Annotated in this window: 397 protein-coding genes, 4 tRNA genes, 4 pseudogenes, 1 CRISPR repeat array and 2 riboswitches (2 of these 408 running past the window's edge); of the genes and pseudogenes, 207 read left to right on the top strand and 198 right to left on the bottom strand. The window is 54.1% G+C overall.

All coding sequences use genetic code 11. The features are described 5' to 3' along the window. A protein-coding gene (locus ACSHSR_RS21235) for an isochorismate synthase (protein WP_025009164.1) crosses the window boundary here: on the bottom strand, positions 1–393 show its 5' portion. It extends 966 nt beyond the left edge of the window; 393 of the gene's 1,359 nt are visible here — the first part of the coding sequence; it begins with the start codon at positions 391–393; its stop codon lies off the left edge, out of view. Between the two features lie 350 nt (positions 394–743). Here ACSHSR_RS21235 and ACSHSR_RS21230 point away from each other — a divergent pair, with 350 nt between their 5' ends. The 8 genes from ACSHSR_RS21230 (at position 744) to ACSHSR_RS21195 (ending at position 8,439) form a co-directional block, all read left to right on the top strand. Further along, positions 744–2,876, top strand: coding sequence for a TonB-dependent receptor plug domain-containing protein (locus ACSHSR_RS21230; RefSeq protein WP_345860982.1), 2,133 nt, complete (start codon positions 744–746; stop codon positions 2,874–2,876). Positions 2,877–2,878: 2 nt separating this feature from the next. Beyond that, positions 2,879–4,228 carry an ATP-binding cassette domain-containing protein gene (locus tag ACSHSR_RS21225; RefSeq protein WP_144220775.1) on the top strand — a complete coding sequence of 450 codons (1,350 nt, stop codon included), beginning with the start codon at positions 2,879–2,881 and terminating at the stop codon, positions 4,226–4,228. Further along, positions 4,218–4,901, top strand: coding sequence for an energy-coupling factor transporter transmembrane component T (locus ACSHSR_RS21220; RefSeq protein ID WP_144168197.1), 684 nt, complete (start codon positions 4,218–4,220; stop codon positions 4,899–4,901). The genes ACSHSR_RS21225 and ACSHSR_RS21220 overlap by 11 nt, the downstream gene beginning before the upstream one ends. Next, positions 4,888–5,442, top strand: a complete 555-nt coding sequence (locus tag ACSHSR_RS21215; RefSeq protein WP_037436264.1) for a hypothetical protein — start codon at positions 4,888–4,890, stop codon at positions 5,440–5,442. The genes ACSHSR_RS21220 and ACSHSR_RS21215 overlap by 14 nt, the downstream gene beginning before the upstream one ends. Before the next feature lie 13 nt (positions 5,443–5,455). Beyond that, complete coding sequence (locus ACSHSR_RS21210) at positions 5,456–6,187, top strand: DNA-binding protein (protein ID WP_025009170.1); 732 nt, start codon at positions 5,456–5,458, stop codon at positions 6,185–6,187. Beyond that, positions 6,188–6,403 (top strand): hypothetical protein, encoded by a 216-nt coding sequence (locus tag ACSHSR_RS21205; protein WP_025009171.1) that lies wholly within the window; start codon positions 6,188–6,190, stop codon positions 6,401–6,403. 161 nt (positions 6,404–6,564) lie between these two features. Beyond that, complete coding sequence (locus ACSHSR_RS21200; protein WP_044735512.1) at positions 6,565–7,746, top strand: cyclic di-GMP phosphodiesterase; 1,182 nt, start codon at positions 6,565–6,567, stop codon at positions 7,744–7,746. Positions 7,747–7,821: 75 nt separating this feature from the next. Beyond that, the gene (locus ACSHSR_RS21195; protein ID WP_144218019.1) at positions 7,822–8,439 is read left to right on the top strand and encodes a paraquat-inducible protein A; all 618 of its coding nucleotides are present in this window, start codon (positions 7,822–7,824) and stop codon (positions 8,437–8,439) included. Here the strand turns inward: ACSHSR_RS21195 and ACSHSR_RS21190 are convergent. Genes ACSHSR_RS21190 through ACSHSR_RS21175 form a run of 4 tightly spaced genes read right to left on the bottom strand, consistent with a single transcriptional unit; the run spans position 8,430 to position 13,984 of the window. Beyond that, a complete protein-coding gene (locus ACSHSR_RS21190) occupies positions 8,430–8,735 on the bottom strand; it encodes a DUF3240 family protein (protein WP_025009174.1) in 306 nt (101 codons plus the stop codon). The two genes, ACSHSR_RS21195 and ACSHSR_RS21190, sit on opposite strands and share 10 nt — an antisense overlap. Then, positions 8,732–11,785: an efflux RND transporter permease subunit gene (locus ACSHSR_RS21185; RefSeq protein ID WP_144218017.1), complete on the bottom strand. Its 3,054-nt coding sequence runs from the start codon at positions 11,783–11,785 to the stop codon at positions 8,732–8,734. The genes ACSHSR_RS21190 and ACSHSR_RS21185 overlap by 4 nt, the downstream gene beginning before the upstream one ends. 1 nt (position 11,786) lies before the next feature. Next, complete coding sequence (locus ACSHSR_RS21180) at positions 11,787–12,809, bottom strand: efflux RND transporter periplasmic adaptor subunit (protein ID WP_144218015.1); 1,023 nt, start codon at positions 12,807–12,809, stop codon at positions 11,787–11,789. Beyond that, positions 12,806–13,984: a TolC family protein gene (locus tag ACSHSR_RS21175; RefSeq protein WP_144218013.1), complete on the bottom strand. Its 1,179-nt coding sequence runs from the start codon at positions 13,982–13,984 to the stop codon at positions 12,806–12,808. The genes ACSHSR_RS21180 and ACSHSR_RS21175 overlap by 4 nt, the downstream gene beginning before the upstream one ends. A gap of 150 nt (positions 13,985–14,134) precedes the next feature. Between ACSHSR_RS21175 and ACSHSR_RS21170 the strand changes: the two genes are divergently transcribed. Next, positions 14,135–14,659, top strand: coding sequence for a helix-turn-helix transcriptional regulator (locus ACSHSR_RS21170; protein WP_025009176.1), 525 nt, complete (start codon positions 14,135–14,137; stop codon positions 14,657–14,659). A gap of 405 nt (positions 14,660–15,064) precedes the next feature. Here ACSHSR_RS21170 and ACSHSR_RS21165 read toward each other — a convergent pair whose 3' ends face one another. Beyond that, positions 15,065–15,988, bottom strand: a complete 924-nt coding sequence (locus ACSHSR_RS21165) for a YeiH family protein (protein ID WP_093981773.1) — start codon at positions 15,986–15,988, stop codon at positions 15,065–15,067. A gap of 225 nt (positions 15,989–16,213) precedes the next feature. Then, positions 16,214–16,768 (bottom strand): aldolase/citrate lyase/malate synthase family protein, encoded by a 555-nt coding sequence (locus ACSHSR_RS21160; RefSeq protein ID WP_107005844.1) that lies wholly within the window; start codon positions 16,766–16,768, stop codon positions 16,214–16,216. 146 nt (positions 16,769–16,914) lie between these two features. Here ACSHSR_RS21160 and ACSHSR_RS21155 point away from each other — a divergent pair, with 146 nt between their 5' ends. Further along, positions 16,915–18,453 (top strand): DUF3612 domain-containing protein, encoded by a 1,539-nt coding sequence (locus ACSHSR_RS21155; RefSeq protein ID WP_071237333.1) that lies wholly within the window; start codon positions 16,915–16,917, stop codon positions 18,451–18,453. Positions 18,454–18,557: 104 nt separating this feature from the next. Here the strand turns inward: ACSHSR_RS21155 and ACSHSR_RS21150 are convergent, their stop codons facing one another. The 3 genes from ACSHSR_RS21150 to ACSHSR_RS21140 all read right to left on the bottom strand — a co-directional run bounded on the left by ACSHSR_RS21150 (position 18,558) and on the right by ACSHSR_RS21140 (position 22,856). Continuing rightward, the gene (locus ACSHSR_RS21150; RefSeq protein ID WP_093981770.1) at positions 18,558–18,875 is read right to left on the bottom strand and encodes a hypothetical protein; all 318 of its coding nucleotides are present in this window, start codon (positions 18,873–18,875) and stop codon (positions 18,558–18,560) included. 151 nt (positions 18,876–19,026) lie between these two features. Further along, on the bottom strand, positions 19,027–20,937 hold the full coding sequence (locus ACSHSR_RS21145; protein ID WP_028780717.1) for a methyl-accepting chemotaxis protein: 1,911 nt from the start codon (positions 20,935–20,937) through the stop codon (positions 19,027–19,029). 269 nt (positions 20,938–21,206) lie between these two features. Then, the gene (locus ACSHSR_RS21140) at positions 21,207–22,856 is read right to left on the bottom strand and encodes an electron transfer flavoprotein-ubiquinone oxidoreductase (protein WP_208135121.1); all 1,650 of its coding nucleotides are present in this window, start codon (positions 22,854–22,856) and stop codon (positions 21,207–21,209) included. 232 nt (positions 22,857–23,088) lie between these two features. Beyond that, a riboswitch (molybdenum cofactor riboswitch) is annotated at positions 23,089–23,224 on the top strand. On the opposite strand from ACSHSR_RS21140, the gene moaA reads away from it, so the two are divergent. From moaA to ACSHSR_RS21070, 14 genes and pseudogenes are all read left to right on the top strand, one after another. Beyond that, on the top strand, positions 23,212–24,192 hold the full coding sequence (moaA, locus tag ACSHSR_RS21135) for a GTP 3',8-cyclase MoaA (protein ID WP_044735502.1): 981 nt from the start codon (positions 23,212–23,214) through the stop codon (positions 24,190–24,192). It overlaps the preceding riboswitch by 13 nt. Positions 24,193–24,301: 109 nt before the next feature. Then, positions 24,302–24,451, top strand: a pseudogene (locus ACSHSR_RS21130) (molybdenum cofactor biosynthesis protein); the annotation flags it as partial. Then, complete coding sequence (gene moaC / locus ACSHSR_RS21125; protein WP_025889198.1) at positions 24,444–24,920, top strand: cyclic pyranopterin monophosphate synthase MoaC; 477 nt, start codon at positions 24,444–24,446, stop codon at positions 24,918–24,920. The pseudogene ACSHSR_RS21130 and the gene moaC, both read left to right, overlap by 8 nt. Before the next feature lie 4 nt (positions 24,921–24,924). Next, positions 24,925–25,173 carry a molybdopterin synthase sulfur carrier subunit gene (gene moaD / locus ACSHSR_RS21120; RefSeq protein ID WP_025889200.1) on the top strand — a complete coding sequence of 83 codons (249 nt, stop codon included), beginning with the start codon at positions 24,925–24,927 and terminating at the stop codon, positions 25,171–25,173. A 1-nt stretch (position 25,174) separates the two neighbouring features. Further along, positions 25,175–25,633 carry a molybdopterin synthase catalytic subunit MoaE gene (moaE, locus tag ACSHSR_RS21115; protein ID WP_025889201.1) on the top strand — a complete coding sequence of 153 codons (459 nt, stop codon included), beginning with the start codon at positions 25,175–25,177 and terminating at the stop codon, positions 25,631–25,633. Between the two features lie 12 nt (positions 25,634–25,645). After that, positions 25,646–26,446 carry a molybdate ABC transporter substrate-binding protein gene (modA, locus tag ACSHSR_RS21110; RefSeq protein ID WP_479631124.1) on the top strand — a complete coding sequence of 267 codons (801 nt, stop codon included), beginning with the start codon at positions 25,646–25,648 and terminating at the stop codon, positions 26,444–26,446. Next, the gene (gene modB / locus ACSHSR_RS21105; protein ID WP_025009185.1) at positions 26,447–27,112 is read left to right on the top strand and encodes a molybdate ABC transporter permease subunit; all 666 of its coding nucleotides are present in this window, start codon (positions 26,447–26,449) and stop codon (positions 27,110–27,112) included. Then, complete coding sequence (locus ACSHSR_RS21100) at positions 27,109–28,203, top strand: ABC transporter ATP-binding protein (RefSeq protein WP_479631123.1); 1,095 nt, start codon at positions 27,109–27,111, stop codon at positions 28,201–28,203. The genes modB and ACSHSR_RS21100 overlap by 4 nt, the downstream gene beginning before the upstream one ends. A gap of 123 nt (positions 28,204–28,326) precedes the next feature. After that, positions 28,327–28,689, top strand: coding sequence for a YgiW/YdeI family stress tolerance OB fold protein (locus ACSHSR_RS21095; RefSeq protein ID WP_144131323.1), 363 nt, complete (start codon positions 28,327–28,329; stop codon positions 28,687–28,689). Positions 28,690–28,744: 55 nt separating this feature from the next. Further along, the gene (locus tag ACSHSR_RS21090) at positions 28,745–29,266 is read left to right on the top strand and encodes a PepSY domain-containing protein (RefSeq protein ID WP_479631122.1); all 522 of its coding nucleotides are present in this window, start codon (positions 28,745–28,747) and stop codon (positions 29,264–29,266) included. Positions 29,267–29,268: 2 nt separating this feature from the next. Next, entirely contained in the window at positions 29,269–29,946 is a 678-nt protein-coding gene (locus ACSHSR_RS21085; protein ID WP_025009189.1) for a response regulator transcription factor, read from the top strand. Between the two features lie 49 nt (positions 29,947–29,995). Then, positions 29,996–31,258 carry a sensor histidine kinase gene (locus ACSHSR_RS21080; RefSeq protein WP_025889207.1) on the top strand — a complete coding sequence of 421 codons (1,263 nt, stop codon included), beginning with the start codon at positions 29,996–29,998 and terminating at the stop codon, positions 31,256–31,258. Between the two features lie 3 nt (positions 31,259–31,261). Further along, a complete protein-coding gene (locus ACSHSR_RS21075) occupies positions 31,262–31,942 on the top strand; it encodes a TIGR01621 family pseudouridine synthase (RefSeq protein WP_115389470.1) in 681 nt (226 codons plus the stop codon). Between the two features lie 120 nt (positions 31,943–32,062). Then, positions 32,063–32,230: a YqaE/Pmp3 family membrane protein gene (locus tag ACSHSR_RS21070; protein WP_025009192.1), complete on the top strand. Its 168-nt coding sequence runs from the start codon at positions 32,063–32,065 to the stop codon at positions 32,228–32,230. Positions 32,231–32,281: 51 nt separating this feature from the next. Here ACSHSR_RS21070 and ACSHSR_RS21065 read toward each other — a convergent pair whose 3' ends face one another. Both ACSHSR_RS21065 and ACSHSR_RS21060 read right to left on the bottom strand, forming a co-directional pair. Next, a complete protein-coding gene (locus ACSHSR_RS21065; protein WP_447018622.1) occupies positions 32,282–32,716 on the bottom strand; it encodes a hypothetical protein in 435 nt (144 codons plus the stop codon). Positions 32,717–32,829: 113 nt separating this feature from the next. Next, positions 32,830–33,486, bottom strand: a complete 657-nt coding sequence (locus tag ACSHSR_RS21060) for an FMN-dependent NADH-azoreductase (RefSeq protein ID WP_413735169.1) — start codon at positions 33,484–33,486, stop codon at positions 32,830–32,832. Between the two features lie 108 nt (positions 33,487–33,594). On the opposite strand from ACSHSR_RS21060, the gene ACSHSR_RS21055 reads away from it, so the two are divergent. After that, positions 33,595–34,479: a LysR substrate-binding domain-containing protein gene (locus ACSHSR_RS21055; RefSeq protein ID WP_025889212.1), complete on the top strand. Its 885-nt coding sequence runs from the start codon at positions 33,595–33,597 to the stop codon at positions 34,477–34,479. Here ACSHSR_RS21055 and ACSHSR_RS21050 read toward each other — a convergent pair. Genes ACSHSR_RS21050 through ACSHSR_RS21010 form a run of 9 tightly spaced genes read right to left on the bottom strand, consistent with a single transcriptional unit; the run spans position 34,448 to position 39,507 of the window. Next, positions 34,448–34,957, bottom strand: a complete 510-nt coding sequence (locus ACSHSR_RS21050; RefSeq protein WP_045283325.1) for a M23 family metallopeptidase — start codon at positions 34,955–34,957, stop codon at positions 34,448–34,450. The genes ACSHSR_RS21055 and ACSHSR_RS21050 overlap by 32 nt on opposite strands. 2 nt (positions 34,958–34,959) lie before the next feature. Continuing rightward, a complete protein-coding gene (locus tag ACSHSR_RS21045; RefSeq protein ID WP_025889214.1) occupies positions 34,960–35,202 on the bottom strand; it encodes a hypothetical protein in 243 nt (80 codons plus the stop codon). A gap of 60 nt (positions 35,203–35,262) precedes the next feature. Continuing rightward, entirely contained in the window at positions 35,263–35,745 is a 483-nt protein-coding gene (locus ACSHSR_RS21040) for a GNAT family N-acetyltransferase (protein WP_144131329.1), read from the bottom strand. After that, positions 35,745–36,341, bottom strand: coding sequence for a hypothetical protein (locus ACSHSR_RS21035; RefSeq protein WP_243891996.1), 597 nt, complete (start codon positions 36,339–36,341; stop codon positions 35,745–35,747). Before ACSHSR_RS21035 ends, ACSHSR_RS21040 begins: the two co-directional genes overlap by 1 nt. Beyond that, positions 36,338–37,264 carry an alpha/beta hydrolase gene (locus ACSHSR_RS21030; protein ID WP_208185240.1) on the bottom strand — a complete coding sequence of 309 codons (927 nt, stop codon included), beginning with the start codon at positions 37,262–37,264 and terminating at the stop codon, positions 36,338–36,340. The genes ACSHSR_RS21035 and ACSHSR_RS21030 overlap by 4 nt, the downstream gene beginning before the upstream one ends. A 33-nt stretch (positions 37,265–37,297) precedes the next feature. After that, complete coding sequence (locus tag ACSHSR_RS21025; RefSeq protein WP_208185239.1) at positions 37,298–37,588, bottom strand: hypothetical protein; 291 nt, start codon at positions 37,586–37,588, stop codon at positions 37,298–37,300. A 26-nt stretch (positions 37,589–37,614) separates the two neighbouring features. Further along, a complete protein-coding gene (locus ACSHSR_RS21020) occupies positions 37,615–38,010 on the bottom strand; it encodes a VOC family protein (protein WP_479631121.1) in 396 nt (131 codons plus the stop codon). Positions 38,011–38,037: 27 nt separating this feature from the next. Next, on the bottom strand, positions 38,038–38,844 hold the full coding sequence (locus ACSHSR_RS21015) for a hypothetical protein (RefSeq protein WP_345850941.1): 807 nt from the start codon (positions 38,842–38,844) through the stop codon (positions 38,038–38,040). A gap of 3 nt (positions 38,845–38,847) precedes the next feature. Next, complete coding sequence (locus tag ACSHSR_RS21010; RefSeq protein ID WP_025009202.1) at positions 38,848–39,507, bottom strand: Bax inhibitor-1 family protein; 660 nt, start codon at positions 39,505–39,507, stop codon at positions 38,848–38,850. 271 nt (positions 39,508–39,778) lie between these two features. Here ACSHSR_RS21010 and ACSHSR_RS21005 point away from each other — a divergent pair, with 271 nt between their 5' ends. Continuing rightward, complete coding sequence (locus ACSHSR_RS21005; protein WP_208185237.1) at positions 39,779–41,608, top strand: LamG-like jellyroll fold domain-containing protein; 1,830 nt, start codon at positions 39,779–39,781, stop codon at positions 41,606–41,608. A 53-nt stretch (positions 41,609–41,661) separates the two neighbouring features. Here ACSHSR_RS21005 and moeB read toward each other — a convergent pair whose 3' ends face one another. Further along, positions 41,662–42,414, bottom strand: a complete 753-nt coding sequence (gene moeB / locus ACSHSR_RS21000) for a molybdopterin-synthase adenylyltransferase MoeB (RefSeq protein ID WP_208185236.1) — start codon at positions 42,412–42,414, stop codon at positions 41,662–41,664. Positions 42,415–42,421: 7 nt separating this feature from the next. Further along, positions 42,422–43,666: a molybdopterin molybdotransferase MoeA gene (gene moeA, locus ACSHSR_RS20995; protein WP_109247477.1), complete on the bottom strand. Its 1,245-nt coding sequence runs from the start codon at positions 43,664–43,666 to the stop codon at positions 42,422–42,424. Between the two features lie 274 nt (positions 43,667–43,940). On the opposite strand from moeA, the gene ftnA reads away from it, so the two are divergent. After that, positions 43,941–44,468, top strand: coding sequence for a non-heme ferritin (gene ftnA / locus ACSHSR_RS20990; protein ID WP_028780740.1), 528 nt, complete (start codon positions 43,941–43,943; stop codon positions 44,466–44,468). A gap of 44 nt (positions 44,469–44,512) precedes the next feature. Here ftnA and ACSHSR_RS20985 read toward each other — a convergent pair whose 3' ends face one another. From ACSHSR_RS20985 to ribB, 3 genes are all read right to left on the bottom strand, one after another. Beyond that, positions 44,513–45,838, bottom strand: coding sequence for an IS4 family transposase (locus ACSHSR_RS20985; protein ID WP_208184440.1), 1,326 nt, complete (start codon positions 45,836–45,838; stop codon positions 44,513–44,515). A gap of 102 nt (positions 45,839–45,940) precedes the next feature. Further along, entirely contained in the window at positions 45,941–49,138 is a 3,198-nt protein-coding gene (locus ACSHSR_RS20980; RefSeq protein WP_208185235.1) for an EAL domain-containing protein, read from the bottom strand. Between the two features lie 258 nt (positions 49,139–49,396). After that, on the bottom strand, positions 49,397–50,050 hold the full coding sequence (gene ribB, locus ACSHSR_RS20975; protein ID WP_025009206.1) for a 3,4-dihydroxy-2-butanone-4-phosphate synthase: 654 nt from the start codon (positions 50,048–50,050) through the stop codon (positions 49,397–49,399). A 114-nt stretch (positions 50,051–50,164) separates the two neighbouring features. Next, positions 50,165–50,351, bottom strand: a riboswitch (FMN riboswitch). 210 nt (positions 50,352–50,561) lie between these two features. Here ribB and ACSHSR_RS20970 point away from each other — a divergent pair. The 3 genes from ACSHSR_RS20970 (at position 50,562) to ACSHSR_RS20960 (ending at position 54,193) form a co-directional block, all read left to right on the top strand. Next, positions 50,562–52,700, top strand: coding sequence for a S9 family peptidase (locus ACSHSR_RS20970; RefSeq protein WP_413735280.1), 2,139 nt, complete (start codon positions 50,562–50,564; stop codon positions 52,698–52,700). Beyond that, the gene (locus ACSHSR_RS20965; RefSeq protein ID WP_025889227.1) at positions 52,697–52,972 is read left to right on the top strand and encodes a GIY-YIG nuclease family protein; all 276 of its coding nucleotides are present in this window, start codon (positions 52,697–52,699) and stop codon (positions 52,970–52,972) included. The genes ACSHSR_RS20970 and ACSHSR_RS20965 overlap by 4 nt, the downstream gene beginning before the upstream one ends. A 426-nt stretch (positions 52,973–53,398) precedes the next feature. Then, the gene (locus tag ACSHSR_RS20960) at positions 53,399–54,193 is read left to right on the top strand and encodes a class I SAM-dependent methyltransferase (RefSeq protein ID WP_371873765.1); all 795 of its coding nucleotides are present in this window, start codon (positions 53,399–53,401) and stop codon (positions 54,191–54,193) included. A gap of 72 nt (positions 54,194–54,265) precedes the next feature. Here ACSHSR_RS20960 and ACSHSR_RS20955 read toward each other — a convergent pair whose 3' ends face one another. Next, complete coding sequence (locus ACSHSR_RS20955) at positions 54,266–55,423, bottom strand: iron-containing alcohol dehydrogenase (RefSeq protein WP_025009216.1); 1,158 nt, start codon at positions 55,421–55,423, stop codon at positions 54,266–54,268. 193 nt (positions 55,424–55,616) lie between these two features. Here ACSHSR_RS20955 and ACSHSR_RS20950 point away from each other — a divergent pair, with 193 nt between their 5' ends. After that, positions 55,617–56,486, top strand: a complete 870-nt coding sequence (locus ACSHSR_RS20950) for an AraC family transcriptional regulator (RefSeq protein WP_093981613.1) — start codon at positions 55,617–55,619, stop codon at positions 56,484–56,486. Here the strand turns inward: ACSHSR_RS20950 and ACSHSR_RS20945 are convergent. After that, positions 56,483–57,025 (bottom strand): type II secretion system protein, encoded by a 543-nt coding sequence (locus ACSHSR_RS20945; protein WP_107352541.1) that lies wholly within the window; start codon positions 57,023–57,025, stop codon positions 56,483–56,485. The two genes, ACSHSR_RS20950 and ACSHSR_RS20945, sit on opposite strands and share 4 nt — an antisense overlap. A 318-nt stretch (positions 57,026–57,343) precedes the next feature. Between ACSHSR_RS20945 and ACSHSR_RS20940 the strand changes: the two genes are divergently transcribed. Next, positions 57,344–57,688, top strand: coding sequence for a hypothetical protein (locus tag ACSHSR_RS20940; RefSeq protein WP_025009220.1), 345 nt, complete (start codon positions 57,344–57,346; stop codon positions 57,686–57,688). Between the two features lie 87 nt (positions 57,689–57,775). On the opposite strand, the gene ACSHSR_RS20935 is transcribed toward ACSHSR_RS20940, so the two are convergent. Together ACSHSR_RS20935 and ACSHSR_RS20930 are read right to left on the bottom strand one after the other, a co-directional pair. Beyond that, positions 57,776–59,302: a tetratricopeptide repeat protein gene (locus tag ACSHSR_RS20935; protein ID WP_208123941.1), complete on the bottom strand. Its 1,527-nt coding sequence runs from the start codon at positions 59,300–59,302 to the stop codon at positions 57,776–57,778. Positions 59,303–59,476: 174 nt separating this feature from the next. Then, positions 59,477–61,453 (bottom strand): ligand-gated channel protein, encoded by a 1,977-nt coding sequence (locus ACSHSR_RS20930; protein WP_479631120.1) that lies wholly within the window; start codon positions 61,451–61,453, stop codon positions 59,477–59,479. Between the two features lie 180 nt (positions 61,454–61,633). On the opposite strand from ACSHSR_RS20930, the gene ACSHSR_RS20925 reads away from it, so the two are divergent. After that, positions 61,634–62,551 (top strand): LysR family transcriptional regulator, encoded by a 918-nt coding sequence (locus ACSHSR_RS20925; RefSeq protein ID WP_208123939.1) that lies wholly within the window; start codon positions 61,634–61,636, stop codon positions 62,549–62,551. A 74-nt stretch (positions 62,552–62,625) separates the two neighbouring features. Here ACSHSR_RS20925 and ACSHSR_RS20920 read toward each other — a convergent pair whose 3' ends face one another. Continuing rightward, positions 62,626–62,946: an excalibur calcium-binding domain-containing protein gene (locus ACSHSR_RS20920; protein ID WP_025009224.1), complete on the bottom strand. Its 321-nt coding sequence runs from the start codon at positions 62,944–62,946 to the stop codon at positions 62,626–62,628. A 169-nt stretch (positions 62,947–63,115) separates the two neighbouring features. Then, positions 63,116–63,289, bottom strand: a complete 174-nt coding sequence (locus ACSHSR_RS20915; RefSeq protein WP_156018539.1) for a hypothetical protein — start codon at positions 63,287–63,289, stop codon at positions 63,116–63,118. A gap of 353 nt (positions 63,290–63,642) precedes the next feature. On the opposite strand from ACSHSR_RS20915, the gene ACSHSR_RS20910 reads away from it, so the two are divergent. Genes ACSHSR_RS20910 through ACSHSR_RS20900 form a run of 3 tightly spaced genes read left to right on the top strand, consistent with a single transcriptional unit; the run spans position 63,643 to position 65,480 of the window. Continuing rightward, on the top strand, positions 63,643–64,521 hold the full coding sequence (locus ACSHSR_RS20910; protein WP_101059704.1) for a patatin-like phospholipase family protein: 879 nt from the start codon (positions 63,643–63,645) through the stop codon (positions 64,519–64,521). Between the two features lie 3 nt (positions 64,522–64,524). Then, positions 64,525–65,055 carry a GNAT family N-acetyltransferase gene (locus ACSHSR_RS20905; RefSeq protein WP_107005815.1) on the top strand — a complete coding sequence of 177 codons (531 nt, stop codon included), beginning with the start codon at positions 64,525–64,527 and terminating at the stop codon, positions 65,053–65,055. After that, positions 65,052–65,480, top strand: a complete 429-nt coding sequence (locus ACSHSR_RS20900) for a GNAT family N-acetyltransferase (RefSeq protein WP_028780755.1) — start codon at positions 65,052–65,054, stop codon at positions 65,478–65,480. The genes ACSHSR_RS20905 and ACSHSR_RS20900 overlap by 4 nt, the downstream gene beginning before the upstream one ends. 33 nt (positions 65,481–65,513) lie before the next feature. On the opposite strand, the gene ACSHSR_RS20895 is transcribed toward ACSHSR_RS20900, so the two are convergent. Continuing rightward, complete coding sequence (locus ACSHSR_RS20895; RefSeq protein WP_025009228.1) at positions 65,514–66,680, bottom strand: MFS transporter; 1,167 nt, start codon at positions 66,678–66,680, stop codon at positions 65,514–65,516. Between the two features lie 343 nt (positions 66,681–67,023). On the opposite strand from ACSHSR_RS20895, the gene ACSHSR_RS20890 reads away from it, so the two are divergent. Next, positions 67,024–67,872, top strand: a complete 849-nt coding sequence (locus ACSHSR_RS20890; protein WP_208123938.1) for a PfkB family carbohydrate kinase — start codon at positions 67,024–67,026, stop codon at positions 67,870–67,872. A gap of 331 nt (positions 67,873–68,203) precedes the next feature. Here the strand turns inward: ACSHSR_RS20890 and ACSHSR_RS20885 are convergent, their stop codons facing one another. From ACSHSR_RS20885 to ACSHSR_RS20870, 4 genes are all read right to left on the bottom strand, one after another. Continuing rightward, positions 68,204–69,511, bottom strand: a complete 1,308-nt coding sequence (locus ACSHSR_RS20885) for an ATP-binding protein (RefSeq protein WP_109247484.1) — start codon at positions 69,509–69,511, stop codon at positions 68,204–68,206. Beyond that, positions 69,511–70,206 carry a response regulator gene (locus ACSHSR_RS20880; RefSeq protein WP_025888873.1) on the bottom strand — a complete coding sequence of 232 codons (696 nt, stop codon included), beginning with the start codon at positions 70,204–70,206 and terminating at the stop codon, positions 69,511–69,513. The genes ACSHSR_RS20885 and ACSHSR_RS20880 overlap by 1 nt, the downstream gene beginning before the upstream one ends. A 113-nt stretch (positions 70,207–70,319) precedes the next feature. Next, positions 70,320–70,775 (bottom strand): CC0125/CC1285 family lipoprotein, encoded by a 456-nt coding sequence (locus ACSHSR_RS20875; protein WP_044735471.1) that lies wholly within the window; start codon positions 70,773–70,775, stop codon positions 70,320–70,322. Positions 70,776–70,790: 15 nt separating this feature from the next. Further along, entirely contained in the window at positions 70,791–71,579 is a 789-nt protein-coding gene (locus tag ACSHSR_RS20870) for a MipA/OmpV family protein (protein WP_044735470.1), read from the bottom strand. 147 nt (positions 71,580–71,726) lie between these two features. Here ACSHSR_RS20870 and ACSHSR_RS20865 point away from each other — a divergent pair, with 147 nt between their 5' ends. The 3 genes from ACSHSR_RS20865 to ACSHSR_RS20855 are packed head-to-tail and all read left to right on the top strand — an operon-like array spanning position 71,727 to position 73,315. Then, positions 71,727–72,431 (top strand): MOSC domain-containing protein, encoded by a 705-nt coding sequence (locus ACSHSR_RS20865; RefSeq protein WP_144226956.1) that lies wholly within the window; start codon positions 71,727–71,729, stop codon positions 72,429–72,431. A gap of 18 nt (positions 72,432–72,449) precedes the next feature. Beyond that, entirely contained in the window at positions 72,450–72,785 is a 336-nt protein-coding gene (locus ACSHSR_RS20860; protein ID WP_037436274.1) for a DUF4870 domain-containing protein, read from the top strand. A 47-nt stretch (positions 72,786–72,832) separates the two neighbouring features. Beyond that, positions 72,833–73,315, top strand: coding sequence for a hypothetical protein (locus ACSHSR_RS20855; protein WP_144158165.1), 483 nt, complete (start codon positions 72,833–72,835; stop codon positions 73,313–73,315). Here the strand turns inward: ACSHSR_RS20855 and ACSHSR_RS20850 are convergent. Next, complete coding sequence (locus tag ACSHSR_RS20850; RefSeq protein WP_044735467.1) at positions 73,306–73,608, bottom strand: DUF1145 domain-containing protein; 303 nt, start codon at positions 73,606–73,608, stop codon at positions 73,306–73,308. The two genes, ACSHSR_RS20855 and ACSHSR_RS20850, sit on opposite strands and share 10 nt — an antisense overlap. Then, positions 73,605–74,192, bottom strand: a complete 588-nt coding sequence (rsmD, locus tag ACSHSR_RS20845) for a 16S rRNA (guanine(966)-N(2))-methyltransferase RsmD (protein WP_025009234.1) — start codon at positions 74,190–74,192, stop codon at positions 73,605–73,607. Before rsmD ends, ACSHSR_RS20850 begins: the two co-directional genes overlap by 4 nt. A gap of 225 nt (positions 74,193–74,417) precedes the next feature. Between rsmD and ftsY the strand changes: the two genes are divergently transcribed. The 13 genes from ftsY (at position 74,418) to ACSHSR_RS20780 (ending at position 92,615) form a co-directional block, all read left to right on the top strand. Then, a complete protein-coding gene (ftsY, locus tag ACSHSR_RS20840) occupies positions 74,418–75,944 on the top strand; it encodes a signal recognition particle-docking protein FtsY (protein WP_479631119.1) in 1,527 nt (508 codons plus the stop codon). 3 nt (positions 75,945–75,947) lie between these two features. Further along, positions 75,948–76,640: a cell division ATP-binding protein FtsE gene (ftsE, locus tag ACSHSR_RS20835; RefSeq protein ID WP_479631118.1), complete on the top strand. Its 693-nt coding sequence runs from the start codon at positions 75,948–75,950 to the stop codon at positions 76,638–76,640. Positions 76,641–76,643: 3 nt separating this feature from the next. Further along, positions 76,644–77,609 carry a permease-like cell division protein FtsX gene (gene ftsX, locus ACSHSR_RS20830; RefSeq protein WP_479631117.1) on the top strand — a complete coding sequence of 322 codons (966 nt, stop codon included), beginning with the start codon at positions 76,644–76,646 and terminating at the stop codon, positions 77,607–77,609. A 171-nt stretch (positions 77,610–77,780) separates the two neighbouring features. Further along, on the top strand, positions 77,781–78,638 hold the full coding sequence (gene rpoH / locus ACSHSR_RS20825) for an RNA polymerase sigma factor RpoH (protein WP_028780766.1): 858 nt from the start codon (positions 77,781–77,783) through the stop codon (positions 78,636–78,638). Positions 78,639–78,847: 209 nt separating this feature from the next. Further along, positions 78,848–81,022 carry a catalase/peroxidase HPI gene (katG, locus tag ACSHSR_RS20820; protein ID WP_062793414.1) on the top strand — a complete coding sequence of 725 codons (2,175 nt, stop codon included), beginning with the start codon at positions 78,848–78,850 and terminating at the stop codon, positions 81,020–81,022. A 414-nt stretch (positions 81,023–81,436) separates the two neighbouring features. Then, complete coding sequence (locus ACSHSR_RS20815; RefSeq protein WP_479631116.1) at positions 81,437–83,593, top strand: hypothetical protein; 2,157 nt, start codon at positions 81,437–81,439, stop codon at positions 83,591–83,593. A 10-nt stretch (positions 83,594–83,603) separates the two neighbouring features. Next, positions 83,604–85,535 (top strand): toxin-antitoxin system YwqK family antitoxin, encoded by a 1,932-nt coding sequence (locus ACSHSR_RS20810; protein WP_107005808.1) that lies wholly within the window; start codon positions 83,604–83,606, stop codon positions 85,533–85,535. Between the two features lie 207 nt (positions 85,536–85,742). Then, on the top strand, positions 85,743–86,090 hold the full coding sequence (locus tag ACSHSR_RS20805) for a hypothetical protein (protein WP_107005807.1): 348 nt from the start codon (positions 85,743–85,745) through the stop codon (positions 86,088–86,090). 477 nt (positions 86,091–86,567) lie between these two features. Continuing rightward, on the top strand, positions 86,568–88,805 hold the full coding sequence (locus ACSHSR_RS20800) for a type I secretion system permease/ATPase (RefSeq protein ID WP_107005806.1): 2,238 nt from the start codon (positions 86,568–86,570) through the stop codon (positions 88,803–88,805). Beyond that, positions 88,798–90,264, top strand: coding sequence for an HlyD family type I secretion periplasmic adaptor subunit (locus tag ACSHSR_RS20795; RefSeq protein WP_107005805.1), 1,467 nt, complete (start codon positions 88,798–88,800; stop codon positions 90,262–90,264). The genes ACSHSR_RS20800 and ACSHSR_RS20795 overlap by 8 nt, the downstream gene beginning before the upstream one ends. Positions 90,265–90,297: 33 nt before the next feature. Continuing rightward, positions 90,298–91,116, top strand: coding sequence for a hypothetical protein (locus ACSHSR_RS20790; protein WP_107005804.1), 819 nt, complete (start codon positions 90,298–90,300; stop codon positions 91,114–91,116). 37 nt (positions 91,117–91,153) lie between these two features. Next, positions 91,154–91,930 carry a hypothetical protein gene (locus ACSHSR_RS20785; RefSeq protein WP_479631115.1) on the top strand — a complete coding sequence of 259 codons (777 nt, stop codon included), beginning with the start codon at positions 91,154–91,156 and terminating at the stop codon, positions 91,928–91,930. Next, positions 91,821–92,615 carry a calcium-binding protein gene (locus tag ACSHSR_RS20780; protein ID WP_479631114.1) on the top strand — a complete coding sequence of 265 codons (795 nt, stop codon included), beginning with the start codon at positions 91,821–91,823 and terminating at the stop codon, positions 92,613–92,615. The genes ACSHSR_RS20785 and ACSHSR_RS20780 overlap by 110 nt, the downstream gene beginning before the upstream one ends. Here ACSHSR_RS20780 and ACSHSR_RS20775 read toward each other — a convergent pair. Beyond that, positions 92,604–93,698, bottom strand: coding sequence for an ISAs1 family transposase (locus ACSHSR_RS20775; protein WP_109248997.1), 1,095 nt, complete (start codon positions 93,696–93,698; stop codon positions 92,604–92,606). The genes ACSHSR_RS20780 and ACSHSR_RS20775 overlap by 12 nt on opposite strands. Positions 93,699–93,767: 69 nt before the next feature. Here ACSHSR_RS20775 and ACSHSR_RS20770 point away from each other — a divergent pair. The 3 genes and pseudogenes from ACSHSR_RS20770 to ACSHSR_RS20760 all read left to right on the top strand — a co-directional run. After that, positions 93,768–93,926 (top strand): annotated as a pseudogene (locus ACSHSR_RS20770) (hypothetical protein); the annotation flags it as partial. 84 nt (positions 93,927–94,010) lie between these two features. Continuing rightward, a complete protein-coding gene (locus ACSHSR_RS20765; protein ID WP_479631113.1) occupies positions 94,011–99,374 on the top strand; it encodes a calcium-binding protein in 5,364 nt (1,787 codons plus the stop codon). A gap of 258 nt (positions 99,375–99,632) precedes the next feature. Then, entirely contained in the window at positions 99,633–100,847 is a 1,215-nt protein-coding gene (locus tag ACSHSR_RS20760; protein WP_479631112.1) for an EAL domain-containing response regulator, read from the top strand. Here ACSHSR_RS20760 and menE read toward each other — a convergent pair. The 5 genes from menE to ACSHSR_RS20735 form a co-directional block, all read right to left on the bottom strand. Continuing rightward, positions 100,830–102,242, bottom strand: coding sequence for an o-succinylbenzoate--CoA ligase (gene menE / locus ACSHSR_RS20755; protein WP_479631111.1), 1,413 nt, complete (start codon positions 102,240–102,242; stop codon positions 100,830–100,832). The genes ACSHSR_RS20760 and menE overlap by 18 nt on opposite strands. Positions 102,243–102,295: 53 nt before the next feature. Next, the gene (gene menC / locus ACSHSR_RS20750; RefSeq protein ID WP_479631535.1) at positions 102,296–103,339 is read right to left on the bottom strand and encodes an o-succinylbenzoate synthase; all 1,044 of its coding nucleotides are present in this window, start codon (positions 103,337–103,339) and stop codon (positions 102,296–102,298) included. Beyond that, positions 103,339–104,145, bottom strand: a complete 807-nt coding sequence (menH, locus tag ACSHSR_RS20745) for a 2-succinyl-6-hydroxy-2,4-cyclohexadiene-1-carboxylate synthase (protein ID WP_234502530.1) — start codon at positions 104,143–104,145, stop codon at positions 103,339–103,341. The genes menC and menH overlap by 1 nt, the downstream gene beginning before the upstream one ends. Next, complete coding sequence (gene menD, locus ACSHSR_RS20740) at positions 104,127–105,848, bottom strand: 2-succinyl-5-enolpyruvyl-6-hydroxy-3-cyclohexene-1-carboxylic-acid synthase (RefSeq protein ID WP_107005799.1); 1,722 nt, start codon at positions 105,846–105,848, stop codon at positions 104,127–104,129. The genes menH and menD overlap by 19 nt, the downstream gene beginning before the upstream one ends. Positions 105,849–105,985: 137 nt before the next feature. Then, a complete protein-coding gene (locus ACSHSR_RS20735; RefSeq protein ID WP_186297133.1) occupies positions 105,986–106,666 on the bottom strand; it encodes a LysR family transcriptional regulator substrate-binding protein in 681 nt (226 codons plus the stop codon). A 681-nt stretch (positions 106,667–107,347) separates the two neighbouring features. Here ACSHSR_RS20735 and ACSHSR_RS20730 point away from each other — a divergent pair. The 5 genes from ACSHSR_RS20730 to ACSHSR_RS20710 all read left to right on the top strand — a co-directional run bounded on the left by ACSHSR_RS20730 (position 107,348) and on the right by ACSHSR_RS20710 (position 110,297). Continuing rightward, entirely contained in the window at positions 107,348–107,812 is a 465-nt protein-coding gene (locus ACSHSR_RS20730) for a hypothetical protein (RefSeq protein WP_025010743.1), read from the top strand. A 76-nt stretch (positions 107,813–107,888) separates the two neighbouring features. Next, positions 107,889–108,350 carry a nitrite reductase gene (locus ACSHSR_RS20725; protein ID WP_044735454.1) on the top strand — a complete coding sequence of 154 codons (462 nt, stop codon included), beginning with the start codon at positions 107,889–107,891 and terminating at the stop codon, positions 108,348–108,350. A gap of 12 nt (positions 108,351–108,362) precedes the next feature. Continuing rightward, a complete protein-coding gene (locus tag ACSHSR_RS20720) occupies positions 108,363–109,046 on the top strand; it encodes a 4Fe-4S dicluster domain-containing protein (protein WP_025010745.1) in 684 nt (227 codons plus the stop codon). Then, entirely contained in the window at positions 109,043–109,984 is a 942-nt protein-coding gene (nrfD, locus tag ACSHSR_RS20715) for a cytochrome c nitrite reductase subunit NrfD (RefSeq protein WP_028780006.1), read from the top strand. Before ACSHSR_RS20720 ends, nrfD begins: the two co-directional genes overlap by 4 nt. A gap of 22 nt (positions 109,985–110,006) precedes the next feature. Beyond that, the gene (locus ACSHSR_RS20710) at positions 110,007–110,297 is read left to right on the top strand and encodes a cytochrome c3 family protein (RefSeq protein WP_025010747.1); all 291 of its coding nucleotides are present in this window, start codon (positions 110,007–110,009) and stop codon (positions 110,295–110,297) included. Positions 110,298–110,490: 193 nt separating this feature from the next. Here the strand turns inward: ACSHSR_RS20710 and ACSHSR_RS20705 are convergent, their stop codons facing one another. Next, entirely contained in the window at positions 110,491–110,916 is a 426-nt protein-coding gene (locus ACSHSR_RS20705) for an Lrp/AsnC family transcriptional regulator (protein ID WP_028780007.1), read from the bottom strand. Between the two features lie 141 nt (positions 110,917–111,057). Between ACSHSR_RS20705 and yjeH the strand changes: the two genes are divergently transcribed. Then, positions 111,058–112,323 carry an L-methionine/branched-chain amino acid transporter gene (gene yjeH / locus ACSHSR_RS20700; RefSeq protein WP_208136310.1) on the top strand — a complete coding sequence of 422 codons (1,266 nt, stop codon included), beginning with the start codon at positions 111,058–111,060 and terminating at the stop codon, positions 112,321–112,323. A gap of 35 nt (positions 112,324–112,358) precedes the next feature. On the opposite strand, the gene ACSHSR_RS20695 is transcribed toward yjeH, so the two are convergent. After that, positions 112,359–112,814: a tellurite resistance TerB family protein gene (locus ACSHSR_RS20695; RefSeq protein ID WP_025888905.1), complete on the bottom strand. Its 456-nt coding sequence runs from the start codon at positions 112,812–112,814 to the stop codon at positions 112,359–112,361. Between the two features lie 185 nt (positions 112,815–112,999). After that, positions 113,000–113,530 carry a DUF2780 domain-containing protein gene (locus ACSHSR_RS20690; protein WP_093983954.1) on the bottom strand — a complete coding sequence of 177 codons (531 nt, stop codon included), beginning with the start codon at positions 113,528–113,530 and terminating at the stop codon, positions 113,000–113,002. 187 nt (positions 113,531–113,717) lie between these two features. On the opposite strand from ACSHSR_RS20690, the gene ACSHSR_RS20685 reads away from it, so the two are divergent. Further along, positions 113,718–114,422, top strand: coding sequence for a hypothetical protein (locus ACSHSR_RS20685; RefSeq protein ID WP_025888906.1), 705 nt, complete (start codon positions 113,718–113,720; stop codon positions 114,420–114,422). Positions 114,423–114,465: 43 nt separating this feature from the next. After that, positions 114,466–115,878, top strand: a complete 1,413-nt coding sequence (locus tag ACSHSR_RS20680; protein WP_335922338.1) for a tetratricopeptide repeat protein — start codon at positions 114,466–114,468, stop codon at positions 115,876–115,878. On the opposite strand, the gene ACSHSR_RS20675 is transcribed toward ACSHSR_RS20680, so the two are convergent. Continuing rightward, a complete protein-coding gene (locus ACSHSR_RS20675) occupies positions 115,875–116,174 on the bottom strand; it encodes a hypothetical protein (protein ID WP_025010750.1) in 300 nt (99 codons plus the stop codon). The two genes, ACSHSR_RS20680 and ACSHSR_RS20675, sit on opposite strands and share 4 nt — an antisense overlap. Positions 116,175–116,500: 326 nt before the next feature. Between ACSHSR_RS20675 and ACSHSR_RS20670 the strand changes: the two genes are divergently transcribed. Continuing rightward, entirely contained in the window at positions 116,501–118,372 is a 1,872-nt protein-coding gene (locus ACSHSR_RS20670; RefSeq protein WP_117200196.1) for a methyl-accepting chemotaxis protein, read from the top strand. Positions 118,373–118,396: 24 nt separating this feature from the next. Here ACSHSR_RS20670 and ACSHSR_RS20665 read toward each other — a convergent pair whose 3' ends face one another. Next, positions 118,397–119,356, bottom strand: a complete 960-nt coding sequence (locus ACSHSR_RS20665) for a LysR family transcriptional regulator (RefSeq protein WP_025888907.1) — start codon at positions 119,354–119,356, stop codon at positions 118,397–118,399. Positions 119,357–119,469: 113 nt separating this feature from the next. Here ACSHSR_RS20665 and ACSHSR_RS20660 point away from each other — a divergent pair, with 113 nt between their 5' ends. After that, positions 119,470–120,678, top strand: a complete 1,209-nt coding sequence (locus ACSHSR_RS20660; protein WP_208143312.1) for a multidrug effflux MFS transporter — start codon at positions 119,470–119,472, stop codon at positions 120,676–120,678. Positions 120,679–120,860: 182 nt separating this feature from the next. Further along, positions 120,861–121,451 (top strand): tRNA-uridine aminocarboxypropyltransferase, encoded by a 591-nt coding sequence (locus tag ACSHSR_RS20655; protein ID WP_025010752.1) that lies wholly within the window; start codon positions 120,861–120,863, stop codon positions 121,449–121,451. 167 nt (positions 121,452–121,618) lie between these two features. Here the strand turns inward: ACSHSR_RS20655 and ACSHSR_RS20650 are convergent, their stop codons facing one another. Beyond that, positions 121,619–123,721 carry a putative bifunctional diguanylate cyclase/phosphodiesterase gene (locus tag ACSHSR_RS20650; RefSeq protein ID WP_071238005.1) on the bottom strand — a complete coding sequence of 701 codons (2,103 nt, stop codon included), beginning with the start codon at positions 123,719–123,721 and terminating at the stop codon, positions 121,619–121,621. Positions 123,722–123,933: 212 nt separating this feature from the next. On the opposite strand from ACSHSR_RS20650, the gene ACSHSR_RS20645 reads away from it, so the two are divergent. The 4 genes from ACSHSR_RS20645 to ACSHSR_RS20630 all read left to right on the top strand — a co-directional run bounded on the left by ACSHSR_RS20645 (position 123,934) and on the right by ACSHSR_RS20630 (position 128,544). Next, positions 123,934–124,287 (top strand): hypothetical protein, encoded by a 354-nt coding sequence (locus tag ACSHSR_RS20645; protein ID WP_479631110.1) that lies wholly within the window; start codon positions 123,934–123,936, stop codon positions 124,285–124,287. A 72-nt stretch (positions 124,288–124,359) separates the two neighbouring features. Next, a complete protein-coding gene (locus ACSHSR_RS20640; RefSeq protein ID WP_479631109.1) occupies positions 124,360–125,658 on the top strand; it encodes an amidohydrolase in 1,299 nt (432 codons plus the stop codon). 127 nt (positions 125,659–125,785) lie between these two features. Further along, positions 125,786–127,114: a M16 family metallopeptidase gene (locus ACSHSR_RS20635; protein WP_039036029.1), complete on the top strand. Its 1,329-nt coding sequence runs from the start codon at positions 125,786–125,788 to the stop codon at positions 127,112–127,114. Between the two features lie 56 nt (positions 127,115–127,170). Then, positions 127,171–128,544 carry a M16 family metallopeptidase gene (locus tag ACSHSR_RS20630; RefSeq protein WP_479631534.1) on the top strand — a complete coding sequence of 458 codons (1,374 nt, stop codon included), beginning with the start codon at positions 127,171–127,173 and terminating at the stop codon, positions 128,542–128,544. A gap of 68 nt (positions 128,545–128,612) precedes the next feature. On the opposite strand, the gene ACSHSR_RS20625 is transcribed toward ACSHSR_RS20630, so the two are convergent. Beyond that, positions 128,613–129,590, bottom strand: a complete 978-nt coding sequence (locus ACSHSR_RS20625) for a hypothetical protein (protein ID WP_335920334.1) — start codon at positions 129,588–129,590, stop codon at positions 128,613–128,615. Between the two features lie 291 nt (positions 129,591–129,881). Here ACSHSR_RS20625 and ACSHSR_RS20620 point away from each other — a divergent pair, with 291 nt between their 5' ends. Then, on the top strand, positions 129,882–130,445 hold the full coding sequence (locus tag ACSHSR_RS20620) for a hypothetical protein (protein ID WP_129979781.1): 564 nt from the start codon (positions 129,882–129,884) through the stop codon (positions 130,443–130,445). Next, positions 130,402–130,941, top strand: a complete 540-nt coding sequence (locus tag ACSHSR_RS20615) for a hypothetical protein (RefSeq protein WP_167715614.1) — start codon at positions 130,402–130,404, stop codon at positions 130,939–130,941. The genes ACSHSR_RS20620 and ACSHSR_RS20615 overlap by 44 nt, the downstream gene beginning before the upstream one ends. A 1-nt stretch (position 130,942) precedes the next feature. Here ACSHSR_RS20615 and ACSHSR_RS20610 read toward each other — a convergent pair whose 3' ends face one another. Further along, a complete protein-coding gene (locus ACSHSR_RS20610; RefSeq protein WP_025010760.1) occupies positions 130,943–131,407 on the bottom strand; it encodes a tRNA (cytidine(34)-2'-O)-methyltransferase in 465 nt (154 codons plus the stop codon). A gap of 208 nt (positions 131,408–131,615) precedes the next feature. Here ACSHSR_RS20610 and ACSHSR_RS20605 point away from each other — a divergent pair. Further along, positions 131,616–132,230 (top strand): annotated as a pseudogene (locus tag ACSHSR_RS20605) (ISL3 family transposase); the annotation flags it as partial. A 20-nt stretch (positions 132,231–132,250) separates the two neighbouring features. On the opposite strand, the gene exaC reads toward ACSHSR_RS20605, so the two are convergent. Next, a complete protein-coding gene (gene exaC / locus ACSHSR_RS20600) occupies positions 132,251–133,771 on the bottom strand; it encodes an acetaldehyde dehydrogenase ExaC (RefSeq protein WP_071238011.1) in 1,521 nt (506 codons plus the stop codon). A gap of 247 nt (positions 133,772–134,018) precedes the next feature. Here exaC and ACSHSR_RS20595 point away from each other — a divergent pair, with 247 nt between their 5' ends. The 5 genes from ACSHSR_RS20595 to dddY all read left to right on the top strand — a co-directional run bounded on the left by ACSHSR_RS20595 (position 134,019) and on the right by dddY (position 140,850). Next, positions 134,019–135,821 (top strand): sigma-54-dependent Fis family transcriptional regulator, encoded by a 1,803-nt coding sequence (locus ACSHSR_RS20595; RefSeq protein ID WP_208185231.1) that lies wholly within the window; start codon positions 134,019–134,021, stop codon positions 135,819–135,821. A gap of 208 nt (positions 135,822–136,029) precedes the next feature. Beyond that, positions 136,030–137,013 carry an acrylyl-CoA reductase (NADPH) gene (gene acuI, locus ACSHSR_RS20590; protein WP_107005790.1) on the top strand — a complete coding sequence of 328 codons (984 nt, stop codon included), beginning with the start codon at positions 136,030–136,032 and terminating at the stop codon, positions 137,011–137,013. 425 nt (positions 137,014–137,438) lie between these two features. Further along, positions 137,439–138,959, top strand: coding sequence for an acrylate reductase flavoprotein subunit ArdA (ardA, locus tag ACSHSR_RS20585; RefSeq protein WP_109248509.1), 1,521 nt, complete (start codon positions 137,439–137,441; stop codon positions 138,957–138,959). 26 nt (positions 138,960–138,985) lie between these two features. Then, on the top strand, positions 138,986–139,339 hold the full coding sequence (ardB, locus tag ACSHSR_RS20580; protein WP_107111398.1) for an acrylate reductase cytochrome subunit ArdB: 354 nt from the start codon (positions 138,986–138,988) through the stop codon (positions 139,337–139,339). A 266-nt stretch (positions 139,340–139,605) separates the two neighbouring features. Next, the gene (gene dddY, locus ACSHSR_RS20575; protein WP_107111414.1) at positions 139,606–140,850 is read left to right on the top strand and encodes a dimethylsulfoniopropionate lyase DddY; all 1,245 of its coding nucleotides are present in this window, start codon (positions 139,606–139,608) and stop codon (positions 140,848–140,850) included. A gap of 38 nt (positions 140,851–140,888) precedes the next feature. Here the strand turns inward: dddY and ACSHSR_RS20570 are convergent, their stop codons facing one another. Beyond that, positions 140,889–141,755: a LysR family transcriptional regulator gene (locus ACSHSR_RS20570; RefSeq protein WP_115389432.1), complete on the bottom strand. Its 867-nt coding sequence runs from the start codon at positions 141,753–141,755 to the stop codon at positions 140,889–140,891. Between the two features lie 281 nt (positions 141,756–142,036). Between ACSHSR_RS20570 and ACSHSR_RS20565 the strand changes: the two genes are divergently transcribed. After that, on the top strand, positions 142,037–142,552 hold the full coding sequence (locus tag ACSHSR_RS20565; protein ID WP_371873748.1) for a TetR/AcrR family transcriptional regulator: 516 nt from the start codon (positions 142,037–142,039) through the stop codon (positions 142,550–142,552). On the opposite strand, the gene ACSHSR_RS20560 is transcribed toward ACSHSR_RS20565, so the two are convergent. Further along, the gene (locus ACSHSR_RS20560) at positions 142,530–143,897 is read right to left on the bottom strand and encodes an ATP-binding protein (protein WP_096142111.1); all 1,368 of its coding nucleotides are present in this window, start codon (positions 143,895–143,897) and stop codon (positions 142,530–142,532) included. The genes ACSHSR_RS20565 and ACSHSR_RS20560 overlap by 23 nt on opposite strands. Continuing rightward, positions 143,897–144,583 carry a response regulator gene (locus ACSHSR_RS20555; protein WP_025010769.1) on the bottom strand — a complete coding sequence of 229 codons (687 nt, stop codon included), beginning with the start codon at positions 144,581–144,583 and terminating at the stop codon, positions 143,897–143,899. Before ACSHSR_RS20555 ends, ACSHSR_RS20560 begins: the two co-directional genes overlap by 1 nt. A 208-nt stretch (positions 144,584–144,791) precedes the next feature. Here ACSHSR_RS20555 and ACSHSR_RS20550 point away from each other — a divergent pair, with 208 nt between their 5' ends. From ACSHSR_RS20550 to ACSHSR_RS20540, 3 genes are read left to right on the top strand one after another with little or no spacing between them, the layout of a single operon-like run. Next, on the top strand, positions 144,792–145,307 hold the full coding sequence (locus ACSHSR_RS20550; RefSeq protein WP_101059633.1) for a Spy/CpxP family protein refolding chaperone: 516 nt from the start codon (positions 144,792–144,794) through the stop codon (positions 145,305–145,307). A gap of 45 nt (positions 145,308–145,352) precedes the next feature. Continuing rightward, the gene (gene fieF, locus ACSHSR_RS20545) at positions 145,353–146,222 is read left to right on the top strand and encodes a cation efflux pump FieF (RefSeq protein ID WP_025010771.1); all 870 of its coding nucleotides are present in this window, start codon (positions 145,353–145,355) and stop codon (positions 146,220–146,222) included. Between the two features lie 11 nt (positions 146,223–146,233). After that, positions 146,234–146,566 (top strand): hypothetical protein, encoded by a 333-nt coding sequence (locus tag ACSHSR_RS20540; protein WP_145839399.1) that lies wholly within the window; start codon positions 146,234–146,236, stop codon positions 146,564–146,566. A gap of 51 nt (positions 146,567–146,617) precedes the next feature. Here the strand turns inward: ACSHSR_RS20540 and glnG are convergent, their stop codons facing one another. From glnG to ACSHSR_RS20495, 9 genes are all read right to left on the bottom strand, one after another. Beyond that, the gene (gene glnG, locus ACSHSR_RS20535; RefSeq protein WP_479631108.1) at positions 146,618–148,021 is read right to left on the bottom strand and encodes a nitrogen regulation protein NR(I); all 1,404 of its coding nucleotides are present in this window, start codon (positions 148,019–148,021) and stop codon (positions 146,618–146,620) included. Positions 148,022–148,037: 16 nt separating this feature from the next. After that, entirely contained in the window at positions 148,038–149,096 is a 1,059-nt protein-coding gene (gene glnL, locus ACSHSR_RS20530) for a nitrogen regulation protein NR(II) (RefSeq protein ID WP_479631107.1), read from the bottom strand. A 115-nt stretch (positions 149,097–149,211) separates the two neighbouring features. Then, complete coding sequence (locus ACSHSR_RS20525; RefSeq protein ID WP_071238131.1) at positions 149,212–149,757, bottom strand: DUF4124 domain-containing protein; 546 nt, start codon at positions 149,755–149,757, stop codon at positions 149,212–149,214. 71 nt (positions 149,758–149,828) lie between these two features. Continuing rightward, on the bottom strand, positions 149,829–150,986 hold the full coding sequence (locus tag ACSHSR_RS20520) for an iron-containing alcohol dehydrogenase (protein WP_025010774.1): 1,158 nt from the start codon (positions 150,984–150,986) through the stop codon (positions 149,829–149,831). 12 nt (positions 150,987–150,998) lie between these two features. Next, complete coding sequence (locus ACSHSR_RS20515) at positions 150,999–152,978, bottom strand: FUSC family protein (protein ID WP_062793400.1); 1,980 nt, start codon at positions 152,976–152,978, stop codon at positions 150,999–151,001. A 106-nt stretch (positions 152,979–153,084) separates the two neighbouring features. Continuing rightward, positions 153,085–154,317: a cyanate transporter gene (locus ACSHSR_RS20510; RefSeq protein WP_071238128.1), complete on the bottom strand. Its 1,233-nt coding sequence runs from the start codon at positions 154,315–154,317 to the stop codon at positions 153,085–153,087. Beyond that, positions 154,314–154,448, bottom strand: coding sequence for a hypothetical protein (locus ACSHSR_RS20505; RefSeq protein ID WP_256873064.1), 135 nt, complete (start codon positions 154,446–154,448; stop codon positions 154,314–154,316). The genes ACSHSR_RS20510 and ACSHSR_RS20505 overlap by 4 nt, the downstream gene beginning before the upstream one ends. A gap of 90 nt (positions 154,449–154,538) precedes the next feature. Further along, on the bottom strand, positions 154,539–155,396 hold the full coding sequence (locus ACSHSR_RS20500; RefSeq protein ID WP_025889910.1) for a DMT family transporter: 858 nt from the start codon (positions 155,394–155,396) through the stop codon (positions 154,539–154,541). Positions 155,397–155,519: 123 nt separating this feature from the next. After that, the gene (locus tag ACSHSR_RS20495; RefSeq protein WP_208185228.1) at positions 155,520–156,566 is read right to left on the bottom strand and encodes a toxin-antitoxin system YwqK family antitoxin; all 1,047 of its coding nucleotides are present in this window, start codon (positions 156,564–156,566) and stop codon (positions 155,520–155,522) included. A gap of 236 nt (positions 156,567–156,802) precedes the next feature. Between ACSHSR_RS20495 and ACSHSR_RS20490 the strand changes: the two genes are divergently transcribed. Both ACSHSR_RS20490 and ACSHSR_RS20485 read left to right on the top strand, forming a co-directional pair. Continuing rightward, complete coding sequence (locus ACSHSR_RS20490) at positions 156,803–157,726, top strand: C-GCAxxG-C-C family (seleno)protein (protein ID WP_025010779.1); 924 nt, start codon at positions 156,803–156,805, stop codon at positions 157,724–157,726. A 9-nt stretch (positions 157,727–157,735) separates the two neighbouring features. Then, positions 157,736–158,233: a hypothetical protein gene (locus ACSHSR_RS20485; RefSeq protein WP_107005779.1), complete on the top strand. Its 498-nt coding sequence runs from the start codon at positions 157,736–157,738 to the stop codon at positions 158,231–158,233. Between the two features lie 104 nt (positions 158,234–158,337). On the opposite strand, the gene glnA is transcribed toward ACSHSR_RS20485, so the two are convergent. Then, complete coding sequence (glnA, locus tag ACSHSR_RS20480; RefSeq protein ID WP_028780041.1) at positions 158,338–159,747, bottom strand: glutamate--ammonia ligase; 1,410 nt, start codon at positions 159,745–159,747, stop codon at positions 158,338–158,340. Positions 159,748–160,204: 457 nt separating this feature from the next. Between glnA and typA the strand changes: the two genes are divergently transcribed. Together typA and ACSHSR_RS20470 are read left to right on the top strand one after the other, a co-directional pair. Then, positions 160,205–162,016: a translational GTPase TypA gene (gene typA, locus ACSHSR_RS20475; protein ID WP_025889914.1), complete on the top strand. Its 1,812-nt coding sequence runs from the start codon at positions 160,205–160,207 to the stop codon at positions 162,014–162,016. Between the two features lie 119 nt (positions 162,017–162,135). Beyond that, positions 162,136–163,461, top strand: coding sequence for an IS4 family transposase (locus ACSHSR_RS20470; RefSeq protein ID WP_479631106.1), 1,326 nt, complete (start codon positions 162,136–162,138; stop codon positions 163,459–163,461). A gap of 55 nt (positions 163,462–163,516) precedes the next feature. On the opposite strand, the gene ACSHSR_RS20465 is transcribed toward ACSHSR_RS20470, so the two are convergent. Beyond that, positions 163,517–164,917, bottom strand: a complete 1,401-nt coding sequence (locus tag ACSHSR_RS20465) for an MATE family efflux transporter (protein ID WP_479631105.1) — start codon at positions 164,915–164,917, stop codon at positions 163,517–163,519. Between the two features lie 111 nt (positions 164,918–165,028). Between ACSHSR_RS20465 and ACSHSR_RS20460 the strand changes: the two genes are divergently transcribed. Further along, positions 165,029–165,901: a LysR family transcriptional regulator gene (locus tag ACSHSR_RS20460; protein ID WP_479631104.1), complete on the top strand. Its 873-nt coding sequence runs from the start codon at positions 165,029–165,031 to the stop codon at positions 165,899–165,901. Positions 165,902–165,935: 34 nt separating this feature from the next. Here ACSHSR_RS20460 and ACSHSR_RS20455 read toward each other — a convergent pair whose 3' ends face one another. From ACSHSR_RS20455 to ACSHSR_RS20425, 7 genes are all read right to left on the bottom strand, one after another. After that, entirely contained in the window at positions 165,936–168,176 is a 2,241-nt protein-coding gene (locus ACSHSR_RS20455; protein ID WP_479631103.1) for a xanthine dehydrogenase family protein molybdopterin-binding subunit, read from the bottom strand. After that, positions 168,173–168,628 (bottom strand): (2Fe-2S)-binding protein, encoded by a 456-nt coding sequence (locus tag ACSHSR_RS20450; RefSeq protein WP_335900694.1) that lies wholly within the window; start codon positions 168,626–168,628, stop codon positions 168,173–168,175. Before ACSHSR_RS20450 ends, ACSHSR_RS20455 begins: the two co-directional genes overlap by 4 nt. A 3-nt stretch (positions 168,629–168,631) precedes the next feature. Then, entirely contained in the window at positions 168,632–169,276 is a 645-nt protein-coding gene (locus ACSHSR_RS20445) for an NTP transferase domain-containing protein (RefSeq protein WP_479631102.1), read from the bottom strand. Next, positions 169,273–170,325, bottom strand: a complete 1,053-nt coding sequence (locus ACSHSR_RS20440; RefSeq protein WP_479631101.1) for an XdhC family protein — start codon at positions 170,323–170,325, stop codon at positions 169,273–169,275. The genes ACSHSR_RS20445 and ACSHSR_RS20440 overlap by 4 nt, the downstream gene beginning before the upstream one ends. Positions 170,326–170,478: 153 nt before the next feature. Further along, positions 170,479–171,693 (bottom strand): 4Fe-4S binding protein, encoded by a 1,215-nt coding sequence (locus ACSHSR_RS20435; protein ID WP_144168623.1) that lies wholly within the window; start codon positions 171,691–171,693, stop codon positions 170,479–170,481. Between the two features lie 182 nt (positions 171,694–171,875). Further along, positions 171,876–172,526, bottom strand: a complete 651-nt coding sequence (locus ACSHSR_RS20430) for a DUF2959 domain-containing protein (protein ID WP_045283279.1) — start codon at positions 172,524–172,526, stop codon at positions 171,876–171,878. A gap of 20 nt (positions 172,527–172,546) precedes the next feature. After that, the gene (locus tag ACSHSR_RS20425; protein ID WP_028780047.1) at positions 172,547–172,765 is read right to left on the bottom strand and encodes a hypothetical protein; all 219 of its coding nucleotides are present in this window, start codon (positions 172,763–172,765) and stop codon (positions 172,547–172,549) included. A 182-nt stretch (positions 172,766–172,947) separates the two neighbouring features. On the opposite strand from ACSHSR_RS20425, the gene ACSHSR_RS20420 reads away from it, so the two are divergent. From ACSHSR_RS20420 to ACSHSR_RS20400, 5 genes are all read left to right on the top strand, one after another. After that, complete coding sequence (locus ACSHSR_RS20420) at positions 172,948–173,835, top strand: virulence factor BrkB family protein (RefSeq protein ID WP_025888483.1); 888 nt, start codon at positions 172,948–172,950, stop codon at positions 173,833–173,835. Next, positions 173,813–174,778 carry an alpha/beta fold hydrolase gene (locus tag ACSHSR_RS20415; protein WP_243891029.1) on the top strand — a complete coding sequence of 322 codons (966 nt, stop codon included), beginning with the start codon at positions 173,813–173,815 and terminating at the stop codon, positions 174,776–174,778. Before ACSHSR_RS20420 ends, ACSHSR_RS20415 begins: the two co-directional genes overlap by 23 nt. Further along, positions 174,775–175,212, top strand: a complete 438-nt coding sequence (dtd, locus tag ACSHSR_RS20410) for a D-aminoacyl-tRNA deacylase (RefSeq protein ID WP_028780049.1) — start codon at positions 174,775–174,777, stop codon at positions 175,210–175,212. Before ACSHSR_RS20415 ends, dtd begins: the two co-directional genes overlap by 4 nt. Position 175,213: 1 nt before the next feature. After that, positions 175,214–175,684: a thioesterase domain-containing protein gene (locus ACSHSR_RS20405; protein WP_045283356.1), complete on the top strand. Its 471-nt coding sequence runs from the start codon at positions 175,214–175,216 to the stop codon at positions 175,682–175,684. Between the two features lie 196 nt (positions 175,685–175,880). Next, a complete protein-coding gene (locus tag ACSHSR_RS20400; protein ID WP_345845416.1) occupies positions 175,881–176,474 on the top strand; it encodes an FMN-dependent NADH-azoreductase in 594 nt (197 codons plus the stop codon). 73 nt (positions 176,475–176,547) lie between these two features. Here the strand turns inward: ACSHSR_RS20400 and ACSHSR_RS20395 are convergent, their stop codons facing one another. Continuing rightward, positions 176,548–176,712 carry a hypothetical protein gene (locus tag ACSHSR_RS20395; RefSeq protein WP_413733740.1) on the bottom strand — a complete coding sequence of 55 codons (165 nt, stop codon included), beginning with the start codon at positions 176,710–176,712 and terminating at the stop codon, positions 176,548–176,550. A gap of 5 nt (positions 176,713–176,717) precedes the next feature. Continuing rightward, entirely contained in the window at positions 176,718–177,038 is a 321-nt protein-coding gene (locus ACSHSR_RS20390) for a rhodanese-like domain-containing protein (RefSeq protein WP_054744157.1), read from the bottom strand. Positions 177,039–177,196: 158 nt separating this feature from the next. On the opposite strand from ACSHSR_RS20390, the gene ACSHSR_RS20385 reads away from it, so the two are divergent. Beyond that, positions 177,197–177,907, top strand: a complete 711-nt coding sequence (locus ACSHSR_RS20385) for a GAF domain-containing protein (RefSeq protein WP_413733738.1) — start codon at positions 177,197–177,199, stop codon at positions 177,905–177,907. 32 nt (positions 177,908–177,939) lie between these two features. Next, positions 177,940–178,311, top strand: a complete 372-nt coding sequence (locus ACSHSR_RS20380) for an HD-GYP domain-containing protein (protein WP_413733736.1) — start codon at positions 177,940–177,942, stop codon at positions 178,309–178,311. Positions 178,312–178,394: 83 nt separating this feature from the next. Here the strand turns inward: ACSHSR_RS20380 and ACSHSR_RS20375 are convergent, their stop codons facing one another. From ACSHSR_RS20375 to ACSHSR_RS20260, 24 genes are all read right to left on the bottom strand, one after another. After that, positions 178,395–179,627: a beta-ketoacyl-ACP synthase gene (locus ACSHSR_RS20375; RefSeq protein WP_044735418.1), complete on the bottom strand. Its 1,233-nt coding sequence runs from the start codon at positions 179,625–179,627 to the stop codon at positions 178,395–178,397. Next, on the bottom strand, positions 179,624–180,349 hold the full coding sequence (locus ACSHSR_RS20370) for a 3-ketoacyl-ACP reductase FabG2 (protein WP_123117114.1): 726 nt from the start codon (positions 180,347–180,349) through the stop codon (positions 179,624–179,626). Before ACSHSR_RS20370 ends, ACSHSR_RS20375 begins: the two co-directional genes overlap by 4 nt. Then, positions 180,346–180,837, bottom strand: a complete 492-nt coding sequence (locus tag ACSHSR_RS20365; protein WP_144165048.1) for a hotdog family protein — start codon at positions 180,835–180,837, stop codon at positions 180,346–180,348. Before ACSHSR_RS20365 ends, ACSHSR_RS20370 begins: the two co-directional genes overlap by 4 nt. Continuing rightward, positions 180,834–182,024, bottom strand: a complete 1,191-nt coding sequence (locus ACSHSR_RS20360) for a beta-ketoacyl-[acyl-carrier-protein] synthase family protein (RefSeq protein ID WP_096142505.1) — start codon at positions 182,022–182,024, stop codon at positions 180,834–180,836. Before ACSHSR_RS20360 ends, ACSHSR_RS20365 begins: the two co-directional genes overlap by 4 nt. A 31-nt stretch (positions 182,025–182,055) precedes the next feature. Beyond that, a complete protein-coding gene (locus tag ACSHSR_RS20355; protein ID WP_479631099.1) occupies positions 182,056–182,739 on the bottom strand; it encodes a DUF3261 domain-containing protein in 684 nt (227 codons plus the stop codon). Next, a complete protein-coding gene (locus ACSHSR_RS20350; protein WP_062793396.1) occupies positions 182,736–183,992 on the bottom strand; it encodes an NAD(P)/FAD-dependent oxidoreductase in 1,257 nt (418 codons plus the stop codon). The genes ACSHSR_RS20355 and ACSHSR_RS20350 overlap by 4 nt, the downstream gene beginning before the upstream one ends. Further along, positions 183,989–186,346 (bottom strand): MMPL family transporter, encoded by a 2,358-nt coding sequence (locus ACSHSR_RS20345; RefSeq protein ID WP_479631098.1) that lies wholly within the window; start codon positions 186,344–186,346, stop codon positions 183,989–183,991. Before ACSHSR_RS20345 ends, ACSHSR_RS20350 begins: the two co-directional genes overlap by 4 nt. Next, positions 186,346–187,200 carry a LolA family protein gene (locus ACSHSR_RS20340; RefSeq protein ID WP_479631097.1) on the bottom strand — a complete coding sequence of 285 codons (855 nt, stop codon included), beginning with the start codon at positions 187,198–187,200 and terminating at the stop codon, positions 186,346–186,348. The genes ACSHSR_RS20345 and ACSHSR_RS20340 overlap by 1 nt, the downstream gene beginning before the upstream one ends. Further along, positions 187,197–187,634 carry an acyl-CoA thioesterase gene (locus ACSHSR_RS20335; RefSeq protein WP_144159940.1) on the bottom strand — a complete coding sequence of 146 codons (438 nt, stop codon included), beginning with the start codon at positions 187,632–187,634 and terminating at the stop codon, positions 187,197–187,199. Before ACSHSR_RS20335 ends, ACSHSR_RS20340 begins: the two co-directional genes overlap by 4 nt. After that, on the bottom strand, positions 187,631–189,184 hold the full coding sequence (locus ACSHSR_RS20330) for an HAL/PAL/TAL family ammonia-lyase (RefSeq protein WP_479631096.1): 1,554 nt from the start codon (positions 189,182–189,184) through the stop codon (positions 187,631–187,633). Before ACSHSR_RS20330 ends, ACSHSR_RS20335 begins: the two co-directional genes overlap by 4 nt. Further along, a complete protein-coding gene (locus ACSHSR_RS20325; protein WP_413733729.1) occupies positions 189,181–190,893 on the bottom strand; it encodes a glycosyltransferase family 2 protein in 1,713 nt (570 codons plus the stop codon). The genes ACSHSR_RS20330 and ACSHSR_RS20325 overlap by 4 nt, the downstream gene beginning before the upstream one ends. Next, positions 190,890–191,252 (bottom strand): ApeI family dehydratase, encoded by a 363-nt coding sequence (locus tag ACSHSR_RS20320; RefSeq protein WP_413733727.1) that lies wholly within the window; start codon positions 191,250–191,252, stop codon positions 190,890–190,892. The genes ACSHSR_RS20325 and ACSHSR_RS20320 overlap by 4 nt, the downstream gene beginning before the upstream one ends. Then, a complete protein-coding gene (locus tag ACSHSR_RS20315; protein WP_413733725.1) occupies positions 191,245–192,615 on the bottom strand; it encodes an AMP-binding protein in 1,371 nt (456 codons plus the stop codon). The genes ACSHSR_RS20320 and ACSHSR_RS20315 overlap by 8 nt, the downstream gene beginning before the upstream one ends. 10 nt (positions 192,616–192,625) lie before the next feature. Beyond that, positions 192,626–193,174: a COG4648 family protein gene (locus ACSHSR_RS20310; RefSeq protein ID WP_224867061.1), complete on the bottom strand. Its 549-nt coding sequence runs from the start codon at positions 193,172–193,174 to the stop codon at positions 192,626–192,628. Continuing rightward, positions 193,174–193,422 (bottom strand): acyl carrier protein, encoded by a 249-nt coding sequence (locus ACSHSR_RS20305; RefSeq protein WP_025010131.1) that lies wholly within the window; start codon positions 193,420–193,422, stop codon positions 193,174–193,176. The genes ACSHSR_RS20310 and ACSHSR_RS20305 overlap by 1 nt, the downstream gene beginning before the upstream one ends. A 9-nt stretch (positions 193,423–193,431) precedes the next feature. After that, positions 193,432–193,686: a phosphopantetheine-binding protein gene (locus ACSHSR_RS20300; protein ID WP_025010130.1), complete on the bottom strand. Its 255-nt coding sequence runs from the start codon at positions 193,684–193,686 to the stop codon at positions 193,432–193,434. After that, positions 193,673–194,470 carry a lysophospholipid acyltransferase family protein gene (locus tag ACSHSR_RS20295; protein ID WP_264920486.1) on the bottom strand — a complete coding sequence of 266 codons (798 nt, stop codon included), beginning with the start codon at positions 194,468–194,470 and terminating at the stop codon, positions 193,673–193,675. Before ACSHSR_RS20295 ends, ACSHSR_RS20300 begins: the two co-directional genes overlap by 14 nt. Then, positions 194,467–195,195, bottom strand: a complete 729-nt coding sequence (locus tag ACSHSR_RS20290) for a beta-ketoacyl synthase chain length factor (protein WP_025010128.1) — start codon at positions 195,193–195,195, stop codon at positions 194,467–194,469. The genes ACSHSR_RS20295 and ACSHSR_RS20290 overlap by 4 nt, the downstream gene beginning before the upstream one ends. Positions 195,196–195,439: 244 nt before the next feature. After that, a complete protein-coding gene (locus ACSHSR_RS20285) occupies positions 195,440–196,306 on the bottom strand; it encodes a DUF3014 domain-containing protein (protein ID WP_413733722.1) in 867 nt (288 codons plus the stop codon). A gap of 188 nt (positions 196,307–196,494) precedes the next feature. Then, positions 196,495–198,570 (bottom strand): ATP-dependent DNA helicase RecG, encoded by a 2,076-nt coding sequence (gene recG, locus ACSHSR_RS20280; protein WP_479631095.1) that lies wholly within the window; start codon positions 198,568–198,570, stop codon positions 196,495–196,497. A 172-nt stretch (positions 198,571–198,742) separates the two neighbouring features. Next, positions 198,743–198,982, bottom strand: a complete 240-nt coding sequence (locus tag ACSHSR_RS20275) for a YrhK family protein (RefSeq protein WP_039034668.1) — start codon at positions 198,980–198,982, stop codon at positions 198,743–198,745. Positions 198,983–199,158: 176 nt separating this feature from the next. Further along, the gene (locus ACSHSR_RS20270) at positions 199,159–199,764 is read right to left on the bottom strand and encodes a ZZ-type zinc finger protein (RefSeq protein ID WP_479631094.1); all 606 of its coding nucleotides are present in this window, start codon (positions 199,762–199,764) and stop codon (positions 199,159–199,161) included. A 45-nt stretch (positions 199,765–199,809) separates the two neighbouring features. After that, positions 199,810–200,178 carry a nuclear transport factor 2 family protein gene (locus ACSHSR_RS20265; protein ID WP_109247196.1) on the bottom strand — a complete coding sequence of 123 codons (369 nt, stop codon included), beginning with the start codon at positions 200,176–200,178 and terminating at the stop codon, positions 199,810–199,812. A 46-nt stretch (positions 200,179–200,224) separates the two neighbouring features. Next, positions 200,225–200,692 (bottom strand): hypothetical protein, encoded by a 468-nt coding sequence (locus ACSHSR_RS20260; protein ID WP_208161581.1) that lies wholly within the window; start codon positions 200,690–200,692, stop codon positions 200,225–200,227. 532 nt (positions 200,693–201,224) lie between these two features. Here ACSHSR_RS20260 and ACSHSR_RS20255 point away from each other — a divergent pair. Together ACSHSR_RS20255 and ACSHSR_RS20250 are read left to right on the top strand one after the other, a co-directional pair. Beyond that, a complete protein-coding gene (locus tag ACSHSR_RS20255) occupies positions 201,225–202,517 on the top strand; it encodes an SLC5/6 family protein (protein ID WP_219003498.1) in 1,293 nt (430 codons plus the stop codon). Positions 202,518–202,640: 123 nt separating this feature from the next. Further along, on the top strand, positions 202,641–204,194 hold the full coding sequence (locus tag ACSHSR_RS20250; protein ID WP_479631093.1) for an L-lactate permease: 1,554 nt from the start codon (positions 202,641–202,643) through the stop codon (positions 204,192–204,194). Between the two features lie 126 nt (positions 204,195–204,320). On the opposite strand, the gene ACSHSR_RS20245 is transcribed toward ACSHSR_RS20250, so the two are convergent. The 3 genes from ACSHSR_RS20245 to ACSHSR_RS20235 form a co-directional block, all read right to left on the bottom strand. Beyond that, positions 204,321–204,917, bottom strand: coding sequence for a response regulator transcription factor (locus ACSHSR_RS20245; RefSeq protein WP_025010119.1), 597 nt, complete (start codon positions 204,915–204,917; stop codon positions 204,321–204,323). Continuing rightward, positions 204,914–206,104, bottom strand: a complete 1,191-nt coding sequence (locus ACSHSR_RS20240; protein WP_107005764.1) for a sensor histidine kinase — start codon at positions 206,102–206,104, stop codon at positions 204,914–204,916. Before ACSHSR_RS20240 ends, ACSHSR_RS20245 begins: the two co-directional genes overlap by 4 nt. Before the next feature lie 136 nt (positions 206,105–206,240). Continuing rightward, the gene (locus tag ACSHSR_RS20235; protein WP_232786061.1) at positions 206,241–206,918 is read right to left on the bottom strand and encodes a tetratricopeptide repeat protein; all 678 of its coding nucleotides are present in this window, start codon (positions 206,916–206,918) and stop codon (positions 206,241–206,243) included. Between the two features lie 92 nt (positions 206,919–207,010). Here ACSHSR_RS20235 and ACSHSR_RS20230 point away from each other — a divergent pair, with 92 nt between their 5' ends. Beyond that, complete coding sequence (locus ACSHSR_RS20230) at positions 207,011–207,313, top strand: DUF3332 family protein (RefSeq protein WP_244908475.1); 303 nt, start codon at positions 207,011–207,013, stop codon at positions 207,311–207,313. Positions 207,314–207,463: 150 nt separating this feature from the next. On the opposite strand, the gene ACSHSR_RS20225 is transcribed toward ACSHSR_RS20230, so the two are convergent. The 7 genes from ACSHSR_RS20225 to gmk all read right to left on the bottom strand — a co-directional run bounded on the left by ACSHSR_RS20225 (position 207,464) and on the right by gmk (position 214,634). Further along, positions 207,464–208,393, bottom strand: a complete 930-nt coding sequence (locus ACSHSR_RS20225) for a calcium/sodium antiporter (protein ID WP_479631092.1) — start codon at positions 208,391–208,393, stop codon at positions 207,464–207,466. 170 nt (positions 208,394–208,563) lie between these two features. Then, complete coding sequence (locus tag ACSHSR_RS20220) at positions 208,564–210,219, bottom strand: AMP-binding protein (protein WP_044735397.1); 1,656 nt, start codon at positions 210,217–210,219, stop codon at positions 208,564–208,566. Between the two features lie 159 nt (positions 210,220–210,378). Beyond that, on the bottom strand, positions 210,379–211,071 hold the full coding sequence (gene trmH / locus ACSHSR_RS20215; protein ID WP_144165020.1) for a tRNA (guanosine(18)-2'-O)-methyltransferase TrmH: 693 nt from the start codon (positions 211,069–211,071) through the stop codon (positions 210,379–210,381). Between the two features lie 57 nt (positions 211,072–211,128). Further along, entirely contained in the window at positions 211,129–211,512 is a 384-nt protein-coding gene (locus ACSHSR_RS20210) for a RidA family protein (protein WP_025888534.1), read from the bottom strand. Positions 211,513–211,535: 23 nt separating this feature from the next. Next, positions 211,536–213,644 carry a bifunctional GTP diphosphokinase/guanosine-3',5'-bis pyrophosphate 3'-pyrophosphohydrolase gene (gene spoT / locus ACSHSR_RS20205; RefSeq protein ID WP_071238954.1) on the bottom strand — a complete coding sequence of 703 codons (2,109 nt, stop codon included), beginning with the start codon at positions 213,642–213,644 and terminating at the stop codon, positions 211,536–211,538. Between the two features lie 25 nt (positions 213,645–213,669). Beyond that, positions 213,670–213,951, bottom strand: coding sequence for a DNA-directed RNA polymerase subunit omega (rpoZ, locus tag ACSHSR_RS20200; protein WP_025010112.1), 282 nt, complete (start codon positions 213,949–213,951; stop codon positions 213,670–213,672). Positions 213,952–214,010: 59 nt separating this feature from the next. Continuing rightward, a complete protein-coding gene (gmk, locus tag ACSHSR_RS20195) occupies positions 214,011–214,634 on the bottom strand; it encodes a guanylate kinase (RefSeq protein ID WP_025888535.1) in 624 nt (207 codons plus the stop codon). 231 nt (positions 214,635–214,865) lie between these two features. On the opposite strand from gmk, the gene ACSHSR_RS20190 reads away from it, so the two are divergent. The 3 genes from ACSHSR_RS20190 (at position 214,866) to ACSHSR_RS20180 (ending at position 218,421) form a co-directional block, all read left to right on the top strand. Beyond that, positions 214,866–216,317, top strand: coding sequence for a hypothetical protein (locus tag ACSHSR_RS20190; protein ID WP_479631091.1), 1,452 nt, complete (start codon positions 214,866–214,868; stop codon positions 216,315–216,317). Between the two features lie 111 nt (positions 216,318–216,428). Next, positions 216,429–217,364, top strand: coding sequence for an NTP transferase domain-containing protein (locus tag ACSHSR_RS20185; RefSeq protein ID WP_071238956.1), 936 nt, complete (start codon positions 216,429–216,431; stop codon positions 217,362–217,364). Further along, the gene (locus ACSHSR_RS20180) at positions 217,357–218,421 is read left to right on the top strand and encodes a phosphotransferase enzyme family protein (RefSeq protein WP_208185217.1); all 1,065 of its coding nucleotides are present in this window, start codon (positions 217,357–217,359) and stop codon (positions 218,419–218,421) included. Before ACSHSR_RS20185 ends, ACSHSR_RS20180 begins: the two co-directional genes overlap by 8 nt. A 43-nt stretch (positions 218,422–218,464) precedes the next feature. On the opposite strand, the gene ACSHSR_RS20175 is transcribed toward ACSHSR_RS20180, so the two are convergent. Continuing rightward, positions 218,465–219,235 carry an HNH endonuclease gene (locus tag ACSHSR_RS20175; RefSeq protein WP_221052420.1) on the bottom strand — a complete coding sequence of 257 codons (771 nt, stop codon included), beginning with the start codon at positions 219,233–219,235 and terminating at the stop codon, positions 218,465–218,467. Between the two features lie 322 nt (positions 219,236–219,557). Here ACSHSR_RS20175 and ACSHSR_RS20170 point away from each other — a divergent pair, with 322 nt between their 5' ends. The 5 genes from ACSHSR_RS20170 to ACSHSR_RS20150 are packed head-to-tail and all read left to right on the top strand — an operon-like array spanning position 219,558 to position 226,972. After that, positions 219,558–220,937 carry an SWIM zinc finger family protein gene (locus tag ACSHSR_RS20170; protein WP_071238959.1) on the top strand — a complete coding sequence of 460 codons (1,380 nt, stop codon included), beginning with the start codon at positions 219,558–219,560 and terminating at the stop codon, positions 220,935–220,937. Then, on the top strand, positions 220,931–222,400 hold the full coding sequence (locus ACSHSR_RS20165; RefSeq protein ID WP_208185216.1) for a DUF5691 domain-containing protein: 1,470 nt from the start codon (positions 220,931–220,933) through the stop codon (positions 222,398–222,400). Before ACSHSR_RS20170 ends, ACSHSR_RS20165 begins: the two co-directional genes overlap by 7 nt. A gap of 4 nt (positions 222,401–222,404) precedes the next feature. Continuing rightward, on the top strand, positions 222,405–223,484 hold the full coding sequence (locus ACSHSR_RS20160; RefSeq protein ID WP_044735391.1) for an ATP-binding protein: 1,080 nt from the start codon (positions 222,405–222,407) through the stop codon (positions 223,482–223,484). A gap of 27 nt (positions 223,485–223,511) precedes the next feature. Next, the gene (locus ACSHSR_RS20155; RefSeq protein WP_479631090.1) at positions 223,512–225,821 is read left to right on the top strand and encodes a DUF5682 family protein; all 2,310 of its coding nucleotides are present in this window, start codon (positions 223,512–223,514) and stop codon (positions 225,819–225,821) included. Beyond that, a complete protein-coding gene (locus tag ACSHSR_RS20150; protein WP_037467560.1) occupies positions 225,809–226,972 on the top strand; it encodes a VWA domain-containing protein in 1,164 nt (387 codons plus the stop codon). The genes ACSHSR_RS20155 and ACSHSR_RS20150 overlap by 13 nt, the downstream gene beginning before the upstream one ends. Before the next feature lie 153 nt (positions 226,973–227,125). On the opposite strand, the gene ACSHSR_RS20145 is transcribed toward ACSHSR_RS20150, so the two are convergent. Continuing rightward, positions 227,126–228,019, bottom strand: coding sequence for a LysR family transcriptional regulator (locus tag ACSHSR_RS20145; RefSeq protein WP_479631089.1), 894 nt, complete (start codon positions 228,017–228,019; stop codon positions 227,126–227,128). A 173-nt stretch (positions 228,020–228,192) separates the two neighbouring features. On the opposite strand from ACSHSR_RS20145, the gene ACSHSR_RS20140 reads away from it, so the two are divergent. The 5 genes from ACSHSR_RS20140 to ACSHSR_RS20120 all read left to right on the top strand — a co-directional run bounded on the left by ACSHSR_RS20140 (position 228,193) and on the right by ACSHSR_RS20120 (position 232,843). Next, complete coding sequence (locus ACSHSR_RS20140) at positions 228,193–228,708, top strand: DMT family transporter (RefSeq protein WP_243757293.1); 516 nt, start codon at positions 228,193–228,195, stop codon at positions 228,706–228,708. An 18-nt stretch (positions 228,709–228,726) separates the two neighbouring features. After that, positions 228,727–229,212: a DMT family transporter gene (locus tag ACSHSR_RS20135; protein ID WP_223828871.1), complete on the top strand. Its 486-nt coding sequence runs from the start codon at positions 228,727–228,729 to the stop codon at positions 229,210–229,212. A gap of 85 nt (positions 229,213–229,297) precedes the next feature. Next, positions 229,298–229,990: a pyrimidine 5'-nucleotidase gene (gene yjjG / locus ACSHSR_RS20130; protein ID WP_028780088.1), complete on the top strand. Its 693-nt coding sequence runs from the start codon at positions 229,298–229,300 to the stop codon at positions 229,988–229,990. Between the two features lie 220 nt (positions 229,991–230,210). Continuing rightward, the gene (locus ACSHSR_RS20125; RefSeq protein ID WP_479631088.1) at positions 230,211–232,379 is read left to right on the top strand and encodes a TonB-dependent receptor plug domain-containing protein; all 2,169 of its coding nucleotides are present in this window, start codon (positions 230,211–230,213) and stop codon (positions 232,377–232,379) included. 2 nt (positions 232,380–232,381) lie between these two features. Next, complete coding sequence (locus tag ACSHSR_RS20120; protein WP_096142479.1) at positions 232,382–232,843, top strand: TlpA family protein disulfide reductase; 462 nt, start codon at positions 232,382–232,384, stop codon at positions 232,841–232,843. 158 nt (positions 232,844–233,001) lie between these two features. Here the strand turns inward: ACSHSR_RS20120 and ACSHSR_RS20115 are convergent, their stop codons facing one another. The 9 genes from ACSHSR_RS20115 to ACSHSR_RS20075 form a co-directional block, all read right to left on the bottom strand. Then, positions 233,002–233,805, bottom strand: coding sequence for an alpha/beta hydrolase (locus ACSHSR_RS20115; RefSeq protein WP_479631087.1), 804 nt, complete (start codon positions 233,803–233,805; stop codon positions 233,002–233,004). After that, positions 233,792–233,944, bottom strand: coding sequence for a hypothetical protein (locus ACSHSR_RS20110; protein ID WP_479631086.1), 153 nt, complete (start codon positions 233,942–233,944; stop codon positions 233,792–233,794). The genes ACSHSR_RS20115 and ACSHSR_RS20110 overlap by 14 nt, the downstream gene beginning before the upstream one ends. Before the next feature lie 25 nt (positions 233,945–233,969). Further along, the gene (caiE, locus tag ACSHSR_RS20105; RefSeq protein WP_479631085.1) at positions 233,970–234,560 is read right to left on the bottom strand and encodes a carnitine operon protein CaiE; all 591 of its coding nucleotides are present in this window, start codon (positions 234,558–234,560) and stop codon (positions 233,970–233,972) included. A 65-nt stretch (positions 234,561–234,625) separates the two neighbouring features. After that, on the bottom strand, positions 234,626–235,411 hold the full coding sequence (gene caiD / locus ACSHSR_RS20100) for a crotonobetainyl-CoA hydratase (RefSeq protein ID WP_025010097.1): 786 nt from the start codon (positions 235,409–235,411) through the stop codon (positions 234,626–234,628). A 239-nt stretch (positions 235,412–235,650) separates the two neighbouring features. Next, a complete protein-coding gene (gene caiC / locus ACSHSR_RS20095) occupies positions 235,651–237,207 on the bottom strand; it encodes a crotonobetaine/carnitine-CoA ligase (RefSeq protein ID WP_479631084.1) in 1,557 nt (518 codons plus the stop codon). Between the two features lie 73 nt (positions 237,208–237,280). Beyond that, positions 237,281–238,507: an L-carnitine CoA-transferase gene (gene caiB / locus ACSHSR_RS20090; RefSeq protein ID WP_479631083.1), complete on the bottom strand. Its 1,227-nt coding sequence runs from the start codon at positions 238,505–238,507 to the stop codon at positions 237,281–237,283. A gap of 118 nt (positions 238,508–238,625) precedes the next feature. Continuing rightward, a complete protein-coding gene (gene caiA / locus ACSHSR_RS20085; RefSeq protein WP_025010094.1) occupies positions 238,626–239,768 on the bottom strand; it encodes a crotonobetainyl-CoA dehydrogenase in 1,143 nt (380 codons plus the stop codon). Positions 239,769–239,830: 62 nt separating this feature from the next. Continuing rightward, positions 239,831–241,351 (bottom strand): L-carnitine/gamma-butyrobetaine antiporter, encoded by a 1,521-nt coding sequence (caiT, locus tag ACSHSR_RS20080; RefSeq protein WP_025010093.1) that lies wholly within the window; start codon positions 241,349–241,351, stop codon positions 239,831–239,833. 127 nt (positions 241,352–241,478) lie between these two features. Continuing rightward, entirely contained in the window at positions 241,479–242,585 is a 1,107-nt protein-coding gene (locus ACSHSR_RS20075; protein WP_129586084.1) for a hypothetical protein, read from the bottom strand. Between the two features lie 533 nt (positions 242,586–243,118). Between ACSHSR_RS20075 and fixA the strand changes: the two genes are divergently transcribed. The 5 genes from fixA (at position 243,119) to ACSHSR_RS20050 (ending at position 248,167) form a co-directional block, all read left to right on the top strand. After that, positions 243,119–243,892, top strand: a complete 774-nt coding sequence (gene fixA / locus ACSHSR_RS20070) for a putative electron transfer flavoprotein FixA (protein ID WP_479631082.1) — start codon at positions 243,119–243,121, stop codon at positions 243,890–243,892. A 10-nt stretch (positions 243,893–243,902) separates the two neighbouring features. Next, entirely contained in the window at positions 243,903–244,853 is a 951-nt protein-coding gene (locus tag ACSHSR_RS20065) for an FAD-binding protein (RefSeq protein ID WP_093983879.1), read from the top strand. Positions 244,854–244,913: 60 nt separating this feature from the next. Beyond that, the gene (locus ACSHSR_RS20060) at positions 244,914–246,206 is read left to right on the top strand and encodes an FAD-dependent oxidoreductase (RefSeq protein ID WP_479631081.1); all 1,293 of its coding nucleotides are present in this window, start codon (positions 244,914–244,916) and stop codon (positions 246,204–246,206) included. Next, positions 246,203–246,490 carry a 4Fe-4S dicluster domain-containing protein gene (locus ACSHSR_RS20055; protein ID WP_025010089.1) on the top strand — a complete coding sequence of 96 codons (288 nt, stop codon included), beginning with the start codon at positions 246,203–246,205 and terminating at the stop codon, positions 246,488–246,490. Before ACSHSR_RS20060 ends, ACSHSR_RS20055 begins: the two co-directional genes overlap by 4 nt. A gap of 357 nt (positions 246,491–246,847) precedes the next feature. Continuing rightward, complete coding sequence (locus ACSHSR_RS20050) at positions 246,848–248,167, top strand: MFS transporter (protein ID WP_345845438.1); 1,320 nt, start codon at positions 246,848–246,850, stop codon at positions 248,165–248,167. A 75-nt stretch (positions 248,168–248,242) separates the two neighbouring features. Here ACSHSR_RS20050 and ACSHSR_RS20045 read toward each other — a convergent pair whose 3' ends face one another. Further along, entirely contained in the window at positions 248,243–248,890 is a 648-nt protein-coding gene (locus ACSHSR_RS20045) for an MBL fold metallo-hydrolase (RefSeq protein WP_025010088.1), read from the bottom strand. 348 nt (positions 248,891–249,238) lie between these two features. Between ACSHSR_RS20045 and caiA (ACSHSR_RS20040) the strand changes: the two genes are divergently transcribed. Further along, positions 249,239–250,375, top strand: a complete 1,137-nt coding sequence (gene caiA / locus ACSHSR_RS20040; protein ID WP_028780099.1) for a crotonobetainyl-CoA dehydrogenase — start codon at positions 249,239–249,241, stop codon at positions 250,373–250,375. Positions 250,376–250,461: 86 nt separating this feature from the next. Here the strand turns inward: caiA (ACSHSR_RS20040) and ACSHSR_RS20035 are convergent, their stop codons facing one another. The 4 genes from ACSHSR_RS20035 to ACSHSR_RS20020 all read right to left on the bottom strand — a co-directional run bounded on the left by ACSHSR_RS20035 (position 250,462) and on the right by ACSHSR_RS20020 (position 253,968). Further along, on the bottom strand, positions 250,462–250,830 hold the full coding sequence (locus ACSHSR_RS20035) for a YbbD-related protein (protein WP_144164993.1): 369 nt from the start codon (positions 250,828–250,830) through the stop codon (positions 250,462–250,464). A 174-nt stretch (positions 250,831–251,004) separates the two neighbouring features. Continuing rightward, positions 251,005–252,525, bottom strand: a complete 1,521-nt coding sequence (locus ACSHSR_RS20030) for a YifB family Mg chelatase-like AAA ATPase (RefSeq protein WP_025889653.1) — start codon at positions 252,523–252,525, stop codon at positions 251,005–251,007. 157 nt (positions 252,526–252,682) lie between these two features. Beyond that, positions 252,683–253,183 carry a hypothetical protein gene (locus ACSHSR_RS20025; RefSeq protein WP_054744206.1) on the bottom strand — a complete coding sequence of 167 codons (501 nt, stop codon included), beginning with the start codon at positions 253,181–253,183 and terminating at the stop codon, positions 252,683–252,685. Further along, positions 253,171–253,968: a winged helix-turn-helix domain-containing protein gene (locus ACSHSR_RS20020; protein WP_025010078.1), complete on the bottom strand. Its 798-nt coding sequence runs from the start codon at positions 253,966–253,968 to the stop codon at positions 253,171–253,173. Before ACSHSR_RS20020 ends, ACSHSR_RS20025 begins: the two co-directional genes overlap by 13 nt. Positions 253,969–254,286: 318 nt before the next feature. Here ACSHSR_RS20020 and ACSHSR_RS20015 point away from each other — a divergent pair, with 318 nt between their 5' ends. The 4 genes from ACSHSR_RS20015 to ACSHSR_RS20000 all read left to right on the top strand — a co-directional run bounded on the left by ACSHSR_RS20015 (position 254,287) and on the right by ACSHSR_RS20000 (position 258,451). Next, complete coding sequence (locus tag ACSHSR_RS20015) at positions 254,287–255,102, top strand: EAL domain-containing protein (RefSeq protein ID WP_479631080.1); 816 nt, start codon at positions 254,287–254,289, stop codon at positions 255,100–255,102. Between the two features lie 155 nt (positions 255,103–255,257). Next, positions 255,258–255,506: a hypothetical protein gene (locus tag ACSHSR_RS20010; protein WP_025010076.1), complete on the top strand. Its 249-nt coding sequence runs from the start codon at positions 255,258–255,260 to the stop codon at positions 255,504–255,506. A gap of 81 nt (positions 255,507–255,587) precedes the next feature. After that, a complete protein-coding gene (locus ACSHSR_RS20005; RefSeq protein ID WP_479631079.1) occupies positions 255,588–256,664 on the top strand; it encodes an ABC transporter substrate-binding protein in 1,077 nt (358 codons plus the stop codon). Then, positions 256,661–258,451 (top strand): sensor domain-containing diguanylate cyclase, encoded by a 1,791-nt coding sequence (locus tag ACSHSR_RS20000; protein WP_051472727.1) that lies wholly within the window; start codon positions 256,661–256,663, stop codon positions 258,449–258,451. Before ACSHSR_RS20005 ends, ACSHSR_RS20000 begins: the two co-directional genes overlap by 4 nt. A 31-nt stretch (positions 258,452–258,482) precedes the next feature. Here ACSHSR_RS20000 and ACSHSR_RS19995 read toward each other — a convergent pair whose 3' ends face one another. Together ACSHSR_RS19995 and ACSHSR_RS19990 are read right to left on the bottom strand one after the other, a co-directional pair. Continuing rightward, complete coding sequence (locus ACSHSR_RS19995; protein ID WP_084271305.1) at positions 258,483–258,782, bottom strand: type 2 periplasmic-binding domain-containing protein; 300 nt, start codon at positions 258,780–258,782, stop codon at positions 258,483–258,485. 25 nt (positions 258,783–258,807) lie between these two features. Further along, positions 258,808–259,296: a substrate-binding periplasmic protein gene (locus tag ACSHSR_RS19990; protein ID WP_479631078.1), complete on the bottom strand. Its 489-nt coding sequence runs from the start codon at positions 259,294–259,296 to the stop codon at positions 258,808–258,810. Between the two features lie 174 nt (positions 259,297–259,470). On the opposite strand from ACSHSR_RS19990, the gene paeA reads away from it, so the two are divergent. Further along, positions 259,471–260,802 carry a polyamine export protein PaeA gene (paeA, locus tag ACSHSR_RS19985; protein ID WP_025889658.1) on the top strand — a complete coding sequence of 444 codons (1,332 nt, stop codon included), beginning with the start codon at positions 259,471–259,473 and terminating at the stop codon, positions 260,800–260,802. Between the two features lie 373 nt (positions 260,803–261,175). On the opposite strand, the gene ilvY is transcribed toward paeA, so the two are convergent. Beyond that, positions 261,176–262,048: an HTH-type transcriptional activator IlvY gene (ilvY, locus tag ACSHSR_RS19980; protein WP_025010072.1), complete on the bottom strand. Its 873-nt coding sequence runs from the start codon at positions 262,046–262,048 to the stop codon at positions 261,176–261,178. A 148-nt stretch (positions 262,049–262,196) separates the two neighbouring features. Here ilvY and ilvC point away from each other — a divergent pair, with 148 nt between their 5' ends. From ilvC to ACSHSR_RS19950, 6 genes are all read left to right on the top strand, one after another. Continuing rightward, on the top strand, positions 262,197–263,678 hold the full coding sequence (gene ilvC / locus ACSHSR_RS19975; protein WP_208156781.1) for a ketol-acid reductoisomerase: 1,482 nt from the start codon (positions 262,197–262,199) through the stop codon (positions 263,676–263,678). Positions 263,679–264,090: 412 nt separating this feature from the next. After that, a complete protein-coding gene (gene ilvG, locus ACSHSR_RS19970) occupies positions 264,091–265,767 on the top strand; it encodes an acetolactate synthase 2 catalytic subunit (RefSeq protein WP_479631077.1) in 1,677 nt (558 codons plus the stop codon). After that, positions 265,764–266,021, top strand: coding sequence for an acetolactate synthase 2 small subunit (gene ilvM / locus ACSHSR_RS19965; protein WP_025010070.1), 258 nt, complete (start codon positions 265,764–265,766; stop codon positions 266,019–266,021). Before ilvG ends, ilvM begins: the two co-directional genes overlap by 4 nt. Before the next feature lie 36 nt (positions 266,022–266,057). Continuing rightward, the gene (gene ilvD / locus ACSHSR_RS19960; protein ID WP_096142462.1) at positions 266,058–267,914 is read left to right on the top strand and encodes a dihydroxy-acid dehydratase; all 1,857 of its coding nucleotides are present in this window, start codon (positions 266,058–266,060) and stop codon (positions 267,912–267,914) included. A gap of 1 nt (position 267,915) precedes the next feature. Further along, positions 267,916–269,469 (top strand): threonine ammonia-lyase, biosynthetic, encoded by a 1,554-nt coding sequence (gene ilvA, locus ACSHSR_RS19955; RefSeq protein WP_096142461.1) that lies wholly within the window; start codon positions 267,916–267,918, stop codon positions 269,467–269,469. 127 nt (positions 269,470–269,596) lie between these two features. After that, positions 269,597–270,727, top strand: a complete 1,131-nt coding sequence (locus ACSHSR_RS19950; protein WP_045283242.1) for a pyridoxal-phosphate-dependent aminotransferase family protein — start codon at positions 269,597–269,599, stop codon at positions 270,725–270,727. 43 nt (positions 270,728–270,770) lie between these two features. Here ACSHSR_RS19950 and ACSHSR_RS19945 read toward each other — a convergent pair whose 3' ends face one another. Both ACSHSR_RS19945 and creD read right to left on the bottom strand, forming a co-directional pair. Beyond that, the gene (locus tag ACSHSR_RS19945; RefSeq protein ID WP_044735363.1) at positions 270,771–271,538 is read right to left on the bottom strand and encodes a phosphatase PAP2 family protein; all 768 of its coding nucleotides are present in this window, start codon (positions 271,536–271,538) and stop codon (positions 270,771–270,773) included. A gap of 168 nt (positions 271,539–271,706) precedes the next feature. Then, positions 271,707–273,128, bottom strand: a complete 1,422-nt coding sequence (gene creD / locus ACSHSR_RS19940) for a cell envelope integrity protein CreD (protein WP_025010066.1) — start codon at positions 273,126–273,128, stop codon at positions 271,707–271,709. Positions 273,129–273,400: 272 nt separating this feature from the next. On the opposite strand from creD, the gene ACSHSR_RS19935 reads away from it, so the two are divergent. After that, positions 273,401–274,366: a DUF3187 family protein gene (locus ACSHSR_RS19935; RefSeq protein WP_037436802.1), complete on the top strand. Its 966-nt coding sequence runs from the start codon at positions 273,401–273,403 to the stop codon at positions 274,364–274,366. Between the two features lie 63 nt (positions 274,367–274,429). On the opposite strand, the gene ubiK is transcribed toward ACSHSR_RS19935, so the two are convergent. Continuing rightward, positions 274,430–274,684, bottom strand: coding sequence for a ubiquinone biosynthesis accessory factor UbiK (gene ubiK, locus ACSHSR_RS19930; RefSeq protein WP_025010065.1), 255 nt, complete (start codon positions 274,682–274,684; stop codon positions 274,430–274,432). A gap of 261 nt (positions 274,685–274,945) precedes the next feature. Between ubiK and rep the strand changes: the two genes are divergently transcribed. Further along, positions 274,946–276,958, top strand: coding sequence for a DNA helicase Rep (rep, locus tag ACSHSR_RS19925; protein WP_071238982.1), 2,013 nt, complete (start codon positions 274,946–274,948; stop codon positions 276,956–276,958). 21 nt (positions 276,959–276,979) lie between these two features. Here rep and ACSHSR_RS19920 read toward each other — a convergent pair whose 3' ends face one another. Beyond that, on the bottom strand, positions 276,980–279,628 hold the full coding sequence (locus tag ACSHSR_RS19920) for a sensor domain-containing phosphodiesterase (RefSeq protein ID WP_418074369.1): 2,649 nt from the start codon (positions 279,626–279,628) through the stop codon (positions 276,980–276,982). 221 nt (positions 279,629–279,849) lie between these two features. On the opposite strand from ACSHSR_RS19920, the gene ACSHSR_RS19915 reads away from it, so the two are divergent. The 4 genes from ACSHSR_RS19915 (at position 279,850) to ACSHSR_RS19900 (ending at position 280,379) form a co-directional block, all read left to right on the top strand. After that, positions 279,850–279,926, top strand: a tRNA-Arg gene (locus tag ACSHSR_RS19915). A gap of 44 nt (positions 279,927–279,970) precedes the next feature. Beyond that, positions 279,971–280,046, top strand: a tRNA-His gene (locus ACSHSR_RS19910). A 132-nt stretch (positions 280,047–280,178) separates the two neighbouring features. Beyond that, positions 280,179–280,255: transfer RNA gene (locus ACSHSR_RS19905), tRNA-Pro, on the top strand. A 47-nt stretch (positions 280,256–280,302) separates the two neighbouring features. Beyond that, positions 280,303–280,379: transfer RNA gene (locus tag ACSHSR_RS19900), tRNA-Pro, on the top strand. 167 nt (positions 280,380–280,546) lie between these two features. Here the strand turns inward: ACSHSR_RS19900 and ACSHSR_RS19895 are convergent. The 10 genes from ACSHSR_RS19895 to ACSHSR_RS19850 all read right to left on the bottom strand — a co-directional run bounded on the left by ACSHSR_RS19895 (position 280,547) and on the right by ACSHSR_RS19850 (position 316,115). Continuing rightward, positions 280,547–281,872, bottom strand: a complete 1,326-nt coding sequence (locus tag ACSHSR_RS19895; RefSeq protein WP_479631076.1) for an IS4 family transposase — start codon at positions 281,870–281,872, stop codon at positions 280,547–280,549. A gap of 106 nt (positions 281,873–281,978) precedes the next feature. Continuing rightward, positions 281,979–283,898 (bottom strand): bifunctional diguanylate cyclase/phosphodiesterase, encoded by a 1,920-nt coding sequence (locus tag ACSHSR_RS19890; RefSeq protein WP_062793964.1) that lies wholly within the window; start codon positions 283,896–283,898, stop codon positions 281,979–281,981. Positions 283,899–283,906: 8 nt separating this feature from the next. Continuing rightward, on the bottom strand, positions 283,907–284,614 hold the full coding sequence (locus ACSHSR_RS19885) for a transglutaminase-like cysteine peptidase (RefSeq protein ID WP_025010063.1): 708 nt from the start codon (positions 284,612–284,614) through the stop codon (positions 283,907–283,909). Between the two features lie 17 nt (positions 284,615–284,631). Further along, positions 284,632–285,237 carry an OmpA family protein gene (locus ACSHSR_RS19880; protein WP_025010062.1) on the bottom strand — a complete coding sequence of 202 codons (606 nt, stop codon included), beginning with the start codon at positions 285,235–285,237 and terminating at the stop codon, positions 284,632–284,634. Next, a complete protein-coding gene (locus ACSHSR_RS19875) occupies positions 285,237–286,640 on the bottom strand; it encodes a TolC family outer membrane protein (RefSeq protein WP_045283240.1) in 1,404 nt (467 codons plus the stop codon). Before ACSHSR_RS19875 ends, ACSHSR_RS19880 begins: the two co-directional genes overlap by 1 nt. Before the next feature lie 33 nt (positions 286,641–286,673). After that, entirely contained in the window at positions 286,674–288,056 is a 1,383-nt protein-coding gene (locus ACSHSR_RS19870) for an HlyD family type I secretion periplasmic adaptor subunit (protein WP_045283239.1), read from the bottom strand. A 1-nt stretch (position 288,057) separates the two neighbouring features. Then, on the bottom strand, positions 288,058–290,229 hold the full coding sequence (locus ACSHSR_RS19865) for a type I secretion system permease/ATPase (protein ID WP_028780118.1): 2,172 nt from the start codon (positions 290,227–290,229) through the stop codon (positions 288,058–288,060). A gap of 102 nt (positions 290,230–290,331) precedes the next feature. Beyond that, positions 290,332–311,220, bottom strand: a complete 20,889-nt coding sequence (locus ACSHSR_RS19860) for a Calx-beta domain-containing protein (protein ID WP_479631075.1) — start codon at positions 311,218–311,220, stop codon at positions 290,332–290,334. 252 nt (positions 311,221–311,472) lie between these two features. Further along, entirely contained in the window at positions 311,473–315,291 is a 3,819-nt protein-coding gene (locus ACSHSR_RS19855) for a VCBS domain-containing protein (protein WP_479631074.1), read from the bottom strand. 2 nt (positions 315,292–315,293) lie between these two features. Continuing rightward, positions 315,294–316,115 carry a retention module-containing protein gene (locus tag ACSHSR_RS19850; RefSeq protein WP_071238617.1) on the bottom strand — a complete coding sequence of 274 codons (822 nt, stop codon included), beginning with the start codon at positions 316,113–316,115 and terminating at the stop codon, positions 315,294–315,296. A 329-nt stretch (positions 316,116–316,444) separates the two neighbouring features. Here ACSHSR_RS19850 and ACSHSR_RS19845 point away from each other — a divergent pair, with 329 nt between their 5' ends. Further along, positions 316,445–317,770: an IS4 family transposase gene (locus tag ACSHSR_RS19845; RefSeq protein WP_208191067.1), complete on the top strand. Its 1,326-nt coding sequence runs from the start codon at positions 316,445–316,447 to the stop codon at positions 317,768–317,770. Positions 317,771–317,818: 48 nt separating this feature from the next. Here the strand turns inward: ACSHSR_RS19845 and ACSHSR_RS19840 are convergent, their stop codons facing one another. From ACSHSR_RS19840 to hemC, 4 genes are read right to left on the bottom strand one after another with little or no spacing between them, the layout of a single operon-like run. Further along, positions 317,819–318,988, bottom strand: a complete 1,170-nt coding sequence (locus ACSHSR_RS19840; RefSeq protein ID WP_071238618.1) for a heme biosynthesis HemY N-terminal domain-containing protein — start codon at positions 318,986–318,988, stop codon at positions 317,819–317,821. Next, positions 318,985–320,094 (bottom strand): uroporphyrinogen-III C-methyltransferase, encoded by a 1,110-nt coding sequence (locus tag ACSHSR_RS19835; RefSeq protein ID WP_052678653.1) that lies wholly within the window; start codon positions 320,092–320,094, stop codon positions 318,985–318,987. Before ACSHSR_RS19835 ends, ACSHSR_RS19840 begins: the two co-directional genes overlap by 4 nt. 52 nt (positions 320,095–320,146) lie before the next feature. Then, on the bottom strand, positions 320,147–320,875 hold the full coding sequence (locus tag ACSHSR_RS19830; RefSeq protein WP_144131764.1) for a uroporphyrinogen-III synthase: 729 nt from the start codon (positions 320,873–320,875) through the stop codon (positions 320,147–320,149). A 12-nt stretch (positions 320,876–320,887) separates the two neighbouring features. Beyond that, positions 320,888–321,817, bottom strand: coding sequence for a hydroxymethylbilane synthase (gene hemC, locus ACSHSR_RS19825; RefSeq protein WP_025011358.1), 930 nt, complete (start codon positions 321,815–321,817; stop codon positions 320,888–320,890). Positions 321,818–322,019: 202 nt separating this feature from the next. On the opposite strand from hemC, the gene ACSHSR_RS19820 reads away from it, so the two are divergent. Further along, complete coding sequence (locus ACSHSR_RS19820) at positions 322,020–324,443, top strand: class I adenylate cyclase (RefSeq protein ID WP_144134114.1); 2,424 nt, start codon at positions 322,020–322,022, stop codon at positions 324,441–324,443. A 14-nt stretch (positions 324,444–324,457) separates the two neighbouring features. Here ACSHSR_RS19820 and cyaY read toward each other — a convergent pair whose 3' ends face one another. Then, positions 324,458–324,787, bottom strand: a complete 330-nt coding sequence (gene cyaY, locus ACSHSR_RS19815) for an iron donor protein CyaY (protein ID WP_479631073.1) — start codon at positions 324,785–324,787, stop codon at positions 324,458–324,460. Between the two features lie 80 nt (positions 324,788–324,867). Here cyaY and lptM point away from each other — a divergent pair, with 80 nt between their 5' ends. The 8 genes from lptM to ACSHSR_RS19775 all read left to right on the top strand — a co-directional run bounded on the left by lptM (position 324,868) and on the right by ACSHSR_RS19775 (position 330,638). Beyond that, on the top strand, positions 324,868–325,017 hold the full coding sequence (lptM, locus tag ACSHSR_RS19810) for an LPS translocon maturation chaperone LptM (RefSeq protein WP_162887842.1): 150 nt from the start codon (positions 324,868–324,870) through the stop codon (positions 325,015–325,017). Further along, positions 325,018–326,262: a diaminopimelate decarboxylase gene (lysA, locus tag ACSHSR_RS19805; RefSeq protein WP_062793758.1), complete on the top strand. Its 1,245-nt coding sequence runs from the start codon at positions 325,018–325,020 to the stop codon at positions 326,260–326,262. A 49-nt stretch (positions 326,263–326,311) separates the two neighbouring features. Next, positions 326,312–327,139 carry a diaminopimelate epimerase gene (gene dapF / locus ACSHSR_RS19800; RefSeq protein ID WP_062793757.1) on the top strand — a complete coding sequence of 276 codons (828 nt, stop codon included), beginning with the start codon at positions 326,312–326,314 and terminating at the stop codon, positions 327,137–327,139. Further along, on the top strand, positions 327,136–327,771 hold the full coding sequence (locus ACSHSR_RS19795; protein WP_025011355.1) for a DUF484 family protein: 636 nt from the start codon (positions 327,136–327,138) through the stop codon (positions 327,769–327,771). Before dapF ends, ACSHSR_RS19795 begins: the two co-directional genes overlap by 4 nt. Then, entirely contained in the window at positions 327,771–328,667 is an 897-nt protein-coding gene (gene xerC / locus ACSHSR_RS19790; protein WP_208143220.1) for a tyrosine recombinase XerC, read from the top strand. The genes ACSHSR_RS19795 and xerC overlap by 1 nt, the downstream gene beginning before the upstream one ends. Then, entirely contained in the window at positions 328,667–329,383 is a 717-nt protein-coding gene (locus ACSHSR_RS19785) for an HAD-IA family hydrolase (RefSeq protein WP_479631072.1), read from the top strand. Before xerC ends, ACSHSR_RS19785 begins: the two co-directional genes overlap by 1 nt. A 79-nt stretch (positions 329,384–329,462) precedes the next feature. Continuing rightward, complete coding sequence (locus ACSHSR_RS19780) at positions 329,463–329,933, top strand: Sbal_3080 family lipoprotein (RefSeq protein WP_025889827.1); 471 nt, start codon at positions 329,463–329,465, stop codon at positions 329,931–329,933. Between the two features lie 120 nt (positions 329,934–330,053). Next, entirely contained in the window at positions 330,054–330,638 is a 585-nt protein-coding gene (locus ACSHSR_RS19775) for a HupE/UreJ family protein (RefSeq protein ID WP_479631071.1), read from the top strand. Here ACSHSR_RS19775 and ACSHSR_RS19770 read toward each other — a convergent pair. Both ACSHSR_RS19770 and ric read right to left on the bottom strand, forming a co-directional pair. Then, positions 330,608–331,123: an AlbA family DNA-binding domain-containing protein gene (locus ACSHSR_RS19770; RefSeq protein ID WP_479631070.1), complete on the bottom strand. Its 516-nt coding sequence runs from the start codon at positions 331,121–331,123 to the stop codon at positions 330,608–330,610. The two genes, ACSHSR_RS19775 and ACSHSR_RS19770, sit on opposite strands and share 31 nt — an antisense overlap. A gap of 64 nt (positions 331,124–331,187) precedes the next feature. Then, positions 331,188–331,889, bottom strand: a complete 702-nt coding sequence (gene ric, locus ACSHSR_RS19765; protein ID WP_221055537.1) for an iron-sulfur cluster repair di-iron protein — start codon at positions 331,887–331,889, stop codon at positions 331,188–331,190. A gap of 365 nt (positions 331,890–332,254) precedes the next feature. On the opposite strand from ric, the gene ACSHSR_RS19760 reads away from it, so the two are divergent. The 9 genes from ACSHSR_RS19760 to cas2e all read left to right on the top strand — a co-directional run bounded on the left by ACSHSR_RS19760 (position 332,255) and on the right by cas2e (position 341,985). Beyond that, complete coding sequence (locus tag ACSHSR_RS19760; RefSeq protein ID WP_479631069.1) at positions 332,255–333,091, top strand: BrxR family transcriptional regulator; 837 nt, start codon at positions 332,255–332,257, stop codon at positions 333,089–333,091. 116 nt (positions 333,092–333,207) lie between these two features. Continuing rightward, positions 333,208–335,907 (top strand): CRISPR-associated helicase Cas3', encoded by a 2,700-nt coding sequence (gene cas3 / locus ACSHSR_RS19755; protein ID WP_479631068.1) that lies wholly within the window; start codon positions 333,208–333,210, stop codon positions 335,905–335,907. Then, positions 335,904–337,490 (top strand): type I-E CRISPR-associated protein Cse1/CasA, encoded by a 1,587-nt coding sequence (casA, locus tag ACSHSR_RS19750; RefSeq protein WP_479631067.1) that lies wholly within the window; start codon positions 335,904–335,906, stop codon positions 337,488–337,490. Before cas3 ends, casA begins: the two co-directional genes overlap by 4 nt. Beyond that, positions 337,490–338,017 (top strand): type I-E CRISPR-associated protein Cse2/CasB, encoded by a 528-nt coding sequence (gene casB, locus ACSHSR_RS19745; protein ID WP_208193547.1) that lies wholly within the window; start codon positions 337,490–337,492, stop codon positions 338,015–338,017. Before casA ends, casB begins: the two co-directional genes overlap by 1 nt. Positions 338,018–338,049: 32 nt before the next feature. Next, entirely contained in the window at positions 338,050–339,132 is a 1,083-nt protein-coding gene (cas7e, locus tag ACSHSR_RS19740) for a type I-E CRISPR-associated protein Cas7/Cse4/CasC (protein ID WP_234521796.1), read from the top strand. Positions 339,133–339,142: 10 nt separating this feature from the next. Then, on the top strand, positions 339,143–339,874 hold the full coding sequence (gene cas5e, locus ACSHSR_RS19735) for a type I-E CRISPR-associated protein Cas5/CasD (protein WP_479631066.1): 732 nt from the start codon (positions 339,143–339,145) through the stop codon (positions 339,872–339,874). After that, positions 339,874–340,755 carry a type I-E CRISPR-associated protein Cas6/Cse3/CasE gene (cas6e, locus tag ACSHSR_RS19730; RefSeq protein ID WP_479631065.1) on the top strand — a complete coding sequence of 294 codons (882 nt, stop codon included), beginning with the start codon at positions 339,874–339,876 and terminating at the stop codon, positions 340,753–340,755. The genes cas5e and cas6e overlap by 1 nt, the downstream gene beginning before the upstream one ends. A gap of 19 nt (positions 340,756–340,774) precedes the next feature. Beyond that, the gene (cas1e, locus tag ACSHSR_RS19725) at positions 340,775–341,692 is read left to right on the top strand and encodes a type I-E CRISPR-associated endonuclease Cas1e (RefSeq protein ID WP_101054639.1); all 918 of its coding nucleotides are present in this window, start codon (positions 340,775–340,777) and stop codon (positions 341,690–341,692) included. A gap of 2 nt (positions 341,693–341,694) precedes the next feature. Next, a complete protein-coding gene (gene cas2e, locus ACSHSR_RS19720; protein ID WP_039034047.1) occupies positions 341,695–341,985 on the top strand; it encodes a type I-E CRISPR-associated endoribonuclease Cas2e in 291 nt (96 codons plus the stop codon). A 98-nt stretch (positions 341,986–342,083) separates the two neighbouring features. Further along, positions 342,084–345,225: direct repeats of the CRISPR family, unit length 29 nt; unit sequence GAGTTCCCCGCACCCACGGGGATAAACCG. A gap of 95 nt (positions 345,226–345,320) precedes the next feature. Here cas2e and pbpC read toward each other — a convergent pair. The 5 genes from pbpC to prmA form a co-directional block, all read right to left on the bottom strand. Next, positions 345,321–347,606, bottom strand: coding sequence for a penicillin-binding protein 1C (pbpC, locus tag ACSHSR_RS19715; RefSeq protein ID WP_479631064.1), 2,286 nt, complete (start codon positions 347,604–347,606; stop codon positions 345,321–345,323). After that, the gene (locus tag ACSHSR_RS19710) at positions 347,603–353,116 is read right to left on the bottom strand and encodes an alpha-2-macroglobulin family protein (protein ID WP_479631063.1); all 5,514 of its coding nucleotides are present in this window, start codon (positions 353,114–353,116) and stop codon (positions 347,603–347,605) included. Before ACSHSR_RS19710 ends, pbpC begins: the two co-directional genes overlap by 4 nt. A 416-nt stretch (positions 353,117–353,532) precedes the next feature. Further along, positions 353,533–353,838, bottom strand: a complete 306-nt coding sequence (gene fis / locus ACSHSR_RS19705) for a DNA-binding transcriptional regulator Fis (RefSeq protein WP_025011339.1) — start codon at positions 353,836–353,838, stop codon at positions 353,533–353,535. Positions 353,839–353,852: 14 nt separating this feature from the next. Beyond that, on the bottom strand, positions 353,853–354,824 hold the full coding sequence (gene dusB, locus ACSHSR_RS19700; RefSeq protein WP_025011338.1) for a tRNA dihydrouridine synthase DusB: 972 nt from the start codon (positions 354,822–354,824) through the stop codon (positions 353,853–353,855). Between the two features lie 152 nt (positions 354,825–354,976). Then, positions 354,977–355,858, bottom strand: coding sequence for a 50S ribosomal protein L11 methyltransferase (gene prmA, locus ACSHSR_RS19695; RefSeq protein ID WP_144218170.1), 882 nt, complete (start codon positions 355,856–355,858; stop codon positions 354,977–354,979). 351 nt (positions 355,859–356,209) lie between these two features. Here prmA and ACSHSR_RS19690 point away from each other — a divergent pair, with 351 nt between their 5' ends. The 4 genes from ACSHSR_RS19690 to ACSHSR_RS19675 all read left to right on the top strand — a co-directional run bounded on the left by ACSHSR_RS19690 (position 356,210) and on the right by ACSHSR_RS19675 (position 360,549). Then, entirely contained in the window at positions 356,210–356,935 is a 726-nt protein-coding gene (locus tag ACSHSR_RS19690) for a fumarate reductase cytochrome b subunit (RefSeq protein WP_025889945.1), read from the top strand. Between the two features lie 130 nt (positions 356,936–357,065). Continuing rightward, positions 357,066–357,731 carry a fumarate reductase cytochrome b subunit gene (locus ACSHSR_RS19685; RefSeq protein ID WP_025011335.1) on the top strand — a complete coding sequence of 222 codons (666 nt, stop codon included), beginning with the start codon at positions 357,066–357,068 and terminating at the stop codon, positions 357,729–357,731. A 65-nt stretch (positions 357,732–357,796) separates the two neighbouring features. Continuing rightward, on the top strand, positions 357,797–359,824 hold the full coding sequence (locus tag ACSHSR_RS19680) for a fumarate reductase flavoprotein subunit (protein ID WP_101095869.1): 2,028 nt from the start codon (positions 357,797–357,799) through the stop codon (positions 359,822–359,824). Continuing rightward, positions 359,821–360,549, top strand: a complete 729-nt coding sequence (locus ACSHSR_RS19675; RefSeq protein WP_028781383.1) for a fumarate reductase iron-sulfur subunit — start codon at positions 359,821–359,823, stop codon at positions 360,547–360,549. Before ACSHSR_RS19680 ends, ACSHSR_RS19675 begins: the two co-directional genes overlap by 4 nt. A gap of 137 nt (positions 360,550–360,686) precedes the next feature. On the opposite strand, the gene purD is transcribed toward ACSHSR_RS19675, so the two are convergent. Beyond that, a complete protein-coding gene (gene purD, locus ACSHSR_RS19670; protein ID WP_144220932.1) occupies positions 360,687–361,982 on the bottom strand; it encodes a phosphoribosylamine--glycine ligase in 1,296 nt (431 codons plus the stop codon). Between the two features lie 134 nt (positions 361,983–362,116). Further along, complete coding sequence (gene purH / locus ACSHSR_RS19665) at positions 362,117–363,706, bottom strand: bifunctional phosphoribosylaminoimidazolecarboxamide formyltransferase/IMP cyclohydrolase (RefSeq protein ID WP_479631062.1); 1,590 nt, start codon at positions 363,704–363,706, stop codon at positions 362,117–362,119. Positions 363,707–363,982: 276 nt separating this feature from the next. Between purH and zntR the strand changes: the two genes are divergently transcribed. After that, positions 363,983–364,474 carry a Zn(2+)-responsive transcriptional regulator gene (gene zntR, locus ACSHSR_RS19660; protein WP_028781380.1) on the top strand — a complete coding sequence of 164 codons (492 nt, stop codon included), beginning with the start codon at positions 363,983–363,985 and terminating at the stop codon, positions 364,472–364,474. Then, complete coding sequence (locus tag ACSHSR_RS19655; protein WP_479631061.1) at positions 364,468–365,802, top strand: SO_0444 family Cu/Zn efflux transporter; 1,335 nt, start codon at positions 364,468–364,470, stop codon at positions 365,800–365,802. Before zntR ends, ACSHSR_RS19655 begins: the two co-directional genes overlap by 7 nt. 83 nt (positions 365,803–365,885) lie before the next feature. Here ACSHSR_RS19655 and ACSHSR_RS19650 read toward each other — a convergent pair whose 3' ends face one another. Beyond that, positions 365,886–366,017, bottom strand: coding sequence for a hypothetical protein (locus ACSHSR_RS19650; protein WP_096141150.1), 132 nt, complete (start codon positions 366,015–366,017; stop codon positions 365,886–365,888). Positions 366,018–366,445: 428 nt separating this feature from the next. Next, positions 366,446–367,333, bottom strand: a complete 888-nt coding sequence (locus tag ACSHSR_RS19645) for a DMT family transporter (RefSeq protein ID WP_243756802.1) — start codon at positions 367,331–367,333, stop codon at positions 366,446–366,448. A gap of 137 nt (positions 367,334–367,470) precedes the next feature. Here ACSHSR_RS19645 and ACSHSR_RS19640 point away from each other — a divergent pair, with 137 nt between their 5' ends. Next, positions 367,471–368,274, top strand: a complete 804-nt coding sequence (locus ACSHSR_RS19640; protein ID WP_025889952.1) for an AraC family transcriptional regulator — start codon at positions 367,471–367,473, stop codon at positions 368,272–368,274. Between the two features lie 360 nt (positions 368,275–368,634). On the opposite strand, the gene ACSHSR_RS19635 is transcribed toward ACSHSR_RS19640, so the two are convergent. Together ACSHSR_RS19635 and ACSHSR_RS19630 are read right to left on the bottom strand one after the other, a co-directional pair. Then, on the bottom strand, positions 368,635–369,024 hold the full coding sequence (locus ACSHSR_RS19635; RefSeq protein ID WP_479631060.1) for a GreA/GreB family elongation factor: 390 nt from the start codon (positions 369,022–369,024) through the stop codon (positions 368,635–368,637). Positions 369,025–369,255: 231 nt separating this feature from the next. Then, positions 369,256–370,230, bottom strand: coding sequence for a LysR family transcriptional regulator (locus ACSHSR_RS19630; protein WP_028781375.1), 975 nt, complete (start codon positions 370,228–370,230; stop codon positions 369,256–369,258). A 100-nt stretch (positions 370,231–370,330) separates the two neighbouring features. On the opposite strand from ACSHSR_RS19630, the gene ACSHSR_RS19625 reads away from it, so the two are divergent. The 5 genes from ACSHSR_RS19625 to ACSHSR_RS19605 all read left to right on the top strand — a co-directional run bounded on the left by ACSHSR_RS19625 (position 370,331) and on the right by ACSHSR_RS19605 (position 375,330). After that, positions 370,331–371,380, top strand: a complete 1,050-nt coding sequence (locus tag ACSHSR_RS19625) for an HlyD family secretion protein (RefSeq protein ID WP_479631059.1) — start codon at positions 370,331–370,333, stop codon at positions 371,378–371,380. A 13-nt stretch (positions 371,381–371,393) separates the two neighbouring features. Then, the gene (locus tag ACSHSR_RS19620) at positions 371,394–372,974 is read left to right on the top strand and encodes a DHA2 family efflux MFS transporter permease subunit (RefSeq protein ID WP_479631058.1); all 1,581 of its coding nucleotides are present in this window, start codon (positions 371,394–371,396) and stop codon (positions 372,972–372,974) included. 110 nt (positions 372,975–373,084) lie between these two features. After that, positions 373,085–373,552 carry a GNAT family N-acetyltransferase gene (locus ACSHSR_RS19615; RefSeq protein ID WP_208150129.1) on the top strand — a complete coding sequence of 156 codons (468 nt, stop codon included), beginning with the start codon at positions 373,085–373,087 and terminating at the stop codon, positions 373,550–373,552. Further along, entirely contained in the window at positions 373,553–373,870 is a 318-nt protein-coding gene (locus tag ACSHSR_RS19610; protein ID WP_479631057.1) for a putative quinol monooxygenase, read from the top strand. It abuts the gene before it with no gap. A 134-nt stretch (positions 373,871–374,004) separates the two neighbouring features. Beyond that, positions 374,005–375,330, top strand: coding sequence for an IS4 family transposase (locus ACSHSR_RS19605; RefSeq protein WP_208184440.1), 1,326 nt, complete (start codon positions 374,005–374,007; stop codon positions 375,328–375,330). A gap of 27 nt (positions 375,331–375,357) precedes the next feature. On the opposite strand, the gene ACSHSR_RS19600 is transcribed toward ACSHSR_RS19605, so the two are convergent. Beyond that, entirely contained in the window at positions 375,358–375,609 is a 252-nt protein-coding gene (locus ACSHSR_RS19600) for a hypothetical protein (protein WP_221052388.1), read from the bottom strand. A 206-nt stretch (positions 375,610–375,815) separates the two neighbouring features. On the opposite strand from ACSHSR_RS19600, the gene ACSHSR_RS19595 reads away from it, so the two are divergent. Next, a complete protein-coding gene (locus ACSHSR_RS19595) occupies positions 375,816–376,694 on the top strand; it encodes a radical SAM protein (RefSeq protein WP_129979901.1) in 879 nt (292 codons plus the stop codon). On the opposite strand, the gene ACSHSR_RS19590 is transcribed toward ACSHSR_RS19595, so the two are convergent. After that, positions 376,695–377,540: a mechanosensitive ion channel family protein gene (locus ACSHSR_RS19590; protein WP_479631056.1), complete on the bottom strand. Its 846-nt coding sequence runs from the start codon at positions 377,538–377,540 to the stop codon at positions 376,695–376,697. A gap of 123 nt (positions 377,541–377,663) precedes the next feature. Here ACSHSR_RS19590 and ACSHSR_RS19585 point away from each other — a divergent pair, with 123 nt between their 5' ends. Continuing rightward, a complete protein-coding gene (locus ACSHSR_RS19585; RefSeq protein ID WP_037437423.1) occupies positions 377,664–378,155 on the top strand; it encodes a hypothetical protein in 492 nt (163 codons plus the stop codon). A gap of 19 nt (positions 378,156–378,174) precedes the next feature. On the opposite strand, the gene ygiD is transcribed toward ACSHSR_RS19585, so the two are convergent. Next, entirely contained in the window at positions 378,175–378,954 is a 780-nt protein-coding gene (gene ygiD, locus ACSHSR_RS19580) for a 4,5-DOPA-extradiol-dioxygenase (protein WP_479631055.1), read from the bottom strand. 688 nt (positions 378,955–379,642) lie between these two features. Between ygiD and ACSHSR_RS19575 the strand changes: the two genes are divergently transcribed. Then, positions 379,643–380,818 carry a type III PLP-dependent enzyme gene (locus ACSHSR_RS19575; protein ID WP_479631054.1) on the top strand — a complete coding sequence of 392 codons (1,176 nt, stop codon included), beginning with the start codon at positions 379,643–379,645 and terminating at the stop codon, positions 380,816–380,818. Between the two features lie 73 nt (positions 380,819–380,891). On the opposite strand, the gene ACSHSR_RS19570 is transcribed toward ACSHSR_RS19575, so the two are convergent. Next, entirely contained in the window at positions 380,892–381,104 is a 213-nt protein-coding gene (locus tag ACSHSR_RS19570; protein WP_025011556.1) for an HP1242/YdcH family protein, read from the bottom strand. A 308-nt stretch (positions 381,105–381,412) separates the two neighbouring features. Here ACSHSR_RS19570 and udp point away from each other — a divergent pair, with 308 nt between their 5' ends. Continuing rightward, positions 381,413–382,171, top strand: coding sequence for a uridine phosphorylase (gene udp / locus ACSHSR_RS19565; protein ID WP_025011557.1), 759 nt, complete (start codon positions 381,413–381,415; stop codon positions 382,169–382,171). A 59-nt stretch (positions 382,172–382,230) separates the two neighbouring features. Here the strand turns inward: udp and ACSHSR_RS19560 are convergent, their stop codons facing one another. Continuing rightward, positions 382,231–382,983, bottom strand: a complete 753-nt coding sequence (locus ACSHSR_RS19560) for an outer membrane protein OmpK (protein WP_208161517.1) — start codon at positions 382,981–382,983, stop codon at positions 382,231–382,233. Between the two features lie 411 nt (positions 382,984–383,394). Between ACSHSR_RS19560 and ACSHSR_RS19555 the strand changes: the two genes are divergently transcribed. From ACSHSR_RS19555 to ACSHSR_RS19545, 3 genes are read left to right on the top strand one after another with little or no spacing between them, the layout of a single operon-like run. Beyond that, the gene (locus ACSHSR_RS19555; RefSeq protein WP_093981954.1) at positions 383,395–383,856 is read left to right on the top strand and encodes an NfeD family protein; all 462 of its coding nucleotides are present in this window, start codon (positions 383,395–383,397) and stop codon (positions 383,854–383,856) included. 22 nt (positions 383,857–383,878) lie between these two features. Then, complete coding sequence (locus ACSHSR_RS19550) at positions 383,879–384,805, top strand: SPFH domain-containing protein (RefSeq protein WP_025011560.1); 927 nt, start codon at positions 383,879–383,881, stop codon at positions 384,803–384,805. Then, positions 384,802–385,749, top strand: a complete 948-nt coding sequence (locus tag ACSHSR_RS19545; RefSeq protein WP_144164033.1) for an SPFH domain-containing protein — start codon at positions 384,802–384,804, stop codon at positions 385,747–385,749. Before ACSHSR_RS19550 ends, ACSHSR_RS19545 begins: the two co-directional genes overlap by 4 nt. Positions 385,750–385,792: 43 nt before the next feature. Here ACSHSR_RS19545 and ACSHSR_RS19540 read toward each other — a convergent pair whose 3' ends face one another. The 4 genes from ACSHSR_RS19540 to ACSHSR_RS19525 all read right to left on the bottom strand — a co-directional run bounded on the left by ACSHSR_RS19540 (position 385,793) and on the right by ACSHSR_RS19525 (position 389,495). Beyond that, a complete protein-coding gene (locus tag ACSHSR_RS19540; protein ID WP_208185183.1) occupies positions 385,793–387,118 on the bottom strand; it encodes an IS4 family transposase in 1,326 nt (441 codons plus the stop codon). 111 nt (positions 387,119–387,229) lie between these two features. Beyond that, on the bottom strand, positions 387,230–387,946 hold the full coding sequence (locus tag ACSHSR_RS19535) for a response regulator transcription factor (RefSeq protein ID WP_109247236.1): 717 nt from the start codon (positions 387,944–387,946) through the stop codon (positions 387,230–387,232). Positions 387,947–388,038: 92 nt separating this feature from the next. Further along, the gene (locus tag ACSHSR_RS19530) at positions 388,039–388,782 is read right to left on the bottom strand and encodes a spondin domain-containing protein (RefSeq protein ID WP_117200248.1); all 744 of its coding nucleotides are present in this window, start codon (positions 388,780–388,782) and stop codon (positions 388,039–388,041) included. A gap of 11 nt (positions 388,783–388,793) precedes the next feature. Beyond that, positions 388,794–389,495, bottom strand: a complete 702-nt coding sequence (locus ACSHSR_RS19525) for a spondin domain-containing protein (protein WP_144128758.1) — start codon at positions 389,493–389,495, stop codon at positions 388,794–388,796. A gap of 31 nt (positions 389,496–389,526) precedes the next feature. Here ACSHSR_RS19525 and ACSHSR_RS19520 point away from each other — a divergent pair, with 31 nt between their 5' ends. The 3 genes from ACSHSR_RS19520 to ACSHSR_RS19510 all read left to right on the top strand — a co-directional run bounded on the left by ACSHSR_RS19520 (position 389,527) and on the right by ACSHSR_RS19510 (position 393,279). Beyond that, a complete protein-coding gene (locus ACSHSR_RS19520) occupies positions 389,527–389,754 on the top strand; it encodes a hypothetical protein (protein WP_133087278.1) in 228 nt (75 codons plus the stop codon). Between the two features lie 97 nt (positions 389,755–389,851). Continuing rightward, positions 389,852–392,449, top strand: a complete 2,598-nt coding sequence (locus ACSHSR_RS19515) for a putative bifunctional diguanylate cyclase/phosphodiesterase (RefSeq protein ID WP_109247328.1) — start codon at positions 389,852–389,854, stop codon at positions 392,447–392,449. Between the two features lie 26 nt (positions 392,450–392,475). After that, positions 392,476–393,279 (top strand): SDR family oxidoreductase, encoded by an 804-nt coding sequence (locus ACSHSR_RS19510; protein WP_129979442.1) that lies wholly within the window; start codon positions 392,476–392,478, stop codon positions 393,277–393,279. A 56-nt stretch (positions 393,280–393,335) separates the two neighbouring features. Here ACSHSR_RS19510 and ACSHSR_RS19505 read toward each other — a convergent pair whose 3' ends face one another. Further along, positions 393,336–393,560, bottom strand: coding sequence for a hypothetical protein (locus tag ACSHSR_RS19505; protein WP_144128757.1), 225 nt, complete (start codon positions 393,558–393,560; stop codon positions 393,336–393,338). A gap of 74 nt (positions 393,561–393,634) precedes the next feature. Continuing rightward, entirely contained in the window at positions 393,635–395,278 is a 1,644-nt protein-coding gene (locus tag ACSHSR_RS19500; RefSeq protein WP_025886800.1) for a methyl-accepting chemotaxis protein, read from the bottom strand. Between the two features lie 339 nt (positions 395,279–395,617). Between ACSHSR_RS19500 and uvrD the strand changes: the two genes are divergently transcribed. From uvrD to torT, 5 genes are all read left to right on the top strand, one after another. Further along, positions 395,618–397,783, top strand: coding sequence for a DNA helicase II (gene uvrD, locus ACSHSR_RS19495; RefSeq protein ID WP_096142078.1), 2,166 nt, complete (start codon positions 395,618–395,620; stop codon positions 397,781–397,783). Positions 397,784–397,885: 102 nt separating this feature from the next. After that, positions 397,886–398,746, top strand: coding sequence for a 4-hydroxybenzoate octaprenyltransferase (gene ubiA / locus ACSHSR_RS19490; RefSeq protein WP_028779581.1), 861 nt, complete (start codon positions 397,886–397,888; stop codon positions 398,744–398,746). Between the two features lie 149 nt (positions 398,747–398,895). Then, a complete protein-coding gene (locus tag ACSHSR_RS19485) occupies positions 398,896–399,936 on the top strand; it encodes an NAD(P)H-dependent flavin oxidoreductase (protein ID WP_044733575.1) in 1,041 nt (346 codons plus the stop codon). A 139-nt stretch (positions 399,937–400,075) separates the two neighbouring features. Beyond that, a complete protein-coding gene (locus tag ACSHSR_RS19480) occupies positions 400,076–400,504 on the top strand; it encodes a hypothetical protein (protein ID WP_025009251.1) in 429 nt (142 codons plus the stop codon). 155 nt (positions 400,505–400,659) lie between these two features. Beyond that, positions 400,660–401,682, top strand: a complete 1,023-nt coding sequence (gene torT / locus ACSHSR_RS19475; RefSeq protein WP_044733576.1) for a TMAO reductase system periplasmic protein TorT — start codon at positions 400,660–400,662, stop codon at positions 401,680–401,682. Here torT and ACSHSR_RS19470 read toward each other — a convergent pair. From ACSHSR_RS19470 to argS, 5 genes are all read right to left on the bottom strand, one after another. Then, a complete protein-coding gene (locus tag ACSHSR_RS19470; RefSeq protein ID WP_045283201.1) occupies positions 401,666–402,238 on the bottom strand; it encodes a nucleoside triphosphate pyrophosphohydrolase family protein in 573 nt (190 codons plus the stop codon). The two genes, torT and ACSHSR_RS19470, sit on opposite strands and share 17 nt — an antisense overlap. Before the next feature lie 95 nt (positions 402,239–402,333). Further along, positions 402,334–403,659, bottom strand: coding sequence for an HslU--HslV peptidase ATPase subunit (gene hslU, locus ACSHSR_RS19465; RefSeq protein ID WP_025886805.1), 1,326 nt, complete (start codon positions 403,657–403,659; stop codon positions 402,334–402,336). A 21-nt stretch (positions 403,660–403,680) separates the two neighbouring features. Next, the gene (gene hslV / locus ACSHSR_RS19460; RefSeq protein WP_025009255.1) at positions 403,681–404,205 is read right to left on the bottom strand and encodes an ATP-dependent protease subunit HslV; all 525 of its coding nucleotides are present in this window, start codon (positions 404,203–404,205) and stop codon (positions 403,681–403,683) included. 224 nt (positions 404,206–404,429) lie between these two features. Then, positions 404,430–404,999 carry an SPOR domain-containing protein gene (locus ACSHSR_RS19455; RefSeq protein ID WP_101060253.1) on the bottom strand — a complete coding sequence of 190 codons (570 nt, stop codon included), beginning with the start codon at positions 404,997–404,999 and terminating at the stop codon, positions 404,430–404,432. A 3-nt stretch (positions 405,000–405,002) separates the two neighbouring features. After that, positions 405,003–406,748 (bottom strand): arginine--tRNA ligase, encoded by a 1,746-nt coding sequence (gene argS / locus ACSHSR_RS19450; RefSeq protein WP_071237106.1) that lies wholly within the window; start codon positions 406,746–406,748, stop codon positions 405,003–405,005. Positions 406,749–407,029: 281 nt separating this feature from the next. Between argS and ACSHSR_RS19445 the strand changes: the two genes are divergently transcribed. Beyond that, entirely contained in the window at positions 407,030–407,707 is a 678-nt protein-coding gene (locus ACSHSR_RS19445; RefSeq protein WP_479631053.1) for a DedA family protein, read from the top strand. A gap of 54 nt (positions 407,708–407,761) precedes the next feature. Here the strand turns inward: ACSHSR_RS19445 and priA are convergent, their stop codons facing one another. Continuing rightward, a complete protein-coding gene (priA, locus tag ACSHSR_RS19440) occupies positions 407,762–409,957 on the bottom strand; it encodes a primosomal protein N' (protein WP_109247240.1) in 2,196 nt (731 codons plus the stop codon). A 241-nt stretch (positions 409,958–410,198) separates the two neighbouring features. Here priA and ACSHSR_RS19435 point away from each other — a divergent pair, with 241 nt between their 5' ends. Together ACSHSR_RS19435 and rpmE are read left to right on the top strand one after the other, a co-directional pair. Further along, entirely contained in the window at positions 410,199–411,080 is an 882-nt protein-coding gene (locus tag ACSHSR_RS19435; RefSeq protein WP_479631052.1) for a FimV/HubP family polar landmark protein, read from the top strand. Positions 411,081–411,205: 125 nt separating this feature from the next. Continuing rightward, complete coding sequence (gene rpmE / locus ACSHSR_RS19430; protein WP_025009259.1) at positions 411,206–411,418, top strand: 50S ribosomal protein L31; 213 nt, start codon at positions 411,206–411,208, stop codon at positions 411,416–411,418. 168 nt (positions 411,419–411,586) lie between these two features. Here rpmE and ACSHSR_RS19425 read toward each other — a convergent pair whose 3' ends face one another. From ACSHSR_RS19425 to ACSHSR_RS19400, 6 genes are all read right to left on the bottom strand, one after another. Next, positions 411,587–412,384: a Crp/Fnr family transcriptional regulator gene (locus tag ACSHSR_RS19425; RefSeq protein WP_025009260.1), complete on the bottom strand. Its 798-nt coding sequence runs from the start codon at positions 412,382–412,384 to the stop codon at positions 411,587–411,589. 143 nt (positions 412,385–412,527) lie between these two features. Further along, positions 412,528–413,178 carry a TorD/DmsD family molecular chaperone gene (locus ACSHSR_RS19420; RefSeq protein ID WP_190534366.1) on the bottom strand — a complete coding sequence of 217 codons (651 nt, stop codon included), beginning with the start codon at positions 413,176–413,178 and terminating at the stop codon, positions 412,528–412,530. 44 nt (positions 413,179–413,222) lie between these two features. Next, entirely contained in the window at positions 413,223–413,882 is a 660-nt protein-coding gene (locus ACSHSR_RS19415; protein ID WP_479631051.1) for a DMSO/selenate family reductase complex B subunit, read from the bottom strand. A gap of 14 nt (positions 413,883–413,896) precedes the next feature. Beyond that, positions 413,897–416,446, bottom strand: a complete 2,550-nt coding sequence (locus ACSHSR_RS19410) for a DMSO/selenate family reductase complex A subunit (RefSeq protein WP_144128749.1) — start codon at positions 416,444–416,446, stop codon at positions 413,897–413,899. Between the two features lie 27 nt (positions 416,447–416,473). Next, complete coding sequence (locus tag ACSHSR_RS19405; protein WP_107005451.1) at positions 416,474–418,468, bottom strand: MtrB/PioB family decaheme-associated outer membrane protein; 1,995 nt, start codon at positions 418,466–418,468, stop codon at positions 416,474–416,476. A gap of 15 nt (positions 418,469–418,483) precedes the next feature. Beyond that, the gene (locus tag ACSHSR_RS19400; RefSeq protein WP_144220375.1) at positions 418,484–419,428 is read right to left on the bottom strand and encodes a DmsE family decaheme c-type cytochrome; all 945 of its coding nucleotides are present in this window, start codon (positions 419,426–419,428) and stop codon (positions 418,484–418,486) included. A gap of 794 nt (positions 419,429–420,222) precedes the next feature. On the opposite strand from ACSHSR_RS19400, the gene ACSHSR_RS19395 reads away from it, so the two are divergent. Continuing rightward, positions 420,223–420,663, top strand: coding sequence for a hypothetical protein (locus tag ACSHSR_RS19395; protein WP_144131819.1), 441 nt, complete (start codon positions 420,223–420,225; stop codon positions 420,661–420,663). A gap of 18 nt (positions 420,664–420,681) precedes the next feature. On the opposite strand, the gene ACSHSR_RS19390 is transcribed toward ACSHSR_RS19395, so the two are convergent. From ACSHSR_RS19390 to arfB, 3 genes are all read right to left on the bottom strand, one after another. Next, positions 420,682–421,062 carry an acetyl-CoA carboxylase biotin carboxyl carrier protein gene (locus tag ACSHSR_RS19390; protein WP_025886813.1) on the bottom strand — a complete coding sequence of 127 codons (381 nt, stop codon included), beginning with the start codon at positions 421,060–421,062 and terminating at the stop codon, positions 420,682–420,684. Positions 421,063–421,103: 41 nt separating this feature from the next. Next, entirely contained in the window at positions 421,104–421,547 is a 444-nt protein-coding gene (aroQ, locus tag ACSHSR_RS19385; protein WP_107005453.1) for a type II 3-dehydroquinate dehydratase, read from the bottom strand. Positions 421,548–421,706: 159 nt separating this feature from the next. Then, positions 421,707–422,123: an alternative ribosome rescue aminoacyl-tRNA hydrolase ArfB gene (gene arfB / locus ACSHSR_RS19380; protein ID WP_107005454.1), complete on the bottom strand. Its 417-nt coding sequence runs from the start codon at positions 422,121–422,123 to the stop codon at positions 421,707–421,709. Positions 422,124–422,294: 171 nt separating this feature from the next. Between arfB and ACSHSR_RS19375 the strand changes: the two genes are divergently transcribed. The 7 genes from ACSHSR_RS19375 to ACSHSR_RS19345 all read left to right on the top strand — a co-directional run bounded on the left by ACSHSR_RS19375 (position 422,295) and on the right by ACSHSR_RS19345 (position 430,406). Beyond that, positions 422,295–422,660: a SpoIIAA family protein gene (locus ACSHSR_RS19375; RefSeq protein ID WP_025009267.1), complete on the top strand. Its 366-nt coding sequence runs from the start codon at positions 422,295–422,297 to the stop codon at positions 422,658–422,660. Positions 422,661–422,739: 79 nt separating this feature from the next. Continuing rightward, positions 422,740–422,916 carry a DUF3012 domain-containing protein gene (locus tag ACSHSR_RS19370; protein ID WP_039034819.1) on the top strand — a complete coding sequence of 59 codons (177 nt, stop codon included), beginning with the start codon at positions 422,740–422,742 and terminating at the stop codon, positions 422,914–422,916. 99 nt (positions 422,917–423,015) lie between these two features. Beyond that, on the top strand, positions 423,016–423,411 hold the full coding sequence (locus ACSHSR_RS19365; protein ID WP_082813121.1) for a hypothetical protein: 396 nt from the start codon (positions 423,016–423,018) through the stop codon (positions 423,409–423,411). Positions 423,412–423,685: 274 nt separating this feature from the next. Beyond that, entirely contained in the window at positions 423,686–424,960 is a 1,275-nt protein-coding gene (locus ACSHSR_RS19360) for a TolC family protein (protein ID WP_071237101.1), read from the top strand. Positions 424,961–425,040: 80 nt separating this feature from the next. Further along, complete coding sequence (locus ACSHSR_RS19355) at positions 425,041–426,099, top strand: efflux RND transporter periplasmic adaptor subunit (RefSeq protein WP_231473522.1); 1,059 nt, start codon at positions 425,041–425,043, stop codon at positions 426,097–426,099. Between the two features lie 10 nt (positions 426,100–426,109). Continuing rightward, the gene (locus tag ACSHSR_RS19350; RefSeq protein WP_107005456.1) at positions 426,110–429,316 is read left to right on the top strand and encodes an efflux RND transporter permease subunit; all 3,207 of its coding nucleotides are present in this window, start codon (positions 426,110–426,112) and stop codon (positions 429,314–429,316) included. A 175-nt stretch (positions 429,317–429,491) separates the two neighbouring features. Then, on the top strand, positions 429,492–430,406 hold the full coding sequence (locus ACSHSR_RS19345; protein WP_052657921.1) for a cation diffusion facilitator family transporter: 915 nt from the start codon (positions 429,492–429,494) through the stop codon (positions 430,404–430,406). Position 430,407: 1 nt separating this feature from the next. On the opposite strand, the gene ACSHSR_RS19340 is transcribed toward ACSHSR_RS19345, so the two are convergent. Both ACSHSR_RS19340 and ACSHSR_RS19335 read right to left on the bottom strand, forming a co-directional pair. After that, positions 430,408–430,989: a TetR/AcrR family transcriptional regulator gene (locus ACSHSR_RS19340; RefSeq protein WP_479631050.1), complete on the bottom strand. Its 582-nt coding sequence runs from the start codon at positions 430,987–430,989 to the stop codon at positions 430,408–430,410. A 73-nt stretch (positions 430,990–431,062) separates the two neighbouring features. Beyond that, positions 431,063–431,614, bottom strand: coding sequence for a carboxymuconolactone decarboxylase family protein (locus ACSHSR_RS19335; RefSeq protein ID WP_071237097.1), 552 nt, complete (start codon positions 431,612–431,614; stop codon positions 431,063–431,065). A gap of 556 nt (positions 431,615–432,170) precedes the next feature. Here ACSHSR_RS19335 and ACSHSR_RS19330 point away from each other — a divergent pair. The 5 genes from ACSHSR_RS19330 (at position 432,171) to ACSHSR_RS19310 (ending at position 442,094) form a co-directional block, all read left to right on the top strand. Then, positions 432,171–435,848, top strand: coding sequence for a DUF4132 domain-containing protein (locus ACSHSR_RS19330; RefSeq protein WP_274626007.1), 3,678 nt, complete (start codon positions 432,171–432,173; stop codon positions 435,846–435,848). A gap of 66 nt (positions 435,849–435,914) precedes the next feature. Continuing rightward, the gene (locus ACSHSR_RS19325) at positions 435,915–436,967 is read left to right on the top strand and encodes an AAA family ATPase (RefSeq protein WP_028779601.1); all 1,053 of its coding nucleotides are present in this window, start codon (positions 435,915–435,917) and stop codon (positions 436,965–436,967) included. Beyond that, positions 436,955–439,165, top strand: coding sequence for a DUF5682 family protein (locus tag ACSHSR_RS19320; protein ID WP_144131833.1), 2,211 nt, complete (start codon positions 436,955–436,957; stop codon positions 439,163–439,165). The genes ACSHSR_RS19325 and ACSHSR_RS19320 overlap by 13 nt, the downstream gene beginning before the upstream one ends. Then, the gene (locus tag ACSHSR_RS19315) at positions 439,150–440,259 is read left to right on the top strand and encodes a VWA domain-containing protein (protein WP_037466525.1); all 1,110 of its coding nucleotides are present in this window, start codon (positions 439,150–439,152) and stop codon (positions 440,257–440,259) included. Before ACSHSR_RS19320 ends, ACSHSR_RS19315 begins: the two co-directional genes overlap by 16 nt. Then, positions 440,256–442,094 (top strand): hypothetical protein, encoded by a 1,839-nt coding sequence (locus ACSHSR_RS19310; RefSeq protein ID WP_261752656.1) that lies wholly within the window; start codon positions 440,256–440,258, stop codon positions 442,092–442,094. The genes ACSHSR_RS19315 and ACSHSR_RS19310 overlap by 4 nt, the downstream gene beginning before the upstream one ends. 40 nt (positions 442,095–442,134) lie before the next feature. Here ACSHSR_RS19310 and ACSHSR_RS19305 read toward each other — a convergent pair whose 3' ends face one another. The 3 genes from ACSHSR_RS19305 to ACSHSR_RS19295 all read right to left on the bottom strand — a co-directional run bounded on the left by ACSHSR_RS19305 (position 442,135) and on the right by ACSHSR_RS19295 (position 445,388). Then, entirely contained in the window at positions 442,135–442,809 is a 675-nt protein-coding gene (locus tag ACSHSR_RS19305; protein ID WP_261752655.1) for a TorF family putative porin, read from the bottom strand. Between the two features lie 15 nt (positions 442,810–442,824). Beyond that, complete coding sequence (locus ACSHSR_RS19300; RefSeq protein WP_208185497.1) at positions 442,825–444,174, bottom strand: hypothetical protein; 1,350 nt, start codon at positions 444,172–444,174, stop codon at positions 442,825–442,827. Positions 444,175–444,416: 242 nt separating this feature from the next. Further along, positions 444,417–445,388: a LysR family transcriptional regulator gene (locus ACSHSR_RS19295; RefSeq protein ID WP_208139797.1), complete on the bottom strand. Its 972-nt coding sequence runs from the start codon at positions 445,386–445,388 to the stop codon at positions 444,417–444,419. A 314-nt stretch (positions 445,389–445,702) separates the two neighbouring features. On the opposite strand from ACSHSR_RS19295, the gene pnuC reads away from it, so the two are divergent. From pnuC to ACSHSR_RS19275, 4 genes are all read left to right on the top strand, one after another. Next, positions 445,703–446,434 carry a nicotinamide riboside transporter PnuC gene (pnuC, locus tag ACSHSR_RS19290; protein ID WP_269149838.1) on the top strand — a complete coding sequence of 244 codons (732 nt, stop codon included), beginning with the start codon at positions 445,703–445,705 and terminating at the stop codon, positions 446,432–446,434. Further along, complete coding sequence (locus ACSHSR_RS19285; protein WP_071237093.1) at positions 446,434–447,165, top strand: nucleoside phosphorylase; 732 nt, start codon at positions 446,434–446,436, stop codon at positions 447,163–447,165. The genes pnuC and ACSHSR_RS19285 overlap by 1 nt, the downstream gene beginning before the upstream one ends. Positions 447,166–447,227: 62 nt before the next feature. After that, a complete protein-coding gene (locus tag ACSHSR_RS19280; protein ID WP_025009282.1) occupies positions 447,228–447,905 on the top strand; it encodes a Crp/Fnr family transcriptional regulator in 678 nt (225 codons plus the stop codon). Positions 447,906–448,038: 133 nt separating this feature from the next. Beyond that, positions 448,039–448,746 carry an MliC family protein gene (locus tag ACSHSR_RS19275; RefSeq protein ID WP_025009283.1) on the top strand — a complete coding sequence of 236 codons (708 nt, stop codon included), beginning with the start codon at positions 448,039–448,041 and terminating at the stop codon, positions 448,744–448,746. A gap of 53 nt (positions 448,747–448,799) precedes the next feature. On the opposite strand, the gene ACSHSR_RS19270 is transcribed toward ACSHSR_RS19275, so the two are convergent. Together ACSHSR_RS19270 and ACSHSR_RS19265 are read right to left on the bottom strand one after the other, a co-directional pair. Further along, positions 448,800–449,264, bottom strand: a complete 465-nt coding sequence (locus tag ACSHSR_RS19270) for a NanQ anomerase/TabA/YiaL family protein (RefSeq protein ID WP_028779610.1) — start codon at positions 449,262–449,264, stop codon at positions 448,800–448,802. A gap of 216 nt (positions 449,265–449,480) precedes the next feature. Beyond that, positions 449,481–451,874 (bottom strand): TonB-dependent receptor plug domain-containing protein, encoded by a 2,394-nt coding sequence (locus ACSHSR_RS19265; RefSeq protein WP_479631049.1) that lies wholly within the window; start codon positions 451,872–451,874, stop codon positions 449,481–449,483. Positions 451,875–452,343: 469 nt separating this feature from the next. On the opposite strand from ACSHSR_RS19265, the gene ACSHSR_RS19260 reads away from it, so the two are divergent. The 7 genes and pseudogenes from ACSHSR_RS19260 (at position 452,344) to ACSHSR_RS19230 (ending at position 459,195) form a co-directional block, all read left to right on the top strand. After that, a complete protein-coding gene (locus ACSHSR_RS19260; RefSeq protein ID WP_479631048.1) occupies positions 452,344–453,399 on the top strand; it encodes an alpha/beta hydrolase in 1,056 nt (351 codons plus the stop codon). A 168-nt stretch (positions 453,400–453,567) separates the two neighbouring features. Then, positions 453,568–454,155 (top strand): LON peptidase substrate-binding domain-containing protein, encoded by a 588-nt coding sequence (locus ACSHSR_RS19255; protein WP_025009287.1) that lies wholly within the window; start codon positions 453,568–453,570, stop codon positions 454,153–454,155. Positions 454,156–454,236: 81 nt separating this feature from the next. Then, entirely contained in the window at positions 454,237–455,172 is a 936-nt protein-coding gene (locus ACSHSR_RS19250; protein WP_129979423.1) for a pseudouridine synthase, read from the top strand. Positions 455,173–455,430: 258 nt separating this feature from the next. Continuing rightward, positions 455,431–456,822, top strand: coding sequence for a TackOD1 domain-containing metal-binding protein (locus tag ACSHSR_RS19245; protein ID WP_144168114.1), 1,392 nt, complete (start codon positions 455,431–455,433; stop codon positions 456,820–456,822). Beyond that, positions 456,815–457,084, top strand: a complete 270-nt coding sequence (locus tag ACSHSR_RS19240; RefSeq protein WP_261752647.1) for a hypothetical protein — start codon at positions 456,815–456,817, stop codon at positions 457,082–457,084. Before ACSHSR_RS19245 ends, ACSHSR_RS19240 begins: the two co-directional genes overlap by 8 nt. 12 nt (positions 457,085–457,096) lie before the next feature. Next, positions 457,097–458,143, top strand: a pseudogene (locus ACSHSR_RS19235) (glycosyltransferase family 2 protein); the annotation flags it as partial. Further along, positions 458,143–459,195 (top strand): HlyD family secretion protein, encoded by a 1,053-nt coding sequence (locus ACSHSR_RS19230; RefSeq protein ID WP_335901219.1) that lies wholly within the window; start codon positions 458,143–458,145, stop codon positions 459,193–459,195. The pseudogene ACSHSR_RS19235 and the gene ACSHSR_RS19230, both read left to right, overlap by 1 nt. Before the next feature lie 136 nt (positions 459,196–459,331). On the opposite strand, the gene ACSHSR_RS19225 is transcribed toward ACSHSR_RS19230, so the two are convergent. The 3 genes in view from ACSHSR_RS19225 to ACSHSR_RS19215 are tightly spaced (each overlapping or abutting the next) and all read right to left on the bottom strand, a layout consistent with a single transcriptional unit that may run on beyond the window. Continuing rightward, positions 459,332–459,931 (bottom strand): TlpA family protein disulfide reductase, encoded by a 600-nt coding sequence (locus ACSHSR_RS19225; RefSeq protein WP_025009291.1) that lies wholly within the window; start codon positions 459,929–459,931, stop codon positions 459,332–459,334. Further along, entirely contained in the window at positions 459,928–460,326 is a 399-nt protein-coding gene (locus ACSHSR_RS19220) for a cytochrome c-type biogenesis protein (protein WP_071239156.1), read from the bottom strand. Before ACSHSR_RS19220 ends, ACSHSR_RS19225 begins: the two co-directional genes overlap by 4 nt. Then, positions 460,319–461,373, bottom strand: the 3' portion of a protein-coding gene (locus tag ACSHSR_RS19215) for a heme lyase CcmF/NrfE family subunit (protein WP_479631047.1). The gene runs 871 nt beyond the window's last position; 1,055 of the gene's 1,926 nt are visible here — the last part of the coding sequence; the start codon falls outside the window, past its right edge; it ends in the stop codon at positions 460,319–460,321. Before ACSHSR_RS19215 ends, ACSHSR_RS19220 begins: the two co-directional genes overlap by 8 nt.

Genomic DNA, 461,373 nt, shown 5'->3' with positions numbered 1-461,373 from the left:
CAGCTCTATTCTGGGTAACAGGAATCTGGCGCGGCCAAACTCGGGCCAGGAGGCGATTTCGCGGTCGAAGGCGACGCCGCCGTAGTAGCGGATCTCCTGATTACTGGAGTAGGCGCGCTGCTTTTCATAAATTTCGGCCAGGGCCTCGTCTGTGACTTCATCTTCGAAGCGGAAATCCAGGCAGCAGCCGATGGCGGCAACCTCCTCGAGTCTGTCTCTTCCTTGCCAATAAATTCTGGGATAGCTGGGTTGGGAAGCCAGCCAGGAGATCAGTGGAATTGCCTGTACCTCGGCGGCCAATTGGACAATAGGCTCTGCTGGCGTCAGCTTGGCCAGTTGACACAGCTTGTCTTTGAGTGACGAAATGGCCTGAGGCAGGGTAAGTGCAGACAAGGGGAGCTCCGAACATCCGAACAAAGGGATCCGGAAGCAGAAAGCGTCCGGCTAACAGTATCTTTAACACAAACTAAAGTTCCACACCTTGAGTGTCAAGCCGTCGAACTGGCCTGTGTGACGTGTAGCATGATCCCATTAATCAGCTTAGGTTAATGTGACACGAGTGGACATTTTTGCTCGGCAAATTGTCTTGATGGGACAATCTGTCCGCGACAGACTCTGTTATCTACTCCCTTTGTATTAATTTGTCGATCTGTATTGGTTTTTACCGTCACTGAGCTTGTAGCTTTTTTGGGCGGCGCCAGAATAGCCCGGATAATCCCAATCAGAAATGACAGAAGAGCCTTATGTCCCATATCCCGGTAAAACTCTCTGCCCTCGCACTGGCGTTGGGCTGTGCCATGCAGGCCAATGCGGCCTCTATCGAACGCGATCCACTGGTCAACAATGCAATGGACGTCATAGTGGTGCACGGTGAGCGTGCCAACGCCACTGAAGTTGCCACTACAAGTTGGAGCATTTCCGAAGATGAAATCAAGGCCTTGGGCGCCCAAAGCCTGGATGAAGTGCTGAAAAATGTTCCCGGTGTTTACGTACGTTACGGCGGCGAGGGGACGCCAAGAGTGGATATCCGTGGTTTCAAAACCCGCCATGTGACCCTGTTGGTCAACGGTGTACCGGCCAACAGTGCCGATGATGGTCAGTTTGATCCCAGCGTGATCCCAACCAGCCAGATTTCCAGAGTCGAAGTCTCCGTTGGCCCAACTTCAGTACTCTATGGCCCAGGCGGCGCCGGTGGTGTTATCAACATCATCACCAAGCGTGGCGACAGCGCCCCGGCAGTATCCGGCAACCTGGAATTGTCCAAGGACGATACCTTCAAGGGTGATATCAGTGCCGCCGGCTCGGGTGACAACTGGCAGGGACTTATCAGTGCCGGTTATCAGCACACTGATGGTTTTCCCATGTCTTCTGACTATCAAGTTACTGAGTATCAGGATAAATATCAGCGCAACAACGCAGATAAAGAGCTGACCAATCTGTACGCCCAAGGCAGCTATTGGCTCAGTGACAATACTCAACTCATTGCCAATATGGCGCTGCGTTCAGGCGAGTGGGGTAAGCCACCAAGAGATGGCAGCGGCAGCGGCCGGGTGAAATTTGAGCGCGTCGATGACTATGATTCACAGACTTTCCAGCTGGGTTTGGCACATAAGTTCAATGATACTTTCACTTTCCGGGGTTTTGGTTATCACAACCAGAGCGACACCTATGAAACTGTGTACGGTGACAACAGCTACGCTGAGCTGACCCAGTCTCAGGACGGCCGCTCCAAAGTACAGGGGGCAAACCTGCAGCTGATCACCGACTTCGACACCGCGGGTATCCTGACCACCTCTGTGATTGCTGAAAAGCAGAGCTGGGAAGCGGTAGCCGAAAGCTTAGGTTCCTCCAAGTCCGGCAGCAGCAAGGTTGCAGCAGCCAAGGGCTCAGGTGGTGGTACTGGTTCAGGCGGCGGTAACGGCTCAGGTGGTGGTACTGGTTCAGGCGGCGGTAACGGCTCAGGCGGCGGTAATGGCTCAGGTGGTGGTACAGGTTCCGGTGGCGGTAATGGCTCAGGTGGTGGCAGCGGTGAGTCTTTCGATGATTCGGCCTGGGTTTATACTGCGGCGGCCGAGTATCAGTTCCAGTCGGAAGGCGATTGGGGCTTTACTCTGGGCGGCGCTTACCACGATATGGACAAGACCGAAGGCAACGAGAACGATTACTCGGCGCTGGCCTCAGGTTTCTGGCAAGCGGCTGACGATACCCGCCTGAGCCTGAGTGTGGCTCGGAAGGTGCGTTTCCCATCCATGCGCAACCTGTACTCCCTGTCTTCAGGCAATCAGGAACTGGAGACGGAAATCTCCAAGCATGTTGAGTTGGGACTGGAGCAAGGCCTGGGTATGAATACCGAGCTGCAACTCTATCTCTATCACACAGATGCCGATGATTACATTGCCAAAGATGCCAGTGGCATGTATCAGAACATGGGTAACTATCGCTTCCAGGGTTTGGATACTGTGCTGTCCAATAACAGCATAGAGAATCTGGATCTGAGCCTGAGTTACAGCTATCTGCATGCCGAAGACAGAGACAGCAGCACAGGTTTTGATGGTCTGGACTATCGTCCCAAGCACCAGCTGCGCTTCCAACTGGGTTACAAGCTGCCTACCGAGACCCGAATCCACCTGAATGTGGAACGCATCATGGATCAGAACTACTACGAGCAGGAGAAGATCGGCGGTCAGAAGGTGTGGCAGGAGAAATCACTGGATGATTACACCCTGGTAGACATCAATCTGGTACAGCCTTTGCTTAAAGATAAGCTAGAGCTCTATTTACGAGCCACCAACCTGCTGGACGAGAACTACTATCAGAGCGATTCTCTGCCTCAGGCAGGTAGACAAGTCTTTGTTGGGATTAACTGGCAGATCTGATAATGCGCTTACTCGAACTCGAAGGGATCAATTTCAATCATGGCTGTTTGCAGCCCTTGATATTGAGGGATCTGGATCTAAAAATAGAATCCGGCTCCTGCCACTGCATCAGTGGTCCCACGGGTTCGGGTAAATCCAGTCTGCTGGCTTTGCTTGCCGGGCTGCAACGGCGTCCCTGTGAAGGCGGCATTTTCCGCCGTCAGGGGTTGTTGGTGGGCCTGGTGATGCAAGATCCCCAGGTGCAGATACTGCGCCAGACCGTCGGGGCCGAAGTGGCCTTTGCCTTGGAAAACCTCGGTGTGCCCAGCGGCCAGATGATCTCCAGAGTGCAGCATGCATTGCGGCGGGTGGGGTTGTTTGTCTCGCTGGAAACTCAGGTCAGCAAGCTGTCTCTCGGACAGAAATATCGCCTGATGATCGCTGCCCAATTGGTGAGTGAGCCGGCGGTACTGCTGTTGGATGAACCTTGGGCGCAATTGGATGACGCCGGTGTCGATGAACTGCTGGCAGTAATCCGTAACCTGCTGGCGGAAGGTATGGCTGTGGTACTGGTGGAGCATAATCCCCAGGCTTTTGCCTCAGTTGTTGAACACTTCTGGTACCTGGACCAAGGGCGCCTGTTGCCCGGCAGTTACCGGGTCGAATCCGCCAGCCATTTGAAACACCTGGAGCCGGACCGAAGTCGGGAACTGGTCAGTGCCACTTCATTTGAATTTCGTTATCAGGGGCATTCGCCCCTGTTTGTGTGTCAGCAGGGCCTGTCTTTGGGCGCCGGTGAGCTGGTTACTCTGGTGGGTAACAACGGCTCGGGCAAGAGCAGCCTGCTGAAGGCGATAGCCGGTATTCAACCCGCGGTGGCGTCAATGCCACTGCGGGTCTTTGGCCGTAAGCCCAAGCCTGGTGCCTATGGCCCCATGCTGGGCCTGTTGATGCAGCGCCCCAACCGTCAGTTGTTTGAAGCCACAGTCATAGAGGAGATGCAGTTCAGCCTGCGCCGCTTCGACCTGCCGCTGTCCCGGGCTGAAAGCCTGCTTGAGCAGCTCGACTTGCTGCATCTTGCCCAAAGCTCGCCCCACACGCTTTCCTATGGGCAGCAGCACTTGATTGCCCTGGCCTCTATCGCTTGTTTAACCCCCAGCTTGATGCTGTTGGATGACCCCTTAGCGGGATTGGATGGCAAGCATCTGGGGCAGCTTTGGCAGATACTCAACTATCTGCGGGAACAGGGCGGCAGCATAGTGATTGCCAGCCACAGACCCCTGCCGGGCTTACCTTGTAGTCAGCTGTGGCAGTTGCAACAAGGCCAACTGGAAATCGAGTTTGCCCCAGAGGAAGTTGCCTGTGTGGGCTAAAGGACGGCGCCACGGCCGTGCTTCTCCCAAGGGGCTGGATTTAGGTTTGTGGGGCAGTGCCACCGCCTTGTTCTTGGTAGTGACTCTGTCATCGGCAGCCTTTCTCCTGCCTCAGGCGCAGCTTCCCTGGCTGGCGGCCATTAATCTGATCTTGGTGGTTCATGGCATGCTGCAGCGCGGTGCCATAGGCGGGGTAATCCGCTTTGTTCTGCTGCAACTTGGCTTTACTTTGGGGCTGTATGCACTGATGCATGGTGGCGAGCAGCTGGGACAAGGTACCTTGGCGGTGGCCCGCATCACCCTGGCGCTGCTGCCGGGATGGTGGCTATCGGTTACCGTGCGCCCGGAGCGGATTGGTGAGGTATTATGCCTGGTCATGCCGGCAAAATGGGCCTTTGTGGTGGCCGCTTCTATAGGTCTGCTGCCCTTTATGACCCAGGAGATCGCCGAGATCTACCAACTGCAGCGGCTGCGGGGAGCGCGAATTGCGCCCAAGCAACTGCTCAACCCCCGCAACTGGCCTGAACTGGCCTACTGTGTGTTATTTCCCCTCTTGATCCAACTGCTTAAATTGGCCAAACAGATGGCGCTTGCCGCCAAGAGTCGCCACTTTGGCCACACTTCCAAGCCGACCCATTGGCAGGACCACCGGAGCGAACATGGCAACAAATAAAATCAAAGGATTTCAATTGCAGGATGCGCTCTTTATCGGCTTTTGTGCCACCTTATTGGTGGCAGTCAAGAGTATGCTCAGGCTGAAACTCGGCTTGTCGGGACATTCTATGTTGCTGATGAGCTTTTTCTATCTCACCTGTTACGGCATTGTCGGACGCATGGGCGCCATGACAGCTTGCGGCGCCTTGGCCGGAGTGGTTGCCATGACCTTGGGCGTGGGCAAAGGCGGCCCGCTTATTCTGCTCAAATTCGTGGTTCCGGCTGTGTCGATGGACCTGGCGCTTCTGCTGCTGGCCAATGCTTTCAATTTGCGCTGGCGTTTCATCGCCCTGGCATTGGTGGGCTGTATCGCCTGGGCCGCTAAAGGGCTGGTAGAGGATTTGCTGGTGGGCATGAGTGAACAGGTGGCCTTGGTGCGCTTTGGTCTCAAGTGTTTACAAGGTGGAGCCTTTGCCATAGTCGGGGCCCTGTTGGTGCCCCCCGTTTTGAGACGCCTCAAGGCTCACGATCTCCTCCACAAAGATACCCAGACAGATTGATTAAGGTTTATTGATGAAAGATTGGCTGATTTGTATAGACGATACCGATGATATTGGCACCAAAGGCACCGGCGAGATCGCTTCCGAGATTGCTGAATTGTTGACCCAGCAAGGCGGGCAAACCTCCCTGGTGACCCGGCATCAGCTCTATGTGCATCCGGACATTCCTTACACTTCCCACAATAGTGCCATGTGCTTTGGTTATCGTGGCGAGCTTACCTTGGAGGCGATACGTGAGGTGGCTATAGCTCATCTTCTCAGGGAATCAGCCAGCGCCGCCGACCCTGGGTTGGCGCTCTTGTCTCTGGCCGATTTCAGCGGCCAGGACGCACTGATGGCTTTTGGCCGTGAGGCCAAGCAAGAGGTCAAGACCAAGGAGCAAGCCTACGGCTTGGCCGAACACTTGGGTATCAGTCTCAGCGAGCACGGTGGCACGGGGCAGGGTGTTATCGGCGCGCTGGCGGGCCTAGGGCTCAGGCTCACAGGGAATGATGGCCGTGTGAAAGGCCAACTGAAATTTGGCCAGACAGATGAAGCGGCGCCCTTCAGCGTTGCCGACATACTAAATCGCTCTGAGCTGGATGGCGTATTGACCACAGATGGTGAGTGGTTGCAGGAAACCGACACTGTCTGGCTCGGCGGCAAGGTCAAAGCCGTGTGGGCCGAGCATAAGTTTGCCCTCCTGGTCAGCAAACGTGGCGCCGAGTGGCACAATGCCGGCAAACAGCAGCTGAAGGAGTTCTGAATGCAGCAATGGTTTGAACTAAAGCAGGGCAAACGCTTGTTTCTCGGTGGCAGCAGCAATCTGCAGGCCGCCCGAGAGGTGGCCGGCCAGTGTGTTTGTTTTGCCGAAGATGACGAAGATGAACAGATAGATGATGTCACTCGCTCCTGTTACAACTGCCAGTATCGCCGCTGGTTGAGTGAAGGGTTTCAATGTCTTGGCCCAATATCTGAATGAGATTGGCATCATAAAGACAAATTTTACCCCATAGGATGCATAGGCATTTCCGGCTTTGGCTTCTAAAATAAGGCAGAGCCGAGTGACATTTGTCGGAGAGTCGTTAACCCCTGGCAAACGTTTTTCGGATTGAGGCCAAAAGCATTTGCCGGAGTGAAAGAATGACCGATGTGGTACCGACAGCAGCCCTTTTGAAGTTGCCCGTCACTCAATTGGGGATAGGCATGTATGTCTCGGCCATTGAGAACAACGGCCAATTGGCCGTCGCCAATGCCGGCCAGATCAGGAGCCGCCAGGCAATCACTAAACTCAGCAACAGCGGCATTCGCTTTGTCTGGGTCGATGTGGAGCGTTCCAGCGACAACTGTGGCCTGAAAAAACAACGCCCCGCCTTCAATCACCATCCCCGTAAAACCTCGGTGAACCATCAATTGGCAATAGGTCAGGCCAAACAGCTACTGACAGAAGCCAAGGGCTTGGTGCGCAAAGTCCTCAGTGAAACCTTCGAAGGCAAGGCAATAGAAGTCGAGCCGTTTGCGGCACTGGCAGACAATATGATCGAGTCGGTGATGCTCGACTCGGATGCGATGAAGTGCGTTTCTGCGTTGAGATCCAAAGATGCCTACCTGCTGGAACATTCGGTCAATGTTGCCTTCCTGCTGATCACCTTCGGTAAATATCTCAAGCTAGATCGTGAGATGCTCAGACAGCTGGCCATCGGCGGTATTCTCCACGATATCGGCAAGATCAAGGTGGATAACAAGATACTGCACAAGCCAGGCAAGCTGACACCGGAAGAGTTTGAGCACATGAAGCTGCATCAGGCCTACGCCATCGAGATCATGGAACAGGCCAAGGGCTTGTCTCAAGTGAGCAAGGATGTGTGTCTGATGCACCATGAAAAACTCGACGGCCGTGGTTACCCAAGGGGCCTGAAAGGAGATGCATTGCCGCTGCATGGGCGTATGAGCTGTATCGTGGATATCTATGATGCCCTTACCGCCACCCGCTGCTATAAAGAGGCGATGAGCCCGGCAGCCGCCTTTAAGATTCTGCTCAGTCTGACGCCCTTTCATCTGGATGAGAGCCTGGTGTACGAATTCATCCGCTGTATCGGTGTCTATCCGGTCGGTTCATTGGTGCAACTGTCCGATGGCCGAGTGGGCATAGTCTGGGAATCCAAAGACAGGGATGTGTTGCACCCCATAGTCAAATGCTTCTATTCATTGAAGTTTAAGCGATATACCGATGTGACCATGGTGGATCTGCAAAAGTCGGATCTCAACATAGACAGAGGTGTATCGCCCAGCTCTTTGGATGTCGACCCCAAGCCCTTCTATTGATCTGGCGGTAAACTGGGTAAACTGATGGGCCCACCGAGTGGTGGGCCTTTTTGTTGAGTTTGTGGAGTGACCCCGATGCGCCGAATTTTACCTATCATGACCCTGTTATTGTCGCTGGCCTTGCTGATCCCCGGGGTGACTCAACCTATTTTGAGTGTCAGCGGCACGGTGGAAAAGGCCGAGCTGACCGAAGCCGGGTTGGATATGATCGCCGAAGTCGTCAGTGATGGTTCCGGACGCGACAGTGCCAGGGGAATGCTGGCGATGATTAGCGGTATGCTGGGGCTGAACAATCTTCAGGGTGAAATGGAGGTGTTCAACAAGACCCGCAGTATCTGGGGCACAGTGACCGAACTGCATCAACACGGCAATACCCTGGTGGCGGCGCTGGTGATGCTGTTTTCCGTGATAGTGCCGGCCTGCAAGCTGGGGCTGATGCTGCTGGCTCAGGCGCCGCTGTCCAGTAAGGTGCGGCAGATCATCGACAGTATTACCGCGGCCATTGCCAAATGGTCCATGGCCGACGTATTTGTGGTGGCGCTTATCATCACTTATATGGCCGGCAACGCCTCGGCCGGCATGGGGGATTTGGTTCACACCCACGCCAGCCTGGAGTCGGGCTTTTGGTTCTTCCTCGGCTATTGCCTGTTGGCCATCGCCGGCCAGTATTGGCTCAAACCCCGTCAGTCCTGACCCAGCACGCCGTCTGTCGCTATCGGTACTATCCAATAGCGGCAGGGGTTGTGGCGGCAGACCTCCGCCAGGGTTTGCAGCAGCGCCTGCTGTGACTCTTGCGGGTGCATCACCTCAAACTTGTAGAATTCCCGATAACCTTCCACCTGTTCCTTGAGATTGAAGTGGCTGTGCTCGCGGCTGAAGCCACAGATATTGATCAGGCTGAAGCCGGAGAGGTAGTCCAGCGACATCAGAGTGTCGACCACATCGTCTTTTAGATTGTGCTGCACTATCAGCACCAAGAGTTGTTTCATTGGCGTTTCTCCAGGGTTTGATACAGCAGTGGCAACAGATAGAGGGTGGTGATAGTGGAGGTGATCAGCCCGCCTATGACCACGATTGCCAGCGGCCTTTGAATTTCGGCGCCGGGTCCGGTGGCAAAGGCCAGCGGGATCAGGCCGAACATGGCGGTGGTAGCCGTCATCAGAATCGGCCGCAGTCGGCGGGCGGCCCCCTGTTCGACCCGCTCACTGAGGCTGGCAAAGAGATGCCGCGACTGTTCATAGTAGCTGACCATCACCACGCCGTTGAGCACGGCTACCCCCAGCAGGGCGATAAAGCCCACTGACGCCGGCACCGACAGGTATTCACCCGAGATAAACAGGCTGAAGATACCGCCCATCATGGCAAAGGGGACGTTGGCCAGGATCAGCAAGGCTTTGGAGATATTGCCGAAGGTGGTGAACAAGATCAGGTTGATCAGCATCAGCGCCACGGGAACCACCAACAGCAGATTACGGGTTGCCCGTTGCTGGTTCTCGAACTCGCCGCCGAAATTCAGGCTGTAACCGCTGGGCAGAGACAGCTCAGCGGCCAGCTTGCCCTGTAGTTCTTCAACAAAGCCGACGATATCGCGGCCGCTGACATTGGTGGTGACCACGGCAAAACGGTTGCCTTGCTCGCGCTCAATCAGTATCGGCCCTTCGCGATAGCTTATTTGCGCCAGTTCACCAAGGGGCCTGAGGCTGGCATCCGGCATTACCAATAGCCTTTGCTCCAGTTGCGGCAGGCTGTTGATACCATCTGCTGCCTGGGCGATCAGCACGGGAGTTCGCTTCTTGCCCTGGATTATCTCGGTTATGGCAAGACCTTCCAGTTGGCTCTTGAGATATCGGCCAAACTCATCGGCACTCATGTTGTAACTGCGGGCCAAACCCTCCTTGAGGCGGAGGTTGATAAAGGGGCTGCCTTCGGTCATGGCGGTTTTGACATCCTGGCTGCCGCGAGTGGCGCTGGTCAGGTGTGCCGTCTCACTGGCCAATCTTGAAAGCGTCTCAAGATCTTCACCGAAAATTTTAATCGCTACATCGCCTATGCTGCCGGTAAGCATCTCGGAGACCCGCATCTGGATTGGTTGGGTGAAGTTGAAATTGATCCCCGGAAACTTGAGCACTTCGGTGCGTATGGCATCGATAAGCGCCTCTTTGCTGGCAAAGCGCCACTCCTCCACGGGTTTAAGTTCCATGAAGACATCGGTCTCATTCAACCCCATGGGATCCAGCCCCAGTTCATCGGCGCCGGTGCGGGCGACCAGTTGGCGTATCTCGGGCACAGTGGCCAGTAGGTGCTGCTCTATCTGAGTATCCAGTGCCAGCGAGGCCTGCAGCGAAATCGATGGGGACTTCTCTAACTGCAGAATAATGTCACCCTCATCCAGGGTCGGCATAAAGGTTTTACCCACCTGAGTAAACAGCCCCAGGCTCAGTACCAGTGCCACCAGTGCCGTGGCGCAAAAAGCCTTACCGTGCTGTAACACCCACTGCAGAGTGAGCAGGTAGCGCGCCTTGAGCCAGCCAATGGCCTTGGGTTCGTTGGCCGCTTTTTCATTGACCAGATAGGAGGCCAGCACGGGGATCACCGTCAGCGACAGTGCCAGTGCCGACAGCATGGCAAACACTATGGTGATAGCCACTGGGGTGAACAGTTTGCCTTCGAGGCCGCTGAGGGTCAGCAGCGGTGAGAAGACTATGATCACTATCAGGGTGCCGGACACCACAGGCACGGCCACATCTTTGGTGGCGCGGTAGATGAGGTGCAGCCTGGGCAGGCGTTTGCCGCCGGCAATCTGGTTGACCATGTTCTCCACCACCACCACGGAGGAGTCCACCAACATACCGATGGCGATCACCAGACCGCCGAGGCTCATCAGGTTGGCCGACAGATTGAAGTAGCGCATCAGCATAAAGGTGGCCAGTGCCGCCAGTGGCAGCGACAGTGATACCACCAACGCAGCCCGCAAGTTGCCGAGAAACAGCGCCAGTAACAGAATAACCAACACCACGGCTTCAAACAGGGCATCTGAAATGGTGCCTATGGCTGTGCCTATCAGGTTGGCCCTGTCGTAGAACACATTCAACTGGCTGCCTGGAGGCAGGGTCTTTTCTATCTGGGCCAGCTTTTCCCGTACCAGTTTGATGACCTGATCGGTATTGGCATCTTTGAGACCGACGATCAAGGCCTCTGTGGTTTCTTCACCATTACGGGTCACGGCGCCGTAGCGGCTGAGATGGCCTATTTCGACCCGGGCGAGGTCTTGCAGGCGATAGCTGCCGCCCTGATTGGTGGCAATCACCAGTTGTTGCAGGGCCTCCAGCGAGTCGATGCGCCCTTCGGTGCGAACCGTCAGGTTATCTGTCCCTAGCGTGATGCGTCCGGCGCCCGTGTTGCTGTTGTTGCTCTCGATACGGGCTATCAACTCTTCCTGGCTGATACCGGCCTGAGCCAGGGCGACAGGGTCCGGGGTGATCTGCAGTGTCTTGGCAAAACCGCCGAGAATGTTGACATCGGCGACTCCGGGCACGGTACGCAGTAGTGGCCTGACTTCCCATTCCAGCAACTGACGGCGCTCCGGCAGCGACAGCGAGGGATTCTCCAGCGAGAACATAAAGATTTCACTGAGCGGGGTGCTCATGGGGGCGACGCCGCCTTCCAGATCGGCGGGCAACTTGTCCCATACCGCCGCCAAGCGTTCACTCACTTGCTGTCTGGCCCAGTAAATATCAGTGCCTTCGTTGAAGTCCAGGGTGATGTCGGTAATTGCATACTTGCTGGTGGAACGCAGTATCGCCTGCTTGGGGATCCCCAGTAGCTCAGTCTCAACCGGTACTGTCACCTGGGCCTCTATCTCTTCGGCTGTCATGCCGGGAGCCTTAAGGATGATTTTCACCTGGGTTGGCGAGATATCCGGGAAGGCGTCCAGCGGCAGCCCCAGCCAGGAATAGGCGCCGGCACCACAGAGCAGCAGCGCTGTTATCAGGGTAAACAGCCTTTGAGTCAGGGAGAAACGGATAATGGCACTGAGCATGCTATTCGCCCCCCAAACCCAGGAGTATGCCTTTGACGGCCGCCACTGAGTCGCTCAGTACCTCGGCATCGACCAGTGTCTCATTGGGCGCCAGGAAGTAGCTGTCGGCGCTGGCACCTATCACTTGCACGTCGGTTGGCCGCAGCTTGTTTTGGCTGTGACTCAGCACTTGGCTGCCAGTGCCCCAGGAATAGAGACTCTGTTTGGGCACCACCAAGGCATTGATGGCCTGCAGCGGAATAACCTGTAATTGCTGCCCGGGTTGCAGGCCGCAGCTTGGGGGAACGGCCTGGCTCCAGGCATCGACAAAGCCCTGTTTGGCCAGCTGGTCCTTGCGACTTATCTGCAGTTGGCACTCTCCGGCCATCACAGCACTGACACTGTCTTTCTGGGCCAGGGGTAAACGCAGCTTAAGCCTGAGTTCGTCGGCGGGCAGTATCCCCAGCAGTGGGGCGCCGCTCATCAGCGGTTCACTGCTATCGCCGTATTGCAGCAGGCCGGCCATGGGCGCGTGCAATATCAGAGTCTCAGGACTCTCCCCCGGCTTAAGCAATTCACTGAAATGCTGCAAGTGTTCATATTGCAGCAAAGCGTCGAAATACTGCCGGCTTATCTGCGACCAGGTTTCGGCACCTATGGCGCCGTTGGCCCGCAGCTTTTGGTTGCGATCATAGCGCTGCTTGGCGAGCTTGAATGCCGCTTCGGCGGCGGCAAATTGCAGCTGAAAGTGGGCAATTTCGGCGCCCTTAAGCTGTACCAGTGCTTGGCCTTCATCGACCCATTCTCCTTCGGCCACCAACCAGCGTCGCTGTTGGATGGTTTCCGGTGCCGTGAGATAGAAGCTGCTGCCGGGCTGGGCCGCCAATATTGCCGGTACAGGGGCGGCCTCTATCTGTTGTACTTGGTTCACTGAGGTGAAGCTGAGTGTCAGCTTACCTAGGTCCGCAACCGAGATTTCCTGCGCCCACAGCGGGGAGAAGAACAGTGTCGACACCAGTGTGCCAACCAGGGTTTTAGGGGTCATAGGGTAACTCCGAGCGCTTGCAGTTGTTGGGAATGCAGCTGGGCTTGTGCCAGCCGGTTGAGCGACAGCCTGGCTTGGGTATCCAGGGCCTCAAGATGGCGCCGCAGCCAGGACTCATACTGGGCTGGGCCTTGTTCGGCCGTGGTCAGCAGGGTTTCACTGAGCTGTTTGCTCAGCTGCACGGCTTGCTCCAGCCCTTGCTGCTCTTGTTGTAGCTGGGCTTGACGACGTTTGAGTTGCTGCAACAGCAGTTGGCTCTGCAGTAACTGCTGTTGTTGCTGTTGCTCCAGTTGCAGCCTTTGTTGCTGCAACTCGCCAAGCTGTTGCTGGCTCAGGCCGTTGCCAACAGGTAAGGGGATCTCCAGTGCCAGACCCAGAGACTGTTCATCCAGCCCTTGGGTGGCAGTGCTCTTGGCCGTGACAGACACCAGCCAAGGAGTGTCATCTCCTTCGAGTTGGGCGTTTGTGGTGAGCTGCTGACGTTGCTGCTGCAGCGCCAGCAATTGCCACATGGGATGCCCGGCTCCGGCATCATCCGGCAGTGGGGTGTCACTTTCATCCAGTGACGGCAGCTGTTGCAGCCCGGTCAGGCGTATGAGTGCCTCATTGGCTTCTTGTTGTTGTTGCTCCAGTGGGAGTTTAGTGAGCGACAGCTCCAGCAGTTCACGTTTTAGCAGCAGTACCGCAGTTGCCGGCATTTCACCACTTCGGCTCAGGGCCTGTTGCCGCTGCAGCAGTTGCTGCAGAACTTGTTGCTTGTGGCGCAGTTGCGCCAGCTCCTGTTCGGCTTGTGCCTGTTGCCACCAATACTGACGCAACAGGCCAGAGAGATAGAGGCGCTGCAGTTGGCTCTGCAATTCCAGCATGCGTTCGTTAATGGGCTTGAGTTTGGCATTCTGGCGCTGCATGGCCGGTGACTGAAAAGGCAGGTTGAGCGAGAGCTCCTGCTCATAGCTGTTGTGGCTTTCCAGGCTGCCAAGATGGCTCAAACTGATGCTTGGCAAGCCTGTCAGCCAGTCCGAGCTGTGATATATTGGAGCCAATTGTGCCGAAGATGTGTGCAGCCTGTTTTGACTCAGGGACAAAAGGGCGTCTCTGTCTGTTTCCGGGGCCGCTCTCAGCTGAAACACCATTAACAGCAGGCTACAACCCAGATAGAGGGGGCGGATTTTCATGGGAGTGTCTCTTGGGGAAATACCAGCCGCCAGCCTGGCACTGATTTGGCCTGTTGTCTTCGGCGACCTGTATCATATTTGCACTTATGGGACATATGTACCATAAGTTAACTGCATGTTTTTGAAGCTTATTAATCGGGAGTTGCGTCAATGAAGGATCTGGTGATGATAGTGCTGCTCAGTGTGATCATGACGCTGAATCTGCTGGATGTGTTGTCAGATATGCAACTTGGTGTGCCGACTTATCACATAGTGCAGGAGAGCATTTTGGTGGCGCTTTCCGCCTGTGGTGCCCTGTATATCAGTGTTGATCTGATCCGCCGCAGCCGCGAGATGCAGTTACTCAAGTCAAAGTTGGCCAATGCCGATGCCAGGATCTGCAATATCTCCAGTCGAATGCAAGCCGCCCGCCAGGAATACACCCAGGCGGTACAGCAACAATTTGAGCTCTGGTCGCTGACCCGCAGTGAGCAGGAAGTGGCTTTATTACTGTTGAAAGGCTTGAGTTTCAAAGAGATTGCCAGTGTTCGCAGCACCAAGGAGAAGACGGTGCGGCAGCAGGCATCGGCAATTTACGCCAAGGCGGATGTTGATGGCCGCCATACCTTCTGTGCCTGGTTTATGGAAGACTTTATTCAACCCGTTGCTAGCGCCGATACTTCACAGGCGGCCTAAGACACGGGTGGCATCTGTCGTTTTGAAGCGACTTTACACGCGTTTCTTGAAGCTAATCCTGCGGCGGCTGAGCAAGTAGGATTAGGCATTTTCCCCGGCAACTTTCCTCCTTGCTACCAGGCTATCCCCTTCACAGAGAGCGAGTTTCATGCCAGTTAATGCATCTAAAAAGGTATAAAAAATTTTTTCTTAGTGCTTTGGGTTCTTTATTATTGAGAATCGATATTGGCACCCAGGCTCCACAGACACCAATAATAGCGGCATTATTTAACTGTGGAGGTGGCGGTGAAGCCTGGCTATATTCTGCTGTTTCTCTTACTGGTGGTACTGGTATCGACCCAGACCCAAGGCTTGTTGCGGGCTCTGATAGAACTCAGCGCCTTCGCAGGCTTTTGTTACCTGTTTTCAACCCTGCCAGAGAATATAGCCAAGAGACGAGCTGCCGATAAACAGCCAGAGAATCACTCCAAGAAGTAAGGGCTTACTACCACTCTGCTGTAGTTTCCTGAAGGTGATACCACAGCCAATCAGGAACAAACACACCACCAGGGTACGCTTCGCCAGCTCAAATAGCTCCTGATAGATAAATTGGCCCTGAGGCAACAAACTGGTGATGGCAATAGCTAGGCAGTAAAACAGAATAAACCCGGGAATATTGAGTTTACCCTTGCCTCCGAACAACAAGGCGCTGATTGCCGCCAGAGGCACTATCCACAAGGCGCGTGCCAGTTTGATGGTGGTCGCCGTTTTGAGTGCTTCTTCACCGTAGGCGGATGCGGCGCCCACCACGGACGAGGTGTCGTGAATGGCGATGGCGCTCCAAACTCCGAAGTCATGTTGACTCAGCTGCAGCAGATGACCTATCACGGGAAAAACGAACAGGGCAACCGAGTTAAGTACAAAGACGCAGGCCAGTGCAATGGCGGTTTGTTCGTTGCGGGCATTGATAGCCGGTGCCACCGCGGCGATGGCGCTGCCACCACAGATGGCCGTGCCACTGGCAATCAAGTGACCGACACGATGATCCAGCCCCAGCACCCGGGTCAGTGCCGTTCCCGCCAATAATGTCAGCAGTATGGAACCGAGAATTAACGGTAAGTTGCCTACAGAGGCGTCGATCGCCTGTTGCAGCGGAATGCCAAAACCCAGACCGACAATGGAGATGGCCAGCAGTTTTTTGGTCAGTTTCCCCAGATCCCAGTCCGATGGCAACCAGCCGAGATTAGCCAGCACAAATCCCACCAAGAGTGCCAGAGGTGAGGAGATTGCGGGGTGTAGGCAGGCGATGGCAAGCAGGCAAAACAGCCACTTTTTCTGCAGTTGGCTCATGGACAAGAGATAGCAAGATTCCGGGAGCGTTAGTATAAGTGAGGCAAAATGCTAGGAAAACTAAAATTAACTTAATGTCCAGCGTAAGTTCTACTGAATCTCTGACTAAGACAACAGGATCAGGGAAGCCAGTTCCCCGATCCTGAGTCGATGTCATTTCTGGCAGAAGTTTGCTGTGCCTTTTGCTGTGTCTAATAAGGCCAAGCCTATGACGCTCTGTTGCGATTAGACCCGTGAAGACAACTGATATTCATGGCCATCTTTGGTGGTAAAGCGTTTGCAACTCTTGTTGCTGCGTGGTTGACCGCCATCATTATGCAACAGGCTAATCCACTCACGCTTGAGGCTGTTTTCCTGGCAGCGACCATCGATGAGACAGCGTTCCAGCTGAATGTCTTCAATGGCGGCGCAGTCGCGGCTGCCGATGCAGCCCTGACGATCAAAACTCAGCTCCAGGTGACAGCCGCAATCATCCTTGAGCAGTATGGCTTCGGGCTCGCTGCGGTGGCCGCTCAGGGCGACAAACTGTTGTGGCTGTTTGAGGCCACACTGGCTGCCATCGGCAAAGCAGGCCAAGAGATGCTGATAGTAGACCACATAGCAAACCACCTCGGCATGTGAGCCGTTTGCCAGTGGGAACAGCCGGTCAAGCAGTTGCTTGGCATTGGCCATCTTGTCGGCGATATGGCGTTCACCGAGTGCTTCCACGGCAAAGACGGCTTCGGCGATGAAAGGGTTGTGCTCTTGATTGATTTTTTGCTGCATAGTGGAGATGTTCATCGTCTCGCCCTCGTGTTTTGCTTTCCTTGACCTGATGGCACTGTCGCCTCATGGCCGGACAATTCCTGTGAATTGCTTAATTTGTAGGCTAGCGTTTTTTTGATTACAATTTCACAATAAAAATTTTACAGTGTGAATTTTACAAAATGCGCCAAGACCAAAGCCTGATCCGTAAGTCACATTTTCTGGGTACTAAAATAAGAAACCTCAGAAAGCGCAATCACTTAACTATGGAAGACTTGTCGGCACGCTGTGTCAGGGTCGATCCTGAGTCGGCGCCGTCTGTGTCATACCTGTCGATGATCGAAAGGGGCAAGCGTGTTCCCAGCGCTGGTATGCTGGCGGTCATAGCCGCAGTTTTTCAGAAAGAGGTGAGTTGGTTTCTGGACGATGCGCCGGAGGAGCAGGCTATCACTCCGGACAAAGGGCGGCGCGGTGGTGTCAGTGGTATGCCGCTGGAGCCGGGCTTCCTGTTTTCCAATGATATTTTGCAGATAGCCATTCCCGAGATGCTGTCACAAACGGGGATCAGCGGCCGCCAGTTTGCCCACCTGTTGATCCGCGCCCATCAGGAACATCATCAAAACCATTTCCCCGATCTGGAACGGGCCGCCGAAGAAGTAGGTAAGAAGCGTCTGCCCTTGTCGGTAGAAGAGATGCTGGATCTCGCCGCGGCGCAGGGACTGAAGATCCAATGGTTCGCCCGGCCGGCAAAACTGCTGACGGATGCTCAGGGGGTCAGTGCCGGAGAGTTGGTGACTTCCTACATGGAGCCGCCGGGAACGCTATTTCTCAACGAGATCCTCAAGTCTCAACCAACCAGGCTCAAGTACGATTTGGCGGTGCATATAGGCCACTGTGTGCTGCACAATCGCGATGGGCTGAGCAATGTGTTGACCGTGGGCCGCAGTGGCTTCAGTGAAACCGATCCCCAGATCCAGAGTTCGTCTCTCAATGCCCAGGATATTCTCCAGGCCTGGCGTGGCTTTGAGGCCAGTTTCTTTGCCGGGGCCTTGCTCTGCCCCAAGGTAGCATTCAGGCAACTGCTGGACAGATACGGCTACGAGATCGATGCTCACCGGCTGGCGGGGGTTTCTCCCTCGGTAGCGATGCGGCGTATGACAGTGGTTTCACCTTATCCTCACTGGCATTATTTCGATGCCTATGCTCCGGGCAAGCTAAAAGCTGTGTATCGGGGCAACGGTATTCCGCTACCCTGGGGGAATATGCGGGCGGTGGCCGACCCTTGTCAGCACTGGGCGGTATTTCGGATGATCACCGAGCCCAAGGAGGGCAGTTCGGCGCAGATATCCATTCTGGATGTGGAGCAACAACCCAGGATCTATTGCTGTGAATCGGTCAAGGTAGAAGACTTGGCCGGCAATCATCATGTGCTCTGTGCCGGAATAGATCTCAATCCTGCCATTGAGGCCCAGGGGGAGGATGCCTTGTCATTGGCGCAAGATCTTAAACAGGCTTGTGTTGAGCAGGGCGGAGAAGGTGCCATTCCCAGAAAGATAAAACAGCAACTGCTGACAGTAGCGCGGATCCTCAATATCAATTGGGTCGAGCGTGGTATTGCCGGTGATGCCAGATTGATCTGCTCCAGAGGTGCAGTTTGCCCAAGACGACCCACTTGTTATGGCGAGCAGCCTGAGGTGAGTTTTCCCTGGCCCAAACAATAACCTTGGAACACTAGCAGAACTTTGGGTTGGTAAATACAGGCCATAGATAACTTATATTCATCTATAGTCTGTCTTGAATAGCGCTGGGCTTAACGGGTTTTAGCTCACTCTAATATGGCCATTACAAAGCCTATGGTCAACAGAATAGCCATTATCAGTCTAAGGCTGCTCTGTTGTTTCTGATAACGAATAATCACAGGATCCTGGCTGTTGGCCAGAGTGCCAGACTCCAGCGACTGTTTGACCCTTATCGCTATATTTGGTGAATTATTTTCATCTGTATGAGCCAGTTCAGGATACTGAACCCGTATATGTTTCAACAGTTGCTGCCAACGCCAAAGCTGCAAGACAAAGAAGAGTCCTGCCAGAATAAACATCAGCCAGGCGATATGTGACAGCGCCCATTCTATCTGTGGTTCCATGAATACTCTTTTATTAGCCGAAAGATAGTTGCGGCTATGTTATACCAATCAGCAGCAAGATTCAGGAGTTGCATGTGTACTCAAGGCTTTGCGGGAATGAGGTTCAGTATTCCCAACGGCAGTTGCAAGGCTGCCGTTGGGGAACCTGAGGTTAAACCTTGAATCGGGCGACTAAGGTATCCAGCCTATGGGCCAGATTATTGAGTGCATCACTGGCCGCGGCGGCGGCTTCGGCGGTCTCGGCTGTGCGCTGGGTTATCTCATTGATCTCACTGACGTTACGATTGATATCCTCCACTACAGTGGATTGCTCCTCTGTGGCTGCCGCCACTTGGATATTCATATCGCTTATCTGGGCAATTTGCCCTGAAATACCGCTGAGCGCCTGGCTGGCTTCATCCACGGCCTGCACCCCTTCACGGGAGCGGTTGCGACTCAGCTCCATGGCACTGACGGCTCTGGCGGCTTCGGCCTGCAACTTATCTATCATCACCTGCACTTCATCGGTGGAGGCAGCGGTGCGGGAAGCCAGGTTTCGGACTTCATCGGCCACGACCGCAAATCCACGGCCGGCTTCACCGGCCCGAGCCGCTTCAATGGCGGCATTCAGTGCCAGTAGGTTGGTTTGCTCCGAGATGGCACGGATCACATCCAGAATGCCGCCGATGGATTTGGTATGGGTCGCCAGAGACTCGATTACTTCGCCGACCTGAGCCACATCCTGCGACAACTGGTTAATGGTATCCCGGGCGCGGGTCACCACCTGTTGGCCAGTGGCCGATTCGCTGTCGGCATCTTTGGCTGTTACCGCCGCCTGGGCCGCATTGGCGGCAATCTCGTTAACGGTTGCCCCCATTTCGTTGATGGCGGTCACCACCATCATGGTGCGGTCTTTCTGATCCTGGCTGTCGCTCATGGTCTGCTGGGCCTGCGCCGAGACATCCTTGGCTGATAACCCCAACTGTTCGCTGGTGGCGGCCACTTCGACCACAGAGTCCTGAATCTTGGAGATAAAGCTGTTGAAGCCCTTGGCCAGTTGGGCTATTTCATCTTCACCCTCGACCGGCAGACGTTGGCGCAAGTCGCCTTCGCCTTCGCCTATGTCGCGGAACATTTCCGCCACCTTGCTGATGGGGCGGCTAACAGAGCCTGCCACTATCACAGCCAGGAAGATGAAGCCGGCGGCAATCAATGCTGTCCATAACAGAATCTGGTAGGCGGCCTCTTGCAACAGGGCAAAGATTTCCCCTTGAGGAACCTGAGCTACCAGATACCAATCCATTGACGGAATATAGCTGCTGGCAACCAGCATATCGGTACCATTGACTTCGGTTTCGAGCAACTGGAAGTCGCTCTTATTCAACAGTTTGCTGACATTGCCTGGGTAGAGATCCTGCAAGTTACGCTTGCCTGTCAGACTCTTGTCCGGATGCAGTTGGATCTTGCCCTGATTGTCGGTGAGGAACACATAGCCGCTCTGCTCAATCTTGAAGGAGTTGAGCAGGCGCACCATATCGTCGAGCGACTTGGCCAGCCCCACCAGGCCGCGACCGTTGGGCTGTTGATAGTTAATGAAGAGTTTGACCTCGCCGTTGGCTTCGGTGAACACATTCAACATGCGTTCCTGGCGACTGTCTCTGTAGTTGAAGAACCAGCCGTCCTGCTGTTGATTGAGGATCCGCAGGAAACCATCCTGGGTGTAATAGGCCGCCGTCTCGCGGTCGGCGTAGGAGGCTTGCGCCAAATGATACTGACGGGTCATGTCCTTGAGTTGTGAGATGACCAAGGGGACTTCGGCTTCGGGACGCCCCTGTTCCAACCAGTGTTTGAGCATCTGACTGTGGGCCAGTTGCTCGGCGCCGTTCATCAGTGTACTGATCTCCAGATCCAACTTATTGCGGATCTGCAGCATCAAGCTGGGCAGCTCGGAACCGAGCATACGTTGTTCGACAACTTCACGGGCACTGCGCTGGCTGAGCACACCAACTAAAATAGTCGACATCAGCACGGCCAGAGTCACCGTCAGTAAAATCTTTTGTTTGATGGTAAGCATGAGTTTCATAGCGATCGCCTATCCATATCCTTATTAATGTGGACAACAGCATTAATTAGCCGGCGTTGGTTACGGCCGCGAGCTAACACAGTGGCAGGGACTTTCCCTTAAGTCTTTGTAGAGTATAGGCATGCCAGCTGTTTTATGGGGCTGGATCTTATTGTAGAACCGGGATTATGACTAAAAATTGCCCTTGCTTCAATAGAGCCTAATGTTGCGTTCGGTAAATAAAAAAACGCGCCCTATAAAGACGCGTTTTTGTGGTTTAGGTTAATCAATTACATATTGGGATAGTTGGGACCACCGCCTCCTTCGGGCGTCACCCAGGTGATGTTCTGGCTGGGGTCCTTGATGTCACAGGTCTTGCAGTGAATGCAGTTCTGGCTGTTAATCACAAACTTGGGTTGCCCCTCGTCTTCAACCACCTCATAGACACCCGCAGGGCAGTAACGCTGCGCCGGTTCATCGTATTTCACCAGGTTAACAGCAATAGGGATGTTGGCATCTTTCAAACGCAGATGGCAGGGCTGATCTTCCTCGTGGAAAGTATTGGAAAGATACACTGAAGAGAGCTTGTCGAAGCTAAGCTTGCCGTCCGGCTTGGGGTAGTCAATCTTGCTGTAGGCGCTGGCTTCACCCATCTGGGCATAGTCGGGATGCTCGTCCCTCAGGGTGACAGGGAACTTGCCGCCAAACCAGTTTTGATCGATATAGTTAAAGGCTCCACCCAGGAAGGTGCCGAACTTGTGCATGGCCGGGCCGAAGTTACGGGAGCGGTAAAGCTCATCAAAGAGCCAGCTCTGTTCCAGCCGTTCCTGGAAGCAGTCGAGATCTTTTCCGCCTTCAACCCCCGCAATAAGACCTTCGGCCAGAGTCTCAGCCGCCAGCATACCGCTCTTGATGGCGGTGTGGGTACCCTTGATCTTGGCGAAGTTGAGTGTCCCGGCATCACAACCTATTACCAGACCGCCTGGGAAGCTCATCTTGGGCAGAGAGTTTAGCCCCCCTTTGGTGATGGCGCGGGCACCATAGGTCAAACGTTCGCCGCCGCTTAAGGTCTTGGCGATGACAGGGTGGGTCTTGTAACGCTGAAATTCATCGAAAGGGCTCAGATGCGGGTTCTTGTAGTTGAGATCGATGATCAGCCCCACGGCAACTTGGTTGTCTTCCATGTGGTAGAGGAAACCACCACCGCTGGCGCCTTCCAACAGCGGCCAACCGCCACTGTGAACCACTTTACCCTGTTGGTGTTGCTCGGCCGGGATCTTCCAAATCTCTTTGAAGCCTATGCCGTAGTGCTGTGGTGTCTTGCCGTTATCCAGGTGGAATTTTTCTATCAGCTGCTTGCCCAGATGGCCGCGGCAGCCTTCGGCAAACACAGTATATTTGGCGTGTAGCTCCATGCCCGGCATGTAGCTGTCTTTGGGCTGGCCATCGGCGCCTATGCCCATGTCGCCAATCAGTATTCCCTTGACGCTGCCATCTTCATTGAACAACAGCTCGCTGGCGGCGAAACCGGGGAATATCTCCACTCCCAGGCCTTCGGCTTGCTCGGCCATCCAGCGGCAGAGATTACCGACGCTGATAATATAGTTGCCATGGTTGTGCATGGTCTTGGGTACCAGACTGTTGGGCAGATGTTTGGCATCTTCGGCTGACTTGAGCAGATAGATTTCATCTTCTGTAACCTGGGTATGCAGGGGCGCTCCCAACTCTTTCCAGTCACCGAAGAGTTCTTCCAATACGCTGGGTTCAAAGACGGCGCCGGAGAGAATATGCGCGCCAACTTCAGAGCCTTTTTCGACCACACAGACACTGATCTCTTTGCCGCTGTCTTTGGAGATCTGCATCAAACGGCAAGCCGTAGCCAGTCCGGCTGGGCCTGCACCGACGATAACAACATCGAATTCCATTGATTCGCGTTCCATCATGTCACCTCTATCCTTCAAAGTCCCCCGATGTAAACGGGTGTTTTATTTTTATCCAGCTCCAACCTTACCTGAAAATCCATCCAGGGCACAGTATTTGATCGGAAAGCGGCGCAGGGATTCGATGAAATTTCTGAGTGAGACCTGTCACAAAAAGTCCACGCAGATTTGAGCCAAGTCGGGAAATACATTTTTAGGGGTATGGTTCGCCCCCCTTTTCGTCCTATAATTGGCGCAGACGGTTCTCCGAGCTTTTGGTCCTACGTCAGTGAAGATATGGTCCTTTAGCCGTGGCAATTTTGCCACCGGGGTGAGCAAAGAAATGCCCTCACCTCCCTGACTTGGAAAGGTGATCATGTCCCAGTTACAAGACAATTTTGGTCGAAGATTTCACTATTTGCGGATGTCAGTCACTGACGTCTGTAACTTCAAATGCAGTTATTGCCTGCCGGATGGTTATCGCCCGGAGGGCAAGCCCTCTTTTCTGACGCTCAGCGAGATTGAGAATCTGGTTGCTGCCTTCGCCAAAGTAGGTACCCGCAAAGTGCGGATCACAGGTGGCGAGCCTACACTGCGCAAAGACTTTACCGATATCATCCGCGCAGTTGCCGATAACAGCGAAATTCATACTATCGCCACTACCACCAATGGTTATAGGCTCGAGAAGCACGCCAAAGAGTGGTACGACGCCGGGCTGAGGCGGATTAACGTGTCTGTGGACAGCCTGGACCCCAGGATGTTTTATCAGATCACCGGCGAGAACAAGTTCGATGAGGTCATGCGCGGTATAGATGCGGCGCTGGAAGCCGGCTTTGAGCGGGTCAAGATCAACGCCGTGCTGCTCAAGGATCTCAACGACAAGGATCTGCCGCGTTTCCTGCATTGGATCAAACATACCCCCATAGATCTGCGTTTCATAGAGCTGATGGAAACCGGGTTGGGGCACAACTATTTCAAGGCGCATCACCTGGCCGGAGCCGATATTAAGGCCAGACTCGAGGCCGAAGGTTGGCAGTATGATCAGCCCGCAGCTGAAGATGGCCCGGCGCAAAACTTCAGCCATCCTGATTATCGTGGCCGTATCGGGCTCATCATGCCTTATGCCAAAAACTTCTGCGCCAGCTGCAACAGGTTGCGGGTTTCTGCCAAGGGTAAGCTGCACCTGTGTCTGTTCACCGAACATGGTGTCGATCTTCGTGATCTGCTTCAGAGTCCTGAACAGCAGGATGAGTTGATTGCCCGTTTGCATCAGCAGTTGCAGCAGAAGAAAGAGACTCACTATCTGCACCAAGGTATTACCGGTGTGACCCAACACCTGGCCTCTATCGGCGGTTGAGGGTGGCGCTCGTCTGGGCGCCAGATACTCATCATCGCCATCTCGGTAGCATTCAGCAGCAGGAACTGACATGGGACATTGCAGTCATACCCATTTTGAGCCTTTGAATATCGCCAATCAAACGGCGCTGTTTTGTCTGCCCGCTTCCACCGGCGCATGCCGTACGGCCTGGAACAAGATCCTCAAAGAGCAGCCGGATGCCCGGCACCGGCCCTGTAACTTCGTATCCCATTTGAAAAAGGTTGCTATAGATGACTAATGCCTTTACCCATATCAATGCCGATGGCAACGCCCATATGGTGGATGTGACCGAAAAGTCGATCACCGAGCGCGAAGCCCGTGCAGAGGCCTATATTGAGATGTCTGCCGAGACGCTGCAGATGATCATGAGTGGCAGTCACCATAAGGGCGATGTGTTCGCCACCGCCAGAATCGCCGGCATTATGGCCGCGAAGAAAACCTCAGAGTTGATCCCTTTGTGCCACCCCTTGATGCTGACCAAGGTCGAGGTGGATCTACAGGCCGAGCCGGAGCAAAACCGGGTCAGGATCACCAGCCTGTGTAAGCTGGCTGGCAAAACCGGGGTTGAAATGGAAGCCCTGACGGCGGCCTCGGTTGCGGCGCTGACTATTTACGATATGTGTAAAGCGGTGCAGAAGGATATGGTGATTACACAGGTAAGACTGCTGGAAAAACGCGGCGGTAAATCCGGTCATTTTAAGGTGTAATGATATGATTAAAGTGCTGTTTTTTGCTCAAGTACGCGAATTATTGGGAACGGCTGCCATTGAAGTTGAGAGCCAGCCGGGTTTGACGGCCGAGGCGCTGCGTGCCCAATTGGCGGCCACAGACGACAAGTGGGCCAGAGTGATGGCGTCCGACAAACTGCTGGTGGCCGTCAACCAAACCCTCAGTCCCTGGCATACAGAGATCAAAGCGGGTGACGAGGTGGCCTTCTTCCCACCGGTAACCGGAGGTTGAGATGCAAAGCGATCGTATTTTGGTACAAACCGCCGACTTCGATGTCCCGGCCGAATATGCCCGCATCGCCGCCGACAACAGCGACGGCGCCGTGGTGACCTTTGTCGGCAAGGTGCGCGACTTCAACGATGGCAGCGCGGTTACCGACCTGACGCTGGAACACTATCCCGGGATGACAGAAGCCGTTTTGGGGCAAATTGCCACTCAAGCCCGTGAGCGTTGGCCGCTGAATCAGCTGACCATCATTCACCGGGTTGGCACTATGCATTTGGGCGAACAGATAGTATTTATCGGTGTCAGCAGTGCCCACCGCAAGGCGGCGTTTGCGGCTTGTGAGTTTCTCATCGATTTCCTCAAGACCAAGGCGCCATTCTGGAAACTGGAAGCCGGTGAGAGTGGCCAACACTGGGTTGAGGCCCGCGATGCCGACGAGCAGGCCGCTAAGGCCTGGGAAAAGTAACCGGAGCTTGTGATGGTGCTATTGGAGCGATTGCTGAATTCGACGACCAAGGCCGTGCTGTTTGCACTGGCATTGCTTGGTCTGTGTCTGCCGGCTGCGGCGGCGCAAAGCGTTCATGTGGCTGCGGCGGCCAATATCAAGTTTGCCCTGGATGATATTGCCGAGCGTTATCAGCAGGAGACAGGACGCCAACTCAAGATCTCCTACGGCTCGTCCGGTAACTTTGTGGCGCAGATAAAACATGGCGCGCCATTTGAGCTGTTTCTCTCGGCCGACGAGCGTTATGTCGACGCGCTGGCTGATGCCGGTATCACCCGTGACAAGGGGGTGGTCTACGCTTACGGGCGCTTGGCGCTGGTGGCTCCCAAGAATTCACCGCTGAAACTGGATCAAGAGTTACTGGGGCTGCAACAAGCTCTGGCCGCCGGGCAGATCAAGCGCTTTGCCATCGCCAACCCGGATCATGCTCCCTATGGCGAACGCGCCCGTGCGCTGCTCAAGCAAAAGGGCCTGTGGCAGGAGTTGCAGGCCAACCTCATCTATGGCGAAAACGTTTCCCAGGCGGCGCAGTTTGCCTTGAGTGGTTCGACTCAGGGCGGCATAGTTGCCCTGTCGCTGGCAGTGGCGCCGCAGTTTCAGGCGAGAGGTCACTATCTGGCGTTGCCGGTAGACTCCCATGCCCCGCTGACCCAGCGCATGGTACTGCTCGAGAAAGCCAGCGACGATGCCAAAGCCTTTTATGACTATCTGCAGGGGCAGGAAGCGCGACAAGTGTTCAGCGCCTATGGCTTTGCCTTGCCCGAGGGAGGCTGAATGGATTGGCAGTCGCTGTGGCTCTCGGTCAAACTGGCTGCCATCAGTGTCTTGGTGCTCTTGCCGCTTGCCATCTTGTTGAGCCGCTTGCTGGCCTATCGTGAGTTTCACGGTAAGTCCTGGGTAGAGGCGCTGATCATGGTGCCCCTGGTGTTGCCGCCCACGGTTATAGGCTATTACCTCTTGGTAGGGCTTGGCAGTGAAAGCTGGCTTGGCCAATGGCTGCAGCAAACCCTGGGAGTGCAGCTGGTATTTCATTTCTCCGGCCTGGTGGTCGCCTCGGTACTGGTCAATATTCCCTTTGCGGTGCAGCCTATTCAAAGAGCCTTTGAAGCTATTCCTCAGGATGTGCGCGATGCCTGCGCCTGTTGTGGCATGAGTCGCACCAAACAGCTGTTCAAGGTGGAGTTGCCCTTGGTGTGGCCGGGGATTTTGACGGCCCTGGTGTTGTGTTTCTCCCATGTGCTCGGCGAGTTTGGTGTCGTCTTGATGATGGGGGGCTCCATCGCGGGAGAGACCAAGACGATTTCCATCGCCATCTACGACAGTGTCCAGGCGTTTGACTTCGCCTCTGCCGGTACTATGTCGCTGGTACTCTTGCTATTTGCCATCACCACATTGGCATTGACCACAGGGCTGTCGCGGCGGCTCGGGAGATTGAAATGACCCCGACAGATCTGCATGTCAGCATCCATCAAACCAAGGGGATTCCACTGCAGGCTGACTTTGTTTGCCGTGCCGGTGAAGTCCTGGCCGTGGTGGGGCCTTCCGGTGGCGGCAAGACCACGCTGCTGAGGATGATTGCCGGTCTCAATAAGCCGCAATCCGGCAGCATCCGCTATGGTGATAAACCCTGGTTTTCCGAGACGGTGAACCTGAGCCCGCAGCAACGCCATCTGGGGTTTGTGCCGCAACATTTTGGCCTGTTTCCCAACCTGAGTGCGGTCGACAATGTAATCGCCGGGCTGGATCATCTGCCCAAGGCCGAACGCCGGGCCAGGGCGCTGGATTGGCTGGAGCGGGTCAATCTGCACGGTTTGCCGGATCGTTTGCCGGAGCAGTTGTCCGGTGGCCAGAGACAGAGGGTGGCGCTGGCCAGAGCGTTGGCGCGTGAGCCTTCGGTATTGCTGCTGGATGAACCTTTTTCCGCGGTCGATCGCGAGACCCGTGAGCGCCTGTATCTGGAGCTGGCGCGGCTCAAGTCACAGCTGCATATTCCGGTGGTCATGGTGACCCATGACCTCAACGAAGCCTTGTTGCTGGCCGATCGCATGGTGCTTATCAGCCAAGGGCAGTTGTTGCAGCAGGGTGTGCCCCATGAAGTGTTGGCTAAACCCCGCAACGAGGCGGTTGCCCGGCAGATGGGCCTGAGAAACCTGTTTGACTCCGAAGTGGTGGCCCTGGAGCAGGAGCGGCAACTCACCTGGCTCAAGTTTGGCGAGCAACTGATTGCCTGTGACTATGACGCGCGCCTGAATCCGGGAGACAAGGTGCGCTGGGTGGTGCCCAATCAAGGCGTCAGATTTAACTCTATCAGCCGTGGCCGCCTGTGCCGCAGCTTCAATAAACTCAATGTCAGGCTCGAATCCCTGCTGGTAATGGGCGAATCTGTGCGCCTGCTGGCGGCAATCGAAGGCGTGGATCAGACTCTCAGCGCCGAAGTGCCGTTACATCTGGCGCGCAAGTTGGAGCTGGTTGCCGGTATGCAGACCGAAGTCGCGCTCAAATCCGAACAAATTCATATCCTCGAGCGCTGACAAAGGCTGCGTTTTTGTGCCTGTTGTTAACTAGATGATCAAAACTTAATCTTGCTTCCATCCTGGCTTCAAGCGCGGAAATCTATACTGCAGCCATTGAAACAACCACAGAAGTGAAACAAGATGCAAAAGTTAACTTATTTATTGGTATTATCCTCATTCTGCAGTGCCGCTGCTCTGGCTGCTTATACCGGTCCAGGAGCCGAAAATCGGGTTAGTACAGCGTCTCAGGTCGAGCAGGCCAACGATGACACCCAGGTGGAGCTGACAGGTTATCTGGTGAAGAGCCTGGGCGACGAAACTTACCTGTTCCGTGATGATTCCGGAGAGGTTAAAGTCGAAATCGACCATGACCTTTGGCGGAATATCAATGCCGATGTGAAAGAAAGCACTCTGGTGAAACTGACCGGTGAGGTCGACAAGGAGTGGAACGGCAAGGAAGTTGAAATTGAAAGTATCACTCTAGTTGGTGAAACTGCAAAATGAACCATGGCTTGTATGAGTGGCTGGCCTTCAGTGCCAGCGCTCGGATGGAGGCAAAATGAGACGTTTATTGGCGGGGCTGGTACTGTTTTCTTCGGTGGCAGTCGCGGCTCCCTCGCTGCTGGAATTGTTGAATGATAATGAACGCATTCAACCCATAGAGCTGATGCAGCGTATTGAGTCCCAGTTTCCCGGGGTGATCGTCGAGTTTGAAACCGATGTGGAAAATGGGGTCTTGGTCTATGAAATTGACCTGATAAACCCGGATGATCGTACTACCACAGAGCTGGATATACTCGCCAGCAACGGCGAGGTACTCAAGCGCAAAGTCGAACGCCTCGAGGCAGACGATATGGCCGAGTTGGCAGTGGTCAAACTCCTGGTCAAGAAGCAGCTCAGCTTTTCCCAACTGGTGGAAATGGCAATGCAAAACAGCAATGCTCATCTGCTGGAAGCCCAACTGGATAAAGATCTGGGGATTTCCTACCTGGAGCTGAAAGTAATGGATGAACGAGGCAAGCATAAGCTGGCGTTTGATATCGAAAAACAGCGGCCATTGCCTCTACTGAAATGGGACTGACAATGAAGATACTACTGGTCGAAGATGACGCAACCACACAGGACTATATCGTCAAAGGCTTCCTGGAGCAGGGACACAATATTGAAACTGCTGCCGATGGTCATCAGGGTTTGCTGTTGGCGACCAGTAGTCAGTATGACTTGGTAATACTGGATCGCATGTTACCCGGGCTCGACGGCCTCAAGGTGCTGGCGGCGCTCCGGGCCACCGGCAATCAGACCCCAGTACTGATCCTCTCGGCGCTCAGCCATGTCGACGAGAGGGTCAAGGGACTGCGCGCCGGCGGCGATGACTATATGACCAAGCCGTTTGCCTTCTCAGAGCTGCTGGTGCGGGCCGAGAAGCTGATGCTGCGCGGCCAGTCACAGCCGGCCAAGACAGATCTCAAGGTGGGTCTGCTGGAGATGGAGCTGCTGACCCGTAAAGTGACTCTGGACGGCACTGAGCTGATGTTGCAGCCCAAGGAGTTCCAGCTGCTCAAGTACCTGATGGAACATGCCAACCAGGTGATCAGCCGCACCCTGCTGTTTGAAGCCGTATGGGACTACCACTTTGATCCCAGAACTAATGTTATTGATGTGCATATCGCCAAGTTGAGACGCAAGTTTGAAGAGCTGGGTCACGGCGAGCTGATTGAAACCATAAGAGGAGCTGGTTATCGTCTCCGCCAAAGCCATTAAGCCTTACCAGAGCAGCGTATGGCGTATTACCATCTTCTTCTCTGTGCTGGTGACTCTGATCATCGGCGCCTTGCTGTTTGCCCTCTATCAACAGCTGGTGACAGAGCAGCAGTCTCAGGTTGAGAAACACCTGGCGTCGGAGGCGCAGCGCTATCAACAGCTGGCCTTGAGTGTGGATCAGCGCAGTTTTGCGGCGCAAATTCGCGCCGCCGATCCACAAACCGCACTTATAGCCTGGCAGGGCAGCCCGGATATGGTGGGGGCGCTGACCTTTATGCCCGACAATATGCCGCTGCTACCCAGAACCCGCGATTTCCCCATTCTCACCGGTGGCCCGGATAAGCTGCATATTCTCACCGGTGGCGTGGTGATGACCCGCTATGGCCCTGTGCTGATCGCTACCCGTACCGACCACCTGGCGACGCTGATCGAGAAGTTTCTCAGCGCAGCGGCTACCGCTGTGATGCTGACAGTGGTATTGACCTTGGCCATGGGATACCTGTTCTCCAAGGCGCTGCTCAGGCGTCTGGTGCAATACAACCGCTTGAGTGAACGCATAGAGCGAGGTTACTACAACACCCGCCTGCCGGTGAGTCGCAACAGTGATGAATTCGACATGCTGGCGCGCCAGTTTAACCGGGTGCTGGATACCCTGGAGCACAACCTGACGGCAGTGCGCGGGGTGACAGACAATATTGCCCATGACCTGCGCACGCCTTTGTCGCACCTGCGGATAGGACTGGAGCAGTTGCCGCAATATCCGGCGGAAGAGATCCCGGAGCGCAGTGCGATTCTTATTGAAAAGCTGGATCACTGCCTGGCGACCTTCAACGCAATGCTGTCGCTGACCCGCATTGAAGAAGGGCAGCAAAAACTGGAGCTGGAGAGCTTCAGCTTGCAGCAGATGTGCACCGATCTGCTGGATATGGCGGACGTGCTGGCCGAGGCGGAAGGCCAGCAGCTCAAGCTGGAAACCAGTGAGGATTGCCATATCACAGGCGACAAACACCTCTTGTTCCAGGCGCTGTTCAACCTGGTCGACAACGCCATTCGCTATGCGGGCGAGGGTGCCTGTATCACCATCTCGCAGCAAGCCAACCAGGTCATCATCAGCGACAATGGTCCCGGGATCCCGGAGGCGGAGCGTGAGCGGGTCTTTGAGCGCTTGGTGCGGCTGGATCCCAGCCGCCATCAGCAGGGTACCGGCTTGGGGCTTTCCATGGTCAAGGCGATTCTATCGCGACACAACGCCAGTATTTCGCTGGAAGATAACCATCCAGGTCTCAGAGTCAGAGTGACATTTCAGGTTTAACCCATGTATTCAGTGATAGCCACAGAGCCCGACTTTATCCTGCTGGACAAACGTCCTGGGGTTCATTTTCACAGCCAGCACGGTGAGGCAGGTTTGGTGGCCAGTGCCGAGCAGGAGCTGGGCTGCAAGCTCTATCCCGTGCATAGACTCGATACCTTGACCTCCGGCCTATTGCTGCTGGCCCGTTCATCCGAGGCGGCAGCTGAATTTACCCGTATGTTCAGTGAACACAAGGTGCAGAAATATTATTTGGCATTGGCCAAGGGCAAACCGGGCAAAAAGCAGGGTTGGATCATAGGTGATATGGCCAAGTCCCGCCGCAGTCAGTATAAGCTGCTGCGTTCCACCGACAACCCGGCCGTTACCCAGTTCTTTTCCTGGTCGGTTGCCGAAGGGCTGCGCCTGTATCTGCTCAAACCCCACAGCGGCAAGACCCATCAGCTGAGGGTGGCACTTTCCAGTCTGGGGGTGCCTATTCTGGGGGATACTCTCTATGGTGGCAGCGCTGTTGATGCCGACCGTGGTTACCTGCATGCCTATGCGCTGGAGTTTGAATGGCGGGGGCAAACCCTTAGATACCTGAGCTTGCCATCTCAGGGCGACGCCTTTCTGCGGCCGGGAGTGTTGAGTCAGATGCAAGCGTTAGCGGAACCTTGGACTTTGGACTGGCCCAAGCGCAAATGAATTCCGGCGTGGTCGAAACGTCGGCTCGCTTCGAGGCAAAGGTAAAAAAGGTTGCAAGCCGGGCGTCATGCTGCCAAGTTAAACGGGTTGCCCCTTTAATTCCTCGCCAGGAGTCATACCATGGATACCAACAAACTCTTGCTCGTCATCATCGCTATTTTACTGCCGCCGGTGGCGGTATTTCTCAAAGCGGGTGCCGGTAAAGACCTGCTGATCAATATCATTCTTTGTCTGTTCTTCTGGTTCCCCGGGCTGCTGCATGCGCTCTGGGTAGTGACCAAGAACTGATATCAACAACCGGCTTCAAGTGTAGAGAACTTGGCGGTAAAGTGGCCGCAGTTACTGAGCGGCCACGATTCTGCCAAGCAGGTTAAAATGCCTGATGCTTGTGCCTTCCTGGCTCTGATTACCGAACAGCTTTAGCCACTTGTCCTGTGGCAGCCTTACTTGACTCTGACTGCTGTAGTGGCTGCTGTTGTGATGAAAGTCGGCGGTATAGTTAAGCTGCCAGACACCGCTCTCTATCGCCAGGAGTTGGTAACTCAAGCTGAACTCCTTATCTGTGACCCTGCCAGCATCTTCATCAGGCAACAGGGTCACTGTCAGTGACCGTGATTTGGCCAGGAACTCCCGGCTGAGTTCCTGTGTTTCCAAAGGAGCTGCACACTGGCAATAACGCAGCTCGAGTTGCAGCGGTTGTGCGTCCTTGGCCAGTGCCATGCCGCTTGCCAACAGGGCCAGCAAGCCAATCATAGGGTTAAGTATCCGCGGCATCTTCAATTCTCCCTCCAAATCGTCTTTTGCCCTTGCAATAGAGGTGGGCTTTCAAGACGGGAGAGCCTAGCATCTTCGCCGGTCGATGAAAGGTTATTTACACTTATGAATGGCTAGAGTATTTGGGCCAACTCTGTCAGCGAGTCTCCGGCTGCTGCGACGGAAGCCTGATGACGCTCGTCGGCAAACTCCTGGTATTCGCTGCGCACTTCATAAAACTGCTCCACCCCCAGATAGTGGCTCAGGGTCTTGATATGGGGGCCCAGGTGATTCATTCCGGCGCGGATCCCCTCTTCGCCAAAGCCAAACTCGCCGCAGGAGTAAACCAAAACCAGTTTTTTGCCGCTGAGTATCGGCCGCAGCGGAAAATCGCCGCGCTTTAAGTCGAAGCTGAATGTGCGATTGATGCGTATGACCTGATCAAACCAGGCCTTGAGTGCCGCCGGCATGCCATAGTTGTACATGGGTGTTGAGATCAGAATGATATCGGCCCGCTGCAGCTCGTCGATAAGGCAGTCCGACAGTGCCAGCAGCCTTTGCTGCTCTGTACTTTGGAGTTCCTCCGGGGTGAATACGGCGGCGATCCAATCTTGGGTGACGGCCGGCGGTGCTTGGTCACTCAGATCACGATAGATGAATTCTGATAGGTTATTTTGGGCTTGCCAGTGATCGCAGAATAGCTGCGCCAACGACTTGGAAATCGAATTATAGCTGGGTTTGTCATTGTCGGTTCTTCTCGCGCTGGCATCTATTCTTAAAAGGGTTTTCATCACTTTCTCCGTTTGTTTGCTCAGGGCATAACTATCTGGAATACCGCTCGAGTTGACAAAGGGTCATTTCTCACTTATAGATGAGTAAAATTCACTTATTTGATCGCAATGTTTGCCCATTTACCCACACTGAATAACTTGAGAGTGTTCGAAGCCGCCGCCAGGCATCTGAGCTTCAAGCTGGCTGCGGAGGAGTTGAGCCTGACTCCGACCGCCGTTTCCCATCAGATAAGAAATCTCGAGACTCAGCTGGACACCCGACTGTTTATCCGCCAGACCCGGGCGGTATCACTGACACCGGCCGGAGCCGAGTTGGCAGAATCCTGTCGCCAGGCCTTGCTCGGCATAGCCCAGGGGATTGAACGTTTGGGAGTGACACCAAACCAGCTGAGAGTTTCCACCACCCATGGCTTTGCCGCCCTATGGCTGGCGCAGCGATTGCCGGACTTTCAGCAGCGTTTCCCCGATATTCGGGTGTCGGTCAGCAGCAATGAGGGGCTGCAGCCTAGCGACCCTCTGGGTGAGACAGATCTCTGCATACGCTACGGCAAAGCGGCAGAAGGCGAAGAGGTGCTGTTCAGTGAGACGTTCGGCATTTACGCCAGTCCCGGTTATCTCAAGAGCAAGCAACCTCAGGTGACGCTATTGCAGACCCGCTGGCAGAACCCGGCTCTCGACGGGCTCGATTGGCCGCAATGGCAACAGACCTATCACGAGTTCAAAGGTGCCAGAATGCTGGAGTTTACCCAGGAGGATCACCTCGTGCAGGCCGCTCTGGCAGGTGAAGGCCTGGCACTTGCCAGTTCTGTGCTGGTGGCCTCTTTGGTGGAGCGGGGTTGGTTGAAACCTTGCTTGCCGGGCAAGGTGTTGCCAGGGCTCAGTTATCGGCTGCTGCCGGCCCCCGGCCGGGAGCAGAGCCACAGAGTCAGGGTGTTTCTCGAATGGCTCAGGCAGCAGGCACTCAGCGGGGCGCCAGATAGGTCACAGGATTGAGATAAAACGCCTTCTTGTATCCCTGGGGCGCATCATCCATCAACCAAGGCATGGGCATTAGACTGACTATGCTGTAGTGCAGATGGGGCGGCTTGCCTTTGGCATTGCCCGAGTCGCCGACCGTGCCCAGTTTGCTGCCCTGAGGTAGATAAAAACCGTTCGGCTCCAGGCTGTCCAGATGGGCGAAATAATGCAACTTCCAGCCTGGCCCCAAGGCCAGCACCACCTTGCCGCCGAGACGCCACTCCCCTTGATAGAGGCGCAACATGGGCGTCGGGGCCTGTACTTGAGTGCCGCGGGCGGCGAAGATGTCTATGCCCTTGTGTACTCCTGAGGTGCCCCAGGGGTAATACCAGAAACTGTCTTTATGCCAGTCTTTGGCGCTGGCCTGGTGAACCGGCACCTGTGGGTTTTCCGGGATCAGGGCTCCGGCAAAGATCAGCAGTAGCAGCAGGATAAAGCCATAACGTTTCTTCATGGTCAGAGATCACGCTGTTGTTGGGCCAACTCTATGATGGCACTGATAGCTGCGCGGGCCTGGGGACTATTGTGCCAGCAGCTCGAGCCCATCAACTGGGCTATGGCGCGGGTGACATCGCTAGCGGATTCATCGGCCAGCTGCGACAGCTGACTGAATCCCAGCTGCTCGAGTCGACCAACGACTGTGGCTCCTACCCCCTTGAGATCGCACATCTGCTGTTTTTCCCGGTCACTGAAGGCCATGGCAACTCTCCTTGTAAATGGTTGTCCCTGGAATAATTCCACTGGATGTTTTTTCTTGGGTTAGATCTCTGCCAGTGGACAAGCCAACAGCAGCAGATCCAGACAGAGAATACCGTTTTCCACTATCGGCTCAGGGTAAGCGGCAAAGAAGTCCGGAACAATACCTTTGATACGAAAACCGCACTTCTGATAGAGGCCAAGCTGCGCCAGGCTGGAGTTGCCCGTGGCTATCCAAAGGCTATCCAGTCCCTTTTCCCGGCTCAGCGTCTGACACTGTTGCAATAGCCGTTTACCTATTCCCTGGCCTTGGTGATCCGGATGAACGGCGAGGTTTTTTACCTCAGCCTGAATCTTTGTGGACGCCGGTGTCAGTTGCAGCAGTGCCAGCCCAAGCAGACGATCTTCTGTATCCAGGGCTCTGAGCAGCAGACAGTCTCTCAGGTAAGTCTGCACGGCTTCGCGGCTTGGGTCGGCCAGCAAGAGTAAGGCCCACTCAGGTTCAGTGAGTGTGATGTCTGCGGTATTTGCCAGCTCCAGCTTCATTATATTTGCTCCGCAGCCAGTTCCGGCTCGCCGTTGTGCCAATGACTGTATTCCTCCCAGCGCCGTGCCAGTTCGCCATCACCCAGTTTGGGAATGCCGCTGCGCCTAAGCCACTGCCAATATGGTCCCCAGAGGTAGTCTTGCCAAAAGGCCAGAGAGCCCTGGAGGCCACCCAGGGTATCGGGATCCAGTTCGGGAAAGCTCTCCCAAGGCATGGGTGGAGTCGGCGCCAGCTGCTGGACTTGTGCCAGAAGCTCGCTGTGATCAGATTGCAGGCACAGAAGGTAACCACCAAAGTCGGTGGTCAGTTGCAGATAGAGCTTTATCGGTGCCTGAAACTCGGTCTCGAAGTTATCGCCCTGACACTGCAACTGCTGCGCCAGCACTAGATAGTCAGGCAGGCCTTCTCCCAGCTGTTCTATCTTCATGCCATGTTGTTGTAAATAGAGGCGTAGCAGGTCAAGCAGAGCCGGCACCTGATGCTGGCTTATCAGGCAGGAAAGCGCACCGCCCTCGAAAGGACGGCTGATGGATTTTACTTGGGGGTAGCCGTCAGCCAGTGCTTGCCACTGAGTCTCATCCAAGCTGCTTGTCATGCCGCTTCTTCACTGTCACGACGCAGAATGGCCGCCAGTTGTGCCAGACACTCGCGCGCGGCCGAACTGATATCGGCCAATTGGAAGAAACCATGGATCACGCCCTGAAAGCGGCAGGCTCGGGCATCGACACCGGCGGCTACCAGCTTGCGATACAGGGCTTCTCCCTCATCCCGCAGCGGATCAAATTCGGCGGTAATAATGTGAGTCTGACACAAGCCCTGAAAATCCTCCCGATAGAGGGGGCTGATTTCAGGATGGTTGGCGTCGACACCAGAACCTTGCTGATAGGCTTCAAAACCGCTGAGCAAGGCATCGCGGGTGATAATAAAGTCGTCGCCGTTGCTGCGGTAGCTCGCCATGGCAGCGGTGGCATCCAACATGGGGTAGATAAGCAACTGCCGTTTCGGCTGCCAGCCCAGTTGTTTCAGGCGCAGGCAGGTGACCAGCGCCAGATGACCGCCGGCACTGTCGCCGCCCAGAGTGACGCTATCCGGATCCAGCTGTAGCTGCGCCGCCTGGGCCAGTATAGCCTGGGTGGCCTTGAGCGCATCGTCGTGTGCTGCCGGATAGCAGTGTTCCGGTGCCAGGCGGTAGTCGACGGCAATAACCTGGGCTTTGCCATGACAGGCCAGATAGCTGAGCTGCTGCTCGTGAGTCACAAAGCTTCCGGCCACAAAGCAGCCGCCATGGAAGTAGATAAGCGTGGGCCAAGGCCCCGGGGTGTCCGGCAGGTAACGTCGCAGGCGAATGCCTTCCAGCTCCAGCTCCTGGGTGCAAACTTCGGCGGCGGGTCCCGCCAGCACCACACTGGCTTCATAGCCCTGACGTCGTTCATTCAGTGGCTGCAGACGCGCGTTGGGACGACCGGCTGCAATAAACTCATCCACCAGTCGTTGTATTCCTGTTTCCAATCCCGTCATGGCGGGAACCTCCTGTGAAAACTTGTCCTGAGCTCAGAGGCGATCCTGTTGCTCGGATACGATATTCTGCACCTGACCATTACTCAGAGTGACTGTTAGCAAATACTCACCCCCTATGCTGCCTTGCAATCGGTAACTCCATACTTCTACTGTCTTACCGGCGGTGGCTCTGCCGCTGTCGACACCAAGTGTCTGGGTGTATTTATCCATGGGGGAGCCAGCAAGTTCAAGTAGCTTTATGCGGCTCATGCCGCAATGCAGCAGCTTTCCGTCCTTGAGGCGAAAACTATCGCAGGCAGAGCCAACAAACACAGGGAGAGGCATAAAAGTAATTTCTTCATTTCAAATACCTACAGGGGTTGATGGCATACGGCTTCGACATTGTTGCCATCTGGATCCAACACAAAGGCACCGAAGTAGTGTGCGTGGTAATGAGACCTCAGCCCAGGCTGACCATTGCACTGACCGTCATGTTCAAGTGCCAGCTGATAAAACCGGCTGACGGCATCGCGGTCGGCGGCAGTGAAGGCAATATGCCGCGGCGTATGGGGCGTCTTGGTTTCAATGATCCAAAACACGGGTTTGTTGTCCGGTCCGAAGGCGCACATACGCTGGCTGGGAAACTCGCTGTTCCACTCGGCCACCAGTTCCATCACCAAGGGGTAACCCAAGGCGCTTAGTGTTTCGAGATAGAAGTCGCGTGTCTTGGGGTAATCTGTGGCATAGCTGCTGAGGTGATCTATCATTGGCATCCTTCCTTTGATTGTCATGGTTCAGTGAACCGGCACGAAGAGTTCGTCTTTGATGGTCAGTTTATCTTGCTGCAAGCGGTAGACTGAGTCGAGCATAAAAACAGCACTGCCTTGCCAGCAGAATCCACCACTTCCCGAAATGCGTAATTGCTTATCGCGGCCCAGAGCCAGAGTAGAGAAGCCGCAAAAATCGCCACTGCCAAGCTTGCCGTCGGCAAAGGCCAGTTTGTGGTGTTCAGTGGCGGTTATCAGTTCGACATAAGGCGGTATCTGATCGCCGGCGTCAAATTCGGTTTCCGCGTGCCCCGGAAACAGCCGCAAGCAGGCCTGGCCCATCTGCCAGCTTGAGGGAATAGCCAGCGCATCCGCAGCACCTGCGATTGGGCAAGTTTGTTGACTGAAACTGCCGAGCTTTTGCTCTCTGTTGCTTTTGCAGTTGGCGGCGTTGTATTGCAGGGCTGCCAACACGGATTCACCCCCGAGGCGATAAAAGTGGCTGCCCCAATTGAGTTCTTCATGTTCGGCCAGAGTTATGCACTCGTTGAGTTGACCACTGCGGGACAGACCCAGCAAGAGATCGCTTATCAGCCAGTAGTAGCGGCGAACATCTTCGATGGCCGGCTCGGTTGCACCTTTGATTTGGGGGAACAACTCATAGCCACATTCTTGATGAAAGGTGGCGAGCGCCGCCGTTGCCTGTTGATACTCGCCTTTGGCATAACCTTGCTGGAAATCACTCCTGGCCTTGGCCAGAGCCTGAGTGCTGCACTCGGCAGCGCTCAGAGAGGAAAAAGCCATGGGGAGCAGCAACAGCAAGAGTAAACGCATGGGTTAATTCCTTCTTCCCAGAATGCTCAGGATCCGCAGGAATAGGTTGATGATATCCATATAAAGCGCCGCGGCGCTGTCGATGGCGTTGTCGACCGTCTTTTCCTTGGCGTTGGCCTGGCCCCAGTCATAGCCAATGTAGCCACAGAAGATCAATACCACTATCCAGTCGAGAATGCCGTGATGGGTCTTGAAGATAAACAGTTCCACCAGTTCGACAATGATCACCAATAGCAGGGCTATGGTCAGGGCGCCGGCTATGCGGGCAAAGAAGGCAGGAAACAGGGTACCCAATATCATCATCGCCAGAGTAACGATAGTCGTTATCCGCAGCGCCTCCAACACCAGCGTCGGGTCATAGCCGCTGACGACCAGGTTAATTATCAGGCCGAAGGGAACAACAACCAGGTTATAACCGAGAAAGCTGACTGCAGGCTTGTCCGATGACTGGAACAGATAGATACCCGCCATACAGCAGCCAAAGTAGCCGATAAAGAACAACCAGATTGGAATAGTGGCGATGATTTCGGGGTCGATATTCAGCACCATCAGATAGTTGACCACAAAACCCCAGATCAGGGTCAGGCCGATGACCAGGTTGTATTTGCCGGCACTGATCTGGCCCTTATCGGTGCCGTAGTTGCGTCGCAGGCTGTTGTCCATAGCGGGAAATTTCCTTTTTGCAGATTTCAGGCGAGATTAAAGCGCCACACGATATAGAAAAACACCAAGCTCAACAAGGCGCTATCGCCCAAAACCCTGTGCGACATCTTCCAACCATCAAGCGCTTGTTGTGACCGAGACTTATGCTGGCCGTCTGTGTGTTTTGATAATGATTTGTAACTTAATGATTTTGAAATAAAAGTGCTTATTTTGCTTCATCTGTCCTTGTTTAAATCCAGACTTTCTTACTAGCCTGAACTGGAGAGATATCATGCGACACTCAATTGGAGCACTGGTTCTGGGTGCAGTGCTTGGCCTGACGGGGTGTAACTCAGACAACGACAATGGCACTCAAGCCGCAGCCGAGAGTTACACTCTGGTGGTCATGCCCGATACCCAGAAGTACTCCCGCTATAATCCCGAGCGCTACAACGCTCAAACTCAGTGGATTGCCGATAACTACAAGCAACAAAATATCGTCTTCACGGCGCATCTGGGGGATGTGGTCGACCTGCCTGACTCTGAGCAGGAATGGCTCAATGCCCGCGCGGCCATGAGTATTCTGGAAGCCAATCCAGCCACCCCATACAGCATATTGGCGGGCAACCATGATGTGCTGGCTTACCGTCAGTCCGGGGTCGATATCAATAGCAACTTCGACAACGACAGGACCTTGGCGGCAGAGCCTTTCCTCAAGCATTTCCCGGCGTCTTTGCAGCAAAACAACTTTGCCAGTTTCCAGGGGACAGATGCCACCGGCTTCAACAGTTATCACCTCTTCAAGGGCGGTGAGCGCGAGTATCTGTTGCTGGCGCTCGACTGGCGTACCTCGGCGGCCAGCATAGCCTGGGCACAGTCGGTATTGGATGCTCACCCGGAAACACCGACCATACTCACCACCCATCAGCTGTTGAATGTGGCCGATGATGGCAGCAGCGCCATATTTACCGACCATGGCGCCATGCTGTGGGACAAGTTGATCAAAGACAATGACCAGATCTTCCTCACCTTTAACGGCCATCACCATGGCGAGGCCAAGATGGTGGCCAAGAACCGCTATGGCCGCGATGTGGTCATGATCTTGGTGGACTATCAATCGGGATTCTGGGGTGGCAACGGTATGCTGCAACTGGTGAGTTTCGATGAAGCCAATAAGCGGTTGCAGTTTCGTTCATTCTCACCTTGGGTAGCGGCCATCCCGGAGGCAGAGAGGCAGCCGCAGGATGTGTTGCAACGCTGGGAGTTTGAACAGCCCCTGGACTTTGAAAAGCGTTTTGCCAAGCTGAATCAGGAAGTGGAAACCGAAGGTCCGGGTAAGCTTGAAGGAACACTCGCCTACTGGATATTCGATGCCGAGCATAAGTTAACCAGTACAGACCCGACCAAGGTGCAGTTTATGGATCTTTCCGGGCGCGGCAATACCTTGAGTCTCAAGGCCAAGGCGGGCAGCAGTGGCACTCAGGAGCAATTGTTTGAACTGCTCGGTGAAGCTCCTGGCTTCGGCCACGCCACTGGGGCGGCTCGTTTCAAGGGCGGCAACACCCAGGGCGGCTATTACCTCTCCAGCCAGGCACCGACGTTGGTTTCTGCCGATCGCCAGGCGGGTGTTCTGCCGCAGTACACCATAGAGATGATAGTGCGTCTGGCACCAGAGTGGCAGGCATCGGAAAATGCCTGGGGCGCCGTCTTTGCCCATAAACCCAGCCAGAGCCAGGTGTGTGAACACCATAAGCTGGATTGTGGCGGCGGTGATCCTTCACTGGCGTTGACCGCCTCCAGTCTCAAGGAATTCCAGTGGATCTCCACCTCCAGCAATGGCGTGGGGCCCAGCAACTGGTCATGGGAAGTGGACAGGGATTATTGGTATCACGTGGCCATAGTCAACGACGGCCAATACGCCACCATGTATGTGGACAACTCCAGGGTAATGCGTACCGCCGAAGCCGAGCAGCATGGGCTGGTGAGTATTCCCGGCGGCGAATGGATGGTGGGCGCCTCCAGTTGGGACGGCGAGGTGGCCGATCTGTTTCGTGGTGATATTGCCGAGATCCGGATTGTCGACAGGGTATTGCCTGAGTCTGACTGGCTTAACGCCAAGTAAAAAAATGCTGAAAATCAAAGAGGCTGCCCAGGCAGCCTCTTGTTATTGCAGCCTCAACCGCAGACGGGGCAGTTGGGGGTTTGCGGCAGCTTCATCTCGCGAAACTCCATGGTCATGGCATCGACCATCAGCAAACGACCATAGAGCGGCTTACCAATACCACTTATCACCTTGATGGCTTCCACCGCTTGCAGGCAGCCCATCATACCGACGACCGGCGCCAGAATACCCGACTCGACACAGCTGAGTTGCTGCTCGCCGAACAGACTGCTGAAACAGTGATAGCAAGGCATCTGTTGCTGATAACCGAAGACGGAGATCACCCCTTCCATACGGATTGCGGCAGCGGACACAAAGGGCACCTTATGCCGAAAACAGCTGCGATTGAGCTGTTCGCGCACCGCAACATTGTCGGTGCAGTCCAGCACCAGATGGTGCTCGGCAACCAGTTGATCCAATTCGGGATCATCCAACACACCATTGATGGTTTCTATCTGAACATGTGGATTGAGCGCACTCAGGCTCTCTTTGGCCGATTCCACCTTGGGCTGGCCTATATTGCCATCCTGGTGCAGTACCTGGCGCTGCAGGTTGGACAGTTCGACAGTGTCGAAGTCCACCAGGGTCAACTTGCCGACCCCGGCAACCGTCAGATACTGACCGGCAGCGCAGCCCAGGCCACCGGCACCTATCATCAGCACCTTGGCCTGTTTGAGCTTCTCCTGGCCTTCAATGTCCATCGCCTTGATGGAGATCTGCCGGCTGTAGCGCAGCATCTCGGCATCTGTGAGTATCTCGTCGCTCATATCGGCCTCAGCACAGCACGCTGTTAAAGGGTTCTACCGTGACTCTGGTGCCCGCCGGGGTGTCGCCCTGCATCTGCTCCAGAATAATAAAACAGTTGGCCAGGCTCATGGAGGTCAGCATGCCCGAACCCTGTGAGCCGGTTACCGCCACTTCCAGTTCCCCGTCCTGATTGCGGCTCAGAATACCGCGCTGGTATTCCACCCGTCCGGGTTGTTTACGTATGGGGGCGGTCAATTTGGCATCCAGTAGTAGCGGGGTTGGTTGTGGCAGCCCCTGCAGTTTATGCAGCAAAGGCCACACCAGCTTGTAGAAGGTCACCATGGATGAAACCGGGTTGCCCGGCAGACCACAGAACACCGCCTTGCCTATATGGCCGAGGGCAAAGGGTTTGCCCGGCTTGATCGCCAGTTTCCAGAAGCTTATTTTGCCTTCCTCATCGAGGATCTGCTTGGTGAAGTCGGCCTCACCGACCGAGACCCCCCCTGAGGTGATCACCATATCGGCGCTGGCCGAGGCGTTGCGAAATGCCTGACGGATAGCCTCAGGATCATCTGCAATAACGCCGAGATCCTGCCACTCAACACCGGCACGGCTGAGCAGGCCCTGAATCGAGTAGCGGTTGGAGTCGTAGATCTGGCCGGGAGCCAACTCTGAACCCACGGGGCGTAATTCATCACCGGTGGAGAAGAAAGCGATTTTAACCTTGCGGATCACTCTAAGGCTGCTGATACCTATGGTGGCCATCACCCCCATTTCGGCGGCACCTATCAGAGTGCCGGCCCTGAGGACCTTGGTGCCGGCCAGCAGCTCTTCGCCGCGGCCACGCACATTGTCTCCGGCCTGCTTGCAAGGTTCTATGGTGATCAGCTCGCCATTGGCCTCGGTTTTCTCCTGCATTTGCACCGTGTCGAAACCCGCAGGCACAGGAGCGCCAGTCATGATGCGGACACAGCCGCCTGGCTGATACTGGCCTTCAAAAGGATGGCCGGCAAAGGAACTGCCCAGTAATTTCAGGCTGGCCTTCTCGGGTAAGTCGGCATAACGATAGGCATAGCCGTCCATCGCCGAGTTATCGAACGGCGGCAGGTCTATGCTGCTGGCCAAGTCTTCTGCCAGTACCCGTCCCAGAGAATCCGACAGTTGCACGGTTTCGGTATCTTCCAACGGGGTGACCTGCTCGAGTAGCAGGGGCAGAGCGAGATCCGGGTGCATCAGCCCTGGATGGGCACAGACGTCTTGCGGCTTGGACATAGAGCAACCTTATTTGAGCTATTACTGAACCTGGTTGGCTATTATGCCACGCTGAAAGTGGATGACTATGATCTGCATGCCAGTTTTCGTGCCCTGGGCGCAGGCTTTTCCTTTTACAGTCAGCGGATTGCGGCAAATAACAAATGATAATTCAAGTTAAATGAAAAGTGTTTTCATTATAAATCATTGCGTTAGGTAAAGATTCTTGCATTTGTTGTGCCCCTTGATAACAATAGCGCCCATGAAACAGATACCAGAAACGAGAGGCAAGGATATGTTGGCACAAGCCATGATTGATAAGTTGAACGAGCAGATCAATATGGAGTTTTTCTCCTCTAACCTGTATCTGCAGATGAGCGCCTGGTGTGAAGACAAAGGCTTTGAAGGTGCGGCCAAGTTCCTGCGGGATCACGCCGATGAAGAGATGCAGCATATGCGTCGTCTGTTCACCTATGTCAGTGAAACCGGCGGCATGCCTCTGCTGGGCGCCATTGAAGCTCCCAAGGCCAATTTTGAATCCCTGTTGTCCCTGTTCGAGTACACTTACGAGCACGAGCAGCTGATCACCAGCAAGATCAATGCCTTGGCTCATACAGCCTTCACGACTCAAGACTATTCCACTTTCAACTTCCTGCAGTGGTATGTGGCCGAGCAGCACGAAGAAGAGAAGCTGTTCAAGTCGATTGTCGACAAGATCCGCCTGGTGGGCGAGGATGGCAAGGCGCTGTTCCTGGTGGACAAGGATCTGATGCAACTGGCGAGCGAAGGTGGCGAGACTGTGATGAATGCACAGATGGCCTAAGGCCACCTGGTTTTAAAAGAGAGCAGCCTTAAGGCTAATGCCGTTCACTTAGTGTGAACGGCATTTTTCTTAGGCTTAATGGGATACTTGTTTTTACTCATTTTTAACGCACGTGGATAGGCTCTATCCCGTTTCCCATCAAGCTTGAACTGCCTCGCATTACGCACTATGTCCAAGACCTCTCTCGGGACATTTCCAGGCGTTTGAGATGACAGTTGAGTCAGTTTAAAAATGATATAACTCGATGCATCTCTAAAGCTTAATTGGTTCGGATGTAACGACGGTAAGCTCTTAGCCATCAACATCATCTTGTATCTGATGAGGTTATAGGCCAATAGTACCCCCCACAATTCTTGGATAACCAACTCTGGCAATTGACTACGCAACGTAAAGCGACTCTCCAGAAGATGCTGCTTCATCTCCCGATAGCCCACTTCTATCTCCCATCGATGGGCATATAAATCCGCTATCTCTGCCCCCGGATAACGCAAGGGGTCTGTTAATGAGGTCAAAATGGAAACCGACTTACCTTTTATCGTCTTTGTCAGTAAGCGAGCTTCAATATTGTCAGGTAGCATAGGCCACTTCTTTCTGGCTTGAGGCGTGGTGGCTAACTGCACCAGTTGGTCGTGTTTTCCTAAAGAGCGTACCACTTCATATTGTGTCCCTTTCTTCAACGGCAGCAGCCAGTGACTGTTCGGTTGAGCCTGTTGCCAGGCGTGCAAAAGCCCCAACGAATAAAAGCCTCTGTCAAACAGCGTCAGGCTGTTATTGGGTATGCTTGATATCAGTTCGGCGGCTAAATTCATTTCACTGACAGCAACAGAATCAAAGGCACTGTTCAATACCAGGTGGCTGCTTAACTCCATCATGCAAACCATGCGAATTTGAGGATAGGCAGCATCACCAGAAGCGTTGGCGGTTTTGGCGAACACCTGATTGTTTTGCTCACTATCAGGTGTTCGCCACACGACACCATCGACACCGTAGAGGTTGAGCCCACACCAATGAGGATGCTCTGCTCTTTCATGCCAGGTCTTGGCACTTCGCTTAAACACATCCTGAACAACGTCAGAGCCCAATCGCTTACGCGCTTGCGTGACAGCACTGCGCGCAACGTAATCCACCTCTTGCGGTAAGACGATATCAAGCTTATTGATGAGTGAACGGACGGACTCGCCTCTGAACAGAGCCATACCAATCACCGCCCAAATCATGGCATCCATAGGTAACTTACGTCGTCTTAAACTGGCAACACCATGTGAATCAAGGCACGACTGAATTAACTCAGGCTCAAGTACATCGGCCAGACAGGTGAATTCGGTAAGACGATTGATATGAGTACGCGCCAAAGCTTCTGAAAGTTGCATAAAAAAATCCGATGACATGGGGTCATCGGATTTTGATCCTTTCAGTGAGATCGTCAAGCGATCTGTCTTAACTGATCGGCATTAAGCCTTAAGGCTGCTTTTTTATGCCAGAAGCTGACGGATAAAGGACCCTCCCTGGATGAGGATTGGGGTCAGGCTCTTGGCAGACAGAGGTCTTGAAAGCAGGTAGCCCTGACCAAAATCACAGCCCATGGACTTGAGCAAGATCCATTGCGCGCGGGTCTCTATGCCCTCGGCCACCAGTTGCAAGTCCAGGCTCTTGCCCATCATGACTATCGCTCGCACCAGGCTGGCATCTGCCTCATTCACCAAGGCGTTATCGACAAAGCTCTTGTCGATTTTAATCACAGAGATAGGGAACTTGCGCAGATAGCTCAAGGAGGAGAAGCCGGTTCCGAAGTCATCCATGTGGATTGCCACGCCGAGTTGGCGAATGCTGTTGAGCACCTCCAGACAATGGGGGCTGTCGTCCAGCAGCATGGACTCGGTGATCTCTATATGCAGTCTCTCGGGCGCTATGCCGTGACGCTTGATGGCTTCGGCCAGCAAGGTGTCGAAGCTTACCCCACTGACGTTGATGCACTGGCGGCTGGAGACGTTGATCGCCATATCCAGTTTTATTCCTTCGGCATGCCATTGGCTGAGGTCTTTCAGTGCTTGTTCCAGAACCCATTCGCCTATCGGCTCTATCAGGCCATTATTCTCCGCAATGGGAATGAATTTCTCCGGTGAAACCCAGCCGTATTCGGGGTCATTCCAGCGCAGCAGCGCCTCGACTGAGGTGATTTGGCCGGTTTCCATAGAGACTATGGGTTGATAATGCAGACAAAATTCCTGATGTAGCACGGCGCTTCTGAGACGTTGCTCCAGTTGCAAACGCTCCAGCATGCTGGCGTTCATGCTGGGGGTGAAATACTGGTAGTTGTCACGGCCATTGTCCTTGGCGCTGTACATGGCGGTTTCCGTGTTGCGGGTCAGGGCATCTATGTCATCGCCGTCTTCGGGATAGACACCTATACCAAAGCTGACCGAGATCAGGGTGTTCTGGCCATCGATATCGAAGCTGCTGCCGAATAGGGCTTTAACCCTGTCGGCCACGGCTGTCAGGGCGGCATCGTTCTTGTAGTGCGGCAGGATCACGGCAAATTCATCACCCCCTATGCGGGCAACAAACTTTTGTTCATCCGGTAGTGACTCCAGCCTTCTCGCCACCTGTTGCAACAAGAGATCGCCGCGTTTGTGGCCCAGCACATCATTGATATATTTGAGCCTGTCGAGATCGATCAGCAGAATCGCCAGTTTGTGACCATGAATATGGGCCTGCAACAGCTCGTGGTGCAGCCTCTCGCTGAACATCTTGCGATTGGGCAACTTGGTCAAAATATCGAAATGGGCCTGATACCAGATGTCCTGCTCGTATTTTTTACGGTGGCTGATATCGACAAACAAACCTATGTGTTTGAGTATGTTGTTGTTATCGTCACGCACCAGGGTGATAGCCAAAAACTCAGGATAGATCTCGCCGTCTTTACGCCTGTTCCAGATCTCGCCTTCCCATTTGTTATTGGTCAGCAGGCTGTCCCACATCTGGCTGAAGAAGCTCTTGTCGTGGCGATAGGAGTTGAGTATTGAAGGATTCTTGCCCTTGACCTCTTCCAGGCTGTAACCGGTAATGCGGCTAAATGCCGGGTTGACCAGCTCAATACGGTTATCGGCATCTGTGATGACAATCCCCTCGCCGGAATAGTCGAATACTGCCGCGGCCTGTTTCAGTTGTTGATAGGATTTTTGCCTTTCGCTGAGCATTTGTCCCAGTGCCTTGGCCATGTCGGCCAATTCATCCTTGCCCTCGACCTTGATATCCAGATCCAGATTGGGATCCTTGGTCATCAAGCGCATGTTGTTGGCGATGGCATAGATACGTCTGAGCAGATTGTGACTCAGGGCCCGGCCAAGAAACAACAGCAGGCCGATAGTGATGGCGGCCGACAGCAGATAGAGGGCGATAAGGCGCAGTGACTGACCGCGTTGGGCGTTGGAAAGATTGAGAATATCATCGGAAACACTGTCTGCTATGGCATCCATCTGGCGGATCCTTTCGCTGGCCAACTGCCACCAGACTTCGGGAGTTACCGGGGGCTTGGGTTGGCTCAGGGCCTTCAGGGCATCAAGCATCTCATCGTCGGAAATCTGCACCAGGGGGTCTATCTCTTCCACCTTGGCGCCCCGGCTTTGCATGGCCGCTATCAACTGCATCTTGTGGCGATATTCGTTGAGCTTGTCCCTTATCTGGGCAATGGCCTGTTGCTGATTGGCACTCAGAGCCTTGCTCGATTTCAATTTTTCGAGGATCTGCTCCAGTGATTCCAGCTTGGCGTTAAAGCCTTGTTGGTATTGGCCATCGCCACGCAGCAGGAAATTTTTGAACTCATGCAGCAGGCCACCATACCCCAGCAAAGAGGCAAACTTGTGCGCCTGACGCGTGATGGCATCTTGCTGACGCAGCTGCTCCCTGACATTGTTCAATGCCTGACTCTTGCTGTCCTGCAGCATAGCCTCCAGGCGTTGTTTGTGTTCCACAATGGCGCTGGCGCGGAATAGATCTATGCTCTGATCCTGCTCTGTTATCAAGGCCAACAGCCGCTCATAACTGTCGGTGTCGAACTGACGCTTCAGCAACATGCCGTTGATCAGGCCGCGCTCACGCACCGCCAACTCCTGAATCCGCAACAGTGCGGCTAGGTCGGCATAGGCTCTGGCCTGCTGCACATTGCTCGACAGGGATTGCAGATTGGCAATGCCCAGCAAGAGTTCGTAGTTGAAATCGGAATAGAAATTCAGCGAGGCGCTCTCATCACGGCTCAAGAGTTCGCGCCGGTTGTTTTCCAGCGCCTGCTTGCCGAGCCGCAGAGCCTCCAGTTTGGTCTGCAATAGATGTTGGGCCGCAGGAGAGAGTTGTCTGGAAAGCTGTAACAGATGGGGAGAGTTTTGCAGGGCAGTTATCTGTGCCGATACCCGCTGCTGCTGCACCTGCAGACTGTCGGCAAAGCATTCACCATTACAGGCGATATAGGCGGCGCTGAGGCCTCTTTCCTGCTGTAGCTCATAGATGAGATCGGCCAGGCGCCGACCCACCTCGACAGCATGATAACTTTGGCTGGCCAAACGGTAGTTGTGCAGCAGTTCAAACAGGCGCACGCAACCCAGTAGACTAAGAACCAAAACAGGCACTAAGGCAAACAAGAGTAATTTGCGCTTTAGGCTCAGTTGGCTTAACACCTATGGCTCTCCTTGAAATTCTACTGGCAAAGACCTGCCTGCAATCTACTCGAATACAGGCCATAAGGCTTGATAAGTAACATATTGCCTATCAGGGGGCGACCCGTTGTTCAAGGATTTCTAATCTAGGTCACGAAAATAAACCTTAAAAAGTGGAGGGTTAATGTGAGCCTTGTCGCAACAAAGTTTACCTGTTTGTTTAAAACAAAAGCGGCTATAAAGCCGCTTTTGATCAAATAGTTAAAGAACGCTTGTTTATTAGCCAGCGTTGGCCAGCAGAGATTCGCGATAGCTGACAATATCCTCGATGGAAAGAACTGGCAGGTCGTGTTTGTCACCAAAGGCAATGATTTGTGGCAGTCTGGCCATGGTGCCATCCGGATTGGTTACTTCGCACAGCACTCCGGCGGGTTTTAGGCCAGCCAGTTGCATCAAGTCCACAGTGCCCTCGGTGTGACCGCGGCGGGTCATCACACCACCGGGCTGAGCCCGCAGTGGATAGACGTGTCCTGGGCGGGCCAGGTCTTCCGGTTTGGCGTTGTCTGCAATGGCGGTCTTGATAGTCGTCACCCGGTCGGCAGCGGAAACGCCTGTAGTGACTCCGACTTTGGCCTCAATGCTCACGGTAAAGGCGGTGCCGAACTGGCTGGAGTTGTTTTCCACCATGGGCGGCAACTGCAGCGCCTTGATTTTCTCGTCGGTAAGGCAGAGACAGACAATGCCGCTGCATTCGCGGATCAGCATCGCCATCTGGGCGTTGGTCAGGCTCTCGGCGGCGAAGATAAGATCGCCTTCGTTTTCTCTGTCTTCATCGTCGACCACCAAAACACCGCGGCCTTGACGCAATGCTTCCAGGGCGGTTTCGACTCTTTCAATCGGGGTGCCAAAAGGCGCTAATAATGACTGATTCATGGTAAAAATCCTTAAATTACGGCTTGGGTTTTCCAGAATCAGGGCAAAGAAAGGAATAGTGGGCCTCTCTGCCGCTGGCAGAGATGTATCACTAAGCGGATCGCCTCGCGGCAATCTGATTCTCTTTCATCCGGACTGAGCCATCTAAATGGCAACACCGTCGGCTCTGGAATAGTCACGCTAGGTCGTGATGACACCAGATCTGCAGACCCCGCCAGAATCTGGCGGGCGCTCGCGGGCTTTCATGTCGCTGACACGATTTACCGCCGGTGGGGAATTTCACCCCGCCCTGAGAATTGACCTGTCACTTGTATGTGGCAGGCGGCAACAGCATGCGCCTGTTACATACAAATGACAAGCGACAGGGTCACATTTTCTGCGGGTGAAGGGGGAGCCTTTGAGCTTCGGACTCGGGCGCCAGGGCTTGCCGTTGGCGTCGGTCGGCGTCACTATATGCAGGCGGCCTGTAGTCGAGGGAGTAGGCCGCTGATATTAACGCTAAGGAAGAGTGATGAGTCGAGCAGGATCCCTGATGTTGGTTTTAGGCACAGCCTTGTGGCTGTGCGGATGCAGTGGAATGAATTCAGAAAATAAGCTGGTGGCACCGGTTGCCGAAAAACGTCCTCACACCATGAGTCTTCACGGTGTGACCAGGACAGACGACTATTATTGGCTGCGTGACGATGAACGTAAGGCCCCGGACGTTATCGACTATCTGGAGCGGGAAAACGCCTATACCGCCGCGCGTCTTAAGCCTTGGGAACCGCTGAAACAGAAACTGTTTAAAGAGCTGACCTCCAGGCTGGAGCAGGATGAAAGCAGCTTGCCATATCGCTGGCATAACTATTGGTATTATCGCCGTTTCGAGGCCGGGCTGGAGTATCCGGTGATCGCCAGAAGCCGTGAGCTCAATGGTGAAGAGCAGTTGCTGCTTGATGTTAACCGGCGCGCCGAGGGGCAGGAGTTTTATGCTCTGGGCGGAGTGTCTGTCAGCCCGGATGAGCAGATACTGGCCTTTGCCGAGGATACCCTCAGCCGCCGTATTTACAGCGTCTATTTTAAAGATCTTGCCACCGGTGAACTGCTTGCCGACAAGCTGACGGGCGTCGATGGCCGGGTGGTCTGGAGCAATGACAACCGTTATGTGTTCTATATCGCCAAAGACCCACAGACCCTGCTGGGATACCAGGTTTTCCGGCACAAGCTGGGAAGTCCCCAGGGCGAGGATGTGCTGGTTTATGAAGAGCAGGACGATACCTTCTATATCTCCCTCGGCAAGAGTCTGGATGAATCCCTGATTGTATTGCACCACGAGAGCACCACGACCAGTGAAGTTTCCCTGCTTGATGCCAACGCCCCGCTCGGCGAATTCCGGGCGTTTCTGCCGCGGGAAGAGGGCCACGAATACAGCATCGCCAAGCGTGGAGATGAATTCTTCATCCTCAGCAACTGGCAGGCGACCAATTTCAGGCTGATGAAAACCACGGCTGCCGATGCCGGCGACAAGCGCAAGTGGCAGCAGGTACTGGCCCATGATCCCGAGGTGCGCCTCGAAGACCTGTTATTGCTGGACGATTATCTGATAGTACAGAGCCGCAGCCAGGGGCTGAGCCATATCAAGGTCTATCCCCATACAGATCTCAGCCGGGGCTATGAATTGACCTTTGATGACCCGGCCTATGTGGTTGGTCTGGATATCAATCCCAGCCAGCACAGTCGCGAACTGAGGTTATATTACTCGAGCCCGACTACCCCCGAGAGTATTTACAGCTATCAACTGGATAAGCCGGGCGAGCGCAAACTACTCAAGCAGGAAAAGGTATTGGGGGACTTCGAGCCCGGCAACTATCAGGCCGAGCGCTTGCTGATCCCGGCCCGTGATGGTGCCCAGGTGCCCGTGACTCTGGTGTATCGCAAGGACAAGTTCCGTAAAGACGGCAGTAATCCACTTTATCAGTACGGTTATGGTGCCTACGGCCATATCATAGAGCCGGACTTCGACGCCTCTATTCTAAGCCTGCTGGATCGCGGCGTGGTCTATGCCATTGCCCATGTCCGGGGCGGAGAGATGCTCGGCAGGCCTTGGTATGATGATGGCAGGCTGTTTAATAAACGAAACAGTTTCAATGACTTTGAAGACACTACCCGGGCACTTTTGGATCTGGGTTATGCTGCACCCGGCAAAGTGGTTGCCGCCGGTGGTAGTGCCGGTGGTTTATTGATGGGCGCCGTGGTCAATCAGGCTCCGGGTCTTTACCTGGCGGTGGCCGCCCATGTGCCCTTTGTGGATATAGTAACCACCATGCTCGATGAGTCGATTCCGCTGACGACCAATGAATATGATGAGTGGGGCAACCCCAATGACAAGCCCTACTTTGACTATATGCTGAGTTACTCGCCCTATGACAACATTCGCCATCAGGCCTACCCGCATCTGTTGGTGACTACAGGGCTGCACGACTCCCAGGTACAGTATTTTGAGCCAGCCAAGTGGGTGGCCAAACTCAGGGACTACAAGACGGACGACAATCTGCTGTTATTACAGACGGATATGGAAGCCGGCCATGGCGGCAAGAGCGGACGTTTCCGGCAATTTGAAGATACCGCGCTGGAATATGCCTTCTTCCTCGGCCTGTTGGGACTGGAATGAGTGGTGATAACTGGCAGCTGTATATCCTGCGCTGCGCCGGGGGCGAACTGTACACAGGGATCACCAAGGATGTGACCCGGCGCCTGCAGGAGCATCAGAGTGGCGGCCCCAAAGCCGCCAAATATCTGCGTGGTCGCGGGCCTTTGCAACTCGTTTATCGTGAAGAGATTGGCAGCCACGGTGATGCCTTGCGGCGGGAAATGGCGGTAAAAAAGCTGAGCAAGCGCGCCAAACTGAGTTTGATTGCGAAGTCAGCGGCTATGCCGGGGTGAGTGACCTTAAAAAAGAAAAAGGAGCAGGAGCGCCAATGGTCAGGCCATTACAGCGGGCGCTTCCTGCGGTCGGGAAGAGGGTCCCCAAGGAGGGGGTGATGGCTCATCAGCGATGGCCCATCAGCAAGATAGTGACGAAGAGCCGCGGTCGGCGAGTTCCACAACGCCAGTCGACGACTGTTTCTCTTATCAGCTAAAGCAGAAAACATGCCAAAACATAATGCATTGTTTATGTTTGCTATTTTTGCAACTATCTTCCAGCAAGTGTCCGCAGTAGTGTCCTCTTTCCTTAAAAAGTGACCGATTTGGCTATTCGGGTGTCCGCCGGACACTCGGTACAATCAGGGACTGAGCCTCAGTTTGTAAGCGCCCGGAGATCGCCGGCGAATAAACCAACATCAGGCAGAATATCTGGAGATGAGATAGATGAAAGGGATGGATCATGAAAAAGAGTACCAAAGGCTGAATCAGCAGGCCTGGAATGAGCGTACCAAGTTACATCTGCAGTCAGAGTTTTATGACGTTAAGGGGTTTCTCAGTGGTCGCAGTTCGTTGCGGGAAATAGAGCTGGCGGAACTATCGGTCAAGGGCAAGTCCTTGCTGCATCTCCAGTGTCACTTTGGCTTGGATACTCTCTCCTGGGCCAGAGAAGGGGCCGCCAGTGTCGCAGGCCTGGATTTGTCTGACGAGGCCATTACCAGCGCCCGCCAACTGGCGGAGCAAGCCGCTATCGACGCCGAGTTTGTTTGTGGCGACCTCTATCAGGCGCCGGCTTTGCTGCAGCGCCAATTCGATCTCGTGTATGTCTCTTATGGCGCGCTGGTTTGGTTGCCGGATCTACATCGCTGGGCAGAAACTGTGAGCGCTTGCCTTAAACCGGGCGGTGAACTCTACCTGGCCGAGTTCCATCCATTACAGGCATTGTTTGACGGTTATGACTACTTCCACACAGGTAAGGCCGATGTGGAGCTGGAGGGCAGTTATACCGAGAATGCTCAGGAAGCACAGCATACCACGGTTTGTTGGTCACACTCCCTGAGTGATGTCATCAGCGCCTTGTTGGCCAATGGTTTGAAGTTGCTGGCTTTTCGCGAGTATGACTTCAGTCCCTACGACTGTTTCGAGGGCTTGCAGGAGGATACGCCGGGGCGTTTTAGGTTATATCATCAAGGCAAAGCCATTCCCTTGGTCTACAGCTTGAGAGCGGTCAAGGAAGGCTAAAGAAACAGGGCCTAAAGGCCCTGTTTAAACTGTATTTTATCTCAGGCGTGAGAATCGTTTGGTTTGCTGAACTTACCAGGCCAGCTCAAGGATTTCACGGCTGCTGTCCAGACCGAGATCGCCGGTTTCAGATAAGGCGGTCATGCCGTGGGCTTCCAGTGCGGCAACGACATCGGCGATACGCTCTTGCGGCACATCATAGTCGCGCAGACGAGTCTTGAGGCCAACCTGTTCAAAGAAGGCCTGGGTGGCTGCAATGGCTTGCTCGATACGGCTGTCTTCATCACCCGAAGTGATATCCCAAACCCGCTCGGCATATTGCAGCAGTTTGGCGCGTTTCTGTTCCTTGCGCACCCGCCATACAGAGGGCAGGACTACGGCCAGCGTTTGCGCATGATCTATGCCGAACATGGCAGTCAGTTCGTGGCCTATCATATGAGTGGTCCAGTCTGCCGGTACGCCGCTGCCTATCATGCCGTTGAGCGCCGAGGTGGCACTCCACACCAGGTTGGCGCGGGCATCATAGTTCTCCGGCTCGGCCACGGTGACAGGGCCCACTTCAATCAGGGTCTTCAGTATGCCTTCGGCCATTCTGTCCTGAACTCTGGCATCCACGGGGAAGGTGACGTATTGCTCGACCACGTGCACGAAAGAGTCGACTACGCCGTTGGCGACCTGGATCTTCGGCAGACTGAAGGTCAGGCTGGGATCCAGCACGGAGAATACCGGGAAACTCTGTGGATGAGTCACGGGAAACTTGCCACCCTGATGGCTGACCACGGCAAAGGCATTCATTTCTGAACCTGTGGCCGGCAGTGTCGCTACCGTACCGACAGGCAGTACCTCTGTGACGGGAACCGGGTTGAAACCGTGATGCAGCAAGCTGCTGCTGTCGCCATCGAATTTTGCCGCCAGGGCAATAAACTTGGTGCCGTCCATCACTGAACCGCCACCGACGGCCAACAGAAAGTCGATGGATTCGCGCCGCGCCAGCTCGGCAGCCCTGGCCAGGGTGTCATATTTAGGGTTGGCTTCAATGCCGCCGAATTCAAATACAACACGGTCGCCCAGCGCGGTTATGACCTTGTCCAGGGTGCCGAAGCGTTTGACACTGCCACCGCCGTAAGTCACCAGCACTCTGGCATTGGCCGGTACCAGTTGATCCAGTTCTGCCAGTCTGTCTTTACCAAAGACTATGTGGGTAGGGTTGCGATAATCGAAATTGAGCATGATATTTCTCTCTTCTACAGCCGAAAAACTATGGTTGCCATCTTAGTCCCCTCAGCTTGGATTGAAATACACATTGCTGGAGCATTTATGCCTATTCCTGCCTAGTTTGGTTAATTGGAGCTTGAATATGGCTATTTTGATGCTTTTTTCTGTAATGGTGCTAGTATCCAAACCCTGATGATTGGAGAGTGTTATGAGTGATATTGCAGCCTTAATGGCGGCCCTGGCGGTGGATGAAGGGGTGAACAGCACCAGCCTGCCAGGGGTGCATCTGTTTCGCAGTTCGGCCTATGGCAGCCGTGGCCCCATGTGTTATTCCCAAGGGATCATGATAGTCGGCCAGGGGCGTAAACGTGTCTATCTCGAAGATAAGATCTATGACTATGATCCGCAGAACACCTTGGTGATGACAGTGCCTATGCCGGTGGAGTGTGAAACCTTTGCTTCCGAGGAAGAACCAGTATTGGTACTCATGGTGGATATAGATCTGCAGCAACTTAACCAGTTGATCCGCATGATGGATCAACACCACAAGGTGCCCAAGGATCTCGATGATGCCCGTCAGAGCGGCTTCTTTGTTGCCGCCAACAGCGAAGACATGCTCTGCTGTGTCGAGCGTTTGCTGCTGGCTCTGCAGTCGCCGTTGGAAGCCGAGGTCTTGGGTAAGGCCATGGTGCAGGAGTTGCTGTTTCGGGTGTTGGCTTCCGACAATGCAGCGCCTTTATATGCGCTGGCGCTCAGTCATACCCGTTTATCCCGGGTAGAGAAGGCGCTCAAATATCTGCATCAGAACTATCGTGAAAGTGTGGAGGTAGAGCAGCTGGCTGAGTTGGTCAACATGAGCCCCTCGGCATTTCATCGCTGTTTCAAGGAGGTCACGGCCTCATCGCCCATTCAGTACTTGAAGAAGATCCGCCTCAATAAGGCCAAAGAGCTACTGCAAAGACAGCGCCTCAAGGTGAAGGAAGCGGCACTGGAAGTGGGCTATGAGAGCCCGGCCCAATTCAGCCGGGAGTTCAAGCGTTACTTCGACCAGAGTCCGGGAGAAGCTGCCAGGCTCTAAGGCTGACTCCAGAAGGTTTTGCGAACCGAGACCTCACCCGTATCCGGCTGATACTCCATGATCAGTGTCGGTTCATTTTGCTGGATAAAATGCACTGAGCGGTAGATACAGGTATTGGGCGTTTGCTTATAGGTATAGGCCACGTCGACGGTGGTTGTAGGCAGATTGGCATCTTCTACATAGGCGATGCTGAGGTCGGTATCAGTGAGGCCATGCCACAACTGTTCGCAGGCGTTGAAAATGTGAGTGTCTTTGCCTGCAGTGGCATAGGGCCAGCCGTTGACACTGGAATCAACACTGCCATCACCAAAGCTGGCCAGATTGTCGATGGCGCCCTGATACCCCTTGGCCAGATAGCCACTGTGATAGAGTTTTACCGCAGATTCAAAGGCGGCATACTGGCCCCTGAACACCTGCTCCGTGGCGTCGTCGCGCAGATTGAGGAACTTGGGCGCGGCCACCACTGCCAGGATCCCGAGGATAATAATCACCACTACAAGTTCAATTAGGGTAAAGCCCTGATACTGCTTTGCTTTCATTACATCGCCCGGTTTATAGAATAGAGATATTGCCAACTGAATCGTCGCTAGCGCGGCAGTCTAGCCAAGCCTCTGACGTCTGGCAAGCTGAGAGTGGCAGCGGATATAGGGAAGGCCGCAGCCATGGAATCCTTAATGGTATTTTGCCTCGGTGCATAAATCCAAAAATATTAAAGCTTAAGATATTGTTTTACATGAAACTATAGCTTTGTTCACACTCCGGTGACCTAAAGCATGGCAATCTTCGACTAGGCTGGTTGAGCCTGTGGCGGGATGACGGGCTAATATTGATACAGAAACTATCAGGGAGGAAAACAGATGAAATGGATTGGGATCTTGTGTGGCTTGCTGGTGTCACTGCCGGTAGCCGCGGCCGAAGGGGAATACTTCTCTGAGGAGATAGTTCAGCAAGGCACTTTAGCCAATGAAACCCTGCTCAGGGATGCCATGCCGGGAGTGGCTGCCGAAGTGGCTCGTCGCGGCTGCGAGGTGCCGGAGCAGTTTTTTGCCTTTGTGCTGGCGATGCCCAAAGGCAAAGTCGGTGAGCGCTACTGGCATGAACGCTGGATAGTCGAGGGTTGTGAGCGTGAGTACCCGGTGGATATCGAATTTCGTGAAGATGGTGTCAACGCCGCCTACTGGACCATCAAGAATAAAGGCTGAACCGCTGGGTTAGCGGTTCTGGCAATCATCTCAGAAAAGACAGACCCAGGCCTTGGCCTGGGTCTGTCTTCAAAGGTTTAATACAGCTCAGGCGGCTTCTGGGTTATTTTGCGGCAACTGCGCCCGAATCTCTTCGAGACGCTGCTCATACCAGGCGGTTTCGGCCTCGGTAAAGCTTTGCAACAGTTCCTGTTGCTGCAGTACCTGATCACCCAACAAACCGAACTGGTTATGTTCTTCCAGTTCCAGCTGCAGCCATACGGCGGCATCTACCCTTTGGTCCAGTTCGAGGTAAGTTTCATACAGCTCTTCATAGGCCAGAGTTTCTCCGCCGAAGGCGGCCTTCTCCAGCCAGGGCAGCGCTTGTTGTAGTTCCTTGTATTCTCCCTTATCCGCATACAGCAGAGCCTGGCCCTTGAGGAGATCCAATCTGGCCTGGGCCAGGCTGTCTATGGGGTGTAGCACCAGATATTCCTGCTTGAGTGCTTCGGCCTGCTGTTTTTCCGATTGGCTCAGACGTACCGCCAGTGACTCTTTGGCCGCGATATACTCGGCTTCGTCCCCCATGGAAGCAAACTCGAAATGCATCAGTGCCAGCGGCAACTGGCGATTGACGCCCAGCCCTTGTTCATAGAGTTTACCGAGTTGAAAATGGGCACTAAGATCCCAAGCCTGTGCCAGGGGTTCGAGTATTGCCTTGGCACGCAGATGATCCTGACTGTCGCGGGAGTGTTCGAGCAGGAAGCCGGCCAACACTGGATCTGCCACGCTATCATCTTCATCGGCCGCGGCTTTTTCCAACCACTCTCTGGCCTTGTGCAGATCTTGAGGTAATTGGTCACCGCGCAGGTAGCGCTGTCCCAGCATCAACTGAAAGTAACTGCTGTCCTGAGCCTGCTCTATCAACAGCTGCTCGGCCTGGCGTTTATCCACCGGGCCACCTAGGCCTTGCAACATCATTTCCGCCAGATGACCGGCGCTGGCCGCTTCACCCAGCTGGTGTGCCTTGGTGAGCCAGAATCTGGCCTGCTGCAAATCGGCTTCCCCTTGCCTGGGCTCCTGCAGCAATATCCCCAGATGAAAGCAGGCTTCGGGATCATCCTTGGCGGCGGCCAACTCGAGCCATTTCATCGCCTTACTGCCGTCCTTATCGAGTATCGGGTTACGGGAATAGACCCGTCCCAGTTGGCTCTGGCTCTCAGTATCACCGGCTTCGGCTCTGGGGAGTAAGTTTTGCTCCAGCAGCTGAATATTGTCACCAAAAGCAGGGTGTTGGCGCAGCTCCAACATCAGGTCATGGAGCTTGGCAAATTCATTGTCCAATGACGAGGCCTTGGCGGCCCAATGCATCGCCTTGTCGGCATCGTTGGGCACCATCTCCAGCTCGGGACGGGTATAGAACTCATAGAGCATTTGGGCGGCGGCGGGATGATCTTTATTGGCGGCCTGTTCCAGCAGCGCTATGCCTTCATCGACGCTATTTCTGCCAATCAGTCTCAAGCCTTCATTGGCCATGGCATCAGGGTCGCCGCTTTTTACCGCATGGGCTCGTTGCCACTTTTTCAGGGCGATAAAGAAGGCCACAAACGCGATAATGATCAGTATCAGTTTCATTGTTTTCCTTAACCTTGGGAATTTGGCGCGGACACAGTAAACGCTGTCATGGCGTTTTTTGCAACAGCTATTAAAAGACCGCGGCGGTGCGCGGTCTTTGGAGTGAGAGAGTTGAACGGCGCCAGTATATCCCAGAACTGTTCTGGCTTATAAAAACGGCATAAGGCTTCCTCGTTAGAAACTCCAGGTCATCCCCAGCCAATAGCGGCGGCCGTCCTCGATATAGCCGTATTCTTCCTGGGTAATCTCTTTGTCCAGTAGATTATAGATACCGGCGCTGAGTTTGAGGTTTTCCATCAGCTGCAGGTTGGCCCCTATATCCACCAGAGTGTAAGAGGGGGCCACCAGAGTCGACGAAGAGGGGCCCGTGGTGGGTTGGCTCTCTTCACCCCGGTAGTGCACTCTGGCCCAACTGCCCCAGCGGTCGTTGATTTGCCAGTTCAGGGAGGTTTGCAGCAGGTGCTTGGGCAATTGATTCAATGGACTGCCCTGATAGCGCCCTGTCTTTTGCTCTGAGTCCGTATAGGTGTAGTTGGCCGAAAGCTGGATGTCATCATTGATGTCATAGTTGAAATCCAGCTCGAACCCCTGAGTTACCGCTTCATCCACATTCACGTAAGTGGTGGGATCGGAGCCAAACTGGTTCGGACCGTCGGTACACTGACTCTCGGGGCAGGGTACCCGAGTGATCTTGTCTTCAAACTCGTTATAGAAGACGGTCAGGGCCGTGGTGATATTGTCGCCGAAGCCGGTGTGCAGCCCCAGTTCGTAGTTGATTGAAGTCTCGGGTTTGAGATCCGGGTTACCATACATATTGCCACCGCGGCTGACCTGGCCCCAATCCGGTACAGTTTGCCTCAGGCTTGGGGCCCTGAAGCCGGTGGAAACACCACCTTTGAGCGTTGTGCTGTCGGTCAGGTCCCAGACTCCGTAGATACGGGGGCTGAAGTGCTCGCCAAAGTTTTCGTCATCATCCATGCGTAAACTGGCCGTCAGGGCAAAGGTGTCGCTCATGCGCCATTCGTTTTCGGCAAATACCGACCATTGGCGTCTGCTGATGTCACTACGGTCACCTATCTGGTTACCTGTCTTGTCGCTGAGATCCTGGTAGTTGAATGCGGCCCCAAAGGTGGTGGTATGACTATCACCAAAGCCGGTGACCAGACTGGTCTGGGCATCAGTGTTCTTGATGGTCATCTCTCGGCTTTTGTTTTCGAACTCTTCATATTTGACCCAGGTATTACTTGTGCCTATTTCCCAGCGGCCGGTGTGTGCCAAGGAGTATTTGCGGCTCTCATATTCGGTGGTGGATGACGCCGGGCAGCCATAACGACCGCAGGATTCACCGGGAGCGAGCGGGGCGACGGTTTTGCCCAGGGTGCTGTCCAACTCTTGAACGGCATTGCTGACTTCCAAAATGATGTCGTGGTCGTCACTCGGGGTCAGCGAGAAACGGGCACTGAGATTGTTGGCATCTCGACCGCGGTAACCGCCGGTTATCTGGTCTTCTTCACGCTTGGTGTACTGGCCATAAAGTTGTAACCCCAGCCAGTCAGGGATCAGGGCACCGCTGACAAAGAAGTTGCCCTGATAGATATTGCCGGATTCGCTGTGTTCCTGAACTGTGCTGTCCAGTCTGAGTTCTCCCTGCCAGTTTTCCGGAACCTTGCGGGTGATGATATTGATCACCCCGCCTATGGCGTCAGAACCATACAGGGATGACATGGGGCCGCGCACCACTTCGATTCTGTCTATTGCCGACAGTGGCGGAGTCCAGGCGCCTTCGACTCCCGGGCCATCGCTATTGGTGCGAGTCTCCCGGGATGACTGGCGCATGCCGTCCACCAGGATCAGTGTGTATTGGCTTCCCATGCCCCTCAGGCTAATGTCACGGCGATCGCTGCCGCCGGTAACCACGACACCGGGAACATCCAACATGGCATCGGTAATATCGCGATAGAAACGGCTATCCAGCTGTTCTCGGGTAAGTACGCTGATAGACGCGGGAGCATCCTTGAGTTGTTGCTCGTAGCCGGAGGCGGTAACCACTATGACTTCCATGTCTTGGGACGCTTCATCGGCCTGTGCTGCAGGTATGAGGAAGAGTGCGGCAATGGCGCTGGCCAGAGGGCTGATTCGACACAAAGACATCGGCTTTAAACTCCTGAATGCATAATTGCAAATTTGGTAAATGAGAATGATTTTCAATGGCGAGAATTTACGCCGATGATACAATCCTCTCAAGCGCATTTTTCTGGAAACACAGTTAAGGAATGCTTTATGGCGACCGCTGTAACTGAGATGTTTTTGCTGTTGTGATGGGGCTTAAAGATGAATAGGCAGATGGTCAAGGCGATGCTGGTATTTGCCACCACAGTTGAGAAAGGCACCATGAATGCCGCCGCCAGGCAGTTATGCATGAGTACATCTGCCGTTAGCCAGCAGATCTTCAAGCTGGAGCAGCAACTTGGGCTTGGGCTACTTAATCGCAGCACCAGGGCGTTGACACCGACCGAGGCAGGTAAGCTCTTTTACCAGAGCTGTGTACAGATGATTGCTCTTGCCGATGAGACAGAGCTGCAGTTGAGTCGTTTGAAGGACGGTCCGGTCGGTGAGTTGCGCATAGCCGCCCCTGTTGGCTTTGGTGGCGGTCTTCTCAGTGAGCCGCTAAGGCGTCTGTTGGAAGCGCATCCCGGCATTCAATTGTCGCTGCAGCTGCAGGATGAGACTGTTGATCTGGTGGGTAGTGGCATAGATCTGGCCATCTGTATCGGGCCTTTGGCCGATTCGGCGCTGGTGGCTCATCATCTGGCCGATTGGCAGATGCTCTTGTGCGTGGCACCGGACTTTCTGTGTCGGCGAGGGAACTCAATGCCCATGCATCCTGGTGAATTGCAGAACTGGGAGCGTCTGTGCCATAAGGGGAGTATGGTGCAGGACAGTATGTTGAGTCATACCGTCAGTGGTGAGCAGCTGTCTTTGGCGCCAGGGCGTCTGGCGGTCAACAATATGCAGAGTCTGATCCGCTTTACCTTGGATGGTTTGGGTTATGCGGCCTTGCCGGAGCCTGAAGTGCGGCAGTTTTTGCAGCAGGGCACTTTATTGCCTCTATTGCCTGACTGGCAACTGCCGCAGTACAGCGTTTACGCTCTGACTGCGGGACGAGAGGCGCAGGCGCCAAAAATCCGCGAAGCCATAGCAACCCTGAGTGCCTGTTTTGCAGAAGATGGTCCACAGGTTGCTGCTTGACTCAGGGTTGTCATTACCAGTGGATTGTCATTGCCAGTTGGGGAAATGGCTACAGGCCAAGACGGATTATTGCTTTACCAGCGGCTGTCGTTTTCACAGGGGCGGCCATCATTGTCGCCATCCATCTTGGTGTTGGGGCAGTAACGGTTGAAGTACTCGGCTTCGGCTCTGGAGGTCATCTGGCTGCAATACTGGCGTCCATCGCAGTGGAAGCCGGCGTCCATCTCTACAGGCTTACTGGCATAGCGCGGGGCGGTTTGAGCCGCTTCGCGGATGCTGTTGCTTATGGTGTCTTGGTGAATGTCGGTCAGCTGCTGCGGTTCATTGCCGCTGAGTTTTACCCAACTCAGGTAACAGGCATAACCAAAAATAAAATAAAAAACAAAGCGTTTCATCTTTTTCCCTTAAGTATTTCGGCATCCTTGGCCAAATTGAAGTTGGCTTTGCATCTTTGAGTGGCTAAACCGCCCAAGGTGAAATTTTGCGTCGCTATTGCAGCCTGTTCCGGGGAAAAATTCAACTTAAATTTGACTTGTGTCACCCTATTACCGGGTGCAATGCAGTTTACTCTTCCGCCAAGGCCTGTAGCCTGTGCATTTCATCCTGCACCTGTTGCACATATTGGTCCCAGTAGCCCAACTGTCGAAATTCTTCCAGACAGCAGCGATAGAGCTTGAGTTTGTGCTTGTTGGCCAACTGCGGCAGTAAGCAGATTTCTCCTTGATTGCTAGCATCCATTCCTTTTACTCCTGTCAGGCGATACTGCGTGGCTTCCTGCCACTGCAGATAAGTTACTTTTTAATCAGTTGCCTGATGGTGCCGACTCGACTGATATCGGCGGCATTTGGACCCGGCCAAGCAGGGGCAAGCCCTATGCCACCAGGGGTTGCCAAGGGTGAGTTGACAATCAATTTGAATGTTTTTGGCGGATTTCTTAATGAAAAATCAGCATAAGCTTAAGTAATTCAAGGCAAATTTCTTACTGCTAAAGTACGGGTATTTCAAGAGTGGCTTCCCCTGTGGGCCTTGCTTGGCTATGCTGCGCTATTGGCTGTATTGGGGGAATCATAATGGTCACAGAGTTTTCGCAACTGCAAGGCACGGCTTTGGTGCTGGAGGGCGGTGGCCTGCGCGCCATTTATACCGCCGGGGTGCTGGATGCTTTCCTGGAAGCCGGAGTCATGTTTGATTATCAGGTAGGGGTTTCCGCTGGAGCCATCTACCCGGCTTCGTACCTTTCCAGACAGAAAGGGCGTAACCTGTTAATTCAGCAGCGTTATCTTGCAGATAAGCGCTACATGGGCATGAGGCATCTGCTGAAGACGGGCAATTATGTCAATACTGACTTCACCTATAGACGTATGGCTCACGAGTTGCTGCCGTTCGATTTTGAGACCTTCCTGTCCTCGGGGGCCGAATTCAAAATAGGTGCTTTCAACTGCCTTTCCGGTGAAACCGACTTCTTTGGCATGAGTGATTTTGGTGGCCACGACGAGCTGTTGCAGATACTGATTGCCTCAAGCAGCCTGCCTTTTATCTCCAAACCCGTCGCCATCAATGGGGTGCCTTATCTTGATGGTGGCATTGCGGCTCCTATCCCGCTGCAGCAAGCCAGAGCTGACGGCTATCAAAAACAGCTGGTTATCCTGACCCAGGCCGCGGATTACAGTAAGTCAGCCTTTAAGTTTAAATGGTTGGCACAAAAGGCCTATCGGCGTTACCCCAAGGTTGCCGAGGCTTTGCTGAGGCGCCATCAGGTGTACAACCAGGCACAACAACAATTACAACAGGCGGTTGCTGAAGGGAGTGCCATGGTGATCCAACCCAAGATGGCGCTGGACTTGTCGAGGCTGGAGCGCGACATCAACAAGGTAGAGGCTGTGTATCATTTAGGGCTGGCCGATGGCCGTGAAGCGCTACCGGCTGTACAGGAGTTCTGTTGTTTTGGTGAAAAGCAAAGGGCTGGATAGCGAATGGAGCCAATTACAAGCACCAACCTGACACTGCGCCGCTTAAGAGCGTCAGATCTTGCCGCCTTCAGCCGTTATCGGCAGGAGCCGCAGGTGGCTCGTTATCAAAGCTGGGACACCTTCAGTCTCGAACAAGCCAAGACCTTGTATGAAGCCATTCCAAAAGCTTGGGCGCTGAGCGGTCATTGGTATCAACTGGCTATTGAGCTTACCGACGGCACTCTGGCCGGCGATCTGGCCTTGCACTTCATTGATGAGCAGCAAGTGGAGTTGGGATTCAGCCTGGATCCACTCTGCCAGGGGCAGGGTATCGCCAGGGAAGCGGTATTCGCCGTGCTGGATTACCTGTTTCGGGAGCTTGGCAGGCACAGGGTGATTGCAATTACTGACACGGAGAATCGCCCTGCCTGGCGCTTGCTTGAGGCCTTGGGCTTTCGCCGCGAAGGGCATTTTATCGACAATATTTTCTTTAAGGGACGCTGGGGCTGTGAGTATCAATATGCCCTGTTGGCAAAGGAGTGGTTATCCAAATGAAACAGCAAGTTGAAGTTCTGGAGCAAACCGCCGCTGTGGAGGACTTTATCCGTTTGCGGCAGATTACCGGACTGAGCCCTAGGCCGAGAGCCGGTGTCGAAAAGGCGCTGCCCAGCAGCCTCTATGGTGTGCAACTTGTTTTCGAGGGTGAGTGTATCGCCATGGCCAGGGTGGTGGGGGACGGAGCAATTAATTTTGAAGTGGTGGATGTGGCTGTCGATCCCCGCTGGCAGGGACAAGGCTTGGGGCGTTTGTTGATGCAAAAGGTGATGGACTATCTGAAAGCTCACGCCTTCGAGGGTGCCTATATCACCTTGATGGCCGATGTGCCGCAACTGTACCTCAAATTTGGTTTCAGTTTCAGTTCACCGGCCAGTGAGGGCATGTATCTTGTCTGGCCGCCCAAGGCCGAGTTGAGTGCCTGAGTCCGGCCAAGGATCCTGAGCCTCAGCAGCGGCTCAGGGACGCAGTGCCGGCATCCGGCCACGGGTTGGTCGCACACTGGACAACAGCATATAGATACAAGTTGTGGTCAGACACAAGCCCAGATACATGGGCAGACCCTGCTGTTGCTGGAAGCCGTTGGCCACCAGAGGCCCGATAACAGAACCCACTGAGTAGCTGAGCAGCATAAGTTCGGTTGCCGCCACTATCTTGCTGCTGTCGAGGCTGTCACAGGCCAGCGTAATAGCGATAGGGTAGAGGGCGAAGGCGGCAGCCCCCAGCAGCAACAGGTTGAAGCCCATCACCAAAGTGCTGTGACTCAGCAGAATACCCACAACCCCGGCGGCGCCCAACAAACAGAAAAACGCCATCAAGAGAGTCTTGCTGAATCTGGGAGACAACCAACTGACCAGGGGTTGCACCAACATGGCTCCCAGGATCACTATGGCCATCAGTTTGCCCGTCAGCTGGTGGTCACCTGTCTGCTCGCTGAGAAACACAGGCATCAGGCCATAGATGGGGCCCAATACCAAACCTGCAACCAGACAGCCCATGATGGCAGGGCGACTGACATGCCTGACTTCTTTGAAGCTAATCTTCTGATGCTGTATTTTTTGTGGCTGACAGCGCTTGGCCAGCAGTGGCGGCAATACGGCCAACACCAGTACTATAGCCACCAAAATATGCGGCATGGCACCATCGACACCCAACTGTCCCACACCCAGTTGTCCCAGGGCGTTACCGCCATAGAGTGAGCCTGTATAGAAGCCCAAACGCTTGGCTCTCTGCTTGGCGGTGTCGGCTATCAACAACCAGGACTCCACCACTACGAAGATGCCGGCCACGGCAATCCCGGCAATAAAGCGCGCCGCCAGCCAAAACTGGCCATTAACCACCAAGGGCATGCCAGCCACTGTCGCCGCCAACAGCAATAGAAACAGGATGAAGGCACCTCTGTGTCCCAGGCGTGCCACGACAGGTGAAATACAAGTTGCCCCGAGCAACAGGCCGAAATAGAAAATACTCGCCAGCCAAGCCGCCAGATCTGTCGCTAAGCCAAAACCGTCCAATGCCAGTGGCAGCAGACTCATATGATAGCCGGAAGCCAGAGCAAACAGGGTCAAACCCGCAACAGGTACCCAGGCACTGTTGTTGTGAGCGGTGGCGTGAGGTTGGGACAACTCAGACTCCAAATAGAAAAACGACCTTTTAAACGGAGATCAGTTTAAAAAGTCTGAATGGTGAAATTTTCCGCGAATATAGGAGTCTGTAGCGCTCGGGTAAAGTGAGTTTATTTTGTTGTCTTGGAAAGAAAATTTCACCAAAGTCTGGATGTTTAATAGTCTGTTTTAACTTTGAATAAATGTAAATAAAAACTCGCTTGAACGGCAATTTTTGCTGAGTTAAAACGGTGTTTTTAGCCGTTTGGCAATATCACCTCTTGTGGCCTTTGTTGTTGGCTGCGCTGCATTTAGTGTTTGCCCTGGGGTAAGATGGGGTCATTCGTTTCTGTGGACTATTTCTATGGCCAAGATTTTGCTCGTTGCCAACCTTAACTGTGACCGAATCTTATTGCTGGATAAACCCTTGCGTACCGGAGGTAGATTCCATTATCAGGATGGTGGCCAACGCTTGGGTGGTGGTGGCGCCAACACTGGCATAGGGCTGGAATGGGCCGGTCATAATGTGGCTCTGGTCAGTCAGGTTGGGCGAGACGAGATGGGCGATTGGCTGCTGGCCGAAGCCAGTACCCAAGGGCTGGATTGTCGCAGGGTGCAGCGGCGAGCAGGCAATACCTGTGAAATGTTGTTGGTGATGACCCCGGATGGCGAGCGCACCATTATCCGGCCGCAGCGGCCGATATTTGAATTGCCGGCGCCGCCCAAGTGGTCGCAGTGGGATGCGCTCTATATCAACTCCTCTGCCGAAGGGGCGGTCAGTTGGGCGCGAACCGCGCTGGAACACACTCTGGTGGTGGCACAATTGGCCAAAGATGACAGGCCAAGACCCTGCCATGTATTGCTGTCTTCGATAACCGATATGCAAGGGCGCAGCGAGCTCAGCCCCTGGCAGTTTGGGCGTCAGATAGCCGGTGATGCACTTAAATACTTTATTGTGACTCAAGGCGAGCAGGGCGCGGTGTTATACCAGGAGAGTGGTGAGACGCTGATAGCGGCGGTTCCGGCGAAAGTGGTGGATACCACGGGGGCCGGTGATGCCTTTGCCGCCGGGCTTATCCATGGTTTGGTATCGGGAATGGCAGTGGAACAGGCCATGAAGGAAGCCGCTCAGTGGGCGGCTTTCGCGGTTGCCTCGGAAACCTCGATTCCGGGAGACGCCTTACGTCAGTACCTGCAAGCACAGCAGAATTGAGCTTGTCATAAAAATCCCGCATCAGTGTCATGCCGCCGTCATCAAGTGGGCTTAATCTTGCTGGCGATCTTTGGTTAGAGCTCAAGGGCTCTTCGGGTTTCTCCCTTCTTGTTTATTTATGTGCTAACTGGCTTGCCCTGCTCTTGAAGCAGGGCTTTTTTAATCCTGTTGCCCAAGGTTCGAGGCGATTGTCATCCCGCTGTCGCCTCTGTGTCATGAATGCGTCACCTAATAGCCCCAATATGTGCAGCGAGTCTTCTTTATGGCGCTGTGATTCGCCCGCTGATTCCCAACTGGTTTGCTGGTGCCCCGTTTCTTAACGGGGCTTTTTTTATCTGTTTTGGCAGCTTGTTGCCGGTCTGGGTAACCAGATATCGAAACTCGGGCCACCGCTTGCTGTGTCGCTGACGCTAATGTCCCCACAGTGCTGGCGAATGATCTGGGCACTGATGGCCAATCCCAGGCCGTGACCGCCGCTGCCGCGATCCCGTGATTTGTCTATGCGAACGAAGGGATCAAAAATGCGCTGTTTATCTTCATCCTGGATCCCTGGGCCATCGTTGGCAATATGCAGCCAGATCCTGTCAGTGTCGCCGCTGAGCCTTATGCTGACGCTTTGGCTGGCATAGCGGTAGCCGTTGCGGATGATATTGCTGACAGCTCTATGCCAGAGGCGCAGATCTACCATGGCCTCCAGTGGTTCTACCTTGGTGAGTTCAAGGGCGATATCGGTTTCAAACTGCAGGTGGGCAATCAACTCCTGCAGCGCGGTATCCAATGATTGGCAGCTCAATTGTAATGGCGCCTGACGTCGCTCCATTCTGGCGTATTGCAGCAACTCGTCCACCATGGTGCCGAGTTCATCCAGGTCCTGATGTATGCCTTCCAGATAAGACATTTGCTCCGGGCGCACGCCGGAATCGTCCAGCATGTCCAGATTGCAACGGATCCTGAATATAGGTGTACGCACTTCATGGGCAACGGCATTGGTGAGTTGTTTGTTGCTGTCGATGAGTTTGGCTATCTTGTCAGCCATTTGATTGAATGACTGGTTCAGGTGTCCCACCTTGTGCCAAACACCTGTCTTGGCCCGTACTTTGAAATCTCCATTGGCAAAGGCACTGTGAACCCTTTCCAAGCGGCGCAGACGCCGGGCCAACAGGTAGAGCAGTACAAAGTTGATAAAAGCCAACACGGGAAACAGCACCCAGAGGGCAACGGATTCTTTGAAATAGTATTCCTGCCAGAAAGGAGCGGACTCATCACGGCTGATGGCATACACCTTATCTGAACCCTGGAACATGATATAGGAGATATCCTCTTCCATGTCTTTGACGTAATGCCGGTTGTCTCTCAGGATCTGTTTTTCTTCAGCCGACAGCTCGGCCGAGTCCAAAGAGATGACCCTCAGCTGTTTGTGCACGTTGCCTAGCACCTGCTCAAGTGAGGCCTCGGCACTGGCAACACCCTTGGCGGCCGAGATTTCAGACAACAGCTGGCTCAGTGACATATTGGTGCGGTCCAGATAGTCGCTTTCCCACTCATCGGAGGAAAAGAAGTCCAACTGAAAGACAAAAATGATGGAGGTGAAAAACAGAAACACCAGCACCAGATAGGAGAAGATAAACAGGCGCTTCATTACCACCTATCCGGCACAAATAGATAACCCTTGCCCCTTACTGTGATTATCTTGCGTGGCAAGCTGGGGTTGTCGCCTAATTTTTTACGCAAAATCACTACCTTGTTATCTATGCTGCGGTCTATTCCGTCGTACTCTATGCCGCGGGTTTCTTTGACCAGAAACTCCCGCGACAGTATTTCATCCGGGTGTGAGCTCAGCAGCCACAACAGGTCGAATTCGGCAGCGGTGAGGTTGACCTCTGCCTGACTGACGGCGCAGAACTTGCGGGCATTGTCCAGATAGAGTTCACCAAACTGACGTTCACGGTTGCTCTCTGTGACCGCGCTTTCCTGCCGTCTCAGTAACATGCGGATCCTGGCCAGCAGTACCCTGGGCTGAATAGGTTTATTGACAAAGTCATCGGCGCCCATCTCCAGAGCTGCCACTTGATCCATGTCATCTTCACTGGCGGTGAGGATCAGTATCTTGCCTTGGTATTGGGCCCGGATTTCACGGCAGATACTCAAGCCATCGTTTCCCGGCAACATAAGATCCAGGATCACCAGCTCAGGTTGACGCTCGAGTATTTGCTGGCAGGCACAGTTGCCATCGTCTATCCGCTCTACATCGAAATGTTGGTTCCTGAGGTAATTGGTCAGAAGGTCACTGATCTTATTGTCGTCTTCTACGAGTGTTATGCGAGTGTTTGCCATTTCCTGCCGATAAGCTTGTGGATCAAGATAAAGCAAAATTAGCACCCCGATTACATAAGTGACAATTTGATTGGCATAAAGGGGGACTCAGTCACCCCTTTACCAGTGACCATTCAGTCTTTAACGCTGACATTACTGAGAATATAGCTGACTTCATAAACCCGGGTGCCTGGATTTTCCGGCTTCTGGTTCAGGCCGGTGACTTCCACTATCACTGAGGTTTCCCTCTCAATCGAGTTGGAGCCCCAGAGCCAGCTATTGTCATTGCGACCCACACCAAAAGTATTCACCGCATCCCTGTTGGTTTGTTCGCTGTCCAGGGTGAAGAAGGCAAATCCCCCTTGCTGGCTCAACTCTGCCGCTTTGCGCAGAATGTATTTGCGGGCCAGGGCCCTGTCAGTGTTGTTATTGCCGACAAAACTTATTTGCCAGGCATTTGAGGCAATTTGGGTTGTCTCAAAGCCTTTGCCAAAGGTCCAGAAGGATTTCTGGGTGTCATAAGGGGTAGCACAGCCACTGACCACTATGGCTAAGCCTGCGGCAAGCAAGAGGTTTTTAAGCGATTTCATCCAAGGACCTCAGATTCAGAAGTAATAAGTCAGTGCCAGGTTGGCGTTCCACTGCTGTTTGCCATCAACAATCGGCGAGTCGGCAATGGCGGAATCCAGGTAGCTGTAGTTGCTGCTTTGGCTGAGTTCGAGATGTTCCCCCAGAGGCACAATCAGCTTGTAACCTGCGTTGTAGGTGAAGGCTTTGCCCGGTTGGTAGGCCTTATGCTGCTTATTGGCTTCAGCCTTGCTGACTCCGAAGTAGTACTGGGTAAAGTCACTGCTCAGGTAGCTGACGCCGGCGTAGGGAACGACACTGCCCCAGCCCAGGTTCAGTGGTACGGCGTAACGGACCTGGCCGATAAAGCCGTTGTATCTGTTGGTTACGTCATGTTGTACCGAGGTGGACAGAGTACCGAATCCCAGTTGGGTATCCAGGTTGATACCCAGATCGCCACTCAGTTTACGTTCATGGATGCCGCCAAGCGCTGCCGCGTCTGAGTCTTTCAAGGCAATACCCGGACTACCCAGGTACACACTCAGGTTGAACAGATCTTTATCATTGCCGAAGAAACGGTAGTTGATATTGGCCAGTGAGGCGTTGAAGTCCTTGCCGTTATAACCCAGGTTACCGAAGGGACGCAGCTTGGAATCGACGCCTTGATAGAGTTCGCTGCCCTGATAGGCACCGGCAGAGACAAAGAAACTGTTTTCATGGCTGTAAATCTGGCCATTACGGATATAAACGTCAGTGTTGTCCGCCAAGGCGGCACTGCTTACTGCAGCCCCAACAAGGGCCAGGGCGCTGAATCTGAATGCTTTCATATTACTTCTCCTGAATACATAAGAAATCCCTGGTATTGTCCTCGGCGTCACGGCCATACAATAGCGCCGCTTTGTATGGAAATGTCCGTGATCTGTCCCGTAAGCTTGGAGTATGATCGGGCTTTGGCACCCGAAGGGAGACGTAACGTGACCAAGTGTTTGATTGACAAGATTTCTGGGCTGTATGCCGGTGATGAGCAGACATTCAGGGACAAGCTGGCAAGCGGGATAGATAACAAGTCTCGGATGGAGACGCTGGAGGTTTTCGGCGACAGGGTTGCGGGTGATGCCCAGGCGGATCCAAAACATCATGGCGGCCCGGATAGGGTACTGCATCATTTCCCTCGCGAGCACTATGGCCACTACCGGCGCATGGGACTGATAACTTCGGGGCAGGATGCACCTGCCATGGGAGAAAACATCAGCAGTGTTGGCCTGACCGAGGCGGATATTCATATCGGCGATATCCTCAGCTTTGGCGAAGTCGAGCTGCAGGTCACCCAACCACGTTCCCCCTGTTTTAAGCTCAATCACCAATATGGCCAGCGGGACTTTGCCCTTGCCATGCAGCAAACGGGTATGTCAGGTTGGTTCTATCGGGTGCTGAAGCCTGGCATCATAAGCTGTCAGGATGCCCTGATACTGAAACAAAGGCGTACCGATATCAGTGTTGCCGAGGCGATGAAGCTGTATTTTCGCCCCGAATTTGATGCGGCCGCCTATGACAGGCTGCTCAGTTGTGAAGGTTTGGCGGCCAGCTGGGTTGGCAGCTTGCAGCGCCGACTGGAGCGGGGCAGCATAGAAGACTGGCAGATGCGCCTCTATGGCCCGGATAGTTTGGCTTTGAACTGAAAAAAGTTAGGAAACAACATGGAAAAGCAGGAAAGAGACATGGGAATGTTGGTGCACCTGGCGAGCTTTGCCGGTTACCTGATCCCTTTCGGCACTATCTTGGGGCCGTTGATCGTTTGGTTGATGAAACGGGAAGAGTTTGAATTTGTCGACGTTTGCGGCCGTAATTGCCTGAACTTCAAAATCAGTATGATCATTTACACCATCATCAGCCTGATCCTGATCTTTGTTGGCATAGGTTTGGTGCTGGTGGCTGTACTGGCAATTTTCGATGTGGTGGTGACCATAGTCGCAGCGGTCAAGGCCAGTGAGGGCGTGGAATACAAGTACCCCTTGGCAATCAAATTCCTGTGATCCCGGGCCATCCATAGGATGGCCTTGTTGCTGACAGCGGAGGAGCAATGCGAGCCTTTTTATCCGGTATCAATAACTTTTGGGTCGGTCTGGTGTTCGGGTTGTCACTGCCGCTGTTGTTAATCGTGCTGACGCTGAGCGTGACCCTTTATCAACTCACTGACTTTGCCAATGATGTTGCCATAACTCCTCTGTATCAGCGTGGAGAGCAGACTTTGGCGCGGGTCGACCAGCTGCTGGTGACTCTGGATCAACGACTCAGTGATGACGACCCAGGTTTATTGGCACCATTGAAGCAAATAGAGTTGTTGCCTGAGCTTAAGTTGTTGGCTCTCAGCGTTGCCAAGTTACAGGTTGAAGAGAACCAACCGGCTCTCTCTGCTGTGAAGGCTGAGCTGGCGACTCAACTCGATGCATCCCTTAAGCAAAGGTTTGCGGCAGCCGAGGCTGAAGCCCTGAGCCAGCATTTGCAGCAAATTCTGGAAATATTGGCCAAGGGTAAAGAGGCGCCTTTGCCGCCTCAATCCTGAGTGTTTGCCGAGGTTTCTGCAGCCAGTTGACTCAGCGCTCGTTGGCGGTAATCCAGCAAGGCAAACACCCCGAATAGAAAGGCGTTGAGATAGTCTTTAGCCTTGAGCGGCAACAACTGACAAAATATCGTGTGAAATATCAGCACCTGCAGCCCATGCATCATGGCGGTTACCCCGAGAAGTATGGTGAGTATCACGCCGATATTGCCTTCAAACGGGCTGAACAGGTTGAAAAACATCAACACCCAAGCCAATAGGGTCGCCAGTTTTCCCAACACTAATACGGCTTTCATGACTCTATTCCTCCCGGGAAGCGATACAGGCGGTAGCTGACCTGGCCGGCCTGCTTCTCTTTCAATGCCTCCCAGTCGGCCGGTATCGGCAACTGCTGCAATTCTGATTCCACTTCGAGATAGATAAGGGCGCCTGGGTTGAGCCATTGATGCCGGGCCAGCAGGGTTAGGGTTTGCTCGGCCAGTCCCTTGCGAAAAGGGGGATCGATAAACACGATATCGAAACGGCGATCGGCAGGGCGCGCCAAACCGGCCAATACATCGCCGTTGATGACCTCGGCACTGTCGCATTTTAGGGTTTGCAGATTCTGCTGCAGTTGCTGAGCGGCGGTTTTTTGCAGCTCATAGACTCTGGCAAAAGCGGCATAGCGGGACAGGGCTTCCAATGCCAGGGCGCCACTGCCACCGAAACAGTCCAACACCGAGCTGCCACTGAGTTCACCTGCCAGCCAGTTAAAAAGAGTTTCCCGCACTCTGTCTGTGGTTGGCCTCAGGCCTTCCAGATCCTGGATGGGTAATTTTCTCGAGCGCCATTGGCCTGCGATAATACGAACCTGACCGCTGCCCGGTCTATTTTTGGCCATCTTGCCCCCGTGATTTTGCCTGAAGAAAGAAAGTGGTAGACTATGCCACCTTAAAAGCGTCGCTATTTTATAACAAACTCAGCCGAAAAGGTGAGATGAAGCTAAAGCCCTTTATCGCTCGGGAATGCCCATAACAGGCCCCGCTGCTCCAGGGAAATAGTTGCGACCTCAAGCGGGAGCCCGGCTCCTGAAGATCCCCCACGATGTTGAGCACTGGTAGCACTGATGGCAAAGAAAGGTTTTTTTTCCTGGTTTCGTAAAGACAAAAGTAATGACGAAGCCGAGCAGGCGGCCAAACTCGCCGAACAACAAGCCGCAGAAGCCGCGGCCGAGGCCGAACGTTTAGCTGCTGAAAAGGCGCAGGCTGAACAAGCCGAAGCTGATCGTCTGGCGACTGAAAAGGCGCAGGCAGAACAGGCCGAAGCCGAGCGTATTGCTGCTGAAAAGGCACAGGCAGAACAGGCAGAAGCCGAGCGTATTGCTGCTGAAAAGGCGCAGGCCGAGCGGGCTGAAGCCGAACGTCTGGCTGCTGAAAAGGCAGAAGCCGAGCAGGCAGAAGCCGAGCGTATTGCTGCTGAAAAGGCGCAGGCTGAACAGGCAGAAGCCGAGCGTATTGCTGCTGAAAAGGCGCAGGCAGAACAGGCAGAAGCCGAGCGTATTGCTGCTGAAAAGGCGCAGGCCGAGCGGGCTGAAGCCGAACGTCTGGCTGCTGAAAAGGCACAGGCAGAACAGGCCGAAGCCGAGCGTATTGCTGCTGAGAAAGCGCAGGCCGAACAGGCTGCCGAAGAAGCTCAACCTGAGCCACAGGCAAAACCTGTTAAAGAGGGCTTCTTTGCCCGCCTCAAACGGGGGCTGATGCGTACCAGCGAAAATATCGGTAGCGGTTTTATCGGGCTGTTTCGCGGTAAAAAGATTGATGATGACCTGTTTGAAGAGCTGGAAGAGCAACTGCTTATTGCCGACGTTGGGGTGGAAACCACCAGTCGGTTGATCTCCAGCCTGACAGATCATGCTTCACGCAAGCAGCTCAAGGATGCTGAAGCCTTATATGAATTGCTGCAGCAAGAGATGCTGGCGACGCTGGAGCCTGTGAGTGTGCCTCTGGTTCCGGATAATGCCGCCGGGCCTTTCGTTATATTAATGGTGGGTGTCAACGGCGTTGGCAAGACCACTACCATAGGCAAGTTGGCCAAACAGTATCAGCGCGAAGGCAAGTCTGTCATGCTGGCAGCCGGTGATACCTTCCGCGCCGCTGCGGTTGAGCAGCTGCAGGTTTGGGGCCAGCGCAACGATATTCCTGTGATTGCCCAGCATACAGGTGCCGATAGCGCCTCTGTGCTGTTTGATGCCCTGCAGGCCGCCAAGGCCAGAAATGTCGATGTGTTGATTGCCGATACCGCAGGTCGTTTGCAGAACAAGAGCCATCTGATGGAAGAGCTGAAGAAGGTGGTTCGGGTGATGAAGAAACTGGATCCGGACGCTCCCCATGAAGTGATGCTGACCCTGGATGCCAGCACGGGCCAGAATGCCATCAGTCAGGCTCAGTTGTTCCAGGAGGCCGTCGGGGTTACCGGCATCAGTATCAGCAAGCTGGATGGTACCGCCAAAGGCGGAGTTATCTTTGCCATTGCCGATAAATTTGGTATTCCTATTCGTTACATAGGCGTGGGAGAGCAGATAGACGATCTGCGTACCTTCAATGCCAAAGACTTTATCGAAGCCCTGTTCAGTCAGGAGAAGACGGATAACTGATATATGATTCGATTTGAGCAGGTCAGCAAAATTTACGCCGGGGGCCAAAAGGCACTGTCTGATGTGAGTTTTCATCTTCAGCGGGGCGAAATGGCCTTCCTTACCGGGCATTCCGGGGCCGGTAAGAGTACCTTGCTCAAATTGATCACTGTTATCGAGCGCGCCAGTGCCGGCCGGGTATGGATCAACGGTCATGATATTGCCGGTATCAAGCGTGGCCATGTGCCTTACCTGCGCCGCGATATTGGGATGATCTTCCAAAGCCACCATCTATTGATGGATCGCAGCGTGTTTGACAATGTGGCGCTGCCCTTGGTTATCGAAGGTTTTACCCTGGGGGAGATCCGCAAGCGGGTAGCCGGTGCTCTGGATATGGTGGGGCTCTATGGTAAAGAGCGCCATAATCCCATCATGCTTTCGGGCGGTGAGCAGCAGCGGGTAGGCATTGCCAGGGCGATAGTCAACAACCCCCCTCTATTGCTGGCCGATGAACCGACCGGTAACCTGGACCCTAAGCTGTCCATGGATATTCTCAGGCTGTTTGAAACCTTCAACGATGCGGGCACCAGCGTGCTGATTGCCACCCATGATCTCGGTCTTATCGCCAGAATGAAATACCGCACCCTAACCCTGAAGCAGGGGCGGATGATAGGTGGTGAAGAACTGGGGACCAGCCCCATGAGTGCTAAGGAATAAGCTATGTCTGCCCAGCCTTCATTGACCCGCAGTAAACTCCCGCTTTCCGGCCGGATAGTGATGTTCTTTATCCGCCATATACAGCATGCCATGGCCAGCATGGGGGAGTTGTGGCGCAACCCTATCTCATCGCTGATGACCATGGCTGTGCTGGGTGTCAGCCTGAGTTTGCCGGCCGCCTTGCAGGTGCTGGTAAAAAATGCCGAAACCATTACCCAATCCTGGAGCAGCGCGGCACAGATCTCCTTGTTTATTGAGGGGAACCGCTCAGAGCAGAGTATTCAGAGCCTGCTGGCACGGATAAAGGTCTACCCGGAAATAGACGAGGTCGACTATATCAATCGTGACGAGGCACTGGCGGAGTTCCAACAGCTGTCTGGTTTCGGCGAGGCGATCTCCTATCTGGAAAGCAACCCTTTGCCAGCGGTGATCAGCGTGATCCCCACCGAAAAGTATTCCAGCCCCGCAGGCGCCAGAGAGCTTTTGACCAAGCTGGAGCGTGAGCCTGAGGTGAGCTTTGGCCGTCTGGATATCGAGTGGCTGGAGCGCTTACAGGCGCTGGTGCGCTTGTTGGAACGTACCGTGCTGGCGTTGGCGGCACTGCTGATCCTGGCTGTGGTGCTGGTCATAGGTAACACGATTCGCTTGGCTATCATGAATCGGCGCAGTGAAATTGAGGTCATGAAGCTGGTCGGGGCCACGGAAGCCTTTATTCAGCGACCCTTTCTCTACACCGGCATCTGGTATGGTGTTATCGGCGGTATTCTCGCCTGGGTGATAATCAACCTCTTGGTCTGGTACCTGGATGGGGCGTTGGCCTCGCTTTTGGGCCTGTATGGCAGCCAACTTGAGATGCAGTCCCTGACCTTTGTTGAGCTGCTGCAGATGATGGCACTGGCGTCATTTTTGGGTTGGTTGGGGTCTTTCCTGTCGGTGCGCCAACACCTGCGAGCCATAGAACCTCACTGATGTAAAAATGAACTTATCTTCACTTGCATTGTCCTATTTTCGGGGTAAAAATAACCCCGGATGTTGGATACGGCGTTGACAATATATGTCAATTGACCGATAGTGCATCGGCTCATCAGCGTTTTTTTCGACCCGAAATGAGCATCAAAGCAGTAAGAAACAGGAGCGTGAATGACTGATCAAACGCAATCAATGGCACTGATGGTTCCCCAGGGGAGCAGCAGTCTCGAGGCCTATATCCATTCGGTAAACAGCATGACCATGCTGGACGCCGAGCAGGAGTATGAGCTGGCGAAGCGTTTGCAGGAAACCGGTGATCTGCAGGCGGCTAAGCAACTGATTATGTCGCACTTACGTTTTGTGGTGCATATTGCCCGCGGCTATGCGGGTTATGGTCTGCCACAGGCAGACCTGATCCAGGAAGGCAACATAGGCCTGATGAAGGCGGTCAAGCGTTTCGACCCTGATGTGGGTGTGCGTTTGGTGTCTTTCGCCGTGCACTGGATCAAGGCTGAAATTCATGAATATGTGCTGAAGAACTGGCGCATAGTTAAAGTCGCCACCACCAAGGCACAGCGTAAGTTGTTCTTCAACCTGCGTAAGGCCAAGAAACGTCTGGGTTGGTTCAGCGATGAAGAGGTCACTATGGTGGCGGAGAATCTTGGCGTATCCAAACAGGATGTGACCGAGATGGAGTCGCGAATGGCGGCGCAGGATCCGGCCTTTGACCTGACCAATGATCACGATGATGATCATGACTTTGCCCCGGCGCTTTATCTGGAAGACCATTCTTCCGACTTGGCGGCCCAGGTAGAAAATGACAACTGGGAATCCAATGCCCAGAACAAGCTGTTGTCGGCGATCAAGACCTTGGATGAGCGCAGCCAGCACATTCTGCGGGCCCGTTGGTTGGACGATGAAAAGACCACACTGCAGGAGCTGGCCGATACCTATCAGGTGTCTGCCGAGCGGATCCGTCAGTTGGAGAAAAACGCCATGAACAAGCTCAAGGCTTGTATGGACGTATAACGCAGTCAGCGAACTATTTTGCAAAACCCGCCTTCTGGCGGGTTTTTTTGTTTTCGGCCGAGGATGTGCCGGGTAAACCATACAAATTATATGGTTAAGAAATGCTTAACGGATTAGATATATACTCCTTGTTCGAGTATAAAAATTAGTCAGCGTATGATGTGAGAGTAAGTCTACTGTAATGCTTGTACCAATATGGAGATAACACTATGACCGGAAGTAAGCCCTTGGGCAAATGTCCAGTAATGCACGGCGCCAACACATCCATAGAGCAAGACATCATGAAGTGGTGGCCCAAGTCGCTCAAGCTCGACATCCTCAGCCAGCACGACAACAAGACCAATCCCATGGATCCCGATTTCAACTATGCCGAAGCGTTTGCCAAATTGGACTATGCCGGCCTGAAAGCCGATCTTAGGGCACTGATGACCACGAGCCAGGACTGGTGGCCGGCAGATTGGGGCCACTATGGCGCCATGATGGTGCGCATGGCCTGGCATGCGGCCGGTTCTTACCGCATTGAAGATGGCCGCGGCGGTGCAGGTACCGGCAATCAGCGTTTCGCCCCTCTCAATAGTTGGCCGGATAACGTCAACACAGACAAGGCTCGGCGTCTGCTATGGCCTATCAAGAAGAAGTACGGTAACAAGATTTCCTGGGCAGACCTGATCATTCTCGCCGGTACAGTCGCTTATGAAACCATGGGGCTGAAAACTTTCGGCTTTGCCGCCGGACGGGAAGATATCTGGCATCCGGAAAAGGATACCTATTGGGGCTCGGAGGAGGAGTGGCTGGCCACCAGTGATGGCCCCAACAGCCGCTATTCCGGGGAGCGCGAGTTGGAAAACCCATTGGCAGCCGTGATGATGGGGCTTATTTACGTCAACCCTGAAGGGGTTGATGGCAATCCGGATCCGCTGAAGACGGCCAAGGACATGCGGGAAACTTTCAAACGCATGGCAATGAATGATGAAGAAACCGTGGCGCTGACCGCAGGTGGCCACACTGTGGGTAAGTGTCACGGCAATGGCCGCGCCGAAAATCTCAGCCCGGAGCCGGAAGCGGCCGGCTTGGAAGAGCAGGGACTGGGCTGGCTAAACCACAAGAGCCGGGGCATTGGCCGCGATACTGTGGTCAGTGGCATTGAAGGGGCTTGGACAACCCATCCTACCCAGTGGGATAACGGTTTCTTCAAGATGCTGTTGCAGCATGAGTGGGAGCTGAAAAAGAGTCCAGCCGGTGCCTGGCAGTGGGAGCCTGTGGATATCAAAGAGCAAGACAAGCCTGTGGATGTGGAAGACCCGTCCATACGCCACAATCCCATAATGACAGATGCCGATATGGCGCTTAAGGTCGACCCTGAATATCGTAAGATTGCCGAGCGTTTTGCCCAGGATCAACAGTATTTCAGTGAGGTGTTTGCCAGGGCTTGGTTCAAGCTGACCCACAGAGACCTGGGGCCAAGAAGTCGCTATCTTGGGCCGGATGTGCCGACAGAAGAGCTTATTTGGCAAGACCCAATCCCTAAAGTCGACTACAGCCTGACTGCCAAGGATGTCGCCGACCTCAAGACAGAGATCCTGGCCTCAGGGCTGAGTGTGGCCGAGTTGGTGGCTACCGCCTGGGACAGCGCCCGCACCTTCCGCGGCTCTGACTACCGTGGTGGCGCCAACGGCGCGCGTATCCGTCTGCAGCCGTGCTGCGACTGGCATGGCAATGAGCCGAAGCGGCTGCAAAAAGTACTCAAGGTGTTGGAGGCTATCCAGTCAGGTTGCGGTAAGGAGATCAGCCTGGCCGACCTGATAGTGCTTGCGGGCAGCGCCGCAGTTGAGAAGGCCGCGAGGGATGCCGGGGTCAATATAGAGGTGCCATTCCTGCCGGGGCGCGGGGATGCAACCCAAGAGATGACGGATGTGGAATCGTTCGCCGTGCTTGAGCCTTTGCATGATGGCTTCAGAAATTATCTGCAGGCCGATTATCGGGTGACTCCCGAGCAACTCTTGCTGGATCGCAGCCAACTTATGGGGCTCACGGCCCCTGAAATGACAGTGCTCATAGGTGGTATGCGGGTGCTGGGTGCCAACTTCGAGGGGGCATTACAGGGCGTGTTTACCGACAGGGTCGGTGTTTTATCCAATGACTTCTTTGTCAATCTCACCGACATGCGCTATCAGTGGCGACCGGTTGCCGACAACCTCTACGAGATTGTTGAGCGTCACAGCGGCGCGGTTAAGTGGACCGCAACCCGAGTGGACTTGGTGCTTGGCTCCAACTCGATTTTACGTTCTTATGCGGAAGTCTATGCCCAGGATGACAACGGCGAAAAGTTTGTTCGGGACTTCGTCAAGGCCTGGGCCAAGGTGATGAATGCCGATCGCTTTTAACTGAGAGCCAATAGACAGTATATGCCCGAGAGACATCTGGGGGTTGGAGTAGTGCAGCGTATGTAGCTGTATAATTCCAACCCCAGTTTTTTTGGCGTTGTACGGACTTAAAAAGGCTGCAACCTGACGTCAGGGTGGAAATCTGCCGCAGGGAGCAGAAAACGCCGGTTGCAGTAAAACTATGAGTCAGCAAGACTCTAGCCGCAGGAAAGGGTTGGTTGCCTCAAATGAGGTGGGACTTATTGTGGATTTTTGGCTTGGCCTTAAATAGAGGCTTTTTCCCAAAGCTATTGGCGAATTTGCGACGTTTACCAGGCGAAATGGTTAAAGCCTGCGGGGATGGCAGCAGAATTGTGACTCAGGTTCTGGCATAATGCAGCGCTAATTTTTAAGTGTTCTTCTTCAAGGAATGAAATGAAGCAGTATCTTTCCCTCTTCGGCCTGTTATGGCTTTTGTCCGCATGCACCCCCAATTCCCATGTTGAATTTGACCCCAAAAAAGGCGATCAAGTTGATTACTGGGTACAGGCCAAAGCCACTATAGATATAGGTGGACGTCAATTTACTCAGGACAGCAACTCCCTGATGCGTTATGAGGTGATTGAGACCTCGCCGGCGCTAAAGCTGGAGCTGGTACCCAAGTACATGGCTATGTCAGGCGGCGGCCGGCCTTTCAGTAGCTTTGGCGCTACCGATGACAACCCTGAGCTGCAGAAGATGTTTTCCAAAGGCTTTGAAGTCACTCTGGATAACGACTCAGGAAAACTGCTGGCGTTTAAGGCCAAGGACGATGAAACCTGGCAAAAAATATTGGCACGCTCTGGCCCTGAGCTAATCAAACTTTTGGCCCCGGGAATGGATGCTCCCGGCGTGTTGCAGGAGATCCCTGCCAAAGAGGGTAGTAAGCTGACACTTGAGGGGTTCAACGGCCAGCAAGCCGAATTACTGGTTACCAAAGTGACTCCCGAAACCGTAGACACTGAGTTGACGGCCGAAAGTGATGATAGCCGCCTGTATGGGCATATGCGCCTGGCCCGCGATAGCGGCTGGTTGCAGAAAATGGTGTTGGTGCTGGAAACTAAAGTCGAACTCAGGGGCCGACAAGGCAGCAACCATATGTTGCTTGTCATGGAGCGTAAAGATCTGCTCGATCAAGTAGGTGACCTGAGCAATCGAATTGCCCCCGATTCTCTGGATAACTGGATTCCCATAGTGACCGCGCCGCCCAAACCTGTTGACGGGCAGGAGATCAGCGCCGAAGCCTTATTCCAATACGGCAAAGGAGCATATCGCGTCGAATCTAAACATCTCCAATTGGAGTTATTGCTCGCCGAGCATGAAAAAGAAGTTCTGGGAGAGATCACTTATCGAGACTTCAAGGCATTGGACGCCGAAGATAAACCCATTGAAATGGAGTTTGCCGTTCTAAGCCAATTTGGCCCCTATCAGCAAAATGACAAGCTAGTCACCAGTACCGCCATTGCACCTCTGGGCTGGAACCAGCGAAACCAGTTTGAAAAAATATCCTCCTTCAGCGCCATGGCAGATTTCATGCCACTCGAACTGGTATCGATTTCCGGCCAATGGCAGTCGGGACAAGAGCAGCAACTGGCGTTTGACGGCGGTATTGTCACCATTACACCGATAGCGCAGCAGCCAGATGAATATCAGCTGCATTTCAGCGGCACAGATGGCTATTTGTTGCCATTTTTTGATGGGCTTGAAGGTGAATACCGTTACCAGACGCCAGAAATTGGCCCCAAATGGCTCAATAGTTTGGATCGCAGCATACTATTTAGCGGCGAGAATGGGTTTAGGGTGAAGTTGACCAACCAGCCATCAGAGGTGACCTTCTTTGCTGTGAAGAAGCAGCAACAATCGAGCTTCAGCCGTGAGGTTAGCTGGGTAAGCCGCGAGGCCTTTGCTGCCGATTACACCCTGCCTCCAATGGATAAGAATTACCTTTACAATGACACCGGCGAAGACTCTGCCGATTTTGACCCTATGAGTTTCTCGACCCAGGCCGATACGCCGCAAGGTGCCAAGTTGACCCTGCCACAGGACTGGGCCAGTGTCTGCCAACTGCAGATAGAAGGCGATTTTAAACAAGGGCCGTCATCCTTGGTGTGGAAAGCGAAGTATGACAAATGGAAGCCTGCGCAACTCCAGTACCAACTGAGTACAGAAGATGGTCTTCGCCGTTATTTCTATGGCCTGGAAATACCCAGTCATCTGCATTGTGATGGACGCCCGGTATGGCAGCCAATTGACTATACCCCGAGTGAGCGCGCCTGGCTGGTGCCTATCGAAGTATTCGGTGAGCTGGATCTGCAGCAATCCACGCGGCAGTTCCTTCAGCAGTACCATCTCTATAATGCCGATGGCGTACAACTGCCTTTGCTGGATATACACGCTCACTATCTCAATACAGACCATGCGTCCCTGAGCGAAGCCGTTATGGAAGACAAATACCTAAGAGTTGCCGATAGAGTGGAGCGTATCAGCAAGCTCGAATATCAGGGCGAACCCCTGGATATTCGTTGGGTCAACAGTTTCCCGCCACTGCCTTAAGGACAAGAAAATGCGTGTATTGATATTACTTTGTTGCCTGATGAGCTGGATGGCCAGCGCCGAGACAGTGTGGTTGAATGATGATTGGCAAGTGGTCGACCGTGAGCAACAGGCCAGTTTTTATGTCAAAGATCCTCAAACTCAGGATCAACACGGTTGGCAAACCACCATCTATTATGTCGGCTCGGAGACCCCCAGATTCAAGGGCAGCTTTGCCAAGCCGGGTCTTTTCCAAAATGCTCTAGGTAGCTACCAGTTCTTTCACAATAACGGCAAGCTGTCTTCCGACGGCAACTATAACGGTAACAGCGAGATGGAAGGCCCAATCCGCTTCTATGATGAAGACGGCATCCTGACCATGGAGGCCAGTTTTGTTGATGGTAAGCAGCGGGGCACTCAGAAAAACTTCTACAGTAACGGTCAGTTAGAGGAAGTCTATGAGCAATTGGGCGACAAACGCGTCGGTAAAGACAGCCACTATTACCAGGATGGCAGTCTGCAGGCGCAACACTCGCTGGTCAATGGGTTGCCGGAAGGGGAGCAACTGGAGTACTACCCCGGGGGGCAACTGCGTGAGCGCAGCCTGTATCTGGCGGGTAAACTGACCGGTGAGCGCAAACGTTATCACCGCAATGGCGAGCTGTCTTACATTGATACCTTTGGCCCTAAAGGCCAGCAGGGTAAAGCCTATGAATACTGGGATACAGGCGCCAAAGAGGCCGAGTATGTTTATGTGGATGGCCAGCGGCAGGGGCCGGCCAAACGTTGGCACAAGAATGGGCAACTCAGTTGGGAAGGCAGTTACCTGCAGAATCGAGAACATGGGGAAAGCCGTCACTACGATGCACAGGGGCAACTGACTCGAGTTGAACATTATCAGCAGGGCAAGAAGGTGGGCGAGCAGCAAACCTTTTATGCCAATAGCTCGCAGCTGCAGCATTTAGAGCGCTTTGACAATCAAGGCCGATTGGTCTTTGAGCAAAAATTTGCCGTTGACGGCAGCAAGACCATGGAATTCAGCGCCCGTTTTGTCAAAGACAAGCAGATCCTCGACAGGCAATACTTTAAAGAGGGCAAGCTTAGCTCAAGAATGCAGCAGGATATGACCCGGGTGTGGACTCTGTTTCAGAAGTTTGATGCCAGTGGGGTTGTCATTGAACGCGAGGAGAAACTGAAAGGTAAGCGCGAGGGGCTGACTCTACAAAGTTATCAAGGGATTTGGGACGATGAGCCCTATATAGAAACCAGTTACTACAAGGAAGGTAAGCTCCATGGTGCCTATGAGAAGAAACTGGTTAGCGGCAAGCTGTTGGAGCAAGGCGAATACGCCAATGACAAAAAGGTGGGTACCTGGACCTACCTGGATGCCCGTAATCGCAGCACTGAAGCGTATGACAGCCAAGGGCGTCTGCATGGTGAGGTGAAAAAAATCCAGGTGCATGATGGTCAATTGTTGCAACTGGCACATTACCGGCACGGGCAGCTTGAAGGCGAATACCAGACCTATAATGAAAAAGGCGAGTTGCAAGCCAAAGGAAATTATAGTCAGGACAAACGGCATGGCCAGTGGCAGTACCAGGAGCCCTATGAAACCCAAGTGTCCCTCTGGCAAGGAGAGTACCATCACGGCAAAAAAGTCGGCACTTGGCTGGCCCACTCTGCAGCAGGTTATGAACTGGGGCGGGAGCAGTATGACGCCAAGGGGCAGGAACAAGGCAGCTTTTACTATTTCACCGAAGACGGCTTATTGAAAAAGGTTGCCCGTTATCAGGACGGGAAAGAACATGGTGATACCGTGTCTTACATCATGGGTAAACCCTACTATATCCAGATGTTCAAACACGGCGAGTTCTTGGGGAGTCGTGATGTCGATGACGATGAGTCGTCGAAGGGAGAGGGCGACTGCGATAACTCTACCTCATCGCTGCTGTTTGGTTGTTAATGGATATTTTATTGTTTAAAGAGTGAATCCGCTCATTGGTCTGGCGGTATTCCGCCGCCATAAATCTATGTTTAAGGCCGCATCTGCGGCCTTTTTTATGTTTAGGTAAGCCTGATCAGAAAATTCCGATGACAACAAGGATGTTTCTTAACGACCTTGTTTTCATGTCCCTATACAGTGCAACCAAGATCTCTTGGGGGACTGCTTATGGATTTCAGAACATACAGAGAGTTGGCGCTGACAGCCGAGCCAGGCTGGGGCATCGCGTTTCTGAAACAAAATAAGTATGAAGTTTACCATCAGACTCTTTACTGGCTGATGGATGCCGGTTTTCCTGTTCCACTAAGAGAACTGCGCATCGAACGCTTGGCCGGCTGCGACATTATCTGTTGCCGTATTCTCCCTTCTCGCCTGGAAAGATTTCTTGAAAAACAGGAAATCGCTCTTTACAAGAGCGACAAAGAAGCTCGCTGGGTATTACCCAATCCGATATCAGCCCCCCAATATCGACGTTGGCAGGCGTCAGTACTCTTGAACTCTCTCAAATGCCTTTGAGCTGCAACTTCGCTAAGTCATTATTATCTTCTTTGCTCTGACAACCGGTGATTTAAGTGCTTTCATCATCTAAACATAGTTTGAAAAAGTAGTAACAAATCTCATTGAGAAAAATATGATGCACCTTGTGAAAGTTGATGCTTGAAGTGGCTGCGAACATATGACTCAAGAAGGCATAAGTAGCAACCGTTCATTTGAATCGTTATTAGGTTTTCTAGAAATACTTTAGTTAGTTATATTTCAACTAGTACAATTCAGTTACTACAAATAGTAAATTCTTCATTGTTCAACCCGAAACCTATGCTCCGCAATGTTACCTAATTGTTATCGCTGCGTTTCATGAGTGTGTTATCAGCCTATTGACAAGGCTCCAACACTGTAAATGTTAATAGATATTTAATGATACATATCTTTACATTTAGTTGCTTGGTTATTATGATGTGAAATCTCAAGGACGAAAAAAGACTCAGGATTTAGATGTCGAGCCAATTTATCTCTGGTATTCATTGCCTTTCATTGATTGCCCGCTTTCACCATATCCCAGCGGATCCTAATTCATTAATTCGAGAATTTAAATGCAGTAAAGCTAATAAAGAAACTCCATCATTAGCTAATATTAATTTAATTCGAGCTGCTAGAAGTCTAAGCCTAAAAGCCAAGTTTATAAACGACACCCCTGATAAATTATCTGAACATGTGCTGCCGGCTGTAGGGCGTCATGTGGATGGTCACTTTTTTATTATTGCAAAAGTATCTGATGATAAAGTACTTGTACAAGATTTATCGAAATCTAATTCAGGTCTGGTCACTTACTCAAAAAGCGAAATAAATGAAATTTGGACTGGTGAATTACTTTTGCTGTCAAAACGGAGTTCATTGCTAAGCGGCGTGATGACAGATAGTGCTAAATTCGGATTCTCTTGGTTTGTTCCTGCGTTACTGAAATATAGAGGGTATTTCAGTGATGTCTTTATAGCATCATTTTTCATTCAGTTAGTCGGACTAGCTTCTCCTATCTTCTTTCAAGTTGTTATCGATAAAGTATTAGTACACAAAGGGATGACGACCTTAGATGTCCTCGCTTTCGGCTTCTTCATTGTGATCACATTTGAAGTGATTCTAACAGGCTTGAGAACCTATGTGTTTTCACATACTACTAACCGTGTAGATGTAGAATTAGGTAGTAAATTATATAAACACATGCTGTCATTGCCTGTGGCCTATTTCAATAGCCGCCGGGTAGGGGATACCGTAGCACGCGTGAAAGAACTCGATAGTGTCAGAGAGTTTCTAACAGGTTCATCATTGACAGTTGTACTGGATGTGTTCTTTAGTTTTGTTTTTTTTGGCGTAATGTTTTATTACGCTCCTTTGCTAACATGGATAATAGTTGGCACTATTCCATTTTACTTTACATTGTCACTCATCATCACACCGACCTTACGCAAATGTTTAAATGAGAAGTTCCAACGAAGTGCAGAAAACCATTCCTTTTTGGTTGAATCTGTAAACGGTGTAGAAACAATTAAAGCTATGGCGGTAGAGCCTCAACTTCGTAATAGCTGGGATGACAAGCTTGCTGACTACGTTAGTACTTCATTTAAGACTAGTAACTTGAGCAACATCTACAGTCAAATTGCCGCATATATCAACAAAATAAGTGGACTTCTAACACTATATTTTGGCTCCATAGCGGTAGTGTCTGGCGAATTAAGTATAGGCCAGTTTATCGCATTTAATATGCTTTCCCAGCGCGTCAGCGGACCTATAATGCGCTTAGTTAACCTGTGGCAGGATTTTCAACAAGCTAATATATCATTGCAAAGGTTGGGAGATGTACTGAACTCTCCATCTGAGCCAGGTTATAACCCAAACCGTGCAACGCTTCCTGACATAAAAGGGAAAATCGTATTTGATAATGTGCTATTCCGCTATTCACCTGATCGAACTCCTATACTAAACAATATCAGTTTCCAATGCCGCCCAGGAGAAGTGATAGGTATCGTTGGGCGTTCAGGCTCTGGAAAAAGTACCCTAACAAAGCTCATACAGCGATTGTATGTCCCAGAATCCGGTAAGGTTCTCATTGATGGCGTAGACCTTGCTGTGGTCGAACCTGCATGGCTACGAAGACAAGTGGGTGTGGTTTTACAAGAAAACTTTCTTTTCAATCTCAGTGTTAGGGAAAACATTGCACTTGTTGATCCTAGTATGCCGATGGAAAAGGTTATTAAAGCTGCTGAACTTAGTGGCGCTCATGAATTCATCGCAGAGTTGCCTGAAGGGTATGACACGGTGGTTGGTGAACAAGGCTCCTCATTGTCTGGGGGGCAACGTCAGCGAATTGCTATTGCAAGAGCATTGGTAACTGATCCAAAAATTTTGATTTTTGATGAGGCAACTAGTGCACTTGATTATGAGTCTGAAAGTATCATTCAAGCTAATATGCGGCGCATTAGCCAAGGTCGCACTGTATTTATCATTGCACACCGTCTCTCTGCTGTTAAAGACTCGAATCGGATTATGGTTCTCGATAAAGGGAGACTGGTTGAGCAAGGTAGCCATCAACAGTTGATTGAGCAAGCTGGCATATATGCTCAACTACATTCAATTCAAAATCATCATGGTGTTGGTATTGCTGCTAAGCCGGTAGGTCAAGCTCCGATTAATCCTATTGTTCAGAATAATGGGAAGATAGGAGGTCATAATGCCTAGTCACTCGGAGAACAATGCTGCTGAAGCTATCACTAAGCTCGAACACCGCAGACTAGAGCAACAGAAATTAGAGTTTTTACCTGCTGCTCTGGAGATTCAAGCCGCGCCGCCAGCTAGGTGGAGCCGACTTTTGTTACGTTGCATAGTAAGTTTAATAGTAGCGGTAATACTTTGGGCTTCATGGGCCGAGATAGACATTATTGCCACGGCACAGGGCAAAATAGTGCCAAGTGGTAAGGTCAAAATTATTCAGCCTTTAGATACTGGGGTAGTAAAGCATATTTTTATCAGAGAAGGTCAACACGTAAAAGCTGGTGATGATCTAATAGTGCTTGATGGCACCTCTAACCAAGCTGATGCAGACAGGCTTAAAAATGAATTACAAGGATATGTCGAAGACTTAGCACGTCAAAAAGCATTTTTAAATAGGCTGGGGAAAGCGGGTTTTAGTCATGACTCTGAGAGCATAGATACAACTGGTTCAAATGCCTCACAGCAAATATCAACTCTCACTACAGGTATCACTTCGATAGGCTCATTTGATGAGATAAACCCGTTGCCAGCTAACCAACTCCAATTGCTAGATAGTGCATGGCTGGAGCATTTATCTAAGTTAAATAGTATATCTAGTGACATTGCAAAACTTAAAGCAGAGAAAAAGTCTATCAGCATTGATGTCGGACGTATCGAAAAAACATTGCCTTTAGTTGTTGAGCGAGAGCGAAGTTACTACACGTTACTTGGAACGTCGGCCGTATCACGAAATCAATATCTTGAACTGAAGCAACAACGAATAGATCAAGAAGAATCCTTGTTGTTGCAGCGTGCCAAGCTTGAACAAGCCAGAGCTAGTATCGTATCCGTTGAACAAAATTACTTCGCGTATCTCTCTGAAACCCGCAGAAATGTTTTGCAAGAAATTAACCAGTTAACAAGGCAAGTAGAGAGCACTAGGCAAGAGTTAACCAAAGCTATCCGACTTACCGAGTTAAGAGTTTTAAAAGCTCCTGTCACCGGTGTTGTTGAAGAACTAGCGATAGCGACAATAGGTGGGGTTGTAACACCAGCCCAAGAGCTATTAAAGATTGTGCCTATTGGCCAGCATGGCAGTGTACAACTTGAAGTCGAAGCAGGATTACTCAACAAAGACATAGGATTCGTGCAAGTTGGGCAGACTGCAGAGATTAAAATTGAGAGTTTTCCGTTTACCAAATATGGCGTGATAGATGGTGAAGTAACTGATATTTCAGCCGACGCGAAAGAGTACGAACAGCTTGGTCTGTTGTATCCGCTTAAAGCATCTTTGGTAACAGATGAAATCAATGTTAATGGAAAGTGGGTTAAGCTGAAACCTGGCATGTCAGTTACTGTTGAGGTTAAAACAGGTACCCGCCGACTGATGGAGTTTTTATTAGCCCCTTTAATGCGAGGTGTGAGTGAAGGGGCGCGAGAGCGTTAGATTTCAGATAATAACATATAAGGGGTGATATTTATGAATGGCAGGATAAAATCAGAATTAGTAACGTTGGTCAGCGTATTTTGTTTGATTTTTTATGCAGATGATAGCTTCGGAACTCATTCGGAAACGGAAATTGAAGGAAGCGGTCAGAATATTTTTCATAGTAAACATGTTAAAACTCCAATGGAATTAGGTAATTTTAGAGAGGAAGGCTCTTTCTATCTTCTTGAGTCTTCTATAGGTGAAGATGTGTGTACAAATGTTTTGGAGAGCATAAACCAACCTAGGGAATATAACTTTTTTAAAAACAAGGATGGAGTTAGAAAGGAGGAAAGTCGATTCGCTAATTTTGGCTTGCCTGAAATGATGATACAAACACAACTAAATGTTCCAAGAACTGTTATGAGTAAAAAAAACGCAAGCTCATTTCGTGTTGAAGAGTTCGTGGTTGATTTAGATAAGGATGGAGAAACTGAATCTATTTATAGAACAACCGGATATTTATCTGGTGTGTGGGTGCATAATTTATTCATGTTACCTTTGCCATATGATAGTAAAAAATACCTTAATATTGATTCGTTTTGGAAGGAACAACAAGAGTTAGGTAATGTCTCTAAGTTTTTTTTGCAATGGAAAGAGTTTCAAGGCCTAGAAGTTGGTGATTATCTAAGGACTCTGGGCTCTCAGGTGATTTACGAGCTTATAGAATTTCATGGGAATTACTATATTTTTGCAACTAGTTCCGTAATAAAAGAAAACTCCTCTGTCAAAGTGGCAGTTATTAAATTAGACGATATTGGCGTGGGCTATCCCGCATGTCTTTTTGAAACGAAGTTTATCGTAACATATTAATTCAAACTATATATTAAATTTTTAAAAGGAATTGCTTATGTCTTTAGGGAATTTACATGACAATTATAACGCACATCCGGAGCTAAATGATGCTGCAGGTAACCCAGCAACCACCTATTTAGCTGCCAGAGATAATATGTTAAAGAGAAAGGAAAATGAGGCTTTATTTGTAGGAACTGTAGGGGGCGTTGGTGGGGTCAATGTATCCCGAATCCATAATGATAGTGTTGGAATTCCAACTATAGGATACGGTTTCAATTTAAAGGCTCATACGGCAAAGCAAATCCGCTCTGCATTAACTCATTCTTTTGGGGGGACTCTTTCTGCAGATCAAGAGCAAGGTATTCAGATTTTAGAAGCATGGCGGAATCGTACTGCATATAACGGCACTACTTTTACTGATGCGGATATTATTGCTCTAGCCGAAGGTACAGGTGGTTTGGCTGCACACCAAGCTTTGATTCAAAGTATTGCTTTAACAGAAGCGCAATCGACAATCCTATTGCACGCATATTTGGATGGTTCAGCTGGCCTGCCTGCAGTTGATGGCGCTTTCGGTTTAGGTAATGCTGATTCTGTAGGTCAATCTACTGAGCGTTTAGCGCTGCTTGATTTGCGCTATGCTGGCCTTCTAGGTGACGGTATTAAAGATGCCATTGCGGGTAAAAATCAAGCTGCAGAGTCGCCTAGAGCAGCTGCTTGGTTTGAAGCTAGATACCACCATGGCAATACAGGGGGGGGCATTGCAGACTCGTCGCGCTATGGATGGCAGGTTAATTGGTCTGGTACAGGAGGGCCTCAATGCAAAAGATGAATTACAGGAAACTTTGGTTGCAGTTTCTTATTTATATAAGTATCACTTTGATCTGATAAAACAACGTGATGGAAGAGATAATTTCGAAGCGGCGATTGCATCAGAGAAGGCTTTGATAGAGGCTACTTATACACAAGGTAATGTGGTGGACTTTATACAAACTACTAACCAGTATGGGAATATTGATTTAGCACCTCAACAAAGTGGAATAGACCGTAATTTATTAAATGATTTGATGGTTGGTGATGATAGAGGGAATAAAATTGAAGGTGGTGATGGACATGACTATCTTTATGGTGAAGCTGGCGCAGATAAACTTTACGGTGGTGACGGCAACGACATCCTCGATGGCGGTACCGGTGTCGATACCATGTCCGGCGGCACAGGCAACGATACATACTATGTTGACTCGCTTCTAGATGTAATCGTTGAAAATGCAGGTGAAGGTGATTCAGATACCCTTATATCCTCGGTAGATTATGCCGTAGCAGATGGGCAATATAAAAACATTGAGCGCTTTGCTTTAGATACGCGTAATGGTGGCAGTGGTGAACGCTTGGGTGGGAACGAGTTTGATAATATTCTTGTCGGTAATCAGCTTGATAATATCATTTTAGGTGGTAACGGGTCTGATACCTTATATGGCAGGGCGGGATTCCACTTTGTTTATATCTTAACCAAATAACAACTCTGAGCGAAATGTAGGACTCCAACCAGCACGGCGGCGCTTACCTGCCAGACTGTCTTTTTTGCCTTGGTGCTGCCTTATCGCACTCAGAGCCGCTCGGTTAAATAGGGCGAGATGCTTTGCGCCATCAGGATCCGTTACCTTCAGCGCATCTTCGCGGAAGACCACATCCAGCACCCAATGGAGCTGATTTTCTACCCCCCAATGCTCTCGAATAGTCCTCGCGGCCTCTTCGGCATTGAGCGGTAAGGAACTGACATACCAGCGTGAAGAACATGATGTTATTCCATCGACTGTCCGTTCACTGGCAACTTCGATAAATGAGGTGATGTGCGGCCACTTTTTCTTAAGTTCCGCTGATAATTCTGCTTCTATCTGCATGACTGTTCGGCGCTCCCTGCGGCCATGACCCATGTTGAACTGCTCAAATATAGCCAGTTCTGGCTGCTCATACGCTTTACTGAAGCTGGTTTTGACTGCTTCAAATAATCCCGGCTGGTTCGACTTGAGCTGAATAATGAAATCACCGTTCCCCTGTTTAATTTTGTTCATGGTAGACACCTGACAATGCAGTGCATCCAGCGTCAGAACGGCATTATCCAGTGCCATAGCATCAATCATGTTGCGGGCGACTTCAGCTTCTTTCCCTTTAGAATGTGAACTGTCTTGGTAAAGTGTAATGCCGTTGCCGACATCAAATGCGCTGACAACATGGAGTGCATTCTTAGCATCCTCACTCCACGCCCCGCGCAGGGTTTTTCCATCCAGCGCGATAACGGTTTTCCCTTCCGTTTGCCGTTGCTCATTGATCCAGCCAAATATGGCTTGAAGGAGCAGTTCGCTGTCCAATGCTTTGATTATATTACTGATACAATGCCTTTTAGGGATGCCATTTTCGAATTTTCGGTACAGACGGAGCCAATCTAGCTGTTCTTCTCCGAATTCCTGAATAGACTTCCACCCAGTCGCACCGCTGAGGATAGCACTGAGTGTCAGGAACACCACATCCACTAAATTATGCTTTAGATTGATGTCCTTACGGGGATCGGTAATCTGTTCTAGTTGTTTCAAAAGGGTCATGGTCATCTGTGGATTAAGGGCAAGGCAGATCAGATCATGACCAACCGTAAAAGTTCAATTTAAAGTGGGATCCCGCCCTGCTTATATGGTGGCAAAGGCAACGATCATCTAGAGTCTGGCGAAGAAGATGTTTACGGTGAAGGCAAACTAAATCTGCTTCAAGGAGGAGAAGGAAATGATACCCTGATAGGTGGCCATGGCGTTGATCTGCTCTATGGTGGAACAGGAGATGATAGCTTATTTATCGATAAAGGCGGACTTTATGCTTCCAGCCCTGTCGATCCAAATTATCAAAAGCTTGGCACCGAGTTGATGAATGGCGGTGAGGGCTTCGATACCTATTATGTAGGTACTGCTTCTAATTATGCCATCATTGAAGACTCTGATGGTCAAGGCGAAATATATGTCAAAGCAGATGGGGTTGGAGATAAAACTTACAAGTTGACAGGCGGTACTTTCTGGGGAAAACAAACTATTACAGAAACTGGCCTAGAAGCTGACGGATATACACTTATACACTCTGACGGCACCGAAAGCCAAATCACGGTTGCTTATGAATCTGATGGCAGTCAAACATTAATAGCTTTTGGATTTAATATTCCTAATTTCTATAATGGAATGCTAGGAATAAAGCTTGAGGGTGGTCGTGTCGATTCTGGTAATAACACCGTGGATGATGTCCTTAAAAAACTAACTTTTGATGACCAATTCACTCCCGAAGAAGTAGATAAAATAAGAAATGCAATTAGAGATGTCTACGATAATTCTGCAATAGCTCGAAAGATGCTTAAGGAATTTGCTGTTATTGGTAATAAGGATATCAATATCAAATTTTCCGAGAACGGCTTTAGTTCAACATTAAATGGTCGAGACCCTTCTTCTGACAATATTAGTAATGGCGTTAGCGTAGCTGGCGTGTTTATTGATCTAAATTGGCTTCAAAATAATAGTTATATTAGTACCAATGGTGTAGCTGTAGAAGATACTCTAGAGGCTGCTCTTATTCATGAGTTAGTACATTTAATGAAGGGAACTTCCGATACCAGCTCTCCTGGTGAGAAAGGAGAAACTGTAGAGTTCGCTAACTCCATTTATCGCGAAATGGGTATAGCAGAGCAAGCGTCCTATGCTGCTTATGATTCAACCGGCAACACTCATGCTATTGGCTATGAATACACACAAGGTCAAACAATCGACCGGGCATTCACTTTACTGTCTGAAAATCCAAATATGGATGATCTTGATACCACCGAAGGGGGTATATTAAAAGACCTCATTATCGGCAATGAGCGTGATAATGTAATTAACGGTGGTGATGGCAGTGACTATTTATATGGCGGCGATGGCAATGATACCCTTAAAGGCGATAAAGGGTGGGTGGGACGTATTGACCCTGTAATAGAAAGTAATGATGTCCTGTTTGGCGAGGGTGGCGATGACACTCTTGAAGGCGGAGAAGGCAATGATATTCTCTATGGTGGTACGGGCAATGACAAGGTTCTTGGAGGAAGAGGTAATGACCAACTCATAGGCGGTAAGGGTAATGACCTGCTTGATGGGGACGTAGGTTATAACAAATATATTTTCTCTAAAGGTGATGGGCAAGACACCATTGGTGCCAGCAGATATCGAAGTTCCAGCGATGAATTAGTTTTTACAAGTGAAATTAACCCTACAGACGTTGTATTCGCTCGTGAAGGCATTGACTTAGTCTTTCGCTTCATAGATACCGACGACCAAATCACCATAAGAGGCCATTTCGAAACTTCAGGTGGTTGGGGTTCATTTGTTCAAGCCACCTTTGCAAATGGAGTGGTGTGGACATCTGAATATATTAACTCATCGTTATTACAGGGAACTGAAGGTGACGATAATATCGTTGGTTACGTTGGAGATGATGTAATTAGTGGTCAGGAAGGAAATGATATTATTGAAGGCCAAGAAGGACATGACACTATATCAGGCGGATCCGGTGATGACATCCTTAAAGGTCAAGGCGGCGATGATAGATTAGATGGTGGTATCGGTAATGATACGTTAGATGGTGGTTATGGCAACGATATTATTACCGGAGGTAAAGGTGATGATATCATTGAAGCTGGTGATGGCATAAATACCATTCATTTTGCTCGCGGAGATGGGCAAGATATAATTTCATATGAGTCAGAATTTAATAATTCTAGCAGGTCAAATCACCTAGTGTTTGCTGATGACATTTCAATTAATGATGTAAAGCTGTCAAGAAATGATGATGATCTGTTGATTGAAATCGTCAATTCGAATGATCAGATAACTGTCGAAAATTATTTCAGAACAATCGAACTTGATTATGGTTCTGTATTAGATGATATAGCCTTCTCCGACGGAACTATTCTTATCAGTACTGATATTCAGTTATTAGTACTCCAAGGCACAGATGGCGACGATAAGTGGCTGGTTGGCAATGAGTTAAATGATGTCATTGATGGTGGATTGGGGGATGATGTCATTGATGGATCATTTGGTCGTGATACATTAACAGGTGGAAAAGGTAATGATGTCGTAGATGGAAGCTTCGGTAACGATACTTATATTTTTTCTTTAGGTGATGGACAAGATGTCTTTAAGGACTCTGTTTATTATTCGGTGTTCGAATTAACGAGTAAATATTCTAGTTTAGAAGATCGAATCAACTTTACCGATATAAATTCTTTCGATGTACATGCAAAACAAGTCGGTGATGACTTGATTTTGACTTTTAATGAATCTAATGACCAGATTACTATTGAAGACCAATTTAGTCGTAGCTATTCAACTACAACTTATATCGAAGAACATGGGATTGAGTATTTTACCTTTTCCGATGGTGTAGAATGGAATATAGATGACCTCATTGTTCATTCATTAAGCGGAACTGAAGCTGATGATACGATTTATGGTTTCAACCGTGCTGACACTGTGAATGCTGGTTTAGGTAATGATATTGTTTATGGTGAATCCGGAGAAGATGTTATCCATGGTGGAGCGGGGAATGATTCCCTATACGGTGGTGATGACAATGATCAAATCTTTGGAGATTCAGGACATGACTCTATACATGGTGGACTTGGTGACGATCAACTATACGGTGGTGAAGGAAACGACACGATAAAAGGTGGCTATGGTCATGATATGCTCGATGGTGGTGCCGGTGATGATACCTTGATTTCCTTCGACGATATTTATGATACAAGTGGTAAGACCCTTATCGGTGGTACCGGGAATGATACAATTTACGGCTCATTTGGTAATGACACCTATCATTTTAATCTTGGGGATGGACAAGACCACATCATCGCCACCAGAAAAGAACAAGCTTATTCTAACTTTGCAGCCACTAACGATACCTTGATTTTCGGTGAAGGGATATCTGTGGAAGATTTAAGTTTTGAGCGACACGGTGAAGACATGGTAATTCAAGTCGGTAATGGTGGCGATAGCATTACTGTCGAGAATTGGTTCTTATCATATACCGATCACTTCTTGGTTAATAACTTCCAATTCAGTGATGGTACAAGCCTAACTGTCGCTGACATTAACAAGCTTGTGGTTCAATTAGGTACGAACGTAGGTGAACAAATCGTTGGTTCAGAAAATGACGATCGTATCTCGGGACTGGGTGGAGACGACCAACTTTTTGGTTTGGGCGGTAACGACACGATCAATGGGGGAGAAGGCTCCGACTACATAGATGGTGGCTCGGGCAACGATAATCTAGTTGGTGGCGTTGGTAACGATACGTTACGTGGCAACAGCGGTGATGACACATTAGTCGGTGGTTTGGGTGATGACGGTTACCTTATATATGCAGGTGATGGTCACGACACATTGGATGTGGGTGACGGTGGTGTAGATAATCTATTTCTTCAAGATATCAATTTTGCAGAATTGACTTTTAGCCAAGACGGTGACGATCTTTTAATACTCATTGGTGATGGTGTGAGTCAATCAATTCGAGTGCTAAATCATTTTGTTGGTGGCGAATTTGCCCTTGATCACCTAAAAAGCGCTGATGGCAGATGGCTAAGCACAATTGATATCAATGACCTAATGAATGTTGACCCAGACCCGACGCCAGACCCAGATCCGACACCAGACCCAGATCCGACACCAGACCCTGACCCGACACCAGACCCTGACCCGACACCAGACCCTGACCCGACACCAAATGTTGGCGGTGATGATGTCATTGTTGGCACAGACAATGGCGATATCATATTTGGTGGTGTTGGTAATGACAAGTTGACTGGAGGTAAAGGTGATGACGTGTTATTTGGTGGAGCAGGCAATGATGTCTTTTGGTTCGCTAAAGGGGACGGCCAGGATGTTATTGAAATTAGCACCGGTGTAAATGTTATTGAGTTTGCAGAAGACATTTCATGGCAAGATGTCGCACAAAACTTGTCTAAGTACGGCGATGATCTAATCTTAAAAATTGCCGGTGGCCCAGATCAAGTAACGATTTCTGATTTCTTTATTTATGGTGCGAATGTACTTAGCGATTTTAAATTTTCGGATGGAAGTAATTTAAGTCCTGCGCAAATTTTTGGCGCTTTTGGATTACCCGTCCCGAATGCAAAACCATCAACTAGTACAGAGACCATTTTTGGTGATTTAGACGACAATACTATCAATGGTACTGATGGTAATGACGTATTAAATGGACAGAATGGGAATGACACATTAGTAGGTGGTCTAGGTAACGACATCTTAATCGGTGGCTTGGGTAATGATACTTTCGTGTTAAGCAAAGGTGATGGACAGGATGTTGTGAATGCATCCGGAGGCGGCACTGATACCATTTTATTCAAGTCAGGCATTAGCTTTAATGACATAGCGTCTTCATTGATGAGAATGGGAGATGATTTGATACTTGGTAGTGGCGATAGCCAGGTTACTATTTCCAATTTCTTTTTAGGTGGAGACTACGCAGTTGATAATTTCGTATTCGAATCGGGTGGAAAGCTAAACGCGGCACAGATCTTTGGTGCTTATGGCTTAACGCTTCCTGATGTAGAAGAGTCTGATCAAAGCTTGAAATTGCCCGATCAACGAGCCTTCGCTCAAGTCATTAAGGGCAATGGAAGTAATCAAGGCCTTTTCGGTTCATCTGATGATGAATTGTTGTTAGGCGAAGGTGGTGATGATGTTCTCTCGGGAGGAGCTGGGAATGATACACTTATCGGCGGAAGTGGTAATGATAATTACTTATTTACATTAGGTGATGGTCAAGATGTGATTATAAACCAACACTCTGATACCGAAAGCGTTGATATATTGTCTTTTGGTACAGAAATCACCAGTTCACAGGTTAGCGTCTCTCGTCTAAATGATAACTTAGTTCTTCATATCGATGGAACTGATGACCAAGTTACAGTACAGGACTACTTTGTGAGTAACGGTGACAATATTCACAGTTTAGACTCCATAGTTTTTGCAGACGGCAATACCTGGAGCGTAGATGATGTATCACAAATGGTATCTCTCTCAAAGACCCTTAGTTCCGAAGTAAATGGTGTTTCCGAGGCTGCATCTCTCGATCAATCATTCAATTTGCTAGTTCAGTCTTATGCTGCATTTGATGGTGAAGCTGATTCTGACTTGAGTAATATTAAGGGGGATCACATGAACGTGTTACCTATAGTTGAACGCTACTAAAATTTAACATAGCTCTATAGACAAAAAGCCGTGCTGTTTTTCTCAGTACGGCTTTTTAATTTTTAATAGTGAAATTTAGCTCCTAGGACCACAATGGTTGTTGGTCGCGATTCAGCATAAATGATTTTTATGAGTTTTGGCGTCACTTTTTCTTGATATTTGTAACTCTGAATGCCTTATTGCATGCAAGTTTTCCGTTGGCCGACTTAACCTAAATAAGTAGTTGCCTGAACCATTATTACTTCTATAGGCAGACTCATGAATAAACTCAGGGTACTGATTCTTGAGGATCATCCGTTTCAACGCACTGTGCTGGAGCATAATCTCAAGTCGTTGGCCTGTGTGGATGTTGTTAGTTTCGGCAGTGCAACTGCAGCCTTCTCTTGGTTAACTCAGAATCGCGAAGTCGACATAGTCATCTGCGACCTGATGATGGCCGGAACCGATGGACTGTCATTTCTGCGTCAGGCAAGGACTAGGTTTAAAATTCGTGCCGTAGCGCTCTATAGCGATGTGGACAGAGAGTTGCGCCGGGCAGTATCGCAGATGGTCAAACTGTTGGGGTTTCAATATTTGGGAGACTTGGCCAAGTCTCCCACAATTGAAAACCTGAGCTCAATGATTTGCCGTTATCGCGAGTTGAACGAACCTCGTCAGCAAACGCTTGAGCCTGAAAGACAAACAGACTGGGTATCTTTGAATTTCAAAGACTTCAAGGATGCAGTTATGGATCAGCAGTTTGTCGGCTTTTACCAGCCCAAGTTCCACGTATCTGATTTGCAGATTGAAGGCGCCGAAGTCTTGGCGCGCTGGAATCATCCCGTATTTGGTCTCTTGAGTCCGGCACTGTTTATTGAGCCTTTGATCCGCTATGGGCTGCTGGATGAAATGTTTCTGCAGCTATTCCGCCAGGGGATAAGGCTGCAAAAGCAATTGCTGGAACAAGATTATCGCTTGTCGCTGGCCTATAACCTGGATATTTCTCAACTGAACTCCACTGAGCTGGTATATCAGATCTTCAAGTTGATCCGTGACTACAAGTTGCCACCGAAATTGGTCACCATAGAGATCACCGAGTCCGGGCTTATCTCGGCACCGGCCCTCAATATGGAAAACCTGATCCGTTTACGCATGTTGGGTTGTGAACTGGCCATTGACGACTTTGGTGCAGCTTATTCTTCTATGGCTCGTCTGTGTGAGCTGCCTTTTTCACAAATGAAACTGGATGCCTGTTTTGTGGCTGGCCTCGATACAGAGCCCAGATGCAAGGCGGCGATTTCCAGTGTAATTGCATTATCTGACTCGCTCGACATGCAACTGGTGGTTGAAGGTATTGAGACCGAGGCACAGCTCAGATTGCTGCAAAATCTTGGCTGCAACCTGGGGCAGGGATTCTACTTTTCCAAGCCCTTGAGTGAAGCCGATTTTTGCAAGCGTTTTTTGAATAGCCAGACCCTAAGGCTTCGCGGCTGAGCTGACAGCCGCAATAAGCTGTTTACGCTGCACCTTGAGCCCCTCTGCAACCTGTTGCGGCCAGGGATAATAGTGCCTCGGGCGTTTAAAGCGGGCCAGCTTGTCTGCCAGGAAGGCGGTCAACTCGGCTTCGCTCGGTACTTCTATGCTTCGATATCGCAAAATGGCGGCCGGCAGTAAACCAAACTCGGGGTTATCTTCACCAAAGACGATGGCATCCAGGATGGCAGGGTGCCGTTTCAGCGCCGCTTCCACCTCTTCCGGTTGAATATTCTCGCCGCCGCAGATAAACATATTGTCAACCCGCCCCTGAATATGCAGTAGCCCATCCTGGCTCCAAAAGCCTTTGTCCTTGGTGCAGAACCAACCGTCTTGGGTCTCTTTAACTATGCTGCCATCCGGCTGCAGGTAACCCATGAACAGGGTCTCACCCCTGACCCAGATAACTCCTTGTTCTATTTTGAGTTCGCGCCCGGGTAACAGGCGGCCACTGCTGCCATCGCTGCGGGCCATTCCCGTGGTGATCTGCGAGCCCATCTCTGTCATGCCGTAACTGGTAAAGGCTTTCACCTTCAAGGGAGATAGCCTGTCCAGCAGGCCTTGGCCTATGGCGCCGCCGCCAAGTAGCAGGCACTTCACTCCCATAAGGCTTTCGGGGCTGTCGTCCAACAGGCGTTGTAACTGGGTGGCCACCAATGAGAGATGAGTGATGGCATCACGCTTTAACTGCGCCGCCATAGTCAGCTTATTGTCCGGCAGCACCACGGCCGCCGCAGCCAGGGCGCAGCGATTGAGGATTGCCAGACCACCGATATGGAACAGCGGCAACGAGAGTAACCAGGCATCACCACTCGTCAAAGGGATCAACTGCCGACTGCCATTGGCGTTGGCGATATGGTTACTAAGGCAGTGGATTGCGGCCTTGGGGCTGCCACAGGAGCCCGAGGTAAGAATGATATTGAGCGGCGTATCGGCCGAGACAGTGGCTATCTCGGCAGGGGTACCATTCGATTCGTGAATGGCAAAATCCGCCTGCACTCGGGTGACCGCCAGCGCTTGCCAAAGCTGATCTCTGGCGTTATCCGGGCACCAGATAAAGCGGATATTAAAACGTTCAAGCAGCTCCTGAAGCTGACTATCCGGAAACTTGGGTGACAGCGGGCAAAAGAGTAGCCCCAGATCCAAACAAGCCCAATACAGCAACATCAGCTCGCGGCAGTTGGCGGCCACACAGGCCAGTTTATCCCCGCGCTGCAACCCCAAGGCTCGAAGCTCGGCGCCGAGCGCCAACACTTGCTGGCTTACTGCCTGATAACTATGGCAGATACCGCCCTCTACCAAGGCGATGGCATCTGGAGTCTGTTGGCCACTGAGGTGAAGGGGCGAGTAGGTCATGTGCTTTCCTGTTAATGAGATTGCTGGTTACAGAGGTTGTCTGAGCTTGGCAGTTACAGACAGGACCACTGACCCAATAGTTCCAGCTCAGCAAAGTCCAGACAAGGTTTGTGCCCTTGGCCGACAATAATATCGTGTCCGAAAGGCGCCAGAGTATCCAGTCCGGGGGCTTCGTTGGGGGTCAAGAGGGCACTGACCGCCTCCAGATCGGCAATTCCCAGAGAAGATTCTAGGCTGGAACTCAACAGGGCGCGCACGCCGGCCGCTTCGGCCTGTTCGATCAGGGTTTGCAGTCTGGTTAAGCTGCCGAGCAACATGGGTTTAAGCACCAGCGCCGTGAGACCGCTCGCGAAGTCATTGCAGTCAGGTACAAACTCACTTTGCAGCAGACTTTCATCCAGGGCATAGCGTATCCCTGTGGCCTTGAACAGGGCCGGGTTATCGTCGGCGCGGCGGCAGGGTTCCTCAATATATTCAATGCTGGCCTTGGGCAGACAAGCGCAAAAATCCACTGCTTGCTGATACTCAAAGCCCTGATTGGCATCCAGCCTGAGTTTAAGATGAGGTTTGGCGGCCAATACACCATGGATCAGTCTGAGCTCTTGCTCCATGCTGGTCTGGGCGACTTTGATCTTGGCTCTGAGAACCGTATCGGGAAGCGCCGCCAGCCTTTGTTGCAGTAGCGCCAGTGGCTCTTCTTCCCTGTGATAGATGAGCGGGATGGTTTCAAAGGCCGGCCAGCGCTGTGGCAGTTGTCCTTTGAGTTTGGTATCGAGCAGACTTAGCCCCCAGGCGAGCGAGGGATACTGACAGGCATCGGCCGCCTGACTCAACTCCAGCTCTTTGGCTGCCAGTGCTTGCATCAGCGCCAAGGCTGCTTCTGTCACCTCCGCCAGCGATTCACGGCTGAAACCCAGCAGTGGCTCGCCGTTGGCATCCAGGCCGCTCAAGGGGGCGACTTCCACAAAATGCTCTTCATTGCCGCAACTGGCCTTGATAACCAGCCCGGCTCTCTGTTCGATTCTTTGCTTGCCCACAGGTAGTGAGGTTTCCAGCGGTAGCCTATAGCGGGCCAGTGACAGTGAGTCTGGATGCATCATTCACCCCTTGAAATCGCGTTCAGGGCGCCTTTGAGCGCCGTGGCAAAAGCGCCGGGTTGGGCCTGATGGCTATTATGGCCCGCATCGGCAATGGTATGCAGCTTGAATCCGGCTTGTGGCTGCCAAGCCTTGGCGAGAGCGCTAAACTTGGCATCCTGCTCCCCTAGGTAGTAGTGGCTTGGGCAGGCAAGCTTGGCCGGCACCTGGCGCAGATCCTGTTGCAGTGCCAGTGAGGTGGCCTGGTAACAGTTGATTAGGCCAAGCGGCTGCTGATGGCGGCGTTTTTCGATTAAACGTTCACGCTCGGCGCTTGATAGGTCGGCAAATACCGCTTGCTGATACCAGAGGGCCAGCACTTGTTCAATCGGCATAGTGTTAAAACGTTCGGCCCACAGCTTATCGGCCATCGCCCTCTGGTGACGTTCATCATGGGATAACAGGCCCGGGTGACAGGACTCAAGATGCAGGCTCAGCAGCGCCTCGGGCCAGGTTTGAGCCAGATGCAGCGCGATACGGCCACCAAGCGAGTATCCCAATAAGTGAAAGCGTGGGATGCCTGCCTTGAGCAGTGTATGGCGCAGCAAGGCAACACAGTCACTGAAGCCTGGGCTCGCTATCGAGATATCACCGCTGCGGCCATGGCCCGGGAGATCGACCGCAATACAGTAGTAGTCCTGACTCAGGTGCGGCAGCAACTCGCGCCAATCATAGCTGCTGCCGAGAAAACCGTGCAGCAGCACCAAAGGCGGCTGGGTTGCTGAACCCTGAGTCGTTGTGGCTAACATCAGCTTTGTTTTACCCATTGGCCTATGCTGGCTATCTGGTCGCTGGCCTGGGTTTGGCTGATGCAAACTTCAATAACCGAGGCGCCGTTATAGTTGAGCGCTTCACTGTAGGCATCCATAAAGCCCTGGAAGTCTTCCACCCTATTGTAGGGCAGGCCAAACATGGCCGCGCCATAACCAAACTCCAGCCCGTGGCTTAATCGGTAATAGTGAGCCCTTACTTGCTCATCCGGTACCGGCAGGATATTGAAGATATTGCCGCCATCATTGTTGAGTATCACTATCACCAATGGCCCCTGAGCCTGGCGTGCCAGTGCCAGAGAGTTGAGGTCGTGCAGCGCCGATAGATCGCCGAGTACCAAGGTGGTGGCCTGGCCCTTGTGGTTGGCGACGCCACAGGCACTGGCCAGCAGGCCATCTATCCCTGAAGCACCGCGGTTGGTATAGGTGATGGCGGCGCAGCAACTGATGGGCGCGAACATATCATAAAGTCGCACCGGCAAACTGTTACCGATAAAAAGCTGCTGCTCGCCGGTTCGGATTGCCGCTATGGCCCTGATCACCTGGGCCTCACCGAACTCGCCGTTATCGATTTGGCGTACAAAGAGCTCATTGAGCGCCTCATTCTGGGCGGTGAGCTCCAGTGCCCAATTGGCGGAGGACGAGCGTGGCCACTCAAGCGCGGCTATCTGCTGTAGCTCTGCCAGCCAGATCTGCTTGGGTTTATGGCTGGGATCCAGGCGCATCTGCTGCGGCAATACTTGCCAATATTGGTGCCAGTTCTGCTGTTCCAGATAACTTATCAAGCGTTTCGACAGTAGGCGTCCACCAAATACCAGTGCCCGGTCGGCCTGTTGCAGCAGGGCTCGGCCCTTGGGGTTGAGCAGCAGTTGGTCGACATTGCCTATCGCGGCAGGATGTTGACGCAGCTGAGACTGGGCATCTGTCAGCAGCGGCCAACCGAGTTTGCTGGCCAGTTCGACCAACTTTTGTGGATTATCGGCACTATCTAGGGTGCCGGCAATGATAACACCCTTGCCGTGAACAAAACGCGCCATGGTATCCCAACTGGGGACTTGTCCCATGCCTACAGCTGCATATTGGTTATAGGGTGTGCTTGCCTGTTGCCAGCTCGCCAAAGGTTGCAGGTAGTGCTCTATGGCCTGGCTTCTGGGGGCATCCAGGCTGCTTGGGTACAGCGGCTCACGATACATACAATTGATGTGGACCGGCATGCTTTGGTTGGCCACGGCTTCATCAATCTGAGTCAGCAGTGCCTGAGGGGCTATGGCCAGATCCGGTGTCGGCAGGTTCAACTGCTTGGCATATTGGCCGAAAATCGCCGGTTGGAGTATGGCTTGGTTGGCGCCGCAAGCTATCAGCTCAGGCGGTCTGTCGCCGGAAAGCACGACCAAGGGGACTTGAGTCAACCAGGCCTCAACGATGGCCGGATACAGGTTGGCAACGGCCGTACCCGAGGTGGTGATAATGGCCACCGGAGCCCGACTGGCCTTGGCGAGCCCGAGCGCCATAAAGCCCAGTCCACGCTCATCGAAGTGCAGGTGTTGTTTTAGTTTGTCCTGGCGGGCGGCTGCCAGCGTCAGGGGCGTGGAGCGCGAGCCCGGCGCCATGCACACATGCTGAGCCCCAAGGCGTGCCAGTTCTTCAAGTATGAGGGAACCCCAAAGGAGATTGAGTTCGGCGTGAGAATTGATTTGCATAAACAGCTTACCCAGTATCGAATGCTCATTAGTGTACCGCTTTTGGCAGCGCTATTGTATGAACTCTTGGGCAAATCTGTCTGTATACCTCAAGGCCAAAGATCGGCTGAGATCGGGTTCAGATTGATGTGGCAAGCCTACAGCAAGGTTCCGCTCACCAAACGCAGCTGTGAGCGAATCCATTCCAGATCCGGGTCTTGCTGGCCGCTGGGGCTGAGCAGTGTCAGAGTCAGTGGCTCAGTGACATTGAACAGCCGGGTGGTTTCCATTTCCGACAGTTTGCAAAGGTGTAGCAGGGGTTCTTCGCCCAGCAGATCGAATACCGCCTTATAGGGCACCAAAGCCACCGCCTGTGAGGCTTCCAGATAGGCACTCAGGGAGGAAATGCCGGTGATGGTCATCTCGACATTCAAATCCAGATTGTTGATCCGGCAGTAGTCTTCAAATGGGCTCAGGCAGTTGGGACCAAGGCCCAGATCTGTATTGATATAGGGATACTCGGCTATGGTTTCCAGTGTCAGTTCACGGGACAACAGCGGATGATTCTTGTTGCAGATAAGGTAAAGGCTATCCAGCTTTCTCAAGGCTTCTATCTGTAACTTATTGCCGATTGCCAGTAAATCCTGCGGGTAATGGCAACTGCAAAGCCCGGCACTGATGTTGCCGTCTATTATTCCTTGCAATGAGTTGCAGCCCCAGGAGTTCAAATTGATATGCAACTGCTTGTTCTGTTGTTTAATGGCCTGCATCAAGGCTTTTGGGTAGGCGTAGGATATCAGCCCGGGGGTGACCAGCTCGAAGTTTTTGTTTCCAGCCAAGGTTGGGTTTCCAAGATGATTGAAGCCCTTGGCACAGTCGACTATTTCTTTGGCAATAGGGTAAACCTTGGCTGCAAATTCATTTGGAATAAGGCCATACTTCTTTCTTAAAAATAGCTCGTTACCAAAAATAGATCTGGCAGTTTTTAAACAACGGCTTATTTTTGGTGCGGGTACATTTAGAATTTTGGAAACATGTGTTGCAGACTTGTTCTCATATAAGCTAACAAGAATGGAAAGACTAAGAATATCCAGTTTTTCAAAGTCAATATGGTTCATCTGCAATACTCCTTTAGTGGTACCCTCGATATCTATATTAACCAGTTTTTTCAGAAAAAATAATTTTATTCGAAGCTATTTTTGATTCTGTATTCTAGATCACTAAATGCTGGGTTTTAGGTTAATTAAAGGTTGTATGTGAGAGGAATTCTCATTACGCCTGCATATTTCAAATAGTGAAATAGTGTATTTTAAAATATCGTTTTATCTAAATTCAATTTCTTATTTTTAGCAGTTTGTTTTCTAGAAAATGGCAATGTAGTCAGTGTCTTATGTTTTGTTTTTTCAGTCTTTCTCCGGATGATTATTTGATGATGATCAAAATTTATATTGCTGTAGATAGTAATAATTCAACTGCGCAATAAGCGCATTAAAAACTAAAAATGATGTTTGGAGGGTTATATGGATACTTCAGTTATTCTAAGTTATGCCTTTATCTACTTCGTGCTTTTTATTGCAGTACCATTCGTGCTGGTGGTATTTGTGATGACATGTATCAAGTTCTTTAAGTCAGACGAAAAAAACGCCGAAGCGATAAAGCTCAAGAATCGGTTCTTTGACAAACAGAGTTTAGACTTTTTTAAATCTCTGAAGTCTTTAACCAATGGTCGATACGAAGTTTGCAGCAATGTAGCTTTGGAGTCAGTGGTTGATATTGACCCACATGCGCCTGCAAGTCACTCACGTCTGGACTATGTATTGATAGATCAGAATTCTTCAGAAATAAAAATGGTAATTTCAGATTTCAGTGATGCTGAAAGTGCCAATTCAAAGAGCCTACTCGAAAAACTCAACGTTCGCCTCATCGATATGAAACGCTCCAATCCCCTGGATGCACAGCATCTTGAGCAGATGTTGACGGCTTAGGCTGCAATAACGGGTGGCGGTGCTGCGCTGCCACCCTTGAGTCCCTGTTAGATCCAATTGAAAGTGAGGACCCGAGATGTCCAGTATTCGATGGCGTGCAATATTAGGCGCGGCCTCTTTGACTTGTTTGTTGGGAGTGAGCGGCGTTGTCTATGCCGAGACCGCGTTGAAAATCAACAGTGATCCCTGTGTGAAGTGCCACAAACGTAATGGCTTAATGCAGGGACACCATGGCCAGGATCAGCTCAATATGAGTTGCAGTACCTGTCATGGCGAAAAAGGAAACCATCCAAGAAAGCCCAATGATTTAAGGGTATTTACTCCTCAGGAAGGGATTGCACCTGCGACCCAGAATGCCACCTGTCTCAAGTGTCACCAGCCGCAGAAATTGGCTGAAAAAGAGTGGACCCACAATGTTCACGCCGACAAGTTGAGCTGCGCCGCCTGCCACAAGCTGCACCCGTTGGACGATCCAATGAAACAAGCAACAGGCAAACAGCACAGTAAGCTGTGCCGCGACTGTCATACGGCCAACTAAGGGGTAAGAGTAATGGAAAATTCCAGAAGACGTTTTTTAAAAGGGGGCTGTGCCCTGATGGCCGGTGCCTCTCTCTATCCATTGAGTGGCAATGAAGCGGTTGCCAGTGCCGATCATGACTCGGGGATCAATTATGCCCTGCTCCATGATGAAACCAAGTGTATTGGTTGTAACGCCTGTAGTGACGCCTGTCGGGAAGTCAACCAGGTACCTGAAGGGGTTTCCCGGTTGGAGATTATTCGCACCGGCCCTTACGGCGAATACCCGAACCAGTTTTATCACTTTAGCCGTAAGTCTTGTCAGCACTGTGAAGACGCTCCTTGTGTCAACGTCTGCCCAACAGGTGCGGCGTTCAAGGACAAGAAAACCGGCATAGTGACGGTCGACGCCTGGAAGTGTGTCGGTTGTCAGTACTGTATCGCGGCTTGCCCCTATCAGGTGCGCTTTATCAACCCTGTTACCAAAGCGGCCGACAAATGCGACTTCTGCCGAGAGACTCAACTCAAGCAGGGTAAACAGCCGGCCTGTGTGGAAGCCTGCCCAACCAAAGCCTTGGTATTCGGTAACCTGAAAGATCCGAGTTCAGAAGTGGTGCAGATGATTCGGGCCAACCCAACCCAGAGATCCAAGGTCGATCTCGGCACCCGGCCCAAGCTGTTCAAGATTGTGGCCAAACAGGGGGAGATTAAGCTATGAGTCCTTTTCATTTTGATACTTTGGTTTGGCACTGGCCCATTGCGTTTTATCTGTTCTTCGCCGGGGTTTCGGCGGGCGCCATGTTCTTTGCCGTGCTGTTGAAAAACCTTTGTCTGAAGCAGGATGCCTGGCGTTCCGGCTTTGTCCAGGCAGCTTGTTTGGTGGCGCCGATCACTGTGATGGCGGGCTTGGGGATCTTGGTAATCGACCTGACCAAGCCGTTCCATTTCTGGAAGATCCTGGTGTTCTATAACCCCACTTCAGTGATGTCCATCGGGGTGATGATCCTCATGGTTTACATGGTGTTCATGTTTGCCTGGATTGCCATGGTATTCCGTCAACCGATAGACGACTGGTGTGAGCAACGTTTCCCCGTGGTGCTTAAAGTGACAGGCTTTTTGGCCAAGCATGAGCCCAGTTTGACAGGTCTGTTGCTGATCTTCTCCCTGGCGCTGGGGGCTTATACCGGCTTCCTGCTGTCGGCTCTGCCCGGTTACCCCATGCTGAAGAATCCGGTATTGCCTCTGCTGTTCCTGATCTCCGGTTTGTCTTCCGGTGCGGCGGCGTCTCTGCTTGGTGGTGTACTGCTCAAGGGTAACCCTGACGGCAAGGAAGTGCACTTTATTCACAAGATAGAGATCCCTCTGATCCTGGTGGAAATTGCGGTGATCTTCACCTTCTTCGCCGGCTTGGTACTCACCGGTGGCCAAAGCAAAGTCGCGGCCTTCAATGCCATAGGGGAAGGTTTCTGGGGCTGGGTGTTCTGGCTGGGGATCCTGGGTTGTGGCCTCTCTATTCCACTGGCCATGAATCTGTTTATGACCGCCACGGCCAAGCGTAAATGGTCTTATGTGGCTGCGACAGCAACCCTGAGTCTGTTGGGGGTCATTTTGCTGCGCCACTTCATCCTGTACACAGGACAAATGACGATTGCTTAACCCCCATAAAAAGGAAAATGTGATGTTGAAAAAAATGCTTCTGATGATGGCTCTGGGTTTCTCCGGTTCACTGCTGGCGGCCCCAATTGCCGATTCCCACACGGAAATGTCCGGCTGCGAAGCCTGCCATAAAGATGGTTCGCCTTCCGCCGACTATGCCTTTGAAAACGAGCAATGTGCTTCCTGTCACGGTGATATGAAGTCGCTCGAAGGTGAGGCTCACAAGAAACATGATGGCGTGCTCAGCTGTACTGACTGTCATACAGCTCACGAAGAAAAAGACCCGGCAGCGGGTTGCAAAGACTGCCACTGATAAGAGGTTAAGGAATGCGGCGGCTTTGCAGTCAATAACAAGCACCGCCGCATCCTGAAGCAGCGTTTTACGTTGCTGACAAGGAAGTGATTGGGCAGGAAGCCACTTTGTTATTGCGCCTTTGACGCATTTCCCGATCCTCCACGGGACTCGCCACCTATTGAGCACGCGGGTGGCTTTTCTTGGTTTTAGTTCACTGGTTATTAATCCACTCGCTCATCACCACATGGGTTTTAATCTTCACTATCTCGGTGTGTGTGTCGATATATTCGCGGATCTCATGCAGCCGCCGCATGGATGGGGTTTTGACAAACACCAGCAGATCCATGTCGCCTGAGATACCATGGCAGGTAACGACTTCCGGAATCGCGTGAAACACATGCACCACATCGCTGCAGCGGGGGCACTTATGCTGAATTTCAAAGTAAGCACTCACAGCTTCTTTTTGGGATTCGCTGAGTAGCAGCTGGTAACCGCGGATTACACCGTTTTGCTCGAGCTTCTTGATCCTGTCCGAGACAGCGCTGCGGGACAGCGATACTTCGGCAGCCACATCTGAAATACTTCGACGGGCGTTTTTTTTAAGTGCATTAATGATTGCTTTATCGAACTTATCCATGCTACCTGACGTTTTGAGTGTTTTTTGCTGATTTGCCGTCATTTTGTCGGCCTAAAAGCCGTATTTGACGGAAACGAATGACAGAAAGTCTGCCGGAGAACGACTATACTGGCGCCATTCAAGATACTGATAATTTAGCAGATGAATCAAGTTACAGGAACCATAGGACGCTGGCAGGGCGCCGGCTTAATGGCCACCACATTGTTGGGTACCGGGGTGTTTATTTTGCCGCAGATGACGGTCGCCAAAGCCGGTAGTGGCGCCTTGTTGGCCTGGGCTTTGCTGACCCTGGCCATTATTCCGGTGACCCTGGTGTTTGCCCGTCTGGCCAGTCGTTTCCCTCACGCCGCCGGGCCGGCTTATTTTGTCGAACGAGCCTTTGGCCGTACCCTGGGCCGCACCATAGGCCTGAGCTTTTTGATGGCTGTGCCTATCGGTGCGCCCGCCGCCATTTTGATGACTTTCCAATTCGTTAATGCGCTGGTTCCCGTGTCCGGCTGGGTTCAAGTGGGCTGCGAACTCTTGGTTCTGCTCGGGCTCTGGCTACTCAATCTCAGGGGGATTCAGGTTTCTGCCAAGGCGCAATTTGCCCTGACACTGGGAATTGTGGCCGTGGTGGTAATGATGTTCGGCGCCGGTGGTGCCAAGGCCGGTGAATTGGTGTCTTTGACTGCTCATTCCACTCCCGATTATGACGGCGTGATGCTGGCGATAGGCATCGCCTTCTGGAGTTTCCTCGGTGTGGAGGCCATGACCCACTTGGCCAACGATTTTCGGCGCCCGGATCGGGACTTGATCCCCGCCATGGTGATAGGGGTGATTTTGGTCGGCGCGGTTTATTTGGCCTGTACCTTGCTGTTATTGCTGGTGGAAGTGGATACCAAGGTCGCCATGATAGGCGCATTCGATACCCTGCTCGGCGGATACGGTGCTCAGGTGATAGGTGTGCTGGGTATTGCCAGTGGTCTGGCGGCGGTTAACGTTTATGCCGCCAGTGTATCGCGGCTGCTTTGGAGCTTCAGTACCGAGGGGATATTGCCGGCCTGGTTCCGTGAGCGTAACAGTTATCAGGTACCGGTCAGAGCCTTGTCGGCCGTGCTGGGTGTGATGGGGCTGGTGATAGTGCTGACCTATATTTCAGGCCAACAGCTTGAGCAGCTTATTGCGTGGAGTAACGGGGTATTTGTGGTGATCTATCTCTTGTCCATGCTGGCAGCCATTCGCTTGCTGAGCAAACGTTACCTGCCTTTGGTACTGCTAAGCTGCGCGCTTTGTGTTTTGCTGGCGTTTGCACTCGGCAACGCCATGGCCTACGCCCTGGGGTTGCTCTGTGTGCTGGCTGTGTTGTTGACACTGCAACAGCAGTGGCAGAAACGCCAATTGCCGCCGGTGATCCCTATGCAATAAAAACGTGCAATAAAAGCATGCAATAAAGGGCGGGTTCAGTCTGAGTTGCCAGTCATGGCCTGGTTGCGCAGCTGGATCAGCTCAGAGTGTTTGAGATACAGCAGGTCGGCACAGCGGCGAATGATCTGGTCTTCGTAGCGGCACAGTTCGCCGTCGGCATAGGCCACACGCCACATCGCCAGGATCAGCTGCTGCTTCTGCTCAAGGGTAAAGCTATCATTGATGGCTGAGGTGAACTCAAACAGTGAGGTGGCATCGTGACGGCTTTGTTTCGCCTCAACTATCAGCTCGGCCGCCGCTTCGGCGGCTATACCCAGCGTATGTTCCAGAAGTTCGGGTAACAGCTGGGCCTCGGTGCCGGACATCTCCTCATCAGCATAAACCACTTCCAACAACATGCTGGCGGCTGCCAATTCCAGTTGTTTCTGCTGTTCCTGCGGGGATTTACTCTGCTGATGGGCATTCAAAAACTGCTTGAGTTTGGCGATCATAGGCTTCTCTTGTCAGTTGGCTCAGTGTTGGGGCTAACCCTGTTGGCTCTGGGAGTGTCGGGCCGCGCGGTTTGCGGCTTGGGCAGGGTGAAAACCAGCCTTGCCGATGCGCGCTTTAACCGGGCGGCCACGTTTTTTAGACGCCATCAGTGGCCGCGGGTTCCCCTTTGATAGTGTGAACCGCTTTACAGCAATGAGCCCAGCCCCTTGACCAGGAGATCGGCTGTGCCTTCGCCACCGCTACTTTGCAGGTAGTTTTTGACTATATCTATCATGGGCGCAGCCAGCTCTTTGGAGATCCCAAGTTTGGCAAAGGCATCATAGACCATGGCGCTGCCCTGTAGAGAGTTACCCAGGTCGCCGGCTTTGGAAAGCAGGCCCGTCATCCCTGAGTTGCCATCCAGCTTGGGCGCTGCGGCCAGCAAGCCATCAATACCGGGAATGCTGTCGGCAATGGGAGAGAAAGATTCTTGCCCCAATGAAGTCTTGGCCAGTCCGAGAAGGCTGCCAAGGCCACCTTCGGCCTGGGTTTGAGTCAGACCCAGCTGTGACATCACGGTGCCAACCAGCTCACTGTTTTGAGTGGCGGTCTGGGTATTGGTGGCTGTATCGGCTTGTGTCTGGGTGTTGCTGGTGAGTTTGTCGAACCAACCGGCCTGCGCTGGGGCCGCCAACAGTGAGCCCATGATTACGGCTGCTGTGATATAAGCTTTCATTTCTGCTTTCCTGTGCAAATAAAAGGTCTTCTGGGGCCATATTCTAGTCTTATCTCTGGCGTCGATGCACGGCTTTTGCGTGACAGGCGGTCGTTTTGCTGTATTTCATTTGTGCATTGGCGCGTGAATTTGGGTATCCTTGGCGTCTATCTTGATCCTTTAATTACAACCTTTTTGGGAAAGCTGCATGTCTCTGTCTGCCATCCTGACCGAAGCTTATAACTTCTTCCGTAATCATATCGTTCAGCTGGCGATGCTGACCGTTCCCTTACTGCTGTTGCAGGTGGGTATTCAAATGTGGCTCGGTGCCGAGCTGCTAAATGCCGATCCTGAAAATCCGCAGTTCGGCACTCCTCATATGCTGGCAGTGATCGCCTTGATGGTGATCTTCTCAGTGCTTATCGCGGCGTTGACGCTATTTATGGAGCTGCGTACCGAAGGCATGCAGCCCAGTACTGGCCAGGTGTTGAAATCCAGTCTGGCATTTGTGCCTGGGCTGATGTTGGCCGGAGTGTTCTCCGGAATGGCGATCGCGGCGCCGACCATGATCCTGGCGGCCATAGGGCCTATTTGGATCCTGGGGATGGGGATCAGCCTGTATCTGTTTGCCCGCCTGGCCTTTGTTAACTTTATGGTAGTGGTCGAGCGCATGAGCCCGTTGCAGGCCATCAAGGCCAGTTTTGAGTTCAGTAGCGGGCTCACCGGCACGACAATCTTGGTACTGCTGAGCTATTTTCCGCTGCTGCTCATCGGCAGTGTGCTGTCGCAACTGGGACAGGCTGGTGGTATGCCACTGCAGTTGGTGGTGGATACCTTTGTGGCTTTCATTGGTTTATTCGTCAATGTAGCCTTGTTCCGCCTTTATCGCGTTGCCCGTAAGGGCCGAGCTTGAATCTTCTTTGCTAGCCGCTCAAGCGGCTCTGTGAGGTCAGACTGTGCTGGATGATGTTGCCTTTATAGCCAGTGTGTCGGAAGACTTGGCCCGGGAATACCGGACTGCCAAGCGCTATGTGCAGGACGTGCCAACCCAGGCACTACTGCATGTTCGCAGCTTTGCCCACAAATTGACTGAGCTGTTGGCCGCACCGGCCAAGCTCAGTTTTGACAGCCCCAACCTTTATGATCGTATCGAACAGCTCAATAGCCAGCGGCTGATCGATGTGCGCATCACCCGGGCGCTGCATAGGCTGAGGGCCGATGGCAACCGCGGCGCCCATCCGGAAAAGTTCCACCTCACAGAAACGCAACTGCTGCAACTGGCCAAAAAGGCCATCGACGATCTGTTGAAACTGATGGAACTGGCCTACCCAAGGCTGAAGGGCCGGGAAGCGCCAGAGTACCACTTCGATGACTTTGATCTGCAGGCCGGACGCGAGCTCTGCTATCGGGCCGTGATGGAGGATGATGCTGAGGCGCAATATCTGCTGGGTATGGCGCTCAAGAATCGAGCCCTGATTGCCCGTGGCCAGGAACAGGCCCTGCAAGATAAGGCCGACGAACCGCTCACGGGTGACTCGGCGCGAATGCTGGCCAAGGCGGCACACTGGTTTGCCGAGTCGGCGCCAACTGAACCCAAGGCGTTGTTTGAACACGGAGTGGCCCTTATTCATGGCTACAGTGGTGATGTTGAGCTTGCTACTGGGCAGCAGGCTATTCGCCAAGCCGCTGAGGCCGGCGTGACCGATGCCATGGCGCTCTTGGGCTACTTCTATCTGGTGGGTAGTGGTGAGCTGGCTAAAGATGAAATCGAGGCAGAACGTTTCCTCAGTGCTGCTGCCGCCAACGAACAATCTGAGGCCATGGCCAATCTCGGGGTGCTCTGTTATCAACGCGGCGAGCTGCAACAAGCCTTTGAACACATAACCCGGGCGGCCAGAGCCGGCGATCCCCACGCTCAATACCACCTAGCCCTGATGTTGGCCCGTGGCGAAGGCTGTGAAGCCGACCCAGGTGCCAGTGAACAATGGTTGGCCGAAGCGGCAGAGCAGGGACAACTGGATGCCATGTTGGCGCGGGCGCAGCATATGCTCAACGATGACACCGCATTTGGCTCGGATCTGTCTCAGGCCGAAAGTTATTTAAGACAGGTTATCCGCTATGGCCACAGTGTGACCGCCATGATTGAATTGGCGATAGCCCTGACCGATGGTTGCCTTGGACGTATAGACGTAGTGGAGGCTGTTGCTTGGTTGCGTCTGGCGCGAGAGCGCGCCGATGAGCGTGAACTGGAGGTGATAGGCCCCTTGTGGCAGTCACTGCAACAACAGGTTGAGAATGTATTGCAGCTGAGCCAATCGGCAGATGAGCGGCGTGCCCTGAAACGGGCACAGGAACTGCTCGCCGATTAGTCCGGTTCGTGCTCTATGATACGGCCCCTTGGGCTCAAGCCTGAATCCCGGCACAGGTTGGGATCCAGGTCGTAGAGATCTCTTTGTCTGCCTCTTTGGCGGCATTGGTGAATGCTGGCCAACTGGCGTTTCAAATAGCTGCGGCCAAACAGGCTCAAACACAGGAGTGTAGTTGCCGCCAGGATCAACACCAGGGGCATAAGCAAGAGTGCCAGGCTAAAGGCACTGAGACTCAGCAATGCTCCCGCCAAGGTTCTGGGATTGAGTGGCTGACTCTGCGCAAATTGTCGGTACATCTTTCTTCCTCCGGTCTTTGCTTGGGTCCAAGTGTGACCCCATCCCTGGCTCAGGTCACGTTAAATCTGCTTCATTATTCATCATGTTTAATACGACTTTATTAAGAAAGCGTTAAGAGGCAGGAGTTCCCCGAATAAATAATTATTCATCAACTGTGGTTTAAAACCCAAAAGTCAGAGTTTTTGTTGCAATTTTGACCTGTTTTTCAACTAATTGTGAACTATCACTCAGTCAAATCAGCAGAATATGCGATCATTTCGACAAAGCTGTAGGTCGCTACTCCGATGGTTGTCGGCCTTTTCTCAAATATCGGACTCCGCTGAAGATGAAACTCCGCTCATTGAAACACAAGTTGCTGGTGTGTGTGGTACTGGCATTGACTCTGGTTGTGGCTCTGCTTTCCTGGCAAAGCTACAGCACTCAAAAAACACAACTGTTGCAAGCCAGCCAGCAAGAGTTAAAGCGTATTGGTGATATGCAGGCACAGCGTGTCACCGAGTGGTTGGCGATTCGCACCAACGTGGTTTCATCCTTGCAGGAATACATAAGTGATGACTTTGTGCCTGCACTGCAGCAGGCCCGGGCGGCCGGCAAGCTGGAGTCTGTCTACTTCGGTGGCAGTGACGGCAAAATGCAGGATGCCGATCCCAGCGTGGACAACAGTCATTACGACCCCCGCAGCCGTCCCTGGTACCAGGATGCCATGGCCAAAGGCCGGGCCATTATCACCAAACCCTATATCGACAGCGGCTATGGTATTCAGGTGGTCTCTTTGGCGCAGCCAACCGCCAAAGGGGTGATAGGTGGTGACTTGGCAATTGATACTCTGGTGGCCGAGGTTAACAGCATGGCGATCCCGGCCGCGGGTTTTGCCATCATGATGCATAACGACGGTACCGTAATCGCTTATAAGGATGGCAGCAAGGCGATGCGTCCGGTTGCCGAAATTGATGATGATCTCGGTGCGGGCATTCTGGCCAACATTCAAAAAACGGCGCAGTTGCAATCCCTGTATTTTGATGCCGATGGTCGGGACAAACTTGTTTGGGCAACGGCCATCCCGGATACCGACTGGCAGCTCTTGCTGCTGCTGGATAAGGCAACGCTTGAAGCACCGCTCGGCAAATTGCTTTGGACCCAGGTTGGCTTGGCGGCGCTTGTGCTGCTGGTGAGCACGGCGGCTATCTCTTGGTTTCTCGGACTCTTGTTGGCTCCGCTTGGGCGGGTATCCCAGGCGCTGGCACGGATTGCCGACGGCAATGGCGATCTGACCCAAAGGATCACTGTCGACAGCAATGATGAAGTGGCCGAGCTGGCCGACAACTTTAACCGCTTTGTCTCGGCCCAGCATCAACTGATAAGCCATATACGTCAGTTGGCGGCCGAACTGGATCTGGATGCCGAGCGGGGGTTGAATACCACCCAGAGCTCGGTTGTTGAGCTGCAAAGGCAGCAGCAGGAAGTAACCATGGTGGCTACCGCAGTTACCGAGATGGCCAGTGCCACCCAGGAGATTGCTGCCAACGCCGAGTTGACCGCTACTGCAGCGCAGCAATCTTCCTGCAGCTCTCAGCAGGGTAAGAGTCTGGTACTGCAGACCCGAAACTCAATACATTCATTGGCCGAGGAAGTAGGCCAAACCACCGAAGTGATCAATGAGCTCAATCGTCATGCCCAGGCTATCAGCGGTATTCTCACCGCAATTCAAGGGGTGGCCGAACAGACCAATCTGTTGGCGTTGAACGCCGCCATCGAGGCTGCCCGTGCCGGTGAACAAGGGCGCGGTTTTGCCGTGGTGGCCGATGAAGTGAGGGTTCTGTCTCAGCGTACTCAGGATTCGGCTTCCGAAATCCACGACACCATAGAGGCATTGCAGCAAACCACTGCCAGGGCGGTAGCCTCCATGGAAAACAGCCGCCAGATGGCAGGCCGCAGTGTCGGCGATGCCGAAGAGGCCAGTAAGGCGCTGGAAGAGATAGCCGTTGCTGTGGCGCAGATATCCGATATGGCCGGGCAGATAGCCACGGCGGCGGAAGAGCAGACTCAGGTAACGGGGGAGATTACCCAAAACACCACGGCCATCAAGGACGTTACCGATGAGATCACCTCCACCGCCATGGACGACCTTGAGCACGCCAAGGCGCTCAAGGTGCGTGCGACCGACCTCAATGCCAAGGTAGCGACCTTCGTGCTCTAATCATATTTAACTCAAGACCGCTGTTCAGGCGGTCTTTTTACTGCTCATGCTGTCACCTATCAGCTGTCGCATCCAGCGGTGGCCGGGGTCGTCGTTATTGCGCTCATGCCAGAGCAACACATAAGCCATGGGCATAAAGTCTATCGGCAGTGGCAATTGCTGCAGCGAGTAAAGCTTGCAGGCGTGCAGTGCAAAACTGGAGGGCAGGGTAAACACCAAGTCACTGTGAGCACAAATACTGGCAGCACCGTAGAAGTCCGGCACTGTAGCACTGAGGCGGCGATGATGACCGAGGTCCGCCAGAAAGTAGTCCAGTGCCCACCAATCATTACCCTCACAACGCACCTGTACATGGGGTAGCGCCAAGTAGGCTGCCAGATCCCAGACCTTGTTCTTTTGAGCTTGAAGCGCCGGGTGCCCTTCGCGCACCAGACACACTTGATGATCCTGAAACAGAGTTTGGTACAGGATCCCTTCCGGCAACTGGCTGAAGTGAAAGCTGGAGCTGGGCTGCAGATCCCTTCCCGAAATTCCCAAATCTATCTGCCCCTGCTGCAGTGCCTGCATGGATTTTTCGGTCCAGACATAGGAGTCGAGCCTGACATTAGGGGCGTTGCTGAGCAAGCGACCGATAAAACTGGGCAGCAGAGTTTCATAGGCGCTTTCTACCATGGTGAGCGAAAACTGCCGGTTGCTGCTGGCCGGGGTAAACACGGGAGGTTGGGTCAGTTGATGCAGACTCTGTAAGGCGATAGGCAGATGTTGCGCTAACTGTTCGGCGTGAGCCGTCGGCTTGAGGCCGTGGGCGGTGCGCTGAAACAGAGGATCGCCCAACATGTCGCGCAGGCGGTTGAGGCTCTTGCTCAATGCAGATTGACTCAGGTGCAGCCGATTGGCGGCGCGGGTCACGCTGCGCTCTTCCAGCAGCACCTGCAACATGACCAACAGGTTGAGGTCGATACGGGCCAGATTATCCAGATTCACCCTGATATTCCTCAGAGGAAATTATGTTGTGAGATTATATCATTTCTTTTCATACCACCAGTTCATTAGAATGTGCCCCATCTCAGTTTTCACTCAGGATTGAACGACAACCTATGGCAAAAAACCTCCTGCCTATACTGATGGCCATGGTGCTGTTAAGCCCACTGGCTATCGATATCTACTTGCCCTCTTTGCCGACTATGGCGATTGAATATGGCGTCAGTGCCGGCGAAGTCCAGTCTACTCTGGTGCTTTTCCTGTTCGCCATGGGGGTAGGGCAGATCCTCATAGGCCCTTTGGCTGACAGATTTGGCCGCAGGCCTGTGGCATTGGGGGGGATTTCTCTCTATGTGCTTAGTGCGCTGTTGGCTGTGGTTGCCATGGAGTTCGAATGGTTACAGATTGCCAGGGTATTGCAGGGGTTGGCAGCTTGCTCCACTTCTATCGTCGTCTTCAGTGCAGTGCGTGACTGTTACGCACCGGCTGAAAGTTCTCGTATCTACAGCTATCTCAACGGTGCGATTTGCGTCATCCCCGCACTGGCACCAACGCTTGGCGGTGTGATGGCGATGCAATTCGGTTGGCGTTCAACCTTTGGACTGATGGCTGTTTACGGCTTGGTGATCCTGCTGCTGGTGAGTATGCGTTTTCCAGAAACCCGGCCGCAGAATACCGTCAGCAGTGGGCCGCTGTACCGCTGGGGTCGCTATCAGCCTGTATTGGCCGAACGCCACTTCCTGTTTTATGCCTTCTGTTGCATGGCCGGTATGGCCTCAATATTGAGCTATGTTTCCTACGCACCTGTGTGGCTGATTGATCATTTGGGTATGTCAGAGCTGGCATTCAGTGGCCTGTTTGGACTCAACGCCTTGGTGAACATTATTGCCTGCTTTGCCGCCCCCATGGTCACCAAACGCCTTGGAAATCGCGCGACCGTTGTGTTTTCGCTCTGGTTGCTGCTGGCTTCTGCCGCGATGCAACCTGTGCTGCAGATCTATGGCCCTCAACAAGGTATGGCTGCCGCCATGAGCTTTATGTTGCCCATGATGTTGCTGTGTGTCGGATTCGCCTTCCTGTTGGGTCCGGCAACCAGTATGGCGTTGGCGGCCTTCGGAGAGCGTGCCGGTACTGCGGCAGCCTTGCTCGGTTGTATTCAGATGAGCGGCGCCTCTTTACTGGCCGGTTTGGTGCAGCAAACCGACCTCAGTGCGCCATTCGCCGTGACCCTGGTGATGGGCAGCCTGTCTATGGTGCTGCTGCTGATCATGGCCCAGCGTCGTTTCAATGCCTGGCATCAGGAGCAGCAGTTTGCGCATCACTGAGTTTTAACAGATTTAAGCATCACCCTTGGCCCGTTGCAGTTGACCGCTGCCGCGGGCATTTTTTTAGAGCCCGGATGGTGCATGGGGGCAATGCCGGTTGCTGGCAGGGGTTGTGTTACCATAGCTGGCGCTGTGGTAGGTCCGCAGTCTTAAAAGTGTTGAATCTCTGATAGAGAAGACCTATGTCGCGCCCTTACTGTGAACAATGTGGTTACCCGCAAACGGCCTGTGTTTGCGGGGCCGTGTCTGCTATATCTCCACGCAGCCGGCTGTTGGTATTGCAGCATCCCTCCGAGGTGGAACATGCCAAGAACAGCGTGCGTTTATTGCAGTTGGCTGTGCCGAGCACCAGAGTGGTAGTGGGCGAAACCGAGGCGGACTTTGCCGAGCTGAGAGCCGAACTGACAAGGAATAGCATGCCGACTTTCTTACTCTATCCCTCTGATGAGAGTCAGCTATTACAGGCGGCTGAATCATCTGAAGCGGTACGGCTTATCCTGCTGGATGGCACCTGGCGTAAGACCTTGAAAATGTATCGACTTAACCCTTGGTTACAGGCCTTGCCCCAAAAGCATTTGTCACTGACGGCGCCGACAGCGTATCGCATTCGCAAGGCCAGCCGCAGCGATAGCCTGTCGACACTCGAGGCGGCAGCAGCGGCCCTGTCTCAGTTGGAGCCTGGGCTGGATGTGGCGCCTATGCATGGGTTACTGGCTGAGCTGGTGGCGCAGCGGCTGCGACGGATGCCGGCCAAGGTGCGGGAGCGGTATTGAGTAAGCGGTAGCGAAAATTTCGTGTAGATCACGACATTTATAAGCTAATCCGGTTTTAATTAGCGTACATCATCCCTGATGATGGAGTGGGACTGTCGGCTTACCGCTTTTGCAGGGGAGTGGTAGCAGAATGACTCTGTTGCCGGCAGTCCTGTTCACTCCGCTGACTAAAGCTGAAAATGTGCCAGGGCAAACTGTTCTGGATGCAAGGGATAACCGAAAAAGAACCCCTGTGCCAGCCCGTCACCCATCTGCCGCACCATATCATTTTGATCGGCCGTTTCTATTCCCTCGGCAACAAACTTGAGCTCCAGTGCCTGTGACAGCTGCACTATGGCCTGACACAGACGTTTGCCTTTCTGATGCTCCAGTTGTTCGGCAAATTCACCGGCAATTTTCAACCCATCCAGGGGCAGACTGCCTAAACGGCTCAGTGATGACAGCCCGGTACCGAAATCATCGAGGACGATTCTGACCCCCAGCTCCCTGAGCTGTTTGAGGGTTTGTTTGGCTTGGCGTGGATGGCCCAGCAGTGCCGATTCGGTGATCTCCAAAATCAGTGCTTCGGCGGGAAGCTGATGATGTTGCAGCGCCGATTTTACCTGCTGGTAAAAGTCCAGGTGCTCCAGTTGCAGCGGCGACACGTTGACCGAAATAATAAAGTCGTTGTCCTGTTGCCGCCAAAGCGCCAGTTGCCGGCAGGCTTGCTCCAACACCCAGTTGCCGACAGTGACTATTAGACCGGTTTCTTCCAGCAAAGGCACGAAATCGGCCGCTTCCAGTAGTTCGTGTGGACTCTTGTGCCAGCGCAGCAGTGCTTCGGCGCCGGCCATGCGGTTATCCTTGAGCCTGACTATGGGTTGGTAAAACAGGCTCAGTTGCCCCAGCCCCAAGGCATGACGCAGATCGCCGAGCAATTTGAGTTTATGTTCGGCGGCCTCACTCATGGAGCTGTCATAGAAATTGATATGACTGGCGCTGCGTTTGGCACTGTACATGGCGGTGTCGGCCTGGCTCAGCAGCTCGGAGGGATCTATCTCCCGGTCGCCAAACAGGCTGATACCTATACTGGTACCCAGGTAGAATTTCTGTCCTTCCAACTCAAACGGCGTCTCGAACAGGGCCAATATCTGCTGCGCGAAACGGTAGATATCTTCTCTGTCGCGGCAATGCTGTAACACCAAGGTAAATTCATCACCGCCCATGCGGGCGATGTCGGCTCTCTCTATGCAACCGGCTTCCAGCCTGGCGGCGACCAATTGCAGTATTCTGTCACCCATGGAGTGGCCAAAGCTGTCGTTGACATGTTTGAAGCCGTTGAGGTCGAGAAACATCAAGGCACCTGTGGTTGGTTTTCCTTGGTTGGCTGCTTCGCGACTGGCGCTGAGGGCCTGGCGCAGTTTGCGCTTCATATGACGACGATTGGGAAGTCCGGTGAGCATGTCGAACATGGCTTGTTCTGTCAGGCGAGACTCCAGTTGCTTGCGCTCGCTGATATCGCTGAAGATGGTGACCAGATAACAACCGGATTCGGTCTGCAACCTGCGACTGCTCTGCCAGGCGGGAAAGTGACTGCCATCGACTCGGGTATGGCTGACCTCGCCCTGCCAGAAGTCCCGCTGCGCCAAGGCGGCGCGGCATTCTCTCTGTTTGGGGTCGTTTGCGGTTTCGAGGATCTGCAGTTGCTGGCCTATCAATTGTGCCTGGCTGAAACCGCAAAGGCGGCAGAGGGCCCGATTGACTGCGAGGATTTTGCCCGAGGTATCACTGATGACTACGGCTTCGGCACTTTCTTCAAGAATGCCCGCCAATACGCTGCGGGGCAGCAAGCCAAATACGTCCTGAGCTTCACCTCTGGGGCCCAGGCGACGATCCAAGGCTTCGAAACGCACCAAGATCATCCTGTTACTGTCTATTCTGACGGGTTCCAGGTAGAGGCGGGTTGGCAGTTCTTTGCCGTGGCGATTGAGATGCAGCCACTCCTGCACCTGGGACTTAGCCGTAGCGGCCTGCAGTAGTTTTTTCGCCAACTCTATGCTGCTCTGGCCGCCCAATTGCAGTCTGGGGGCAAAGTCATAGAGAGTGGCATCGAGAATTTCCTGGTGGACACAGGCGAAGTAATCCAGCGCGGCCTGGTTGGCTGCGAAAATTTTACTCCCTCTGAACAGTGCCAGAGGTGTCGAGTGTGGATCGCTGCGCCAGAGTTGCAACTGGGGGCCAAGCTTTGTGTCAGCCACCAGACTCTGCAGCAGTTGTGTCCATCGGATCATCCAGGATACTCCCTTGTCGTTCTCCCGCTGAGAACCACTTCCCTTTGTCAATACTTCAATCCTTTGGTTTTAAAACTAAACAGATCTACTCTGTGGCTCAATCAAAATTTCGTTTTGTTGCTAAAAATGTTCATTATCGGTCAAACTGGTGAAAAAATGTGTGATAGTCCTTGGAAGATGGATTTTTGTTCTCTCTCATGCAGGAGTGAATTATGGCGAGATTAATACTGTTACTGAGCTGGCTGCTGGCCTTTGGCGTGAGTGCGGCCGATTTGACTCAATTGAGTGAAAAAGCCAGTGAAGATGCCCGGCGTCTGGAGCAGGAACAACTGGAAAAAGCCAGGGCCGCAGCCAAGGAAACTGCCGAGCGGGAACAGAAGGTGCTCAAACGCCAGCAATCCGGTGAATGGCAGGAGGAGCAAAGGCTAAAAGCCAGAAAACAGTTTGATGAGAGGGTGCAGCGGGAACAGAAATACTTGCAGGAAGCCAAAGAGGCGGCGGCCAAAGAGCGCAAGATCGAAGAGCCCAAGATGAAGAAGCTGAAACAGAAGCAGATAGAACCTTAAGCCAGAGCTGTATTTCAGCCCCCAAGTTAAAGTGCTTGCCGTCCAAACCATTCAGACTAACAGGGAATTGTTATGAAATCTTTTGTCTCGGGACTGAGCCTGGCTCCCGCCTGGTTGTTGCCATTTGCCGTATTCGCAGCCGACCCTACTGTGCTGGCGCAGCAGCAAGCCGCCAAGTTGGAGCCAAAAGTGATTGAATGGCGGCGGGATCTGCATAGGCACCCTGAGTTGTCCAACCGTGAGTTTCGCACGGCCGCCAAGGTCAGTGAGCACCTGCAATCTTTGGGATTGGAAGTACAGACTGGAGTGGCTCATACCGGTGTCGTTGCCTTGCTCAAGGGCGATTATCCCGGGCCCTTGATCGCTCTTCGGGCCGACATGGACGCCTTACCTGTTACTGAAGCTGTGGATCTTCCCTTTGCCTCCAAGGTTAAGGCCGACTACCGTGGGCAAGAGGTGGGTGTCATGCATGCCTGTGGTCACGATACCCACGTGGCTATCTTGATGGGGGTGGCCGAAGCCCTGAGCAACTTGCGATCTCAGCTTCATGGTGAGGTGATGTTTATTTTCCAACCGGCGGAGGAGGGAGCGCCTGAAGGGGAAGAAGGCGGCGCCGAGTTGATGCTGAAGCAGGGGCTGTTTGCCGCCAAACCTGAACGTGTTTTTGGGCTGCATGTAACCTCGAATCTCCCAACAGGCATGATAGGGCTCAGGGGCGGGCCAACCATGGCCAGTGAAGACTCTTTCAGTATCCAGGTTAAAGGACGTCAAACCCATGGCTCCCGCCCCTGGAATGGCGCCGACCCCATAGTGGCCGCGGCACAAATTGTCAGTGCCTCGCAAACTATTATCAGCCGCCGCACTGATTTGACTGCCGGCCCCGCAGTATTGAGCTTTGGTGCCATCAACGGCGGGATACGTTCGAATATCATTCCCGATGAGGTTGAGCTTATCGGCACCATCAGAACCTTTGATCAGCCGAGCCGGGCCAATATCAAACAGCAACTGAGCAAGACCGCCGAATTGATAGCGCAAGCCAATGGCACTGAGGCGAAGACAGAGATAGTCCAAGGCTATCCTGTGCTGGTGAACAGTGCTGAATTGGTGGCCGAAGTCAGGCCCTTGCTGGAGCAAGTGGTCGGCAAGGAGAGGCTGGTGGAACCCGGGCTTATCACAGGGGCTGAGGACTTTGCTTTCTACGCGCAAGAAACCCCGGGGGTTTTCTTCTTTCTTGGGGTAACTCCTGAGGGGACTGACCCGGCAACGGCGGCCAGCAATCACTCCCCCTATTTCTATGCCGATGAAGCAGCGTTCAAGACGGGGGTAGAGGCGTTGACCACACTGGCACTCACCAGCTTAAGCGGCAAATAAACCGTACGGGATAAAGCATTTTGCTTACAAAATCTGACAATTCCGTATCACTTGTTACTTGATTTACAGTGCTTTTTTACCCGATATTGGATCTTTTGAAATCAGCAATCAGCCAAGGAGCGACCCAATGAAGCGTACGCTGACCGCCCTGCTGATGTCAGCCAGCCTTCTTGGTGCGGCGACAACACAGGCGACCACGGCCGAAGATATTCAGAGTTTTACCCTGAATAACGGCATGAAAATCATGGTATTGGAGGATTCATCCATTCCCAATGCCAACATGTATCTGTTTTGGAAGGTGGGTTCACGCAACGAGGTGCCCGGGATCACAGGGATCTCCCACTTCTTCGAGCATATGATGTTCAATGGCTCCAAGAAATACGGCCCTAAGATGTTTGACCGCACCATGGAAGCGGCCGGTGGCGCCAACAACGCCTACACTACTGAAAACGTGACCGTTTATACCGACTGGTTCCCTTCCAATGCTCTGGAAACCATTTTTGATCTGGAAGCCGATCGGATTGCGGCGTTGGATATCAATGCCGAGATGGTAGAGAGTGAGCGCGGCGTAGTTGCCTCCGAGCGTACCACAGGGCTGGAAAACTCCAACTGGCGTACCCTGCAGGAAGAGGTAAAAGGTGTGGCCTTCAGGGCGCATCCCTATAGCTGGTCTGTGATTGGCCATGAATCTGATATTGCGGCCTGGACCTTGGAAGATCTGGTGCAGTATCACAAGACCTACTATGCCCCCAACAATGCGGTTGTGGTGATTGCCGGTGACGTTAAGCTGGCCGAGGTCAAGCGTCTGGCCCAGCGTTACTTTGGCCCTATCCCGGCGCAAGAGCCACCCAAGGCGGTGAAGACAGTCGAGCCGCTGCAAAAAGGGGAACGACGGGTCTTCGTCAAGAAGGAGTCTGTCAGCACGCCCAATATCATGCTGGCCTATCACGTACCGGCCACCACCAATAAAGACTATTACGCGCTGGATCTGCTGACCTCGATTCTGAGTGAAGGCAACAGCTCGCGCCTCTACAAGGCTTTGGTGGACAAGCAGTTGGCGATTGCCGCCGAGACTTATATGCCCATGTCTTTTGACCCCAACCTGTTGTACATCCTTGGGGTGGCGGCCCCAGGTGTCAGCGCCACCACTCTGGAGCAGGCATTGATCGAAGAGGTCAACCGTATTGCCCGTGACGGCATTAAGGTTGAAGAGTTGGAAAAAGCAAAAAATATCAAGCTGATGGATTTCTATCGCAGTATGGAAACCATCAATGGCAAGGCCAATACCCTGGGCACCTACGAACTTTATTTCGGTAGCTTCGACAAGCTGTTCCAGGCGCCGGATGCCTATAACCAGGTCACAGTGGCCGACATTCAAAGGGTGGCAGAAACATACCTGCGCCGTGCCAACCGCACTGTGGGGGTACTGGCTGCACAAGAGGAGGCGGATCAATGAGCAAGGTTTTTTCTCTCAAGGCCTCTCTGGGCGCCATGGCCATTGCCGCAGCTTTGATGGTTTCTGGTTGTCAGTCTACCCAGGTGAAGGTGAGCCAGGATACCGGCCACTTTGTACTGCCAGCATATGAAAGAGTCACTCTGGATAACGGCCTGACGCTGATGCTGATGCCGCAGAAAGAGGTGCCGCTGATCACCCTAAACGCCGTGGTGAAAGTCGGCAGCGTCAATGACACCACAGCCGGTGTGGCAGAGGTGACGGCTCAGGGCTTGTTGCTCGGCGCCGCCGGTCGCACCAAGGCCAGCATAGAGCAGGAGGTGGACTTTCTCGGTGCCAGTCTGAATGCTGATGCCGGCCGTGAGGGCAGTTACCTCAGCGCCGATTTTATGGCCAAAGATGCCGATACCATGCTGGGATTGTTTGCCGATGTGCTGACCCGTCCCGACTTTGAGGCCACCGAGTTTGATAAACTCAAGAGCCGCAGAGTCGCCGAGCTGGCGCAGGAGAAAGAGAGTCCCAAGTCCGTGATTGGGCGCTACTTCAACAAGTTGGTCTTCGGTCAGCATCCTTATGGCAATGCCACTTCGGGAACCAGTGAGTCAGTGTCCCAGTTGACGGTCAACCAGCTGAGAGCCTTCCACAAGGGCTACTATCAACCGGCCAATACCGCTATCAGCGTGGTGGGCGATTTCGACCCGGCGCAGATGAAGGCCAAGCTGCAAGCGGCATTCGGTCAATGGAGCAACAGTGAATCGCTGCGTGCCGTTGACCTCAAGCAGGGGCTGCCGACCCTGTCTGCCAGCCGAGTCTTGCTGGTGGATAAGTCGGACGCGATAGAGACCACCTTCACCATAGGTGGCCTGGGTGTGACTCAGGATAACCCTGACTATGTGGGCCTGACTGTGGTCAACACCATACTCGGTGGCCGTTTTACCTCCTGGCTCAACGATGAGCTGAGGGTGAATGCCGGTTTAACCTATGGCGCGCGCTCGGGTTTCGTTCCCTATCGTGACTCAGGGGTGTTTATGATCAGTACTTTCACCAAGTCGGCTACTACAGAGGAAGCCATTGACTTGGCACTCAAGACCTACAGCCGCCTGTGGCAGAAAGGGATAGATCAGCAGACTCTGGATTCAGCCAAGGCCTACGTCAAAGGCCAGTTCCCGCCCAAGTTTGAAACCAGTGGCCAGTTGGCTGGCCTGCTGTCAGACATGTACCTGTACGGTTTTGATGAGTCCTATATCAATCAATTCCAGCAACGGGTGGATGGGCTGACTCTGGCGCAGACCAAGCAGTTGGTCGACAACTACTTCCCCAAGGATAAGTTGCAGATGGTGCTGATTGGCAGTGGCGACAAGATAGCCCCGATAGCGGCCAAGTATGGCGAGGTGACCCGGGTCGATATCAAGGATGTCGGTTTCGGCGGTTAACCCGACCAACTGGATCATAAAGCCACCTCAATTGAGGTGGCTTTTTATATCATTCTGCATACGCGCTTTTACTTTGGGGCTTGAACTTCACACAAGTTCAGCCTGCGTTTGTCGTGAACGACAAACAGCTTGTCATCCATAAAGCTGACCTGCGCCTTGGCCGGTTTGATGTCACCGAGACTTTGAACCTGGGTTAGTGCCAGTTCAAAGGAGTTTTGCTCCTCGGCCAGCGGATGACACTCGAAGCGATTGTTGCCCTTGGTTCTTAACCACAGCTGTGGCCCACAATTGCTGAAACGGGCGTTGCCGGGCGCCAGAAGGCGAGACGACTGCAAGAGCAGATCTTTTTCCTGACCACTGCCGAGCATTTTGGAAAGCTTGCCAAAGAGGCTGTCCGGCAGGCCATATCTGTACTCTGCCAATATCGTCTCTTGACTGTCCGCTGCAGACTGCCCCTGACAGAGGCAGAAAATCTGCCTGTCACAGACCTGGATCTCTTCAAGCCAGTGTGGGCTGCCCGGCTTTAAGGCGATGAGCTCAGGTTCGTCCGGCTCCTTGTATCTGTTGACCAAGTGACACTGATCATCCTTGATAAATAACCAGGAAATGGCTCGGCCCTTACGGGTATTGGGGGAACTCATTCGCAGCAGCAGTTGATTGTCATCCAGCGGGCAAAGCTGCAATGGCAGAAAGTGGAAGTGTTGCTGCTCCACTGTCATGGAAAGCACATCCGGATTGGCAAAGGGGTAGTGCTGCGCCTTATCTTCTGTCAGCGAATCCCAGATCCAGAGCCCGGTTTCATCCACCAAGGTGAGTTGTTGATGCCAGAGGCAGACCTGGGGATGCCCCTTAAATTGGGTGAGATCCAGCAGCAAGCTGGGGGAGTCCGCCTCGGTAGGCCAAATGGCCAGCAGCGGCTTACGCTCTGACTCGTCCCACAGCGTCAGCGCCAATAACTGCGGTGCCAGGAAGCGTGCGGCCTCCAGCAACCAGCCTTTGTGGTTGAAATCCCACTCTCTGATGATACGGCTCTTGAGTCTGTGCATGAGATCTCCGGCAATAACAGCATTGGCATTGATTGTCGCAGAAACTGTGCAATAGATCTGCTACGAAAACAGAAATTTATCGGCTTGTTTATCGGGAAACTTTGTTCTGATCCAGGTGCGGTTCGACTGTGGGATTTGGCGGAGTTAAAAAGCTCCCGGGCACTAACGCCCTGGGTACTAACGCATAGTCACGACACCGGGTTGCCGTTTGCCGGCCGTGCCAGGTAAAAGGCAAAAGGCGTTTTATGTCCTAAACTTCTTTATGCCTGCCACTCAGCCACAGAGATCCCCATGACCATGACAGATAACAAGCAGCTCGAAACGCCCACGACTCTGGATTCACTCGATTCGGCCCAATGGCTGCATATTTCGGAAACGGTAAAACTCTTGTTGTTGTCGATAGCTCAGATAGAGTTGACCCTGACTGACGGTGAACACAATGTCACCGGTTTAGGGAGTCTGTTTACCGACATGGCGGAGCAATTGCGTGAGGTGAATGCTTGGTTGGAAACTCAGGAGAATACTCCGGCCGAGATCTGCGATCATGGCCGCCATCTGGCCGGTAAGGTCAATGAAGGCATAGTGGCTTTTCAGTTCTATGATCGCCTGTCACAAAGGCTCAACCATGTGGTGACCGGGCTGGCGCTGACTGAGGAAGTTCTGCGGGATGAGCATAGTCGCACCTCGGAACATGCCTGGAAAATGTTACAGCGTACGATTAAGTCGACATACTCGCTGGACTGTGAACGCAAAATGTTTGATCTTGTGCTGCAGGGAATGCCACTACACGAGGCTTTGAGCCAGTATCAAGATGAACATCTCAAGCAAAACAACAACGATATCGAACTCTTCTGATTTTCTACGCCTGTTTATTATTTCCCTGGCCTTGGCCTGGCAACCCGCCTGGGCCGGCAAGGCCTCCTTTAGCCAATTCTGTGAAGCGCTCAATGGCCATTGGCAGGGGGATGGCGCCCAAAGCGGACAACCCCCGAAGGAGCTCAGCCTGGATGCCATCTGCAGTAAAGACAAGCGTCAGTTGTTACTCAGCGTCAGTGAAGGGGCACGCCATCCCCTGAGTGAAACCTGGTGGTTCAGAGACCAAGACCCCAGCGTGGGGCTCTGGTACTTTGATGGTGTGACCGAAGAACGCTTTCAATCCTTCACTCTTTACCATCAGGGCCGCGGATTTTCCCTGTTGGGTGAAGGGCAGTCCGGCGGACGCCCGGCGTTGATCCAACTGCTATTCGAAGCCGACAATGACGGCTGGCTCTGGCGCCAGAATTTGCACTATCTGGATGAGGACTCGGATAGCTATCAAACCTACAGAGCCATCTCACTGCAACATCGCTGATTTATTTAGCGCCGCTGAAACCCTGTTGACGCCATGCTTCATAGCTGATGATAGCCACTGCGTTGGAAAGGTTCAGGCTGCGGCTGGAGGGCACCATAGGGATCCTCAGTCTGTGCTCTGCAGCAATGCTCTGCAATATTTCCTGAGGCAGGCCGCGGCTCTCTGGGCCAAACAAGAGCACATCACCTTGCCGATACTCGAGCTCAGAATGTGGCCGGCTGCCCTTGGTGGTGCAAGCCAAAATGCGTTTGCCCGCCATGGCTGCGAGAAAGTGCGGGAAATCCGGGTAACGGTTTACTCGGGTCAGATCGCCATAATCCAGCCCGGCCCGGCGCAGTTTTTTCTCTTCCAGATCAAAACCCAAAGGCTCTATCAGGTGTAGCTCGCAGCCGTTGTTGGCGCAGAGACGGATAATGTTGCCGGTATTGGGGGCGATTTCGGGTTCATAGAGGGCGATGTGGAACACGGGTTTACCTTATTGCATGCAGATGCGGGCATTATACCATTCCGCTAAGGAGTGTACTCTCTCAGTGAGAATGCAAAGTCGCTAGAAAGTAAAAAAGCCCCATCGAATATTAGCGTGGACTGGAAATGAAAACGGTTGGAGAGTTATTGTTTAGTCGCCAAACCAAAACAATGACCAACCCCAACCGTTCTCAACATCGAATATTCATGATTGGAGTCGTGTCAAACGCCTGGTCATGGACGAGTTTGCCCTGTTCAAAGGCCATCGTTACGCCACCGTGGTGGCCGATGCGGATACTCATCAAGTCCTCTGGATAGGTGAAGGCCGCAGTAGAGAAGCTATCCGGCCGTTTTTCGTTAAGTTGGGTCAGTACTGCCAACAGATTGAAGCCGTTGCTATGGATATGAATACCGCCTTTGACCTGGAGGTACAGATGCACTGTCCCCAAGCCAAAGTGGTCTACGACTTGTTTCATGTTGTTGCCAAGTATGGCCGTGAAGTCATCGACCGAGTCAGGGTTGACCAGGCTAATCAACTCAAGGAGATGTGGTACTGCACAGATGAAGCCGAAGCCACGGCTCAATGGAACCTTTGGTGGCAACAAGTCAGAGAGAGTGGTATCAGGCCGTTACTCCAATTTGGCCAGCGTCTTAAAAACTATCTTCATGGCATAGTTGCTTCAGCGGTTCATCCGTTGCACACCTGCCGACTGGAAGGGATGAACAACAAAATCAAACTGCTGAAGCGAATGGGCTATGGCTACCGGGATACCGAATACTTCTTTCTGAAAGTCAGAGAGGCGTTCCCCGAAGATCCGAGATGAACTTTTTTACTGTGTTTGGTTTAGAAGAAACCCAAGGGACTGGTGGAGTAACTCACCAGCAGATTCTTGGTATTTTGGTAGTGAGACAGCATCATTTTGTGGGTCTCCCGGCCGATACCTGACTTTTTGTATCCTCCAAAAGCGGCATGTGCCGGGTAGGCATGATAGCAGTTGATCCAGACCCGTCCTGCCTGGATCCCCCGCCCCATCCGCTGTGCCCGATTCATATCCCGGGTCCAGACGCCGGCACCCAAACCGTACTGAGTGTCGTTGGCAATGCTGAGAGCTTCTGCTTCATCTTTGAAGGTGGTTACAGCAACGACTGGGCCAAAGATCTCCTCCTGAAATACCCGCATCCGGTTATGGCCACTGAGTATTGTCGGGGTAACATAATAGCCCTGACTCTGGGAGCCCGGCAGATTGTTGGCCTGACCGCCAAGCAGTACTTTGGCGCCTTCATTGCGGCCAATTTCCAGATAGCTGAGTATTTTATCAAACTGCTCCTGTGACGCTTGAGCGCCGACCTGAGTGTCGGTATCCAGCGGATCTCCCTGTTTGATACTCTGGGCTCTGGCGATGACCCGCTCGATAAACTTGTCGTAGATGGACTCCTGGATCAGTACCCGGCTGGGACAGGTGCAGACTTCACCCTGGTTGAAAAAGGCCAGCAACATGCCTTCGACCGCCTTATCCAGATAATCGTCTTCCTGTTCCAGGACATCGGCGAAATAGATGTTGGGGGATTTCCCGCCCAGCTCCACGGTCGAGGGGATCAGTGACTCGGCGGCGCACTTGAGTATGTGGTAACCCACTTCGGTTGAACCCGTGAAAGCCAACTTGGCGATGCGTTTGCTGGTGGCCAGCGCTTGACCCGCCTCGGCGCCAAAGCCGTTGACGACATTAAGCACCCCGGCAGGCAGCAAATCTTGAATCTGCTCCAGCAGTACCATGATGGAAACCGGTGTCTGCTCCGCCGGCTTGAGTACGATACAGTTGCCGGCCGCCAGTGCCGGGGCTATCTTCCAGGCCGCCATCAAGAGTGGAAAGTTCCAGGGAATGATCTGCCCAACCACGCCCAAAGGTTCGGGAAAGTGATAGCTGACCGTGGTGGCATCAATATCGGCAGCGCTGCCTTCCTGCGCGCGAATACAGCCGGCAAAGTAACGGAAGTGGTCCACCAACAGGGGTAAGTCGGCATTGAGGGTTTCCCTGACCGCCTTACCGTTTTCCCAGGTTTCGGCCACTGCCAGCATCTCCAACCTCTGCTCTACTCGATCGGCAATGCGCAGTAACAGATTGGCCCGTTCGGTGACTGAAGTCTTGCCCCAACTCTCTTTGGCGGCATGGGCCGCATCCAGCGCCAACTCGATATCCCGGGCGTCAGAGCGGGCGGCCTGACAGAAGACTTCGCCGGTGACCGGGGTACGGTTATCAAAGTATTGTCCGCCAACCGGCGCGAGCCACTTTCCACCAATAAAATTGTCGTACTTATCCTTGAACTGCAGCAGGGCACCCTGAGTGCCGGGTTGGGCATAAATCATGGTGAGTTTCCTCGTCTTGTTGAAAGATTTTTCTTGTATTTATCTGTTCGGCCACAGCGGCCTTGGCTCAGGTAAACGCAAAGGCCGGGCCAGTGTGAGCCTGCTTGTTCATTTATTGTGCTAACAGTATGATGAAAAACTAAATTTGCGATTGCTGTATCTTGGCGTGGTGCCGGGTACTCGAGTTGTCTATCGCGCAAACTGTGGCAAAAAGGTACACACAGGTGTACCAGAATGGAGCAGGGCTATGACACTCAAGACCCATTCCCAATCCTGGTTATCAGCTTCCTGGCAACGTTGCCAGGGGGCCGGGCTCAATCCCGCCGCCATACCCGATGAACTCAGGCTCAATACTGCAGCCCTTGATGAGCGGCGCCAGCGCCATGGCCGGCTGCTGCAAGCCGTGGAGCACAGTGCACTGCCACTGTTCAATCAACTTATGGGGCGAACCCAGAGCCGGCTCATCCTCTCGGATCCTCAAGGTTTTGTGCTGCATCACTGGGGCGTGAGCCGCTACTCACAAAAGCTTGCCAATATTGCCCTGGATACCGGGGTCAACTGGATGGAGCAATACAAGGGAACCAATGCCATAGCCGCGGCACTCAGCGAACGCCAGTGTGTTTCGGTTATCGGTGAGCAGCACTTTATCAAGAGCCACAGATTTATGAGTTGCACTGCCAGCCCGCTGTTTTCCCCGGACGGTGAGTTGCTGGGAGCCTTGGATATCACCAGTGAGCAGCAAATCCATACCCCAAAGACAGCCATCTTGGTGTCCAGTTTGGCGCAGCAGTTGGAGTTGGCCTTATTGTGCCGACTCCCCGGCGCTGCTGTTCGATTGGATCTGGCGCCGCAGCAGGCCCTGTTGCATTCAGGCTGGCAAGGCGTATTGGTGCTCGACCTTGATGGACGGGTGCTGGGTGCCAACCCTATGGCAAGGCAGTTGCTCAAAGGCATCAATCTGGGCCAAATTCATCAGGCCTTGTCCCCTCAGGTATTGAGTCGGGGCAGCGGCCGCTTGCAGCAGGGATTGGTGTTCAGAACCCAGGCGTTGGAGCAGCCTCAACATACCAAGCCTGTGGTTCGAACGAGCCAGAGCCGAGAAAGCCAGAGCAGAGAAAGCAGCGCAGCTTTTAAAGAACCCAGGTTGGAGCAAGCCTGGCAGCAGGCGCGTAAGGTGTTGGCACGAAATATCCCTTTGCTGATCCTGGGGGAAACCGGCGTGGGCAAGGAGCAGTTTGTCAAACAGCTGCATGTGCAAAGTGCCAGGCATCAGCAGCCTTTTGTGGCGGTCAACTGCGCCGCGATCCCGGCGGAGCTGGTGGAATCAGAGCTGTTTGGTTATCAGGCGGGTGCTTTTACCGGAGCTTCCAGGCAGGGATATGTCGGCAAAATACGTCAGGCGCACCAGGGATCCCTGTTTCTGGATGAAATAGGCGAGATGCCCCTGGCGGCCCAGAGCCGTTTGCTTAGGGTGTTGCAGGAGCGCGAGGTGGTGCCCATTGGCAGTAATCAGGCACACAGCGTCGACATTCAGGTGATTGCCGCCACTCATATGGACTTACCAGCATTGGTGCAGCAGGGGGCTTTTCGCGCCGATCTCTATTACCGGCTTAATGGCTTGCAGGTCACACTGCCTGCATTGCGCCAGCGAAGCGACCTGCGGCGTCTGATCCACAAATTGCACCAGCGCTATCGAGTTCGGCCCCAGAGCCTGTGTCCTGTGTTGGAGCAGCAATTACTGCAATATCATTGGCCGGGAAACCTACGGGAGCTGGATAACCTGATGCAGGTAGCCTGTTTGATGGCCGAAGAGTTCCCTGAACTTAACTGGCAAACGCTGCCTGAGAGCCTGCAGCAGACCTTGGGTACTGCAGAAGAAGCGATGGCCGACTTGGCACCCGCGCCGGGCAACAATCTGCACAGCCAAATGCAGACGCAAATTCGCGACACCTGGCTAGCCTGCAATGGTAACGTCAGTGAAGCGGCACGCCGTTTGGGGATTAGCCGCAACACCCTATACCGTAAGCTTAAGGCGTTGGCGCTGAAGTAGTTTTAGATGTTGATATTTTGTTAATAAACTCGCAGTAGTACAGTCAATGATTGAGGCCAGTGCAACAGATTGGGATTATTGAATGTGAACCAAGCCGCGAAATAGCCCATGAGTTGCACGCCTCGACACTCTGCGAATTATCCGATGTCTCGGCGGTGGTTTTTCCACTAGTCTTGAATCCATATTTTCAACAGCAGGAGCGGTAATCATGTTTAAGGCACTCGTATTGACCCAAAACGATAAACGGACCCAGGCCCAGATAACCCAATTGGAGGACAGCGATCTACCTGAGGGAGATGTCCTGGTCGATGTTGCCTACAGCTCGCTGAACTACAAAGACGGCCTGGCGGTGACCGGGCTTGGCAAGATTATCCGTCAATTCCCCATGGTGCCGGGTATCGACTTTGCCGGTGTGGTGCGAGAGTCAGCCCATCCGGATTATGAGCCAGGCGATGAGGTTATCCTCACCGGCTGGGGCGTTGGCGAAAACCATTGGGGCGGTATGGCCGAGAGTGCCAGAGTCAAGGGTGACTGGCTGGTGCCTATGCCACTGGGTTGCACAGCCGCCAAGTCGATGATGATAGGCACCGCCGGCCTCACGGCCATGCTGTGTGTACAAGCGCTGCAGCAAGCTGGGATCAAACCGGAAGATGGCGAGGTGCTGGTAACAGGTGCCAGTGGTGGGGTCGGCTCGGTGGCCGTGACGCTGCTGGCTAAACTCGGCTTTAAGGTTGTCGCCGGTACAGGTCGCCTGGAGCAGAATGCGGCCTGGCTCAAGCAGCTTGGTGCCAGCGATTTAATTGAGCGCAGCGAGCTTGAGCAGGATGCCAGACCATTGGATAAGCAGCGCTGGGCCGCCGTAGTGGATACCGTAGGGAACAAGGTGCTGGCCAGCGCATTGTCACAGCTGAATTATGGTGGGGTTGCCGCGATTTGCGGCCTGGCGGGTGGCTTTGCCCTGCCAACCACGGTAATGCCCTTTATTCTTCGTGGCGTCAGCCTGCTGGGAATCGACTCGGTGCAGTGCCCGGCCGCCAAACGCCGAGCTGCCTGGGAGCAGATAGTGGCTCTGTTGCCTGAGAGTTACTATCAAGAGGCTTGCCATGAAATCACTCTGGAGCAGGTACCCGAGGCCGCAGCGCAAATCGTTAAAGGTGAAATCAGCGGCCGCACTCTGATTAAAGTCGGCTGATCCTCGTCTAAAAAAGGGGCCTCTGGGCCCCCAACAGTTTGTTGTGACTTGTCCTGAATACAGTTAGGCCCCAATAATACGGCTCCAACCCAGCTTTTCTGTTGATATTCCCTCTTATTGAGTCGGTGCTTGGCTAACCTTTGCCTTCGATTAGCTTTTGAGCTTGAGAAAGAGCCAAAGTCGTAGCGGTTTATCAGTCGCTCTCACTTCCCCCTGATTTCTTGCCTGTCTTGTGGGCTGTGGCGAAGTTTGGAAACCGTTCCAAAAAATGTCACTTGTCCAGCTTTGCAGTTAAAACCCAAGCCAGATGTCATTTTTAAATGTTGCCCTTTTGTTTAAAAAGCAACTGACGCTTAACTCCCGTTTTGGAATTGATTCCATCCCTAAGATGCCAGTGTCGATTAAAACGAAAAAGGTGATGACAGATGAGCAAAGTAGATCTGCTGGGACGCCGTAACTTTATTAAGGGCGTTGGCGCCGCTGCCGGAGTTGCCGTGGCTGCTCCCGTGTTGGCTGTATCGGAAAAAGCCACGGATGTGAGTTGGGATAAAGAAGTTGAAGTGCTGATTATCGGTTCAGGGTTTGCCGGTTTGGCAGCGGCCATTGAGGCGACCCGCAAAGGCGCCAAAGATGTGCATATCTTTGAAAAAATGCCTTATTTCGGTGGTAACTCTGCCATTAACGGTGGCTTGTTCGCCGCACCGGGTACACCTATGCAGCAACAGGAAGGTGTCAAGGATTCAGTAGAACAGATGGTTGCCGATCAGTTGAAATCGGGCCGGGGTATCGCCGATGAGGAACTGCTGCGTCATGTGGCTTCACACGCGGTGGAAGCCTTACAGATGACCCTGGATGCCGGCGCCGAATACCATCCTTACCTGCAACAATTGGGTGGTCACTCGGTTGCCCGTACTTATCAAACCGCGGTCAGTTGCGGCGCAGGTATTACCCAGCCTTTGTATAAAGAGTGCCAGCGTATCGGAGTCAAGACCCATAACCGCTCCAAGTTTGAGGGCTTTGTCCTCGGCAAGGATGGTCGCGTCGAAGGGGTGAAGATGCGTCAGGGTTATTACTTCGGCGAAGAGGACTCTGGCAATTTGGTGTATATCAAGTCCAAGCGTGGTGTCTTGATGGCAACCGGTGGCTTTGCCCAGAATATCGGCCTGCGAATGGCGCAGGATCCGACTCTGACCCATGAAGTGGGTTGTACCAATACTCCCGGCGCCACAGGTGAAGGTATGTTGGAGATGTTCCGTCTCGGCGCAGTGCCTGTGCATCTGGCACATATTCAGTCCGGGCCCTGGGCCTCTCCCGATGAGGGCGGTTTTGGCTATGTTTCCAACTATTCCATCTTCAACTTCCCTCATTCAATTGCGATTAACCGCATGACGGGTAAGCGCTTTATGAATGAAATTGCCGACCGCAAGACCCGCGCCGATGCCGAGTTGGCCTGTCGTGACGCCAAGGGAGAACCGCTGCCACCTATCTTGATCACCAGCTACAAGGACTCCAAACAGCACCCCAATACCGCCAAGGTGCTCAAATACAATGTGGGTTGGAAGTTTGACTCACTGGAGGCACTGGCCAAGCACTTTGAGGTGCCTTTGAAACCGCTCAAGGCACAAATCGAAGAATACAACCGCTATGTCAAGAGCGGTGAAGACAAGCAGTTTGGCAAGAATATGACCAAGGCAAAAGATAAGTATATTGAAGCGCCTTTCACTGTGGTGCGTCTATGGCCCAAGGTGCACTACTGCCAGGGCGGAGTCCAGGTGAACACCAAGGCTGAAGTCAAAGACAGCCTCACAGGTAAGCCGGTTACCGGACTCTATGCCGCAGGGGAAGTCTGTGGCGGCATCCACGGCGTTAGCCGCCTGGGAAGCTGCTCTATCCCCGAATGTATGGTGATGGGTATGACTGCGGCCCGCAGCATGATGCAAGCCTGAATTGAACGGTGAGAGAGGACTCAATAATGAAGAAAGCAAACTTAGTATGGGCACTGCTGTTGGCAGGGCTAACTTCGGTATCGGTTCATGCCGTTCAGCAGCGCGATTATCATAAGGCAGTGATAGGCAAGGATTGTAAGGTATGCCACGACCAAGGGCTTAAGCAGTACCCTTCAGATGGTGCCTGCCTTAAGTGCCACGATGTCGATGAGCTGGCAAAAAAGACAGCCCGCAGTGGTGAGGACAGATGGCAAAATCCCCATGACAACTTGCATTATGGTAAAGACCTGCCTTGTCTTGAGTGCCATGGTGAACACCAGCCTAAAAAACCTCTGTGCAGTAATTGCCATACCTTTAAATACGATAAACATAAGGAATAATGAAAGGGTTTATATGCTGCCTCAAGTTTCCTCCACCGGCAGCATGACCCGTAAATATCTTTGATTAAAATAGTCCCTGCAACTGCTGTTTTAATTCAATGATAGGCTCACTTGATCACAAGTGGGCCTTTTTTGTTTGTTGGCTCACAACTCTTTTTCATTCTGTTATCTTTTTTGTTGCCTGTGTTCAGACAACATTTTTGGAATGGATTCCAAGTATATGCTTCGCCTGATATTTACTCTAAATATAATTGAGGTTCCAGGTGATGAATAAGAAGCTAATACTAATTTCACTGCTGATTTCCAATACAGCGATGGCAGAAAAGTTACCGGATTTTTTAGACCCGGCTGATATTGAAAATGCAAGCTTTGTCTGTTTGGGTGAAACGCCAGAGTATTCCAAACAAGATCAAAAGTATGTCGATATTCTCTGGGATGAAACCTTGCGTTATTTAAATGGCTTTGCCCAGGCGCTCACCAATGGCGAGCAAGCTCATTGCCTGAACTCGGATGAGGCTATTTACGACACCAGCGCCGGTGGACAAAAGTTCTGCGTAATGGATCGCCGCGATATGCAGCTGATGGTGAAAAATATCTATCAGGTATTGCACAATCCCCAAAGTGCCAAAACTTGTTTCGGGGCTCGCCGTGATGTCAATTGGATCTACAGCCCTGGTGGGGAGCTGGAGCAAAAATCCCCCGTGGCTCAGTGGGCGAAACGCATGAGTTTTAATGAATTCTTCAAGCAGAAAGTCACCAATAAACAGGTGCAAAAGCAGGGAAAAATCTTTACTGATAACTTCTACAAAATGGTCACAGGTGATGAGGTGAAGATGCCATCGGCTTTCCCCTATGACATCAGCGCCAACGCCTTGCCCAACCTGTGGGCCGCTGCCGGTTGGTTCCCCATGTATGCCGAAGAAAGCAAGCGCAATGACAGGAACTTCAATAATGTTCGTGGCGGTTATGCTTATGCAGAGATCTTCGGTCACTGGGGACTACTGAGAATTGACAGCATCAATGGTGAGAAAGTCGGCGCCGAAGTAGGTATGACAGTACAGTCGGTCGATACTCTTTACCCGTTTCACAATCATGCCATTTCTGAAATGTACTACAACATGAGGCTGCCGGCTTGCACCAATCAGTTCAAGAGCCTGGCAATTAAAGCCGATTCACCTTTGTTGGAAACTGTAAAAGAGAATGACAAAATGCGCCGGGTCCGCTTCGATGCCGGGCAACCCAATGTCGATGCAATGTGGCTTTCCGGCAGCAGCGAACGCGATCCCCTGTTGTATTTTCACCAGAACACCATCCATGCCTTCGATGTTGATGGCAGCTGCGAAGCCAAGCCGGAAGAGAGAGCGATAGTCTCGGTTTGGGCCAGAAGCAATGCCCACGACAAACGCAATGACTATGGTACAACACTCTTGTGTGAATCAGCGCAGCAGCCGGGCACACCAGCCAAAAAGGGCGAAACCATTCAATGCGATCTGAGTAAACTCAAGTGGTAGTTAATTAAGATGAAAGCCGGCACTAGCCGGCTTTCATCTTATTCTACGGCCGTGTTTCTGTTTTTGAGATTGGCCTTCAACAGGGCGATGAGTTGATTGCAGGCTTCAGTCTGACTCTCCGGATTGAGATAGAGAGATTCATTAAACACGGGCAAGGGAGGGAGATCATGCTCTATGGGATCGAGGATCTGCATCTTGTCGTTGATCCTGAATTCGGCAATCGGAGCTATGCTCAAATCATTTTCAACCGCCATGCACAAGGCTTGGGGAGAGGGGGTAGAAAGCAGCACATTGATGGGCCGCATCGACAGTTGGTGGTTGGCAAACACCTGAGCTCTGATGGGGCAGTTTTCCGGGTAAAGTGCCATGGGAATCGTTTCCCGTTTATGGGCACTGCCGTTCTTGGCGGCCACCCAATGAAAACGTCGTTCGAACAGGAGCTCTCCCTGCACCGGAGGCTGCCAATGGGTCGCCACTATCAGGTCGAATTCCCCTTGATGCAACCGCTTATACAGATTGCCGCTGACATCTGTGTCTATGACCAACTCAATACAGGTGAACTCACGGACAAATTCCAGCAGGCAGTTGTCCAGATAATAGGTAATATAATCTGTGGGAACGCCAAGGCGAATCACTTCGCGATTCTGGCAGTCTTTCAGCTCATCCAGGGCCTGGGTGTTGAGTTGCATCATCTTATAGGCGTAGTTGAGCAGGGTATTGCCGGATTCGGTCAGCACCACGCCTCGATTGTCTCGGAGCAACAGCGGTTGACCGACACTTTCTTCCAGCTTTTTGATCTGTAAGCTCAATGCCGACGGGGTGCGACAGACTTTTTCTGCGGCCTTGGATAAATTGCCGCATTCGGCCACAGCAATAAAACTCTCGAGCAATTCTATTTTTAACATTGGCTATTGGCGTGACTCATAATGGTATCAGTATTACTCAATATCGCAGTCGCAGAAAGCTTGTTACTATTTTATTGTGAAGTTGGGAGAGTTTGTATTTAAGCTTTGCTCAGGAGTGGCCAATGGGAAAATGGGAACGACGCGGAAACTATTTGGTTGAAGTGGCGCAACGTTGTTTAAGAGGACAGAAGACTTTTGGTTTATGTCGTTCTCATCTTGTTGATGCCAGTCAAATATCCAAAGGTACTGTATATAATCATTTCACTACAGAAGCCGATCTCATGGTGGCAGTAGCTTGCAGTGAATATGAGTATTGGCTCAAGCAGGCCAAACAGGATGAAATACAATATAAAGACCCTCTGGAAAGGTTTATATTTCATCATTGTCAGCGGCTCTATGAAGTCTTGTCGACAAATAAATTTGTCATTGAGCGGATAATGCCGAATCAAGCTCTGTTGTTGTTGGCGACCGAGTTTTATCGGCATGGCTGTGAAAGACGTTTCGATGAATATATGCAGTGGAATGCCAAGACCATTTCCGCTGTGGGAGAGGTGCCAGGATTCGATCGGGTCGAGCTGGTGATGAGTTATCTGCGTGGCGCCATGATCAATACCGACGATGCCTGCAAGGCCCACGACGACCCGCAGCTCTATTACCAGTTCAGTTATGCGCTGATCCATCTGATGGGGCACTCAGATAAGCGCAGCCCCTCCAAGCAACAGTTTGCCGCCTGGCTAAGCCGCCAACCCAGTCTGGAGTATGAGCCTGAAGGTCTCAGTCGCGTGGTAAATGGATGACGACCTCAAGCCCACCTTGGGCGCGATTGCTTGCCTGGATATTGCCGCCGTGGGCTTGCACTGCGGCATCGGCAATGGCCAATCCCAGCCCCCAACCGCCACTCTCTCTTTCCCTGGCTGAATGCGGTCGATAGAAGGGCTTGAAAATAGCCTCCAACTCAGACTCCTCAATACCCGGGCCGTCGTCAGTAATGCTTATCTCTACCCATGGCCCCTTGGCCTCGGCGCAGATATTTACCTGGGTACGGCAGTAGCGGATGGCGTTGCGCAGCAGGTTTTCAATCGCCCGTGACAGCGGTCTTGGGTAGATGGGCAGCTCCAGTTCTTCCGGTATCAGGATGCTGAGTTCCTTTTGCTGCTGTTCGGCTTCAAATTCGGCATCGTCCAGTACCTGGCTCAGTGATTCGGCCAACCCCACCTTCAGCTTGTTGTCCTGTGCCTTGAGCTTCACCCGGGAAAGCTCCAGCAGCTCGGCAATCATTTTTTCCAGTTGGTCGGCCTCATAGGCGATACGTTCGGCTTCATCTCCGGCCATCCCCTTCTTGCGCGCCAGGGCCAGTGCCAATTGCAGCCTGGTCAACGGAGTTCGCAGCTCATGGGAGATGTCGCTTATCAGTCGCTGCTGATTATTGACCATGGTTTCGATGGCGGCCGCCATGCTGTTGAAGGCCTGGGCCAGTTCGCCGATTTCGTCGTGACGTCCGGCCGTGGCATCGTCGACCCGGCTGTTCAATTGCCCCAGCGCCAGAGCGTTGGCACTCTGTTTCAACGAACGCAGCGGCTTGCCCAGGTGCCAGGCCAACAAACCACAGAGCAACCCTGAAAGCAGAATCGCCAGCGACAATGTCAGTAACTTGTGTTCAATAAAGAAAAAGAACCAGGGCATGGGGTGGTGATCCGGCAACCGGCCATAAAGGGCATAGGGGGTGCCGTTAACCTTAAAATCGAACGGGCCGAATATCAGTTCATCGCGAAACTGGTGTGAAATGGGTGCGTTGGCTTCCTCCGCCATCAACATAAAGCGGCGCATGCCTTTGGACACTCTGTGAGTGTTGATTATCTGTCCCTGCTCATTGACCAGATAGATGCGAATTGGCTTGCCTTCCATGCTGCGTCTGCGCTCCCAATGGTGCAGAAAGCGGCCATTCAACTTGGCCGGTTCCTGTTGCAGCTCATCGGCGACCTGAGACAAGACCTCCCGCAGTTTAGGCGGCATTGGGGCCCTGTCATGGTTTTGCTGCAGCAGCGGCAGCATGCCAACAGCAAGAATGATCAGGCTGCTGCAGAGCCAAAAGCCCAGCAGCAGTTTGATAAAGAGGCGATTGGGCAGGGAAAATGACTTCATCAAGGGATCCAGATATAGCCTTTGCCACGTATGGTCTTGACCCTGGGACGACCGTCGCTGCGTTCCGGCAGTTTCTTGCGCAGGTTGGAAAGGTGCATGTCCAGGCTGCGATCAAAGGGCATCAGTTTTTTGCCAAGCACGGTTTCACTCAGTTCGTCTTTACCTATCAGTTCTCCGGCCTGATTGGCCAGGGTGTAGAGCAGGCTGAACTCAGTGCCGGTCAGCAGCAATAACTGTTCATTGCAATAGGCTTCCTGACGGGCGGAGTCCAGGCTGAGATCGCCTATGGTTTGAATACCGCTCTGGGGAATGTCCTGCGGGGTGATATTGGCGCGGCGTATGATGGCGCGGATCCTGGCTACCAGTTCCCTGTCATTGAAAGGCTTGGGCAGATAGTCGTCTGCGCCTATCTCCAGGCCAACCACTCTGTCTATCTCATCACCGCGGGCGGTAAGCATAAGCACAGGGGTTTGTTTCTTGCCACGCAGTTCCCTGAGCACTTCGAAGCCATTGAGCTTGGGCAGCATCACATCCAGCAGGATCAGGTCGTAATCATTGGCAATCGCCAGTTCCAGGCCGCTCTGACCATCATGGGCCAGTGTCAGCTCAAAGCCTTCCAGCTCCAGTAATTGCCCCAAGAGTTCGGCCAGGCCCAGGTCATCGTCTATCAATAAAATTCGGCTCATTTATACGCCTCACACAATTTCTCTCTGCCGAGTATACCCGCTTTTGAGTCAACTGCGGTTTAGCTGTGTAAGTCTGGGTAAAGATACGGATCTTCAACCAGGATAACCAAGCTTTACAGTGCTTTACTCAGTTTGAACCCACACTTACACATAGAGGACTAGACTGGAAGACGTCAAATACTTCCCGACCGAGAACGAGGATACTCTTATGAAGACTTCAATCAAAGCAAGCTTGCTGGCCCTGATTGCCGGCACCACTCTGATGGCTGGCGCGGCACAAGCCGGTAACGGCTACGGCGATTGCCCACACCGTGACGGCGACCGTGGTTATCATCACATGAAGGGCGAGCGCGGCTATCACCATATGAAAGGCGGCAAGGGCCATTTCGGCATGTTTGGCCTACGAGGTCTGGATCTGACCGACGCCCAGAAAACAGAGATTAAGGCGTTGATGGACCAGCACAGAAGTAGCATGTCACGTCCTGACAAGGAAACCCGTGCAGCGCACAGAGCCGAAATGCAGGCACTGATGACCTCAGGCAACTTCGATGAAGCCAAGGCCAAAGAGATTATCGAGCAGCGTCAGCAGGTGCGTGAACAACACATGCTGGAGCGGATGAAGCTGCACAACCAGATCTATAACCTGCTGACTCCGGAACAACAAGCCAAGTTCAAGGAGCGTATGGATAGACGTGGTGAGCGCCCTGAGCCTATCCAGGATTAAATCTGCTACTATGGGCTCAGAGACTCCCGACCGCTGAGCCCTTGAATGACAACGACTTCCCGCTACGAGTTTTGGGTTAAATTGGCGAGCCGCGCCGCAGTGGCGACCGCGATTACCCTGATCCTGATAAAACTGGCCGCCTGGCTCTGGTCCGGGTCGGCCAGTATGCTGGCCTCTCTGACCGACTCCTTTGCCGATGCCCTGGCTTCCATAGTCAACTTTATTGCCATTCGCTATGCCTTGGTGCCTGCCGATCAGGAGCACAGGTATGGTCACGGTAAGGCTGAGCCGCTGGCGTCTTTAGCCCAATCGGCCTTTATTATGGGGACGGCATTCCTGCTGCTGTTTCACGGCGGCGAGCGCCTGGTTAATCCCATGCCTTTGACCCATGCCACTTTGGGCGTTGTGGTGTCCATTATTGCCATAGTGCTGACCTTGGCCTTGGTCATGCTGCAGAAACGGGCGCTGGCGGCCACCAAGAGTACAGTGGTCGAGGCCGATGCCCTGCACTATAAGTCAGATCTGTTTCTCAACGGTGCCGTGCTGTTGGCGCTGGTTTTGGCGCAATACGGCTGGTGGTGGGCCGATGGTCTGTTTGCGGTATTGATCGCCCTTTACATAGGTCAACAAGCCTGGTCGCTGGGGTATCGCTCGATTCAGGCCTTGCTCGACCGGGAGCTTGATGATGAAACCCGGCTGCGTATTCGGCAATTGGCCGAGCAGGATACTCAAGTGCGTGGCATTCATGACTTGCGTACCCGTCAGGCGGGCAAGACTACCTTTATTCAACTGCATCTGGAGCTGGACAAAGACCTGAGCCTGCAACAGGCCCATGCCATAGCTGTGGCCACAGGCGAGCGGATCCGCGCCGACTTTGACCATGCCGAGGTGATCATTCACCAGGATCCTGTGTAGCGGGCACTGTCATGGCATGGATGCAACAACAGAAGTTGAATCTCGGAGGGGGTGAACTGCACTGTCGGTATTATCCATTAAGCAGTCGCCTAGAACTGGAATGGCTGGGGCAGCAGTGTTTTTGTCAGCGCCTCTATGGTTTGCCAAGACGGCAAACCATAGTCTTGAATGGTCAAGACTACCGACTGGAGATCATTCCTTTACCGCTTTGGCGCGCCGAGTTGATAGCAGCCAATGGTTCCAGTTGGTCACTCTTGCCTGAGCGCAGACGCAGGGGACTGATACGTTGGGGCTATTCCCTGAGTTTGGCGATACTACGTCTGGGCGCCAAAATCCTCTCTTAATAACCTGCACCCTTGGGCTTAACTGGGTCATGTACCTATCTTTATGAGGTTTCAGTCCATTGCCAGCTCTTTAAGCTTGCGGGTCAGGGTATTGCGGCCCCATCCCAGGCGTTTGGCGGCTTCCTGTTTGTGGCCTTGGGTATGCTCCAGCGCGGTTTCCAGCAAGATGCGCTCAAACGCGGGTTGGATTTCGGTCAGCAGATCGCTCTCGCCCTGTGACAGGCGCATATCCAGCCACAATTTCAGGGCGTTTTGCCAATCCTGGGACTGGCCGGCACGGCCTTGAGGTGCCTTGGGCTCCTTGAACAGCTCAGGCGGCAGATCCTGAGGGATAATTTCCTGGCCCGAGGCCATCACGGTCAACCAGCGGCAGGTATTTTCCAACTGACGCACGTTGCCGGGCCAGGGCAGTTGCTGCAGCTTGGCGGCGGTTTCCGGGGTGAGTATTTTGGCCTCTACCCCAATCTCTTTGGCGGCACTGGCCAGGAAATGGCGTGCCAACTGCGGAATATCTTCCCGCCGCTGTGATAGCGGTGGCAGATGGATTCGAATCACGTTCAGGCGGTGGAACAAGTCTTCCCGAAAGCCCCCCTTGAGTACCAGTTGTTCTAGGTCCTGGTGGGTTGCGGCAATGATCCTGACATCGACCTGCACCGGAGAGTGGCCGCCGACCCGATAGAATTGGCCATCGGCCAGCACCCGCAGCAGCCGGGTCTGTACGTCCAGCGGCATATCGCCTATCTCATCGAGAAACAGGGTGCCACCATTGGCCTGTTCAAACCGGCCTTGACGCACATTGGCGGCGCCGGTGAAGGCGCCTTTCTCGTGGCCGAACAGCTCGGATTCGATCAGCTCCTTGGGGATGGCCGCCATATTGAGGGCGATAAAGGGTTTGTCTTTGCGTGGACTGTGTTTGTGCAGCGCCCCGGCAACCAACTCTTTACCCGTACCGGACTGACCGTTGATCAGCACACTGATAGATGAGCGCGACAAACGGCCTATGGCGCGAAACACCTCCTGCATCGCGGGGGCTTCGCCTATGATCTCAGGTGCCTTGACCTGAGGCTCGGCTGCCACAGGTGCCTGCTCTGTGGCATGGTTGAGCGCCCGATCTACCAGGGCAATCGCCTCATCTATGTCGAAGGGTTTGGGCAGATACTCGAATGCCCCGGCCTGATAGGCGCTGACGGCGCTGTCGAGATCTGAATGGGCCGTCATTATGATCACCGGGATATGGGGATAATGCAGGCCGATACGCTCCAGCAGGGTGAGGCCATCGGTTCCCGGCATGCGGATATCCGAGACTATGACTCTGGGCTGGGAGATTTCCAGCGCCTGCCACAGTGACTCGGCGGCGGCAAAGCTGGCGCAGCTGAGTTTGGCGCCTTGCAGTGCCCGTTCCAGCACCCAACGAATTGAACTGTCATCATCGAGGATCCAAACCTGTTCACTCATATTGTTTCCTCTCTTGTTAGCCGCTGTGGTTGTTGATCGGCAATGTCAGGCTGAACTCTGTGTGTCCCGGGGCCGAATCGCAGTCGATACGGCCGCCGTGGAGCCTGGCAATATTGTGGGCGATGGATAGCCCCAGGCCGTTGCCGTCCTTGCGGCCTGTGACCATGGGGTAAAACAGGGTATCCACCAGTTCCGGGGCAATACCCGGGCCGTTGTCTATGATTGACAGCACCAGCACCAACTTGTGTCTCTGGTTGCCTATGGTGACCTGATGGGCGGTGCGGGTGCGGATCATGATATCGCCGCCCTGATGCTCCAAGGCTTGTACTGCATTTTGCACTATGTTGAGGATTGCCTGTTGCAGTTGATCTTCATCCATAGGCAAGTCCGGAATCGAGGGGTCGTAATCCTGGCACAGATGTATCTGTTGCGGCAGGGTCACACTCACCAGACTGATCACCTTTTGCAGCACCAGATGGATATTCTGCAGCTTGTGCTGCGATGGTTTCTGCGGCCCCAGCAATCGGTCGACCAGGGCGCGCAACCTGTCGGCCTGCTCTATGATGAGTGTGGTGAACTCCTTGAGCTGCGGCTCGCTAAGCTCGCGGGACAAGAGCTGCGCCGCGCCGCGCAGTCCACCCAGCGGGTTTTTGATCTCATGGGCCAGATTGCGCACCAGATATTGGGCCGCCTGCTGCTGGGCATCCAGGGTCAACTGCTGGTGAATGCGCCGCTGCTGATCCACCTGTCTGAGTTCCAACAGGCTCAAGGGTTTGAGCTGTTCTCCCTGCTCCAGAGGGATCAGTGTCATATCCACAGTGTGATGTTGGCCATCCAGGCTGATGAGCTGGGCGGTATTGACCGTTAACCCCTGACGTTCCAGCACCGCGCTTTGCAGCACTCTGGGTTCAACTCCTATGGCATGCAGATGCTCTGTCAGTACCTGCTCCTGCAACCTGTGGCTGGAGACGCCCAGCAACTGCTCGGCAGCGGCGTTGGCATAGCTGGGGAGCAGGTCACTGTCGATGACCAGAACGGCAGTGGCCAGATGATTGAGCAGGATATTTGTGTCCATTGAGTTTCCCATAGCAGGATTGCACCATAATGGTGCACCAATTCGGTGCAGGCCGCAAGCCAACAACTCTGTGGACTAACTCGAAAAGCTACGTAGCTAATTTATTGAAATAACTTTAGTTACTTGGCTTTGGGCCTTTCCCGGGTGCCGGGAAGGCGGGTTGCATCAGTCCGGCTTGGTGCAGAAAAATGGTTATGGGACTACTGGATGCAAGGACTTTGCCGTTTTGTTGCACTGCCTTGAGTTGCAGCGTGTGTTCGCCGCGGTCGATATCCTTGAGCTGGAAGAGATTGCTGCGCTGAGCGTCGCTGGAGGAGATGCCGTCTATGTAGAGTTGCAGAAAATGACCCGAAGCCAGCTCCGGCTCTACCTCTACCTGAACCTGAAAATCACCGGCGTTATCGCGAATGGTTTCCTCATGCTGTGGTGAAAGTATCTTTAACGCATAGCCGACCTGTTCTACTTCTATGGGATCGGGCAGAGGTTTAGGCGTTTCCAGGCTTATTTGATTCTGGGTCTTGTCGGTGAATTCCACTGCCTGGGCTTGGGGGGTGGGCTCATCGCTGTAATGCACCTTGCCATCTTTATCGACCCACTTATAGACAGTCGCCTGGGCAACCAGCGACAGCAATGCCAGGCTGATTATCATCAGAGTACGCATAAAGACTTCCCTTGTTATGCAGTTGTGAACTTGCTTCAGATTAGCCTGTTTATTGGCAAAAATCACTGCCTTTAAAGGCTGGCCTGAAAAACCTGTCGGCTCAGCTCAAGGTCGACCCGGCCGTCCTCCCCCAGTTGGGTCAGCCCCTGGCGCTCAAGGTTCTCCAGCAGCGGCGCTATGGCCTCATGGCCTATGCCATAGTCACTGAGGTGAGTCTGGAGCCCCATGGATTCGAAGAACTGCCGGGTCAGCTCTATGGCTGCATCTATGCGTTGCTCCTCGCTGCCGTCGCTGAGTTGCCAAACCCGCTCGGCATACTGCAGCAGCTTGGCGTGTTTGGCGGCCTTTCTCAGGCGCAGCATAGTCGGCAGCAGTATGGCGAGGGTCACGGCATGATCCAGGCCGTGGCGCACCGTCAGTTCGTGACCCAGTTTATGGGTCGACCAGTCTTGCGGAACACCTGTGCCGATCAGGCCGTTGAGCGCCATGGTAGCGCTAAACATGATATTGGCGCGCACCCGATAGTTTTCGGGCTCTGCCAGCGCCTTGGGGCCTTCCTCTATCAGAGTGAGCAGCAGGCCTTCGGCAAACCTGTCCTGCACCTTGGCGTCGACCGGGTAAGTCAGGTACTGCTCGGTCACGTGCACAAAGGCATCCACCACACCGTTGGCAATCTGTGGTTGCGGTAGGCTGAAACTCAGTTGTGGCGCCAGTACAGAGAAGCGGGGAAACACCGAGGGATGACGAAAGGAGCGCTTGAGGCCAAGAGCGCTATTGCTGATCACCGCGCAGTTATTCATCTCTGAACCTGTGGCCGGCAGGGTCAGCACAGTACCGAGCGGTAGAGCTTGGTCAATGTGGCGACCGTCGGTTTCCAGTATCTCCCAGGGCTCTCCCTGATAGGGCGCTGCGGCGGCAATAAACTTGCCCGCATCTATGATGGAACCGCCGCCGATGGCGAGAATAAAGTCCAGCTTTTGTTGCCTTATCTGCTCTACTGCCTGCAATAGCTGGTGGTAGTCGGGGTTGGGGCTAATGCCGCCGAACTCGGCGCAGATGCGTTTACCCAATACCTGGCTGACCTGGGCCAGGGTGCCATTGCGCTTGGCGCTTTGGCCGCCGTAGAGCAAGAGCACTCTGGCGTCATTGGGCACCAGAGTGTCCAGCTGCTCCAGGCTGCTGCGGCCAAAGAGTAGGCGGGTTGGATTGTAGAATTCAAAATCGTACATCTTGGACTCCTGTCAGCCGTGAGTGTTGCCGCTCAGGGCGTAGGGACGTTGCCAGTCGAGCCAGGCATAGAGATGGGCGATATCCTGCATAACCCAAGCGGGAATCGCTTCAGCTTGTCTTGCTGACTGTTGCGTAGTCTCATCTGTTGAATTGGGCGCTGGCCCGGACTCGGATTGGTGCATCTCTGTTGCCAAGAAGCGCTGACGAAACAGCTGGGGCCAGGCCGCCAGCTGTTGCTCCGCCAGATGCAGCGGCTGCTTTTGCTGCTGGCGTGCCACCAACACCAGGGTGCAGTGCAGCGTCAGCCCAAGCCAGAGAAAACTCTGCCAGTCCTGCAGCTCCCGCTGGCCCGTGTTGGGCTCGAGCTTCAAAAAGCCGACTTCTTGGCCCAGTTGTCTCAGCGCCGCATGGGCTTGCCAACGCAGGGCATTATCGGCTTTACCTGTATTGATACTGGCAAGCCAAGCCCGCTCCAGCTCGATAAAGTGGCATACATAGCTGTCGAGCCAGCGCCGGGTCCAGCTGGGAATAAACAGATGCATCGCCAGAAATGCCATTAAAGCGCCGGTGAAGGTGTCCAGCGCCCGGTAGAAGGCGATATAGGGATCGCTCGGCAGTAGCAGGGTGATGGCAAACACCATCAGCATGGTGAGCCAGAACACATGAATCTCATATCTGGCCTTGTAGAAGGTGGCAAAGGCCAGAAAGGCACTCAGGCAGGTGGCCGGTAATAACCAGCTACCGGCCCCCAGAAACCAGATAAGCCCCAGTGCCAACACAGAACCGAGCACAGTGCCATAGAAGCGGCTCCAGATCCTGGCCTGCAACTGCCCGAGCGGCGCTACCATCAGCACTATGTAGGCGGTGAGCGTCACCCAATAACCCTGCGGCAGTTGCAGCAGTTCTACCACGGCCTGACAACACAGCAGAGTGAACAGAATTCTCAGGCCGTGATGCCATTCCCGCGAGTGTTTCACCAAGGCCTTGCGCCATTGACTGCGAACGCTTTGGGCATCGGAAGGCCAGATAAGCCCCAGGCGCTCGCGCCAGTCGGCTGCCAGCGGTCTTTGGGGATCCAGCGCCAAGGCCAAGCGGTTGGCGGCATCCAACAGCAGAGGTTGCGGCTTGTCTCCCAAGGGCAGTGGCGTCGGCTCTGTGCCTTGGTCCCTATGGGTCTTGAGTTCGCTGGCAAAATTGGCCAAATACTGCTGCAGCGCCGGGCTGGCGGCATCATTTTGTTGCAGCCTGCCTATGCTCTCCAGGGTTTCTATCAGGATAAGATTCGACTCCAGTTGCCGGGCGATGCGTTGCACCTCGGCTTTATCCGGCATTTCCAGCAGCCAATGGGCCAGCACGGCAATAGCATCATCGAGTTGCTCCCGCAAGGCCAGACGCTGGCCGACATTGGCGGCGTCCGAGTGGCTGAGTATATTGCACCAGAAGCCGAATTTGCGCTGCACGCTGGCCAGCAGCTGTTCGCCCTGACGTATCGCCATCCAGGGCCCGGCGATGACGGCGCTGATGACAGCCAACCAGCTGCCGAACAGGCTGGAGAGCAACAACATCTTCCAGTCGGTACCCGACTCCAGCAGATGCAGGCCGCAGATCAGGCAAAAGCCGGCGTTGTAGGTCAGCAGCTGAATGTACTTTCTTTGGTTGGAACTGAGGCCATATAACAGGCCTATGGCGCCGAGTACGCTGATCCCTAGCCAAGGGTGGATCAGGCTCAGCAAGGCCAGGGCACTGCTGATACAGCACAGAAGTGCCGACTTGCTCAACAGCCCGGCACGTTTGGGATAAGCCAGGTTGCGGCCCTGGACGCCGACCAGCCAGGCACAGATTAGGGCGTTGACGCCGCTGGCACTGTCGCCGAGAAACGAAAACAGCAACAGGCCCGCCATCATGGGCAGCCCTATGCGTAAGCCTTCGGGAAGATCGGCACGATCAGGCAGCCATTGCAGCAGGCGCTGGAATAGATTGGATAGATTCACTTTATGTTGCTTAGACAGCAGAATGGCACAAGAGGGACGCCATTCTACCTCATTTGAGTCTGCTTGAGTGCCGGGTGGATAACAATTTTCCACCCGGTAAATCGGCTCAGTGGGCCAACAGGGCGAAGTGTTGACTGTGGCGCTTGGGATCAAAGCGCCAGACAATGGCCAGCATGCCCAGAGACACAGCCGCGAGCAGCAACCAGGAAAGCGTGAAGCTGCTGGAACTGTCCTTGAGATAACCCGCCAGCAGAGGCGACAGAGATGCCAGCAGATAACCTATCCCCTGAACAAAGGCCGTCAGTTGTCCCGCCTGGCTGTAGTCGTCCAGATGGTCCAAAGTGACAATCAGACTCAAGGGGAAGAGGCCACCAATGCCTATACCCAGCAGCGCAGCCCATAACCAGGGCAGGGCCAGTGGCATCAACGCCAGCCCGATAAAACCGCCAATGGTAGACAGGAGCAGCAGCAATAGCAGTGGCCTTCTGTCATGACTGCGAGCCGCCAGCGTTGGCAGCAACAGGCCTGCGACCACTTCCATCAGTGTCAGAAACGCCAGCAATAGCCCTGCCTGAGTGGCTTGCCAGCCCAAGTCGATAAAGAAGGGCGCCAACCAAGCGAGCACACAGGTATAGGATGCTGTGCTCAGGCCAAAGAAAAGCCCCAACAGCCAGGCCCTGGGAATATGGCTAAAGCTGCCTATGCCCACACTTGGGCTAACTCCCGGTTTTCCTGAAGGCTTCTTTGCTGCTGCCTTATTGAAGCCCTGGGGTTGCAGGCCGTGTTTGCCCCAGAACCAAAATAGCATCGCCGGCAGACTCAACAGAGCCCAGAAGGCCAGCGCCGACTGCCAATGACCAAACCTGTGCTCAAGCCAAGGGCTAATGGCCGCAGCCAGGGCCGCTCCACCCATGATGGCGGTTACGTAAATCCCCATGTAACGCTCAATATGCTGGCTATAGCTGCGCTTGATCATTCCAGGCAGCAGAGCCTGAATAAGGGCGATACCTAAGCCGGCAATGATTGCGGTCAGTAGTAGTTGCAGGCCGCTGCCGGCCCAGAGCCGAGCCAGGTTGGCCAAACCAATAAGTAGCAGCGATAGTAGCAGAGTTTGGCGCTCTCCCAGTCTGGCGGCCAGCTTGGCACCGATAAACATAGCGACTCCCATGGTCATCACGGGCAGCATGGTCAGGAGTGCCAAGGAACTGTAACTGAGGGGCAAGGAAGCCCGGATAGCCTCCAGCAGTGGGCCTATGGCCGCCATGCTGGGGCGCAGGTTGAGGCCGAGAATAATCAAGGTCAGGATCAGCCACACAGGCTGCCATTTTGATGAGCTCATAGTCCATCTCCTTCACACATGCTGTTGGCGGCATTGGTGTTATCTTTGTCGGCAGGCATCTTTAGTCGCGGACTCGCATCGTCCGCGGCTTGGACTGCATTGAGTTGTGGTTTTGTCAGAAACTGCATCATGGTCAATCTCCTTATTTTGCCAAATTTAGTTAAGCCGAACCCTTGGCCCCTTTTTCAGGGGCCAAACAGGGTTCTTATGTCAGGTGAGTGTCAGCGCCGGCTGGGGCGCAGGCGATACCAGATGGCCGGGACAGGAAGTTTCATCAGCAACAGTGACGACATGATCAGGCCGATCCCCAGCCATTGATAGCTGTCCAGCTGTTCGCCGACCAAAAACACCCCGAGCGAGACGGCCACCACAGGGTTGATCAAGGCCATCATGCCCATGATTTGCGGTCCCAGATGTTTGATGGACCAGATCCAGGCCCAGTAGCTCAGCGCCGTGCTGAAGATGGCCAGCCAAGCGATGGCGGGCCAGGTTTTGGGCTCGGGTAGTGTGGGTGCCCCGGCTACTGTCCAAGCCAGCGGGATCAGCATCAAGCCGCCGAGCAACAACTGCCAGGCGGTCAATACCAGAAGATCGCCGGTTTGCCAGCGTTGCATCCAGCGGGATGATTGGGCTACCAACAGAGTGGCACTCAGGGCGCAGAGTACACCAATCAGATCCAGATTGGCCGAAGGATTGAGCAACAACATCACTCCACTCAGTCCCAGCAGTGCCAGCAAGGTCCACTTCAATGCCGGTCTTTGGCCATCGAGCAGCCAGGCAAGCAGCAGAAACATCAGTGGCAGTGTGGCCCCCAGGGTGCCGGCCACGGCGCCGGGCAGACGGTAGGCACCCATAAACAGCAAGGCGAAGAAGGCGCCGATATTACAAAATGCCAGCAAGAGTATTTTGCTCCAGGCGAGCGAAGGCAGCTTGGGCCGTAGCAGCAATAACAGGATCCCGGCCGGTAGCGCACGCCAGACGGCGACCCAGAAAGGAGACATATCCTGCAGGTACAGGCTGACCAGGGCATAAGTGGTTCCCCAGAAGACGGGAGCAAGGAGTGCAATTAGGTAGGGCATTTTCTTTTCTTAAAGTATCTTGATGTGAAGATATTTTAAAGTTCAGTGCCGGGATAAGCAAGCCGCATTTGAAAAAGAGCTTTATTATCTTTGGATGATAAGTCCAACTGATTGAATATTATGTCAATCTTGGTAGGTTAGTTTACCCTGTTCATCATAGACCCGGGTATGCAGTACCTTGCCGTTTGCGCCTATCTCTTCCTGCAGATAGTTGTGCCCCTGCTCATCAAAGTAGTTCAGGGTCTGTGGTATGAGCTTGTCCTGGTCGAAACGTTTGCTCACCTGCAACTGGCCATTGCAGTGAAAGAGTTGCTCCTCACCCTGCTTGGCGCCTCGATGGAACGGAGTACGTTTGCTCAAGGCGCCATTGGTCTCACAATAACTGAGCCAGATGCCGTCGGCGGCTATTGAGGGAAAGAAACCATAATGTTGCTCGGACTGGCGCTGGCCATTGCGCCAGAAGGTGTGCTGCACTGCGGTGCGCTGCCGGCGGTCGAACAGGTAGTCCAACTTGAGTCGGCCGTTGGCGTAGTAGCCTTGTTCCTTGAGTTTTCTGAGATTTTCTTCATCCAGATGTTCACTGAAGCTCTTTAATGAACCATCGGGAAAATAGCTTTTCCAGACGGTGAGTTTCTCGCCGTCCCGCTTGAACTGTTTCATCCGCTCCCGTCCCTGTTCGTAGGAGATGGATTCAACCACTTTACCCTGGTCGAAACGCTTGAAACTGTCGAGTTGGCCTTGGTTGTCGTAGAGCCAGAGTTCTTGGCGCTCACCGTCTTGAAACAATTCCCGGCTGCGTAATTGGGTTTGCTGGTATTGAAAGTTCAGCTGCCAGCCGTGCAACTTGCCATTTTTATACCAGGCGCTTTGGCTTAGCAGACGCTCGGGCGGCGCGGATGTGCTGAAGCTGTAGCCGTCCCGCAGGCCATCCTTGAACTGGGCCGCACTATAGCTGGGGCGATCCGGCGCTCCCCAAATGGCAATGCCGTTGAAGGGTTCACCTCGGTATCCGTCAACGCAGCCTTCGAGGTAATAACCCAGGGCGCTATTGTCATCGCTTACTTCCCGGCAGTGGATTTGCTCCAGCTCGTCAGCCTGAATTGGCAGTTGCCCCTCAGAGTGACAGCCGGCCAGCAACAGGGGAGTGAGTAAAAAGACCTTGAGATTCATAGCAGATCCTTGCTTGACGAAGAGGCTCATTGTCGCTGCCGTTGCTGCTTGGCTCAAGCCTCTTGCCGGTGAACTGTTGAATTTTTGACTCTTTAACACTGAAACCCGCCTTGGATCACATCTGCACAACAGGAGAGGGGATAAGCTGGGGTTGCTTGCAAGCTATTGATTATAAAGAATTAATTTTACTTAATTTGCAATTCTGCAATATGTAAGTGCAAAAAGAGGTGATGAGTATGAACGTGAATCGACGTCAGGCGATGGGCCAGATTGTAGGTTTGGTTGGTGTGGCAGCAGGGAGTTCGCTGATCGCGACCACAGCTCTGGCCGCAGAGTCTTGTCCCGGAGATACCAGCATAGGGATCGGCAGTGAAGGGGGCAGCGATCTGGGCACCAAGCTGCTGACCTATGTGAAATTAGACCCTATGGAAGTCGCCAAACTGGCCTATGAAGGTTATGGCCGTGGCGGTTGCATGTATGGGGTTTTCGATGCCCTGGTGAAGGCCTTGGCGGCCAAAGGGCATGAGGATGCCTGTAAATTCGCCGCTATCCCAACTAACCTGGCGGCCTATGGTGGCGGCGGTATCGCAGGTTGGGGAACCCTGTGTGGTTGCTTGAATGCGGCGGCCATGGCGGTCAACGTCCTGGGCGGGGTCGACCGCACTGCGGTGATCCGCTCCGTGTACCGTTACTATGAACACACAGCCATGCCGAGAAATGATGAAGCCTTCCTCAAGGCGATTGGCGCACCGACCCGTAAAGACAATGCCGGTGAGCTACTGACCGCAGATAAGATAGGCCAGTCGGTTGCCAATTCCATTCTCTGTCACACCTCGGTGACCCACTGGTCGAAAGCGAGCAAGTACGGCTCCAGTCATCAGGCGAAATTGGAGCGCTGCGCTCAGCTGACGGCCGAGATTGCCTATGTCACCACTGACTTCCTCAATAAGTCGCTGGACAATGCCCTGGACGCTGAAATTGTGGCAGCAGGCAATGCCGAGTGTAGTGGTTGTCACAGCAGCACCAAACGTGAACCGGACACTTACATAGGTGCCGATGTCAATTCACAGATGGAATGTCAGAGCTGCCACAGCGCCCATGATGTCGGCGCCGGTTTGACCGGGGTTCACGAAGGTGCGGTCTGCAGCGATTGTCACTAGGAGGCTGTTATGAAACATAAGAGTTTGATAGTAGCGTCTTTGCTGTTGTGCCTGGGGGGTTGTGACTGGTGGGATGACGATGATGACCCTGTGCTTCCGCCGGATCCTGAACCGGAGCAGTCTGTGTCCATTAATGAAGCCGAAAGCCTCAAGGTGGCACTGAGCGCCGTGGATCCTCAAAGCCAGGCACTGACCTTTAGCCTGACTACGGCGGAGGGCAAACCCGTCAAGGATGCCGGCAGCAACTATCTGGTGATGTACCTCAAGATGCCGGCAGAGCAGGTATCGGCCTTCTCCATGCCTTGGCATAAGGGGGTGCGTTTCGAATGCAGCGAAACCGTCGACACCTGTGCTGGCACCATGGAAGCGCTGGAGACAGAAGGCCAATATCGCTTTACTCCAGAAGGGCTTGAGGAGTTGAACCAGACAGAGGGTGAACTCAAGTTGGCGGTGATACTCACAGGGGCCAAGGCCCAGAGTGCTCCTGAGCTTGTCGGTGCTCCCTGAGTGGGTTGAGTTTTATAGCCTTAAAATAGTAGCGCCCCGGGATTGCTCCCGGGGCGCTTTTCTTGTTATCCGATGGCTTGACTCATCGGTTGATTGCAGGGCAATTAGAGGCTGTAGTACAGCTCAAATTCGACTGGGTGAGTGGTGCGGCTGACACGCTCGGCCTCGGCTTGTTTCAGCTTGAGGTAAGAGTCGATAAAGTCATCGCTGAACACACCGCCGCGGGTCAGGAACTCACGGTCTGCATCCAGAGCCGCCAGGGCGACTTCCAGAGATTCGGCCACAGTCGGGATTTCCGCTGCTTCTTCGGCCGGCAGATCGTACAGATCCTTGTCCATGGCATCACCAGGGTGGATCTTGTTCTGGATACCGTCCAGACCGGCCATCAGCAGTGCTGCGAAGGCCAGATAAGGGTTGGCCATAGGATCCGGGAAGCGGGTCTCGATACGGCGAGCCTTAGGACTTGGTACCACAGGGATACGGATAGAAGCCGAGCGGTTACGGGCAGAATAAGCCAGCATCACAGGGGCTTCAAAGTGTGGCACCAAACGCTTGTAGGAGTTGGTGCTTGGGTTGGTGAAAGCGTTCAGGGCTCGGGCGTGCTTGATGATACCACCGATATAGTACAGGGCAGTTTCAGACAGGCCGCCGTACTTGTCACCGGCAAACAGGTTGGTGCCGTCTTTGGCCAGTGACTGGTGTACGTGCATGCCGCTGCCGTTGTCGCCAACTATCGGCTTGGGCATAAAGGTGGCTGTCTTGCCGTAGGCATGAGCCATGTTGTGAATCACGTACTTAAGTACCTGGATTTCATCGGCCTTGTTGGTCAGAGTGTTGAAGCGAGTGGCGATCTCGTTCTGACCCGCGGTAGCAACCTCGTGGTGGTGAGCTTCCACAACCTGGCCCATCTCTTCCAGCACCAGACACATGGCACTACGCAAATCCTGTGAAGAATCCACAGGCGCAACCGGGAAGTAGCCGCCCTTAACGAATGGACGGTGACCTGTGTTGCCATCTTCATAGCTGGTACCTGAGTTCCAGGCTGCTTCTTTGGCATCGATTTTGACGAAGGTGCCGCTCATGTCGGTACCGAAACGTACGTCATCAAACAGGAAGAACTCTGGCTCAGGACCGATCAGCACAGTGTCGGCGATGCCGGTAGAACGCATGTACTCTTCGGCTTTTTTGGCGATAGAGCGAGGGTCACGGTCGTAACCCTGCATGGTGCCGGGCTCGAGGATGTCGCAGCGGATCAGCGCTGTGGTTTCTTCGGTGAAAGGATCCAGTACAAAGCTGCTTGGATCTGGCATCAGCACCATGTCAGATTCGTTGATCCCTTTCCAACCGGCGATAGATGAACCATCGAACATTTTGCCGTCTTCAAAGAAATCAGCATCTACCTGATGAGTCGGGATAGATACATGCTGTTCCTTACCTTTGGTATCGGTAAAGCGTAAATCAACAAACTTAACTTCCAACTCTTGCAGCTGTTGTAAAACTGATTCGACTGACATTATCAAGCCTCCGGTAGGGTAAAGGGGGTGCCCTTTGTCAACTCTTAGTATGTAGCGTCTGGCGCCTTGTTGGTCTCTATTAAGCCAGACTCATGCCAAGATGCTAAGATGTTGAAAATAAAGGGAGTGGTAAAATCGAGGGCTGGCGAGACAAGCGGGTTTGCACTATCATGGTGCATTGAGTGTTCCAAAAAGGTGCGTTCACCATAATGGTGCGTGCGCTGAATAAGCCGGATATTCATAGGTGTCTAAAAAATAATCCTGTGCGATAGCCCCTCGCTAGAGTAGAATGGCACGCTTTTTAAAGCAACCATCCGGGGAAATTGTGCTCCCCGACACGATGGCAGCCCAGGTTTTATAAGGCCTGGAAGGCAATCGCCAAGCAGTCATAAAGCGGTTGTACCATTCAATTTATATTGCTGCATCCCACAGAACAGAGATCGTAAGAGGCAAAACTGTGTTAGAGAATTTACGTAACATCGCCATCATAGCGCACGTTGACCACGGTAAGACTACCCTGGTAGACAAGCTGTTGGCACAGTCAGGAACCCTGGCAACCCGCGGAGAAGCCACCGAGCGGGTGATGGACTCCAACGATCTGGAGAAAGAACGTGGGATCACTATTCTGGCGAAAAACACCGCCATTAAGTGGAACGACTATCGGATTAACATTGTAGATACCCCAGGACACGCCGACTTCGGTGGCGAAGTAGAACGGGTTCTGTCTATGGTTGACTCTGTACTGCTGCTGGTTGATGCGCAGGACGGCCCAATGCCACAGACTCGCTTCGTGACCAAGAAGGCATTCGCCCAAGGTCTTAAGCCTATTGTGGTGATCAACAAGATTGACCGTCCGGGTGCCCGCCCTGATTGGGTTATCGATCAGGTATTTGACCTGTTTGACAACCTGGGGGCCACCGACGAGCAGCTGGACTTCCCAGTGGTTTATGCCTCTGCACTGAACGGTTTTGCCAGCCTGGATCCTCAGGACAACAGTGAAGATATGACCCCACTGTTCCAAACTATCGTTGAAAAAGTATCTCCACCGGATGCCGACGCCGAAGGCGCATTCCAGATGCAGATCTCTCAGCTGGACTACAACAGCTATGTAGGGGTTATCGGTGTGGGTCGTATCAAGCGTGGTAGCGTCAAGACCAACCAACAGGTCACTATTGTCGGTGCCGACGGCAAGAGCCGTAACGGTAAAATCGGTCAGGTGCTGGGCTACATGGGCCTGGAACGCCACGAAGTGGACAGTGCCAATGCCGGTGATATCGTTGCTATCACAGGTCTGGGCGAGCTGAAGATCTCCGACACCATCTGTGCTGTTGGTCATGCCGAAGCATTGCCACCTCTGTCTGTTGATGAACCAACCATGACTATGACCTTCCAGGTCAACACCTCTCCTTTCGCGGGTAAAGAAGGTAAGTACGTGACTTCACGTAACATCCTTGAGCGTCTGCAACAGGAACTGGTACACAACGTGGCTCTGCGTGTGGAAGAAACCGAGAGTCCGGATCGTTTCCGCGTATCCGGCCGTGGTGAACTGCACCTGTCTATCCTGATCGAAAACATGCGTCGTGAAGGTTATGAGCTGGCGGTTTCCCGTCCTGAAGTGATCATCAAAGAGATCGACGGCGAGAAGTGCGAGCCATACGAGCAGCTGACTGTGGACGTGGAAGAAGAACATCAGGGCGGCGTTATCGAGAAGCTGGGTACCCGTAAGGCCGACATGCGCGACATGCAGCCTGACGGCAAGGGCCGTGTACGTATTGACTTCATGATCCCAAGCCGTGGCTTGATCGGTTTCCAGACCGAGTTTATGACAGCGACTTCAGGTACAGGTCTGCTGTATCACACCTTCGACCACTATGGTCCTTACAAGGGTGGCGATATCGGCCAGCGTAGCAACGGGGTATTGATCTCCAACGCCACAGGTAAGGCTTTGACCTTCGCGCTGTTTGGTCTGCAGGATCGCGGTCGTCTGATGATTGGCCACGCCGCCGAAGTTTACGAAGGCCAGGTAGTGGGTATCCACAGCCGCTCCAACGACCTGACAGTAAACTGCCTCAAGGGCAAGCAGCTGACCAACATGCGTGCCTCTGGTACCGACGAAGCTCAGGTACTGACTCCGCATATCCAGATGACCCTGGAACAGGCGCTGGAATTCATCGATGATGATGAACTGGTTGAAGTCACGCCCAAGAGCATCCGTGTGCGTAAGCGTCATCTGACTGAAAATGACCGCAAGCGCGCCAGCCGTGGCTAAGCCATAGGCGAACAGTAAAAAACCCGGCATGACCGTAATGCCGATCAGTTAAGACAGATCGCTTGACGATCTCACTGAAAGGATCAAAATCCGATGACCCCATGTCATCGGATTTTTTTATGCAACTTTCAGAAGCTTTGGCGCGTACTCATATCAATCGTCTTACCGAATTCACCTGTCTGGCCGATGTACTTGAGCCTGAGTTAATTCAGTCCTGCCTTGATTCACATGGTGTTGCCAGTTTAAGACGACGTAAGTTACCTATGGATGCCATGATTTGGGCGGTGATTGGTATGGCTCTGTTCAGAGGTGAGTCCGTCCGCTCTCTCATCAATAAGCTTGATATCGTCTTACCGCAAGAGGTGGATTACGTTGCGCGCAGTGCTGTCACGCAAGCGCGCAAACGGCTGGGCTCTGATGTTGTTCGGGATGTGTTTAAACGAAGTGCCAAGACCTGGCATGAAAGAGCAGAGCATCCGCATTGGTGTGGGCTTAACCTCTATGGGGTCGATGGTGTCGTGTGGCGAACACCTGATAGCGAGCAAAACAATCAGGCCTTTGCCAAAACTGCCAACGCTTCTGGTGATGCTGCCTATCCTCAAATTCGCATGGTTTGCATGATGGAGTTAAGCAGCCACCTGGTATTGAACAGTGCCTTTGATTCTGTTGCTGTCAGTGAAATGAATTTAGCAGCCGAACTAATATCAAGCATCCCCAATAACAGCCTGACGCTGTTTGATAGAGGCTTTTATTCGTTAGGGCTTTTGCACGCCTGGCAACAGGCTCAACCGAACAGCCACTGGCTGCTGCCGTTGAAGAAAGGGACGCAATATGAAGTGGTACGCTCTTTAGGAAAACACGACCAACTGGTGCAGTTAGCCACCACACCTCAAGCCAGAAAGAAGTGGCCTATGCTGCCTGAGAATATTGAAGCTCGCTTACTGACGAAGACGATAAAAGGTAAGTCGGTTTCCATTTTGACCTCATTAACGGACCCCCTGCGTTATCCGGGGGCAGAGATAGCGGATTTATATGCCCATCGATGGGAGATAGAAGTGGGCTATCGGGAGATGAAGCAGCATCTTCTGGAGAGTCGCTTTACGTTGCGTAGTCAATTGCCAGAGTTGGTTATCCAAGAATTGTGGGGGGTACTATTGGCCTATAACCTCATCAGATACAAGATGATGTTGATGGCTAAGAGCTTACCGTCGTTACATCCGAACCAATTAAGCTTTAGAGATGCATCGAGTTATATCATTTTTAAACTGACTCAGCTGTCATCTCAAATGTCTGGGAATGTTCCGAGAGAGGTCTTGGACATAGTGCGTAATGCGAGGCAGTTCAAGCTTGATGGGAAACGGAATAGAGCCTATCCACGTGCGTTAAAAATGAGTAAAAACAAGTATCCCATTAAGCCTAAGAAAAATGCCGTTCACACTAAGTGAACGGCATTACGGCATGACCGGGTTTTTTACTGCGTTCAATTTGCCCGGCATCTCATTAGACTGCGGGATGTTTTGCCAAAGTGCCGTCCGGTGCTTGTCGGATTCTATCTGCCAGGTGCGACCTTGCATGCAGACGGCGCCAGAATCTAGGCAACACCAACAGTGCCAGCAGCAGGTTGGACAGCGGCATTGCCAGCCAGACACCGGTTTCTCCCAAAAACAGCGGCAATAGATAGAGAAACGGTAACTGGATCAGCATATTGGTCAAGGAGATTGCCAAAGCCATCCCGCCTTTGCCTATCGCCATAAAATACATGGCTGCCAGCACTATCAGCCCCTCCAACCAGATAGCCGCCAGATGGATACGGATCCCGGTTCTGGCTTCCTGGGTTAACAAAGGATTGTTGTCGGCGAACAGGCCGATCATGGTTTCGGGAAACAGGTTGAGCAGCGACAGCCAACTCAGGCCAAACAGCAGGGTGACCTTGGCGCCCAGCTTGACTATGGCGATGATATTGCCGGGCTGGCGGGCCCCGTGGAAGTAGCTCACAGGTGGCTGCACCCCTTCGGCTATACCCTCAGCCAACAGATAGTAGAGTGTCATCAGATAGCCGACTATGGCAAAGGCACTGACGCTCAAGGTGGTGCCATACTGCATAAACTGATGGTTATGGGCCGCCACCATAAAGCTGGTGTAAAGGTACATCAGTAGTGCCGAAGCCCCCAGTTGGATAATCCGGGCGAACTCCCCGGCTCTGGGTAGCGCATCTTTGAGCCTTGGCTTAAAGCCTGAATGGCTCGAACACAGGTAATAGCCGGCCCCCAGACACACAGCTGTTTGGGCAATGATGGTGCCATAAGCCGCGCCGTTTAACCCAAGCCCAAGTACGGCAACAAACAGATAATCCAACAGGATATTTCCAAGCGCCCCCATCACCAACAGGGCGGTGGCAACTCTGGGGCTGTCATCGTTGCGGATCAACATAGGCAGCGCCGTCGAGGCTATGGTGATCGCCGCGCCCCACTGAAACACGGCAATATATCCCTGTCCCAGCTGCAGATTCGCTTCAGTGGCCCCCTGCAGTTGCATTAGCGGCTCACTCAAGCATTGCAGCGCCATAAATGCCACCAGGGCCAATAGAACAATCAGCCAGATACTGGCCAACAGGGCTCGATTGGCTTGCGTTTGCTGCCCGGCTCCGCGGGCGATGGAGATATGGCTGCCGCCACCCATGCCCACCATAAGCCCCAGGCCGGAGAGAACAAACACTATCGGCCAGGCCATGTTGATGGCGGCCAATCCTTGAAAGCCGACATAGTGGCCGACAAAAATACCTGCGCTTATCTGGTACAGGCCACTGACCAGCATGGCAGCGATGGCTGGGATGGTATAGCGCCAAAAGGTGCGCCGCAGCTGGTTGTGACTCAGTGTTTGCTGAGAGATTCCGGTATTCATAATTGCACTACCTTTAACCGAATGCAGGAAAATAGGGGCGCAGATTATGCTTGTTTTTCGGATTGGTGAAAGATAGCTTGTATCCGTTATTCGGATACTTTGGTGAATGGAATGAATTGGACCCTGGATCAACTGAGCGCCTTTGTGATTGCGGTGGAAAAGGGCTCGTTTTCGGCCGCCGCCAGAGAGCTTGGCAAGGCGCAATCTCGGGTAAGCACAGCAGTGGCCAATCTGGAGATAGACCTGGGGCTGGAGCTGTTTGACCGCAGCGCCAGGCTACCCAGGCTGACAGCCGCCGGCGAGCAGGTCTATCAGGAGGCCAAGGTGGTGCTGAGGCAGTGCCAGCGCCTGGACGCCAGAGCCCTGACGGTCAGTTCGGGCGAGGAGGCCACCCTGACGGTTGCCATGGACGAGGCCCTGCCCATAGAGCGCTTCGAGAGTTTCTTCGTGCAGGTGGCCGAGCAGTTCCCGGGCTTGAAGCTCACTCTTATCAACAGCTCCCAAGATGATATTGCCCGCTGGGTCGATGAGAAAAAAGCCGACCTGGGTATCTTGTTCCGCCAAACAGATGAGCTTTTGGATTCCTTGGAGTTCAACTCGATAGCTCACTTTCAGCAGTCGCTTATTGTCGGTCGTGAGCACCCGCTGGCGAATATTGCCGAGCCTTCACTCGACCAGCTCAATCAGCACCGGCAACTGGTGATCCGCTCCCGCATCGGCGACAGCCAGTCGCGCCCCGTGTCCAGCAATCACTGGCATATCGACAGTTATTACTACATCACGGCGCTGGTGATCAAAAATGTTGGTTGGGCCCTGGTGCCAGAGCATGTGGCGACCGCCGAGTGGTATGCCAAGGATCTGGTGAGGCTGTCCGGTGCCAATATCACAGACAATCAGTGGGTCGAGATAGGCGTTGTCAGACGCAGGGACAAGGGCATTGGCCCTGTGATGCAGTGGATGCTACAGCAGTTGGCCAGGGAATAGTGCCGGGGCATGGCCCCGACACTTTATCGACCAATCAAAGCTGCAGATACTGCTTCAGCGGCAGATCCCGGTAGCGCTTGCCGCCGGCGGCCACTATGGCGTTGGTCAGTGCCGGCGTGACCGGTGGCACTCCGGGTTCGCCCACACCGCCGGGTACCTCGGTCGAGTCGATGATTTGTGTTTCTATCTCAGGGCATTGCGGCATCCGCAGCAGTTGATAGTCGTGGAAGTTCGACTGTTGCACCTTGCCATCCTTGAAGCTGATTTCGCCCAGCATCGCCAGGCTGAGGCCGAAGATGACCGCGCCTTCCAGCTGCGAATGCACTCTGTCAGGGTTAACCACAGTGCCGGCATCCAGCACTGAGATGGCCTGCAACACCTGCAAACGCTCACCATCCAGTTTGACCTTGATGGCGACCGCCACATAGCTGACAAAGCTGCGGTGCACCGCAAAGCCCCAGCCTTCGCCCGCCTTGGCCGGTGATTGCGCCATACGTTTTTCGGCGGCGTCGATGACCGCCAGATAACGAGCGACATCCACAGGATGACGACTGAGTTCTTCGCCATAGTTACCGTATTTAAAGCCCTGATCGGCAAAGTTCTCCACTCTGGGTTGCCCCAAAAGTTGCCGCCACATGGCCGGGCAACTCTGGCCAGTGCGCAGCGCCAGTTCGTCGACAAAACTGCCGATGCCGAAGGCATGCTGAATGTTGCATACAGAGCGCAGCCAGCCTATGCGGGTGTGAGCCTCGGCCTTGGCGGTTTCGCAGCGCAGCGACGGCAACTGAAACGGCAAGTCGATAAAGCCCAAATCCAGTTCGCCGTCCGAGGGTTCATCCACACCTTCGGCAAAGGTGGAACTGATGGAAGGGAAGGCGGTGCGCGACAACAGAGCCTCCACCTTGCCATCATCACTGAGCAGCGCCTGATAATGCTGGGCGCTGATGGCGTGCAGATAGCCGTTTTGCAGCTCATCTTCCCGGCTCCAGAACACCTTCACCGGCTTGCCGCTGCGTTTGGAAAGCAGCGCCGCTTCGACGCTGAAGTCCGGCTTGGACTTACGGCCAAAGCCGCCGCCCAGCAGGGTGACATGTACCTTGACCTGCTCCTCTTTCAGCCCCAAAGCGGCCGCCACATTCTGCTGGGTACTCTGGGGCGTTTGGCTGCAGGCCCAAATTTCACAGCCATCCTTGCTGACTCTGGCGGTGGCCGCCGGCGGCTCCATCATGGCGTGAGCCAGATAGGGCACAGTGTAATCGGCGCTGAGCGTGCGCTCTTTTGGCCAGCTTGCGGGAGGCTGACCCAGCTCACGCCTGACCTTGCCACTCTGCTGTACTCGCTGTTTCAGTGTGGCGAGAAACGCTTGGGAGTCGTGCTTGTCGTTGGGGCTTTGCTGCCACTGAATCGTCAGTGCCTTGCGGCCTTCAAGGGCGCTCCAGCTGTTGTTGGCCAGCACAGCCACACCGCCAAGCGGTTGGAAGGCCGGTGCCCCTTGGGGAGCGGGCAGGCTGATAATATCCACCACACCGGGGAAGGCGCGGGCCTTTTTATCATCGACACTCGCCGCTTGGCTGCCGAGCACAGGTGGCCGGGCAATCGCGGCATAGAGCATGCCTTCCAGACGTATATCCTGGCCATAGATGGCGCTGCCATCCAACATGGCATCCATATCCACTATGGTGCGTGACTGACCTATCTGGGTGAATTCTTCTCTGGGTTTGAGCCTGAGTTGGCTCTCATCCGGAAGCGGCAGCTTCGACGCCGCCAGCGCCAGTTCGCCATAGCTCAGGGAGCGGTCGGACGCCTTGTGAGTCACTCTGTGAGCCTTGGCGCTGACTTCTGCGACCGGCACTTGCCAATGCTCGGCGGCAGCCTGTTCCAACATGGTGCGCGCCATGGCACCCATCTGCCGCATTCTGGCGTAGTGTTTACGTATGCTGCGACTGCCATCTGTATTCTGGCTGCCGTAACGCTTGTCGGCCAGGCCCTGCACCACCACGACTTTGTTCCAGTCGGCTTCCAGTTCGTCGGCCAGCACCTGAGGTATGCCTGTTCGTATGCCCTGGCCCATTTCCGAGCGATGGCAGGTGAGGTAGACCTTGTCGTCTTCACCGACGGCGATAAACAGATTCAGAGGTTGCAGCTTGTCCTGCGCCAGGCTCATGGGGCTCCAGCCCAGGGCGCTGCTGCCCAGCATCAAGGCACCGCCACTGGCGCCAAAGAGTTTCAGTACATCACGACGGCTGAAGTTTTCCACTGCGGTAAACCGGCTCATGAGCTTTGCCCCCCTTTGACGGCGACATCCTTGATGGCGCTGCGGATCCGGGTATAGGTGCCGCAGCGGCAGATATTGCCGGACATGGCATCGTCTATCTGTTGGTCACTGGGGTTGGGCGTTTCACTCAAGAGCGCCGCAGCAGACATGAGTTGCCCTGTCTGACAGTAACCGCATTGGGGAACCTTGTGTTTGCTCCAGGCGGCTTTCAGCGCCGGATTATCCAGGCCTTCTATGGTGGTGATGTTCTTGCCCTTGGCACTTTTGAGGCTGGTGAGGCAGGCTCTGGCGGGCTTACCGTCCAGATGTATGGTGCAGGCACCGCAGAGTCCGGCGCCACAGCCGAATTTGGTGCCTGTCAGCCCCAGGAGATCCCTGAGGGCCCATAGCAAGGGCATATTGGGATCGGCCTCGACCGAAAACAGTCTGCCATTGATTTTGAGTTGCGACATTGTTCACTCCTTGTGCTGGTTGAGGCGTCTTAGATCTGCGCCCGTGTCTATGTCTATGGCGGCGCGGTGCAGCACTATCCGGCCCAGTCGTTGTTGTTGTAATTTCTCGGTCAGCAGAGCCTTGGCCCCTCGGTCACCCTGCAGTTGGCAAAGGGCGTTGAAGTCTGTGGCATTAAAGATAGCAGGCGCGCCGGGGGCGTCCCGGTAAAAGGCGCTGCTGCTGAGTTGGCTGCCCAGCCAACAGTCGAGCAATTCAAGGTAATCGGCGCTATTGAGCGCAACCTGATCGGCCAGCGCCAGTAGCAGGGCATCGGCGGAGCAGGCCTTGGCTTGCTCCGCGGCCAGAGCGATGGAGTGCCCCAGCCCCTGCTGCCAGAGAGGATTGAAACAGCAGCTGGCATGGGGCGGCAACAACGCTTGCAGTTGCTCCTTGTGGCCGCCGAGTATGGTCAGCAGCGGCAGCAGCTCAAGCTTGGGGTGCTTCTGGCTTGCCTGAGCGCGCATCTGCTCCAGCGCTTGCCAGCTGAGGCGCAGCAGCGGCGTGCCATGGCTGTCCTGTGCCACCAGTTTGGCGTGGCCGGGCACTGAGTCATCGGCGGCGAAGCGGCTCGATGCTCCGGCGGCCAGTAACACAGGCAATAGCCTCATGGCATCAGGCCCTCAAGCCCAGTCATGGGCGCATCAAACAAAACCCCGTGGCACTGGGCCAAAATGCTGAGGGCGATGGCCCCCGGGAGTTCGCCGCCGAGTGCCAGTCCGGCGGGCGCCGCCAGTGGCACGGCAAAGTCTGCCAGCCCAAGAGCGGCATGTTTGAGTACCTTATCGCGCCTGTGAGTTGGCCCCAATAGCGCCAGATAGCGTGGGCAGCTTACTTGCAGCCGTTTGAGAATGGCGCTGTCGAGCTCGACATTGTGGTACATCACTATGGCACCATCCTGACGCTTGAGCCAATCGGCATCCAGCTCGTCGGCGCCGAGCTTGATTATGTCGCAACCGGCAAAGTCATGGCTGCGGGCGTAGGCGGCTCTGGGATCGACGACGCTCACCTGCCAGTCCAGTTGCAAAGCCATCTGCGCCAGCGGCTTGGCATCCAGACCGCCGCCGAAAATCGCAAGCGCAGGTTTGGGGCCCACGGGTACGGTTAACCAGCTCTGTTGCCCGTTCTGCCCGGTTTCTGGACTCCAAATCCCGGTGCGGCGAAAGTCATTGGCGGGGAAAGGTAGAGGCTCAGCATAGGTTGAGGGGGAACCTTGGGGTAAAAAGCGCGCCTCAAGGGCTGCGGGCGCTTCACCGGCTTTTGGCATCAACAATTGCCAGAAGCCCGATTGACCGGAATTCAGAGCCTGGCGCAACTCATCGAGTGCCAGAAAATGATTCTCCCGTCCCAGAGGCAGCAGGCAGATGTTCACCAAGCCGCCACACCCCAGTTGGTAACTGGCGTCCTGATCGTCGCGGGCGTCATAACAGACCTCCACCACCCTTTGTTCCGTCAGGGCCTTGTGTGCCTGATGGCGCAGATCGGCCTCCAAACAGCCGCCGCTGAGGATCCCCAGGCTCTGGCCCAGGGGATGAAACAGCATCATGGCTCCGGGTTTGCGATAAGAAGAGCCTTGTAACGAGGTGATCAGCGCCAGCACCCAGGGCTCATCTGCGCTGAGAGCCCATTGTTGCAGCAAGGTTTGCAGATGGTGCGCCATAAACTTCCCGTGTTTTTGGTGGAGAAGTTAGCATTGCATAAAATAGCACCGGGAAACAATCTTGCCGGGTGTGGCAAGTCAGGGAGGGGCCGTGGGACTCGGCGGCAAGCGCAGTAAAAAGGCCCGCCTGTCGGCGAGCCTGAGTGGTTAAGTTTAGTGACCTACATAGTCGATCATCTGCAGCAGTTGCATCCGAACCGCATCCGGCGTTTGGCTTTCCCAGAAGCCGGAGGTGTAGGCTATCAAGGGCAGCAGGAACAGCAGCCCGAGTACCAGCAGCATTACCGACTTGGCCGACCAGAAATGATTGCGGCTAAGGCCGAACCCCAGCGCCGCTTTCTTGGGACAGGCGGCCACGCAGCGCATGCAGGCCTGGCATTCATCGCTGTGCACTGTATTTTTGGTATGCACTATGATGCCGGCCGGACAGGCGCGGGTGCACTTGTCGCATTTCATCCCCTTGGACTCTATCAGGCAGTGCTCAGGGGCGCGGCGGATTTTCAGCGGGCTGAGAAAACTCAGCAGTCCCAGCAGGGCGCCATAGGGGCAGAGGTAACGGCAAAATCCCTGACGGCGCCAGGCGACAATGGCAAGGATCAAGCCAAAGCAGGCCAGGGTGATGAGTCCCGGAGTGATGAAAAACAGCGCCATCTTGAGATCGGCTATCTTGTGATAATTACTCTCCAGGTAGCCGGGGATCCCCATAGACGGCATGCCCAACACTATGTAGAGCAGCGCCGCCAACAACAGATACTTGAGCATACGCAGTGGCCAGTCGAGCCAGGCAGGCGGCATAAATTCGCGCTTGATAAAGCGTTTACGCAGGCGATAGAGGTACTCTCCGGCCAACCCCAGCGGGCAGGCCCAGCCACAGAAGGCCCGCTTGCACAGCAGTCCGGTCAGTAGCACCACCGCCAGCATCACGGCCGCCGCCGGGTGGGTTTGATCCCAGAGTCCCAGGGTGGCTATCGCCTTGAGTTCTATACCGCCGGCAATGGGCAGAAACGCATCCACCACATCCGGGCGCCCAATCCAGGGCGTGACTCCGGCCTTGAGCATCAGGCTGTTGATGGTGTACTGAATCGCGACCAGAAACAGGGACAGCGCCAACAGGTGCTGGCAGCCGCTGCGCAGGTTATTGATCCTGGGCTCGGATTGCAGCAAGCCGGGGCGCAGTTGCTGCAGCAATGCCAGGCTACCAACGGCTGTCAGCGTGGCCAGCAGTAACATGGGGCTGCTGCTAATCAGCAGCGCGGTTAAAATCAGCAGCAAAGTGAGGCCAGCGCCGAAACGGCGGCCGCTCCACCAGAGTTGGCTGACACCATAGAAGAGTGCCAGCATGAGGGTGAGCGATTCGGTCAGTGTCATGAGAATATAGGCCAGCATCAAAGGACTGCCTATTGTGAACTCAAATAAGGGCACAAGTTCTTGAGTCAAAAAAGGAAGTGTGCAGCAGATCCAAGTTTACATTCGCAGATGGAGAAATTCGTGCACTGGCTCACAGCTGAAAAAAAGCCCCGCGGTGCGGGGCTATCTCTATGGCTTGGCGGTCAGTTACCCGACTCCATTGCTGCGATAAAGCGGTTGGACTCATCGATGGATTTATTCATCTCTTTGATAAGGCCGGAGATATCGCTCTGCAGACTGGCAAACTCCCCCTTGATGGCCCCTATGGTCTGGGCGTTGAGGTTGTGCTTGAGGTAGAGCATGTTGTCTTTCATTGAGGTCAGGATAGGAGGCATCTTGCTCTCGGCACGGCGCATGCTGCGGATCAGTTGCTCGTAGGAGCGGCGGGTCTCTTTCAGCTTGGCCTGGCTCTTACTGCGCAGGCTGGCCTTGCTGATCTCACCGATTTCCCCTTGCCACTCATCGAACAGGGCTTCGGCCACATCTTCCACCTTGTTGATGCGGTTGCTGACATCATCGGCGGCTTCCTGGGCCGACTCATATTCGTCTTTGGCCTTGTTGTAAGCCTTTTCCAGATCGCCACCGTCATGGTTCAGCAGTGCCTGCATCTCTTCCAGTGCCGAACTGAACTGCTCCTGAGCTTCCTGTTGCGATTCTTTGGCGTCTTTGACCCGGTCGACCATGATGTCACGTTTGTGATAGCCAACCTTTTCCATGGCACCGTAATAGGCACTCTGGCAACCACCCAGCAGCAATCCCAGGCTGACCAGGGTGGTGGTGAGGATCTTGTTCATAAGCTTTCTCTTTTCTCTGTTTATGCTTTGTATTTGGCGGCATCTATGATGCACCAGAGATGGGCAATGGCACCTATGATAGCAGGAACTACCAACCACCAGAGGGCGTAACCTGTAACTGTCACCAGAAAGAAGATCAGTGCGGCCAGGATCCGCCCCTGAACCAACTGCCCCAAACCCGGGAAAAATACGCTTGCCAGCGCGGCAATCACATTGCCCGCCGATCCTTGTTGTGACATTAACTCTCTCCTTTAAATTGTGGAAGAAGCGCTGAACGACGGGCCTCGGCGCATGCCTATGCATAGCACTGGTGTCATTCCCGGCTTCCTTTGCCCTGCTGCAGCGGCAGCATCACACTTTGTAATCCGGGCATTATTGTACGAAGATAGCGACACTAGACCCAGAGGATCAAGAGAAAACCGTGAGCAACAAGATAGATACCCGCAATTTCAGTTTGTTTATGAAAGGCTGCTGGCACTTCCTGCTGCACCTGAAACAGAGATTGCAGGACGATCAAATCAATATTCGAGCCGGTCATCTGGCCTATGTGACCCTATTGTCGCTGGTGCCCATGGTGGCCGTTACCATGTCTATGCTGTCGGCTTTCCCTGTCTTCAAGGGGGTGCGGCAACTGATAGAAAACTTTATTTATCAAAACTTTCTGCCGGCCGCAGGCGATACGGTTCAGGTCTATATCAACGAGTTTGTCGGCAACGCCTCCAAGGGCACTGCCGTCGGTATCGGCGCTCTGGTGGTGGTGGCCATTTTGCTGATCTCCGCCATCGACAAGGCGCTGAACTATATCTGGCGCACCAAAGAAAAACGCCAGACTGTCGTGTCTTTTTCCATGTACTGGATGATCCTGACGCTGGGCCCAGTGCTGATGGGGGCCAGCCTGGCGGCCACTTCCTACTTAGTATCGCTGAAAATATTCAACGAAGCCGATACTTATGGTGTAGGTACCTTCTTTGTCGCGCGTCTGCCGTTTCTGTTTTCTGTCGCGGCCTTCCTGCTGCTTTACACTGTGGTGCCCAATCAAAAGGTGAAGCTGCTGCATGCCCTGCTCGGGGCCATAGTGGCTGCCTTGCTGTTTGAGGCGGGCAAGAAAGGCTTTGCCCTGTATGTGACTCACTTCCCCAGCTACGAGGCGATTTACGGCGCCCTGGCGACGATTCCGATACTGTTTGTCTGGGTCTACCTGTCCTGGATGATAGTCCTGATGGGAGCCGAGATCACCGCATCTTTGCCGGAATTCCTCGATGGTGAAGAGCCATTGGAGTCGCTGGATGATGAATCCGAATCGGCATAATCCGTTTGCCCGCGACTGGCTGGAGGTTGGTGGCGGCCACCGCCTGTATCTGGCGCAATTCGGCAACCCGGAAGGCATCCCGCTGCTGTATCTGCACGGCGGGCCAGGAGCCGGTTGCAACCTTGAAGAGTTGGCGCTGTTTGATCTGCGCCGCTTTCGCTTATTGTTTCTGGATCAGAGGGGCGCCGGCTTATCGCGCTCCGAGAAAGGCCTGGCGCAGAATCACTTCCAGGGCCTGTTCGATGATCTCGAGTCGGTCAGGAAGGCGCTGCAGTTACCGCGCTGGTGCCTGGCAGGGGGCTCATTCGGGGCAACCTTGGGGCTGGTGTACGGCGGTTTATTCCCTGAGCGGGTCATAGCCCAGACATACTGGGGCAGCTTTATCCCCTCTGCCGAGGGCCGCGATTGGCTCTATGGTGCTGCTGGCGCCGCCAGCCGTTTCCCGGTGGACTATCATGGCTTTTCCCGCTGGCTATCCAGGAGTGAGCGCAGCACGGCGGCGCTGCTGGAAAGCTATGCCAAGGGATTTACTTGCCTCAATGCCCAGGATTATATCCGCAGTTGGCTGCGCTGGGAGCAGCATCTGTCTTTACCCGGGGTACTGTTGCCGCCGCCAAGGGCGCCTCGGGACAGCAATATGGCCAGAATCGAACTTCACTATGCCCGCCATCACTATTTCGAAGCCATGAGTCTGTTTGATGCAGGGCTCAATAACTGGCCGAAACATACCCGCTTGCTGCAGGGGGAAAACGATTGGGTCTGTCCAACTCACTTGCTGCAGGCTCAGCTTGCACGCCAGACCCGCCCGGCCGAGTTACAGCTGGTGGCCGGAGGTCATCACTCGCTGGTGGATGATAAAATGCGTCACGCCGTGGTTGCAGCCCTGTGTGCTATGGGCGACACTGCGGCCTCTTGTGAAACAGAATTAAGGAGTCAGGATTGATCGCCCTGATACAGAGAGTCAGCCGTGCCAAGGTAACAGTTGCCGATGAAGTGACCGGCGCTATAGATAAAGGTTTGTTGGTGTTGTTGGGCGTTGAACGCCAGGATGATATGGCGGCGATGGAAAAGCTGGCCACCAAGGTGATGAATTACCGGGTGTTCAGCGATGACAACGGCAAGATGAACCTCAATCTGACTCAGGTCGGCGGGCAGTTGTTGGTGGTGTCGCAATTTACCCTGGCGGCCGATACCAGCCGCGGTCTGCGTCCCAGTTTCTCGGGTGGCGCCAGTCCGGCTCAGGCCGAAGAGCTCTATGAAGCCTTTGTGGCATTTTGCCGCAGCAAGGGGGTGACCACAGAAACCGGCCGCTTCGCTGCCGATATGCAGGTGGAGCTGCTGAATGACGGGCCAGTGACCTTTAATCTGAGTGTTTGATATGTCTGAGCCATCACTGCTTAAGCAATTGGAAAACACCTGGCATGGCACCATCCCCGTCAGTGCCTTTATGGGGATCCGGCCACTGGCTTTTGATGGCACAGAATTTCGTGTCGGTGCACCGCTGGCGCCCAACATCAATCTGCATCAGACCATGTTTGCCGGCAGTATCTATACCCTGTGCACTCTGTGTGGCTGGGGCATGCTCTGGCTGCAACAGCAGCGGGCCGGAGTGAGTGGTGATATAGTGCTGGCCCAGGCCGAGATCCGTTATCGGGCGCCGGTGACTGCCAATCCCGGTGAGTTGATCGAAGCCAGAGTCAGCTGGCCGGGCGTGTCACTGACGCCTTTGAGTGAAGGGCGCAGGGTCAAAGTCAGGCAGGAGGTGGAACTCTGGAGTCACGGCCTTTGCTGTGCTTTTTTCTTGGGGGTTTACGTCAGCCAGCCCAAGCAAGAGGCGACCCTGTCCTAGCTGGGATTACCTAGGCTTACAGGTTCGGTTTTAACCTTGTAAGCCCTGGATAACAGCCTTTCCTTTCTAAAAAATCGAATTTAATATCAAATTTTCTCCGCTTTTTTTCTATTTTATCCATCAGTAAACTGCTCAGCATAGATTGGAGCAAAAGCTCTGACTCAAACAAATTCCTGAATCGAAGCGGAGCAATATCATGAGCAAAGTATTAGTTTTGAAATCCAGCATCCTGGGTGGTTACTCTCAGTCCGGTCTCTTGGTCGACCACCTGCTCAAGCATTGGCAGGAGCAGGGTTCCAGCATCACAGTCAGGGATCTGGCGGCCGAGCCTCTGCCGGTACTGGACGGTGAAATTGCCACCGGCCTGCGCGGCGGCGAACAGCTGAGCGAGCGCCAGCAACAGGCGTTGGCCTTGTCTGATGAGCTGATCCAGGAACTGAAAGATCACGATACACTAGTAATAGCTGCGCCCATGTATAACTTTGGTATTCCGACTCAGTTGAAAAACTGGATTGACCTGATTGCCCGCGCCGGTGTGAGTTTCAGTTACACAGAAAATGGCTCTGTGGGTCTTATCACTGGTAAGCGCGCGGTAGTGATCACTACCCGAGGTGGGGTACATAAAGACTCGACCACAGACCATGTGGTGCCTTATCTGAAAACCGTGCTGGGCTTTATTGGAATTACCGAAGTGGAAACCGTCTACGGTGAAGCGCTGAACATGGGCCCGGATGCCAACGCCAAAGGTATTTCAGCAGCCAAATCTTCGCTGGCGGCCATCTCTGCCTGAGGCAAACATCTCTTCCACCATCAATCTGAACGCCAGTTGCTTGACTGATTTGGTTCTACTGCCCCGGAGGTGACTACCCGGGGCTTTTTTGTGACTGCTTGTCCGGCTCGAGCACCTTGCTGCAAAGCGGACAAGCGGCATTGACCCCTTCGGCGGGCCAGTGCTCGCGATAACGCACCCGCGCAGAGGCTTGGCCACGATGTTGGCTTACCTGAAATCGTCCGGGCTTGCTTGTCATTGTGGTTACTCAGGTTGGCAACAGACCAGCTCCTTGAAGGCGCCGCCGTTGAGCACGCAATCAAAGCCGTTGGCCCGCAGAATTTCGCAGCCTTTCTGGGCACGCATGCCGGCGCCACAATAGAGCACAAAGGGTTCCTGCTTATTCGGTTGCTGCTTGAGCCAGGTATCCAGGGTATCCAGTGGCACATTCACCGCCTGTGGCAGGTGCCCTTCGGCATATTCGGCAGCCGAGCGGACATCCAGTACCCGAACTCCCTTGGCGATCATCTCATGGCACTGCTCTGGGTTTAGGCGGCCGTCTTGTGGCGTGACGTTGGTTTGCATTTTCAGTCTCTCTGTCAATTAGAAAATTTTCAATAAGGTTAATCTTATGGATTTGGAAATGCAATGGCCTGGATACTGGTCGTTTTCTCGCCATGGCTGTTTTTTGTTCTATCCTTTGGAAAAAGGAAATGATTTGAAAATAGTGTATGGACAAGAATATGCCAACAGCTCTCTGGCTGCAGGGTCACAACGCTTCTGAGCGTTTGGAACGCATTCACGATCATCTGTTACTCAGCTACCCTTGGGTGGATCGTATCGCCTGCGCCCTGTATCACGATTCGACCGGTCTGCTAAAAACCTTTATCAACAGCACTCACAGGGGACAGGCCATAGTGGGTTATGAATATCCCATGTCCGACAGCCCGGTGCTCAGCCAATTGGCAGGCACAGGGCAGTATCGGGTGATAGACGATATCAAGGCCAATATCTTGCCGGAAAACAGCCATTCGCGTTGGTTGCTGGAGCAGGATTACAACTCCTCCTTTACCGTGCCCCTCTATGATGAACAGAGGTTTCTGGGGTTTCTGTTCTTCGATTCATACCGCGTGGCGGCCTTCGATGCCAAGGCGCAGCGCGATATGGTGCTCTATGCCAACTTGATCAACATGTTTCTGTGCGCCGAACTCAGTGCAGTGCGCACTATTCTCGCCTCGGCTCAGGTGGCACGGGACTTTGCCGACCTGCGCGACTTTGAAACCGGCGCGCATCTAGATCGCATGGCGGCCTATTCGGGCCTGATCGCCGGCATAGTCGCCCCCAAATACGGCCTGAGTGATGAGCAGATAGAACATATCACCCAGTTTGCACCTTTGCATGACATAGGCAAGATAGGTATTCCGGACAAGGTGTTGTTGAAAGAGGGCCCTTAAGCATAGACGAGCGTACTCTGATGGAGACCCATGTGGATAAGGGCGAGTGCCTGATCCGCAAGGTACTGGGGGATTTTGGTCTGGCGCACCTGCCGGATTCGACCATCATGCTCAATATAGTGGCCTGTCATCATGAGTATTTGGATGGCAGCGGCTATCCCCGAGGTTTGAAGGGTGAAGAGGTGCCGATTGAAGCCAGAATAGTGACTGTGGCGGATATCTTCGATGCCCTCAGCAGCGAGCGGCCCTATAAGCAGGCCTGGCCACTGGATGCCTGTTTCCGTGAGTTGAGAAGCATGGTGGCCGCCGGCAAACTGGACGACCACTGCGTCGAAGCCTTGGCGGCTTCGACTACACAGATCCTGGATATCATGGGGCGCTGCCGCGATGACAAGGCGGCCTGAAAAGAGGCCTGCAGTGCCGATGCATTCCGTTAAAGCTTCTTGGGCTTCTTACTCTGGTTTTCTAGGGCTTCCTGGGGCTAAGCTCAGTCCTGCCAGCAGCGGAAGATCAACGAAGTATTGATGCCACCAAAGGCAAAGTTATTGCTCATCACCAAGTCGGTATCCAGTGCCCGGCCTTCGGCGCGAATATAATCCAGCTCGGCGCAATCCTCGGCGACATTCTCCAGGTTGATTGTGGGTGCAAACCAGCCATCACGCATCATCATAATGCTCCACCAGGCCTCCAGTGCGCCGCAAGCGCCCAGGGTATGGCCGGTATAGCTCTTCAGCGATGAAATCGGCATCTGCTCGCCAAATACTGCGGCAGTAGCCCGGCTCTCGGCGGCATCACCGCGGTCGGTGGCCGTGCCGTGGGCGTTGACATAGCCTATCTGCTGCGGCGCTATCTTGGCATCTTTGAGTGCCAGCCGAATCGCCTTTTCCATGGTGTCGGCGTTCGGTTGCGTCACATGCAGGCCGTCTGAGTTGGTACCAAAACCCAGCACCTCGGCGTAGATACGCGCGCCTCTGGCCTTGGCATGCTCCAGCTCTTCGAGCACCAGGGTGCAGGCGCCTTCGCCTATCACCAGGCCGTCCCGGTCGCGATCGAAAGGCCTGGGGGTCAACTCAGGAGTGTCGTTGCGGGTACTGGTGGCAAACAGGGTGTCGAACACGACCGCTTCTGTGGGGCAGAGTTCTTCGCCGCCACCCGCCAGCATCAAATCCTGCTGGCCATACTTGATGGCTTCATAGGCATAACCTATGCCCTGGCTGCCGGATGTACAGGCGCTACTGGTGGTTAATACCCGCCCCTTGAGGCCGAAAAATACCCCGACATTGACCGCCGTGGTATGGGCCATCATGCGGATATAGCTGGTGGCGGTGACGCCGCTCATATCGCCGTGTTTGAGCATGTCGCCAAAGGCGGTGATGGGATCTGTACTGCCGGTGGAAGAGCCGTAGGCTATGCCCATGGCGCCTGAGGCTATCAGAGGATCATGCAACAGGCCGGCATCCTCCAGCGCCATTTCACTGGCGCGGGTGGCCATCAGAGACACCCGCCCCATGGAGCGGATCTTCTTGCGCGAATAGTGTGCCGGAGTGCTGAAGTCGCTGACCGGCGCCGCCAGACGGGTGTGCAGGCCATCGAACCTGTCCCATTCATCCATGCGAACCACGGCATTTTGGCCTGCCTGCAGCCTGGCCTTGACACTGTCCCAATCCTGGCCCAGGGCGGAAATACCGCCCATGCCGGTAATCACCACCCTGCGGCTCATAGCATGCCTCCGTTGACCGAGATCACTTGGCGGGTGATATAACTGGCTTCGTCAGACATCAGGAAGTTGGCCAGTGCCGCTATCTCTTCAGGCTGGCCCATGCGCCGCAACGGCACCAGTTGCTGTACCAGTTCGGGGCTGAAGGCATCGACCATTTCGGTTTCGATAATCCCGGGAGCGATGCAGTTGACCGTGATCTTACGTTTGGCCAGCTCCAGTGCCAGCGCCTTGGTGGCGCCTATGATGCCGGCCTTGGAGGCGCTGTAGTTCACCTGGCCACGGTTACCGGCCAAACCGGAAACCGAAGACAGCGTAATGATGCGGCCGCCCTTGCGTCGTTGGATCATCGGCATCAGCGCCGGATGGATCACATTGTAGAAACCATCGAGATTGGTGTGGATGACGCCATCCCATTCGGCCTCTGTCATCGCCGGGAAAGCCGTATCGCGGGCAATACCGGCATTGAGAACCAGGCCGTGATAGGCACCGTTGGCTTCTATGTCGGCCTCAATGACTTGGCGGCAGGTCTGGCGCTCGGCAACATCGAACTGCAGCAGGCTGACCTTGACGCCCAAGGCTTGGATTTCGGCGGCGCTGGCCTCGGCGGCCGCTCGATTGGCATGAAAGTGCAGGGCGATATCAAAGCCGGACTGCGCCAGGCGCAGGGCGATAGCCTTGCCTATGCCGCGGCTGGAACCTGTGACCAAAACTCTCTGTGTCATGCGGAATCTCCCTGCATCGCCTCCAGACTACCGGCAATATAGGCCTGGGTGTCCTGGGGCTGAAAAACGTTTACATTGGCGCTGGCGATCTCTGTGTCGCCATCAAAGATGCGGCAGTCGAACACTGCCAGTCCCGTGTCTTCCTGATAGAGGCGCTGCACCTGGGTCAGGTACTCGCGTCCGGGCAGGAATCCCGGGGTATGCATGCTGAGCTTACGGCTGCCCAGCAAAAAACCGACCCGGATAATATCACCGCGGGCCTCGGCTTCCACTCCGGCCAGTGCCGCTATGCTCTGGGCCATATATTCTATGCCTACATAATTGGGCACCAGAGCTCGGGCGTCATCGAAATAGGGGCTCTGCTCACTAATCTTCACCTTGGTCAGCAGCTTGTCTTGGCTGTGCTCGACCACGGCGTCTATCAGTATCATGGGCGCCCTGTGGGGCAGAAAATCGGCGATATCACGCTCGGCTAAAGTCTGGGTCATTCAGGGGCTCCACGGCTGAAGATCAGGCTGGCATTGCTGCCGCCAAAGGCGAAGGAGTTACTCATCAGGTGATTCAGAGAGTGGCGGCTGCCCTGTTTGACCAGCGGCAGTGCGGGATCCTTGCCATCCTGCTCACCATCCCACAGATGCGGCGGCAGTTGTCCATCAGGGTTGAGGGGCGACAACAGCAGCCAGCAGAATACCGCTTCCAATGCCCCGGCGGCGCCCAGTGCGTGGCCGGTCAAGGGCTTGGTGGAACTGCAAGGCGGCAGTGCTTCGGCAAATACCGAGTGCATGGCGCGGCTTTCCATGGCGTCATTCTTGGGGGTGGCAGTGCCGTGCAGATTGACATAGTCGATGTCATCAGGCGTCAGCTCCGCCTGCTTGAGTGCCATCTCCATGGCGGCAATTGCGCCGCTGCCCTCGGGATGGGGCGCCGAGATATGGTGGGCATCGGCCGACTCGCCGACACCGGACAGCAGCACCTGGCCGCTTCCTCTCTCCAGGGTAAACAGCGCCGCGCCTTCACCTATGTTGATGCCGTCGCGGTTGGCGCTAAAAGGATTGCAGTGCCCCTTGGAGACAGACTCAAGCGCATCGAAGCCGTTGAGGGTCAATTGGCACAGGCTGTCGACCCCGCCGACTATCACCATGTCGCACAGTCCGGCGTCCAACAGCCGTTTACCGGCGGCAAACACCTTGGCGCTGGAGGAGCAGGCCGTCGACAGTGTGTAACAGGGACCGCTCAGCTTGAACCAGGCTTGCAGGAAGCGACTGGTACCCCCCAGCTCCTGCTGAAAATAGTGGTAATCCGAAGGGAAATGGCCGTGGCGATTGCGGTACTCCAGTGCCTCTTCGCCCTTGGAGATCCCTGAGGTGCTGGTGCCTATGACAACCGCGATGCGCTCCTTGCCATATTTGGCCTTGGCGGCTTCCACCGCCGGGGTAATTTGCAGCGCGGCACACAGCAACAGGGCGTTGTTACGACAGTCATAGTCGGCAAACTCGGCGGGAATGGCCGGTAATTCGCTGTTCACTACCCCGACTATGGCCGGCCGTTCAAACAACAGGTTGTCGCGGCTGACCATGCCGCGGCTGTCACCGGCGAGCAAGGCGTTAAGCACCTCGTCGGCCCGGTTGCCGAGAGGAGTACAAAAACCCGCATGATTTATGGCTGTAGTTGTCATATCTCTGTTTTGGGATCCGGCCCTGTATCCATTACAGGGGCTTAATGTTCAGTTTTAAATCGGCCTGCGGCATGTTCATGGCCACTTCCGCATGCCAGATGTCGGGGCTGGAGTAACTTATCCGTATCAGCTCGTGATTGTCATTGCTCAGCAATACCCGGCACAGGACGGCGGCGCAATCTTCCAGTTTCACCCTGGCACCATCCAGATAAGCGTTCAGCTTTTCCTCCGGCCAATAGATGAGCTGCAGCAAGGCCAGCAGATATTCTGCTTTAAACTCATTACCGAGCAGCACACTCTGCTCGCTGGTCAGTGTATGTCCATCGTAGATCAAGGTAAACAGTGCTTGGCCCAGAGGTGCCAGCCCCACCACTGTCATCTGCTGCGGCTGCAGTTCCAGTTGGCTGATAAGCTCATGGCTCTGCTCCCCTCGTTGCAGCCGCACCTGCTGGCTGAGACTGAGCGTTTGCTCCAAAGTTTGAGCTTGAACCGAGTCACTGCCCTGGGGCTCATCTGGCTGCTTTGCGTCTTTGGCAGCCTTGGTATCAGAGGTTTGTCCCTTGGGCGCGGCCTGGTTCAGCGGCAGCGGCGCCAGACAATAACTGACATCCTTTGCCAGGGCAACGCAGGTTTGGCGATACAATAGCTGGCTGCAGCCACTCAGGCCAACCAGCACAGTGGCAAGCAGTAGCAAGCGGGTGACAGCGGCTGTCATAAGGCTTCCTCGACGGCGTCGCGGCAGAGGTTCACCACCAGATCCAATCTGCGCCGGGATTCACTGACAAAGGGGTTGTTGCTGTCCCAGGCGTAGCCCGCCAGGATAGAGCAAATCATCTGTTTTATTTTGGGGTTGGCGTCTTCAAAGAAGATCACCTCCTGGAATCTGCCGTCATACCAGGCTTCCACATAGGTGCGGAAGGTGTTGACCCCCAGCATCAAGGGCTCGGCATAATCCTGCTGCCAGTCTACCGCTTCCCCCTTGAGTTGGCGTACCAGACAGTCGCAGGCCAGACTGGCCGAGTGCATGGCTATGGTCACCCCGGAGGAGAATACCGGGTCGAGAAACTCACCGGCATTGCCCAGCAGGGCAAACTTGTCACTGGCCAGGGTGCTGACATTGGCCGAATAGCCCTTCAAGGTGGCGCAGTCGCGGATCACTCTGGCGTCCTTAAGCAGCGCCTCCAGCCCTGGCTCTTCATTGACTATGGTGCGCAGTTGCTGCTCCAGGCTGCCTTCGAGTCTTGCCAGCAGATGCGGTTCGGCCACCACCCCCAGCGAACAGGTGCCGTTACTGAAGGGGATCAACCAATACCAGATATCCTTGTTGCGCGGATGCACGCTGATAAGGATCTTGTTGCGGTCAAACTCCGGGTCGCTGATATTGTCCTCAATATGGGTAAAGATGGCCGAGCGGGCCGGCAGGCTGGAGGGGCATTCCAGCTGCAGCAATCTTGGCAGTACCCGGCCAAAGCCACTGGCATCCAGCAGATATTTGGCCTGCACTGAATAGACTCGTCCATTTTCGTCTGCCACTGTCAGCCGTGGCTCTGCGCTGAGATCCACCGCGGTGACCGTCTGGCCATAACGTATCTCTACCCCTTGGGTACTGGCGGTGTCGGCCAGTAGTTTGTCGAACTGGCCTCGGGGAACCTGAAAGGTGGTGCCGGGGCCCGGGGTAAACTTGTCACTGAAATCAAAGGTGGTGTAGCGGCCGTTGCGTCGAAAGGCGGCGCCGTTTTTAAACTGAAACCCGGCCTCGGCTACGGCTTCTGTCATCCCAGCCTGCTCCAGCACTGTCATGCAGCAGGGCAACAGGCTCTCTCCGATGGAAAAGCGTGGAAATTGGGCCCGCTCCAGCACCAGGGCATCTACTCCTTGTTGTTTCAGCAGGCTGGCCGCGACCGAGCCGGATGGCCCGGCACCGATAATTACCACATCGACTTGTTCCACGGCATTGGCAGTGTTCACTTTGCATTCCTTGTAAGAGTTGAGGTTAGGGGAGCGAGTAACAGGGTAAAACCTATGCCCAGCGCCAGGGTTATACCAAAGGCGGCAATGGCATAGGTGTCACTCAAAGCCAGCAGGCCAAAGGCCAGCAGAGTGGAGGCGGCAGACATCAGCACCGCCAACATCACGCCTCTGGGATGCTGTTTGGCTTCGGCAAAAAACAGGCTGTAGTCCACGCCTATGCCGAACACCAACACCAGTGCCAAGGCATGAAACAGGGTCAAGCCGCTGCCGAGCCAGCCAAGGGCGCCCAGAGTCAGAATTGCCGCCAGAGTTGGCACCAGCGCCACCCAAAGGCCGCGGCGCAAACCAAAGCGCCAGCTGAAAATCACCGCCGCCAGTGTCAGTGCCAGTGCCAGCATCAGCAGGGTCAATTGACGGTATTTGGCCATCAGCGCCGAGATATCGGCGACCTTGTCGACCAACTGCACACCCGGGTTGCTGCTTGCCAGCTGCTTAAGGGCGTCGAGGTCGTGGATGCCACCGAGCAGCACTATGGCGGCGTGAGCCGATATTCCGTCAGTGGGGGCGAGGTAGAGGTCACTCAGCCCTGAGGATTTAGCCCCTTCACTGGCGAGCCAGTCTGTGGCCGAGAGCGGCTGGAATTCGGCCCATTGCCTCGAGAGCGGCCCGGCAAGCTCGGCATTCAGCCCCAGAGTGTCCAAAACCTTGTCTGTTTGGCGATAGATAAGCCCCTGCAACTGATGATCTTGCTGCTGGCGTTTGATGCTTGGCAAATAGCGGGCGATATTCACGCTGTTGCCGAGTTTGCCTTCAGCAATCAAACGCTTGAGCCCGGGCGCCAGCTGTTCGAGATGCTGCAGCATCTCCTCGGCGCTGTCACCCCGGACCAGCAGGAACTGATTGTCCGTGCCGCCACTCAGCAGTTGCCTGAGAGTATTTTCCGGCTCGCTGACCGCTGGTGGGCTGCTCTGCAGCGCCCGGATATCATCGTTGGCCTTGAGGTTAATGCCGCCAAACAGCAGCAGTAACCCCAGTGGCACCAGGATTAACAGACTGCTGCGCCGACCGAGAGCTTGCCAGAGATTCAGCAAGCGTCCAGCCAGCGCCAGACGGCTGTCTCCGGCAAGCAAGGGGCTGGGGGCTATGGCCGGGTAAGCCAGCAGCAGTGTCAGCCAGGTGAAAATCAGCCCGCTGGCACAGAATACGGCCACCTGTTGCATGCCGGGAAAAGGTGCCAGGCCTATGCCCAGATAGGCGCCGACACTGGTGATCAAGGCCAGGGTCACGGCCGGGAATATCAGGCCAATCACCTGCCTGGGAGAAGCCTTGGGATGTTGCAAGCGCTCGCAGTAGAAGTGAAAGCTGTAGTCGATGGCGATACCGATAAGGCTGGTGCCGAACACCAGAGTTAGGAGATGCAGTTCGCCAAACAGTGTCAGGGTAGTGACTGTCGCCGCCAGAAATCCACTGCCCAGGGTGAGCAGTGCCACCGTCAGCGGCATCAAGGAGCGAAACGCCAGCAGCACCAGCAGGATCACTCCAAGCAGGGACACTAATCCGATACGGTTGATCTCGCTCTTGGCCGATTCTGTGGCGGCCGCGGCATGAAACAGGGCGCCGGCCTTGAGCACTCGAATATCTTGCGGCAGAGGCGCCAAGGCCTGCTCCAGCGCCTTGAGCTGGATTGCCTGTTGCTGCGGGTTAAAGGCGCTGCCTATGCCCTCGGCCATCACTATGGCTGCATACTGGCCTTGCGGCGTTGGTGCCAACAGTATGCCATCTGCCTGGGTGAGGCTGCGGCCCTCGGCCAGCGACTTGAGCCAGTCGGGGAACAACAACAGCGGATCTTCGGCAATCAGGTCGCTGCCGGCGGTGCCAAAGGCGCTGTAGAGCTGTTGCTGCGCGTTTTGAATCAAAGGCGTTAATTCACCGCTAGCGAGTTGCTGCCTCTGGCTGTCACTGAGCAGCCCCATGCGATAGGGGAAATAGAAACGCCCCAGGGCGCTGAAGCTGTTGGCCTCGGCGCTGCGAACTCTCTTAAAGGCGCCTTGCTCCTTTTCCAGCGCACTCAGTAGCTGTTTGCCGGCGTCGATCGCCTGAGGCTTATCCTTGGCAATCAGGCCGATATACACTTGATTGCCCAGTTTCTGCTCCATGCGTTTCAGCGCCGCTTCGGCGAGCGGATCTTCCTGCACCTTGGGCAGCATGGCGAGAATGTCGCTCTGAATACGGCCGCCCTGTTGCCACTGCCAGACACCAAGCAGAATAAGCAGCGTCAGCAGCCCCAGCCACAACAGCAGGCCAACCGGCGCCGAGAGCCTGGGACGAGCGGGTTCAGGGCGAGGCGACATCAGGGGGTCACCTCGGGAAAGAAGCGAGCGCGCTCGCTGTCATTGAGTGGGGATTTATCCAGTTCAGAGAAGAATATCTGGCTGATATCGCCGTTCTTGGCCAGCAGGGTCAGAGATTCGAGATCCTGATTGCCTTCGAGCACCATTTGCGGCAGCAGAGCGGCCATTGTCTGCTCCTTGGCCTTGAGTCCCAGTTGCCAATGACCCGCTTGGTCATTGAGCAGATAGAGTTCAAACCCCTGGCTCAATGCCTGAATATTACCGGAGAGCAGGGATTGCATCATGCGCGGCAGCATTTCAGCCACGGCCGCCGGGCCGGCATCGGCCTTGGTGACACTGAGTTTGCCCTGGCTGTCCTGCTGGATAAGCTCGCCCTGTTTCAGCAGCAAGAGGTTGCCAAAGGGAGTCTGCTGTTGCCAGAGCATGCCCAGTTCTCGCTGAAACAGAAATTCGCCGCTGCTGCGAAGTGGTTGTTTCAGCACCCTGAGCCAGCGCACCTGCTTAAACTGGCCTCGGCTGCTGTCGCTGAGGGCCATCTTAGTGCTTAACTGTTGCAGAGCCTGCTCTGTGGCCGCCCTGGCAAAGAGTTTGTCGAATGCCTGCGCCTCCGGCCTGATTTTCCCCTTGGCTTCGGCGGCCTGCACTGCCACCGGCTCTATCTGAGTGTTATCCGCTGGCGCCACTTTTCCCAATGCCATAGTGGCTGGCGCCATTTCGCCCAATACCATAGTGGCTGGCGCCACTTCCCCTAAAGCCATGTTGCTGCAAGCGGCGCCAAACCAAAACAGTCCCAGCAGCCCAAGCAGTAAGGCGGGCTGCCGAGTGAGCCGAAAGCCGAAGGCTGAAGGTTTCATGGCTTGGCCTCGGTAGCCCCGATGAAGGGCGCCAGGCGCTCACGGAACACCGGCGGGGTCACCAAGCACAGTTCCTGAGTCTGCATATCCACTGCGGCCTGTATGGTGTAGCCCTTGGTGAGGCGCTCACCGCTGGTGGCGTCGCAAATCTGGTAGTTGATCTTCAGCCGGTTTTCCCACTCAACCAAGGCGGCACTCACCCGGACCTTCTGCTCGAAACGGCTGGGTTTGACGTATTTCAGCTGCAGATCCACTATCGGCCAGGCGTAACCTGACTCTTGCATTCGGCTGTAGCCGTAGTCGAACCTGTCCAGCAGCTTGCAGCGGGCTATCTCAAAATAACGCAGATAGTTACCGTGCCAGGTAATGCCCATGGAGTCGACATCGTGGAAGGGAATCTCCAGCTCTATTTCAGTGCTGAGGATGGCTTTCATCGGCACACCTCCCACTCCCCGGCTTGGATCTTGGCCAGGGTTTGCCGCAACAAGGCTTCCAGCGGCCTGTCTTCAATCAAGAGTTCAAAGTCGGCTTCCAGCTGCGCCAGGGTGGTAGCTACTGACTCGGTCAGCGACTCACGTTCCAGTTCACCGGCGAGCAGGCGCAGGCGGATCCCCTGACTCATGGCCAGCAGTGCTGCGGCGGCCACCTGCTCGGTCAGTTCCAGTACCCGCAGGGCGTCACGGGCGGCAATGGTGCCCATGCTGACCTTGTCCTGGTTGTGGCACTCGGTAGAGCGCGAGAACACGCTGGCGGGCATAGTGTGTTTCAGTGCCTCGGCGGTCCAGGCCGAGCAACCTATCTGTACTGCCTTGAAACCGTGGTTGATGGGGCTGCGCTCGCCCTGGCTGGCCGACAGGTTGGCCGGCAGGCCGTTGTTGAATTTGGGATCCATCACCAGAGCCATCTGCCTGTCCAGCAGATCCGCCAAATTGGCCACCGCATTCTTGAGGCTGTCCATGGCAAAGGCGATATGGCCGCCATAGAAGTGGCCACCGTGGAGAATATGTTCCCCCTCGCCGTCCACTATCGGGTTGTCGTTGGCGCTGTTGAGCTCGGTCTCGATAAATTGGCGCATAAAGGGCAGGGCATCGGCCAAGACCCCGATAATGTGCGGCGCACAGCGAATCGAATATCTGTCCTGCAGTCTATCTGAGTTACGTGGGTGCTCGTGGTGGTTGAGGTCTTCACGGATCCAGGCCGCGACCTGGTTCTGCCCCGGGTGCGGCTTGGCGGCAAACAGTATCTCGTCGAAATGGTCGGAGTTGCCCTTGAGTGTCAGTGAGGCCATGGCGGTAATGCGGGCGCATAGGCGGCTCAGGTACTCGGCCCTGTCATAGGCCAGACAAGCCAGCGCTGTCATCACGGCGGTGCCGTTCATCAGTGCCAGGCCCTCTTTGGGCCTGAGCTTGAGGGCGCTGATCCCAAGTTCGGCGTAGACCTCGCTGGTGGCGCGGCGCTGTCCTTGATAGAAGACCTCCCGCTCGCCAACCAGTACGGCGGCCAGATATGACAGTGGCGTGAGATCGCCGCTGGCACCCACAGAGCCTTCCTCCGGGATCACCGGCACTATGTTGAGGTTCAGCAGCAGGGCTATGCGCTCCAGCAGCTCATAGCTGACACCGGACTTACCCACGGCCAGTGAGTTGAGGCGACAGGCCATCACGGCTCTGGCCTGGGGGATCTCCAGCACCTTGCCCATACCGCAGCCGTGAAAGCGCGACAGATGCAGCGGCAACTCGTGTACCAGATCCGGGCCGACATTGACGGTACAGGAGTCGCCATAGCCTGTGGTGACCCCATAGACCACGCCTTCTTCATGAAGCAGGCTGTCGATAAAGCGAGCGCCGCGCTGGATATAGTCACGGTACTCTGCACTGGCGTTGAGGGTCACCTGCGCCCCTTTGGCGATGGCGACCACCTGTTCCAGTGTCAGTGATGTTTGGCCGAAGCCGACCGTCTTGGCGGCCAGATCTGTTGCGCTCATGAATTGTCCTTGGGGCGGTCAGCAACTTGGTCCTGCCGCCAAAAATCGAAAAAGTTAAACCACTGCAGTGGTGCCTTGCGGGCAAAATGTTCCAGCCGCTGGGCATAGAGGCCGGCGGCCTGTTGCAGTCGCTGCTGCCGCTCGGCTCTCGGGCCTTTGAGACTCTGCTCGAAGGGCTCGAGCCAGACCTTATAGCCCTGCTGTTCCCGCAGGCAGAACATGGTGTAGATGGGGCAGTCCAGCAGCCCGGCCAGAATAAAGGGGCCCTGGGGGAAGGGCGCCATCTCGCCGAGGAATGGCACTTTCACCGTGCGACCCGGGCTGTGGCTGGAGGTGCGATCGGCGGCTATCACCACCAATTCACCGGCCTCGACCTTGCTTTGCAGCAACATGGAGGTGGCCGGGTTGAGTTCGGTGACCTGGAGTAAGTTGAGTTCACTGTCCGGGTTCAGCTGCTTGAGCACCCGGTTGAAGTTTTCGGCATTGCGGGTCATCACCATCACATTGACCTTCACCTTGCGCTGGTGAATGGAGATGGCGCGGCACAGCTCGATATTGCCAAGGTGGGACACCAGCAACACGGCTCCCTGGCCGCTCTGCAACTGCTCGGCCAACTGCTGACGGTCGCTGAACTCCACCTGTTGCAAACGAATGCGATCGCACCAGGCATCGATGCGATCCAGCGCGGCATTGCCGAAGGCGAAGAAGTGGCGCAGGCTGTCGCGCCAAGTCACCGGCTGACTTAGGCTCGGGTGCTGTGGCTCCAGTGCCTGTACCCGCTTTAGAAACGCTTGTGACGCCTCGCGGGCCTGTCGCCCCGTGATAAAGAAGTAACAGATCACCGGGTACATGATCGCCCGTGCCAGCCAGTGTCCGCCGAAACGATAGCTTTCGGCCAGCAGCTTGATACCCCAGTAGCAGCCCCGTTCCTTGACGTTGGACCAATGGGCGCCTTGGGGGTTGTCTTGTGCCGCTTGGATTGGCCCCAGTTTCTGCCCCTTGAGCTTGCGCCACAGCATGGAGAAAAACAGCCTGGTGTGCAGCTTGCTGATCCTCACATTGTCGGCCAGCCCCTGAAAATGGCTGCTGCCGTCTTCCGGGTAGATCACCTTGGTGGGAATATGTTCTATGGCAACACCGCGCCAGTAGAGACGCACCATGACTTCGATATCAAAATCCATCCGCTCGCCGAGGGCTTCGCTGCGAAGCAGGGCCTCGGTGGCCGCCAGTGGATAGATTCGAAAGCCGCACATGGAATCGCGGATATCCAGGCTCAGGGTCTCGACCCAGACCCAAAAATGGGTCAGGTAACGGCCGTAGAGCCGACCCTTGGGCACGGAATCATCATATTGCGGCAGGCCGGAGATCAGCGCCTTGGGGTTGAGCTGCGCCCTGGCGATTAGCGCCGGAATATCTTCCAGATTATGTTGGCCGTCGGCGTCCACCTGTAGGCCATGGGAAAAACCCGCGGCCCAGGCGGCGCGCAGGCCTGTCATCACGGCGGCGCCCTTGCCGCGGTTATAAGGGTGATGTAGCAGGCTGACCCAGTCGCTCTGTTGTTCGGACAACTGTTGCAACAGATAGCGGGTCTCATCGTCGCTGCCGTCGTTGATCAAAAAGCAGGGCAGCCCCAGCGGTTTGAGGGCTTCCAGCGTCGCAGCGATATGGCCCCTGTGGTTGTAATTGGGGATGATCAGCGCCAGCTTCATTGCTTGGCCTCTGTCTTGAAGGCGATACGACCCGAGCCGAACTTCTGTTCGCCGTCGCTGTAGCTGAAGCTCAGTTTGCCCTTGGCGGGGTTATTGCTGATGCTGAGGGTGACTTGCATATTTGGCAACAGCAGTTGCTGAAACTTGAGCACCTCGAGTACCGCGACTTCGGCATCATAGCCGAATGCCTGGCTGCCGAGACGCACGGCCCAGTCCAGTTGAGTCACGCCGGGCAATACCGGCTGGCCGGGAAAGTGGCCGGCAAACATAGGCAGCTCGGCCGGAATGCTCAGGCGCCAACTGGCTTCATTGTTCTGATGCCGGTGTTGAACAATGGGCGGAAGAACAGACTTAATCATGATCAAACAGCTCGAGAATATCGTTTTTGAGCAACTTGCCCTGGGCATTGAGTGGCAGCTGCTGTGGATAGCGCCAGCGCCTTGGCAGAGTCACACGTTCAAATTGGCTCAGCAGATGGGCCTTGAGGGCGTTGTTGATGCTGAGTTTGCCCTCGGCTTCGAGCTGTGCCTTGCCAGCGGCGGAAAGCTCTACCGCCGCGCCCAGTTGCACTCTGGGGTTTTCCAGCAGCACCAGATGCGATTGGGTCACCCAGGGATGGGCGTTGAGCAAGGTTTCCATCTGCACCAGAGACAGGCGCTTTTCCTCTATCTTGACGATGCGGTCCAAGCGGCCTTCGAGGCAGAACTGGCCTTCGCCCAGCAGCCGAACCTTGTCTTCACAGCGGTATTGGTCGTCATCTTCGAGATAGGGCGAGCGCAGCAGCAAAGCGCCGTCGCTGTCATTGCTCAGCTCCATGGGGGCAAAGGCCTGCCAGGGCGTGTCGCTGCTCTGTTGGCGCCGATAACCTATGCCGCCGGTTTCCGTGCTGCCGTAGACCTCGATTGGCAGGCTACCGTAGCAGCGCTTGACCCCTTGGGCGGCTTCCAGGCTCAGGGGCCCGCCGGAGCTGAAGATCAGGCTGGGAGTGTGCAGCTGGCGTTCATGTTCCAGCGCATCCGGCAGCCTCGACAGCTGCGCCGGGCTGCTGATCAGGCACAGGTTGGGAAACAGGGCGGTGTAATAACTCAGGGTTTCCGGGTATTCCACCAGATCGCTGAGGAAGGGGCGACTGGCCGCCAGTGGCCAGAGAATCTTAAACAGCAAGCCATAGATATGCTGGTGGCTGACGGTGGCAATCACACTGCACTGTGGCAGGTGAGCGGCGAAGGTCTGCTCCAGCACACTGACTTCGGCATCCAGTTGCTGCAGGCGCTTGCGAACCGCCTTGGGTTGGCCGCTGGAGCCTGAGGTGAACAGCAGCAGTTCGCCGAACTCATCCCCCTCGGCCATCTGCGGCCAGGGCGAGTGGGGCAGTGACAGCTCTTTTTTCAGCTCGAGCCAGATCTTGCCCTCACACAGGGGGCGGTCTGACACTATGGCATCAAACTCCTGGGTCAGTTCGCTCAGAGTCCCCGGCTGAGTGTTGGCCGGCAGTATGATCTGCTTGCCCGACAACAGGGCTGCACAGAGGCCAACGGCGAACAGATCGCTGCTGTCGCAGGCCAGTAACCAACGCTTTTCCGACCGGGCTTGCAGGCGTTGATGCAGATGATAGACCTGGGTGGCGAACAGTGAACCCGTGACTATGTCATGGTGGTTAAAACTGATCAGTTGTTGCCCAGCTGGGCCTTGGGTAAGCCAGGTTTTCAATAACTCTGTCATAACTGTCCCTTTATGATCGCTTCAGACAAAAGTGGCGATAGAGCCATTCTCCGCCACCGAGCAGCCCCATCAGCAGATAGGCTATCAGGCCGTTGTACAGGGTCCAGGTCTCCAGGCTGGTAAGCAGCGCCGTATAAGCCGCCATGCCGCCGTTGAAGACAAACAGACCACACCAGAGTTGTGTGACCCTTACCAGGTAGGGCCTGGCTTCCTCGGGCAGATCCGGCTCGGCCAACCTAGCCAGACGTTCCACCATGCTGGGACCTTTAAGCAGCGAAGAGGCAAACAGCACCAGCATGCAGGCATTGACCAGCACAGGGTAGTACAGCAGCCAGTCCTGACGCTTGGCGAGCAAGCTGCCGAGCGCCAGCAGTAACCCCAGAACGACCGGAGCGGCCAGCGCCTTGAGCTTTTGCTTCCCCAGCAGCAACCTGGCGCCGAGCAAGGCCGCCAGCAAGAGTGCCAGACCATTGCCCGGCAGATAGTTCAGCCCTAGATATACCGCCAGGGGATATCCCAGCAGCAACAGGGCCGTGACTGTCTGAGCCAGGGCACGCATCAGTCTTTAACCAGTCCCTCGATGGCGTTAACCACGTCGTTGACCGTCCGTACCGACTTGAATTCATCGGGCTGGATCTTTTTGCCGGTCAGCTGTTGCAGTTTGATCACCAGATCCACCGCATCAATGCTGTCCAGATCCAGCTCTTCATAGAGGGAAGCCTCAGGGGTTATCGCCTCGGCATCCACTTCAAACTCATCGACCAGGATCTTGCTCAGCATTTCCAATATCTGTTCACGGCTTTGCATGAGCACCTCCTACGCGCGCTGGGATTCGATAAACGCGGCAAGGCTGGCAACACTGTAAAAGTGGGCCTTGGTTGCCTCTGAGTTGGCTTCGATCTTGACATCGAACTGCTTCTTGATCGCCAAGCCCAGCTCAAGTGCATCGATGGAATCCAGTCCCAACCCCTCACCGAATAGCGGTGCTTCGGTATCTATATCGTCGATACTGATATCCTCAAGATCGAGGCAATCTATGATTAGCTGTTTAATTTCGTTATGTAAGCTCATAATTTATATCTAATTGTTGTTTGTAATAGGTTTCCAGATCTCTGGTGAGTTGGCGTGCCATCCGGGCATCGCCACCGCTTTCGGCATCATACCTCAGATGCGCTATGCTTGCCCCGGTTTCCACTTGCATCTGTATGGTGCGTCTCGGGATTTCGTACCAGGGATCCTGTTTGGTGAGTCCGGGATGGACCACCCTGAGTACCACTGGCAGAATATCGGCCCCGGTGCGCAGGGCGATATTGGCCGAACCGCGGGCAAAGGGATTGATCACTGCGCCTTTTACCGTGCGTGTGCCCTCGGGAAAGATGATCAGATTGGTGCCTCTGGCCAACACTTCACGGCAGTCCTGTAGCAGCAGATCGGCGCCGCGATTGGGAATATAGCCGGCGGCGGAGACGACTCCGCGCAGAAAGGGGTTACGCCACAGTCCCTGTTTTACTATGCAGCCGGCATTGGGCATCAGGCTGATTAACACCACCACATCTATGAGGGTGGGGTGATTGGCAATCACCACCATGCCTTTGGCCTGCTGTAATCGCTGCAGATTTACCGTGCTGACCCTGACCACGCCGGCCCAGGTCAGCATATGCACAAAGCCGCGGAACATGTAGTGCACCGCTTTTTGTACTCTTTGAATGCGCACATCGCGCTCGCCGGGCCAGAACCTCAGCACAGGTAAAATGGTCAAGGAGCTCAGCAAGCCGCCAAGGCCGAAGGCGATATAACAGCTGATGCCGGCGAGCCAACGGGGAAAATAGCCGATACCGGTTGCCGGGGCTGTCATAGCGGCTCCCTTGAGGGTTCCAGCTGCCAATGCCAATGGGCCAGTTGCCCCTGGATTGCCGTGCCGTTTGCCAGTGCCTGCAGCAGTGCGCCGAAGCTCAGCGGCTGCCCGGCGCCGGTCTGCTGGCTCAGGGTAACTCGGGCGATGCCGGTAACATCGGCCGGGGCCAGCTGCAGAGACAAGGCCAGTGGCAGTTCCATCTCTTGGGTAAATTCATCATAGACGGGCGGCACAGGGTCATCGCCGAACACCAATAGCAGGGGGCTGGGGTCCTCGGCCAACTGGGCCCAGGCTTCCAACATGGCTTGGGATAGGGTATCTGTGCCCGCCGCCACTGAAGTGGAAGCGCCAGTATTACCCGTGACTATGCCAAACAGACCGCTGGCGGTGTTGTGAACCGATTGGCTGAAACCCATGGGAGAGAGCGGCTGCCTGGCAATAATATCCTGCAGCAGTTCTATGGTGCGATTGAGTTCGCCATGGCGCGAGGCAAATACGCTGCGGCATTGGCTGGGGGCTTCAGCCTGAAAGGCGGCTTCCAGCATCATCTTGCTCAGGCGGCTGAAACGGCGCCGCTGCATGGCGGCAACCTGGGGTAACTTGGGGGCAATGCGATCGCTGTCATCAAGGGCGCAGTTGCTACTTTGCCACTGCTGCCAATCTTGCTGCTGTTGATACTCCGGGGACCAGGCTCCCCAGGAGAGAATACTGAACGCTAGTTGCACTGCTTTGCCTCTGACACAGATCTTTGTTGCTATCCCTTACGGGTCGTGAGGGAGTGAATCTGTCGGGTCGGAATGCGACCGCCGTACCGATTGCCCGTTCCCTCTGAAACACCGGTACAAAGGGCCATATTCTACACTGAAAGTACGGGTTTTAAGAAGGGGTTTAGGTTACAGCTAAAGATCAGTTACAACTTTTCGCTAACAAGGGAATCACCCGGCGGGCGCCGGGTGATTCAGATGCCGCTCAGTTGCTCAGCTGGCTCTGCAGCCGCCGCAGTACCGTCTTGATCTTACGAGTGTTGTCGGGACCCATACGTACCAGCATTTTCTGCGCGTTGGGCAGGGTTTCCAGTTTGGGATCGACAAACTTGTAGTTCACGCTGATGGCGTACAGCTCGATAGGATCTTCTATCACTGGGGTTGCCAACAGCACCTTGATGGCTTGTTGCATCCGCTCATCGAATTTGAGATTGGGGTAACCCAGCTCATCGAAGGCCTGCTCCAGCAGCGGCGACAACTGACGATAGGTGTTGAGCAACTGCTCGTCGTTGAGGCCGGTGAGGAAGTCGGCGTAAAGGTCGTATCTGTGGTAGCTATCCGGATCCAGATAGGTCTTGTTGGAGATTTCAGATACTGTGAAGGTGTCGCTCGGGCCTTTCATCGGACTGGTTTTACGGGCCAGTTCGCCTTGGGCCAGATTATCGACAAACACCACGAACTGGCGTACCAGATCTTGTTCAACCAGCAGTGGCTCTATCTTCATGCCATCAGCCATTGCCACGGCCTTTTCATGAACATATTCATCACTTTCGGCCAGTGAAGGCAGAGGTTGTTCCGGCTCGACTTCGGGCTGAACCACTTCAGGTTCTGGCTCGGGTACGGTTTCAGGTTCAGGCACCGGGACTTGGGTTTGCAGCGGTTCGCTGGGAGCGGGTTCGGGGAGTTCAACCTGGGTGGGCTCTGCTGCTTGCTGCGGCTCTTGTTCGCCGCTGAAATAGTAGTAGGCTCCTCCTGCAATCAGCAATACCAACACCAATAGGATGATAGCAATGCCACTGTTGCCAGAGGACTTTTCCTGCGGCGCGATTCTATCTTCTTGATTGACTTGCATTGGATTTCCTTTCATTGATACCTGTGAGGCAGCGCCTCTCCCATTCTGCAAATATTGGCCATCTTGTCCAGCGTTCGGCCGCCTGGCAGCAGGATTTATTTGTGAAATATTGCCAGTAGAGCAGATCCTGTGGTGATTGACTTGAACCCCGGCTGAACTCTCGGCAACTTTGTGACGTTTTTAGCGCACTAGGCCTGAACATACTGCTGCCGGTCGCCCAGCCAACGCTGAATGATGGCATCGACATTCTCCGGTGCCTGGCTCATCACGTGGCGAGCCAGTTTCTGGATGTGGGGAATAAGCGCCTGATCCCGTACCAGATTGGCCACCTTCATATCGGCTATACCTGTCTGGCGGGTGCCCAACACTTCACCCGGGCCGCGGATCTCCAGATCTTTTTGGGCAATGACAAAGCCGTCGTTGCTCTGACGCAATACTCCAAGCCGTTTGGTAGCCGTGTGTGACAGCGGTGCCTTATACAGCAGGACGCAGTGGCTGGCCACGGCGCCGCGACCGACCCGGCCGCGCAACTGGTGCAGCTGTGCCAGCCCGAGCCGTTCCGGGTTTTCGATGATCATCAGACTGGCGTTGGGCACATCGACCCCCACTTCAATGACTGTGGTGGCCACCAACAACTTGAGGTCGCCGCGTTTGAAGCTGTCCATGACTTGTTGTTTTTCAGCGCTCTTCATTCGGCCATGTACCAGGCCTATGCTCAGCTCCGGCAGGGCGGTACGCAGTTCTTCGCAGGTGTCTTCGGCTGCCTGGCATTCGAGCACTTCGGATTCTTCGATAAGGGTGCAGACCCAGTAGGCCTGGCGACCGTCATTGAGCGCCGCCTGACGTACCCTGTCGATCACCTCCTGACGCCGACTGTCACTGATGGCCACTGTGGTGACCGGGGTACGCCCCGGCGGTAACTCGTCGATGATGGAGGTATCCAAATCCGCATAGGCGGTCATTGCCAGGGTGCGGGGAATAGGGGTCGCCGTCATGATCAGCTGGTGGGGATGAAAACCCTGGCTGATGCCTTTCTCTCTCAGCCCCAGGCGCTGATGTACGCCGAATCTGTGTTGCTCATCTATGATGATCAACGCCAGCTTGTGAAACTGTACCTGCTCTTGAAAGATGGCGTGGGTACCTATCACCATGTGGGCACTGCCGGAGGCGATATCCTCCAGCGACTGGGCCCTGGCCTTGCCCTTGAGCTTGCCCGCCAGCCAGCCGACTTTGAGCCCCAATGGCTCCAGCCATTGACTGAAATTAATTGCATGTTGCTCGGCCAACAGCTCTGTGGGCGCCATCATGGCCACCTGATAACCGTTTTCTATCGCCTGCAGTGCGGCCATGGCCGCCACCAGGGTCTTGCCCGAGCCAACATCGCCCTGAACCAGGCGCATCATGGGTTGTGGCTTTTCAATATCACGGCCGATATCTGCCACCACTCGCTGCTGCGCCCCCGTAGGTTTAAAGGGCAAGGCGGCGAGGAAGGGATTGAGTAAAGCGCCGGTGGCGGGCAAAGGCACGGCTTTGTCATGATTACTGCGCTCTCTGAGTTTGAGCATAGACAGGTTATGTGCCAGCAGTTCTTCCTGCACCAGGCGTTGCTGCGCCGGGTGTTGCCCCTGTTCCAGACGGTAGATATCGACATCCGCCGGGGGCCTATGCAGGGTGCGCACCGCCTGGGCCAGGCTTTGCTGATTGGGGCGCAGCGCCTCGGGCAGCAACTCTTGTAGTCCATCGTCCTGCAGCAGGCTTAGAGCCTGCTCGGTCAATTTCATCCAGCTGGCCTGCTTGAGCCCTTCAGTGGTGGGGTAGATGGGTGTCAGGGTCTCGCTGAGGTTGGGCGGTTCGTCGCCCTTGAGTATTTTGTAATCCGGATGAATGATCTCGGCCTGGTGGTTACCACGGCGTACTTCGCCGTAGGCTCTAATAGTCAGTCCTTGTTGCATGGCATTGCGCTGGGCGGCTGAGAAATTGAAGAATCTCAGGGTCATGGTGCCGCTGTCATCACGGACATTGCAGATCAACATGCGCTTGCGGCCATTGATGATCTGGCTGGATTGGATTTCGGCTTCTATGGTGCCGTAGCTGCCGGGTGTGAGGCTGGCTATGGGGTAGATGCGGGTTCTGTCTTCATAGCGCAGCGGCAGGTGGAACAGCAGATCCTGTACCGTGTTGATTCCGAGCTTGTGCAGTTTCTCAGCCATTTTAGCGGCTACGCCCTTGAGCTCGGTGATAGCAATAAGATCCAGTCTCTGCAAACCTTTAGCACCGGATTACTGTGAATTTATACATATACTATCAGAGAAATAGCCCTTGGCAATGCGTTGCTTTTATCGGCCGGGTAAAGTGTGGCGCAATGGCGGCAGGGCTTCTGCCTGGGTGGGCGGGTGTATGGCAAAAGCCCTGATATATTTGTGACGGATTAATCTGTCAGTGCCACCAGTTCAGCAGGGTGACCAGGGGCTTTATCAGTAGCTGAACACTGCCTATTACAAACAGCCAGGCGCCGATAAGGGTGTGAACATCGGTGAGAAAAAAGAAGCTGCCCAGTAGAAAACAGAGCGCGACTATCAGGTCGCTTAGGGTATTGAACAAGGCGTGTTTGGGAAGAGGGGTGGCGGGGGCTTTGATATCTTGCTCGGCAAAATATCGCTGCTTACTGTCGATCATGGTTCCTTCTTGGTAGTTATGATTTGCCGCGATACCTTAACGCTGCTACCTTCCGAGTGCAAATCTAATTCCCTAATTATTTGTTTTAATGAGAATAAATATATCTACATAACCATAAGATTAAGTTAACAACTTGCATCTTGGATTCGGCAGGCTTGGCAAAAGAGTAGCGTAACTTAACGGCCCAGGCCTGAACCCTGGCTAACGGTTATTTCACCGTTAAAGCCTATCAGTTCGGCGAGTGTTTGTGCGTAGGCTCTGGCCTTGTCTGTGGCCTGCTTTTGGGGTTTGAACAGGCCAAAACCGAGTCGCTCACGCTCAGCAAAACAGAGTACCACGCTGACACTTATGAGCTCTTCGTCAGTCAGGTGTTCAAGCATGTGACTTCTGGATCTTTCGTTATGGGTATTGCGTTGCAGCTCTATGCGGCAGAGTTGACTGAGAGGCTTGCTTTTTCTGCCTCGGAAGAAGCAGCCCTGTTGCAGATCCAAAGTTACGGGTTTGAGCTGGCGGTAGAGGTTCAGGCCCATGATGATACCGCTGAGCCCCAGCACTATGGCTATGATGGCAGTTGTAAACCAAGTGTCCTGTCTGGCGGGGTCCAACACCAGTACTCCCAGTATTCCGGCAAGCATCAATAATAGTCCCCAAAGCGCGTATTTCAGTTGCGTTTGCCTGCTGCGCCAGATGAGTTTCAACTTGCCCGGCTCAGCCTCGATCTCTGTCATCAGCATATGCTGCTGATATTGGCAGAGCCTGGCCTGCTGTGGGTTTTTGGTCATAAAATGGTCGCCATGAAATCAGTAGTTTGTCGTAAAACCCAGTGCTCAAGCCAGTAGGCTCGAGTGAGCCGCTATCAGTTGCCAGCCGCTTGCCCTGTGCAGCCAAACCCGGGTAAAGCGAAAACGGCCGTTGGCTGGCGTTTTGGCATAGCTGCCCTGAATATTCACCTCTGCCGATACTATCGCAGTCTCCTGATGCAGCCGTATCTCTTCGGCCAGGGTGTCTATCCGAGTGATATTGAGCAGGCCTAAGCTGTGGGCATGCAGATCCTCTGCTTTGCCGAGCACTTGCCCCAGGTGATTGGTGAATATCAGTTGAGGCGACAACAGTCTATCCAGCAAATTGATATCCGAATTCAACATGGCGCTGCGCAGTTGGCTTTCCAGTTGTTGAATGTCTGAGATGTGATTCATGGTTATTCCCAAGGCCTGATGAGTGACGGCAAAGAGGCAAGAAGGTTTAAAAAATACTGACTTTGGCACACTTGCCACAGTACCAGGAGTTCTGCCATTGATTTAGTGCCGCCTGGTATTGCTGCATCGACTTTCGCCCTCCCAAGTAGTTTTTCCACAGCCAATCGGCGCTCAGGATCAGAGTAAAACAGGAGACAAAAAAGCACAGCACTCCCAGCCAAAAACTGCTCCAGTTGCTGCCTGCCTGAAACCCCAGGTAGCCGCCCAAGAGTAGTCCGGGGAAAGCCGCCAGAAATAGCACCAAGGGCTGAGGGTCAGATGGCGGCGAGCAGCGCTTGGCCAGTTCGGTTTGCAGTTGGGCGCTACCCTTGAGTTTTTGTTTTCCATGCACTGAGAAGGGTTGGTTGTTCCACACGGGTTTGGCCGAAGCGCTGACTGAAACTTCTGTTGTTCCTTCGGCATGAATGGCTTTGAAATGTCTGATACTGTCTGAGCCGCAATGTCTGCAACGCATTGATTGTTCTCCTTAACTTAGACTAACCGGATCCCTGATTCTTCTCGTCCAAACAACAGCCTTCGGATAACAAGCCTTTGCTGGTCGCCGAGTCATGGTAAAGCTTTTAGCCTCGGCGGTGAACCCGAAAACCAGCTACAGGCACTCTTTTTATCCGTATTCGCAGCGTTTGGGTAAACTCATATAAATTAACTTCTATGCACTTATGATGAAAATATATTCATTGGATGCTGGAAGTGTGAAAGATAGTTCATCTGCGGACGGCCAATTTCATATTGATCGATTGGATTGGCAATACAAATTTCGCCGGAATGTTTGCTAAAGCAGATCGGCTTCAATATTTGAGCCGTATTTGGCTTAACTTAGTCTATATATCTGCCGAGATAGACTTTATCTATTTACAATAATCATACAGGTTTGGCCCCATATTTAACTCATTGAGATTAATGAAAATACATTAGGGATTTATATACCTTGAATATTAAATGGTTCAAAAAAAAATAAATAAAAAATAATTGAACCAGGGGGCGTAATGACAGCAGCAATATCGGCAGTAGAAATCACCAAGGGCTCGGCACAGTGGAAGGCGGCAACACGCTTCGACAGCACGGACTGGGGCTGGGTGATCATGAGTATAGGCATGGCCATTGGCGCGGGGATAGTATTTCTGCCTATTCAAATAGGCTTGATGGGACTTTGGGTATTCCTGCTATCGGCCATTATTGGCTATCCAGCCATGTATATGTTTCAGAAACTATTTATTAATACCTTGGTGGAATCTCCCAAATGCCGGGATTATCCGGATGTGATTTCCGGTTATCTGGGGAAAAACTGGGGAATATTACTGGGTGTGCTCTATTTCTTGATGTTGGTGATTTGGGTATTGGTTTATTCGACCGCAATTACCAATGACAGCGCTTCTTTCCTGCAGAGTTTTGGCCTCACCAAACAGCTGTTGTCCGATAATCCCTTCTACGGGTTGGCACTGGTTTGCATCCTGGTGAGTCTGGCATCCAGAGGCGAGGCGCTGCTATTCAAGGTTTCATCCTTTATGGTACTCACCAAATTGAGCGTGATTGCGATACTGGGTTTCATGATGATAGAGCAGTGGGATCTGAATAACATAGGTGCGGTTCCCACTCCCCAGAGTGGCTTCAAAGACACTATTGTTATGCTGCCATTTACCCTGTCATCGATTCTGTTTGTGACCAACCTGAGCCCTCTGGTGATCTCCTATCGTGCCAGGGAAAAGTCGATAGAGGTGGCGCGCTACAAGGCTCAGAGAGCGATGAAGTTGGCCTTCGGCATACTTTTTGTGGTGGTATTTTTCTATGCCGTGTCTTTCAGCCTGGCCATGGGGCATGACCAGGCGCTAAAAGCCTACGATGAGAATATCTCCGCCTTGGCCATGGTGGCTCAGGGTATCCCCGGAGACACCATCAAGCTGTTCAGCCTGATCCTGAATATTTTTGCCGTTATGACAGCCTTCTTTGCGGTTTACATGGGGTTTCGTGAAGCCTGTTATGGCCTGACCATGAACTTGCTGAGGCGCACCACTGCGGAAGAGAAGATCAATACCAAGTACGTCAATCGCGGCATTATTTTGTTCACCATACTGCTTGCCTGGGGCGCCATCTGTTTCAATGCGCCTGTGCTCAGCTTTACCAGCATCAGCAGCCCGATCTTCGGCCTGGTGGGATGTTTGATCCCGGCTTACCTGGTCTATCGGGTGCCTGCTCTGCATAAATATAAGGGCTTGTCTCTCTACATAGTTATCGCGACCGGCATCTTGTTGTGTCTGTCCCCCTTGCTGACATTCAGCTGAAGCCTTGTCGCAAGGCCTTGAGCAGATTGGAGTTCCTGCTCAAGGCCTACCCAGCTTCACCCCCAGGTTTTGGGACGTAATCCATCATGCAATTCACTCTATCTCTGTCGTTTAAGGAATCCTATGCACGAGTATCTGCTGTTTTCCCTGGGCGTATTACCGCTCTTGGTCATGATCCTGCTGATCTTGAAAATCAAGATGCCGATACATCAGGCGGTGTTAATCACTCTGTTACTGACCCTGGTCGAGGCAACCATTTTCTGGCATACCCCGGCACTGACCTTGGGCTCGGCCATGGCTTATGGGGTTATCAAAGGCTTGTGGCCAATAGTGATAGTGATCCTGGGGGCCATCTTCAGCTATAACCTGATGCTTCAAACCCGCAGCATGGAGGTACTGAAAAACCTTCTCGCCGGGATCAGCGACGATAAGCGGATCCAGGTGCTACTGATCTCCTGGTGTTTTGGCGGATTTCTCGAGGCCGCCGCCGGATACGGTACTGCAGTGGCGATTCCTATCGGGATATTGATTGCTTTGGGTTTCAAGCCGCTGAAGGCGGCGATTGCTTCTCTGGTGGCCAACACAGTGCCTACGGCGTTTGGTGCCGTGGGGATCCCTATGTCGATTCTGGCTGAGCAGGTAAACCTGCCTGTGACTGAGCTGAGCGGCACAGTTATTGCGCAGCTGGCACTGTTTACCTTGCTGCTGCCTTTTGTGATTGTCGCCATCATAGGGGATGGACTCAAGGCGATACGGGGAGTGTTTGGTATTTCGCTGGTATGCGGAATTGCAACACTGCTGCCGCAGTACTTTGTCGCCATTCATCTGGGGGCTGAGTTGCCCGCCTTTGCCGGCAGTTTGGTCAGTTTGCTGGTGGTGGCCTTGATGGCTAAAAAACGCCAAAAGCCCACCCCGGCCGCTTATCGTATCGACAATGACCAGTGCCGCATCACCGGCCACTACAGTAGCGGACAAATCTTCAAAGCCTGCGCTATCTATCTGCTGATCTTTGTGTTTATTCTGCTGTGCTCGCCGCTGTTTCCGGAAATCAAGAGCCTGCTGACTCAGGTGTCTTCCAAGCCGGTATTTCCGCTGGCCAATGGGGTGGAGCTGAGTTTGACCATTGACTGGATAGCCACGCCGGGTGTCTTGATCATTTTGGCGACCTTTATCGGCGGTACCCTTCAGGGAGCCTCATTGGCCAGCATGTTAAAGGTGTTCAGCGCGACGTTAAAGCAGCTGAAAAACTCCATCATAGCCATCACCGCCATTGTGGCGATGGCAACCGTGATGGATGTCAGCGGTCTGATAACAGATATGGCCCATACCCTGGTGAATATTACCGGAGGGGCATACCTGTTTATCGCCCCCTTGATTGGCGCGTTGGGGACTTTTGTTACCGGCAGCGATACCAACTCCAATGTGCTGTTTGGTAAGTTGCAGACAGTGGCTGCGGAAAAGCTGCAGGTGGATCCGCTGTGGCTGGCTGCCGCCAATACCTCCGGAGCCACGGGCGGGAAAATGATCTCGCCCCAGAGCATAGCCATTGCCGTGTCTGCGACCCGGATGGAGGGCCAGGGCAGCGCTATCATGTCCGGTACCATCAAATACTGTATGGCTTACATCCTGATCCTGGGGCTTAAGGTGGGCCTGGTGTATTACCTGTTTATGAGCTGATTTCGGAGAATTTCTTCGACGAGGAGTTTACGCGAGGAGTTATTGTCTCGCGTACTCTTTGTGCAAAGAGAGCTTGCCGCTAACAGGCCAGAGTAATGGCAGTATGCTTGTTACTTGCCCGCCTGCTTACAGCCAGCCCTTTTGTTTGGCGATTCGGGCGGCATCGATACGATTGGAGGCTCCCAGCTTGTTGATGGCTTCCGACAGATAGTTGCGTACCGTGCCTTCACTGATAAAGAGAGCGGCGGCAATCTCGCCGCTGCTCTTGCCCTCGGCGGCCAGTCGCAGGGCGCGGCGTTCTTTGTCGGATAGCGGGTCTTGCTCCCCAAGAGCCAGCATGGCCAGTTCGGGGGCAATGACTTTTTTACCCTGCATCACCTTGGCTATGGCCTCGACCAGTTCCTCCACAGGGGCATCCTTTAGCAGGAAGCCGCAGACACCGGCCTCCAGCGCCCGTTTGATATAGCCGGCGCGGCCAAAGGTGGTGATGATAATGGTCTTCAGCGCAGGTTGCTCTCGGGCAACCCAGGCAGCCAGCTCCAGCCCTGAAGTGCCGGGCATTTCGATATCTGTCAGCAGCAGTTGAAAATCCTCGGTCTTGAGCAGTGCCAATGCCTGGTCGCCATCCGTGGCCTGGGTGACGCTGAAGTCCCCGGACAGTTGCAGCAGGCCGGCAAGCGCGCCGCGAACCATGGCTTGATCTTCCGCCAGCAATATCTTCATACCTGGCCCTCCAGGGGATTTTTGTGTTGCTCTTGGGCGAGCTTGTCCATGTTCTCGGTACTCTCGGTCTTCACTGTGCTCTTTGCTTTCTCAATGCCCTCTCCCTGGGCCGATAACAGCTGTTGTCTGGGCAGCAGTAAAAGAGCGCTGAACCCCTTTGCTGTATCGATTTGCAGCTCGCCACCCAAGAGGGCAAGCCGCTCGGCTATGCCTTTGAGGCCGTTCCCCGGAGTGGGTTTAAGCCTTATCGTGCCGTTGTCTCGCAGGCAAATGGTAAGTTGAGGCTCCAGGGTAAAGCTCAAGTGTGCCTCTGTGGCATCACTGTGCCTGAGAATATTGCTCACCAGTTCGGTCAGGATCAGTATCAGTTGGCTTTCTGCCAGTGGCGACAGCACAGGCAGTTCCCCCTCCAGGCTGACCGCCAAGCCTTTTTCGCGCAAGCGCCGACAGAGTTGGGCGCAGCAGCTATCCAGCCCCTGATGCCGATAGTCGGCCACAGCACGGCGAATTTGGCTCAGGCTGTCGCGGGCAATCTGCGCCAGTTCAGTGAGTTGTTCACGGCTGGCTTGCAGGTCATTTTTTTGCAGCAGCTTGTTCGCCAATTCGGCCTTGAGGGCGATGGAAGAGAGTTGATGTCCCATGAGGTCGTGCAGATCTCTGCCGATACGCTCCCGCTCCAACATGGTCGCCAGGGCACGGATCTCCTCTTCGCTACGGCGGGCTTGTCGTTTGGCCTGTTGGCGTTTGCGCTCGGCGACCCCAAGCAGAGAGGTAGCGGCTGTCAGGCCGCAGCCATAATAGACAAAATAGAGGCCGTTAAAACCCAGCAATTGATTCAATGCCAGTAGCACCAGGGCGATCAGCAATAATGCCGGCAAGAGCAGCCTGAGAGGATAAAAAAAGCCGATAAAGAAGGCGGCGAAGGTAAACAGCGACAAAGAACCCGGATTGGCGGGGGTGATCAAAATAGCCAGTAGGATGATCCCCAGAATTTGCCAGTGCACTTTATCCCTATCGGCGCCATAGGCGCGAAAATAACAGTAGATAAAGGGCGGCAAAACCAGCAGGCTGGCAAGCCATTGCCAGGGCGACACCGGCATAATAAACAGTGGGATAAAGTAAAAGGCCAGATTGACCAGATAGTATTTAGCCAGTTTGAGTTCGGTTTGAGTCTGTGGATCCTGCATCGGTTGTCCTCGCATCTCCAGCGCAAATAATGGCGTGTATCGGTGCACAAGTAAACCGGATCCCCGGGCGGAGATCCGGTCGAGACCTTAAGGTGGTGCGAATAAGCCCCAGTGGCGCTCTGGTACGCACCTTCCCTTATTGCTGCGTTTGTTTTGACAGAAGAAAACCTGCCCAGGCGTAGTCAGGATCCAGTGCCAGAGCTTGTTGCCAACTCTGGCTGGCGGCTTTGGATTGTCCCAGCTGTTGCTGTATCACTCCCCGCCAGGTGTAGGCTTCGGCCTGACCCCAGCAGATATCGCTGCAGGGATTGGCATAGAGTTTCAGGGCGCGTTCAATTTCCTGCAGGGCTCTGTCACTGCTGCCACCATACTCGACTGGCGTATAGAAACTGGAGATGGCGCCAATGAGCGCGACTCTGGGGCTGTTGGGCGCCAGTTGTCTGGCATTTTGCAGAGACTTGCCTGCAGCTTTCCCCAGGGTTGCCGATTGGCTTGGATTGGCGGTTATCTGCATACCATAAACAGCAGACAGAAGTGCCAGAGCTTCACCGTCCTTGTTGAAGTTCGGTTGAGCCAGGCTTTCGGCCGCAGTGGCCAAGGCCTGATCCCGGGTCTGAAGCTGGCCGAGTATATTGGCGCTGACAGCCAAACGATAGTTAGCGTAGGCCTGTTGATATCCCTGACTGTTGTCGGCGTAGAGGCTCAAGGTGTCAATGTCGATTTGATTTGCAGCGGCATCGATTTCATCAATGGTGGCTGCCTGGGTTGAGAGGGCCAGACTCAGGCCCAATAACAGTGTGAGTTTACGCATCATTCGCTCCTTGGATGAACAGACTCGAATCTGAGTCGGGTTTAGTATTCCCGAGAGCCTGAATTGGCGGTATTCACAAAGGTCATAAGTTGCAGGTGACAAATGTCATCATTACCGGCAAGTCACCGGCCTTGGTGGATATGCCGGCCGATGCCGTTTTCAAGATCAATCATAAACTGGATAAGGAACTGACCACGGCACCGGTAAAACTGAGCCGTGCCAGCATGTCAGCCATAGATGACAATACCCTGGCGATGACGTTGAGCTATGAAGATGGCTCCGAGCAGGTAATGCTGGGGCGCAAGCAGGGGGAGATGGTGGACTTCTACCTGGATCAGCAATTCATTGCCAGTGTCAGCATAGCTGAGATGGAGAGTTATGTAGCGGCTCGCTCTTGAGCGCTTCTGGGCTGCTTGAGCCCTTAACTTGATGATATCCCGGGTTTTGACTATCCATTCTTGACGTCAAAACCCGGGATTTTTTTATGCTACTGCGGCTTGGCAACAAAGCTTTTCAGAATCATTCCGTTGCCAGTCCCGTACTCAGATTCAGGCGCTGGCGTGGGTAACCAGATAGCCCATATAGCCGCAGTAACCCAGCAATAATATGGCGCCTTCGCGGCGACCGATACGAAAACCGCTCCAGGCAAAGGGCAACACCAACAGTGCCAGGGTTAGCATCACGCTGAAGTCCAGGCTGCTGAAACCGGCTGAGCTGATAGGATGCACCAGGGCAGTAACCCCGAGGATCCCCAGCAGGTTGAACAGGTTGGAGCCAACCACATTACCTATGGCGATATCGCTCTGGCCCTTGAGAGCGGCCAGAATCGAGGTCACCAATTCCGGCATGCTGGTGCCTATGGCAATAATGGTCAGGCCGATCACGACCTCACTGATACCGAAGGTACGGGCCAACTCGACCGCGCCATCGACAAACAGTATGCCGCCACCCACCAACATGCCGATACCGGCGATGATAAACAGCAGCGACAACAGAGGGTTCTTGGGGCCTTCAATAGGTTCATCAGTCTCTTCGCCCTTGCTGCTGAAATAGCTGAGCAACAGATAGCCTACCAGTAAGCTGGTCAGTACGGCGCCGTCAATCAGGCTCAGTTCACCGTCGAGTACCAGCAGCCACATCAAAATAGAGGCGCCTATCATCAGCGGAATGTCGCGTCTGACCATCTGTGACTGTACCCCTATCGGGCGGATCAGCGAGGTCAGTGCCAGGATCAGACCGATATTGGCGATATTGGAGCCCACCACGTTACCCAGGGCAATACCCGGACTGCCGGCCAGTGCTGACTTAACGCTCACTGCCAGCTCGGGCGCGCTGGTACCGAAGGCGACGATCGTCAGGCCGATCACCAGCGGGGTGATCCCCAGACGCAGGGCGATGACGCTGGCGCCGCGAACCAAGGCTTCTGCTCCCAGAGTCAGGATCAAGAAGCCGCCGAGAATAGAGAGTGCAATCAACATTAAAAACCGCTTTTCCTGTCAGTAAGGTGCCATGCAGAACGGCACCGATGAATGTGTTTGGGCTGCCAGCATAAGGTTTTTCCTCCCGAAGGCAACCTCTTTTTGACAGAATATGTCACAAAAATCCCGGCCGAAGCCGGGATAATCAGATAAACCAAGGAGCGTCGGCTCTAGATTTCATCTTCCCAGACAACCTTGGCACCGCGAATGCCTTCCATCCGGCTGGCGTATCTGCTCTCCAACACATGGCGCTTGATTTTCAGCGTCGGAGTCAGCACGTCGTTTTCTATGGTCCAGGGCTCCTTGACCACCAGAACCGCTTCCACGGTTTCATGGGATTCCAGGTTGGGGTTAACCGCATCCACAGTGGCCTTGAGCGAGGCGCGCACCTCTTCTCTGGCTTGCAGCGCCGCCCCTTCAGAGAGTTGCACCAAAGCCACAGGGTGAGGCAGTCCCAGGCCGATGACACAGATAAGTTCCACATGGGGATCCTGCGCCAGCTTACGTTCAATCGGCACAGGCGCCACATACTTGCCCTTGGCGGTCTTGAAGTTATCCTTGACCCGGCCTGTGATGCTGACGCAACCGTCGGCATCTATGGCGCAGAGATCGCCGGTGAGGAAAAAGCCCTCTTCATCGAAGGCGGCGGCTGTGGCTTCCGGCGCCTTGTAGTATTCACGCATCAATCCCGGGCTCTTCACCAGCAGTTCGCCATTGGCAGCCTGCTTAACTTCGCAGCCGATCACCGGCTTGCCGACTGTGCCTATCTTACTGGCATCGAAGGGGAAGTTGATGATTGAGTAGGCGCAGTTTTCTGTCATGCCCCAGGCTTCGCAGATATCCAAACCTATGCTGTGATACCACTCCACCAGTGACGGAGGTATCGGCGCCGAACCTGAACCGAGCAAACGACACTTGTCCAGCCCCAGCCCTTTATGGATCTTGCGTTTGACCAGATGGCTGATGAGGGGGATCTTCAGCAGCAGATTGAGTCTGGCGTAGCCGACCTTATCGATAATGTTCTTCTGGAACAGGGTCCACAGGCGAGGTACCGAGAAGAACACGGTTGGCCGCATTCGCTGCACATCGGCAACAAAGCTGTCGAGGCTTTCGACAAAGGCAACGCAGGAGCCGGAATAGAAGGAGGAACCCTCTATCGCCACCCGCTCTGTGATATGGGCCAGCGGCAGGTAGGACAGCAGTCTGTCTTTCCCATCTGTCTTGAGATCGCGTACCACGGCATTACAGGTCCAGCCGTAGCTGCCGAAGGTTTGGATGGCACCCTTGGGCTTGCCGGTGGAACCTGAGGTGTAGATCAGCGTCATCACCTGCTCGGCCTCGGGATAAGGGGCATCCACCAGAGGTGTACCGAGATTCAACAGCTGCTGCCAGTGATATTGAGCCGGCATGGTGTCATAAGGCATTGCCAGGCGCAGAATATCACCGCCGACGCCAGCTTCCTGATCGGCCCAGTGATCCAGCTTACCCAGCATGATGGCCTTACAGCCACTGTGTTCCAGCACGTAGCGTATGGTATCGGCATTGGCAGTGGGGTAAATGGGCACACTGATATAGCCGCCGTGCATCAGCGCCAGATCGGTAATGAACCATTCGGCGCAGTTTTTCGACAGCACGGCTATCTTGTCACCGGGTTGCAGCCCCAAGTGACGCAGGCCGCCGCAGAGTTGTTGCACCTTGGCCTGTACCTGACGCCAGGTCAGATCCTGATATTGGCCGTTGATCGGCTGCCTGAGATAGATCTCATCGCCTTGAGTCTCTACCCAGTGGTCGAGCATTTCCACCGGGCTCTTGAATGATGCTTCCATGGGGTGTCCCCTTTACTGTTCTTGTTATCTGCGTAGCTGCAGCTTCCCCCACGGCGGCTGCAACGATCTGATTATCTGTTAGTTTCGCTATGCAGTGGCCAAACCAGTATGGCGATAATTGTGATCTGGCGCAATATTTAATCGGTTGTTTGAAAAGCTTCACAGTTCGGGGACGGGTTCACGCATCCGCTGCCACCAGTCGGCAGCGGCGACTATTTGGCCCTGCGCGTCTATGGCCGGGTAGGGAATACCTTTGCGCCGACAGGCTTTGGCATAAATGGGGTGACCTTGCTCAAACAACATGGTCTGGCAATAGTCATTGTCCAGCTTGCGGGCGCCATAGAGCCCGGCCTCCTGCCGCTGACGCTGCGCCTCATACAATAGCAGCGCCGACGCCACCGAGACATTGAGGGATTGCACCATGCCGACCATGGGGATCACTACCTGCTCGTCGGCGGCGGCCAGGGCTTCGGCGCTGATACCATCACGTTCATTACCGACAATAAAGGCGGTGGGGCGGCGGTAATCCAACTCCCTAAAGTCACGGGCCTGAGGGCCGAAATGGGTGGCGACCAGCTGCATCCCGCGCGCCTTGCAGGCCTTGGCAGCCGAGGCGAAGTCATAGTGTTTAATGGTTTTGACCCACTGCTGACTGCCGGAGGCGGTATTGCCGGACAGGCGCATATCGGCATCGGGCCAGACTGCATGAATTTCGTGGATACCCACAGCATCGGCACTGCGCAGCGCGGCGGAAATATTGTTGCTCTTGTGGACTCTGTCCAGGATCAGGCTCAGATCCGGCTGGCGCATGTCCAGCATTTGGTTGATGCGAGCGAAGCGTTCGGGGCTCATTGGCGGGGGATCCTATATGAAAAAGGGCGCCGTAGCGCCCTGTATTGGGGAGGGAACTCAGAGTTCCATCACACCGTCCATCTCGACCAGAGAACCCTTTGGCAGCTCTTTCACGCCGATGGCGGCGCGGGCCGGGTAAGGCTGGTTGAAGTAACGGCTCATGATTTCGTTGACCGTGGCAAAGTTGCCCAGATCCAGCATATAGATATTCAGTTTGACGATATCGGCCATGGAACCGCCGGCGGCTTCACAGACGGCCTTGAGGTTGTCGAATACCCGTACAACCTGGGTTTCAAAGTCGTCACCGGCCAGTGCCATGGTGGCTGGGTCCAGCGGGATCTGCCCGGACAGGTAGACTGTGCTGCCCACTTTGACTGCCTGGGAGTAGGTGCCGATAGCGGCGGGAGCCTTGTCTGTTGCTATGATAATCTTCTCTGCCATAACGCTCTCTCTTTTTTCTGTTATCAACGGTTACGGGATGTACGCAGAACCTCGGGCAGTACCCTGATTCGGCGCATAACATTTGCCATATGGATCCGGTCGCGAACCGAGATGCGCAGGTTGATCAGATAGACGCGGCCATCGCGCTCTTCGGTACTGAGATTGTGAATATTGGAGCCTTCGGCGGCAATGATATTGGTGATCTTCGCCAGCGCGCCCTGATGGTTGACGATTTCGACCCTCAGGTTGGCCTGGAATTCGACGCCATCGACGGCATCCCACTGCACAGGAATATACTTGTCCGGCTCGCCCTGATAGCCGCGGATGTTGGCGCAGTTTTCCATGTGCACCACCAGGCCCTTGCCCGGGCTCACGTGAGCAATCACGGCATCCCCAGGAATGGGGCGGCAGCAGTTGGCGAAAGTAACCAGCATGCCTTCGGCGCCGCGGATCGGCATCAGCTTGTGCTCATCATGCTGCTTCTGCGGCTCTATCTTGTCGCCCTTGAGGCGTTGGGCTATGACTATGCTCATGGCATTGCCAAGACCTATGTCGGCCAGCAGTGACTGCAGATCGGCGTGTTTGGTGTCTTTGACTACCTTGTCGATCTGCGCCGGATCTATCTGTTCCAGCTTGGTTTCGCCCAGTGCATGGTTCAGCAGACGCCTACCCAGGGTGCTGGCTTCGTCCTGCTTGAGGCTCTTGAGCACCTGACGGATTTTGGCGCGGGCCTTGCCGGTAACCACGAAGTTGAGCCAGGCGGCGTTGGGGCGGGCACCCTTGGCGGTGATGATCTCGACCGTTTGCCCGGAAATCAGTGGCTGACTCAGGGGGTAGGCCTGGCGGTTGACCCGGGCGCCGACACAGGTGTTGCCCACATCTGTGTGCACCTCATAGGCGAAGTCCACCGCGGTGGCGCCTACCGGCAGTTCCAGAATGCGGCCCTCGGGAGTGAATACATAGATCTCTTCCGGGAACAGCTCTGTCTTGACGTTTTCAACAAATTCAAACGAGGTGGAAGCACTCTGCTGCAGTTCCAGCAGGCTTTGCATCCATTTGCGGGCGCGCAGCTGGGTAGTGGTACCCGAGGCGCCGGTCTGGCCACTCTTGTACATCCAGTGTGCCGCAACCCCTTTGTCGGCCATCTGGTCCATGTCTTCGGTACGGATCTGAATTTCCACCGGTACCGCATGGGGACCAAACAGCGAGGTATGCAACGACTGATAGCCGTTGGCCTTGGGAATGGCGATATAGTCTTTAAATCTGCCCGGACGCGGCTTGTAGAGGCCGTGCATCACCCCGAGCACCCGATAACAGGTGTCTATGGAATCCACTATCAGGCGGAAGGCATAGATATCCATCACTTCCTGGAATTGCAGCTCTTTGCTGCGCATCTTGTTGTAGATGGAATAGAGGTTCTTTTCCCTGCCCTTGACCTTGCCCTTGATACCCACATCTTCCAGGCGGGTACGAATAGCCGTTTCTATGCTTTGGATCAGTTCCTTGCGGTTACCGCGGGCGGCACGAACCACCTCTTTGAGTACCCGATAGCGCATGGGGTAATAGGCCTGAAAGCCGAGATCTTCCAACTCTGTCTTGATATTGTGAATACCCAGACGGTTGGCGATGGGGGCGTAAATTTCCAGGGTTTCGCGGGCAATGCGGCGACGTTTGTCGGGCCGCAGGGCGCCCAGGGTGCGCATATTGTGGGTGCGGTCGGCCAGTTTGATGAGGATCACCCGGATATCCTGGGTCATGGCCATCATCATTTTGCGGAAGTTTTCCGCTTGGGCCTCTTTCTTGTCGCGGAATTTGATCTTGTCGAGCTTGGAGACACCTTCCACCAGTTCCGCCACCGAGGTGCCGAACAGTTCGGCCAGATCCTGATGGGTAACTTGGGTGTCTTCTATGGTGTCGTGCAGCAGGGCGGCCATCAGCGTCTCGTGGTCGAGACGCATTTCGGCCAGGATGCGGGCAACCGCAACCGGATGGGTAATATAGGGTTCGCCACTGGTGCGCATCTGCCCTTCATGGGCATCACGCGCCACCTGATAGGCCTGCTTGAGTAATTCTACCTGCTCCGGCTCCAGATAACTGGCGGCAGACTCCTTGAGACCTTCAAACAGATACAAGTGGCTGTTCTCCTAAGAATATGCCTTAGAGTGAAGAGTTACCTTCTGCAATCGCTGCCACGGCAGCAATTTCAGCTGCTTCGCGCTCACGTACGCTCTGACGCTCATCGGCATCCAGAGTCGCTGAGTTAACCAGTCCCTGTTCGATTTCGCGCAGTGCGATAACAGTGGGTTTGTCGTTTTGCTCTTCAACCAAAGGATCTTTACCCTGGACGGCGATCTGACGGGCACGACGCGCCGCAACCATGATCATATCAAAACGGTTGCCGATTTGTTTAACGGCGTCTTCTACAGTAACGCGAGCCATGTGTTGAAACTCCAGTGATTTGAATGGAAAAAATGACGCAAAATTGTACACGAAGGCAATTAATCTGCCAACAGACCCTTAAGCATATCATTGTGAGTATTAATTTGACTAGCACGAGTCAGGCGTTGTGAGCGAATGATTGCGCTCAGATCCCCCAGTGCAGTCTCAAAATCGTCGTTGACTATGATGAAATCATACTCTTTATAGTGCGACATTTCTGACACTGCCTGTGCCATGCGGGAGGCGATGACTTCGCTGCTGTCCTGACCGCGACCGGTCAGACGGCGCTCCAGCTCTTCGCGGGACGGTGGCAGAATAAAGATGCCGATGGCCTCGGGCATCAGTTTCTTCACTTGCTGGGCACCCTGCCAGTCGATATCCAGGAACACATCTATGCCCCGTTCAAGCGTTTCTTCAATGACCTTGCGGGAAGTGCCATAAAAGTTACCGAAGACTTCGGCCCACTCGAAGAAGGCTTCTTCGGCAATCAGGGCCTTGAACTCCTCCACCGACACATAATGATAGTGCTGGCCGTGAACCTCTCCCGGACGTGGCTGGCGGGTGGTGTGCGATACGGAAACTTGTTTGTCGGCCGGTTTATTGGCCAGCAGGGCTGCAATCAGTGACGATTTGCCCGCTCCACTGGGGGCCGAGACAATAAAAAGGTTTCCGCGTGCACTCATAATATTTGGGTTCCAAGTCTTTGGCTGTAAAAAAAGCCGGTGGCTGATGAGGGAAGCTGCGAACTATGCCCTGTCGGCACTCTGGCTTGCGCCAGCTACAGGTGTTCAAGGCAGCTTCCTTAAGGGCAGCTATTATATAGGCAGGCAATGCTGCCATGCCAGTGGCGCTGACAATTGCCATCAAATTCGTTAGGCTGCCATCAATAAGTCGGTCGATTTTTAAGGGGTTCTGTGCTGTATAAATCGCTCATCTGTATTCAGGGTTACGACAATGGTCTGCGACATGCGGCCATCAGTGGCGCCGTTTATTTTTTACTACTCGTGTTGGGGCTACTTTCCGGTGGCGGTAGTTTCATCTGGTTACCCGGGATTTTGCTGGCACCGGTATTACTGCTCAGTTGTCGTCGTCGCCTGGGTGACGGTGGCCTGAATCCCTGGTTGTCACTGATAGCTCTGCTGCCTTGGCTTATTCTGTTGTTGACCTTGGGTAGCGGCCAGGAAGGCAGTTACCTGATAGGAGCCCTGGTGCTGGCTTTGGCGCTGCATACAGGTTTGGCACTGTTGCCTGGAGGGAATCGCGGCCGCGGCGCCCGCAGCAAGCGAGACTATGTGCAGGGATACTGTGGCCCTGTGCCTTTGAGCGCTGAGCGTAAGACCAAGATAAGACGGGTCGAGCCAACCCTGGGCAGTGATGTTCATGGCTATTCGGATAACCACGCTCAAGGCTATTCAGATAATCAAGCTCAAGGCTATGCGGATGACCACGCTCAAGGCTATTCAGATGATCACGTTTATCAGAGCAGCGACCACGATGATAACCAACCGCATCACAGCGGTGCCGGGTATAGTGCCGCGGGGCAGCAGCCTGAGCACCCTCTGAGCCAAGCGCATGAGCCGGCAAGCTTTGCTGCTGCCAATAGCGACCATGATATCAGTCATGACGCCATATCCTATGGACCTGGCCGCAGCCGTTATTTCGACTCGGCGCCGACCGAGGGCGATATCTCAGCGATAGATACAGAGCCTGGCTGGCATACAGATAAGCAAGCCCGCCATAAGGTCAATAGCGCTGAGCCTGGGTTTGATGATGAGATCGACCGCACCGGTTCCTTGTCTGTGTTGCTGCTCTCCTGGCGCGATGCCGTATTGCAACTTTGGCAGCGGCTTGGCAGCCTCTCGGCCGCCCAGCGTAAGGGACTTGCCATAACCGCGCTGGTCACAGCGCTGTTTGGCTTGGGATTGATCATATGGCTGCTGTGGCCTCAGGCTAAGCCTAATGACGCATCAGGCCGTGAGACTACTGAGATTGCGGCCGAAACTTCCGACAGGGTGACTGTGCGCCTACCGGACAGCTTCAACCTGTCGCTCGATGGCGACTTGCTGCGTATGAGCTGGCTTGGCGATACCGACGCCCCTGGCCCCTTGTGGGATCTGGCGACCGCCAAGGGCGACCGCCGCTGCGCCGAGCTGGTGTTCAACAATGGCACTGGCTATCGGCCCATGTCGGTCGTTATCGGCGGTAACGGCAAGGTCGAAGCGGCCTTCAGCCCTCTGGATAGTCAGGTGATTGTTCAGGATATGGCGCGGCGGGGCTCGGTTAAGCTCTGCGGCTATGACTTCAGCCTCAAGGGTAGTCAGGCGGCATTGGGTTCTGTTCCTGCCTTCCGGCAGCTTATTGAATAGGGCGCATGTTGGTGCACGGTTAACCACAGCTTTGGTTCATCAGAGCTGTGATTCTGTTATACTGCTTCGCTTCTTTCGGCTCGGCTTTCTTCGCGGCATATTCGACAGTTTATGAATACAAAATTAACTCTGGTGATTATGGCCGCCGGGCTGGGAAGCCGTTTTGGCGGTGATAAACAGTTGGCGGCATTGGGGCCCAATGGGGAAACCATGCTGCAATTGGCGCTACGCTCGGCCATCAAGGCCGGGTTTGCCCGCGCGGTGCTGGTTATCCGCCCTGAGCTTGAAAGCGAGATCCGTCGCCAGTTAAGCGACTTCCTGCCTTCCGGGTTTGAGTGGCACCTTTGTTATCAGACGCTGGACGATCTGCCACTGCCGGTATCGGCAAGGCAGACAGGGGATATCACAAAGCGCCACAGTAACAGGCAAAAACCCTGGGGCACGGCGCATGCCCTCTGGAGTGCCAGGCATCTGGTCGATGGCCCCATGGCAGTGATCACCGCAGATGATTATTATGGCGATCATGCCTTTGTGCAGTTGGCTGAGGGGCTTAGGCAACATCCCAATGAATGGATGATGGTGGCTTGGCCGCTGGGACTGACCTTGTCCGAGCATGGCGGGGTGAATCGTGGCCTGTGTGAGGTCAATGGGAAGGGTTACCTGACTTCGGTGCAGGAGTGGCTCGATATTCGTCAAGGCACCCATGGCCTTGAGGGAGAGCTTCAGGGTGAACGCCGGCCGATAGCCGCCGATGCCTTGGTATCCATGACCTGCTGGGGCTTTTCGGCGAATATATTTGCCGCACTGGAGCTGGGGCTCAGACGCTTTTTGGCAACCCATGGCGATGATCTTAAAGCCGAGTGTTATCTGCCTGCGATAGTGCAAAATGCAATTGAGCAGCCAGACCCAGAGCCGTGCCAACAACAGCAAAACCTTGCCACCCGTAGTGTCAGGGTGGAAACCGCCCGCGAGGCCTGGTTGGGAGTGACATATCCCCAGGACGCCGCCCGGGTGAAACAGCAATTACAGGAGTTAATGGGTGCTTGAGCTTATCCGGCAGCAGGTGCTGCCTCACTTCGGGATCCCTGACAATGCCAAAATCAGCCCACTGGGCAATGGCCATATCAACGACACTTTTCTGATCCGCAGCGCCGATAGCGAATTTGTGCTGCAAAAGATTAACACTCAGGTATTTCGTGCGCCCAACGCCTTGGTCAATAATGCGGCCAAGGTCAGCGAGCATTTGAGTCAGTGTGCTGCGCAAGGCGGCTATCAACTGCAGCTGATAAGGCCTGTGATGACCCGCGAGCAGCAGTTGGCTGTGGATCTCGGTGAACAGGGATTCTGGCGCGCCATCAGTTATCTGCCTTTCAGTCAGAGCATCGAAGTGGTGCGCTCTGAGGCCGAGGCCGAACAGGCGGCGCGTGCCTTTGGCCATTTCGCCCGCACCCTGAGCCAAGTAGACCCCCATGAACTGGAAGATGTGATCCCTCTGTTTCACCATCTGCCGGGCAGAATCGAAGCACTTTCCAAGGCGGTTGCCGAGGACCCGCTTGGGCGCCTACAGCACTGTCGGCAGTGGGCAGAGTTGGCCTTGTCCCAGCAATCGCTGCTTGCGGAGCTTGAAGATACCTGTGCCGGTTTGCCGCTGCGGATTTGTCACAACGACACCAAGATCAACAACATGCTGTTCGACAAGCGTGATATGTCCAGCATGGCTATCATAGATCTCGACACCTGCATGAAGGGTTTTCTGATGTATGACTTCGGCGACATGGTGCGCACCTTCTGCTCACCCGAGGCCGAAGACTCCACCGCACTCGAGAAGGTCAGAGTCAGGCCCGAAGTGTTTGCCGCCATCTGCCGGGGTTACCTGGCAGAGCTGGGCGAGGTGTTGACGCCACTGGAGCGCCAGAGCCTATGGCTGGGTGCCCGGGTGATCTGTCTTATGATAGGTGTGCGTTTCCTCACCGACTATCTGTTGGGGGATAAGTATTTCCATATCCACCGCGAAGGCCACAACCTGGACAGAGCCGCCAACCAGTTCACCCTCTATCTCAGCCTATTGCAGCAGAGCGAGGCCCTTAAGGCGTGCTTGGTTTGAGCTATTTCGCCGTCTCTGAAAAGGGGGCGGTGAGAGGTCTCCTTTACGATATAGCCTGGAAAATCTGCTGGCGATGCAGGGCTAGATATTCTTCTGCCGGGGCAAACTTGTTTGGTAGACGAATGGGCTGGTTTTCAAAGCGCTCAAAACTGTCACTCAAATATCGATTTTCTTTCATCAGGAGTTTAGGGGATAGCAGCAACTCCAGATGGGAATTCAAAGTGATTAAGCCTTTATCAAAAGCGGCGTCATGCAAGCTGGAAAGACACAGGCCGTTACTGGGGTTGAGACGTTGCTTAGGCTCTTGGTTCCAAGGCACTATATGGCTGGCAATCAGTAACTCTGGAATGTCTAATCCTGTTATGCAACAGCGAAAATCATAGGCACTCAAAACCGAGTTTCTAAATACTTGTTGGCCGACTCTGGCCTTAGTCATAGTCTCTCTTTCCCTACCGTGAAAATCGTCTGTCCCTGCGGACTTTACATTTTGTGGCTCAGAGGATTGTGTTAACTGCTGGTGGGCAGCATAAGCTTTGAGATAGAAGGTTTCCCAGTCCTGGGTCATCTCTTGCCACATGGCTTTGTCGGCTCTAGAAGCACCAGGGAGTCCCTTGCGACCTGTAGAGGTGATGCTGGGGTCACAGCTGGCAATATTAGCCATCTTCATCGATAGCGATGAGGCCGACCTTTGCATGAGTTCGGCTATCTGGATTATTTCTGGGTTACGCTGGCTTATTCTGCCAAAGGGCGTGTGGCTATAAAGATAAAAAGCCACCAGTAGTTCATCCCGTTCCCACCTACGTTGATTTGCCATAAGCCCTCCTAGAGATGCTGCCAGTATGGACAGTATCCCTTTAAAATCAATTAGAAAATTGATTTTTCCCGGTTATCGAACTTGTCTACTGCCTATCTCAGCTTGTTACAGCCGGGAGGCAAGGCACTTTCCTTAGCTGTGCTTAAGATCAAATGCTTATCTAAAACTCTTGCCATTCGGGTAAAGGCAATTTCTTTTCCAGTCTAATTCAGGCAGAATCTCGCACTTGAATTTGAAGGGCTTTTGTCTTTAGCCCAATAGGATAGGACGTCTTTGTCTGCCCCTCATTCGTTGGCGGCGGGCAAGAGAACAAGGACTGGAAATGGAACTCCCATTACAGGTAGTGCAGGACCTGGCCCCGGATCAGTCATCTCTGGGGGCTGCCAAAAAGCTGCTCAATACATCCAAGTGGCCCATGTTGGGCGTAGCCTCTGAACTCAATAGTATTTGGGGGCAGTGCCAGGGATCGGGTGCCAATCCCTACCTCACCATGGCAGATGTGGTCGACCATGGCTACAAGTGTACCTGCCCATCTAGAAAATTCCCGTGTAAACATGTGCTTGCATTGATGTGGATCTTCAGTGAAAGCCAAGACAGCTTCAATGAGTCAACCCCGCCCGATTGGGTTGGGGAATGGTTGTCCCGTCGTCGTCGCAGTTCTGCCACCGCAACTGAGGATAACAAGCCCTCGGTGGCGAAGAATATCGCCACCGCCGGTGATGAAGAGCCAATGCTCAGCCCGGAGCAACTCGCCAAGAATGCCGCGCAAAAGCAAAAGCGGGCTTTGGCGGCGCAGCAAGCCAGCGAGCAAAGCATACGCGAAGGGTTGGCTGAGCTTGAGCTGTGGATCCGCGATCAACAGCGAACCGGTCTTTCCGGACTGCTTAAGGATTTACGCCCCAGGGTTCGACGCATTGCCGCAAGGTTGGTGGATGCAAAAGCGAGTGCCTTGGCATCCCGAGTCGATGAATTACCGTCCTTGTTGGCTGGACTGCCGTTTGAGCGGCAACTGGCCCGGTTGATAGAAGAACTGGGGATCTGGGTCTTGCTTTCCCGGGCCTGGCGAATCAATCCGCAGGATCCCGATGTTCGGCGGGCGCTGGTTGGGGCGGAAAATCGAGAACAGCTGCTGGCCAATGTCGCAACCGGGGTCAGTGGCCGCTGGTTATGCCTTGGTGAGCGTATCGAAACCCGACGGGACGGTTTGGTTAGCCATGCGACCTGGCTTTGGCCACTGGATGGCCAGTGTAGCTCAGGCGCCATGTTGCTCGACTATTATCCAGCCACGGCAGGCAAACGTGAGGCCAGCCTCAGGGCCGGTACCTTGATTGAAGGGGAACTGGTCTTTTATCCCTCCAGGGCGCCGCAGCGCGCCATATTGACCCGGTACCAGATTCTGGCACCAGAAGCCGTATCCTGGCCCGCAGCCTCGGCTATGACACCAGAGCAAGCCTTGTTTACGCTGCGGCGCACCTTGCCATGGGAAACTTCAGTGCCCTTGGTGTTGGGCCCATGCAGTTTGCAGCAGGCAGAGGACGGCGGTTATTGGCTCAGTGTCGAGGAGCAGCTAATTCCGGTGAAGGGCAGAGACTTGCCACCCTTGGCACAGGGAGACTTGCAAGGGGCCTTTGTTTGCTGGCGTGGTGATGGAGCCGAACTTCTGTCTGTTTGTACCAGTGCCTGGGGGATGATCTCATGCTAAATGCTGAAACCCTACAACAGGATCTGGCGCAGATTGACGAACTCAAGCAGCGTTGGTTGATAGGTGATGGCGGCGCGCCGATTTTGCTTCCTGAGCATTGGACCGTGCCCGCCGATGCCGACGATGACGAGCGCACCCTGATGGCGCTGGCTTATTGCAGCCAGTATCCCCTGCTGCAACAACCCCATCCCCCCGGGGCGCTTAAAACCCTGCCCGGCTTGCCGCAACTGAGTCTGTCCCTATTACCCGGCCAATGTCGCCCGGCATTCAGGCAGTTACTGGCGCTGACCACCACATCCGGCAGTCAATATCAGGCGCTGTTGGCGCTGCTGGTGAGTCGTGGTTTTTCCCCTCATCCCGAAGACTGGCTGCCCGGTCGACAGGATGCAGAGCTGCCGCCTGAGTTTGAACCTTGGGTTTGCTGGGTTACCGATGCCAGGGATGAACCGCTTACCGAAGAGAGCTGGCCCGATAAAAGCCCGGCACAGAGGCTGGCTGCGCTTAAGCTGCTGCGGCGCCGGTCGCCGGATGCCGCTCGTGATTTGCTGGCAAGCATGGCCGCCTCGGAAGCCGCCGATAAACGCCTGAATCTCTATCAGGTATTGGCAGATGGACTGAGCTCGGCAGACTTGCCCTTATTGGTATCTCTGGAAAAAGACAGATCCCAGAAAGTGAAGGAGCTGGCCAATCAATTGCAGATGCGCTTAGGTCAGGGCAACCAGCAAGCGGAAGATGAGACACTCACAGAGCTGGTAACTTGGCTGTCACTGAAACCTCGGGGGCTGCTACGGCGCGAAACTGTGCTGCTTGCTCCTGTGCTGAAAAACAGTGTCCAGAATCGTGACCGCTGCGCCGCACTGAAGAGCATTTCCTTGCCTTTGCTGGCAACTGGGCTGGGCATGAGTCTGGAGCAGCTTTTGTGCCAGTGGTCCTTTGCCGACAACGCCGGTAAGGGGCTCAATAGCCCCAATCAGGCTTTGCTGCTGAATGTTGCTGCCAGCTTACCCGAGGAACAGGTGTTGTTGGTGGCCAATCGGCTGCTCGATTGGGCCGTTGAGGAAAATGAAAATCCCATGGCTGAACTGGGTTTATTGGTATCCAGGTTAAACGAGCAAGCCAAGGTCAACCTGGCTCAGACGCTACTGTCCAAGGCTCCCGGCGATCTGCTCCCCAATGCTCCGTACGCACTATTTAGCAGTGAATGGCACTGGCTGAGTGTCGCTGAGTTCAGCCGTTGCAAAGCCACGGCTGAACTGCTTAAACAACTTAAAACCCTGGTGCAAGCCAAGGATGCGGACGAGATGGAAAGGCAACTCGCTTGGGTGATGCAGCAATTGGGTTTGTGCCTGAACCTCGAGTGTGCTCAGTGGCTGCTGGCCGAGACAAAGACGCTGGGGATATCGCCCATGCACCCAATACTCGACTATTTGAAATTTAACGTAAGTTTGCAACGAGAAGGATGAAAAGATGAGTGACGTATTAAGGCAACCGGCGGAAGTCATTTATCAAGCCGAGCTGGATGCTCTGAAAGAAGAAGATCATGGCCAAAAGCCCGAGAATTGGCAACTGACGCCTAAAAGTGTGGTCAAGTATCTACTCGGTGGCACTACGGATTCCGGGGTGTCTATCAGCCCCAAATACATAGGCAATCGTCGCCTTATCGAAACTGCGGTTGCGACTTTGGCCACTGACAGGGCGCTGTTGCTCCTTGGGGTACCGGGTACCGCCAAGTCCTGGGTGTCCGAGCATCTGGCTGCGGCTATTTCGGGCAACAGTACCCAGGTGATCCAATGCACTGCAGGCACAGATGAAAACCAAATTCGTTACGGTTGGAACTATGCTCAGCTGCTTGCCAAAGGCCCCAGTAAGGACGCCTTGGTGCCGACACCACTGTTCCGGGCCATGGAGTCTGGTACCTTGTGCCGTCTGGAGGAATTGACCCGCATGGGGTCGGACGTCCAGGATACCCTGATAACCGTATTGTCTGAAAAAATGTTGCCGGTGCCCGAGCTGAACGATGCTGTGTTTGCCAAGCGTGGTTTCAACATCATAGCTACCGCCAATAACCGCGATAAAGGTGTGAATGAGCTGTCTTCGGCACTCAAGCGGCGCTTCAACGTCGTAGTGTTGCCGCTACCCGATGATATGGAGCAAGAAGTAGAGATCATTCGTCGCCGGGTGGTCGAGATGGGTCAAAGCCTGTCACTGCCGGTGCCCGCCAGTGCCAGCAGTGAAATTGAGAAAGTGGTAACTATCTTCCGCGAACTGAGAAGCGGCGCTACCTTGGATGGCAAGATGGCGCTCAAGGTGCCTTCGGGGAATCTGTCCACTGCCGAGGCTATTGCCGTGATGGTTGGCGGCTTGAGTCAGGCAGCCTGGTTCGGCGATGGTCAACTGGGAGCTGCTGATGTGGGAGCCAACCTGGTGGGAGCGATAGTGAAAGACCCTGTGCAGGACAAGTTGGTACTCGAGGAGTATCTCGAGACTGTGCTGAAAAAACGCAGTGATTACAGCTCCTATTACCACAGCATCAATGAACTGCTGTGAGCCGTGACCGCCAGAGAACACTTGCCCATGAAGAATATCCATTATTTTGGCATTCGCCACCATGGTCCGGGCTCGGCCCGGCGGCTGGTGGCGGCGCTGGAGCGGTTGAACCCGGCGTTGGTTCTGATAGAAGGACCGGCTGATTGCAGTGAACTGGTGCCATTTTTGGCCAGTGACGAGATGAAACCGCCGGTGGCTCTCTTATCATTTGTCACCGATGAAACAGGCCACAGCCTCTATTATCCCTTTGCCGAATACTCGCCCGAGTATCAGGCGTGCCGCTGGGCATTGAACACCAATACCGAGGTACGTTTTATTGATTTGCCTGTATCCGTGCAGTTGGCATCCAGGCTGCAGGATATTGAGCCTGAGTCGGAAGGTGACGACGATACAGCGACAGAAGCTGACGATACAGATTCAGCCTCTCTTCCTGAAGATTCCCCCGCGCCTTACGAGGGCCGGCTGCGTCAGGATCCTGTCTCAGCACTGGCCTTGCTTGCCGGTTATGAGGACGGTGAAAGTTGGTGGAATCATGTCATAGAGCAGGGCAGTGATGACGATCCTGAGCTATTTGATGCGTTGGCCCAGGCCATGGCCGAGCTCAGGAGTGCCATGCCCAACGACAGCTTGAGAGAAGCCCAGCGAGAAGCCTTTATGCGGCTGCAAATTGCCGAGGCGGCCAAACAAAACGCGGGACCAATCGCTGTGGTTTGCGGTGCCTGGCATCTGCCGGGGCTGAAGACCAAGGTTAGCCAGAAAGAAGATAAGGCTCAATTGAAAAGCCTCCCGGCAAAACTGGCGCCCAAGCGGGTGAGTTCAACCTGGATCCCCTGGACCAGCCCAAGGCTTGCCAGTGAGTCTGGCTATGGGGCCGGGGTGGCCGCGCCCATGTGGTATAGCCACCTGTGGCAACACGGTTATGACGAGGTATCTTTGACTCGTTGGCTAACCCAGGTTGCCGACATGTTGAGAGCGGCCGGGCTAATGGTTTCAACCGCCGCTGTAATTGAGACCCTGCGCCTGTGCCATAGTCTGGCGGCCATTCGTGCTCGTCCCAGTCCTGGATTCGAAGAGGCGCGGGATGCATCTATCGCCACTATGTGCGGCGGAGAAGCCAGGTGGTGGCAACAGATTTCGCAGCAACTCCTGCTCGGCTCCCGGGTCGGTGAAATACCCGCAGATGTGCCTTTGGCCCCCCTCTTGGATGACTTGCAGCGTTGGCAAAAGAAAACCCGTCTCAAGAGCGAGGCTTTGCCGCGGGAGCTTTCTCTCGACTTGCGCAGTGAGTCGGGCCAGCTGAAATCCTGGTTTTTGCATCGCCTGAGGCTGCTCGATGTGCCTTGGGGCGAGCAGGGCAGTGCCGGCGCCAGCCGAGGAACTTTCCGTGAGCGTTGGGTGATCGCCTGGCAACCTGAGTTTGCGGTGCAACTGGTTGAAAATCAAATCTATGGCAGTTCACTAGTACAGGCGGCAGCCGAACGTACCATCCAGCGCATGCGGGAGCAAAGACAACTGGGTGAGCTGGCAAACCTGGTGTTGGAGGCCTTGGAGGCTGAATTGCCCCGAGCGGTAGAGCTGGGCTTCGAACTGTTGGCCGAGCGTGCAGCACACACAGCCGAGGGCTTGGATCTGCTGGATTGTTTGCCTCCTCTGGTGGATATCAGCCGCTACGGTACCTCGAGAAACCTGTCGCTGGCGCATGTCAATGAGTTGATTGAACGCTTGGCGGTGCAGGCATCTTTATCCTTGCCCATTGCTGTTCGCCAGTTAAATGAGGACGAAAGTAATCATTACCGGCTGGCCGTAGGCAGAGCACATGCCCAGTTGGAGTTGGCACAAGTGGCAGATTCTGTCATGGAGGGCTGGTGGCAGGCGTTAATCGAAGTGGTCAATACTGGCCTATGTGATGCGGGAGTCCGCGGGCTGTGCTGTCGCCTGCTGTATCAGGCCAAACGCCTGGATGAAGACTACCTGGCTCAATTGATGGCGAAAATTTTGTCACCGGCCAATCCGATTGCCGAAGCCAAGGGGTTCTTCGAGGGCTTCTTCAGCGGGGCTGCCGAACGCTTGCTTTACGACCCCAGGTTGCGACAGTCGGTGGACAATTGGCTGTTATCGCTTGAGGAAGAGGCGTTTGTCGAGAGTCTGCCGTTGCTGCGGCGGGTATTTGCCGAGTTGGATGCCATGGAGCGTCGCCGACTGCTGGATAGTCTCAATGCCAAAGCTGTGGCAAAAGGCACTGAGTATTCCGTTAATGATGCCTTGGTACCGCTCTGGTCTGCCCATCTGGAAGGGCTGGGCAAGTTGCTTGCAGGAGACAATCAATGGATGAATTGATGAGACAGCGTCGCTGGCAACTGGCCCTTGGCGCAGAATTGGAACAGGCGCCCCTCAATGGCAGCGACAAACGTTTGAATGAGGCGTTGTCGGCACTCTATGGTGACGGCAAACATTCAGAGGCACGTCGCGGGGGCTTGGGCGGCTCAGCACCCAGGGTGGCGCGTTGGCTTGGCGATATTCGCGAATTTTTCCCGGCATCTGTGGTGCAGTTGGTGCAGCGGGATGCCTTCGAGCGCTTGGGCCTGAAACAGATGCTGATGGAGCCCGAGTTCCTGCAAGCTATGGAGGCCGATGTGCACTTGGTTGCGGATCTCGTCAGCCTCGGGGGCATGATGCCGGCGCAAACCATGGAAACGGCGCGGCAGGTCATTCGTAAGGTGGTAGATGAACTCCTGGCCAGGCTGGAACAAAAAACTGCCGAGGCCATTCGTGGTGCCGTGGATAAAAGCAAACGCAGTTTTCGTCCCCGTCATGCCGATATCGACTGGCACAGAACCATCAGTGCCAATTTACGCCACTATCAACCTGAGCTTGGCACTGTGATGCCCGAAAAGCTGGTGGGCTATACCCGCAAGCAGCGGCGACAGGTGGATCTGGACGAGGTGATCCTTTGCGTTGACCAGTCCGGCTCCATGGCGACATCTGTGGTGTACAGTTCCATTTTTGCGGCTGTGATGGCCTCCATTCCAGCGGTGAAAACCCGGTTGGTGTGTTTTGATACTGCGGTAGTGGACCTTACTGATGAATTGGCCGACCCGGTGCAAGTGTTGTTTGGCGTGCAACTGGGTGGTGGCACAGATATTAACCAAGCGGTAGCTTACTGCGCCGACAAAATTGAGCGCCCCTCCAAGACTCACCTTATCCTGATCACGGATCTCTATGAAGGGGGCAATGAAAAGGAGCTTAAGGCTCGGGTCGCTGAACTGCTACGCCGTGAAGTGAATGTGATCACCCTGTTGGCGTTGAGCGACGATGGGCGTCCGGCTTATGACAACCAAATGGCCGCGGATTTTGCCGCCATCGGCAGCCCGGTGTTTGCCTGTACGCCGGACAAATTTCCCGAGTTGATGGCCACGGCGCTAAAAAGGGAGGATGTGCTGCAATGGGCGGCAGACGCCGGCATAGCCACGGTTAGAGCGACTGAGTAATACCATGAAGAAGCAGGCTGATGCCTGCTTCTTAATCCAGAGGTTCAGGCTGAAGCTTTCCCTTATCTCACATCACAGCCAAGGGCAAGCTGGGCGCTGCTCGTGAATCTGTCACCTGCGCCTCGGACAAGGCCACTATCTTTCATGCTGCCATCACGGTAGCTTCGCGGTTAAAAAATCTATCATGGCGCTGACCTTGGCCGGCAGGTGCTTGCGCCTGGGGTAGACGCAGTAAATACCGTGTTGGGGCAGCCGATACTCGGGCATCAGGGCGACCAGGCGGCCCTTGGCGATATCGCCTCTTACAATAAAGTCCGGCATGTTGGCTATCCCCAGGCCTTGGAGAATCGCGCTGTGAATCGCATCGCTGTTATTGACCTCGAAGTTGCCTTTGGGCTCGATTCTGACTTCGCCGCCCGATTGCTGCTGGGGGCCTTGAAAGCGCCATTCGCTGCCACCACGAAACAGCGAATAGAACAAACAGTTGTGTTGGCCGAGCTGCTCTGGCGTTTGCGGCGTGCCGTAGCGCTTTAGGTATTCGGGGGCGGCCACCAGGAAACTCTCGCATGGCGCGATGCGCTTGGCGACCAGGCTGGAATCTGCCAGTTCACCAATGCGCAGCGCCAGATCAAAACCTTCGGCAATCAGATCGGTATGGCTGTCGCTCAACTCAAGTTGCAGGCGAATATCAGGAAAACGCTGCAGAAATTCAGCCATCAGCGGCGCGACATAACGGCAGCCATAGACCATGGGCACAGACATCCTCAGCAGCCCCTTGGGACTGTGCTGCAGCTCGCCTATGACATCTTCCGCCTCCCTGGCGAAACGCACCGCGTGGCGCACAGAGTCATAGTAGCGCTCGCCTGCTTCCGTCAGGCTGAGCGAACGTGTGGTGCGGTACAGGAGTTGCACCCCGAGGCGCGTTTCGAGCTGGCTTATCCGCTTGCTGATTGCCGACTTACTGCTTCCGAGCTGCTTGGCAGCGGCCGAGAAGCTGCCGGACTCCACCACAGCGACAAACACCGGCAGGGCATTGAAGTGATCCATCTTGATAGTTGAGTTTTTGGAAACTGTATTGCGACATTATCGGTAATTATCCTAAATGGCAAAACAATGTAGAGTGGCGTCTGCTTGAAGGGCGGCGACAGACGCCCTGTCGAGCCCGAATAATGCCCGCCATTGGCTGGCCAAGATTGATTCGCACACGCCGGAGAAGAGAGATGCAAGGCAGCCGCAACCGAGAATCCAATATGCCGCTATCCTGGGGAGCCGCCCTGGTGGCATTCGTTGCCGGTGGCTTACTGGCGCTGATGATCCAGCTTAACAGCCAGTTGGCCTCGGCTGGCTCACCCCTGCTGGCTTCCTGGATAGCCCATGGTACCGGGGCGTTGACCGCCCTGTTGTTATGGCTATTTATGGGAAGGCGAAAGGCAGCCCCATCGCCAGGGGGGCCTGAGCAGAATAAGCAGCCAAAGCGCACCTTGCCACTTTGGGCCTGGCTTGGCGGTCTGCCCGGCGCCATGACTGTGATTCTGGCGGCCATCTGCGTCAACTCTCCCCTGGGGCTGGGCGGAACCCTGGCACTTCTGCTGCTGGGGCAGTTACTGTTCGGCGCCATCAGTGATTCTCGAGGCTGGTGGTTGTTGCCAAAGCGGCAACTGCATCCACTCGAGTGGCCGGCATTACTGCTGGTACTGGCCGGGGCGCTGTTGCTGATATTTTCCGCTCACGCTTAATTTTTACCTGGGGAGAAGATGATGTTGTCACTGTTTTTGTTGTTGGCGCTGGCCAACGGCGTCATGGTCAGCCTGAGCCGCAGTTTTAACGGTGCACTGGCGGCAAATAAAGGCGCGCTGCAGGCATCGTTGCTGAACCACCTATTGGGTTTTTTACTGCTGACCTTGGTATTGGCGGTTTATACCCTGTTTCAGGGCGGCGCAGTATGGCAGCTGCAGGCTACGCCGGCTTACACTTGGCTCGGCGGCGTGATAGGCGCCTTGTTTGTTGCGACCAGCAGCTGGGCTCTGGCCAGGCTTGGCGCCATGGCCTGTGCCCTGTTGGTGATTTCCGGACAGATGCTGACCGGTGTCTGGCTCGACAGCCTTTCCCGTGAGTTGGGCTGGCAGGCCTGGCTGGGTGCGGCGCTGATCCTGGCTGGTGTGATACTGCAGCGCCTGGCGGCCAAGGCGCAAACCCGTCGAGTCGGCAGCGGGTTGGACGCCGCCGACGTCAAGGCGTAAAATTCGCAACTTGTGTCCTGTATAACGCTATGTTTTCGGGCTATGGCTTTTGGTTTAAAGAAGAATAGGGAAACAGGAGAGAAGAATGCCGTACTCTAATAGTCAGGCTTACCAGTGGGTATTGTTTGATGCCGATGAAACCCTGTTTCAGTTCGATGCGCCGCGTGGGCTCAAGCTGATGTTTTCCCGTCAGGGGGTGGATTTCAGCGATGCCGACTATGCCGAGTATCAGCAAACCAATGCGCCGCTGTGGGTGGCCTACCAGGACGGCAAGATCAGCGCCAGCGAGTTGCAGCTGACCCGTTTCAGCCATTGGGCCAAACGTCTCGGGCGCACACCTTTTGAACTCAACAGCGCCTTTATGACGGCAATGGCCGATATCTGTGAGCCGCTTCCCGGTGCTGCCGAGCTGCTTGATAGCCTCAAGGGCCGTGCCCGCTTGGGGATTATCACCAATGGTTTTACCGAGCTGCAGCAGGTGCGGTTGCAAAAGACCGGCTTTGCCGAACACTTTGATCTGTTGGTTATTTCAGAAGAGGTCGGCTTGGCCAAGCCGGATCCGGGTATCTTCGAGCATGCGCTGGCCAAGATGCAGCAACCCGAGCGTAAGCGGGTATTGATGGTGGGTGACAACCCCCATTCGGATATTCTCGGCGGCCTTCAAGCCGGTCTGGATACCTGTTGGCTCAACGTTAAGGGCGAGGCGGCACCCGAAGGGATTAAGCCCCATATCGAGGTGCGTTCACTGAGTGAACTGCAAAGGCAACTCTGTAGCTGATCCGCATCTTACTTAAAGTATTTTTAAACCCAAGGCCCGCCATTATGCGGGCCTTGGGCATTTCTGCACTGCCGAGAAAAACCGCCGTCCACCAGTTAATACCTTTAGGGGATGCTGATACACCTTTAGAGCGGCTGTTAAAAACATGATCTAAGTCAATTGATAATTATTCTCATTCGTATAATATTACGCAACTTTGTTGATTTGGGGAGATATCTGAGTGAAACCGACTTATCTGGCAGTTGTTTTGGCGGCCCTGTTGAGCCCGCAGTTGATGGCGGCAGAAACAGAAGAAGCGCAGGAGCCGGCTGCAGAAAACATGGAGCGCTTGAGTGTGGTAGGGGTTAGGCAGCGGCTGGAGCAAGCCGGCACCCTGGCCAACACCATAATGAAGACAGAGGTGATAGACGCCAGCATCATAGAAAACAAGAATGCCGTTAACCTGTCGGAAGCTATAGATAACTCTCCCGGGGTAAAAGTCTCCAACGAATGCTCCATGTGTGGTGTGAAACGCATCATGCTCAACGGCATGAAAGGGGAGCAAACCACAATTCTGGTGGATGGTTTGCCGGTGCATACCATGATTTCCGGTTATTACGCCGTCGATGCCATTCCTACCACAGGGATTGAACGCATCGAAGTGGCCCGCGGCGCCGGGGCTTCACTGATTGCCCCTGAGGCGATTGGCGGCACCATCAACATCATCAGCTATGAGCCGACCGAAAATGGTGCCGAGTTGGATATCGCCGCCGGTGAAAATGGCTATCGCAAAGTGGGCTTCCTTGGCAAGGGCGTCAGTGAAGATGGTCGCACCCGGGCGACGCTGGTGGCTCAGTATGACGACAGAGATCAGTTCGACGCCGATGACAACAAGGTCAACGAGGCGCCATTGCAGGAAAACCGCAGCGTAACCGCCAGAATTTCCCAGGATATCGGCGACTTTGACAACCTGGTGCTGCGAATTGCCAATATCCAGTCGGAGATCTTCGGTGGCCCCATGCTGGGCAGCAACTTTGCCGATGGCACAGCTTCCAGCATAGGCAGTGTACTCTCAGGCTTTGATGATAAGCCCAGTGAGCCGCAGCAGCTGTTTGAAGACGGTGATATCCGCAAGCGCTACAAGGGCAAGGCCTGGGAAACCACAGAGTGGATCAAGACAGAGCGCAACGAGGCATCGCTTGCCTGGCTGAAGGAGTTCAGTGACGACTGGAACATGCACCTGGCGGTAAGCTATGCCGAACACAAACAGGATTCCTTCTACGAGGGGTTCGATTATACCGCCGATGACAAGATGTGGTTCTTCGACGCCAGATTCAACTACCTGCTCAACGACAGCCATCTATTAACCTTCGGCGCCGATCTGCGAACCGAAGAGATGCGCTCCCACTCCCGCGCCGGCAGCGCCAACCCTGACTATGTCTCCGACTCTTTTGACTATGATGTCAAGGGCCTGTACCTGCAGGATACCTGGCAGGTGACCGATGATCTCGAAGTCGCCATGGCGCTGCGTTACGACAGCATCACTGCCGACTTTACCGACCCCAGCAAGCCGGGCACAGAGTTGGACGAGTCGATACTCTCGCCCAGAGTGGATATCCGCCTGCGTCACAATGAGCTGTGGACTTCGCGTCTGTCTGCCGGCCGTGGCTATCGGGCGCCGTTGTCATTCTTCGAGACTGATCACGGCATTCTGGATGGCTCATTGGGGTTTGATATCGACATCGACGAGCTGGAACGTTCCAACTCGGTGAACTATGCCCTGAGCTACGAGGGTGACAGACTCACCTCCACCGCCTCTGTGGCCTGGACCGAAGTCGAGCATCTGGCGGCGCTGACCACCAACGACCATGGGATCCCGCTGCTGACCCAGCTGGATGAGAAGGCCAGCGTGGTGACCACAGATATCGCCCTGGGCTATCGCCTGACCGATGACCTGACGGTAAACCTTACCGGCGAGCACTTCGACTATGATTCGGTATTCAAGTCTTCCTATGCGGTGGCACCGGTCGAGGAACGGGTGACCCTGAGCGTGGATTGGGACGTCAACGATTGGGAATTTTTCGCCAACCTGGTGTGGATTGGCGGCCGCGATCTGTCGCAGTACGGTTATGAAGGTTATAACCGCCTGGATGCCAACGGTAAGGTGGATCCCGACTCGAAGAAGCGTACCGATGCGCCGTCCTACTTTACCCTGGACTTGCGTGCCAGCTATCAGTTCAACGACAACCTGTCCTTCTATACCGGGGTCAGCAACCTGTTTGACTATACCCAGGCCGGTGACGAGGAAAGCCCCTTGTTCTATGACGCCGAAGGCGCCTTCGATGTGGGTTACATCTATGGTCCGCTGCGTGGCAGAGAGATCTATGCTGGCATGAAACTGGTGTTCTGATTATGAAGCGCCTGGCCCTGGGATTATTGCTGCTGTGTGCCATGCCGTTGCAGGCCTCACAGCTGACCCGCGACTATCTGTTCCAGCCCCTTCGCGGGCAAGAGCAGCAGACGCTGGCACATCTCGAGGGCCAGAGTGCTGTGTTGATGTTCTTTGAGCCCGAGTGCCCCTGGTGTGTTAAGCAGGCGGCGGTGCTGAAAAAGTTACATCAGCTGTGCCCTGGTCATCTGCAGCCGGTGGCGCTCGGCGTCAATGGTAATCAACTCGCCCTGAAACGGGCGCTGTTCCGCCTCAACTTTCCGTTTGAGGCCTATAGAGCGCCACTGGAGTTGGTCAGAGACATGGGCGGCATTCCGGCAACCCCTATTTTGTTATTGCTGGACAGTAAGGGCAGGCTGATTAAGGGTTATCGTGGTTTGACCGGGGAAACAGAACTGCAGGCGCAGCTCTGTCCGGCGGCCTGAGTGAGCCAATTTCAAACCTGACCCCATCGAGATAAAAATGCCCGGCATCGAGCCGGGCATTTTGTTGTCAATCTTAAACCCCTCCCATGGAGGTGGTGATTTATGGTGGCTGTTTGGGTGCCCAATTTCAGGGGTGCCAAAATCAGGCGCTTGGGTTGTTAATCCTTGACCGTCAGCAACTCTCTTACTTGGGCGCCGACATCGCGCTGGAACTCATCGGCCTGATCGAACACTCCCAACATCTTGATAAAGCCGTGAATCGTGCCCGGGTAGCGCTGATAGTGCACGGCTACGCCGGAAGTCGCCAACTTGTCGGCGTACAGACGGCTGTCGTCGCACAGGGGGTCGCATTCGGCGCAGTAGAGTAAGGTAGTGGGCAGCTTGCTGTGGTCGGTTGCCAGCAAAGGGGAACAATAGGGATGAATGGCATCGGCCGGGCTACGTAGATAGTGGTTCCAGTAGTACTTCATGCTGTCCTTGTGCAGCAAAAAACCTCTGGCGTATCTCTCCGCCGAGGCCGTGTGCCAGCCGTACTGCACCGGCGGGTAAACCAGCACCTGGCAGGCGAGATCCGCCGAGTCTTCATCGCGGCACCTCAATGCCACTGCAGCGGCGAGATTGGCACCGGCGCTGTCGCCGAAGATACCGATTCGCTTGGGATCCAGTCCCAGTCTCTCGGCGTGTTTGAATACCCACAGGGTCGCCGCGTAGCAGTCATCCATGGGGATGGGGAACTTGTGCTCCGGCGCCTTTTGATAATTGACGGCAATCACCACCACGCCGCAATTCTTGGCCAGTGCCCGGCTGAAAGGGTCGTTGATTTCTATGTTGGATACCATCCAGCCGCTGCCGTGAAAGTAGATCAGCGCCGGTTGGGGTTGTTCGCTGTGTTTGGGGCGGTAAATCCTAACCGGCAGGTCGGCGGTAGGGCCGGGAATAAATCTGTGTTCAACGGCGGCCATCTCTTCCGGTGGCCTGGCCGGGGGGAATATCGCTGTGTTCCTGATGACGACCGGCGTCGGGCGGCAGATCTTCATAGGGCGTGAAGCCTGCGGCATAGGTTTGCTGCAGGAAGGTTTCAACCTGGGGATTGAGTGGCATACGGGTACTCCATTCAGCAAGGGGATCAGGCCTTGTAGGTCACCTCTGTGACCCCTTTGAGCCTGGGACGGTTGGCTTCGGCTTGTGTCAGCGGCCTCACTTCCCGAAGGGAGTTGTGGCAGCGCGGCACCAGCGCCTGATATTCCAGGGTATTGAGGTGTTTCCAGTGCAGATCCTGCTCTGTGACATCGCGGATATATCGGGCGGGAGAGCCTGCCAGTAACTGCCGCGGTTGGCCTTTAAAGCCGGCTTTGATGAAGCTCATGGCGCCGACTATGGTGTCTGGCCCAATCTCGGCGCCATCCATGATCACGCTGTTCATGCCTATCAGGGCATTGCGGCCTATGATGCAGCCGTGCAGCACGGCGCCATGGCCGATATGGCCATCTTCGGCGACTATAGTGTCTTGATCGCAATAGCCGTGCATGATGCAGCCATCCTGCAGGTTGCTGCCGGCCTTGAGGATCAGCCGACCATAATCACCGCGAAGGGAAGCGTGAGGGCCAACGTAGACATTGGCGCCGACTATCACATCGCCTATCAGTACGGCACTGGGGTGAACAAAGGCGCTGGGGTCGACAACAGGGATCAGACCTTCAAATGCATAACAGGTCATGGTATTTATCCTGGTGGGTTGCAGGGGTGGGACATCCTTGTCCCGGTTGGCGTGCTTTCCTTAAATTATTTGCCTTTCCAGACAGGATCGCGTTTTTCGGCAAAGGCCTGTGGCCCTTCCAGCGCGTCTTCTGAATGCAATACGGAAGGATAGTGTTTCAGCTGGCCGCTGCGGATAAAGCGATAGGCTTCTTCCACCGGCATTTCGCTGGTGGTGCGATACACCTCTTTCAAGGCGGCGATGGCTAGAGGAGCACTCTGAGTGATCTCCTGCGCCAACTCTCGGGCGGTTTCCATCAGCTGGCTGTTGTCCACTACCCGGTTGACTATGCCCCAGCGCAGCGCTTCCTGGGCATCCATGCGGCGGCCGGTCATCATCATCTCGTTGACGATTGCAGGTGGGATCAGCTTGGGCAGGCGCAGCATGCCGCCGCTATCCGGTACTATGCCCAGTTTGGCTTCCGGCAGGGCGAAGCTGGCGTTGTCACTGCAGACTATCATGTCGGCGGCCAGGGCTAGCTCGAAGCCACCACCGAAGGCATAACCATTGACGGCGGCGATAACTGGCTTGTCCAGATCGAACAGCTCGGTCAGACCGGCAAAACCGCCTGGACCAAAGTCGGCATCCGGGGCTTCACCCTCGGCGGCGGCTTTCAGATCCCAGCCGGCAGAGAAGAAGCGCTCACCGGCCCCAGTGATAATTGCCACCCGCAGTTCCGGATCGTCACGGAAAGCGATAAAGGCTTCACCCATGGCAAAACTGGTCTTGGCATCTATGGCGTTGGCCTTGGGGCGATCCAGGGTGATTTCCAGAATATGGCCATTGCGGCGTATGTGTAACGATTCGTTCATGCTAATACTCCATCTGGATAAAAATTAAAATATCACTGAGTATGTGCGAAATACAGTTAACGCTTATCGCCAGCCTAAGGCCATAACTATTTATGGCTTAAGCAGATATTACCCAGCTACGACAATTTTGGTAATAAAGACATTACCAATTACTCTCTTGGTTTTTACGGTTTTCTTTTTAAGCCTTCGATATCTTGAAGGCTTAAAATTTAAATTCGGTTTATTGGTTTGGCTATTTATCAGCAAAGACTCTTCTTTTTTATTTTACCCGAGCAGGTTCTCGGTAAACTTTTTCTGATCTCAAGGAAAGAAGGTACCTTGAATTTAGCCATATGTTCTTCGCAATATTCGAAGAACTCCTCTTCGGTAATTGTCTGGTTTTCATGCAAGACAATAAAAGCCTTGATGGCTTGATCTCGAATAGAGTCTTTCACCCCAATAATGGCAACATCGGCAATTTTGGGGTGCTCTGAAATAATGTTTTCCAGTTCGACACAGGAGATATTTTCGCCGCAGCGTTTGATCATGTTGCAGCTGCGATCGATAAAATAGAAGAAACCTTCCTCATCGACGTAGCCTGAGTCACCCGTGTGCAGCCAACCGTCGGCGGAGAGTGTCTTGGCGGTCTCTTCCGGCAATTTGTAGTATTCACGAAACAGTGTCTTGCCCGGTTCGCCCTTGATGCAGATCTCCCCGGTTTCACCGGGAGGTAGTGGGCGCCCCTGTTGATCGCGGATCTCCACTTGATAACCCATGCCGACCCGGCCGATGGAGGGCCAGCGCCGCTTGTCACCTGGGCGGTCGCCTATGACGCCGACTATGGTCTCTGTCATGCCGTATGAGGTAAACAGGCGCACGTTAAAGCGCTCGACAAAGGCGTCTTTTTCCTGATCTGACAGGTTGAGGTAGAACAACACTTCACGCAGGCAATGCTGTTTCTCCCAAGGCATTTGCGGCTGCATCATCAGGGTGCGGATCATCAGCGGGATACACTCAGTGATAGTGGCACGATACTTACATATCTGACCCCAGAAGGCGCGGGCGCTGAATTTTTCCAGCATCACAAAGGTGGCTCCCGCCGAAAAGGCCGCCATGGCTGCGGTGCACTGGCAGTCGATATGATAGGCGGGCATGGGAGTCAGATAGATATCATCGTCCCTGAGGGCACATTGCCAGGCGGTGTAGTAACCGGCGAATCTGAGGTTGTAGTGGGTAATTACCACCCCCTTGGGACGGGAAGTGGTACCCGAGGTAAACAGGATTTCGGCGACATCGCTGCTGCTCAATGGCACTCTGTGTTGCAGTTCATCGGGTTGTGCCAGCCTTAGGCGGTGGAAATTGAGAATGCTGGCCGGTGCAGTGGCCGACTCGTCGGCTATCAGCAGTATCTGCTGTAGTGGAGAGCCGGGATCTTGCTGCAAACAGCTATAGAGTGATTGAAAATCGTTGCTGGTAACCACCAGAGAGATAGCGCACTTGTCCAGAATATAGGCGGTTTCTTCCTGCAGCAGATGGGTGTTTATCGGCACCATGATGGCGCCTATCTTGGCCAGACCGAACCAACAGAAGATGAATTCGGCACAGTTGTTGATATGCAGCGCCACCTTGTCGCCCTTGGCGACTCCCAGCGAATGAAACAGGTTGGCGGTGCGGTTGATCTCTTTATTGAGCCCGGCATAACTGTATTCCTGGGCCAGCCCTTGAAGGTTTTCGACGATAAGCGCCGTTTTCTCTCCATAGTTGAGGGCCAGATCATCCCAGGTCTGACGTAAATCTTGTCCAGCTATTATATCCATTTGACACCTTGCTCAATAAAACGGGTTATGCAGCGAAGGCCTGTAAATGCGGGCCTTCGCACGACTTCAGGAGTTATTTTTCTCCCTTGATTTTGGCCAGCCCTTTATTCACCAACTCCTGGATAGCGGCTTCGTCATAACCGATATCTTTGAGAATGGCGTCGGTATCCATGCCGTGGCTTGGCATGCCGCGCCAGATCTGGCCTGGGTTGTTTTTGAATTTGGGCATCACATTGGGACCCTTGCAGGTACGGCCGTCCATGGTTTGCCACTGGGTGATAGACTCACGGGCGATGTACTGAGGATTGGACTCAAGATCTTCGGCGCTGAGTACCTTGGCACAGGCAATTTTCAGCTCAGCGAAGCGCTCGCGCACCTGTTCTATGGTGCGTTGGCCTATGTAACGCTCCAGTGCATCTTCAATTTCCTGTCCATGTGGGCATTCGATGCGGTGGATAAGCTGGGTGCCTTCCGGTACCGCTGCCGTGTGCAGCAGGTGGCCAAGACCTATGTCTTTAAACAGCTCTTCAATCTGGGTGACGCCGACCATTTCCATCACTATGTAGCCGTCTTCACACTTGTACAGACCACAACCGGCATAGTAAGGGTCACGGCCCTTGTACTGGCGTGGTGCCATCTTGCCGCCGTTGAAGTAGTCCATCATGAAGTACTGGCCCATGCGTAACATAACTTCATACATAGCCACGTCGATACTTTCGCCAACACCCGTTTGCTGCGCCTTGTAAAGGGCTGCCAGCGCAGATGTGGTTACTGTCATACCTGAAAAATAATCAGCTGTATAAGGGAAGGCCGCCATGGGTTGGTCGACATCGCCGTTTTGCATCAGATAGCCGCTGAAGGCCTGGGCTATGGTGTTATACGCGGCCAGGTGAGTGTATTCCTCTGTGCCGTACTGACCAAATCCTGATAAGTGAGCGATAACTAACTTTTTGTTGCGTTCCCACAAGACTTCATCCGTGATGCCACGACGGGCGAAGGCCGGACCCTTGCTGGCTTCGATAAAGATGTCTGTGGTTTCCATCAGCTTGAGGAAGGCTTCGCGCCCTTCATCCTTGAAGATATTCAGCGACAAGGCATGCAGGTTACGGCGTGACAGCTCAGGATAGTTGGGTTGCACCCGGATAGTGTCTGTGTAAGCCACGTTTTCAATCCAGATAACTTCGGCGCCCCATTCGGCAAACAGCTGCCCGGCAAATGGGCCGGCAATCTCTATGCCGGAGAACACGACTCTGACACCCGAGAGAGGGCCAAATGTTGGCATAGCTAAATGATGTGACATGATCTGTTCCTTCTATCGATTCTTGGCATTGATGGCGCAGATTGTGCTGCGCCATACCGACCGGCCGGTTTCACCGGGAGCAGGGAGATAGGCGAACCCGGCCGGTACTCATGGGCAACTACCTGTTGCGATACTCTTTCAGCACAGCACGACCCAGAGTCAGGATCTGCATCTCGTCTGAACCGCCGGAAACTCGGTCTACCCGCAGATCGCGCCAGAAGCGGCTGATGCGGTGCTCACCGGCAATGGCGTAACCCCCGAAGACCTGCATGGCATGGTCAACTACCCGGAAGGCGGCATTGGCGCAGTAGTATTTACACATGGCTGCGTCACCTGAAGTCATGATGCCGTTGTCGGCTTTCCAGGCGGTGTGATAGATCATGTTGCGCATGTTGTTCAGCTCGATGGCCATATGGGCAAACTTCTCCTGGATCAGCTGGGTACGGCCGATGGCCTCGCCGAACTGTACCCTTTGGTTGGCGTACTTGGCGGCATCTTCGAAGGCGCAGTAAGCCGTGCCATAGTTGGTGCAGGCCACCAGGAAACGTTCGTCATCGAATTCTTCTTTCACCCGCAGGAAACCGTTGCCTTCGGTGCCGAAGAAGTCTTTCTCTTCCAGCTCAACATCGATGAATTGCACTTCGCAGCAGCTGTCCATCTTCAGGCCGAGTTTGGGAAGCTTGCTGACCTTGATGCCAGGTTTGGTCATGTCGACAAAGAACTCGGAGAACACAGGTTTCTCGGAAGCTGAGTCTTTGGCCATCACCACCAGGAAGGGGCAACCGGCGGCACTGGTGATAAAGCACTTGGTACCATTGAGGTAAATTTTGCCGTCGCGGCGGGTATAGGTGGTTTGCAGGCTGCCAACATCGGAACCGGCTGAAGGCTCGGTGATGGCGGAGTTCCACATCTGTTTGCCGGTACCCAGGAAAGCCATGATCTTGTCGATCTGCTCTTGGGTGCCGTGTTTCAGTACTGTGGTAAAGCCGGCCAGTTGGAACAGGACATAGGTGGGGGCACCGAGGCGGCCCAGCTCTTCCCAGATAACCGCCAGGGTCATCAGTCCGGCTTCGAAGCCACCAAACTCTTCCGGCAATAACAGACTATCTATGCCCATTTCTGCCAGTTCTTTTACAAATCTTTCTGGATATTGACTATTTTCGTCACACTCGGAGAAATATTGTTCCCAGTTTTCTCTCTCCATTAAGTCACGAACACCTTTAACAAATAATTCCTGCTCATCAGTTAAACGATAATCCATGAAAAGTCCCCTATATAAATACATTTGTTCAAAGTAAGGTGTGAGGTGAATCTATAATCCGATCAACTCTTCCAGTTATTTTTTCGTGAATCTTTCAAGAATGAGATAATGATCATTATGTTCACGAAAACGAGAGGCGCACCGCCGGCAATAATGGCTGTTTGCAGTGGTTTTAATCCGCCCAAAGCCAACAAAACAATACCGATAACACCGACCAATACAGACCAACCTACACGAACCCAAACCGGTGGTTCATTATCCGCATCAACCCCTTTACAGGTAGACATGGCCAAGGTGTAAGAACAGGCGTTAATTAATGTTACTGTTGCCAGGAAACACAGAATAAAGAACATCCACATGGTAATGGTGCTCATAGGTAAAGCGGCCCAGGTTTCAATAATGGCCCTGGCGGCACCATACTGTTCAATCAGGGCAGGCATATTGACGATATTTTCGTTCATCAAATTAAGTGTGTTACTGCCGAGTATGGTCCACAGCAACCAGGTAGAAGCTGTTAGACCACCTACCATGGCCAGACACAGCTGACGCACGGTTCTGCCGCGGGAGATCTTGGCCAGGAAGATACACATCTGGATACCGTAAACTACCCACCAGGCCCAGTAGAACACTGTCCAATCCTGAGGGAAGCTGCTGTCACTGACAGAGGCTGTGTAGAACAGCATGCGGCCCATGTTCATCAGCAATACCCCGATGGAATCGGTGAAGTAGTTCACTGTGAATGTGGTGGCACCAATGATGAGTACCCAGGCGAGGATGATGATGCTCAGGTAGCTGCGCAGGTCACTGGCAATCTTGATCCCTTTTTGCAGACCAAAGGCCACACAAATGGCGTTGAAGATGATCCAGGCTGAAATAATGGTGGCATCCACTTCTATGGTGCGCGGAATACCGAACAGATACTGAATACATTCGGTAACCAGAGGTGTCGCCAGACCCAGACTGGTACCCATGGCCAGGATCAGCGCGACGACATAGATGTTGTCTATTATGGTGCCTATGATGCCTTCACACTTCTTGCCCATGATGGGATAGAGGGTGCCGCTTGGGCGTACCACGTCCATCTTCTTCACGAACAGGAAGTAACCCAGAGCCACGGAGAAGAAGGCGTAACCGGCCCATGGCAGCGGTCCCCAGTGGAACAGACTGTAAGCCAGTCCAAGTTCTTTGGCCTGTACCGACAAAGGTTCCAGCTCAAATGGGGGATAGCTGACATAGTAGTAGATCTCCAACGAGCCCCAGAACAGCACTGCAGCTGAAGTACAGGAGGCAAACATCAGGAAGATCCAGCTTCCGGTACTGAATTCAGGTTCTTCATTACCGAGGCGGTTGTTGGCATAAGGACCAAACAGCAACCAGAGCCAGCCGGCCAACATGACTATCATGTACCATTCAAATGCCCAACCCCAGCTGTGGGTTAAGTAATGGAAGACTGCGCTGATTACTTCATTGGCGGCATCAAGGTCTCTCACAGTAAAGTAGGAGAGAAGGATCACTACCAATAGTGAAGGGAAAAATATCTTCGCTTCAATACCAGCCTTTTTGATCTTTTTATTTTCACTCATCAAAATTCTCCATACCCAAAAGTCTTTAACTGATTTTCAGGAAAGGTGAGCCCATGAGGTTTAATTAAAAACCCCAGATTAATAAAAAATGATTTGGGTTTGAGCTACTGGCTAAATAGCTCAGTTATTAAAACCAATACTGCAAGTGAATGTTGAATCGACCATTCCACTCCTTATCGCTGTCTTTCAGGCCCAGACTATTGTCACCCAACCACACAACGTTTTTGGCATGATAATAATCGACGTACACAAAGAATTGTTTGTAAGAAAGTGAGACCCCTGTGCTATTCAGTACTGAGTCGTCAAAGTTGGATTCATCTGGTGTCAAAATACTGAAGTCGTTGTAGAAGGTGAATTGGCCACCCCATTGGGTATCGACTACTTTTGACAGGTTGAATGTCATGATGTCGCCTTTGGCTGCTACTTCATAGAAGCCATTAACTGCACCAACACCAATTTTTGAAGTATCTATTTGACCATCATCATATTGATCAAAGTCATACTTCAAATATTGAAGTTGTACACCCCAGCCACGATATTTTGCATCCAGGTGTACGGCATAGTTGAGGTTGTCTCCTGATTCATCGGCCACCGGATTATAAAGTTGGCCGTATTCAACGGAGGCTCCCAAGAGCACCTGCCAGTTGTCATTTTCCCATCTGTAGCTTTCGCGCAAGCTGACAGTGTTGTATTCCTTGTTGTTATAGGTTGTGCCGTCTATGGTGCCCGAACCTATGGTACCAGCGAAGTTACGATAGTCGCTGCCCTTGTAGAGAGAGCTCTGGATGAAGGAAAAGTCTGTTTCGAAGTTATTGAATTTATGGTTGATATTGAATCCAACACCATAGTCATCTTCGAAGCCAAGGTAGTAGTTGAGACTGTACCACCAGTTATGGGAAGCAAAGTTCTTGTTACCGAATGCCTTGCTGACCACACCGAGCTGTAGGGTCAGATCTTCATTGGCATTCCAATAGGCATAACCGTTTTTAAGATAGTCGTAACCATCGGCAAAGCGATATTCGGCGACAAAACCATAGTTTTCAAAATCCTGGGAGAGTTTTATTCCCAAGGTGTTGAAATCGAAATCACCACCCGTAGCTTTTGAAGCGTCACTAAAATCTTTAATGCTGTAGTTCGCTCTTATTGAACCACTGATGTCCACCGCCAAACTTGGCGCACTAAGCGTTAATCCTAATAACATCAAGCTTAGATTTTTTAGCTTAAACTTATTCATTAACCACCCTCCGTTTTTAATTTGAACCGATTATGGTTTCGGTCATGAATAAAAAAACATTCCCGCATCACACTTTTGGTCAATGGATTGTTACCTTGCTCGAAAATGTGTGATGCAAATCAATAAAAACGGTAAAAATGAACCATTGAAGGTCGTTATATAATCAGGTTTTGTTTAATTTGGTTGGAAAATTTGATATTGCTCACAAAAAGTGGCTCAACAAACGAATTTGTTTGGTCTTAATTGAAAATAGCTTGTATTAATAAAATGACGCTGATGGATTGTGAGAGGTTTATTTAATTAATCTGATAATCAATTAAGCAACTCTAAATTTGGTTAAGGTGAACTAATCTATTATCCATATTGATATCTAAATGGGTGTGGACTTTTATTCCCTTTCGTTACCCAGGAGGGTGCGACTTTGTGTGATGCAAGCCTGAAATTTTATTAATTATGGGTTTCCGATCACCAATGTTGAGGAATGTAAACCAGTAGAGACGAATGTTTATAGTGATACTTAGACTGGAGATAAGATGAAGATCATTGCATGTTATAAGCTTGTCCCGGAAGAGCAGGATATCAAAGTCATTCCCAACCTTCCTGTAGATACAAGTAATGTAAACAAAAAGATAGGCCAATTCGATCTGTGTGCCGTTGAAGCTGCGGTACAAATCAAGGCAACCCAGAGCGATTGCAGCATTACGGCGTTGAGTATAGGCGCAGATGCACTGGCCGCCCCCAAAGCCTGCAAAGATATCCTCTCAAGAGGCCCGGACGCGCTGACCCTGGTTTGCGATCCCAAGCTGGAGCAGGCGCTGCCCCATCAAACTGCCCGAGTCTTGGCTGCTGCCGCCAAGCAGGAAGGGTTTGAGCTGATCCTCTGCGGTGACGGTTCGGGTGACCTCTACGCCCAGCAGGTAGGTTTGCTGCTTGGTGAATTGCTGCAAGTATCTTGCATCAATGGTGTCAGCAAAATTCTGGAAGTCGCCAACGGTATGGTCAGGGTTGAGCGCGAGCTGGACGACGAAGTTGAAGAGCTGGAGTTGTCGCTCCCTGCCGTGTTGGCTGTTTCTGCCGATATCAACGAACCTCAAATCCCTTCAATGAAAGCCATTCTGGCGGCGGGCAAAAAGCCGGTCAACAAGCTGGCTTATGCCGAACTGGCGCTGGAAGAGATCCCGCAGCTGGTGGAGCTGGTGTCTATTACTGCGCCTGAACAGAAGGCCCGCAAGCAGATCATTATCGAGGGTGATGATGAAGGCCAGGTTGCCGAGTTTGTCGGCCATATTGGCAATGTGTTGAATTGAGGGGGATGAAATGAACAAGCTAGCAAATGTTTGGGTTTTCAGCAGCGAGGCTGCTCGTCTGCCCGAAGTGATGGCCGCCGGTCTGCAACTGGGTGACAGTGTCTCTGTATTCGTCTTGGGTGGTGCCGATGAGGTTGCCAGGGCTGCAGCATTGGGCGCAAACAAGGTGTATCACCTGGGCGAGAAGGACTCAAGCCGCATAGTGGAAGAGTACGCCTTGACCATGGCCAAGGCGATTGAAGCCGAAGCGCAGGCGTCCCTGGTCTTGCTGCCAGCCAGCCGCCGCGGCAAGGCGTTGGCCGCCAAGCTGGGTGTGCGCCTGAGTGCCGGGGTTTTCAATGATGCCGCCGAACTCACAATCGATGGCGAAGGCCATGTCGGTGCCAAGCACCTGGTCTACGGTGGCCTGGCCATCGGCGCAGAGAAGATCACCTCTCAAATTGCTGTGGTGACCCTGGCCGCCGGCGCCTTCAAGGAGTTGCCAGCCGAAGAAGCGGGCCGCAGCGCCGAAACGATCACTCTGGAATTTGTTGCCCCAGCCAATGGCATTCGTTGCCTGGCACGTCGGCCAAAGGAAAAATCCAATATCGACCTGGGTAAGGCCAAGCGCGTTATCGGTGTGGGCAATGGCATAGGTTCGCAGGATAACCTGAAGCTGATTGAACAGCTGGCCGCCAAGGTTGGTGCCGAACTGGGCTGCAGCCGTCCGATTGCCGAAACTGAAAAGTGGATGGAGCGTGAGCGCTATATTGGGGTTTCAGGTGTGATGATCAAGCCTGATGTCTATATGGCCATAGGGATTTCCGGTCAGATCCAGCACATGGTTGGCGTCAACGACTCCCTGACCATTATTGCTGTCAACAAAGACAAGAATGCCCCCATCTTCCAGTATGCGGATTACGGCATTGTCGGTGATATCAACAAGATAGTTCCAGCCCTGCTGAACAGCTTCAAAGGCTAACTATCTGGCCCGGCTACCGGCTCAAGGGGCCGGTAGTCTCGAATTCAAGAGAGGATCAGCATGTCAGAAGATGCATTTGACGCAATCATAGTGGGAGGCGGGCTCGCCGGCTGCGTTGCTGCCTATGTCCTGGCCAGTCAGGGCGCCGATGTTCTGGTGATTGAACGCGGCAACTATGCCGGGGCCAAGAATATGACTGGCGGTAGACTCTACGCCCACAGCCTGGAAAATATTATGCCCGATTTTGCCAAACGGGCGCCGCTGGAGCGTAAGGTTACCAAGGAAAAAGTATCGTTTCTCACTGATGATACTGCAGTAACCCTGGACTATCACAACGGCCGTGGTCAGGAGCAGGTAGAGGAATCTTATACTCTGCTCAGGGGCACTTTCGATCAGTGGCTGGCCGAACAGGCCGAGGAAGCCGGGGCTCAGTTTATTACCGGTATTCGGGTTGAAAAAATCCTCAAGGAAGACGGTAAGGTCATAGGGGTGGAGGCCGATGGCGACTCACTGCTGGCCAAGACAGTGATTCTGGCTGAAGGGGTCAACCCTCTTCTGGGGGAACAGCTCGGCATGGTTAAGCCCAAGGTGCAATCCAGTGCCATGGCGGTCGGAGCCAAGGAGCTTATCGCCCTGTCAGAGCAGCAGATACGGGATCGCTTTAATGTCAGCGGTGATGAAGGCGTTGCCTGGCTGTTTGCCGGTTCACCCTCCAATGGTCTCTTGGGTGGGGGCTTCCTTTACACCAATAAAGACACTGTTTCTTTGGGGATTGTTTGTGGCTTGCACCACATAGAAACCTCTTCCAAGACAGTGCCGCAGATGTTGGAAGACTTCAAGAATCATCCGGCGATCAAGCCTTTGATTGAAGGCGGCAAGTTGCTTGAGTACTCAGGCCACGTGGTTCCCGAGGCCGGACTGAACATGCTGCCCAAGCTGGTGGATGACGGTGTCTTGATTGCCGGGGATGCGGCAGGCTTCTGTCTTAACGTGGGCTATACGGTTCGCGGAATGGACTTGGCTATCGCATCCGGTGAGGCCGCCGCCAGAGCCGTACTTGCCGCCAAGGCCAAGAATGACTTCAGTGCCGCCGGACTCGGTGCCTATCAAACACTGCTGGACAACAGCTTTATCATGAAAGATCTCAAGCTGTACCAGAAATTACCCGCCTTTATGGAGAACCCAAGGATCTTCAATCAGTATCCCAAGCTGGTCGCCGACATTATGCAGGAGATGTTCACCATAGATGGCAGCGCCTCGCAACCTCTGCGCAAGACCCTGATGAAGCATGCCAAAGAAGTGGGTTATATGAATCTGATTAAAGATGGTATTAAGGGGATGACAGCGATATGAGCGAGCCAGTCAATGTTGATGTGAAATTGGGGGTGAACAAGTTCTATGTTGATGAGGGACATCCACATATTGAGCTTGTTGAAAACCCGGATATCAATGAATTCCGTAAGTTGGTCAACGCCTGCCCAGCAGGACTCTATAAAATTCAGGACGACGGCAGCCTTAAATTTGACTCTGCAGGTTGTTTGGAATGTGGCACCTGTAAAATGCTTTGCGGTGAAACCATTATCAAGAAATGGGAATATCCCAGAGGTACATTCGGTATTGAATATCGTTATGGCTAGTGCCGCTTGAAAACCTTAAATCTGAATTTAAGTTAGTTTTCTAACGAGCTCGATTGTGCAAAATGAGAGCATACACTTTTAATGTTATTAGCCCTGTTGAATAAACAGATTTTGATAATGCTTAACTTGAAGCGCTGTGCTCTTATTTGTTTTAACTTTTAACCTGTTTAAAGATTTGTCTGCGACTTATGTAGTTTGCTAACTGTAACCGTTTTCTCACTTTTGAGCTTCAGATTTGTTTTAGTCCCATTTTTTATTCAGTATTTCTCGACTGAGAAATCAGGCTGAAGATTAATGGCACATTTTGTGAACGAATAAATCAACCATGTTTATTGGTTTAATATAAGAGATTAGCATATGAAAGCTAAAAAGTTCGATGAAATGGAGTTTACGCCATTACATAAGAAAATCATGTTTTGGGGCAGTGGTGGTCCTTTCCTCGACGGTTATATTCTGGTCATTATTGGCCTGGCGCTTGAGCAACTGATCCCTGAAATGCAGCTGGATGCCAACTGGATAGGCCTGGTTGGGGCATCTACCCTGGTGGGCCTATTTGTCGGTACCGCACTCTTTGGTTACATCGCCGACCTATTCGGTCGTAAGTTAATGTTTCTAATAGATATCATAGCGATAGCCGTGTTATCTGTCGCCACTATGTTCGTCTCATCGCCGATAGAGTTAGTGGTGATGCGCTTCCTTATCGGGGTAGTGATAGGGGCCGATTACCCCATTGCCACCTCCATGGTGGCCGAGTTTTCCCCAACCAAGAAGCGGGCCTTTACCATGGGCTTCATAGCCTTGATGTGGTATGTGGGCGCTACTGCGGCCAATGCGGTAGGTTATCTGCTTTATGACGTTGAAGGGGGCTGGCGCTGGATGCTCGGCAGTGGCCTGATACCTTGTCTGGTAATCCTGCTTGGGCGTTTCCATCTACCCGAGTCGCCACGCTGGCTGCTGCGCAAGGGCCGTATCGCCGAGTACAAACAAGTTATGCAACAGTACTTTGGCGGCAATATTCATATTGAAGCGGAAGAGAAGATCGATACCCAGTATCGTAAACTGTTCGAAAAACGCAACTTCACCATGATCATCTTTATCGGCACAATTTGGACCTGCCAGATCATTCCCATGTTTGCCATCTACACCTTTGGGCCGCAGATAGTCGGGGCCTTGGGTTTTTACGATGGCAAAGACTCGGCGCTTGGCAACATTATTATCAGTACCTTCTTTATCATAGGTTGTATTCCGGCCATGTATTGGCTGGATTCCATGGGCCGTCGACCACTGCTTATCATCAGCTTTGCCATGATGACCTTGTCGCTGGCCATGCTGGGACTGGTTTCCTCGCCTGGTATCTGGGTAGTGATTGCGGCCTTTGGCATGTACGCCTTCTGCTCCGGAGGCCCTGGGATCTTGCAGTGGCTCTACCCCAATGAGCTGTTCCCTACCGATATCCGCGCTTCGGCCGTGGGTGCCGTGATGTCTTTCAGCCGTATAGGCACCATACTCTCGACCTATGCCTTGCCTGTGTTTATGAACGCTTATGGCGTTTCCTGGACCATGATGGCCGGTGCCGGTATTTCACTGTTGGGCCTGGTGGTTTCCATCTTGCTGGCACCGGAAACCCGTGGCATGACCCTGGCGGACACCTGTGTTGCAGGATTTGTAAAGCACTGATTATAAAATACTAATCATCTTTCGCTAGTTATCAAATACTGAGAAATCGCCGCCTCATGGGAGGCGGCAATAGCTTCAACGGTCGGCGACATAAGGGTTGTGGCGCCGCTCTTCAGCAAAAGTGGACATGGGGCCATGACCGGGAATAAAGCAGGTATCTCCCCCCAGCGGCCAGAGTTTGTTCTTGATGGAATCCAGCAGCGCCGCGTGATTCCCGCCGGGAAAATCGCAGCGGCCTATGGAGTGCCTGAACAGCACATCGCCAACCCAGGCCAACTTGGCCGCTGGGGCAAAGAATACCAGGTGGCCTGGTGTATGGCCCGGGCAATGAATCACCTGAAGTTGTAACTCGCCGACCCAAATAGTGTCATCCTGCTCAAGAAAGCGGTCTGGATAAAAGACATCACAGTGGGGAAATTGATATAGACGACATTCCTCCGGCAACATATCAAACAGAAAAGTATCATCCTTATGAGGGCCGAGTATTTCGGCAGATGAACTCTTGGCCAATAATCTGGCCGCGCCGATATGATCGATATGGCCATGGGTCAGGAGTATCTTATCCAGCTCCAGTTTATTGTCTTCAATAAAACTTGTTATCTTCTCTACTTCACCACCTGGATCTATTACAGCAGCCTTGTTGCAACCATCTTGCCAAACAATACAGGCATTTTGTTTGTAATGAGTTACAGGAATAATTTTGAAGTTTACATTTTGAGTCATTTATATCTCCACAATTATATAACGATAAGTTGAGTTTACTTGTCGATGGATTCTATTGGTTGATATTGCTCAATAAATCAAAAATTATTTTCTGTGATTTTATATTTAAATTAATTAAATGGATTGTTTCAGGCTTTAAATTTATACCTTATTGTTCAATAATCTATTTCACTTGGATTATTGTGAAATGGCTCAAAGGGATTGCGGGCTAATTTCTATAATATTGACCATGTTCCAGCATTTCTATCTGGATTGACTCGAATATGCCTGGGGTTATACTGCCGTAGGTACCTGTCGCAGAGTTTAGACAGGCATCCTGCTTACTGATGAAAACTTGCTGAGGTATCGATGAACTATCGACTGACAAACGAACAAGAAGCATTTATTGCAGGAGTAAGAGACCTGATGTCACAGGAGGACTGGGAGCGCTATTTCTCCGCCTGCGACGACAACAATGAATATCCTGAACGTTTTGTCAAAGAGCTGGCCAAGCTGGGGCTGGACAGTTTGCTGCTTCCGGAAGAATACGGTGGCAGCGATGCCGGTCTGGTGACTCTGGCCTTGATCTGGGAAGAGTTGGGCCGTCTCGGTGCGCCAACCTATGTGCTTTATCAGATGGCGGGTTTTCCCACTATATTGCAGGAAGGCACCCAGGAGCAGATCGACAAGATCATGGCCTATATAGGTACCGGCAAACAGGTGTGGAACTCGGCGGTCACCGAGCCGGATGCCGGCTCGGATGTTCGCAGCCTACAGACCACTTATACCCGAAAGAAAGGCAAGGTCTACCTCAATGGCACCAAATGTTATATCACCAGTGCCGCCGAGACCCCTTACCTGGTGGTGATGGCCAAAGATTCCGCCAGCTTCGAACCAATTTTCTCCGAGTTTTTTGTCGATATGAGTAAACCGGGGATCTCTGTCAGCCACTTGCCCAAGCTGGGACTGAAGATGGACAGTTGCTGTGTGGTGGAGTTCGACAATGTAGAGCTGGAGGAAAAGGACTTTTTCGGTACCGAAGGCAACGGGTTTGCCAGGGTGAAGAAGGAGTTTGATCTGGAGCGTTTCCTCATTGCCTGCAGCAACTATGGTTGCGCCTATTGCGCCTTCGAAGATGCCGCCCGTTACGCCAACAAGCGGGTACAGTTTGACTTGCCGATCGCCAAGACACAGCTGATCCAGGAAAAGTTTGCCTATATGTCGGTGCAGCTCACCAACATGAAGAACATGATTTATCACACCGCCTGGAAGGCCGACAACGGCCAGATGACCCCGGGCGATGCCGCCAAGTGTAAGCTCTACTGCTCCAAGGCGGCCTTCGATGTGGTTGACAATGCCATGCAGGTGTTTGGCGGCCAGGGGATCACCGGCGAGCATCGCATCAGCCGTTTCTGGCGCGATCTGCGGGTCGATAGAGTTTCCGGCGGCTCGGAAGAGATGCAGGTGCTGACGCTGGGTCGGGAAGTGCTCCGGGAGTATGTCTAGTCTTTAGGTAAAGACAGATACCGCCCACAATGTGGCCGAGTTGGCCTTCCTGTTGGCCAAGTTGCAACCGTTACCTAGCTGAAGCCTTACTGCAGTTGGTACTGGATAACTCCGTCCTGGGTCAGGCGGAAGATCCACAGGGAGTCGCCTTCGCGGTAATACCAGCTGTTGGCCAGACCTTCTTCGGCTTTTAACTGAGAAGTGAACTCGCTCATCGCCGACGCGGGCAGGCGGAAACTGCCGCTGGAGCTGTTGTTGTCCAGATCATTGTTGACCTTTATCTCCGTGGCCGAGGGCGGCAATATCGGTGGCAGCCAGCCTCGCTCGAATACTCCTTCAGCCCGTGCTTCGGCCTCGGTGGGGTATTGTTCGCTGATGACATCGCTGCAACCCCAGATTAAGGCGGTTAATGTCAGCATGGAGCTGATGGAAAGGGAACGCATCAGTGGTTTCATCTTGGGCTCCTTGTCAGTGAAATGGCGTTTTACTGTAACAAAGGCGGCCTGTACCTAGTCTGAAGCCAAGGTGCTTTCAGCTGTTTTGCTTTATTTTTTCTGGGCGCTTGGTTTATGGCCATTGGCCCCTTTAGTTGACTCGCCGAACATGCAGGCATCAATCTACATGGGTCATCAAAGCTGTTGCAGGCTGGCCAGCAAACGGTCCATCGCCCGATAACCCAGGGCCTGGGCCAGATGGCGCCGCTCGACCATGGGGCTGAGCTGCAGATCGGCTATGGTGCGTGCCACTCGTTGCAGCCGATGAAAGCTGCGCACCGATAATCCCAGCTGATTGACACTCTGTTCGAGAAACGCCAGATCGCCGGGTTTGAAACCTGCCTGCTTCAATGCCTTACTGCCCAACTGGCTATTGAGTACGCCGGCGCGGCTGAGTTGTAGTTCCCTGGCCGCAGCGACTCTGGCGGCTATCTGCTCACTGGTTTCACCTTGCGCCGCCTCTGAAGTCAAGGCGCCTGGCGGGAGTTTGGGCACCTCAATGGTGAGGTCGAATCTGTCAATGAAAGGGCCTGACAGCCGGGCCAGGTAACGGCGGATCTGCTCTGGGCTGGCACGGCTTCCCGGGCCGGCATCACCACAGGGGCTGGGATTCATGGCGGCGATGAGTTGAAAACGGGCATCGAAGCGCAGTTTGGCTGCGGCGCGGGAGATGATGACATGGCCGGTTTCCATGGGTTCACGCAAGCAGTCGAGTACCTTGCGGGGAAACTCGGCAATTTCATCGAGAAACAGCACTCCCAGGTGAGCCAGTGAAATCTCGCCGGGTTTGGGAATCGAGCCGCCACCCACCAAAGAGATGGCGGAGCTGGTGTGGTGCGGAGCGCGAAACGGGCGGCGATAAAACTCCCCCGGCTCAGTAGCCATACCGGCCACTGAATGAATCGCAGCCACTTCCAGCGCCTCTTCATAACTCATGGGGGGCAGGAGTGAGATTATCCGGCTGGCTAGCATGGTTTTGCCTGTGCCAGGTGGCCCCAGCATCAGCAGGTTATGCCCGCCGGCGGCAGCGATTTCCAGCGCTTGTTTGGCTTGATATTGGCCTATGACCTCCGACAGGCAGTCACTCGAGTGCGGCTTTGACTGTTCCAGCCATTCGGTTCCCGGTACTATCCCCGGCAGAGTTTGCTGTCCATGCAGATAGGCGGCGATATGTTGCAGGTGCTGGGCCAGGCAACATTGCCGGTAGCCCACCAAATCCGCCTCACTGCGGTTATCCTGTGGCAATACCAGTTTGATGCCTCTTTGACGGGCGGCGATAATTACCGGCAGGATACCAGTGCAGTGCCTGACCTCACCTGACAGCCCAAGCTCACCGACAAATTCATGATCGTCCAGAGATTTCAGTGGCAGTTGCCCGGATGCTGCCAGAATACCAATGGCAATAGGAAGGTCGTAACGTCCACCTTGCTTGGGCAGATCGGCCGGTGCCAGATTGATGGTTATCCTGCGCATGGGGAATTCAAAACCCGCATTGATTATGGCGCTGCGGACTCTTTCTCTGGCTTCCTTGACCGAAGCTTCCGGCAACCCCACCAGATTGAAGGCCGGCAGGCCGTTGGAGAGGTGTGCTTCGACCAGTACCTGAGGCGCCTCCACACCTTTGGCGGCTCGGGTAGCAACTCTGGCTATGGGCATAACAGTTCCTTTGTAGTGCGCTTCCCTGATTCAGTAGAGTGTAGCAGTTGCCTGGATTTACAGTGGCTTGAGGGAATAGCGGTTCTGGCCTTATCGACAGAGGTTTCCAGAACCCGGGAATGGACTGCACCAATAGCTATCACCCTGGAAGGCGGGATTAGATGACTTTCTTCATACACCTTAGACTGGTGTCTGTTTCATTGGAGAAGCAGAAAATTTGGTCGACCAAAGTGTAGTGCCACACCACTTTATAGTCAGTCGCCAGCAAGAGCTTCAACAGTGACAGTGCAGGGTTGGCAAACAAGACTTCCAGCGAATCGGCTGAGACAGGGTAGACTTTAACCTGTTCGACCTGAACTGCATTGTCGTGCAGTACTAGCCTGGAGACCTTGCCGGAAAAGAGTATTTTCCCATCCGTTTTTTCTTTGTTGTCACTCAGTTGCAACAGCCCCCAGAAGCTTTCTGAATCAATATCTATGTAGAGGGAAAAAGTGATGCGCTTGACCTGCTTATCAGGGCCTTCTACTTCCTTGATCATCTGGTACATGCCATCTATGTCCTGAACCTCGTGATAGTCATATAGAAGGTTAATGATGATGGAACTCAGCAAGAGGGTTAGAGGGATGGTGATTGGCAGCAGTTTCTTTAACTTTGGCATACAGTTCCATCCTTCAGCTTATTGAGTATTGAGGCATCTGCATAACTGACATAGGTATTAATACTGTTATGCGATTTATTAATGCAGTCGATCGAAAATAAACCTGATCTATGGCTCAAGATAATAGTGTCTCTGTTATCCTTTATTGTTCTCCCAATTTCATAGAAGTCTACAGTGCCAATGAGTTGATAGTTTAGTTCTTCAATGACTGAGTTTATGGCTTGCTTGTCTATTGTGTTCTTGATCCTTGATATAGTAATTATCTTATTTATTCCGTTGGTGTATATTTTTATTCTGGGTGGTGTGTGTGTCAGCGCTTTTGTTATTGCGAATGGTACAAAGAATAATGCCAATGATATGCTTGTGATATACAGAATTCGTCTTAAGCTGAAGTTGGTCTTTTGTGGGGTAGGCGTTACCGCTTCAGTATAAACGGGATTGATGTTGTCATTGATGAACTCCAGCTGGATATTGCCCTGAAGTGTATCAAGGCCGTAACCAAAACCTTTCTTGGTGAATATAATGTTGTTGCCGGAAATTTCTCTGAATATTCTTCTCAGATTGGCAATGGCAACTGGAATGGAATTGGGGGAAACAATTCTTCCATGCCAGCCGGCATCCAAGAGTTTATCTCTGCTTACTGCTTGGCCTCGACTGAGGTATAGCTCTTTTAATATATAAAATTCTGGAATTGAACATTTATATCCTTTGGTGTCTGTTTTGATAATTGGATTGTCGTTGTTTTGGCGAGCTGTGATTATTTTCCTACCTTTAGTGATGTCCATTTTTATTCCTATTGTTTTTGTTTTTAATTTAAGTTTCTACATGTTTTACGCCCTAATAATAAGTAATAAAAAATCCTGTTGTTGAGATAATGTTTCATTAATCAATAGAGTGTTAATTTTGCAAGTTATTGATTCTTAAGCTCAATGCCTGTGTTGTCAATAGTGGGTATCCCTTAGGCTCCATTTATTAGTTTTTATAACTGCGGGATTAACTCCACTGGTGAGAATCTCTGCCTTGATCCCGCAAAATGCATAGTGTTAACCGAATGCTGGTCTGTTTGCCGGGTTGTTGCTGTTCAGTGCTATCAAGGGGGAAACATGCTCACGCAGCAGAGATGTGACAATACGGATTCTGGCAATGAGTCGGGCAGCATAGGCAAGCTGTTTAATGAGTACAATAACGCACCATTAACTGAAGCCCATTTTCAGGAGATAGTTGCCAGAAAAATAAGCGGCTGTGCCCAAGAGGTGGCTTATGAAGTATTATTCAGGCCTGGAAAGCTATGCTTAAGTGTGGAAGGCTTCTATGCTAATCTGCATCAAAAAGAGCTATTGAATTTATCTCTGGAGCAGTTGCATCAATTGGCGGCTATTGATTACAGGCATCTCGATGTTTTGGCCTTGGCTGGCCACAAAATTGCACGGCTGTTTATCAATATAGAAGCTAGAATCATCTCATCTTTAGAGGCTGAATTGGTTTGGCTAAAAGAAACATTGAAACAACAAGAGGTGGAGTTGGTTGTTGAAATTACGGAACGTTTGTCAGCCAAGATTGCTACAACTGCTTTTGCCAGTATCGCCAAGTTACATGATTTTGGTGTTAAATTTGCTTTGGATGACTTTGAGCCTAAAGGTGATTTGAGACGGCATTGGATTAATACTGCTTGCGTCGATTATATCAAATTGATCCTTCCCCGCGGTTTTGAAAAATCAGAAAAAGTCAGGCTGGATTTTATTGACTATATATATCAATTAAAAAATCAGGCTCAGGTTAAGGTGATTGTTGAAAAGGTAGAGACGCTGGAGCAATTTTTGGCGATGGAGTTGGTACCCTATGATGGTTTGCAGGGATACCTGTTTTCCCAGCCGGAAAAGCTGGCGCAAATAGAGTTGCACCGGCATGCCTTTGTGTGACATCGCAGGCGCTAATTCACTTGTTTAACGGATAAAAAAGGTCACTGTCACGGCAAAAATTTCTCGTTATCTGAATGTAAAATCTACTGATAGATTGTGTGAGACTTCTCTGTGCTGCCCCATGGGATGGCACTTTACTCACACAAGGAAACAAGATGAAAAGCTTAACTCTGCTGCTGGCCGGTATGTTACTCAGTGGTGCTGCCCTGGCAGCCGATGAAGAAAACGCCCTGCCTCAAGCCAGTGAAACCGATATTCAACAACTGCAGCAAGCCTGTTTGCAAATGGCCGATGAAGACGCGGTGCCAGCCGAAGAACGTCAGGAATATCTGCTGACTTGCGTTAATGATCAACTCAACGAAATGGGTTATCAGCTTCTGGAAAGTTTGCCAGAGGTTAATTAATCTCCACAAGGGCAGCCCATCTGTGTTTTAATTCTCCGGTATACGATATGCATTGTTTGCTGGGGGATGGATGCCTTGCTGTTGAGTCTATTTAATACGTGGTGGGGTGATTTATTCACTCCACCACGTAAACTCCTTTCCCTTTTTCTGCTTTTGCTGACGGTTTTTCTCAACTACCCGACCAAGGTATTGGCTCAAGCTCAGCCGTTACGGGTCAGCTTTATTAATCCAGGCTCTGCTCAGGAGAGTTTCTGGGGCGATATAGATAAGCTGATGTTGGTGGCGGCGGCCGAGCTCAACATTGAGTTGGAAATACTGCATGCCAACAGGGATCATTTCAGGATGATAGCCCTGGCACAAGAGTTGGCGGCTCGCGAGCAATTGCCCCGGTATGTCATTTTGGTCAATGAAAAAAATGTTGCCGCAAAAATGCTGGCAGCCTTTGAAGGGCTCCCCTTTAAAACGCTACTGCTGCTCAATGATATTGAGCCCAAGGCGCGTCATTCATTGTTGCAGGAGCCTTATTGGCAGCAGCATTTGCTGCCACCATTGATTCCGGACAATGAACGAATAGGTTTTCTGACCGCCCAGGCGCTGTTAATGCAAATGGGGAATAGGCGGCAGGGCAAGGTATTATTGATCTCAGGTGACAAGGGAACACCGGCGTCTATCGAGCGGACTCAAGGGGCTTTAAACGGTTTTCGGCAGGCGGGGATAGAACCGCTGCAACTCGTCTATGGTCACTGGCAAGAGCAAAGAGCCAGGGCGCAGACCCAGGTGTTGCTGAATCGTTACCCCGGGCTGGAAGGGATTTGGACCGCCAACGATCATATGGCCTTTGGTGCCATTGCGGCATTGGAGGACAAGGGGCTCAGGCCTGGAGAGGATATTTTCATCGCCAGTATCAACACTTCCTCCAAGGTACTTGATTGGCGTAGTCAGGGGCACATCAGTGTCTTGGGCGGCGGTCATTTGCTGGCGGGGGCAGAGGCGCTCAGGCGCATCCGTGACGACAGCGAGGCCAGGCCATGGAATGAGAAGGTTCCCCCAATGTTCAGGCTTCTGGTGCCGGGCACTGAGCCTTTCAATCTGCTCGAGCAACGAAATTGGCGGGCACTGCTCGCCTGGTACCAACAGACATCGGAAGTAACGCATTGAAACAAAGCTCCGTCATCAGTCACAAGATGACCCTGGTTATCATAGGTGTCAGTTCATTTTTTGCCTTGGTGACCATGGCGGCCCAGCTGTTCTGGAACTATCAGGATGGCGTTGAGGGCAGCAATCGCAGGTTACATGAATATGTCGAGGCAAATCTGCCCGGCATGGCGCAGGCTATTTGGGATGTGGACCATAAGCTGCTGCGGGACATACTGATTGGCATAGGCATGCAGCCCTATGTTTCCGGCGCGTCTTTGTCCAGTGCCGACGGGATTGCCCTGCAGGTGGGAAATAATCAGGCCCAGGATAATGAGACCTTTCTGTTTCCAATCATCTACCGTCAGCAACAGATAGGTGAGCTCAAGGTTCAGCGCAGCCGCAACCAACTCTATTATGAGTTGTGGCGGCAGATGATTCTGATAGTCGTGGGTAATGGCTTGAAAACCCTGCTGATGATCTATGTGATTCTGACGCTGGTGCGCAGCCTGGTTACAGGAAGGCTGGCGGCGCTGGCCGCATACGTCAACCGCATAGATTTGGGGCAACCGCGAAAAGTGCCCTTGCCCGATGCGGTTGGGGCGGCGAATCAGGATGAAATTGGCAGTGTCGCCCGCGCCATAGAGCAGATGTATCGACGTATTAGAACCGATTTTGCCCGCAAACGTTGGCAACAGAGACATCTGGCCCGGGGGCAAAGGCAGTTGTCTGAGTTGGTAGAGCTAAGCCATAAGGAGCTGGCTTGGCAGGCCAGAGCCAATGAGTTGTTGGCGGATCTGTCATTACAATTTTTGAAGTTGCAGCCGGGAGAAGTCAATCAGGCCCTGGCCGATGTTGGCCGTCAGATTGCCGAATTGTTTGCCGTCGAACGGGTCGCCTTGTTGGAGATAAAGGAGCAACAACTCTGCTACCGCAGTGTCTGGAGCCGCCGGGGTGACCCTCAGGCTTCACGCTACATAGATATCAGTGAGTTGAATCGTTTTTCAGAGCAGCTCAACTCCCGCCAGATGATGGTGGTGGAAGATGTGGAAACCCTGAGGCCAGAGGCGGATGCGGAATATCGTCTGCTCAAGCAGTTGCAGTTACGTTCCCTGGCACTGTTTGCCATTACCGATGGTCACGATCTGTTGGGGGTATTGTCGCTGAGTAATGGTCAATCACCTCAGCCGTGGCCGCAGTCCCGCCGTGCCATGCTGACCCAGTTTGCCGCTGCGCTCAATGAACTCTTGGTCAGGGAGCGCAGGGATTTGCAGATGCTGGGGCTGCAGCGGGAACTGTTGGGGCTGAATCACAAGCTCAAGCAGCTGTCGGAAACCGATGAACTTACCGGGTTGGCCAATCGCCGCCCCTTTACCGAATCCCTGGCGCGGCTGCTGGCCTCGGAAGAAGCCGGTGCACTGATCATGCTGGATGTGGATCACTTCAAGGCCTTCAACGACAGTTTCGGTCATCCGGCCGGTGACAGTGTGCTGCAGCGCCTGGCGCAGACCATGCAAAAAGCGCTTCCTGAATCAGCCTTGTTGGCCAGGGTCGGCGGCGAGGAATTTGCTTTGGTCTTGCCGGGAGTCGACCGCCGGCAAGCCAAGGATTTGGCTGAAACTCTGTTGAATCGAGTCAGGGCGTTGCAGATCTCTCACGCAGCATCGCCAGCAGGCATAGTCACCATAAGTCTTGGGCTGGCACTTCTGCCCCGGGATGAACAGGATTTGAGTGAGGTTATTCGAGTGGCAGACAAGGCGCTTTATCAGGCCAAGCATTTGGGACGCAACACTTGGTTTCTGGCGGAATAACACTTGGTTTCTGAAGGAGTAACACGGGGGATCAGTGGCCGGTGAATGTTTGCAGTAACAGCTGCAGTTCGCCGCTTTTTTCCAATTGGGTTACACCGGTATTGAACTCTTCCAGCAGCGCCATCTTGTGTGGGCTTTGCCTGGAAACCAGCATATAGAAGGGTTCTGGCCGAGTGTTGGGAATGGCTTGCGTTGCCAGCCCTATGACCTGTGGATCGCGATCCATCAGTTTCAAGGTGCCGCTGAAAATCTCCAGTCGTGCCAGAAAGAAGTCACACCGGCCCCGGATCAATAATTCGGGGATCAACGGCAGATCTTTGCTCAGGGACAATGGCTGAGAGTTGTCCCAACCGAAGTTACGATAATTGAAACCGCGAATGCCGCAAACTGTGCCCAGCTGTGCCCAGCTGTGCCAGCTCGGTCAGTGAGTTGAACCTCAAGCCCTGCGGGAAACGACGCTTGAGAAAGACCACCCCCGGGGTGAGATAGTAATAGGAGCGCGACAGCAGGAACTTTCGCCGTCGCTCGGGATTGGCCGAGGCGCTCATGGCTGCGTCTATCTTGCCCTGTTCCACTTCCAGCATGCACCTTGGCCAGGGAAGGGTGATGATTTGCAGTTGCCAGCGTGGTGGCGTAAACAGCCGATAAAGCAGCTGAATGTCATAGCCGTCACTATCGTGGGTCTTGTAACCATCGACTCTGGAAAAGTAATTGAAGGGGGGAAATTCAGACTCTTCGACACATATCCTTAACTTAATGCCGTTAGAGTCTTCTTCAGCCATTGAAACCGGTGAGATAAGCATCACTGTCAAAAATGCCGCAAACGGATATAATGTAAACTTCATTCCGGTAAAAGAGGCCTGCAATGGGTTTCTTGGAGTATAGCAAAGCCACTCAATTCGCCATGTAATTGTCCATACCGGTAACCAGTTCGCCTTTCTGACCTCCCAGTCATTCCATTTTCAGGCCTGGATAAGGGCACGGCATAGAAGCGCTTTGTAACTAACCTAAGGTGTTGTATGAGTTTATTCGATAATTTGGTGATTATCTTTTGCCTGATCGGAACCAGCTGCTTTTTTTCCATGTCTGAGATTGCTCTGGCCGCATCCCGTAAAATCCGTTTACGGCAGATGGCCGAGGAGGGAGACTTGCGCGCCGAAAAAGTATTGGCGTTGCAAACCACTCCGGGCAGTTTTTTCACCGTAGTGCAGATTGGTCTCAATGCCGTCGCCATCATGGGGGGGATTGTCGGTGAGTCTGCTTTTACCCCTTACTTCGCAGCGGCTTTGGCCCATGTGATCCCTCAGGCTTGGGTCGGACAGCTAAGCTTTGTGTTGTCCTTCGTGCTGGTGACCAGCCTGTTTATTCTGATTGCCGACCTGATGCCCAAACGGGTTGCCATGGCCTTACCGGAGAAAGTGGCGGTTAACTTGGTGAACCCCATGCTGATATGCATCACCCTACTGCGCCCCTTTGTGTGGATCTTCAACGGCATGGCCAACGGTATCTTCAAGCTATTGCAGATCCCCACTGCCCGCAATGATGAGATCACCCCGGACGATATCTACGCCATCATGGATGCCGGCGCCGAGGCCGGTGTGTTGGATAAGGGCGAGCAGCAGATGATAGAGAATGTGTTCGAGATGCAATCTGTCAGTGTTACCTCGGCGATGACCGCCCGTGAGAGCCTGGTGTATTTTCTGCTGCAGGATGACGAAGACACTATCAAGAAAAAAATCGCCGAAGATCCGCACAACAAGTTTTTGGTCTGTGATGGTCAACTGGACAATATTAAAGGGGTGGTAGACGCCAAGGAGCTGCTGATCCGGGTGATCAACGGCCGCAAGATAGATTTGAAAGATACCTCGTTAGTACGCAGCAGCCTGATTATTCCCGACACCCTGAGCCTGTCGGAAGCCATGGAGTACTTCCGTCATCACAGGGCCGACTTTGCCGTGGTGATGAATGAATACGCCCTGGTGGTGGGGATAGTGACTACTGACGATCTGCAAAGTGCGGTAATGGGCGCCTGGTCGCTGCATGAAAGTGAAGAGCAGATAGTGCCCCGTGACGCCAATTCCTGGCTGGTGGACGGGGTGACGCCGATAACCGATGTGATGCGTGCCTTTGGTATTGAGGAGTTCCCGCAAAACCAAAACTATGAAACCATCGCCGGTTTTATGATGTACACATTACGCAAGATCCCCAAGCGCACCGATTCGGTCAACTACGCAGGTTATAAGTTTGAGGTGGTGGACATAGATGCCTACAAGGTAGACCAGTTGCTGGTTACCCGCCTCTTGCCTCAGGAAGATCAACTGCCCAAGGATGAAGAGTCACTCGATATTTAAGGTAAGCTCGAAGGGCGTGGCATACAGACCATAGATTGAGTTATGCATCTTGCAAAGGACTCGGTCGTAGGCGGTAAAGCCCGCCCGACTTTCCAAGCCGAGCTTAGGGAAGGTGCGAATAAGTCCTCGCGGCACTCTGGCTTACACAGCAATTGGCATTCAAGGCATCTGACTGAAGGCATGCCGGGGCCTGTCGAAGTCGGATAACGCAGAGAGCCGATTGCTGTGCAAGCCCCGAAGGGCGTGGCTTACAAGCCTGCTTGCTGTGTTGTGCTTCTTGCAAAGGACTAGCCATTTGCTGCGAACCACGCCTTGTATCCAGGCCTGTAAGCCGACGCAGAGCACGCATGGGACTTGTTCGCACCTTCCTTAGCTAAATCACTTCCAGAAACGCACTCACCAAGGGATCCTGGCGCCGCTTGGCCTTGCAGCAGCACCCCAGTTCAAAGGGGGCTATCTCGGCCGGTGAGGCCAGGGTTTTTATCCTCTCGCCCAGTGGACTGTTGGCTACCACTACATCCGGAGTGATGCTGACACCGCAGCCCAGAGCCACCATGGGCACTATCGCCTCGTGGCCCGATACCTGGGCATAGATATTGGCCTTGATCCCCATCGCCTTGAACCAGCGCTCGGCCCGTAAACGCCCGGGGCCGTGGTCTGGCACGATAAAGGGCAGTTGCTCCCAGGGAATAGGATTTTGCGCCAGCAGCGACTGCAACTGACAGTTGATGGTGGGCGCGATAATCGACAGTGGCACCTCTCCTATGGGGGCAAAGTGCAGACTCGGCGGAAAGTCCTGCGGCAGAGCGGCGATGGCGATATCCGCCCTCTGCTGCTGAATTTCCTGCACCGCATCGGCGGCATCACCCGTGGTGAGTTTGATATCGACCAGGGGCTGCTGGCGGCGAAACTTATCCAATAGGGCCGGCAGGTGGCTGTAGGCGGCTGTGACTGAGCAATAGAGTTGCAATGTGCCCCTCAGCAGCTTTTGCTGCGGATCCAGCTCGCGGCGCAGCTCCTGCCACTGAGTCAATGTCTGGCTGGCGAAGCGGCGAAAGGCTTCGCCTGCGTGGGTCAGGGTAACGCTGCGGTTGTCCCGCTCCAGCAGCTTGCTGCCCACTTCATCTTCCAGCCTTTGCAAGGTGCGGCTTAAGGTTGAAGGGCTGACATGCATCCGGGTGGCGGTGCGGGAAAAATGCAGGGTGTCGCAGAGATCCAGATAGAGTTTTATCGCCCGAATATCCATGCCGTTTTGCCTCTCTTATTGTTGCGTTTTGTGCAACATGACATGCCGAATATATCATTTCAAGCAATTTAAACCATGGGCTATAGTGATTTGCATCACTGAGCCGTTTCGGCTTGGTCCCAGGAATTCGGTTAAACAGGTGGCTAAGATGGCAAATTACTTCAATACCCTGAATCTGCGGCAGCAGTTGGCACAGCTGAGCCAGTGCCGTTTTATGGAGCGCAGCGAGTTTGAAAACGGCTGTGACTATATCAAGGACTGGAATATTGTCATCCTTGGCTGTGGTGCCCAGGGGTTAAATCAGGGGTTGAACATGCGTGACTCAGGGCTGAACATCGCCTATGCCCTGCGTAGCGAAGCCATCGCCGAGAAACGTGCTTCCTGGCAGCGGGCCACCGAAAACGGTTTCAAGGTGGGCACCTTCGAAGAACTGATCCCCGGGGCCGATCTGGTACTGAACCTGACACCGGACAAGCAGCACACTCCTGTAGTCAATGCGGTAATGCCCTTGATGAAACAAGGTGCGACCTTGTCCTATTCCCACGGTTTCAACATAGTGGAAGAGGGGATGCAGGTGCGCCAGGACATTACTGTCATCATGGTGGCGCCCAAGTGCCCCGGTACTGAAGTGCGTGAGGAATACAAGCGTGGCTTTGGGGTACCGACACTGATCGCCGTGCATCCTGAGAACGATCCCAATGGCGACGGTCTGGAGATCGCCAAGGCCTATGCCAGTGCTACCGGCGGCGATCGTGCCGGCGTGCTGCACTCCTCGTTTATTGCCGAGGTGAAGTCTGATCTGATGGGCGAGCAGACCATTCTCTGCGGTATGCTGCAGACAGGGGCGATTCTGGGTTATGACAAGATGGTGGCCGATGGCGTTGAGCCGGGTTATGCCGCCAAGCTTATCCAGCAGGGCTGGGAAACCATCACTGAGGCGCTCAAGCATGGCGGTATCACCAATATGATGGATCGCCTGTCCAACCCGGCCAAGATCAAGGCGTTTGAGATTGCCGAAGAGCTTAAGGTGTTGCTGACCCCGCTGTTTGAAAAACATATGGACGACATCATCAGCGGCGAGTTTTCCGCCACTATGATGGCCGACTGGGCCAATGATGACGCCAATTTGCTGCGCTGGCGTGAAGAGACCAATAACACCGGCTTTGAAAAGGCGCCTGTCTGTGCAGAGCAGATAGATGAGCAGACCTATTTCGACAAGGGGATCTTCCTGGTGGCCATGATCAAGGCCGGGGTGGAACTGGCGTTCGATACCATGGTGGATGCCGGGATCATCGAAGAGTCGGCCTATTACGAGTCGCTGCATGAGACGCCGCTGATTGCCAACACCATAGCCCGTAAACGCCTCTATGAGATGAACGTAGTGATCTCGGATACCGCCGAATATGGTTGTTACTTGTTCAACCATGCCGCCGTGCCGCTGCTGCGTGACTATGTCAACGCCCTCTCTCCCGAGGTCCTGGGCGCCGGTCTCAAGGATTCGGGCAATGGGGTTGATAATCTGCGTCTGATCGAGGTCAACGAAGCGATTCGTCATACGGCCGTCGAATATGTCGGTGCCGAACTTCGCGGTTACATGACTGAAATGAAAAGGATAAACCTGCAAGGTTGACGTAAACGTTAGCTTGATTGCCGCCGGCGGCAATCAAGCTGTTTAGGCGGGCCATTGCCGAGGGTGCCATAGCCAAGCCAAGTTGGAAGATTTTCAGGTTGTGAATTTTTTTGTTGTGTTCTGAAAACACTTTATGGTAATGGTTAATAAGTGCGCTGCCAAAGGGCTCGCCAAGCAGATAAATTGAATACAGGAAACTGTCTGAGAAATGTTTAACTTAAGCGCCAAGCTCCTCCTCGTGATTATTACCGTCGTGATTATTCCATCACAGCGGGGGCGGCTCGTGGCGCGACGACAGACCAGATAGGGTCAGAAATTGCAAACAAACCCCCCGCTCCGAAAGGACCGGGGGGTTTGTCGTTTCAGGGCCATTGAAAACTTAAACAGCAGCAAAAATAGGCGAGACAACAAGATGGAACAAGGGCAGAAGATCAGCGGCAGTGAAGCAGTTATCAAGGTATTGGCCGCCCATGGGGTGAACACGGTTTTTGGTTATCCCGGCGGCGCCATCATGCCTATCTACGATGCTCTCTACGACAGCCAGGTCGAACATCTGCTCTCCCGTCATGAACAGGGCGCCGCCTTCGCCGCCGTCGGTTATGCCCGCTCAAGCGGTAAGACAGGCGTCTGCCTGGCCACCTCGGGCCCGGGGGCGACCAATCTGATCACCGCCTTGGCCGATGCGCTGTTGGACTCAGTGCCGCTGGTGGCCATCACAGGCCAGGTTTCCACCTCCGTGATAGGCACAGATGCCTTTCAGGAGATGGACGTGCTGGGCATGAGCCTGTCATGTACCAAACACAGTTTTATGGTGACCTGCGCCGATGAACTGGTTGCTACCCTGTACCGCGCCTTCGAAATCGCCGCCTCCGGCCGTCCCGGTCCTGTGCTGGTGGATATCCCCAAAGACATCCAGCTTGCCCAAGTGGAATACAAGGCGCCGTTGCAGGCGGTGCCCGATGAGCTGGAGCTGGACCAGGCGGCTTTGGCGGAAGCCAACGCCTTGCTGGCGGCAGCGCGCCAACCCATGTTGTACGTCGGTGGCGGCGTCGGTATGGCGGGCGCAGTGGAGCCGCTGCGGGCCTTTATCCAGCGTAGCGGTATTCCTTCGGTGGCAACGCTTAAGGGGCTGGGCGCCATAGCCCATGGCACTCAAGGTTACCTGGGGATGCTGGGGATGCACGGCAACAAGGCCGCCAATCTGGCGGTGCAGCAGTGCGATCTGCTGCTGGTGGTCGGTGCCCGTTTCGATGACAGGGTCACGGGTAGGCTGGAGAGCTTTGCCAGCAAGGCCAAGGTGATCCACCTGGATATCGATGCCGCCGAACTTGGCAAACTGCGTCAGCCGGATGTGGCCATGGATGGGGACTTAAGAAGCATATTGACGCAACTGGCGCCGCAAGCGCTGCAAATAGCGCCCTGGCAGGCTGAAGTCGAGCACCTGCGGGCGCTGCACCAGTGGGATTACGTCCATCCAGGCTCACTCATCTATGCGCCGGCCATGTTGCGCCGTCTGGCCAACAAGCTGCCGAGCGACTCTGTGGTGAGCTGTGATGTCGGCCAGCACCAGATGTGGGTTGCCCAGCATATGCATTTTCGCCGCCCGGAAGATCATCTTTCCAGTGCCGGGCTTGGCACCATGGGCTTTGGCTTGCCGGCGGCCATAGGCGCGCAGATGGCCCGGCCGGATGCCACTGTGGTCACGGTTTCCGGCGATGGCTCTTTCATGATGAATGTGCAGGAGCTGACCACCATCAAGCGTCGTAAACTGCCGGTGAAGATACTTTTGATAGATAACCAGAAGTTGGGCATGGTGAAGCAGTGGCAACAGCTGTTTTTTGAAGAGAGATACAGCGAAACCGACCTGTCCGATAACCCCGACTTTGTTACCCTGGCGTCCTCCTTCGATATCCCCGGACGCACCATCTACTCGGCCGATGAGGTTGAGCAGGCACTGGATGAGATGCTCAGTGCCAAAGGCCCCTTCCTGCTGCACGTCGCCATAGACGATGCCTTTAATGTCTGGCCGCTGGTTCCCCCCGGCGCCTCCAACTGTGAAATGATGGAACAAACGGAGAAGCGATCATGATCCATAATCTGGAATTGACCCTGGAACAACGCCCCGAAGTACTGGAACGTGTATTGCGGGTAACCCGCCACCGCGGCTTTACCGTCCGCGATATGCATATGACACTGGCCGAGGATCAGCGCCTGCAGCTGGCAATGGCGGTCGACAGTGACAGAGCCATAGAGCTGCTGAGCCGTCAGTTGACTAAGTTGGTAGACGTAGCCCGCTGCACTGTGCGGCCCGCGAGCAGCCTTTCCCGTACCGTCAACGGCTAACCAAGAATCATCAGAATAAGCGTAAGGAATTGAGCAATGCCCAAACTCAGATCAGCAACCAGTACCGAAGGCCGCAACATGGCCGGAGCCCGAGCCCTTTGGCGTGCCACAGGGGTCAAGGAAGGCGACTTCGGTAAGCCCATTATCGCCATTGCCAATTCTTTCACTCAGTTTGTCCCCGGTCATGTGCATCTGAAAGACATGGGCTCTCTGGTGGCATCGGCCGTCGAAGAGGCCGGCGGCATCGCCAAAGAGTTCAACACCATAGCGGTCGATGATGGCATCGCCATGGGTCATGGCGGCATGCTCTATTCCCTGCCTTCCCGTGAACTGATTGCCGACAGCGTCGAATATATGGTCAATGCCCACTGCGCCGATGCTCTGGTGTGTATCTCCAACTGCGACAAGATCACCCCCGGCATGTTGATGGCGGCGCTGCGGCTCAATATCCCCGTGGTATTTGTTTCCGGCGGGCCTATGGAAGCGGGCAAGACCAAACTGTCCGATAAGCTTATCAAGCTGGATCTGGTGGATGCCATGGTGGCGGCGGCCGATGACAGGGTATCCGATGCCGACAGCGAGAAAATCGAACGCAGCGCCTGCCCAACCTGTGGCAGCTGCTCCGGCATGTTTACTGCCAACTCGATGAACTGCCTGACCGAGGCGTTGGGGCTGTCGCTGCCGGGCAACGGCTCCATGTTGGCGACCCACAGCGATCGGCGCGAACTGTTTCTGGAGGCGGGCAGAAGAGTGATGGCGCTGGCCAAGCGTTACTACTCGGATGATGATGCCTCGGTATTGCCGCGCAATATTGCCAACTTCAAGGCGTTCGAGAATGCCATGACCTTGGATATCGCCATGGGAGGTTCTTCCAACACTGTGCTGCACCTGTTGGCGGCGGCTCAGGAAGCCGAAGTGGATTTCACCATGACGGATATCGACCGTCTCAGCCGCAAGGTGCCGCACCTTTGCAAGGTGGCACCTTCGACCCCTAAATACCATATGGAAGATGTCCACAGAGCCGGTGGCGTAATGGGGATCTTGGGTGAGCTGGAACGCGCCGGTTTATTGCATACGGATGTTAACCATGTGGCTTCTGATGATGGCTCGCTTGAGTCTGTGTTGGCCAATTATGATGTGATGCGCACCGAGTCTGCGAAGGTAAAAGACTTCTTCCGCGCCGGTCCCGCGGGGATCCCTACTACCCAGGCCTTCAGCCAGGATTGCCGCTGGCCATCACTGGATACAGATCGCCGCGAAGGTTGTATCCGCAGCCGCGAGTTTGCCTTCAGTCAGGAAGGGGGCTTGGCGGTACTGTCCGGTAATCTGGCCGAGCATGGCTGCATAGTGAAAACCGCCGGGGTGGATGAATCCAACCTGAGGTTCAAAGGCGTGGCTAGGGTATATGAGAGCCAGGACGAGGCCGTTGCCGGGATCCTCGGCGGTGAAGTGGTCGCCGGGGATGTGGTGGTTATTCGCTACGAAGGCCCCAAAGGTGGCCCTGGCATGCAGGAGATGCTTTATCCCACCAGTTACCTCAAGTCCCGCGGTTTGGGCAAGGCCTGCGCCTTAATCACAGATGGCCGCTTCTCCGGCGGTACCTCAGGGCTGTCCATAGGCCACGTGTCACCGGAAGCCGCCTCAGGGGGCACTATCGCCTTGATTGAAAATGGCGATGCCATTGAAATCGATATCCCGGCCCGCAGCATCACGCTTAAGCTGAGCGATGCTGAGCTCGCCCGGCGCAGTGAGGCGATGCAGGCCAAGGGGCCTTTGGCCTGGAAGCCTTTGGCACGGGTGCGCCCTGTGTCGCTGGCGCTCAAGGCTTATGCCATGTTGGCCACCAGTGCCGACAAGGGCGCCGTGCGCGATCGCACTAAGTTGGAGGGCTAGTATGTTGGCGCTGGCATCCAAGAGTCAGCTGTCGCTGGCCAACTATTATCTGCAGAAGATCCTCTTGTCCCATGTCTATGATGTGGCGCGGGTTACCCCGCTGTCGAGTCTGAACAAGCTGTCGGCCCGCCTGGGCTGCCAGGTGTTTCTCAAGCGCGAGGATATGCAACCGGTACACTCGTTCAAACTGCGCGGCGCCTATAATCGTATCGCCGCCTTGAGCCCCGCTGAGTGCGAAAACGGAGTGGTATGTGCCTCGGCCGGTAATCATGCCCAGGGCGTTGCCATGTCGGCTTCGAGTCGCGGCGTCGACGCCGTGATAGTGATGCCAACCACCACTCCGGACATCAAGATAGATGCGGTGCGCCGCCTCGGCGGCAATGTGGTGCTTCATGGGCAGTCGTTCGATCAGGCCAATCAGTATGCCATGTCGCTGGCCCAGGATGAGGGGCGGGTGTTTATTCCACCCTTCGATGATGAGGCGGTGATCGCCGGGCAGGGCACGGTTGCCCAGGAGATGCTGCAGCAGCAAAGAGATCTTGAAGTGGTGTTTGTGCCAGTGGGTGGCGGTGGCTTAATCGCCGGAATTGCCGCTTACTACAAAGCCGTGATGCCTGAGGTGAAGATTATCGGCGTCGAGCCGGAAGATGCCGCCTGTCTCAAGGCAGCGCTGGAAGCGGATGAACCTGTGACGCTGGAGCAGGTGGGTTTGTTTGCCGATGGGGTGGCGGTTAAGCGTATAGGTCAGGAGCCTTTTCGATTGGCGCGGGAATATGTCGATGAAGTGGTGACCGTCAGCTCGGATGAAATTTGCGCCGCGGTCAAGGATATCTTCGAAGATACCCGCGCCATTGCCGAACCGGCCGGTGCTTTGTCGCTGGCCGGACTGAAAAAGTATGTCGGTGACAAGGGCAAGGGCGAGAAACTGGCGGCGATTCTCAGCGGAGCCAATGTCAATTTTCACAGCCTGAGATATGTGTCCGAGCGCTGCGAACTGGGCGAGCATAAAGAGGCGGTGCTGGCAGTGACCATTCCGGAAAGGCCGGGCTCCTTCCTGCATTTTTGTGAACTGCTGGAGCGGCGGGTGATGACAGAGTTCAACTACCGTTTCAGCGGGCGCGATCGCGCCGTGGTCTTTGCCGGGATCCGTCTTAGCGAAGGTGCCAGCGAGCTGCAGGCGATTGTCTCCCGCCTGGAGAGTGCCGGTTTTGCAGTGCAGGATCTTTCTGCCGATGAAGCGGCCAAACTGCATGTGCGTTATATGGTGGGCGGCTTGCCACCCGAGCCTTTGGAGGAAAAACTGCTCAGCTTTGAATTCCCGGAGCATCCGGGGGCCTTGCTGCAGTTTCTCACGACATTGAAGAGCAAGTGGAACATCAGTCTATTTCACTATCGCAACCATGGCGCCGCCTTTGGGCGGGTGCTGGCCGGCTTTGAAGTGCCCAAGGCCGATGAAGCCGCCTTTGGTCAGTTTCTGGATGAGTTGGGGTTTGTCTGCCAGGACGAGACGGATAACCCCGCCTACCGGCTGTTTCTGGCGCGTCCAGGCCAGTGAGATCCTGAAAGGGAACAGGTCGACTGTCTTCGCCAAAAGCAGGGGCAGTCCGGCGGCCAGTTTTATGCTATGGTCTTGAGTTATTATTCTAATCCGTACCCTGAAACCTCTTGTAAGGAGAGCCAAGATGTTTGCTGCACCCTCGGTTAGCGCTTTCAACCCTCCCCGCCGGATCCTGATGGGCCCCGGCCCTTCGGATGTCTATCCTCAGGTATTGGCGGCGCAGTCGCGGCCGACGGTCGGGCATCTGGATCCTCTGTTTGTGGCCATGATGGATGAGCTCAAGAGCCTTATTCAATATGCGTTTCAAACCCGTAACGAGATGACTATAGCGGTATCTGCCCCGGGCAGCGCCGGTATGGAGACCTGCTTCGTCAACCTGGTGGAGCCGGGCGAAAAGGTGATTGTCTGCCGTAACGGGGTGTTTGGCGACAGAATGCGCCAGAACGTCGAGCGGATTGGCGCCGAGGCGGTGATGCTGGATTTCGAATGGGGCACAGCGGTTGACCCAGAAGTGGTGGAAGCCGCGCTGAAGGCGCATCCCGATGCCGCCTTCCTGGCCTTTGTGCACGCCGAAACCTCCACCGGCGCGCTTTCCGACGCCAAAACGCTGTGCGCCCTGGCGCGTGAGCACGGCTGTCTGTCGATTGTCGATGCCGTAACTTCCCTCGGTGGCGTCGAGCTCAGAGTCGATGATTGGGGCATAGATGCCATCTATTCCGGCAGTCAGAAGTGCCTCTCCTGTGTGCCTGGGTTGTCTCCCGTGTCCTTCTCACCGGCCGCTGTGGCCAAACTCAAGGCGCGCAAGAGCCCGGTGCAGAGCTGGTTCCTGGACCAGTCCCTGGTGATGGGTTATTGGAGCGGTGATGGCAAGCGCAGTTATCACCACACGGCGCCTGTTAATGCCTTGTACTCACTGCACGAAGCGCTGCGGTTACTGGCCGAAGAGGGGCTGGAAAATGCCTGGCAACGTCACCGGGATATGCACCTTTTGCTGCGTCAGGGGCTTGAGTCCATGGGGCTCGAATTTGTGGTGGCCGAGCAGAGCCGCTTGCCGCAACTCAACGCGGTTTATATCCCGCAAGGTGTCGATGATGGCGCCGTGAGAAAGCAGCTGTTGGATAACTATAATCTGGAGATAGGTGCCGGCCTCGGCGCCTTGGCCGGAAAGGCTTGGCGTATCGGCCTGATGGGTTACGGTGCCAGACGGGAAAATGTTGCCCTGTGCCTGCGGGCCCTGGCCGAAGTGCTCAACTGATCCTATAGATAAACGCCCCGTTCAATGACGGGGCGTTTTCGTTTCAGCCTTTACTCACAGCCCCTGTGAACCAAGGTTCCAGGCGGCGATAGCTGTGGCTGCCGACATAGATAGCCAGGGCCGACAATATTCCTCCCAGCAGGGTCGAGGTCAATACATCGACACTCCAATGCATCCCCAGCAACATACGGCTCAGCCCCATCAACAGCGCCCAGCAGATAAGCAGCGCCGGAAGCCAGAGATTGTTGTGCCTCAGCAGAAAGAAACTGCTGCACATAGTCAGGGTCACGGCAAAAATGGTGTGGCCGGAGGGAAAGGAAAACCCAGTTTCTATCTGCCAGTGGCGCTGGATCTGTGCCGAGATGGGCATATCCAGCGGTGATACCCCGGGAAGAACCTGTGCCAGCAGTTCCCTGCGGGCGTACTTGTCTATGCTGTAGAACTCCTTGATATCCAGATGCTGCTGGTGGGACAGCCATTCGATATAGGGCCGGGATTCTGCAAATACCAGCTTGAGCTGTTCATTGAGCAGCAAACACAGCACCAAGCCCAGCGAAGTGCAGAACATCATCTTCAGCCAGCTGCCCCTTGGCAGGATAAAAAAGCTGATGGCAAACACCAACAACACGGTGCTTACGCCCCAGGGCGCCGAACCGGACACGGTTAACCAGTACCAAAACTGAGCGGCGGCGCTATCGAGATTGAGCCAAGGGAAGAGCGGCTCTGACAGGGAAAACAGCGCCAGCGGCAAGCTGAGCAGAAACAGCCAACAAATGGCCAGAGAGGTCAAAGGGACGGCTGCATATTTCATTAATACACCCTTATCGGAACGGATAAACCGCCATTGTGCCAGAGGGGAGGAACGCGGCAAGCATTAATGGCGTCCTCCGTCGAAGTAGGCCCTTTGGGCGGCAGTTTGTCAGCACACTTGTAAAAAAACGGCTGCCCAAGTGTGGCAGCCGTTGGTTGGCAGTAAATACTACTCTTCAATTTGTTGGTGACGGGTGAGGTACATTAGCACCAGCATGATCAGTACCAACAGTCCGGTTCCCATCAAGAGGGCGTAATCTTCCAACTGGAGTATGGAGTAGAGTACGCCGTAGAGACTCGCCAGCATGGCCGCAACTATAGCTCCTTGGCGTCGACTGCCACTGGCACTGGCGACATAAAGTGGAATGCTGAGCAGGGGAACCGCCGCGGCCACCAGATAAGCGGTTAAAAACAGCAGGTGTTCTGACAGCGACAGCAGCAATAGATAGAAGAGGCACATGGCGCCACCCACCATCAGATACTGTACTGCGCTGAGGCGTGACTTGTTGCCCAGCTCGAAGATCAGCAGCAGTATGTAGGTCAGTAAGATAAAGAGTATGCCGTACTTGAGTGACCTTTCTATCTTGCCGTAGTGAGTCACGGGTTCGAACAGGGTAACACTGGCACTGATCTCGGTAAGATCCCGGCCATCACTGGCGCGGAATACCTGAGGGAAGTTACGACTCAGATGGCTTATCTGCCAGTTGGCATCAAAACCTTCAGTGCTGAGATTACGGCTGGCGGGCAGGTAACCCTGGAAGCTGGGATGCGGCCAATCGGCATGGATATCTATCTGGCTCAGTTCCGCCAGCGGTAGTACCTCCAAGCCTTCAGAACCCCTGAGGCTGAGCTGGAAGGTCAGTTGATATTCACCTTGGCTCGGATCCAGCGCTATGGTGCGATGAAAGCCGCGGCCAAGGCCGCCTGTGTTATCCAGGCCTGTACCTGACATCAAGCTGGGCATGCCCTGCTCTCCAGCCAGATTAAAACGGCTGACAGTCTCAATAGCCTGGTTGGCTGAAACGCCGAACACCAGCCGGGCCTGGTTATAATCAAAGCCGAGTAAGCCTGGGATATTGACCTTGGGCAGTTCGAAGTTGGCCTGACCCTTGACTTGTCCCAGATATACGAGTGACTGATAGATACCGCGATGGCGGAATTCGTGCTGCAGACCGGCATCCAGTGTCATGCCTTTGGGCAGGATCAAGAGTTCATCGCTGTAAACCTGGCGACTGCGGTGCTGTTTGCCGTCGATATTGCTGTCGGAGATCACTTCATAGCGAAACGGCAGTACCAAAACCGGACCGGCCAAGGTTTGGGAATCGCCCCAGGTGTGGCCTATCTCGCGCACCACTTGGCGATAGAGGCTTTCTCTGTCCTGGCTGAGATCCTGGATCATCCCAAGCGGTATCAATGACAACAGGCCCACCATGGCCACAGCAAAGAGTTTGAGCGTTAATTTGGATTTGAATTGAGGCAGCGCCGCTTGGCCGTTTTGTTTCTTCATCACGCTTTTCAGCAGCAGATAAGCCCCGAAACCCATGGCACCAAGAAAGGCCAGCGCTACCACCAGGACGATAATTTCAAACATGAGGTATGTTCCTTTAACCTATAGTGGCAGTATTAGAACAGATTTGACCTGACATATCATGACAAGTCACTGATCAATAATGGCGAAATTATGGCACGGCCCTTTTTGCCCCGGTCTGATTTGGCTTCTTGGATGTTATGCTCAAGGGATTCTGCTGTTACTGTCACATTTATTATGACAATGTGGTCGTGATTGAATCATCTATAATGAGTGTGAATCAATGCTGCAGTCATTTAAAATAACCGCCTATACAATCTGCTGTGAAGATACCTATGAAGAACTTTTCCAAAATCTGTTGGTTGCCGTTTTTTTTTAGTTTGCCCCTGCATGCTGAACTGGCCGATTTTGATGACTATGGGCCGCTGCGGGTCTATGCCCAGTCTCCCCTGCAATCCAGTAGCCTGGCCCCCATGTTGCGCTCGGGCTTTTCCATGGCTGAGGGACAAAAAGAATGGTATCTGACCGGTAACATCGCCAGTGTGTGGGCCGAGACGGACGATTATCTGGCCGATTACTATCACAACTCCTTAACTGGTGGTCTCAAGTGGCAAATCGATGACCGTTGGATGCTGGACGCCAATTACACTTGGCGTTTCAGTGGCAATAACCACTTGGATTCGCTGACCATGTGGTTCCACGATTCCTTCGGTTTCGATCAGAACGGTCGTGAGCATCAGCCGCGAAACCAGAATCAGATTTACTCCAAGCAACACGGTATCGATCTCAGTGATTTTGGCGGCAAGACGATGAATAACGCCTTCAACGTCTATCTGGGGTATCAACTGCTGCAAAATGAGCACCACGGCCTGTCTGTGGGGGGCAGCCTGTATTACAACTATGTGGGCTCGGGGCCTTTTGCCAATGAGAACTTTGAACAGGCGTTGCAGCTTAATTACAGCTATCGCAACGGACGGCACAACTTCCATTCAACACTTGGTCTGAGCTTTCGTCAGGACGAAGAGGTGTTGTCGGATGTACCCTATAAGTCCAACGCTTTGATGGTCGGCCTGGGCTATGAATACCGTGTCGGGCGTCATGGCTGGATGCTGGAGTACCACAGATACGAGGGAATGGCCGAGTCGGATGACGACTTCTCTGAAGCCTCAAATGAAGCCTTGCTGGGCTACCGTTATTATCTGGATCGCAGCGCCATAGAGTTCACTGTGATTGAAAACTTCCTCAACATGGATAACAGCACGGATATCGCCTTTACTCTGGGCTATCGGCATATGCTCTAATTTAGCCGTGTTGAAACATAAGGCCGCTCATGAGCGGCCTTATCCATTTTGGGGTGAGAGGTATTACTCTGCCTGTTCAGCCTTGGCTTCCAGTGCCTCGACTCTGGCTTGCAGGGCTTCCAGCTTTTCGCGGGTCTTGAGCAATACATGCTGCTGCACTTCAAACTCTTCCCGGGAGACCAGATCCAGTTTCAGCAACTGGTGTTGCAGTACTTGCTTGCTGCGCTCTTCAAACTCGCCGGCAAATTGCTTCAGCCCTGAAGGCAGGTTTTCGCTCAGCTGTTTGGCCATTTCTTCAATTTTCTTGGGGTTGATCATCTCTTTAATCCACTGGCAAGGTTTTAACTGATTGTAACTTATAGGCCGTACTGAACCCAAGGTTAACCTAAGGAAGGTGCGAACAAGTCCCATGTGTGCTCTGCGTCGGCTTACAGGCCGGATGCAAGGCGTGGTTCGCAGCAAATGGCCCTAGTCCTTTGCAAGAAGCACTTCCCTAAGGGGATTTTGGGGCTGCCTCCGGCACTGATTCTGGTATGATCTCAGCCTCTAAACCTTCCTTGTGTGAGATATCGATAACCCATGAAGCTCAATCCTGCCCAGAATGAAGCCGTCCATTATGTTTCCGGTCCCTGCCTGGTATTGGCTGGAGCCGGCAGTGGCAAAACACGGGTTATCATCAACAAGATAGCCCATCTGGTGCAGAAGTGTGGTTATCAGGCCAAGCATATCGCCGCTGTGACTTTTACCAACAAGGCAGCACGGGAGATGAAAGAGCGGGTGGCTCAATCCATGGGCCGTAAAGAAGCAAGGGGGTTGTGGATCTCTACCTTCCATACCCTGGGGTTGGAAATCATCAAGCGTGAACACAAGACTTTGGGCCTAAAGGCCGGGTTCTCTCTGTTTGACGATCAGGACACCTTGGCTCTGCTTAAAGAGCTGACCCAGGACGAGCTACAGGAGGACAAAGATCTGCTGCGGGCGCTGGCGACCATGATCTCCAATTGGAAGGGGGGCTTGGTGATCCCGGATCATGCCCGCAAGATAGCCAAGGGTGAACAGGAACAACTGTTCGCGCTCCTTTATCAGCGTTACGCCCAGCATATGAAGGCATACAATGCGCTGGATTTTGACGACCTTATCCTGCTGCCGACCCTGTTGCTGCGGCATAACGCCGATGTTAGAGCCCGTTGGCAGGCGAGGATCCGTTACCTGTTGGTAGATGAATATCAGGATACCAACACCAGCCAGTATGAACTGGTTAAATTACTGGTGGGAGAGCGGGCACGTTTTACTGTGGTGGGCGATGATGACCAGTCCATCTACTCCTGGCGCGGTGCCAAGCCACAAAACCTGGTGCTGCTGGGCAAAGACTTTCCCGAGCTCAAGCTCATTAAGCTGGAACAAAACTATCGCTCCAGTCAGCGAATATTGCGGGCGGCCAATATTCTGATCGCCAACAATCCCCATGTGTATGATAAGTCGCTGTTCAGTGAGTTGGCCTATGGCGAGCCGCTGCGGGTACTGTTTGCCGCCAACGAAGAGCAGGAAGCGGAACGGGTGGTGGCCGAAATTATTCGCCACAAGTTTATGGGCAAGACCAGTTATGGCGAGTACGCCATTCTCTATCGGGGAAATCACCAATCCCGTTTGTTGGAGCGGGCGCTGATGACCAACCGTATTCCCTACAAGCTCAGTGGTGGTACCTCATTCTTTGCCAGAGCCGAAATAAAGGACATCATGGCCTATCTGCGCTTGGTGGTGAACCCGGATGACGACAATGCCTTCTTGCGTATCGTCAACCTGCCCAAGCGCGGAATTGGCCCGGCTACTTTGGAAAAACTGGGGAATTTTGCCAATCAGAAGCATATCTCCATGTTTGAGGCGATTTTCGACGCTGAATTGAACCATCATCTGCCACCGGCGGCCATGGGCTCACTGTATGAGTTTGGTCGTTTCATTGTCGATACCGGTGAAATCGCTCAGCGTGGTGAAGGGGTTGATGCCATCAAGCAGTTGATCCGCAAAATCAACTATGAAGACTATCTCTACGAAACCAGTGCCAGCGCCAAGGCGGCCGAGATGCGGATGAAAAATATCTCCGAGCTGTATCACTGGGTGACAGAGATGCTGGCCGGTGACGATCTGGATGAGCCCATGAGCCTACCCGAAGTGGTCAATAGGCTGACGCTCAGGGACATGATGGAAAGAAACAATGAGGATGAGGGCGGCGATCAGGTGCAGTTGATGACACTGCACGCCTCCAAGGGGCTGGAGTTTCCCTATGTGTTTATGGTGGGAGTGGAAGAGCGGATTCTGCCGCATCAAACCAGCATAGATGAAGACAATGTCGATGAAGAGCGGCGTCTGGCTTATGTTGGCATCACCCGGGCCCAGAAAGAGCTGTGGTTTATGCTTTGCCGTGAGCGGCGCCAATTCGGCGAAACCATGCGTTGCGAACCCAGCCGCTTTTTGATGGAACTGCCTCAGGACGACCTTATCTGGGAAAACCGCAAGCCGCAGCAGAGTGAGCAGCAACGGATGGAAACCGGCAAGGCCAATATTGCCAACCTGCGGGATATGTTCAAGAAGTAAGCCTTGGCTTCAAGAACCGACTCAGGCACAAACCTGGGTTGCCGTATCTATGACCTCGGTGTTGTTGCTGTCAGCGGCGCTCAAGCGACTCCCCAAGGCTTGTCCCTGGCCTGAGTTAAAGCCCATTTGCGCCAGTTGCTGTTTCTGCTCTTGGGTATTGACGCCATCCAATACCAATTCAAGCTCCAGCGCGCCGGCACTCAAGCGTATCGCTTTGAGCAAGCGTCTGTGGTGGGGGCTTTGCAGATGTGACACCAGGCTGGCATCCAGTCTCAGCACATTGACAGGCAGGAAGGATAGGCTGATCAAGGGGCTGTAACCACTGCCGTAGCCTGTGATCCCCAGAGTGACCTGCAAGCGTTTGAGCACTTCAAAGCCGTTGATATGGTTTTCCAGATCCCGTGACAAGGATTGCTCGTTGAAAAACAAGCAGAGGTCGTTAAGCGGGAAGCGGCAGTTTCTCAGGCAGTTTTTCAGACTGCGCAGCGCGTGTTTATGTTTGAGGTGCTGGCTACAGATGGCCAGATGCAACTTGGTACCTGCGGCCAGTTGCAGCTTGGGAAGTTCGCTGTTCAGCGCCTCTATCGCATACCTGTCCAGTTCCAGCTGTAAGTTGGCTTGCTCTGCCAAATTGGCGAGTTGTTGCTGTTTGATTTTGCCGTGTTGTGGATGAGGCCAATACAGGCGTACATCCAGTGCCTGTAGCTGCCCGGTCTTAAGATCCTGCACCGGGAAGTAACTGAGCCGAATTTGCTGGGTATCCAGGGCGTTTCTCAGTTCATTTTCCAGGCTCACATCCTGCATCAGTTGCTGATGCGATTTCTCATCGAATACCACATAGCAACCCTTGCCTCGGGTCTTGGCCATATACATGGCGGTGTCGGCATCCCGCAGAATGGACTCGCTGGTGTCATCTCTGTGATGACCACTGACGGCTATACCGATACTGGCGCCTGAGTTGAACTGTTTATCGGCCAACTCGTAGGGGCGCGATAGCTCTTTGAGGATCCGCTCGGCGACTTCCTTGGCATCGTCGGCCGTGCGTAACCCGTCCAGCAAAATCACAAACTCATCGCCACCGAGACGAGCGAGGGTGTCGTTGTCGCGAATACAAAACTTGAGGCGGATGGCTGTCTCAACCAGAAACTTGTCGCCTTCCAGGTGTCCCAGGGTGTCGTTAATCAGCTTGAAACGGTCGAGATCGACGAACAGCAGAGCGAACTTGTCCTGCATGTGTCGGCGATTATGCTTAACGGCCTGGCTCAAACGCTCCATAAACATCAGCCGATTGGGCAAGCCTGTCAGGGCGTCGTGTTTGGCATCATGCAGCAGTTGTTGCTCTGCCTTTCGGCGCTGGGAGATCTCTTTTTGTAACTCTTGGTTGGTGGTGGCCAGCTCGCGGGTGCGCTCCAGGATCTTTTCTTCCAACTCTTCGTTGCTGCGTTTCAGTGCCTCGGTGGCCAGCTTACGCTCTATGGCCGTAGCTATATGCTGCGACACAAAGGTCAGCAGCTCAAGATCCTTGAACTGATAGTTCTGGTGCATGCTGAAGCTATAGATAGTCAGGGCGCCGGCAATTCTGTCCTGAATAAACAGTGGCACACCAATCCACTGGTGCATGCTCTGGGTGTGATTGAGCTCAGGAGCCTTGCTATATATCTCTTTGGCGCACACCAGAGATTGGATATCACTCTGATCCAGTAATACGGGGCGTTTCAATCTGAGCAGGTATTCCACCAGTCCGTCCATTAAGGGACGGCATTTGGGTGGCTGGTCACTGAGCTGGGAAACATAGAAGGGAAAGTGCAGCTCAGTTGCCGTGTCGTCCAGCAGGGCTATGTAACAGTTATTGGCGGGCAACAGATGACTGAGGACCCGGTGCAGCTCGGTATAAAACTCGCTGTCATCCAGGTTTGAGGAGGAGAGCTCGGCGATTTCAAACAGGGACTTTTGCAGTCTCTCGGCGCGGCGCCTCTCATAGACCTCCTGTTTCAGCTTATCGTAGGCCTGGCTCAGCTCCTGGGTTCTCTGGGTGATGGCTTGTTCCAGTTGTTCATGATGCCGTAATCGCTCCATGGCCCCGGCTATGTGGTGGCTGATGAAGGCCATCAGCTCAAACTCCATCTCGCCGTAGGAACTGGCAGGATTGTAGCTCTGTACCACCAAGACACCGATTGCTCTGTCATTTTGCATTATCGGCACGCCGAGCCACTGATGACAGGGGGAGCCGAGGGACATGATTTCCCCGGCGGCGGCCAGCTCTTCAGCTTTGCGCTCATCACACAGTAGGGGCTTGGCCGTTCGCAGCACATAACCGGTGAGACCCCGCATTAGAATTTCAGATAGCTCCTGTTCCGGATAGAGCTCAGAAGGGTGGGAGTCTTTTTCATCGGAGAAAAACGGCAGTTCCAGATGTTGTCTTTGGGCATCGAGCAGGGAGATATAAAAGTTGTCGGCAGGGATCAGTTGTTGAAGGTGCAAGTGCATGCCTTGGTAGAAGCTCTCCATTGAGGTTGCCTTATTGGCAATATTGGAGATCTCCAGCAGCGCGTTCTGAGTGGCTTCGGCTCTTTTGTATTTGGCCGCCAGTCGTCTGAGTCTGGCAACCCTTTTTTCTAAACTCGAGACTTCCTGAGCCGAATGCTGATGGAGAGTTTCATCCCTAAACATGTTATCCGCCAAGGAATAATTGCAATATAATTGTTGTGTGGTTTTCAATCAAAGGATAGGAATAGCACGAAATACGGTATTATCCAAGTCAATTTTTTGGCTGGTGTCGGATAATTGTTGTGCTATTTAAGTCAAAACTTGAGCAAACAGCCGAAAAAAAGCAAAACAGGTGTAGACGCGGGGAGTAAATCCTCCTACTATATGCGGCGCTGACACGGCGGGCGCCCATAGCTCAGCTGGATAGAGCGCACCCCTCCGGAGGGTGAGGCCGAGGGTTCGAATCCTTCTGGGCGCACCAGTTTGATTCAACTGCTGTGCCAGTCAGTGAAAGAAATATCAGTGGTGATTGTAGCTCAGTTGGTAGAGCCCCGGATTGTGATTCCGGTTGTCGTGGGTTCAAGTCCCATCAGTCACCCCACTTCTTTCGTGAAGCGAGTCAGCTTCAAATCTTACGGTGATTAGCGCAATTGATAGCGCCTCCCGGTTTGGAAACCAGAGTGGAGCAGAGGGTGACCCTCTTCCTTTCAAGGTGCCCAATAAAGCAATATTTCGGTGATTAGCGCAGCCTGGTAGCGCATCTGCTTTGGGAGCAGAGGGTCAGAGGTTCGAATCCTCTATCACCGACCAAATTTGATTTGTCTGACTTTACGTCGGGTAAAAGCTGGAAAGTATTTCGGTGATTAGCGCAGCCTGGTAGCGCATCTGCTTTGGGAGCAGAGGGTCAGAGGTTCGAATCCTCTATCACCGACCAAAACATTTAAGCCCCTGAGAAATCAGGGGCTTTTTTGTTGATTTCTTAGTACTCAACGCCTTCCTTTTTTCATCTTCTAGATGCTTACTAGATGCTTAAGTGTCTTGGGTCTTCGCTGTCTCTAGCAGCTTCTGGTAAAGGAAAGGCCCCCCGAAGGGTAATGCCGTTCACTTAGTGTGAACGGCATTTTTCTTAGGCTTAATGGGATACTTGTTTTTACTCATTTTTAACGCACGTGGATAGGCTCTATCCCGTTTCCCATCAAGCTTGAACTGCCTCGCATTACGCACTATGTCCAAGACCTCTCTCGGAACATTCCCAGGCATTTGAGATGACAGCTGAGTCAGTTTAAAAATGATATAACTCGATGCATCTCTAAAGCTTAATTGGTTCGGATGTAACGACGGTAAGCTCTTAGCCATCAACACCATCTTGTATCTGATGAGGTTATAGGCCAATAGTACCCCCCACAATTCTTGGATAACCAACTCTGGCAATTGACTACGCAACGTAAAGCGACTCTCCAGAAGATGCTGCTTCATCTCCCGATAGCCCACTTCTATCTCCCATCGATGGGCATATAAATCCGCTATCTCTGCCCCCGGATAACGCAAGGGGTCTGTTAATGAGGTCAAAATGGAAACCGACTTACCTTTTATCGTCTTTGTCAGTAAGCGAGCTTCAATATTGTCAGGTAGCATAGGCCACTTCTTTCTGGCTTGAGGCGTGGTGGCTAACTGCACCAGTTGGTCGTGTTTTCCTAAAGAGCGTACCACTTCATATTGTGTCCCTTTCTTCAACGGCAGCAGCCAGTGACTGTTCGGTTGAGCCTGTTGCCAGGCGTGCAAAAGCCCCAACGAATAAAAGCCTCTGTCAAACAGCGTCAGGCTGTTATTGGGTATGCTTGATATCAGTTCGGCGGCTAAATTCATTTCACTGACAGCAACAGAATCAAAGGCACTGTTCAATACCAGGTGGCTGCTTAACTCCATCATGCAAACCATGCGAATTTGAGGATAGGCAGCATCACCAGAAGCGTTGGCGGTTTTGGCGAACACCTGATTGTTTTGCTCACTATCAGGTGTTCGCCACACGACACCATCGACACCGTAGAGGTTGAGCCCACACCAATGAGGATGCTCTGCTCTTTCATGCCAGGTCTTGGCACTTCGCTTAAACACATCCTGAACAACGTCAGAGCCCAATCGCTTACGCGCTTGCGTGACAGCACTGCGCGCAACGTAATCCACCTCTTGCGGTAAGACGATATCAAGCTTATTGATGAGTGAACGGACGGACTCGCCTCTGAACAGAGCCATACCAATCACCGCCCAAATCATGGCATCCATAGGTAACTTACGTCGTCTTAAACTGGCAACACCATGTGAATCAAGGCACGACTGAATTAACTCAGGCTCAAGTACATCGGCCAGACAGGTGAATTCGGTAAGACGATTGATATGAGTACGCGCCAAAGCTTCTGAAAGTTGCATAAAAAAATCCGATGACATGGGTCATCGGATTTTGATCCTTTCAGTGAGATCGTCAAGCGATCTGTCTTAACTGATCGGCATTACCCCGAAGGGAGCCTTATATCAGTTACGCAACATTCACCGGCGGTGAAATAAAGCCTTGGTATGCTTGGGTCTTGAGTGGCGTAAAGCGCTCCAACTGACCTTTCTCCTGAATACCTGTGACTATCACATCGATTTCCAGTCCTCGGGCCACGTTCACCAGTGCCCGGCACAGTTCGCTGTTGTGCTGGTTTTCATCATATTGTGCAAAGGATTGATCCAGCTTGACGTAAGCCGGCCGCAGGCTTTGCAAATAAGACATGGAGCCGAACTGACGGCCGAAGTGGTCTATCCCTATGCTGGCGCCATTGTCGCGGATAACGGTACACAGCGCCTGGCAGGCATCGATATCGGTATAGATGGCGGCTTCCGGTAATTCAAAGGCCAACCGGCTTGCATGGCGACTGTTACGCAGGAAGTGATTGAGCCATTCGTGGAACTTGGGATCGCTGATGCTGTGATGGGTGAGGTTAACCGCAACTGCTTCGGCATTTTTCTCCAACAACTCATCTTCGCTGATCTTTTCAATCAGGCAGCGGTCGAGCAGGCTACCCAAGGACAATAGCTCGACATAAGGCATGAACTGGCCGGCGTGTACCAGTTTGTCACCTATCTGCAGCTGACAGAAAAGCTCCCGCTGCAGTACGTTGTCTGAGTCCTGATAGTGCACTGGCTGCCAACGGAAACGGAACTGCTTACGGTTAATTGCTTCGGTAAGCTTGTCGCGCCATTGTTCGCGACTGAACAACTGCTGCTCATTGGTCTCCAACCAGTGATAAACCTTGCCTTCCTTGAGGGCGATTTGCAGGGCATTGTCCGAGCGTGCCAGCAGTTCTGAGCTGTTCATCTGTCCTATGCGCTCGGCAATACCTATGGCGTAGTCTTCATTGGGTTTGCAACCCGCCTTGACCATTTCCTGGTTGATGGTGCGGATCAACGTCTGCAGATACTTACTTAACTGTTCACGCTCAACATTGGTGACCAGGAAAGCAAATTCATAGGCGGCGATACGGGCAATGACAGATTCACAGATTTCGCCCAGCTCATGCTGCAGTTTTTCCGAGAGTAGCTTGATAGTTTCGTCTCTTACCTGATAGCCATACTTGCTATGCACTTCTTCGAGCCAATCGAACTTGGTCATCATCAGGGCACCGCTGCCGGGTTCACCGAGCCAACCACCAATTCGGCCCATCATATATTGACGGTTGGGTAGGTTGGATACCTGATCCACCAGATTCTTCTTCCTGAGTGCGGTAACTTCTTCGTCCAGAGAGCTGAAGATCTTCTTCAACTGGGCCGACATGCTGTTGAAGGCGTTAACCACATCCCTGAGTTCCAGGGTTTTGGGGAGCGGCATATCCGGGCCGAATTCCCGTTTGGCAATGCTCTTGGCGTGTTCGGCAATGGCATGCAGTGGACTGAGGATCCAGGTCAGGCCCAGACGGGCGAATAGAATGGCGACCAAAAACAGGATTGAAAAGGCTATCAGGGTGTGGCTCATAATGCGCCACAGTTCATGGTAGCCGAAACCCGGGTGCGCGGTAATTTCCAACTTGGCCAACTGCAACCAACCCGAAGTGATGGTGCTTTCCTTGCGTAACGGGGTGAAGATCCCCAGATCGATAAACCATTGGGGCACATCTTCGATGCGGATATTGTTATTCCAGACCTGCTGTTTACCGTCGACCAACCAGGTGAGTTTCACCTCTTGGTAATAGCCACCCTCGAAGATGACATTCACCATGGTTTCTGCGGTGGCGAGATCACCGGCCTCCAGCGATGGAACCAACATCAATCCCAATGAATGGCTGACATTATTGAGGTCCGACTCCATCTGCTCGGTCAGAAAGTTCTGGGTCTCATTGAATTGCACATAGCCCACACTGGCTACAACCAAGAGAAACAGCCCAAACAGTAACGAGTATATCTGTCGAAACAGTGTCATTGCTGTAGCTACTCCAGTTTTAATTTTGGCTGACGTAAGCGATCAGCCCCTAATCTGTGTCTCAGGTCATTCCACTTTTCCAAGCGAGCGGATGAGCCTGCCAATACACCGCGTCCTTTCTCTTTGTTTAGCCACAATTGCTTACCGTTAAAGCTGTACACAGGGATCAGGTCTCTGCGTTGAGTTGCCGGTTTGAGCTCGCGATCCAGGTTGTCCAGAATAAGAGGAACAGAGGAGGGCGTCTCATAATAGGCCAGCACCATATGGTACTGATTAACACTGGTTGCCTTAACCATGGTGATGCGCATCTTGTCTTCAGGTATGCCCAACTGCAGCAGAGTGAAGTATTTGGCGATGGAGAAGTCTTCACAGTCACCACCATTTACTCCGATAAACTCTAAAGGGGTGGCCCAGTAGTTGGCCATCCCCCAGAGCTTGATATCATCTACAAAGCGAAACAGGTTAAAGAAGTTGTTTACCTTGGTGATTTTCCCCATATCGTCCAACCCTTGCGCCTCGTCCAATATCTTGAACCAAGCTCTGGCTCTGAGGCCTGCCCGCTCGCCATAACGAGCTTCCAGTGTCCTGGTAATGCTGTTGGGGTCGAGCTGTTGGGTTGAAGCGGCGTACAGGCATGACACTGCTAGAGTCGATGCCAGTACTGTGTAATGGCAGACCCGTCTGAGCAGTGAATACTGGTTGAGCCTGCCTGTCATATGGGGATATCAAGGTCCTATTTCACTTCTTGATCCACAGTGTAGATGTTCCACTTCATATCGGCCATAGTGTCTTCGCCTGTTACTTCGGCGATCACTCGGCGGTTACGTTTGTGGGCCAATTGCGTATCTGTTGGATCTACTGGTCTATCGTAACTGTAACCTATGGCTGTCAGTCTATCGGCAGTGATACCGAATTGATCTTCAAGCACTTTGGTTACGGCGTTTGCCCGATTCTGTGACAGCTCGAGGTTATGCTCATAGCTGCCGGTACGGCTACAGTGTCCTTCAATCGTCACCTTGGTGCTGGGATATTGCTTCATAAAGTCAGCAATAACACCAATTTGATCATAGTACTGAGGATCTATGTAGAAGGAGTCGTTGGCAAAGAGTATTTTCAACTCGGAACGCTCATTGATAGGCTTGATCTTACCACAACCATAGTTATCAATGTTGGCACCTTCAACGGTACCTGAGCAGCGCTCACGGGCTTCGATAACACCGTCTCTGTCATTATCATTGAGATCGTTGACCTGAGCTGTCGGCTGATCCATGGAAACCGTGTCACGCATTGAGCAGCCCGCCAGTATGGCGACGCTAAGCAGGGTGATAAAGAGTTTCATTATTTAACTCCTCCTTCATATTCACGCTCCCCTTTCCATACATCGGGGCGAGTGACTCTAAGCGAGTCTAGTAGTTGACCTGTGGCATTGAGTACGCGGTATTTGGCAATCACTTCGTCGTACTCGGCGGTCAGATAGTCTTTTCTGGCTTCAAACAGCTCATTCTCGGTATCCAGCAAGTCGAGCAGGGTGCGCTGACCCAGGTTGAACTGCTGTGAGTAGGCGACTTGAGTGTCCTTGGCTGCAATGACATGCTCGCGAATATACTGCTTCTGTGGCCCCAGGAACTCATAAGCGTTCCAGGCAAGGTTGGCGCCTTCAACCACTTCACGATAGGCGCGCTCACGGATCTCTTTCGCTTCACCTATCTTGTAGCTGGCCTCTTTCTCACGAGCCAAGTCGCGGCCACCGGCGAACAGGTTATAACGAACCCTGACCATGGCCAGAATGTCATTGTTGTAGCCGCCGACATTTTGGCTGGCGATACGGCTAAAGCCGTCTTCACCGTCCAGGTTGTTGTTCAGGTTGCCTTCCACCTCCAGCGTGATCTTGGGGTAGTAGTTGGACTGAGCCGACGACTTCTCATACTCGGCGGCGCGAATATCACTGGTGGCCGACTTGAGAATAGGATGGTACTCCTGAGCCATCTTGATACTGGCATCTATATCTGCCGGCAACATATCGGCATCCGGAACCGGTACTATCAGGTCTTCCGGCTGCTGATGGGTGATGCGGAAAAACTGACTCTTGGCATCGAGGAAGTTATTGCGCGCCGACACTACGTTGGCGTTGGCACGGGCCAGACGACCTGTGATTTGCGACAGATCCGCAGTAGAACCCAGGCCCGAATCAGTACGCTGCTTGATCTGCTCGTAGATATCCTGGTGGCTCTTGAGGTTCTTCTCTGCCAGTGTCAGCACCTGCTCGGTACGTATGTAGTTGATATAGACCTTGGCAACATCCAGCGCCATATCTTCGGCAGCGGCAAACAGCGCCCATTGATCGGCACTGGCTTCGAAGCTGTATCTGTCGACTTCACTGCTGGTAAAGAAGCCGTCGAACAGCATCTGCTTGATGCTGACACCGAATTCGCCTCGTTTGAGTTCAATTTCATCATCCAGGGTGCCGGCCAAACGGCGACGAGTGGCCGGACTGTCTGTGTATTCATAGCCGTAGCCACCGGTAATATCTACCGTTGGCATATAACCGGCTATGGCCTGGTTCACCTGCTCTTCACGAGCCTTGAAGCGGTTAAAGGCGAGCCGTAGTTCCGGGTTGGTATCCAATGTCTGCGCTACGGCTTGTTCCAGGGTCTGACCAAACCCTGCCGTGGGCAACATCAGCCCGGTAATCGCCAGTGCCAAGGCACTGGGTTTCACCAGCCGAGTAACTTTCTTGTTCATGCTAAACCCTCCAGGTTTATTGTGACTTTGAGCCTAGCGTTCTCTTAACGCTGTTTCTTTGGCCCTTAGAATGGGATTAAGTATGTACTCAAGGACAGTTCTTTTCCCGGTAATTACGTCAACAGAGGTCAACATGCCGGGAATAATGGGCATCTCAGTGCCATCGTCTTTAATTAAACTGGACTCTTCGGTCCGCACTTTTACCAAATAAAAGCTGTTGCCTTCTTCATCCTGAGTAGTGTCTGCACTTATCTGTTCCACAGTGCCTTTCAACCCGCCGTAACGGGTAAAATCATAGGCGGTAACCTTAACTATGGCGGGCAGCCCCGGATGCAGGAAGGCGATATCCTTTGGCAAAATTCGGGTTTCGATTAGCAATTGGTCTTCGGAAGGAACTATCTCCATAATATCGATACCTGGCTGAACAACGCCGCCCAATGTATTGATATTTATTGTTTTAATGGTTCCGTTGACCGGTGAAGTGATAACGGCTTTGCTGACTTTATCCTTGGTTCCCACTTGGGCCTCATTCATTCTTGCCAGCTTGGCCTGCATTTCATTGAGTTGTGCGCGGGAATCGGCGGCGTAAACCAATACCGCTTCCCGGCGCTTGAGTATCGCCTCATCCATGTTGGCTTTGAGCTTAGGGCGCATTACTCTGAGGGTCGCCAGCTCGCCTTGAATGTCGTTAACTGTACGTTCCAGCTTCAAGAGTTCCACCTCGGGCACTATGCCTTTCTGTGCCAGAGGTTTGGTCAGTTCCAGCTCGCGGCTGACCAAGCGATAACTGGTACTCAGGGTGCCGATTTTTGAGGTTAACTCTTCGGTTTCCTGCTGCCGCTGCTGGATTTGCCTTGCCTGGATTTCGACCTGGTTGCTGAGGTTGTCCAGACGGCCGGCGTATTCATCCTGTTGGCGCTTGACCAGCTCAGGCTCCTTCTCGGCCAGTTCGGCAGGAAATACCAGCGGGATCTTGGTGATCTTGAGCTGTTCCCGCCAATCGTTGGCCATGTCTGAGATAAAGATACTGTTCAGCTCGGCCTGCAGGCGAATAACGTTGGCCTGCAGGCTGTAGACCTCTTGCTCCTGCTGGGCGGCATCGGAACGGAAACGTGTGTCATCGATGCGAACCAAGGGCTCACCCTGTTTGACCAGCATGCCTTCTTGAACGTACATCTCTTTCAAAATACCGCCGTCCAGACTTTGGATGACCTGTACCTGGGAAGAGGGGATCACTTTACCCGTGCCCTTGGTAACTCGGTCGAGAGAAGCGAAATAGGCCCAGGTGAGGAAGCAGAGCATCATTATCGCCAGCGACCAGATGATCAATCTGTGGCTGGTGGGAGCATCTGTCATCATGGCGCCGTAGACATCGTCTACCATTTCCAAGTCATCAGAAGTCAGGTGCTTATTCATATTACTTGCCTCCTGCCATCAGCCCTTGGTTGAGCTTTTCGAGCACCTTATCCTTAGGACCGTCGGCAATGATGTGGCCTCTATCCATCACTATGATGCGATCCACCAGATTCAGCAGGTGCATCTTGTGAGTGATGATCAGCAAGGTTCTGTCTCGGCTGACATTATGCATTGAGCGCATGAATTGCTTCTCGGCTCTGGCATCCAGGCTGGCTGTGGGTTCATCCATCAACAGCACGGGTGGGTCATTGAGTATGGCTCTGGCCAAGGCCACGGTTTGCCGTTGGCCCCTGGACAGAGAGTGGCCGCCTTCACCTACCTGTTGATCCAGGCCTTCCGATTCCATATCGGTAAACAGGTTGACCCCGGAAAGCTGTACCGCTCGGATCAACTGGTGCTCGGTGACCTGACGGGTGCCGAAAAGAATATTGTCTCTGACCGAACCGTGGAACAGGGTGACATCCTGTGGCAGATAACCGAAGTTACGGCGTAGATCGCTGGGGTGGATCTGGGCACTGTCTATGCCATCGTATCTTAGGCTGCCGTTACTGGGTTTGAATAACCCGACCAGCAGCTTGGCCAAGGTACTCTTACCGCTGCCATTACGGCCGATAATGGCTATCCGCTCGCCGGGGCGGATCCTCAAGGCGAAGGGATGCAATACAGGTTTTTCCGAACCAGGGTAACTGAAGCTGAGGTCGTCGGCTTCTATCTTGCCCATCAGGCGCTGTTTGCTGACCAGGTGGCCTTTGTTTTCAAACTCATCTTCCTGGGTCATTATCTGATCCAGCTGTCTCAGCGCGCTGGCCGTCTGGTTGGCTCGAGTCATCAAGCCGGCCAGTTGCGCCATGGGTGCAACTGCTCTGCTGGCAAGCATCACAGCGGCAATGATCCCACCCATGGAAATATCATTGTCGGCAACCCGGTAGACGCCGAGAATGACTACACTGACGACGGTCAACTGCACCACAAAGTTGGCAACGTTGGCCACTGAGTTGGAGAGCTTTTTCGATCTCAACTGCCAGTTGGCAGTGTGGCCTATCATCTGCTGCCAGGCTTTTTGTACCAGGCCTTCCGCGCCGTATGACTTGATGGACTCCAGAGAGGCCAGACTTTCGATTAGATGGCCGTGTTTGAGGCTGGCAAATTTATTGCTTTCCTCAATGGCAGTCTTGAGCCTGGGCTGAATGATCAGGGTATAGCTGATGATGATTAAGCTGGCGATTAATGGGATCAGTGCCAGATCGCCGGCGACCAGATAGATGATCAACATAAACAGCAGGGCGAAGGGCAGGTCGACCAAGGTGGTGATGGTCGCCGAGGTAAGGATCTCCCTGATACTGTCAAACTCACCTAATTGACGCGCCATGCCGCCGACACTGGCCGAGCGGTTTTCGAGGGGAATACCGATTGCCTTATAGAACAGTCGCGACGAGACGATGATGTCGACTTTCTTACCGGCAACATCGATAAGGTAACTTCTCAGCTGTCTCATGACCAAATCAAACAGATAAGCAATACCGGCTCCGATGGCCAGTACCCACAGTGATTCGAATGCCAGGTTGGGCACCACTTTATCGTAGACGTTCATGATAAACAGCGGTGAAACCAGGGCAAACAAGTTCACCAGGATTGAGGCAATCAGTGCATCACGATAGATGGGGGCCGAGTCTTTGATGGTTTGCAGCAACCAGTGTTTACTGTGGTCGTGATGATAAACATCAAACCCCATATCGCCACGGTACTGCTGTTTAACCAGAAACAGATAGCCTACATAGAGAGTTTCCAGCTCCTCCATGGACAGGCGTTGTTCGCCGCCGGTTTCAGGTAATTGGATCACGGCATGCTGTTGCTCCAGATCCAGCTCGCGAAGAATGCAGGCTTTCTTGTCTTTCAAAAGCAAGATACAGGGAAGCTGAATAGCAGTAACCTGATTCAAGCCTTTACGGGAAAGCTTGGCGGTTAGGCCGGCCCTTGCAGCTGCCTGAGGTACCAGTTCCGGGGACAGAATAGCCGAAGACAGGGGCAGGCCTGCCGCCAGAGACTCACTGGAACAGGGGCTGCCAAAGTATTCCGTCAATAGAACCAGACTGTCGAGCAGGGGATCCACAGTGACTCGCTGGGAAGCCGAGATAGTCCATTGCTCAGGTTTAGGTGAAGCGGATGCGGTCACAGAACGACTTATCCTTTCGTTTTATATGATTAATTCTAGTATCAGCCATGCTAGCCCATATTGCGAATTGCAATATGGGCTAGCATTCAAACAACAGAGCTTTTAAAACACTGAATCCAGCGTTTTTTGCTCATCCAGCCCACTGGAGCTGGTTTGACTGACATAGGAGGAACCAGGGTTACCCGATTGAGTGTCGACAATCAGAGGACCATCGCCACTGTTCCCCAGTAAGCCATTGATAATGTCGCTTTCATCACTGCCGTATGTCGCAAACAGGTCGACACCGTCGAGCACTATGTGCTGATCGAATTCACCATCCAGATCTGCATCGATCGAGATAGTGGTATTGCCATCAGCAACACTGAATTCGAAATATTGCTCCAGTGAGTTGTGCTCTTCACCCAACAGCAGATCACTGAGGTTCAGCTGATCTTTGTTGAGCTCAAAGTCAGTGATATGGTCGGTGCCGGTTTCACCCGCTTTCCAGCTGAAGGTATCTACGCCTTGGCCACCGGTGAGCCAATCATCACCATTGCCGCCAACCAGCAGGTCGTTGCCATTACCACCGAACAGCATGTCATTACCATTGCCGCCGTAGAGTTCATCATTACCGCCTTGGCCAAACAGAATATCGCTTCCGTCACCGCCGCGGATGATATCACCCTTGTCGTTGGCGCTTGACTTATCAAAGAGGTTTGAATGCTCGCTGATATAGTTGTGAATTTCAGCATCGGTCACATCACTTTGGCCCAACTCGCCGGCAATAAAGGCTTTGAGCGCGTTGTAACCCTGACCTTGAATACCATCAAAGCGAATCACGTCACCGAAGATGATGTCGTTACCCGCACCGCCATCCAAGGTATCTGAGCCAGGCATATTGGTGATTTCATTGCCGAGAATAGCGTCGGCAAGTTCATCGGCATCGATGTTGGTCTGGACGTTGCCATCTGTATCGTAAGACTGCAGGTCATCCTCATCGATATTGGAGCCCATTCCTATGGCTTCAACCGTGACACCCAGGCCAGAGAGTAGAGCAAAACCAGCTTCGGAATTCGCCGTAGTGTCCGAATTGGTACTGCTGCCGGTACCAGCCAAGGCATAGTAATCATAGTTACCTTGGGCATCGGGTCGCATGGCTCCAACTGGGCTTCTGCTCACGTTGTTAAAGTCTTCTACACTGAACACGTTACCGCTTTCGTCAATTACTACATGTCCGTTAACGGTATAGACTTGGCCGAATACGTAGGCGGCGCCAATGACTTGTGACAAGCTACGATCATTACCACTCCACCATGTGTCGTAGATCTTCGGGTTCCCACCGGCATTGGCGTTGTAGTAAGTTGGTTTGCCGTCAGTGATAAAGAAGGCCAGGTTAGTGGCACCGCTATTATCTTGAGCATCGCCATTGGCGAACCAGTTGGCTGTGGTGGTGAAGACATCCTCATAGTTGGTGCCGCCACCGCTGCTCATGTCATTCAGGGCATTCTGAAGAGTGCTCAATGCATTGGGGTCATTGAGATCTACACTGATGCTGCCCTTGGCATGAGTATCAAAATCGACCAAGAATATTTTCACGGTGCCGCTTTGCTCACCACCTGCACTGTCTTTGAGAGTTTCAAATACCTGTGCCAACTGGGACTTCATGGTATTAAGTGTGCTGGTGTTGATACTCCCCGAGCTATCGACCATAAAGGCGATATTGTAATCCTGCCCGGGAACCACGACTGTGCCATCCAGGTCGCCGATAACGATATCTTCGGCGTTACCCAAATTGACCGTTTGATCGCCTGGACCCGCTTCAGTGACCTGATAGTTAAATACAGGCACCACCGCAATATTGCCGGTGTAAGAGTCACCATCGGCATCGGTTACCGTTACTGCAAAGTCCAGGTCGCCGTCTTCGGTGCCCTGCATGGTCTGGTACTGATAGAAGTCCCAGTGGCCTGTACCAGGGGTGAATTCCAGCTTAAAGACCAAGTCGCCCGAGTCTGTTTGGCCCAGCAAAGTATTGCCTGAAAGGGTCACTTCAACGGCTTCCCCGCTGGCGGTAACCAGGGACGTGTCGGTCACACCTGCCAATGCAAGGCTGCCTTGGCCATCAGCGCCCCATTGGGCCGTTACTTCACCGGAAGCATAGGCGATTGCCGGGGCATTGCCTGTACCAGTGAATTCTATCGAGGAAATCGTGAAGTCACTGTTGTCTCCATGGCTGGGGGCTGTGCCGTTGTCGGTTGCCTTGATAACAACTCTATCAAAGCCACCATCCTGCACGTTAAAGTCAGCCGCATAGTCACCGTTACCGGCATCAGAGCTGAAGGTTTGGGTCGATATAAGTTGGCCATCACGCCAGAACTCAACCACACCGCTTTCAAGCTCACCTCCGAAGATGTTGGCAAACTCTATCTTCATGCCGAACGCCAGGGTGTTGGGATCCAGATCTATGATGACTTCTTCAGAAACGCCGGTGCCATCAGCAAATTCACGGAAATCTACTTCGTTGGCTATGTTGTGGTATGGCGAGCCAACACTGGCAACCCCTATGCCTGAACTGCTGCCGTTAATATTTGCCGAGGTCAGAGTGTGGTCGGTAGATGAGGTAAAACCTCTGGCAGTGATGGTGAAACCATTAAAGTCCAGTTCCCCTCTATTACCTGTGTAACCTGTCAGATCGAAGGCGCCTATGAGAGTATCCGGAATATCGGTTACCGTAGCCGTTACCGGAGCTGTATCAGGCATGTAAGGCGCATCATCTTCGACTGTAACTTGGAATGAACTTGAATCTGTCGCTCCTGAACCATCTGCGACATCAATACCAAAGTTCAAATTGAGCACATCTTCAACATTGGCTACAGGATGATCCAGCGGAGCATGCAGTGTGACCTCATAACCCCAAGTACCACTGCTGTTACCCGCAGGAGCTGAGAGCGATATGGTCATCACCACAGTAGAACCGGCAGAGCCTGTCAAGGTCTGAGTACTGGCATCCCAACTCCAGGTTACATCAACGCCTCCGGAGGTTACACCAGATGGGCCGCTAAGCGTAACTTCCAGCTCATCGTTGTCAGGATCTTGCAGCTCAATGGTACCGTTGGCTATCACTGCATCTGTTGTATCTGTGTCGCCTACATCATCTGGCAGACCATCGGTCAGCCCCTCTTCAGATACGGCAACATTGGTGATGTTACCTATGCTTGGTGGGTTCTGGGCATCGAGAATGGTGGTGTCGGCGCTGCTCTCGGTAGGACTGATAGTCGCATCGGCACCGTTGACACTGTCAATGGTGACGGTGAAGTCTTCGGCGCCTTCATAGATACCGTCGTTAATGGTGCTGATATCCAGCGGCACACTGGTGCTGCCGGCGGGAATGGTGACACTGGCGACGCCGGTGAAGTCGCTGCCGTCCTCGGCCACGCCGGAGTAGGTGAAGTTGACTACCACATCCTCGTCGGCCACCTGGTCGATGCTGACGGTGAAGGCGGCGGTCTCACCCTCGGTGACACTGCTTTGATCGGCGACGATGCCGACCACAGGCGCATCCTGGGCATCGAGAATAGTGGTGTCGGCGCTGCTCTCGGTAGGACTGATAGTCGCATCGGCACCGCTGACACTGTCGATGGTGACGGTGAAGTCTTCGGCGCCTTCATAGATACCGTCGTTAATGGTGCTGATATCCAGCGGCACACTGGTGCTGCCGGCGGGAATGGTGACACTGGCAACGCCGGTGAAGTCGCTGCCGTCCTCGGCCACGCCGGAGTAAGTGAAGTTGACCACCACATCTTCGTCGGCCACCTGGTCGATGCTGACGGTGAAGGCGGCAGTCTCACCCTCGGTGACGCTGCTTTGATCGGCGACGATGCCGACCACAGGCGCATCCTGGGCATCGAGAATGGTGGTGTCGGCGCTGCTCTCGGTAGGACTTATAGTCGCATCGGCACCGCTGACACTGTTAATGGTGACGGTGAAGTCTTCGGCGCCTTCATAGATACCGTCGTTAATGGTGCTGATATCCAGCGGCACACTGGTGCTGCCGGCGGGAATGGTGACACTGGCGACGCCGGTGAAGTCGCTGCCGTCCTCGGCCACGCCGGAGTAGGTGAAGTTGACTACCACATCCTCGTCGGCCACCTGGTCGATGCTGACGGTGAAGGCGGCAGTCTCACCCTCGGTGACGCTGCTTTGATCGGCGACGATGCCGACCACAGGCGCATCCTGGGCGTCGAGAATGGTAGTGTCGGCGCTGCTCTCGGTAGGACTTATAGTCGCATCGGCACCGCTGACACTGTTAATGGTGACGGTGAAGTCTTCGGCGCCTTCATAGATACCGTCGTTAATGGTGCTGATATCCAGCGGCACACTGGTGCTGCCGGCGGGAATGGTGACACTGGCGACGCCGGTGAAGTCGCTGCCGTCCTCGGCCACGCCGGAGTAGGTGAAGTTGACTACCACATCCTCGTCGGCCACCTGGTCGATGCTGACGGTGAAGGCGGCAGTCTCACCCTCGGTGACGCTGCTTTGATCGGCGACGATGCCGACCACAGGCGCATCCTGGGCGTCAAGAATGGTAGTGTCGGCGCTGCTCTCGGTAGGACTGATAGTCGCATCGGCACCGCTGACACTGTTAATGGTGACGGTGAAGTCTTCGGCGCCTTCATAGATACCGTCGTTAATGGTGCTGATATCCAGCGGCACACTGGTGCTGCCGGCCGGAATGGTGACACTGGCGACGCCGGTGAAGTCGCTGCCGTCCTCGGCCACGCCGGAGTAGGTGAAGTTGACTACCACATCCTCGTCGGCCACCTGGTCGATGCTGACGGTGAAGGCGGCGGTCTCACCCTCGGTGACACTGCTTTGATCGGCGACGATGCCGACCACAGGCGCATCCTGGGCATCGAGAATAGTGGTGTCGGCGCTGTTGTTGGCACCAATGCTGGCATCGGCTCCGCTGACACTGTCAATGGTGACGGTGAAGTCTTCGGCGCCTTCATAGATACCGTCGTTAATGGTGCTGATATCCAGCGGCACACTGGTGCTGCCGGCCGGAATGGTGACACTGGCGACGCCGGTGAAGTCGCTGCCGTCCTCGGCCACGCCGGAGTAGGTGAAGTTGACTACCACATCCTCGTCGGCCACCTGGTCGATGCTGACGGTGAAGGCGGCGGTCTCACCCTCGGTGACACTGCTTTGATCGGCGACGATGCCGACCACAGGCGCATCCTGGGCATCAAGAATAGTGGTGTCGGCGCTGTTGTTGGCACCAATGCTGGCATCGGCTCCGCTGACACTGTCAATGGTGACGGTGAAGTCTTCGGCGCCTTCATAGATACCGTCGTTAATGGTGCTGATATCCAGCGGCACACTGGTGCTGCCGGCCGGAATGGTGACACTGGCGACGCCGGTGAAGTCGCTGCCGTCCTCGGCCACGCCGGAGTAGGTGAAGTTGACTACCACATCCTCGTCGGCCACCTGGTCGATGCTGACGGTGAAGGCGGCGGTCTCACCCTCGGTGACACTGCTTTGATCGGCGACGATGCCGACCACAGGCGCATCCTGGGCATCAAGAATAGTGGTGTCGGCGCTGTTGTTGGCACCAATGCTGGCATCGGCACCGTTGACACTGTTAATGGTGACGGTGAAGTCTTCGGCGCCTTCATAGATACCGTCGTTAATGGTGCTGATATCCAGCGGCACACTGGTGCTGCCGGCCGGAATGGTGACACTGGCGACGCCGGTGAAGTCGCTGCCGTCCTCGGCCACGCCGGAGTAGGTGAAGTTGACTACCACATCCTCGTCGGCCACCTGGTCGATGCTGACGGTGAAGGCGGCAGTCTCACCCTCGGTGACGCTGCTTTGATCGGCGACGATGCCGACCACAGGCGCATCCTGGGCGTCGAGAATGGTAGTGTCGGCGCTGCTCTCGGTAGGACTGATAGTCGCATCGGCACCGCTGACACTGTCGATGGTGACGGTGAAGTCTTCGGCGCCTTCATAGATACCGTCGTTAATGGTGCTGATATCCAGCGGCACACTGGTGCTGCCGGCCGGAATGGTGACACTGGCGACGCCGGTGAAGTCGCTGCCGTCCTCGGCCACGCCGGAGTAGGTGAAGTTGACTACCACATCCTCGTCGGCCACCTGGTCGATGCTGACGGTGAAGGCGGCAGTCTCACCCTCGGTGACGCTGCTTTGATCGGCGACGATGCCGACCACAGGCGCATCCTGGGCGTCGAGAATGGTAGTGTCGGCGCTGCTCTCGGTAGGACTGATAGTCGCATCGGCACCGCTGACACTGTCGATGGTGACGGTGAAGTCTTCGGCGCCTTCATAGATACCGTCGTTAATGGTGCTGATATCCAGCGGCACACTGGTGCTGCCGGCCGGAATGGTGACACTGGCGACGCCGGTGAAGTCGCTGCCGTCCTCGGCCACGCCGGAGTAGGTGAAGTTGACTACCACATCCTCGTCGGCCACCTGGTCGATGCTGACGGTGAAGGCGGCAGTCTCACCCTCGGTGACACTGCTTTGATCGGCGACGATGCCGACCACAGGCGCATCCTGGGCGTCAAGAATGGTAGTGTCGGCGCTGCTCTCGGTAGGACTGATAGTCGCATCGGCACCGCTGACACTGTTAATGGTGACGGTGAAGTCTTCGGCGCCTTCATAGATACCGTCGTTAATGGTGCTGATATCCAGCGGCACACTGGTGCTGCCGGCGGGAATGGTGACACTGGCAACGCCGGTGAAGTCGCTGCCGTCCTCGGCCACGCCGGAGTAGGTGAAGTTGACTACCACATCCTCGTCGGCCACCTGGTCGATGCTGACGGTGAAGGCGGCAGTCTCACCCTCGGTGACGCTGCTTTGATCGGCGACGATGCCGACCACAGGCGCATCCTGGGCGTCAAGAATGGTAGTGTCGGCGCTGCTCTCGGTAGGACTGATAGTCGCATCGGCACCGCTGACACTGTTAATGGTGACGGTGAAGTCTTCGGCGCCTTCATAGATACCGTCGTTAATGGTGCTGATATCCAGCGGCACACTGGTGCTGCCGGCGGGAATGGTGACACTGGCGACGCCGGTGAAGTCGCTGCCGTCCTCGGCCACGCCGGAGTAGGTGAAGTTGACTACCACATCCTCGTCGGCCACCTGGTCGATGCTGACGGTGAAGGCGGCAGTCTCACCCTCGGTGACGCTGCTTTGATCGGCGACGATGCCGACCACAGGCGCATCCTGGGCGTCAAGAATGGTGGTGTCGGCGCTGCTCTCGGTAGGACTGATAGTCGCATCGGCACCGCTGACACTGTCGATGGTGACGGTGAAGTCTTCGGCGCCTTCATAGATACCGTCGTTAATGGTGCTGATATCCAGCGGCACACTGGTGCTGCCGGCGGGAATGGTGACACTGGCAACGCCGGTGAAGTCGCTGCCGTCCTCGGCCACGCCGGAGTAGGTGAAGTTGACTACCACATCCTCGTCGGCCACCTGGTCGATGCTGACGGTGAAGGCGGCAGTCTCACCCTCGGTGACACTGCTTTGATCGGCGACGATGCCGACCACAGGCGCATCCTGGGCATCGAGAATAGTGGTGTCGGCGCTGTTGTTGGCACCAATGCTGGCATCGGCACCGTTGACACTGTTAATGGTGACGGTGAAGTCTTCGGCGCCTTCATAGATACCGTCGTTAATGGTGCTGATATCCAGCGGCACACTGGTGCTGCCGGCGGGAATGGTGACACTGGCAACGCCGGTGAAGTCGCTGCCGTCCTCGGCCACGCCGGAGTAAGTGAAGTTGACCACCACATCTTCGTCGGCCACCTGGTCGATGCTGACGGTGAAGGCGGCAGTCTCACCCTCGGTGACGCTGCTTTGATCGGCGACGATGCCGACCACAGGCGCATCCTGGGCGTCAAGAATGGTGGTGTCGGCGCTGCTCTCGGTAGGACTGATAGTCGCATCGGCTCCGCTGACACTGTCAATGGTGACGGTGAAGTCTTCGGCGCCTTCATAGATACCGTCGTTAATGGTGCTGATATCCAGCGGCACACTGGTGCTGCCGGCCGGAATGGTGACACTGGCGACGCCGGTGAAGTCGCTGCCGTCCTCGGCCACGCCGGAGTAGGTGAAGTTGACCACCACATCCTCGTCGGCCACCTGGTCGATGCTGACGGTGAAGGCGGCAGTCTCACCCTCGGTGACGCTGCTTTGATCGGCGACGATGCCGACCACAGGCGCATCCTGGGCGTCAAGAATGGTAGTGTCGGCGCTGCTCTCGGTAGGACTGATAGTCGCATCGGCACCGCTGACACTGTTAATGGTGACGGTGAAGTCTTCGGCGCCTTCATAGATACCGTCGTTAATGGTGCTGATATCCAGCGGCACACTGGTGCTGCCGGCCGGAATGGTGACACTGGCGACGCCGGTGAAGTCGCTGCCGTCCTCGGCCACGCCGGAGTAGGTGAAGTTGACCACCACATCCTCGTCGGCCACCTGGTCGATGCTGACGGTGAAGGCGGCGGTCTCACCCTCGGTGACACTGCTTTGATCGGCGACGATGCCGACCACAGGCGCATCCTGGGCGTCAAGAATGGTGGTGTCGGCGCTGCTCTCGGTAGGACTGATAGTCGCATCGGCACCGCTGACACTGTCGATGGTGACGGTGAAGTCTTCGGCGCCTTCATAGATACCGTCGTTAATGGTGCTGATATCCAGCGGCACACTGGTGCTGCCGGCCGGAATGGTGACACTGGCGACGCCGGTGAAGTCGCTGCCGTCCTCGGCCACGCCGGAGTAGGTGAAGTTGACTACCACATCCTCGTCGGCCACCTGGTCGATGCTGACGGTGAAGGCGGCAGTCTCACCCTCGGTGACGCTGCTTTGATCGGCGACGATGCCGACCACAGGCGCATCCTGGGCGTCGAGAATGGTAGTGTCGGCGCTGCTCTCGGTAGGACTGATAGTCGCATCGGCACCGCTGACACTGTCGATGGTGACGGTGAAGTCTTCGGCGCCTTCATAGATACCGTCGTTAATGGTGCTGATATCCAGCGGCACACTGGTGCTGCCGGCGGGAATGGTGACACTGGCGACGCCGGTGAAGTCGCTGCCGTCCTCGGCCACGCCGGAGTAGGTGAAGTTGACTACCACATCCTCGTCGGCCACCTGGTCGATGCTGACGGTGAAGGCGGCGGTCTCACCCTCGGTGACACTGCTTTGATCGGCGACGATGCCGACCACAGGCGCATCCTGGGCATCGAGAATAGTGGTGTCGGCGCTGTTGTTGGCACCAATGCTGGCATCGGCTCCGCTGACACTGTCAATGGTGACGGTGAAGTCTTCGGCGCCTTCATAGATACCGTCGTTAATGGTGCTGATATCCAGCGGCACACTGGTGCTGCCGGCGGGAATGGTGACACTGGCGACGCCGGTGAAGTCGCTGCCGTCCTCGGCCACGCCGGAGTAGGTGAAGTTGACTACCACATCCTCGTCGGCCACCTGGTCGATGCTGACGGTGAAGGCGGCAGTCTCACCCTCGGTGACGCTGCTTTGATCGGCGACGATGCCGACCACAGGCGCATCCTGGGCGTCAAGAATGGTAGTGTCGGCGCTGCTCTCGGTAGGACTGATAGTCGCATCGGCACCGCTGACACTGTTAATGGTGACGGTGAAGTCTTCGGCGCCTTCATAGATACCGTCGTTAATGGTGCTGATATCCAGCGGCACACTGGTGCTGCCGGCGGGAATGGTGACACTGGCGACGCCGGTGAAGTCGCTGCCGTCCTCGGCCACGCCGGAGTAAGTGAAGTTGACCACCACATCCTCGTCGGCCACCTGGTCGATGCTGACGGTGAAGGCGGCAGTCTCACCCTCGGTGACGCTGCTTTGATCGGCGACGATGCCGACCACAGGCGCATCCTGGGCGTCAAGAATGGTAGTGTCGGCGCTGCTCTCGGTAGGACTGATAGTCGCATCGGCACCGCTGACACTGTTAATGGTGACGGTGAAGTCTTCGGCGCCTTCATAGATACCGTCGTTAATGGTGCTGATATCCAGCGGCACACTGGTGCTGCCGGCGGGAATGGTGACACTGGCGACGCCGGTGAAGTCGCTGCCGTCCTCGGCCACGCCGGAGTAGGTGAAGTTGACTACCACATCCTCGTCGGCCACCTGGTCGATGCTGACGGTGAAGGCGGCAGTCTCACCCTCGGTGACACTGCTTTGATCGGCGACGATGCCGACCACAGGCGCATCCTGGGCGTCAAGAATGGTGGTGTCGGCGCTGCTCTCGGTAGGACTGATAGTCGCATCGGCACCGCTGACACTGTCGATGGTGACGGTGAAGTCTTCGGCGCCTTCATAGATACCGTCGTTAATGGTGCTGATATCCAGCGGCACACTGGTGCTGCCGGCGGGAATGGTGACACTGGCGACGCCGGTGAAGTCGCTGCCGTCCTCGGCCACGCCGGAGTAGGTGAAGTTGACTACCACATCCTCGTCGGCCACCTGGTCGATGCTGACGGTGAAGGCGGCGGTCTCACCCTCGGTGACACTGCTTTGATCGGCGACGATGCCGACCACAGGCGCATCCTGGGCATCGAGAATAGTGGTGTCGGCGCTGCTCTCGGTAGGACTGATAGTCGCATCGGCACCGCTGACACTGTCGATGGTGACGGTGAAGTCTTCGGCGCCTTCATAGATACCGTCGTTAATGGTGCTGATATCCAGCGGCACACTGGTGCTGCCGGCGGGAATGGTGACACTGGCGACGCCGGTGAAGTCGCTGCCGTCCTCGGCCACGCCGGAGTAGGTGAAGTTGACTACCACATCCTCGTCGGCCACCTGGTCGATGCTGACGGTGAAGGCGGCGGTCTCACCCTCGGTGACACTGCTTTGATCGGCGACGATGCCGACCACAGGCGCATCCTGGGCGTCAAGAATAGTGGTGTCGGCGCTGTTGTTGGCACCAATGCTGGCATCGGCACCGTTGACACTGTTAATGGTGACGGTGAAGTCTTCGGCGCCTTCATAGATACCGTCGTTAATGGTGCTGATATCCAGCGGCACACTGGTGCTGCCGGCCGGAATGGTGACACTGGCGACGCCGGTGAAGTCGCTGCCGTCCTCGGCCACGCCGGAGTAGGTGAAGTTGACTACCACATCCTCGTCGGCCACCTGGTCGATGCTGACGGTGAAGGCGGCAGTCTCACCCTCGGTGACGCTGCTTTGATCGGCGACGATGCCGACCACAGGCGCATCCTGGGCGTCGAGAATGGTAGTGTCGGCGCTGCTCTCGGTAGGACTGATAGTCGCATCGGCACCGCTGACACTGTCGATGGTGACGGTGAAGTCTTCGGCGCCTTCATAGATACCGTCGTTAATGGTGCTGATATCCAGCGGCACACTGGTGCTGCCGGCCGGAATGGTGACACTGGCGACGCCGGTGAAGTCGCTGCCGTCCTCGGCCACGCCGGAGTAGGTGAAGTTGACTACCACATCCTCGTCGGCCACCTGGTCGATGCTGACGGTGAAGGCGGCAGTCTCACCCTCGGTGACGCTGCTTTGATCGGCGACGATGCCGACCACAGGCGCATCCTGGGCGTCGAGAATGGTAGTGTCGGCGCTGCTCTCGGTAGGACTGATAGTCGCATCGGCACCGCTGACACTGTCGATGGTGACGGTGAAGTCTTCGGCGCCTTCATAGATACCGTCGTTAATGGTGCTGATATCCAGCGGCACACTGGTGCTGCCGGCCGGAATGGTGACACTGGCGACGCCGGTGAAGTCGCTGCCGTCCTCGGCCACGCCGGAGTAGGTGAAGTTGACTACCACATCCTCGTCGGCCACCTGGTCGATGCTGACGGTGAAGGCGGCAGTCTCACCCTCGGTGACACTGCTTTGATCGGCGACGATGCCGACCACAGGCGCATCCTGGGCGTCAAGAATGGTAGTGTCGGCGCTGCTCTCGGTAGGACTGATAGTCGCATCGGCACCGCTGACACTGTTAATGGTGACGGTGAAGTCTTCGGCGCCTTCATAGATACCGTCGTTAATGGTGCTGATATCCAGCGGCACACTGGTGCTGCCGGCGGGAATGGTGACACTGGCAACGCCGGTGAAGTCGCTGCCGTCCTCGGCCACGCCGGAGTAGGTGAAGTTGACTACCACATCCTCGTCGGCCACCTGGTCGATGCTGACGGTGAAGGCGGCAGTCTCACCCTCGGTGACGCTGCTTTGATCGGCGACGATGCCGACCACAGGCGCATCCTGGGCGTCAAGAATGGTAGTGTCGGCGCTGCTCTCGGTAGGACTGATAGTCGCATCGGCACCGCTGACACTGTTAATGGTGACGGTGAAGTCTTCGGCGCCTTCATAGATACCGTCGTTAATGGTGCTGATATCCAGCGGCACACTGGTGCTGCCGGCGGGAATGGTGACACTGGCGACGCCGGTGAAGTCGCTGCCGTCCTCGGCCACGCCGGAGTAGGTGAAGTTGACTACCACATCCTCGTCGGCCACCTGGTCGATGCTGACGGTGAAGGCGGCAGTCTCACCCTCGGTGACGCTGCTTTGATCGGCGACGATGCCGACCACAGGCGCATCCTGGGCGTCAAGAATGGTAGTGTCGGCGCTGCTCTCGGTAGGACTGATAGTCGCATCGGCACCGCTGACACTGTTAATGGTGACGGTGAAGTCTTCGGCGCCTTCATAGATACCGTCGTTAATGGTGCTGATATCCAGCGGCACACTGGTGCTGCCGGCGGGAATGGTGACACTGGCGACGCCGGTGAAGTCGCTGCCGTCCTCGGCCACGCCGGAGTAGGTGAAGTTGACTACCACATCCTCGTCGGCCACCTGGTCGATGCTGACGGTGAAGGCGGCAGTCTCACCCTCGGTGACACTGCTTTGATCGGCGACGATGCCGACCACAGGCGCATCCTGGGCGTCAAGAATGGTGGTGTCGGCGCTGCTCTCGGTAGGACTGATAGTCGCATCGGCACCGCTGACACTGTCGATGGTGACGGTGAAGTCTTCGGCGCCTTCATAGATACCGTCGTTAATGGTGCTGATATCCAGCGGCACACTGGTGCTGCCGGCGGGAATGGTGACACTGGCGACGCCGGTGAAGTCGCTGCCGTCCTCGGCCACGCCGGAGTAGGTGAAGTTGACTACCACATCCTCGTCGGCCACCTGGTCGATGCTGACGGTGAAGGCGGCGGTCTCACCCTCGGTGACACTGCTTTGATCGGCGACGATGCCGACCACAGGCGCATCCTGGGCATCGAGAATAGTGGTGTCGGCGCTGCTCTCGGTAGGACTGATAGTCGCATCGGCACCGCTGACACTGTCGATGGTGACGGTGAAGTCTTCGGCGCCTTCATAGATACCGTCGTTAATGGTGCTGATATCCAGCGGCACACTGGTGCTGCCGGCGGGAATGGTGACACTGGCGACGCCGGTGAAGTCGCTGCCGTCCTCGGCCACGCCGGAGTAGGTGAAGTTGACTACCACATCCTCGTCGGCCACCTGGTCGATGCTGACGGTGAAGGCGGCGGTCTCACCCTCGGTGACACTGCTTTGATCGGCGACGATGCCGACCACAGGCGCATCCTGGGCGTCAAGAATAGTGGTGTCGGCGCTGTTGTTGGCACCAATGCTGGCATCGGCACCGTTGACACTGTTAATGGTGACGGTGAAGTCTTCGGCGCCTTCATAGATACCGTCGTTAATGGTGCTGATATCCAGCGGCACACTGGTGCTGCCGGCCGGAATGGTGACACTGGCGACGCCGGTGAAGTCGCTGCCGTCCTCGGCCACGCCGGAGTAGGTGAAGTTGACTACCACATCCTCGTCGGCCACCTGGTCGATGCTGACGGTGAAGGCGGCAGTCTCACCCTCGGTGACGCTGCTTTGATCGGCGACGATGCCGACCACAGGCGCATCCTGGGCGTCGAGAATGGTAGTGTCGGCGCTGCTCTCGGTAGGACTGATAGTCGCATCGGCACCGCTGACACTGTCGATGGTGACGGTGAAGTCTTCGGCGCCTTCATAGATACCGTCGTTAATGGTGCTGATATCCAGCGGCACACTGGTGCTGCCGGCCGGAATGGTGACACTGGCGACGCCGGTGAAGTCGCTGCCGTCCTCGGCCACGCCGGAGTAGGTGAAGTTGACTACCACATCCTCGTCGGCCACCTGGTCGATGCTGACGGTGAAGGCGGCAGTCTCACCCTCGGTGACGCTGCTTTGATCGGCGACGATGCCGACCACAGGCGCATCCTGGGCGTCGAGAATGGTAGTGTCGGCGCTGCTCTCGGTAGGACTGATAGTCGCATCGGCACCGCTGACACTGTCGATGGTGACGGTGAAGTCTTCGGCGCCTTCATAGATACCGTCGTTAATGGTGCTGATATCCAGCGGCACACTGGTGCTGCCGGCCGGAATGGTGACACTGGCGACGCCGGTGAAGTCGCTGCCGTCCTCGGCCACGCCGGAGTAGGTGAAGTTGACTACCACATCCTCGTCGGCCACCTGGTCGATGCTGACGGTGAAGGCGGCAGTCTCACCCTCGGTGACACTGCTTTGATCGGCGACGATGCCGACCACAGGCGCATCCTGGGCGTCAAGAATGGTAGTGTCGGCGCTGCTCTCGGTAGGACTGATAGTCGCATCGGCACCGCTGACACTGTTAATGGTGACGGTGAAGTCTTCGGCGCCTTCATAGATACCGTCGTTAATGGTGCTGATATCCAGCGGCACACTGGTGCTGCCGGCGGGAATGGTGACACTGGCAACGCCGGTGAAGTCGCTGCCGTCCTCGGCCACGCCGGAGTAGGTGAAGTTGACTACCACATCCTCGTCGGCCACCTGGTCGATGCTGACGGTGAAGGCGGCAGTCTCACCCTCGGTGACGCTGCTTTGATCGGCGACGATGCCGACCACAGGCGCATCCTGGGCGTCAAGAATGGTAGTGTCGGCGCTGCTCTCGGTAGGACTGATAGTCGCATCGGCACCGCTGACACTGTTAATGGTGACGGTGAAGTCTTCGGCGCCTTCATAGATACCGTCGTTAATGGTGCTGATATCCAGCGGCACACTGGTGCTGCCGGCGGGAATGGTGACACTGGCGACGCCGGTGAAGTCGCTGCCGTCCTCGGCCACGCCGGAGTAGGTGAAGTTGACTACCACATCCTCGTCGGCCACCTGGTCGATGCTGACGGTGAAGGCGGCAGTCTCACCCTCGGTGACGCTGCTTTGATCGGCGACGATGCCGACCACAGGCGCATCCTGGGCGTCAAGAATGGTGGTGTCGGCGCTGCTCTCGGTAGGACTGATAGTCGCATCGGCACCGCTGACACTGTCGATGGTGACGGTGAAGTCTTCGGCGCCTTCATAGATACCGTCGTTAATGGTGCTGATATCCAGCGGCACACTGGTGCTGCCGGCGGGAATGGTGACACTGGCGACGCCGGTGAAGTCGCTGCCGTCCTCGGCCACGCCGGAGTAGGTGAAGTTGACTACCACATCCTCGTCGGCCACCTGGTCGATGCTGACGGTGAAGGCGGCAGTCTCACCCTCGGTGACGCTGCTTTGATCGGCGACGATGCCGACCACAGGCGCATCCTGGGCGTCGAGAATGGTAGTGTCGGCGCTGCTCTCGGTAGGACTGATAGTCGCATCGGCACCGCTGACACTGTCGATGGTGACGGTGAAGTCTTCGGCGCCTTCATAGATACCGTCGTTAATGGTGCTGATATCCAGCGGCACACTGGTGCTGCCGGCCGGAATGGTGACACTGGCGACGCCGGTGAAGTCGCTGCCGTCCTCGGCCACGCCGGAGTAGGTGAAGTTGACTACCACATCCTCGTCGGCCACCTGGTCGATGCTGACGGTGAAGGCGGCAGTCTCACCCTCGGTGACGCTGCTTTGATCGGCGACGATGCCGACCACAGGCGCATCCTGGGCGTCGAGAATGGTAGTGTCGGCGCTGCTCTCGGTAGGACTGATAGTCGCATCGGCACCGCTGACACTGTCGATGGTGACGGTGAAGTCTTCGGCGCCTTCATAGATACCGTCGTTAATGGTGCTGATATCCAGCGGCACACTGGTGCTGCCGGCCGGAATGGTGACACTGGCGACGCCGGTGAAGTCGCTGCCGTCCTCGGCCACGCCGGAGTAGGTGAAGTTGACTACCACATCCTCGTCGGCCACCTGGTCGATGCTGACGGTGAAGGCGGCAGTCTCACCCTCGGTGACACTGCTTTGATCGGCGACGATGCCGACCACAGGCGCATCCTGGGCATCGAGAATAGTGGTGTCGGCGCTGTTGTTGGCACCAATGCTGGCATCGGCTCCGCTGACACTGTCAATGGTGACGGTGAAGTCTTCGGCGCCTTCATAGATACCGTCGTTAATGGTGCTGATATCCAGCGGCACACTGGTGCTGCCGGCCGGAATGGTGACACTGGCAACGCCGGTGAAGTCGCTGCCGTCCTCGGCCACGCCGGAGTAGGTGAAGTTGACTACCACATCCTCGTCGGCCACCTGGTCGATGCTGACGGTGAAGGCGGCAGTCTCACCCTCGGTGACACTGCTTTGATCGGCGACGATGCCGACCACAGGCGCATCCTGGGCGTCAAGAATGGTGGTGTCGGCGCTGCTCTCGGTAGGACTGATAGTCGCATCGGCACCGCTGACACTGTCGATGGTGACGGTGAAGTCTTCGGCGCCTTCATAGATACCGTCGTTAATGGTGCTGATATCCAGCGGCACACTGGTGCTGCCGGCGGGAATGGTGACACTGGCGACGCCGGTGAAGTCGCTGCCGTCCTCGGCCACGCCGGAGTAGGTGAAGTTGACTACCACATCCTCGTCGGCCACCTGGTCGATGCTGACGGTGAAGGCGGCGGTCTCACCCTCGGTGACACTGCTTTGATCGGCGACGATGCCGACCACAGGCGCATCCTGGGCGTCAAGAATAGTGGTGTCGGCGCTGTTGTTGGCACCAATGCTGGCATCGGCACCGTTGACACTGTTAATGGTGACGGTGAAGTCTTCGGCGCCTTCATAGATACCGTCGTTAATGGTGCTGATATCCAGCGGCACACTGGTGCTGCCGGCCGGAATGGTGACACTGGCGACGCCGGTGAAGTCGCTGCCGTCCTCGGCCACGCCGGAGTAGGTGAAGTTGACCACCACATCCTCGTCGGCCACCTGGTCGATGCTGACGGTGAAGGCGGCAGTCTCACCCTCGGTGACGCTGCTTTGATCGGCGACGATGCCGACCACAGGCGCATCCTGGGCGTCAAGAATGGTAGTGTCGGCGCTGCTCTCGGTAGGACTGATAGTCGCATCGGCACCGCTGACACTGTCGATGGTGACGGTGAAGTCTTCGGCGCCTTCATAGATACCGTCGTTAATGGTGCTGATATCCAGCGGCACACTGGTGCTGCCGGCGGGAATGGTGACACTGGCGACGCCGGTGAAGTCGCTGCCGTCCTCGGCCACGCCGGAGTAGGTGAAGTTGACTACCACATCCTCGTCGGCCACCTGGTCGATGCTGACGGTGAAGGCGGCGGTCTCACCCTCGGTGACACTGCTTTGATCGGCGACGATGCCGACCACAGGCGCATCCTGGGCATCGAGAATAGTGGTGTCGGCGCTGTTGTTGGCACCAATGCTGGCATCGGCACCGTTGACACTGTTAATGGTGACGGTGAAGTCTTCGGCGCCTTCATAGATACCGTCGTTAATGGTGCTGATATCCAGCGGCACACTGGTGCTGCCGGCGGGAATGGTGACACTGGCAACGCCGGTGAAGTCGCTGCCGTCCTCGGCCACGCCGGAGTAGGTGAAGTTGACTACCACATCCTCGTCGGCCACCTGGTCGATGCTGACGGTGAAGGCGGCAGTCTCACCCTCGGTGACGCTGCTTTGATCGGCGACGATGCCGACCACAGGCGCATCCTGGGCGTCAAGAATGGTGGTGTCGGCGCTGCTCTCGGTAGGACTGATAGTCGCATCGGCACCGCTGACACTGTCGATGGTGACGGTGAAGTCTTCGGCGCCTTCATAGATACCGTCGTTAATGGTGCTGATATCCAGCGGCACACTGGTGCTGCCGGCGGGAATGGTGACACTGGCGACGCCGGTGAAGTCGCTGCCGTCCTCGGCCACGCCGGAGTAGGTGAAGTTGACTACCACATCCTCGTCGGCCACCTGGTCGATGCTGACGGTGAAGGCGGCGGTCTCACCCTCGGTGACACTGCTTTGATCGGCGACGATGCCGACCACAGGCGCATCCTGGGCGTCAAGAATAGTGGTGTCGGCGCTGTTGTTGGCACCAATGCTGGCATCGGCACCGTTGACACTGTTAATGGTGACGGTGAAGTCTTCGGCGCCTTCATAGATACCGTCGTTAATGGTGCTGATATCCAGCGGCACACTGGTGCTGCCGGCCGGAATGGTGACACTGGCGACGCCGGTGAAGTCGCTGCCGTCCTCGGCCACGCCGGAGTAGGTGAAGTTGACTACCACATCCTCGTCGGCCACCTGGTCGATGCTGACGGTGAAGGCGGCAGTCTCACCCTCGGTGACACTGCTTTGATCGGCGACGATGCCGACCACAGGCGCATCCTGGGCATCGAGAATAGTGGTGTCGGCGCTGTTGTTGGCACCAATGCTGGCATCGGCACCGTTGACACTGTTAATGGTGACGGTGAAGTCTTCGGCGCCTTCATAGATACCGTCGTTAATGGTGCTGATATCCAGCGGCACACTGGTGCTGCCGGCGGGAATGGTGACACTGGCAACGCCGGTGAAGTCGCTGCCGTCCTCGGCCACGCCGGAGTAGGTGAAGTTGACCACCACATCCTCGTCGGCCACCTGGTCGATGCTGACGGTGAAGGCGGCGGTCTCACCCTCGGTGACACTGCTTTGCTCGGCGACGATGCCGACCACAGGCGCATCCTGGGCATCAAGAATGGTAGTGTCGGCGCTGTTGTTGCTGCCTATCTCCAGTTGTTCAAGGCTATTATCGACGTCAGTAACACCACTAATGGCGACGCTTAGATTTTCGCTATTTTCATAGACACCATCGTTAATGGTATTAACCGTAAAGCTTTGCTGGCTATCACCGGTAATGGTCACGCTTGGAGGTAAATTATCAACATCTGCCGCAGATGCTGTACCACTCCAATCAAGTGCAAGGGTAACCGAAGCACCACTAGGAAGGGTTACCGGGTTACCGTTGGCATCGACCAAAGTCACTGTATAAGTGATTTCACCACCTTCAGCGACACTGGTTTTGTCTACGCTGATCTGGGCAAAAACTGTGTCGGTAGTGTCATTTACCAGTGTGGAAGCTGTGTCACTGGTATCCAGGTTTTCAAAATTACCACCTTGTGCACTATCTATACCTACGGTCAGAGTTTCCGCATCAACAAATACATCATCGCTGGGAGCATCAACGGTCACGGTGCCGGACGTCTGACCTGCCGCAATGGTGATGCTGGCGCCGTTGGACAGGGTCAGTACCAGGTCGGTTTCAGGTGCATTATTGACCGTGGCGGTATAGGTGATCTGGCCGCCTTCATTCACTTCAGCCGGGGCGGTCAGGGTGACCGTGGTGGTATCTATGGTGTCATTGACCTGAGTATCGACACTATTGCCGAGGTTCAGCTCTTCATAGTTGCCGCCCTGGGCGTCGGTGATACCGACCGTGAGGGTTTCACCGTCCTGATAGACATCATCAGTCGGTGCATCAACGGTCACGGTGCCGGACGTCTGACCTGCCGTAATGGTGATGCTGGCGCCGTTGGACAGGGTCAGTACCAAGTCAGTTTCGGGGGCATTATTGACCGTGGCGGTATAGGTGATCTGGCCGCCTTCATTCACTTCTGCCGGGGCGGTCAGGGTGACCGTGGTGGTATCTATGGTGTCATTGACCTGGGTCGAGGCGGTGTCGCTGGTGTCCAGGTTTTCGTAATTGCCGCCTTGGGCGTCGGTGATGCCGACCGTGAGGGTTTCACCGTCCTGATAGACATCATCAGTCGGTGCATCAACGGTCACGGTGCCGGAGGTTTGACCGGCCGCAATGGTGATGCTGGCGCCGTTGGACAGGGTCAGTACCAAGTCAGTTTCGGGGGCATTATTGACCGTGGCGGTATAGGTGATCTGGCCGCCTTCATTGACCTGCACCGGGGCAGTCAGGGTTACCGTGGTGGTATCTATGGTGTCATTGACCTGAGTATCGACACTATTGCCGAGGTCCAGGTTTTCGTAGTTGCCGCCCTGGGACTCAGTGACACCGACATTCAGTACTTCACTGTCCAAGTAGACATCATCGCTGGGGGCGTCGACGGTAACGCTGCCTGAAGTTTGGCCAACAGGGATCACTATAGTCGCGCCGTTGGACAAAGTCAGAACCAAATCACTTTCCAGAGGAGCATTGTCTACAACAGCAGTGTAGGTAATGCTGCCACCCTCGTTGACTTGGGTTGGTGCCAACAAGGTTACAGTGCTGGGAGCAACTTGAGTCAACTCGAAGGTGTTTTGTGACAAGCCATCTTGCAGTGTAATGGCATCAGCTTCGACGCCCACTGAATCGTAGCCACTGGCAGCCAGAGTTTCTGCCCCACTTCTTGCCAAGGAAACAAAGCCGGACGTCCCCTCATTCCCTTGAGCTCCACCGGCAGCAGTATCAGGCAATGAAGCGGTTGGATCTTCTCCCGCAGCGATAAGGGCCTGTAGCTGAGCAATTTCAGAATCTGTTGCAGAATCGGCACTTTGCAACGCTTCCTGAGGGACTTCAGCTTCACTTCCAAGACTGCTTCCGTCACTGAGCAAGAGCTCTATTTGTGCATCATTATCGACAAAAACTTCGCTTCCCTGCGCGACGAAGTCGCCCTGTTGTAGTGGCACTTGCTGGCCATTTGACATGACATAAGCCTTGCCATTCAAAGTCTTAACTTGACCATCTTGTGTAGTGATAAGTGCTTTCATGTCCCGCCCCCGGCGCTTGCAATATCCGTATCAATAAAGTTGCAGCCCAATAGGTTTGGGTTGCAAGTTGGCAAATAGTGTAAATCTCTTGGGTGCGATTTTAGATTAATTGTTTTCAAAGGTCAATTTTTTGACGCTATTTGCAAATTTGTTAATTTGCTGATTTAAAAGAAATATTTTTTGGTGTTGATTAATAAAAAAACAGGAGCCTGCGGCTCCTGTTGATTCTATTGAAAAAATTATTGCTTAAGGTTAGGGAATTAATTGTTCCTCGGATGAATAAGTATAGTTAGGCTCAGGAAAAGAAGCCTGAACAACAGGTTGAGTGACCAACAATGCACCGTCGGAGATAAGGGATTGAATAATCACACCTTCATCTGTAGTTCCATACTCTGCGGACAGATCCACACCATTGAGAACTATGGTGACACTGTCCCCTCCGGCACCTGTTGTGTCGACGCTTATGATGGTGTTGCCACCCACGAAGCTGAAGTCCAGGTAATCATCCAAAACCCCGTTTTCTTCATTGACCAAGATGTCTGATAAATCCAGTGCATCTGTGTTAGGGTCGAAGTTATAGACTTCATCAGTGCTGCCATCTGCAGACCCTGCATCCCAGATCAATATATCTCTGTCATTGTCTATGCCGGCATCCAAGCGATCACTGCCGGGGCCGCCAACCAGATAGTCGGCACCTGTACCGCCAAAGATGTAGTCATTGCCGGCGCCACCCAGTAGTTGGTCATCACCTTCCAGACCATAGATGGTGTCATTTCCTTCGCGACCGACAATTTCATCGCTTTGGTTTGCCCCGGTGAGCGAGTCACTTTGAGTGCTACCAAAGATGAGATTATCTATGTCGTCGGTTCCTGTTACCGTAATGGCATCATCAGGTAGCAGCTCGTGAGTAAATACAGCTTGTACATACCTGGCCTGATAACTGCCTCCATCATTGTCGAAGTAAGTAATGGTCCATAGATCGCCTGCTTGGGCCGGATTCAAAGTCAGGTAGTCGGCGAGAGTTACTGAGTTATCCGATTCTTGCACTATCTGATCGTAGCCAATACTGGCCTTCATCAAGCCTGAATCCGCATCATAGAACCAAGTCTGTTCTACGCTATCGACGGGATCTGCCAACAGCACTATGAAGGTTATGCCATTAATGGTAAGCCTGACTGAGACCTCTGTTTCCCGCTTGCTGCCCGCGGTAGTGTCAATGTCTCTCTCATCTCCTGGAATTGGAATGGCAAAGGGCGATTTCTGGTAATCGGTAAACAGATCCAGGCTACCATTGGCTGGATCTAAATTAATGGCATCGGCGAATCCGCCACTGATACTGAGGACAGCATCTTGATCATTCCCTGAGGTCAAAGGCGATGAACCATCACCTATGGTGACACTTTCCCCTCCCAAGCTGTTACCAGGCACAGCATGGATGATGAAGTCGCCATCAACCTGATCTGTACCTGAGTTGACTGTGAAGGTCAGAGAAATATCCAGTTGTTCCTCTATGTCACCGTTATCCCCCGGCATATAGACCAGACTGCCCAACTCTGTGGCGGATAAGGCCTCAGGATTGTTAAAGTCATACTGCACCAGCATCTGGATGTCTTCATCCCAATACCAAATGGAGCCTATCTCGGCGGTTTCCCCCGGATCGATAAACTCAAGGCTCAGGTTTGTGATGCTAATGTCATCAGTGGCATCTACATCGCTCGGTACATCAATGTTTAGCGGATAGCCGGCAAGATAAGGATCCGAGAGTTGTAACAGGGAGGCCGGAACCCAGATCTCTTTGGCAAATTCGCCTTCAACCGGGTCGTTGGTACCATTGATGGTGATAGTCACGGTTTCAGTGTCGGTGCCGCCGTTGCCGTCATCGACCGTGACATCAAAGCTCAGGGTGATGGTTTCGCCGACGGCGAGGAACTGCACCAGGCTGTTGGCAATGTCATAGCTCCAGCCGGCGTTGTCGACACTGAAGCCGGCTGCCAGTGCATCCTGGGTGGCTTGATCCAGGGCGCCGCCGCTCCAGAGTACATCGCCGTTATAGCTGCTGCCGACGCTGTGGCTGTCGTTGATATCGACATCGCTGAAGCTCAAATCGCCGCTGTCGCTGAGCATGCCATTGATAACATCGACATCCTCGGTGACCGCGCCGCTCATATCGATGCTCAGCACCGGTGCATCATTGGTGCCGGTGATGGTCACCGCGACGGTGTCGGTATCGATGCCGCCGTTGCCGTCATCGACCGTGACATCAAAGCTCAAGGTGATGGTCTCGCCGACGGCGAGAAACTGCACCAGGCTGTTGGCAATGTCATAGCTCCAGCCGGCGTTGTCGACACTGAAGCCGGCCGCCAGCGCATCCTGGGTGGCTTGATCCAGGGCGCCGCCGCTCCAGAGTACATCGCCGTTATAACTGCTGCCGACGCTGTGGCTGTCGTTGATATCGACATCGGTGAAGCTCAAATCGCCGCTGTCGCTGAGCATGCCATTGATGACATCGACATCCTCGGTGACCGCGCCGCTCATATCGATGCTCAGCACAGGTGCGTCATTGGTGCCGGTGATGGTCACAGTGACGGTATCGGTATCGGTATCGGTGCCGCCGTTGCCGTCATCGACCGTGACATCAAAGCTCAAGGTGATGGTCTCGCCAACGGCGAGGAACTGCACCAGGCTGTTGGCGATGTCATAGCTCCAGCCGGCGTTGTCGACACTGAAGCCGGCCGCCAGCGCATCCTGGGTGGCTTGATCCAGGGCGCCGCCGCTCCAGAGTACATCGCCGTTATAGCTGCTGCCGACGCTGTGGCTGTCGTTGATGTCAACATCGGTGAAGCTCAAATCGCCGCTGTCGCTGAGCATGCCGTTGATAACATCAACATCCTCGGTGACCGCGCCGCTCATATCGATGCTCAGCACTGGCGCATCATTGGTGCCGGTGATGGTCAGAGTGACGGGTTGTGAATCACTGGCGCCAAAGGCATCGGTGACTGTTAGTGTGAAGCTCAAGGTGATGGTTTCGCCGACGGCGAGGAACTGCACCAGGCTGTTGGCGATGTCATAGCTCCAGCCGGAGTTGTCGGCGCTAAAGCCGGCCACCAGCGCATCCTGGGTGGCTTGCTCCAGGGCACCGCCGCTCCAGCTCGCATCGCCATTGTAGCTGCTGCTGACACTGTGGCTGTCGTTGATGTCGACATCGGTGAAGCTCAGGCAGCCGCTGTCGCTGAGCATACCATTGATGACATCAAGATCTTCAATGACGGCGCCACTTGCGTCAGCGCTGAGAATAGGGGCGTCATTGGTGCCTATGATGGTAATAGTGACCAGTTGCTCGGCGCTGGCGCCAAACTCATCAGTTACAGTAACAGAGAAGGTTTCGGTGCGAATTTCGCCTTCCAGCAGGCCTTCGGCTGCAGCGTTATCGAGCTGATAATTCCAGGCGCCGGTGGCGGCATCTATGCTGAAGCTGCCAAGTGGGCTGTCGGCACTGCCGGACCAAATAAGCACGGCACCGTTGTCCACATCGCTGGCGCTGAGTTGGCCACTGACACCCGGGGTACCTGGGTCTATGCTGCCGTCATCGAACTGGCCGGCTTCTCGCACAGTACCATCGGCCTCACCCGGCTGGGGTGTGCTGATCACGGGCACATCGTTGGTGCCAGTGATAGTGATAGTCAAGGTCTGGACGCTGGTATCACCATCGGCATCGGTCAGCAGATAAGAGAAGACTTCCGTCAGGGATTCTCCCTGAGCGAGCGCCTGAACAGCTTGTGCTGCAGAATTGATTTGATAGTTGTAACTGCCATCGGCATTGAGGGTCAGCAGGCCGTAGCTGCCTGAAACCTGGCTTTGATTGGATACGGCATTATCAAGGTTGCCGCCACTGCCAGCGGCTGTTACCTGTGCGGTATCGCCGCCCTGAACATCGTTGTCGAGCAGATTGCCGCTAATGGCCAGTAGTGAGTCTTCATCTACACTGTTGATGTCGTCCTGACCGCTTGGAGCGTCATCCAGTACCGAGATGGTAAGGGTATTACCGACACTGTTTCCTTCTAGATCGGTCAATATCAGGTTGAAAGCCGGGAGAAGTCATCACTTGAACTGTGGTCAACCGCGGAATTGAGGGTAAAGCTGTAGCTGATATTGCCGTTTATCAGGTCAACGGCGTTGATGGTGAGCACGCCGTATTCGGTATTGATACTGACAGGGCCATTAAAAACTCCGCCTGAGACAATGGAAACCCCATCCAGGGTCAAGCTTGCCACGCCGGCCGCGGCACTAAAGCTCAAGTTACCGGTTTGGGTCAAGGCTGTGGGTGATGGAGTGGTTCCTGTTGGCAGGTTGGCATCTGAGAGTGTGGCAGCGCCGCTATTGAGCGTGGGGCCTGTCAGGGGAAGGTCCTCAAGCAGTATTTCTTCTTGAGTGGTAATGGCGGTTTGGTCAAAGCCACTGGTGTCGTAGCCTGCGCTGGCCAATAACTCAGATCCGTCTCTGTCTACGGCAACATAGCCGAAATCACCTTGGTTACCGGCTGTTCCGGCCCCGGCTGCGGTAGCAGGCAGATTTGCGGTAGGGTCGTCACCAGCAAGTATCTGAGCCTGCAGTGCGGCTATCTCGGCATCGACTCCACTGTTGGCGAATTGGGCGACATCTGCGGCCGCGCTATCCGGCTGAGGTTGAGCGCTGGGCTGTGCATTTTGCTCTGTCAGCCTTGTACCATCGGCATATTCGATAGTGAAGGTATCGTTTGCGGTGAAGATGATCTCTTCACCATTGCGGATGAGATCCCCGATACTCAAATCGCGGATATTGCCATTTTCGTCCTTGGCCTTGAGTTGCCCAACCAAATTGGTGACAACCGCGTCTTGCTTACTGATTGCGACGCCCATAACTCATACTCCTTTGCACGCAAATACTGACGGCAAGGTCACTCTGTGCCCACGAGCGTCAGCTAAAGGTATTAATTATTAAGTCTGAGGTTGAAACTGAGGCTGTCAAATGTGTGACACTGATCGCGGTTGGAATGTTGTTGAGAGACAATTTGTCCGCTTTGGAGAATCTATCTCGCATTCATGCGGTTACGGTATGCGTGCAGATAATCTTGTGATGGCTAATAAAAAAGCCACTAAATAAGTAATGCCGATCAGTTAAGACAGATCGCTTGACGATCTCACTGAAAGGATCAAAATCCGATGACCCCATGTCATCGGATTTTTTTATGCAACTTTCAGAAGCTTTGGCGCGTACTCATATCAACCGTCTTACCGAATTCACCTGTCTGGCCGATGTACTTGAGCCCGATTTAATTCAGTCGTGCCTTGATTCACATGGTGTTGCCAGTTTAAGGCGACGTAAGTTACCTATGGATGCCATGATTTGGGCGGTGATTGGTATGGCTCTGTTCAGAGGCGAGTCCGTCCGCTCACTCATCAATAAGCTTGATATCGTCTTACCGCAAGAGGTGGATTACGTTGCGCGCAGTGCTGTCACGCAAGCGCGCAAGCGGCTGGGCTCTGACGTTGTTCAGGATGTGTTTAAGCGAAGTGCCAAGACCTGGCATGAAAGAGCAGAACATCCGCATTGGTGTGGGCTCAACCTCTACGGTGTCGATGGTATCGTATGGCGAACACCTGATAGTGAGCAAAACAATCAGGTGTTCGCCAAAACCGCCAACGCTTCTGGTGATGCTGCCTATCCTCAAATTCGCATGGTTTGCATGATGGAGTTAAGTAGCCACTTGGTATTGAACAGTGCCTTTGATTCTGTTGCTGTCAGTGAAATGAGTTTAGCCGCTGAACTGATATCAAGCATACCTAATAACAGCCTGACGCTGTTTGACAGAGGCTTTTATTCGTTGGGACTTTTGCACGCCTGGCAACAGGCTCAACCGAACAGCCACTGGCTGCTGCCGTTGAAGAAAGGGACGCAATATGAAGTGGTACGCTCTTTAGGAAAACACGACCAACTGGTGCAGTTAGCCACCACGCCTCAAGCCAGAAAGAAGTGGCCTATGCTACCTGACAATATTGAAGCTCGCTTACTGACAAAGACGATAAAAGGTAAGTCGGTTTCCATTTTGACCTCATTAACGGACCCATTGCGTTATCCGGGGGCAGAGATAGCGGATTTATATGCCCATCGATGGGAGATAGAAGTGGGCTATCGGGAGATGAAGCAGCATCTTCTGGAGAGTCGCTTTACGTTACGCAGTCAATTGCCAGAGCTGGTTATCCAAGAATTGTGGGGAGTACTGTTGGCCTATAACCTCATCAGATACAAGATGGTGTTGATGGCTAAGAGCTTACCGTCGTTACATCCGAACCAATTAAGCTTTAGAGATGCATCGAGTTATATCATTTTTAAACTGACTCAGCTGTCATCTCAAATGCCTGGGAATGTTCCGAGAGAGGTCTTGGACATAGTGCGTAATGCGAGGCAGTTCAAGCTTGATGGGAAACGGGATAGAGCCTATCCACGTGCGTTAAAAATGAGTAAAAACAAGTATCCCATTAAGCCTAAGAAAAATGCCGTTCACACTAAGTGAACGGCATTACTAAATAAGTGGCTTTTTTATTACGAAAAGGTCTAGCGATTAGTCGCTCTTGGCGGCTTGCTTGTAGCTATTGAAAGCCCCTTGATGATCGGCCAACTGCTCTTGAAGTCTGGCCAAGGCCAACCAGTATTCCTTACGGGGCAGTAAGTGACACAAGCGTTCCCATGCGGCTCGGGCCAGACTGAATTCACGGCAGAGTTCATGAATTTGGGCCATGCAGTGTTGGTAGTCGGCATGGTTCTCTAGCTTGGGTTCCAAGTTCTTCAGCAGTTTCAGGGTTTCACTGTCCTGGGCTTCAAAAATCTTCGGCAAAACTTCAAGTACAGAGGCGCAAGGTTCCTTCTTTAGCGCCTTGTTCAGTAGTTTCAGGGCTTCGTCACGGCGGTTGAAGCCGGCAAGCCCCAAGGCATATTGTGCCATATTGGCTTGTTGGCTGCGTTCCTGGCGACTAAGCCAGTGCCAACACTTTTCCAGTTCCTGCTCGCTGCGAAGGGCTGCCTGGGCCAACAAAGCATTATTTACCCTCTGGTTCAGGAGCTCGTATTCCTCATTATCCAGGATCTGCTTTTTGCGCAGCGCCGGCAGTAACAGTTTCAGAGCCTGCCAGTCAAGCTGGCTCTGGTAAAGCTCCAGTGCCAGTTGCAGTACCGGAGCCTTGCTCTTGCTGCTGGGTTGCAGTTTGTCCAGCTGCTCGCGGGCCTTTTCCAGCTCGCCTTGCTGCATGTAGTAGCGCACTCTGGTGGTGGTTACCGCCTGGGTCGCCAGTGGCAACAGGGCGGCCTTATTCAGGTAGTCGTCCCGCTCTTCATTCTTGAACTGTCTTTGGGCCGCTCTGGCGGCAGCCAGATAATTGAGAGCCGGCAGTTCACCGGCTTCGGCGCCTTTTTGCATCGCTTTTTCGGCCGCTGGCCAATCCTCTTCTGCCAACGCCAGTGCGCCGGTGAGCGTGTACTTGCGGGCGGCATTGCGGCGCCAGCGCCGCGGCAGGTAACGACTGCTTAATACCAGATTCAGCACAGTGACCAGTAGCCATTCCAGTAACTGCAGTAGAGCAAAGAAGATGATGAGTGCCATAACGGCAAACAGCAGATTGGTTTCCAGCTGCCAGTCCAGAAAGGCGATATAGACATAGCCTGTTTTGCCGGCAAAAAGCGGACTCAGACAGGCACCAGCCAGAATAATCACCAGATAGATGAGTACTCTTATCATAGTTCAGCCCCCGGCATGAGTTCGCCATAGGTGACCAACTGTTTGAGTTGAGCGCTGGATTCAAATTTTGTCAGATTGATGGGATCCAGTTGCAGACTGGACAAAGCATTGATTGCAGTCAGTACTTCTTCAGTGCGTGGATCGTCGAGATCGAAATATTGCTGGATCCACTTGCGGGCCATGGCCAATGACTGGCGGTAGTTGAGCTCATCATATTGATAGAGGGCCAGTTGCGACTGCAGCAGCTTATTGCGGATATTCTCGAATAAATACCATTCCTGCTGGGGAGACAGCAGCGGAGTGATATCTGAGCTTATCTTGCGAATAGTGAAGAAATCTTCCTTCAGTGCGCTCCAGGTCTTGGACAGGTTGCTCTGCCAATCACCTATGGAGTCAGACATCTTGTTTTCTGCTTCTGGCTCCATTTGCTGGCTGCCGACACGATTGAGTGGCAACTTGTCCAACTTGGTGATAATGCCATCGAGGGTGAACACTGTACCTGCGATATCGGTATTCTTGATGGCGCTGACCGCCGCCATATCGTTGGCGAGGGCACGACGCAGAGGCATGAGTGAAGGCTCCTGCATGGCAGCAATTCGCTCATCGGCAGCCTGTAACAGGCCGGTTGCCGTTTGCGGATCTTTCTCCAGCCACAGTTTACGTCCCGCCATCCGCACCAGATATTCGGCTTCTGCCGCCATCCAATGGTTGGGGTTACGCTGTGCCAGAGTGGCGATGCGGGTTTGCATCTGCTGCTGGGCATCGCTCAGTTGTTCTATGGCACCTTGCTGCTGTTGATTTTGCTGCCGGTCGCTTCTCAGTTGCTGTTCCAGTGCCTGCAATCTGGCCTCTGGAGCTTGTTTGACTTGTTCTAGAGTGGTTGCCAGTTGCGCATTGGCGGCTTGCTGTTGCTGCAGTTGCCAAAAGAGATAAGCACCTATGGCGCAGGCCAGCAGTGCCAGCAACAGGCTCAATAGCAGCGTCAGTCTCAGGGGCCATGAGCTGCGCTTGGCTGTCGCCGCTGGGGTTTCTTGCTCTGTGGTACCCAAGGGTTGGGTAGGCAGTGCGGGGGTATCGCTCCCGACTTCTGGCTTACTGTTATCCATTAATGCAGTCCTTTAACGCGACAATAGGGCTGGAAATCGGGAGGGGGGAAAACTAGAGCCTTAATGCCTTGAGTACGGCTTTACTGTTGGCTGCCGTGGCATCGGTCACTTGAGTTAATCCGGCGACCACGGCCTTATCTACCACCCGAATACTGGGAACTATAATATGACATGCTTGCAGCCAAGCAAAATACTCTTTTGGCAGCAGTCGGATAAGGTTCATCAGGCTCTCGGCGCTGCTGAGTACTATGGTGTCTATTCCGAAGTCTTGCCATTCCTTGACCAGTTGTACTGCATCATAGGCAGGACAAGTGCGGCGATAGACTTCCCAGAATTGAACCGACGCCCCATATTGCTGGAGTGTTTGTCCCAGTACCTCCCGGCCACCGTTGCCGCGAATAATGACCACTTTCTTGTGTTTTACCGCTTCGGGTTGCAAACCCGGCAGGGTTAACAGGCCTTCGGTCTGTTGATTGTCATCCGGCGCTTTATGGCCCAGGATGCCATACTGTGCAAAGGCCTCGAAAGTGGCTTCGCCGACGGCAAAATATTGAATGTGTGACGGCCAGGGAGCATTGAGAGCCTGAGTACCGAAATGCACCGCATTAGTGCTGACAAACACAATGATGTCGGCATCAAGGACCTCGGCAGGAGAGATACCTTTATCCTCCATGGCCTCAACAGCCAAGAGAGGGGTCACCATAAAAGGTATGCCCCTTTCTGTCAGCGCCTGTTCCATGGCGTGATTGCGCCCCTCGGGGCGCGTCAACAACACTCTCATGGTGCCGCCTTGTTATTTGCCGTAAACGGCATCCAATATGGTTTTGGCGCCTTTGCTCAGCAGTTCTTCTGCCAGGGCGTTACCCAGGGCTACGGCCTCGTCTTGGTGACCGCTGACTTGACCTGTGATCACCTCGGAGCCATCCGGATTACCTACCAAGCCTCTGAGGCTCAGTTGTTCGCCCTGGATTTCGGCATAGGCACCAATGGGGACCTGGCAACCCCCTTCCAAACGTGTGTTCATGGCCCGTTCCGCCAGTACGCGATAGCGGGTTTCTTTATGCTCAAGCGGTGCCAACAAGGCTTTTACCCGCTCATCGTCGGTGCGACATTCGATGCCCACAGCACCCTGGCCGTTGGCCGGCAATGATTCTTCGGCGCTGATAAAGCTGGCGATACGCTCTGATAATTTCAAGCGGATAAGCCCGGCAGCAGCCAGAATGATGGCATCATATTCACCGGCATCCAGTTTACCCAGACGGGTTCCCACGTTGCCGCGCAGATCTTTGATGATAAGGTCAGGGCGACGGGCTCTGAGCTGACACTGACGACGCAGACTTGAAGTACCCACAACCGCGCCTTGAGGCAGTTCATCTATACTCTTGTAGCTGTTGGAAACGAAGGCATCACGGGGATCTTCACGTTCGCAGATCACTTCCAGCCCCAGCCCTTCGGGAAATTCAACCGGCACATCTTTCATGGAATGCACGGCGATATCCGCCTGGTCTTCCAGCATGGCGACTTCCAGCTCTTTAACGAACAGCCCCTTGCCGCCCACTTTGGCCAGAGGAGTATCCAGGATGACATCACCCTTGGTGCTCATTGGCAGCAGTTCTACTGTCAGCCCGGGGTGAATGCGTTCCAGCTCGGCTTTGACAAATTCTGCCTGCCACATGGCGAGAGGGCTTTTACGTGTTGCTATGCGAATGCGATTTTCTGACATGCCAATCTTTTCCGTGAGAGTACGTTAAATGCGCCAATGCTAACATTGCCTATTGGAGAATGGCACCGAACGCTGCTCAATCTTTGAAGTGGGCACGTTAAATTTTCGCCAAATAGTGTGATCTTGATCTCATTACTTGCCTGCTACCTTAAAAGTGTTAGCATGATCATCTAACTGGTTCAGGGATAGTGAAATTCGGATGATCGAGCGTCAGCGACAATACGCCGAATACGCCGAGCGCCTCAATCGAGTGCGTTTGGCCCGTGCTCAGGCGCTGTTTTCCCCACTGCAAAGGCATCTGTTTAACCTGATCCCTCTGTTGTTGCATCAGCATCACAACCGTTTGCCCGGATACAACGGCCCCATGACGCCCTGCGGTATCAAGGGGTTCCAACACTCAGTCGAGCTCAAAGAATCGCTCGCTACTCTCAAGTTGCCACTGCTCGAAGACTCACAGCATGCCAGTCCTGTACTGGAAGGGGTTTACGTAATGGGCAGCACCGCCAGTTTTGGCCAGAACCCCAAGAGTGATGTAGATGTCTGGTTGGTCTATGACGCCGGGCTAACCCAGGAGGAAGTGGAACTGCTGCGGGAGAAGAGCCTAAAACTCACCCGCTGGTTTGCCGGCTTTCAATTCGAGGTGAACTTTTATCTGGTACACCCGCGGCAGTTTTGCCGTGATGACACTTGCTATCAGGACGCCGAATGGGAGCTATTGGGGCATGAACACAGCGGCAGCGCCCAGCATTGGTTGCTGTTGGAAGAGTTCTATCGCAGCCATATCCGCCTGGCCGGCAAGACAGTCGCCTGGTGGCCCAATGCCCAACCCTGTAATGACTTTCTGTTCCTTGGTGATGTGCACCAACTGCCGGCCAATGAGTATTTTGGTGCCTCTTTATGGCAGCTCTATAAAGGTCTGGACAAGCCGCACAAGGCCCTGCTCAAGGTGCTGCTGCTGGAAGCCTATGCCAGTAATTATCCACAAACCAATCTGGTCAGCGAATGGGTGTGGTTGAGAACTCTGGCCGGTGACTTTTCCAACGCCAACGATGCCTATCTGCTCCTGTATCAATATATCGAATCTTATCTGCTTAAAGTGGGAGACGAGCGTCGGCTGGAGATAGTGCGCCGCTGCTTTTACCTCAAATGTGGTATCAGGCTCAGTGATGTCGAGCAGTGTCACGATTGGCGCTACCACAAGCTCAAGCAGTTGGTTGAACAGTGGGAATGGCCCCAGAGCCTGCTGACCACCCTGGATGATTGTGAACACTGGCACAGTGGCCAGTTGCAGTGGTTCAACGCCCAGCTCAACGAGTTGATGTTGGCCAGCTACCAGACCCTGCTGCATTTCGCTTCGACCCACAGGCTGAGCGAGTACTTTAAAGTGGAAGATTTGGGGCTGCTGACCCGTAAGCTGCACACCTATTTCAGTGAGGACAAGCAGCAGATCCTGCGGCTCAACCGGCTTTGGAGTCAGTCGCTGGCAGAGCCGAATCTGACTATAGTCCGCAGCGAGCAGGATGGTCGCTGTCATCTGTATCGTCTGTCACCTGAGCCGCGGCAGTTTATGGGCGAAGTGGCCATCTATCAGGCAGATAATGCCGCCTCCTTGATGATTTGGGCTTGTCTCAATGGGGTGGCCACTGTCAATAGCCGCTGGTTTGAATACGGCGCGGGTCGTCTGCGGTGCCGGCGTCTTAACCAGGTGGCCGAACGGCTACTGCCTTATACCGAAGACAAGAAGTGGCGGGTGTCGAAACTGGATCTGTGCCAGCCTTGGCACTATCGCAAGTTGGTGTGGATCCTCAATCTGGAGCAGGACCCCAGCGAGCATTGGCAGGGCCAGACCTTGATGCTGGAACTCATGGGCAGCAACCTGCTGGCGACAGGAAAACCGGCAGCCAGTTTGCTGGGGTCGGTGCAACTGATGAGCCTCAACTCCTGGGGGGAATGGCATTGTCACAGCTTTGTCGGTGAGCAGGCGCTATTGGAGGCCATCGCCTTTGCCACTCCAGGTATGAGAAGAGCGCCACAACAGGTGGCCTTCGATGTCGTCAGTGCTTCGCAAAAGCTGCAGTCCCAGCTGGAACAAACTGTCGTGGATATTCTCAAGCAGGTGCACCGACTGATAAAAGATGCCTGTCCGTCAAAGACCTTGGTGCAGCCACTGCAACTGGGTGAAAAGAAATATGGCCTGTTTTTCGATGCCAAGGGCATGAGTTACCGGGATCTCAGCGATGTGAAGTCCCTCTATCGTCAGTTGGCCAGGGGCGAGTTACAGAGTTTGCCAAGACCCGAGCTTGCCGGTGACCCTTGGGTCAAGGTGCCTGAGGTTATCCAAAATTATGCGGTGAAAGGGGTGATACAGTATTTTCTGCGCAGCCGGGAAGACGAGTTGGATGTGTTCGTACTGGATGAAGGAAATGGCTTGAGCCACTATGTGCACAGCAATCCGGATGTCAGTGAATTGGTGAATACTGTTACCCAGCATTACGCCTTTGGCGAAGTCCTGAGCCTTAAAAATCACTTCAACTTTCCGCAGTTTTTCCGCCTGGTGCGCCAGAGCGGTAATCTGGATGTGGTGCCTTTCGGGGTCACGGCAAGGGCGGCGCAGACAGAGTTCTGACCGCCCCTAAATCATCAGAACGACAGCTCTATTCCGCCCTGGCGGCTGATGGACTCTCTGACGAAGGGCATAAACTCGCCGCCATTGCGCTCATCTATCCATTTACCGTCGACATAGCCAAAGTGATAACCACCGAAACGGGTTGCTACCCAGATCTGGTGCAGCGGCTCCTGCTTGTTGATCACGATTTTGGAGCTGTCGGCGAACTCGAGTTGCAGCAAGTTGCCTGAAGCGTCGATATCAACATCGGCATCCTGCTCATCGATTGCATTCTCAATTGCGGTTTCTATCCGGTCGAACATTTCATCGGCGAGCTGATGATATTCGGTATCTGTCATTGCCATGGAATATCTGTCCTTTGCTTTCATCAAGATGAATGCGATTATAAGGCTAATGTAATCCTGCTGCCCAGATGTTGAGTAAAATGAGACTGTTTTTATCCCTGATGCTTGCTAGCCTGTTGCTGCTTGGTTGTGGTCAAAAAGGCGCGCTATACAAGAGCCCGGATCTGCCGGACAACCAATCCCAGGCGGAACAAACCGAGCAACCCCAGCAATCGACAGAGGAAAACTAATTGGATCATTTTCAGTATCAAGCTCAGGCTCTGTATGCCGAAGACTGTGCCGTTGCCGATTTGGCGGCTCAATATGGTACGCCTTTGTATGTCTATTCGCGGGCAACATTGGAGCGCCATTGGCATGCCTTTGACAGAGCCGTGGCCTCTCATCCGCACCTTATCTGCTATGCGGTCAAGGCCAACTCCAATCTGGCGGTGCTCAATGTGTTGGCGCGCCTTGGCAGTGGCTTTGATATTGTCTCAGGCGGAGAACTGACCCGGGTAATCACCGCAGGTGGCGATCCGGCCAAGGTGGTGTTTTCCGGTGTTGGCAAGACAGCGGCGGAAATGAAACTGGCACTGGAGCTTGGGATATATTGCTTCAATGTTGAATCCCGCGCCGAGCTTGAACTGCTCAACGAAGTGGCAGGCTCTTTGGGTAAACAGGCGCCGGTTTCCTTGCGGATCAACCCGGATGTGGATGCCGGTACTCACCCCTATATCTCTACCGGCCTGAAAGAAAACAAGTTCGGTATCGCCATGGATGAAGCCGAGGAAGCCTTCCTGCAGGTGCAATCCTTGCCGCACCTGGCCATCAAGGGCGCCGACTGCCATATCGGCTCACAGCTTACTGAACTCAGGCCGTTTCTCGATGCCATGGACAGAATGCTGGCATTGATTGATAGGCTGGCAGAAAAAGGCATAGTGATTGAGCATCTGGATGTGGGCGGTGGCCTGGGGGTCACTTATGATGAAGAAACCCCGCCACAACCGGACAAGTATGCCGCCGCGTTGCTCGAGCGTCTGGGTGAACGACCACTGAAGCTAATTTTCGAACCGGGCAGGGCGATTGCCGCCAATGCCGGGATCTTTGTCACCCAGGTGCTGTTCCAGAAAGAGAATGCCGGCAAGTATTTTGCGATAGTGGACGGTGCCATGAATGACCTTATCCGCCCGTCACTCTACAGCGCCTGGCAGCAGATTATCCCTGTGCAGCCAAGAGAGGGTGAAAGCCGGGAATACGACATAGTCGGCCCAGTGTGTGAAACCGGGGATTTTCTGGGGAAATCGCGCGCCTTGGTGCTGCAAGCCCACGACCTACTGGCGGTGCGTTCCAGCGGTGCTTATGGCTTTGTGATGTCCTCCAACTACAACACCCGTCCACGAGCGGCTGAAGTCATGGTCGATGGCAGTGAACATTATCTGGTGCGTGAACGGGAAAAGCTGGAACAACTGTGGCAAGGTGAGCACTTGCTGCCGTAAACTAGTGTGAGTACTTTCCCGCTGTAGGCGTTGGAACCTAGGAGTAATCTTGATCCACTTTACTAAGATGCATGGTCTGGGCAACGACTTTATGGTCGTCGATGGCGTGACTCAGAATGTGTACTTTTCGCCGGAGCAGATCCGGCGCCTGGCCGACCGCAACTTCGGTATCGGCTTCGATCAACTGCTGCTGGTCGAGCCGCCCTATGATCCGGATCTGGACTTTCATTATCGTATCTTCAATGCCGATGGCAGCGAGGTCGAACAGTGCGGCAACGGCGCCCGCTGCTTTGCCCGCTTTGTTCGCAACAAGGGCCTGACCCAGAAATACAAGATCAAGGTCAGCACCTCATCCGGCAAGATGACCCTGCGCCTGGAGCGCGATGGCAATGTCACCGTCAATATGGGCGTACCTATCTTGGATCCGGCGCGGATCCCCTTCAAGGCCAAAAAGGCCGAAAAGACCTACCTGTTGCCTACCGAAGGGCAAACCTTCCTCTGCGGTGCAGTCTCCATGGGTAACCCCCACTGCGTGCTGGAAGTCGAGGATGTGGCTGCCACAGATGTCGATGTTATTGGCGCGCAGCTGACCAACCACGAACGCTTCCCCAAAGGGGTCAATGTCGGCTTTATGCAGGTGCTCAACAAGGGCCATATCAAGCTCAGGGTTTATGAGCGCGGCGCCGCTGAAACCCTGGCCTGTGGCAGCGGTGCCTGCGCGGCTGCAGTGGTGGGCCAATTGCAGGGCAAGCTGGGCAACACTGTGCGGGTCGACCTGCCCGGCGGCACCCTGACAATCAAATGGGAAGGTGAGGGCAAGCCGCTGTGGATGACGGGCCCGGCCGAACAGGTATACGACGGACAGATACAGATATGACAGACGCCAAAGCTAAGCTCAATCCACCTTTTGATGAGCAGATCATCCGTGAATATCTGTTGGATAATCCGGAGTTTTTCTGCCGTCACCCCGAGCTGCTGCTGGCTATGCGTCTGCCCCACGGCGAGCGTGGCACAGTTTCTCTGGTAGAGCGGCGGCAAGAGCTGCTGCGCAGCCGGGTACAACAGCTGGAAGAGGAGATCACCGCGCTGCTTGGCATGGCCAGCCGCAATGAGAAAATCTTCCGCTTCAATACCCAGCTTTCATTGAAGTTACTCGATTGCGAAGATATGGGTGAGCTGAGACAGGTGCTGTGCGCCGAGCTTAAAGAAGCCTTTAACTTCAGTCATGTACGCCTGATTACCGTGCATGATATCGACTCAGAACTCTCGGCCATCTGGCGTAAGCGCCTGCAGCACGGCTATTACTTTGGTCGCCTGACCAAGGAGGAGTCCAAGCGTTTATTCGGCTCTGAAGTCGGCTCAGTGTCACTGGCACGGTTGTCGGAACAAAATGGCCAGGTGATCTTTGCTATCGCCAGTGCCGATGTGACCCACTTCCATCCGGAGATGGACAATATGCTGCTGGATCAGTTGCGGCAGTTGTTGGACCATCTGCTGCCCAAGCTCTGATGGCCGTTAAACAGGATTCTCCCTGGCTTGGCCGCTTCGAGCGCCATCTCAGTGCCGAGCGGCAGCTGTCTCCTTACACAGCCCGCAACTATCTGCGCGAACTGCAACGGGTTGCCGGGCTGCTGCCGCAGGATATTGATTGGGAGCAGGTAACCGATCCCCTGTTGAGTGCTGTGTTGGCCAAGTTACATCGTCAGGGGCTCAGCCCCCGCTCTTTGTCTCTGTGCCTGTCGGCAGTCAAGCAGTTCTACGAATTTCTGCTGCTCGAAGAGCTGGTCAAGAGTAATCCCGCCCGGCAACTGAGCGCCCCAAAACAGAATAAGCCGCTGCCCAAGAATCTCGACGCCGATAGCATCAGTCATCTGCTGGATATTGAGGTGACAGATCCCCTCAGTGCCCGTGACAAGGCGATGATGGAGCTGTGTTACTCCTCCGGGCTGCGTCTGGCCGAGTTGGCCTCGTTGGATGTGCCGCAACTGGATTTCGCCCAGCAGCAAATCAAGGTGATGGGTAAAGGTGGCAAGGAACGGCTGCTGCCTGTGGGCTCGGTCGCCATTGCCGCATTGCAACAATGGCTGGATTACCGCCGGGATATTCCCTGTGAAGATCAGGCGCTGTTCGTGACCGCCAAGGGCAAGCGTTTGGCACATCGCAGTATTCAGGCGCGCATGGCGCGCTGGGGGCAGGAGCAGGTGTTATCCGCCAGGGTGCATCCCCACAAGCTCAGGCATTCCTTCGCGACTCATATGCTGGAATCCAGCGGCGACTTGCGGGCAGTGCAGGAGCTGCTGGGACACGCCAATCTGGCGACCACCCAAATATATACCAGTCTGGACTTTCAACATCTGGCCAAGGTGTATGACGGCGCGCACCCCAGAGCCAAAAAGGACAAGTGATGCAGGTGTTTCTTCGCCCCGGCGCTATCGAAGCCATCAGTTTTGATCTTGACGATACCCTTTATGATAACCGGCCAATTATCGCCGCCGCCGAAGGCGCATTGCTCGACTGGTTGGCCAAAGAGTACCCACTGAGCGACAATTGGCAGGCTGCAGACTGGCGGGCGTTGAAGCGCCAGCTCTTGCTGCAGCAAGCCGAGCTGACCCATGACACCAGTGCCGCGCGATTGATGCTGCTGCAAACTGGGCTGGAGATGCTGGGATATGATAAACATAAGGCCAATCAAGGCGCGAAAGCGGGTCTGGCCTTGTTCCTTGAGCGGCGCAGTGACTTTAAGGTGTCAAAGGAAGTGCTCGCCTTACTTTCGCAATTGGCTGAGCGTTTTCGCCTGGTCGGGATCACCAATGGCAATGTGGATGCCGGCAGAATTGGCCTGGGAGAGATGTTTGAGTTTGTGCTGCATCCGGGCAATGGTGTCAGACGTAAACCCTGGGGGGATATGTTCCAGTTGGCCGCCGAGCGCCTGGCCTTACCCTCTGAGGCGCTGCTGCATGTCGGCGACCACCCGCTGACAGATGTCGAAGGTGCCCGTAAGGCCGGCTGTCAGGCTGCCTGGCTCAATCCGGCGTTTGCCGGTGATAACTGCAGAGCAGCCAACACCCTGCTGCCTCACATTCGGCTCCATTCTCTGAGTGAATTGGCACTTCTATTGTGATTTTGTTGCGTTTTTGTGTTTTCTGAGTAGATTGGCTGCGCCCGGCCGGGCTGTAACCATCTCTATGGATAAGAAGAAAATGACAAAACGACTCGCCATACTACTGCTTACATCTTTTTTGGGGCTCAGTGCTTGCTCCATCAAACAACAGGTCGATCCCGTGGCACTGCATCAAGATGCAGGCCTCTGTATTCTGGAAAACCCACAGGTCAGGGAAGGTTTCTTGCAGGAAGTGGAGAAGGTGCTGCGTGAAAAACAGATACGCTATCGACTGGTTCAAGAGTTAAACGCCGCCGATCAATGTGATTGGACTGCAACCTACAGTGCGAATTGGGCATGGGACTTGGCGCTTTATATGGTATACGCCGAGATTAAGGTGTATCACCAGGGTAGACTCGATGGTCAGGCTATCTATGATGCTCGGATGGGTGGAGCCAATATGAACAAGTTCATTGATGCCGAACCTAAGATCCGTGAACTGATCAATCAATTGATCCAACAGAAACAGGCGCGTGTTTCCTGGGCACAGCCACTGACTCTGGCTCCCTGAAACAATTTCTCACCATTAAAGCGTGCATCAAAGCGCGCTTTTTTAGTTTCTTATCATTTTTTTAACATCGACTTGGTGCTAGTGTATAGCTCCTTGCCGTTGTGCTCTGAGGTTTAACCTATGCCATCCCGAATAATCATGCTGTTGTTGTTGCTGTTGAGCCTGCCGGTCTCAGCACACGAGCTGCATGCGGATGGTGGTTTCTGGGATGGTTTCAATCACCCTGTATTGGGGTTCGATCATCTGTTGGCCATGCTCAGTGTCGGTATTCTCAGTACCCAGTTGGGGCGCAGTGCCATCTGGTCTGTACCTTTGGCATTTCTGTTTTTCATGACCCTGGGCGCGGTTGCCGGTATGTCACTCATGCCGATCCCTTTTGTTGAATCGGGTATTGCCCTGTCGGTATTGCTGCTGGGGCTTGCCATTGCGCTCAACCGTGAGATGCCCATCTCTTTTGCCATGGCCTTTGTCGGCGTCTTTGCCTTGTTTCACGGTCATGCTCACGGCGTTGAAATGCCTGAGTTGGCCAGGCCAAGCATTTATGCCATGGGCTTTTTGTTGGGAACGGCGGCCATTCATGTTGCCGGGGTGATCATCGGCAGTTTGATAAACCCGGATGGCAAGCGCAAACGGGCGGTGCAACTCATGGGCTCGGCTATCGCCCTGGTGGGAAGCTATTTGACTCTGGAACTCTGGCTGGCTTGAATACTGTGTCTCTGTTTGCGTCTTAGCATGCGTTTCACCTGCGCCGGACTGGCGCGCATATCGGCATCTCCGACCCTGATATAGGTGCCGCCAATTGCTTCAGTCCCCAGATAGACGGGTTGTTGACTGTAGTCGGCCTGAGGCACATGAAAGCGGATCAACTGCTTACCGGCCAGTTCTATCAGCTGAATGTCGGCCGGGCCAAGAATATTGGCGCTGATCTTTTGTGAATTGTTGAGTATCTTCCAGGCTTCATCGATAAGGGGCCTGGGTTCGGCTATTCCTTCGATAAAAAACTCGCCCTTTTCCTCCCTGACACCAAGAATGATCTCGCCGCCATTGGTATTGGCAAAGGCGCTGTAGCTTTCCCACAGCGCCAGCGGTAGCGCACCCTTGCCATGGCGTCCGGCGGCGAGCTTGAACTCCACCGCGGCGGACTCACGCAGATTTTCAATATCGTCCAGAATGAAACCTGTAGCCGGCATGGCTGACTCCTTGTTTACTGCTGTTACTGCAGTTGTAGCAAGTCCTCCGGGATTTGAACAGCCCTCAGTTCACCAGTGCCAGGGCTTTGGGAAACAAGAGGTTATTTTCCAGGTGGATGTGGCGGTGCAGATCGGCTTCAAACTCGGCCAGGGTGGCATAACATACCCGCCAGGTAGTGCAGGCATGCTCAGGGGCCTGGTAGTGATTGGTCAACTGCTGCAGCTTGGCCAGAATTTGCCCTGCCTCATCATGCTCATATTCCATTGCCCGGATAGGATTGCCTATATGGCCGAAACAGGCGTTGAACTCTTGCCCTTGACTCAGGGCACGAATGGCCGGAAACAGTATCTGTTCCTCTTTTTGCAGGTGGGGCAAGAGGTCATCCATCAGGGCGCGGATCCAACCGGCCAAGGGTTTGATCTCTTCATAATGCTCACCGTGGGCTCGCACCATCTTCTGGGCATATTCCAGCAGCAGCGGTGCGGTATCGCGTATGTACTTGTGGTGGGTCGCTTCGATATGGTCGATAAGCTCACCAAGTGGCAATTTGGCCAAGGCATCGTCCGGCGTGCCCTCTGCGGCCAGTTGGCTCAGGGCGTGCAACACCTCGGTGGGCTCGGCGCCGGCTCGCTCGCAGGCCGATGCCAGTGAACGGCCACCGCCACAGCAAAAGTCGATACCAAAACGGCTGAAAACATGGGCGTTACGGAAGTCTTCGGCGACCAGTTCGCCGACTCTGCGTTCGAGGGAGATTTGCGCTGACATAGGATGCTCTCTGTATTATCAATTTACATGCATAATAAAAGCATCTTTAATTTTAGCCAAGCTTAGGCCACTAAAACTTGACCGTTTTGCTTGGTTAATCACATTTTGCAATTGGAGTGGATAGCGGCTCAGGGCCGTAACTGCTTGGTGAGTTGCTGCGAATCACACCATGCATCCAAGCCTATAGGCCAACGCAGAGTATGCAAGGGATTTGTTCTCACCTTTCTAAGGCATTCAGCTTACAGTCTTTTATACGGTATGATGAGTGTCGAATATTTCGCCTTCAGACCTACTCGTTGACATGGGGCTATGGCAGACTGAATTTATGTTCAGGTGACGACAGTTAAATGTCCATGGAGGGTAAGGTGAGCAATTGTAAGTTGCCGATAGAGCGATTTGCTTTTCTCGAGATGTTGGCCTTTTGGAAAGGGAGCGTCCGCAATAAAGATATCGAACACCAATTTGCCATTACCCGTCAGCAAGCCCACAAAGATTTGGCCAAATACCGGGAATTGCACCCCGGCGCTTTAATAAAGCTTGATAAGGCCTGTTTCGGGTTTGCGGAGCATGCCAGTCTCAGCTACTCATCTGCTTCCCTGGATGATTTTTTCCTCTGGTACGAGACAGGTTACTTTGCTCAGCCCCGCCCCTTGAATGGCTCCTGTGCCACCCGAATGGCATTGCCGGAACGCAACATTTGCCGCCATGTCCTCGCCGGTTTGATTAATGCCATCGAGCAAAACCTCAGGCTTGAGGTGGAATATGTCTCTCTGTCCAATCCCGAAGATGAAGGCCGAATTTTTACCCCTCATACCTTAGTCAAGGCCGGCAGCCGCTACCATGTTCGGGGCTACTGCGAAAAGTCAGCGGCTTTTCGCGATCTTGTTCTGAGCCGCTTTCGGGGAATTCCTGTTGTGGAGGGCATCGCTCATCAAACTGTAAAAGATGACGCGGCCTGGCAGACCATGCTGGCGGTAATTCTGGCTCCGGATCCCCGCCTGACAGCCCAGCAACAACAGGTGTTGGCCAAGGATTATCAGATGGAAGGGGGACAACTCATTATTCAGTGCCGGGCAGCCTTGGTGGATTACCTGCTCAGGGAGATGCAGGTCAATACCAAGTATCTGGATGGCACTCCTGAGGCTCAGCAGTTGGTGCTGGTAAACCGAAATGACATCAAGCAGTGGTTATTCAATAGCTAGGACCGGCATGGTTTAAGCCAAGGTAAACTCAGTTAACCTGTAAGAATTTACAGGATTGTCAGTGTGTTGGGTTTAGTCAAAGCTAAGCCCAAGAGTAGGGAACGGACACGAATGGCATGACAGAATACTATTACCGTTATTGGGGCAAGGCACAAAAAGGTGTCGATCGCTCCGGAGATGAGTACCATTTGTTGGCTTATCACGCCTTGGATGTAGCCGCTTGTGGTTGGTGCCTGATGTCTGAAAAATATGACTTTGGCAAACGCCTCGCAAAGCAGTTGCAAATATCTCAGCAACAGTTACAACGCTTGTTTGCTTTTTTACTTAGTATTCATGATCTCGGTAAATTCGCCCGGGCTTTTCAAAACCTGGTTCCCCATCTGTCTGAACAGTTAACCGAGTCGCTATTCGATTATCAGTATACAGAGCGGCATGATTCCTTGGGCTTTTGGTTGGTCAAGGGGGCTGATGATGTTATTGAGGTGTTTGCCAATCAAGCCGAACTCCCGGCGCGAAAAGTAGCTATTAGCACTACATTCAGCTGTTGGTTGCAGATAGTGATGGGTCACCATGGACAGCCACCGAAAGCGCGGCCTAAATCACTGCCGCAGTTTTTTAGCACAGATGATATTGCCGCCGCCGCTAGTTTTGTAAAAGAGATGCTGGCCTTTTGGCTTACTCCGGACGAGGTCGGGCTGCTGTTTGATAAGGGATTGCGCGCTCGGTTGCAGCAGTGTTCCTGGCAATTGGCGGGACTGGCCGTTGTGGCAGATTGGCAGGGGTCAAATCAGCATTTCTTTCCTTATCAGAGTCGTGTTATCTCCCTGAGTGACTATTACCAACAGGCCCGAAAGCAGGCTGCTGAAGCAATAGCACAGGCGCAGTTAGCGCCCCTGGCTGCCAATCCATTCAATTCGATTCAGCAACTGTTCCCCTTTATTCAAACCCCGACTCCCTTGCAGCAATATGCTGTCGACCAAGCGCTCAGTGATTCCCCGCAGCTGTTCATCCTGGAAGATGTCACCGGTGCCGGTAAGACAGAAGCTGCGCTCACCTTGGTACACAGAATGTTGACCCAAGGTTTGGCATCTGGCTTGTATGTTGGTTTACCGACTATGGCGACAGCCAATGCCATGTATCAAAGGTTGGCGGCTTGTTATCAGGCATTGTTTAATCCCGATAGTCGCCCTTCGCTGGTGCTGTCCCATGGGGCCCGTCACCTATCGAGCCTGTTTCGTCAATCGGTTATGTTACCGGAACAGCCCAAGGATCTCAGTTATCAAAATCAGGAACTCTCGGCATCGGCCTATTGCAACCAGTGGTTGGCCGATAGCCGCAAGAAGGCCTTGTTGGCCAATGTTGGGGTGGGCACGCTGGACCAAGCATTGATGAGTGTCTTACCCGCCCGTCATCAATCACTGCGTTTACTGGGGCTGTCCGGCAAGGTGTTGTTGGTGGATGAAGTCCATGCTTACGATGCCTATATGCAAACATTGCTGGCAAGACTCCTAAAACTGCATGCCAGCCAGGGGGGCAGCGCAATCTTGTTATCGGCAACCTTGCCCCAGGCGATGAAAACCACCTTGCTCAAGGCTTATGCCGAAGGTTTGGCGCAACCGTCTCTGGAGTTAACGTGCAGTGACTATCCTCTTGCGACCCAGTTTCCAGCCGTTTCCTGCCATGAATACCCCTTGGCTACTCGTGCCCAAGTGTGCCGCACCGTGAATGTCTCCAGGTTGGCAGATGATCAGCAGGCATTGACACTGATAAAACAAAGTTGTGCCAGGCAAGAGTGTGTCTGCTGGGTGCGTAATACCGTAGATGAAGCCCGTGCGGCCTATGAAATGTTGCACAACTGCGGCTTTGACGCGGAACGGCTGACTCTATTTCATAGTCGCTTTGCCATGGTGGACAGGCAAAGGATTGAACAGCAAGTACTCGCCGACTTTGGCAAGGAAAGCAATGCGGCGACTCGTGCCGGACGAGTGCTAATCGCCACTCAGGTGGTTGAGCAGAGCCTGGATCTGGATTTTGATCTGATGATATCCGACCTGGCTCCAATCGATTTAATGCTGCAGCGAGCCGGGCGCTTACATCGGCATCGTCGCCTTGCCAATGGCGACCCCATTACAGATGCCTCTGCTGATCGGCGTGGTACACCTTGCCTCTACGTGGTCAGCCCGGAGCCGACTCTGGATGCCGAAGCGGATTGGCTGCCCAAGCGCAGCGGCAGTCGCGCCGTATACCAAGATTTGGCTTTGTTGTGGCGTTCTGCTTATTTGCTGTTTGGCAAACCGGCTTATTGCATGCCTGAAGATGCCCGTGACTTGATTGAGACCGCCTATGACATGGATACCCCTCTCGATGCTCCAGAAGCCTTACTCGACAGTAGTTATCAAGCCTTGGGGGAGCATAAGGCTGCCATCAGCATTGCCAATGCCAACTTGTTGAACATAGAGCAAGGGTACAGTCAGTCGAGTAACGAGACAGGTTGGGGGGAAGAGCTCAATGTGCCCACCCGCCTCAGCGATAAGACCCTATCAGTGGTATTAGTGGGCAAAGATGAACAGGGCCAATGGCAACCGTATGCTCAAGAGCATGAATTTGCTTGGGATCTTAGTCAATTAACCCTGAGAGAAAAGCAATGGGTCGAAGCCGATGCGGCCCTCTCGGCTGATATTAAGGCGCAACTGCAAGCCCTGCAGGCCGCAACCCCTGCCTTGAAGTGGCATCAGTTGTTCCCGCTGGCTCAGCAGTGGCAAACATTTTATTCCGCCAAGCTGGGCTGGGTGGGGCAAAAAGGAGAAGCTATATGAATCTAATCAATGACGCCTGGATCCCGGCGATTCGGGCCGATGGCTCAACCTGCCAAATTGCACCTTGGCAGCTAGCCGAAACGGATAATCCCGTGGTGGAACTCGCCGCAGTGCGGCCAGATTTTCAAGGCGCACTCTATCAATTCTTGATTGGTTTGCTGCAGACAGTGGTGGCCCCGCAAGATGCGGAAGACTGGAGTGATAGGTACGAAGGTGCGCCGGATGCTGAGCAGTTAAAGGCTCGTTTTAGTCAGCTGGCGCCGGCGTTTGAGCTTTTCAGTGAAACCGCTCAAGCGGCCTTCTTGCAGGACTTGGGTCTGGCAGAAGGCGAAGCGAAGGAGATTGCCGGGCTGTTAATCGAGGCTCCGGGCGGTAAAACCATTAAAGACAATCTCGACTTCTTTGTTAAAGGCGGCCTAATCAAGCAGCTTTGTCCTGCCTGTGCGGCCCAGGCATTGTTTACCCTGCAAACCAATGCCCCTTCCGGCGGGGTTGGCCATAGGGTTGGGTTGCGGGGCGGCGGGCCATTGACTACGCTGCTGCGTCCGGTTGAGCCATCGAGTCTGTGGCAAAAGCTATGGTTGAATGTGCTGGATACTTCAACCGGGTTTAAGCCGCCGCTTGAGCCGTTATCCGCCGATATTTTCCCTTGGTTGGGGCCAACCCGGCTTTCGGGCAAGGGCGGCACGGCGACTTTTCCGCAGGATGTGCACGCCTTGCAAATGTATTGGGGCATGCCGCGTCGTATTCGCCTGCGATCAACCGAGATGGCCTGCCAGTGCGATCTTTGTGGCCAGAATAGCCAGATTGGTGTCACTCAGTTTATCACCCGTAACTATGGGGTGAACTATGATGGGGCTTGGATGCATCCATTGACGCCCTATCGAGTCGACCCCAAGAAGGAAAAAATCCCCTTGTCATTAAAGGGACAAAAAGGGGGCCTGGGTTATCGCCACTGGCTGGGGCTGACGCTGGCCGACAGCGACAACGGCGACCAGGCGGCCAAAGTGGTGCAGGACTTCTATGAACACAAAACCTATGCCCTGAGTAGCAAGCAGCAACTGCAGCTGTGGTGCTTTGGCTATGATATGGACAACATGAAAGCCCGCTGTTGGTACGAACAGACGATGCCGGTATTGCAGTTGGCGAGCGAGCACACCACTCAGGTGCAGGAGTTGGTGCAATACCTGGTCAATGCTGCCCGCGAATCTGCCAAGCTGTTACGTCATCATGTTAAGCAAGCCTGGTATCGGCGTCCCCAGGATGTATCCGGTGACATTAGCTTTATCGATGCCGAGTTTTATCACAGCACATCCGCTCACTTTTACAACTTGTTGAATGATTGCCTCGTTGCGGTTCAGGGGCAAAGTTTTCAACGCTCCGAGATTTTTCATGTCTGGCATCAACAGCTGCAGCGCACGCTGGCAAGGGTGTTTGATCAATTTACCTTAAATGCCACCCCGGAAGATCTCGACCTGAAACGGGTTATGCAGGCGAGGGCATCCCTCTTTAAAAGTTTTAATACCAATAAGCAAATTAAAGTCATTAAACCGAGCAAATCCACAACCAAGGAGGCCGTCTGATGAGCGAAAACTATGGGTTGCAGGAACATGGGTTACAAGGAGCGGATGGCACGGCGCTTAGGCGCTGGCATACCTCTCTCGATGAACAACGTGGCATGCGGGCGCAATTGCGCCGAGTCGATAAACCGGAAGAAGTGCTGATGACAGAGGCTTTCGCCCACTTTTTGCAATGGGTGCCGGCCTCCTGGCGCACTGAGCAACAGCTGATGGCGAGTGCTCTGGTTGCTGCCATTCTGCCCTGGGTTAAAACAGATGACGTTGGCCGCAGTTTTGCCCGCCAACTGAAAGGCCACGAAGAACGCCCGCTTATGAGTGAAATGCGCTTCAAACAGTTGCTGAAAAGCCGTACTCCCGAGGAGTTTTATCGGCGCTTGCTGCGCGCTGTTCGTCTGCTCGATGGCAAGGTGAATTTATTGTCGCTGACAGCGGATATTTTGCAGTGGTATCGGGAGTTTTATCAGGGGCCTGAACGTAACCCTGTGAATCGTTTAGCCGTTAAATGGGCGCGGGATTATTACGCCGCTTAACCTTCAATTTTATGGTGAATTTTAAGGAAAAAATGATGAGTCGTTTTATTCAGGTACACATGTTGACCAGCTATCCACCCGCTAACTTAAATCGTGATGACCAAGGCAGACCCAAGACCGCCAAAATGGGTGGGGTCGAGCGTTTACGAGTGTCGTCCCAGAGTTTGAAGCGCCACTGGCGTACTTCAGAGTTATTCCAGAGTGCCCTGGCGGGGCATCTTGGGGTTCGCACCAAAATGCTGGGCGCCAAGGTTTTTGATAAGTTGCTGGCTGCTGGCGTGAAAGAAAAAAGTGCTATCGAATGGAGCTGCGCCATTGCCGAAGTGTTTGGCAAATTGAAAAAGGCCAATAAAGACAAGCCATTGATAGAACTCGAAATTGAACAGCTGGTACACGTCAGCGGTGACGAATTGGCAGCGATAGATGCCTTGGTGGAAACTTTGATTGCCGAACAACGTGCACCGCTCAAGGAAGAACTGGCATTGCTGCGTCATAATACCAGCGCCGTGGATATCGCTATGTTTGGCCGCATGTTGGCGTCTAAACCCGAGTTTAATATTGAAGCCGCTTGTCAGGTGGCCCATGCCTTAAGCGTTCACCCTGTGGTGATTGAAGATGATTACTTCACCGCGGTGGACGACCTCAACGATGGCCGCGAAGATTCGGGTTCATCCCATATAGGTGAAACCGGTTTTGCCGCTGGATTGTTTTACAGCTATATCTGCATTAATCGTGAACAGCTGGCCGACAACCTTGGCGGTGATGCTGCGCTTGCTGATAAGGCTGTGGCAGCATTGATAGAAGCTGCCGTAAAAGTGGCTCCTTCCGGTAAACAAAACAGCTTTGCCCAGCAGAGCTACGCCAGCTATGTGTTAACTGAAATCGGTGAGCAGCAGCCGAGATCTTTAGCCAGTGCTTTTCTCAAGCCCATAGAGATAAGGGGGTGGAAAGATGCTGACTATCTCGAAGAGGCCACTTCACGCATTAAAGCCCAATATCAACTGTTTGACAAAGCCTATGGAGCCTGTGCCGCCAAGCGCTACGAGCTGAATGTGAATGACGAACAGGGCACATTCGCCGAGTTGCTCGCATTTGTTGCCGGGGCAGATAAGTAACGGAGGCGGCATGGAATATTTAGTCATGCGCCTCTATGGGCCAATGGCCAGTTGGGGGGATATTGCCATCGGCGAATCCCGTCACAGCCACTATGGCCCAACCAAGGCGGCAGTAATGGGGTTGGTGGCTGCAACATTGGGGCTCAAGCGGGAGCAGGAAGCGCAACACTTAGCCCTGAATCGTGACTACCAACTGGCGACAGAGGTGCAGGCTGGTCAGCTGTTGCGGGATTATCATACGGTGCAGGCACCGGATAAGGTGGGGAAGTTTCAATATCGAACCCGCCGCGACGAGTTAATCTTGGGGAGAGACAGGCTGGGCACAGTGCTTTCAACAAGAGAATACCGTACCGATGCCTGTGCGTTAGTGGCACTCAAAGCTAATGACAATGCACCCTATAGCCTGCAACAACTGATGGATGCCATTACTCGGCCGGTATTTGTGCCTTATCTTGGGCGTAAAGCCTGTGTGCTTGCGGCGCCTATGGAGCCTCAGCTTATTCAAGCAAAGGGTGTTGCCGACGCATTTCGTCAGTATCAGCCCCTAGTTGCATTGAATTTGCCTCGTGACACTCATGCTAGAGATTACTTTTGGGAAGGTAAGCTGCAGGACTATGACGCCGAGGGCGACTGGGAGTCTCAAGTGATGCAATTGGTATTGCACGATCAGTTGCGCTGCCGTCAGCGCTGGCAGTTTGAACCGCGCTGCGTGTATCACCTACATCTATCGGAGGAGAGCTGATGTTCTTATCTAAAGTGACTTTCCGTCCGGACATTTTACGCGGTTCGCAGTTGGTGAAGGTGTTGGCTGGCAACAGCTATGGTTATCACCAGTTGCTTTGGGGTCTCTTTGAGCAATCCCAACGGGATTTTCTGTATCGGACGGAACTCGCCAAGCAGCAAAATAGCCCAGATATGGCGTTGGAAGATGGGCCGCTGTTTTTTATCCTGTCGCAAACCCAACCTAAACTGGACTCACCACTCTTTTCAGTGGTGAGCAAACCCTTTGCACCTGTTTTGGTGGCGGGCACGCGCTTGGCTTTTCGGTTGCGGGCCAATCCCGTGGTGACCAAAAAAGGCAAACGGCACGACTTGGTGATGGATGAGCAAATTGCTTTTTATCAGCGTATCGCCAAGGAACTGGGCTTAACACCTGCGGCGAGTAAAGGGGCGTTGTTGCAACAGCTAAAACAAGCAGCCATACGACCACAGTTAAATGATTGGCTGTTGAGCTATTTGAGCCAAACTCGTTACTTTGCCACAGTGAGAGGTTTGACCTGCGAGTCGTTGCTGACGCTGGCGCTGCAAGAGGCTGTCTCAGTCCGTCTGCAGCATTGGCTTACGGAAAATCCGTCCCGCCGAGGCATTATGTCGCTGGTGTCCTACCCGGTGGAAGATGAACAAAGCGATGAGCTGGTTGAAGCTAGCCAGTTTCAATGGCAAGCCTATCAGGCGCATCCTATTCCGGAAAAAGGTAAGCAAGCGCAATTTCGCAGTGTTGATCTGCAAGGCGAGTTAATCGTGCACGAGCCACAACAATTCTTGCAATTGCTGGCGCAAGGCATAGGCCCCGCAAAGGGCTTTGGATGTGGGCTTATGTTAATTAAACCTGTCATCTCATAACTCATAACAAGGAGACGTTATGCCGTTTATTCCACTGCAGCCCATCCCCATGAAAGACAGAGTCTCGATGATCTTTTTGCAATATGGGCAGATTGATGTAATTGATGGTGCTTTTGTGCTGGTGGATAAAAACGGCATTCGTACCCATATCCCAGTGGGTTCAGTGGCTTGCATCATGCTGGAGCCGGGCACCCGCGTTTCTCATGCGGCCGCTAAGCTAGCTGCCGCGGTAGGCACTCTGTTGGTATGGGTGGGCGAAGCCGGTGTCAGGCTATACGCCAGTGGCCAACCCGGAGGAGCGCGTTCCGATAAGCTGCTTTATCAGGCCAAATTGGCCCTGGATGAAGAGTTACGTTTAAAAGTGGTACGCAAGATGTTTGAACTGCGTTTTGGCGAACCGGCACCCAGCCGCCGCTCAGTGGAACAGTTGCGCGGTATTGAGGGCGGGCGGGTAAAGGCTACCTATAAAATGCTGGCGCAACAGTATGGTGTACCTTGGCACGGCCGCCGTTATGATCCTAAAGACTGGAACCGCGGTGATAAGGTCAATCAATGTATCAGTGCAGCAACCTCCTGCCTGTATGGTATTACCGAGGCCGCGATTTTGGCGGCTGGATATGCACCGGCAATCGGATTTATTCACAGTGGTAAACCACTTTCATTTGTTTACGACATAGCCGATATCATCAAGTTTGACAGCGTAGTGCCTAAAGCCTTTGCCATTGCCAAGCAAAATCCGCGCGAGCCAGAGCGGCAGGTGCGCATCGCCTGCCGGGAAATTTTTCGTAACGATAAGGTGCTTAACCGTTTGATCCCCCTTATCGAGGAGGTACTGGCAGCCGGTGAAATTGAGCCGCCTCCAACTCCAAAGGATGCCCAGCCCATTGCTATACCAGAGCCGAAACCGTTGGGAGAACAAGGACACAGGAGCCAGTAACTATGAGTCTGTTGGTTGTGGTGACCGAAAATGTACCGCCTCGCTTACGTGGTCGTTTGGCCATCTGGTTACTGGAGGTGCGTGCCGGGGTTTATGTGGGTGACACCTCCCGCAAGGTGAGGGAAATGATTTGGTATCAAATCAGTGAATTGGCAGAGGAAGGCAATGTGGTGATGGCCTGGGCCACCAATACAGAATCAGGATTTGAATTTCAAACCTTGGGTGAGAATCGTCGTATGCCGGTGGATTTGGATGGTCTGCGACTGGTCTCATTCTATCCAACTGAAAAATAACAAAATATTGCTCTTTAACAACTTGGAATAATAGCCTAAAAAGTTGGTGAATATTTTTAAGTGAAAAATTGCTTAAAAAACAATAGTATTTACCAAGAGAGTTCCCCGCACCCACGGGGATAAACCGCTAAATCATTTAAATCAAGCGACATAGTTTTAGAGTTCCCCGCACCCACGGGGATAAACCGCTGGTCGCTTATGTCCATTCCGCAGCCACAGCGAGTTCCCCGCACCCACGGGGATAAACCGCGGGTCGTTGAATGATGAAAACGGGCTTAATAGAGTTCCCCGCACCCACGGGGATAAACCGTTATTAAGCTTGGAGTTGGCACGGTTTTTGACGAGTTCCCCGCACCCACGGGGATAAACCGCCAGTCTAGTTACCATGACTGGCAGCATGGAAGAGTTCCCCGCACCCACGGGGATAAACCGTCTTGATGATTCGTTGGCACTTAGCCCAAAGTGAGTTCCCCGCACCCACGGGGATAAACCGGTTTTATTCAGCATGTCGCCCCCTTACTTGCGGAGTTCCCCGCACCCACGGGGATAAACCGGCGCTGGGTTACTTGACCAAGGGCAGCCAGAAGAGTTCCCCGCACCCACGGGGATAAACCGACATTGCCAGGCTGATACCGGGGCGGTTCCTAGAGTTCCCCGCACCCACGGGGATAAACCGGCGCTGAAAAACTTCAATCAAGATGCCTGGGAGAGTTCCCCGCACCCACGGGGATAAACCGATACCTGGTCACCTTGTTGCTTGGCCTTGATGGAGTTCCCCGCACCCACGGGGATAAACCGCCTAGCGCTGACTCGCTACCATCGGTTACTAAGAGTTCCCCGCACCCACGGGGATAAACCGCTTAAAGAGGGGTTGCTGGCCAGATCAAACCAGAGTTCCCCGCACCCACGGGGATAAACCGCGGCTATGAACTGGATCCAGAATGGACTCTTTGGAGTTCCCCGCACCCACGGGGATAAACCGGGTTCTGATAATTTCTATTCTCCATAAATGCGGAGTTCCCCGCACCCACGGGGATAAACCGCTATTGATTTATAAGGATTTTTAGGGAGTTGAGAGTTCCCCGCACCCACGGGGATAAACCGCAGAGCTTCAACGTTGCGGCTTTGAAGGTGATGAGTTCCCCGCACCCACGGGGATAAACCGCGCTCGGTGAACATCAAAAAAAGTAAAAGCCCGAGTTCCCCGCACCCACGGGGATAAACCGGCTATCAACTATCCCGAAAACTACGACAAGCAGAGTTCCCCGCACCCACGGGGATAAACCGCCAAAGCAGCGCGTTTTGCACCGATTTGCCGAGAGTTCCCCGCACCCACGGGGATAAACCGAAGATCCGGGGCCTTGCCTGGGTCGCTGTGCGGAGTTCCCCGCACCCACGGGGATAAACCGACGTTGACGAGGGTCAACGCGCCGTGCTGGTGGAGTTCCCCGCACCCACGGGGATAAACCGTGAGCCGGACCTAGTACACGCAACAGTTCTTAGAGTTCCCCGCACCCACGGGGATAAACCCCCAGAAGGTACGAAACCAGAAGAACTATTACCGAGTTCCCCGCACCCACGGGGATAAACCGTAATCATGTCCAACAAGAAGGTTACCGGCGGCGAGTTCCCCGCACCCACGGGGATAAACCACCGCAGCAGCCATTACTGAGCCAATCGGTAATGAGTTCCCCGCACCCACGGGGATAAACCGTGTTATGTATAGCTCAGGTGATATGCATACTTGAGTTCCCCGCACCCACGGGGATAAACCGAAAATCATTTATCAGCCAATAACTTTCATAAAGAGTTCCCCGCACCCACGGGGATAAACCGGCCAGCTTAGTCACCATGACTGGCAGCATGGAGAGTTCCCCGCACCCACGGGGATAAACCGTCTCTTCTTAATGGGGAGCCCGGAGTGGATACGAGTTCCCCGCACCCACGGGGATAAACCGGGTTAGGCGCGAGTTATCAGGGTAAATTAGCTGAGTTCCCCGCACCCACGGGGATAAACCGTTTACACTGAGCTGTTTCCTAAGCGCCTTCATGAGTTCCCCGCACCCACGGGGATAAACCGATGATTGCACGTGACCAGACCGCGAAGGTGAAGAGTTCCCCGCACCCACGGGGATAAACCGACCAACGGGTCACTGTTCCGGTTTTACGGTATGAGTTCCCCGCACCCACGGGGATAAACCGGTCTGTTTGAGTCCGGCGCGAACATCTCGCTCGAGTTCCCCGCACCCACGGGGATAAACCGGGCCTCACCCCAGACCGTCTTGAGGACTAGAGGAGTTCCCCGCACCCACGGGGATAAACCGATGGAGATAATCGGCAAGAATAGCGATGCAATGAGTTCCCCGCACCCACGGGGATAAACCGCAAAACAGGGTGCTGAAACTATTGCTGAACAGGAGTTCCCCGCACCCACGGGGATAAACCGGCTGATGAATTCAATGACAGTTCTCTGTTCAAGAGTTCCCCGCACCCACGGGGATAAACCGTCCCCCAGGGTAATTCGTGTTCCTGACAAGCCGAGTTCCCCGCACCCACGGGGATAAACCGCACTCAGAGTTAAAAAATATACAGCGGCGTGGGAGTTCCCCGCACCCACGGGGATAAACCGAATCGCGTCTTATGATGGATTTGTTGTGGCGCGAGTTCCCCGCACCCACGGGGATAAACCGTGCGCCTGACTATCAGGTGGTGCATGTGTCAGAGAGTTCCCCGCACCCACGGGGATAAACCGTTGAGGCTTGCAATAAATCGCAAATCGTAGCCGAGTTCCCCGCACCCACGGGGATAAACCGGCCGGAACCGTAACTGTTAACGAGGTGGCCGAGAGTTCCCCGCACCCACGGGGATAAACCGTGCAAGTTTGGTCACCAGTCTGACAGATATACGAGTTCCCCGCACCCACGGGGATAAACCGCGGCATCTAATGATGGATGCCTGAAAAGCAAAGAGTTCCCCGCACCCACGGGGATAAACCGCCCCGCTTAAGGGCTCTTTTGTCTTCGACCGTGAGTTCCCCGCACCCACGGGGATAAACCGTATTACGGCCGTAACACTGCTGTAGGTGTGCTGTGTTCCCCGCACCCACGGGGATAAACCGTTACCGAAGAAGAGTTCAGAGCAGGGCTTTATGAGTTCCCCACACCCACGGGGATAAACCGACTTTTAGGAAAGCCGAGGAATGTTGGTTCCTGTGTTCCCCGCACCCACGGGGATAAAGTGTATTTCTTTACTGTACAACCCCAGCAAAATCCGAACGTCTTGCATTTGTGGGGCTGAAGAGGCCGAAACTGAGGTGATCTAAATAGCGGCCCGGCTCAAGGCAGCATGTCTACTCGAAGTAGTCTGCTGGCGCTGCGGCCTTTGTCGTCGCTGACCGATAACTGGAAGCGTCCTGCTCTGGGCGGGCGCCATTCCAGGGTTTGGCCCGGCAGGCTCTGGCCGAGCAGGCTGTTACCGGCAAACCAGTAGAGTATTTGGCTGTCGGAGGCGGCGTCGGCCTTGAGGGCGATGTGTTCATTCGCCACACTTTGGCGCAGGCTGTAGGTGACGCCCTTCAACGGGGAGCGGATAAGCGGGGCAGTGTAGCTAACCGCGACTCTTTGGCTGCAGGCGGCCGGAAGCTCCGGCGGCCTCCTGCGGGGTAAACCTGCCTGCTCGAACAGGGCCGCCAAGTCTGACGGCCAGAAGGCAAACACCTCCTGGTGGTGAATTGCCGGATCGTAGGGCGGGCAGACGGCGGCGCCGGTTTTGTTATCCAGCCACACGGGGCGATGCAAGTTGGAGACCTTGATGGGGGAAACTCCCGGGATATACCAGCCATCGACCAACTTGGGGCACCAAGGGTTGGGCAGTTCGCCGGAGGCGGCGCAGAAGGCCACCTTTTTCACCGTATCCGGCGGCGTGTTGGCCATGTCGGCCGTGCCGGGCAGCGCGCCCTGCAAGGCATCGCTGAGGGCGAAGAACAGGGGCCCGGCGGTGCGCACGCCGACAAAGGCCGGGTTGGGGGTGGCGTCGAAGTTACCCACCCAAACCACCAACACATAGGGGCCTGTGATACCGGCGCTCCAGGCATCGCGATACCCCCAGGAGGTGCCTGTTTTCCAGGCCACTGTCCAGTTGCTGCCTGGCAAGCCGTCGGCGCGGGGGTTGTCCTTGAGTATGTCCCGCACCATAAAGGCGGCGGCCGGGCTCAGCAAGCTCTTTTCTTGCGGGCTGATGGGCTGGCTTTGTTGATCCCGCAGCGGGTAGTCATGGCCCTGGCTCGCCAGCATCAGGTACAGCCGCGCCAGCTCCGCCATGGTCAACTCGCCGCCGCCCAGCGCCAGGGATAAACCATAATGACTTTCACCCCTGAGCCCCTGAATGCCGGCCTGGCGCAGGAAGCCGTAGAGATTGGGTTGGTTCACTTGTCCTGCCAGCCACACGGCCGGCAGATTGCGGCTCTTGACCAGGGCATCGTGGGCGCTGATGGGGCCGGTAAATCTGTGGTCAAAGTTCTCCGGTTGGAAACTGCCAAAGGCGGTGGGTGCATCCTTGAGTATGCTCAGCGGGTGTATGAGCCCCTGATCTATGCCCAGGCCAAACAGAAATGGCTTCAGGGTTGAACCCGGCGAGCGGCTGGCGCTGACGCCGTCCACCTGGCCTTGGATATCGGTATCGAAGAAGTCTGCCGAGCCTATCCAGGCCTTGATGCTCTGATCGCGGCTGTCCACCAGGATTGCGGCGGCATTTTTGACCCCCAGATGGCGCTGGCTTTCGATATACAGCCCAAGGCGCCGCTCCAGCAAGGCCTGCAGGCTGACGTCCAGGGTGCTGTGAATTAGGGTGTCACTATTATCCCGCAGCAGGCGGCGGCTGAAGTGCGGCGCCAGAAATGGCAGCTCAGTGCGATCATGGCCGATGGCAGTGAGGGGCAACAGGCCGTTGTTGCGAGGATCGTTGCGATAGCTTTGTTGCCAGAGCAACGCCAGACGGTCGCGGGCATCCTGAAAGTCGGCACCGAAACGGGCGCGCCGTGCCGGGCTTTGCGGCATGACCGCCAGGCTGAGGGCTTCACTGAGTGAAAGTTCACCGGCGTCTTTATGAAAGTAGATGCGGCTGGCAGCGCCAACACCTTCAATATTGCCGCCCATGGGCGCCAGATTGAGATAGGCCTCGAGAATATCATGCTTGGAGTAACGCAGCTCCAGCCAGAGCGCCGCCAGCATCTGCTGCAATTTCCCGGCAACCTGGCGGCTGTTGATGTTGTAAACCCGCCGGGCCAGCTGCATGGTCAGGGTCGAAGCGCCTTGGCGATCATCCTTAAGATAGGTGGCGACTATCGCCCTGGCGGTGGCCGCCGGGTTGATGCCGGGGTGGGAGTAAAAATAGCGGTCTTCCTTGAGCAAGATGGCTTGCACCATGTTGTCTGAAACCCCTTCCAGGGGTTGCCAGAGCCGATACTGGCCATCACTGGCCAGCGTCAGCCGCAGCAGACTGCCATCGGCGGCCAACACCATGCGGGAGCTGGGCGCCAGCTTTGAAAAAGGTTGTGCCGGCCAGAGTCTCAGCCCCAGCAGCAAGGCTGCCAGGGCCAGCAGGCACAAATAGCGGCGTTTCATGGCGCTTCGATCACCAACTCACCACTTGGGCCCTGAGCCTGAACCAGGGGATCATACAGCCCCTCGGCGTAGGCGGGCGGCACCTGGAACTGGCCGACATTGGTGGCCCGTACCTTGTAGACAAAGGTTTTGGCATTGCGCCAGGCGGTACCGTAGAGCACCAGGCGGTCTTCACGTACATTGAGCCACTGTGGCGACCAGTCGCTGTGCTGAGCCATGCCCACAGGCGGCTGCCAGCCGTCGAAGCTATCATCCTTGTCACGATAAACCGGCTCCACGCCGCCGGGCAGCAGATCTATTAGAACCACCTGCTGCAACTTGTCCATATCTGTGGCGCGCAGCCGCAGCCTGACCAGGAATTCATCCCCGACCTTGACCTTGCCAAGAGGTTGCTGCTCCAGGGTCAGATAGTCGCGGCTCACCTCCAGCCCCTGGCTGAAAGGCTTGGCCGGGCTTTGGTCAAATCCCTGCTGGCTGAGAAGATAGAAGGCATCATTGCTGCCGGTTTTCTGGTACTTCACCTCTTCACTGCCGAGGGGCAGCTGGGCCTTGGGTAGACTCAGTGCCTGCCAGGCTTTATCGACCAAGGCTTGCATGGCCAGCCCCTGATCGCCGCGGGAGTTATCCAGGGCGGTCAGCGCCCGCACCAGAGTACCGGCAGACAGCGAGCTGTAACGCTGCTCGCTGAGCCACTGACCCATGCGCGGCAGCAACTGTTCCGGCAGGTCATCCAGGCGCTGTGGCGCCTGACGGGCGATGAGTGTCAGCAGCTGGGCATCGTGCACCATGGGATCCAGGTAGAGGCCGAGGCGCTGGGGCTTATCCTCAAGCAACTGCCACTTCTGCGCCTGCCACAGCGGCTCGGCCAACTGTTGCTGCTGCATCAGGGTAAAGCTGGCGGCCAGCCAGGCACTGGCGATGTCTGCTTGCCAATCCTTGGAGTAGTAGCGCTGCAAACGCTCGCGGATGTCGGCCAGGGCGCCGCTAACCTGCACGCCCTGGCGGGCCAGCAGATACGCGCCATAGGCACGCTCGCGCAGCTCATCCAGGCCGCTGCTGGGGCCGGAGCTCACGCTCGATAGATAGCTGTTGGCCTTGTCCAGTAGATCCTGGGGCACGGGGTAACCCTGGGCCTTGGCGTCCAGCAGCATGTCTACCACATACAAGGCTACCATGGGCTCGACTATCGGGTTGGCGGCCCAGAGACCGAAGCCGCCGCTGCTGTTCTGGCGGCTACGCAACTGGCCAATGAGTTGGTTAAAGTCATTGAGATTATCCTGGGGCTTGCCCAGCAGCAGCGCCGGTACGGCTTTGGATACCAACTGCTCGGTACAGGCGTGAGGATAGTTGTCCAGATAGTGGCTCAGCCCCTGAGCCCACACCATCGGACTGTTGCCGAGGGCGGCTTCCACCTTGCTGAACGGCGTAAACAGCTGACGGTCAAGTTTGAGCTTGGCTTCAGAGCGGTCCAGCACAGCCGTGGCCAGGGTTAAACGGTGGGGCGTTAACGGCCGCACCGAGATGCTCTCGCTGATCTTGAGCTCGCCTTCGCTGGTGGAGAGCTTCCAGTGAAGCTCCCCTTGACCCAGATTTTCGCCTGCCTTGACGGTAAAGTGCGCCGTGGCCTCACGGCCCGGTTCGATATGAAACTGCTGCGGTTGCAAGTCGCTACGAAGGGCGCCGCTCAGGCTGAGGGTCAGGGTAACATCCTGCGCCTCGGCTTCTGTGTTATAGAGTCCCACAGTAACATCGGCGCTGTCGCCGGGTGCCAGGAAAGCCGGCACATTGGGACTCATCACCACAGGCGCCTTGACCGCGACACTGGCCTCGCTGGTGCCTATGCCGCTTTCGGTGGCACTGACGGCAAAGAAGCGGATACTGCCGTTGAAGCTGTCGGGCACAGTATATTGCAGCCGCTGCTCTCCGGCGGCCAACTCACGAATACCCGACCAGTAGACCACAGGCTTGGCGCGCTTGCGCTTGAAGGGGTTGAGGTTGGCTGCCAGCAGCGCGGCGGCGTCACCTCCGGGGGCAGCCTGGCGCATCAGCACCTTGAGATCCGGCAGCAGCAGGTCGAGAATTTGGCTCGAATCTACGCTGAGAGCCTTCTTGTCGAAGAAGTGCGCCAGTGGATCCGGCGCTTCATAACGGGCCACCTGCAAAATACCGGCATCAACCCCGAATACCACGACTCTGGCTTTGCTTGGCAGCTTGAGGTCGATATCCAGTTGCGTCCCGGGTTTAACCTTTTCCGGCAGGCTCAGGGCGATGGCTTGACGCCGCTCACCGAGATCCACCTTAAAGGGTTTCACGGCATAGGACAGCGGGCTCATAAAGACTTCTTCCGAGTCCGGTGCCCGCAGGAACTGCACATTGATATAGGCATTGCCCTCAATGCCTTGCGGCAGGGTAATGCTTTGCAACGAACGAGTGCTGTCGGCCTTGAACCATTTGAAGGCGTAAACCTTGTCTCTCTCTATGGTGATGAGTCCGGCGCCGCTGTAAGGGGCCTGGATCGCTACCTGAATGCTTTCACCCGGCAGATATTCCGCCTTGTTTAGCGTCAGTTCCAGCTCGGCGTTGCGCTCCAACGTGCGACTGGCGTTGCCGCTGCCGGCAACGCTGTAATCTATCCGGTTCAACTGGCGGCCGTTTTCATCCAGCAGTCGCAGGCGGTAGTCACCCGGCTCCCTGGTGTCGAGTTCCAATTGGCCACCGCTTGAAGCCAGACTCAGGGCAGTGCTGCCCAGCAGTTTGTCTTTGCGGCGCGATTCATAGCGATAGGTGCCGTCATTCTGTTTCACCAACACAGACACCCAGCGCCTGGCGATACGCTCGACTTTGAGCTCAGTAGCTACACCTTGAAGGTCCTGGCCAACGGCTTGCAGGTTGAGCACACGCTTGCCGTCTTTGCTGATGAAGTCCAGATCGCCATCGCTCTTGTAGCCCAGTAACCAGTCGGCATCGGATACCAGTAGCTGGTCTTGGGCGCTGACGCCGTGGCCTGAACCGGCTTCAAATACCCGAGCTAGCAAGTGCAGCTTGTAAGTGCTGCCGGCAAAGCGGTCCAGCGCCAAGTCCAGGCTGGCCTTGCCTTCGCCGTCTGTGGTGGTTTCGCTCAAGTCTTCACGGAACGATTCCTTGAGCTTGCCCAATACCCCAAAACGGTAGCCGGGCCAGGCTTTGAAGCTGATATCGGTTGGTGACAGCACCATCTCGCCGCTGACTCGGCGATCGCTCGCCGGGCCGCCGAAGAGTTGCTCGGCCAAGACCTCGGCCTTGAGTTGCTGCGGCTTGCGCCAGCCTTCAAATTGCTTGTCGGTGCCCAGAGAGACTCGCACCTTGATACGATCCGGCTCGAAGTCGCGCACCTTGAAGGTGACATCCCCCAGACGCGTGAGGCGGTATCTGTCTTTGATGAGGGACAGAGTAGCGAGATAGTCACCGGCAACCGCGGTTTCGCCGGCGCTGAAGTCCAGGCTGTCAAAGCCGCTGCCATCGAGTTTGAAGGTGCGATCCAGCACGGTTACCCCGCGGGGGTCGGTGATCTGCATTTTCACCGGCAGGCCACCCAGGGCGGTACTCCAGTCTTGCCCCCGCACCAAAGTGGCGATATGAGCCGTCTCACCGGGGCGATACAGCCCGCGGTCGGTGAAGAGGTAGGCTCTCAGGGCGCCGGGATCGTCGCTCTCGTAGCTGCCGCCGGTGTCGAAACGGGACAGATTGAGCTGGCGACGCCAATCAGCCAGCGGCAAGAAGGAGAGATCGCCATCCTTTTCGACCCGATAGTAGAGTGGGGTCTTTTCCCGGCGCAGCTCGCCAAGCTTGGCAAAGCTTGCATGACCGCGTTCATCGGTCAAAGCCTCGGCTACCGACAAACCGTTGCGGCCGATGACGGCCACCCGGGCTCCGGCCACCGGAGTCCCCTTGCCGAGGGATTGCACGAACAGATCCTGGCTGCCATCACGGCTGCGTTTGGCGAGTATGCCCAGATCTGTCACGACCACAAAGCGCAGATCGTGGGCCTCGGTTTGGTAATAATCGAAGGTTTGGCTGTCTCTTTCATCGGCCGGAGTCAGTTTGACCACAAAGATGCCGCGCTTGTCCTTGAAGAAGGGCTTGAGGTCGACGCTGCCGTAGAGCGTCTTGCTGGGATCGCGCCCGGCAAGCTGTTGCTTGAACACCTGACGGGTAACCAAACGGTCGAAATCTGTGTTGTTGAGGTAGGGCTCGGCAAAGCTGCCCGAGCTTTGATCTATCAGGGCATTGAGCTGGTCCGGCAGTAGCTGGGCGACCTCAATCTGCACCTTTTGCACCCCACGGGCCAGATAGCCGAGGCGTTGATCTTCGTCCAGAGTCAGCAAGGAGCCTTCGCCGAGGAAGTTGAGCGCCTTGGGGTATTGCGGCATTCGCAGCACAGTCAGCACGGCATCGCGGGACAGATAACCCCCTTGGCCTTCGACTTCCTTATCCACCATTACCGCCACGTAGCGATCGACCGGAGCTTTCAGCTTGAAGCTGTGCAACTGGTTGAGGCCTTCGGCACCGGGGATCTGGGTCAAGGTCAGTTTGTCGGCCTTGGCCAGTATCTGTTCGGTGACATTTTCCTGATACCAGTGACGGCTTCCCTTGGGATTTTTCACCGGCAGCAACCAGGCATGTACCTTGCCTTGAAGCGCTTCGTCGTTGACCGGACGTGAGCTTTCCATCGTCAGTACCGGCTCGGGTTCATCCTTGTCGTTGTAGGCGAAGTTGACCTGAGCCTGTTTAAAGCTCAGCTGATAACGGCCGGGAACCTCTACTTGCCATTGGCTCTTGCCTGCCTTGTTGCCGCCGCCGGCCGCCAGGATCCCTTTGCTGACTTCCAGGGTTACAGTGCTCTGCTCAAGTGGCGTGGCGAGCGCAGGAGAATGTATGTAAGCGAACAGATGCTTGTCGTCGAAGGTGACTTCGGTATCGCCATTGCCGCTGTAGGTCAAGCCGGGGCTCAGCAATATCGCCAGTTGGGGTTTGACCGAAGCCGTATCCACCGGGTGGCTGAAGGCCAGGGTGGCGACCAGCTTTTGAATACTCGGCTGGGCCGGATCCTGGTACAGACGCCCCTCAGAGATGGTGGCCGTGAAGGCGGCTGTGCTGAATTCGCTCTGGTATTTATCCAGTAAGATATGGTCTGCCAGCAGCTGCTTCTTATCTAGGCTGACTGCGAACTTTTCCGCAATCGGCCAGTCGTTATCCGGAATAAATTGCAGATGCTTGTCACTGGCCCAGCGCCACTGCCCGGCGAGTTGGGGGCTGAGACTGACGCCCTTGGAAACGGGTTTGCCTATGACATCCAAAGGTGCGACCGAACCACTGAAGGTCAGGGTCAAGGGAGCGACCTGAGGTTTGGCCTGGTGGTAATCGGTCAGCCGCGGCGCCTTGAGCGTATAGTGCAGGGTATAGGGCTTGGGTAAATGCTGGTACCAATACCAGCCGCCCCAGCAAAGCACAGTCAGTACAGATAGCAGCATTAGGCTTCCCAAGGCTTTAAAGGGATGCTTTATACACCAATGCATCCAGGGCGGAGCCTGCCAGTGACCAAAAACGGCAGCGAGAACTCGCCAAACTACCGAGAAGAAATTTCCTATAAGCTGTCCCATCAGTCCATGTCCTTGCTGTGTCTCGTAGCGCTATCGCCAAGTTGGGTGACGTTTTAAAGATGTCAGTCGCCGATGTCAATCAGACCGGGCCGATGCTGTGATGCCTTATTCGATATCGCCTCTGCAACTGAGACTCCATGGTACAACAATCGGGCTGATTTTTATCCGTGTTACTTTGATAAGTCGGTGGCGATCAACAATATAGTGTCTTCATGGAGGGTAAAACAAAAAAGGCTTACCGTTTTATGGGTAAACCTTTTTAGTTACAGCATCTAGCGAACTGGTGATCAGTTCATGCCGTATTTTTTCAGCTTCTTGCGCAGTGTGCCGCGGTTGATGCCCAGCATGTTGGCGGCGCGGGTCTGGTTGCCACGAGTGTGCTGCATAATGATATCAAGCAGAGGTGCTTCAACTTCGCATAGCACCATTTCATAAACTTCCTGAGCTTCTTGACCGTCCAACTGAGCGAAGAAGTTGCTGACAGCGCGCTTTACAGCGTCGCGTAGTAACTGGGGCTTGATGGTGCCGTTAGCGGTTTCGATTTTGCCTACGGTAAGCTGATGAGCTTCTGTGTGAGTTGTCTGATCAAACATTCGTATTCTGCTCTTTATTTATCTAGTACACATTCATCAAAAAAACGTTCCACCATGGAACATTGTTCTGCAGCGGTTTCCAGCCGGTTAAAGTCGGCACGGAACTGGCGCTGTTCTTCCTGGTCCAGGTACCATCCCATATGTTTTCTGGCGAAGCGGACGCCCTTTACTTCCCCATATAAATCATACAGTTTGGTTAGGTGTTCCAGCATCACTTGACGCTGCTCTGCCATCCCTATGGGCGCTAGCTTGCTACCTGTGTCCAGGTAATGCTGGATCTCTCTGAAAATCCAAGGCCTTCCCTGGGCACCCCGTCCTATCATCAGGGCATCGACACCTGTGTAATCCAGCACGAAACGCGCCTTCTCCGGACTATCGATGTCCCCGTTGGCGACAACAGGAATCGAGACATTCTGTTTGATTGCCTTGATGGTGTCGTACTCGGCATGACCCTTGTACATGCATTGGCGGGTGCGGCCATGAACCGCGAGCGCCGTAATGCCACTCTCTTCGGCAATCCGGGCGATTTGAACACCATTTCTGTGTTCTGGGGCCCAGCCCGTGCGAATCTTCAGCGTTACCGGCACATCCACTGCGGCAACCACGGCATCCAGTATTTTCTTTACCAGTTCCGGCGATTGCAGCAGGGCAGAACCCGCGAGCTTTTTATTCACTTTTTTTGCCGGACAACCCATGTTGATATCTATGATCTGGGCGCCTTGCTCTACATTGTAGCGGGCGGCCCAAGCCATATTATCGGGGTCAGCCCCGGCGATTTGTACTGAGCGTATGCCTTCTTCACCCGAGTGCGTCATTCTCTGGCGGCTCTTGTCCGTGTCCCAAAGGTCGGGATTGGACGAAAGCATCTCTGACACTGCCATGGCAGCACCATAACGGATACAGAGATTGCGAAAGGCCTGATCGGTGACACCTGCCATTGGTGCCACGATCAGCTGATTCTTCAGTTGATAGGGTCCAATCTGCATTTTGCTGTTTCACCTTGCTCTTCAAAGGGGCGCTATAGTACGCCTTTTTGACAGCGGTGAAAAGGTCAATAAATGACCTGAGCAAAACTTTTTTACTTGACTTTTGATTGGTGGGAAGTCAACGCCAGTGCGCTCTGGCGCCGCCTTTACCGCTATTTGCGTACTCCTGTCAAGCGGCTCCAATCTTCTTTGTGAACGGCTTCGTCCATCTCGAACCATTGAGCGTAAAATTCGCGGATCTCTTCGGCTTGTTCCTGCAGTAAACCGGACAGCGCCAGTTTGCCACCCGGACGAACCAACTCGGCGATCAGGGGGGCCAGTTCCCGCAGCGGTCCGGCCAGAATATTGGCAACCAACACATCGGCCTGAATACCTTTGGGTTGATCTTCAGGTAGATAGAGGCTGAGTCTGTCATCCACGCCGTTGCGCTTGGCATTGTCGCGGGAGGCGTCTATCGCCTGGTAGTCTATGTCTATGCCTATGGCGTTGGTTGCGCCCAGCTTGAGACCGGCGACCGCCAGAATGCCGGAACCGCAGCCGAAGTCGACCAGCTGTTTACCTCGCAGATCCAGGCCATCGAGCCACTCCAGGCACAGGGCCGTTGTGGGATGAGTGCCTGTGCCAAAGGCCAGGCCGGGATCCAGGATCACGTTGACGGCTTCGGGATCCGGGATTTCACGCCAGCTGGGACAGATCCACAGACGCTTGCCGAACTGAATGGGGTGGAAGCTGTCCATCCATTCGCGGACCCAGTCTTTATCTTCTATCTGCTCAATCTTGTAGTTGAGCTTGCCTTCGAGGAAGGGCAGTTGCTTGAGCATCTCGACTGTGGGCGTCAGATCTGTGCCGGCATCGAACAAGGCGACCACTACAGTGTCGGCCCACAGCGGGGTTTCGCCCAGTTTGGGCTCAAAAATCGGCGTATCTTTACCATCTTCAAAGGTGATGGACACGCTGCCTTCCTCCAGCAACAGGTCGCTGAGTGTCTCGGCGTGCTCGCTGCTGCTGTGGATGCGTAACTGGATCCAGGGCATGGAATCTTCTCTCGTGGGGGACAATAAAGCGCTATTGTAAGCCATAGGCTGCCGGCCTTGCCAGCACACCGGGGTAAAGAGGGCGGAGTGAAACCCGGTTTCAGGTTTGTTCGGTCAGCGGTTGGATTTACGGTAATTTGCTGTCTTTTTTGTTTTAAAGTTTCAAATAAACGTTTGATTTGTAGTGGATAATTGGTATTACCTCTGTTTTGCTGAAAGTGGTTTATTTGTGAGCGTGATCAGATAATCCCCCACTTTCGATTGAGGCAGGTCACATTCAGACTCCTTGGGCATTGGCGCAGTTTGGCTGTGAGTTATGTTGTAGATCCCAAGGATCTGTACCCAAAAAACATGCTGACAAAATATCACATCCCCGAGCGCTGGCTCGGTCATGCCAACAGCCACCACTGGTCGGCCAGAGCCGATCGCCTGCAGAGTGCCAGCGGCATTTTGTTGGGCATGTTTCTGTTGGCGCATCTTCACTTTGAATCCAGCATCATGCTGGGTAAAGAGGCTTTCTATAAGGTAGTGCAGGTGCTGGAAGGCGGTTGGTTCAGTGCCAGTGGCCACGGTTACCCACTGCTGACGCAACTCTTCTCTGTGTTTATTCTGCTGGTGGTGATACTGCATGCCGCCATGGCGCTCAGGCGCTTTCCGGCGCAGCTCGGCCAATGGCGGGCGCTGCGCAGCCATCTGCATCTGATCAAACACCGCGACAGCCACGCCTGGTTCTGGCAGTTGGCTACCGGCTTTATCCTGTTCTTCCTGGTGCCCATGCACCTGGTCACCATGATAGCCAATCCGGAAATCGGCCCCAATATGTCGGCCTACCGAGTCTGGCACGACAACACCTGGCTGCTGTATATCCTGCTGCTGCCTGCGGTGGTGATCCACGCCATGATAGGCCTGTATCGGGTGGCGGTGAAATGGGGCCTCAGCTTTAACCGCACTGGCCTGAGAAAAATAGCCAAGCTATTGATTGTATACCTTATTGTGCTTGGTTTAGGCAGTTTGGTGACCTATATGCTGCTAGGTAATGAGCTGAGCCTGCCGCTGCAGCCGTTCGTTCCCGGTTAACTCAATATCAGTTAAAGGTAAATTAACCGGCAGAAGTTTGATCTGCCTCAGGGTTCGTTCGCCCTTTGTGATCCACATTGGTTTTACTATCTTTAAGCGGTTAAGCCATTGGATGACAGGGAGAATACGCATGATACGACTGAGTGAGCGCTGGGGCGGCTGGTTGGATCTGGGGCAGAGTGCTTCAGGCGTGTTGTTGGCGCTGTTTTTGTGGACTCACCTGTTGCTGGTGTCTTCAATATTGCTGGGGGCGCCGGCAATGGAATGGGTGGCCCGCAACATGGAGCTGAGTTTTCTCAGTGACGATGGCCACGGCTATCCCTGGGTGGTGAGCCTGATAGCCATAGCCGTTGCCGGGTTGGCGTTGTTGCATGTGTTGGTGGCCTTGCACAAGTTGCCTCTGTCGCTCAGGCAGCAAAAGGCTCTGAAACAGCAACTAGTGCAAATTGATCATGGCGATACCCGCTTGTGGGTGTGGCAGGCTGCTACCGGAGTGGTGATTTTGCTGTTGCTTCCTGTGCATCTTTGGTTGGTGGGTTCGGCCCCGGAAACCATAGGGCCACAGGGCTCGGCCGACAGGATTTGGAACCAGTATGCCTGGGCCTTGTACCTGCCACTGCTGCTGACAGTGGAGTTACATGCCGCCATAGGACTGTACCGGGTGGCATTGAAATGGGGCGCGGCGCGGGATCTCAACAGCCGGGCGCGCCTTAGAAAAATTAAAACCATACTCAGTGTGGCGTTTGTCGCCGTAGGTCTGGCGTCCTTGCTGGCTTTTTGGCCCCACGCGAGCTGAGTATCGATAACCCAAACAGATAGCTTTAGGGCAAACGGCATTGGGCCGTCCCATAAGGAGTGTGCGTGAAACTCATCTATACGGATTCGTTGGTTGTCGGCGCCGGATTGGCGGGTCTGCGGGTAGCCATCGCTTCCAAAGAGCGTGGCCTGGATACCCTGGTACTGTCGCTGATCCCTGCCAAGCGTTCCCACTCGGCCGCGGCCCAGGGCGGCATGCAGGCCAGTCTCGGCAATACCGTCAAGGGCATGGGCGACAGCGAAGATGTGCATTTTCAGGACACGGTCAAAGGTTCAGACTGGGGCTGCGATCAACAGGTGGCGCGAATGTTCGCCCACTGTGCTCCCAAGGCGGTGCGCGAGCTGGCCAACTGGGGCGTACCCTGGACCAGGGTGACTGCCGGGCCGCGTCAAGTGGTGGTCAATGCCGAAAAGGTAACTCTGGAAGAAGCCGCCGAGGCTCACGGGCTGATCAACGCCCGCGACTTTGGCGGTACCAAGAAATGGCGCACCTGTTACACCGCCGATGGTACCGGCCACTCGCTGCTGTATGCGGTGGACAACAAGGCGATCTCCATGGATATCCCGGTGCATGAGCGGGTCGAGGCGCTGAAACTCATTCACGACGGCAGCCGCTGCCATGGGGTCATTGCCCGCTGTTTGATCACAGGTGAACTCAGGGCCTATATCGCCCGGGCCACCACCATAGCCACAGGCGGCTATGGCCGTATCTATGAGGTGTCCACCAATGCAGTGATCTGTGAGGGCATAGGCCAGGCGCTGGCGCTGGAAACCGGGGTCGCGACCCTTGGCAATATGGAAGCCGTACAGTTCCACCCCACGGCCATAGTGCCCGTGGGCATTCTGACCACAGAGGGCTGCCGTGGAGACGGTGGCTTGCTGCGGGATAAAGACGGCTACCGCTTTATGCCCGACTATGAGCCGGAGAAGAAAGAGCTGGCCTCGCGTGATGTGGTATCACGGCGGATGACAGAACATATGCGTAAGGGCAAGGGAGTCGATAGCCCCTATGGCCCGCACCTGTGGCTGGATATCACCCTGCTGGGGCGCAAGCATGTGGAAACCAACCTGCGGGAAGTCAAAGAGATCTGCGAGAACTTCCTCGGCATAGATCCGGCCGAAGAGTGGATCCCGGTGCGGCCGACCCAGCACTATTCCATGGGCGGTATTCGCACCAATCACACAGGAGAGAGCCCGCAGCTCAAGGGGCTGTTCAGTGTCGGTGAGGCAGCCTGTTGGGACATGCATGGCTTTAACCGTCTGGGCGGGAATTCGCTGGCGGAAACCGTGGTCGGCGGCATGATCATAGGTAAATATGTGGCCGACTTCTGCGAGCAGGAGGAGCTGGTGCTGGATACGGCGCTGGTGCAGCGTTTCCGTGATGAGCTCAACCAGGAGATAGACGAGCTGCTGGCTCGGGAGCAGGGCGAGAGCCCGTTTGAGCTCAAGCGCCTGATGCAAAGAGTGATGATGGACTATGTCGGCATCTTCCGTAACGGCCCTGAGCTGGAAAAGGCGGTGGCCGAACTCAAGGATTTGCTGGCTCGCTCGCGCAATATTGTTGTCACCTGCAAGAAGCGCCACGCCAATCCCGAGTTGGTCGAGGCCTTACGGGTCAGGCGTATGCTTAAGGTGGCACTGACTGTTGCTTGCGGCGCCCTGGCGCGCACCGAGAGCCGTGGCGCCCATGCCCGCGAGGATTACCCGCAGCGTAACGACAAAGACTGGCTCAGCCGTACCCTGGCCAGCTGGCCGGACGCCGACGCGCTGGAGCCTGTGCTCAGCTACGAGGCGCTGGATGTGATGCAGATGGAACTGCCGCCCGGTTATCGCGGCTATGGTGCCGACAATGCCATTGCCCATCCGGATACCGCCAAACGCGAGCAGGAGATTGCTGCCATTCTCGCGTCTCTGGGGCCGGATGCCGGCGCTGAAGACAAGCAGCGGGCGCTGATGCCGTTCGAACTGCCGGAAAGCCTGCGCCCCGGCAACGAGCGCCTGAGCGACCGTCTGGCTTGCCCACAGACTTCAACCCCTTCTCAGCCTAACCCTGCCGGAGATGACAACGCATGAGTGGCCGCACTTTAACCTTCAGGATCTTCCGTTACGACCCACAGCAAGCGGGAGACAAGCCACAAATGGTGGACTATCAGCTGCAAGAAACCCCGGGGATGACGGTATTTATCGCCCTCAATCGCCTCAGGGAGGAGCAGGACCCATCGCTGCAGTTCGACTTTGTCTGTCGCGCCGGGATTTGCGGCAGCTGCGCCATGGTGATCAACGGCTTTCCTACCTTGGCTTGCCGCACCTTGACCGCCAAATATCCAGATGGACTGATCACCCTGATGCCGCTGCCAGGCTTTGAGCTGATAGGGGATCTGTCGGTCAATACAGGCAAGTTTATGCGTGAGCTGGCTGAAAGGCTCAAGCTGTGGCTGCACCCCAAGCCGGATCAGCAGGATATCCACCATCTGGAAGCCCCGATGGACCCGGAGGAAGCCGCCAGACTCTATGAACTGGAGCGCTGTGTGGAGTGCGGTGTCTGTGTCTCGGCCTGCGCCACCAAGCAGATGCGCGACACCTTTGTCGGCGCTGTCGGCATGATGAAAATTGCCCGCTTCGAGCTGGATAGCCGCGATGCCCGCAGCGCCGAGGACTTCTACCATGTAATAGGCAATCAGGATGGGGTGTTCGGTTGTATGACCCTGCTGGGATGTCAGGATAACTGTCCTAAAGACTTGCCCCATATGCAGCAGATAGCCTACCTGCGCCGCAAGATGGCCAGTACCTTGCTTTAAAGTGATTAAGCATTCAGAGAACTATGCCCTCAGAGAACTAAGCCCTTAAAGAGCTAAGCTGAGGTTCAAACAGAAAAGCCCGGAAAATTCCGGGCTTTTCTGTTGACTGTTGAGTCAGGCTAACTGAGTGAAAGCCGTTATGCCTGCTCGCGGGCGATGGCGCGATAGCCTATGTCGGTTCTGAAGTAGACATCGTCCCAATGGACTTCATCCACCAGGGCATAAGCGGCCTGTTGGGCCTCGGTCACTGTGTTGCCCAAAGCGGTAGCGCACAATACCCGGCCGCCATTGGTGACTACATGGCCATCGACCATCTTGGTACCGGCGTGGAACACCTTGGCTTCATTGTTGCCGAGTGACAGCCCTTCGATAACATCACCCTTGCGGTAATCATCCGGATAACCCCCGGCGGCCATGACCACACCGACGGCGGCACGCTGATCATATTCGGCGCTGACCTTGTCCAGCTCACCACGGCAGGCGGCCAGGCAGAGCTCCACCAGATCCGACTTGAGGCGCATCATGATAGGTTGAGTCTCAGGGTCGCCAAAGCGGCAGTTGTATTCCAGCACCTTGGCGCTGCCATCGGCGGCAATCATCAAGCCGGCATAGAGGAAGCCTGTGTAGACATTGCCTTCGGCGGCCATGCCGTCAACCGTTGGCCGGATAACATTGGCCATGACCCAATCGTGCACTGTTTGGGTGACGACCGGCGCCGGGGAGTAAGCACCCATGCCGCCTGTGTTGGGGCCGTTGTCGGCGTTGTCACGGGCCTTGTGATCCTGGCTGGTGGCCATAGGCAGAATATTGTTGCCGTCGACCATCACGATAAAGCTGGCTTCTTCGCCGCGCAGAAACTCCTCAACGACCACTCTGGAGCCGGCTTCGCCGAACTTGTTGCCTGCCAGCATATCGTCGATGGCGGCATCGGCCTCGGTTTGATCCTGGGCGATGATCACCCCTTTACCTGCGGCCAGACCATCGGCCTTGATTACCACAGGGAAACCTGTGCGACCGGCAAGCTCGGCGACATAGGCCTTGGCCGGGGCAATTTCAGTGAAGTTCTGGTAGTCGGCGGTTGGGATCCGGTGGCGGGCAAGAAAGTCTTTGGTAAAGGCCTTGGAGCCTTCCAGTTGCGCTGCCGCTTCGGTGGGGCCAAAGATATTCAGACCTTCGGCGCGGAAGGCATCGACCACTCCCAGTACCAGAGGGGCCTCTGGGCCGACTATGGTGAGGGCTATCTGTTGTTGCTTGGCAAAGGCCAGCAGCGCCGGGATATCCGTGGCTTCTATCGCCAGGTTTTCCAGCTTGGGCTCCAGCGCAGTGCCGGCATTCCCCGGAGCAACAAACACGGTTTCCACGGCGGGAGATTGCGCTGCCTTCCAGGCCAGGGCATGTTCACGACCACCACCACCAATCACGAGTACTTGCATCTTCTTATCCTTTTTCGCTTAACGCCTTGCGGGCAGGTTCAGACCGGGCAGGGCTTTGTTACGGCGAATCGCCGGAGGTTATTCCGGCGATAAGTTCATTGCATCAGTGCAGGCCGGTTTGGGCCTGCTGACTATCAGTGACGGAAGTGGCGCATATTGGTAAATACCATGGCCATTCCATGCTCGTTTGCAGCGGCAATCACCTCTTCATCGCGGATGGAGCCACCGGGTTGAATGATGCAGCTGATACCGGCAGCAGCTGCGGCATCGATACCGTCACGGAAAGGGAAGAAGGCATCAGATGCCATCACTGAACCTTCCACGACCAAGCCTTCATCGGCGGCCTTGATACCGGCGATTTTAGCGCTGTAGACCCGGCTCATTTGACCTGCGCCCACCCCTATGGTCATGCCATCTTTGGCATAAACAATGGCGTTGGACTTAACGAACTTGGCGACCTTCCAACAGAACAGCAGATCTTTGATTTCTTCGGCAGTAGGTTGACGCTTGCTGACCACCTTGAGGTCGGCTTCGGTCACCATGCCCTGATCTCTGTCCTGGATCAGCAGACCACCGTTGACCCGCTTGTAATCCAGGCCCTTGGTGCGGCCTTGCCACTGACCACATTCAAGCAGACGGACATTGGCTTTCTTGGCAACCAGCTCGCGGGCTTGCTCGCTGACCTTAGGAGCGATGATCACTTCAACAAACTGACGCTCGACAATGGCCGCCGCAGTGGCGCCGTCCAGCTCACGGTTGAAGGCGATGATGCCGCCGAAGGCTGAGGTGGGGTCTGTCTTGAAGGCGCGGTTGTAGGCGTCCAGCAGATCGCTGCCCAGGGCGACACCACAGGGGTTGGCGTGCTTGACGATAACGCAGGCGGGTTGCTCAAATTCCTTAACGCATTCCAGCGCGGCGTCGGTGTCGGCAATATTGTTGTAAGACAGCGCCTTACCCTGCAGTTGCACGGCAGTGGCGACCGAGGCTTCGTCTGTGTTGAGGTCAACATAGAAGGCGGCACTCTGGTGGCTGTTCTCGCCGTAACGCAGATCTTGCTTCTTCAGCAACTGAGTGTTGAAGGTGCGCGGGAACTTGGAATCCTGATGACACTCGTCCTTGCTGTGGGCCGGAACCTGAGTGCCGAAGTAGTTTGCTATCATGCCATCATAGGCGGCCGTATGTTCAAAGGCGGCAATGGCCAGATCGAAACGGGTCGCCAGAGTGGTTGAACCCTGGTGGGCCGCCATTTCTGCCAGTACGCGTTGATAGTCAGAGGCGTTGACCACTATGGTGACATCTTTGTGGTTCTTGGCCGCGGCGCGCACCATGGTCGGGCCGCCGATATCGATATTCTCGATGGCGTCTTCCAGGGTACAACCCGGCTTGGCAACGGTTTCGGCGAAGGGGTAGAGGTTAACGGCCACCAGGTCAATCGGGCCTATGCCATTGGCTTCCATGACGGCTTCGTCCTGGCCACGACGGGCGAGAATACCGCCATGCACTTTGGGATGCAGTGTCTTGACCCGGCCATCCATGATCTCTGGGTGACCTGTGTAGTCTGAAACTTCAATGACAGGTACAGCGTTATCCGCCAGCAAGCGGGCGGTGCCTCCGGTGGACAGCAGTTCAACGCCCTGGGCATGCAGCGCCTTGGCGAACTCCAGGATTCCGGTCTTATCAGATACGCTCAAGAGCGCGCGACGTATGGGTCTGGCATTATTCATTTGGGTACAGTATTCCACTTTTTTATATTCAAGGATCTTTCGGAAAACCAGGCAGTGCTGATTTGCATTGTTTTCCAAAAGTCCCTCGAATGGTCCGGGAACCCTCAAGGCGCGCCGTATTTTAACGTAAAACGATTTGCCGCGGTGTTTTTTCTACGCGTTTCACAATATTGCTCTGCGAACAAGCCAAAACCCCGAAGCGGGATAAAAAACACTTGACCTTGGATTAAGCTCTAAGCTTTATACTTGAATAGGAATTATTAGCAGGAACTGCATATGTACAGGATAGGTGAACTGGCCAAGCGCTTTGATATCAAGGCCGATACCCTGAGGTTTTACGAGAAACACGGCCTGCTGGCACCCTCTATGCGCACCGACTCCGGTTACCGGGTCTACAGCGACAGGGATGCCGAGCGGCTGAAGTTTATTCTCAGGGCCAAGGCGGTGGGTTTTACCCTGGGGGAGATAGCCGAGCTTTTGTCCATTGAACTGGATAAGTCCAACCGTGCCTGCAGCGATGTCAAAGGCATGGTGGACGACAAGTTGGATAAGGTGCAGCAGAAAATTGCCGAGCTTAATCAGTTCCGCCAGTCTTTGCAGTTACTGTCGGATACTTGCTGTGGCGGCCCGGAAAGTGCCGAGCATTGCTCGATTTTGGAGGCGTTGGAGTCCTGTGACGATGAGCTGTCCCCCAGAGTCGAAACCGGCAAGGGTCACAATCACAGTCATGCCAATAGCCGTGTAAGTAGGGGCGCAAAATCATGTTGATGGATAATTTTATTGAGCTGTTTCTCGAGTCGGCCCCCTGGCTGCTATTGGGGCTGGTGCTGGCGGGGCTGCTGAAGGTTTTTGTTCCCATGAGCTGGATGCAAAAACAATTGGGGGGACATGGCCTCAAGACCACTGTCAAGGCGGCTCTGCTGGGTGCGCCTTTGCCGCTGTGTTCCTGCGGCGTTATCCCGGCCGCCGTTGGCCTGAGACGCAGTGGCGCCTCCAAGGCGGCCACCACCTCTTTTCTGGTATCGACCCCTGAAACCGGCGTCGATTCGGTCACTGTGTCCTATGTTCTGCTCGGCCCCTTTATGGCGATTGTCAGACCTATTGCCGCGGTATGCAGTGCCATAGTGGCGGGTTTGTTGGTTGGCCGCGATGATGAGCCGGCTTTGCCCTCTGAGGCTGTGAAGAAGAGCGAGGCGGAGAAGGCTCAAGCCAAAACCGTGGCTCAGTTCAAGCCGGTAGGCGCCGCCAATTTCAGTCCTCTCAAGGCCGCGCCGACACAAGCTCAGAGTTCCTGCTGTGCCCCGGCCAAGGTGCAAGAGGCAGACTGTTGCAGTACGGCTAAGATCAGTACCGCTAAGGCCAGCACCGTCGGCGGGTCTTGTTGCTCTTCGGTCAAGGAAGAAGCCACTCAGTCCTGCTGCTCTCAACCTAAGGTAGAGGCGGCTTCATGCTGTTCATCATCGCAATCGGCCTCGAACTGCTGCGACAGTGACGATATGGCGACTGAACTCAAGTCGAAGTCTGTCTTGCATAGAGTGCTGGCCGGTCTCAAGTATGCCGCCACGGATCTGGTGCGTGACACCGCCATCTGGTTGCTGGTGGGGTTATTCTTTGCCGCGCTGGTACAGACCTATGTGCCGGGAGACTTCCTGGCCCAATGGGGCGGCGGTATTCTGGCCATGTTGGTGATGGTTCTCATCTCCATCCCCATGTATATCTGTGCCACAGCTTCGACGCCGATAGCGGCAGGTTTGCTGCTGGCCGGGGTTTCTCCGGGCGCTGTATTGGTGTTTATGCTGGCGGGACCCGCCACCAACATAGCCACCCTAGGCGTAGTCGCCAAAGAGATGGGTAAACGGGCGCTTTACGGCTATCTTGGCGGGGTACTCGGGGTGGCGCTGCTGGCCGGAATGCTGGTGAACTTGCTGGTGGCGAACTTTGGTTTTGAAGTGATGCCGCAGATAGGGGAAGAGCACCAGTTACTGCCACAGGCTGTGGTCAACTGGTCGGGGATTATTCTGGCGCTGCTGATGGCCAAGGTGATTTACGACAAGATCCCCAGGCGTTGGCTGCGGCGGGATTGCTGCTCCGGCTGACACTCCACTGCACAAGGGAAAGGCGCTCGATTGAGCGCCTTTCGTTTTATCTATTGCCAAACAGGGGCTGTGAAGGGAGGGGGTCATTTGCCTTGTTTGATATTCTCCACAGGATTGAGTTTGGCCTGTTTCTTGGCCATTTTGGCGGCCCGCTTCTCCTTGGCAGAGTGCATGGGTTTCTTCTTTTGCTCTTTGCTGTTTCTGTGCTCTTTCATGGTTTTGATTCCATTGATAGCGAAAGCCTGGCTGGGGTTTATCTCCCCGCTTCCTGCAATTTAAGATCCACTTACAGCTGGCATACCGGTCAGTCAGACACCGGCGTGATTCAACCAGTTGGTCGGCCAGGGCCGACTCGGATATTTTACGCCTGTTACCGAAATACTGCTGTCGGCTTCAATAGAATATTTGAGAATAAGTTTTTGTTTTTGAGATGGTATTTGACTAAGGAGCGCGAACAAGTTTTATCTGTGCTGTGCGTCGGCTTGCATGCCTATATGCAAGGCGTGTTTCACAGCCAATAGCCCTGGCCCTTTGCGAGAATTTCCTAAGAGTATTTCACTACAAAGTGGCCAGGGCCGTGCGAAAGATTGTGTGAGAGAGCGAGTGAAAGCCTGGACGAATCAGTCGCTGCCACAACCCTTCTTTAAAGTGCTTCCGCCTTGAGCATGGCTCTTGGGCGTCTGGCACGATACTGCACCAGGCTGACCCCGGTCAGCACCAAGGCACCGCCGACATAGTGAGGGACTCCCAACTGCTCACCCAGTAACGTGGATGCCAGCACGGCAGTGAAGATTGGCATCAGGTTCATAAAGATGGCGGTTCTCTCTGTGCCCAGCAGCGCAATCGCCTTGATCCAGGCCCAGGGCGCCAGAATCGAGGCACAGATAGCGGCATAGGCTATCAAGGGCAGTGAAGCCTGGGTGATGCTGATACTGCTGGCAAAGAGCAGCAGAGGCGACAGCATGAACACGGCGAACAGTATCTGCATATACAGCAGGTCCCAGGTCGGCAGTTGCAGCGACCAGCGTTTTAATAGCACGCCGTAGAGGGCGTAGACCACGGCGGCCAGCAGTAACAAGAGATCGCCGGGTACCACTGAGGTAGACAGCCTGGCCAAGTCGCCTTGGCTGAGCATAAACAGTAAACCGCTGAAGGAGATAAAGGCGCCCAGCAGTGCCAATTTGGAAAGCCTCACTCCGAGCAAAGGCACCGCCAGTAGCAGGCTGAGAACCGGCACCAGAGAAGTGATCAATGCCATATTGGTGGCGCTGGTGGTCGCGGCGGCAAAATACGCCAGACTTTGGTTCAGCACCATTCCCAGGCTTGCCAGCACTGCGAGTTTGCCAAGATGGGGACGGATCATGGCGCGGCGGCGCCAAACCCCGGGGAGCAGCACTGGGGTCAAGAGCAAAAGTGCAAAAGCCCAACGGTAGAAAGAGATGGCTTCCGGCGCTATGACACCGGCGGAAAGTTTATTGACCAGACTATTGCCGGCCCAGATGGCTACGGCCAACAAGGGAAACAGATACAAAACAGGGCTCCTCAGAACTACGAGCAAGGCTCAACAGACAAACCTGGGTTGGATAATACGGGGCAGATTATTCCACGTCTTATGTGATATACATATCTGTTATCAGACAAAGTCAACCCGCCTTCGGACATTTGCATATGGCCAATATCTATCACCCACCTGAGCAGCATCCCGGTGACGGCTCGCAGGTATTCTTCTACTACCAGCAATTTTCACCCGATACGCTGACGCCTATGCACAGTCATGTCTGGGGGCAACTGCAACTGAGCCGCGGCGGTTTGATGGAGCTGGTGGCTCAAGGACGGCGCTTTATGTCGTTGTCGCAGTGCGGTATCTGGATCCCGGCCGGAGTAAAGCATGAGAGTTACATGCGCCGCTGCGTGCAGTACAGTTCAATGAATGTGCCGCAGGAACTGGCTGCCAGGCTGCCCAAGCACATCTGTCTGCTGGAGTTGAGCCCGATAGCGGAAGCTATTTTGATGGACTTGAACTCAAGAGGTGTCGAGCTGGCACATACACCTGAGGATCAAAGACTGCTTAAGGTGTTGTTGGATCAGCTGAGTCAGGCCAGGGAAGTGCAACCCTTTTTACCGGTAACCGACCATCCCATGTTGCAGGCCATAGCTGCCGAGCTGGAAGCCGAGCCTGAGGGCGGGCGCAGTTTTGCCGCCTGGGCCAATACCTTAGGTACCACAGAACGCACTTTGGCGCGCTTGTGCCAGGCAAGGCTTGGAATGAACTATACCGAGTGGCGGCAACGCTATCGCTTTATCCACAGTTTGCAGCTGCTGCGACAAGCGATTTCAGTGAAGGAGGTGGCACTGACGTTGGGTTACCACCAGACTTCGCCCTTTATCAGCCTGTTTCGCAAGTACGCAGGTTGTACACCGCAGGCCTACAGGCAACAGCTGGCCCAAGGAAGTGCGCTTGTCTTGCCTTGAAAAAAGGGGCGCCCTAAGGCGCCCAAAAGGTGGCTCGAAACTAAGTAAGCTATCGGAGTAGTTTGGGATTACTCCTGAACTGCGCGTTTTTCGCGTTTTTCCCGTCGTTTTTCTTTCAGGGATTTAGTCGGTTTTTTCTTTGCTTTTTCTTTACTCATGAGCGTATCTCCTCTTCAATGACCTCTCTCTACGCCGCCGCTTTGCCAGAGAGAGGGCTGTTTCCCCTTCGACCGACCGGGAAAGAGGCGGTGGCCGTCGAGGATTAAGCCAAACCCCGGATCATCCTGTCCGGGCCATTCACGGCTGAGTTAAACACTTCAAGGCACTGTCTCCTCTTTTTAAGCGTCAATAAGCATGCAATCAGGCCGGCAGGCAGGGCCTTGGCTGGTTCAGGGACAGGATCTGAAACAGCACAGGGCCACCCGGTACATCCACTTCAATCAGATCATCCAGCGTACATCCGAGCAGGGCCTCACCCAGATCGGACAATACAGAGTAGCGGCCGGAGTCGGGATCATGTTGTTGTGGATAAACCAACTCCACCTCCAGAAACTCGCCGGTTTTCAGGTTTTGCAGACGCGCCTTGGTTCCCGGGTGCATCACACCGCCGCCGGGACAGGGCTGTGCCAGCCTGGCGATCACCGATGCCAGGGCCAGTGGCCTCAACGACACATTGAACGAGTTTTGCAGATAGAGCTGCGATGTTTTGAATGAAAATAGATCTGCCAGTGCAGACAAAGATTTATACACCACCACAACCTCACAGGCTGAAACGGAAAATGAATAGAAAACTTTGCTACTGCCGGATGCGTGGCCGCACCCGGCTTACACTGGAAATGTCAGTGAAGTGCTCTTGAGAGGTAAAGTGTGACTGTACATAATGAGACTCCGCAACATCAATGCAAGTGCAAGCACTTAAAAATAAGGGAAAAAATCTAACTGGCCCTCACCATAGCCCAAGGAGATCGGAAAAGCAAACCCTCATTGGTCACAGCAGATATTGGTCGGGGTCATCTGGGCCAAATTCTCCGGGGGAATGACATAGGGAGGGATGTCCAGTACCAGACTGCCCCAGCGCTGAAATAGCGCCTCATAAAAGTATTCAACAAAGGTGCGGCACTTTCTCGGTAGATAGGCACGCTTGGGGTAGATGAGATTGATGGTGACATGTTCCATGGGAAAGTCCTGCAGTATCGGCAACAAGTCACCCCGTTGCAGAGCATCATGGGCGATCATCATAGGTAGGCTGGCGATCCCAAGGCCATCTATGGCGGCTTCTCTGGCCAGGGTGATATTGTTGACCTGCAAGCGACAGTCGGGGATTATCTCTTGCCATTGCTTGCCGTCAAAAATCCGCCAATTGCCATCTATGTAGGGCGATGCCAGGCGTATTCCTCTGTGGTTAAGCAGTTCATCGGGTGTCGTTGGCGTGCCGAACCTCTCTAGATATTCCGGGCTGGCCATCAACACCTTGTGGGCATGTACCAGGCGAAAGTGTTCCAGTCTGGGGTCATCCAATCCCTGGACATGAAACATCACATCGACACCTTCTTCGACCATATCCACCTTGCGGTTGGTCAGCTCGGCTTCTATCTGCATTTGCGGATAGTCTTCCAGAAACCTGGCGATCACAGGACCGAGTGCCTGTTGGCCAAACTCTATCGGGCAAACGATACGCAAATTACCACGGATTGTCTGTTGGCTGGCGCTGAGTTGATCTTCGGCGCTGCGTAAATCTGTGAGTATTTTATTGACTTTGTTGAAGTAAATTGAACCTGCCTCAGTCAGTTTCAGGCTACGTGTGGTGCGCAACAACAGCTGTACCCCTGTGCTGTGCTCCAACTCGGCTATCTTACGGCTGACGGTCGCTTTGGTGATGCCCATCGCCTTGGCTGCGGCAGTAAAGCTTCCTTTATCAACAACTTGCGCAAAAATCTGTACCCGATTGAGATCCATATTATTGTTACACCTGTGAAACAGTGGGTTGAGTGTATGGCATCTAATAAATCTGCTGAGACAGTTGTAAAATACCACTCCAAAATTCAGGAGTCTAATTATGTTGAAGCCCAAGATGCTGGTTGGGGGATCTGTGCTGCTGGTGGCCATCTTGGGCGGCGGTTGGTACTGGTATCAGCAACTCAGATTTATCGAAACCACAGACAACGCTTATGTTGAAACCGACATTTCTCACCTGAGTGTAAAGGTGCCGGGTTATGTGGTTAAAACCGATATTACAGACAACCAGCACGTAGAAGCAGGGCAGTTGCTGGCACAACTTGAAGACAGTCAGTATCAGGCCAAGTTGTCGCAGGAGCAGGCGGCACTGGACAGTGCCAAAGCCGAATTGACCACTTTGGCTGCCAAGGTCGATCTGCAGCAGGCATTGATCACTCAGGCCAAGGCTGGAGTGGTCGCCGCCGAGTCAGATTTGCATCGTGCCCGTCAGCAGTTGGAGCGCTCCGAAAAACTCAGACAGAAAAATTACAGTTCCCAGGATGATGTGGATCAGCTGACGGCCGCTGCCGATTCTGCCGCGGCTCGTCTGGATGAAGCCAAAGCCGCACTCAATGCCAAAGAGCGGGAACTGGCAGTATTTAATGCCCAATTAACCCAGGCCGAGGCCAAGAGTCAGGAAGCGGGTGCCAGTTTGGAACTGGCTAAAATTCAACTGGCTGATACTCAGGTGCGGGCTCCATTTTCTGGAGTTGTGGGCAAACGCGGCGCCATGGTGGGGCAATACGTCCAGCCGGGGCAGTCGCTGTTCAGTTTGGTGCCGGATGGGGCCGTATGGATCACGGCGAACTTCAAAGAGACCCAGATCCAGCATATGAAGCCCGGTCAGCCGGTGCAGGTAAAGCTCGATGCGTTTCCCGACAAAACCTTTACTGGTGTTATCGATAGCCTGTCACCGGCCTCCGGCGCCAAATTCAGTCTGTTACCGGCGGAAAATGCCACGGGTAACTTCACCAAGATAGTTCAGAGGATCCCGGTAAGGATCCGCCTGCAGTTGGCAGAAGAAGATGCCAGAGTGATGCCCGGACTCAGCGCCGTCGTCAGTGTTGATACCGAGACCGGCGGCACCCTTGATGCCATCGCCCGCCGCTGAAGCCTGAATTCAGATGACTCAAGTTGCAGTCACAGCAGCCACTGCCGCGTCGCAGGATGACAGCTATGGACCCGGCTCACGCCGCGCCTGGATAGCCGTATTCGGCGGCCTGATTGGCGCCTTTATGGCGATTCTGGATATTCAGATCACCAATGCGTCGATGAAGGAGATCCAGGGTAGTCTGGGGGCCACGTTGGAAGAGGGATCCTGGATCTCGACCGCCTATCTGGTGGCCGAGATGATAGCCATTCCCCTGTCCGGCTGGTTGAGCACAGGTCTGTCGGTGCGGCGCTATCTGCTTTGGAACGCGCTGGCCTTTATTGTGGCTTCGCTGCTCTGTTCATTTGCCTGGAATTTGGAGGCGATGATCGCCTTTCGGGCACTGCAGGGCTTCTTTGGTGGCGCCCTTATTCCCCTGGCGTTTCGCTTGATTCTTGAATGCTTACCCACTGAAAAACGCGCCGTCGGTATGGCATTGTTTGGGGTAACGGCAACTTTTGCGCCTTCCATTGGCCCCACTCTGGGCGGCTGGTTGACCGAACACCTCAGCTGGCATTATCTGTTTTACATTAATCTTCCCCCTGGCTTGGTGGTGATGGCCATGTTGGCCTACGGTTTGGAGAAGAAGCCGATTCTCTGGGACAAACTCAGCAACGCCGACTATTCAGGGATAGTGACTATGGCGCTGGGGATGGGATGCCTGGAAGTGGTGTTGGAGGAGGGTAATCGCAAGGATTGGTTTGGCTCGGATCTGATCCGTAATCTGGCCATCATAGCGGCAATCAATATCTGCCTGTTTATCTGGATCCAGCTGCGCAAGTCTGCACCTTTGGTGAATTTAAGGCTTCTGGGGCAGAGAGACTTTGCTATTTCTACCTTAGCCTATTTCCTATTGGGGGCGGCGCTGTTTGGTGCTATCTATATGATCCCGCTGTTTCTGTCGCAGCTACATGACTACAGTCCGTTGGAAATCGGTGAGGTCATCATGTGGATGGGATTTCCGCAGCTCCTGGTGTTGCCACTGGTGCCGAGACTAATGCAGAAAGTTGACGGCCGTTACCTGGCGGCGTTCGGTTTTGCCATGTTGGCGCTCAGCTATTACATGAACAGCCATATGACCATGGATTATGCCGGACCGCAAATGATAGCGTCGCAGGTGGTTAGAGCCTTGGGACAGCCCTTTATCATGGTGCCGATTGGGATCCTGGCGACCATGCATCTCAAGCCTGAGCAAACGCCATCTGCGTCGACCGTGCTCAATGTGGTGCGCAACCTGGGCGGTGCCTTTGGGATTGCGCTGGTGGCGACTCTGACAGACAACCTTTCCAGAATGCATCTGGCGCATATCAAGGAAACCGTGCCCGCCGTGAGTGCCGGAGCCTATGAGGCGCTCAACGCCAACGCGGCGCTGTTGCAGGCAGCCGGCTCGGATCCGGTCACGGCTTCGGCACAAGCCAAGGCCTTATTGGCGCAGACCATGACCCAACAAGCCTATGTACAGGCCTACAACGATGTGTTTTTTATCATGGGCTGCCTGTTGGTTCTTGCCGTGGTGGCCGTGCTGTCTATCCGTAAGGCGGCACCTCAGGCGTAATCCGAAACATTTTCTTCATACCCTTTGGCCCGCCCCGTTGCGGGCATTTTTTTGCGCCGAATTTCAGACTGGTGTAGGCTGAGTTCCCGATAAATAACAGAGTACTATCCGTGCAGTGGCAATTATTACCCTTTGCTGAGTTAACCTTGGACACCCTCTATGAATTGATGAAACTCAGGGTGGATATCTTTGTGGTAGAGCAAAATTGTCCCTACCCAGAGTTGGATGAAAAAGACAGAGCAGCTGGGGCCATGCACCTGCTTGGCCGCAGCAGTTCCGGGGAGCTGTTGGCCTATGCGAGGCTGCTGCCTGCCGGGGTCAGTTATTCCCAGGTCAGTATCGGCCGGGTGGCGGTTGCCGCCGAGGCCCGAGGTGGTGGCCGCGCCAGACAGCTGATGCAGGAAGCGATTGGCGGCTGCAATAAGCTGTGGCCCGCTGAAGATATCAAGATTGGTGCGCAGGAGTATCTACGGGCGTTTTATCAGAGTTTGGGGTTTGAAGCGGTTTCAGAGGTCTATCTGGAAGACGGTATTCCCCATCTGGATATGTTGTTGCACTCTCAAAAGAAGGACACTTGAATGTCGTTATATCGTATAAACCAGCGTCAAATCGTTTGTGTGGCCAGCTTTCTGGCCAAGCCGGGTAAGGAGCAGGCCTTGATTGAGGCTCTGGGAGCGCTGATCCCGGACACCCGCAAGGAGGATGGCTGCATTCGCTACGAACTGAATCAGAGTCGCGATGAGCCGCACAGGATCACTTTCATTGAGAAGTTTGTCGACATCGAATCTTTCGACCAGCACTGCGCCAAAGACGCCATCCAGCACTATTTCCATCAGCAGATGCCTGAGCTGGTAGAGTCCCATCACGTAGAGACTTATCAGGAAATCATCGTCTGATATTTCTGGTATGAGTTGAAAACAGCTGCAACTAAAAATGCCCCGTTAGGTAATGCCGATCAGTTAAGACAGATCGCTTGACGATCTCACTGAAAGGATCAAAATCCGATGACCCCATGTCATCGGATTTTTTTATGCAACTTTCAGAAGCTTTGGCGCGTACTCATATCAATCGTCTTACCGAATTCACCTGTCTGGCCGATGTACTTGAGCCTGAGTTAATTCAGTCGTGCCTTGATTCACATGGTGTTGCCAGTTTAAGACGACGTAAGTTACCTATGGATGCCATGATTTGGGCGGTGATTGGTATGGCTCTGTTCAGAGGCGAGTCCGTCCGTTCACTCATCAATAAGCTTGATATCGTCTTACCGCAAGAGGTGGATTACGTTGCGCGCAGTGCTGTCACGCAAGCGCGTAAGCGATTGGGCTCTGACGTTGTTCAGGATGTGTTTAAGCGAAGTGCCAAGACCTGGCATGAAAGAGCAGAGCATCCTCATTGGTGTGGGCTCAACCTCTACGGTGTCGATGGTGTCGTGTGGCGAACACCTGATAGTGAGCAAAACAATCAGGTGTTCGCCAAAACCGCCAACGCTTCTGGTGATGCTGCCTATCCTCAAATTCGCATGGTTTGCATGATGGAGTTAAGCAGCCACCTGGTATTGAACAGTGCCTTTGATTCTGTTGCTGTCAGTGAAATGAATTTAGCCGCCGAACTGATATCAAGCATACCCAATAACAGCCTGACGCTGTTTGACAGAGGCTTTTATTCGTTGGGGCTTTTGCACGCCTGGCAACAGGCTCAACCGAACAGTCACTGGCTGCTGCCGTTGAAGAAAGGGACACAATATGAAGTGGTACGCTCTTTAGGAAAACACGACCAACTGGTGCAGTTAGCCACCACGCCTCAAGCCAGAAAGAAGTGGCCTATGCTACCTGACAATATTGAAGCTCGCTTACTGACAAAGACGATAAAAGGTAAGTCGGTTTCCATTTTGACCTCATTAACAGACCCCTTGCGTTATCCGGGGGCAGAGATAGCGGATTTATATGCCCATCGATGGGAGATAGAAGTGGGCTATCGGGAGATGAAGCAGCATCTTCTGGAGAGTCGCTTTACGTTGCGTAGTCAATTGCCAGAGTTGGTTATCCAAGAATTGTGGGGGGTACTATTGGCCTATAACCTCATCAGATACAAGATGATGTTGATGGCTAAGAGCTTACCGTCGTTACATCCGAACCAATTAAGCTTTAGAGATGCATCGAGTTATATCATTTTTAAACTGACTCAACTGTCATCTCAAACGCCTGGAAATGTCCCGAGAGAGGTCTTGGACATAGTGCGTAATGCGAGGCAGTTCAAGCTTGATGGGAAACGGGATAGAGCCTATCCACGTGCGTTAAAAATGAGTAAAAACAAGTATCCCATTAAGCCTAAGAAAAATGCCGTTCACACTAAGTGAACGGCATTACCCCGTTAGGGGCATTTTTCAGGCTCGGAGGCGAATGTCCGGCTGCAGGTCCAGCTCACCTGCCGAGGAGATGGTCGCCAGCTGCGCATGCTGGGCTATGATGGCCAAGGGGCCATTGAGCAGGTTACGTACAAACAGCAAGCGATAACCATATCCCTGTAAGCGATAGAAGGCGAGTTGTTGCTCGGCAGTCATGGCATGCCAATGAATGCTATTGCTGACCTGGTCGGCATCCGGCTTTCGTCTGTCAGGTACTTGTGTGGCGATCATAGTGACTCTTACCCCAGGTTGGCACTCGCGGACTATAAGGCGCTGCAGTTGTTACGTATTCGGCTAATATAACAGGCTTGCACGGGGTAAAATATGACTTTGGGCAAAAAATGTGCAAATTAGTGCTTTGGGATTAACCTCAAGACTTAAGCCTGCCGCCTCCGGCAACCGGGGCAAAATCGATTGAGTCATAAACAAGGAGCAGCATGTTGTCATATATTGAACCTGTGTTTCGGCCGCCATCGGAGTGGAAATCTCTCATACTGCAGGTGACCAATGGTTGCAGCTGGAATCGCTGCGCCTTTTGCGACATGTATACCCAGGAGCAGAAGCGTTTCAGGGCGTTCAAGTTGGAAAAGGTGGAAGCAGACCTGCGCCGGGTAGCGGCTTCCGGCGCCGAGGTGAACCGGGTGTTTCTGGCCGATGGAGATGCCATGACCCTGCCGTTTGCCAGGCTGGAACAGATTTGTGAGCTTATTCATCACTACTTGCCCAATGTCAGTCGCATCAGCAGCTATTGTTTGCCGCGCAACCTAGACAACAAGAGTGTGGAGCAGCTACTGCGGTTGCGGCAACTCAAGTTGTCCTTGCTGTATGTCGGTTGCGAGAGTGGTGATGATCAGGTGCTGACCCGTATCGGCAAGGGTGAGAGTTACGCCTCCTCGCTGGCGGCGCTGGAGAAAATTCGTGCCGCCGGAATAAAGTCATCTGTGATGATACTCAATGGTCTGGGTGGCGTGGATTTATCGAAGCAACACGCACTTAATTCGGCGCGACTGATGAATGCGGCGCAGCCGGATTATCTCAGCACCCTGGTGGTGACTCTGCCACTTGGCAAGGAAAGAATGGATAGTGCGTTTGATGGCAACTTTCAAATGCCGGACCAAAGACAACTGTTGCAGGAGATGCGTTATTTGCTGCAGGAGTTGGAGTTAGAGCAGACCATTTTCCGCTCGGATCATGCTTCCAATTATTTGGTGTTGAAAGGCATACTTGGGCGGGACAAGGCCAGGTTGTTGGCGACGGTTGAGGAGGCGCTCGCAGGACGCTTCGCCCTGCGAGCCGAGTGGCAAAGAGGCTTGTGATCAGTCCTCTTGCCGCTCAGTGATCCTTATGTCCCGTGCCGGACAGGGGATCTGGATCCCTGCTTGTTGCAGACCTTGCCAAATTTGCAGATTTATTTGGTATTTGTCCTGGAAATAGCTGGCAGTTGGGACCCAATAGCGCACACCTATATCTATGCCTGTGCTGTTGAAACCATTGATACCCACCTGTGATGGGGAGTTGGCATCGACACTGGGATGGCTGCCGAGCACCGCCTGGGCTACGGCTATCGCCTGCTGGGGATCGGCTTTATAGTCGATATTGAAGTGGGTTTCTACCAATTTGTTGGCAAAGGAGTTGTGCAGTATCTCGCCGATAATGTGTTTGTTGGGAATACTGATCTGCTCGCCCTCCTCGTTGGTGAGTATGGTCAGCCCCAGGCGAATATCCTTGACAAGGCCTGTGACGCCTTTGACCGTAATGGTATTGCCCACGATAAAGGGACGGGTGACAATAATGGTCACCCCGGCGGCATAGTTGGACAACATGCCCTGAATCGCCAAACCGGCGCCCAGTGACGCGGCACCTATGGCTGCCACCATGGGGGTGACGCTGATCCCCAGTTTGCCCAAGGCGATGATGGCAATCATTATGATGATCAGTATCCGCACCAAATGAGTGACAAAAGTGGCCAGAGTGACGTCGACATCGTGTTTTTCCAACTGGCGGCTGACTGTGTTGGCTACCTTGGCGGCCAGCCACAGTCCCAGCAGAAAGATGATCAGTGCTCCCAAGAGTTGGAAGCTGTATTTCACCAAAAACTCGGTTATCAGATCATAGACATTTTGCAGCTGTGCCAACTCCAGCTCCAACCCGGTATTCTTCATTGCTTGGCTCCTTTCCTGAAATGCCGCAAGATATGGAAACAATATTCCTGAGTCATGTCACTCACTTGTATTCAATAACAGGGTATTCTGCCTCTTTGTTGTGGCAAATTAAAAGGGAACTATATGAGGTCTTTTGCAATACTGCTCTCTCTGTGTCTGACCATGCTGGCCAGCCCTATGATCCAGGCTTCCGAATATGCCGTGGGTGACACGCTGAAACCGATTTCACTGCAGGATCAGCATGAAGCCGCCATGGTGTTGGACACTTCAGCCAAGTATCTATTGTTTGGCCGCAGCATGAAAGGTGGTGAGATCATCAAAACCGCACTCGAAGGCCGCGATAACCAGGCGTTGCAGCAGGCGGGTATCTTTTATCTGGCCGATATCAGCGGTATGCCATCCTTGATTGCTAAATTTGTTGCCATCCCACAGATGCGGGATCTGAGTTTCAGTATTGCCCTGGACAAAGAGGGTGAGATCAGCAAATTACTGCCCGCCGCCAAGGATGCCGCCAGCCTGATCTCTCTGGACCAGTTGACCATCACCAAACTGCAATACTTTGATGACGCCGAAGCCCTGAAGCAGGCTCTCAAAGACGCCGGGCTGCAAGACTGAGCCCTTCGCAGCTCAAGCCTCAGCCGAGCTGCAGACTCAACATACTGATAGCCCCCATCTCCAGGCTGTTGTTGAACAGCAGCCTGCGCTCTCTGGGGAAGGCGCTTCCCAACAAATAAAACAGTGGCTGCAGATGCTCATCTGTTGGATGACACAGCTCGGCAGTGCCGGTATCGACCAAATTTTTGTAGTCCAGCAGCGCCTGATCATCTTCAGCTATTAAACCCTCGGCAATCGCCTGATTAAACCGGGATGCCCAAGGCAATGGTGGGCTGCCTGGTGCCAAGGCGCGCAGATTGTGGACCACATTGCCTGAACCTATGATCAGTACGCCTTGCTCGCGCCAGCGCCTTAACTCGCGTCCAACCTGGAACTGCTGCTGCGCTCTGAGGTTTTGATCCAGACTCAATTGAAATACCGGAATATCGGCCTCGGGATAAAGGTGAACCAAGGCCGACCAACTGCCATGGTCCAACCCTTGCGAGTCGATACGAGTGACAGGAATGCTCAGACTGGCAGCAATTTGCTCCGCCAACTCCGGCGCGCCGGCGGTCGGGTACTGCATGGCAAAGAGCTCGGCGGGAAAACCGCCGAAATCATGTATGGTTTGCGGCCGACTTGCAGTGGAAATTGCGGTGCCCAGTGTCAGCCAATGGGCCGAAATTAACAATATCGCTCTGGGCCTGGGGAGTGTTTGTCCCAGCTCTTGCCACTGCTTTGTGGTGGTGTTGTTTTGCAAGGCGTTCATCGGGCTGCCATGGCCCAGAAACAGCGCCGGCATTATCTGTGTCGCGGACATAGAGTCTCCAAATCAGCGGTAGGATGCAGTATGCAGTTCCTGACATATCTGCATTCAGCTTACCCGGATGCTCGATTGAAAATAATCGCAAAATACTCGCCATACTCTTCCATTAAATCGAATATCCCCTGCTCTCTTGCTTGCCGCTATGCTTTAGGGAAGGTGCAAATAAGTCCTCGTGGCACTCTGGCTTGCACAGCAATTGGCGTTCAAGGCATCTGACTGAAGGCATGCCGGGACCTGTCGAAGTCGGATAACGCTGAGAGCCGGTTGCTGTGAAAGCCCCGAAGGGCGTGGCTTACAGGCCTGCCTGCTGTGTTGTGCTTCTTGCAAAGGGCTAGGGCCATTTGCTGCGAACCACGCCTTGCATCCAGGCCCGTAAGCCGACGCAGAGCACACATGGGACTTGTTCGCACCTTCCTTAGGTAGTTCCTGTAGCCGTTTGCTTTGAAGCGCCTTCAAGCGAGCAGCAATCATGGTTTGTATTTGAGGGTGAAAGTAGTAATTGCATGATTCTTAATGCTTTTATTTTGTAGTCGCTGCGACTTGGATTTTTGGAATAAAAAATCGATTTTAATGTATAAAAATTCATTGCGTGAGGGGCGGAAATAGCGTTTACTGCGCTGGATTTTAACCCGCTTCGGCGAGGCTGTTCGCCGCACTTGAATGTCGAGGAGACACAGGGCCAATGAGCCAATTTCAATCTATTGATGTTGCTGATTACTATGACAATGAAACCTTTGAGCGTATCAAAGCTTTTGCCAGTGATAAGGTGACACCTTTTGTGGTGATAGATACCAAGATCATCGCGAAACAGTATGATGATATGGTGCAGAGCTTTCCCTTTGCCAGCGTTTATTATGCAGTGAAGGCCAACCCTGCACCTGAGATCCTCAGCTTGCTGCGAGATAAGGGGGCCAATTTTGACATAGCTTCCATCTATGAGCTGGATATGGTGATGGAGTTGGGTGTTTCCCCTGAGCGGATAAGCTATGGCAATACCATTAAAAAACGCAGGGGTGTCAGAGCCTTCTACCAGCGTGGCGTGACTATGTTTGCCTCCGACTCAGAGGCCGATCTGCGGATGATTGCCGAAGAAGCCCCTGGGGCCAAGGTCTATGTGCGGATCCTTACCGAAGGTACAGAAACCGCCGATTGGCCGTTGTCGCGTAAGTTCGGCTGTCAGAACGAGATGGCCTATGAGCTTTTGGTGCTGGCCAAGGAGTTGGGGTTAAAGCCCTACGGCTTGTCGTTCCACGTGGGTTCACAGCAGCGGGACATAGGGGCTTGGGATGCGGCAATCGGTAAGGTTAAGGTGATCTTTGACAGGCTCAAAGAGGAACATGGCATAGTGCTGGAGATGATCAATATGGGCGGCGGCTTTCCGGCCAACTATATCGACAAGACCAATAGTCTCACCACTTACGCCGAGCAGATCATTCACTTCCTCAAAGAGGATTTTGGTGAGCAGTTGCCCAAGATAGTGCTGGAACCCGGGCGCTCCTTGATTGCCAATGCCGGTGTGCTGGTCTCTGAGGTGGTATTGATCAGCCGCAAGTCCAACACGGCACTGGAGCGCTGGGTATTTACCGATGTCGGTAAGTTTTCCGGGTTGATTGAGACTATGGACGAAGCGATTAAGTTTCCGATTTACACTGAGGCTCAAGGGGAGCTGCAACCTTGCGTCATTGCCGGGCCTACCTGTGATAGCGCCGATATTATGTATGAACAGTACAGTTACGGTTTGCCAGAGGATCTGGCCATAGGTGACAGGCTCTATTGGTTGACCACAGGCGCTTATACCACCACATATTCGGCGGTGTGCTTCAATGGTTTCCCACCCTTGCAAGACTACTATTTGTAATCTCGGCCAAGAGTGAGGTTTTTGCTGAGATTGATTTCAACAGGGCGCCAAGTGGCGCCCTGTCTGTTTTGGATTAACCGTTAGCTTTGAGAATGTCGTAAAGCTGTTCTTTCAGCTCCAGTTTGCGCTTTTTCATCTCTTTGACTTCTTGGGTATATTCACTGGAAAGCTGCTGCTCCTTATTCTTTATCTCTTTATCCAGCAGATTGTGTTCATCAAAAAGCTTCTGAAAATGGCTATCGCTGCTCTTGAGATTGGTGATCAGATCGCGGTATTCCGGAAACATTGGCGCACTCCTGTTGGCTGGGGGGATTATTGTTAACCCTAACCTGTTTGGGATGACGAATATGTGACCTTGATCAATGGAAAGATTAACCGTTTGGTGGAGGTGAGTGAGGCCTTTTACTGCTATGCTTTCGAACAATCTGTTGTAAAACCAGTCAGACAATCGTAGCAAACTTGGTAACTCTGTTACGGCTAATTATTTAATTATTGCCGTAAAATCTGTGATCAAGTTAATCTTATCCGCTTCCATACTGGGATAGAGTCTCGGTAAGACGAATTTTATAATCAAAATTGAAAGGGGTTTTCACTATGGCTGATGTATTTCACTTGGGTTTGACCAAGCAGATGTTGGATGGCGCCACACTGGCTATCGTGCCTGGCGATCCTGAACGAGTTAAACGTATCGCTGAACTGATGGACAAGCCGACTTTCCTGGCCAGCCATCGTGAGTACACCAGCTATCTGGCTTATCTTGATGGTAAGCCGGTAGTGATTTGCTCTACCGGTATCGGTGGTCCTTCGACTTCCATCGCGGTGGAAGAATTGGCGCAACTGGGAGTTAATACTTTCCTGCGTGTCGGTACCACAGGTGCAATTCAGCCTCACGTGAATGTGGGTGATGTGATTGTGACTCAGGCTTCTGTACGTCTCGATGGTGCCAGTTTGCACTTTGCGCCAATGGAGTTCCCTGCGGTGGCTAACTTCGAATGTACCACTGCCATGGTTGCCGCCTGTCGTGATGCCGGTATTGAACCACACATTGGGGTTACTGCATCATCTGATACCTTCTACCCGGGTCAGGAACGCTATGATACCGTTAGCGGCCGGGTAACCCGCCGTTTTGCCGGTTCAATGAAAGAGTGGCAGGAAATGGGCGTACTCAATTATGAAATGGAGTCTGCGACTCTGTTCACCATGTGTGCCTCTCAAGGCTGGCGCGCCGCTTGTGTCGCCGGTGTGATTGTCAACCGTACCCAGCAAGAGATCCCCAATGAGGCAACCATGAAACAAACTGAAGTCAGTGCGGTTTCCATTGTGGTCAACGCCGCCAGAAAACTGCTGGCCTGATTAGGTAAAAAATGGAAAAGGCGCTCACTGAGCGCCTTTTTAATGAACCATGACCCGGCTCAGAAATGATATTGAGCTATCACCGAATAGGTGTTCTGGTCGACACCGTCCACACCATACTTGTTCTGCCAGTAATCATACTCGATACCTACCAGAAACTTATCCTTCTTGGCTTCGCCAAAAAGCACTGCGCCCAGGTCGTATTTGATCTGGGGGTTGATATGGATATTTTCTTTATAGCCGTCTTCTTCGGCGGCAAATACCCAGTCGATAAAGCCATCGAAGACAATCTTGCTGTTGCCCACGGGAATGTCCATGCGGAACACAGGAGTCAACTGCCAGCCATCGCTGATATTGGCGCTGTTTTGGGCATCACGGCGATAGGTGTTCAGCTGGAAATAGGTGAAGTAGGGCAGCTTGAGGTCCATACCTATACCGTAGAGCAGTGTTTCCACCGGGCCCTCGCCCTCTTCGAGTGTCAGCGCCAGTGACAGATCCGTCACTGGGCCAAAGCCCACAGGTTTGCCGAGAATTTTACCGGCGCTGAAGCGAGTAGAGATCTCGCCATAGGTGGTGCTGTCCTTACCGCCATTGTGGCCGTTGAAATTGATAAAGTCTTGAAACACAAACCAATCGCCGTATTTCCAACCGCCGGCGGTTTCCAGGGTAAAAGTGGTTTGCTTATCCGATGGTGCCAGGTCGTAATCCTGGCCATAGAGCGCAGTGATATTGACATCCCACCATTGCACCAGAGGTTCGCTGAATGCTTGAGGTGAGAACAACAGAGCTGCGCACAGGCAGATTTTTTTCATCTTAGAGTATCCCTTTGGTAGAGTCAGAAGCAGTTTGCTGTTGTGCCGGCGGCTATCTGTTGGCAAAACGTTTTACCAAGGCTGAATTCTGTGATTCGATTGCCGGTCAAAAAGCCATGGCAATATAGGGAAAAACGGCGTCGGACTCAAAGCTTTTTTAACCTGTTGAAACGGTCGTTGAATAATGACATTTTTTGATTTAATTCAATTGATTGGAAAGGTAAATCAAATAATTTCCAACAGCTTTGACTCACAAAGATGTAAAGAAAAGTTGAATTTTGTGAGCTGAAAGTCATTTGGTCAGCGAATCCTGAAGGTATCAATTGATTCAAGTTGACATATTATGTCGCCAAGGGATGCAACTGCTGATATAGTGCCAAGATGGGCACTTGATTTCTGGGGGAGGGATATATGGCGTCTTCGGATCCCATGCTTTATTGGGCCTTAATCGGTATAGTGCTGATGCTGGCTGAACTGATACTGCCTGGCGGGATAGTGGTATTTCTCGGTGCAGCCTGTTTATTGGTAGCCGGGGCTACCTGGGTGGGTTTGGTCGAGGGCTGGGCACAAAGCCTGACCCTGTGGTTTATCTCCTCAATCGTTTTGCTGTTGAGCTTCAGGCAACTGACTCAACGTTTGGTGGGAGGCGACTCTCACGTTGGCAATACCGACGAGGAGCTGGATCTGTTTAATCTGCCGGCTCGGGTCAAGGAAACCATTGGGCCGGGTGAAAAAACCGGTCGCATCGAATTTCAGGGGGCGGATTGGCCCGCACTGGGAGACGGCTCGGAGATCCCGGTCGGCACCAGAGTGAAGGTCATCTGTCGCGATAATATTGCTCTGGTAGTGGAACCACTCGACGACTCTGAATAATCAATCAAGCAGGAAGGACTCTATGTTTGCATTTACCATTTTTATACTTTTTGTTCTGTTCATTCTCTATAAGCTGATGTTGATTGTGCCCATGCGTGAGGTGCATGTCATTGAGCGTCTGGGGAAATTCCGTACTGTACTGCAGCCGGGCTTTCACTTTTTAATTCCCTTCTTCGATCGAGTCGCTTATCGACACGATACCCGTGAGCAGGTGCTTGATGTACCGCCGCAGAGCTGTATTTCCAAGGACAATATCCAGCTGGAAGTCGACGGCCTGGTTTATCTCAAGGTGATGGACGGCAAACTGGCCAGCTATGGTATTGAAGACTATCGTCTGGCGGCGGTAAACCTGGCACAAACCACAATGCGTTCCGAGATAGGTAAACTGACTCTGAGCCAGACCTTTTCCGAGCGTGATGCGCTCAACGAGGCGATTGTCCGCGAAATCGACAAGGCGTCCGATCCCTGGGGGATCAAGATGCTCAGATATGAGATCAAAAATATCAGCCCATCCAGGCATGTGATCCACACCCTGGAGAAGCAGATGGAAGCCGAGCGCCGCAAGCGCGCCGAAATCACCCTGGCCAGCGCCGAGAAAGAGGCGATGATCAACCTGTCTCAGGGTGAGCGTCAGGAAGCGATTAACATCTCAGAGGGCCAGAAACAGAAGCGCATCAATGAGGCTCAGGGTACGGCGCAGGAGATTGCGATTGTTGCCAATGCCCAGGCCGAGAGTATGGCCATGGTTGCCAAGGCGCTGGCGGTCAACGGCGGTAATGAGGCGATGAATATGCAGCTGAAGGAACAGTTTATCGAACAGGTCGGTGAGATATTGCAGAAGGCGGATATTTCCGTGGTTCCTACCGAATTGGCAAAGATGGAAGGTTTTTTCGAGGGTATTCAGCAAGTCAGCAATACAGCTGCCGGTAGCAAAGGAGCGCGCAAATGAATCTGGGACAGATAGATACCGATATGATAGTACTGGGGATCTGGGGGCTTATCTTCCTGATCTTTATCATCAAGCTGTTTCAGTCGATTCGCTTGGTGCCAACTAAATCTGCCTATATCGTGGAGCGTTTGGGTAAATACCATATGACTCTGGATGCTGGCTTCCACGCTTTGTTGCCTTTTATCGATAAGGTCGCCTATATCCATGACCTTAAAGAAGAAACCATAGATGTGCCGCCTCAGGAGTGCTTCTCCAGTGACGAGGTGAATGTCGAGGTGGATGGGGTTATCTATATTTCTGTGGTGGATCCGGTCAAGGCCAGCTACGGGGTAACCGATTATCGCTATGCGGCCATTCAACTGGCGCAGACAACCACCCGCTCTGTGATAGGCACTCTGGAGCTGGACCGCACCTTTGAAGAGCGCGACTTGATTAGTGCCAAGGTGGTAGAGGTACTGGATCAGGCCGGCGCCTCCTGGGGTATTCGGGTGCATAGATATGAGATCAAGAATATTACGCCGCCGGAAACCGTGAAAAACGCCATGGAGATGCAGGTCAATGCCGAGCGTGAACGCCGGGCATTGCTGGCCAAGAGTGAAGGTGATAAGCAGAGTAAGATCAATCGTTCCGAGGGTTTGAAGCAGGAGATGATCAACCACTCAGAGGGTGAGATGCAACGCCGAATCAACGAGGCCGAAGGTAAGGCCGAGGAGATACTGGCGATTGCCCGCGCTACTGCAGATTCGATAGAGAAGTTGGCCGAAGTTATCGCTGCGCCCGGTGGCAAAAACGCGCTGCGGATGCAACTGGGTGAGCAGTATCTGGCGCAGCTCAGCGGTCTGAGTAAGCCTGGCAGCAAGATAGTCCTGCCGGGGAATATGGTGGACTTTGAATCCTGGATGGCCTCAATTGGGCTGACGGAAGAGAAGGCCCCTGACGCTTGATAAGCTAGCTGGATCAAAAAAGCCGCTCTTGGAGTAATGCCGTTCACTTAGTGTGAACGGCATTTTTCTTAGGCTTAATGGGATACTTGTTTTTACTCATTTTTAACGCACGTGGATAGGCTCTATCCCGTTTCCCATCAAGCTTGAACTGCCTCGCATTACGCACTATGTCCAAGACCTCTCTCGGAACATTCCCAGGCATTTGAGATGACAGCTGAGTCAGTTTAAAAATGATATAACTCGATGCATCTCTAAAGCTTAATTGGTTCGGATGTAACGACGGTAAGCTCTTAGCCATCAACACCATCTTGTATCTGATGAGGTTATAGGCCAATAGTACCCCCCACAATTCTTGGATAACCAGCTCTGGCAATTGACTGCGTAACGTAAAGCGACTCTCCAGAAGATGCTGCTTCATCTCCCGATAGCCCACTTCTATCTCCCATCGATGGGCATATAAATCCGCTATCTCTGCCCCCGGATAACGCAGGGGGTCTGTTAATGACGTCAAAATGGAAACCGACTTACCTTTTATCGTCTTCGTCAGTAAGCGAGCTTCAATAGTGTCAGGCAGCATAGGCCACTTCTTTCTGGCTTGAGGCGTGGTGGCTAACTGCACCAGTTGGTCGTGTTTTCCTAAAGAGCGTACCACTTCATATTGTGTCCCTTTCTTCAATGGCAGCAGCCAGTGACTGTTCGGTTGAGCCTGCTGCCAGGCGTGCAAAAGTCCCAACGAATAAAAGCCTCTGTCAAACAGCGTCAGACTGTTATTGGGTATACTTGATATCAGTTCAGCGGCTAAATTCATTTCACTGACAGCAATAGAATCAAAGGCACTGTTCAATACCAAGTGGCTGCTTAACTCCATCATGCAAACCATGCGAATTTGAGGATAGGCAGCATCACCAGAAGCGTTGGCGGTTTTGGCGAACACCTGATTGTTTTGCTCACTATCAGGTGTTCGCCATACGATACCATCGACACCGTAGAGGTTGAGCCCACACCAATGCGAATGTTCTGCTCTTTCATGCCAGGTCTTGGCACTTCGCTTAAACACATCCTGAACAACGTCAGAGCCCAATCGCTTACGCGCTTGCGTGACAGCACTGCGCGCAACGTAATCCACCTCTTGCGGTAAGACGATATCAAGCTTATTGATGAGTGAACGGACGGACTCGCCTCTGAACAGAGCCATACCAATCACCGCCCAAATCATGGCATCCATAGGTAACTTACGTCGTCTTAAACTGGCAACACCATGTGAATCAAGGCACGACTGAATTAACTCAGGCTCAAGTACATCGGCCAGACAGGTGAATTCGGTAAGACGATTGATATGAGTACGCGCCAAAGCTTCTGAAAGTTGCATAAAAAAATCCGATGACATGGGGTCATCGGATTTTGATCCTTTCAGTGAGATCGTCAAGCGATCTGTCTTAACTGATCGGCATTACGCATTGCGGGCTTTTTTATTGCTTTTTCAGTAATGGCTGGCCTGCTCGGGTGGTGAAAACTTGTATCCCACACCCCATACAGTGGTCACTATGGGCTCACTCTTGGGACATGCGGCCAATTTGGTGCGCAGGCGGTTGATATGGCTGTTGACCGTGTGTTCGTAGCCCGCATAGTTTGACCCCCAAACGCCTTGCAATAGTTGCATCCGGCTGAATACCTGTCTCGGCCGCTTGGCCATAAACAGCAAGAGATCAAACTCTCTGGCGGTTAACTGCAGTGGCCGGCCAAAGGCCTTGACCTCGCGGGTAGCACTATTGATGCTGAGGCCGTTGAATTCGAGTTGCTGACCCGGCAGCTTGATGTATTCGCCCCGTCTGAGCCAGGCCCTGATCCGGGCACGTATCTCCAAAGTGCCACAGCTTTGAAGCAGGTAGTCATCGGCACCGGCCTCAAGAGCCAGAACCACATCGGCCTCGTTGTCGGACTCCCCCAGAAGCAGTAGCGGCAGATTCGGATACTCTTGCCTGAGCATCTGACAACGGCCGAGCATGTCACCGTCAGGCAGTTGGCGTGTCATGATCAACAGGGCCAGAGGTTTACTCGCCAGCAGTCTTCTGGCCTGTTGAAAACTCGTCGCTTGCCATAGCTGGCAGCCCAGAGTCTCGAGATTGAGGCGTTGGATATCGGCCAGGCTCTGATCATGGACAAGCAGCAGGATCTGCGGTGTGCTGGAAGGGATCATCTTGGGCTCCGAATCAACTCTGGGTATTGGAGTTGACCCGGCGCCGCGGGGTTTTCTTTCTGGCTCTTATCTTGGGAGCAAAGCGCTGAAGACTAGGACTTACGGTAGATCACTATCTTGAGCACCGGATTATCGAACCTGTGCGAGGGCGCCAAGACCGAGTCGACCAGACCGTCATCGGCCGAGATAACCCCAGGATGGAGATGTACTCTATCGACATCATCCCTGGCACTGTTAAAGCCTTCACCGCCATCGGCCGGGCCGGGAATACTGCCTTTGGTTTCTGAGTTGGCTTCGGTGCCGGCATCATAGGCGGGAGCAAGCAGTTGCAAGCTCTCATTGGCTGCCAGGTTACTCAGGTCTACTTGCTGAATGCCACTGAAAGCGTCATTGGTATTCACCAGCATAGTGACCAGGGCCAAGGTCATATTCTCTTCTGAGGTCAGGTTCAGGCTGAAGTCCTGGGTCATCCCGGGGGCCAGCGGAGCTTCGGCGCTCATCAGTGTGTGGACTCCGCTGATATTGGCCAACTCGCTGTTGTCGCCACCTTCTGCGAGTCGCTCGAGTGCCAGGCTTGCCGGCGAGCCGTTTTGCCAGAGTTGCAGCTCTTTGTCGGTAGTCAACAGGGCGATAGGTGATAGAGGTTGGTTAGCGGTTAGGTTGGTCACCCGGATATCGAATTTGCTGGTAGCAGGCTCAGGTTCCGGTGGCTGGGGCTGCGTGCCGGGATGGTCATTGTCCGAGCAGGCTGTCAGCATTACCAGTGCCAGTATCAGCACCAAGGACAGGGCAAAGACTCGGGCCTGAGTCGGTTCTCTAGGGCTTGTAGTGTTCATCTGCCGCTCCTTTAGTTGACGGTAACGATCAAGGCGGCAACCGGGTTCAGCCAGCGATGGATACGGCTGTCGACATCGCTGATGCCGCCATTGGGATCTGTATCCCCGAGTAGTCCCGGGTGGATATGCACCCTGTCATTGCTTGAGTCGTCCATCACGCCGGTGCCGTTCTGGCCGCCCATACCATCGGGCGCCGCCGGAATACCGGGAACTCCAGGCGCGCCGCCACCGGTAATCTGCTCGTCGTTGGCTTCTGTCCCGGCATCGTAGGCATTGAGATAGAGGGTATAGCTGCCCGGAGTGCTGGGTATTTCCCAACCGTCCAAGCCGACAAAGGCATCATTGGTGGGCAGCAGCATGGCCACCAGACTCAGATGGGTCAGGGCGCCACTATCCAGCATTACCTTTTCAACCTTGGCGCCAGGGGCCAGTAAGCCGGCGGCTGGGTTGGCCACAATCACGCCGTTGTTGGCTGTGACTGCCAGTTGCAGTTCGCTGATATCTCCGCCTTCGGCCATCTTCTGCAGGGCAGAGCTTGCGGGCTCTCCGGCTTGAAACAGGTGACTGTTGCCGTCATGGGCGGCGATAAGCAAGGGGGTAAAGTGGTTGCCATGGGTCAGGTTGTTGATACTTATCTCCAACTGGGCGGCTTGGGATAACTGGCTCAGTGGCAGTGTGCTCAACAGCAGTGGCAGTAGTAACTTGGGTTTCATCGGCTTACTCCTTCTTATGGGGATAAGTCCAGTGTTTACCCTGGAGTTCACCTCAAGGTCGCCGGTTTATCACGAAAGCTTCACTTTTTCGGGGCGGGGAATGGCTAATCTGCGGCGATTGGGATTTTCAATTTTGCAAATTGTGCTCAAAAGCACATACCTAACCGCCTTTTACTGCGCCAAATCAACACAATTGGATAACAGTCAGGGCAAGCTGGTGCAGTTTGTCGCGGGCAAAGTGGCGGCAAACGGGCAATGACGCCAGTCAAGAGTTTTAACCGGACGTTAAATGAGGTATGTTGCCTGCCGGAGTCCGGCCATTCTTGGTATCCGGTAACAATCAGCCGTGGTTTAAGATGCACATTGGCAAAAAAATAGGCGTATTTATCCTGGGGTTTTGTATTCCTGCCCTGCTTGCAGTCGCCTACAGTTTGAATTTTTGGTTTGAATACAGTCTGGGTCAGTTCCGGCAGCAAACGCTGGAGCATGAGTATGTCGGAATTGAGCAGCAGTTTACCCGTGAGTCCCGGCGCCTGTTACAACTGGCGCGCCTCTATGTTCCCATTCTTCAAACGCCGGGCGAGTCGCTGCTGAAAGGTTGGCTGGAGGGGTTGCAGTCTTCCAATATCAGTTTGTTTCATCTGCATCAGGGTAAGGTGACGGCGCTGGCAGACGGCAAGACCCGGGTGTCCGGGCAGATAATCCCTCCAGCCGGACTCTTCTCCACCCTGGACAAGGAAGCCTTTGGCGCCGTGATAGTCAATGAGCAACCTTTGCAGCTGGGGTTCTATCGTTTCGATGATGACGAGGCTCTGATAGTCACTCGTTTACTGACCCCTGCGCACCTGCAGAGCCTGGGACAGGCTGACCTTATCCATTCCGTGGCGCTGGCACCGCTGCAACAGCAGGTGAGCCCGGGGCAACATCTTAAGCTGGCCAGTCAAATCCAAGTGCCCACCCTTATTGGGCCTGTGCTGGCGCTGCAGGTTAAACAACAAAGAGACGCCTTCGAGCGGCTGGAATGGCAAAGCCTGTTGGTTGTCATGCTGCTGTTGCTAGGCGGCATGCTGATGGTGGCCGCCGGTTATCTCTGGCTGCGACGCGGCTTGCTGAAACCTTTCGACCGTTTGATGACAGAGCTGAAGGAGATAGATCCCAGCGCCAGACGCTATACCCATGTCAGCGGCAGCGGCGGCGCCGAGTTCAAGGTGTTGGCCGACAGGATCAACAACCTGTTGCTGCGGATTTTTCAGCAGAAAGAGCGTTCCCGAATCACCCTGGAATCCATTGCCGAAGCCGTGATCCTCACCAACAATAAGGCCAGGGTGATCTATCTCAATCCTCAGGCGGAATCCCTGCTCGGGCTGCGCAGTCAACAGGCTTTGGGGCGGACTCTGGATACCCTGCTCAAGAGCGATAATCAACTGGACGAAGAACTGCTCAACTTTATGTCCAGCGGCAGCCGGGTTCCCGAATACAGCAAGGTCACTCTGCAGATGCAGCAGCCGAGAATCATGGAGCGGGCGGTCAGCAACCTCTGCAATCACAAGGGCCAGGTGATAGGCGTGGTGACTGTGCTGCGGGACATTACCCAGGAGGAAACCCTCAAACAGCAACTGAGGTTGAAGGCCAGTGTCGATGGTATTACCGGACTTTACAACCGCAGCGCCTTTGAAGAGCGGCTGCCGGGATACGCCGAAGGCGCCGAGACCCTGGCACTCTGTTATCTGGATCTGGAGCAGTTCAAGCTTATCAATGACAACTGCGGCCATGACGCCGGCGATCAGATGCTGGTCATGGTTGCCAGAGCCATAGAGTCCTGTCTGCAGGGTGACGAGATGTTGGCCAGACTCGGTGGTGATGAATTTGGCTTGGCTATCCGTAACCGCAGTGCTCTGGAAGTTGCCAGGTTCTTAAAGCAGGTGGTGAGGCAGGTTTGTCTGCAGATCTTGCCCTGTGGCGGCGCCCATTACCGAGTCGGGGTCAGCTGTGGCGTGGCCTTCCATAGAGGCCCTTGCTCTGCGCCCGCCGAGCTGCTCAAGGATGCCGATATCGCTTGTCTGGCGGCCAAGCGCAAGGGCAGTAGTCAAATTCACTTCTTCGATGATCGCAACAAAGAACTGGCCAATGAACGCAATGCCCCCAAGTGGGCTGTGCGTATTGCCAGAGCCATAGAGGATAAAGAGCTGCTGCTCTATTTCCAGCCGATTAAAGGACTCAACGGCTGCTGTCGCCGTCAAAGGCTGGAGATCTTGCTGCGGATCCGCGACAACAGTGGTCGTATTCTGCCTCCGGCACAGTTTATTGCGGCGGCGGAGCGTTTCAAGTTGATGCCGGAAGTCGATAGGGAAGTGATCCGCAAGGCGTTCCTCTGGCTATCCGAGCATCCTCAGCTATGGCCGGAGATCTGTATCTCCATCAACCTTTCGGGAAACAGCCTGGGCAGTGAAGGTATGCTGGATTACATCGCCGAGATGCAGGGGCGCTATGGCATTCCCAGCTCCTGTGTCTGCTTTGAGATTACAGAGACCAGTGCTATTCAGAACCGAACCCGGGCGATGGAGATGCTCAACCAATTGCGCCGCTTGGGATTTGCCTTTGCTCTGGACGACTTTGGCAGTGGCTTTGCCTCATACGGCTACCTGCGGGAGCTGCCGGTGGATTATGTGAAGATAGATGGCTGCTTTGTCCGGCATCTGGCGACCAATGCCAGGGACTATGCGATAGTCAAATCGATTCACGATGTGTGCCGGGTCATGGGCATAGAGACAGTGGCTGAGTTTGTCGAAAACCAGGAGATCATGGATAAGCTGCTGGAGATAGGGGTCGACTATGCCCAGGGGTACGCCATAGGGCGTCCCAAACCTCTGGAGCAGTTTTTACAATGGGAGAAGCGCCATGAGCGCCGGCAGCAGGGATTGCACTTGCAGGAGGAGTATGCGAGCTTAGCCTGATAACTTCGACTGACAATGGACTGCAGATGGAAGGACTTGCTGATAAGGTCATAGTGATTACCGGCGCCTCGGAAGGTATTGGGCGGGCGCTCGCTCTGGCACTGGCGCCGCTTGGCGGACAACTGGTGCTCAGTGCCCGCAATGAATCCAGGTTGCGTACCCTGGCGATGGAGGTCGAGTCGGTCGGCGGTGCGCCGTTGGTGGTTTGTAGTGATATCGGGCGACAACAGGACTGTGAAGCCTTGATAGCCACGGTGATCGAACGCTTCGGCCGGCTGGATATACTGATCAACAATGCCGGCATGACCATGTGGAGCCGTTTCGATGAGCTCAAGCAGCTGGACATCCTCGAACAGCTGATGCGGGTTAATTATTTGGGACCGGCCTGGCTGACCCATGCAGCACTGCCGCATCTGAAGGCTTCCCAAGGACAAGTGGTGGTGGTGGCTTCCGTGGCCGGTTTGACCGGGGTGCCAACCCGCAGTGGTTATGCCGCCTCCAAACATGCTGTCGTGGGCTTTTTTGATTCACTGCGAATCGAGTTGGCCGAGGACAATGTTGCTGTGACTGTGATATGTCCTGACTTTGTGGTCTCCGAGATCCACCGGCGGGCGCTGGATGGAGAGGGTAAACCGCTCGGAACTTCTCCCATGGCAGAGAGCAAGATCATGACCGCCGAAGAATGCGCGCAGATGATGCTGCCGGTCATAGCCGGGCGGGGGCGAATGTTGATTACCTCCTGGCGTGGTCGTCTGGGGCGTTTTGTCCGCCTTATCGCTCCAGCCTGGGTGGATAATCTTGCCCGTAAGGCAATAGCGTCCGGGCACTAGCCCAAGAATAAATAAGCCTCCGTGAGGGAGGCTTAGGTGTTCCAGAGATTAAGAGATTACTTTTTGTCGTTGAGGTGCTGGACTATGGTGGCCTTCGCCTCCTCATGGCTGGCCTTGGCGGCTTTGGCCTGAATATAGGCCGTTGCCTTGTGGCCGGTTATATCCTCGGCGATATGCAGCCAATCCGGATGCCAGTAAAACTGGCTGCCTTCCAGTGTCGACCAGTTGTGCACCCCGTGAGTTTCACCGTTATATACCAAGTCTTTGATTGAATATCCCATAGTCAGTCTCTCCAAGTTGGAATGGTATTATCATGCGGCCGTCGTGGCCGCATGAGTGTGACGAAGATCTCATTTTAGGTGCGGAAACGGCTGATCAAATGCGCCAGGTTGTGGGCCAACTGACTCAGCTCTTGGCTGGATTGAGACACATGCCCCGTCCCCATGGACACCTTGGAGGCGGCATCACTGATATTGGTGATGTTGACCCCCAACTCACCGGTAACCGCTGTTTGCTGCTCGGTGGCACTGGCCACCTGAATCGCCATGTCGTTGATGATGCCGATCGCAGCACTGATCCTTTCAATCGCATCGCTGGCCTCATTGGCGCAGCGAACACTGCCCTGCATCCGCTCGCGGCTCTTTTGCATCACTTCGTTGGCGTGCAGAGCTCTTTGCTGCAGCTGTTCTATGGTGCCTTTGATTTCCAGCGCCGAGCTTTGGGTACGGCTGGCGAGTGTGCGCACTTCATCGGCCACCACGGCAAAGCCTCTTCCTGCCTCACCGGCCCGGGCGGCTTCGATGGCGGCGTTGAGGGCCAATAAATTGGTCTGCTCTGTTATTTGGGCGATCACTTCCAGCACCATGGCAATGGAATCTGAGTCTTTTTGCAACTGGCCTATCACTTCGCTGGCGGCGGTGATTTCCGCATCCGAGCTTTGAATGGTATCCAGTGTTTGCAGCACCACTTGTTGGCCCTCTGTGGTGGCCAGCACCCCTTGGTTGGCTTGATCGGCGGTTTGGGTGGTGTTGCGGGAGATATCGGCAATCGAACTCTGCAGCTCTGTCATGGCGGTAGCCACCTGATCGACCTCAGAGCGCTGTTGCTGCATCTCTTCGGCGGCTTCGGCGGCGACTGTAGTCATCTCTTCCACGGCGGCGGCCAGTTGCACCGAGGCCGCGCCTATCTGGGAAATCATCTCATGCAGAGTGTTACGCATCTGTCCCAGGGTTTCGGCCAGGTGTTTGAACTCGCTGCTGCTGAATTTTTCCATCGGAATTTCGGTTGCGAGATCGCCAGAGGCTATCTGCTCCAGCACTTGTGTTGTGGCGCCAAGGGGGATAAAAATTCGCCGCAGCAGGAACCAGCCGGCTCCCAATGCCAGAGTCACAAAGAGGCAGAAGACGATGACCAGACTGCTGCTGAGGGATTGAATTGCCTGTTCACTGGCGCTTCTGGCAGAGCTGACCTTATTGGTTTCCAGTTCCATCAAGGCTTTGAGTTCGGTCTCGACATTGTTGTAAATATGCCACGACTCCATGGAGGTCAGCATGTTGGCGGTGTTTTCCGGCAGGTCGCTGCTGTCTCGATCCAAAAATTGTTTATGCAGCCCCATAAAGGCCTGCAGTGGTGCATCCAGCTTGTGCAATTGCACCAGGGTATCTTGCCCGGCACCCTGTTTCAGTTGCGCCAGCGCCGAGTTGATTGCCAGGGTCTGATCCTGCAGGTATTGACGTGACTCCTCACTCATGGGGGCATTCAGTACCCGTCTCAAGCTGTATCCCAGCTGTTCCCGTCTGAGGCCGGATACCAGTTGCAGCAAAGAGGCAGCCTGATCATTGCTGTGGTACTCCCGCTCCAGCAGGCTTATTTGGCTTTTCACCTCCTGCAGGTGATAGGCAATGGTGCCCAATGACAGGCAAAACAGCGCCAGCAGCGCGGCAAACAAGGTGATCAACAACTTGCGCAAAGAAAGATTGGAAAAGATGGCTTGGTTCACAACCCGGCTCCAAAACAAATGTATGAAATATATAGTGAATGTTTCAAGATCCTAGGTGTTTGTCCGGATGTAAACTGTGAGTTGTGGCAATTTAATAGGTAATTGTTTTAATTTTTAGTATTTTCGATTGTTTATATTGTTAAGTCATTATTTAGTAATGATTTAATATCAATGCTAAATGCAGTGTCTTGTTTGTGGTCAAAGCAGGAGGAATACAGATGGAGCCGACTCTGCTGTGCCCACTGCATCTGAGTCCAGTTCAGTCAGTAGCCTGCCAAGGCACGTAGGAGCTATGGGTCTTTCCTGCTATAATGCGCGCTCGTTTTTGTGGAGGCGCGAATGGACGTATCTTCTTTATTGGATGGCCTGAATGACAAGCAGCGTGAGGCGGTAGCCGCACCTCAATCCAGCATGCTGGTGCTCGCCGGTGCCGGCAGCGGCAAGACCCGGGTACTGACTCACAGGATTGCCTGGCTGCTGCAGGTGGAAAACCAGAGCCCATACTCCATTATGGCGGTGACCTTTACCAATAAGGCGGCCGCCGAGATGCGGGAACGGGTGGAGAAGATAGTCGGCAACCATATGGGCCGCATGTGGATCGGTACCTTCCATGGTCTGGCCCATCGTCTGCTGCGCACTCACTGGCAGGATGCCGGCCTGCCGCAAAATTTTCAGATCCTCGACTCGGATGATCAGCTCCGCTTGCTCAAGCGCATCCTCAAGAGCCTGAATCTGGATGAGAAACAGTATCCGCCGCGGATGGTGGCCGGCTATATCAACGGCAAGAAGGATGAAGGGCTAAGGCCGAAACATCTGGATGGCGGCCTCTTCCCCATGGAGCAGAAACTGGTGCAAATCTATCAGGTGTATCAGGAATCCTGTGACCGCGCCGGGCTGGTAGACTTTGCCGAGATACTCTTGCGGGCTCACGAGCTGTTTCTCAACAAGGAACATATTCTGGCCCACTATCAGGACAGGTTCCGCAATATTCTGGTGGATGAGTTTCAGGACACCAACGCCATTCAATATGCCTGGATCAGAGTATTGGCAGGCAAAAGCGCCAATGTGATGATAGTGGGCGACGATGACCAGTCCATCTATGGCTGGCGTGGCGCCCAAGTGGAAAACCTGCACAAGTTTTTACAGGATTTTCCCAATGCCGAAACTATTCGCTTGGAGCAAAACTATCGCTCCAGCGGCAATATTCTCAAGGCCTCCAACGAACTTATCGCCAACAACCCGGATCGGCTGGGTAAACAGCTGTGGACCGAAGATGTCGATGGTGAGCCGATCTCAGTTTACTGTGCCTTCAATGAGATGGATGAAGCCCGCTTCATCATAGGCCGCATTGGCGACTGGCAGGACAAGGGTGGCAGTCTCTGTGACTGCGCCATCCTCTATCGCAGTAATGCTCAATCACGGGTATTGGAAGAGGCCTTGCTACACAAGGGGCTGGCCTATCGCATCTATGGCGGCTTGCGCTTCTTCGAGCGTCAGGAGATCAAGGATGCCATGGGATACCTGCGTCTGATTGCCAACCGCGACGATGACGCCGCCTTCGAGCGGGTGGTCAACACTCCCGCCAGAGGCATAGGCGATCGCACCCTGGATATTCTCAGAACCACGGCCCGGCAGCAGCAATTGACCCTGTGGCAAGCCTGCGTCCGTTTGTTGGAGGAGAAGGTCTTGGCCGGCCGCGCCGCCAATGCGGTGCGCAGCTTTATGGACTTGATAGTGCAGCTGCGCAGCGATACCGAAGAGCTGCCCCTCTATCGCCAGGCGGATATAGTGATCCAGGACTCCGGGCTCAAGGCCATGTATGAGCAGGAAAAGGGCGAAAAGGCTCAGGCCAGAGTGGAAAACCTCGAGGAACTGGTCACCGCGGCGCGCACCTTCGAAGTGCCGGAAGAGCTGGTGGACATGGGTGAGTTGAATGCCTTCCTGTCCCATGCGGCGCTGGAAGCGGGAGAAGGCCAGGCCGATGCCCACACAGATGCGGTGCAGTTGATGACGCTGCACTCGGCCAAGGGACTGGAGTTCCCGCTGGTGTTTATGGCCGGTGTTGAAGAAGGGCTGTTCCCCAGCCAGTTGTCGCTGGAAGAGGGCGATCGTTTGGAAGAAGAGCGGCGCCTGTGTTACGTGGGCATGACCCGCGCCATGCAGCAGCTGTATATCACCTATGCCGAGTCACGCCGCATCTATGGCCGTGAAAACTACTCACGGCCGTCGCGCTTTATCAAGGAGATCCCGCCTCAGTACCTGCAGGAGATCCGTCTCAAGGCGCAGGTGGCAACTCCCATGGCCAATAACAGGTTCAGCAAGTCGCAAAGCAGCTTCAACGACACGGGCTTCAATGTTGGCCAACGGGTGCTGCACCCCAAATTCGGTGAGGGGATAGTGACCAATTTTGAAGGCCAGGGAGCACAGGCCAGGGTGCAGGTGAATTTCGATGACTTCGGCAGCAAGTGGTTGGTGGTGGCCTACGCCAAGTTAACTGCTTGTTGACAGCCCGGGTAGGAAAATTCGTGTTTTGCGGTGTCAATCACACTGTTGCTGAGTCATAATGCTTGGCAAATTTAAGGCTGAGATGTGTTGGAGAGCCTACCGATGAACTTGAGGGAAAAAATTGATGTCTATGCCCGTCTGTCGCGTCTGGACAGACCCATAGGAACTTTTCTGCTGCTGTGGCCCTGTTTAATGGCGCTGTGGCTGGCGGCCGGGGGCTTACCGGATCTCAAGGTGCTGATCATCTTTATCGTAGGTGTGTTTGTGATGCGTGCCTGTGGCTGCATCATCAACGACTATGCCGACCGCGAGCTGGATACCTATGTCGAGCGCACCAGGTCCAGGCCCTTGGCCAGTGGCGAGGTCACGGTCAAAGAAGCGCTGGGCCTGTTTGTGGTCATGGGACTGTTTGCCTTTGGTTTGGTACTGTTGCTCAACCCTCTGGTGGTTAAACTCTCCCTTGTCGGCATGCTGCTGACCATTATCTATCCCTTCACCAAGCGCTACACCAATATGCCGCAGATGTTCCTCGGCATAGTCTGGAGTTGGTCGATTCCCATGGCCTATGCCGCCCAGACAGGTGAAGTGCCTGTCGAAGCCTGGTGGCTGTTTGCCGCCAACTGGTTCTGGACTGTCGCCTACGACACCATGTATGCCATGGTGGACAGGGACGATGACCTCAAGGTGGGGATCAAGTCCACCGCCATTCTGTTCGGCCGTTACGACAGGCAGATCATCGGCCTGTTTCAGCTGGCAGCGCTGGCCTGCTTTATGACTGCAGGTTATGTGGCCGAGCGAGGTGCCCTCTATCTGGTGGGGCTGCTGGCCTTTATCGGCTTTGGGCTTTATCAGCAGAGGCTGATTTACGACCGGCAGCGGGCTCCCTGCTTCAAGGCATTTCTCAACAACAACTGGGCGGGTATGGCCTTGTTTGTCGCCTTGGGGATGGATTACCTGCTCTGAATGACATTGAGTTTGACTGTCAACGCCGCGATTATCGCGGCGTTTTTGCTGGCGCAAACAACCGCCAACCGTTAGTCTGAACAGCCGGATGATTGAACCAAGCAGCGGGAATAGCGCCGCTGAGGACTGAAGCAAGAAGGAGTCTTGGTATGTTGATAGAACAACTCTTTGGTATTGAATTGCCGCTTATTCAAGCCCCCATGGCCGGCGCCCAGGGCGTGCCGCTGGCATTGGCCGTCGCTTCCGCCGGTGCGCTCGGTTCTATTCCCTGCGCCATGTTATCCCATGACAAACTCAAGCTGGCGCTAGAGAGCTTCAGGCGCCAGAGTGACCGGCCGGTAAACCTCAACTTCTTCTGCCATAAGCCACCCGAGGAACAAGTCGAGCGTTTGCATGCCTGGCTGCAGCAACTGGCGCCCTATTACCGTGAATTCGAGGTCGAAGATCTCGGCGGTGGCGCCGAGCGGCGTCCCTTCGATGCCGAGGTTGCCGCGGTTATAGAACCCTTTCGTCCCGAAGTGGTGAGTTTTCATTTCGGGCTTCCCTCCACCGAACTGATGCTCAGGGTCAAGAGCTGGGGCACCAAGGTGATTGCCTCGGCAACCAGCGTCGCCGAGGCCAAGTGGCTCGAATCCAGAGGCGTGGATGCCATCATAGCTCAGGGCCTGGAAGCCGGTGGTCACAGAGGCCATTTCCTCAGTGATGATTTGACCGAGCACAGTGGTACCTTTGCCCTGCTACCGCGCCTGGTACAGGCGGTGAAGGTGCCCGTGATTGCCGCCGGTGGTATTGCCGACGCCGCCGGAGTGCAGGCGGCCATGGCTTTGGGAGCGGCCGGGGTGCAGGTGGGTACGGCCTATCTCTTGTGCCCGGAGGCCGAGATCAGTGAATTGCATCGCCAAGCGCTGAAAGATCCGCAAATGAATCGCCATACGGCGCTGACCAATCTCTACAGTGGCCGTCCGGCCAGAGGCATAATGACCCGTTTGATGCGTGAGTTGGGGCCTTTGGGGCAAGCGCCGGATTTCCCCTTGGCGGCCAATGCCATTGCGCCGCTGCGCGCCGCGGCAGAAGCACGCGACTGCAGTGATTTCAGCCCGCTCTGGTGTGGTCAGAATCCGGAGGGATGTCGGGAAATTCCCGCCGCCGACTTGACACGTGAGTTGATGGCGGCCTTTATCAGGGCTTGAGCTTTTTCTGGTCTAGTGTATGTAACTGCCTGTATCATTGCGAATTAGTCACTCCTGCAACCGGCGGAGTGACCCTATCTTTAGATGGACTGCAATCAAAGCTTTGACTGCGGCGTGGAGCCGCAATAGGGAGATATAGATGAAAAAATCACTTGCTCTGGCGCTGCTGGCCCTGATGGTCAGTGCCAACGCCGCGGCCCGCGACACCATAGCCCAGTATCCGGTGCAGGAGCTGCTGCAGACCGAGAAGGCCAAAGAAGCCCTTTACGATGTGCCACTGTATTTTGCCACTCAGGCTCACCCGGAGATCAGCAAGAGCTATGGTGAGGTGATCACCAATAAAAAGACCAATGCCTTTGGCAAGTCGGATCGCGAAGCCTGTGAGTGGGTGATGTTGAGTGCGCTAAAGGCGTTGCAGGAGCGCGCCGAGCGTGAGGGGATGGACGCTGTGGTCAATATCCAGTCCTATTACAAGAAGCGTGAGTTTGCCAGCGAGACTGAATATGAGTGTGGCGCCGGTGCCATCATGGCCGGGGTGGCACTGAAAGGGACTCTAGTGAAGTTCTAACCACTTTAACTCACTGACAAAGCAGACCAGGAGGTCTGCTTTTTTTGTAGCTGAATTCTGCTTCTCTGTCGTCCCGAGTCAGTCGAATGCGCGATCAAGGCACCACTTTATGGCGATTGGTATAAGGTTAATAGAGTGACTCTCGGGAATAAAAGATGAAATATCTCCTCTGCAGTTTATTGCTGCTGGTTTTTCCTGCCACGGCAACCTGGTATCCAGTTAAGGTGCGTGCCGATGGTGAAGCGCAATTGTATAAGCCGCTGGTGCGGGCCAACAAAGCCTGGCGCCTCTGCGCCCTTTTGCCCCATGGTAAAGATCATTACTGGTGGGGTGTTGCCTGGGGCTTGGCCGAGGAAGCGGACAGGCTGGGCGTCGAGATAGGTATTTATGATGCCGGTGGCTACACTGAGGCGGAGCGGCAACTGCGCCAGCTAGATGAATGCGAGGCCCGCGGCGCCCAAGGTTATATTCTGGCGGCCGTCTCGGCGGAGCTTTTCAACGCTGAGTTGCCGAGGCTCAGGGCCAAGGACGCCAAAGTTGTGGATCTGGTCAATGGCATTAACAGCAATCAGGTAGACAGTCGCTCGTTGGTGTCTTTTGTCGATATGACTCAAGCCGCGGTGCAATATCTGTTTGCCGCCAGTGGCAGACAGGATTTCAGCCTGGCCTGGTTTCCCGGCCCTTCGGGAGCGGCTTGGGTGATGGATGCCGAGCTGGGGCTAAAACAAGGGCTTAGCGGTTCCCAAGTCGAGCTGATTGAAGGCGGCTATGGTGTCACTGAAACCTTTGTGCAGGCCGACTTGGTGCGGGCGCTGACCCGGCGCTTTCAGGCCGATTATCTACTGGGCAATGCGGTGGCGGCCACTGTGGCGGCCAGAATGTTTCCCGGGCGGGTGTTGGCATTTTACAGTAATCCGCAAACCATGGCCTTGGTTGAGCAGGGCAAGTTGATGGCAACAGTGACAGACTCACCTGTACTGCAGGCGAGAATTTCGGTTGATTTGGCGGTGAGGCTGCTGCAGGGCGAAAAAGTGCCTGGGCGGGTCAGCCCGGAGATCCGGGTAGTCACCCCGCAAAACATCTCTGAGCTGGACATGAGTCAGACCTTGCCCCCTGAAGGACAATGGATGACCTACAGGGAGCTGAGCAAACTCGAGGGGGCTAAACCAGACCCTTGAGGTTGGCCGGACGATAATAGACAGACTTGAGCACTTTGCCTTGGCGCACTGTCTTGCCGGTCATTTCCACATCCTTGGCGCACTTGGCTATCAGGAAATCGCCCTGACGGCTGCCGACAATTTCCACTCCTTGCTTGGCATAGTGAGCCACAGTATCCGCCAGTTCCTGCTCATTGCGGCATACCTTGCTCATGTTGCTGGCATGTACCTCATCCCAGCAGGGCTCAAAGTCGATAGCCTTGTTGGCGGCAACCTGCAGCAGCAGATCTATCAGGTAGCTGATCTCCAGTCGCTCTCCGACTTGGGTGCAGCCCAAGTGTACCAAGCGGCCCATCAACACATACACGCTGTCGACTATGGCGTCGGCCTGTTCAACTTTATCGCCTGCCTCGGCCAGTTCGGTCAGCTCTTCGCTGATAAGTGAGGTGTGCAGTGTGTCTGCCTTGGCATCCAGGGTGTCAGGAGAGTTGACCGGGAGGTCGAAAGTGGCGCGAAATTCCTGAATATCACGGTAGAGCTTGCTGTACAGCTCTTGAGTCAGCAGAGTCAGTTTCATAGCTTGGGTTCCAGCTTGGGCAAAGGAGAGGATGATAAAGAATGCGCGCGCCGAAGGCAAAAAAGCCTCCCGAAGGAGGCTTTTTGAGGTGAAAATCAGAGAATGAAGCGACTCAAATCTTCATCCTGAACCAGGTTGTCCAGGTGAGCATCGACATATTCGGCATCGATAACAAACTTGCTGCCGGACTTGTCACTGGCCTCGAAAGAGATGTCTTCCATCAGCCGCTCCATCACAGTGTGCAGACGACGGGCGCCGATGTTTTCGGTACGCTCGTTGACTTGCCAGGCGGCCTGGGCAATACGCTCGATACCGGACTCGGTAAATTCGATGCTGACTCCTTCGGTGCCCATCAAGGCCACATACTGCTCGGTGAGCGAGGCGTGGGGCTCGGTGAGGATCCGTTTGAAGTCAGAGGCGGTCAGGGCATCCAGCTCGACCCGAATCGGCAGACGGCCCTGCAGCTCGGGGATCAGATCCGATGGCTTACTCATCTGGAAGGCGCCGGAGGCGATAAACAGAATGTGGTCTGTCTTCACCATGCCGTGCTTGGTGTTGACTGTGCAGCCTTCCACCAGAGGCAATAGATCACGCTGTACCCCTTCGCGGGACACGTCCGGGCCTGAGGTTTCGCCGCGCTTACAGATTTTGTCTATCTCATCGAGGAACACTATGCCGTGTTGCTCGACCAGCTCAATGGCCTGCTCTTTGAGATCTTCCTGGTTGACCAGCTTGGCGGCTTCCTCTTCGACCAGCTGCTTGTAGGCATCCTTGATCTTGAGTTTCTTGCGCTTGCTCTGTCCCTGACCCATGTTCTGGAACAGGCTCTGCAGCTGGTTGGTCATCTCTTCCATGCCGGGAGGCGACATGATTTCGACGCCAATTTGCGGCGCTGAGACATCGATTTCGATCTCTTTGTCGTCCAACTGGCCTTCACGCAGTTTCTTGCGGAACACCTGGCGGGTGTGGGACTTGTCCTCGGTTTCCTGATCCCATTCACTCTTTGGCTTGGGCAGCAGGGCATCGAGAACCCGCTCCTCGGCGGCTTCTTCGGCGAGGGTGCGGCACTTCTTCATCTGCTGCTCGCGGGTCAGTTTGACCGCGGCGTCGGTGAGATCGCGGATGATCTGCTCTACTTCCTTACCCACATAGCCCACTTCGGTGAACTTGGTCGCTTCAACCTTGATGAAAGGCGCATTGGCCAGCTTGGCCAGACGGCGGGCGATCTCTGTCTTACCGACACCGGTTGGGCCTATCATCAGAATATTCTTCGGGGTCACTTCCTGGCGCAAGCCGGCATCCAGCTGCATGCGGCGCCAGCGGTTACGCAGGGCTACTGCGACAGAGCGTTTGGCCTTCTGTTGGCCTATGATGTGCGCGTCCAGTTCGTGGACGATTTCGCGGGGTGTCATTTCAGACATAATGCTTCCTCACGCTCGGGATCAGTAATTCAGTTCTTCTATTGTCTTGAACTGGTTGGTAAATACGCAGATATCACCGGCTATGGTCAGCGACTTCTCGGCAATATCACGGGCACCCAGTTCGGTGTTTTCCAGCAGCGCCAACGCCGCGGCCTGGGCATAGTTGCCACCAGAGCCTATGGCGATAAGATCATGCTCCGGCTGCACCACATCGCCGTTACCAGTGATGATCAGTGAGCTTTCATGATCGGCCACTACCAACATGGCTTCGAGTTTTCTCAAGGCTCTGTCGCTGCGCCAGTCTTTGGCCAGTTCGACCGCCGACTTCATCAAATGCCCCTGATGCATCTCCAGTTTGGCCTCGAAGCGTTCAAACAGGGTAAAGGCATCGGCGGTGCCACCGGCAAAACCGGCCAGTACCTTATTGTGGTACAGGCGGCGTACTTTGCGGGCATTGCCTTTCATCACAGTGTTGCCCAGAGACACTTGGCCGTCGCCGGCGACAACAACCTGATTATTACGGCGTACAGATACGATAGTGGTCACGATAGATCCTCTTCTCGGGCGGACGGCGCGTCCGTCATGGGTCAAATCCCCAGGGTCTGCTGCATGAAACGGCCCATTGGGGGCACAGCAAGGCCAACTAATGAGGTGATAGTTTTCTATATGGGGTTGGGGGCGGGAATATCAAGTGCCCGGCAGAGGCTTTCGTGCTGAAAAACAAAAAGGCTGCAAATCTCATTGTTTGCAGCCTTTAAATTGAGAGGAGTTTATTCTTCCCAGAACCAGATCATACAGCCGTTGAGACCGGCTCTTTGCAGCACGTGGCGCTGCCGCTCGGCATCGCGCTTGCTGTCGTAGGGGCCGAGTACCACCTTGTACCAGACACCGCTGGTGCCTTGCACCTTGCGCACCTGGGCTTCTAGCCCCTGGAAGGCGATCACGGCTTTCATCTCGTCGGCCTGGGACTGCACCCGGAAGGAACCGCACTGCATCTGATAAGGGCGAGATGGCTTGTTGCTCTCTTCCGGCAGATCCACTTCTACCTGTTTGTTTTCCAGCTCCTTGAGGTAGGTCCACTCCTCTTTGGGCTTGGGCGGCAGGGCGTTGGGGTCTTTCTTCTGGGGCACCGGCTTAGTCTGTGGCTGAGGTTGAACCACTTCGGCCTCGGGGGCGCTGCTCTTCAGGCTCCAGAGGAAATAGCCAAAGCCGGCCACCACGGCCACTACCACCACAAGCAACAGCACAGGAAAGCCTTGCTTGGGCTGCGGTTGCTTGCGAGCGCCCCGCTTGGCAGGCTTGCGGGGCTTGGGTTTGCTATTGGCGTAATCGCGTCCCATGGATTACATGCGCTCCAGGGTCTCGATACCCAGTAGTGACAGGCCCTGCTTGAGGGTCTTGGCGGTCAACTGAGACAGCAGCAGACGGCTGTGCTTCTGGGTTTCGTTATCGGCCGCCAGCACAGGGCAGGCTTCGTAAAAGCTGGAGAAGGCACCGGCCAGTTCAAACAGATAACCACAAAGCACATGGGGTTGGCCCTTGTCGACCATACGGGCAAGGATTTCACCGAATTGGGCCAGCTTATTGCCCAGCTCTTTTTCCTTGTCGTGTTCCAGAGCGATAACGGCATTGCTCAAATCCACACCTTCGGCCCGCTTGAAGATCCCGGCAACCCGGGTGTAGGCGTACAGCAGGTATGGCGCTGTGTTGCCTTCAAAGCTCAGCATCTGATCGAAGCTGAAGATATAGTCGCTGGCGCGGTTCTTCGACAGATCGGCGTATTTCACCGAGGCGATGCCCACTACCCGGGCAATTTCGGCCAGGGTGTCTTCGTCCATGTCGGGGTTCTTGCTGCGTACCAGCTCCAGCGCCCTGACATTGGCTTCATCGAGCAGGTCCACCAGTTTCACCACGCCGCCGCTGCGGGTCTTGAATGGGCGGCCGTCTTCACCGTTCATGGTGCCAAAGCCCATGTGTTCCAGTGTCATTTCCGGGCGTACAAAACCTGCGGTGCGGGCCAGGCTGAACACTTGCTGGAAATGCAGTGCCTGGCGCAGATCCACGAAGTAGAGGGCACGATCGGCATGCAGGGTACCCGAGCGATAGCGCATGGCCGCCAGGTCTGTGGTGGCATAGAGATAGCCGCCATCGGCCTTCTGAATGATCACCGGCAGGGCTTCACCGTCTTTGTTACGGAATTCTTCCTGGAATACCACCTTGGCACCGTTACTTTCAGACAGCAAGCCTTGGGCATCCAGATCTTTGACCACCTGTTCCAGATCGTCGTTGTAAGCGCTTTCACCATGGACATCGGCTCGGGTCAGGCTGACGCCCAGGCGCTGATACACTTCATGGCAGTGGCTCAGAGAGATATCGTTGAATTCACGCCACAGCTTGTTGCAGTACTCGTCACCGGATTGCAGCTCGACCACCAGTTGACGGGCGCGGGTGGCAAACTCGGCCGACTCGTCGAAACGCAGTTTGGCAGCGCGATAGAAGCTTTCCAGATCCGACAGCTCCAGGTTGGCGTTTTCACCATTTTGTGCCCGCAGCTCTTCCATATAGGCCAGCAACATGCCGAACTGGGTACCCCAGTCACCGACGTGGTTTTGGCGGATCACCTTGTGACCGAGAAACTCCAGCGCCCGGACAACGCTGTCGCCAATGATGGTGGAGCGCAGGTGGCCCACATGCATCTCTTTGGCGAGGTTAGGGGAGGAGTAGTCCACTACCACGGTTTGCGACTTGGGCAGGTTTATACCCAGATGCTCGTCGGCCAGTGCCGCCTGCAGCTGTTTGGCCAGGGCATTGTCATCAATAAAGAAGTTGATAAAGCCGGGGCCGGCTATCTCTACCTTGGCCACATGGCCGGAGGCCGGCAGGTTGTCGATGATCAGTTGTGCCAGCTCCCGAGGCGGCTTGCCGGCAGCTTTGGTCAGCATCATGGCCAGGTTGGTGGCCAGATCGCCGTGACTCTTATCCTTGGTTCGGTCTACCTGAATCCTTGGCGCAGTCTCTTCGGGGATCAGCCCCTGTTGTTTCAAAGTGGCTACTGTCTGTTCAAGCAAAGATTGGATATGTGATTTCATTGGCGTTTTATCGACACTGACTGATAAAGGTTAAAAGGGGAATAACCGCACATTCTAGCGCTTTCGGCGGTAACATTGCTATCACCTGTACGGTTTTATCAGCAAATTTTGTTGTTGCTTGGGTTTGCCGCAGCCGGGTGCCTTTTAAGATCACTATTATGGATGAATCTTTGTTTAAGAATCGCTGATCTTCATTTTGGGGGAGTATGATGTCTCTCCGATCCTTCTCGGATCCAAGATTTCCCCATCGGCGCGTGCCGATAGTTTCAATGGAGATATAGATGCTGGACTCCATCACCACAGTGTTACAGGCTATTTGGCAGCAGGATTTTGCCGCGCTGCATGCTCCGGGTATCGCCCTGAGTATCTATGTTTGCATCTTCAGCTTTATCTTTCTGGAGAGCGCCTTGCTGCCGGCGGCCCCCTTGCCTTGCGACAGTGTGGTCATTCTTTCAGGTACCCTGGCGGCCATGGGGATCCTTAACCCCTTGCTGGTGTATCTGTTGCTGTTTGTGGCGGCCGCAGGCGGCAGCTATTTGGCATTTGTTCAGGGGCGGCTGCTCAATCGTCTGCCCAGGGTGCAGGGCTGGGTCTACAAGGTGCCGCCCGACAGCCTGGCGGCAGTGGATAAACTCCTTGGGCGTCATGGGCTGGTGGCGCTTTTCTGTGCCCGTTTCCTGCCGCTGGTGCGTTCGCTGCTGCCTTTGGTGATGGGCGTGCGCATGGCCTGTATCAAGACCTTCTATTTTTTTGCGGCCCTGAGCGCCTTCTTCTGGGTGGGGCTGTTGGTATCGCTGGGCTATATGATGCCGTTTCTGCCGGAGCGGATCAGCAAGCTGTTGACCATGGCGTTGATGGCGGCGCCGGTGATTACTCTGGTATTGGCGCTCGGCAGTTGGCTGACCTATAAGCTACTGCGCAAGCCGCAGGACAAGCAGGGGCCTCACGGTCAATTCTGAGCCGGATTAAAGCCGTTCAAGGGAGTTACAGCAGATCCTGCGGACTCTTATCAGTTACAGCAGATCCTGAGGATCTCGATCCAGACTCCAGCGGCAGCGCTTGGCCTCGGGCAGTTGTTCGGCCTGGAGCAACAGCTGTTCAAACACCTGTTGCAGCCTGCGTCTGTCTTTGGCCTGAGCCAACAACTGGCGCCGATACTTGCCGGCCTTGCGATCCAGCGGCGCCGGCAGCGGGCCTATCACTTCAAAATCCTTGTCCATGGGTAACATGGCGGCGAAGGCTGCCAGAAAGGCATCGGCATCCTCGGCGCGGTGGGATTCGGCGCGGATCAGTACCATATGCCAGGCCGGTGGCAACAGTGCCTGCTGGCGTTCATTGAGCTGGCTGCGGGCAAACTCGCCATAGCCTCTGTGCATCAGATCCCTGAGCAAAGGGTTGTCGCTCTGATGGGTCTGTAGCAGCACAGTGCCCGGCTTGCTGGCGCGGCCGGCGCGACCGGCCACCTGGGTATAGAGCTGGCCGAAGCGCTCAGGGGCCCGAAAGTCCGCGCTGAACAGGGCGCCATCTACATCGAGCAGCCCCACTAGGGTGACATCGGGAAAGTGATGTCCCTTGGCCAGCATCTGGGTGCCTACCAATATCTTGTATTCGCCGCGATGAATGGCGCTTAAGTGCTGTTCCAGCGAGCCTTTGCGGCTGGTGGTATCCCGGTCGATTCGCACCACGGGATACTCGGGAAACTCCTTGCTGAGCGCCGCCTCCAATTGCTCCGTGCCTATACCCTGACCCTGCAACATGGTGCTGCCGCAGTTGTGGCACTGGCGTGGAATTGCATACTGGTTGCCGCAGTGGTGGCAGCGAATTTCGCCGAGGGATTGGTGCAGGGTGAAAAACGCATCACAGCGATCGCACTCGTGCAGATGGCCACATTCGTGGCACAGCAGGGCAGGGGCAAAGCCGCGGCGATTGAGAAACAGCAACACCTGGTTGCCGGCCTGCAGATGCAGGCGCATCTCGTTCAGCAGCGCTTGTGACATGCCCGCCTGCAGTGGTTGGTTGCGGATATCTATCAGTCCCTGGCGCACCTTGAGGGCATTGCCTGCCCGCTCTCCCAATTGCAGATGTTGATAGCGGCCGCTGAGGGCGTTTTGCAGGCTCTCCAGCGACGGTGTCGCGCTGCCCAGCAGTACAGGAACCTGCTCCAGATGGCCGCGCATGACGGCCAGATCCCGGGCGTGATAACCCACGCCTTCCTGCTGTTTGAAACTGCTGTCGTGTTCCTCATCGAGAATGATGATCCCGGGCCAGGCCATGGGAGTGAACAGCGCCGAGCGGGTGCCGATTATGATAGCCGCCTCGCCACTGCGGGCCAGGCGCCAGGCGTCGAGGCGCTGCTTGTCGGTCAGGCCGGAATGGATCACGGCAACCGTGACTTTGAATCTGCGTTTGAATCTGTTGATGGTTTGCGGCGTCAGGCCGATTTCCGGCACCAGGATCAGCGCCTGCTTGCCAGCCTTGAGTATGGTTTCCAGTACCGCCAGATAGACCTCTGTCTTGCCTGAGCCTGTGATCCCTTCAAGCAAGCTGCACTGATAGCCGCTTTGGGCATTGAGGCTGGCGACCGCCACGGCTTGCTCCGGGTTGAGCCTGTGAGGTTCTTCCCCCAGTTCAAGCTTTTGCCGCCATTCAAGATTGGCACTGACTGACCGCTCTCGTTGCTCGGCCCAGCCCTTGTCCAGCAGCCCCTTGATGGCACTCTTGCTCAGCTCCAGCGCATTGACCTCTTCAGTGGTCAGTTCCCCCTGTTTGAGCTGTTGCAGCAGTTTGCGTTGGGCGGGAGCGCGTTTCAGCGACTCCAGTGTGGCCTCCTGGCCCGCACTGGTCAGACACAGATAACTGATTTTCTCCGGTGCGGCATCGGCACCCTTGCGCAGCGCCACCGGCAGGGCCTGGGTCAACATCTGCCCCTGGCTGCAGAAATAGTATCTGGCGGCCCAAAGGGTCAGTTGGTACAGCGCCGGTGGCAGCAAAGGCGCGCTGTCCAGCACTTGATATACCGGCTTGAGTTGTTTGGGCTCGAGTTCGCACTCATCACTCAGGCCTGTCACCAGGCCTATGAGTTGCTGGCGGCCAAAGGGCACGCGCACCCGCATTCCCGGCTCGAGTGGCCAGGGGCAGGCTTTGGGCATCAGGTAACTGAAGTTCTGCCGCATGGGAACGGGAAGGGCAACTTCTACAAACTGCGGCATAGTCAGAGTTTTCGCAAATAATCACGGCACATGTTGCCCGTCAGTTTACTCAGGCTAGAATGAGAGAACCAGTCCCGGAAACAAAAAGCCGCAAAAACCGCAGCTTGAACGTGCTGACTTAACGAATCCAAACCAGAGAACCCAAGCCAGATAACCTAAGTCAGAGAACCTAAGCCGGATAACCTAAACTGGGTAACTACAAATCAAATTAGAGAGGATATGGATGAGAGCGGGTTTACTGATGCTTGTACTCATGTTGCTAACGTCTGTTGCCAGAGCAGAAACCGCCCATGTCAGTATCAATCAAAGAATGTTTGAACTCGGGCATCTGCCGCTGATCAAGGTCAACGTGGTGGCCGACAGTGAGGATATGACCCGGCTTGAGTTTATTGTCAGGCAGCAAGGTGCGGCGGAAAAACTCATGGTGCAACCCATCAACCGTTACATGGTGCTGCTGCTGGGGATAGATGAAGTGACCGACAAGCAGGCCGAATTGTTGGTGCGGGAATACCGAATCAATCGCTGGTATGAACTCAAACGCTTGCCCTTGTTCGATACCTCAGTGCCTGTGGTGCTGCGCTCCAACCGGGCAAGAGTCTTTGCCGAGCAGATGCCGACTGAGCCACCGCAGACTGTCATGTCAATCCAAGCTTTAGAAAACAAGGCCATAGAAAACAAAGCGATAGAAGCCAGAGCTGTGCCAGCCACAGTAGTATCAAGCAAAGTCGTGCCACCGCCAGCCGTTCAAGCTCAAAGAGTTAAAGATGTCGCCGGTCAACCCCAGAGTGAGCCTCAAAGCCTTGGTGCGCACTCGGCATCTCAAGCCGTTGCAGCGCCGGGGCGCCAGGTGAAGGCTCTGCCAATTGCTAGTCGTGAGCCGGGATGCATGCTGGATTTCGATGGTACAGAAACCCTTTGGCGGGTGGCCAGCCGCTATGCACAGAACAGCCATACCCACGTCTATGGCGCCATGCTGGCCATTTTTGATGCCAATCCCAAGGCCTTCAGTCGCGGTGATATTCGCAACCTTCGCCGCGATGCCAAGTTGCACTGCCCCAGTAGTAGCTTGCTGCAGTCCTATGGAGATAAGACGGCCGCCAAAGAAAAGTTCGAGCAGATGTAGTCGCCTACTTGTCAGCGCTGGGTAGATACTGTACTATTCTGCGCCCTGAACTTTTGATATTAACCGCATGTGGTGTCCGACTTCGGGTTGGAAGAGCGACATGGCCTTAACTTGAGGTAACCCCAATGAAACCAGGTATCCATCCTGAATACGCAGAAATCACTGCAACTTGTACTTGTGGCAACGTCATCAAAGTAAACTCTACTGCAGGCAAAGCTCTGCACTTGGACGTTTGCGGTGCATGTCACCCTTTCTACACTGGTACTCAGAAAGTTGTTGATACCGGTGGTCGTATCGACAAGTTCAACAAGCGTTTCGGTATGCTGGGCAAAAAGTAATTGCCACTGCAACCAATCGAAAAGGCGTCCATGGGACGCCTTTTTTGTTGCCTTTACCCCGTCCTGAATATTCCTCATGGGGCTATGAATTAAGTTCGAAACCAAGATGTTTTCAGGCTATATAGATTATTATCTGCCATGAATCATATGGCGGTATGGGGCAACAGATTAATATCTATTGTTGGTACTTATCATATTTTGCGGCTTGAATTTTTGCATATTGTTCGATTGACAGCCTCTGGCATCTTCCCTACCCAATGGGCAGGGGGATAAGTCGCTGAAAATATCGATATTAACGCATAGTTTATTACTGACCCGTTTAAGCAAGTCTTGCTTCTTTAATTGACCAAACATGAGGTCCAACTTAATAGTACTGATATGCAATATGTCGGCAATTTCGTCACGGGTTAGTTTAAGATCTATGGTTAACCAATGTTTATCAAAGGGTACTTGAAGCACAACCAATATATCAAATAAGAACTTGATCAGTTTGTCTTCCGGTGATGAGGTCAGCAAGAAAATGGCCAATCCGGTCTGGCGTTCGGTATAATAGGCGGCGTCATACATGAACTGCATAAACAGGTCGATATCTTCTGTCACCAGCTTTTTTATCAGTTTCTTATCTATAGTGATGATTTTGCTGTCTCTGGCAGCAAGAATATTCTTACAACAAGTGCAGCCCTCATCCAGCAACAGATGATAGTCGGTCAGTCGCCCTGGGAATATGGCATTCAGAAATTTTGGCCGGGTAAAGTCATTGGTTCTTTTGGAGTAGAAAATCAGACCGCTTTCGAGATAGATAAAGTTGTTCAATAATAGATTTTTATTTAACTGCTCACCTTTTTTTAATTTCTGTGGTGCGCCATTGGCATAGAAAAATTCGGCAATGCGATCATTGACTCCGCCGGGAAAGAACAGCGTCGATTTCTTTTTTTCATCTGCTCCAAGTGAGATTGCAGTCAACATTATTCGCACCCAAAATATAACATTTGTAAGAATTGTAACATGGCTTCGGTTGGACAAATGTGGTGTCGATCCGTAAAACCAGGTTAACTTATGCCATTATGTTTTCTATATATCTACTTATATCCATATTTAACATATTGATTTCAGGCGTCGCTGTCATCGAGCTCATTACTCACGGCTTGCAGATAACGAAAATACTCGCTGGCCAATAGTGATAAACCTAGATAATAGCCGGTTTGAGCATGTTCTTCCGCTAGTGACAGGCAGCGTTGCACCCAAGGTTGGACATGGTCAGTCAATAGCCTTTGCAATATTGGTGAATACTGTTCTCGATTATCTGTCGCCATTTTGTCCAGCAGGTAGGCGATGACAACGCAGATCAGTCCCAGATGGTCGACCGGCTCGTTGCGATCGAAATGGATCTGCAACCCATGCTGTTGATAAAAAGTCAGTAAATCCAGGGTGGAAGAGCCATTCAACAAACCTGAAGCAGACTGATAAACCGAGCCCCAGGGCGGCGCAACCGGAGTCCCGGGGCCGTTGAATAACTGGCCATAATCCAATTGCAGTGCAATCAGTTGCTCACGGCTTCCATCCCAGTGCTTGAGATAGTCGCTCAACTTGTTCAAAGCCAAAGATTCGCGTTGGCTGTGAGTCAGCCTGGGCCACTGCGTGGCGATATCGCTCAGCGTAAATTGTTCAACCAGCTCTGCCGTGGGCAGATCCAACAACACCTTATGCAATACGTTGGCGATACTCTGCAAACAGAGAAGTGTATCGGTTGAGATAGCCATAAAACTCCAAAGAGGGAGAGCAGCCAAGGCTGCTCTCTTGAGGGTTACACTTCCCTGATATTCAGGATCTGCCCATTGCTACGGGCATTTCGTGGCGCTTTGACTATCAGGTTGGGTGAGGTGATGGATTGTGATGGCAGCGGGGCAAAATGGCCATCGCCGTATTTGGCCCGTAGATTATCCATGGTGTCGAAATCCAAGGCCCTGAGTGGGCAGGCATCAACACAAATAGGCTTCTTCCCCTCCTGCAACCTATCCTGACAACCATCGCATTTGGTCATGATCTTGCGCTGAGTATCCAATTGCGGGGCATCATAAGGGCAAGCTCGGGCGCAGGATTGACAGCCTATACACAAAGATTCCTCGACCAATACCAAACCCTTGTCTTGCTGTTTATGCATGGCACCTGTGGGGCAGGCCTTAACACAGACAGGCTCGCTGCAATGGTTGCAGCCTATGGAGGCGTAGTGGGCAAATACGTCCTGTTCATAGCTTCCGTCACCGTTTTGATTCCAACTGCCACCGCCGTATTCATACACCCGTCGCCAAATCACTCCGGGCAAGGCGGCCACCCCCAGTTCCCTGGCGTTGTCTTTTGAGCGTAACAGGCCAACCATGCGGTCTTTACAAGCAATATGACAAGTCTTGCAACCTGTGCACTTGCTGCTGTCAAAGTAGAATCCATATTGAGTTTGCTGAGTCATTTTTTGATCCTCTATTATCTTTTCTTGATAACAGCAACACGGTTGGTGTGTTGAGGGTTACCCTTGGTAATGGGTGACGGGTGATACTTGGTCAAAGTGTTGATGCAACCGCCCAGATCGACAGTATGTCCGGAAGGCCCGGTACTCATTGCCGGATCCGGCTTGTACCAAGCACCCTGTCCCAGGGAACAAACACCGGGTATGACCCTGGGGGTCACTTTCACCGGTACTTCAATGGTGCCTCGTTCGTTATAGGCCCAGACTATGTCACCGTCGGCAATACCATGTTCAGCAGCGTCAGTTGGGTTCATCCACAGTGCGTCTTCCACCGCTTCGCGCAGCCAGGGCACATTGTGGTAACTGGAGTGGGTGCGACCCTTGGTATGGTAGCCACACAATTGCAGATTAAAGCCTTTATCAATCGTTTCCTGATCCTGATATCCGTCCCAGGTCACAACATATTTGGGTAATGCCGTGATTTGATCTCCCGGGCGCAGTGTCCAGGTGGCTGCCTTGCGGGCCAGAGAGATGGAGTACAGCTCGATCTTGCCTGAGATGGTTGGTCTGGCATTGGCAACCGGGTCGGCCACAAAGGCCTGCATGGCAATGGTCGACGATGGCATGTATTTACGGAATACCCCGGCCTTTTGCGCTTCTGCATAAGTATCGGGCCAATTGATGTCCGGATGCATTGCTTTGGTCTGGGTATAAAGGTGCTCACACCACTGCTCGCCTGTGCGACCCTCGGTATAGGCGGCTTCTTTACCCATGGCGCGGGCGATGCCGCTGCAGATTTCATACATGGATTGAGCCTGGCCCAAAGGTTTCAAGGCGCTGCTCATAAAGGTGGCGTAGGCCATCTGACCCGAAGCATAGCTGTCGTTGGCAAAGTCGTTGGATTCAAGCCAGGTGCTGTCCGGCAACAGATAGTCGGCAAACTTGGCTGATGGTGTCATCCAGCAATCGCAGACCACGATTAACTCACACAGATTTTCATCCTTCAAAATAGCCGCGGTACCGTTGCTGTCGGAGTGTTGGTTAACCAGGGCATTACCGGCGCAGTTGATAATGGCCTTGATGCCGGTTTTCAGCGTGGTGGCATTGTGATCCACCAGCTCGTTGCTGCTGCCGGCGATACGCACACCATCTTTGCTGCCGGTAAACTCCTGGCCGCGAACTATGGCATCGGACCAGGTAAATACCGGAATAGTGACCTCAACCGGGTTGGTGCCGGTAGGCATTGCCGGCACGGCAAAACTGTAGCTGGTGGGCATGGCCCCGTTGTTAACCCCTTCTCGGCCCAGTTTGCCCGTCATGATTGCCAGGGTGTACACGGCGCGGGTAGCCTGATCACCGTTGGCATGGCGGCTGATACCTGCACCGGCGCTGATATAGGGTGCGCTGGCGTTCATGATATCTGTGGCCAAGGCTTTGATTTTATGTTCCGGCACACCACATATTTCGGCGGCCCACTGGGTGTTGTGGGCACCATCGGCGGCAAATTTACCTACGCCCATGATGTAATCGTGGTAGCTCTCTGCCGGATCTATGTACTGGGCATGGGAGGCAATGAAGGCGTCGCTGTTGAGGGCGACTGCGGCCTTGGCATTTTCCAGGGACTGTTGGTCGAATCCCACCACATATTTATCCAGGAAGCCTTTTACCTCGCGAGTGACAAACCCTGAGGTGATCATTTCATGAATAATGGCTTCAATCAGTGCGGCATCTGTGCCGGGTCTGATGGGAAGCCAGTGATCCTCGTTTCCGCGCATTGAGTCTGTGTAGCGAGGCTCTACCATCCAAACTTTGATGCCCTTGGTATTGGCCGCCAGAGACTTAATAAAATCATAGCCTTCGCCGCTGCCGCTCATACGGATTTCATTGGGGTTGAAACCAAAACCCACAAACAGATCCGAGTTGGCAATTTGATCCAGCGAAGTGCCGCCAATGCTATCCCACTGATCGCCATAGGTTGCAATACAGGCGGCATAAACGCCGGCCCAGGAATAGTCCCAATGGTGGTCCAGGAAGCCACCATTCAGGTTCAGCAGCCGTCCCCAGGTTTTGGTATTGGCAGCAAAACCATAGTAAGCGCCGGTGCCATAGTGCATGTAGATAGACTCGGGCCCCTTGCTTTGGTCTTGGGCTATCTGTTGCAGTTTGGAGCCTATCTCGGCATAGGCTTCTTCCCAGGTGATAGGAACAAACTTACCTTCGCCGCGCTCACCGACCCGTTTCATGGGTTGGCGCAATCTATCTGTTGCATAGGTGCGTTGACGCAGTGAACGGCCACGTGGACAGCAACGGATCTGATGGTTGACGCCGTATTCATCAGTGGTTTCATGATCTGATTCAACGCGGGTGATGACCCCATCACGGCTGAAGACCTTGACCGGACAGTTGGAGCCACAGTTCACCAGGCATGCCGACCAATTCAGCTGTTCGTCAGTTACCGGAGGCTTGGGAGGCACCACGTTAGCGTCCTTAGAGCTGGAATCACAGCCGGATACCGTGGCTGCAGCGCCAAGAGCAGCACTCATCTTCAAAAAGTTTCTACGTTCCATTTTTTATCCTCACAATGTAAGCCTTGCTCAAGGCAGCAGGTAGCTGAAGGACAACATCAGCTGATGGGCGTTGTAGTTATGGTTGAGCACCCCCAAAGTCGTTAAACCCGTCACTGCGTCTATCCCGACCTCGTTACCATCTGTGTCGAAATAGCGTTCATATCTATAGGTAAGTTTCAGTGCCATGGCGTCGTTCAGGTGGTAGCGGCCGTACAGCTCTGCGCTGTGGTTAAAGCTGTAGTAGTCGTCATAGGCCCCGCCTTCTGTCAGGGTGTTACCCTCAGAGTTGGCAAATTGATAATCAGCCCCCAAGGTCAAGCGTTCATCCAGCAAACCGCTGTAGGCTAGGCCGGCCCCGAGGGAGATAAAGTTATCCTTGATGTCACTGTGCCATGGCGTTAACTGATCCCCGTTTTGTTGGGAACTGATCCACTGTTGACCGGCCGTACCGTAGGCGCTCAAGCGTTCACTCAATTGCAAAGACAGATTCAGGTCGTATCCATAGTCACGAGATTCGGTCAATCCAATCACAGTGTCCCGGTAGTCATCCAGGGCATAGTGACTGTTGAAATCCAGGGTCATCCAGTTCAGCGGCGTATACTGCAGCCCCATTTCCATGGCCGTCCGCCGCCGATCCGCCAGGTGGTACTTACGCAACAGGCTATTGGTTTCACTGGATGTCAGCTCGCCGGCTTGATAACGACTGCCGCCGCGGTCGCCATAACTGGCCTTGAGATCCAGCCGCAGCGGTGAAACCAACTGCATTCCCAGCTTGGCCCACAGGTTATGGTCACGGGTTTCTTCCCGCTCGCCATAGCTGCGCTCTACCTGCTTGAATTCATATCCACCTTGCAGGCGATAGCCGGGCGCCAGGCGATAACTGGCATTGAGCCGGGCACTCTGGCGCTCAATATCCAACAGTGGGTTTTGTCGTATGGCGCCACTGACGGGATTGAGTTCAAGCTGGACAAATTCAGCCACACTGGAGTCGTTGTCACGTTTGCGGTAATCCAGTTGTCCGCCCAGGCGTAGACGGCTATTTACCGCGGTACTGACGGCCAGATTGGCGTCTGTGGTATTGACCTGACCATCCCAGCTCTGCAGAGGATTTCCCGTCATCTGGATCAGTCCTTCATCCTGCAGCATTCTCCCGGCGACTATCCGACCACTGAAAATCGTGCTGGCCAGGCGGTACTGACCGTTCAAGGTCAGTTGGTGCGCCTGGTTGTCCGGCGTAGCGCTGTAGAGGTCTGCGGCATAAGGCAGACTCAGGTTGTTGATATCATTGTTGTATTGGCTTCCTTGATAGGCCAGTTCAGTAAACCAGTTGTGGCCACTGAGCTGTAAACCTGCCCGCAACTTGTCATTGCTCTCATCTACAGGCAAGGCAAAGTTGACCGGTCTTGGTGTTATCAGGCTGGCACTGCGGTGGCCTTGCTTTTCCTCTCTATCATAACGCACATAGCTGCTCAAGTTGCCGAGTGATGCCAAGGCGCCGAAGTCATAGCTCAGCCCTATGCCGGCCTGTTGCCGCTCCAGCTCAAGATCCAGATAGCGTAGATTGGGACTGGGTTGCAGCAGCCCCTTGTCGTGCCACAGCCGAGTCGCTGCATCACTGTTTTCAAAGCGCGTCAGATTGCGGTAATCCAACGCCAGTTGATACTGACCTGGGCGACCGGTTCTGAGACTGACGAAGCCGTTATCCAACCCCAAATCATGGGCCCTAAGCTGGCTGCGATAGCCTCCTTGGCTGCGGTAACCGAGTTCGGCATCGACACTGGCTATCATGCCGTCTCGGCCATCTCCCAAGGCATTTCCACTATGGATATCATCACTGTCGTTGTACCCGGCATTGGCAGTCACTTCACCGCTTAAGCCGGGAGCCAACTGACACTGGCGACATTGGAAACCTGAGGTATTGACCTTGTCGGTATTGGCGCGGTTGACACTGAAGTCGGCAGCCATCGCTGAGCCTGAGAGCCCCAGCAGAGCCATGGTCAACAGATTCAAAGGAAATCTCATCTTCAACACTCCTGCTTAACGGGACAGCAAACTGCCGGCCGGGTGATTGGAACCATGGATTTGGCTGTGGCAGTTCAAACAGCTCTTGCCGGCCCCAAAGGCGCTGTTGCCACCCTGAGCCACCGCCCTTGCTGCATGACCATCGTCGGCGTGACATTGCTGACATAACTGTGGTACCCGGGCTTTGAGCAAGGATTCGTTAACACTGCCGTGAGCCTTGTGGCAGTTGGCACAGTTTTCCACCACTGGGGCATGCTCCCACAGCACTGGCCCACGCTTGTCGGCATGGCATTCATAACAAGTGGTATTGAGGCTGGTTTGTTTCAGCGCGCTTTCAGTCAGGGAACCATGAGGGTTGTGGCAATCGATACAGGTCATACGATCCCACTTGAGAGGGTGGGCTGAGCGCTTGTTCATATCGGCCTTGGCACGGGTGTGACAACTGGTACAGGCTTCGTTGATCCGCAGAGGGTTGAGCATGGGATCCTCTGCCGCATGCACCTGATGACAATCGGCGCAGGCCACCTGCTCCAGGTTATGCAAGCTGTTGTGCCAAGCCATCTGTTTGGGGTCATTGTGGCAGCCAAGGCAAACACTGTTTTGGCTATCACTCGACAGTTTTGAACCCGCGCCGAAGCTTATCATCGGCTCTTTACCGCCACGGTTATGTTTGCCCATGGGACCATGACAGGCTTCACACTGTAATCCGGCCATGGGGGAGCGGCTGTTGTCCAGAGCGCCATGAACCCCCTGAAACAGGGCCATGACTTTCTGATCCCGCTTATGACACATCAAGCAGGAGTCGGCACCCTTGGGGGAATACTTTCCTTCACTGAACTTTTGCTCCAGTTGTTGCTCCAGTTCTGTTTGGCTTAAATCAGCCCAGGGGGCAGCATTCACAGCCGGGAACAATAATATTATCGGCACTATGAATGCTGATATTTTTAATGTGGATATCATATGTACTCCCGTTTATTTATATGCATCAGCATAGAAATAAGGCCAGCCTAAATCTTGCTTGAAATACTTTTCTAATTCTTCATGGATACATTAATCCAAAAGGAATACCCATACCTTTATATGCATATAAAACACTGCACTCTTTCTGGTGATGATCGTCACATTTGTCACTCAAACAATTATCAAACTGAGCTGGATTCCAACAAACTTGTTATTGAGCTGAACGCCTTTCTAGGCTGGAGTCCTTGGGGCAGAGTTTGGCAGGCCTGGTTTTGTGCCTGTGAAATGTCACGGAGGTTTGTCTATGGCTCTGATTTATATTGTTTTGTTCGCTATTTGTTTATGGGTGAGTTTAGTTGGAAGGGCTTAATTAGTTTTTGGGTGAACAGCCTTGGTTGATACTTACCTTAAATGGAAAAGAGATTGAAAAATAGATAATAACCCAATGCAGGTTACCTAAATTTATACATTTACTCTGTTTTATTAATTTGTTCTCAATAAGATTTGCCTGATGCTTTTTAGGTATCCTGTACACTAACCAAAGACTATGCCGTTTCTGGATGCGGATTTCTAAACTATTTCTGTGTGCAGTGGAATGATGAGTGAATTTTATTGATTAAATCAGAGTTTCAACAGCTTGCTGATACCGACAGCGGAAATACTTTATTTCACAGACGTAAATGCGACTGATTTACGGTTAAGAAATATATAAAGTTTCGATTGAGAAAATGCTCACTTTGAGTGACCGCTTTAATTATCTGTTTTTATGTGACTTATCCCTATAGGAGATGGATATGAGCGTGATCCATGCAATAGCAACCCAGTGGCAGAAGGCCGAATTTGCCGAGCGCTTGGCTGCCACTCTGGCAAGCTATCAGTCTGCTTGCGGTTTATCCGGTGGTGCGACTTCGCTGACAACCCTGTGCAATCTGGTTGCCGCCATCAGCTACCGTCCCGATGACCCTGTCTTCAGACAGGCAAGGATAGATGAGGGGACGTTATTGGCAGTATTTTTTGATTGCTTCAGGCTCTTGTTTATCAAGGAAGTACAGCAACAATCAATCACTCAGGCCGAGCAGCAGATACTGCATTTGGCCCCCAAACTGGCGGCCGAGATGTCCGTCGAGGCTTTGAGCGAGTCTCAGCAATTGCTGCGACAGCAATTGCTGAGTATCAGTCGCCAGTTGGAGTCTTTGTATACGCAGCGGCGCCAACTCAGCCGCAATATGGGGTGAAGCCAAAATTGGGGGAAATTAGTCCAATACAAACAGGGTTTGCTGTAGTCCTACCGCTTCACCGTTTTCAGCCAGTATGGCTTTAACCGTGCCGCTCTGTTCTGCCTTGACCGGATTGAGGGCTTTCATCGCCTGCACATAGCCCAGTACTGTGCCCGGCTCAACTTCTGTGCCCAGCTCCACCAAGGGGACACCATGGTCGCCGGCGCTGCGCAAAAAGGTACCGGCCACAGGTGCCAGTACTTGCACGCTGTCATTACCAATACTGAAACTGGCCTGGGGTTGTTGCGGACCAAAACGGCGGATACGCACGGCTTCCTGGCCTTCAGTAATTTCCAGCTCATTGATGCCGGATTCCTGCACCAATTCGATCAGTTTTTTGATTTTGCGGATGTCCATCGTCATTCTCAGCACTTAAGGGTGACCGGACCTTCCTCTGCTCAGCCTTGTTTGAGTGCCTCTATGGCAGCTTCCAGGGCAAACTCATAACCCTTTGGCCCCAGTCCTACTATCACTCCCTTGGCCTTGTCGGAAAAAAAGGAGTGATGGCGGAACGGCTCTCTGGCATGCACATTGGAAAGGTGCACTTCGATGAAAGGAATGGCGACCCCCAGCAGGGCATCTCTGAGTGCTACGCTGGTGTGGGTAAAGGCGGCCGGGTTGATGATCACAAATCCGGCATCTGTGTTGTGGATAGCTTCTATGAGCTGGTATTCGGCATTGGACTGGATATGTTCCAGTTCCACTCCGGCGACAAGAGCCTTGTCCTGCAGTCCCTGCACCAGCTGCTCCAGCGTCCGATGACCGTAATGTTCCGGCTCTCTGCGACCAAGCAGGTTAAGATTGGGGCCATTCACCAAGAGTATTTTTGCCTGACTGCTCATATTGTTTTCCTTGCCTTGAGGGAGAGTTCGCACCTGGATCTGTGCCTCCCTGATTTCAGCAAAAGCTGTCGAATTTGTCGACCAATAGCCGCACAATCGCTGCACATTCCTTCCTGTTGTCAGCAATTATTGTCCATTCCCGCAGCGAGACTGGTCTTATCAGAAGCGGATCTTGTTCTGCCGCAGCGATTTTACTTCACCGCGTTGCTTCTTGCTGTCAACCCGGCGCCTTTGGCTGGCGCGGGTGGCCTTGGTGGGAATTCGTCTCTTGGCCACTTCGCCGACTGAGGCGACCAGCTCGATAAACTGCTGCAGGGCAGTCTGGCGGTTGGCGTCCTGGCTGCGGCTTTGCTGGCATTTGATAATGATCTTGCCGCTTGGGCTGATACGATGATCCGCCTTGGCCAGCAGCTTTTCCTTGTAGAAATCCGGCAGTGATGAGGCCTTGATGTCGAAGATGAGTTGGGCCGCAGTGGAGACCTTATTCAGGTGCTGGCCCCCGGCACCACTGGAGCGGATAAATTGCCATTCGATTTCATTTTCTGAAACTTGGACACGGTTTGAGATCTTTATCATGGCAAAATAGCTGTTTTCTGAGGCAGTCGCTATATTACCATCCCATGGGAGAGTTTACTTACTCGACGAGGCGGAAAGTCTTGTAAGGCTAAACTTACTACAAGGGAGTAACCCATAGTCATCAGATGCCGTGCCGTTGGCAGGTGTCGAAGGTTCAATGGAGTTTTGCTTATGTTGTGTCAAATTCCGGATATTGCCAAAGGCGTGATCAGCTTGTTTGCCAGCGGCCGTATCACAGCCGAGGATTACCGCACCTATCTGCGTCCCGCCATCAAGAGCTACCGCCAGGAGTGGGGCCAGGTCTGCCTCTACATAGAGGCAGATGTGTTGTTGGAAGGCTGGGAAATGGCATCACTCTCGGGAGCCGGTGAGGTGCAACTGCCCCCCTTCGATGCCTTGGTATTTGTCGGCGGCCCAGACTGGGTAGGCAATGCGGTGCGCCTGCTGGGGCCCTTTGTCAGCGCTGAATTGGCCTGGTATCCGCTGGAGCATAAGGATGAAGCTATTCGTTGGATAGCCAAGCGTTCGGCCTGCTAGTTGCCGAAACCTCCTATAGGGTAAAGCCGGTTATTCTGCTATTCTGTGGCGATTAAGTAACTCAGATAAGGAAATTTCGATGTCATTATCCAAAATTTTTGCTGCATCTCTGGCGCTGGCTTTTGCCGCTGGATTGAGTGCTTGTGCCCCTGAAGTGGGCAGTGAAGCCTGGTGTAAGCAGATGGATGAAAAGCCCAAAGGTGATTGGAGCGCCAATGAAGCGGCCGATTACGCCAAACATTGTGTGTTTAAATAACTGAACTTTATCTTGGCCTGTAGGTCTATTTGGGCACGGGCCATTTTCTTCCCTTAATCGGAATTATTCTTGACTGTATTTGTCCGCAAACTGACTCATATGCTTATCGCCTTGGTGGTGCTGCAATTTTGCGCCGCTAATCTCGGCGCGCATCAGTTGCACCTGGGCAATCCGGCCGAGGAAGAAAGCAACCATCCTCATCTCAAATTTGTCACCGAAGTCACAGTCATCAGCGAGTGTGTGGATTGTACCTGTGGCACAGATGAAGCCTTGGAAGCCGATATTCCCTTTGTCAGCCACAGTCATCAACTGACCCATACTGAATCCCAACAGTTCGATCTCTGCCTCGACTGTCAGTGTCATGGTGGTCATCTGTCACTGCCGGTTACCCTGGCACACAGCCCGGCTCCCTTGATGCACCCCAGGCCCCAGAGCCTGGAGCCCGCTTTTCAACCCTATTTCTCCACTCCGGATTACCGCCCCCCAATAGTCTGATCTTTCTGATCATCAGTGCGTGTGAAGCCCGGGCATAGCTTGCCTGTGTCCCATTGCGTTTGTCTTGTGCTGGCTGTCGTCAGAGCCTGAAACGGTTCTCTCTTGCAACCAACTCTGGTCATGCGTCTTGGCAGGCGTTGCGCAGCACTGTGGTCAGCATCAACTCAGAAATTATCAAAGCCAACCCTTGACTTTAGATTTAACTCAAAGGTTTATGCTTTGGCCAATGTTCACCATTGGCTTGCTGCCAAATATGTCTTTCCAAGGAAAGTTTATGTTGAAATTTATAGTCTCTATGAGTCTATTGGGCGTGGGAGCGCTAACCTATCAGCCCGCCTTTGCCGGAGAAAAACCGGATAACACCTCTCTTGTGGCCGAGGTCAAGTCGGGGACCGAACCCTCACTGGCCTGGTTTGGCGAGCTTAAACAACAGATCCTCACCTTACCCGAGTTTCAGGCTCAGGAAGCCAGGATCCGTGAGGCTCAATATCTGGCCAAGGGCGCCGATCGCGCCATCTACAACCCCGAGTTGGGCTTGAGTTATCTCAATGCCCCAGAGGATGACACCTACAGCCTGTCCATTAGCCAAACCATTGACTGGGGCGACAAGCGCGCAGCCGCCAGCGCATTGGCGCTTACGGAGTTGATGCGCTTGGAGAGTGATATCACTCTCGAGCGCTCCCGCTTGTATGCCGAGGTGTTGCAGGCCCTGGTCGATCAGAGCCTGGCACAGAAGAAACTGATGTTCGTGCGGGCGCAGCAAAACTATGGTGAGCAACAGTTGCAGATAGCCAGGCAAAGGGCCGAGGTCGGTGATTTGTCCCAAGCGGAATTGAATCTGATGGAGTTGGAACAAGCCAGTGCCATCAGTGATCTGGCCTTGGCCCAGAAGGCGTTGCTGGATGCCGATACCCGCATTCTGGCGCGTTTTGGCCGGGCAGAGCTTCCCTTTGGCAGTTTCGCCGGCCGTCTCGAATTGCCCGCGACTGAGGCGCCCGTGCCGGCACTGACCACCGCCGGATTACAACTGGAGTTGGCGCGGCTGCAAGTCAATCAAGCCAAGGCCCAGGCGGCGGCCGATCCCAATTTCAGCCTCAACGCCGAGAGGGAAGGCTCCGACAACAAGCTGGGGATTGGCGTATCTGTGCCGTTGCATCTGCGTAACGACTACAGCGAATCGATTAAGGCGGCAATGGAGGCGGTCACTGCCGCCAAGGCGCAATACCAAAGCATTGAGATGGCGCTAAAACAACAACAACAACAGTTCAATTACAGCTTACCCAGATTGAAGCAGAGCTGGCTCGACTGGCAACAGCAGGCCTTGGTGGCCGGTCGCAAGGCGGCCGAGCTCTTAGGGCAACGCTGGCGCAGCGGCGATCTCAGCACCAGCGACTATTTGACCAGCCGGCGACAGTTGGCCAGCAGCTTTCAGGCCGGTCTCGAACTGGAAGCCGCCCTCTACCAAAGCTGGCTCGAGTGGATGGGAGCTTCGGGGCAACTGCCCGGCGCGCTGCCGGAAATAGCCGTATCCCAGGAGAACGCCCAATGACAGCCCCATACACACTAAGGTACCGGACAATGAACAAGACTCTACAATACCCACGGCTGCAGGCCGCTTTACTGGCGCTGATGTTGGGGCTGTCCAGCCCCTTGACTATCGCCGCCGAAGAAGGACATGAAGATGAACATCAGGCGCTGCAGCTCTCAAGTGAGCAGCGCCAACTGGCCGGTGTCCAGACCCAGGTGGTCAGCGCCGGTGGCTTTAGCCTCAATGCTTTCGCCAATGCCACCTTGCTGGTGGATCGCGAGCGCACTGTGGTGCTGGCGCCGCAGCTGGAAGTGCGAGTGCTGGAGCGGCATGTGGTGCCGGGACAGGAGGTAAAAGCGGGCGATCCTCTGCTGACCTTGGGTGGCGCCGCCGTGGCCCAGGCCCAGGCTGACTATATCAATGCCGCCGCCGAGTGGAGCCGGGTCAGCCGCATGAGCGAGAGTGCCGTCAGTGCCAGTCGCAGGCTGCAGACTCAGGTCGATGCCAGTTTAAAACGCGCCATTCTCAAGTCGCTGCAGATGACAGATCAACAGATCAAGGCGCTGGAAAGCCGGCCGCAGGGAATAGGCCAGTATCAACTGCTGGCGCCCATAGATGGTCGGGTGCAGCAGGATGAGGCGCGCCTCGGGCAGTTGCTCGGTGCCGGCAGCCAACTGCTGCAACTGACCGATGAGCGCTCACTGTGGGTGGCCGCCGAGCTGACCCCATCGCAGGCCGAAGGCTTGAGTGAAGGCAGCGAAACCCTGGTGCGGATTGGCGATCGCAGTGTCAGTGCCAGTGTGATAGGCCGCTCCCATGAGTTGTCCAGCGTGACCCGCACCGAGCGGGTGCTGGCGCGACTGGATAACACCCAGGTGCGTTGGCACGCAGGTCAGTTTGCCGAACTGTTTTTGCCCGATCCCCGCGGTGAAGGTGTGATGCTGCCGGATGCGGCGCTCAGTCGCAGTAGCGACGGCGACTGGCAGGTGTTCATCGAAGATGATGACGGTTTCGAGGCCAAAGAGGTGCAACTGCTGGCCAGCGAGCGCGGCATGAACTTGGTATCCGGCATAGAGCCCGGAACTCGGGTCGTTACCGCCGGGGCCTTCTTCCTGGCATCCGAGCTGGCCAAGGCCGGCTTCGACATCCACAACCACTGAGGACAGCACTATGCTGCAATCGTTAATAGATTGGGCGATCCGCAACCGCTTTCTGGTGTTGCTGGCCTTGATTGTCGTCCTGGTAGTGGGTGTGTTTTCCCTGCCAAAGCTTAATCTTGATGCCTTTCCCGATGTGACCAATGTGCAGGTCACTGTCAATACCGAAGCCGAGGGGCTGGCGGCCGAAGAGGTGGAAAAACTCATCTCTTATCCGGTGGAGTCCAGCATGTACTCACTGCCCGCGGTGACAGAAGTTCGTTCACTCTCCCGCACCGGCCTGTCCATAGTGACAGTGGTGTTCGAGGAAGGCACGGACATCTATTTTGCCCGCCAGCAGGTGTTTGAACAACTGGCCGCCGCCAAAGAGATGATCCCGGACGGAGTCGGGGTGCCGGAAATCGGTCCCAACACCTCGGGCCTTGGGCAGATTTATCAGTACATACTGCGGGCCGAGCCGGACAGTAATATCGGCGCCGATGAGCTGCGCAGTCTCAATGACTATCTGGTGAAGCTGCTGCTGATGCCGGTTGGCGGCGTGACCGATGTGCTCTCTTTCGGTGGCGAAGTGCGTCAGTATCAGGTCAGGGTCGATCCCAATCGACTGCTGGCTTACGGTTTGTCTATGTCACAGCTGGAGCAGGCGCTGAATGCCAATAACCGTAATGCCGGCGGTTGGTTTATGCCCAATGGTCAGGAGCAACTCGTGGTGCGCGGCTATGGTCTGTTGCCTGCGGGCCAGGCCGGGCTGGATGCCATAGGCCGCATTCCGGTGAGCGAATACCAGGGCACACCGGTCACTGTCTCCGATTTGGCCGAAGTGGATTTTGGCAGTGAAATCCGGGTCGGCGCTGTCACCATGACCCGTCGGGACGACAATGGCGAAGCCAAAGCCTTAGGCGAAGTGGTTGCCGGGGTGGTGCTCAAGAGGATGGGCGCCAACACCAAGGCCACCATTGATGAAATTGCTGCCCGCGAGCAGCTGATAAGCCAGGCGCTGCCCGAGGGGGTCACCTTCGAAGTGTACTACGATCAGGCCGATCTGGTGACCAAGGCGGTGACCACAGTGCGTGATGCCCTGTTGCTGGCCTTTATGTTTATCGTGGTGATCCTGGCACTGTTTCTGGTCAACGTACGGGCTACCTTGCTGGTATTGCTGTCGATTCCTGTCTCCATTTTGCTGGCATTGCTGGTGATGAGCTATCTGGGAATGTCGGCCAACCTGATGTCGCTCGGTGGTTTGGCGATCGCCATAGGTATGCTGGTGGATGGCTCTGTAGTGATGGTGGAGAACATCTTCAAACATCTGAGTGAGCCGGATAGGCGCCATCAGGACCAGGCTCGGCAGCGCAGCGACTGCGAAGACGATCCCTACCATGCCGACGAAGACCAACACAGAGGCTCGATTGCCATGAGGGTATGGCAGGCCGCCAAAGAGGTGTGCAGCCCGGTGTTCTTTGCCACGGCGATCATTATAGTGGTGTTTGCGCCGCTGTTTGCCCTGCAAGGGGTCGAAGGCAAGCTGTTTCAGCCGATGGCGGTGAGCATCATCCTCGCGATGATCTCGGCGCTGTTGGTGGCACTGCTGGTGGTGCCTGCAATGGCCGTTTATCTGTTCCGCAAGGGGGTGACTTTCCGTCAAAGTCCAGTGTTGGCACCGCTTGAGCGGGTGTACCGTCCGCTACTGCAAAAGGTGTTGACCGCGCCTGGCAAGGTGGGGTTGGTGGCGGTAGTCATGCTGGGCATGAGCTTGTCGCTGTTGCCAAGATTGGGCACGGAATTTGTGCCTGAACTGGAAGAGGGCACCATCAACTTGCGGGTCACCCTGGCACCCACTGCGAGTTTGGATACTTCACTGGATGTGGCGCCCAAACTTGAGGCCCTGCTGTTGGAGTTTCCTGAGGTGGAGTATGCCCTGTCACGCATAGGGGCACCTGAGCTGGGCGGCGATCCTGAGCCTGTGAGTAATATTGAAATCTATATCGGTCTCAAACCGCTGGAACAGTGGACTTCTGCAAATAGTCGCGCCGAACTGCAACGCCTGATGGAGCAGAAACTCAGTGTCTTCCCCGGGTTGTTGCTGACCTTTTCCCAGCCAATCGCTACCCGGGTCGATGAACTCCTGTCCGGGGTCAAGGCGCAGTTGGCCATCAAGCTGTTTGGTCCGGATCTCGATGTGCTGGCGGAAAAAGGCGAACAACTGTCGAAACTGGTGGCCCAGGTGCCCGGTGCCGTGGATGTGTCTCTTGAGCAGATCACCGGCGAGGCGCAATTGGTGGTACGGCCGAAAAACGCGATGCTGGGACGTTACGGCATCAGCGTCGATGAGGTGATGTCGCTGGTGAGCACAGGCATAGGCGGCAGCAGCGCCGGCCAGGTTATCGACGGCAACGCCCGTTACGATATCAACCTGCGTCTGGCCAGCCGTTTCCGCCAGAGCCCGGATGCGATAGCCGATCTGCGTCTGGTGGCCGCCAATGGGGCTCAGGTGCGTTTGGGTGAAGTGGCCGATGTCAGCATAGAGATGGCGCCGCCCAATATCCGCCGTGACGATGTGCAGCGGCGTGTGGTGGTGCAGGCCAACGTCTCCGGCCGGGACATGGGTTCCGTGGTGCAGGATATCTACAACCTGGTGCCCGAGGCCCAACTGCCGCCCGGCTATACCGTGATGGTGGGCGGCCAATATGAGAATCAGCAGCGGGCTCAGCAAAGACTGATCCTGGTGGTGCCCATTTCTGTGGCGCTTATTGCCTTGCTGCTTTACTTCTCCTTCGGCTCCATCAAGCAGGTGGCGCTAATCATGGCCAATGTGCCACTGGCGCTGATTGGCGGCGTGTTGGCGCTTTGGCTCAGCGGTACCTATCTATCTGTGCCCAGCTCCATCGGCTTTATCACTCTGTTTGGGGTGGCGGTGCTCAATGGGGTGGTGCTGGTGGACTCAATCAACCAGCGCCGCAACAGCGGTGAGTCATTGGAGCAGGCAGTGTATGAAGGTACGGTCGGCCGTCTGCGACCTGTGTTGATGACGGCGCTGACTTCGGCGCTGGGGCTTATCCCCATCTTGATGTCAACCGGTGCCGGCAGTGAGATCCAAAAGCCGTTGGCCGTGGTGGTGATAGGCGGCCTGCTGAGCTCAACCGCATTGACCCTGCTGGTATTACCAACCCTGTATCGAGCCCTGTATCTCAAGAGCGACAAGGAGCTGGAAGCCTTGGAATAACAGCAGAATTGCTCCGATAGAGAAGCATTGTACTGATTGGAGTGTGACGCCCCAAAGTGGAAGATGAGAGCCGCTTTGGATCATGGCCGGACTGCCTACCTGGCCTGCGTCATAAGGCCTGCCGCTTTGCGGCTGGGCCTGGGCAGGGATGCCCCCTTTTATAAGGAAACATGCTATGCAGAAATCTTCTCAAGATTGGCAGCCGCTGGAGTTGGAGAGCAGCGGCCACCCCCACAAACATGGCCCGGATCTCGGCAGTCGCCGCTTGGGACTGGCTGTGATCATCAATATGTTACTCACTCTGGCGCAGCTGTTTGGCGGTATTCTGGCCGGCAGTTTGTCGCTGATTGCCGACGCGCTGCATAATTTCAGTGACGCCATCGCGATATTGATTGCCTTGATCGCCCGCAAAATAGGCCAGAAAGCCAGTCACCCCGGTATGAGCTACGGTTATAAACGCGCCGAAGTACTGGGCACCTTTATCAATGCGGCAACCTTGCTGTTGGTGGGGGTGTACCTTATCTATGAGGCCTTGCAGCGCTTCTGGAACCCGCAACCTGTGGATGGCATGCTGGTGTTCTGGTTGGCGGGACTGGCTTTGATTATCGATATTGGCACCGCTATGCTGACTCACAGCGCCGGTGCCAAGGACAATATGAACATCCGCGCCGCCTTTATTCACAATGTGTCGGATGCCATGGCGTCTGTGGCCGTGCTGGTGGCCGGCGGGCTTATTATCCTCTACCAATGGTATTGGGTCGATCTCCTGGTTACTGTGTTGATCTCAGCCTATGTGATCTACCACGGTGCACTGTTACTGGTGGAATCCGGGCGCATTCTAATGCAGCAGGCACCGGCCGGCTTGGCTCCGGAGCTGCTGCAGGAGCAATTGGCCGCCAGGCCCGAAGTGGCCAGAGTCGAGTCCATGCATCTGTGGCGTTTGGATGAAAAGCAAAACGTGTTGACTGTGGTGGTCTATCTGGAGCCTGGGCTGGACGGTGAATTGCCATTGGTGCAGCAGCGGCTCAGGCGTTGGTTGAGCCGACGCACCCTGGGGGCTGAGATAACGCTTGAGTGCAGGTTTGCCTGAATCAGCATCCGTCGGCGCCGAGCATGCGCTGCAGCAGTTGGCTTAGCCTGGTTGTTGCTTCTTGCGGCTGGGCATGGCCGCAGGCCACGGCATTGGCGACTTCATTGATGGCGCCATGTATGGCCCAGCACAGCAGCTTGCTTTGCGGCGCAGGCAGCTTGAGGTAATCGGCAAAGAGTTCGCTGTAGAAGTCGGTGAAGAAGTCGCGAATATCTGTGGTGATGTTCTGATACTCGGGATAGCCGCGCAGCGCCGCAACTATTGCCTCATACTCCGGGCCGCAGCGTACGGCGCAGTCCAGATAGGCACGGCAGACCAGGGTGCATAGCTCTGCCAGCGAGGCTTTTTGCTCCGCTGCGGCCTGTTTCACCGCCTTGACAAATAGATTGTCGTAATGGCGGTACATCTGTGCCAGCAATCCTTGCCGGGTAGCGAAGTGGCGATAGGTCAAAGGCTTGGTCACTCCGGCTCTTTGAGCCAGGGAGTTCAAGGTCAGTGCATCGGTACCGGCTTCGCGGACAATCTCGCAGGCAACTTCGAGCAGCTGTTCGCGGCGCTGATCTTTGAGCATTCTCTTTTTCACGTATCCCCCACAGATAGCTGATTGAATTTAAATTGAAAAAGCGGCAATGCATCGCATTGTCGCTTCTCTTTTGTCACTCAGTATAGGGTTGCAGTGGAACCCTTGGAAAGTCGATTTTCGGCTGCACTGTATTGTTGACCCAGTTGCTAAAGTTATTCAGACCACTCCAGGCGCAGACCTGCATCACCTTGGCCTCACTGATCCCGGCATCCAGACAGGCCGTTAGCAAAGAGTCAGGCAACTTGCCTCTGTGTTGCAGCAGTGCTAGGGCGACATCCAGTAGCAGCTGATCTTCGCGGTTATCGGCCTTGCCCTGCTGCGCCTTGATGCAGGCATCGGGGCTGAGCCCGGCACGTTTCCCGGAAAAGCTATGGCCGCTGACACAGTATTCGCAGCCATTATAGTTGGCAACCGCCAGGGAGATCATCTCCCGCTGGGCCAGGCTCAGCAGGCTGTGTTCTTCCAGATTGGCCTCAAACTCCAGATAGCCCTTCATGACCGCGCCATTTATGCCCAGAGCCGAATAGAAGTTGGGGATCATGCCGTAGCGAGTCTTGATCTCCTGCAATATGGGTTTGGCCAGTTCATCGGCATTGTCCAGAGTGCACTTGGTTAACCTTTCCACACTAAAACTCCTGTTGCTGTTATTGGCCGTTTACGGCTAGGGCGCAACGGCAAAAAAATACCAAGCTGTGCCGGTCGGCTGCTTTGCCTGTCCTCGAAACGGATGCTCTTGAAACAGATACCCTTGAAACAACAGCCACCGGCGCTTGGTTGAATAAGTTACTTATGGTAACAAGTGCAAAGTTACCATTGGTAACTTTTGTTTGCAATCTCCAGCTAGCCTGTTTTTCAAACAAGGTTTGAGACATTGACCATGACTCCTTGCCGGATATCGCTGATTTTGCTGTTAGCGTGGCTAAAGCCGCTGGCGGCTTTAAGGTCAATCAACCGCACTCTATGGGTAATATGGCGTCATCCCGGGGGAGGGCAGATCACATTTGGCGGCATTGAACTGTAAATGGGTGTTTTGTAAGCGATATTGTTTTTGCGTTTCCGTTAGAATTCCCCCTTCCTCGTCCGAAAAGGAGGCTCGGCCGCCGGCTTAAGCAGGTGTTTACTGAATGTCTGCTATTGGGGGAAGGAAGACATATTTGCTAATGACTCAAGGAATATGAGAGATGCTGGACGTATTAAAAAACAAGCTTGAAGCCTTCACTCGCCCCAATACAGACAAGTTACTGCTAGACGCTTGCCGGATTATCGATGAGCAGCAAACGGGTTTAGCACAAGCCGTCAGTCAGTATATTTTGACCGGTGAACCTGTGGCGTGTCTGTCGCAGCTCCAGCAGCTAAGTGCTAGAGAAACACTTGCGCGGCCGGGTGTTCCCTATGGCTACGGACAAAATGATGAGCGGCTGATTCAGGCCCGTGAAGCCATCAACCAGTTTGTGGCAACCGGTGCCTGTAATGAAGCGGCCGTTATGCGCCGTCTCGGCTTGGTGTGTCATGCCTGCAACCCAGATATAAGCATCTACGGCGTGCAAAACACCTCGAGCGGCTGGCTCAATGGCGTGCTGATGCTGTTCCGAGAGTTGGCGGAAGAGTATTACGGTTGCCGTTTGGCGGGCAAAGATCTGCCCAGTCGTGACTATCTGGCCTCGCTGGTCGCGCAATATGAGCACCCGCCCCATGAGCTGGAAGCCTTTATTCTTGAAGGTTCCGACTCTTATTATCACGATACATTCCGCACCTCGCTGAGGAAGAGTACCGACTGGCTCAAGCTCAGTGAAGATCCTGAATATCTGCAGCTGTTGAAACAGTTACATTTCAGCGGCCGCGAAACCTTTTGTGCTTTGCTTAATAAAGCCTGTCAGACCCTGTCACAGGCGCAGCTGCCGCTGGTCATGGCGTTAGCCGCCGATGGTTCGGCGACTGTCCGTGAAGAGGCCCTGAAACTGCTGAAAAAGAGCCCGCAACAGCAGCTGCTGGCGTTTCTGGAGCGGGAATTTCCGGGTGCCAAGGCGGCTACCCGTGGCCACTGGCTAGTTGTGGCCGGCCTCTATCCTGAAGCGACCCCCTTGCTGCAGCGCTGGCACAGTGAAGAGAAATCCGCCGCGGTAAAAACGGCACTGGCGAAAATGCTGGATAACACTACCCGGCAGCAACAGAGTGACCAATTTAGCTGGGATATTCCGGCCGTTGCGGCCATTGATAAAAACGTCAAAGTGCCTGAAGAATGGCTAGGTCTGTGTGAAAAGCAGTTGGCTAAAGAGATCAAAGAGCTTGAAAACGATATCGCTGCGGCGGAGCACCCAGATGCCCCTAGCTATCGCAAAAGGCATTTGGCCGACGACCGGAAAAGTCTGCAACGCTGGCAGCAAGTCAGTAGTGCCCAACTGCAAGCGGCGCTGATGGACCTCGAAAGAGGCCGGCAATCATCTCTGTCAGGGTTTTATTCTCTGATCAGCCACGCCGATCTCGACGAGCACCCCAAAGCCTGTCTGCGGCTTATTTTGCGGATGGAACGTCATGAGCTCTCCTGCCATTCCTGGGAGCGTATGCTGAGCCAGGAACATATTCTGAGAAGTCTGCAGGGAATGACGGATTTACGGCAACTCTTGAGCCTGTGCAACCAAGAGAATCAACCCGCCGCGGCCTTGATTGAAGCCCTGTTTGGCTACGAAGGCCGGGAAGGTGACTGGTTGCCGGCCGCCTGTGAACAACTGCTGATCTGGCCCTTCTTTGCCGAAAACCCCGACTATATAGAGCATGGTCTCAATGGCCAAGTGTTCAATGGAACCTATCGACACGATGCCAATCAGGTATTGATACAGACCTTGGCGATTCTGGCCGAATTTCCCAAGCTGCCGCAGCACTGGCAAAGGAAGGTTCATGAACATGCCTTCCATGGCCGCAAAGCCATACAGGCAGCGGCTCAGTACTGCGCCGAACGCCACGGCGCCGATATCAGCCTGATTACTCCTGAGCTGGCCTCCGGCAGCAAGGATAACCGGGTGCTGGCCGCCACTTGGCTGGGTCGCCTCAAGGCGGCTTCGGCGCAGGAGGCATTGAGCCAGGCGCTGAATAAAGAGAAAGATATGCCAACCCGGGTAGTGTTGCTGGAAGCCTTGTTGCAAACCGGCGCCGATATTAGCCAGTTCCTTGGCAAGGAAGCGCTGCTGGCCGAAGCCAAGGCCGGCCTTAAAAAGGCGCCACCCAAGTCCATGGATTGGTTCCCGCGTGAATCGCTGCCCGCATGCCGTTTTGAAGACGGCAGCCCGGTCGACCCCGAACTGGTGTTCTGGTGGGTCGTCTTGGCGGTGAAGCTCAAGCAGCCTCAGGGCAACCCTCTGCTGAGTCACTATCTGTCGCTGCTGGACAGCGAAAGCCGTCAGCGTCTTGGGCATTTCATTCTGGCGGCATTTATCGCCCAGGATACCCGTTGCCCTTCGGATGATGAGGCATTGGAATATGCCAAGGCGCATCAGCAGCAGACTTTTCAATCTTATCAGCATTGGGCCAAATACGACTGGGGTCAGGAGTATCAACACAAGACCCTTGAGGATGCGTTTCAGGCCTGCTTTGCCGAGAAAAAGAATGAGCTCTTGGGCTCGGCCATCAAAGACAAGGGGATGTTGGCCCTGATCGCTGGCGGCGATGCGCAAACCCTGCTGGGCATGATCCAACCCTTTATGAAGAAGCGCTATGAGCGGCGGGCACAGATAGAGGCCATGTTGCAGGCCTTGGCCAACTCGGACGATCCTGTGGCGATTCAGTTTCTGCTGAGTATTTCGCGGCGTTATCGCACCAACTCGGTGCAGGAGCTGGCACGGGCGCAAGTCAGTCAAATTGCGGCCCGTAACGGCTGGACCCAGGATGAGCTGGCGGATCGTACTGTGCAGACGGCCGGGCTCGAACATCTGACCCAGCCCAGCCCGTTTGAATTCGGCAGCCGTACTTTGGCGCTGGCACTCGGGGACGACCTCAAGCTGAGATTGCTCAACGAAGAGGGCAAGCTGCTCAAGAGCCTGCCGCAACCTCGACAGACAGACAACGAAGGCGATATTGCCGAAGTGAAAAAATGGTTCAGCAACTGCAAGAAAGAACTCAAGCAGGTGGTTGAACAGCAAAGCGCCAGATTGTATGAGGCCATGGTCACAGAGCGGCATTGGCTCGCCGCGGACTGGCAGCAATACCTGCATCAGCATCCGGTCATGTATCGGCTGTTGCAGCGCACCCTCTGGCAGGTGGAGATTGATGGTCAATGGCAAACCTTCAGACCCACGGAAGACGGCGCCTTTATCGATATTGATGATGAAGAGCTGCAACTGCCCGCTGCGGCGAGCATACGCCTGGTGAGCGGTAACCTGTTACCGGAGGCAGCGCTGGATGCCTGGCGTGCACATCTCAAGGATTACAAGGTCAAGCCACTGTTCGAGCAGCTGCGAAGTGCCGAAGTGACGTTGACTGAAGGCCAGGAGGCTCTCAATGACCAGCACGGCCGGATGACCGACTGCTATACCCTGCGAGGCCTGTTGACCAAGAAAGGTTATCAGCGCGGCGAAGCGGAAGACGGCGGTTTCTTTGATAACTACTTCAAGCGTTTCGATACCCTGGGGCTGAGAGTGGAGTTCGGTTTCAGCGGTAACTGCGTGCCGGAAGAAAACGAGGCCGCCGCCATCTATGACATCAGGGTCATGGAGCGGACCAACCCCCGCGGCCGTTATGCCCGCTACCGTCAACTGCCGTTGGCCGAGGTGCCGGTCAACCTGCTCAATGCCATCGCCGTTGACTATCGTGAAGTCGGCGACAAGTGTGTGGCAGATCCTGACTGGGAATCGAAACTGCCCTGGTAAGGGTCGATAACGGATGGATTAGGCTGCTGCCTTACTGGTGGCAGCCAATAAGGAGAAGCAAACAGGATGGAACAAGTCATTCGGGCTCATGCCGAGCAGCGTTATCGGGATGAACTGCAACGCTTGATGGCGGCCGACAAGGGGGTTATTCCACCGGGTTGGGCCATGTCGGCCGGGGCGGTGCGACGTTTTATCTGCGGCGATGCGGCGCTTGATATCAGCCGCAAATACTACGGGGAAGATGCCCTGGTGGAGCGGGCTATTGTCAGCCTGATGGGCAACAACGGCCTGATGCTGGTCGGTGAACCCGGTACCGCCAAGTCGATGCTTTCTGAGCTATTGAGCGCCGCCATCAGCGGCAGCAGTGAGTATCTCATTCAGGGCACAGCAGGCACTACGGAGGAGCAGCTCAAGTACAGCTGGAACTTTGCCCTGTTGCTGTCTGGTGGCCCCAGTCTGGAAGCCCTGCTGAAAAGCCCCGTCTATCAGGCGATGGAGCAGGGCAAGCTGGTGCGTATCGAAGAGATCACCCGCTGCCCGCAGGAGGTGCAGGATGTGCTGATCTCGCTGATGTCGGAAAAAAGCCTCAGTATCCCCGAGCTGGGCGTCTCGATTCAGGCCAAGCCCGGCTTCAACCTGATAGCCACCGCCAACCTGCTGGATCGTGGGGTCAACGAGATGTCCAGCGCGCTCAAGCGCCGTTTCAACTTCGAGACAGTGCCTGTGCTCAGCGATCCTCTGCTGGAGCGCCAGCTGATTTTGGCTCAGGTGAGCCAACGTCTGGCGGACAGCGGCCAACAGGTGCAGTTGGATGAAGCGCTGGTGGACTTGCTGGTGCGGGTATTTCACGACCTTCGCAGTACCGTCGGCCCGCAGGCGATGGATGCCACTCTGTCCACGGCCGAGGCGGTTAATATAGTGCATGGCTGCGCCCTGCACAGCCTCTATTGGCAAGAGCCCATGAGTGCCGCCCAGTTGGTGCAGCAGATGCACGGCACGCTAATCAAGGACAAGGCCGACGATGTGAAGAAGCTGGCTCATTACATGGATGTGGTCGCCCGTGAACGCCAGGGTTGGCAAGCCTTCTTCCAGGCAGGAAAAGCGCTGTGGATGAGGTGATGTTCCTTAGAGGGGAGTTTGGTGAACTGCTCAAGGCCGCCGCGGCCGATCCCGGGGTGTGCTGGTTGCCGCTGCGGCATCACAGCCCGGCCTGCGCCGCCATGGCGCTGGAGCAGTTGCAGCGCCGGCAGCCCCAAGCCGTGTTAATAGAAGCCCCCGGCAGTTTTATCCGCCATCTGTCACTGCTGCAGCGCGATACTGTGGTGCCGCCTATTGCCATCTATCAGAGTGGCAGCTACTACCCTCTGGCCGAGAACAGCCCTGAATGGCAGGCGCTGCGCTGGGCGACGGCGCAGGGCATTGAGGTGATCTTCATCGATCTGGATGAAAAGGCGCAGGAGGGCGGTGTAAGCAACCGTTGGAGTGATAGCCGCTTTTTAAGCTCGGACTACAGCCGCCGCCTACAGCAGCAACTGGGATGCCGGGATGCCGACGAACTCTGGCAGCGTTTGTTTGAACAACAAAATTTCGCCTCGGCCGAGAGCTTCTTTACCCAGGTATTGTTGTTCTGCGCCGCCAGTCGTGCCTGCTTTGGCACAGACAGCCTGGAAGAGATGGGCGATCTGGCCCGTGAAACCCAGATGCGGGCCCATATCAAGGCAGCCCGCCGCCGCTATGAGCGAGTGGCTGTGCTCACAGGTGGTTTTCATACCCCGGCGTTGATCAACTTTGCCGACGAGGCCGAGGCGATCGTCGTCGATGACACGCAAGACAGCTTTGTGATCCGTTTCAGTGACGCCTTGCTGGATGCCCGCAAAGGCTACAGCGCCGGTATGCCTTATCCGGCCTTCTGTCGCTGGCAGTTTCAGCAGCGGCAATTGAACGCCGATGATTGGTTGCTCTACCTCTTGGAACAGATGCCGCAATTGCCGCTGATCTATAAGAAAAACTGCTTTGAACATCTGCAGGCCCTCTGTAGTTTGCGTGGCTTGGCGCGCCCAGGCAGCTATGATCTGCTGGATTCTCTGGGCAGCTGCCTGATTAAACAGCAGCTGTCGGCATCGACACTCGAACCCTGGCAAAAGGTGCTCAGCGGCGATGCCCTGGGGCAGTTACCGGCCGACCAACCTAGTTTACCGCTGGTGGAAGAGGTGTTGGCGCTATGTCGTAAGGCCAGATTGCAGACGGATAAACCGGGACGCTGCCACTTCGATCTCTACGCCATGACGGACAAGCATATTGAGCGCCGTCGACTCCTGTGTCGGCTGCTGTTTGTGGGCAGCGGTTTTGCCAGGCCACAAAATGGCATGCCGGTCATCCGGCAATTGAAGTTCAACCATCGCCATGAACATTGGAACTATCATTGGACTCCGGCGGTGGAAGTGGCACTGGCCGAGAAATCCAGCCTGGGGCTGCGTCTCGAGCTGGTGGTGAAACGGCGGCTCAGTGAGTTGCCCCAGGAAGATTTGCAGCAACTGGTGGAAAAACTGGTGTTGGCATTACATCTGGGGATGCCGGAAGAGCTGAGCGCCCATGCCATTGCGCAGCAGATAAGCCAATGCAGCGACATTCAGCAACTGGCCAATAGCTTTATGACCTTGCTGGCGGCAGCGCATCATCCACTGTTTGCCGATATTGAGCTGCTGGCTTACCAAAAAGCCCTATGGCATCAGGTCGGCTTTCATTTACCGGCAATCAACCGCCTGAGCGATCAAGAGGCGGTGAAGTTACTGTTGGATCTGCAGAGCGTAGCTGTCTTGCATCAGGACGAGCTCGAGTCTCCCTGGCGTGACAGACTGCGCTGGTTGACAAGCCATAACGCCCACCGACCCGTGCTCTATTTTGTCCTGCAGGCCTTGGCTATCGAGCTGGATAAGTTGGACCCGGCGCCACTGCTGCAACAGTTGCAACTGCAAAACGATCCCTTCCCTGTGATTGAGGCGTTGCTCAAGGTTGTGCCGCACTGGTTGCGGCAAGACCATGGCCTGCTGCCCATGCTGAATCACTGGCTCAGTGAGCTGAGTGAGGCGCAGTTTATCGACAAGTTACCGGCCATGAGGGGCTTGTTTTGCGCGCTGGATGCAAGAGAGGTAGATGAGCTCTGCCGCCGCTTGCTGCAGCTGAATCAGTGGGATAATGGCCTGAATTGGTTGCAATACGGGATATCTGAACAGGACTTTCAACAGGGGTTGGCGCTGGAGCGGCAGCTGCGAATTGACCTGGAGCAACAAGGATTGAGTCAATGGATGAGCAACTGAAGCAGCGCTGGCGTCTGGTATTGGGGCGCTATGCCAACGCACTTGATACCTGTCTCAGCTCCCGGCAACAGCAACAGGATGAGGTGTTGCAGCAGCTCTATCAGGAGGGCCAGCTGCAGCGTGGCTTCAAGGTAAGCGCAGGCTTGGGGGAAAGCGAGTTGGCAGTGACCAACTGGCTGGAGGCGGCGGAGACCCTGTTTCCCCGTTCGGTCAACGACAGGCTGCAGTCCGATGCGGTCGAGCGCTTTGGGTTGCATCAGGTGTTGGAGCAGCCGCAGGTGCTGGAAAAGATCACTCCCAGTATGGGGGTGCTGAAGCAGTTGCTGAAACTCAATGCCCATCACAAGCCGGCCATTCGGCAACAGGTAGAGCGAATTATTCAGGGAGTAGTCGAGGAGTTGCTGCGTCGCCTGCGGCCGACCTATATCAACAACTTGAGTGGCAGGCTCAACCGCCAGGCCCACAGTCCGGTGAAACGGCTGGCCAATCTGGACTGGCAGACCAGTATTCGCCGCAACCTCAAGCATTTTGATGGCGAGAAGGTCTGTTTCGAGCGGATCTATTTCCATGCCCGTCAGCAGCACCAACTGCCCTGGCACATAGTGCTCTGCATAGATCAGTCCGGCTCCATGGCGACTTCGCTGATTTACTCGGCAGTGATCGCCGGGATCCTGACCCGCTTGCCATCGGTGAAGTTGTCGCTGGTGGTGTTCGACACCCAAGTGGTGGACTTGAGTGAGCAGGCCCAGGACCCCGTGTCTGTGTTGCTGAATTGCCAGTTGGGCGGCGGCACCCTAATCTCCCAGGCTTGGCGCTATTGTCAGCAACTCTGCTCCGAGCCGGGGCGCTCTGTGGTGGCAACCGTGTCCGACTTTGAAGAGGGGGGGTCGATGCAGGCCTTACTGGCCCAGGCCCAGGGGATGATAGACAGTGGTATCAAGATGTTGGGGATGACCGCCATGAATCACGATGCCGAGCCTTTCTACAGCACTTTTAGCACCGACAAGCTGCAGCGCCTGGGGATGGAGATAGGTTCACTCAGCCCGGATAACTTTGCCGAATGGCTGGCGCTGACTATGGGGCTACGCCGATGAATGAAACCATACTCACCAGCCTCGGCAGTGCTGGTTTGGTGCGCCGGGCCCGCAAGGCGTTGGAGAAAAGCCAGCCGCAGATGCAGGATTATGGCTTTGAGTTTGAAGGGCAAAAGGGGCTGCTGGATTGGAATAACCCGCTCGCCAGTCGCTGCGATTGCGGCGCCTCCGGCCTGTGTAAACACATAGTGGCTGCGGCGCTTTATCTGCTGGAGCAGCCTGCATCCCCTGAGACTCGCGCCGAAGAGCCGCCCCGGGTGGAACTCCATCTGGCCGAGCTTTTGAATGATGCCGGCAAGACTCAGGTTCGCCGCCTGTATCAGCAGAGTCAGCGCCGCTGGGCGGCGGATATTAAGCTTGCGCAAGGCACAGTCTGCGTCGAACTGGAGGGGCAGCAGCTGTATTTTCGGTGCGTACAGGGGCTGCAGGATATTATCTGCACCGAAGAGGCGCAGCGTTATGCGCTGCTCGCCGTCTGGCTCTATTGCCGTGAGCAGGCCATCGCCTTTGAATGGCCGCAATGGCTGCTCGATGAGCAGGCGCAGTTGCAGTATCTGGGGCAGCAGAGCCGCGATCAGTTAAAGAGCCGTTGCCTTAAGTTGCTGGAGCAGATGACTGAGCTCGGCATAGAGAGGTTGCGACCCTCGTCCCTGGTAGAGCTGGAACTCCTGCTGGTGCCCATGGACAGGCAAAATCTGCCACTGACCGCCCTGAAACAGCTGCATGGCACGCTGGAGAAATATGTCTCGGGCCAAGGCGTCAGGGATAGAAAATTGCTGCTCAGCTGTCTGGCCCGCTCCTTGGCGGCTCTGGAAGGCAGCCAGGCTCAGACGCAAAGACCCTATCAACAAGCGCCGGAGCAGGTGCTGGGGCTGGGCGCTTTCCCCTGGCAGAGCGAAGGGGGCGCCCATGGTGTGACTCAGGTATTGCAGGATGAGCAGGGGCGTTTTATCACCCTGGCCGAGAGCCGCCCCAAAGCCGGGCAGCAGCTGGATTATGTCAGCGTATTTCGCGGTCTGCCCATGCTGGCAGGCGCGCCATCGGCCCTGGGGTGGCAGGGTAAGACCCAAACCCTGGCTCAGGCCGAACTCAATGCCTGGGGGCGCCTGCGGCGTTTGCAGGATACCCGGGTCTACCCAGCGACCAAGCCGCTGGAGCCCGTGAGTCTTTCTGTTGCCGACGAAATAGACTGGCAACAGGAGTACCTGTGTTTCCGGCCGAGCGGTCTCTACCTGAGTGGTTTCAATCAGGCCAGTCAGTGTATGGAGCTGCATTATTGGGACAGGGAGCAGGCGCTGCTGAGTTTCTCGCTGCCTTACAACAAGTTGAGTCAAAGAGCCGTGACCAATCTGGAGTTGCTGGGCGAGCGGGTACCCGAGCTGATAGTGGCGCGCATCGAGCGCACTGCCAGCCACTTATACCTGCGGCCTGTGTCCCTGCTGCTCAATAACTGGTTCAGCCTCTTTTTCGATACCTTGCCCCAATCCGGCGACCAGCAACTACTCGCGCGAGCGCTAGTTGAGCCGTCAGCCCCCCAGGCGCCGCTGCCGCGCCTGGGCCTGATGCAGCAAACCCTGCATGGGGTGCTGGATGAGCTGGCCGATGGCCTGCCGGCACCAAGGCCAACATTGGCGCAAAGGGCCGAGCGTCTCGGGCTGATGACGCTGAGTCACAACCTCAAGGGAGCTAAAGCGCGGGACTATCTGCGCGCCGCCTATTGCGCCGAGAAAATGCTCGCTATGTGCCTGATCAAGCCGGTGCATTATCCGGAGGGCTGCGATGAATCTAAAAAAAGCCCCGCTGCAGGGGCGGGGCAAGAGTTTGGGAGTTGCTAATTATTGTTATGGTGAGGAATTCGTCGTCAGCTAGCTTTGATTAGAAGTTGAACGCGAGTCCTATCATATAGTGGTCGTGCTCAAACTCCTGATAGCTGGCTTCCAGCAGTAGATCCAGCTGTGACAACAGGGGATAGCTGTAGCGCAGCGCCAAATCGTAGGCGCTGTCTTGCAGTTCCCCCTTATCTTCAAAGCCCATGGTTTCGGCATCGAAGTAATAGCCGCCATGGATAACCAGCTCGCCATACTGCGCCAGCGGCAGCGCATAGTTGGCCTCGCTGTACCAGGTTTCAAAGTCCTGATCATAGTTGAGCGCCAAGTTTAAGCTGTTGTAATCCATGGATAGGGCATATTCGAGATTGGAGTGACTGTCGCCATAGGTGTAACGCATGGCATTGAAGCCAAAGCCCAACTCGTCGCTGACCGTCAGGTAGTAACCTGCGTAGTAGTCGATTTCATAATCCTTCTCTATCCCCTCATCACCTTGATACCTATAGGTTTCAAAGGAGACTCCGGCATAGAAACCTGTCTCATTCTCCAACATGATATCGGCCTGCAGTGAGGGTTTGTCATCGCTGATGGTCAGGCCACGCCACAGATAGTTGCTCAGCCCCATGATCACTCCTGAGGTCTGAAAGGCGCTTTCCTGGGCCTGCGCGTATTGCATGCTGCCAAGGCCGCACAGCAGTAAACTGATTATCATCCTATGTTTCATGTTCGGCTCCTGGGCTCAGTGTTTGGGTAAACGTTCTTTAGGGACTATCCATTGGCTTTCGGAGACGGGATCTGTCTCTCCCAAGCGCAAATCGCTTTCTTTGAGGAAGATATCCTCATCAGTGTTGTGGCAGTTTTCACACATGCGCCCACTTTCGCGTGCCTGCTTGGTGGCCAGAGGGTTCTTGGCGGTAAAGTGAGTAGAAAAGGGCACCCAATAGGATTTGGTGGCCGGATCTTTGAGATCCACCTTGACCCCGGCATCGATACTAATCCCGGCCGAATGGCTCAGCGGGATCAGCTTGCTGTTTTTATCATTGGCTATGCTTAGCCCCAGCTTGATGTTCTGCTCCGGAGTCTCGGCTGTTTTTAGACTCTGCCAGTTGCCCACAGACAAGGTGTCGTCCTGGTGGCAACCGAAGCAGTTGCTGTAGGGCTGGGTGTGGCAGGCGGTACACTTCAGCTTGGCATTGTGATCTATGGGCGATGCCTTGCCGCTCAGAAGTTCGGTGTGATCGGCGACTTTATCCTGGTGGCAGTCTTCACACTTCACCGCTACTATGTCGCGTTTCTGGGTCTGCTCGTAAGGGCCGGTCTTGTTGCTGTCCGGGCCTTCGCTGTAGAGTCTGCCTTCGGGGATCTGCTTGATGTCCCGACCGTGGAATTCCTGCTGGGCACTGTGACAGTCGATACAGCTCATATTGTGCTTGGTGACGTGCACATCTTGCTCTTTGTGCTGCTCGGCATTTTCATAGTGGCAGGTTTCACAGGTTTTGACCGGATCCGGAGTCGCGACAAAGGCGTGCTTATTCAAAAGGCCGCCACCGGCGAAGTCGGGAGCACTGACATGGCACTGGCCGCAGGTTGCGTGACAACTGGCGCAGCCTTCTTCGCCGTTATGCATCTGTTCAAACAACTGGGCCCGCTCTGGGGTCTGCTGTAACCTTTCCATCAAGCCCTTGGCGACACCATTGACAGTGAAGTGCAGTGAGTGGCGGAAGTTGGTAATCATCTCCTCACCATGGCAGTCGCCACAGACACTGCCGCCATCGGCACTGGGATCGGCCAGAACGCCTGGGTGCCAGGCTCTGCCCTCTGGTTTGTCGGCTTTGCTGTGGCAGTCACGGCAACCGAGTTCGGCGTGACTACCCATATCTGTTTGGCTTACCAGGAGTTGTAGTGATTGTTGCTCGACGGAGAGCGACTCTTTTTCCAGCTGATGCTGCTTTATCAGCGCCTGTAACTTTGCTTGATCACTGTGACAATTCAGGCAGCTGTCTGCCGCTTGAACCCCTTGCCCCAGCAGACAAAGGAGCGCAGCCAGCCCTGCCGAATATGTGGCCATATTCAGTATTCTTGGTTTCATCTTGTTATCCCTTAGGTAATAGCTCCCCTTGACAAGAGCGGACTCTTGCCATTTTTCATTCCGGGAGACTTTTTGTTATGAGTTGGGTTTTCAAGGGAAGGTGCGAACAAGCCTCATGTGTGCTCATCGGGGCTTTCACAGCAATCGGCTTTCTGCGTTATCCGACTTTGACAGCCCCCGGCATGCCTTCAGTCAGATGCCTTGAATGCCAGCAGCTGTGCAAGTCAGAGTGCCACGAGGACTTATTTGCACCTTCCCCTATTCCATTCGCTTTTCAGTTCTCTGACCAATACCTCCTTAAGCCAGTCTCTGGCCTGTGATTTATTTAGATCACTGACCACGACATAATGGCCTATATCTCTGTTGGTGTTTATTTCGCTCAATAGGGTCTGACTTATTTCGAGGGGCAGTTTTCTATAAATAAGATTGGGAAAACCGGCGATATAATCTGTGGTAAAGAGATTGCAGGAGATGGAGTAGTAAGGCATGTCCAGCAGTACGCTGGCGAGGCTGGCCAGACTCCCGGTAGAGCCGGCGATGACACACTCCTGGTTGCGCCGTCTGGCTGCAGAGACAATTAGAGGCTCGGGCAAGTCGCAGAAATTATCCATCTCATAATAGGGATATTTGAACAGGTCTTCTAAAGTCACCTGCACGTTATCCTGTAAGAAAGGATGTTTACGGTTGCCCAATAAATATAGGTTTCTCACTTCGGCAAATAGATTGCCCTGTAAATGGGCGCCGGTATAGCTTTCTGACATCACGGCAATATCTATATTGCCGTTTTCCAGTTCTGTGGTGTATTCGTGGGACAGAATTCGAATATCAAAACTCATATCAGGTGCGAAAGGGCGCACCTTATTATTGAGTATTTTGTGAATAATGGGGCTGAAGTCATCATAGACGGAAATAACAAAGTGCTCCCGTGACTTGGCCGGTTGATACTCGGTGAACTGATTCTCCAATTCCTGATAGCGCTGACACAGGTCCTGAACCATGGGCAGCAACTGGCTTGCCTTATGGGTGGGAATAAAACCACTGGCACGGCGGATATACAAGGTGTCATCAAAAATTTCCCTGAGCTGCTTGAGGTGCCTGCTGATGGCGGAATTGCTTATCCTCAAAGCATGGGCGGCATTTTGACAATTTCTGTGCTCATCTATGGCGATCAGCACCTGCATTAATTCATAGTCCAGTCGTTTTATATCTTTCATAGCTGGTTAAATGCTTCTAAGGTATGCCCGCATCATGGGGGCTAGCCCAGCCCTGGACAGTGAACTGAGTCACATCTGACTTGAGTGAATTAACCAAAATGTTACATGGCGCCCAATGTTGCCGAATCGAAAAAAGCGAATCCCGAAAGCGGAAAATGTCCATTGTGAACATCTGCGTCAGGGCACAGCTTCAGTGCTGAAGGCGCCACACAAGAGTGAGCTGTGACTTAAATCAGCCAAGGTGGACAAATGTCCTTAACTTGAGCTTTGCCATCTGCTTACATGGGCGCAAAACACAATAATGCAAGGAATAGATGATGGATATTGCCGCTTGGTTTGATATCAACAATACCCTGGTGAACATTCCCATTGGCAGTGGCTATGCCATGTCATGGATTGAAGCCGTGGGCACAGTATTTGGTTTGCTCTGTATCTGGTTCGCCAGCCAGGAAAAAACGATTAACTATCTGTTTGGATTGGTTAATGTAACTCTGTTTGCGATTATTTTTTATCAAATACAGCTCTACGGCATCTTGCTGCTGCAGCTGTTTTTCTTCTGCGCCAATCTCTATGGCTGGTATGCCTGGACCCGGCCGGATCAGCAAACCGGCGACACCCTCAAGGTGCGTTGGCTGTCGAAGCAGAAACTGGCCTTTACCGCGGCGGTTTCAGTGCTGGGCATCGGCCTGATGACTGTCTATATCGACCCGGTATTTGCTCTCTTTGCCCAGGTCAGTGTCGATACGCTCAACCTGTTTGGTGCCGGGCTGGCCCAGCCTGTGCTGGAGCCGGATGCTTTCCCCTTCTGGGATTCAGTGATGACAGTGCTGTCTGTGGTGGCGCAAATTCTGATGACCCGAAAATATGTCGAGAACTGGATCCTCTGGGTACTTATCAATGTGGTCAGCGTCGGCATCTATGCCGCCCAGGGGGTTTATGCCCTGTCGATTGAATACATTATCCTGTTGTTTATTGCCGCCAATGGCACCCGTCAGTGGATGCGTACCGCCAAAGACAATGGCAGCCGTCCGGCGGAGGCTTGCTGATGAGTGCCGATAAACAGCCGCATATCTGTCTGTCTCCGGCGCAGGTGAGTGAGCAGGTGATCCTCTGCGGTGAACCACAAAGGGTCAATCGGATTGCCGCGCTGTTGGACGATGGCCGGTTGCTGGCAGAGAACCGCGAGTTTCGCAGCATGGGCGGATTTTACCAAGGCGTGGCTGTCACTGTTTGCAGTACAGGGATAGGCGCACCATCGGCGATTATCGCCCTGGAAGAGTTGTATCAGTGTGGCGCCCGCCGTGTCATTAGGGTCGGCTCCGCCGGCGCGCTGCAACCGCAGATAGCCTTGGGCGAATTGATTCTGGCGGAGGCCGCAGTGCGCGATGACGGTGGCTCCGGCTGTTATGCGCCGCCCGGTTATCCGGCGCTGGCGAGTCGGCAGCTTATCAATGCCATGGCGGCTTATTTGCAGCGCCGCGATTGCCGCTTCCACTCCGGCATAGTGCGTTCACACGACAGTTTTTACCGGGATGATGAGCTGGAGATTTGCCGTCATTGGCATCGACTCGGAGTCTTGGGGGCTGACATGGAAACAGCCGCGCTGCTGACGCTTGGCCGCCTGAGAGGCCTGGAAGTGGCTGCGGTGCTCAATAATGTGGTCTTGTATGGTGAAGATGTGCAACAGGGCATCAACCAGTATGTCGACGCCGATAGCGCCATGATGCAGGGGGAGAAGTTGGCGTCTTTGGCGGCGCTGGAGGCGCTCTGCTGTTGAAGTTTGTGCCCGTAAGGCTGATGGGCTAGCATGAGCCATCATCTTTACGGGATCTTGTTGTTATGCAGCTGCAACCATACAGCACCGGGCGTTTCAGTGCGCATCTTAAGCAGTCTCACCAGGCGTTTTGCGACGCCATGCTCGAGTGCTGTGGCCAGAGCCAATTGCTGCAGGCCGGTGAAGATCTCTTGTCTCAGGGGCGGGAGTTGACCCATATGTGCCTGGTGCCCGAAGGCCGGGTGTCGATGAATATCTGCGCCGTCAACGGTCGCAGGTTTCAATTGGGGGAGCTGGATTGCGACTGGCACCTTTTCGGTGAGATGGAGTTCTTTACCGCCACCAGTTGTCAGTGGAGTGTGGTGGCCGAAGAGCCGATGGAAATCCGCCAGTTATGCCTGAAGAAAGTCAGGCAGATGCTGCTGCAACAACCCGAATTTACCCTCTTTTTTGCCAGCGCCCTGGCCTGGGATTATCAGGACTCGCTGGACATCTACACCAATAGGCTCTTGCACCCCATCAGCTATAACATCGCTTTCGATCTGCTCAGGCGTCAACACGAAGAGGTGATGCTGGGTTCCTGTGGCAGCCCGGATCAGGAGGCGGAACGATTCGGCACCTCTGGCCGGGTCTATCGCAGGGCGGTAAAAGAGCTTATCGACAAGGGCCTGGTCATAAAACAGGGCGCCTTGCTGAAAATTGCCAACCTGCAGGCATTGCAGGATTTTGTCGATAAGGCTTAATAGCCAACTCATTGATCTCATATTTAATTCAGCCAGCGGACAGGCGCCGGGTTTTAGACTAGGCTTAGGCATTAATTTGTGCAAAGGCTTAGGCATCCGCGAGTAGGTTTAGCGAGAAGATTAAGGAGCAAAAATGAGTTTCGGGACAGTTTCACAGACAGGGCTTTTACTGGCGTTGGTCGCCGCGGCGACGCTCAGTGGCTGCGGGCAGCAGACACTGGATAACAGCCAGGATGTTGCCGCCGCATTGGCTACAGGTGGTGGTTCAACCTCGCCCCAGGCAACAGAGCGGGAACTGCCGACATTTGATTGCAACGCCTTGGGCGAGCGGGCTTCCAGCATAGAGATGCTTATTTGTCAGGAGCCAGAGCTTGCCAAGCTGGATCAGCAGCTGGCCGAAGTTTATGCCAAGGCCAGTGACAAGGCGGTCAATGAACAGCCACCCCTGCTCAAGGCCGAGCAGCGCGGCTGGATCAAGGGCCGCAACGAATGTTGGAAGAGTGAAGACAAGCTGCAATGTACCAGGGATTCATATCAAAGACGGATAGTGGAGTTGCAGGCCCGTTATCATTTGGTGGCGTCTAGCGGCCCGGTATTCTTTGCCTGTGACGGCAACCCGGCCAATGAGTTGGTGACCACTTTCTTCGAGACAGAGCCGGCAACCATGATTGCCGAGCGCGGCGACAGAAGCATTTTGATGTTCAGTGTGCCAAGCGGCAGCGGCGCCAAGTATCAGGGCGGTGACTACAGCTTCTGGGAGCATCAGGGCGAGGCCAGGGTGACCTGGGGTTATGGCGCCGAGGAGATGCTTTGCAAGCCCACAACCCAAGACGATAAGTAAACCACAGACCCAAAAACGCCCGCAATCGCGGGCGTTTTACTGCAAGTGGCCTTCTAATCCAACAGTACTTTTACGACTACCTTGCGGACAGCAACGGCTTTGGCCAGCGTACCCGGCATATGCATGTCTCCGGGGAAGAAGATGGCAAACATGCCGGCCTTCAAAGGGATAAATGCCGCGGCTTCGCGGTTGGATTGATAATCAAACTCGGCATAGTCGTGCGCCTCATGATAGGGGCGACTGGGCGTTTGGGCTCCCAGCGGCAGGTAGCCAAACTCCTCTTCACCACTGACCACATACTGCACGTCCAGATAGCGTCTATGTACCTCGAATGGCTCGGTTTCTCTGGGCTTGGTGTGGTAATCGTTGATTATGGCAAACAGCTTTTTACCATCCAGTTCATAGCTGCCGGGGGCCAGTTGGCTGAAATCTGTTGCGGCCAGATAATCCAGGGCAGCCTGAATACGCGGGCCCAGCACTCGGTAATGGCCACGGTTGGCCAGAGTATCCACTATCATTTTGTATCTTCTGGGGAAAGGGGTTGGCTCAGTATAATAGCATTCCTGCTGGAAGTTTGATCTCTTTGAGAAGCTGCAGGCGCCTGACAGGCGCTTGAGTTGCCAAGCGGCCGATATCAGGGGGGATCAGCGCCAAAAAGCACAAGGGCCAGCGATATCGCCGGCCCCCATGTTTCCCTGCAAATATGTTTCCCTGCAAATGTGTTTTCCGGTAAATCAGTAGCTGTATCTGGCTTCGAGGAAGTAGTAACCGCCGTTGAAACCAAAAGGTGTGTTGGTCAATGGATAGACGAAGATCCCGTTGAAGTTGTTGTCGTCCGGGCGTTTTTCCGGATAGGTATCGAACAGGTTCTGCACCCCGGCGGTGAAGCTCAGGTTATCTGTGGCCGCATAGGTCAGCGACAGATCCACGGTGAACTTACCGTCGTACTCCACGTCTTCACGTGAGTAACCTATGGTGTAGGGGCCGAAGTAACTCAGGCGCAGGTTGGTCTTGAAGTCGCCCAGGCTGTGGGTCAGCCCCAGGTTACCTGTGTTCTTCGGATTGGCCTTGGTCATCCGGGTCTGCTCTATACGGTCAAACAGCTGATCTTCCAGGCCATCCAGAAGGTTTGGCAGATGGATATCGCGGATTTCCGTGTCGTTATAGGCATAGGCCAGGCTGGCGCGCAGATCGCCGTAGCTGCCGAGATCAAAGTCCTGGGTCACCACCAGATCCACACCTCGGGTGCGGCTATCTACGGCATTGATAAAGAAGCGTGCCGACTCGGCGTTGGTACCGGCCAGTGCATCTGCCACCACCTGGGAGTCGGCCGGTGTCAGTGAGCTGGAGAGCACGATTCTGTCATCTATGCTGATCTGATAGGCATCCAGAGTCACCGCCAGACCGGAATCATTGGTGTACACCAATCCCAGGCTGAAGGACTCTGACAACTCGGGTTGCAGCTTGCCTACCTGCAGCGCCTGGGTCACGGAAGACAGGTTGTTGAAGGTGCCCGACTCGGTCGGTACCAGCTGGCCTGTCACGGGATCCGGGTTGAACAGGGTCGAGATATTGGTGAAGTACAACTGCTGCACGCTGGGTGCGCGAAAGCCTGTGTTGGCAGTGGCTCTGAGTGCCAGGTTGTCGGTCAGATCGTATCTGGCGGCCAGCTTCCAACTGGTGTTGTCACCAAAGTCGGAATAGTCTTCATAGCGCACCGCGGCGGCCCAGTAGAAGTCGTCGGTCAGTTGGTTTTCCACCTCGAGATAGATACCTATGTTGTCTCTATCCTCATCTACCGCCGATTCTGGGGTAAAGCCGCCAAAGCCTTGGCTGCCGCCGGCCTTGTTCTGATAACCGCCATTGATATAAGAGGCTTGCTCTCCGGCTTCCACCTGATAAGCGTTCTGGCGCCAGGCTGTGCCTACAGCGACCAGGAGCTCTGAGTCATTGTAAAAGTCGAAGTAACGTGAGGCATCCAGAGTCAGGTTCCACTCTTCGGTGGACAGGGTACCTGCGTTGAATTCGGTTTGACTGCCGGGGCCCAAAGAGGCGTTGAGTGTGTTCTCAACCCGGTACTTAAAGCGGTTCTTGCCGTATCCGGCCGAGGCATCCAACTGCCACTCGCCCAGGTTAAATTCATAACCCAGCAGCAGAGACTGATCTGTGATCTTGGGCGTTATCTGCGGCAGGAAACCATCGGGATAGATTTCGGCAACATTGCGGCTATCCAGTGGACGGCGGAAGAAGGCGCCGGAGCGGGTCTCGCGCTGGCTCAAGCCACCGAAGGCGTACAGTTTGCTGTCATTGGCAAACTCCTGAGCGGCATTGAGAAACAACCCCAGGTTGTCATATTCGGCGTCACCCACATGGTGATTCTTGCGGTTAACGGTTTCTTCGCGGGGATCCGGGCTGCCATCGGCCAGCAATGGATATTGCTGACGCGGATCCAAACCGGCGCGATTGGTGCTGTTCTTGTGATGTGCTTCCAGCGACAGATTCACAAAGCCAGTGTCACCTATGCTGAGGCCGTGGTTGAGGCCGACACGCCATTGCTCGCCATCACCCTGATAGGTTTGACCGGCTTGGGCCGATACCATGCCACCTTCACTGTTGTCTTTGAGTACTACGTTGATCACCCCGGCGATGGCGTCAGAGCCATACTGGGCCGAAGCGCCATCACGGAGAATTTCGATGCGTTTGATGGCCGTCATAGGGATGGCATTCAAGTCGACGTTGGACGAGCCCTTGCCCACGGTACCAGAGAGGTGGACCAGTGCCGAGCCATGACGGCGTTTACCATTAACCAGCACCAGGGTATGGTCCGGTGACAGGCCGCGCAGACTGGCGGGACGCACGGCATCTGAGCCATCGGTGACCGAGGAGAAGGGGAAACTGTAGCTAGGTGCGGCAAACTGCAGCGCCTTGGCGGTTTCCGTCATGCCAGTGGCTTCAAGTTGTTCGGCCGTAATGATATCGACCGGTGCCACGCTGTCGGTGGCGGTCCGCAGGGCGATACGTGAACCTATGACGGAGATGGTTTCGATACTGGGCTGCTCTTCGGCAGCAAAGACGGCAGGAACAGTCAGTTGACTCGCCACTGCTAGTGAAATAAGAGCTAAGCGCATACGACCTCTTGAATGATTCAAAACTGCATTTTTATTGCGCGGATAGTAGCATTGTTACAATTGATGCATTTAGACGTAAAAGTGATAACTCAGAGCGCAGCGTTCTAGAAACATTTAGTTTTTTGGATAGAAACCTTTACCTGGCCTTGGCTATCCGGGGTTTTGGCTGTTTGGGTTATATAAGGGCGATATTGGGTTTGTTTGGGGTTTAATTGGCTGTTTTGCTTTTATTTATACAGTTGCTTTTGAGTTAACAGCCTATTTATGACTATCTCGACTTTCAAATCTGCCTTACGAGCGTTTTCTTGGATGTTTGAACTTGAGTCGTCCCGGTCGTTTTTCGGAGCCGCCGGGAGGAGAGGGGGAACACTCTGGCAGTGCAAAAGCCAGGCACACTTGAGTCAAACTTGGCTGCCGTGCAAGGCTGCGGTATCTTGCCTGTGACTTTTGCGGCTCAGGGAGTGACTTTTTGGCTAACTTGCGATTTCTTGCCGGTACAGATGCCTATCAGACATTGATGGAACAGGGATTAAAGCCTGAGCATTTTACTCAACTACTGGCGGCGTCCGGTGGTCCCAAATGGCTGGGGATTGCCGGGCTCGACAAATACCTGTTTGGCGAGTTTTTCAAACAGAGGCAGACACCGCTTTACACTCTTGGCGCTTCATCCGGAGCCTGGCGTTTGGCCTGTCTGGCTCAGGCAGATCCGCTGGCGGCTTATCAAAGGTTGGAACAACTTTACATAGGCCAGTGCTATGAAACCCGTCCGAGCCGGGAAGAGGTCAGCCGCCAGGTCCGCGGTATAGTCAGCGGGATTTTAGGCTCAAGCGGCACCGAAGAGATCCTCAAACAGCCGCATATTCGCAGTCACATAGTGGTGTGCCGCGCCCGTCACTTGAACCGGGCCGGCAGCAAGTTGGCGCTGGCGGCAGGCCTGGGCGCTACCGCCATGACCAACCTTGTCAGTCGCCGCACCTTGGGGTGGCACTTTGAGCGTCTGGTATTTGCCTCTGCCATAGAGGATTCCCCCTTCGCTCAGTTGAAAGATCTCCCGGGAGACAGCGCCTTGCTCAGCAGTGACAATATCGAAGCCGTATTGCTGGCTACAGGTTCTATTCCACTGCTGCTGTCACCGGTAACCGAAATCAGCGGTGTGACCAGCGGGCACTTCTATGATGGCGGCATCACTGATTACCACTTCGACCTGCCGCTGTCACGGGCGCCGGGGTTGACCCTGTATCCGCATTTTTATCCCCATATGGCGCCGGGATGGTTCGATAAATCCCTGCCATGGCGCCGGGCCAAGCGCCGTTATCATAATGCTTTGGTGTTGGCTCCCACCGAGGAATTTGTCGCTTCGTTGCCCTATGGCAAAATTCCGGATCGCAAGGACTTTGAAACCTTGGATAGCGCCAGTCGTACTCAATATTGGCGCCGCGCCGCCGATATGAGTAACAGATTGGCTGATGAATTTGCCGAGGTATTTCTCGGTGGCAGGATAGCCCAAAGGCTGGAGCCTCTGTAAGCAAGCTTGCAACAAAACCCACTCAACGCCTGTCTAATTCATTAGCAGACCTAAGGACTAGCCCAAATTGCCAATGGATGAAATTTCAGCAACTGCTAGACTTTAAAGCGAATGTTGAACCTCAGGTTCGCTTTCGGTTACTCACTCCCCGAGGGGAAGGAGGTTGCTATGCATACACAGGAAATGGCGTTACTGACCTATGATGCCTTGTTGTTGCCAGGTGGACGGCTTGAGATCAGGATCCTTGACCCCATCACCCTGAGCATGGTGGCCGATGTCCTGAAGGGGAAATATCCGCTGGCTTTCGGAATGCGTAACAGCGTTGCCATGCCGCCCAGTTTCCCCATTGCCACTCGCTGCGAGCTCATCGACTTCAATCAGTTGGAAGATGACTCGCTGAGTATCACCCTGGAAGGCAAGCAAAGGGTCAAAGTCCTGTCCGCCAAACAGGAAAAAGATGGCCGCTGGCTGGCCGAGGTCATGGATTGTCCCAACTGGGCCGAGGAGCCTATTCGGGGCGAGTTCACCCTTATCAGCGCGGCGCTGGAGCAGTTTTATGAGGTCAACCCGGACTTGCGCGGGCTCTACTCATCAGAAGTGCATCTGGATGATGCCGCTTGGGTTAGCCAGCGTTGGTTGGAAGTTTTGCCCTTATACAACAAGGACAAACAGCTGTTGTTGAATCAACCTGATTGCCACAAGACCATGGACTTTGTGCTCAAGTTGATTAAGTCCCATGTTCAGCAGCAGCTTTGAGTGTACCTGCCTCGAATAATTTAAGGTAGATAGAGTAGAATGGCGGCCCTGAGTCGCCATTTTTATTTTGCCGGAAGAGTTATGAGCCAAACAGACAGAGCCGCACAGCCCTCCTATGTAGTCTTGCCAAGGGATGTGACCGATAAAGCCACTGTTTTGGCCTTTCTTATCGACCATTTCAGGCGCATCGATGCCGATGTCTGGCGTGAACGGGTCGCTGCCGGCAAGGTACACTGGCAAAATGGTGAGCCTATCCAGGCCGATACTCCTTATCGGCCTACCGCCAGGGTCTATTATTACCGTGAAGTCCCCAAAGAAACCCGGATCCCTTTTGAAGAGCGGATCCTGTTTCAGGACGAGCACAGCATTCTGGTGTTCAAACCGCACTTTTTGCCTGTGACTCCCAGCGGCAACTATGTCAACGAGTGCCTGGTGCACAGGTTAAGGCGCCGCACCGGAATAGAAACCATAGCGCCGGCGCACAGGCTGGACAGAGAAACGGCCGGAGTCATGCTGATGTCCACCGATCCCGAAACCCGGCATGCTTATCATGCTCTGTTCCGTGAAGGCCAGATACGTAAGGACTACCAGGCGCTGGCGCGGCTGACTCCTGAGCTTCAGGCTGGATTGGCAACTGGCGAACTTAGCCTGCCGCTGCACTGGACAGTGAAAAATCGCCTCATCAAGGGCGAGCCCAGTTTTATCATGCGCTTGGCAGAGGGTGAGGCCAACAGTCACTCGGAAATCAGTCTCATCGCCGTTAATGGCGATATGGGGCTGTTCAGTCTAAGTCCAATTACCGGCAAGACTCACCAACTCAGGCTGCATATGCAGAGTCTTGGAATGCCACTGCTGAACGACAGGTTTTACCCCGAACTGCAACCCAGGAGCGAAGATAACTTCAATAAGCCCCTCAAGCTGATGGCTTGTCGCTTGCGCTTTATCGATCCCATCAGTGGCAAACAGCAGGATATAAAAGTGGATGGTTTTGAAACTGAATTAACTGATACAGTTTGATACTTTTGGAAATAAAAAGAAGGATATTGTTTATGGGTGATTAAGTATATTTCATAGTTTTATTTTAAATATAATTAATTATGAGTTGATCTGAATAATAAAGTGGCAGACTCTCTTTTTTCGTCAAAATATTGGCGGTTTTGTTTTTTTTGGTTATATAATCTCCACCGCTTAAAAATAGATTCTAATTGATTCGTACAAACTTCGCCAAGGATGTTTTCATCTTTCATTGGCGGGCTTGTCGTTGCCGAGATTTATATGTCCATTACCAGAGCCGATATCAGTGTTGAGGCACAGGCCATCCCCTGTTGGATTGGCTTTCGAAATACAGAAAGTTATAGCACTGATTTTGAGGTGTTTAATGATGTTAGTGATTTCTTGGCTGCCGGTCTTGATTATGAAGTCATCTGCCTGAACCTGCCGGCTGAAGCTCAGGACCAAGCGCTGATTCAGCTGAGATGCCAGCCATCAAGCTTTATGGCCATGATCAAAGTGATAACGCCAAGCCCTCTCTCTGAATATCTGGCCAATGGTTTATTTCAGCCTGACTTCAAGCAAGAGTTGGTAAATTATTGGCAAAGGAAGAGCTTAATTAAATTACCCAGCCAGGATGATGTCAGTTATCGGCTGTTGAGTTTTATGTGGTTATTTCCTGAATATCGTTTACAACCAGTGGCTACGCCGGAAAAGCCACATCTTTATGAGTATCCACTGCTGCAGCTATTGACGGGGTCAGCAAAGGCAAGCCAACTGCTGTTGGATAAATTATTGAACCGGCATTGGCTGGCACCCACCAAGCTGAAGGACAGAGTCAGGCTATGCAGCAAGTGCCACTCAGGGCACCTCAACTATATCGATCTCTGTCCCCAGTGCCGCAGCATAGAAATTGATATGCAGACCAGTTTGCACTGTTTTAACTGTGGTCATGTGGATAGTCAGCAAGCCTTCAGTCGCAGTGGCGGACTCAGTTGCCCTAACTGTTTGCAGCGGCTGCGGCATATAGGTGTCGACTATGACAGACCAATAGAAAACCAACACTGCAATAGCTGTAATAGCCTGTTTTTGGAGGCCAAGGTCGAGGCAGTTTGTCTGCACTGTGGTCATGGACATCAACCGGACGAGCTAACCATACGTCGCATCTCTGACTTTGAACTGGCGGAGCAGGGAAGGGAACTGGTGCGCCATGGCGTTCAGCAGCAACTGTTTGCCGCGCTTGGCGAACAGATGAGCCGGGCTCACTTCCTCTGGTTACTGCAGTGGCACAATCAGTTGGCACTGCGTCATGGTCATGAGCACCTGTTGTTGGTATTGGATCTGGAGGCGTTGGCGCCGGATCTGGCCGGCAGCGGAGAAGCCCGCGCCCTGACTCTGCTCGATGCACTCAAGCAGCGCTTGTTGAGCCTGGTTCGGGTGACCGATGCCTGCAGCAGCCATGATGACCAAGGCGTCTTGTTACTATTGCCTTACACTGGCGAGTCACAGTTACCGGCATTGAAGCAAAAACTACAGCGGCTCAATGACAGCGTGCCAGAGGGAGAGTTGAGGTTAAGGCTCAAGGCGGTCAGCCTGCCGGATCAACAACTTGGTGCCGAAGTTGAATCCTGGTTAGCCAGCCGTCTGCAGCAGGCCGAGGTATTGGACGGTGAGTGAGTTCAATACCCTGGCTTTTATGAGCCTGGATATTTGGCACAACCTGGCGACAGACGTCAGCTTGTTTCTCTGGCTGGTGCCGATGATTTTTCTCTACGAAATGCCATTGATGCTGATAGTGGTCTCAGGCGTCATCGGCTGGCATTGGCAAACGTTCCGCCGCCCCAAGGTTGAGAAGGCTTATCGACCCAAGGTCAGTTGCATCATTACTTGCTATGCCGAGAAAGAAGCGGTGCGGCAAACCATAGCCACCTTGGCCTAACAGGACTACCCGGGGGAGATGGAGATCATTGCCGTGGTTGACGGCGCGGTGCAAAACGCCGAAACCTTCGAGGTCGCCAAGGCAGCAGCGGCACAATGCCGCCGCCCGGGGCGGGAGATTATCGTGCTGCCCAAGTGGCAACGTGGTGGCCGGGTTTCGACTCTGAATGCCGGTTTGGCCAGGGCCAGCGGCGAGCTGGTAATGAATGCCGATGCCGACACTTCGTTCGACAATGATATGGTTTCCCAAATCGTGCCGCTGTTCGCCGATCCCAACGTGCCGGCAGTCGGTGGCTCTTTGCGGGTGCGCAATGTCGATGATTCGCTGTGGACCCGGATGCAGGCGATTGAATATTTGATCTCCATGCAAGGCGGCAAGACCGGTCTTGGGCATTGGAATCTGCTCAACAATATCTCAGGAGCATTCGGCGCTTTTCGCCGTGACTTGCTGGTCAAAATCGGCGGCTGGGATACCCATACCGCCGAGGATCTGGATCTGACGCTGAGATTCAAACAGTACTTCGGCCGTCATCCCAATTGGCGCATTCCCTTTGCCACGCTGGCCATAGGGCATACCGATGCCCCCATGGATCTCAAGACGCTTGTCTGGCAAAGATTACGTTGGGATGGCGACCTTTTGTTTCTCTACTTTCGCAAGCACTGGCCGGCCTTTACCCCTGGGCTTCTGGGGGGCGCCACCTTCGCCTTTACTCTGGTCTACGGCTTCTTGCAAAACGTGCTGATGCCCTTTGTCATCCTGCTCTACAGCTTAGGGATAGCACTGGCGTACCCCTGGCAGTTTTTGACAATCATTGCCCTGACCATCTACCTGGGATATTTGGGATTCTTGCTGTTCTTCTATCTGCTGGTACTGGTAGCGATTTCCGAGCGGCCACGTCAGGACCTGAAGCTGCTGCTCTGGTTGCCGCTTTATCCCTTCTACGCCTTGTTTATGCGCAGTATCTGCTTGTTTGCCTTGCTTAATGAAATGGTCAGACGCTCACATGAAGAGAGTTCCATGGCTCCCTGGTGGGTGCTGAAACGCGGGAGAAAATTTTAGTGAAAGTGACTTATCAAGCGGCTGCCAAGGCGCAACAACCCACCCGGGATCAAGGTTTAAAGGTGGACTATGCCCCGGCAAAACGGGGCGGAATGAAATGGCGTTGGTATCTGCTGCTATTGCTGGTTATCGCCCCTGTGGTCTTGCTGCTTTGGGTGTTGCTGCGCCCCAGCCTGTTTGTGCTGGCACCGGGAATACTGACCTCTGAGCCGCTGGAGATGCGGGCAATGCAGAAGGGCCGATTGCTGGAGCTTTCGGTACAACCCGGGAGTAGGGTCGATGCCGGTCAGGCGCTCGGGCGCATAGCCGATGCCGGTCTGGACGCCAGCATTGACGAGTTACAGCGCCAGTTGGCCGAGCTGACACCGCCATCGCTGGAGCAGGACCTGGCTATTCTGGGGCAACTGGAACAACGGGTGCTGGTGGCCGAGCAGGGGGTAAAGCGTCAGGATGAACTATTGTCGCAGCTCGAGTCATTTCGTAAGCAGGGGGTGGTTCCCACTGCAGATATGGCGGCGGTGATGCAGGCCCATACCAGTGCCAGAATGGCGCTGGAGCAGGCCAGGGCCGAGCTGTTGCAGCAAAGGCAGTTGCAGCAGCAGGAGCGGGAGGCGGGGGTGATAGCCCAGAGTCGCAACAGCCTGCTGCTAAAGCTTGCTGAGCTGCAGGCCAAACGCCAGCAGTTGACCATACAGGCGCCGTTTGCCGGCCGGGTAGCCGATGTTTTGGTGCAGCAGGGGGAAACCATAGCCGAGCAGCAGCCTATGCTTTGGCTGTCGGGGCGGGCACAGCCTGTGGTGGTCTGTTATCTGGCGCCCAAGTATCTCAACTATGTTGCTCAGGGACAGCAGGCCAGCGTCAAACTCCCCAATGGAACCCGGATCCGCGCCGAAATTAAAGAACCGACCGAATTGGTGGGCAAGGTGCCCAAGCAGCTGTCCGGTCCTTTCGATGGTGACAAACCGGCACTCAAGGTCACGCTTGCTTTGCATCAGAGCCTGCCTTTGGCGATTGAGGGCGTTCCGGTGGAAGTGAGTTTCGATCGTTTCTGAGAAAAAAGGCTTTCCCGACAAAAATTGGCGTGCGTGACGGGAAAGCGGGCAAAAAGTATGGCGGAGAAGTCACATTGTTCTTTGCCAAAGAGTTGCCCGGAGTGACTTGGGAGATGCTCCGGGACGGTTGCACGGTTTACTGTGGCACTTTGCTTTGGGCCAGCGCCTGATACTTAGCGGCAAAGCGCAACAGATAGTCGGCTATATCCGGGTCATCCCAGTCCAGATAGCCACGGATAAAGCCGACTAAGTTACCATTGGGATCAAACACATAAGTTGCCGGTACCACATTGGCCGGCATGATCTTCTCTATCTCTTTCTTGCTGTCTATCCAGCTGTCATCCAACTTGAGCTCATGCTTGGCCAGAAAAGGGGCCACAGCAGCCGGATCTTCATCTATCGACAGCGGCACTATCTGAATACTGCTGCCCTGCAGTTTACTGCGCAGCTTGGCCAGTGCCGGCATTTCACGCAGGCAGGGCGGGCACCAGCTGGCCCACAGATTCAGCAGCACCAAACGTCCTTGATATTCAGCCAAGGTTTTGGGATTACCCTGCAGATCGGCAAAGGTCACCTTTGCCACCTTTCTGGCGTGCTGCATTTCAACAAATTCACGCATAATCATAGGCTTGTTTGGCACAGGTTCACCTGTGTGATAAGCCTTATGCTGCATTATGCCCCCTTGGGCCGATAGCGGCAGCAACAGGGCAAGACATAGAAGCAAATAAGATCTCAAGATGGATTCTCCTGATCGTGAGGGGATTGATTGTTGCTGCGGCCGAAAAACAGCAACACGCCGGGGAGCACCAGCAGCAAGAGTACTGGCCCCAACCACAGCAGCGCCGTACCTGCGTTCAGCGTGGGTTGATAACGGATCTGCTCGCCATAGCGTTCCACCATAAAGTCGAGTATCTGTTCCCGGCTCTTGCCCTGCTGCAGCATCAGATAGATCTGCGCCTTGAGCTCGCTGGCAATGGCGGTTTCCGACTCAAACAGGTTTTGGTTGGTGGCCATGGGGCAGCGAAGTTCCTTGGAAATATCTATGCTGAGACGGGCAATATCCATGTCGGTCGCCTGGGCTTCGGCGCAACTCAAGCTGAGCCATAATCCAAGCAGCATTAGCTTAATCATGTTGAAGTCTCCCTGAGGCGGTTAATAAATCGGTTTGCAGCAGGCGTCGTCGGCTTCCGAGGGCCAGCAGGCCGCCAATGGCCATCAAACCACCGCCGAGCCAGATCCAACTCACCAGCGGCTTGATGCTGAGACGTACCAGAAACTCTTCATCACTCAGTTGGGTGCCCATGGAGACATAGAGATCGCCAAAGGCCCCGCGATAGATGGCGGCCTGGGACAGCGACATGCCGTTGGAGTTGAATTCCTGACGCTCCGGATAGAGGTAAGTAAGCAGTTGCTCATTGCGCTCAACCCGAATTACGGCCTGTTCACCGCGGTAGGCTGGCTTGTCCAGCAAACGGGTCTGCTCATAGATAAAGGTGTAGTCGCCCAGAATACTGCCTTGGCCCGGGCCCATACGCAGCAGAGAGTGCTGCTCGAAACAACTGACTCCGGTAGCACCCATGATGCTGACAAGAAGGCCGGTGTGGGCCAGCAACATGGGAATATTGCGGCGCTTACCGGCAATCTGGCCCAGCGGCAATAGATAAAGCAGCAGGGTGCAGAGCAGAAAGAGGCTCATTGCACCGCCCGCCAGTAGCCAAGGGTCGAGGCTGCCCTCGAAAAACAGCGCCAGAGCGGTCGCAGCTATAGTGACCAGCGCCAGCAGTCCCAGGCGCCTCGGCGCCATATGGGGCAGGGTGCTTAGCGCCAGGGGCAAGAGCAGCAGCGCCAACATGGGCACAAACAGAGTATTGAAGTAGGGCGCCCCTACCGACAGGCTTCCCAGGCCAAGTGCCTGATAGAAAAGCGGGTAAAGGGTACCCAGCAGGGTCGTCAGCGCCATGGTCAGCAAGATCAGGCTGCCGAGCAACAGCTGACCGTCCCGGCCAAGTGGTGCCAGCTTGCCCGGTTGCCAGTGATGGCGACATCTGAGGCCAAACAGGCTGAAACCGGCGCCTCCGTAGAGCAGCAACAGCAATAGAATGATCACCCCGCGTTCGGGATCGGCAGCAAAGGCATGCACAGACTGAATAATGCCGGAGCGCACAATAAAAGTGCCCA

Source organism: Shewanella sp. VK101, assembly GCF_056497865.1.
Note: the sequence above shows the minus strand (reverse complement) of the source record. Positions and strands in the feature narration are given on the sequence as shown.

Bases quoted from the DNA above. Each gene is read 5' to 3' on its own strand.
- ACSHSR_RS21140 (WP_208135121.1), bottom strand. From the start codon at position 22,856: ATGGAACGCGAATCAATGGAATTCGATGTTGTTATCGTCGGTGCAGGC.
- moeB (WP_208185236.1), bottom strand. From the start codon at position 42,414: ATGAGCGACGAGATACTCACAGATGCCGAGATGCTGCGCTACAGCCGG.
- rsmD (WP_025009234.1), bottom strand. From the start codon at position 74,192: ATGGCCAAAAATAGACCGGGCAGCGGTCAGGTTCGTATTATCGCAGGC.
- ACSHSR_RS21050 (WP_045283325.1), bottom strand. From the start codon at position 34,957: ATGAAGAAACGTTATGGCTTTATCCTGCTGCTACTGCTGATCTTTGCC.
- ardB (WP_107111398.1), top strand. From the start codon at position 138,986: ATGAAGAAAGCAAACTTAGTATGGGCACTGCTGTTGGCAGGGCTAACT.
- ACSHSR_RS20510 (WP_071238128.1), bottom strand. From the start codon at position 154,317: ATGAGCTCATCAAAATGGCAGCCTGTGTGGCTGATCCTGACCTTGATT.
- ACSHSR_RS21025 (WP_208185239.1), bottom strand. From the start codon at position 37,588: ATGCCTCTCCCTGTGTTTGTTGGCTCTGCCTGCGATAGTTTTCGCCTC.
- ACSHSR_RS19400 (WP_144220375.1), bottom strand. From the start codon at position 419,428: ATGATATCCACATTAAAAATATCAGCATTCATAGTGCCGATAATATTA.
- caiT (WP_025010093.1), bottom strand. From the start codon at position 241,351: ATGAGTGAAAATAAAAAGATCAAAAAGGCTGGTATTGAAGCGAAGATA.
- ACSHSR_RS21190 (WP_025009174.1), bottom strand. From the start codon at position 8,735: ATGAAACAACTCTTGGTGCTGATAGTGCAGCACAATCTAAAAGACGAT.
- ubiA (WP_028779581.1), top strand. From the start codon at position 397,886: ATGAACTTGAGGGAAAAAATTGATGTCTATGCCCGTCTGTCGCGTCTG.
- udp (WP_025011557.1), top strand. From the start codon at position 381,413: ATGGCTGATGTATTTCACTTGGGTTTGACCAAGCAGATGTTGGATGGC.
- ilvM (WP_025010070.1), top strand. From the start codon at position 265,764: ATGATCCATAATCTGGAATTGACCCTGGAACAACGCCCCGAAGTACTG.
- ardA (WP_109248509.1), top strand. From the start codon at position 137,439: ATGAGCAAAGTAGATCTGCTGGGACGCCGTAACTTTATTAAGGGCGTT.
- ACSHSR_RS20150 (WP_037467560.1), top strand. From the start codon at position 225,809: ATGGATGAATTGATGAGACAGCGTCGCTGGCAACTGGCCCTTGGCGCA.
- caiE (WP_479631085.1), bottom strand. From the start codon at position 234,560: ATGACCTGTTATGCATTTGAAGGTCTGATCCCTGTTGTCGACCCCAGC.
- ACSHSR_RS20775 (WP_109248997.1), bottom strand. From the start codon at position 93,698: ATGACCCTTTTGAAACAACTAGAACAGATTACCGATCCCCGTAAGGAC.
- ilvC (WP_208156781.1), top strand. From the start codon at position 262,197: ATGGCAAATTACTTCAATACCCTGAATCTGCGGCAGCAGTTGGCACAG.
- ACSHSR_RS20940 (WP_025009220.1), top strand. From the start codon at position 57,344: ATGAAATGGATTGGGATCTTGTGTGGCTTGCTGGTGTCACTGCCGGTA.
- ACSHSR_RS19375 (WP_025009267.1), top strand. From the start codon at position 422,295: ATGTTGTGTCAAATTCCGGATATTGCCAAAGGCGTGATCAGCTTGTTT.
- ACSHSR_RS20295 (WP_264920486.1), bottom strand. From the start codon at position 194,470: ATGACAGCCCCGGCAACCGGTATCGGCTATTTTCCCCGTTGGCTCGCC.
- ACSHSR_RS20900 (WP_028780755.1), top strand. From the start codon at position 65,052: ATGAAACAGCAAGTTGAAGTTCTGGAGCAAACCGCCGCTGTGGAGGAC.
- fis (WP_025011339.1), bottom strand. From the start codon at position 353,838: ATGTTTGATCAGACAACTCACACAGAAGCTCATCAGCTTACCGTAGGC.
- ACSHSR_RS20065 (WP_093983879.1), top strand. From the start codon at position 243,903: ATGAACAAGCTAGCAAATGTTTGGGTTTTCAGCAGCGAGGCTGCTCGT.
- modB (WP_025009185.1), top strand. From the start codon at position 26,447: ATGGATTGGCAGTCGCTGTGGCTCTCGGTCAAACTGGCTGCCATCAGT.
- ACSHSR_RS19275 (WP_025009283.1), top strand. From the start codon at position 448,039: ATGAGTTTCGGGACAGTTTCACAGACAGGGCTTTTACTGGCGTTGGTC.
- ACSHSR_RS20950 (WP_093981613.1), top strand. From the start codon at position 55,617: ATGAGTGATATTGCAGCCTTAATGGCGGCCCTGGCGGTGGATGAAGGG.
- ACSHSR_RS20955 (WP_025009216.1), bottom strand. From the start codon at position 55,423: ATGCTCAATTTCGATTATCGCAACCCTACCCACATAGTCTTTGGTAAA.
- ACSHSR_RS20920 (WP_025009224.1), bottom strand. From the start codon at position 62,946: ATGAAACGCTTTGTTTTTTATTTTATTTTTGGTTATGCCTGTTACCTG.
- rpoH (WP_028780766.1), top strand. From the start codon at position 77,781: ATGACTGATCAAACGCAATCAATGGCACTGATGGTTCCCCAGGGGAGC.
- ACSHSR_RS20645 (WP_479631110.1), top strand. From the start codon at position 123,934: ATGGCGAGATTAATACTGTTACTGAGCTGGCTGCTGGCCTTTGGCGTG.
- ACSHSR_RS19555 (WP_093981954.1), top strand. From the start codon at position 383,395: ATGGCGTCTTCGGATCCCATGCTTTATTGGGCCTTAATCGGTATAGTG.
- ACSHSR_RS20655 (WP_025010752.1), top strand. From the start codon at position 120,861: ATGTCGCGCCCTTACTGTGAACAATGTGGTTACCCGCAAACGGCCTGT.
- ygiD (WP_479631055.1), bottom strand. From the start codon at position 378,954: ATGTCCGCGACACAGATAATGCCGGCGCTGTTTCTGGGCCATGGCAGC.
- ACSHSR_RS20550 (WP_101059633.1), top strand. From the start codon at position 144,792: ATGAAGACTTCAATCAAAGCAAGCTTGCTGGCCCTGATTGCCGGCACC.
- ACSHSR_RS20695 (WP_025888905.1), bottom strand. From the start codon at position 112,814: ATGATCGCCAAACTCAAGCAGTTTTTGAATGCCCATCAGCAGAGTAAA.
- glnL (WP_479631107.1), bottom strand. From the start codon at position 149,096: ATGGACACAAATATCCTGCTCAATCATCTGGCCACTGCCGTTCTGGTC.
- ACSHSR_RS20030 (WP_025889653.1), bottom strand. From the start codon at position 252,525: ATGCCCATAGCCAGAGTTGCTACCCGAGCCGCCAAAGGTGTGGAGGCG.
- lptM (WP_162887842.1), top strand. From the start codon at position 324,868: ATGAGACTGTTTTTATCCCTGATGCTTGCTAGCCTGTTGCTGCTTGGT.
- rpmE (WP_025009259.1), top strand. From the start codon at position 411,206: ATGAAACCAGGTATCCATCCTGAATACGCAGAAATCACTGCAACTTGT.
- ACSHSR_RS20670 (WP_117200196.1), top strand. From the start codon at position 116,501: ATGAAACTCCGCTCATTGAAACACAAGTTGCTGGTGTGTGTGGTACTG.
- ACSHSR_RS20185 (WP_071238956.1), top strand. From the start codon at position 216,429: ATGAATACAAAATTAACTCTGGTGATTATGGCCGCCGGGCTGGGAAGC.
- ACSHSR_RS20505 (WP_256873064.1), bottom strand. From the start codon at position 154,448: ATGATGCAGTTTCTGACAAAACCACAACTCAATGCAGTCCAAGCCGCG.
- ACSHSR_RS20050 (WP_345845438.1), top strand. From the start codon at position 246,848: ATGAAAGCTAAAAAGTTCGATGAAATGGAGTTTACGCCATTACATAAG.
- ACSHSR_RS20520 (WP_025010774.1), bottom strand. From the start codon at position 150,986: ATGTACGATTTTGAATTCTACAATCCAACCCGCCTACTCTTTGGCCGC.
- fieF (WP_025010771.1), top strand. From the start codon at position 145,353: ATGACAACGACTTCCCGCTACGAGTTTTGGGTTAAATTGGCGAGCCGC.
- ACSHSR_RS19610 (WP_479631057.1), top strand. From the start codon at position 373,553: ATGTCGTTATATCGTATAAACCAGCGTCAAATCGTTTGTGTGGCCAGC.
- ACSHSR_RS19470 (WP_045283201.1), bottom strand. From the start codon at position 402,238: ATGAAACTGACTCTGCTGACTCAAGAGCTGTACAGCAAGCTCTACCGT.
- ACSHSR_RS20255 (WP_219003498.1), top strand. From the start codon at position 201,225: ATGACAGCAGCAATATCGGCAGTAGAAATCACCAAGGGCTCGGCACAG.
- casB (WP_208193547.1), top strand. From the start codon at position 337,490: ATGAGCGAAAACTATGGGTTGCAGGAACATGGGTTACAAGGAGCGGAT.
- ACSHSR_RS20880 (WP_025888873.1), bottom strand. From the start codon at position 70,206: ATGGCAAACACTCGCATAACACTCGTAGAAGACGACAATAAGATCAGT.
- ACSHSR_RS20425 (WP_028780047.1), bottom strand. From the start codon at position 172,765: ATGTCACAACAAGGATCGGCGGGCAATGTGATTGCCGCGCTGGCAAGC.
- ACSHSR_RS20850 (WP_044735467.1), bottom strand. From the start codon at position 73,608: ATGAAAGCCGTATTAGTGTTGGGAAAACTGGCGACCCTATTGGCTTGG.
- ACSHSR_RS20375 (WP_044735418.1), bottom strand. From the start codon at position 179,627: ATGAGCCGCAGGGTGGTGATTACCGGCATGGGCGGTATTTCCGCCCTG.
- ACSHSR_RS19525 (WP_144128758.1), bottom strand. From the start codon at position 389,495: ATGAAACCCAAGTTACTACTGCCACTGCTGTTGAGCACACTGCCACTG.
- ACSHSR_RS20660 (WP_208143312.1), top strand. From the start codon at position 119,470: ATGGCAAAAAACCTCCTGCCTATACTGATGGCCATGGTGCTGTTAAGC.
- ACSHSR_RS19830 (WP_144131764.1), bottom strand. From the start codon at position 320,875: ATGAGAGTGTTGTTGACGCGCCCCGAGGGGCGCAATCACGCCATGGAA.
- ACSHSR_RS20710 (WP_025010747.1), top strand. From the start codon at position 110,007: ATGTTGAAAAAAATGCTTCTGATGATGGCTCTGGGTTTCTCCGGTTCA.
- torT (WP_044733576.1), top strand. From the start codon at position 400,660: ATGAAATATCTCCTCTGCAGTTTATTGCTGCTGGTTTTTCCTGCCACG.
- ACSHSR_RS20485 (WP_107005779.1), top strand. From the start codon at position 157,736: ATGAAACATAAGAGTTTGATAGTAGCGTCTTTGCTGTTGTGCCTGGGG.
- ACSHSR_RS19255 (WP_025009287.1), top strand. From the start codon at position 453,568: ATGCATACACAGGAAATGGCGTTACTGACCTATGATGCCTTGTTGTTG.
- ACSHSR_RS20335 (WP_144159940.1), bottom strand. From the start codon at position 187,634: ATGAAAGCCATCCTCAGCACTGAAATAGAGCTGGAGATTCCCTTCCAC.
- ACSHSR_RS20985 (WP_208184440.1), bottom strand. From the start codon at position 45,838: ATGCAACTTTCAGAAGCTTTGGCGCGTACTCATATCAATCGTCTTACC.
- ACSHSR_RS19360 (WP_071237101.1), top strand. From the start codon at position 423,686: ATGTTGAAATTTATAGTCTCTATGAGTCTATTGGGCGTGGGAGCGCTA.
- ACSHSR_RS20360 (WP_096142505.1), bottom strand. From the start codon at position 182,024: ATGACAACTACAGCCATAAATCATGCGGGTTTTTGTACTCCTCTCGGC.
- ACSHSR_RS19390 (WP_025886813.1), bottom strand. From the start codon at position 421,062: ATGGACATCCGCAAAATCAAAAAACTGATCGAATTGGTGCAGGAATCC.
- ACSHSR_RS19870 (WP_045283239.1), bottom strand. From the start codon at position 288,056: ATGAATAAGCACCTGACTTCTGATGACTTGGAAATGGTAGACGATGTC.
- caiC (WP_479631084.1), bottom strand. From the start codon at position 237,207: ATGGATATAATAGCTGGACAAGATTTACGTCAGACCTGGGATGATCTG.
- ACSHSR_RS20620 (WP_129979781.1), top strand. From the start codon at position 129,882: ATGACCATGACAGATAACAAGCAGCTCGAAACGCCCACGACTCTGGAT.
- dusB (WP_025011338.1), bottom strand. From the start codon at position 354,824: ATGCAGATTGGACCCTATCAACTGAAGAATCAGCTGATCGTGGCACCA.
- ACSHSR_RS21175 (WP_144218013.1), bottom strand. From the start codon at position 13,984: ATGAAAATCCGCCCCCTCTATCTGGGTTGTAGCCTGCTGTTAATGGTG.
- ACSHSR_RS19710 (WP_479631063.1), bottom strand. From the start codon at position 353,116: ATGCTGCTATCTGTACTGACTGTGCTTTGCTGGGGCGGCTGGTATTGG.
- menD (WP_107005799.1), bottom strand. From the start codon at position 105,848: ATGCAAATCAATTCTCACGCCGAACTCAATCTCCTTTGGGGTTCCCTC.
- zntR (WP_028781380.1), top strand. From the start codon at position 363,983: ATGTACAGGATAGGTGAACTGGCCAAGCGCTTTGATATCAAGGCCGAT.
- ACSHSR_RS19270 (WP_028779610.1), bottom strand. From the start codon at position 449,264: ATGATAGTGGATACTCTGGCCAACCGTGGCCATTACCGAGTGCTGGGC.
- ACSHSR_RS19945 (WP_044735363.1), bottom strand. From the start codon at position 271,538: ATGAAATATGCAGCCGTCCCTTTGACCTCTCTGGCCATTTGTTGGCTG.
- ACSHSR_RS19545 (WP_144164033.1), top strand. From the start codon at position 384,802: ATGAATCTGGGACAGATAGATACCGATATGATAGTACTGGGGATCTGG.
- caiA (WP_025010094.1), bottom strand. From the start codon at position 239,768: ATGGATTATCGTTTAACTGATGAGCAGGAATTATTTGTTAAAGGTGTT.
- ACSHSR_RS21070 (WP_025009192.1), top strand. From the start codon at position 32,063: ATGGATACCAACAAACTCTTGCTCGTCATCATCGCTATTTTACTGCCG.
- ACSHSR_RS19445 (WP_479631053.1), top strand. From the start codon at position 407,030: ATGCTGGACTCCATCACCACAGTGTTACAGGCTATTTGGCAGCAGGAT.
- ACSHSR_RS20430 (WP_045283279.1), bottom strand. From the start codon at position 172,526: ATGAACAAGATCCTCACCACCACCCTGGTCAGCCTGGGATTGCTGCTG.
- ACSHSR_RS19395 (WP_144131819.1), top strand. From the start codon at position 420,223: ATGAGCGTGATCCATGCAATAGCAACCCAGTGGCAGAAGGCCGAATTT.
- ACSHSR_RS20015 (WP_479631080.1), top strand. From the start codon at position 254,287: ATGCTCACGCAGCAGAGATGTGACAATACGGATTCTGGCAATGAGTCG.
- ACSHSR_RS20405 (WP_045283356.1), top strand. From the start codon at position 175,214: ATGTCTGAGCCATCACTGCTTAAGCAATTGGAAAACACCTGGCATGGC.
- ACSHSR_RS19330 (WP_274626007.1), top strand. From the start codon at position 432,171: ATGCTGGACGTATTAAAAAACAAGCTTGAAGCCTTCACTCGCCCCAAT.
- ACSHSR_RS20805 (WP_107005807.1), top strand. From the start codon at position 85,743: ATGGATTTCAGAACATACAGAGAGTTGGCGCTGACAGCCGAGCCAGGC.
- ACSHSR_RS21095 (WP_144131323.1), top strand. From the start codon at position 28,327: ATGCAAAAGTTAACTTATTTATTGGTATTATCCTCATTCTGCAGTGCC.
- ACSHSR_RS21075 (WP_115389470.1), top strand. From the start codon at position 31,262: ATGTATTCAGTGATAGCCACAGAGCCCGACTTTATCCTGCTGGACAAA.
- pnuC (WP_269149838.1), top strand. From the start codon at position 445,703: ATGATGGATATTGCCGCTTGGTTTGATATCAACAATACCCTGGTGAAC.
- ACSHSR_RS20170 (WP_071238959.1), top strand. From the start codon at position 219,558: ATGGAACTCCCATTACAGGTAGTGCAGGACCTGGCCCCGGATCAGTCA.
- ACSHSR_RS20270 (WP_479631094.1), bottom strand. From the start codon at position 199,764: ATGACCAAAAACCCACAGCAGGCCAGGCTCTGCCAATATCAGCAGCAT.
- argS (WP_071237106.1), bottom strand. From the start codon at position 406,748: ATGAAATCACATATCCAATCTTTGCTTGAACAGACAGTAGCCACTTTG.
- ACSHSR_RS20250 (WP_479631093.1), top strand. From the start codon at position 202,641: ATGCACGAGTATCTGCTGTTTTCCCTGGGCGTATTACCGCTCTTGGTC.
- ACSHSR_RS21035 (WP_243891996.1), bottom strand. From the start codon at position 36,341: ATGACAAGCAGCTTGGATGAGACTCAGTGGCAAGCACTGGCTGACGGC.
- ACSHSR_RS21225 (WP_144220775.1), top strand. From the start codon at position 2,879: ATGCGCTTACTCGAACTCGAAGGGATCAATTTCAATCATGGCTGTTTG.
- ACSHSR_RS20370 (WP_123117114.1), bottom strand. From the start codon at position 180,349: ATGACACAGAGAGTTTTGGTCACAGGTTCCAGCCGCGGCATAGGCAAG.
- ACSHSR_RS20685 (WP_025888906.1), top strand. From the start codon at position 113,718: ATGTCTCTGTCTGCCATCCTGACCGAAGCTTATAACTTCTTCCGTAAT.
- ACSHSR_RS21145 (WP_028780717.1), bottom strand. From the start codon at position 20,937: ATGAAACTCATGCTTACCATCAAACAAAAGATTTTACTGACGGTGACT.
- caiA (WP_028780099.1), top strand. From the start codon at position 249,239: ATGAACTATCGACTGACAAACGAACAAGAAGCATTTATTGCAGGAGTA.
- arfB (WP_107005454.1), bottom strand. From the start codon at position 422,123: ATGATAAAGATCTCAAACCGTGTCCAAGTTTCAGAAAATGAAATCGAA.
- ACSHSR_RS20890 (WP_208123938.1), top strand. From the start codon at position 67,024: ATGGCCAAGATTTTGCTCGTTGCCAACCTTAACTGTGACCGAATCTTA.
- ACSHSR_RS20960 (WP_371873765.1), top strand. From the start codon at position 53,399: ATGAAAGGGATGGATCATGAAAAAGAGTACCAAAGGCTGAATCAGCAG.
- ACSHSR_RS21100 (WP_479631123.1), top strand. From the start codon at position 27,109: ATGACCCCGACAGATCTGCATGTCAGCATCCATCAAACCAAGGGGATT.
- ftnA (WP_028780740.1), top strand. From the start codon at position 43,941: ATGTTGGCACAAGCCATGATTGATAAGTTGAACGAGCAGATCAATATG.
- ACSHSR_RS19480 (WP_025009251.1), top strand. From the start codon at position 400,076: ATGAAAAAATCACTTGCTCTGGCGCTGCTGGCCCTGATGGTCAGTGCC.
- ACSHSR_RS20320 (WP_413733727.1), bottom strand. From the start codon at position 191,252: ATGATTAAGTCTGTTCTTCCGCCCATTGTTCAACACCGGCATCAGAAC.
- ACSHSR_RS19990 (WP_479631078.1), bottom strand. From the start codon at position 259,296: ATGAAGTTTACATTATATCCGTTTGCGGCATTTTTGACAGTGATGCTT.
- ACSHSR_RS21230 (WP_345860982.1), top strand. From the start codon at position 744: ATGTCCCATATCCCGGTAAAACTCTCTGCCCTCGCACTGGCGTTGGGC.
- cas3 (WP_479631068.1), top strand. From the start codon at position 333,208: ATGACAGAATACTATTACCGTTATTGGGGCAAGGCACAAAAAGGTGTC.
- ACSHSR_RS19595 (WP_129979901.1), top strand. From the start codon at position 375,816: ATGTTGTCATATATTGAACCTGTGTTTCGGCCGCCATCGGAGTGGAAA.
- ACSHSR_RS19920 (WP_418074369.1), bottom strand. From the start codon at position 279,628: ATGTTTAGGGATGAAACTCTCCATCAGCATTCGGCTCAGGAAGTCTCG.
- ACSHSR_RS19875 (WP_045283240.1), bottom strand. From the start codon at position 286,640: ATGAACAAGAAAGTTACTCGGCTGGTGAAACCCAGTGCCTTGGCACTG.
- cas7e (WP_234521796.1), top strand. From the start codon at position 338,050: ATGATGAGTCGTTTTATTCAGGTACACATGTTGACCAGCTATCCACCC.
- ubiK (WP_025010065.1), bottom strand. From the start codon at position 274,684: ATGATCAACCCCAAGAAAATTGAAGAAATGGCCAAACAGCTGAGCGAA.
- ACSHSR_RS20675 (WP_025010750.1), bottom strand. From the start codon at position 116,174: ATGTACCGACAATTTGCGCAGAGTCAGCCACTCAATCCCAGAACCTTG.
- ACSHSR_RS20450 (WP_335900694.1), bottom strand. From the start codon at position 168,628: ATGTCGCAACTCAAAATCAATGGCAGACTGTTTTCGGTCGAGGCCGAT.
- ACSHSR_RS20800 (WP_107005806.1), top strand. From the start codon at position 86,568: ATGTCGAGCCAATTTATCTCTGGTATTCATTGCCTTTCATTGATTGCC.
- glnA (WP_028780041.1), bottom strand. From the start codon at position 159,747: ATGTCAGTCGAATCAGTTTTACAACAGCTGCAAGAGTTGGAAGTTAAG.
- ACSHSR_RS21180 (WP_144218015.1), bottom strand. From the start codon at position 12,809: ATGACCCCTAAAACCCTGGTTGGCACACTGGTGTCGACACTGTTCTTC.
- ACSHSR_RS20970 (WP_413735280.1), top strand. From the start codon at position 50,562: ATGAGTCGAGCAGGATCCCTGATGTTGGTTTTAGGCACAGCCTTGTGG.
- ACSHSR_RS19780 (WP_025889827.1), top strand. From the start codon at position 329,463: ATGACAAAACGACTCGCCATACTACTGCTTACATCTTTTTTGGGGCTC.
- ACSHSR_RS19325 (WP_028779601.1), top strand. From the start codon at position 435,915: ATGGAACAAGTCATTCGGGCTCATGCCGAGCAGCGTTATCGGGATGAA.
- ACSHSR_RS19890 (WP_062793964.1), bottom strand. From the start codon at position 283,898: ATGACACTGTTTCGACAGATATACTCGTTACTGTTTGGGCTGTTTCTC.
- ACSHSR_RS20165 (WP_208185216.1), top strand. From the start codon at position 220,931: ATGCTAAATGCTGAAACCCTACAACAGGATCTGGCGCAGATTGACGAA.
- ACSHSR_RS19605 (WP_208184440.1), top strand. From the start codon at position 374,005: ATGCAACTTTCAGAAGCTTTGGCGCGTACTCATATCAATCGTCTTACC.
- ACSHSR_RS20010 (WP_025010076.1), top strand. From the start codon at position 255,258: ATGAAAAGCTTAACTCTGCTGCTGGCCGGTATGTTACTCAGTGGTGCT.
- ACSHSR_RS19530 (WP_117200248.1), bottom strand. From the start codon at position 388,782: ATGAACACTACAAGCCCTAGAGAACCGACTCAGGCCCGAGTCTTTGCC.
- ACSHSR_RS19535 (WP_109247236.1), bottom strand. From the start codon at position 387,946: ATGATCCCTTCCAGCACACCGCAGATCCTGCTGCTTGTCCATGATCAG.
- ACSHSR_RS20815 (WP_479631116.1), top strand. From the start codon at position 81,437: ATGAAGCAGTATCTTTCCCTCTTCGGCCTGTTATGGCTTTTGTCCGCA.
- ACSHSR_RS19315 (WP_037466525.1), top strand. From the start codon at position 439,150: ATGGATGAGCAACTGAAGCAGCGCTGGCGTCTGGTATTGGGGCGCTAT.
- ACSHSR_RS20315 (WP_413733725.1), bottom strand. From the start codon at position 192,615: ATGACAGAGTTATTGAAAACCTGGCTTACCCAAGGCCCAGCTGGGCAA.
- ACSHSR_RS20460 (WP_479631104.1), top strand. From the start codon at position 165,029: ATGAATTGGACCCTGGATCAACTGAGCGCCTTTGTGATTGCGGTGGAA.
- menH (WP_234502530.1), bottom strand. From the start codon at position 104,145: ATGGGTAAAACAAAGCTGATGTTAGCCACAACGACTCAGGGTTCAGCA.
- ACSHSR_RS20570 (WP_115389432.1), bottom strand. From the start codon at position 141,755: ATGTTAAAAATAGAATTGCTCGAGAGTTTTATTGCTGTGGCCGAATGC.
- ACSHSR_RS21170 (WP_025009176.1), top strand. From the start codon at position 14,135: ATGAAGGATCTGGTGATGATAGTGCTGCTCAGTGTGATCATGACGCTG.
- ACSHSR_RS19245 (WP_144168114.1), top strand. From the start codon at position 455,431: ATGTCCATTACCAGAGCCGATATCAGTGTTGAGGCACAGGCCATCCCC.
- ACSHSR_RS21060 (WP_413735169.1), bottom strand. From the start codon at position 33,486: ATGAAAACCCTTTTAAGAATAGATGCCAGCGCGAGAAGAACCGACAAT.
- yjeH (WP_208136310.1), top strand. From the start codon at position 111,058: ATGAATCAAGTTACAGGAACCATAGGACGCTGGCAGGGCGCCGGCTTA.
- ACSHSR_RS19850 (WP_071238617.1), bottom strand. From the start codon at position 316,115: ATGGGCGTCGCAATCAGTAAGCAAGACGCGGTTGTCACCAATTTGGTT.
- ilvY (WP_025010072.1), bottom strand. From the start codon at position 262,048: ATGGATATTCGGGCGATAAAACTCTATCTGGATCTCTGCGACACCCTG.
- ACSHSR_RS20055 (WP_025010089.1), top strand. From the start codon at position 246,203: ATGAGCGAGCCAGTCAATGTTGATGTGAAATTGGGGGTGAACAAGTTC.
- cas6e (WP_479631065.1), top strand. From the start codon at position 339,874: ATGTTCTTATCTAAAGTGACTTTCCGTCCGGACATTTTACGCGGTTCG.
- ACSHSR_RS20385 (WP_413733738.1), top strand. From the start codon at position 177,197: ATGCCAACAGCTCTCTGGCTGCAGGGTCACAACGCTTCTGAGCGTTTG.
- ACSHSR_RS20145 (WP_479631089.1), bottom strand. From the start codon at position 228,019: ATGGATCACTTCAATGCCCTGCCGGTGTTTGTCGCTGTGGTGGAGTCC.
- ACSHSR_RS20355 (WP_479631099.1), bottom strand. From the start codon at position 182,739: ATGACAGCCGCTGTCACCCGCTTGCTACTGCTTGCCACTGTGCTGGTT.
- ACSHSR_RS19650 (WP_096141150.1), bottom strand. From the start codon at position 366,017: ATGAAAGAGCACAGAAACAGCAAAGAGCAAAAGAAGAAACCCATGCAC.
- ACSHSR_RS21065 (WP_447018622.1), bottom strand. From the start codon at position 32,716: ATGCCGCGGATACTTAACCCTATGATTGGCTTGCTGGCCCTGTTGGCA.
- priA (WP_109247240.1), bottom strand. From the start codon at position 409,957: ATGCCGCAGTTTGTAGAAGTTGCCCTTCCCGTTCCCATGCGGCAGAAC.
- ACSHSR_RS19560 (WP_208161517.1), bottom strand. From the start codon at position 382,983: ATGAAAAAAATCTGCCTGTGCGCAGCTCTGTTGTTCTCACCTCAAGCA.
- ACSHSR_RS21200 (WP_044735512.1), top strand. From the start codon at position 6,565: ATGACCGATGTGGTACCGACAGCAGCCCTTTTGAAGTTGCCCGTCACT.
- ACSHSR_RS20935 (WP_208123941.1), bottom strand. From the start codon at position 59,302: ATGAAACTGATACTGATCATTATCGCGTTTGTGGCCTTCTTTATCGCC.
- ACSHSR_RS19775 (WP_479631071.1), top strand. From the start codon at position 330,054: ATGCCATCCCGAATAATCATGCTGTTGTTGTTGCTGTTGAGCCTGCCG.
- ACSHSR_RS20220 (WP_044735397.1), bottom strand. From the start codon at position 210,219: ATGGAAGCATCATTCAAGAGCCCGGTGGAAATGCTCGACCACTGGGTA.
- ACSHSR_RS21005 (WP_208185237.1), top strand. From the start codon at position 39,779: ATGCGACACTCAATTGGAGCACTGGTTCTGGGTGCAGTGCTTGGCCTG.
- ACSHSR_RS19300 (WP_208185497.1), bottom strand. From the start codon at position 444,174: ATGAAACCAAGAATACTGAATATGGCCACATATTCGGCAGGGCTGGCT.
- ACSHSR_RS19355 (WP_231473522.1), top strand. From the start codon at position 425,041: ATGTTGGGGCTGTCCAGCCCCTTGACTATCGCCGCCGAAGAAGGACAT.
- ACSHSR_RS20225 (WP_479631092.1), bottom strand. From the start codon at position 208,393: ATGTTGATTGCACTCTCTATTCTCGGCGGCTTCTTGATCCTGACTCTG.
- ACSHSR_RS20075 (WP_129586084.1), bottom strand. From the start codon at position 242,585: ATGAATAAGTTTAAGCTAAAAAATCTAAGCTTGATGTTATTAGGATTA.
- ACSHSR_RS19435 (WP_479631052.1), top strand. From the start codon at position 410,199: ATGCTTGTACTCATGTTGCTAACGTCTGTTGCCAGAGCAGAAACCGCC.
- gmk (WP_025888535.1), bottom strand. From the start codon at position 214,634: ATGAGTGCACGCGGAAACCTTTTTATTGTCTCGGCCCCCAGTGGAGCG.
- ACSHSR_RS19220 (WP_071239156.1), bottom strand. From the start codon at position 460,326: ATGATTAAGCTAATGCTGCTTGGATTATGGCTCAGCTTGAGTTGCGCC.
- ACSHSR_RS20720 (WP_025010745.1), top strand. From the start codon at position 108,363: ATGGAAAATTCCAGAAGACGTTTTTTAAAAGGGGGCTGTGCCCTGATG.
- ACSHSR_RS20625 (WP_335920334.1), bottom strand. From the start codon at position 129,590: ATGCACAGACTCAAGAGCCGTATCATCAGAGAGTGGGATTTCAACCAC.
- menC (WP_479631535.1), bottom strand. From the start codon at position 103,339: ATGCATCCAGACTCACTGTCACTGGCCCGCTATAGGCTACCGCTGGAA.
- ACSHSR_RS20885 (WP_109247484.1), bottom strand. From the start codon at position 69,511: ATGAAGCGCCTGTTTATCTTCTCCTATCTGGTGCTGGTGTTTCTGTTT.
- ACSHSR_RS21015 (WP_345850941.1), bottom strand. From the start codon at position 38,844: ATGCGTTTACTCTTGCTGTTGCTGCTCCCCATGGCTTTTTCCTCTCTG.
- ACSHSR_RS20310 (WP_224867061.1), bottom strand. From the start codon at position 193,174: ATGCGTGCCCTGGCTCAGACAGTCACGGCCCTGTTGCTGCTGGGATAT.
- ACSHSR_RS20445 (WP_479631102.1), bottom strand. From the start codon at position 169,276: ATGAGGCTATTGCCTGTGTTACTGGCCGCCGGAGCATCGAGCCGCTTC.
- ric (WP_221055537.1), bottom strand. From the start codon at position 331,889: ATGTCAGCGCAAATCTCCCTCGAACGCAGAGTCGGCGAACTGGTCGCC.
- ACSHSR_RS21185 (WP_144218017.1), bottom strand. From the start codon at position 11,785: ATGCTCAGTGCCATTATCCGTTTCTCCCTGACTCAAAGGCTGTTTACC.
- ACSHSR_RS20640 (WP_479631109.1), top strand. From the start codon at position 124,360: ATGAAATCTTTTGTCTCGGGACTGAGCCTGGCTCCCGCCTGGTTGTTG.
- ACSHSR_RS20470 (WP_479631106.1), top strand. From the start codon at position 162,136: ATGCAACTTTCAGAAGCTTTGGCGCGTACTCATATCAATCGTCTTACC.
- rep (WP_071238982.1), top strand. From the start codon at position 274,946: ATGAAGCTCAATCCTGCCCAGAATGAAGCCGTCCATTATGTTTCCGGT.
- ACSHSR_RS19425 (WP_025009260.1), bottom strand. From the start codon at position 412,384: ATGTTGACTGCAATCTCACTTGGAGCAGATGAAAAAAAGAAATCGACG.
- ACSHSR_RS21090 (WP_479631122.1), top strand. From the start codon at position 28,745: ATGAGACGTTTATTGGCGGGGCTGGTACTGTTTTCTTCGGTGGCAGTC.
- ACSHSR_RS20965 (WP_025889227.1), top strand. From the start codon at position 52,697: ATGAGTGGTGATAACTGGCAGCTGTATATCCTGCGCTGCGCCGGGGGC.
- ACSHSR_RS19550 (WP_025011560.1), top strand. From the start codon at position 383,879: ATGTTTGCATTTACCATTTTTATACTTTTTGTTCTGTTCATTCTCTAT.
- ACSHSR_RS20870 (WP_044735470.1), bottom strand. From the start codon at position 71,579: ATGAAAGCATTCAGATTCAGCGCCCTGGCCCTTGTTGGGGCTGCAGTA.
- ACSHSR_RS20810 (WP_107005808.1), top strand. From the start codon at position 83,604: ATGCGTGTATTGATATTACTTTGTTGCCTGATGAGCTGGATGGCCAGC.
- ACSHSR_RS20500 (WP_025889910.1), bottom strand. From the start codon at position 155,396: ATGCCCTACCTAATTGCACTCCTTGCTCCCGTCTTCTGGGGAACCACT.
- ACSHSR_RS20725 (WP_044735454.1), top strand. From the start codon at position 107,889: ATGTCCAGTATTCGATGGCGTGCAATATTAGGCGCGGCCTCTTTGACT.
- ACSHSR_RS20275 (WP_039034668.1), bottom strand. From the start codon at position 198,982: ATGATCGACAGTAAGCAGCGATATTTTGCCGAGCAAGATATCAAAGCC.
- uvrD (WP_096142078.1), top strand. From the start codon at position 395,618: ATGGACGTATCTTCTTTATTGGATGGCCTGAATGACAAGCAGCGTGAG.
- moaA (WP_044735502.1), top strand. From the start codon at position 23,212: ATGTCCCAGTTACAAGACAATTTTGGTCGAAGATTTCACTATTTGCGG.
- ACSHSR_RS20490 (WP_025010779.1), top strand. From the start codon at position 156,803: ATGAACGTGAATCGACGTCAGGCGATGGGCCAGATTGTAGGTTTGGTT.
- ACSHSR_RS20440 (WP_479631101.1), bottom strand. From the start codon at position 170,325: ATGGCGCACCATCTGCAAACCTTGCTGCAACAATGGGCTCTCAGCGCA.
- ACSHSR_RS20175 (WP_221052420.1), bottom strand. From the start codon at position 219,235: ATGGCAAATCAACGTAGGTGGGAACGGGATGAACTACTGGTGGCTTTT.
- ACSHSR_RS19895 (WP_479631076.1), bottom strand. From the start codon at position 281,872: ATGCAACTTTCAGAAGCTTTGGCGCGTACTCATATCAATCGTCTTACC.
- ACSHSR_RS20790 (WP_107005804.1), top strand. From the start codon at position 90,298: ATGAATGGCAGGATAAAATCAGAATTAGTAACGTTGGTCAGCGTATTT.
- ilvD (WP_096142462.1), top strand. From the start codon at position 266,058: ATGCCCAAACTCAGATCAGCAACCAGTACCGAAGGCCGCAACATGGCC.
- ACSHSR_RS20400 (WP_345845416.1), top strand. From the start codon at position 175,881: ATGAGCAAAGTATTAGTTTTGAAATCCAGCATCCTGGGTGGTTACTCT.
- ilvG (WP_479631077.1), top strand. From the start codon at position 264,091: ATGGAACAAGGGCAGAAGATCAGCGGCAGTGAAGCAGTTATCAAGGTA.
- ACSHSR_RS20300 (WP_025010130.1), bottom strand. From the start codon at position 193,686: ATGAGCTTACATAACGAAATTAAACAGCTAATCATAGATTGCCTCGAT.
- ACSHSR_RS20390 (WP_054744157.1), bottom strand. From the start codon at position 177,038: ATGCAAACCAACGTCACGCCACAAGACGGCCGCCTAAACCCAGAGCAG.
- caiB (WP_479631083.1), bottom strand. From the start codon at position 238,507: ATGTCACATCATTTAGCTATGCCAACATTTGGCCCTCTCTCGGGTGTC.
- ACSHSR_RS20260 (WP_208161581.1), bottom strand. From the start codon at position 200,692: ATGCGTTGCAGACATTGCGGCTCAGACAGTATCAGACATTTCAAAGCC.
- ACSHSR_RS21165 (WP_093981773.1), bottom strand. From the start codon at position 15,988: ATGAGCCAACTGCAGAAAAAGTGGCTGTTTTGCCTGCTTGCCATCGCC.
- ACSHSR_RS20495 (WP_208185228.1), bottom strand. From the start codon at position 156,566: ATGAATCTCAAGGTCTTTTTACTCACTCCCCTGTTGCTGGCCGGCTGT.
- cas1e (WP_101054639.1), top strand. From the start codon at position 340,775: ATGCCGTTTATTCCACTGCAGCCCATCCCCATGAAAGACAGAGTCTCG.
- ACSHSR_RS20245 (WP_025010119.1), bottom strand. From the start codon at position 204,917: ATGAAGATATTGCTGGCGGAAGATCAAGCCATGGTTCGCGGCGCGCTT.
- trmH (WP_144165020.1), bottom strand. From the start codon at position 211,071: ATGAGCCCCGAACGCTTCGCTCGCATCAACCAAATGCTGGACATGCGC.
- ACSHSR_RS19860 (WP_479631075.1), bottom strand. From the start codon at position 311,220: ATGAAAGCACTTATCACTACACAAGATGGTCAAGTTAAGACTTTGAAT.
- glnG (WP_479631108.1), bottom strand. From the start codon at position 148,021: ATGAGTGAACAGGTTTGGATCCTCGATGATGACAGTTCAATTCGTTGG.
- ACSHSR_RS20925 (WP_208123939.1), top strand. From the start codon at position 61,634: ATGAATAGGCAGATGGTCAAGGCGATGCTGGTATTTGCCACCACAGTT.
- ACSHSR_RS21030 (WP_208185240.1), bottom strand. From the start codon at position 37,264: ATGACGGGATTGGAAACAGGAATACAACGACTGGTGGATGAGTTTATT.
- ACSHSR_RS19770 (WP_479631070.1), bottom strand. From the start codon at position 331,123: ATGCCGGCTACAGGTTTCATTCTGGACGATATTGAAAATCTGCGTGAG.
- ACSHSR_RS20705 (WP_028780007.1), bottom strand. From the start codon at position 110,916: ATGGATAAGTTCGATAAAGCAATCATTAATGCACTTAAAAAAAACGCC.
- ACSHSR_RS19415 (WP_479631051.1), bottom strand. From the start codon at position 413,882: ATGACTCAGCAAACTCAATATGGATTCTACTTTGACAGCAGCAAGTGC.
- ACSHSR_RS20395 (WP_413733740.1), bottom strand. From the start codon at position 176,712: ATGACAAGCAAGCCCGGACGATTTCAGGTAAGCCAACATCGTGGCCAA.
- ACSHSR_RS19630 (WP_028781375.1), bottom strand. From the start codon at position 370,230: ATGGATCTCAATCGGGTACAGATTTTTGCGCAAGTTGTTGATAAAGGA.
- ACSHSR_RS20525 (WP_071238131.1), bottom strand. From the start codon at position 149,757: ATGCGTACTCTGATGATAATCAGCCTGGCATTGCTGTCGCTGGTTGCC.
- ACSHSR_RS19280 (WP_025009282.1), top strand. From the start codon at position 447,228: ATGCAGCTGCAACCATACAGCACCGGGCGTTTCAGTGCGCATCTTAAG.
- ACSHSR_RS20285 (WP_413733722.1), bottom strand. From the start codon at position 196,306: ATGCAAGTCAATCAAGAAGATAGAATCGCGCCGCAGGAAAAGTCCTCT.
- ACSHSR_RS20305 (WP_025010131.1), bottom strand. From the start codon at position 193,422: ATGCAAAGCCGTGAACAGATATTGGAAATGCTGAGCAAGATCCTGGTC.
- ACSHSR_RS19250 (WP_129979423.1), top strand. From the start codon at position 454,237: ATGAGCCAAACAGACAGAGCCGCACAGCCCTCCTATGTAGTCTTGCCA.
- ACSHSR_RS20325 (WP_413733729.1), bottom strand. From the start codon at position 190,893: ATGAAGCTGGCGCTGATCATCCCCAATTACAACCACAGGGGCCATATC.
- ACSHSR_RS20905 (WP_107005815.1), top strand. From the start codon at position 64,525: ATGGAGCCAATTACAAGCACCAACCTGACACTGCGCCGCTTAAGAGCG.
- ACSHSR_RS20120 (WP_096142479.1), top strand. From the start codon at position 232,382: ATGAAGCGCCTGGCCCTGGGATTATTGCTGCTGTGTGCCATGCCGTTG.
- xerC (WP_208143220.1), top strand. From the start codon at position 327,771: ATGGCCGTTAAACAGGATTCTCCCTGGCTTGGCCGCTTCGAGCGCCAT.
- ACSHSR_RS20115 (WP_479631087.1), bottom strand. From the start codon at position 233,805: ATGGCCGCCGTTGAACACAGATTTATTCCCGGCCCTACCGCCGACCTG.
- moaE (WP_025889201.1), top strand. From the start codon at position 25,175: ATGCAAAGCGATCGTATTTTGGTACAAACCGCCGACTTCGATGTCCCG.
- ACSHSR_RS21020 (WP_479631121.1), bottom strand. From the start codon at position 38,010: ATGATAGATCACCTCAGCAGCTATGCCACAGATTACCCCAAGACACGC.
- ACSHSR_RS21045 (WP_025889214.1), bottom strand. From the start codon at position 35,202: ATGGCCTTCAGTGACCGGGAAAAACAGCAGATGTGCGATCTCAAGGGG.
- acuI (WP_107005790.1), top strand. From the start codon at position 136,030: ATGTTTAAGGCACTCGTATTGACCCAAAACGATAAACGGACCCAGGCC.
- ACSHSR_RS20565 (WP_371873748.1), top strand. From the start codon at position 142,037: ATGGTGGCAGTAGCTTGCAGTGAATATGAGTATTGGCTCAAGCAGGCC.
- ftsY (WP_479631119.1), top strand. From the start codon at position 74,418: ATGGCAAAGAAAGGTTTTTTTTCCTGGTTTCGTAAAGACAAAAGTAAT.
- ACSHSR_RS20635 (WP_039036029.1), top strand. From the start codon at position 125,786: ATGAAGCGTACGCTGACCGCCCTGCTGATGTCAGCCAGCCTTCTTGGT.
- ACSHSR_RS20860 (WP_037436274.1), top strand. From the start codon at position 72,450: ATGGAAAAGCAGGAAAGAGACATGGGAATGTTGGTGCACCTGGCGAGC.
- ACSHSR_RS19455 (WP_101060253.1), bottom strand. From the start codon at position 404,999: ATGGGACGCGATTACGCCAATAGCAAACCCAAGCCCCGCAAGCCTGCC.
- ACSHSR_RS19365 (WP_082813121.1), top strand. From the start codon at position 423,016: ATGCTTATCGCCTTGGTGGTGCTGCAATTTTGCGCCGCTAATCTCGGC.
- ACSHSR_RS19570 (WP_025011556.1), bottom strand. From the start codon at position 381,104: ATGTTTCCGGAATACCGCGATCTGATCACCAATCTCAAGAGCAGCGAT.
- ACSHSR_RS20045 (WP_025010088.1), bottom strand. From the start codon at position 248,890: ATGACTCAAAATGTAAACTTCAAAATTATTCCTGTAACTCATTACAAA.
- hemC (WP_025011358.1), bottom strand. From the start codon at position 321,817: ATGTCAGAAAATCGCATTCGCATAGCAACACGTAAAAGCCCTCTCGCC.
- ACSHSR_RS21055 (WP_025889212.1), top strand. From the start codon at position 33,595: ATGTTTGCCCATTTACCCACACTGAATAACTTGAGAGTGTTCGAAGCC.
- ACSHSR_RS19370 (WP_039034819.1), top strand. From the start codon at position 422,740: ATGTCATTATCCAAAATTTTTGCTGCATCTCTGGCGCTGGCTTTTGCC.
- ACSHSR_RS19305 (WP_261752655.1), bottom strand. From the start codon at position 442,809: ATGAAACATAGGATGATAATCAGTTTACTGCTGTGCGGCCTTGGCAGC.
- moaD (WP_025889200.1), top strand. From the start codon at position 24,925: ATGATTAAAGTGCTGTTTTTTGCTCAAGTACGCGAATTATTGGGAACG.
- ACSHSR_RS20555 (WP_025010769.1), bottom strand. From the start codon at position 144,583: ATGAGCCGAATTTTATTGATAGACGATGACCTGGGCCTGGCCGAACTC.
- ACSHSR_RS20560 (WP_096142111.1), bottom strand. From the start codon at position 143,897: ATGAAGTCATTTTCCCTGCCCAATCGCCTCTTTATCAAACTGCTGCTG.
- ACSHSR_RS19345 (WP_052657921.1), top strand. From the start codon at position 429,492: ATGCAGAAATCTTCTCAAGATTGGCAGCCGCTGGAGTTGGAGAGCAGC.
- cas5e (WP_479631066.1), top strand. From the start codon at position 339,143: ATGGAATATTTAGTCATGCGCCTCTATGGGCCAATGGCCAGTTGGGGG.
- ACSHSR_RS20140 (WP_243757293.1), top strand. From the start codon at position 228,193: ATGCAAGGCAGCCGCAACCGAGAATCCAATATGCCGCTATCCTGGGGA.
- menE (WP_479631111.1), bottom strand. From the start codon at position 102,242: ATGACCTACTCGCCCCTTCACCTCAGTGGCCAACAGACTCCAGATGCC.
- ACSHSR_RS20785 (WP_479631115.1), top strand. From the start codon at position 91,154: ATGTCTTTAGGGAATTTACATGACAATTATAACGCACATCCGGAGCTA.
- moaC (WP_025889198.1), top strand. From the start codon at position 24,444: ATGACTAATGCCTTTACCCATATCAATGCCGATGGCAACGCCCATATG.
- ACSHSR_RS20060 (WP_479631081.1), top strand. From the start codon at position 244,914: ATGTCAGAAGATGCATTTGACGCAATCATAGTGGGAGGCGGGCTCGCC.
- ACSHSR_RS20465 (WP_479631105.1), bottom strand. From the start codon at position 164,917: ATGAATACCGGAATCTCTCAGCAAACACTGAGTCACAACCAGCTGCGG.
- cas2e (WP_039034047.1), top strand. From the start codon at position 341,695: ATGAGTCTGTTGGTTGTGGTGACCGAAAATGTACCGCCTCGCTTACGT.
- ftsE (WP_479631118.1), top strand. From the start codon at position 75,948: ATGATTCGATTTGAGCAGGTCAGCAAAATTTACGCCGGGGGCCAAAAG.
- ACSHSR_RS19505 (WP_144128757.1), bottom strand. From the start codon at position 393,560: ATGGGATATTCAATCAAAGACTTGGTATATAACGGTGAAACTCACGGG.
- ACSHSR_RS21210 (WP_025009170.1), top strand. From the start codon at position 5,456: ATGAAAGATTGGCTGATTTGTATAGACGATACCGATGATATTGGCACC.
- prmA (WP_144218170.1), bottom strand. From the start codon at position 355,858: ATGCCCTGGATCCAGTTACGCATCCACAGCAGCAGCGAGCACGCCGAG.
- purD (WP_144220932.1), bottom strand. From the start codon at position 361,982: ATGCAAGTACTCGTGATTGGTGGTGGTGGTCGTGAACATGCCCTGGCC.
- ACSHSR_RS20540 (WP_145839399.1), top strand. From the start codon at position 146,234: ATGGCATGGATGCAACAACAGAAGTTGAATCTCGGAGGGGGTGAACTG.
- ACSHSR_RS20915 (WP_156018539.1), bottom strand. From the start codon at position 63,289: ATGGATGCTAGCAATCAAGGAGAAATCTGCTTACTGCCGCAGTTGGCC.
- ACSHSR_RS20795 (WP_107005805.1), top strand. From the start codon at position 88,798: ATGCCTAGTCACTCGGAGAACAATGCTGCTGAAGCTATCACTAAGCTC.
- ACSHSR_RS19675 (WP_028781383.1), top strand. From the start codon at position 359,821: ATGAGTGGCCGCACTTTAACCTTCAGGATCTTCCGTTACGACCCACAG.
- ACSHSR_RS20765 (WP_479631113.1), top strand. From the start codon at position 94,011: ATGAATGGCGGTGAGGGCTTCGATACCTATTATGTAGGTACTGCTTCT.
- ACSHSR_RS21205 (WP_025009171.1), top strand. From the start codon at position 6,188: ATGCAGCAATGGTTTGAACTAAAGCAGGGCAAACGCTTGTTTCTCGGT.
- ACSHSR_RS20365 (WP_144165048.1), bottom strand. From the start codon at position 180,837: ATGACCCAGACTTTAGCCGAGCGTGATATCGCCGATTTTCTGCCCCAC.
- ACSHSR_RS19620 (WP_479631058.1), top strand. From the start codon at position 371,394: ATGACTCAAGTTGCAGTCACAGCAGCCACTGCCGCGTCGCAGGATGAC.
- ACSHSR_RS19935 (WP_037436802.1), top strand. From the start codon at position 273,401: ATGAAGAACTTTTCCAAAATCTGTTGGTTGCCGTTTTTTTTTAGTTTG.
- ilvA (WP_096142461.1), top strand. From the start codon at position 267,916: ATGTTGGCGCTGGCATCCAAGAGTCAGCTGTCGCTGGCCAACTATTAT.
- ACSHSR_RS20615 (WP_167715614.1), top strand. From the start codon at position 130,402: ATGAACATCTCAAGCAAAACAACAACGATATCGAACTCTTCTGATTTT.
- ACSHSR_RS21010 (WP_025009202.1), bottom strand. From the start codon at position 39,507: ATGGACAACAGCCTGCGACGCAACTACGGCACCGATAAGGGCCAGATC.
- ACSHSR_RS20035 (WP_144164993.1), bottom strand. From the start codon at position 250,830: ATGAAACCACTGATGCGTTCCCTTTCCATCAGCTCCATGCTGACATTA.
- pbpC (WP_479631064.1), bottom strand. From the start codon at position 347,606: ATGAAACGCCGCTATTTGTGCCTGCTGGCCCTGGCAGCCTTGCTGCTG.
- ACSHSR_RS19655 (WP_479631061.1), top strand. From the start codon at position 364,468: ATGTTGATGGATAATTTTATTGAGCTGTTTCTCGAGTCGGCCCCCTGG.
- ACSHSR_RS20855 (WP_144158165.1), top strand. From the start codon at position 72,833: ATGCGAGCCTTTTTATCCGGTATCAATAACTTTTGGGTCGGTCTGGTG.
- ACSHSR_RS20240 (WP_107005764.1), bottom strand. From the start codon at position 206,104: ATGCAGGATCCACAGACTCAAACCGAACTCAAACTGGCTAAATACTAT.
- ACSHSR_RS20415 (WP_243891029.1), top strand. From the start codon at position 173,813: ATGATGAATCCGAATCGGCATAATCCGTTTGCCCGCGACTGGCTGGAG.
- ACSHSR_RS19540 (WP_208185183.1), bottom strand. From the start codon at position 387,118: ATGCAACTTTCAGAAGCTTTGGCGCGTACTCATATCAATCGTCTTACC.
- nrfD (WP_028780006.1), top strand. From the start codon at position 109,043: ATGAGTCCTTTTCATTTTGATACTTTGGTTTGGCACTGGCCCATTGCG.
- ACSHSR_RS19625 (WP_479631059.1), top strand. From the start codon at position 370,331: ATGTTGAAGCCCAAGATGCTGGTTGGGGGATCTGTGCTGCTGGTGGCC.
- ACSHSR_RS19405 (WP_107005451.1), bottom strand. From the start codon at position 418,468: ATGAGATTTCCTTTGAATCTGTTGACCATGGCTCTGCTGGGGCTCTCA.
- rpoZ (WP_025010112.1), bottom strand. From the start codon at position 213,951: ATGGCTCGCGTTACTGTAGAAGACGCCGTTAAACAAATCGGCAACCGT.
- ACSHSR_RS20330 (WP_479631096.1), bottom strand. From the start codon at position 189,184: ATGAGCGCAACAGATCTGGCCGCCAAGACGGTCGGCTTCGGCCAAACA.
- ACSHSR_RS19690 (WP_025889945.1), top strand. From the start codon at position 356,210: ATGCTGACAAAATATCACATCCCCGAGCGCTGGCTCGGTCATGCCAAC.
- ACSHSR_RS20455 (WP_479631103.1), bottom strand. From the start codon at position 168,176: ATGAGCCGGTTTACCGCAGTGGAAAACTTCAGCCGTCGTGATGTACTG.
- ACSHSR_RS19585 (WP_037437423.1), top strand. From the start codon at position 377,664: ATGAGGTCTTTTGCAATACTGCTCTCTCTGTGTCTGACCATGCTGGCC.
- dddY (WP_107111414.1), top strand. From the start codon at position 139,606: ATGAATAAGAAGCTAATACTAATTTCACTGCTGATTTCCAATACAGCG.
- hslU (WP_025886805.1), bottom strand. From the start codon at position 403,659: ATGTCTGAAATGACACCCCGCGAAATCGTCCACGAACTGGACGCGCAC.
- ACSHSR_RS19685 (WP_025011335.1), top strand. From the start codon at position 357,066: ATGATACGACTGAGTGAGCGCTGGGGCGGCTGGTTGGATCTGGGGCAG.
- ACSHSR_RS19880 (WP_025010062.1), bottom strand. From the start codon at position 285,237: ATGAAACTCTTTATCACCCTGCTTAGCGTCGCCATACTGGCGGGCTGC.
- ACSHSR_RS21040 (WP_144131329.1), bottom strand. From the start codon at position 35,745: ATGAAGCTGGAGCTGGCAAATACCGCAGACATCACACTCACTGAACCT.
- ACSHSR_RS19600 (WP_221052388.1), bottom strand. From the start codon at position 375,609: ATGATCGCCACACAAGTACCTGACAGACGAAAGCCGGATGCCGACCAG.
- ACSHSR_RS19950 (WP_045283242.1), top strand. From the start codon at position 269,597: ATGTTTGCTGCACCCTCGGTTAGCGCTTTCAACCCTCCCCGCCGGATC.
- ACSHSR_RS20630 (WP_479631534.1), top strand. From the start codon at position 127,171: ATGGTTTCTGGTTGTCAGTCTACCCAGGTGAAGGTGAGCCAGGATACC.
- ACSHSR_RS21150 (WP_093981770.1), bottom strand. From the start codon at position 18,875: ATGGAACCACAGATAGAATGGGCGCTGTCACATATCGCCTGGCTGATG.
- ACSHSR_RS19885 (WP_025010063.1), bottom strand. From the start codon at position 284,614: ATGACAGGCAGGCTCAACCAGTATTCACTGCTCAGACGGGTCTGCCAT.
- ACSHSR_RS19840 (WP_071238618.1), bottom strand. From the start codon at position 318,988: ATGATAAGAGTACTCATCTATCTGGTGATTATTCTGGCTGGTGCCTGT.
- ACSHSR_RS20875 (WP_044735471.1), bottom strand. From the start codon at position 70,775: ATGAAATCGCTTAAAAACCTCTTGCTTGCCGCAGGCTTAGCCATAGTG.
- creD (WP_025010066.1), bottom strand. From the start codon at position 273,128: ATGTTTGAAATTATCGTCCTGGTGGTAGCGCTGGCCTTTCTTGGTGCC.
- ACSHSR_RS20160 (WP_044735391.1), top strand. From the start codon at position 222,405: ATGAGTGACGTATTAAGGCAACCGGCGGAAGTCATTTATCAAGCCGAG.
- ACSHSR_RS20110 (WP_479631086.1), bottom strand. From the start codon at position 233,944: ATGCCACTCAATCCCCAGGTTGAAACCTTCCTGCAGCAAACCTATGCC.
- ACSHSR_RS21215 (WP_037436264.1), top strand. From the start codon at position 4,888: ATGGCAACAAATAAAATCAAAGGATTTCAATTGCAGGATGCGCTCTTT.
- ACSHSR_RS20265 (WP_109247196.1), bottom strand. From the start codon at position 200,178: ATGAATCACATCTCAGACATTCAACAACTGGAAAGCCAACTGCGCAGC.
- cyaY (WP_479631073.1), bottom strand. From the start codon at position 324,787: ATGGCAATGACAGATACCGAATATCATCAGCTCGCCGATGAAATGTTC.
- fixA (WP_479631082.1), top strand. From the start codon at position 243,119: ATGAAGATCATTGCATGTTATAAGCTTGTCCCGGAAGAGCAGGATATC.
- ACSHSR_RS20235 (WP_232786061.1), bottom strand. From the start codon at position 206,918: ATGATGCGTAAACTCACACTGTTATTGGGCCTGAGTCTGGCCCTCTCA.
- ftsX (WP_479631117.1), top strand. From the start codon at position 76,644: ATGTCTGCCCAGCCTTCATTGACCCGCAGTAAACTCCCGCTTTCCGGC.
- ACSHSR_RS19285 (WP_071237093.1), top strand. From the start codon at position 446,434: ATGAGTGCCGATAAACAGCCGCATATCTGTCTGTCTCCGGCGCAGGTG.
- ACSHSR_RS19350 (WP_107005456.1), top strand. From the start codon at position 426,110: ATGCTGCAATCGTTAATAGATTGGGCGATCCGCAACCGCTTTCTGGTG.
- exaC (WP_071238011.1), bottom strand. From the start codon at position 133,771: ATGATTTATGCCCAACCCGGCACTCAGGGTGCCCTGCTGCAGTTCAAG.
- ACSHSR_RS19485 (WP_044733575.1), top strand. From the start codon at position 398,896: ATGTTGATAGAACAACTCTTTGGTATTGAATTGCCGCTTATTCAAGCC.
- ACSHSR_RS19795 (WP_025011355.1), top strand. From the start codon at position 327,136: ATGACAGACGCCAAAGCTAAGCTCAATCCACCTTTTGATGAGCAGATC.
- ACSHSR_RS20155 (WP_479631090.1), top strand. From the start codon at position 223,512: ATGAAGAATATCCATTATTTTGGCATTCGCCACCATGGTCCGGGCTCG.
- ACSHSR_RS20690 (WP_093983954.1), bottom strand. From the start codon at position 113,530: ATGAAAGCTTATATCACAGCAGCCGTAATCATGGGCTCACTGTTGGCG.
- ACSHSR_RS19265 (WP_479631049.1), bottom strand. From the start codon at position 451,874: ATGCGCTTAGCTCTTATTTCACTAGCAGTGGCGAGTCAACTGACTGTT.
- ribB (WP_025009206.1), bottom strand. From the start codon at position 50,050: ATGAATCAGTCATTATTAGCGCCTTTTGGCACCCCGATTGAAAGAGTC.
- ACSHSR_RS20020 (WP_025010078.1), bottom strand. From the start codon at position 253,968: ATGGACATCACTAAAGGTAGGAAAATAATCACAGCTCGCCAAAACAAC.
- ACSHSR_RS20435 (WP_144168623.1), bottom strand. From the start codon at position 171,693: ATGACACTGACCGAATCGCTCACCCTCATGCTGGCACTCTTCTATGGT.
- ACSHSR_RS19785 (WP_479631072.1), top strand. From the start codon at position 328,667: ATGCAGGTGTTTCTTCGCCCCGGCGCTATCGAAGCCATCAGTTTTGAT.
- ACSHSR_RS19510 (WP_129979442.1), top strand. From the start codon at position 392,476: ATGGAAGGACTTGCTGATAAGGTCATAGTGATTACCGGCGCCTCGGAA.
- ACSHSR_RS19835 (WP_052678653.1), bottom strand. From the start codon at position 320,094: ATGGATAACAGTAAGCCAGAAGTCGGGAGCGATACCCCCGCACTGCCT.
- ACSHSR_RS19845 (WP_208191067.1), top strand. From the start codon at position 316,445: ATGCAACTTTCAGAAGCTTTGGCGCGTACTCATATCAACCGTCTTACC.
- modA (WP_479631124.1), top strand. From the start codon at position 25,646: ATGGTGCTATTGGAGCGATTGCTGAATTCGACGACCAAGGCCGTGCTG.
- ACSHSR_RS20340 (WP_479631097.1), bottom strand. From the start codon at position 187,200: ATGAAACCTTCAGCCTTCGGCTTTCGGCTCACTCGGCAGCCCGCCTTA.
- ACSHSR_RS19420 (WP_190534366.1), bottom strand. From the start codon at position 413,178: ATGGCTATCTCAACCGATACACTTCTCTGTTTGCAGAGTATCGCCAAC.
- ACSHSR_RS21160 (WP_107005844.1), bottom strand. From the start codon at position 16,768: ATGAACATCTCCACTATGCAGCAAAAAATCAATCAAGAGCACAACCCT.
- ACSHSR_RS20650 (WP_071238005.1), bottom strand. From the start codon at position 123,721: ATGATCCGATGGACACAACTGCTGCAGAGTCTGGTGGCTGACACAAAG.
- ACSHSR_RS19590 (WP_479631056.1), bottom strand. From the start codon at position 377,540: ATGAAGAATACCGGGTTGGAGCTGGAGTTGGCACAGCTGCAAAATGTC.
- ACSHSR_RS20730 (WP_025010743.1), top strand. From the start codon at position 107,348: ATGGATACTTCAGTTATTCTAAGTTATGCCTTTATCTACTTCGTGCTT.
- ACSHSR_RS21195 (WP_144218019.1), top strand. From the start codon at position 7,822: ATGCGCCGAATTTTACCTATCATGACCCTGTTATTGTCGCTGGCCTTG.
- paeA (WP_025889658.1), top strand. From the start codon at position 259,471: ATGAGTTTATTCGATAATTTGGTGATTATCTTTTGCCTGATCGGAACC.
- ACSHSR_RS20025 (WP_054744206.1), bottom strand. From the start codon at position 253,183: ATGCCAAAGTTAAAGAAACTGCTGCCAATCACCATCCCTCTAACCCTC.
- ACSHSR_RS20210 (WP_025888534.1), bottom strand. From the start codon at position 211,512: ATGGCAGAGAAGATTATCATAGCAACAGACAAGGCTCCCGCCGCTATC.
- ACSHSR_RS19310 (WP_261752656.1), top strand. From the start codon at position 440,256: ATGAATGAAACCATACTCACCAGCCTCGGCAGTGCTGGTTTGGTGCGC.
- caiD (WP_025010097.1), bottom strand. From the start codon at position 235,411: ATGAACGAATCGTTACACATACGCCGCAATGGCCATATTCTGGAAATC.
- ACSHSR_RS20930 (WP_479631120.1), bottom strand. From the start codon at position 61,453: ATGTCTTTGTGTCGAATCAGCCCTCTGGCCAGCGCCATTGCCGCACTC.
- katG (WP_062793414.1), top strand. From the start codon at position 78,848: ATGACCGGAAGTAAGCCCTTGGGCAAATGTCCAGTAATGCACGGCGCC.
- ACSHSR_RS19410 (WP_144128749.1), bottom strand. From the start codon at position 416,446: ATGGAACGTAGAAACTTTTTGAAGATGAGTGCTGCTCTTGGCGCTGCA.
- ACSHSR_RS19295 (WP_208139797.1), bottom strand. From the start codon at position 445,388: ATGAAAGATATAAAACGACTGGACTATGAATTAATGCAGGTGCTGATC.
- purH (WP_479631062.1), bottom strand. From the start codon at position 363,706: ATGAATAATGCCAGACCCATACGTCGCGCGCTCTTGAGCGTATCTGAT.
- ACSHSR_RS19515 (WP_109247328.1), top strand. From the start codon at position 389,852: ATGCACATTGGCAAAAAAATAGGCGTATTTATCCTGGGGTTTTGTATT.
- ACSHSR_RS20345 (WP_479631098.1), bottom strand. From the start codon at position 186,346: ATGTCGCCTCGCCCTGAACCCGCTCGTCCCAGGCTCTCGGCGCCGGTT.
- ACSHSR_RS19640 (WP_025889952.1), top strand. From the start codon at position 367,471: ATGGCCAATATCTATCACCCACCTGAGCAGCATCCCGGTGACGGCTCG.
- ACSHSR_RS20595 (WP_208185231.1), top strand. From the start codon at position 134,019: ATGACACTCAAGACCCATTCCCAATCCTGGTTATCAGCTTCCTGGCAA.
- ACSHSR_RS20135 (WP_223828871.1), top strand. From the start codon at position 228,727: ATGATGTTGTCACTGTTTTTGTTGTTGGCGCTGGCCAACGGCGTCATG.
- moeA (WP_109247477.1), bottom strand. From the start codon at position 43,666: ATGTCCAAGCCGCAAGACGTCTGTGCCCATCCAGGGCTGATGCACCCG.
- yjjG (WP_028780088.1), top strand. From the start codon at position 229,298: ATGCCGTACTCTAATAGTCAGGCTTACCAGTGGGTATTGTTTGATGCC.
- aroQ (WP_107005453.1), bottom strand. From the start codon at position 421,547: ATGAGCAGTCAGGCAAAAATACTCTTGGTGAATGGCCCCAATCTTAAC.
- ACSHSR_RS20945 (WP_107352541.1), bottom strand. From the start codon at position 57,025: ATGAAAGCAAAGCAGTATCAGGGCTTTACCCTAATTGAACTTGTAGTG.
- ACSHSR_RS21085 (WP_025009189.1), top strand. From the start codon at position 29,269: ATGAAGATACTACTGGTCGAAGATGACGCAACCACACAGGACTATATC.
- ACSHSR_RS21155 (WP_071237333.1), top strand. From the start codon at position 16,915: ATGCGCCAAGACCAAAGCCTGATCCGTAAGTCACATTTTCTGGGTACT.
- ACSHSR_RS19575 (WP_479631054.1), top strand. From the start codon at position 379,643: ATGAGCCAATTTCAATCTATTGATGTTGCTGATTACTATGACAATGAA.
- casA (WP_479631067.1), top strand. From the start codon at position 335,904: ATGAATCTAATCAATGACGCCTGGATCCCGGCGATTCGGGCCGATGGC.
- ACSHSR_RS20760 (WP_479631112.1), top strand. From the start codon at position 99,633: ATGAATAAACTCAGGGTACTGATTCTTGAGGATCATCCGTTTCAACGC.